Source organism: Occallatibacter savannae (assembly GCF_003131205.1).
GTDB lineage: Bacteria > Acidobacteriota > Terriglobia > Terriglobales > Acidobacteriaceae > Telmatobacter > Telmatobacter savannae.
Genome location: NZ_QFFY01000004.1, coordinates 230,142 through 671,783, shown reverse-complemented (window position 1 = coordinate 671,783; position 441,642 = coordinate 230,142). Strand labels below are relative to the sequence as shown.

The following is a 441,642-nucleotide window of genomic DNA, read 5'->3' as shown; positions in this document are numbered from 1 at the left end:
AGCCGGTAACTCGGGATCATCAGGCTTTTGTGCGTTGGCAGTCTCGCAACAAGTCCTGCTTTGTACGAAGCTTGTAGGTCCACATACGGTGATCATCATTAACGTGAGCGAGGTCCTGTAAAGCATCGTTCAGCTTGCCTAGGCGGATCAATGTCTCGGCTCTCCAGAAGTGCAATGCTTCGCGGTAGTAATCGTTACCGAGCCTGTCGCAGAGTTTCAACCCAGAGGTAAAGTCATCTGCAGCGCCCGCGTTGTCATCAAGCTGGAAGCGGTACCTCCCACGAGTAAAAAACAGGTGAGGTTCATCCGAGGTCAGATCAAGTGCGCGATTCAAATCTGAAACAGCGGCAGCATGATCGTTGACCGATTCATTAACGTAGCCACGAAGAACCCAGACTCGAATGTCTTCCGTGTGAGAACTGGTCAACTCATCCGCCAGCAGTGCGGCTGCGGCCATATCGCGAGCGCGGACCAACTCCTTGGCTCTCTCAATCTTTGTTTGGAGAAGAAGTGCGTCCACTCGGCAACAACGCTCCCTGTTGCAGTCTAATTGCTCGCTTCTGGCGAGTGATCGGCCACTCGGAAGTTATTAAAAAGTAAACCGCAAGCTATTGTGGTCGTGCGGCGCGACCACGACCTCGGTATTCTCATCCGTGCACCCGCTCTTCGACTCCGACCCCGCCCAACGCACCCCCGCCCGAGAAGAAACCCCGCCGCCGGAGCCATCTCCTGGCTCGAAGATCCCCAGCCGCCACCGCCGACACTGGACCGCCAGCAGTCCGTCCTCCGCGAATTCGCAGAGGCCAGCGGCATTCCCCTCGCACACCTTCAGGACACCGTCACCGAACTTCACGAACTAGGCCCCAAAACGAAGAAAGGCCCACTGGGTCCCGCAGACGGGTCCTCGTCGGTGGGTCTCCGTAAGTGCCTGGTATCCGTCAGACCTGCACCGGACCGTGGCAATAGCCGGATCTGTCGAAGTAGGGATCGAAAACCCCCACTCCGGGGGTGCACCTGAATAGCGGTCAACCCCGAATCCACGAATCCCAACCCTAACTCGCTGATTCCAAATGGCAAAAATCTCCGCCGACTTTGCAGTTTATTGCACCCAATTCGTCATACTTAAACCATGAACTCAAATTCCAGCCACCTGTCGAGCCTCCCGGCACAGCTACGCCGGCCCTCTGTCCCTATGTCCCAGTCCCTATGTCCCTATGTCCTTCTGTCCCTCTGTCCCTCAGCCCCTAACCCCTCTGTTATCAAACACCTTGCGAGCAACTTCAATGATATGACACACTTACAGCGGTAGCTATTCCGTAACCCCAACAAAACAAGGAGCTTTTGAGCAAGGTGTATGGGGAGGGGGGCGGGGGGATGGTAAGGCTGTTGATTCCGTCGACTCTCGAGGCCAGACCCGCTGTCTTACGGCCGCACTCCGATCACGCTCATCATCCTCCCCGCGTGCCCCCGCGAGGCGCGGTGCGAGAAAAACAGATCCGTATGGCAATTCGTGCAGCCGCCAGTCGTGCTGATGGCCGACGCCTTCACGCCCGCATCCAGCAACTGCCTGCGATTGGCCTCGATCAGATCGAGATGCAATTGCGGCCCGATCGGCGAATGCCCGGGAGCGCGCTGCGTCATGAACAGCATTGGATATCTCGTCCGGACCGGATCCGAATCGAACACCTCGCGAAACAGCTCCCGCGCGTAGCTGAATTGCGACTCGAACTCCGACAGCAGCTCCTCGCCAACTGCGTAGCAGCATTGCGCAGCCCCGGGGCCTATGGCCGCGACAAGATCCGCAGGCCTGCTGCCAAACTCAACTCGCATGCGGCCCACGCCAAGTTCGACGATGCGCTTCACCGTGCCTCGCCAGCCGGCATGGAACGCGGCAACCACCCTCTGCTTCCGGTCCGCCACCAGCACCGGAATGCAGTCCGCCGTCTGAATCGCGACCAGCAACCCCGGCACGGCCGAGATCACACCGTCCGCCTTCCGCGGCGTCGCCCGCTTCACGTCGCGCCTGTCGGCGACGACAACTAGGTTTGAGTGAAACTGCCGCACCGCAATGATCGGAGTTTGTTCCTTGCCCGTTACCGCCTCTGCCAGCAGCCGCCGGTTCTGTTTCACGTCCTCGCGGCGATCGGCCGCAGTAAACCCGAGATTCAGGTCCCCCGGCCCGTCCTCGGCGCAATACGCCCGGCTCACCCCCGTGCGCCTGGTGCTGAATCCATGCCACAGCCACTTTTTCAGTGCTTTGTTTTCGACCCAACCCGGGACCTGGAGCAACTCGACGCCGTTCGGAAAACCCACCGTCGCCGGCGCTGCTCCCGCCAGCTCCTCTTTCGCGGAGGCATTCTTCCGGCCGCTGCGGAGCTTCGCCGCAATGCCCCCCGGCGTACCCCTTCGATGGCGCACCAGTCCCGCCGTCGCAAAGTCTTTATCGATTTCTTGAAGATTCTGCTCGGTTTGTGAGAGAGAGGAAGTTTTGGATCGCGTCACGCTTTCGATTGTAGCGGCGAGCGCATGCGGACCCGTCGCGCCGAAGCTTTAGCGTAGGCGGAAGCTGTAGCGAAGGCGGATATTTGGCCCAAACGAGCGAATGGGCCCGCTTTCCAGCGGGCCCGCTCGAGAGGCATTATAGGAGGGAAGGTCCTGAAGGGGTCGAGAGATGGGGTCCGTTAAGACCCTCAAAGGAAGTAGATAACCTTTCTTGGATGGGCCAAATTCGAGGAAGCCTCTGCTAATTACTAAGTCAGATGCGGCTCTAGATGAAACGTTGCCCCCTGGCCGCAGAATTATTTTCGGAGCAGCTTCCTAGGCCTGTGGAAAAATACCCCGGCCTACCCTCCTGGCGATCGCAAACCGACAACGGCCTATTTCGGACTGCTCCTCTCCAGAATTTAAGTCATCTGTTTACCTACACTTACTTCTTGGGCGTCCCAGGTGGATCTTCCCGCTTCAATTCCTGCCCTTCTCCCGGAAATGGCCAGTTCTTTTCGAGAAGAATTTCCTTCTCCCTCTGCTCTTTAGGCACTCGATCCACCTTCAGGTTCTCGAAGAAGTGAACTCCAGTCTTTCCGGCGACAACGATGTCCATATCGCCGTCCTTGTCCATATCCTCCACAACAAACTGCGTTCCCGCTCCCGCTGTTCCGCCCACGCTCACCGGATAGCGGCTGAACGTTCCCGTCTTGCGATCGATCTTGTAGTAGTAGATGACCAGCGGATCGTACGATCCCGGATCGTGCCCGTTGTGCCCTCGATACCGCTTTCCCGCCAGTAGTTCCGGCTCGCCATCGCCATCGATGTCCACCAGTTTCAGCGCATGCGCTTGCGAGAACGACTCGTCGATCGCTCGCCTTACCCAGTGACGCGTATCGCCTTCGCCGATCTGCTCCAGCCAGTAAAGTCCGTAACTGTGTCCTTCGCCGTAGATGATGTCCATCTTTCCGTCATTGTTCACGTCGTAGCCGACAATCGGAAATCCCGCATCGCCCAGCTGCCAGTCCGGATGCCACTCCCAATTCCCCTTGTTCGCATCCACCTGCTTCAGCCATCCATTCGGCGTGAGAATATCCGCCATTCCGTCTCCATCGATATCGCCGACGCCGACGCCGTGACCATCCATCTCCTTGTCTCCCACGCGATGCACCTTTGGCTCCGCTCCGGCGAAGTCGATCCAGATCAGCCCTCCGTGGTTGTAATGCGCAAAGATCAGGTCCGGCACGCCATCACCGTTGATATCGGCCATTACGCCGCCTTCCGTGTCATAGCTGTCCGTGATGAAGTGCTTCTTCCATTCGGCCCCGGCCTGCTTGGGATTCTCGTACCAGACGACCCCATTCGTCTGCCACGCTGCGGTCACGACATCCAGCGCGCCATCATGGTTCACATCAATCGCCCATTCACCGCAGTCCGCAACGAACTCACCGGTAATACTGACCTCCCGGTATTGATGCCTCGTCCACTCGCCGCCCTTCGCCCCAGGATTCTCATACCAGTAAGCTCCGCTCAGAATGTCCGCGAAACCATCGCCGTTCATGTCGATCGTCGTGACCGCCTCGGCGTGATCCGTTCCCAGCCGGTGCGAAACAAACGTCGACTGCGCCAGACCTCCAGGTCCTCCTCCCGGCGTTGTCTTCTTCTCCGATTGCGACACCAACGATGAAGCTGTTGCGACGAGAAACAAAGCTAGAACAGCAGATTGCACACGAAGCTTCATGGCACCGGCCTTTCAATGTTGTATTGAAGCGGATGGTCCTTTGCCCGTCATTGTCGTGCAGCAGCACGGCCGATGCAAGCGGCGCCTGTCGATTAGCGCTTGTTCCGCTTCGTCCGTTCTTGGGCAGCGGCAGGTTTCGCCCCCGCGCGCTTGGGCTTAGATTTCTGGTTCTTCTCAACCCGCAGCTTCCACGCAGTGCGCAGGGCGCCGAGCAGCACGTCTTCACTCGCTTTTGCAAGCACAACGTGTGTGGCTCCGTTGCGGCCCCATCCTCCGGGAATCGGAACGAAGATCTCAGGCGCCTCAGCCACAAACGCGGCCTGCTGTTCCGGCGTGATCATCAGATTTCCGTAACCCTGTTTCACGGCTGCAAGTGTCGCGAAGATCCTACCGCCTACACGAAAATCCGCCGCACCAAAGTGCGATCCTTCCTCCGCACCTTCCAGGCTCAAAGCCAGTCGACGAAAATCCGCTGCATTCACGCGCTACACCGCCGGACAGGGCCGGAACGCGCCCCAGTCGATCCCTTTCTGGAATTCCTCGTCTGGCTCGACCACCGTCTTGAACGTAAACGCAAACTGTGTCGGCCCATTCTTCCGCAAATGCGCAAGCCTCTGCTTCGCCTCATCCACGCTAGGGATGTGTCCGTCTGGAACCCACCACAGCGCCGAATACACTTCCGCCAGCCTTTCGAACCAGTCATGCCTCTGCTTGAGCAGTTCCCGGTGCGACGTCTCATAAACAAACCGGCGCAGATCCTCGATCGACTCCCAAACCGACATATTCAACAGCATCCAGGGATCGTCGAAAGGCCGCAGGTAGGTCGCGTTCCCCTCACTCTCAATCAGCCGCCAAACGAATCCCGAGCTTGAGTCCGCCAGAGCATTGATCTCATCCAACCGGTTCACAAAACCCGCCATGATCGGATCGTTGAGTTCCGCTCGAATCCGCCCGATATTCACCTGCGCAACGTTGTACCGCGGCATTTGGACCTCCAGAAAAGTGAATCGGCGTAGAGCGCGACTGAAAACTGACGGCTGAGAATTGAAGGCTGATCTCTCATGTCGTAGCACTTATCAACTGGTTATCGAACTCTTCATTCAGCCAATTCGAAAAAGCCGCAAACTCCTCATCGCGTCCCAGGAAGTCCCGCACCATCTGGCGTCCCGGCTTCGATCCGCCCTGCTCCAGCACCAGTTTGCGATATCTTGCACCCGCATCCCCGCCGAGCAGATCGGCTGGATCAAACTGCGCGAAGAAGTCCAGCGCAATCACTTTGTCAAAAGCATAGGTGTAGTAGTTTGACGAATACCCGGTGAGATGCCCAAAGCTCGCATACATGCGGTTGCCCTCGAGCCAGGTCCACGGCACCAGCGAGGTATACAGATGCTTCGTGATCTCGTCGAAATCAATCCCAGACGGATCCTGATCATGCAGATCGAGCGAGAGAGTAGTGTAGTAAAGCTGCGTCCGCACCCAGTCCGCGCGTCCAAACGAACCGGCCGTCTTCATCTTTCGAATGATCTCCGCCGGTAGTACCTCGCCCGTCTCATAGTGCTTCGCGAAGCTCTGTAGCAGCTTCTCATCACGAAAGAACTCTTCGAGCATTTGCGACGGCACCTCGATGAAGTCGCCCTCCGTCGCGAAGCCGGACACTCCGGCCCACTCCGTCTGCCCGCCCAGGATCGCATGCATCAGGTGGCCGAACTCGTGGAAGTATGTGACCACATCGCTGTACTGCAGCAAACCAGGATCTTCAGGGTCTCCGCCCGGAAAATTGCAGATGAGCGCCGCCTCAGGCATATACCGCCCGCGCACACCAGTGACCACCGGCGCCGCCGAAAACCACTTATCTTTCCCTTCGCGCGGATGCATATCGAGATAGAAGCGCCCAACGTGCCGTCCCTCTTCGTATACGTCATAGACGCTCACCGCCGGGTCCCAACCCTTTGCATCTGCTGGCCGGAACTCCACCCTGAACAGCTTCGCCGCCGTCTCCAGCACTCCGGCTTCAACCTGTTCGTACGGAAAATAGGGCCTCACAGACTGCGAATCGAAATCAAATGCAGCACGCCTGTACTGCTCATACCAATACCCACGGCTCGTGATGTCGATCGCCTTCAGCCCGGGCTGCTTGGTTCTCGCAAACTCGAGCACCAGTTCGTGCTCTCGCACAGCACCCTCGCGACTTGCCTCCTCAAGTCGTGCCAGAAATTTCCGAACGTTCGCGGCTGAGCCCATCATCTGGTCAGCCGTCGCCAGATCTGCCCAGCTTCGAAACCCCAGCACCGTCGCAATCTCCTGCCGCGTACTCAGCATGTCCAGCAGGATTTGCTTGTTGGCGGGATAGGCGCGCGTATTGTAGGCGACAAACATCCGCTCCCGCAAAGCTGCATCGGACGCAAACGTCATCACGGGCTGCATGTCCGGTTGATCTGTCGTCAGCGTAATCTGTCCGCGCGCGTCCGGCTCATGACGCCCAAGGTAATCGGGCGGCAATCCTTCAAGTTCCGATTGCGTGGCGACAATCGTTTTGCCGCCTTCCTGGATGTTCCTGCTGAAGTCAAGCGAGTGTTTGGTCGCTTTTTCATGCAGCGCTTGCAGCCTGTTCCGGGTCTCTTCACTTTTATCCACGCCGGCGAGCCGATAGCCAAGCAGCGTACGCTCAACATAGTGCCGCGTCGTCGCACTCGCTCCTTTCAGGCTCATGGAAGCCAGCGCATCGTAGACTTCACGATTCAGGCTAAGCGCGCTTCCAGCCATGGCCACCCGCTGCGCTTCCATCTGCGCCTGGTCGCGAACCGCCTTCTCCGGCGCGACGGAGTTCAACACGCCCGCCTGCGCACCCGCAAGGCTTAGCTGTTCGATTGCTACGTCATAAAGCCGCAGCGTGTTCTCCGTCGTGCGTGGTCCCTCTACGGCCAGAAGCGCTGCGAGCGCCGCCTCGTGTGCTTCGAGCCTCGCGCTCACCCATGCACTCAGAAATTCAGGAGAACTCGCTCCTCCTGCCTCCCAGACATGAACATCACTCGTGACCTGAGTCGCAGACGGGGAAGAATTCACAGCCATGATGAAGACGACCTCCAGATACTAGGTTGCCACATCCGTTCGCGCTAATGCTTCCTCAATTCGAACTGCATGTGCCCCATTTTCTCTGGAGGACTATTTACTTGTGATTCTCAGAAACCGATTGCTTCTGCGGGTCCGGCTCGATCGCGGCTCCGTACTGGCCCGGTCTCCACGTTTGCGTTCCTGATCTCATCAGCCGCGACCAGTTCCGCAGCATGTCGTACTCGTTCACAGGTCGGTCATCGTCCAGCGCCGGAGTCTCAGGCGAGCGGCCGATCAGGTCACCCACCATCAGGTCTGTATGTAGCATTCGGTTGAATTGATCAACAGGGGTAGCTGCGGGACCCCAGGCCATCATGTCGTCGACAGCCTTCGCCGGCATCCGAGCCACGAGATCCTCGGCCGTACGGTCAGCTATCGGTTTCATACTCGCCAAAAAATGCCAGCCGTTGTCCTGAACGGGCTTGAACATCCTGACGTACGCAAAAGACTCTTGTAGAGCTTTGGCTACAGACGCCTGGACTGCTGTATCTCCAGACGGCAGCCACTGAGCAAGTATTCCGCCGCTCTCCAGATGCTCGTTTGCAAGCGCATAGAACTCCTTCGAATACAGCAGGCTGGATCCTGCAGCCCGGACTGGTGGAGGCGGATCGATGATGATTACATCGTACTTCTCAGGTGTGCGCTCGAGATAACGCCGTCCATCATCGATCACGACGTGCGACAAGGGAGATGCCAGTAAACGTGCGCCGTCGTCATGGTAGAAAGTGAACAGGCGCGGAACACTGGGCACCAGTTCCACAACCGTAGTCGGAACGTTCCACGACATGACAGACCGAAACGTTGTTCCCATTCCGAAGCAGATCACCAATGCCCTGCTCGGCTGTTCCGGCAAAGATGCCAGGGTCAGATGAGCCATCATCTTCGTGATTGGCGTCAACTCAGTTATGCCGATGCCGTTGGTCAGAAGCCGCTTGTGCATGCCGGTTCCAGTAGCAATCACGGTCGCTGTGCTGTCGCGAAGAACTTCGCGGTTCGGAAACAACGTTTCGAAGTTCTTCGTACCGAAGAACAGCAATAGACCTGCCGCAATGCTGGCATACGACGCAACCTGCAGGCCCGCTCGGGAACTTCTTGGGGACGTCGGCAGAAGTGCTATTCCCATCCACGGCAGCATGAGTAGCAAAGTCGACACGCGCTCGCCAAAAACCGGCAGTAGGAAGAACCCGGCTAGCAGTGGACCCAAGATGCATCCGAGAACATTGACCGCGTATGCTCGTCCGGCTCGGTCTGGATCGCCTCCAGACCAGCGATCGACCAGCATGGGTGTCAGGTATCCCACCAGTCCGGCAAAGGGTGCAACACCTAGCAATACGCGCAACAGCGTGAACAGATGGATTCGCGGGTCGGCCGAGAGTAGCGCAAGCATCCCGAGAGAGCCGAGCACCACCCAAAGCACCGGAGCGTTCGATTCCGCACCAGCGCCGATGCGGCGATAGACCAACGACCCTGCGAAGGTGGCAAGGAGGTATGAGCTGAGGATGAACGCAAACGAATAGACAACGGGGCCGGCATATGGGGTGAACAGCCGGATCCAGATCACCTCAACTCCCATCGTGACCAGGCCGGTAAGGAACAGAAATGCGAGCGGACCGTTTTGACTGACGTTTGTGCGCTTCGGTTCGTCGATGTTTTCGGCGGGACGCGCCGATTTCAGCGGGTGCCGGATCGCCATCCATATGGCGGCTAGCGCGATCAAAGAGTTACAAAGGGTGCCGAACAGCATCGTCCGATGAAACCCGTACAACTCGATTAGAAAGAGCGGAGCGATCGCACCGGCTACTGCTCCTAGTACATTGGCGAGGTAGAGGAAGCTGAACGAACGTCCTGATACACCATGGTATCGATCTCGTATGGCTGCCATGGCTAGAGGGAATGTCGCGCCCATGCAGGCGCACCAGGGTAGGAGTACCAGCGCTACGATCAGTCCCGAAGCAAGGTAGTAGGAGCCGGATGAGTATGCATTCTCGGCTGTCATTCGCTCCAGCAGTTTGTGTCCCCACTGCAATTCAGCGGGTACAGCCAGCGATGAGCAGCCGATGAGGAACTCGCATGCGCCGTACAGGCTGAGCGGCGCAATGGGCAGACGGTGGCCATAGCGCCGGACGAGCGCTCCGGCCCACCAAGATCCCAAGCCGAGACCTGCCATGAACATCGAGAGCACGATGGAGGTCAATGCCGTAGTTACGCCGAACTCGGCCATCGTAAGCCGAAGCCAGACAAGCTCGTAAAGGATGCTGCAAAAGCCGGAGAGGAAGAAGAACGCGAAGAACCAACCCATCGCAACCCTCTTTGAAGCGGATCTCTGAGCAGATTGACAGCTGGATCCCGGATGTAATGAGCTAAGAACCTGATTGGGTTGCGCGGGTTGGCTGAAGCCCGCTCAAATTCAGGAATCGCTGCGCTTCAGTGCGTCAGACCACAGGTGCTACTCTTCTCTGTGCTTCGAAACACCTCGACCTCTTGAGCTCTCGTTTCTGAATTGCGAGTGTCGGACAGGTCTGAAATGCGGAGAAAAGTTCAATGACGAGTGAGAGCTTCGCCCCAGAACCGCACTCCTGGTCGCGGCGCCGTTTCATGCAGGCCAGCCTTGCCACGGCTGCGATTGCAGGCGCCGTCGAGACGTCACCTGCACAGGAATCGCCGCTTCCAGCTGACCGCGAGACGATGGCTGACGTCCCTTTCCAGAAGCGGGAACCCAGGGTCGGCCTCATTGGAGTCGGCGGTCGAGGAACGTCTCTCCTCGGCAACCTATTGGCTGCCAACGCCCAAATCGTCGCCCTCTGCGACGTAGTGAAGGAGAAGGCTGACCATGCGGCGGGTCTCGTGGTTGCGGCTGGGCAGAAGCGGCCGGAACTCTTCACGGATGGTCCTCAGCACTTTGAATCGCTGGTTGCTAAAAGTGATGTCGACTTCGTTATCGCTGCGACGCCATGGCGCTGGCACGCGCCGATGGCGCTCGCTGCCATGGCGCACGGCAAAGATGTCGCTGTTGAAGTTCCGGCGGTGGTCTCCCTGGAGGATTGCTGGCGGATCGTTCGCGCTTCGGAAGAGACGCGCAAGCATTGCTTGATGCTCGAGAACTGCTGCTACGGGTACAACGAGACGCTGGTGCTGCGTATGATTCACGCCGGGGAGTTCGGAGAGATACTCTACGGCGAGGGCGCCTATCTCCACGATCTACGCGATGAGTTGTTCTCTCATGCGGGCGAGGGCTTGTGGCGAAGAGCGGAGCATACAAGGGCCGATGGCAACCTGTATCCCACGCACGGACTCGGACCAGTCGCCAACTACATGCGGATCCAGCGCGGCGACCGGTTCGATCATCTGGTGTCAATGAGTTCACCGCAGCGCGGGCTCGATGCATATCGGAAGCAGAAACTGCAGCCCGATGATCCACGGCAACGAGAGCGGTACGTCTGCGGAGACCTGAATACATCTCTGATCAAGACAGCGGCAGGACGCACGATCACGGTGAAGCATGCGGTCTCAACTCCGCATCCATACAGCCGTATCAACCAGATCGCCGGCACCAAAGCAATCTTTGAGGACTATCCGCCGCGCATCTACATTGACGGAATGAACAAGGACGAGGCCTGGGGCACGATCGACGGCTATAAGCAGTACCAACATCCGTTGTGGGCGCGAGAAGGCGAAATCGCGCAAAAGGTCGGCGGTCATGGCGGGATGGACTTCATCATGATTTATCGGCTGCTGCAATGCATCCGGGAAGGGCTGCCGCCTGATATGGATGTTTATGATGCGGCGGCCTGGTCGGCGGTCGGGCCACTGAGCGTGGAGTCCGTGGCACAGGGCAGCGCTCCGATTGAGGTCCCTGACTTCACGCGGGGCAAATGGCAGAGCCGTGAAATCTCGCGGATTGCCACCCAAGCGTAACGGAAGGATGGGTCGAGACGGAGCGCGAGGGTGTTCGTTCCCGAACGCTCTCTGCTGCAATCGGACACTTCGGGTCCGTGAAGCCAGCCTGAAACGCAGAATCTATTCACGATCCGTTCGGCCACGCCGGGCGACTGAATTGCATGTTCGTTTATTGCTACCTTTCCGCACGGAGGCGTGTCGATGAATTCGATCCGACAGAATCTTCGGTTTGCTGTTCGCCAAGTACTTCGCAATCCGGGATTCACGCTTACGGTGGTCCTGACCCTTGCGTTGTCAATCGGCGCCAACACTGCGATCTTCTCGATCGTGAATGCTCTGATCCTGAAGAGCCTTCCGTATCCCGAGCCGGAGCGGATTGGCACTCTGTTTCAGCGGAGCGAGGGTGCAAGCTCGGACAGTGAGCTCCGCTGGATTGACGGAACCCAGTGGGAGCAGCTTCGCGACAACGTGCCTGCGCTTACCTCGGCTGTATTTGCGCCGCTAGCCAGCGGCGCAAATCTTGAATCAAGTTCCAAGCAGGCGGCTTACATTCACAACGGACGGATATCGGCGCACTACTTCGATGTCCTTGGAATCCATCCGGCGGTGGGCCGCAATTTCTCGCCGGCCGAAGACGCACCGAACGGGCCGAGGGCCGTTATCCTCAGCTACGAGTTCTGGCGCTCCACCTTCCATGCAGAGCGCGGCCTCGTGGGAAGCGCGATCCGCCTGAAGGGTGAGCCTTATACCGTCATCGGGATACTGCCACAAAATGCAGTCACTCCTCTCAATGCCGATATCTACACTTCGCTGCAGCCCAGTCCCAAAGGCGAGGGCAACGGGACGAACTTCGGGGTCATCTTTCGACTGACTCCTGGCGCAACCTGGCAGCAGGCCGATGCCGAGATCAATCGGGCGTGGGCAGCTCGCATTGCGCAGCTTCAATCGCGGGTTCCGGGCACACGGATCCAGTTCTACACAGTTCCATTCCAGAAGGGCGTCACGTCGGAGTTGCGCCCGCAAGCGATCGGGCTGATGGCTGCAGCGGGATTCATTCTGCTGATCGCGTGCGCCAATCTCGCGGGTCTCACTCTGGTGAGGATGGGCAGGCGAATGCCGGAAATTGCGACGCGCCTTGCGATTGGGGCGTCACGCTGGCAAATTCTGCGGCAGCTCTGGATTGAGAACCTGCTGCTCGCCTGTATCGGCGGCGCAGCCGGAGTTGGTGTTGGATTTCTTGCACTGCGCGGACTGCTTTCACTCCTGCCTGAAGATTTTCTGCCGGTGGCCAGCGTCAGCCTCGACGGGCGCGTACTCGTGTTCACAACCGGAGTGACGCTGTTTACCAGTGTGCTGTTCGGAATGCTTCCCGCGCTCGGCGCGCGACGCGTCGATCTTCGTTCTTCGTTCGCGAGCCGCGGAACGACATACGGGCACTCGACGAAGCTGCGGCAGGCGCTGATTGCCGGCGAGGTAGCACTCACGGTTGTACTGCTTGCCGGATCCGGACTGCTGATTCGGACTCTTATCCACCTGCAAACACTGCCACCAGGCTTCAAGGCCGAAGGAGTGATGACGGCGAAGGCCTCGCTCGACGATGTGCGGTACAAGGACCCGGTTCAATTCCGCCAGTTGATGAGGAACAGCATCGATGCGATGCAGCGCATTCCCGGCGTGCAGTCCGCTGCCGTGGGGCTCACTCTGCCGTACGAGCGCACGCTCAACAGCGGCATGGTTGTGCACGATGGACCGGAAGCCACGAAGACGGTTCAAGCAGATTTTGTGTACGTCACTCCAAAGTTCTTCGAGGTTCTCCAGATGCCGCTTAGCCGCGGGCGCGCTTTCACGGATGGCGACGGGCCGAACGCACGTCCTGTCGCGATCATCAACGCGAGCTTCGCGCACAAATTCTTTCCGGGGCTCAATCCTGTAGGACTCACGATAGACAAGAACACGCTCATTGTTGGTGTAGTTTCCGATATCCAACTCGTCTCAGGCCTCGATGCGAGCGCTCCGATCCAAAGCGAAGAGACGATCTATATTCCTGCTGCGCAGACACCGGCGGAGTTGCTCGCCGTTCATGTGTGGTTCCAGCCGAGCTGGATTGTCCGCACATCAGCGCCTGTCGAGGGCCTGACCGAGCAGATGCAGCATGCGCTCTCCTCGGCAGCACCGGATCTTCCTTTCTCCGGCTTTTACCGGATGAGCGATCTTGAGGCGAAGGCACTCTCCATGCAGCGCATCGAGGTTGCGCTGCTTGGCGCGATGGGAGCGCTTGCACTTGGACTCAGCGCGATCGGAATCTTCGCGCTGGTTGCAAGCCTGGTGACGCAGCGTACGCGGGATATCGGTATCCGCATCGCGCTTGGGTCGAGCGTGCGTCAGGCAGTGGGACAGATTGCGGCATCGGGTGTCGGCGCCACTGGCGCGGGACTGCTGCTAGGTCTTGGGCTATGCGCGGCGGTTCTGCCGCTGATGCGAAGCGTGTTGTACGGCGTTGGAGTGTACGACGCGCCGAGCCTTGCGGCGGTCCTTGCTGGGCTTGCCATCGTGTCGTTGCTGGCGGCGACGATTCCTGCGTTACGGATCGCGAGCATCGATCCGGCACAGACGTTGCGCGAGGAATGACCAGGCCGAAGGTGCTCCCAACGAGAACGGGTACGAATCTCGTTGCAGCGCCCGCATTTCTTCTCTATTATTGAATTAATGTCAGACCGAAGCTATCTGGGCGAATTCGAGCTCATGATTCTTCTCGCGATCATCCATCTTGGCGAGGAGGCATATGGAGTGCCGATCTCGCGCGAACTGGAGAAGCATCGCGGCAAGGATGTGGCCATCGGAAGCGTGTATGCGGCTCTCGAACGGCTGGAAGCCAAGGACCTGGTGATCTCGGCGTTGGGAGATCCGACTCCGGAGCGCGGGGGCAAGGCGAAGCGCTATTTCCAAATCACGAAGGAAGGACTGCGCAAGGTGCATGAGACGCGGCGCGTGCTCACGCGTCTGTGGCAGGCGATTCCGGACTTGAAGCTTGACCTGCAGTAGGAGACAACTGATGCAACGCAGAAAACCTCGGCTTGCGATTTGGATCCTGGAGCATCTGACTTCCGGTAATCGGAGCGGAGAACTCACGGGCGATCTTCTCGAAGAATTCCATGGTGGGCGTTCGATTACCTGGTTTTGGCGGCAGACCATCGCTGCGACATCGTTCGGGTTCATGCAGAGCCTGTTTCGCAGGAAAGCGGCTCTCGCCTTTGCAGTTGCGTGGTCGCTTCTATCGCCTGAATGGAATGTACTTTTCGCGCGATTCCACCGGAGCGATTTCGCGAGTCACATCTGGCGGATGCCGTGGCCGTGGTCAACGCTCTGTGATTTCGGCTGGGCGTCCTTTGAAGATCTCCTCTTTGTATGGATTGGAGCGCTTGCCTACATAACACTGTTCGCATTCCTTCGAAATCGTCTCCACTTCTCCGTTCTCACGAGAGGATTCTGTTTGAGCATCGTCGGTTACTGTGCCGCGTCTGCCTGCTGGATCGGTATCGTCACACTGATGCTGCCAATGCCTCCATTCCGAGTAGCTGATTGGCGCACACTCACATGGTGGAGCACGATTGCAAATCTGGGCGTGTTCGGGATTGCACCTTTCATTCCTAATATCCTCGGGATGCTCTGCGCACTCTAGTGGACAGAATCCAGTTCGAGGCAACCGGCCAGGATCGCGCGCTAGCGAGCAGATCACTCAAGGAGAGCGGACGCGATGAGACGCAGAGAACCTCCACCGCTTGCCACATGGATGCTGCGGCATCTGAGCGCTGAGGATCGCGATGAAGCGCTGGATGGCGATCTTCTGGAAGTGTTCCATTTCGGCCGTTCGGACGGGTGGTACTGGCGGCAGGTCATCGTCGCATGTGCTGTTTCGTGGTGCAGCAATCTGTTTGCGCGCAGGGCACCGCTTGCGTTTGCGCTGCTCTGGTCGATCCTGGCGCCGGTCTGGTACGCGATCCTGGAGAGGATCGATACCTCGCAGAACTTCGATCGGGGCGAGCACATCTTCGGTCCGTTCTGGCTGCCTCTGGTTCTGATCATCTGGGTGGTTCTCCATGCTGCATTTCTGTGGGCCGGGCTTCTGGTGTACCGAGTTGCGAACATCGTCTTGAAAAGGCCGATTCACGTAGGCGATATGGCGCGGGCATTCTGGGTTGCGACGCTGATTCTGCCGCCGGTCTACGGGCTCAGCTTCCTGTTTGCGACGCTTTACTGGTATTCGGTCCCGGGCCTCGCCGGAGCAAAGCTTCCGGCGAATGCTTGGGGACTGGTTCTGGATCTCGACATCTTTCCCAACCTGATCCGGGCTCCTTACTTCATTGCGATGGCAGTGGCACTGTGGGGGACGGTGCGTCGTCTTCAGCGCGACGAGAACGCGGCTTTCTCAAGTTCTTTCCCCGCCGCGGAAGGACCGCTTACTGTCGAAGATTCGCAATCGCTTCATCGCTCGCTGACTCTCATGGTCGGCGCGGGGCTGGTGAACTCGATGATTGCGGCGGTGTTTTTTTGCCACCTGCCTGAAACCGATTTTGTTCATCCTGGCTCGCTGTTCGGAATGGCGTTGCGCTTTATTGCGATCTGCACAGGCGGCGGAATCCTTGGATCGTGGCTCTACTGGAAGAGCCCTGTAAGCCCACTGCGCAATGGATCTCCTTTGCCTTTCGGGTTGTTTGCATTCACATGCAGCGCTGGATGGATCTGGATTCCGGCGCTGGTGCTGCTTGCAGAGCAGGTGTCAGCAGCTACGGCTTTCGTCGCCATGGTCGGCGCCTTCGCCCTGACGAGCGCGCTGAAGACAGAATCCTGGTTTGCATTCGAACCTTCTTCTACAGTTGTTCCGCAGTGGAACGGAGATGAGCTTTTTGCAGAGACGCTCTCGCGCTCACCTCAGGAACCTTACGGATATCTGATCGCGCTCTCGCTGTTTGCGGGAGGCGCGGCAGTTTTGAGCCATTCGATGTACACGGCCATGTTGATGCTGGCCACGAGCGGATCAGTCTTCGCGTGGAAGAACACGCTTCCGCGCAACGGGCAGTTTGAGCCAGCGGCCGCGATGAAGCGGAGCATCCGGCGGGTTGCGATCACGATCGTTCCGGCGACGCTCTTGACGGTCTGGGCATTGATTGACGGTATGGCCCATCGCTCAGCCGCGGTGGAGGCGAGTGCTGCTGCACATGCGGATCAGAAGAGCCAGGCGGATTCGAAGACACCGATCGGGGCTGCCGGCGCGGGTGGATACGAGAGCGTCGTGCTGTGGCCATTTCCGCGCAAGAAGGAGATCGTGCCGCCGGTGCTGGCCGATGACTCGTTCTTCAAGCGGGGAGTGCAGCGTCCGCTCGTGATTCGGTTCAATGGTCCGTACTGGGTTTTGCAGCCACCGCTGAGAACGCCGGGGCCTCACGCGCATCGCGCGCAAGGCACGCCGGTCAGCGTTGATCTGCAGTCGAACAATGCCATTGCGCTGGTGATGAATGCGCACCAGAAACTTGCGAAGCCGATTCCTCTAGCGCGATGCCGCGAGATCGACGTGGAGATCGAGAATCGCGACAACAAGGCGGGCATCATTTCGCTGGGACTGTTTCTTGGTGATGAAAGCTCGGGGACGGAGCGCACGTTTTACGTTGGGCAGCAGCCGATCGCGTCGACGGAGCCGGAACACTACTACGTGAAGATGAGTCCGGTGTACGAGACGATTCGGTTTCAGGTGCCGGCGAGCGCATCGCTGCGGCAGTTCGACGAGATGACGCTGATGTTCTTGCCGGACATCGAGCACACGTTTGTAGCGCCGAAGATTGCGATCCGGCAGTTCGAGTTGTTTCCGCGGTGAGGGTTGGGCGCAGGGGCTAAAGCCCAGAGCGTGTCGAGGGGCTTTTCGGCACAACTGAAGTCGTGCCCTGACGCTTCTGGGTTCGGCTCGCTTCTGGTGTCGCGAATGGTTGTTTGCGTGTGAATTATTCTGCGGCATGGGTAAGTCGTGCCCTGACGCTTCTGGGTTCCGTTTGCTTTTGTTCTCGCGAATGATTTCGTCGCCTAGCGCTTCTGGTTCCGCTTGCTTCTAGTGTCAAGAATGCGCTTCGCGGAGCGGCGGGGATGTGTCCGGTTTCGAACACGGGTACCCCCGCCCCCACCCCCTACTGTTTGCGCATAAGTTCCGTAGATTCATAGGGTTGCGGAGCAGGAGCAGCGCTAAGTGTATCTCCCCATTGAACTTATGACTTGGGTGTCTCTTAACAAAGGAGTTAGCTGGAGGCGTGACGACGAGAAGTTCGCGCAGGCGGACGACGAGGCTCCGGCGCAGCGCGGCGCGCGCGGGTGGATTCTTGAGATTTGCAGCATGTCTTGATTATGCAAAATCCGCGGTTAATTGACTGCAAATTGCCGCGAAGATTTTTGAAGCTCACTCGGTACGAAGGATTTCGGTCGGGTTGGTGCTCAGGGCTCGGAGGACGGCCGGGAGCGTGGCGAGGAGCGCGGTGAAGAGGATGGCGCAGGCGGGCAGCGCGATCATCTCGGCATCAGTAGCTTTGACCTGGTAGAAGAGCGAGGCGACGTACCGGGCCGCTCCGAAGCCGAGCGCCATACCCGCACCGGCTCCGAGCCCGATCATCAGGAAGACGTCGAGGGTGACGAGGCGGACGATTCCGACTCGGGGCGAGCCGATGGCCATGCGGATGCCGATCTCGCGGCGGCGCTGCAGGACGGAGTAGTTGACAACGGCGTAGAGGCCGACGCCAGCGAGCAGCAGCGCGACGGCAGCAAAGAAGGCCGCGAGGGTGGCGATGAGGCGTTCGCGGACGGTCTGGTCGCGAACGAGGTCGAGCTGCGTGGCGACGTTGGAGACACGGATGCCGTTGTGCTGGCGGGCGATGACCTGACGGAGCGAGTCGGCAAGGGCGAGAGGGTTGCTGGCTTCGGTGTGAATGACGAAGGTGGAGAAGCCGATGGGCTCGGGCGCGGACTTGTTGTCGGTGACGTTTAGCGGAACGTAGAAAAGGGCGCGGTTGGGTTCGTGGAGGTCGTGATCGGGGATGTCGGGTGTGATGCCGATGATCTTGTTCACAGGCGCGTTGACGCTGCGCTGGAAGGTGCGGCCGATGGGGTCTTGGCCGGGACCGAGGTTGGGGAAGAAGGTCTTGACGAAGGTTTGATTGACGATGGCTTCGCCGGGTGAGGTGTCCTGGGGGCGGAAGTCACGGCCGGCGATGAGGGGGATCTTCATTGTGGAGAGCCAGCCGGGAGAGACGTTGAGGAAGAAGGCGGGCGTGGGGCTTGGCGGGGCGCCGTTGATGGAGACGTCGCTGTTGATCTTGATGCGGCCGAGAATGGGCCAGCCGGAGATGGCTACGGAGTCGACCCCGGGAACTGCGCGGAGGGCCTCGGCGGTCTGGGCCCAGACAATGGGAAGCTGGCCTTTGCCGGCGACGCTTTGAAGGAGAAGCAGGCGGTCGGTGGAGAAGCCGAGCGGACGATTCTGGAGGCGATTGAACGAGGTAACGAAGAGCGAGGAGAGGAAGAGCACGAGAACGCAGAAAGCGACCTGAAGGGCGATGGCTCCGCGCAGGAGACGGCGTGGGGAGTGCGGGTTCTCACCGCCTTTGAGAGCGGCGACGGGGCGGACGCCGGAGGCGCGGAGGGCGGGGAGAAGTCCGAGAACGAGAACGATGAGAACTGTGAGCGCGAGGCCGAAGAGGAGGACGCGGCCGTCTGCGGGGAGGTCGAGACGGGCTGGATTGTCGGGCGGATTGACGAGGCCGAGAACAAAGGGAGCCGACCACGCGGCGAAGGCTGCGCCCAAGGCGGCGGAGAAGAGGGAGAGAAGCGCGCTCTGCACGAGGATGAGCTGGACGAGGCGGCGGCGGCCTGCGCCGATGGAGATACGGAGGGCCATCTCGTGGGCGCGGGCAGCGGCTTGCGCGGTCATCATGTTGGAGACGTTGACGCAGGCGATGAGGAGAACGAGCGCGACCATCAGGCCGAGAGCGGCGAGTAGACGGCGGTACTCCTTCTGGAGGTCGGAGATGCCGGCTCCGCCAGGACTGAGGACGAGGGTCTGGTTGAGATAACGCGCGATGGAGGCCTGGGTCTGGCCGCGATAGCAGGTGGAGCACGCGGCTCCGAAGGCGTGGTTGACGGCGGCGAGATGCTGGCGGAGGGGCTCAAGACCAGCGGAGGTGACGCCGGGCTTGAGCATGACGAAGACGCGGTGCCAGTCGGCACGATCCTCGGTGGCCATGGGATTCATGCTGAGGGGCAGGAAGATGTCGGTGACGGTGCCCTTCTCGGTGCCGGTGAAATTGCGCGGGCCTACGCCGATGATCTGGAATGTCTGGTCTCCAAAGTGGAGCGAGCGTCCGAGGACGTGGGGATCGCGCGCGAAGCGGTGATTCCAGTAGTCCCAGGAGAGGACCGCGTAGGGGTAGAGGCCGAGGGCGCGGTCGTCGGCCGGAGTGAGGAGACGGCCGAGGGAAGGCTCGAGGCCGAAGAGCGGGAACATGTTGCCGGACACGTAGGCGACGTGGGCTTTTTCGATGTCGTCGCCGCTTGCATCGGGACCGGACCAGGTGATGTCGGTGCGGTCGGCGTCGCTGACGGCGATGAGGTCGGCCTGGTCTTTGACGGCATCGCGCATGAGCTTGAAATCGGGGGTGGACCAGTAGCCGTCTTCGATGGGCCGGCCGTAGAGACCGATCATTTTGCGGGAGAGGACGTAGAGGCTGCTGGAGTTGGCGACGGGCAGCGGACGCCAGAGCAGAGCGTCGATGAGGCGGAAGGCGGCGACGCAGGAACCAATGCCGAGGGCGAGAGAGAGGATGGCGGCAGCGGAGGCGACCTTGTTGCGCCAGAGCTGACGCCATCCGAATCTAGTGTCTGCGACGAGCGACTCGAGCCATCCGGCGGCGCGGATGTTGTGGGCTGCTTCGCGAGTGCGGAGGGGCGAACCGAAGGCACGACGGACTTCATGGGGATCGCGGCCGGAGGCAATGGCTTCGTCGATGTGGGACTGGAGCTCTTCGTCGATTTCGCGATTGAGGCGATCGGAGCGGAAGACGTTGAGGACGCGCGAGGTGAGGGACACGCTCAGGCCTCCCGGAGGACGCGGTTGATGGCGAGGCTGACGGACTGCCAGCGGGACTCTTCAGAGCTGAGCTGCTGTTGACCGGCTTCGGTGAGTTCGTAAACGCGGGCGCGGCGGCCAGTTTCTTTTTGACCCACTCTGCGCGAATCCAGCCGGCCTCTTCCATCCGGTAGAGGGCTGGGTAGAGGGAGCCTTCTTCTGCGCGGAGCACTTCGCCGGAGGCGTTGGCGATGGCGGCCATGATGGCATAGCCGTGGAGGCGGGGACGACGGGAGAGGATCTTGAGAACGAGAAGGTCGAGAGAGCCCTGAAGTGCGTCGGTTTTTGCCATACTCAGAAGTCTTTATATAGATATCTAAGTATCGGGTCAATCTGATTTGTGACGAATGGGGCGGCGGGAAAGGCTGGAGAACCGGTCGCGGAGCACTGACGGTTACGGAAGGTCTTATGTTGCTGTTGCATACGAAACCAAGTGCAACTAAGATGCGTCAATTGAACGAAAATGACGCACGCGATTGCACCAGCGCCGCCGCCTGTCGCTCCAGCGCTTCCCCGCCTGAGGCTGGGGAAGATGTGTGTTGCGATTCAGGGGAAGACGCCGGCTGAGCTGATGGATCGGGCAGAGGCAGCCTGGAAGGATTTCAAGTTCCTGGAGCTGCGGCTGGATTCGGTGGCGAAGCCGGCGAATGCCCTGCCCTACGTGAAGCAGTTTCTGGCCGAGCACAAGGACGTGACGGTGATTGCGACCTGCCGGCGCAAGGCTCACGGGGGGATGTTTGACGGGCCGCTGGCGGCGGAGCTGGAGATTTTGACGAAGGCGGCGCAATGCGGCTGCCAGATCGTGGATCTCGAGGTGGAGTCGGCGGAGGAGGCGAAGTCGGGCCAGGTGGCGAAGCTGAGGGCTGCCGGAGCGGCTTTGCTGGTGAGTTTTCATGACTTCACGCGGACGAAGGGTTTGGAGCAGGCTGCGGAGCGCATTGAGGCATTCAAGCCGGATTTCGTGAAAGTGGTGTCGACGGCCAAGAGCCTGGCGGACAATCTAGCGGTGCTGCGGCTGATCGAGGATCGCTCGGTTAGCTCGCATGTGGTCGGCATCGCGATGGGCGAAGAGGGGCTGGTGAGCCGGATACTCGGTCCGCGGGCCGGGGCGGCGTTCACGTTTGCATCGTGGGCAGAGGGTGCGGAGACGGCTCCGGGGCAGGTGACGGCTGAAACGCTCAGGGATCTGTACCGGCTGGAGCATCTGGATCCGGCGACACGGATTTTCGGAGTTGCGGGCAATCCGATAGGCCACTCGCTTTCGCCGCTGCTGCAGAATGCCGCGTTCCGGCGAGAGAATTTGAACGCGATTCTGCTGCCGCTGAAGGCGAAGTCGGTGCAGGATCTGCTGACGCTGGCGGCTGAGCTGCCGCTGGCGGGGTGCGCGGTGACAATGCCGCTGAAGACGGAGGTGTTGCCGCATCTGGCGAACACGGATCCGCTGACGGCAAAGATTGGCGCGTGCAATACGCTGCGGATGGGGGCGGACGGAAAGCTCTACGGGTTCAACACAGATGTGGCTGGAATTGTGCGTCCCCTGGAGCGGAGGCTAAAGCTGAAGGGGGCGCGGGTGGCGGTGCTGGGTGCGGGCGGCGCGGCGCGGGCCGCGGTGTTCGGGCTGGTGGAGCAGGGCGCGGAAGTGCTGGTGGTGAATCGCACGCATGAACATGCGGTGACGCTGGCGCGGCAGGCGAAGGCGAAGTCGCTGAAGCATGAGCTACTGGGGAAGCAGAGATTCGACGTGATGATCAATGCGACCCCGTGCGGGATGGCGGGATTCAAGCAGGCGATGCCGATAGCCGAAAACGAGCTGAACGCAGGGCTCGTGTTCGACATGGTGTACAACCCGCTGGAGACGCCGCTGCTGAAGCTGGCGAAGTCGCGGGGGATTCCGGTGGTGACGGGGCTGGAGATGTTTGTGCAGCAGGGGGCGCGTCAGTTTGAGATCTGGACGGGCAAGCCGGCGCCGGAGTCGGAGATGCTGAAGGTGGTGGAGCACGAGCTGCGCAAGCGGGCGGAGCTGACGCCGAAGGAGCCGGCAGCGTCGAATGGGCGGGGCAAAAAGGCGTAGGGCAAGGCACCTTTCCGATGGTGCGAACCGTCCATAGCTTCAGCAGGGCCCACGGTCGCTTATTTCTCTTCGCGAATAGGTTCAGAGTACCTGATGAGATCTTCCCCTAGGGGCGGAATGCGGGTCCGCCGTTTTCTGGTAATGCTCGCTCTGCTTGCGGTCGCCGTGGCGCTGGGCGGATGCGGGTACTGGATCAATCCACATGCGCAGGCGCCGTCGGGGCCGGGGACACCGAGCCAGAGCGGGAGTGTGACGATTTCGCCCACGTATGTGGCGCTGGCGCCGGGCCAGAAATTTCAATTCACAGCATCGTCGTCGAGCGGCGGGGCCATTGAGTGGCTCGTCAACGCTGCGGCGGGCGGGAAGCGGGAGACGGGCAAAATCGATGGCGCGGGGAACTACGTTGCTCCGTCAGTGGTGGCGCAGGGGACCAATATTTCGGTGACGGCGGCGCTTGCGTCGGATCCGGAGCGGGATTATGCGACGGCTGTGGTGGCGTTGATGCCTGCGGCGCAGGTGTCGTGTCCCGACGTGACGGGCAGCCCGCTGGTGGCGGCCTACTCGATCAAGCTGCCGCTGCCGGGGAAGGTCGCGGTGGAGTTTGGGAAGACGACGGATTACGGGCGGAACACGTGGCAGGTCGCGAGTGGGGCGAACGGCGGGCCGGTGAGGGTGCTGGTAGCGGGCATGATGGCGAAGACGGTGTACCACATGCGCGCGCGGGTTGTGCTGAATAACGGCGCGACGCACACCGATGCCGATCATACGTGCACGACGGGGGCGGCGGGGCCGACAACGGCGGTGAAGGCGACGACCGCGAATGGAGCGACACCGCAACCGGGCATCGAGATGTGGAATACGGCAATTCCGTCGAATGTGCTGCAGGCTTTTGCGACGGATCTGGATGGAAACGTGATCTGGACGTATCAGTACCAGGGGTCGGTTGCGGATTTGATCCAGGGCATCCAGCAGCTGCCTAATGGGGACATGCTGATGCTGATTTCGTATCTGTCATCCATTACGGTGACGAACACTGTGGGGCTGGTGAATGAGATCCGGGAGATCGACCTGGCGGGCAACACGGTGCGAAGTCTCACGATGGATCAGCTGAATCAGAAGCTGGCGGGTTCGAACCTGCGGGATGGTGACGGGAATGTCTACAACTTCAGAGGCTTTCATCACAGCGTGGTGGCACTGCCGAACGGGCACTGGGTGATGTTGACGGACTACCGGAAGAGCTATACGGATCTGCCGGGGTACCCGGGGGTGACGCCGGTATTGGGAGATGCGATTGTCGATGTGGACGAGAGTGGGAATCCCGACTGGGTGTGGAATACGTTCGATCATCTGGACATCCATCGGCACCCGATGAACTTTCCGGACTGGACGCATTCGAACGGACTGCTCTATTCGAGCGATGACCACAACCTGCTTCTGTCGATCCGGCACCAGAACTGGGTGATAAAGATCAATTTTCAGGATGGGCAGGGATCGGGTGCGGTGATGTGGCGGCTGGGAGAGGGTGGCGACTTCAAGCTGTTGGGCGGCGCTGATCCTACGGATTGGTTTTATGCACAGCATGGCTTGAGCTTCTTCTCGCCGCATACGACGGGGGTATACCGGCTGGGGATGATGGATAACGGGAACGACCGGATGTTTCCCGGAAGGCAGGTGAGTTGCAAGCCGCTCGCGCCGACGAGTGCGGACTGCTACTCTACAGTCCCCGTGCTGGAGTTGAATGAGGGGAACATGACGGCGACGCTGGCGAAGCATTACACGCCGCCGCCGAGTTTCTTCACGTTTTTTGGCGGGAATGCGGAGTTGCTTGCAAATGGAGACATTCACACAAATTTCGGGTCGACGGTGAATGGTGGTTTTGCGCAGGAGCTGAATCCGGATGCGACGCAGGTTGTGTGGCAAGGGGCGACGCCGAGCGGGGATCAGTTTCACACGTATCGATGGCCAAGCCTCTATCCCGGGGTGCAATGGTGAATATCGGATGATTATTCACGGATTGAACAGCTGGTTAATGATGCGACGATCCGCTGAAACCGGATTTACATTCAGATGACACGAGGGGGCCGGTTGGAATCTAACAATCTCTTAGGCCCTGAATCCCACACAACGAGGTGCATGTGACCACTGCTTACATCAATCGAATCGCCAGCTCGGTCCCGCCGCATGATGTGCATCGCTCGTTTGTTGCTTTTGCAGAGGGGATGATGCCGGAAGGCACGCAGCGCTCGCTGTTCAAGCGTATGGCGCGGATGTCGGCGATCGAGCATCGGTATTCGTTCTTGCAACCGATTGCGTGCGAGAACGGGCAGTGGAGGGATGCGGAAGACCTGTATGCGACCGGAAATTTTCCGGGGACGGCGCGGCGGATGGAGACGTTTGAGAAGTTCGCGCCGCAGCTGGCCTCGTGCGCGCTGAACAAGCTGGCGCTGTCGAGCGAGGAGCGTCAGGCAGTGACGCACGTGATTGTGACTTCGTGCACGGGACTGTACGCGCCGGGGCTGGACTACGACATTGTGAATCATCTGGGGCTGAATCCTTCGGTCGAGCGCACGATGATCGGGTTCATGGGATGCTATGCGGCGATCAATGCGCTGAAGTCGGCGCATCACATTGTTCGTTCTGAGCCGGAGTCGGTGGTGCTGATCCTGAACCTGGAACTGTGTACGCTGCATCTGCAGGAGACGCAGAATCTGGAGCAGATGCTTTCGTATCTGCTGTTCGCGGATGGGTGCGCTGCGTGCCTGGTGAGCGCGCGGCCAACAGGGCTGGCAATTGACAGCTTTCTCGCGCTGAGGATCCCGGAGACAAGCCACCTGATCACGTGGAAGATTCGCGAGGGCGGGTTCGACATGTTTCTCTCCGGGCAGGTGCCGGCGGAGATTTCGCGGGCGATGAGGGAGATTGGGCCTCACATCACGCGGGGAGAGGATCCTCTCAAATTCGATCTGTGGGCAGTGCATCCGGGTGGCCGGACGGTGCTGGATGCCGTCGAGAAGGGGCTCGCACTTCCGGAGGAGGCGCTGCGGCATTCGCGCGACATCCTGGCGCGATTCGGCAACATGTCGTCGGCGACGGTGATGTTTGTTCTGGAGAATGTGCTGCGGGCAGCGAGCACGGGACAGCGCGGATGCGCAATGTCGTTCGGACCGGGAGTGACGGCGGAGACGATGCTCTTCCATGCCGCCTGAAGCGCCGGACCTGAGCCGCCGCGCGGATCTGGCGGAATTTCCGGAGTTGATGGACGAACCGTGCTCGCGCGAGGAGATGCGTGCGTGCCTCAAGGATCTGGCGCGCGTGAACCGCTGGTTTCTGGCGTACAGGCCGACTCTGAAATGGCTGGACTCGCTGGAGCTGCGAAGTAGCGGGCGGGCAGTTCACATTCTGGATGTGGGATGCGGGTACGGCGACAGCTTGCGGCGGATCGAGCGGTGGGCACAACAGCGCAACCTGGAGGTTGCATTAACGGGATGCGATCTGAATCCGGATACGATTGCGATTGCGAGAGAGGCGAGTCCGGCGCGGAGCAGGATACGGTGGATTGCATCGGACGTGTTTGCGCTGAAGTTCGATCGACCCGTGGACATCATTGTGAGTTCCCTCTTCACGCACCATCTGGAAGAGGACGAGATCGTGCGCTTTCTGGGCTGGATGGAACGGACGGCTCGGACCGGGTGGTTCATCAACGACTTGTCCCGGGCATCGGTTCCCTACGGGCTGTTCAAGGCTTTTGCGAGGGTGGCTCACCTGCATCGGTTTGTTCAGCACGATGGCCCGGTGTCGATTGCGCGGGCCTTTGTTGAGGATGATTGGCGGAGGATGTGCTCGGCGGCGGGGCTTGGTGCGGGTGATGTTCGCATCGAGGGTTTTGTGCCGGCACGGCTCTGCGTAGGGAGAACGAAGCCGGCGGTGAGGCGATGAGCGGTGCAGTGGATCACGTGGTGATTGGCGGCGGGCTGGCGGGCTCGATGGCGGCGCTGAGGCTTGCGGCTGCGGGCCGTGAGGTGCTGCTGCTGGAGAAGCAGCGTGGGCCGCACGACAAGGTTTGCGGGGAGTTTCTCAGCGCGGAGGCGCTTGGATATCTGGAGAGAGCCGGCGTGGATGCGCGGGCACTGGGCGCGCATGCGATCGAGAGGGTGCGTGTTCACAGCGGATCGGGGTCAGTGCAGGTGAAGCTGCCGTTTGCGGCGATGTCGTTGTCGCGTCGGGTTCTCGACGAGGCTCTGCTGGCGAAGGCTGCTGCTGCCGGATGCGAGGTGCGCCGCGGAGCGTTTGTGGAGAGAGTGGCTGCGCGTCACGATGGGTTCTCGGTACGCGTACTCTATGGAGAGGCGATGGACGCTCGCCACGTGTTTCTCGCGACGGGAAAGCACGACGTGGCTGAACATGCGCGGGGCGCGGGGACCCATCGAGATCTCGTCGGGTTCAAGATGCATTGGCGACTTACGCAGCGGTCGACGGATGCGATCCGGCGAGCGATGGAACTTTTCCTTTTTCGTGACGGCTATGGCGGAATCGCGCTGGTTGAGGACGACAGGGCGAACTTGTGTTTTGTGGTGCGGCGGCGGCGGGTGGCGGAGCTGGGCGGCTGGGCGGAGATGGTGCGGGCGATTTGCGAGGAGTGTCCTGGGGTAGCGGAGACTCTGCGCGAAGGCGCGCAATGCTGGCCGAAGCCGCTGGCGATCTCGCCGATCCCTTATGGCTATATCGCGAAACAGGCTGACGGGATCTGGAGGATTGGAGATCAGGCTGCGGTGATTCCGTCGTTCACCGGAGATGGGATGTCGATCGCGCTGCATAGCGGGGAACTTGCGGCGGAGATGTTCCTGAGGGGGAGAGCACCGGAGGAGTACCTTGCGCGACTGCGGAATGATCTGCAGCGGGGGATGCGATTGGCGACGCTGTTGTCGCGCGCGATGGTGACGCGGAGCGGACGCGCGCATGCGCCGGCGGTGTTGACGAGGGCGCCAGGGATGATCGGATGGATCGCGGAACGGACGCGCATTCCGAAGAGCGCTTTGCCGAAGATGGAAGCGGGGATCGAGAGATCCGTCTCGATGGCGTGAGTCGCGCGGCTACCTGCGCTTCTTTTTGGCGGCTTTGGCTTTTGCCTTTTCGCCCGGAGTACGCGTGGTTGGTATGGGAGCCATGTCGGGGCCGACGCGGCGGACCATGTTGTCGCGCATGGCGTAGGTGATGGTGCGGAGGCTGGCGGGTTTGGCGATGCCGGTATTGGGGTCGATGGAGATGTCGGGCGTACCGGCGATCTGGAAGCTGAAGACCGGTTCGGTCCCGGCGGCTGTGGGTTGCGACGAGACCTTCACCGGCAGGAAGCCCTGAATGGGGCGGATGCGAAATGCGGTTTCGTAGCGGTGGCGCTTGACGCTCCAGGTGAAGACGCGAATCTGATCGAAGTCGAAGGGCAAGCCGGAGCGTGGCGGGCTCATCGCGGTGACGTATTCGGGAACCTGATGATTGGGAACGTCGGCCTCGGGGTCCGTGACTTTCATCAGTATGTAAGCGCCGACGATGCGCTGGCCTTCTGCGTACTGGCCCACTTCGTCGGGCACGTCAACGTCGATGCGGCCGGAGGTCAGCCAGCCGACGCGGCCTTGGGCATCGCGGATGAGCCACCAGTCTTCCATGGGAATTTCGGGCTGAGGCTCCGCGGGCCTGGTCTCGTCTTCGTCCTTTATAGGCTTTTCAGGGGGCGCCTCTGCGGAGGGTGACGCCGGGCTTTTTGTGGACGCGGGGGCGGGCGGAGGAGTTTTCTTCGCCGGCGGGGGGGTGCCCGGTGCGACCTTCGGAACCGAGGCTCGGACGAGGAGTTGCAGCTTGTCGCTCTCGGGGAGCAGGTAGAAGCGGTCGGTGTTTCGGCCGGGACTGACGTGCAGGTAGGCATCGTCGCGCAGGGTGCCGGTGGCTACGACGAAGTCTTTCTTGTGCTGATCGGCGAGATCCTGAAAGGCCTTGTACTCGCCGGCATCGATGACTGCGCGCTCTTCGATCCAGCCGATTTCATTCTTATCGGTTTTGACGCGGAGGAAGCGGCGTCCGTGTTCGAGAACTTCGAGTGGCTGACCGTTGGAGACTTCGCCGACGCGATTGGAGACGGCTGCGACGCGATCGTGCAAATACATCTGGCGCGCCGCGACGTAGACCATTTCACGATTATTTTTGCGGAGATGCTTGCAGCCGGATGCGAAGAGGAGGGAGGACACAAGGAGCAGGACTGGAAGTCTGGCATCGATGCGCCGAAAAAGCGGGACGGGCCAATTTTGAGATCGCGTCAACACAGCAAAGGGGGATCTCTCTGAGGATAGCAGCAAGGCTGGCTTCTCCCCAGAAGGCGGGGTTATCTAATGCGCTACATCAATGCGCGGCCGCGATGGAGTTGGCCTGTACCGGATCGGTTCCGGTCTGGCTGGAGATCGACTGAACGAGATAGCCAGCGTTCTTGGTGTCGATGGTGTAGCCGAGGAGATCGGGATTGCCTCCGAAGTTGACGGCGAAGACGAATTGCTTAGTGTTGTCTTCGACGAGCATCTGCGGGTTTGTGCCTGCTTTGAAGGTGCTGCCGAGAGCGGTGAGGCCGAGCACGTTGTTCGTGGTGGCGATGGAGAAGCCGGCGATGACTCCGGTGCTGTTGCTTGCCGTCTGGCGGTTGAGGACGTAAACGTAGCTGCCGCCTGAGAAGGGCAGGATGGCGTAGGGAGCGAGGCCGCTGATGCGGAAGGGGGAGCCGGTGATCTCCTGCTTGTTGCTGTAGGTGAAGGCGCGCAGACCACCGGTGTTGGCGTCGGTGCTGGTCGCCCCGACGGCGACGGTTTCGCCGATGTAGAAGAGGCGCGGCGCATTGGCGCCGGTTGGAATGGGGTCAAACGCCACGGAGAGGGCTGCACCGCCTGTGTTTTTGACGCCGAGGATGCCAACGGCGCCAAACGGATTTGCGCCGGCGGCGTTGAACGGGATGGTTGCTGTGCCGCCTGAACCGAGCGCAGCAAGCACGGTGGTGTTGTCGGGCGAGATGGCGACCTGGGTGATTGCGGAACTGGGAAGGGCTACGGGCTGCTCCTGATTCGACTGGAGCACTCCCGTGCTGGGGTTCACGTGGATGGCAAAGAGATTTGAGGTTCCGGAGAAGCCCTCGACCAGCCAGGAGTTTGTGGAGTCGACCTGCATGGTGGTTGCGGGGTCGGAGGAGATAGGCTGACCGGAGTTTCCGACGGTGAGCTGGCCGGAGGTTGCGTCGATGGTGTAGACGAAGATGCCGCCGAGCGTGCTGACGTAGAGGAATGCGTTGTTGGGCGCTACGGTGACGGCGATGGGGGATGCGGCGAGTTTGCTGGAGCTGCCGAGCGCGGTGACGGTGCCGGCTTTGACGTAGAGCCCGGCGATCTCATTGGTGGCTGAATTGATGACGTAGAAGTTGCCGCTGCTGAGGGTAGTGCCTCCGCCTCCGCCACTGCCGCCGCCATTTGACGATGCTTTCCAGAACCCGCTGCAGCCGGTGAGGCACAGCGCCGCCAATGCCAGGCACACCCAGTTTCGCGTCCTCATGGCCGCTCCTTTTTACGCCGGTGTTGCTTGTCTGTACTAAGCGTAACGCCTGCCGGCATTCCTGTCCCGATGGAGTTTCGAACGGGGATTTCCCTATTTTTACATCTGCAGCATGGACGCTTGGAGAGGAGAAAGCGCTCAGGTTCAAGCGTTGTCAGGAGAGATGCTTTGACGCGCCTGCCAGACGAGACGAGCTGCAGTGAGGTCCTCGACAGCCATGCCGACGGACTTGGAGATGACTCGCCGGTCGCGAGGGATGTTGGCGGCGGCGGGGTTGGCGAGGATTTCGCCGAGGTCGGCATGGACCTTCGCGCCGGAGAGCAGGAGGTCGCCGGATTCGCGTTCTACGCAGGATCGGGATTCAGCAACGATGAAGCTGGAGAGCATGGCGGCGTCGTCGAGTTCGCGGATGGTTGCGCCCGTGGCTCCGACGGCTAGGATGAGTGCGTTGGGCCGGAGCAACTCGCCGCGGAGGACGGGGGTTTGCGCGGAGGTGACGGTGAGAACCACTTCGGCTGAGGAGGCCTGTTCGATTGTGGCGGCGGTAGCGCCTACTTCGCCTGCGAGTTTCTTTGCGTTGGCGGGGTTGCGGCTCCAGATGCGGATGTCGTTTAGTTCCGGCCAGACTTGTCTTAGAGCAGTGATGTGCGCGCGAGCCTGGACGCCGGAGCCGAGGATGCCGAGGGTGCGCGGGGCTGTTTCGAAGTGGGCCGGTGCGAGGGCGGAGAATGCGACGGCGGAGACGGCGGCGGTTCGCATTTCTGTGATCAGGCGGCCGTCCATGAGGGCGAGCGGCTCTCCGGTGGCGCGGTTCAGGAGCTCAACGACGGCCATGTGAGTGTGGAGGCCGAGTTCGTCGTTGGCTGGATACCAGGTAACGGTCTTGACGGCCATGAAATCGCCGGCGACGACGGGCATGATGGCGAACCATCCGTTGCGATGACCTTCTGCGTTGCCAGCGCGCAGGATCATGCGCGGAGGTTGATTGACGCGTCCGGCAGAGAAGTCAATGAGCGCCTGGCGGATTGCCGGAATCAGTGTGTCGTAGGTAAGGACGGCACGGACTTCCTGCTCGGAGATGTACATGGAGGGTGCCAGTGTATATCGGCGGCGACGGAGATCGGCGGATCAGTTGGGGCGATTGCTGGAATTGGAGCGGCGGCGAAAGCGCTCGTCGAGGGGCTTGCGGCCTTTAAATCCATCTTCGAGCGTGTGCCATTGTTCGATGGCTGTCTCGCCCATGCGCCAGCAGAGCAGGACGACCTGGTCGTCGACTTTGCAGGGAAAGTCGAGAAGGCCGGTGTCGAGATCCTTGACCTGCACGCCGATGGAGTCGATCTCCGCGACAGTCTCGCGCACTTGCTGCGAGTGAGCTTCCACTTCGGCGCGCTGTTTGGCGACGGCCGAAACATCGACGCGCATGCCTCCGCTGAGGTAGATGCGGCGGCTGAGTTCTGCGATGCGCTCCTCGACGGCCTGCGCGGCGCGCTTGCCCTCGATGGCTCGCTTGAGCAGCGACTCAAGAACCGGAAGCAGGGATTGTGCCTCTTCGAGGGTGAATGTCTTCATCTGGAATCTCTGGGATTAGGATACGACGAATGCGCTGCGCACAGGAGGCACTTCGGTACCTGGTTTTCATCCGGTTTACGGCTCGTTTGGGATTTTAAGTATCCCACCCTAAACCGCAACAGCAGCGGTTTAGGATGGGGCACCCAAAGTGTTGTCGAAAACCCCTTACTTGATTTCGAGCATGCGGTCGAGGGCTACGCGGGCCCAGTGCTTGACGCTGTCGCGGACCTTGATGCGATTGACGACGCGCCCCTCGACCAGGTTCTCGAGCGCCCAGGCGAGGTGCTGGGGGCTGATGCGGTACATGGTGGTGCAGAGACAGCCGTTGCTTTCGAGACTGATGATCTTCTTGCCTTGCGGCGCGAATTGCTTCGCGAGCCGGTTGACGAGGTGGATCTCGGTGCCGATGGCGAAGGTGGATCCGGAGGGCGCGTCTTCGACTACCTTGATGATGCGCTCGGTGGAGCCGAGGGCGTCGGCCTTCTGGCAGACCTCCCAGCGGCATTCGGGATGAACGATGACCTGGATGCCGGGATATTTGGCGCGGACTTCATCCACGTGGCTGGGAAGGAAGCGCTGGTGAACGGAGCAGTGCCCCTTCCAGAGGAGAATGCGGCTCGCGTTGAGAGCAGGAGCGGTCTGGCCGCCCTGAAGGCCCCAGGGATCCCATATGGGCATCTGCTCCATCGGAATGCCCATGGCAAAACCGGTGTTGCGTCCGAGGTGCTGATCGGGAAGGAAGAGGATGCGCTTGCCGCGCGCGAAAGCCCACTCGAATGCCGCGCGAGCGTTCGATGAGGTGCAGACCAGACCGCCGCGCTCCCCGCAGAACGCCTTGATGGCGGCGGTTGAGTTCATGTAGGTGAGCGGGATGGTGTCGGAGGCGAGACCGAGGCGCTCGAGAGTTTCCCAGCAGGCTTCGACTTGGGAGATTTCGGCCATATCGGCCATGGAGCAGCCGGCATTGAGATCGGGAAGGATGACCTGCTGATCGTGGCGTCCGAGCACGTCGGCGCTTTCGGCCATGAAGTGCACGCCGCAGAAGACGATGTACTTCGCGTCGGTTTCGGCGGCGACTTTGGAAAGCTTGTAGCTGTCGCCGGTGAAGTCGGCGAAGCGGATGACTTCGTCGCGCTGATAGTGGTGTCCGAGGAGGACGGTGGTGGAGCCGAGCCGCTGGCGGGCTGCCGCGATGCGGTCGTCCATGCTGTTGTCGGGAAGAGCCAGGTAGTTTTCCAGGCTGCAGGAAACGCCATTTTCCGGCGAGATCGCCGTGACTTCGTCAAGAACCAGATTCACCTTTTGCCGCCTTCAGTCCGCCCAGCTCTTGTGGAAGCTGGCGAACGGGGATGTTGAAAGCACTCAGCGGCTGCAGAGGATGCGCTGTCGTTTCCGACCCCACCCTCGGGGATGTTGCAGCCCCATTCAGTGGATGCGTCCTGATCGCGGGGGACTCAAGATTCCTGACCCGGTCTGGACGTTTCCGTTAACCCAATTTTAGCAAAGGCTTCCCATGGGGCTCACCTGAAGGCCGGTGAGGTTAAACCGAAGTGACCCGTGCGTTTGTGAGCGAAGCGCGCCGACAGTTATGATTAGCCTTCATGAGCCCGCATCCGCCCATTCTGCTGGGAACGATCTCGATGGTGGATTCCGTCATTCTGATGGTGATGGCGCTGGTGGTGTTCGGACCGCGCCGTCTGCCGCAGATTGGCAGGCAGATCGGCAAGCTTATGTACGAATTCCGCAAGGCCTCAAACGACTTCAAGTTCCAGATGGAAGAGGAGTTGCGGCAGTCGGAAGAGGCGGAGCGGCGGAAGAAGGAAGAGGAGCGGCAGCGCGTGCTGGCGGCGCAGGCTGCGTCGGAGCAGGCCTCGGTGTCCGCCGACCCGGTGCCGGTGGCGAAGCCGGCCGAGTCGCCTTATGCGGGTGAGACGACATATCCCGAGCAGTACCCGCCGGAGACGCCCGCCGAAGAGGCGAAGCCGAGTGAAACTGAGCCGCGGATCATGCCTCCCTCGGTTGGGGAGACTGTTGCGGCGGCGAGGCCAAACCGTGCGTATGGGTCGCCTGAGGACGTGCCGCAGATCGAGGAGCCAGGCTCTTCGCAGCAGCAGACGACCGGGATCGCAGAAACGGAATCGAATGCCAACTCTTCGGAGGCCGCGGAGGCACTGAACCCGCATGGTTGACGCGGCGGACGCAATCGACAAAGCACGCGCAGCGGTTTCAGAACGCGCGGAACTTCCAGGCATGAGCCTGATGGAGCACCTGGATGAGTTGCGCCGGCGGATTGTTCATTCGGCTGCTTACCTAATCGCGGGATTCGCCTTTGCCTGGATCTTCCGGATTCGTCTGCTTCACTTTCTGCAGGCACCGCTGCTCAAGGTAGGCAAGAGCCTGGTCTTCACGCATCCGATGGATGCGCTGAACTTGTATCTCTATGTCGCGCTGCTGGCCGGGGCCATTGTCGCGAGCCCGTTCATTCTTTTTCAAGTTTGGCTTTTCATTGCGCCCGGCCTCTATCAGAAAGAGAAACGGTTTGTGTGGCCCTTTATGGGGGCGACCGTGACGCTCTTCCTGCTCGGAGCAGCCTTCGGCTACTACTATGTTCTGCCGGGGGCAATCAAGATTCTGGTCATCGATTTCGGGCACGACTTCACGCCGATGATCACGATCGAGGACTACTCGAGCTTCTTTCTCTCGATCATTCTCGGTTTGGGGATCAGCTTTGAACTGCCAATCCTGATCTTCTTTCTTGCACTGTTTGGGATTGTGAGCCCGCGGTTTCTTTGGAAAAACATTCGGTACGCCATTCTGGCGGTGTTTATTGTGGCGGCGGTGATCTGCCCAAGCCCCGATCCGTGGACGATGTGCATCTATGCCATTCCGATGCTGGCGCTGTATGTCGTTGGGATTCTGGTCGCGTGGTGGGTCCACCCGGATCGCAAGCGCTCGAAAGAGGCGGCGGCTTCATGAGGAGTCGCTTCGCAGTTTTGTTTTGTCTTGCCGTGCTTTGCGTTGCGGGATACCCAGCCGGCGCTCAGGGACGCTTCAATGGCGAGAAGGCGTATGAGTACGCGAAAACATTTGCGGCGATCGGGCCGCGGTGGCCGACCGGGCCGGGGCATGTGAAGGCGGAAGCTTTCCTTCGGAATCACTTCAAGCAGGACAAGGTCGAAGAAGACACCTTCACCGCCAACACGCCGATCGGTCCGGTGATGCTGCACAACTTCGTCGTGCGGTTCCCGGGAAAGAAGGACGGCATCATCGTTCTTGGGACTCACTACGAGACGAACTATCCCCTGCGCAACATCAACTTTGTGGGGGCGAACGACGGCGCTGCGACCACGGGGTTGCTGATGGCGATTGCCGATCAGCTGCGCGGAAAGAAGCTCGACGGCTACTCTGTGTGGCTGGTCTTCTTCGATGGAGAAGAGGCGATCGAGCATTGGTCAGGATCGGACTCGACCTATGGGAGCCGGCATCTCGCGGCGAAGTGGGGTGGGGACGGCACGCTGGGGAAGATCAAAGCTTTCATGCTGGCGGACATGATAGGGGACAAGGACCTCGACATTCAGCGCGAGAGTAACTCGACTGGATGGCTTGTGGATCTTGTGCGGCAGGCAGCGAAGAAGTTCGGCGATGAGAAGTATTTTTTCAAGTCGGACGAGCCTGTGGAGGACGACCATCTTCCGTTTGTGAAGCGGGGCGTTCCGTCGATTGACGTGATCGACCTGGACTACGGTCCGAATAACAGCTATCACCATACGGCGCAGGACACGATGGACAAGGTGAGCGCGCGAAGCCTGGGGATTGACGGCGACGTGTTGATGGAAACGATCCGCCTGATCGATCAGCGATAGCTTCCTGATCCGCATCCAAGTGAAAGGTTCATGAAGTAGCATTCAGCTTATGATTGCCGGCGCAACCTGGGGCTGGTGGATCGGCTTTCACGTCGCGGTGGTTGCGCTGCTCGTGGTCGATGCACTGCTGCCCGCAAACCGACGTAAGGAGCCTCGCAAGCAATCGGCTGCGTGGTTGTGGACTGCCGTGCTGGTGGTGGCCTCCGGGGCGTTTGCGGTATGGCTCTACCACGTGCAAGGGCGGCAGCGAGCACTGGAGTTTGTTGCGGGGTACGCGATCGAGACCTCGCTCAGCGTCGATAATCTTTTTGTTTTTCTGGTGATCTTTCAGGGATTTCGCATCAGCCCGCATCGGCAGCACACGGCGCTGCTATGGGGAGTTGGCGGGGCGGTGGTACTGCGAGCGCTGTTCATTGCGGCGGGTGTGACGCTGCTCGCGCACTTCGAGTGGATCACGTGGATCTTCGGGGCGATTCTGCTGTATGCGGCGTTCAGGCTGGTGCGGGGAGGGTCGGCGAAGGCTGCTGTTCCAGACTGGATACGCAAACTGCAGCCGGCAAAGGGCTCGCTGCTGCCAGTGATTCTGGCAGTGGAAGTGACGGATCTGTTGTTTGCAGTCGATTCGATTCCCGCAGTGCTGGCTGTGTCTCACGATCCGTTCGTGGTGTACACGTCGAACATCGCTGCGATTCTGGGGTTGCGCTCGCTGTATTTTGCGCTTGCTTCGCTTCTGGATACCTTGCGGTATCTCCACTACGGCCTGGGGGCGATGCTGGCGTTTATCGCGTTCAAGATGCTGTCAGCTCACTGGCTGGATATTTCGATCACGATTTCGCTCGCGGTCATGGGTGCGATTCTCACCATCTGCGCAGTGTGGTCGGTGATTGCGGGGCCCAAGCCCGGACACAGCACGGGTCACTAAGCCTTGAATTCTTCGAAGCTGACGAGGCCGTCGGCGGTGAAGATGGAGTGCTTTTGGAACGCGGCGTCGTTGCGCTGCGGGTAGTCGTTGCGGAAATGCGCTCCGCGGCTTTCTTTGCGGGCCAGCGCTGAGCAGAGGATGGCTTTGGCTACGGCGCATAGGGAGTGCGCTTCCAAGAGCGGCCGGGAGGGGCTGGTCCCGATATCGGGGTGTTCAAGAGCTGCCTGAATGTCAGAGCGGAACTGGAGCCCTTCGTTCAAGGACGATTCTTCGCGCAGGAGACCTCCGTCGGCCCACATGACGCGCTGCAGAGCGGCGACGTGATCGTCGATCTCGGTTGCGTCGTCGGACTGCCGGGGCTGCGCTGCGGCGGAGCCTGGGGTGGAGGTCAACGGCAGATTGTCCGCGAGCATGGACTGCGCTGCTCGCGCACCAAAGACGAGCCCCTCGAGCAGCGAATTTGACGCAAGACGGTTTGCGCCGTGAACGCCTGTGCAGGCTGCCTCACCGGCGGCATAGAGGCCTTTGACGTTGGTGCCTCCCATGAGGTCGGTGCGAATGCCTCCCATGAGGTAATGCGCAGCGGGGCGGACGGGAATGAGATCGCGATGAAGGTCGAGCGAGTAGCGCGCGAGGAACGCGCTGATGCCGGGAAAGCGCTTATGCAGGTCGATGCCCGCGACGTGGCGCATGTCGAGGTAGACAGGGCGAGCCTGCCCCTGGTCATCGAGACCTTCGCGGGTGATTGCGCGGGCGACGACATCGCGAGGGGCGAGTTCGAGCAGAGGATGGTAGCGCTCCATAAAGCGCTCGCCGCGATCGTTGCGAAGGTATGCGCCTTCGCCGCGAAGGGCCTCGGACATGAGAAATCGCGGCGCACCCGGGTAAGAGAACGCCGTGGGATGAAACTGGTAGAACTCCATGTCCGCGAGCTCCGCGCCGGCTTCGAGGGCGAGTGCAATTCCGTCACCGGTGGCGACGGGTGGATTGGTCGTGTCGCTGTAGACCTGGCCGGCACCACCGGAAGCGACGAGAACTGCGCGGGAGATCACGGTGTGCTGAGTTCCGGCGAGTTCGCTCTGAGGGCCTGCGGGGACGAGCTCCGCTCCGATCACCTGATCGTTGTTGAGGAAGAGGCGGCTGACCATGGTCCACTCGGCAAAGCGGATTCGCGGATGAGTGTGCGATTGCGCAACGAGGCATCGGCTGATCTCCGCGCCGGTAGCGTCTCCGTTGGCGTGCAGAATGCGGGGACGAGAGTGCGCGCCTTCGCGGGTGCGCAGCAGTGTGCCGCCGCTGCGATCGAAGTTCGTTCCCCAGTCGATGAGTTCGGCTACACGCTCGGGCCCCTCGGCAACGAGCACTTCAGCCGCGGGCTTGAAGACGAGGCCGTCGCCCGCCGACAAGGTGTCGTCGAGATGCAGCGCTACGTCGTCGCTGTCTTCCCATGAAGCTACAGCGATGCCGCCCTGCGCATAGAAGGTGTTCGATTCGCCGAGCGACTCCTTCGTAACGACGAGGACGTCGCCGTGCTCTGCAAGTTGAATTGCGGCGCGCAATCCTGCGACGCCGGCACCCATCACAATGAAGTCGACCGGGGAAGGTAGTGCCATCTCTTCGAGGCTATCACCCGCCTCGGGAGACTCGAAGGGCGCGCGCTATGCGGCGTGCGAGGCAGCGCGCGCCTTGCTCTTGAGGACGTAGCCGAGCATCTCCGCGCACTTTTTGAGCAGTCCATACGGGCCTGCGTCTACGCCGAGCTGCTTGTCTGCCCATGGCTTCATGCTGCCGCGCGATGAAGAGGTCACTGCAAGTACCTGACATCGCGGCGAGCGATCATGCGCCATGGCGGCCAGCCGCTCGCACTCATCGGGAGTCAGCGAGTGGCAGAGCACAATGAGATCGAACACATTGTTCGTTAGGAGGGTTCTGGCCTCGATGAAACGGCCAGCACCCCGAACGGCGAAGAATGCACCTAAAATCATCTCTCTCGATCTCAGCAGCATCTCGTCACGACTTACTACCAGCACACGAGCATGAGAATTCATAACTAACAACTCGAAAGAGGCAGAATATGTGAGCTAGTTCGAGCACTTATTCCGCAGTAACTAGGGAAAACCCCAGGTGAATGAAAGATTTGCAAAAGCCCAGTAACCACACTTGCTGAGATGTAGCCCGGAGTCGAGAAGATACCCGGAGGACACAACATAAGACAGTATGTTCATGTCATCGATGTTTCGTGATGTTCTTCCGATTGCGAGATTGCGCGTCTTACCTGATGGGAGGAGCGGGGCTTTATCAGCGGCTCGATGTGTATTCTCGCGTCGGGCGGGGTGCTGGCGGTACGTCCCGCTGCAACCGATAGAATGATTTCAACGTGCAAACCATACGGGTTGAAACTGCTTCTGCTCAATACAACGTCTTCGCGGGCAGCGGATTGATCGCTGCGCTCGCGCCGCGCATTGAACGCGCGACCGGCAAGCTGCCGCGCCGCGTTTTCGTTTTGACATCACCGGAAATCTGGGCGTTGTGGGGAGATACGTTTCTGCAATCGTTTGCCGAAGGGCCCACGGTGCTCTTTCTTCATGCGGGAGAGAAGCACAAGACCGTGAAGAGCGTGGAGAGCATCCTGCGGCAGATGCTGCGAGCGGGCGGTGACCGGGGGTCGCTGCTGATTGCGTTTGGCGGCGGAATTGTGGGGGATGTTGGAGGATTCGTCGCGGCCATCTTCATGCGCGGGATCCGGTATGTGCAGGTTCCGACGACATTTCTGGCACAGGTAGATTCTTCGGTAGGCGGAAAGACGGGCGTGAATCTGCCTGAGGGCAAGAACCTGGTGGGCAGCTTCCACCATCCTGCGGCTGTCTTCGCGGACATCGATGTGCTGGGGACTTTGCCGGACCGGGAGCTGCGTGCGGGGCTGATGGAGAGCATCAAGGCGGGCGTGATCCGCGACCGGTCGCTGGTGCGATTCATGGAAGAGCATGCAGACGAGATTCTCGATCGCGATGCGAAGGCGCTGGAAAAGGTAATCGGCGCTTCGATTCGCATGAAGGCTGAGGTCGTGAACAAGGACGAGCGCGAGAACGGGCTGCGCATGATCTTGAATCTGGGGCACACGGTTGGGCACGCGATTGAGCAGGTTACGAAGTACAAGGTTCTGCTGCATGGGGAGGCGGTGGGATGGGGGATGATCGTCGCGCTGTATATTGCGCATCGGCGTCGCAGCATTACGGGGGCACAGGCAGAGCGGATTGAGAACCTTATTCATTTGTACGGTCCCCTGCCGCAGCTCGATCTGCGCGCTTCGAGGCTGGTTGCGGCTACCGGGAGCGACAAGAAGAATGTGGGCGGCGTGAGGCGGTTTGTGGTTCCGATCGGGATCGGAGATGCGGGCGTGATTGAGGATCTGACGCAACCGGAACTGCTGGCTGCCGTGACTTACATGCTGTCGCAAGCAAAAGAACCGCGCGCATGATGATCGCATCAGGCTCAAAGCCGACGGGAGCGCAGGATGAGTCTCGCGCAGCCGAAGCCGTTCAGCAGATGTTCAATGCGATTGCATCGCGCTACGACCTGCTGAATCATGTGCTGTCGGCGAATATTGATCGGCTGTGGTGGAGGCGCGCGGCATCGGCGTTTCGAACGACGCTTGCGGATCCGAATGCAGCCATTCTGGATATCTGCTGCGGGACGGGCGATCTGACGACGGCGCTTTTGAAGCATCGTCCGGATGGAGCCCGGCCGATTCTGGCGGCGGATTTCGCGCATGCGATGTTGAGCCGTGGCGTGCGGAAGTTCGGGCAGGAGCGGCGAAATGGTTCGCACGCCATCGCGCTGGAAGCCGATGCACTGCACCTGCCGCTGCGTTCGCAGTCTCTCGATCTGGTGATTACGTCGTTCGGGTTCCGGAATCTGGCGAACTATGAGGCAGGCCTGCGCGAGTTTCATCGCGTATCAAAGCCGAGCGGCCGTCTGGGCATTCTCGAATTCAGCCAGCCGGGCGGAGCTATCGGGAAGGCGTATGGATTCTACTTTCATCGAGTGCTGCCGGTGATTGGGAGACTCATCTGCGGAAAGAACGGGCCTTACAGTTATCTGCCCTCGTCAGTTGGGGCGTTTCCGCCGCCGCGCGAGCTGATGGAGATGATGCGCGGGGTTGGGTATGCGGAGTGCAGCTGGAAGCCGTACACCTTTGGAATTGCGGGGTTGTACACGGCGGTACGGCCGCCTGTAGTCTAGGTACGCGATGAACGCAGCGGCGACAACACAGCCTGCCTCGACCACGGCAGAGAACTCAGCACTGAAGCGCCGGGTCGCGCTGAATTCGATGATGGCGGCCACCTGCATGACGGCGCTGAAGCTGGCGGCGGGGATCATATCGGGGTCGCTGGGCGTGCTGTCGGACGCGGCACACTCGGGACTTGATCTGGCTGGAGCAACGCTGACGTTTTTCTCAGTGCGGGTGTCGGACAAGCCGGCAGATGAGGATCACAGTTACGGGCACGGCAAGGTGGAGAATCTGTCGGCGTTTTTCGAAGCCGGGCTGATGGCGCTTTCGTGCGCGTGGATCATCTGGGAGGCCGTGCAGCGGATTCGGCTGAATACGTACGAACTCAGATTTTCTGTGTGGCCGGTTCTCGTGGTGCTGAGCTCAATTGCGGTGGACTTCTGGAGATCGCGCGCGCTGCGGCGTGTGGCGGAGAAGACAGGATCGCCGGCGCTGGCGACGGATGCATTTCACTTCTCTTCGGACATCTGGGCTTCCGTTGCGGTGCTGGCAGGGCTGCTGGCGACGTGGGCCGGAGTGTACTGGCACATCGACTGGCTGCGTTATGCGGATCCGGTCGCGGCGATTTTTGTTTCGCTGATGATTCTGCGGATCACGGCGACACTGACGCGCGAGACGGTGGGCGTGCTGATGGATCAGATTCCGGCGGAGACGCGGCTTCAGGTGATCCAGGAAGCGGAGAAGGTGCCGGGGGTTCTGGCGGTGGAGCAGGCGCGCGTGCGCCGCTCAGGGCCCAACTATTTTGCGGACCTGACGCTGGCGATGCCTTCGCGGACCACGTTTGAGCATACGGGCGAACTGGTGCGGGCGGCGACGGAGGCGGTGCATCATGTGCTGCCGCAGGCCGATGTGGTGATTCACACCGTTCCGCGGCAGGAGCGGGCGCAAAGCATCTTCGATCGCGTGCGGGCGGTGGCGGCGCGCAATAATGTGCCGGTGCATGACTTGAGCGTGCAGTCGCACCAGGGGAAGCTGCATGTGGAGTTGCATGTGGAGCTGGATGAAAATCTGCCGCTGATCGCGGCGCATAGCTTTGTAAGCGGGCTCGAAGCAGAGATCATGCGGGAGACGCCGGAGATCGATTCGATTCTTACGCATATCGAGAGCGAGCCGGCGACGATCGAGCAGCCTGAGGAGTTGGTGGAGTCGGACAGGCGCATTGAGAGAGCTCTTCGCAGCGCGGCGGCGACGGACAGCGAGATTGTGGATGTCCATCAGATCAAGGTGGGCCGCATGGGAGAGCACATTTCGCTGTCGTGCCATTGCACGCTGCCGGATGAGCTTTCGATGCATCGGGTGCACGAGGTGATTACGGCGCTTGAGGATCGATTCAAGCTCGAGTGTCCGGAAGTGCATCGGGTGACGATCCATCCCGAGCCGGTGACTGATAACACGCGGTGATGATAGCCGGCGGTCGGATAATGCAGACAGCAAACAGAGGAGGAAGCGATCTTTGTTAGCGCACTCTGATTGGAAGTTTGACGAGGTGTTCGAGGGGACGACCGAGGACGGGAAGACCATCACGATGGATGGAAACTCGGCACACGTCCACGGGGCGAGTCCGATGCAGGCAGTGCTGATGGCTCTGTGTTCGTGCACGTCGGTGGATGTCGTGAACATTCTGAAGAAGAAACGGCAGGATTTGACGGCGCTGCGGGTGACGGCGCATGCGACGCAGGCGGACGCGCCGCCACGGGTTTTCACGCATATCAGGCTGATCTACGCGGTGCATGGAAAGCTGAGCCGCAAGGCGGTGGAGGATGCGGTTTCGCTGTCGAAGAACAAATATTGCTCGGTGTCGAAGATGCTGGAGAAGGCGATGACGATCGAGTACGACATTGTGTATCCGGATGGAGAGCCTGAGGCATGAGAGGCAGCCTGCTGCTTCGGGTGTTTCGCATGGCGTCGGTGGTGATGCTGCTGGTCGCAGTGGCGATGGTGTCGGCGATCACGACGATGCACTTCGCGATCCATGGGGCAGAGGTGAAGATCCCGGCACTGAAGGGCATGACGGTGGCGGAGGCGCGGAGCCAGGCGGCAGGAATGGGGCTGAACCTGGATGTCGATAATCGGTACTACTCTTCGGATGTGGCGGCGGGACATATTCTTTCGCAGTCGCCGGCGGCGGGCGCAGTGGTAAGGCGCGAGTGGCATGTGCGCGTGTCGGAGAGCCTGGGGCCGCAGAAGGTTGATGTTCCGGAGACGGTGGGCGCTGACGCGCGGGTGGCTGCGCTGCGTCTACGAAGGGCGGGATTACAAGTTGGAGTGACCGCAAAGCTGCCGTGGAGCGGGGCGGAGGACAACACGGTTCTGGCGCAGGATCCGCCGGCGCACTCGCATGGTATTGCGCAGCCAAGCGTGAACATTCTGGTTGCGGCGCCGGACAGCGCTGTTCCGGACGGGTACGTGATGCCGGATCTTGCGGGCTTGCCGGTGACGACGGCGATCGAGCAACTTACGCGGATCGGTTTGAAGGTGGATGCGCCTACGTATGTGGATGTAAGTATTCCGCCTGTGGGAAGTGCGGGAACGACGCCGGCTCCTCCTGTGGCTCCGGGATCGGTGATCACGCAGCAGCCGCTGGCGGGGGCGCGCGTGGATCAGAACACGGCGATCAAGCTGGTCGCGGCAAAATAAAGCCATCGCGCTCTGACGATCATCTAACAAGAGACGCATGGAGCCGGATTCCAAAAAAGCATCTGAGAAGAGTGTGCCTAGTCGTGATTTCTCGCACGCGTGGCGCGCGCTTCGGCATCGCAATTTTCGCCTGTTCTTTGGTGGGCAGAGCATCTCGGTTATCGGCACGTGGATGACGCGGGTGGCGACGTCGTGGCTTGTGTATCGGCTGACGGGATCGGCGCTTCTTCTTGGCACGGTGAGTTTCGCGGGGCAGATTCCGACGTTTCTGCTGGCGCCGCTGGCGGGCGTGGTGGTGGACCGCATCGACAGGCGCAAGGTGCTGGTGTGGACGCAGGCTCTGGCGATGGTTCAGTCACTCGCCCTTGCAGCGCTGACGCTTTCAAATCGAATCACGATCGGCGAAGTGCTGGTGCTGAGCGCTTTTCAGGGACTCATCAACGCGTTCGATATGCCGGCGCGGCAGTCGTTCATGGTGCAGATGGTGGAGGATCGCGGGGATCTGTCAAATGCGATTGCGATCAACTCGTCGATGGTGAACATGGCGAGGCTGGTGGGGCCTTCGCTCGCGGGTCTGCTGATCGCGGTGAAGAGTGAGGGATGGTGCTTCCTGGTGGACGGCATCAGCTACATCGCGGTGATTGTCTCGCTACTGATGATGCGCGTGGCGCGAGCAGAGGAGAAGCGGGCGCGGACCTCGACCGTGACGCAGCTGAAAGAGGGGTGGACGTACGTTGCAGGATTTGTGCCGATACGCTCGATTCTGCTGCTGTTTGCACTGCTGAGCCTGATGGGGTGGCCCTTCATGGTGCTGATGCCGATCTTCGCGGCGAAGATCCTGCACGGCGGCCCGCACACGCTTGGGTTTCTTATGGGGGCGGTGGGGGTGGGATCGCTGGCTTCGGCGTTGTCGCTGGTGATGAGAAGGTCAGTGCGAGGGCTGACGCGGGTGATTCCGGTGGCGGCGGTGATCTTTGGGATTGGGTTGATTGCGTTTGGTTTTTCGCACACGCTGTGGCTTTCGATGGCGATGATGCTGGTGACGGGATTCGGAATGATGCAGGGGCTGACGGGAAGCAATACGATCATCCAGACGCTGGTGGATGAGAACATGCGCGGGCGCGTGATGAGCTACTACACGATGGCGTTTGTGGGGATGGCGCCGTTTGGGAGCCTGCTGGCGGGCGCGATGGCGCATGCAATGGGGGCGCCGCGGACGGTGATTGTCAGCGGCGTGGCGTGCATTGTAGGTGGGATCTGGTTCACGACGCAGCTGCCGGCAATCCGGAAAGACATGCGGCCGATTTATGAGCGGCTGGGGATTATTCCGGCGGCGCCGCTGGAGGAAGCGACTGAGAGCTAATCCGGTATGATTGCGCTCGAGGAAGTGACGGCATGGGACTCAAGGAAGATCTGGAGCGCATCGCTCTGCAGGAGCGCGAGCTCGTGTTGCCGAGGCTGGATGCTGAGATGGCATGGCAAATTGGGTCGAAGCTGCGGGCGATGGCGGCGGAGCGTGGACTGCCGGTGGTGATCGATGTGCGGCGATTCGGTCAGCAGCTGTTCTATGCGGCGATGGATGAGACGACGCCGGATAATCCCGAGTGGGTGCGGCGCAAGGGGAATGTGGTTGCGCGGTTTCACTCGAGCTCGTATGTTGCAGCGCTAAACGAGAAGCTGAAGGGGAAGACGATTTACGAGAGCAGGGCCTGCCGATGGCGGAGTACGCGACGCATGGCGGATCGTTTCCGTTGAGGGTTGCGAACGCGGGTGTGGTGGGCAGCGTGACTGTCTCGGGTCTGCCGATGCGGCAGGATCATGAGCTTGTGGTTGAGGCGCTGTGTGCGGTGCTGGGACGGAAGTACGAGGAGTTGAAGCTCGCGGCGGAGTAGTGGTCAGGGCTGCTTCTGGATGAGGGCGGCGAAGAAGCCGTCGGTCTGGAAGAGGCCGGGAAGAAGCCTGAGGGCGCCGTCTCGCTGGATGCAGGCGAGGAGACGCTGAGAGGCGCCCGGTACCAGAATGCCTTGCGATTGGAGTTCCTCGATTCGCGTCGCGAGTGAAACGAGATTTGCTTCTGGGTGGCCGAAGAGCACGGCGGCGATGACTTGTTCGTTTTCTTCGGGCTCGAGAGAGCAGGTTGAGTAGAGGACGTAGCCGCCGGGACGCGCGGCGCGCAGGGCTGAGGCGAGGATCGCGATCTGACGTTCTGCTTGTCGAGGCAGGTCTTCGGGGCGAAGGCGGTGGCGGATTTCGGGGTTGCGTCCGAGGGTGCCGGTTCCGCGGAACGCGGCGGTTCTGGTGACGTCGCCTGCGATGAGCCGGCGGGATGCGGTGAGAAGTTCGCCGGGCGCGAGTTCGATGCCGTCGGCAGTGAGTTCCTGTTGGACGGCGTCGCTGGTGAGCCGCACAGATAAGTGCGGCTGCTGCTGACCGGAGCGGCAGATTGAGCACGTGGCGTCTTCGCCATAGTTCTGGATCCAGCGATCGACCATCCAGGATGGGAAGCCGGCTTTGCAGTGGTTGGGATCGGGTTCGCTTGAGGCGTCGGGGCGGGATGCGGCGAGCTTGCGGAGGACGGCATTGACCATGCCAGAGGCGAAGCGGTGGCCTGCCTGCTTGGTGAGTTCGACGCTTTCGTCGATAGCGGCTCGCGCTGGAATGCGGTCCATGTGGAGGAGCTGAAATGCGCCGATGCGGAGGGCGATGAGGACGTCGGCGTCGAGCTTTGCGTTGGGGTGCTTAAGGAGCGGGCGGATGAGGTTATCGAGTTCGACCTGCCAGCGGAGGACACCGAGCACGAGGGCGGTGGTCAGGTTGCGATCGGCGGCGGAGAGGGCTTCGACCTTGCGGGCTCGGAGGAGAGTGTCGGAGTGGCCGTGCTTCTCCATGGTCTTGAGGATGGAGAAGGCAGCGTTGCGGGCTGGCGACACCTTGCTCATGACCTGGCTCATCAACTAGCCGAGGCGGGTGCCGGAGTGGAGGGGTGTGCCGCGGAGGAAGTCTGCGGCTGTCATCCGCTTCTTGCCCTCGAGCTGGATTTCGAGGAGTTCCAGACCCGTGTTCTGCGCGCAGGCGACGAGCATCTTGCCGTCGGCGATTTCGAGAGAGCCGGGTTCATTCGGAGTATCCTGCGATGCGATCTGCATGCGATGGACGATGAGCTTTTTGCCCTCGAGGGTAGTGGACGCGCCGGGCCAGGGCTGAAAACCTCGCCAGCGGTTCCAGAGTTCGCGGGCGGTGTACTTTGCGAAGTCCATAAGGCCGTCTTCGCGCGTGAGGATGGGTGCCAGTGTGGCGCGGGAGTGGTCCTGCTGTTGTGGGGTGATGGAGCCACTGTCGAGGCCGGCCAGAGTTTTGACGACGAGCGGAGCGCCCGATTTGGCGAGCACATCGAAGAGTTCCGCGGCGGTCTGAGCGGGGGCGATGGGGATTTCCTGCTGAAGGAGGATTGGGCCGGTGTCGAGGCCTTCTTCGAGAAGCATGGTCGTGTTGCCGGTGACGGTTTCGCCCATGGCGACGGCCCATTGGATAGGGGCGGCTCCGCGGTACTTGGGTAGAAGCGACGCGTGCAGATTGATGCAGCCGAGGCGAGGCAGCGCGAGCATCCAGGGCGGGATGATGCGGCCGTAGGCGACGACGACGATGGCATCGGGCGCGAGGTCTTCGAGGCGCGCTCGGAAGTCTGCGTTGTTCTTGATCTTCTCGGGCTGCGTAATTTCGAGACCCGCTTCGAGGGCGGTTTGTTTTACGGGCGGCGCTGTGAGTTGCTGCGAGCGGCCGACGGGGCGATCGGGCTGCGAGACGACCAATGCGATCTGGTGGCCCGCGGCGATGAGAGCCTGGAGCGTGGGAACCGCAAACTGAGGGGTCCCGCAGAAGACAAGCTTCACGGAGCTACCAGGTTCCTTCGCGCTGCATCTTGCGGATTTTGCGCAGCACAAGGTCACGCTTGAGAGAGCTCATGCGGAAGATGAAGAGCATTCCGTCGAGATGGTCGATCTCATGCTGGAAGGCGCGCGAGAGCAGCTCTTCGCCGTCCATCTCGAACCATTTGCCGTTCAGATCCTGAGCGCGAACCTTTACGGTTGAGGCGCGCTGGACCTTCTCGCGGATCTCGGGGAAGCTGAGGCAGCCTTCTTCTTCGTACTGCTTGCCTTCGCGGAAGATGATCTCGGGATTGACGAGGATGAGCTTCTGCTCGGGGTCCTTGCCCTGGCTGAGGTCGATGACTGTGACGCGCTTGGAGACGGCAACCTGTGGCGCAGCGAGACCGATGCCCTGGGAGGCATACATGGTTTCGAACATGTCGTCGACAAGCCTTTTGAGCTCGTCATTGAATTCCGTAACCGGCTCACCGGGTTGGGAGAGCACTGGCTCGGGGTACTTGACTACTTTGAGAATCATGACTGTGTGTTACAACTCCGGATCTGCCTGATTTAGAAGCTCCGTATCTGTTCGATGTATCCCTGGAAATTTCGTTTCATCTCGTCGGCGGAGTCGCCGCCGAACTTTTGCTGGGCGAGGTTGGCGACGGTCATGGCCACCATGGATTCGGCTGCTACTCCGGCAGCGGGCACGACGCAGATGTCGCTGCGCTCGTAGCTTGCGCTTGTGGATTCGCGGGTGTCAAAGCGGACGGACTCGAGGGGGCGGCGAAGGGTGGAGATGGGCTTGAGGTATCCGCGGACGACAATGTCTTCGCCGTTGGAGACGCCGCCTTCAACGCCGCCGGCGTTGTTCTGCTCGCGGGTGAAGCGGGTGGGCTTCTCGGTTGATTCTTTGGCGTAGTGGATGGCGTCGTGGACCGTGGATCCGAAGGACTCGGCGGCGGTGACCCCGCGGCCGATCTCAACGGCTTTGACGGCCTGGAGGCTCATCACGGACCAGGCGAGGAGGCCATCGAGGCGCTCGTCCCAGTTGGCGTAGGTGCCGAGGCCGGCGGGAGCGCCGTGCACGACGACTTCGAAGACGCCGCCGACGGTGTCGCCGGTGCGGGAGGCGTGCTCGACTTCTTCTTTCATGCGGGCTTCAGTGAGTGCGTCGACACAGCTGAGGACGATCTCTTTGCGCTCGGCTACTTCGGCGATCTCTTCCCAGGTGGCGGGGCGTTCGAGTTCAACACGGCCGACACGGATGACATGACTGGAGACCTCGATGCCGATATAGCGGAGCAGAAGCTTGGCAAAGGCACCGGCGGCTACGCGGGCGGTGGACTCGCGGGCGGATGCGCGTTCAAGGACGTAGCGGGCGTCTGGGAAGTTGTACTTGAGGGCGCCGGCGAGATCGGCGTGCCCGGGGCGGGGAGAGGCGACGGCCTGGTGCTTCGCGGGGTCGCCGGCTTCGACGGGGAGCTTCTCTTCCCAATTCTTCCAGTCGCGATTGACGATCTGGATGGCGACGGGGGAACCAATGGTCTTGCCGTGACGCACGCCGGAGAGGATGTGGGCCTTATCGGTCTCGATCTTCATGCGGCCGCCGCGGCCATAGCCCTGCTGGCGACGCCATAGCTCGCGGTTGATGAAGTCGAGGTCGACCGCCAGGCCGGCGGGGAGGCCGGAGACGAGGGCAATCAGAGCTTCTCCGTGGGATTCGCCGGCGGTTGAGAATCGGATCATGTTGTATTGATTGTAAATGGGAGCAAGTGGTGAGGCGTGAGCCGCTAGCAAGCACGGTGGCGGGGAGCGATAATTCAGCTCTGGTGAGAAGATGAAATCGATCTGGCCAAAGATCGCTCTCCTGGTGCTGTGCTGCGGAGCGCTGGGCTTTGAGCTGTGGCACTTACGAAGCGGCTCAGCGCCGGTCGCACGAACGCCCGGACCCGCGGCGGGAAGTCATGAACGCGATTTTGTCCTCTTGCCAGCAGACGAGCTGAATTTATGGACCAAGTATTTCGGTTCGGGAACGCACGCCGAAGGCTGGGAGCCCACGCTGGGCGATATGAATGACGCAGAAGGCGCGCTGGGGCAGATAGCCGATCTGAGCAAGAACGATGCTGACGCAAACAGGCGTGTTGACGATCCCCGCAATTACTACCGCCAGTACCTTGCTGTGGCCGTTGACGGAAAGAGGAAGCTGTTCCTGAACGCGGTCTGCTCGACCGACCAGAATGCGAATTGGCGCAAGCGCCTCGTGATCGCGATGGATGGCGGGAAGTGCTTCTGGCACGCGGTGTACGATCCGGCAACGCAGCGGTATTCGGACCTGACGGTCAACGGGAGAGGGTAGCTGGAGCAGCGAGGAATTCATTTCCCTGCCTTCGCCCCTCTCGCATACCATTTAGCCCATGTCCGCTTACTTCCTCTTCAAGACTGAGCCTGACGCCTACTCCTTCGACGACTTCCTGCGCGACAAGGAGACGAACTGGGACGGGGTGACGAATCCGACGGCGGTGAAGAACCTGCGCGAGATGAAGCCGGGGACGAAGTGGATCTTCTATCACACGGGCGATGAACGGACGGCGGTCGGTACGGGTTCGGTGGTAAGCGTGGACGCGACGGATCCCAAGGTGCCGATTGTGCGGGTGAAGGTGGGGAAGCGCCTGAAGACGCCGAAGACGCTGGATCAGATCAAAACTGCGGCGATCTTTCGCGATTCGCCGCTGGTAAAGATCGGGCGGCTATCCGTTGTTCCCCTCACCGAAGAGCAGTGGAGCTGGTTCGTCGAATAGGGAGCCGGTGGTCGGCTTTGGGTCTTTCTTCAGCCACTCGCGGGTATTGAGCATCTGGCGCTGATCGAGAGCCCAGATGCGGTTGGTGAGCTCGTCGGAGCCCTTCCCTTCCCTAGCGGATTTCTCGAATTCACTCATCATGGCCTGCATCTTGGCGTCGAGGTCGTCGACGAAGTTGAGGACGAGCGCCTCGGGGATCATGGGCAGCTTGGGGGAACCGAACTCGAGCTTGCCGTGATGCGAGAGGATGAGGTGAAGGACGAGCGTCTTGAGACGCGGCGGGAAGCTGGGCAGCTTGTCGATGGTCTTCTCGACGAGGGCCATACCCATCTGGATGTGGCCGAGGAGTGTGCCCTCAACGCTGTACTCGAAGCCGATTTCCCAGGTGAGTTCCTGGACCTTGCCGATGTCGTGAAGGACTACTCCGGTGAGGAGCAGATCGCGGTGCAGGATGGGATAGTGCGGAGCGACGCGATCGGCAAGTGTCAGCAGGCTGACGACGTGCTCCAACAGGCCGCCGAGCCACGCGTGATGAAGCTGCTTGGCGGCGGGGGCTTCGCGGTAGGCCTGGGCGAGGCCTGAGTCTGCGAGCAAGGTGCTGAGGAGGAGCTTGAGATCGGGATCGGTGAAGCTTTCGACGAAGCCGAGGAGCTTTTGCCAGAGCTCGTCGACGTCGCAGGAGGTGCAGGGGAGGAGATCGCGGCGGTCGAATTCTTCGGCAGTAGATTTACGGAGATTGTCGATGCGCATCTGGAGGCGCTCGTCGAATTTGGAGACGCAGCCGCGGACCTTCACGATGTCGCCGCGGTCGAAGTCTTTGGCGATGCGCGGATCGCCGGGTTCCCAGATGCGGCATTCGATCTGGCCGGTCTTATCGCCGAGGATGAGGCTGAGATAGGGCTTGCCGGCCTTGGTCATGCGCTGCTGCTTGCTCAGCACCAGGAAGAAAGCATCGAAGACTCGGCTTTCGTCGAAGGAGGCGAGATCGGCTACATAGATTTCCTTCATTCTGCGGGAAGGATACAGGAACGAGGAGTCGACCTCAAAAGCGCGGGATCACAGGAGTGCAGGGCGCGTTCGAGTGCGTGAGAACATGTTGACGTGAACGATTCAGGTACTTTTCAGGTTTCGGAAGTTCTGATTCGCGGGATTGAGCGCAGAGACGCTGAGGCGGTTGCGGCGCTTACGGAGCAGCTCGGATACAAGCGCTCTGCTTCGGAGATTACAGACTGGATCGAGGGGTTAACGGATCGCGCTAGAACTCAGGCGGCGTTTGTGGCATGTATTGCCGACGAGGTTGTGGGGTGGATTGAGGTGTCGGTTCAGCATCACCTCCAGTCCGCACCGCATGCACTGATTGGCGGGCTGGTGGTGAAGGATGGGTATCGGAACCGGCAGATCGGGCTCAGGCTATGCGAGCGGGTGGAGCGGTGGACGTGGGAGCAGGGTCTTGAGGTCATGCGCGTGACTTCGCGCAGTACGCGCCTTGATGCGCACCGGTTCTACGAGCGCAACGGTTATGCGCTGACGAAGCTGTCGCATGTGTATGAGAAGCAGCGGCCGGAGTGATGAGCACTGCTGCGGTGGAAGCTGAAATAGCTCGGGCCTGAGATTTGCTCTCAGGCCCGAGTGAATTAACGATTCGAATTGCCGTTTATTGCGGAGGCACTCCGGGAGTTCCCGGGATGGGAGGAGCCGGGGTGGTGCCGTTCACCGGCTGCTGCGGAGCGAGTCCCAGGGGGCGGTCGCCTGTGTCTTCCTGCTGCTGATCCTTCTTCTTGTCGCTCAGACGGGTTTTGTCGCCGGTGGTGGTGTTCTTCTTTTTCTTCTTGTCGGTCTGATTGCCACCGAGTCCGAGCGGACCAGCCTGCGCCTGGCGATCGGCGACCTCTGCCGCGTCGGCAGCCGTGGGCGCTTCGGGATCGAGTTGCGGGCCCTTCGGCTTTGGCTGTTTGGGCAGCTTGGCGCGATCGCTGAAACGGGTCTTCTTTTCAGGTTTGGAGTCGGCTTCAAGCGGATTCTCGGGCTCGTTGCCGGCTGCAACCTGGCCGACCGCGCCGGCGTCTTCAGTGGGGCTGGCAGGTGCTGCGGGCAGGGTTTCCTGCGGCGCCTTGCCGAAGCGGATCTTCTCTTTCTTGCCGGGCTTCATGGAAGCCTCTTCGGTCTTGGCCTTCTTGTTTTTCTTGCTGGCCTTCTCCGGTTTGGCGGGAGCAGCCGCATCCGCACTGGCTGTGTCGCTGGGGAGCGGTTTGACCGCCGTCTTTTGGCGGAAGCCGTGGGTGGTCTCGCGGAAACGGGTCCGCTCTACCTTCCGCTTCTTCTTGGCGGTGGGGGCCTGGTACGCGCTGAAGGTGATGCTGGGGTGCTTCTCCGCGGCCGTAGCAGCGCTGTCTTCGTATCCGGGCTTGATATAGATGGCGGCTTCGTCGCGCATCTGGGCCAGGTATTGGCGCATGGCCGGACCGGCCTTGGCTTCGAAGTAGTTCTGCTCGACCTCGTTCTGGACGTCCTTGAATTGCGGGTCGCCGCCCTGGATGTGGTCAAGGACCTTGAGGATGACGTAGCCCTGCTTGGTGCGGATGGGCTCGGTGATCTCGCCAGTTTTGAGGCCGAAGGTTTTGCTTTCGAAGGGCTCGCCGAGCTGGCCTTTTTTGTAGGTGCCGAGTTCGCCGCCGGTAGCCGCCGTTGTGCCTTCGCTGAAGCTGCGGGCGAGCTGGGCGAAGTCACCACCGGCCTTGAGGCGGGCTTCGATGTCGTCGGCTTTGGCTTTGGCTTCGGCCAGCTTCTGCTGATCGTCTGGATTGGAGCCGGTGGAGATGAGGATTTCGCCGAGCTTTACGCTTTCGGGCTGGGCGTACTCGCTTTTGTGCGCCTCAAAGTAGCGCTGTAGCTCGCCGGGAGTGGGCTGGATTTTGCGGCCTACCTGATCGCGCATGACCGATTGGGTGACGATCTGATTGCGGATGTTGGCCTTGAAGTCTTCAAACGAGACGCCCTGGTCTTTGGCGGCCTTTTCGAGGTCTTCCATGGTGGCCAGGTTGTACTGCTTACGTATCTCGTTGAGACGATTGATCAGTTCGGTATCGCCGGTGACGCCGAGTTCCTTGCCCTTGGCGAGCCAGAGCTGCTGGTCGATGAGGTTGCGGAGGAGGTCGCGGTGGGCGTCCGAGATCTCCTGCATGGTCGATCCCCGCTGACGCATCTCCTGGTCGAGCTCGTTCTGGGCGCGATCGTAGTCCGATTTCGTGATGATCTGGTTGTTGACGCGCGCGACGATCTCTTCAACCGTGGAGCCGCCGTAGGGGCTTTCGGTGGAACTGGGTCGTTGCTGAGCGAGGGCCAGACCGGTGAACAGGACTGCAGAGAGCGCGAGGGCTCCGGGGACACGAAGGATTTTCAAAGTCATAGTTGGCACACAACAAAGCGGTCTGCGGAGACCACTAAAGGCATAGACGTCATTGTAAATCCCGGGGCAGCAAAAGAGTGCGAGGTGAGCTGGAATGACCTGCTCAGGGCTGATTTCCGGATTCGGGACCACGGCGAGTGAGTGGTCCACCTCGGTAATCAGCTATCCGAAAGCGTGGAGCCGGCGTCAAATGAGCCAGTGCTATACTTTAGCCCAGGTTTGGCCTGCGAGGTGCCTCGGAGGCGCCTGTAGCAGTCGCACTTCGGAGGACCCTCCCGCATGACCCCCCCTGCCCGCCGGGCACTTTTCAGCCTCATCATCTTTTTCGCCGTATGTGCCGTAGCCGGCACGTTTCTGCAGCGCAGGGTGGGAGCACAGTCTTCTCAGGATGAGAGCCAGATTCGCGACAGCCTGAAGTCGTTCACGGATGTGTACGCGATCGTGGAGCAGAACTATGCCGAGCCTATCTCGGGCGACCGGGCGGACACGGCTATCTACGATGGAGCGATTCCGGGGATGCTGCGGGTGCTGGATCCGCACTCCAACTTCTATGACCCGAAGGCCTATGCCAAGATGCGCGAAGATCAGCGCGGGCACTACTACGGCGTCGGCATGGTGATTCAGCAACAGAACAATAAGGTCTACGTGATCACGCCGTATGAAGGAACTCCTTCGTTCCGAGCCGGTATCCGTCCAGGCGACGTTATCGCGGCGATCGACGGGAAGTCGACGGACGGGATGACGTCGGATGTGGTGGCGAAGAATCTGAAGGGGCCCAAGGGAACGCACGTGCAGGTCTCTGTGGTGCGCGACGGGCAGACCAAGCCACTGACGTTCGACCTGGTGCGCGATGAGATTCCGCATCCTTCGGTCGACCTCAAATACGAGATCAAGCCTGGGGTGGGTTATGTCCACCTGACGCAGTTCCAGGAAACGACGGCGCAGGAAGTGAACCAGGCGATTGACAGCTTCCCGAACCTGAAGGGGCTGGTGCTGGATCTTCGCGGGAACCCGGGCGGACTGCTGAGCCAGGCGGTTGAGGTGTGCGATCACCTGCTCGCGAAGGGGCAGACGATTGTTTCGCAGCGTGGACGCGCGTATCCGGACCAAAACTACACGGCTACTCACGGCAACGGAGGGAAGCAGTTCCCTATTGTTGTGCTGGTGAACCGCAACACGGCCTCGGCGGCGGAGATTGTGTCGGGGGCGCTGCAGGATCATGACCGCGCTCTGATCGTGGGTGAGACCACGTTCGGCAAGGGGCTGGTGCAGACGGTGTACAACCTGAGCGAGAACACCGGGCTTGCGCTGACGACGTATCACTACTACACCCCGTCGGGACGGCTGATTCAGCGGAACTACTCGGGCGTTTCGCTCTACGACTACTACTACAACCACGCGGGGGCGACTGCTCCTGGATCGGCGAACCGCGAAGTGAAGATGACGGACTCGGGACGCACCGTATACGGCGGCGGAGGCATCACGCCTGACGAGAAGATCGAGCCGCCCAAGCACAATCGCTTCCAGGATGATCTGGTCTACAAGGCAGCGTTCTTCCACTTTGCGGCTCACTACCTGTCGAATCGGACGGTTGACCGGAACTTCCAGGTGGATGATGCCGTACTGAGCGACTTCAAACAGTGGCTTGCGACGCAGGATGACATTCCGGTGAGCGACAAGCAGATCGACGAGAATCTGGACTGGGTCAAGGTCAATCTGAAGGAGAACATCATCACGAGCCAGTTCGGACAGCAGCAGGGACTGCGCGTGATGGCGGACTGGGATCCGATGATCCAGAAAGCGCTCTCGTATCTACCGGAAGCCCAGGCTCTGGAAGACACAGCGCACAAGGTTCTGGCGCAAAAGGCAGAGGCACGGGCCAGCGGCGCTACGAATCAATAGACGGACCGGGTTCGTCAGAGAAGGCCATCCTTAACGGGATGGCCTTTCTGTTTGTAGTGCCCGTCACAGCTTGCGAGCGCGCCGGGTCTCTACCCTTTCGATGAGAAGAACCGGAGGGTGAGAATGCCGAATTCAGTTCTGGAGAACACTGCTACCGTAGCGAACCTCCTTGCGGCGTATGAGGGGGAGTCGAATGCACACGCGAAGTATGTCGGGTTTGCAGCGAAGGCAGACGCAGAGGGTTGGCATGGGGCCGCGAGTTTGTTCAGAGCAGCGGCGCGTGCGGAGGAGATTCACGCGAAGAATCATGCCCGAGTGCTAAAGCAGCTGGGCGCGGAGGCGCAGTGCGAAATCCATGCGGCTGAGGTGAAGAGTACGCTCGAGAACCTGAAGGCGGCGCTGGCCGGCGAGCTGTATGAGATCGAGACGATGTATCCGGCGTCTATTGCCGAGGCCACGGAGAGCGATCTGCCGATCGCGAAGCGCTCATTCGCGTGGGCGATGGAAGCGGAGAAAACCCATGCGCAGCTGTACGCCGAAGCTATCGAGTTGGTGGCGAAGAGCGTGAAGGAATCGTGGGCAGGAAGTGCGTGCGACTTCTATGTGTGCGCAGCGTGCGGGTACACGACGCGAACAGCGAAGGAGCAGGAGCGCTGCCCTGTTTGCAACCTCGCTTTCGACAAGTTTGAGGTGATCCGGTAGCTGAACAGCGGGTCAGCGCTGGCTGGCTTCTCCGGCGGCCACTTTGCGGTTGTACTCGGCAGAGCGGTTGCGGGCGACGCTCAGGGTTTGCCAGTGCGCGCCGGCGTAGTGCTTGGCGAGCAGGATGATCTGGCCGATGTGCATGGGGTAATGCGCGAGCTGGCGGTTGATGGCCTGTAGGACGGAGTGTGCCTCGCCGCGGATGTAGACAGTCCGGGGCAGGTCGGCGTCGGTCAGGGGCTCGATCGCGGAGAAGACGCAGGCCCAGCCGTGTTCCCAATCCTGCAGGAGCGCTTCGCGCGTGGCCGGCGGGTCGACGAATTCGCAGTCGCGGTTGCGAGAAGGCTTCTCTCCGTCGGCGGTGAGGAAGTCGGTCCAGCGAGAGCGCATGTTTCCGGTCATGTGTTTGACGATGATCGCGATGGAGTTCGATTCGTCATCAAGAGTAGCGAAGAGCTGGTCGTCGGATACCTGGGCGATTGCCCTTTCGCCAAGCTGCTTGTACTGGCGAAAGATGGCGAGCGCGTCTTCGATGTAGGAGGTCGTGAATTGCAGAGCCATGTGTCACCTATCCAGGTCGTCTCCCGCCGTTGTCAGTAGAAGCTCGAACGCATCCGTTACGGTTCGTCGTTGTAGATTCCCATCTGAACCTGGCCGCCTTCGACGAGCTTTGCGCGGAACATGCCGGGTGTGTTGAAGCTCCACGCGAGTTGCCCGTCGGGCGTGATGGCGATGACACCACCGTCCCCATGGAGATCTTCGAGCTCTTTGTGAATCACGTGATCGACGGCATCCTGGAGCTTCATGCCTTTGAAGTAGACAAGATTGCAGACCTCGCGCGCGACGCCGAGGCGGATGAAGTACTCACCAGTGCCTGTGCCGCTGACGGCGCAGGACTGATCTGAGGCGTATGTGCCTGCACCGATGATGGGAGAGTCGCCGACGCGGCCAGGCATCTTGGCCTGCATGCCGCCGGTCGAAGTGCCAGCGGCGATGTTGCCGTTGCGATCGAGAGCGACGACGCCTGTGGTGCCGTGAACTCCTGAGTCTTCGGCTTCATCGAGGACGGCAACAGGAATCTGCTCGCCTTCTTTCGGCACTCCGGCGGGGCGCGGGGGAATGGGCAGCCCTTTCTTCTTGAGTTCTTTGACGAGGCCCTGCCAGCGGCTCTCGGTGAAGAAGTAGCTCGGTTCTTCCATCTTGAGGCCGACGCTGGCTGCAAATTCGTCGGCGCCGCGGCCGGCGATCATCACATGCGGCGATTTCTCCATCACTGCGCGGGCGGCGCTGATGGGGCTGTGGACGCGCTGAACGCCGGCCACGGCACCCGCTTTCAGGTCGGATCCATTCATGATCGAGGCATCCATCTCATTTTTGCCTTCTCGCGTGAAGACGGCGCCTTTACCGGCGTTGAAGTGCGGATCTTCTTCGAGGACATGGAGGGCAGCTTCGACGGCGTCGAGCGCAGAGCCGCCTTTGTCGAGTACCGCAGCGCCGGCGTGAATAGCTTTGTCGAGACCAGCGCGGTAGGCTTTGTCGCCCTCGGGGCCGAGCTGGGATTTCTCGATGACGCCCGCACCGCCGTGGACGACCAGAGCCCAGTGATGCCCGCCCTGCTGCTGCGCGCCTGCAATTGAGCTGGCTGAACTAATCAACATAACAGCGGCCAGAGCGGCCAAAGGCTTCTGCATCTTCTCCACCTCGAGTTGGATCGGAATTATTGGATATTGCTTCGCAATGCAATGCTATTCTGCCCGGCCGCTGTGGCTCAAAAAGAAGAGGGCGCGACGGCATTCGCCGTCACGCCCTGCGTGTGTGGGTGTGGACCTAGAAGAAGAACTTGCCGGAGAGCTGCAGCTGGCGAGGTCCGTAGAGTGCGTTGTTGGTTGTGGTCATCACGCCAAAGGCTCCCGAGGGAGTCGACGAGACGAAGGGCACGATGCATCCGGCGAACTGCGAGCCCGTACCTACAGCAGTGGTGGGACAGGCACCGGTTGCACCGGTCGGTGCGAGTTGCGTCGCGAATGCAGTATTCGTGCCGGAGATGATGGTGTGATTCATGAGGTTGAAGGCCTCGGCGATGAACTCGAAGTGCATCCGCTCATGGACGGGGACCTCACGGGTCACGCGGAAGTCGATGTTGCGGACTCCGGGACCGGGCTGGCTGTTGCGCTGAATTTGCGGCGGACGCCCAGTGGTGGGTGCGCCGGAGGAGGAGCTCATCGCGCCGCCGTAGATGTTGCCGTCGGCCGCGGCTGGCGTGCTCTTGACGACCGATGCCGGGCTGTTCATGGAGGCGACGATGGGGAAGCCTGTTGACTCAGTAGCCGTGCCGGAGAAGGTGAAGCCGTTCACTGCTTCCTTCATGATGCGGCTGCTGAACGGAACCGAAGGCTTGTAGATCAGGGTGCCAACGAAGCGCTCACGCATGTCGATATCCGAGCGGCCGTATTCGCCCTTGAGGTTGTTGGGATCGAGGACGGGGTTTCCGCCGTAGAAGGTGCCGAACGCGCCCTGCACCTGGTCATCATCGAGAGCCTTCGACCAGGTGTAGTTCACGAGCAATTCGAGCCCGTGATCGAAGGGACGCCGGACGGTGACTGCCATGCCGTGGTACCAGGAGTTGGCAACGCTGAAGCCTGCGTTGATGGAGGTGAGCGTCGGATCGATACGGTCCGTGGCGAGATAGTAGGGAACGGTTACGAGCTTCGTGGTCTTGTTGGGGTAGGTGATATTGAAGGAGCGGACTCCATGCGGCGTCTGCCCAACGAGGTTGGCATCGAGGAACACAGGCAGGCGCAGAGCGCGCGTGCCGACCCAGCCGATGGAGAGAGACATTTTGCCCGGGATCGCCTGCTCGAGCGCGAGATCCATCTCGTGCGTGATGGGCGGAACGAAGTCGGGCGAGAGGCCGTGGAAGCTGGCCGAGGTGTTTGCGTTCACGCCGGTGACGGTGGGCGCCGTGCCACCATTCGGATAGAGGGCTGCGGAGAGCGGCGGACCGGGCGGCAGGAACGGAACGTTGGGGAAGATCAGCGCGGCCGGCTTGGTGCAGGTCGCGTTGCACCCGTTGAAGTTGTAGTTGATCTGGTAAATGCCGTTCTCCACCCGCATCGCGTAGTAAGTGCTGCCCTGGTTGAGGCCGGTGAAGATGCCGTATCCGCCGCGGAGCACGGTATCGGGGTGCGGGCTGAAGGAGAAGCCCAGGCGGGGCTGAACGCGATCGGTAACGTTCTTGATGGTGGTGTTGTACTTGGCGGCCAACGCTGTCGAGGTGTTTGGAAGTGCCGGGTTTGGCGTCAGCTGAATGTCGTAGCGCACGCCGAGGTTGAGGGTCAGCTTCTGATTGACCTTCCAGGTATCTTCGGCGAAGCCGTCGTACATCTTCATCCAGAAGTCGTCTGCACCGGCCTTGCCGCCTTGCGTGGAGTTGATCTTGTCGACGGTCTGCACGAAGGTGTTGTAGTGCGAGCCGGCATACGGGTCGGTGTTGCCTGGCTGACCGGCGAAGGCATCGACGATCCAGTTCTGGAATTCCTGCGTGACGTTGCCGGAGTAGCCGTAGATACCGCCGCCCTGGAAGAGGTTGATCATGACTTCATGGACGATATTGACGTCGCCGCCGAACTTGACGGTGTGACGGCCGAAGACTTTGTTGAACACGTCTGTGATCTGGAAGCGATGCTCGTCAGGCTCGGCGGTACGCGGGAGAGCGTTGGGCATGCCGTAGATCTCCGCACCCATGCTGATGCTGGGGCCTGAGGCGTTGGCACCGGCGGTCTCGAGATCGCGGCCCCACTGGAAACGAAGGTCGTTCACAGCGGTGTTGGTAATCGTGGAGGTCCAGTGGGCAATGAGGAAGCGCTCGTGATAGCTGGTCGGCGCGTTGGTGCTGGCAGAGGTGTTCGAGTAGGTGGGGTTGGGCGCGTAGCCAAATGTCTGGTCGAAGTTGGCGAAATTGAAGTTCGCGTAGATGAGGTTTTTGGAATTGAGCTGGTAGTCGATGCGCGGGAAGATCAGAGTCTCCTTCGCGAAGCGGCGAGGCGCGCTCTGTAGCCCGAGAAGGAAGTTGATTCCCGAGGTGCACTGCGCAGCAGTAATTGTGGTGGGGCACTGCGTGGGGGAAACAACGTTGGTTGAGGTGAAGGTGCCGGTGGGCGTCTGGGTTACGGTGTTGGTCTCGTAATAGAGAGCGCGGCCTGTGCGGCGGAAGTTGTCCGATGTGAGGAAGTAGAACAGCTTGTCTTTCTTGATCGGGCCGCCGATGCTGCCGCCGAAACCCTGCTGCTGGTGAACCGGCTGCGTGAGCAGGAAGGGGTTGCCGTGGTTGTAGAGTGCTGACCACTTGCTGACGGGATCGAGGGCATTGAAGCTCGGGTAGCGAAGGGCGTAGAAGAGATCGCCATGCATGTCGTTGGTGCCGTTCTTCGTGATGGCGTTGACCTGGCCGCCGGCAGCCTGTCCGAATTCAGCCGAGTAGTTCGAAGCTTCGGCCTGAAATTCCTTGATGGCATCAAGGCTATAGACGAAGGGAGCACCCGATGAACGCCCGCGGGCTTCGCTGAAGAGCATCTGGTTGTTGTTTGCGCCGTCGACGTAGTTCTGGTTGTAGAGGCCGCTGATTCCGTGGAAGCTCACCAAGCCGGTGCCGCCGTCCTGCACAACGTTGGGCGTGAGGAGCACGAAGTCGCTCCAGTTCCGGCCGTTGACAGGAAGGTTCTGAATGATCTGCTGGTCGACGACTTGCGAGACCTCGGTTTGTTCCACGTTGAGGATCGGTGTTTCTCCCGACACTTCAACTGTGGTGGAGCCGGACTGCACTTTGAGGCTCAGGTCGATGGTCATGGTCTGGCCGACCTGCAAGATGAGATTGGCGGCGCTGACTTTGCCGAAGCCTGAGGCCGTCGCGGTGACGGTGTAATGACCGGGCTGGAGAAAGGGCGCGACGTAGAGGCCCGACTCATTCGATGTGTACGCGTGGGTTATTCCGGTATCCACATCAGTGACGGTCACAGTGGCGCCGGCGACAGATGCCTGGCTGGAATCTGTGATCGTGCCCTTGATCGTGCCGGCTCCTGCAGTTTGCGCGTGCAGTGGGCTGATCATCATGGCAAGCATGAAGAAACATGCGAGCACACTGAGAGCGAAACCGCGGCGATTTGTGCCAATTGAAACACTGGACATCATGCGTCTGGATCTCCTTGAAAGTGGTGCTGGGTAGCGCCTGGACAATTTATGGATGAGTACTTTGCCTCGTGAAAGAGAAGGGGAACGCCTGAGATACGGACGACTAAAGGGAGTCTGGCGTTCGATCCTATGCGAGGAAATGTGAACTGTACGCCCGCAAACCTGTTGGCATGTCGGTGCGATTCAACTGTATCTGCGATGTCCTAAGTTTATCGCAATCGCGGTTTGGAAAGCAGGAAGAATGTGAATAGACGATGATTTGCCGCGCTCGGGAACGTCGGTTTTGCAGGCAAATCTCCACGAAACAGAATGAAGTGAGCTTTCCAAGTTCCGGAAATCATATGCTGCATGATTTCGGCGCTGTACCTCAATGGCTGCACAAAACATTCGCGATGGAAATGCACTAAGATCGCAACCATGATCCGGATATTCCTGACTTTGGCCCTCGTGGTGAGCGCGGTATTGCACTGCTCAGCGGAAGAGGCCTCGCGACCCATCGCGGTGAAAGTGGTGGTGATCGCGATGTTCGAGGTGGGCAACGATACGGGAGATAATCCCGGGGAACTTCAGTATTGGGTGGAGCGGGATCACCTCGACAGGGTGTATCCGATGCCGGATGCGTATCATGCTGTGCGGATGAACGACCGCGGCGAGATGGCGATTCTTACCGGAGCAGGGACGGCTCATGCAGCAGCGACGGTGATGGCGGTGGGACTGGACCCGCGCTTCGATTTCAGTCACGCGTTCTGGATGGTGGCCGGGATTGCGGGTGGTAATCCGAATCGCATTTCACTGGGATCGGCGGCGTGGGCGCGTTTTGTTGTGGACGGCGATCTTGGGTATGAGATCGACTCGCGCGAGGCGCCGGCAGACTGGACGACGGGTTACATTCCCCTGCGGAAGACGCGTCCATTTGAAAGGCCTGTTGTTCCGCCGGATGGGCAGGCCTTTGAACTTGACGAGGATTTGACGCGATGGGCGTTTGCCACCAGCCGCAACACTGCGCTGCCCGACAACGAGGCGCTGAAGACGGCGAGGGCGGCGTTCGATGGAGCTGCCGCACAGAAGCCACCCTTTGTGGCAATGGGGGATACGATTTCGAGTTCGACGTTCTGGCACGGCAAGCTGAATGACGCCTGGGCGAATGAGTGGGTGAGCTACTTCACGGACGGCAAGGGCCAGTTCACAACGACGGGCATGGAGGACACCGGTACGCTGCAGTCGCTGAAGTTTCTGGCGAACGCCGGCCGCGTAGACTGGCGGCGCATTCTGGTGCTGCGGAGCGTGAGCAACTACGATCAGCAGCCGCGAGGGATGACGGCGGCCGAGAGCTTGTCACATCAGCGGATCGGGACCTACAGCGCGTATCTACCATCGCTCGAAGCGGCGTACAGAGTTGGGCACTCCGTTGTGGAGGCTTTGTTGCGGGGATGGCCTGATTCCCCGGTGATTCACAGCGAACAGGAGCAAGAGGGCACAGAAGGGAAAGACAAGAGCCAATGAATATCTCCGCCACAGTTGAGAATCGCCGGGGAAGCCATGCTGTTTCTCTTGCCGCCAACGGCCGAGAGCATGGGCTGGCGATTGCGCCGAAGTCAGAGGGGTTGGGTTCGAGCGTGAATGGAGGCGAGCTCCTGTTCCTGGCGCTCGCAACGTGCTACTGCAACGATCTGTACCGCGAGGCCAAGAAGCGCAACATCGAGCTTGATTCGGTGCGTGTAGAGGTGACCGGCGAGTTCGGTGCCGAGGGCGAGGGAGCGAAAAACGTTTCCTATCGAGCGTCGGTGGACGGCAGGGCTTCGCAGGAGGAGTTGCTTAACCTTATGCGACACACCGACACTGTTGCGGAGATTCAGAACACTCTTCGTTTTTCTGTCCCGGTGAAGCTGGCACACGTAGAAGCGAGGACGATTTGAATCCAGGGCTGGAGAATCGGGACCTATGAGAGCGAACGTTGTCACCTTTGTGATCATCATCTTCGGAGCGATCGTCCTGCTCTGGAGGGCGACGGCGTTTCCGTTGACCCCGAGCCGCGTGGCGGGCCTGGCGATTGGGGTGCCTGCGCTTCTGCTTTTGCTCACGGCTCGCATTCAGCTTGGGCGTGCCTTCAGCGTCCGCGCGAAAGCTTCCAATCTGGTTACCACCGGCCTTTACTCGCGAATCCGCAATCCGATTTATGTGTTCAGCGCACTGACGATCCTCAGCGTGATCATCTGGTCAGGACAGTTCGCCTTTCTTCTCATTTTTGCAATTCTCATTCCTGTGCAGATTGTTCGCAGCCGCAAGGAATCAGCGGTGCTTGAGGCGAAGTTCGGGGATGAGTACCGCGAGTACAAACGGAAGACGTGGTTCTGATCGGCCAAACGCGATATTGCTCAATCCCCTCTCTATCTGCGACACTCATTCCGCATTCACACAGGAAAGAAACTATGCACTCCGTCTGGTTTGGCGAGTTCCTGGGGACACTTGTCCTCGTTCTTCTTGGCAATGGCGTCTGCGCTAACGTGAGTCTGCGCCGGACCTACGCGGCTGACGCCGGATGGATGGTGGTCACGACCGGTTGGGCGATTGCGGTGCTCTGCGGAGTGCTGGTTGCGCAGGCATTTGGGAGTCCGGGCGCGAACCTGAATCCTGCGATCACTCTTTCGACGGCGATTGTAGACGGAAACTACTCGCAGCTTCTTTCGATCTGGTCGGCCCAGATGCTGGGGGCGATCTGCGGTGCGGCGGTAATGGCGCTGCACTTCGCGCCTCACTGGTCTTTGACGCCGGATCCTGCCGCGAAGCTTGGCATTTTTTGCACCGGACCCGCTGTGCATCACCCGGCGGCGAATTTTGCGAGCGAGGCAATCGGGACGATGATGCTGGTGCTGGTGGCGAACGCGATCTTCTCGCACGGTGTTGCACCGTCGGCGGGAGTGGGACAGTGGCTGGTGGCCAGCCTGGTGTGGGGGATCGGCCTGTCGCTGGGCGGAACGACGGGGTACGCGATCAATCCGGCGCGCGATCTAGGACCGCGGATTGCGCACGCGATCCTACCCATCCCGGGCAAGGGCGGATCGAACTGGAGCTATGCGCCGATTCCGGTGCTGGGTCCGCTGGCGGGAGGGGCGCTGGCGGGAGTGTTCCTGCACTACGCACACCTGTGAGTCGTCAGGGATCAGTGGTCAGTGTTCAGATTAGTGGGTGAAGGGTGCGTACGTTGAAGCCGTATTAGCTTACGTCGACCATTATCTTGGTGAAGCGCTCGGGCTTGTGGTTCCATGATTCGAGGATCTCGGGGGTCTCGTCGAACGCGATGGTGTGGGTGACGGCGGCCTCAACGGGAAAACGCTTCGCTTCGAGCATGCGGATGACCTCGTGAAAGTCGTCGGGCATGGCGTTGCGTGAGCCCATGATGTCCAGTTCCTTGTGCACGAAGGGGCGCGTCTCGTAGGCGACCTGCTCCTTGGCCCAGCCGATGTAGACGACTCGGCCGGCGTAGGCGACTTCTTCGACCGCTGCGCGGTAAGTGGCAGGCAGGCCGATGGCTTCAATGATGACGTCGGGGCCGCGGCCGTTTGTGAGGTCGGAGAGCTGATCGTGAAGATTGCCGATTTTGGAATTGATGACGTCTGTCGCGCCGGCCTTTCGCGCTGTGTCGAGCTTGGCGTTGTCGACGTCGATTCCGATAACGCGGGCACCACGGAAGGCTGCTCCCGCGATTGCTCCGAGGCCTACGCCGCCGCAACCGAAGACAGCGACAGTGTCGCCCGCGGTGACACGGCCACGTCCAACTGCGTGGAAGCCGACGGTGAGGGGCTCCACGAGGCACAGCTCCTTGAGCGAGAGATCTGCTCGGAAGAGCTTGGCAACTGGAGCGGAGATGAACTCCGTCAGCGCACCGTCGCGCTGTACGCCTAAAGTCTCGTTATCCTTGCAGGCGTTGGGACGTCCGCGCTCGCAGGCGGCGCAGCGGCCGCAGCCACGGTAGGGAGAGAGCGTGACGTTCGTGCCGGCAGGGTAATCCGAATTTGAGCCTGCGTCGATGACGGTTGCAGCAATCTCGTGGCCTGGGATGCGGGGGTAGCTGACAAGCGGGTTTCGACCGCGGTAGGAATTGAGATCGCTGCCGCATAGGCCGATCTTTCGGATTTGCAGCAGGACCTCGTCGTCGCGCCGGACTGCTTCTGCTACTTCCTGCACGGCAGCTTTACCTGGGGCTTGGAGCATGATTGCTTTCATTGTGAACTCCCTGCGAACTCTCGATGATACCGAACCGCGCAGGCCGCCTCGATTTGCGAGGTTGTATTCTTGCCGAGGGCGCGGTCAAATCGATGCGTCCTGAAGGTTCATCTATGCCCGATACCGTATTGCAGATCGACACTCGTGACAATGTGCTGGTAGCGCTTTCTCCGCTCCCGGCGGGCACCACCGTTTATTACGACTCATCCTCGTGCCCAGTCACGGAAAACATTCCCGCCAAGCAGAAGCTCGCGCTGGTCGACCTAGCGCCGGGTGATGTGGTGATCATGTACGGCATGGTGGTGGGCGAAGCGACTCAGCCGGTTTCGCGAGGCGGGTTGCTCTCAACCCGGAACACTCGGCACCGAGCCGGCGGGTACACGGCGGAGCGGAATCCGGTTTCGTTCGAGCTGCCGAATGCCACGGCTTGGGCGGAGCGAACCTTCATGGGGTATCACCGTGCCGACGGGCAGGTGGGCACGCGCAACTACTGGCTTGTGCTTCCCCTGGTGTTCTGCGAGAACCGCAACGTGGACAGGATGCGCGAGGCTCTGGAAGAAGAGCTCGGTTATGGGAGTTCGCATAACAGCTATCGCGGGCTGGTGCGGGAGATGGTTTCGAAGCACGCGAGGACCGCGAGTGGGCACGCTCTGGAAGCGCCGCCTCGATCTGAGCGCGTGTTTCCAAATGTGGACGGCATCCGATTTCTGACCCACCAGGGAGGCTGCGGCGGGACGCGGCAGGACGCGCAGGCGCTTTGCGGTTTGCTCGCGGGGTATATCCACCACCCGAATGTCGCGGGTGCGACGGTGTTGAGTCTTGGGTGCCAGAACGCGCAATCGTCGATGCTGATGGATGAGCTAAGAGCACGGGATCCCAAGTTGACGAAGCCTGTGCTGTTTTTCGACCAGCAGCGCTCAGGACGCGAGACGGTGCTGATGACGGGAGCGTTGGAGCAGACGTTTGCAGGATTGGCGGAAGCGAATCGCGCGACGCGGGCTCCGGCACCGCTGTCGGCGTTGACGGTGGGATTGAAGTGCGGGGGATCGGATGGATTCAGCGGGATCTCGGCGAATCCGACGCTGGGGTACATCTCCGATCTGCTCGGAGAGCTTGGCGGGAAATCGATACTAAGCGAGTTTCCGGAGTTGCATGGGGTAGAGCAGGAGCTGATCAATCGCTGTGCGACGGACGAACTGGCGCAGCGCTTCTACGACCTGATGCAGGCGTACTCTGCGCGCGCGAAGGCGGTGCACTCCGGGTTTGAGATGAATCCCTCACCCGGCAACATCGAGGACGGGCTGATCACGGACGCGATCAAGTCGGCGGGGGCGGCGCGCAAGGGCGGAGTGGCTCCGGTTCGAGACGTGCTTGATTTTCCGCAGTACGCGACGAAGGCGGGTCTGACTTTGCTCTGCACGCCGGGGAACGATGTGGAGTGCGTGACGGCGCAGGCGGGAGCCGGAGCGAATCTGGTTCTCTTCACGACAGGGCTGGGAACGCCGACCGGCAATCCGGTGGCTCCGGTGATGAAGATCTCCACGAATTCGCAGCTCGCGGAGCGCATGGCGGACATCATCGACTTCGACGCAGGCGGGATTGTGACCGGAGAGAAGACGATTCCGGAGTGCGCCGCGGAGCTTCTCGAGTTGTGTATCGAGGTGGCGAACGGGACGCGGCTGACCAAGGCGGAGGAGTTCGGGCAGAACGACTTCATTCCCTGGAAGCGCGGGGTTTCTTTGTAGCCGAGATGGTCGCTCTCCGGCGAGAGTGCCGCAGAGTGTGAGGCCGGATCTAGTCCAACATCGAACCGATGACGGAGAGCGCCGCGATGGCGGCGGTTTCGGCACGTAATATACGCGGGCCCAGGGAAACAGCCTTCCAAACATTCGCGTCGAAGAGGGCCGCCTCTTCGGGAGCCCATCCGCCCTCGGGGCCAATGGCGATCTCGAACTGCGGCAGATCCACAGCGGGAGCGGCAAGCGCAGCTTCGAGGAAGCGACGGAGAGTGGTGGCGCGCTCCTGCTCTGCGAGGACGACTCGCTTCAGATTGGATGCTGCCTTGATGCGATCTGCGAGCTTAACGGGATCGCAGATGAGAGGGACGTCGGAGCGCCGCGACTGCTGAGAAGCTTCGTGCGCGATGCGACGCCAGCGTTCAACGCGCTTCATTGCGGCCTGCGCGAGATGCTTGTCGGTTCTTCTGGCGATGACGGGAACGATGGAAGCGACGCCGAGTTCGGTCGCTTTTTCGATCGCCCACTCCATGTGATCGAACTTGAAAATCGACATTACCAGCGTAACGGGCATCGCAGGCTCTGACTCGAGTTCGGAGAGCAGATTGAAGCTCACTTCCGGAGACGCGCCTGCTCCAGCATCGGAGAATCTGGAGACGACAGCATGGAAGACTCGGCCTCCTGCGACGACGTCTGCCTCCGTCCCTTCTTTGACTCGCAGCACGCGAATGAGGTGTTCGGCCTGCGCTCCCGCGAGGCTCGCGGTTGATTTGTCCCATCGTTCGGCAATCCATCGACGTCGCGTCATCGCCAGTATCCATGCACCTTTCGTTGATACGCAAAAACACTTCGGGGGACGCTTTTGCGTCCCCCGAAGTGTTGCCTTTTGGTTGGAGTCCCGCTATTACTTCTTCTTCGCGGTCTTCTTCGCGGCCTTCTTTGCGGGTGCCTTCTTGGCTGCTTTCTTAGTTGCCATTTGCCTATTCTCCCTTTTCGATGGTTTGCATCGAGTTCTGCAACATTTGTTGCAGTTGAGGAAATGTATAGATTCATGCGAAGTCAGTGTCAAGAAAAAAACGACGATGGAGTGGAAAAAGTGGCAACAATCTCTTCGACCTCTCCGGCATGGTCGGGGTGATTAGAGAACATGGCGCGCGTGCAGAAGAGCAACAGCCAATCCTGCGAAAGCGTCGTGCCATGAGTGAGCGAAGATGCCAGCGCGAAGATTTCTTCTGAAGAGAGCAAGCAGGCTGAAGAAGGCTCCGAAGATGGTGAGCATGAACATCGCGCGGGCGCCCTCGTATCCGTGCGCTGCGCCGAAGACAATGGCAGAGAAGACTACGCCTGCAGCCGCCGCGCCCTTTGCCCATGCAGTGAACTGAGTCTGCAAATAGCCGCGAAACACAAGCTCTTCTGCAACACCGACCAACATGCAGAGCATCAGCCAGGCTGCGATCTCCCTGGCATTCTCGGGCGCAAGCTGCACGACCGCCTTCGCTGCTCTGTCATCGGCGGGGTTGGCCATTGTGGGTCTGCCGTTCTTGTCAGTCTGGACGGGAATGGGCTTGTGCGTGATCCATGACTCGATGCTGATCCACATCATGGCGACGGTGGCGAGCGCCATCATGGAAAGGATCCAGAAGACGATGGCTATGCCGAAGTCGACGACGACGGCTTTCAAGCTGATGGAGACTTTGCCGAAGAGGGAGCGCAGCTGGATGCCGCGCAGCTTGAGGCCGAAGGCTACCCAGCCGATCAGTACGAGTTCGAGAATCGCGGTGGTGGCGTAGGTTTCGAGGCGACCGGCAACGACCGCGCCGTGCGGTCCGTTGTGCCTCACGAAGCCGAGCCATGAAACGCTGACGATCGCCAGAATGAGGAGCACCGTATGCCACATCGGCGCGATGGGAGCTTGTTGAGTGGGCGAGGGGTCGGGCGAAAAGTTCAGAAGCTGAGTACCTGGGTCAGCGCCCATCGGCTGTTCGTTGGTCGAATCCATCTTGAGTTGGATGGTAGACGAGAAGAGGTTCGGGCAACAAAACCACTCAGCACTCGATGACGTTGAGGGCGAGGCCGGCAAGAGAGGTTTCTTTGTACCGCGATTGCATATCGAGGCCGGTGAGATACATGGTCCTGATCACCTGGTCGAGGGATACCTTGTGCTCTTCCGACTCGCTCATTGCGATGCGGGAGGCGTGGATTGCTTTCACAGCGCCCATCGCATTGCGCTCGATGCAGGGGATCTGCACGAGGCCGCCGATGGGATCGCACGTCATGCCGAGGTTGTGCTCCATGCCGATCTCGGCTGCGTGCTCCACCTGACCGTTGGTGCCGTTCATCGCCGCGATGAGTCCTCCGGCTGCCATGGAGCATGCAACGCCGACCTCGCCCTGGCAACCGACTTCCGCGCCGCTGATGGAAGCATTCTCTTTGTAGAGTATGCCGATGGCCGCGGATGTAAGGAAGAAACGGATGATCCCCTCGCGATCGGCACCCGGCACATATCGCTCGTAGTACTGGGCGACTGCGGGCACCACACCGGCTGCGCCATTGGTGGGAGCTGTGACGACGCGACCTCCAGCGGCGTTCTCCTCGTTGACGGCCATGGCGTAGACCTTGACCCAGTCGAGCGGGGCAAGGGGGTCAGTCTTCTCCGTCTCGCGAAGACGAGCGGCGAAGCGGTGGGCGCGGCGGAGTACTTTCAAGCCACCGGGCAGAATGCCTTCTGCCTCGATTCCGCGTTCGATGCAGCCCTTCATGGTCTGCCAGATTGTGTCGATGCCGGATCTGATGCGACCCTCCAATTCGGCATCGGTGAGAGCTGGAAGGTCCGCCCGAAGTCTGGCGCACTCGTTGGCCATCATGACTTCGTGAATCTTAAGTCCATGCGTGCGGGCGCTCTCGAGCAACTCTGCGGCGCTCTTGAAGGGATACGGGGGCTGGAACGCGGGCCGGTCTGCTTTGCTTGTCTCCGCTCCGTCTTCAACGATGAAGCCGCCGCCGATGGAGAAGAAGGTCCTCTCGTCTAGTGTTTCTCCGGATGCGTCGAAGGCTTTGAGCTTGAGGCCGTTGGGATGCTGGGTGCGGGCGTGCGGCGGAAACATGGTCTCGCGACGGAAGAGGAGATCAGTGGCTTCATCGAAGGTGATCGTTCGTTTGGCGGCTAGTGAGATCTGCTTTGTAGAACAAATTTTGGAGACTGTGCTCTCGATCGAAGTGGGATCGATGGAGGCCGGCTCGTTGCCGGATAGGCCGAGGAGAACTGCTCGGTCGGTTCCGTGGCCGAGGCCGGTGAGAGCGAGAGAACCGAATAGTTCGACTTGAACGCGGTGAACCTGATTCAGCTTGCCTTTCTGCTCCAGTTCACCCGCAAAGCGAGCTGCTGCGCGCATTGGCCCCATGGTGTGGGAGCTCGAGGGGCCGACGCCAATTTTGTAGAGGTCGAAGAGACTCGTCATCCGGAGAAGATTCTATTCCTCAGGAGGTATGGCCGTCAGATTGCGTCGGCGTGTTGCGAGACTTTCATCGAACGTACCTCGGCTGTTCGCGCATCCAAGAGCACTTCGGGAGCGATCTCGATCGGAGGGAATGGATGTATCACCACATTAAGAAACTTATGTATACGGTTAACGTCGGGACTCCTGACGTGCGGTTCGGCAACATGCTTCTTGAACAATTTGGCGGGGCGAACGGCGAGCTTGCCGCCGCGATGCAATACACCATCCAGGGCTGGAACTGCGTTGACGACCTGGCCCGTCGCGATCTTCTGCTCGACATCGGAACCGAAGAGCTCAGCCATCTGGAGATTGTGGGAGCGTTGATCCGGATGCATTTGAAACCCATGAAGGAGAAGCGGGAGGCTGCTGAAGCCGATCCGCTGGTCTGCATCGCGGGTGGTGGCGGCGTCTCTCTGAACAACTCGATGGGAAATCCGTGGACCGCAGATTATCTGAAGATCACCGGCGAACTTGATGTCGACCTGCGCAGCAACATTGCCGCTGAGGGCCGCGCCAAGATCGTCTATGAACGGCTGATCAACCACACGGACGACGCAGGGACCGTCGATGCGCTTCAGTTCCTGATGACACGGGAGATCACGCACATGAAGGCGTTTGCGGCGGCGCTGGAGAGCATGGAGAAGCCTCCGTTCTCGATCGGACGGCTGGCAGCAACTCCGAAGCTGGTGAACGAGTACTTCAACGCTTCGACCGGAGATGGAGATGAGGGAGACACGGACATCAAGAAGGCTCCGTGGCAGACTTCGTTCGGGTTGCATCCGGTGGAGTCACCGATGGTCGGCGGGCAAGGGCTCTCTAACGGATCGGTAGACGGCGTTGCCGGGTACGAAGCGCGGGGCAAGCAGGATGATGCTCAGAAGGCAACGACGGCAACAACGGTGAAGACCGTCGACAAGAAGTCGATTCCGCACGTTGAGAATGCAGCACAGACGGGCCGGCAGGCGACGATGGCCGGGGAGACGGTCACTTCGTCCAAGTAGTGGACAAGTAGGACGACTCGGGCTGCCTGAACAGGTGTGACGGGCAGCCCATTCTTTTGCGCATGTCATCTGGTACACTCCCGCAAAATACAGCCAGAGACTGCCATGCTCTTCAAAGCGCTGAGTGCAGCCGTATATGGAATCGACGCTAACTTAATTGATGTAGAGGTTGATTACAGCGGCGTAGTTATCGATAAGGATGTGTTCCACACGGTGGGCCTGCCCGATGCAGCCGTGCGCGAGAGCCGGGACCGTGTTCGCGCGGCGATCAAGAACTCGGGCTATCTGATCCCTCCTACGATCACGACGATCAACCTGGCGCCAGCAGATCTGAAGAAGGAAGGGTCGGGGTTCGACCTTCCAATCGCTGTGGGAATTCTGGGTGCCTATGGAGCGCTGCGCGTCGACAATGTAGATCAGTTTCTGCTGGTGGGGGAACTTGGGCTGGATGGCAGCGTGCGGCCGGTTCCGGGGATGCTGCCGGTAGCGATTCTGGCGCGCGAGAAGAAGATTCCTAATCTGATACTTCCGGCTGCGAACGCAGCAGAGGCGGCGGTGGTGCAGGGCGTGAACGTGTACCCCGTATCTTCGCTGCTGGACGTGATCGATCTTCTGAATTCGACGCTAATGGGGAGTGTTCCGCGGGATCCATTTACGGTGAGTGCGCAGGAGATCCTGGGAGAGCTGCAGCAGTTCTCAGTGGACTTCAAGGATGTGCGAGGGCAGCAGACGGCAAAGCGCGCGCTGGAGGTTGCGGCAGCGGGGAGCCACAACATCCTGATGATCGGGCCGCCGGGATCGGGAAAGACGATGCTGGCGAAACGCCTGCCGTCGATTTTGGCACCGCTGACTTTTGAAGAGGCGCTGGAGACGACGAAGATTCACTCGGTGGCCGGGGTGCTCGATTCCGCCGCAGGGCTGGTGACGCAGCGGCCATTTCGGTCGCCGCACCACACCATTTCAGATGCGGGGCTGATCGGGGGCGGGATTGTTCCTCGCCCCGGCGAGGTGTCGCTCGCGCACAATGGATTGTTGTTCCTGGATGAGCTGCCAGAGTTCCCGCGCAACGTGCTGGAGGTGATGCGCCAGCCGCTTGAGGATCACACTGTGACGATTGCTCGGGCATCGATGTCGCTGAGCTTTCCGGCGCGATTCATGCTGGCGGCTGCCATGAATCCCTGTCCTTGCGGGTACTTCAATGACAAATCGCGGGAGTGCATGTGCACTCCGCCGATGATTCAGCGGTATGTGGCGAAAATATCCGGCCCACTGCTGGATCGGATCGATATCCATATCGAGGTGCCGGCCGTTCAATATAAGGAGCTGCGGGGCGGGGCGGCTGCTGAGGGGTCAGCGGAGATCAGGGCCCGGGTGCTGTCTGCGCGGGAGCGGCAGCGGGCACGGTTCAAGAAGACGGGCGACCGGATCTTCTCGAATGCACAGATGTCGACGCGGCAGATCCGGGCTCACTGCGAACTCGGGGCCGACTCCGAGCGTCTGCTGGAACGGGCGATGCAGCAGCAGGGACTTACGGCCCGAGCGCACGACCGTATCTTGAAGGTGGCGCGGACAATAGCCGATCTGGATGGTGCGGAAGAACTGGCTGTGCCACATCTGGCCGAAGCGATTCAGTATCGGACGCTGGATCGAAGCTACTGGTCCTGATTCCGAGCCGTGAACACTCAAGCGTGACCCGGATCACCTACCAACGCTAACTCAAATGGTTCGTTAACTTGAGCGGACCATGGGCTTAAGCATGCTGGTGCGAGACGAAAGACTCGTGACGTGATTCAAACCATTGCAGATGAAAGGTTTATGGACGGAATCCAGTGTTGAAATCCATCCGTCACAAGGCGGTACTTGACTGAAAATAAATATTGACCCTATTCGGCCTCCGTTATACATTCATGAGTGCCATCCGCAGGGGTAAGATTGCACAGCGCGATTGTGCGTTTCTGCTTTTCCCACCTCATCTCAGCGCACGGAGCGACACACAGTTATAGTGCGTCCGGAGCCAGCGTGAGAGGTGGGCACACAAGGCGCAAAGGGCTTTGACGCAAGCACTTCGACCTCCTGCAAGGCACGCTGCCTGTTTCCACAGAACAACGTTTCGAAGCGAAAGTTTTTTGAACTTCATGCCCGCTTCGTGCGTCTAAAGGGAGGACAGGCTGCTGGGGCAGCTCAACCTTATAACTATCTGTTCTCTGTACCGCAGTGCCAGGTAGCACTCGCCGGACAGCTCTGGAAGGAGATTCACTTCATGCGTTCTGATCTAGTTTTTGGGGCACTCTCTCACGTGTCCAACCGTTACCAGCTCTGCCAGCTCGCCAGCAAGGCGACCCGGAAGCTGCACAAGCCGAATACGCGGTTGCAGGACACGACTAACGAGGTGCTTGTCCGCTTCCACTCCACCAACCCCGGCGATCTGCCCCAGGCTCAGAAACCTGCGGCCCGGCCGATGGAGACGCGGCGCGCGGCTTAAGCGATCTGCGGTATTATCGAGTTAGCTAAGCCACAAACCTTTCTGGGCGGTCATTTCGTACGTAGTATTTGGCCGCTTTCACCATGCATGAATCCGTGCATGGTCTAACAACCGCAACTCATCAACCCCCGCCTATTCTTCCTGGAGCACTTCCCCCTCTCGGGTCCCCCACTTACCTCCTCTCCGCAGGTGATCATGACCATAGCTGAACTGAAAGAAAAGAACATTACGGAGCTGAGCCGTATTGCGCGCACCCTCGACATTCCGGGTGCCAGCGGCCTCCGCAAACAGGACCTGATTTTCAAAATCCTTCAGGCCCAGAGCGAAAAAGAAGGACACATCTTCGCTGATGGCGTCCTCGAGATCCTGCCCGATGGCTACGGATTCCTTCGCTCGCCCGATTACAACTATCTGCCGGGTCCGGACGACATCTACGTGTCGCCATCGCAGATCCGGAAATTCGACCTGAAAACAGGCGACTCGATCAGCGGCAACGTGCGCCCGCCTCATGAAGGCGAGAAGTACTTCGCGCTGGTCAAGATCGAGGCGATCAATTTCGAGTCGCCGGAAGAGACGCGCAATAAGATCCTCTTCGACAATCTGACTCCCTTGTATCCGCAGGAACGGATCAAGATGGAGACGGTGCGGGAGGCGACGAGCGGCCGCGTGATGGATCTGCTCACGCCGCTCGGCAAAGGCCAGCGCGGTCTGATCGTGGCTCCGCCGCGTACCGGCAAGACGATGCTGCTGCAGTCGATCGCAAACTCCATCACTTCGAACCACCCCGAGGTGGTGCTCATCGTTCTGCTCATTGATGAGCGTCCGGAAGAAGTCACCGACATGCAGCGCTCGGTGAAGGGCGAGGTGATCAGTTCGACCTTCGATGAGCCTGCAGCCCGCCACGTGCAGGTGGCCGAGATGGTCATCGAGAAGGCCAAGCGGCTGGTCGAGCACAAGCGCGACGTTGTCATCCTACTTGACTCGATCACGCGTCTCGCCCGCGCCTACAACACGATCGTCCCGCCCTCGGGCAAGGTGCTGTCCGGCGGCGTCGACTCCAACGCGCTGCAGCGTCCGAAGCGCTTCTTCGGCGCGGCCCGCAACATCGAAGAAGGCGGCTCACTGACGATTGTCGCGACCGCCCTCGTCGACACCGGCTCGCGCATGGATGAAGTCATCTTCGAAGAGTTCAAGGGCACAGGCAATTGCGAAATCATCCTCGACCGCAAACTCGTGGACAAGCGCGTGTTCCCGGCCATCGACATCCAGCGCTCCGGAACGCGTAAGGAAGAGCTGCTGATTCCCAAGGAGGACTTGCAGCGGATCTGGATTCTGCGCAAGGTGCTCAACCCGTTGTCGCCGACCGAAGCGATGGAACTGCTGATCAGCAGGCTCGAGAAGGTTCGCAACAACGCCGAGTTCCTTACCAACATGAACCAGCTGTAGGCATGATGGATTCGACACTCTCCATGTCGGTGCGGCTTCGCCGCGTGAGGACCGAGACCACGACTGTCTCGGTTCCCATCACGCAGGACGTAATGCAGTCGAACGAAGAAGGCGGCGGCATGAAACTCGATGTCGACAAGATCATCGAAGCGGCACTTCAGCTCGGGAAGTTCGACTCAATAGAGTGGGAACTCGAAGGAGAGCCCGAAATCCAGTTGCATCCAATCCAGAATGCGACGGACACGAATACGACGATCCAGTAAGCCGCAACCAAGTTCAGAGATTCCAGCTCTGGGGTCTAGGTGGTACTAAATTTCCAGAGACTGGCCGGAGGCCGGGGACAAGTTCCCCGGCCTTTCTGTTTGGTCGCGGAGTGCCATGGAATACGCAAAGAAGTATTCAGGGGTTAAACTGCTGAATCTCGGACGCGGTGAATCGTCGCGTAATGTGCTGCGAGCAGTTCCAGTCAAAGCCAACTACGTCGATGAGAACGACACCTTCCGCCTTCGCCGCCTTCTCTTTGACCAGCCACTTGTCGACGTACGGATCTTCGCCCGGCTTCAGCAGCCGCGCATGCCCGATGATCTTGAGCCGAGCCTGATTAGGATAGTCCATCAGGAACAGCGACGCCCTATCACTCACGCTCAGATTGCCTGCCGAGATGTATTGCTTGTTTCCGCTGTACTCTGCAAATGCGAGCGTCCGTTCACCCACAACCTGCAGAAATCCTCTGGGTCCGCCGCGATGCTGGATGTAGGGCCACCCGTCGGGTGTCACCGTCGCCATATAGAAGCTGTCGCGCGCCTCGATGAACTCTTTTTCGAACTCGCTCAGCCCATTCTCGAAGTAACCAGAGTTCACCATCCGCTCATACTGCTTCCGCGAACCTGCCCGCTCCTGCAACTTCTTCGCCGGCTCGGAGAACATTGTTCGTGCATAGACGTCGCGCATTCGAAATCTCCTCACGACCAGAACAGTGGTCAGTTGTCAGTGGTCAGTTGTCAGAGGGCGTCCGACAACTGACAACTGATAACTGCTCTCATTTCACCTTGCGTTTCAAAAAATCCAGCATCAGCCCGCCTATCGTCTCGGAATCCTCCTCCAGCGCGAAGTGCCCGGTATCGAGCAAGTGTAACTCCGCGTCCGGCCGATCGCGCAGAAACGCCCGCGCTCCTGGCTCGATGAAGATCTGGTCGTTCTTTCCCCAGACAAGAAGCACCGGGGGCTGTTTCGTGCGCAGATACTCGTGCCATGCCGGATACAGGGGCAAGTTGTTTCGATAGTCGTAGAACAGATCCAGCTGAATCTCCGGGTTGCCGGCGCGGTCGAGCAACGCCTGGTCGTGCTGCCAGGCATCAGGGCTCACCTGCTCTGGATTCCGCACTCCAGTCAGATACTGCATTCTGGTCGCCTCGAGTGAGAGCAGGCCACGCATCTTCGCTTCTGTCGTCTCGTTGCGATCCTTCCAGTACGGTTGCAGATACTCGCCCCAGAAAGCCGAGAGCCCTTCTTCGTAGGCGTTTCCATTTTGCGAGATGATGGCCTGCACGCGTTCCGGGTGCGCTGCCGCGAGGCGGAACCCGACAGGAGAACCGTAGTCCTGAATGTAGACCGAATACTTCTCGATCTCCTTCTGCTCGAGAAAGCGCTCGATAATCTTCGCCAGATGATCGAACGTGTACTCAAATTCGCCGGCAGCCGGAGCATCGCTATACCCGAAGCCCGGATAATCCGGCGCAATCACGTGGTACTTTGTCGCCAGTATGGGGATCAGGTTGCGATACATATGCGAAGACGATGGAAACCCGTGCAGCAGCACGACAGCAGGCGCGTCCTTCGAGCCCGCCTCCCGGTAGAAGATGTTCAGACCGTCCACCGTCTCAGTCCGATAGAACACGCGCGGCAGTTGCTTGAGGGAAGTTGCTCGATCTTCAAGTTGCAGTGTGGAGTTTGCCATGAGGATTCCTTTTCAGAAGTATTGAGCTGCCCTGCATCCATCCGTTCCCGGCAGCATCTATCCTCTTAGATACCGAACGATCGGTAAAGTTTCGGACATTCCGAACAAACGGTAAAATAAATCTGCATGGCGCATTCCCGGCTCAATGACATTGATCTCGCCGAAAAGGCTCTCGACCTCTTCCGACAGCAGGGATACGAAGGAACCAGCCTCAACGACCTCGCCGCGGCGACAGGGCTTGAGAAGGCGAGCCTCTACTATCGGTTTCCCGGCGGAAAGAGGGACATGGCTCTTGCAGCCGCGGCGTATGTGGGCGAGTGGTTTGAAGAGAATATCTTTCTGCAGCTGAGAGAGCCCGGACGCCCTATCGACCGCGTAAGGGCTATCACCCGCAAGCTTCGTCTCTTTTACGGCGATGGAGCCAAGCCTTGCATCCTCGATGCTCTCTCGCTACGCGGCACTCCGCCTGAGCTCGCCGCGGCTCTCGGCGGGGCTTATCGAGCTTGGATCGAATCGTTCGCTGTGATCGCCCGCGACTCCGGCATGAGCAGCCGCGCTGCGGAAGAACGAGGGCGCCAAGCGCTGATTCAGATTGAAGGCTCTCTGGTTCTCTCGCGCGTCACCGGCGACAGGAAGATTTTTCTCCATGCGATCGCATCCCTGCCGGAATTGCTTACCCGTCCTTAGGGCCACCTCGAGCGCGGGGATCAAACTCCGGTCATAGCCTCGCTCCGAGACAATGGATGCGGCAATCGAAACCTGTGCTACGATTTGCACCATCCATGACAAACGGGGCTGGAAGTCTGCCTTCCCGGAAGTGGTCGATCGTTGCACTCGCGTCGGCGGGTATGGCGACAGTCATCTTCTCGTATCTGCTTGCGATCGCGTTTGCAATCGGATGCCTCGTCCTGCCGATCCTGCTCCTGGTCACCTTTCCGGTTGGCGAAGGCGGCAACATCATCAGCCGCCTGCTCGTGTCGGCATTCTGCGTTGTGGTCGCACTCACGATTCTGTGGTCACTCATTCCCGAGAATCCGCCTTTCGATGCGAATGGCGTACGTATTGACCTGGCCAGACAGCCCCGGCTCGCGGCAGAGATCAAAGCTATAGCGACCACGCTCAGGGAGCCGATGCCGTCTGAAGTTTTTGTCGTCGCGGATGCGAACGCATTCGTGACCGAGATACCGGGGCCAGAGGGCAAACGGCGCATTCTGGCTCTCGGGCTGCCTTTGCTGCAGATGCTCTCGATTGCGCAGTTTCGGGCCGTCCTGGCCCACGAATTCGCTCACTACTATGCGGGCGACACGCGGCTTGGGCCTTCGGTCTACAACACGAGGCGCGCCATGTCGCGGGTGTATGAGAACCTCGGCCGCAAGTCGAAGATCATGGGATTTCTTCGACAGTGGGGAGTGATCGCGGGCCTCTACTCGATCCTCATGGGGGCGCTGCGCGCGTACTGGAAGATCTTCATGCGGATTACGCAGGCAATCTCCCGACGGCAGGAGATCCGCTCGGATGAACTCGCCTGCCACATCGCGGGGTCCCGGGCTCTGATTGACGGACTGGAGAGTATTCGCAAGTGCTCCGCAGGCTTGAATGCTTACTGGGACTCGTTCGTGCTGCCGGTTGCGATGGGCGGATATCAGCCCGATCTTGCATTCGGATTCCAGCAGTTCATGCGGGCTCCCCATATTGAGAAGGCGATGGCGGAGTTTGTCGCTCAGGAGTCGTCGCAGGAGAGAGTCTCGGCTTTCGATTCGCACCCTTCGCTCGGCAAGAGGATCGAACTGGCACGAGGCTACGACCGGCCAATGCCGGCGGACACGCGGATCGACACCTCGCTGCCGATGATCTCGCTGATTGACGAGCTTGAGGCCGTGCAAGCGGCCATCCTCAGAAAGGTACTCCCGAACATTCCGGCGGCTGAGCTGAAGCCGTTGAACTGGGAGACTGCAGGAGCGGATATCTATGTGCCTTCATGGCGCGAACAGGTAGCTCCATTCCTAACGTTCCTTGCATCTCGAAAGATGAGCGAACTTCCGCAGCTGATTTTGGACCCTCGGCCCGTTGCCAAACTCGTCCCCAATCCATCGGAGGGGCGCATGCCGCAGGCGCAGCGAATGGCGATTGCCATCGATGTGCTGTTTTGTGCTTTTGCGCTCACCCTTATGGACAACGGATGGAGCCTGATCACCAGCCCCGGAGTTCTACAGCTTCAAAATGGAGATGCAAGCATCGATCCCGCCAGCGTTATCGGCTTAATCCAAAGCGGGGGTTTGTCGATCGTGGAGTGGAGGACGTTCCGCGCGGAGCGGAGCATCGGAGACTGGCCGCTCGCGACGATGCCGGCCGAGCTTGGCGCCGAGGTGAAGGATCTGGTCCCAGATGCCGTAAGGTAATGCCACAAAGCTGCGGGCGGCAATTTTGCTGTTTTCCTGCTCGCTGTTAGACTATTAAGAGTCTGTGGGGCTGTAGCTCAGCTGGGAGAGCGCCTCGTTCGCAACGAGGAGGCCAGCGGTTCGATCCCGCTCAGCTCCACCAACTCCCTCCTATTTTTCCCGCCACATTTCTCTAGCTGCATCGAAACCTGTTTTGCAATGAAGGTGCGTACGTTTCTCAGCGTTGTGCGGGCGATCAGGGTTCCATCCAGTCGAGGGCGTAGACATCCTGGGTGCCGCGGTCGCGAAGCAATAGTGCAGATCCGTCGGGCGCCACTGAGACCGAGCCGCCGCCTACGCCGGTGAATACGAAGTTGCTGAGATCGGTGATCTTGTCGACCTGGCCATCGGAGACGCGGATTCGCTGCACTGCACCCTTGCCTGTCAGGTTCTTCATGTAGATGTACTGGCTGTCGCGAGACCAGTTGAGCCAGCTCAAGGTGCCTTTTCCGATCTCGTTCCACTTCTGCGTCTGGAAGTCGAAGATCATCAGGCGACTCGAGTCGCTGGTCATTGCGGCAATGTAGCGGCCGTCAGGAGACCACCGCGGAGAGAACATCCTGTCAGAGCCGGGAAGCAGAGATACTTCATCGTTGGCGAGATTCAGTATCTTGATGGCCGGCCCCTGAGCCCGCGTCGCGTCGTTTGCGTCGCCGCCGAAGGCGATACGCTTTCCGTCAGCCGACCAGGTTGGGTCCTGCTCGTTCTGATTGTCATTGGGAAGGAGCGGCCGAGGCGAGCCTCCGTCAGCAGGGATCTCGTAGATTTTTCCGGGGTGGTTGGGCCCACCGGGGAACTCGAAGAAGATGATGTTCTGGGCGTCGGGCGACCAGCGCGGCAACACAGGCTTGAACGGCGCGAATGTCAATTGCACACGGTTTGTGCCATCGGCGTTGCTTTTCCAAAGGTCGCCTTGCGGGTAGGAGATGTACACCACCTGCTTGCCATCGCGCGATGCTTCGATGCAGTCTGCTGAAGCTCCACCCATGAAGACTGAGGGCTTGCCGGTCTTTACTTCGAAGCTTGTGAGCTCGCCCCGGAAGGTCATGCCCACGACAAAGAGCTTCTTGCCGTTGCGACTAGGGAGCGGCGATTGCAGGTTCATGGGGCTGGCGGTCAACTGAACTGGTTTAGCTCGCTTGCCGAAGAGCCCGCCGCTCCGGGGCAGTTCCCAAATCTGTCCCTGCGATTGAAAGACGAAGTAATTGCCATCGGAGCTCCACTGGCCGCAGCATTCGTCGCGCGTGTTCGGCCACTCGGGTACCAGCGGCTCGGGAGTGCCGCCTTTTGCAGCGAGGCGCCAGATGGTGCGTTCTCCGACCACGACATTCGAACCGCTCTGGGAGATCTCCTCGGTTTCAATCCGAACCTCCGCATCATCGGGCGAGATTGTGAGCCCGGAGACGAAGTTCTTCATGGTCGCGATCTTGCGCGCGCCGGAACCGTCGGCGTTGGCGATGAATACGTCGGTCCCGTTCGCGTAGGCTAGCTGCTTTCCGTCAGACGTCCACGCTGCTGTGTGCCCGGTGGCGTCTCCAAGCCGCCGCGGCGAGCCGCCGATGACGGGCAGGCTCCAGAGAGGCCCGGTCTCGGGATACCCGGTTCCGTCTACGACGAGGAAGGATGAACCATCCGGCGACATGTCTACCGGGATCATGTCTGTCCCGGGCATCGTGATACGAGCAGGCTCGCCACCACCTACGGGAATGGCTGCTGTTTCTTCCCTGCCGCCGTCGCCCAGTGTCAGGAAGATCCGCGATCCGTCGGTGCCTATGAGCGATTTCTGCACGCCATCGTGTGTCAACTGCAGATAGTTTGCGACCTGCGGCTCAGAGACAGGCCGCATCCAGAGCCACGCGACCACGCCGACGGCGATCAGCAGAACGATGCCGATGAACCAGAAGAGAGTTCGATGCGAAGCATCGGCGGACTCGCGCTGGAATTTCCGGGTAGATACGAAGGTAGAGTGCGTCGCATCGGACATGGACTCCAGAGCGAATCCGAGATCGGACGCCGATTGAAATCTTTGCTCCGGATTCTTCTCGAGACCGCGTTGAAGGATCTTTTCCAGGCCGACAGGGAGGTTTGGCTTCAACTGCGCGAGCGGAGTCGGCTCCTCATTGAGGATCGCGCTCATGGCATCAATGGAGGTGGCGCGCTGAAATGCCCGCTGGCCGGTGAGCATCTCATAGAGCACGGCAGTGAAGGTGAAGATATCGGAGCGCTGGTCGGCGGCGCTTCCGCGGACCTGCTCGGGAGACATGTAGCCCATCGAGCCCATCATGATGCCGGGGATGGTCTCGACCTCATGTGGGGCCTGCGCGAAGCTGGAGGGCGTGGCCTGCGTGAGGCGGGCGAGGCCGAAGTCGAGAATCTTTACCTGACCGTCTTTGGTGAGGAAGAGGTTCTCCGGCTTCAGGTCGCGATGAACGATTCCCTTTTCGTGCGCGGCGGCGAGGCCTTTTGCGATCTGCACGCCGTAATCAATGACTTTACGCAGAGGCAGCGCGCCGCGTTTCAGTCGTTCGCGAAGGGTCTCGCCTTCGAGCAATTCGGAGACCAGATAAGGCGCGTCTTCGAATACTCCCATCTGGTAAACGGCGAGGATGTTAGGGTGATTCAACGCCGCTGCTGCTCTGGCCTCCTGCTCGAATCTGCGGAGCCGGTCCGGCTCAGGGCTGGAGAAGCCGGGTAGGACTTTGATGGCTACGTCGCGATTGAGTCGCGTATCGCGGGCTCGATACACCTCACCCATGCCCCCGGCTCCTATGAGCGCGAGGATTTCGTAGTGATCAATGAACTGATGTTCCCCCAACGGCATCTTGCGCGATTATACGCCGCACTTCTGGCGTAACGGCTTGATGTAACAGGCTATATGTGAGCCGGATGGTGAAGGCTTTGTCATCTTGTCGGGGCTGGGAAGGCGGGAGGCTCGGTGAATCGGTCGCGTATACTTTAGCCATTTCGGGCGGGAGTTCAGCCTGGATCTGAGCGGGTTGATCGGGGGGAGTCGATTGGCGCAAGCAGTACCCGAGACGGAGGCGGCGAGGACGGGGGCCAAACCGCTTTGCGTCGATCTGGATGGCACGCTGGTCAAATCCGACACTCTCGTCGACTCACTTCTCGTGCTGGCGCGTAACCGACCTGTTCTTCTGTTGCAGATACCCAGCGCGCTGTTGCGGGGAAAGGCCGGTTTCAAAGCGTTTGTTACGTCGCACGTAGAACTGGACGTCGCTCACCTGCCCTACAACCGCAGGCTCCTGCACTTCTTGCAGCAAGAGCATGCGCGGGGCCGCAAGCTGTATCTTGCTACCGGAGCGGACGTGCGGCTTGCAGAACGCGTTGCGAAGCATCTAGGGATTTTCTCCGGCGTCCTGGGCAGCGACGGCACAACAAACCTGACCGGCGAGAAGAAGCTGGCCTTCCTCCACAGCCGTTTTGGAGAGGAAGGCTTTGCGTATATCGGCAACAGCTCAGCAGATTTGCCTTTGCTGGCAGACGCGTCTGAGAAGATGCTGGCGAACCCGAGTGCCGCACTGCGCAGTGGTATCCGGAAAAGGGGGATCAATCCGTCCCGTGTTTTTCAAGAGCGGGCCAATTCGATTCGTTCACTCGTTAAGGCGCTTCGCCCACATCAATGGGCGAAGAATCTACTCATCGTGCTGCCACCACTGCTGGCGCACGATCATTCCCTGCCGGTACTCGGAAAGGCGCTGCTGGCTTTTGCGTGTTTCTGCTGCACAGCTTCGGCCACCTACCTTTTCAATGATCTTCTCGATATCGAAGCGGATCGACGGAGCGCTCGAAAGCGATCGCGACCATTCGCCTCAGGGGACCTTAGCCCAGCGTCGGGAATGATTGCATCGGCTGTGTTGCTGGCGCTTGGCGTTGCGTTGGCGGGTGCTCTGCCGATGGATTTTCTGATGTGGCTGGGGACGTACATCGTAAGCACGCTCGCATACTCGCTGTACCTGAAGCGGGTGGCGCTGGTGGATGTGCTGGTTTTGTCGGGGCTGTACACGGTTCGCATTCTAGCCGGTGGGGCGGCGACGAATACGGCGATCTCGCATTGGCTCGCAGGCTTCGCAATTTTTTTGTTTTCTCGCTGGCAATCGTGAAGCGGTTCGCGGAACTGGAGAGTGTCCGGCTCGCCGGCAAGCAGCTCAAGAACGGCCGCGGTTATCTGATGACCGACGTAGAGCAGATGCGTGCTTTCGGCACCGCCAGCGCCTTCGCCGCCGTGGTGATCTTCGCCAACTACATCAGCAGCCAGGACGTGATCAAGCTCTACCACCATGCGCGGTATCTGTGGCTGATTGTCCCGTTCATGATCTTGTGGACATCGCGGGTGTGGCTACTGGCTTCGCGCGGAGAACTGAACGAAGATCCGGTGGCATTTGCGCTGAGAGATTTTGCCAGCATCCTAATGGGTGTATGCGTCCTAGTGATTGTGCTTCTGGCGATTTGAGGGAAGAAAAAGAGCCGCCTTGTCGTGGCGGCTCGTCGCGAATTCTTGTCTGACTTAGCTGAAGAGATCCTTCATCTTCTCGAGGAGACCGGGCGAGGTCGGCTTGTTCTCTACCGACATGGACTTGCCCAGTTCCGTGATCAGATCGCGCTGCGCTTTGCTCAACTTTTTGGGAATTTGCACGACGACCTTCGCGATCAGATCTCCGCGGCCCTTCTCGTTTAGAAACGGCACTCCTTTGGCGCGGACGCGGATCTCTTTGCCGCTCTGAATGCCCTCGGGAATCTTGAGCGTGACCGGGCCATCAACGCCTTCAATCTCGATCTCCGCACCGAGCGCCGCCTGGGGGAAGCTGATGGGGATGACGCAGTGCAGGTTCTGTCCTTCGCGATGGAAGAAGTCGTGAGCCCGGATGGAGAGCACGATGTAGAGATCCCCGCTCTGCCCATTGTTGCGGCCAACATCGCCTTCGCCTCCGTAGCGGATGCGCGTACCTTCTTCGACTCCGGCGGGGACTTTGACGGTGAGCTTGATCTCTTTGGTGACGCGCGTTTCGCCGCGGCATGTGTCGCACGGATCGCTGATGATCGATCCTCTGCCGGCGCAAGCATTGCAGGTGCGCGCAACGGAGAAGAAGCCTTGCTGATACCGGACCTGCCCGCGGCCCTGGCATTGGGGACAGGTGACCGGACCGCGTCCCGACTTGCTTCCGGAGCCTTTGCAGGTGTCGCAAGCCTCGAGCCGGCGAATGCGAATTTCTTTTCCGTTCCGAAGACGGCCTCGTGGAAGTCGATGGTGAGGTCGTAGCGCAGGTCATCGCCGCGCATCTGCCGGGAGGCGCGCTGCTGGCCGCCCATGTTGAACATTTCGCCGAACAGATCGCCGAAGATGTCGCCCAGGTCGACCGCGCCGGAGAAGCCGCCGCCAAAACCACCGGGACCGCCTCCGCTCACGCCCGCGTGACCGAAGCGGTCGTATGCGGCGCGTTTGTCGGGATCGCAGAGCACCTGGTAGGCCTCGCTGGCTTCCTTGAACTTTTCTTCAGCGGCATGGTCACCCGGGTTGCGGTCGGGGTGATACTTTAGCGCGAGTTTGCGGTATGCGCTCTTGAGCTCGTGCTCATTGGCACCCCGCGACACGCCGAGAACCTCGTAATAGTCAGCTTTACTCACTCTTGTATTCAAACCTGTCTTTACCTTCTCTCAATGTTCAGATGGGCCAGAGACACAAACGGACTCAAACCCCTGGGCACGAGGGGCCACCGTGGCCCGTGTTCGCTCACTCGCTCTTCTGTTTGGGGTTGTTGACTACGCGGACCAAGGCCGGACGCAGCAACTTTTCACGCAGCTTATAGCCTTTGCGGATCTCCTCGGCGACGTGCTGATCCGGCAGGTCATCGCGCTCGACCGATCCCATGGCTTCATGATGGCGGGGATCGAACTCCTGTCCAACTGTGGCCACCGGCTGCACCTGGAAGCCGCGCAGGATCTCCTCCATTTGCTTGACGATGAGTTCGACGCCGGCTTTCAACTGCTGGGTGGTGCCGGCGGATTTGAGCGCCAGCTCGAAGTTATCGAGCACGGGGAGGAACTGTTCCACCACCGACCCGGTAGCGTAATCGCGGTAGTCGGCCTTCTCCTTTTCGGCGCGCTTACGGGCGTTTTCGAACTCAGCCTGCAGGCGGGCCAGACGATCAATCAGGCCGTCGCGCTCTTTCTTAACCTGTTCGTACTCTGCCTGGAGCTGGTCCAACTCTCCTCTGCTGATGGTGGCGTCCTGATTCCTGACATCCGCGGCCGGGCTCTCCCCGGCTTCGACGGCACTCTCCGGCGACGCGCTTTCGGCGGCTTCTAATGTCGACAACTCTGCTTCCTTCTCTGGCATATCTCTGCGTAATCCCCAAATATTTCGCTTCTTATTCAATGATAAATTCCTTTGCGGTTTGACGCCGCTGACGGGCAACGTTCATTCCCACTCCGAACAGTTCCTGAGCGCCCGAGGCCGAACCAGCAGTCTGGACGAGATGAGTCCCGGAAACCCGGCAAGTTACTCACCTCGAAGGAGTTTCGGCGAATCCAAGCCGCTCGAGTCCGTTGGCAAGGTGCGCCTCCGGGATCCGTTCTTAGCTTATTGCTCCGGTATTTCGAGTATGCGCTCTGAGAGACGCGCGACGTACCGCACTGCCTGGATCATCTCCTGATATTGGATGCGGGTGGGTGCGATGACCGCGACTGTACCGAGGCTGGTCTCGCCGAGGCGGGTAGGAGACCCGATGAGCACCAGATCCTGCATCGCTGGGGAAGCTTCATCCAGACCGACGACCACGCGTACTTCCTGCTGACTTCCGTTGACATATGCTGTAAGCAGATCGACCAGCCGCTGTTTGGCCTCGAGGGCCAGCAGCATCTGTTTCAATCTCTCCCGGTCCGCCTCAGCTGCAATCAGGTTCGCCATGCCCTCCATGTAGAGCACCTGGGCACCTTCGCCTACGGTGAGCGCGCCTTTGCGACAGAGTTCCTCGACGGACGTAAGCAGCTGATTGTAGGCGGCTCGCTCCTCGTCCATACGCCGCGAGATCTCGGTCCGAATCCGCTCGATCGGCCATCCGTGGAAGGTCTCATTCAGATAACGTGCGGCGGTCTCGAGTTCGAGGTGCGTCATTTCGCGATCGAGCACCAGCACGCGATCAAGGACGGCGCCGGCGCGGGTGACTACGACTGCGAGGACGCGCCCAGCGGAGAGCCTCGAAAAATGGATGTGCTCCAGGATCTGATCTGCCGTGCCGCTCGCCAGGGCTACACCCAGCCCGCTGGAGATGAGAGCCAATACGTGGGAGGTCCGTTCAAGGTACTCGTTGGAGCTTGTGACACCGGAGAAAATCTCCTCAATTTGGCCCCGCCGCTGCTCGCTGAGAGAGGCTCCGCCTGCGGGGATGGAAGTGGAAACTCCGATGCGCCCGAGTGGGGCGTCGGGACGGGTAATCTGCTCGACGTAGTAGCGGAAGGCGGCGGCGGTGGGGACGCGCCCGGCGGATGTATGGGCCTGCTCAAGGAGGCCAGCGTCTCCGAGGGAGGCCATGACGTTCCGGATGGTGGCGGAACTTAATCCTTCTTTATGCGCAAAATGATCGGCGACAGCCTGGGAGGCCACAGGTTCACCCGTGGCGATATAGAGCTCGATGATCCCCGTGAGGACCAGCCGCTCGCGCGGACTGACACGTATCTCAGGCATCGCTCAGCTACCTCTTGAGCACCGGCCGCTTGCGCCCCCTGCCGGAGCAAACCTCGGGAAATGTGGCGCTTACGGTCCACGCTCTTCAAGGCTCACTCCCTTAATTTTAGGAATCTCACATCAGCAGTGTCAAGGCTCGACTGCTAACCCTTGCAGCTTGCGTCCTGCTGCGGAAGCAGGGCAACCGAAACAGCCCATTGATCTTCTACCCATTGTGAAAGGAATGTTACAGCGGAGTTACCCATGCCAAAGAAGATCGCCAAGAGCCTGAGCAATCCCATTCTGCTCAAGCCGGTCGACAAGAATGAGGGTCTCATTCAGGTCATCATTGAAACGCCCAAGGGGAGCCGCAACAAGTTTGCTTACGACGAGGAGCAGAGCATCTTCACTGTGAAGAAGGTGTTGCCAGCCGGGATGTCGTTTCCCTATGACTTCGGGTTCCTGCCCCGCACTCAGGCTCCGGATGGCGATCCTATCGACGTTCTCCTGCTGATGGATGAGCCCGCGTTTCCGGGTATCGCGGTGCGCGCCCGCCTTATCGGAGTGATCCAGGGGGAGCAGATCGAGGGCAAGAAGAAGACTCGCAACGATCGGCTTCTGGCCGTTGCCGAGATGAACCACGAGTACGCGTATATCAAGAAAGTCGGAGATCTTCCCAAGCAATTTGTTCGCGAGCTCGAGCAGTTCTTTGTGAACTACCACCAACTTGAAGGCAAAGAGTACAGGCTTCTGGGATGCAAGGGGGCAGACGTCGCGATGCGGGCAATCAAGGAAGCTCAGCGCGCGGCGTGAAGAGAGAACATGTCAGCCGAATTCACACATGCTCTGGCGCGGTTCTTCATCGGCGGCACGATCGTCAGTTTGTTCGCAGTGCTCGCGGAGATGTTCCGACCGAAAAGCTTTGCAGGACTTTTTGGCGCCGCGCCTTCCATTGCGCTCGCCACGCTCGGGCTGACCATCGCGTCCGAGGGGCCCCAGTATGCGGCAACGGAAGCGCGGTCGATGATTCTGGGCGCTGCTGCGTTTCTCTGCTACGCTGCCGCGACCACGTGGCTGCTGTGGCGCTATAAACCGCGAACGCTCACCGCAACTCTGTCGTTGATGCCGATCTGGTTCGGTGTTTCTTTCGCTCTCTGGCTGGCGGTCCGGTGACGACATGATCATCGGGGCCCGCTTCTCAGCGATTAAGGGCATCAAGCCGCACGAGTGGATTATTCGGTTCGTGTTTGGAGGAGCCGTATGCGTGGCAGCGGGTCTCATCGCCGAGCACTACGGGCCGGTTGTGGGCGGACTCTTCCTCGCTTTCCCTGCGATCTTTCCTGCGGGGGCCAGCCTGGTGGAAACGCACGAAAAAGAACATAAGGCACGCGCAGGCTACGACGGGACAAATCGGGGACGCGTGGTGGCCGCCATCGACGCGTACGGCGCTGCGATGGGCTGCATCGGTCTGGCGGCATTCGCATGTGTTTTCTGGATCTGGCTGCCGCGCGCGAGTGTATGGGTCGTGTTCCCACTGGCGACTTTCGTGTGGCTCACCGTTGCGGTGGGCCTGTGGCTGCTGCGCAAACGCGTCCTGCATCGAGGCCGCAAAGGGTCGAAAGGCGCGGAAGAGATCCGGTGAGTTACTGACCGACACGCGCAGCAAGGCAGTTCTTTTAATCGATGGGCTCGTTGTAGTAGCCGGTCTCCGTTTTGACCGTGACTCCGGGCCGATTCACCTGGACCTTGAGATCGTGATATTCATCCGCTTTCGTTGCGGGCGGCGGAACGAGCGCAAGCGTGTAGTACTCCCCTATCTCTGCAACGCAGTCGTCGAGCAGTCCCTTGACATCGTTGCTTGGACCAAGCACGCGACCGCCGGTGTGGAGCGCGAACACCTGCAGCCCCATGTTGCCGATCTCCATCTTCTTGATTTCACGAACAGGGTCAAGGAACTTTTCGTACAGGGTATTGGTGACTCCTGCGGTTCCGTAGACGCAGTAGATCGTCGCACGCGCTTCGCGCAGCTTGTTCTGCAAAACGGCCAGCTGATGATAGTAGGTGTTTCGCGAGACATTCGTCTGGATGAAGAACCTCTCGCTGAGAAGCGGCCAGCCGGGGCCCATCCAAATCAGCACCTTTCTTCCAGGCCGATGGGAGAGGTTTTCCGCGATGCCGGTGATCGCCTTGTATGAGTCCTTGTACTGCTCCTCAAGCGCGTAGACGCCGCCCGTGATGTCCCGGGCGCGCATCGGTCCTGCCTGATCGACAAGAGCCGCGAGAGCGTTGCCGTCTCTGGAAGGAGCGGGCTGCACATGCAAACCGTCGCTGCCAAAAAGGTAGATGGATGTTGGCTGGGCGAGGCGCCCTCCATCGGCGCGCAGAAACTTCGCGAGTTCGAGCCGCAGCCTCGTGACCCACTGATAGGGGAGATTGACTGCGTCAAGCACGACGATGACTTCGACCGGAGGATCGATCTTTGACCCTGCTTTGCCGTCGGTGCGCCTGAACCCCATCAGTTTCTGCGGATGATTTTCATCGAGAACCGAAAAGTCGAAGGGCTCCAGGTCGGCCACTGGCTTGTGTGTGGCGTCAGTGACGACGACATCCACAAAGATCGGCTTCTGTTGCCGAGAGTCGGCAGTCGCAGGACTGCTGGGTTGTGCGTGGGAGACGGCGAAAACAGACGAGAACAAGATGAAGCACAGCGAGCCCAGCTTGCGCATTGATGGTTCACTCTCAACTTTGGGAAGAAGCGTTGCTGATACTCTACGCCAATCTTCACTCGCCGGGCGGCGCACCGCTCATCAGATGTGCACCTCGGTACCGGAAACTCGAAGCGGCGGGCTCGCTACGGAACGATGCGCATCTCCGAACGAAACACGTGATAGTCGCTGAACCCGACGTCATTAAGACGCGTGACCTCACGTAATGACTCCAGCCCCGGGCCGCCGCTGCCCGACACGGACTTTCCCCTGGAAATGGAAACGCTGCGCACCGGGCAGGTATAGATCTTGCCTCCGATGTCGACGGTTCCGTACTCAACCATGATGTCGGCACGCTGCATGGGCATGCCGGGGCCCAGATCGGCAACGAGAGCCAGGCGGAGGATCGTTCCGGTAGCAGCGTCAACTCCAACTTCTCCGTGATACGCGGTCTTGAAGTTCGTCATGTCAAGCCCTGTGTTCACGATCGCGGGATAGGAAACCTCGTAGTGTGACTGGCGCATGTTCACGCGATATGCAAATACCGCCATCGGCCCGGTGGGACCATCTTCCCAGTGGCTCCACTTCATCTCTCCGTGGGAGGCGTCTACGATGACCGTGGAGAGCACGGGCCCGAATACGCCCTTCGTGATCAACCCAAGCTGCTTGTCGCTCGCCCCACTCTGCTTCACTTCTTCTTTGCCGTTGCGATAGAGGATCGTTCCGGTAGCCTCGCCGCTCGGGTGAAGCGGACCGTCGTTCGAAGTGCCTTCGCTTTTCACCATGCCGACTGCCTCGAAGCTTTCTATTGTTCGCCGCGCAAAGAAGTTGGGAAGCTTTGGGACCGTCTTGGCGAGGTACTCAACGGCCAGCGAGACCATCCGCTTCTGTTCGGCCACCTCGGGAACGGCCCGGTCTGGAAATTCGCTCTTTGGCAAATCCAAAAAGACCGATGCGTCGGCAACCGCCCTCAAGGCAGTTTTGGACTTCGAGCCGGGGAGCTCATTGCTGAGGAGCGCAAGTTTCGGACTGCTCAAGCGCTCCGTCAGTTGCAGGTGCTCGAGCTCTTTGGCTGCCTCTCCGTCTCGCTTGTTCTTCGCAGCGTCGATGGCCTGCGATAGCTGCGCTACGGTGACAAGCCCGGGGTGGGGCGGTTCGTCGGCAGCCGGTTGTTCCAACATTGGCGGAGGCGCTTGCTTTGCCTGCTCCGGGCGCGAAAACTCCGGCTGGTCGTAATAACCCATGGCAGTTCGCGCGGTCAGCCCCGGCCGCTTCACCTCGACGCGCAACTCGTGAAACTCGTCCGGGTTCTTTGCTTTGGGCGGCGTAAACGAAAGCTCGTAAAACGAATTGGCTTCGGCAGCGAAGTGATCGAGTACGTCCGTCACGATGCTGTCGCGGTTCGTCTCGGGCAGCTCACCTTTGCCTCCGCTTTTAATCGCGATAACATTCAGCCGGAGGACTCGTCCATCCACGTCAGAGACTTTCTTCATCGGCTTGAGCGCAGCGCGCATGTAGAATTCGGCGCCTGAATATCCGCCGTAGAGGACGATGCGCGCGTCGTGCAGAAGCTTTGCAATCTGCATCGCCGCGTCCGCATAGGCGCGCTGATTGCGTTCATCAACAGCTGTAAAAGTACCCTGCGGCGGTCCCGGTGTAGGCCATCCGGGACCGAGCCAGACGAGAACTTTGCGTCCGGGTTCGCCGATCTCCTTCTTCACGGCGGCCGTGAGCCCGTTGAACGAGACCAGCATCGCATCGAGGCCGCGCGGTCTGACGCTGGGAGTGACGGTCGCTACGATCGTCGCGAGGGCGTTGCCATCGCGCGACGCCTGGGAGAGGTATTGAATGCCCGAAGGAGTGAGACGCGCGATTAGGACAGGCTGAGCCAGGCGGCCCTCATTCTCGCGAAGGAATCTCTCCAGCCCCTGCCGAAGATAACCCATCTCGATGAAGCCGTTGTTCACCGCATCGATGACGATGATTATCTTCGGTTCAGGATCGGGCTTCGCGGTTACTCCGTCGTGGGCGGCGAATGAAGCAATCGCTCGCTCCCTGGCGTCGTCGAGAAGCTTGAAATCATTTTCCTGCAATCCGGCGACGAGCTTTCCGGCGCTATCGGTGACTACGACATTCAAGTGGAAACGCCCGTCCTGGTCCACAGCCTGCGCGGGCAGTGCGGCCGGCAAAGCGATCACAGCGGCAGTGAGAAGAAGACATCCGATCGACAGCCGAGCTTGCCGCATCTTCGAGAACTCCGCGAGGCAATCTTACCGATTCGCCGGCTGGTCGTAGTATCCCGTGTTTGTCCGCACCGTCGTCCCCGGCTTGGCGACGGCAATCTTTAGGTCGTGGTATTCATCGGGCTGCTCTGCAGCGGGGGGATCGAACGAGATGCGGTAGAAGGCATTCGCATCGTCAATGCATCGATTGATCTGCGCGACCATGTCGTTATCCGGTCCCATGATTTTGCCGCCCGTCTGCGTGACGAGCACCTTCAATCCCAGATCTCCGGCCTCGGCGTCGTGAGCTGTTCTTACGGGGTTCAGGAATCGTTTGTAGAGCATCGGATTGGGCCCGTTCTGGATGACGAGCACCGGCGATACGCTGTACATCGTGACTCGCGCCTCGCGAAGCGCAGTTGACAGCTCGACGATGGAGTCGAAGTTGCGCCTCTGCTGTTTGTCGGTGTAGCCATCGGATGGCCTGTTCAACAGCGGCCATCCGGGCCCGATCCAGATGACGAGCTTCCGGCCGGGCTTCTTGAGCTGATTCTGCGCGATGTTGTCCATCGCTCGCGCAGACCGCTGAAAGCGCTCCACCCATCCCTCGCCTCCCATTGCCGGGTTGATGGTGCTCACGTGTTCCTTGATTCCGGCCACTACGCTTGCAATCGCGTTTCCGTCTGTGGAGGGCCGAGGCTGGACCCGCAATCCCGCATCTGTCAGCTGAGCCACGCTCACCGGCTGCTTGAGCTTCCCGCCATTCTGGCGAAGAAAGGCATCCAGCTGTGTGCGCACATACGCCACCTGCTGAAACGGCAGATTGAGCATGTCGATCACCAGGACGACTTCAACCGGCGGGTCGGGCTTGGTTTGTACGCCGTCATACTTGCGGAACGATAGCACCTTGCGCGGCTGACCATTGTCCAGGATCTTGAAATCCCATGGCTCCAGCCCAAGCACCGGATCGCCTGCCGTGTCGTTCACAACTACGTCGAGCTTGATTTTGCCTTCGGGGATCAGCAAGCTCTGCGGCCTGGGAGCGGGACGTTGTGAAAGCGTAGGATCAGGCGGCTCCTGCTTCGTTTTGTCCTGTTTGTCGCTCTGCGCCCCAATCGGAAAGGCGAGAGCCGCGAGAAAAAGAATTGCAACGCACTGGCCACGCTTGAATTTACCCGGCACACTTCCTGCCATGCTTGCACCTTCCGTACCAATCAACCGCCTTATCAAGCTACTTCATTGACGGTCTACGGCGTGTGTCCGGCTGCACAGAAGATTGGATAACATCGACTCATCCTATTTCCGGAGATTCACCCGATGGTGACCCTCGAACTCGACAAGCAGCAGCGCGCGGCTGCGATCTCCTCCCTGAAGCGCTACTTCGAGGAAAATCTCGACCCTATCGGCGATCTCCCGGCGGGGCTTCTGCTGAATTTCGTTTTAGAAGAGATTGGCCCGGTCATTTACAACCGGGCCATCGCTGATGCGCAAACCCGCCTGACGCAGCGGGTGGCGGATTTGAATGGTGAGCTCTACGCGGATGAGTTGCAGTACTGGCCGCGTGCAGACGCGAAGCGCAAAACTCGCCGTTGATTGGGTCAGCGTCCGATGACAATGACTTCGAAGCTGCCAGGCACCATCGCCGGCCGCGGACGAGGATTGTCGGCGGTTGCGGCTGGCGCGGGACCGAAGTCGGCTGTCACAGTGTAGATGCGATCCGTGGAGGGGTCGTAGGCCATGGTGCGGGCTCCGCGCTTTGTGGCGAGGGTCTGGACTGTTTTGTAGTCGGACCCGGAGGCGTCAACGACGGAGAGGACTCCCTCTCCGCATGAGGCGAAAGCGAGCTTATTCTTCTCGCTGTAGGCGGCGGCATCTGGACCGTTGCCGATGGCGGGGGTGGCGAGAGCCTTGCCGGAGGCGGTGTCCAGGACGGACATCTTCTTGCCGTCGCAGACCGCGAAGAGACGATTGCCGCCGGGATCGAGAGCAAGACCGGAGGGAGAGTCGCAGGCGGGCCAGGTCGCGACGATCTTGTGCGAGTGCACGTCGATCTTCACGATTTCGTTCTTATCTTCAATGTTGTTGTAGACGCTTCCCCTTCCGTCGGAGACGGCGAACTCGGGTTTGCCCGGAACGGGGATCGTGGCGACGACCTTCCGAGATGCCGCATCGATGACGGAGATATCGTTGCTGCGGCCGTTGAAGGCCCAGACGGATTTCGTGGCAGGCTCCCAGATGATCGCATCGGGGTTGGTGCCGGCAGGAATCGTTGCAGTGATCGAGAGGTTCGAGCGATCGAACACGGCGACGGCATTGCCCCGGCCATCGGAGAGGTAGCCGGTTTTGCCGTCTGGGTCGAGGGCCACACCGTGCGTTCCGTGGAGACCGCTGATGGTGCCGGCGAGTTTACCTGAGGTTGCGTCGACAACATCGACGTGATCGCCGCGTGTGATGTAGACGCGATGTGCGGATGAGTCGACAAGCAGGTAGTCCCAACCGCCGGGGTCAGAGAGCTTCCAGTGGTCGAGGACCTTGTAAGGGCCCTGTGCGATGGCGGCAGAGCAGAGGGATGCGAATACGAGAGCGGAAGCGAACCGGCGAACTGTGGAGTCTGTGCGCATAGCAAAACCTTTCGTGCAGGAGAAAGTGGAGTCCTGATCAGCGAGAGGATTGTGTCACGACGGGATTAAGACAATCTGAAGGAGCGATTCACGCGTCTTTCACAATCAACGCACCTGATGGAGCCAGTTGGAGAAGAGCTGCTGTGCGCCGGGCTTGCTCATCCCGGTGATCGTGAAATGGTACTTCTTGCCCGAGGTGGTCTGGATTCCGTTTTCATCGACAGCGCCGATATCATTGAGGCCGACGTTGATGCTGTCGCCTGGCTCGGACGCGCAATTGAAGTTCAGTCCGCCGGCATTAAGCGTGAGCTGGCCCGAGCAGCCGCCGAAGTGCTTGTCGTGGCGGGCGGAATAGACCACCGGCGTGAACGGAACCCGCGCTCCGGCGGCAGAGGGAGGAGGCGGGGGCATATTGATGGCAGTCTGCGGAACCGCGGGCGTCACCGGGCTAGCCTGGTTCGGAAGCTGCTGCTGAGCGGTGGTTGGCGGTGCGTACTGAGCCTGCGGGTGCGGCGTAATGACGATTGACGCCGATGGTTTCGTGACGGGGGTGGCGAGCGTGTACTTGTATGGGGATGGCTTGGGCTTTGTGGAGATCTGGTTCATGCCAAGGAGGGACTCGCCGCGGGACACGACGCTCTTTCCCTGCCGGTAATAATGCGGGCGGCTCGACTCAGCGCGGATAATGAGCACGATGGGGACTGCAATGAGGAGAAGAACGGCGACGGCAAGGCCAATGAAGATTCGGGGAGCGCGGGAGGGGGAGGATTGTGTTTTCACTGCGTCACGGGATTCCGGGTGTGTAGATTTGATGAGTTTCCATGTGGACTGATCGAGGGCGCGTTTGATGATTTGACGCCATGAGGCCGTGGTGGAGTTGCGAGCGGCCACCGGGTCGTGCGGAAACTGATGGTCGGGAAAGCTACTCATGGCAGATTCCTTTCGGGGGCGGAATCGGTTGCCGTAATGAAGCGTGCGGAGTTATGGCGAACGCGGTGAGAACTCATTATTACGCTCCGGGCGGCGGGTATTTCAACCGTATGCCGATCGAATTTGTACCCAGGTTCGTTACGCAAGACCTTCGATGGTGAACCATAGGTATTTGCGCTGCAGAACTCCCTGTTCCGTCAGGTATTTGGATGCCTCGGGAGAGACTGGCGGCGGGAAGCGGCATCCATTTTGCGTTGGGTCTTCTTTGCGGAGTCTGCCGGGGTGGGTTCGGGCTGATCTCGGTTCCTTGTTCGCCCGGAGAAGGGGCGTGGTAGGCTCTGAGCAGCGCAAGAAGGGCGCATCCGGTCCGCGGGAAGGACAGAAGTCCACCTTGGTTTCAGACAATTCGTTCAGCGAACTGACTTTCTGCCCAACACATGCGGACCTGGGCATGCTGAGAGGAAGTTCGTCATGCCGGTTCGACCCCTACCACCCAATCCAAATCTTGAGCACCTGAAATATCAGGCTCGTGACCTGAAGAAGCTGCATGCTGCGCGCGATCGCGGAGCGGCTCAGCGCATGAGGGAGTTTCATCCGCAGTGCAGAGAACTGAATGATGAGGCGATTTTCGCGCGAAAGCTGAGCCTGTCAGACGCGCAGCTGACGATCGCGCGAGAGCGCGGGTTCAAGAGCTGGCCGAGGCTGAAGGAGTATGTCGACAAGCCCGAGCTTGCGGAGCGGATCAAGAAGCCGCGCCACGAGTTGATCGAGGACCCGGCGTTCCGGCATGCAGTGGATCTACTTGATGCGGGTGATGCAGAAGGACTGCGTGAACATCTAAAGAAGCATAAGAAGCTGGTGCACCAGCGTGTTGAGTTTGAGGGCTGGAACTACTTCCGGAATCCGACGCTGCTGGAGTTTGTTGCGGAGAATCCCATACGGCGCGGAACGCTGCCGAACAACATCGTTGATGTTGCGCGTGTGATTCTGGATGCGGGCCCGGATCAGGCATCGATCGATACGACACTGGCGTTGGCGGCGACGGGAAGCGTTGCGCTGGAGACGGGAGCGACGGTTCCCCTTATTGAACTTCTGTGTGAGTATGGAGCCGATCCGAATGATGCGATCAATGCCGCGGCTCTGCACGGGAGCTTGCTGGCGGTGAGGGCCCTGCTTCAACGCGGCGCGCGCATGACGCTGGCGGTAGCGGCAGCTCTGAACGATGTTGAGGGCGTTCGGCGGCTGCTAGGCTCGGCGAGCAAACACGAGCGGCATATTGCGCTGGCAATGGCGAGCCAGATTGGGTGGATTGAGGTCGTCCGCGTTCTTCTCGATGCGGGGGAGGACCCGAACCGGTATAACCCCATCGGCGGGCATTCGCATACAACGCCGCTGCACCAGGCTGCGTTGATCGGCAATGATGCGCTGGTGCGATTGCTGCTGGATCGGGGAGCAGATCCGAACACGCGGGATCTGATGTGGAACGGGACGCCGGCGGATTGGGCGAGGCACGAGCGCCACACGGAGTTGGAGGCGTTTCTGCGTGGCTTGCAGAAGGAGTCCTGAAAAGAGAAGCGACGCCGTCCGAAGGAGTTGATGGCGGCGTCGCCTTTGTCCCATTCCAGCTTAGTTGTAATAGCTGTTGGGAACGAGTCGGGAGAAGCTCAGGCTGGTTCCGACGGCCTTGAAGATCTGATCGAGGCTGAGGTTTGGGTTCTGGGCAGAAGTGCACTGGCCTTTGTTCTGGGAGGCATTCGCGTCGGAAAAGAAGTTTCCGGGAGCGGTTGCCATCTTCTGGAGAGCACTGCAGGGCGAGATGCCGGCGAGGGGACCGGACTTGTCTTGCGAGCAGCCCGCGTTGGAAGCGCCGTAGGCGATTGTGTACACCGTGGTGCCCTGCGAAGATGCAAACCTCGCAGCGTCGATGGCCTGCTGACATTGATTCGAGCTCGATGGATAATCGACTGAGAGTGCCGGGGTGCCTGTCCCGGCCTTCTGGACGGTTCCAGTGACGTTGATCTTTGTGCTCTGCGCATCGCCGTCACTGAGAATGACGAGGGCGTTCTGCGAACCTGGGTTGGCGGCTTGAGCGGCCATCAGCGAAGATTGCGCCGCGTAGATAGCTCCGGCGTAGTAGGTGCCGTCGCCGCCGGGAGCCTGGAGGCCTTTGCAGTTGGAAGCGGTGGAAGCACCCGATGCGATTCCAAGCGATGAAGAGGTGTTCAACGCGCCGTTCTGCTTTCCGGTGGAGCTCCAGTCAGAGAGATAGCTGGTCACCTGGTAGGTTGCGCTGGTGCCTGAAGGAGCCGACCACGTTGCGCCACGGACCGGTGTGTAGTAGCTGGGTATGGCTGGATTCCCGGTGGGGCAGGACGTGTCTTTGCTGGCCTGATTGGCCTGAATGTTTGGGAAAGTGAAAAGGCTGACCGCGTCAAATGCTTTGCCGCCGGAGCAGTCTTTGCCGGAGCCGTTGCTGGAACAGGGAGAAAGAGATTTCAGCAACGTCTGGACACCCTGGAGCGCGCAGTGAATGCGCGTGTCGCCACAGGCAGCATCGTTGTCCTGCGTATTCATGGACGCGGTGGTGTCGATGACGACGGCGACATTGTATTGAGAAGCGCTGGCGCCGCGCGCTGCGGCCGTTGAGACAGCGGTGAGCGAGACGGATTTTGCGCCCTGAACGCCGAAGATGGCGAAGCCTCTCATGAAGAATGTTGGAATGACGACCGATTGAGTGACTCGCACGACGTTGTACCCCGTGGGAGAACTGGAGCAGAGGATGCCGAGGTTGGCAACGCTGGTCGAGCAGTTGAGGTCGGTCGCGATTGTGGTGTTCGGCAGATTCTGGTTAACATTGGCGCCGTTTGAGGCCGATCCATAGCTGCCGGCAGCGGCCTTGACGGAAGCCACCGTGGCGGTGGACTGAGAGAGCGCATAGCCGGCGGCCATGGCGGCGGCGTCGGTGGATGCCTGGAGTTCGCGATAGCACGCGTATGCATGACCGAGATCGACCGTGATACCGGCTGCTCCGATGAAGAGGCACAGAAGGAACGCCATCCAGGGAAGGACCTGTCCCTTCTGATCGGCAAAGAAGCGTGAGTGGAGCGGGGGGAGGGTGAGTTTCATTGGATTGCCTCGCTGAGCTGGGTTTGCAAGCTCAAATTTCCGAAGCTCTTGCCGTAGATCGATACCGAAACTGGATAGGTTGCGGTGATCTGGGCGGAACCGGTTGCAACCATGTTGGGAGTGTTAGGGCATGATGTGACGCCGGATCCGATCGCAACGCCATTGAGCACGTAGCTGATGGTCATGTTGGATCTGGAAAGTGTAGGTGCAGCGGCATAGATGGCATCCGTTGCCTTTTGGCAGGGATCGGTGTCGCCACGCTCGACGGCGAGGACCCGGCCCCCGGCGCTTACGGCTTCTGCGAGAGCCAGCTTCTGGTGAAGCGCTACCGAGAAGGAGAAAATGCCGGTCATTACGAGAAGGATGATGGGCATCGCAACTGCCGTTTCAGCGATCGCGCTGCCGCGGTCGTTGGCGGTGAGCGCTTTCTGAAGGCGATGGCAGATGGAGCGAATGTCGAGTGTCGGATTCTCAGATCTGGGGAAAGAAAGCAAGCTGATCATAAGTAGCCTCGTTCCGATTCAAGCCAGTGAACCGCAGACTTGAAAACCGGGAGAAATTGCACCTTCACTGCGGCTAGTGCGTAGGACCTTTTTAAGCGGAGGCCGGAATCGGAACAATACAACGCATGTGTCCGGGAATGAGCTATCTGTACTCACAAGAGGTGCTTGGTTCGAGGGGTTGCGCGGTTACCGGGGAGGTATACAGGCCCTATCGTGGGCGATATTTTGCCGATCCGCGTGTGATTTATGTCACATCGCACCCGGATAGCAGGTGAGAAGAAGTGCACAGAAGCCCGCAACTGAAGCGCATTGGAGCGGTTTATTTACACGGTTGCAGAAATCGTTTGAAGCTTTGCGGGATCGGAGCGCGACAACGCTGTGGCTGGTTACTAGTTGCGCGAGGAATCGTCGCTGCAGGGCAGGCAAATAGCGGCAGTTGTTCCCTTCCCAGGATTGCTAGAGAGAGTGATTGTGCCGCCTGCCTTCTCGATTGCGGCTTTGCAGATGGCCAGGCCCAGGCCGGTGCCACCTGTAGTGCGGGCGCGAGACGGGTCGGCGCGGTAGAAGCGCTCGAACACGTGAGGAAGATCGGCAGGATCGATGCCTTCGCCGAAATCGCGAATGGTGAGTTGCGCGAAGTTACCCTGAATCGCCAGATGGATCTCAACCTGAGTTTGGGGTGGGCTGTGCTGGATGGCATTGAGGAGAAGGTTGCTGAGAACAAGGGAGCAATCGTCAGGAGTAAGCGGGACGGTGCAGGGGCCTGTCGGCATGGTGCAAAGCACAAGGCTGACCTGCCGGACTGCGGCAGCGGTCTCGAGATCAGAGAGGGTGCGGGCGATGCACTGATTGAGTTCTGCAGAACTGGGTGCGAGGGGCGGTTGAGATGCTGTGGCGGTGTTCTCGAAGCGCGCAAGGATGAGCATTTTGGCGACGAGTTCTTCTATGCGTTCGGTGTCGGCGAGGGCGCGCTGGTTTCCGGCCTGGTATTCCTCTGAAGTGCGCGGTTTCATCCCGGTGAGTTGCAGAGATGACTTGACGACGGCCACGGCGGTTTTGAGTTCATGCGCGGCATCGGAGATGAAGGTGCGCTGCTGCTTGAACGAGCGCTCGAGCCGCTGAAGGACGGTCTCGAGGGTGTGTGTGAGCGGGGCAAGCTCGGAGGTTTCGCGCGCCGAGGCCGGCGGATCGAAGCTCCAGGAATCTGCAGAGACTCTGGCGGCGAGATCGGCGAGTTCCCGCAACGGAGCAAGGCCCCGGTGCAGGACCCACGCGATCAGCGGGCCTGTGGTAAGGACGAGCACGAGCATGCCGATGGCATAGAACTCTACGGCTCCGTAGATTGAACGCCACACGTGGTCTGTGGGTGAGCCGTAGAGGATGGTGACGAAGCGGAGGTGGCCGCCTCCCTTTTCCCCGGGGTCGACGATGCGGGTTCCGGCAAGACGCAGGAGGCGGTAGCGGTGCGGTCCTATCTCGGAATGGAAGAATCCGTTGGCGCCCGGCGAATGGATCTGAGCACTGCCCAACCAGTTGGATGAGCGTCCAAGAAGGTGCCCGCGGCCGTCCCAGACCTCGTAGACGTCTTCCGAGGGAACGTGCAGGTCGGCGAGGTCGAGCATGACGTTGTCACCGACATCTTCGGCGTCCTGCACGGCGCCGAGGACGGAGTCGGCGCGACCTCGAAGCATGACATCGAAAGAGCGGAAGTGGGTGTGGCGTTCGTATCCCCAGGCGAGCAGAATGACCAGAACCGCGGAGGCAATCTCAACGAGCAGAACGGCAGTGATGAGGCGCGAGGCGATGCTGGAGCGGCGTTTCATGACGAGGGCTCTGGGGACAGACGATAGCCGCGGCCGCGGAGGGTTTCGATGACCGTGTCCGGATTGCGAACTGCGGCATCGAGTTTTCTGCGCAGATTGGAGACGTGAGCCTCAATGACGTTGGAGTGATGCTCCCAGTTGTAGTCGTAGAGGTGTTCGAGCAGTTCCTGCTTGCTGACGACTTTGCGCGGATGATGAAGCAGGTATTCAAGGATGTGGTACTCGGTGGGCGATAGGTCAACGAGTACGCCTGCGCGATGAACGGTTTGCTCGAGAGAGTTCAACTCAACGTCGAGAGCCCTGAGCGTGGGATGGGCCGCGCCCTTGCCGCGGCGGATGAGGACCTTGGCGCGAGCAATGAGTTCTCCCAGATCGAAGGGTTTGGCAAGGTAGTCATCTGCTCCGGCGTTGAGGAGCTGGATGATGGTGTCTTTGCCTTCTTTGGCGGTGAGGATGAGTACGGGGGTGGAGTCCCGGCGCGCGCGCATCCGGCGCAGGAGGCCATGGCCGTCCAATTTGGGAAGCATGAGATCGAGGATGACGAGGTCGTAACAAAGCTGACGAGCGGCATCGTCGCCGGCTTCGCCATCGGCAGCCCAATCGACAGCGAAACCGGGGCCGTCGCGGAGGGCGGAGGAGAGATTGTCGGCGAGACGAACTTCGTCTTCGACGAGCAGCACGCGCATGGCAGAACTCTCCACGGATGGATTATGTACGCATCAAGATTAAATGGGGCTGAAGCGAAGGGGGCAAACGGGTTGCGGTGTTCGATCCGAAGCAAGTTGTAGTAAAACGGTTCGCTGAGCGAGTTGCGGGCAGGAAAGGCGGGCTGAACGATGTTGACGCGGAGAGATGTTGCGGTTGCGCTGTTTTCGGTTGCGTGCACGGTGGGAGGGCTGGCTGTGGCGGATGAGCTGCCCATGCTGGGTCCAGCAGCGTTCGATCGGGAGTCGATTCCGGCGAAGGAGACGGCGGTGGGGTCGGTGCGATCGTTCTTCACGATGAGGACACCCACGCTGGAACAGCTTGAGGTGCACGAGACGACCCTGAATCCGGGGAAGATGCCGCATCCACCGCACAAGCACCCGAATGAGGAGATGCTTGTGATCCGCCAGGGTACTTTAGAAGCGCTGGTGAAGGGCGAGTGGAAGCGGGTTGGGCCGGGATCGGTGATCTTCAACGCTTCAAATCAACTGCACGGCCTGAGGAACGTGGGAAGCGAGCCAGCGGTATACACGGTGATCAACTTCAAGACCGACAAGACACCAGCAGAGTGACTGAGGAGATCGTGATGGGACAGAGGTCGAAGTGGGTAATGGCAGGAGTTGTAGCTGGTGCGCTGTGTGTGCCGGGGCAACGTGCCGGTTTGGCGCAGGAGAAAGCTGGGGCACTGGGCGTATTCGAAGCGCAGTCGGATGTAGGTGCGGTGAACCCGCCGGGAACGGCCAAGTTTGAGGCCGGGGTGTATACGGTGTCGGCAGCCGGGGCGAATATGTGGGCGCGGGAGGATGCGTTCCATTTCGTGTGGAAGAAAATGTCGGGAGACGCCGCGCTAAGTGCGGATATCACGTTTGCGGATTCGCAAAAACCGGATCCACACCGGAAGGCAGTGCTGATCTTCAGGCAGTCGCTGGATGCGAATGCGATTTACGTGGATGCGGCGCAGCATGGATCGGGGCTGATGGGTCTGCAGTATCGGACTGAGCCGAGCGCGACGACGCAAGACATCGAGTTGAGTATGGAGCGGATGCCGAAGCGGCTGAAGCTGGTGAAGCAAGGCGATGCGTTCACAATGTACCTGAGTTACGAAGGTGAGCCACTGCACAGTGTGGGAGCGACGACGAAGCTGCACTTGCAGGAGCCTTTCTACGCGGGGATCGGGGTGTGTTCGCACAACAAAGACCAGGTGGAAACGGCGAAATTCAGCAACGTGAAGTTCGAGACAGGGGGTGTGGAGGAATCGGCAAAGGCAGTTGAGGGAAGCACTCTGCAGACAGAGGGAATTGAGGAGAACTTCAGGCGGGCGCTGGTGGTGGCGACGGGGGCGGGGAGGATGGAGGCTCCGAACTGGAGCAAGGATGGGAAGACGCTGGTCTTCAATCGTGACGGAAAGATCTGGCGGATTGCGGCGGAGGGCGGCGAGGCTGCGGTGGTCAATACGGGAGAGGCGACGAAGTGCACGGGAAGCCATGGATTTTCGCCAGATGGGAAGCTGCTAGCGATCAGCTGCAGCATGCCTGGCAAACCGGAGACCCGGGTGTATGTGGTGGCGGCGAGCGGCGGCGAGCCGAAGCTGGTCACGGAAGGGGCATGGTCCTATTTTCACGGGTGGTCGCCGGACGGAAAGACAATCGCATTTACGCGACCGGATCATAAGGGCGGTGGCAACATCTTCGTGATTCCAGCGGAGGGCGGGGCGGAGAAGGCGCTCACGACGGGAAGTGGGGTCAGCGATGACCCGGATTACTCGGCAGACGGAAAATGGATCTACTTCAATTCGGACCGGGGTGGGTCGATGCAGATCTGGAAGATGCAGCCGGATGGGACGGGAGCGCAGCAGGTGACGAACGATGAATTTGCCAATTGGACGCCGCATCCCTCACCCGACGGTCAGTCAGTGCTGATTCTGAGTTATCCTCAAGGAGTGAAGGGACATCCGACGAACACGGATATTGCGCTGCGGGTACTGAATCTTGGGGATGGAAAGATTCGGACCATCGTGAACGTGATCGGTGGAGCGGGGAGCGATAACACCCCGAACTGGGCTCCGGACGGAAAACACTTTGCGTTTGTGAGTTTTGAGGGGCGCTCGAAGAACTAATCGCGGGAGGTAGGATCTCGCGCGGTCATCGGGGTTCTTACGTCACCAACAGGTGTGTCATGGCTCACCAGCTCGGAGAGGGGAGGAAGGGCACAATGAACGTTCTGCCTGTTCTCAGTTCGGGCCGGGCTACATTTGCGTTCAGTGCGCGCAGTGACCCGGCCGCCCTCACAACTTAGATTCGATCGTAGCGAGAAACAATGTACAGCCGGGCCTATAACTCGAAGTGTGAAGCCTTGGATAGAGCAGTACGGCCTCCACGAGATTCCCGAAGTCAACGTCGTTCGTTCAACCTCAGGGTTGTGCCGGAACCGCAAAGCCGATGGAGCGTCTCGGCGTCAAAGCGACTGTTCGACGTCCTGGTTTCGCTGATCGTTCTGACTTTCTTCTCTCTGCCGATGCTCGCGATTGCGGTGCTGATTTGGCTTTGCTCAGACGGGCCGGTCATTTTCGCTCAAAGTCGAATCGGACGGAGGGGACGCCCTTTCCAGATCTACAAGTTCCGCAGCATGGTGAGCGCGAAGGCCGGACCGGGACTCACAAAAGACGGGGATGGCCGCATTACGGGAATCGGATATTGGCTGCGCAAGTTCAAGCTTGATGAGCTTCCGCAGTTCTACAACGTGCTTCGCGGGGATATGAGCCTGGTGGGACCAAGGCCGAAACTGCCACAGTATGCGGAACGCTTGACAGCCCAATATCGCCCTGGGATCACGGGCGCTGCCACACTCGCCTTTCGATCAGAGGAAGAGATACTGAAGAAGGTTCATCCGGGGCAGATGGAGCACTTTTATCTCCGGCGGATCAAGCCTGTGAAGGAGCGCATCGACCTGCGTTATATGCGGCGGGCGACGCTGTGGAGCGATCTCGCCTTGATGTTTGTGACGCTACGCCTTTCACTTGTGCCGGCGCGCATTCCGGGTTCATTCCGGAACCTGGATCGCACGGGGACTCAGGAGCGTATCTCCACGGCCAGGAACGGGGCAGGCACGATCCGCGCGCTTTATGCCGAAGGAGAACAGTAGGTTCTTACTGCGGAACGGGCGGAGCGGGACTTCAGATTGAAGCTAATTCGCAATCGGTCTTTGGCGGTCTGCGGGCCTAGAGGTCACTGGAGGCTGCGCCGGTTATTCCGATGCCTGGTGTGCGTGCATCCCTGCGCGGTGCAGTAAGATTGGGGTCGGAAGGCGAGCGACAGCGGCTGAAAGCTACTCGAAATTGTCTCGTCCAGCGGCCCTGCTGTTCACGCAACATTCAGCAAACATCGGAAGGTGCAGGCCCGACTCGAGTTGGGCCGGAGGTCAGAACTGATGCGCGTTGGGCTTTTTACACGCGAGTATCCGCCGCTGGTTTATGGGGGCGCGGGGGTACATGTCGATTACCTGAGCCGGGAACTGGCGCGGGAGATTGAGGTGGAGGTGCACTGCTGGGGGCCGCAGCAGAGCGATGCGGGGAACCTGCATGTGCGCGGAGCGGAGCCGTGGGCAGAGATCTCGAACGGGACTGAGGGCAAGTTCAAGGGTGCGCTGGAGGCGTTCAGCCTGAACCTGACGCAGGTGAAGGCGCTACAGGGGATCGATGTCGCCCATACCCACACGTGGTATGTGTCGATGGCTGGCTATTTGGCTAAGAAGCTGTATGGGATTCCGTTCGTATTGACTACGCACTCACTGGAACCGCTGCGCGCATGGAAGGCGGAGCAGTTGGGCAGCGGATACGCGATGAGCTCGTGGATGGAGCGGACGGCGATTCTGGATGCGGATGCAGTGATCGCGGTTTCGCAGGGGACGAAGGCTGATATTGAACGGGCATATCCGGATGTAGATCCGAGCAGGATTCACGTCATCTATAACGGGATCGATCTGAAGGAGTACCAGAGGACTTCAGAAACAAAGGCACTGACGGACTACGGGGTGGATCCAACGGTGCCGTATGTCTTGTTTGTGGGACGGATCACGCGGCAGAAGGGCGTAACGCACCTGGTGGATGCGATCCGGTACCTGCCAAAGGAGACGCAGGTCGTACTTTGCGCGGGTGCTCCGGATACTCCGGAGATTGCGACGGAGCTGCGGGAGAAGGTGGAGGCGGCACGTAAGGACCATCCGCGAATTGTGTGGATCGAGAAGATGGTGACGAAGCAGGAGACGATCCAGCTCTACAGCAACTGCAGGGTGTTCTGTTGTCCGTCGGTGTATGAGCCGTTCGGGATTATCAATCTGGAGGCGATGGCTTGCCGGGCTCCGGTGGTGGCGAGCGCGACGGGCGGCATCAAAGAGGTGGTTGTCGAGGACGAGACTGGATACCTGGTGCCGTTCGATCAGGACCCAGTCACGAGTTTTCCGAACGATCCGGAGAAATTTGCGCGGGATCTGGCGGAGAAGATCAATGTGCTGCTTGGAGATGCGGAGAAGTGCCGGCGATTTGGCGGTGCGGGGCGGAAGCGCGTAGAGGATATTTTCAGCTGGACGGCGATCGCGCATCAGACTATCGAGTTGTACGGGCGGTTGATTGAGGAGAGGTCAGCTGGTCGGCGAGGTTGAGGGGCAGACTTTGGTTAGGTGCACGAACCGCAGATTAAGGAGCACGGACTGCAGATCCCTCCACTTCCCCTTCACTTCGTTCAGGGTTCGGTCGGGATGACAGTCGCTGTTGGGTAGTCTCAAAGCTGCGTTGATGTCTCGGGTTTGTGATTGGATTGATATGGCGATGAAGAAGCTATCGGAAGGACGCCGACGCGTCATTATTGAGGGCATTACGCCGCAGGTGGATTGCGGCCGGTTTCCTGCCAAGAGAACGGTGGGCGACCAGGTGCGGGTCGAGGCGGATGTCTTTACAGACGGCCACGATCTGGTTGCGGCTTCAGTGCTGGCGCGGCGGGAGGGATCGAAGGATTGGATTGAGATCCCGATGAAGGCTTTGGTGAACGATCGCTGGGAAGCGGCCTTCCGGGTTGGTGAGCTAGGGCGTTACGCGTTCAAAGTGCAGGGGTGGGTGGATCACTTTGAGACGTGGCGGCGGGACCTACTGAAGCGGATCAAGGCGGAGAGCGATACGAGCCTCGATTACCTAATCGGAGCAGAACTGATATCGGAGGCTGCGAAGCGGGCTGCGGGCGGGGATGGGCTGTGGCTGAGTGAACGGGCAGCAGTGCTGAAGGCGGGAAAAGACCCTGTGCAGTCAAGGACGCATGCGACAGATCCGATGCTGCACGAGCTGATGCTGCGCTATCCGGACAAGAGGTTCGTGACGGAGAGTGCAGAGCTGCCGATTGTGGTGGATCCGGTGCGAGCACGGTTCAGCTCGTGGTATGAGTTCTTTCCGCGGTCAACGGCAGAGAAGGCCGGAGTGCACGGAACGTTTGCGGATGCGGAGAAGCGGCTGTCGTATGCCGCGGAGCTGGGCTTCAATGTGGTTTACATGCCGCCGATCCATCCGATCGGGCGGTCGTTCCGCAAGGGAAAGAACAACAATCCGCAATCGCAGCCGGGAGATGATGGGAGCCCGTGGGCCATTGGAGCCGCAGAGGGCGGACACAAGGCTATTCTCGGTGACCTAGGTACGGTTGAGGATTTCAAGAGGTTTATCCGGAAGGCTGACGATCTGGGGTTGCAAGTGGCGATGGATATCGCGTTCCAGGCGGCGCCGGATCATCCATACGTGAAGGACCACGAGGCGTGGTTCAAGAAGCGGCCGGACGGAACGATTCAGTATGCTGAGAATCCGCCGAAGAAGTACCAGGACATCTATCCCTTCGACTTTGAGAGCGAAGACTGGGAGGGGATGTGGAAGGAGCTGAGAAGCGTCTTTGAATATTGGATTGGCGTGGGAGTGACGATCTTCCGTGTCGATAATCCGCACACGAAGGCTTTTCCGTTCTGGGAGTGGGCGATCACAGAGATCAAGAAGGATCGGCCTGAGGTCTTATTTTTGGCGGAGGCGTTTACGCGGCCGAAGATCATGTACCGGCTGGCGAAGCTGGGGTTCAGCCAGTCGTACACGTATTTTCCGTGGCGGAATGCGAAGTGGGAGATCCAGCAGTATTTGACGGAGTTGACGCAGACCCCGGTGCGGGAGTTCTTCAGGCCGAATCAGTGGCCGAACACGCCGGATATTTTGACGGAGTTTCTGCAGATGGGCGGGAGACCGGCGTTCGTGATCCGGCTGCTGCTCGCGGCGACGCTGGGCGCGAACTACGGAATCTATGGACCGGCGTTCGAACTGCAGGAGCATGTGCCGGTGAAGCACGGGAGTGAAGAGTACCTGAATTCGGAGAAGTACGAAGTAAGGCACTGGGATGTGAATCGGCCCGATAGTTTGAAGGATCTGATCGCGCGGGTGAATGCGGTGAGGAACGAGAATGCGGCTTTGCAGAATGACTGGTCGCTGCGGTTTCATAGCGTGGATAACGATCAGCTGATCTGCTATAGCAAGGAGTCGGACGACCGATCGAATCTTCTTGTCACAGTGGTGAATCTCGATCCGCACTATACGCAGTCGGGCTTTGTGACGCTACCGCTGGATGAGCTGGAGATTCCGCATGACCGTTCGTATGAGGCGGAGGATCTACTCTCGGGCGAGCGGTATCTGTGGCAGGGGCCGCGCAACTATGTGGAGCTGAATCCGGCGGTGCGGTCAGGACATATTTTGAAGATTCACCGGCGGATGAGGGTGGAGACGGATTTCGAGTACTTCCTTTAGTCGGTCGGGGCCAGATTGCGCGAATGAATGCAGGGGCTGAAGCCCTCCAGCAATGTAAGGCAACATCGGCACGACCGAAGTCGTGCCCTGACCCTTCATGGCTTTCTCAAGACTCGTTCCGTGACGTAGATCCTCGAAGATCATGGCGTGGCACGCAATGTTTTCTCGAAGCGGTACTTAGCACAACCCGCTGACGCCGCATCCAAACAGCTTGGAGCCCTTTGAGTGAAGAAGATTGCAAGCGCAACTGATCCGCTCTGGTATAAAGACGCGGTCATTTACGAGATCCACGTGCGTGCGTTCGCCGACTCTAATAATGATGGAATCGGGGATTTCCAGGGGTTGATGTCGAAGCTCGACTACCTGCAGGACCTTGGCGTGACGTGCCTGTGGCTACTGCCGTTCTTCCCTTCCCCTCTGCGCGACGATGGATACGACATTGCGAACTATGTGGATGTAAATCCGTCGTACGGAACTCTGAGCGACTTCAAGCAATTTCTGGACGCGGCGCATCAGCGAAACATGCAGGTGATGATCGAGCTGGTGATCAACCACACCAGCGATCAGCATCCGTGGTTCAAAGCTGCGCGACTGGCGCCCCCGGGATCGCCGCAACGCGAGATGTACGTGTGGTCGGACACCGACCAGGTGTTCAAGGATGCCCGAATCATCTTTACGGACACCGAGAAATCGAACTGGACGTGGGATGAGACGGCGAGGGCCTACTACTGGCACAGGTTCTTCTCGCATCAGCCGGACTTGAACTGGGAGAGTCCGCTGGTAATGGAAGAGGTGCTGAAGGCGATGCGCTTCTGGCTTGATATGGGAGCGGATGGAATACGACTGGACGCGATTCCCTACCTGGTGGAGCGGGACGGCACGAATTGCGAGAACCTGCCTGAGACGCACGCGATCATCAAGCAACTGCGCGCAGAGATCGACAGAGGTTACGCGAACCGGCTGATTCTGGCGGAGGCGAACCAGTGGCCGGCGGATGTGCGGCCGTATTTCGGCGATGGCGACGAGTGCCATATGGCGTTTCATTTCCCGCTGATGCCGCGCATCTACATGGCACTGCGGCAGGAGGACCGGCTGCCGATTACAGACATCATGGCGCAGACGCCGCCGATTCCGGACAGCTGCCAGTGGGGATTGTTCCTGCGCAACCATGATGAGCTGACGCTGGAGATGGTGACCGATGATGAGCGCGACTATATGTACTTCGCGTACTCGGCCGATCCGCGGATGCGCATCAATGTCGGGATCAGGCGCAGACTCGCGCCGCTGGTGGACAACAACCGGCGACGGATCGAGCTGCTGAATTCGCTGCTATTGAGTTTCCCGGGAACGCCCATCCTTTACTACGGCGATGAGATCGGGATGGGAGACAACATCTACCTGGGCGACCGGAACGGGGTACGGACGCCGATGCAGTGGACGTCGGACAGGAACGCGGGCTTCTCACGGTGCGATCCGGCGCGGCTGTACTTCCCGGTGATCATGGACCCAATCTATGGCTACCAGGTTGTGAACGTGGAGGCACAGCAGGCAGATCAATCGAGTCTGCTGCAGTGGACGCGCAACATGATTGCGCTGCGGAAGCTATTCCAAGTGTTCGGGCGCGGCAGTTTGAGTTTCCTGAACCCGACGAACCGGAAGATCCTGGCGTATCTACGCGATCTGGAGCTTGAGGACGGAACCCACCAGACCGTTTTGTGTGTCGCGAATCTGAGCCGGTTTGCGCAGCCGGTGTCGCTGGATCTTTCGGCTTATGCGGGAATGGAACCGGTAGAGATGCTGGGCTATGTGCCCTTCCCGACGATCGGCGAGTCGATGTATCACCTGACGCTGGCTCCGTATTCGTTCATCTGGCTGGAACTGCAGGCGGCAACGAACGAAGCGAGGCCTGTGCCTGAACCGCAGTTGATGCCGGTTGAAGAAGCCCACGGCGTCGAGGTGCAGGCAGTCGATTTGGTAGCAGCGGGATGGTCAGGATTACTGGCCGCGAATGGGTTGCAGCAGATTGAGGCGGCTCTGCCTGCGTGGTTGCCAAGACAACGGTGGTTCGGGGCAAAGAGCCGGAGGATACAGACGGTTCGCGTGCTGAGTTGGGGGAATCTCGCGACTACAAACGGCAAAAGAGGAAGCAGGCTGGAGCCGCACCTGATTCCGCCAGCGGTGTTTGTGGTGGAGATTGGGTACTTCGAGGGCGCAGCAGATGTGTACCAGATACCGTTGGCAATCAGCATGGGAACGCAAGCGGATGAGGTGACCACGAGCCGACCGGATAGCGTGCTGAGTTCCCTGGCGGCGGCGACAGGGATCGCGATTCTGCACGATGCATCGGCGCGCGAAGATTTTCGGCAGTGCGAGCTGGAGTTGATCGAACTGAGTGAGTCGGTACCGCTGAACCAGGTGGTGGCGTCAGGGCCAGGGGAGGCGGTGCAGGACGCCGGTGAGCTGCCGGACGCCGCGCAAGCGAAGGCGCTCAAGGCCGACTCGAGTACTGTGACTCCGCCGGCGCCTTTGCCACTGGACGTGCAGCCGGGAGAGGCCGCCACGACGGCAAGCGCGGATGCGAGCACGGCTTCGGCTAGCGGACAGACGATACAGCCCCGGGAGTCTCCCGCGGCAGATGCAGCGAGGACTGCCGGGGGTGTGCTGGCAGCACGCGCTTCGACGGCGCTTCGAGCACTGAAGCTGCCAACTGCGATGGAGTCGCGCGTAGGATCGGCGGAACAATCGAACACGTCGATCCTGTATGGAGACAAGCTGATCCTGAAGCTTTTCAGACGACTGCAGCCTGGCGAGAACCCGGATGTTGAGATCGGAAGGTTTCTGACGGAGGTTGCGCACTTTGAGCGGATCGCGCCGTTTCTTGGCGAAATGTCGATCACGTCGAGCACGGGCGAGAAGACGACTGTAGCGATGCTGCAGGGGCTTGTTGCCAACGAAGGAGATGGCTGGGCGTGGTTCTTGCATGAGCTAAGCGAGTTTTACAACAAGGTCGCCGATCAAGATTCGCTGCCCGATATCTCGGCCTCTAGTTTTGCAGGAGCGCAGAGATCGCCGGACGGGTTCAGGAAGCTGACTGCAACGGCGATAGATGCGGTAGCACTGCTGGGGCGGCGAACAGCCGAGATGCATCTTGCGCTGAGCAGCTCAAAGAGCGAGCCTGCTTTCGCGCCGGAGAAAACGACAAAGGAAGATCTGGAAATTGTTGCTCGGCAGATTGAGGCGCAGACCAAGTCGGCATTGGATGCCCTGAAAGGCAAGTTTGCGACGCTCGATGACGCTACGGCGGATTCTGCTGCCTACCTGCTGTCTCAACGAGCGAAGTTAATTGGACACAGCCGGGAGATCACGAACCTGGAGGCAGCGGGAGAGAGGATCCGGATTCATGGCGACTACCATCTCGGACAGACACTGCGCGTAAAGTCGGCCAAGGGCGAGGGAGACTCGGCTGGAGGAGATTTCGTGCTGCTGGACTTCGAAGGCGAGCCGGCGCGGACGCTTGCAGAGAGACGTCGAAAACAGTCGCCGTTGAAGGATGTAGCGGGCATGCTTCGGTCGTTTTCGTATGCAGCTTTTGCTGGATTGAAGAAGCATGCGGAAGGGCATGCGGAGACTGCGTCGGATCGCATGCATGGCTGGGCAAGGGCCTGGCAGGATGCGGCGGCGAGCGAGTTCCTGAGCGCCTACCGTGAGACAATTGCCGCAAAGCCGGAGCTACTGCCGGGAGTTGATGAGACACAGAAGCTGCTGGATGCGTATTTATTAGAGAAGGCGCTGTACGAGCTCTTGTACGAGTTGAACAACCGGCCCACGTGGCTGCACATCCCAATTACAGGTATCCTAAGTTTGCAAGGGTCGTAGTTCGGACCTGCATCTAATTGTCGTGGTTGACGATCGGCTGAAGATCGGCTCCCGCTTTGGTTAGCTCTCCGGATCAGCTCAATGGCAACAGCGAACACAATCTCGAGTGATCAGGCGACAGCGACAGCTGCCCGCGCAGACCTGGTGGTCTTTATTGCTCCAATGCCTCCAGAGCAGTTGGAAAGCATCCTGGGGAACCTTGCGTTGGAGTTTCGGGGTGAGGAACTGCTGGTGGCAACTGCGAATGACCCGGCCGGAACCGCGTACGCGGAAATCCGGGTTCTGCCGGTGCAGTCGACAAACGCGGTGTGGCCGATCGCCGCAGTCGATTTCGTCAACGCACTGCATGTTGCGAAAGAGAACGAGGCGAAGGCTGTTTTGGTGTTGGGGCCGGGTGCTGACTCGTTGAGCGCTGCGGCACTCCGCGGGATGGTGAACAGCGTGGCGGAGTCGAAGTCGGATCTGGCGGTGCCTCATTATTCGCTGCCGGTGAATGCTGGCCTGGTAAATTCCGCAATCATCTATCCGCTGACACGAGCTCTTTTCGCTTCGCGTGTACGGTATCCGCTGTCAATCGATATGGCGCTGTCGCTGCGAATGGCGGAACGGCTGGGTAGCACAGCGCAGAAGTTTGTGAATCAGAATCAACCGGACGCGATTGTCTGGCCGGTGAGCGAGGCGATGGTGGCTGGGCTGAGCATCGACGAGGTCGATGTGGGAACACGCGAACTGCCCCAGCCAGCGGAGCCAAATATCAATGCGATTTTGTCGCTGGTTACGGGTTCGCTTTTTGCGGACATTGAGGCGAAGGCGGCCTTCTGGCAAAGGCCGAGAAGGCTGCTGCCGGAGCATCGGTCCTTTTCCCCCATGCCGGCAGCGGAAGGCGCTGTCGATATTGCGCCGATGGTGGAGGCGTTCCGGCTGGCCTTCACGAATTTGCAGGAGATCTGGGGACTGGTGCTTGCACCCAATTCCCTGCTTGGCTTAAAGCGGTTGTCGGTTGTGGAGCCAGCGACGTTTCGAATGCCGGAGACGCTGTGGGCGAGAGTTGTATTCGACTTCCTGGTGGCGTACCGATTGCGCACCATCAATCGCGGACACCTGTTGGGAGCGCTGATTCCTTTGTACCTGGCGTGGGTCGCGGGACACCTGAATGTGGTGAGTTCGGGGACAGACGCGGAGGTTCATGTGGAGGCAGTGGCCGCGGCGTTCGAGTCGGAGAAGCAGTACATCGTGTCGCGCTGGCGCTGGCCGGACCGATTCAACTCGTAAGTACGCGGGCCCTTAAGCGTTCATTGTTGGGTTGTCCACGGACGCTGGTGAAGTTGGCGAAGGAGAGAGTGTGATGGAGAGATTGATCGGAATGATGCTGCAGACGGTGCAGAACTACAATCCGCCACCTCCGATTACGAACAACAGCGTGCCCCTGTGGACGCATATTTCGGATGCGCTGCAGCAATCGGTTTATCGCGTGCTTTCGCTGTTCATCGCGGTATTGCCGGGCATCCTTGCGGTGTTCGTTGCTCTGACGTTGTTCACGCTGATCGGGATGGGGCTATCGCTGCTGTTGCGGCGCGGACTTGCGCTGGTGAAGTTCGACGAGCGACTGAATCGAGGAAATCCAGAGTGGAGCCCTTCAAGTTCACCGACGATGCTGATTGCGCGAGGTGCATTCTGGGGCTGTGTTTTGCTGGGCCTGGTGATTGGGGTATCGGCGTTCGATGCTTCGTATTCAACTGGAACGCCGCTGCCGATTTCGCTGCTGCCGTATCTCACGCATCTAGTGGGAGCGATCCTGGTGATGATTGCAGGAACGGTGATTGCGCGATTCCTGGCTCGTTCGGTGTTGATCGGGGCGGTAAATGCGCAGCTGCAGTATGCGCGGTTTCTGTCGTTGGGGGTGAAGTGGCTCGTGCTGGTGCTAACCGCAGCGATGGTGCTGGATCATCTCGAGGTGGGCGGAAAGATCGTGGAGCTGGCGTTTGGGATTCTGTTTGGCGGGATTGTGCTGACGCTGGCGCTGGCGGTCGGACTGGGGTCGCGTGACCTGGTAAGCAGATCGCTGGAGGGACGCACAGAACCAAGGCCGGAGAGGGTGCCGCCGCCGGAGGTTGTGCCGAAGCCGGTGGAACCGATTCGGCATGAGACGATCAGGCACTTTTGAGAACAGCTCTAAGCTATTAGCCGTCAGCTCTCAGCAGCCTCATGGGTCGAAATGGCGATCACCTTCGCAGGTTTCATTCGTGAGAGAAGCAGGAGACCCGGTGTGTCGCTTAGAGATTTCGACTTATTCAGAACCACTCCTCAGCGGCTAAAGCCGAGGTGATGCGATTCCGGTTTGCGGCACGGCTGAAGCCGTGCCCTTTCAAAACTGTCGCTCCGTTCTAATCGGGATCGGGGAGAGAGATGATGGCGACGCATTCGGGGGGGAGTTTGACGGACTTCTCCTGAAGCGCGACGCCCTGCCGAGAGGCGAGCAGCAGATGCATCTGCGGATAGCCGGGCGTGGTTCGTTCTTCCTCTGAAAGATTACAGGCGACCACAATGGAACCGCGGCGCATGCAGAGCCACTTCTCTTCTTCGTTGAAGCTGGCGGAGGTGTTGCCTGGCTCACCGTTGTTGAGCGAAGGCGTGCAGCGGCGGAGCCGGATGAGATCGCGGTACCAGGAGAGCATCTCTGCGTGCGTGGATCTTGAGAGTTCATCCCAGTTCAGCTTTGAGCGCTGGAATGTCTCAGGCTTCTCAGGATCGGGGATGACAGCTGCATCCCAGCCAAACGAAGCGAACTCGCGCTTTCTGCCTTCGGAGACGAGGCGGGCGAGTTCTTTGTCTTCGTGATCGGCGAAGTACTGGAAAGGCGTTGACGCTGCCCACTCTTCTCCCATGAAGAGCAGCGGAGTGAAAGGCGCGAGGAGCACAAAGGCGGCGGCGATTTTTGCGCGATTGACTCCGACCGTTTCGCAGAGACGGTCACCGATGGCTCGATTGCCGACCTGATCATGATTCTGGATGAAGCCGATGAAGCGATGCTGAGAAAGATTACCGACGGGACGGCCGTGATGGCGATTGCGATATTGCGAGTACATGCCGTCGTAGACGAAAGTTTCCTTGAGGGTCTTGGCAAGATATTCGAGCGAGTTGAAGTCGTTGTAGTAGCCACCCAGATCTTCTTTTACGAGTACGGTGAAGAGCGCGTGGTGAAAATCATCGTTCCACTGGGCGTCCATGCCGAGGCCTCCGCCGAAGCGCGGCATGACAAACTGCGGGTCGTTCAAGTCGCTTTCGACAATGAGAACCTTGCGGCGGGCAAGCATGGCGGCGAGAGTTTCAGTTTCTGCTGAGAGCTGTTCGAGAAGATGAACGGCGGAGCGATCGACAAAGGCATGTACTGCGTCCAGACGAAGTCCATCGATATGGTAATCGCGCATCCACATCAGGGCGTTGTCGCAGAAGAAGCGACGCACCTGATGCGAGCCTCCCTCCTCAAGATTGACGGCGCCGCCCCAAGGGGTCTTGTGCGCCTCAGTGAGATAGGGACCGAACTTGCCGGTGTAGTTCCCGACCGGGCCGAAGTGGTTGTAGACGACGTCGAGGAGGACGCCGAGGCCGCGCTGATGTGCAGCGTCAACGAAGCGCTTGAGGGCGTCCGGACCACCATAGGGTTCATGCACGGCAAAGAGATCTACTCCGTCGTAGCCCCAGCCGTGGTTTCCTGAAAATGAATTCACGGGCATGAGCTCGACGTGCGTGATGCCGAGGTTGGCAAGGTGATCGAGGCGCGCGATTGCGGAATCGAGTGTGCCTTCGAGGGTGAAGGTGCCGATGTGGAGTTCGTAGATGATGGCGCTGGCAATTGGCGCGGGCTGGAACTTGTGGTCGTTCCATCGATATGCGGAGTGATCGTAGACGCGAGAGAGGCCGTGGACTCCGTTTGGCTGCCACAACGAACGCGGATCGGGATAGGGCTTAGGATCGTCGTCGATCAGGTAGCCGTAGTCATCGCCGGGGACTGCAGAGTCAACCCTGGCGCGCCACCAACCCTGGCTGTCAGGGCCATTCAGGGAGTAGGTGTTGCCGTTGACCTGAACGGACAGGGATTTCGCGAGCGGCGCCCAAACTTCGAAGCGTTGCATTTGAATCAGGCCTCTTCTAATTGGAGAAGTGCGACGGGAAATCGCTGCAGCAGGATCTGCATGGGGGTGATACCTCCGTTCAGCAGATCGCCGGTGAACAGGTTCTTCCAGCGTCCGTTGGGAAGATGAACGGAGGTGCCCGACCAGTTGTTTGCGAGTTTCAGATTCCAGCGAGGAGCGATGGCAGCGATTCGACCGGCTCGAAGAAACGCGACTACGTTTTCTGCTTTGCGACCTGCAGCCATGAGCGGAGTATATTCGGCGGCGGGGCCGAACAAGTCTGGACGCTTAGTACGCAGATTTAGAGCCCGGTGAAGAACCCAGAGCTTGGGGAGACCGGAGTCCATGCGCTGGACGACTTGTTCGATGGCGATTCCAGACTCGATCTCGGCAAGCATCGCAGCCCTGGTCTCGTAATCAACGGGGCGGCGGTTGTCGGGATCAACGAGGTGGAGCGCCCACAGTTCGCTTCCCTGATACGTGTCCGGGACACCCGGCCCAACGCAGTTAAGGAGCGTTTGCGTAAGACTGTTCACCCGACCTGGGGTGATGATCGTGCGCACAATTTCCTCGAGAGCAGCGAGGAATTCAGCGTCTTCGTAGAGGCGATCAATGAACGCGTGAAGCGCGTCTTCGAACTCCTTGTTCTGCTGTGTCCAAGTGGTGTGCTGCTTGGCCTCGCGTACGGCCTTTTCCATGTAGGCGTGGAGGCGATCGGGCTCGATAGGCCACGCGCCAATCATGGTCTGGTAAAGGAAGTACTCGGTATTGCGATCGGGGAAACCATTGGTCTTAAGTTGCGCATTCTGGCGCATCCAGCGCCTGAGGAAACGGCGCCACTCTCCGGGCATTTCAGTCAGGACGGCGAGGCGCGCGCGCACATCATCAGAGCGCTTCGTGTCATGCGTGGAGAGCGTGGTCATCGTAGAGGGACGCGATGACTGCATGGTGCCGCAGTAATCGTGAAATTGAGCAAGCGACAGGCCATCGTGACCGGGCGCGCTGCCAACTTCGTTGAGCCCGACCATGCGGTTGTAGCAGTAGAAGGCTGTGTCTTCTACCCCTTTCGCCATGACAGGGGACGTGAACTGCTGGAAGCGATAGACGAATTCGGCTTCAAGCTGGCCGCGGGTGCGGAGAAGCAGCACCTCAGCCATGAAGTCGAAGAGGCCGTTATCGATGTCGTTGCGTTTCTGTTTGGCGCATTCGACTGCTTGAAGGACCTCGCGGCGATCTTCATCGGTGATCTCGTCACGATCCGGCACGACGTAGGAGCGATAGACGTGGAAGCAGGCTGCCGTTTCGCGTAGAGCACGGCGAATCTCGGCCCGGGTGTAGTCACGACGGTCGCGATTGTTTTCACAGATGCGGAGGAACAGGTCGGCGAGGCGATTGACATCACTGCCGAGAGCCTCCTGTTCTACGGTGAGCTTCTTGTCGTGAGCGATTGCGCTGAAGTCGGTGGGTTCCTGGGTGTAGTCGCGGTAGATTTCAGTGAGTTCGCGGAGGCCTTCAGGCTGCATAAACAGGCCGTTGCAGACATTCAGGAAGTCGTAGCCGCTGGTGCCTTCAATGGGCCAATCAGAACGAAGGAACTCGCCGGGCTCGAGGATTTTTTCACCGATGATCCAGGCGTCAGAAGCGCGCTCGCGAAGACGGGTGAAATATTGCAGCGGATCGCGCAAGCCGTCGGGATGGTCTACCCGCACACCATCGAGAACGCCATTGTTGAGCCACTCGAGGATGCGCCGGTGCGTTGCATTGAAGACGTGGGGCCGCTCAATGCGAACGCCGACAAGGGTGTTGATGTCGAAGAAGCGTCGATAGCCGAGTTCCTGATCGGCAGTGCGCCAGTAGGCGAGCCGGTAATGCTGCTGATTGAGAAGTTCGTCGAGCTCATCGCAATTCGCGTTGAGCTCGGCAATGACTTGATCAATGGCGGCGGAGGCTTTGGGATGTTCGTCACAGAACCGGTGCAGAAGACCGAAGATGACTTCCTTGTCGCGATGACGGATCTGCATGCCTTCAACGTCTGTGGCATCCGGAAGAGGAAGACGGGAGAGGCTGTCGGCGAAGAAGCCGAGAGTCGGACTGTTTACGGCTTTGCCGGCGCGCTCGAGGATGATGGGCAGCGAACGGGGAGCGAGTGGATAGATGTTCTCTGCATAGCGCACGCGAAGGGCTTCGCTGTCGCGTTCAATCTTGATCTGGCCGTCGGCGAGTGTCTTGCCGTACTGATCGCCGAGGACGGGGATGAGCACTTTATTCTGGAGACGAACCTCAGAGGAGTGCCAGTCGATATCGAACCAAGTGGCGAAGCGGCTGGATGGCCCATTCTCAAGCACATCCCACCAGTATTTATTCTGCGGCCCGATGGCCATGTGGTTGGGAACGATGTCGAGAACCTGTCCGAGGCCGAGTTCGGCAAGGCGAGCGCAGAAGCGCTGATGAGCTTGTTCCCCACCCAGTTCCGAATTGATGCATTGATGATCGACGACGTCATAGCCGTGCATGCTGCCGGGAGCTGCCTGCAAGTAAGGCGAGCAATAGACATGCGAGACGCCGAGAGATTTGAGATACGGGACAATCTTGATGGCGTCTTCGAATGTGAAGCCTGCATGGAGTTGAAGACGGTAAGTCGACTGTGGCACTCGGGGCATAGTTGCTGTTTTTCACCTGGGGGGAATGGGCGCGCGGGCGTGAGTCATTTGGATGCAAGGGTCCCCAGGGGAGATGTTTACCGGCAGCCGGCGTTTGTTGAAGGTTAGGTGAAAAGCGCCGCGGCAATTGCGAAAAGTAAGGAGATCGGCATGACGAGCATGCCGATGCGGAAGAACTGCCAGCCGCTGATGTGGAGACCTTCGCGCCGGATCGCGATAAGCCAGAGGATCGTGGCGAGCGAACCGGTGATGGAGAGGTTGGGGCCGAGGTCAATGGCAATGAGGACGATCTTCGCAAAGAGGGGCTGGAATGGGATGGTGCGGAGTGTGGAGCCGGTGATCAGGCCGAGGGGGAGATTGTTGAAGAGGTCCGTTCCGAATGCTACGGCCGCGCCCACACCGTAGGCGGCCTGGGATGGAGGGAGCTGCATCACCCGTTCGAGCGAAGCGCGGAGGAGCTGAGTGGCGCCGGCGGTGTTGACGGCTTCGACGATAACGAAGAGAGCAGCGACAAGTGGGAGCACGCTCCAACTGACTTCACGGACGAGCCGGAATGGATTGGTGCGGCTCTGGATCGTGGCGACGACCGCGACAACAACTGCTGCGAGGCAGGTGGGAAGCCCAAGATCGAGCTTGAGCGCGGAGGCAACGATGAGGACGGCGGCGGTGAGGATGATTCCGACGAGGCAGGTGCGGCCAACGGGAGAGAGCGGGGAGATCTCGGTTGCGGTGTCGCATGGGACTTCAAGTTCGCTGCGAGAGAGCCACTGAAGGAGGAAGTAGGTGATGACGATGGATGCGATGGATGGGAGTGTAAACATGGCGAGCCATCGGGCGAGCGGCGGCATGTTGGCATGGAAGACGACGAGATTGGCCGGATTGGAGATGGGCAAGACAAAGCTCGCGGCGTTGGCGATGAGGGCGCAGGCGAGGAGATAGGGCATGGGCCTCGCTTTGGCGCGCTTGACTGCGGTGAGTACGGCAGGCGTGAGCACGACAGCGGTGGCGTCGTTCGACATGAAGATGGTAACGACAGTCCCGACGAGATAAATGAGCGTGAACAGGAGTCCCGCTGAGCCGTTGGCGCGCGTGACAGCTATGCTGGCAAGCCAGTCGAACACTCCGTGATCGCGTCCCAGTTCCGAGAGCAGCATCATGCCGGTGAGAAACAGATAAACGTCGAGACCTTCTGCGACGGCTTTGCCTGCGAGATTGAGCGGGATGAGATGAAGAGCGCAGAGGAGAATGGCGCCCGCACCCACCCAGACGACTTCTGGGAGTTTGAGCGGTCGGATGAGCATCAGGGCGATGCTTAATGCGGAGATGGTCCAGATGAGGGTGTGGGAGAGCAGAGGGTGTTGCTCCTGTATTACGAGCGGGAAACTTGAGTCCGGCGTTGAGCAGGATGAGAGCGCGCCTGATCGCAGTTTAATTGTTAGATGCTCGTTGCGCTGCTAATCGAAGAGAAGTGGATTAGGGGATTGCGCAGGATCGCGGAAGTTGGAGAGGCCGACGCCGACGAGGCGGTACCTCTGATTGGGATCACGACCGACTTTTGCAAGGAGGGCGAGTGCAGTGTCGATGAGTTCTTCGCAGGATGAAGGGGTGACTGGAGGTGTGAGGCTGCGCGTGAGGATGCTGAATTGGGCGGTTTTGAGTTTGAGGACGACAGTTCGCGGGATGCGGGTTTCTTTACGGGAGGCGTTCCAGACTTTCTCGGCGAGGCGGCGGATGATCGGTTCGGTTTCGCGGAGGAGGACGTCGGTTTCGAAGGTGTCTTCAGCGGAGATGGATTGCGTGGGGCGGTTTGGCTCGACGGGGTTGTTGTCAATACCGCTGGCTAGTTCGTTGAGGCGTGTGCCATAGCGGCCGAAGTGCCGGTTGAGCTCCGCGAGGTCGAGGGCGCGTATGTCTCCAACCGTGCGGATGTTGATCTGAGCCAGGCGGCGGGCAGTGACCTTGCCGACGCCGGGTATGCGCTCAACGGCAAGAGGCGTAAGGAGGTCTAATACGTCGGCGGGCTTGATTACAAAGAGGCCGTCGGGCTTGCGCCAGTCTGAGGCGATTTTGGCGAGAAACTTGTTGGGAGCAACACCGGCGGAGGCGGTGAGGTTCTGTTCATCCCGGATCTGGCGGCGGATAGTCTGAGCGACTTCGGTAGCACTGCCGAGGTTCGATTTGTTCTCAGTGACATCGAGGTAGGCTTCGTCGAGAGAAAGGGGCTCGACGAGATCGGTGTGCCGGAGGAAGATTTCGCGAACGGCCCGGGAGACGGTGCGGTAGCGCGTGAAGTCGGGCGGGACGAAGACGGCATCGGGGCAGAGGCGTTCGGCCTGAACGGCGGGCATTGCGGAGCGAACCCCGAATTTACGGGCTTCGTAGGAAGCGGCGCAGACAACCGAGCGCTTGCCGCGCCACGCGACAACGACTGGCTTGCCACGCAAGTGAGGATCATCGCGCTGCTCAACCGACGCGTAGAAGGCGTCCATGTCGACGTGGATGATTTTGCGGTTTGCCATCTACCCGATATCATTTTCGCGCAGTGCCCTTTCGGCGGCGACAGTTCCGTTTTGGGGACCACGAACTGCGGTTCCTCGGGGCTGCGCTCGGGATAACAGCCGGGTGAGAAGAGTGAGCGGGCCAGGAAGTTCCACTAGAAGAGATTTGGGGGTAACGTGAGGCTGATTGTTGGGACGTGCGTCGTGCTCATGCTTGCAAGTTCGAGCTTCAATTCGAGAGGGCAAAGTTCCACATCAGGGCCGGTGACGTTTACGAGCGAACAGGATCATCAGAGCATGATGGACCAGCTGGGTATTAAGGCCTTGCGGCCCGGGCCGAGCGGGAATGAGAATGCACCAAATAAGGCGAACTATGACGAGTCGAAGGCGAATCCGTTTCCGAATGTACCTGATCCGCTGACGATGAACAACGGGCAGAAGGTGACCTCAGCGGAGGTGTGGCGGGACAAGCGCCGGCCTGAGTTGCTGGAGATGTTTTCGAAGTATGTGTACGGCCGTGTGCCGATAAATGTTCCTGCGGTGCATTGGAAGGTAAACACGGTAGATCACGAATTCCTCGGGTTTACGCCGGTGACGGCTAAGGACATCGAGGGAGTGGTGGAGAACTCGACGTATCCAGCGATCAACGTGCACATTCACATGATCGAGGTGCTGCCTGCGCGCGCGAGGGGACCGGTTCCGCTGCTGATCATGTTTGGGCCGGCCAAGTTTCCAAATCCGAATGAACCGCGCGGTGAAGAGCTGGCGAGAGTGAATGCGGCGTACAAACAGCTTTTGGAAAAGCAGGATCCATCGCTCAAGGAGGTGTTCGACCGGCACCCCGCGTGGGAACCGTTGAAGGAAGCGCCATTTTTCCAAAGACCCGAGTTGAATGACGATGGAGGACTGCCGAATACGTGGCAGCTTGCGGCGGCGGGATGGGGATTCGTGCTGCTGGATCCGACGAGTTTACAGGCAGATGACGGTGCGGGAATCACGCGCGGGATCATTGGGCTGGTAAACAAAGGTCAGCCGCGGAAGCCGGAGGACTGGGGCGCGTTGCGGGCGTGGGCGTGGGGAGCAGGGAGAGCACTGGATTATTTAGAGACCGATCCGGCGGTGGATGCGAAGCATGTGGGGATCGAAGGCGTTTCGCGCTACGGCAAGGCGGCGCTGGTGACGATGGCGTACGATGAGCGGTTTGCGATGGTGCTGGTCGGCTCGTCGGGGAAGGGCGGAGCGACGCTGCTGCGAAGGAATTTCGGCGAGGCGGTGGAGAGCCTGACAGGCGGCGAGTACTACTGGATGGCTGGGAACTTCATGAAGTATGGCGCTTCGGAGGCGACGTTCGGGAGTATGACGCCGGGAGACATTCCGGTCGACTCGAATGAACTGATTGCGCTGTGCGCGCCGCGGCTGACGTTTATCAGCTACGGAATTCCGGCGAAGGGCGATGCGAAGTGGCTGGACCATGAAGGAAGCTGGATGGCGACCGTAGATGCGAATCGCGTTTGGAAGCTTTTGGGTGCGAAGGGCCTAGAAGTGGAAGGCGACTACAAAACGGCGAAGATGCCGCCGATGGATACGGGGCTGCTGGATGGGGAGCTTGCGTGGCGGCAGCACGATGGCGGACACACGGATGCTCCGAATATGAAGTACTTCATCGAGTGGGCAGATAGGTTTATCGGGCACGCGCCGCCGCAGTAAGCACGGGCCAAGCTGAGAAGACAGGCGCCGAAAGCCGGCGCATTTTGCGTCCTTGTAATGACAAGCGGTTGCATTGACTGCCGTGAGGCATGCTTCAATGCTGATGTCTGTTACAACCGAGGATTTTATGGGCGCGAAAAGAATCGGCACGCATGCATTGTTGTGGATGATGGGGCTTGGTTTAGTTGCGGCGGCGCGGACGGCAGCTGCACAGGACACACAGTATGGACCGAAGGATCAGCAGATTCCACCGCCTTCGTGTTTGACTCTTCGCGGCGCGTGGGAAGGCGGGTACTCGCCCTGTACAGCGCAGACGCATGCGCAGTGGCTCGCGGACGTGACGCATTGGCGGATGGAGAGACGGATCCGGATAGGGTACGACCCAGCGCGGTACGAGTTACCCGCATTCAAATGGGCGCAGTCTGCCTTTATGCAGCCTCAGATGATGGTGCACGACCGATACTTCTACGACCCGGCGAACGGGTACACGGTGGATCGCTATCTGGATGACTTGACGAAACGGTATGGCGGAATCGATGCCGTGTTGATCTGGGCGACCTATCCGAATATGGGGATCGACGACCGTAATCAGCTGGACATGGTGCGATCGATGCCGGGCGGTGTTGAGGGCGTTCGCAAGATGGTGGACGATTTTCATCGGCGCGGGGTTCGTGTGCTCTTCCCGATGATGATGTGGGATCAGGGAACGCATGATCCAGGGATGCCGTGGCCTGAGGCTGTCGCGCAACTGATGAAAGAGGTGGATGCGGATGGCGTGAACGGCGATACGCAGGATGGGGTGCCCCTGGCATTTTCACTGGCGGCGGAGAAGCTGGAACATCCGCTCGTTTTCGAGCCGGAGGGTGGGCCGCATGACGAGGGGCTGTCGTGGAATGTGCTGACATGGGGACAATACACGTTTCAGTTCGTTCCGACGGTCGACCGCTATCGATGGCTGGAGCCGCGGCACCAGGTCAACATCCAGGGGCGCTGGCTTCGCGACAAGACAGATGATTTGCAGTTTGCGTTCTTCAATGGCGAGGGGTGGGAGAGTTGGGAGAACGTGTGGGGCATCTGGAATGGCGTGACTCCGCGCGATGCCGAGGCGACAAGAAGGGTGGCGACGATCGAGCGCGCCGTGGCTCCATTCTTTGCGAGCCAGGATTGGGAACCTTTTTATCCGATGCACCACTACGGAGTGTATGCGAGCAGGTGGCCGGTGGGCGAGCAGACGGTGTGGACGATTGTGAATCGGAATGAATACAACGTGAGCGGACCGCAGATGACCGTTGCGCACAAGGATGGAATGCGGTACTTCGATCTCTATCATGGCGTGGAGTTGAAGCCAGTGATGAAGGGAGGAGATGCGGTGCTGGAATTTGCGACGGAACCGCATGGGTACGGAGCGATTCTGGCCACCGCTGGTGAGCCGAATGCACAGATCAAGGACCTGATGGCGAAGATGGCTGAGATGACGGCAAAGCCGCTCGTCACTTACTCGCACGAGTGGACTCCCCTTCCTCAGAAGCTGCTGGAGATTGCAGCGACTGCCCCTGCGCGGACGACTCCGGAAGGGATGGTGAAGGTCGAGGGCGGCGATTTCGACTTCAAGGTCGAAGGGATCGAAATCGAAGGCTCTGACGATGTAGGCGTCGATTTGCAGTATCCGTGGGAGGACAGTGCAAGACGATTCCACGAGCACCCGATGCAGGTGAAGTCGTTTTACATCGACAAGTATCCGGTAACGAATGCTGAGTTCAAGAGGTTTCTGGATGAAACGCGTTATCGGCCGAAGGACGCGTTGAACTTTTTGAAGGACTGGAAGGACGGAAGGTATCCAGAGGGTGCGGCGAAGAAGCCTGTGACCTGGGTGTCACTCGAAGATGCGCGAGCCTATGCGAAGTGGGCCGGAAAGCGGCTGCCACACGAATGGGAGTGGCAATATGCAGCGCAAGGGAAAGACCAGCGGATCTATCCGTGGGGGAACTGTGACTGGCAGCGGACCGGACTGCGGCCTGTCGCGACCACACAAGCCGCAGCAACCTTGCCCAGTAGAGCGGCTTTGCCGGAGCCTGACAGTGCAAAGAGCGCTGCGCCAAAACCCGCGCCGCAGGCCACTGCCTGCCAATGGGGGCCGAACGAAGGAGATTATCCTGCGCCGCTCATGGACTCAGGGCGCATGATGCCGGCAGCGAGCGATGTGGATGCACATCCTCTCGGGGCGAGCCCGTCCGGTGTGATGGATATGGTGGGCAATGTCTGGCAGTGGACGGATGAGTTTGCGGACGAGCACACGCGAGCGGCGATTCTCAGAGGAGGAAGCCACTATCGACCGCTTGGATCGATCTGGTATTTCCCCCAGGCGTATAAGAACACGCAGCACGGGAAGTTGCTGCTGATGGGGCCGAGCTACGACCGATCGGGAGCCGTGGGATTCCGATGCGTACGCGATGCCGAGTGAGGGAGACCGAGGAATTGCGGCGCAGTTCCGGAGGAGCTGCGCCGGGCACTAGCGGTGATTCAGGTGAGCTCCCATTTTTGCTCTATAGCTACGGCTCATTGCGAGTTTCTGACCATTGACGAGGTAGATGGCGAAATCACCTCGCGACTCGCTTCGAACCTCCTTCACGTAGCGAAGATTGACGATGGCGGAGCGATGAATGCGACGGAAGGACCTGGGGTCGAGGCTCCGTTCGATGGAAGTCATGGTCTCTCGCAGGAGATGCGATTCAGTCGCAGTGCTGATGCGAACATAATTTTCTTCTGCACCAATCCAGCGAATCTCGGAGACGGGCAGAGATAGAACTCGCCCGCGAGATTTCACGACCAGCCTGCCGGTATATTGCCGGGAACCTGGATCTTCAGGATGCGCGGGAGCGGAATCGTGGCACTCTGCCGGAAGTTCAACGGCGGCCTGGGCGGCCAGGGGCTGGTTGAAGTCCTGGCGAACAAGTTGATGCAGTTCATGACTCGAGATCATTCGATCTTGCGCGATCACGGTTTGCGTAGCCATCATCGTCCTCTCAACGTCGTTTTTGTTCAAACTCCCGAAGGGGGGAAGAGCGAGTTGCACGATCAGAGTGGCAAGCGGTGTGCCACTCCGTGTGGCTACTCGTGCTCATTTCAGGCGCTTTAGGCAGAACGCGAAATCGCTGACCGGTGGGGCTCTGTTCAATTTCGCATCGGCTTGTCCGATTCCGGACACCGCCGGCAAGTCGGGGCGGGTGCAGTTTCCGGCCTGCTGTGCGGATTCGGACGGTGAAGTGCCCGGAAGGTAGTGGTGGACATAACTGAGGCGAAAGCAGATACCATGGTCGACAAGCCAAAGACATCTCGAATTGCGGACGGCTGGAGCCACGCCTTTGACCGACAGTGTAAAGACTCACCCGGGCCCGAATTCGAAAGGCAGCAAACGGCAGCGGCCCGTTCACAGCAAGCCCACGATGAGCGATGTCGCGCGACTCGCGGGTGTCGGAACTATGACGGTTTCACGCTTTCTGAGCGGGTCGGCTGGAGTGACCGAGGAAACCGCGCGGCGAGTGCAGACAGCGGTGGAGCAACTGGGTTACAGACCGAACGAACTGGCGCGCGCATTCAGGGGACAACGAACGAACTCGATCGGCCTTATCCTTCCCTACCTCTACGACTCCTTTTTCGCGAACTGCGCGCACGCGGTGACAACGGTTGCCAAAGAGCACGGATACTCGGTGATCATCACGACCTCGAATGAGGATCCCGATCTTGAGTTTGCTGAGGCCGAGAGGATGCTCCAAAGGCACGTGGACGGGTTAGTGCTGATTCCCTCGCGCTCTCGACAGAGCAGGCTGACACGCTCCTTCTTTGGCAAGACGCCCGTGGTTGCGTTTGACCGGCCAGTGCAAGATCAGCAGTTCGATACAGTACTTGTGCAAAACACGGCTGGAGCGCATCGCATTACGCAACACCTGATCGAACACGGCCATAAGCGGATCGCCTTTCTGGGATTGAGCCGCGACTTGTTCACGATTAATGCGCGGTTCCTTGGATATCGTCGGGCAATCCAAGATGCGGGACTGCAGGAAGACTCGTTTTTCGGGTGCGTATCGCGCGAAGACACCTCAATCTGGCTCTCGCAGAGGCTGAAAGCAAGCGACGCACCAACGGCTGTGTTTACGTCGAACACTCTTGCAACGCGCTATGCATTGAGTTCCATGGTCTTGATGGGCATCAGGATTCCGGGCGACCTTGCAATGGCAGGGTTTGACGATTTTGAGCTTGCGGAGCTGACATCCCCTTCGCTCACAGTGGTTCGGCAACCAGCGCAGGAGATGGGGCGCGTCGCGACGAACCTGCTGCTGGATCGCATCTCGCGAGGTGAGCTGCCGGTTACGGGAAACCGAATCGTCCTGCCCGTGGAGATCGTGCTGCGAAGATCCTGCGGATGCAAGCTCAAGACTCCCGCGGTAATTCACTAGAATTCAGGCGGGCCATCGATGGCTCGCGTCCGATTGCCCTGCCCGGGCGATCTCGAGGGCAATGGGAGCGATACCATTCGATTAGAATGGACCCCCGAAGCAGGCTTTAATTCGACCTCGTCGCGAACGAAGCCGATACAGGAAGGACGCCAAAAAAGGCATGAGCACATCGCGCAGGAATTTTCTGAAGACAACCATGATTGCGGGAGCTGCAGTAGCGGTGGATGGAGTTTCGACGTTCGCGCAAGCGCGTCACCCGAATTCAACTGCTGGACAGCCAACAGAGACAGCGAGCGCAGAATCGGCGTCTACGTATACTGCGGGGATCGGCATTTATCCCGGAGAGCCAAGCGAAAATTTTGATCCGGTTCTCGCGCCGGACACGAGCGGGAAGTATAGGAACCTAGCCCTGCTTCGACCGGCATTTCACTCGAGCAGCTATGACTACAACCTGACGGCTCAGCTTGTAACCGACGGAATGAAGGCGACTACGCTGCCCCGTTGGGTGGTTGTGTCAGAAGGCACACGCGGGCCTCTACCGAAGACGGAACGCGAGACCGTGCTCGATCATTGCCCGATGAATACGCTCGAGGTAATGGGGGGAACGGCGCAGATCGACATTCAGATTGCGGGCGGAGAGGCTGCGCCGGAGGTGGACAGGATTCAGCTTTTCGTTGTCTCTCCGATGACTGCTTCGGCGAGTTCCCTGAAGTTTACGATTTCGACCTCGGACGACGGGCGGACATGGCAGGAGGTTGGCAATGCCGCTTCGACCCAACCGACATCGACCGCAGGATATCCTCCGGACTTCTGCGCGCCGAATCACTTTTTTACACCGACGATTCAGTTGAACTCTCCATCGAAAAGCCGGATGTATCGCGTGGTGTGTTCGACGGGAGCGCACGGAAGTACGGCGGCATTTGGTGCGAGCTGGCGTATTGGGCAGGTTGTCTTTTCAAAGGGAGATGAGCGGGTTGAGATCGGCGGCCCCTACAGCTTTACGAGCGCGTGGATGAGCGCGGGTTTGGGCGAGGAGTGGGTGTATGTCGATCTTGGAGCCAGATGTGAGTTCGACCATGTGAAGCTCTACTGGATCGCGCGAGCTTCGCAAGGAATGCTGCAGGTGTCTGATGATGCGGAAACCTGGCATGACGTTCAGGCGCTGGGAGGAAGTACGGAGCTCACAGATGATTTGAAGCTGGCGCAACCGGCATCTGGAAGATATGTCCGAGTTCTCATGAAGCAGCCCGCGACCGAGTACGGGTACATCCTGAGCGAGATCGAGGTTTTTGGACGCGGAGGTTTCGTTGCAAAGCCCAAGCCAGCCGCGAAAAGCCCGACGGATCGCAAGCTCGTGCTTGCGGGAGGATCGTGGAAGCTGCAGCGAGCGAACTTTGTCGCCGAAGACGGTGCGACGGTGTCGAAGACCGGCTTCAAAGACGAGGAGTGGCTCGCGGCTACGGTGCCCGGCACGGTGCTGACTTCTTATCTGAATGTTGGGGCGATTCCGGATCCAAACTTCGGGCAGAATCAGCTGCACATTTCCGATTCCTATTTCCATTCAGACTTTTGGTATCGAACCGAGTTCACTGCGCCGGCTAAAACGGCACAGCAGACTGCCTGGCTAAATCTCGATGGAATCGACTGGGAGGCCGATGTCTTCCTCAACGGCGAAAAACTAGGAAGGATTGAGGGCGGCTTCATTCGCGGACGATTCGATGTGACGCAGAAGCTGCTTTCGGGAAAAGTGAATGCTCTGGCAGTCCGCATTGAGAAGAACGCGAACCCGGGTAGCGTACACCAGAAGACTTATGAGGTTTGCAGCAAGAACGGCGGCGGGCTCGGGGCGGATAATCCGACATTTCACTCGACCGTGGGATGGGATTGGATCTCCACGATGCGTGGCCGCGACATTGGCATCTGGGGAAATGTTTCGCTTGAGATCGCAGATGAGGTAACGATTGAGAATCCGTTCGTTTCAACGAAGCTGCCGCTTCCCGATGTGTCTTCTGCAGAGCTGACGGTGCAGGCGGATGTGATCAATCATCAGGCTCACGCCTGGAGCGGTGTTGTTCATGGCCAGATTGGCGAGATCAGCTTCGAGCAGAAGGTGAAGCTAGCCGGGAACGAACGCAGGACGATCACGCTTGACCCGTCGAACACGCCGGCTCTGAAGGTGCAGAATCCCAAGCTTTGGTGGCCGACAGGATATGGCGATCCGTACCTGTATGACGTGCAGATTTCGGTGCGAGCGGGCTCGAAGGTGCTCGACTCGAAGTCGTTCAAGACTGGAATTCGGCAGATGACCTACAGCGAGGACGGCGGCGATCTGCGGATTTGGGTGAATGGACGGAGGTTCGTTGCTCGCGGCGGGAACTGGGGATTTGCGGAATCGATGCTGCGGTATCGCGCGCGCGAGTACGATGCTGCAGTCCGCTATCACCGTGAGATGAACTTCACGATGATCCGCAACTGGGTGGGGCAGATTCCTGACGAGGCGTTCTACGAAGCTTGCGACCGGCACGGGGTGGTGGTGTGGCAGGACTTCTGGCTCGCGAATCCATGGGATGGGCCGGAGCCGAACGACAACAACATGTTCCTGAAGAACGCAAAGGATCTCGTGCTTCGGATCCGGAATCATCCTTCCGTTGGGCTGTATTGCGGGAGGAATGAGGGCTTCCCGCCACCTGCGCTCGAATCGGGGCTGCGGCAGATTTTGAGCGATCTGCATCCGATGCTGCACTACATTCCGAGTTCTGCGGACAAGGTTGTCAGCGGGCATGGGCCGTATTGGGCCAATCCTGCGCCGTTCTACTTCCAGGTGGCGGACAAGCAGTTGCACAGCGAGATTGGCGCGCCAAATATCCCGCCGATTGAGAGCGTCAAGCTGATGATGCCGGAGAAGGCGTTGTGGCCGCAGGCGCTCGACTGGGGAATACACGACTTTTGCCTTGTAGGCGCGATGGGCGGAGCAGCCTTCCGATCGATCGTGGACAACAGCTACGGAGGCGCGAACAGCGCGGAGGAGTGGATCAAGCTTGCGCAATTCGTGAACTACGACACGTACCGCGCGATGTTTGAGGCTCAGAGCAAGTATCGAATGGGCGTGCTGCTTTGGATGAGCCACTCGTGCTGGCCGTCGTTCGTCTGGCAGACATACGACTACTATTTCGAACCGACCGCCGCTTACTACGGATGCAAAAAGGGATCGGAGCCGCTGCACATCCAGTGGAACAGCCTTGAAGACACGATAGAAGTGGTGAACTACAGCGCTGGAAAGGCCGCCGGTCTGCAGGCGTCTGTCGAGATATTGAACATGGATGGGAAGCGAGTCGACCAGAAGACGGCAACGCTGGACAGCGCGGAGGACGCGACGGTTTCGTGCATACGCATGAGCTATCCCAGTGGGCTGACGCCGGTTCATTTCCTGAGATTGTCACTCATGCGCGGATCTGAGACAGTTTCGAGCAATTTTTACTGGAGAGGTTTGAAGCAGAACGACTTCAAAGCGATTCGCGAATTGCCTGCCCCAAAGCTGGAGATCAACACAAGCGGAGGGAAGAACGGGGATGAATGGCAGCTCAGAGCGGAAATTCAGAACACGGGACAATCGCCAGCTTTAATGGTGCGGGTTAAGGCGGTGCGAGAGAAATCGGGAGATCGGGTTCTGCCTGCCATCTACTCAGATAACTACATCGCACTGATGCCGGGTGAGTCGCGCACTATAACCGTGCAGATGAGAGACGCAGACACGCGAGGCGAGGCTCCGAAGCTCGTCCTCGCGTAAGTGAAGCACCATCTGCGAGAGGACGGCTTCTCGTTCGAAAGAAACTGCATCCCAACCTGAAGAGAGGAGTCTTCAGGTGCAGAAACGGGAGATTGTGGTGATCACGGGTGCGTCCGCGGGAGTGGGACGCGCCGCGGTCCGGGAGTTTGCAAAGCGCGGAGCCGACATCGGGCTGATTGCTCGCGGAACGGACGGGCTAGAGGCAGCGGCGCGCGAGGTAGAGGAGCAGGGTGGGAGAGCACTGATTCTACCGGTCGATGTTGCGGACGCGGGCCAGGTGCAGCGCGCAGCAGACGAGGTGGAGCAAAAGCTGGGGCCCATCGACATCTGGGTAAACGACGCGATGGCTTCGGTGTTTTCTCCCATCAAGGAGATGACGGCGGAGGAGTTCAAGCGGGTCACAGAAGTGACGTACCTTGGATATGTGTACGGCACGCTCGCTGCGCTGAAGTACATGCTGCCACGTGATCGCGGGACCATTGTGCACGTTGGATCGGCATTGGCCTATCGAAGCATTCCCCTGCAGGCTGCGTATTGCGCTTCAAAGCATGCGATACTCGGGTTCTTTGCGTCGTTGCGCACGGAGCTGATCCACGATGGAAGCAACGTGAAGACCACGATGGTGCAAATGCCGGCTCTGAATACGCCGCAATTCGGATGGGTGAAGAGCCGCCTGCCGCGAAAGGCACAGCCGGTGCCGCCGATCTATCAGCCGGAAGTGGCTGCACGGTTGATTTACCACGCGGCGCACCATGCTGAGCGGCGCGAGTGGTACGCGTCGTGGTCCGTGGTGAAGGCAATATTCGGGAACAAGCTTGTGCCGTCTTATGCCGATCATTACCTTGCGAAGAACGGATACGATTCGCAGCAGTACGACGGGGGGGAGGATCCGGATCGTCCGAATAACCTGTATCATCCGCTGCCGGGTGATCACGGAGCTCACGGATCATTTGATTGTCGTGCGAAGAACTGGAGCGCAGAGGCGTTTGCAGAGAGGCATGCGGGTGCACTGGGGGCGGTATTGCTCGGTGTAGGGATTGTGGGAGCGGCGTTTGCGCTCAAGCGATGCGCGGCTTGTCGATGACTTGGCCCGCACGCAACTAGAGCGCGCTACTGTTCTGTTCCCTTCGAATGGTGAAAGCCCGATCGGAGGGACCGACTTGCATCCCATACCTGTTTCTAGAGTCGCAGGCCGGTCTGTATTGAGTTTTCGGTTGCCACACCCCACGCCATTGCCGGGGTGTTGTGGGCAATGCCGAATCGTCCATCCGGACCGAGCAGAATGATGCCTCCACGTCCGCCAAGTCTGCTGTAGAGATATGACATGGCTTCGCGGGTGGCGAGTTCAGGGGCAGTTCCGGCGGCGACGCGATCAACGGCCCACTTGCCGAGCACGAGTTTCATGATCGGTTCACCCCAGCCTGTGAGCGAGACGGCAGCCGAAAGGTTGTCAGCGTAGCACCCGCAGCCGATCAGCGAGGAATCGCCAACGCGGCCGGGAGTCTTATTCAGCGTGCCGCCTGTAGAAGTGCCAGCTGCCAGATTGCCGTCGATGTCGAGAGCAATAGCTCCAACGGTGTCATGACTCTGGAAGTCTTCCGCTTCTGAGGCTCGCGCGACGGCGGTTTCAGGGCTCTTGTCATCTTCCAGTCCGCTGAAGGTATCGTCGGCGAGTCCAGCGGCTTCCCGCTGCTTGGCCTGTGTGAGACGTTCGCGCTCGCGGTCGAGAACGAGCTCAGAGTTTTCAATCAGAGTCATGCCATGCGCGTGAGCGAACTGCTCAGCTCCTGTACCGACGAAGTAAACGTGAGGACTTTTTTCTAACACGAGGCGCGCGGCCTGGATAGGATTTCGAAGGCGCTCGACGCAAGCGACGCCACCCGCCTTCATCCGGCCACCGTCCATGAGAAGAGCATCGAGCTGCACGCGGCCGTCGGAAGTCAGGAAGCTTCCGCGACCTGCGTCGAACGTGGGATCGTCCTCCATGATGGTGACGGCCGCTTCGACGGCGTCGACAGACGTGCCGCCACGAGACAAGACGGCGTAGCCAGCGTCTAGAGCCTTGCGAACGCCGGACTCGTGGTCTGCGGCAGCTTCATCGGGAATGGCCCATGCTCCACCATGAACGACCAGGACAGGTTTGTGTGTGGCAGTTCTCACTGGCTAATGGTAGTCGATCAATCCCGCAGGGGTGGGTGAACCACGATTTTGAAAGTCAAGATCTCCCACCGGCACACACTGGGGTAAGCACTTGATTTCACTGTATTAGAAGCGCTCAAGTCCATTTGCAGTCAATTTAGTGGGTTTTCGCTAAGCTGAAAGCAGTCGCAAGATGAGGCGATTTCGATACTCGGCCAGTACGCGAGAGACAGCGTGCGCGGCGGACGGCCTCAGATGGAATACCTATCACATTCCCGACGCGGGAAGTGAATGCGAGATGTACGAGACGCGCATATGCGCAGCGTTAATCGCACTCGTATGACTCGAGCGGCAAATTGAACGATGAGCTGCACAGACGAAGCAACCGGTTCGAAACCGGACCGGAATCAATCCTGCTGCAGTTGAAGAGGACTGATTTCTCATGACGCTTTTTAGAAACTGTAATATCCGCGCCATTCTTCGCTGGGGAGTGATCTGGGCCGCCTTTGGGCTCGTAGCGTCCGCCCAGGCGATCAGCACAACAACTGTGCAGGGAACGGTGTATCTGGCGAACGGATCTACGGGATCGGGCACCTTGCAGGTGAGCTGGCCTGCATTTACGACGGCGACGAATCAAGCGATTGCCGCGGGCAAGCTGACCACAAACATTGGGGCCGACGGGTTTGTCAGTGTGAACCTAGCGCCGAACCTCGGGTCCAGCCCAGCGGGCTTGTTTTATACCGCCATTTATCACATGAGCGACGGCACAACCAGCACTGAGTACCGACGGTTCTACGCCGCCAAACTACTCGGAATTCTCAGCGGCTTTGATCTTTAACCTTCCGCTTGCTTCGTAGACAGCAGCGAACGGAGCAAAACGGATGCGAATGATGAATGAATTCGAAGCACAGGTGCTAAGTGACCTCAGCGTATTGAAATCCCAAATGCACGCCCTGACTGGCGATGGCAATGGCGGCCGAATCGCCGACCTCGAACGGCGCATGGAGGTTCACGAGCAGAATTGGGACCGGGCCAAGGGCTTCCTGGCGGCCTTCAGCGTCGTATTGACAGTGGTAGAGGTCGCGGTGCAAGCCTGGCATCGGCATTGACGAGTTTCGACTCAGCAGCTCAAGGCAGTCTGGGTCGAGTGGATCCTCTTATAATCACCCCATGAGCGAGAAGCCGTTAATCGGCGTAGTGATGGGCTCTAAGAGCGACTACGAAGTGCTCTCAGCAGCCGTTGAACTCCTGAGCGCCCTCGACATTCCCCACGAAGCGCGTGTTGTCAGCGCCCACCGCACTCCCGACTGGCTGTTCGAATATGCTGAGACAGCGCGCGATCGAGGACTACGCGTCATCATCGCCGGCGCGGGCGGCGCGGCTCACCTCCCTGGCATGCTCGCGGCAAAAACTCTGGTGCCTGTGCTCGGCGTTCCGGTTCCGGCGACCTTGCTCAACGGTCTTGATTCCCTGCTCTCCATCGTGCAAATGCCAAAGGGCGTTCCAGTGGGTACGCTAGCGATCGGCAAGCCGGGAGCGGCAAACGCCGCGATCTTTGCGGCGGAAATTTTAGCTGCAAGCGACGCCTCGCTTTACGATCGGCTCGCCGCCTGGCGCAAGGCTCGCACCGATGAAGTGATGATCCAGGAGCTTCCCTAGTGCCTGATAATTCCATTCCTGTTGTTGAACCTGGCGGCATGATCGGCATTCTCGGAGGCGGCCAACTCGGCCGCATGACTGCGATGGCCGCTCGCACAATGGGGTATCGCGTGCGTGTAATGGACCCGGAGCCGAAATGTCCTGCAAGCTTTGTGGTCGATGAGACCATCGTCGGAGCCTGGGATGATGTTTCCGCAGCGTTGAAGCTGGCGAGGGGATCTGACGCTCTGACACTCGAGATCGAACAAATCGGCGTCGATGCTCTCAGGCAGGTTGCGGAGCTCGCGCCTCTGCGCCCTGGCGTGGAGCCTGTGCGCATCATCCAGGACAAGACCATCCAGAAGACCTGGCTCGCAGAGAATGGATTCCCTGTAGGCCCGTTTCGGGTGGTTCGAAGCGAAGCAGAACTGCATGATGCGGTTGAAACGCTGGGCGGTCGGGTTTACCTGAAGATCGGACGCGGCGGCTATGACGGCCGCGGACAGGTCAGGCTCGGGCTGGAAACTCCATCCACCCAGCAAGCGATCAAGGATGCCTGGACCACTCTCGGCGAGAAACCAGCAGTCGCCGAACAGGCTCTCTACCTCGCGCATGAGATCAGCGTGATGGCTGCCCGGACTCCGTCGGGCGAGGTGCGCAGCTTTCCCGCTGCACGCAATCACCATGAAAATCAGATTCTGTCATGGAGCGTTTTGCCTGCGAGCATATCGCCCGAGATGGAGGCGAAAGCGGAAAAGCTTGCAGCCGACATCGTGACGAAGCTCGAGATTGAGGGCCTGCTCTGTGTGGAGATGTTCATCACCAAGCAGGGCAGATTGCTCGTCAACGAAATGGCGCCGCGTCCCCACAACAGTTATCACCAGAGCGAGCGCGGATGCGTCACAAGCCAGTTCGAACAGCTTGTGCGAACCACGTGCAATCTGCCGTTGGGGGATACCACTCTCATTACACCTTGCGCCATTGTGAACTTGCTCGGTGATATCTGGCTTACGTCATCGCCGAATCTCCCAGCGGCGCTCTCCGTCCCCGGCGTACGCCTGCACCTCTACGAAAAACGAGGAGCCAAAAAGGGACGTAAGATGGGACACCTATCGTCGGTCGGTGCAACAGCGGAGGAAGCACTGGAAAGGGTGCTCGACGCGAAGAAGCGGATGCTGGGCGAGAGCTAGCCTTCCTCCACGTCTCAGAGGGAGGAACCTTTGGCTTCGCTCAGCGCGGGATGTGGGGCATCTGGATCTCTTTCCTTGCCCCTTGTACCCGGGTTACACGCTGAACTGTTCGGCGTTTTCCCAGCGCTTTGGCCGACGATTCGCCTGCAGTATTTTCTTACGCAGGCGCAGCGACTTCGGCGTGATCTCGACGAGCTCATCATCGGCAATGAACTCGATCGCTTGCTCCAGGTTCAGTGTTCTGTAGGGCACAAGCCTTAGAGCTTCGTCTGCGCTCGATGCGCGCATATTTGTGAGCTTCTTCTCGCGGACCACGTTGACGTCGAGGTCGTTGTCGCGCGAGTGCTCGCCGACGATCATGCCCTCGTATACGTCCACGCCGGCGCCGAGGAACAGTATCCCGCGCTCCTGCAGACCATTCAGCGAGTATGTCGTTGTCACGCCCTGACGATCGGCGATCAGCGCTCCGGTAGGCCGCTGCGGAATCTCACCCTGGTAAGGGATATAGCCATCGAAAAGAGAGTTCATCACGATCGTTCCGCGCGTCTCGGTGAGCATCTCGCTGCGCAGGCCGATTAGGCCGCGGCTGGGGACGCGGAATTCAAGCCGCACACGGCCTGAACCGTGGTTGTGCATCTTGGTCATTTCGCCTTTGCGGGGTCCGAGCTTTTCAATGACGACGCCCGTGTACTGCTCCGGAATGTCGATCGTGAGGTGCTCGACGGGTTCCATACGCGTGCCGTCCACAACCTTGGTCACGATCTCGGGGCGTCCCGCCATCAGTTCGAAGCCCTCTCGCCGCATCATTTCGATCAGAATGGCCAGTTGCAATTCACCTCGGCCGAGTACTTTGAAGGTGTCGGGTGACCCGGTCTCCTCCACGCGAATTGAGACGTTCGTCAGCAATTCTTTTTCGAGTCGCTCGCGCAGGTTGCGGCTCGTCACGTACTGCCCTTCCCTGCCTGCGAATGGCGAGTTGTTCACGCTGAACTGAATGGCGATGGTGGGCTCGTCAATCACGATCAGAGGCAGCGGCGCGGGCGTCTCGAGAGCGGTGATGGTCTCACCGATGGTGATGCCCTCGACCCCGGCGACTGCGACGATGTCTCCCATCACTGTTTCCGTCATCTCAGTTCGCTTGAGACCAGAAAATGTAAACAGCTTGGTGATTTTAGTCTTCTGCAGTGACCCGTCGCGCTTCGAGATATTCACCTCATCGCCTGCGTGCAATGTCCCCTGGAAGACGCGGCAGATCGCGATGCGACCAAAGTATTCTGAGTAGTCGAGGTTCGTAACGAGAATTTGAAGCGGCGCTTCTGAATCACCTGTCGCTGCCGGGATCGTCGAAACAATGGTTTCAAACAGCGGCTGCAGGTTTTCACCGGGCGTATTCAGATCGAGGGTCGCGGTTCCCGCCTTGGCTACTGCATACAGCACCGGAAAATCAAGCTGCGATTCCTCTGCATCGAGATCGATGAAAAGATCGTATATCTCGTTAAGCACTTCCTGCGGCCGCGCGTCCGGACGATCGATCTTGTTGATCACCACGATCGGCGCGAGCTTCGCTTCGAGGGCTTTGGCAAGCACGTAGCGCGTCTGCGGCAGCGGTCCCTCGGCGGCATCTACCAGGAGCATCACGCCATCCACCATTTTCAAAGCGCGTTCCACTTCACCGCCGAAGTCGGCGTGGCCCGGGGTGTCGACGATGTTGATCTTGCCGCCGGCATAGTTCACGGCGGTGTTCTTGGCCAGAATGGTGATGCCGCGCTCGCGTTCCAGCTCGTTGGAGTCCATCACGCGCTCGGCAACCTGCTCGTTGGCGCGGAAGGTGCCTGACTGCCGCAGCATGGCGTCAACAAGTGTGGTCTTACCGTGGTCGACATGGGCGATGATGGCGATATTGCGTATCGTCTGGCTCACAGGGGCAATGTTCCTTTTCTTCTAGGCAAATCTTGATTTGCGCTGGGATGCGGCCGCTCTCGGCCACCGGATCGGTGTGAAAATGCGATGAATAGCCGCACAGTGCGGCACTTTCTATTCTAGCAGCAACAACAATCCAGCAGAATTTCCAGCCTCAGCGCTATCCTTTAGTCTTCTCAATGCACGAGATAGCTGATGATCAGGCCAAGGGAGGCAGCCCAGATTACCGCGGTCGTTCCCCAGCCGAGGATGTTGATAAGGCGCCGGTTGACGCGATCGCCCATTATTTTTCTCTGGTTCGTCATCACCATAATCAGCACCATCAGCGGTGGTGTGGAGAATCCCTGGACAATTCCGGCGAAGACCAGGGCATGCATCGGGTTGATGCCGAGAAAGTTCAGCACCATTGCGGCAACGGTGAAGACCGTGATCGCAAAGTAGAAGAGCTTCGCTTCGTTCGGCTTGAGACTCAGGCCTGTTCGCGCCCCCGCTGCCTGGCAAACGTCGTAAGCGGCGCCCGTGGTCATGACCGGGACAGCAAGCATGCCGACACCGATGATGCCGATCGCGAATAATCCGGATGCGAACCTTCCAGCCGCCGGCCGCAGAGCGATTGCAACATCAGCTGCCGATTCGATTCCATGATGGCCGGAGACGAAGAGCGTCGCCGCGGTTGCCAGCATGATGAAGTACATGACGGCATTCGAGAACAGCATGCCGAAGATCACGTCCCATAATGATTGTCTGAGTTGCGCAGGTGTTGCGCCACGGCGCTGTCGCACAGTGCGGTGCCCTGCTGCGATCTTCTCTTCAACTTCCTCGTTGGATTGCCAGGTGAAGATGTACGCCGACAGCGATGCACCGATAATTGCCACGATCATCGTGAGCATGGCGCGGTCGAAGTGCAGATGAGGCATCAAAGTGCCCCGAAGAACTGCGCCCCAGTTGGGTTTGGCCATCAACGCCGACGCGACATAGGCCAGCAACGACATTGCAAGCACACGCAGCACATTGCGAATGAACGTGTAGGAACCCCAAATCTGAAAAGCGAGTGCGGACGATGTTACGCCCACCAGGATCGCCCACCGGGGCAGTGGGACCAGCAGCCCCAGGGCTGCTGCCATGCCGCCGATATCCGCTCCGGCTTCGATAATGTTCCCGATGATGACGCCAACGAGCACGAGAAAGAGCAGCCAGCGCGGAGACCGCCTCCGCAGGACCGAGAAGAGGCCCTCTCCGGTGACCAGCCCGAGTTTCCCGGAAAGATAGACAACCGCGATCATCATGGGTAGAGCGAGCGGGGCCATCCACAGGATGTTGTAGCCGAACTGCGCGCCCGCCTGGGCGTAGGTGCCTACCGCTGCGCAGTCATCGTCCGCCGCTCCGGTGATGAGGCCCAAGCCCACCGACCGCAGCATTCTGTGCTCATGTTTTTGCGTGCGGGGTAAAGGAGTTGCTGGTTCAGCCACCTGGGACCCAATTGCGCGTAAATCGTGAACGCAATGTGAGTTGGATGGAGCGTGTGCTGCTCTGGTTACTTTCAGAGCTCATGCTCTTGACCTGCTCATCCCGCATTCCGGTTAGAACGGAATGCATACCGCACGACCTGCTTCAGCGTATACACTCGTCGCAAATGAATCGCACCCTCGGCAGTCTTCTTGTTCCCTTCCTCCTTGTGCTCGCATCGGCGAACATCCCGGCACACGCCGCCTCAGCCAAGAACCAACGGTTGCTCATCTACTCCATCGACGTAGAAGGCGGGCAGGCCACCCTTCTTGTGTCTCCATCTGGTGCATCCATGCTTGTCGATACCGGCTGGCCCGGCAGCAATGGCCGTGATGCCGAACGCATTGAGACCGCAATGAAAGATGCGGGGATTCATCAGATCGACAAGGTGCTCATCACTCACTTTCACACCGACCATGTCGGCGGAGTGCCTGAACTGGTCAAGCGAGTGAAGGTTGGGGAGTTCCTGGATCACGGCGTGAACCGCGAGGACTCTGACATCACGCGGAAAGACTTCGCCGCCTACATCGCTGCAATCGGCAACACGCCACGGCACACGCTGCATCCTGGCGACGCCATCAAGGTTCCTGGTCTGGATGTCATTGTGGTCACCGCTGATGGCGAGCACGTTGCATCAGTGCCCGGGATTAAGCCTGAAGCAAATCCGAGTTGTGCGAGCGAGCCCAAGTGGACGCTCGACCAGAGCGAGAACCCACGTTCGGTCGGCATCCTTGTTCGCTTCGGTAAGTTCAGCTTCCTCGACCTCGGCGACCTTACCAAGCCGAAGGAACTGGATCTTGTCTGCCCGAACAGTCCGCTTGGCCACGTCAGCCTGTTTCTGGCCAGCCACCACGGGCTTGACCAGTCGAACTCGAAATCGCTCGTTGATTCCATTCACGCTCGCGCAGCGATCATGAACAACGGGGCACACAAAGGCGGGAGCCCTACTGCGTGGCAGAGTGTAAGCGAAAGCGTTGGCGCCAAGAACCTCTTCATGCTGCATACAGCGGAAGGCTCAGACACCGCGCACAACAGCGCTGAAGATATGATCGCGAATCCAAGAGGTGACGGCGAGGGGCATTACTTCAAGGTTGCTGCTGATCGGGATGGTAGCTTCACTGTCACCAACACGCGGACGGGCGCAACAAAGAAATATCCGGCGGATTGAACAAAGAGTAAAGGGCCCCCGCAACTGCAAGGGCCCTATGAATCAGAGCTGTTCGCTTTATCTTGAGCCGAGTTACCTGGTGCTCGACATCTCCTTGCCGCCGACATCGACATTGTGAGCCTTCGCGATCTGCTCGATGATCTGGAGATGCTGCTGGATCACCTGCGATCCTTTGTCCGCTATCTCCTTAACGGTGGGATCCTGTGCCGCTTGAGCTTCGCTCTGGAAGTCCTTCAGGTCTTTCTGGTGGTCCTTGACCATCATGGTGATGTACTCGCGATCAAATTCCTGACCTGAAAGCCCTTGCAGCTTCTCCATCTCTTTCTTGTCTTTCTTCGAGGGCCCAGAGGGTTCATTGATCCCCATCTGTTTTGCCACTGGCTTGAGCCACTTGTCGCCCATTTGCCCATGATCGTTCACCATCTTGGCGGCAAATTGCTTGACATCATTGCTCTGTGACTTTTGCTGTGCCAGTTGTCCCAGCTGAACTTCGGCCATTCCACCTTCCATGGCTTTGCTGATGAAAGCGCGCTCTGAAAAGTCCTGTGCCGAAGTTGGCGCTCCGGCGTTCTGTGTTGTGCTTGAATTGCTGTTGGGAGACTGCGAACTTGGGGACTGGCTTTGAGGCATGCTCGGCTGCTGCGGGGCGCCTCCACCTGGTGCCTGGGCCAGGGAAACAGCCGCGCCCAGCAAAACGGTTCCTGCGCCTGTCGAAACTGTATAAGCTATCCGCCTTAGATTCATTTCCATAAACCTCCGATTGCGCACGAGGCCAGGGCCTGCGCACGCATCCCCTCTCCGATGCCCGCAGAGCGCTCCGGGGTTGCCGCATCTCGCGTTCGAATCGGCAGGGTGGAACAGTCGGGGAGGGGGCGTTTTATTGATGAAGACGCAGGAACTTACGATCGACGGGAACTCAGGTACAGCTTTTCAAGCGCGTCGCATGCCGTCTTTACGCCATCTTCTTTCCGTAACTCCTCGGCGACGCTTCTGGCTTGCAGCGCGATCTGGGGGGCATCGAGAATCTTGCGCACTTTGCGCGTAACCTTTCGCGGAGTGTAGTTGTGTTTCTGGATGACCTTGGCCACGCCGAGCCTCTTCATGCGCCGCGCATTGTCCGGCTGGTCGTGCGAGTAGGGCATGATGAGCATCGGCTTCCCTGCTGCGAGGCACTGCGCGGTGGTCCCGACGCCACCTTGATGAATCACAATGGACGAGCTTGAAAACAGCTTTGAGTACGGCGCATACTCCGCAACGCAGATGGAATCGGGGAGCTCCTGCTTCGGTTTGTTGCGCCGGTCGCTCCCAATCAACAGCACGGCACGTTTTCCCAGCTCTGCCGCCGCACTTGCAGAGACCTCATAGAAATCTCCCGCCGCCAGCACAGCAGCCGACCCAAGCGTGAAAACCAGCGGAGCCTCTCCGCTGGTGACGAATTCCTCAAGATGAGGCGGCAGCTTCGCATTCCCGGAGTCTGCATCGTAGAAGGCGAAGCCAGTAATCACGGTGTTCGCCGGCCAGTCTTTCTGCTCCACTCCCAACACCCGGGAGAACAGCGCAAGGACCAGATAGGGCGAGTGCTTCGCATCGAACAATGGATTCTCGCCGCGTGGCAGTCCCAGTTCTTTGCGGAGCTCGTAGATGGGCTCGGGCCACTTGCGGCTTACAAAACGCGCCACTCTTTTGATCACGCGTCCGAAGCCGGGTACGCGCTTGTCCGCTTTGGCGAGCTTTGGATAGGGAGGAAGTACGGGCGGGTCGAACGCGGAGAAGAACGACAGGGGTGCCAGCACGTAACTCGCCCACGGTATACCCGTCACCTCTGCGACAATTGGCCCTGCATAGTTCAGTTCTCCCAGAAGCAGCAGATCCGCGCGCGCTGGCTTAGTCGCAGCATCCAGCAGATCGTCATAGGTATGCCGCAGAGCCGGAAACAGGAAGTTGCGCAATCCATGCTCTGTTCCATGCTTGATGTCGTAGATCATCTCTACGAGCGCATTGTTGGTGGGATCAATGTCGGGTCGAATCGCGTGAAACTCCAAGCCTACTGGCTCGATCCTCGATCGATAAACCGCAGGGAGCGCCATTACCGGCGCGTGGCCTCGCCGCTTCAACTCGAGCGCGAGCGCGATCAGCGGATTGATGTCGCCGTAAGTACCAATGTTCGAGAGGACGATTCGCAAGGAGTGGTCCGTCGATCGGGAGTGGGACGCTCCGATAAGGGTAAAGCATCACTCAGCGCGCCGCGCTGAATCTGCAACCAGAATTCAAGGAAGAACAACGAAAGACAAGCTGTCCGCTGGAACCTGTTGCCGGGCTACTTGTCTTCGCCCCAGTTCTCGCGATCGCCATCCCACATCTCGATCATGATCAGGGTCTCCCGTTCGGTTGACTCGGTCATCGGATTGACCGGCACACGCGCTGGAAACATGATGGCAATGGAAGCCAGTTGCGCGAGCTTTGGCGGCAGTTCGGGCATTCCAAATTCGCGCTGCTCGGCATAATCAAACAGCGTGCCGACCGCTCCGAAGCTGAACGACAACGTTGAATCGGAGCTGATGGAATGGAGAGTGAAGGACTCCTCGGAAACAGAGAAGACGCGCGCCTTCAGTACCAGGCGGCACTCGTTGAAGGAGCCAAGGCAGAGCAGCGATGTCTGCTCGTCCATCCACTTGCTCAGCAAGAGCCTGACATCTGAGATATCCAAGTTTCCAGCAGTCCGAATTGTGCCCTGGTCCAGCAACATGTGCAGTGTACGAACACTCCTCTGGACTGCACATCCCCATTTGGTAATCACTGTGAGCGTGCATTTAGACAGAACCACCGTTGATCTCGCTTCGCGATCCGAGTTGTTTTGCGAATTCGCGCGTCAGGTCTCGAACACGGCGAACACACTCCCGGGGCGATTCCGTTCCCACCAGAGGTGAGGCTTCGAGGCTCGCGCGTTTTGCCGTTTCCAGCAGCAACTCATCTGAGCCCCGTCTCGAAACTCTCACCTGCGGCCAGACTCCGGTCCGTACGGATCGGATGTACCGCAGCTCCCCTCTGGAAGTCCGAAGGTTTTTGGTTTCGCGGGGTCAACTGGAGTCATCGTTCCTGTTTAGGAGATTCAAGGCTGCCTTGCGATCCAGAGTACTTTCTCTTTTTCTTCGCTAGAATGGATATTAACGTCGGCTCGACCGGCAAGCCTGCAGACGTCGGATTTTCCCCATGATGACGGTCCAGCAGAAACTCGCAATCCTTGCCGATGCAGCCAAATACGATGCATCCTGCGCGTCCAGCGGTTCCAAACGGGCCGGCAATGGCAAAGGAATCGGCCACTCCGATGGCACCGGGATCTGCCACAGCTACACTCCTGACGGCCGCTGCGTCTCCCTTCTTAAGATTCTGCTGACAAACTACTGCACTTACGATTGCGTCTTTTGCGTAAACCGCGTCTCCTCCGACATACCACGCGCCCGGTTCACTCCAGTCGAGGTCGTAAATCTCACGCTAGACTTCTACCGCCGCAATTACATCGAGGGCCTCTTCCTCTCTTCCGGCATCATCCAGTCTCCCGACTACACGATGGAGCAGGTCATTGAGATTGCCCGGTCTCTGCGCGAAGACCACGCGTTCGGCGGATACATCCATCTGAAGGCAATTGCCGGAGCTTCACCTGCTCTCATCGAGCGCGCCGGCAGTTTCGCGGATCGGCTCAGCGCCAACATCGAGCTGCCCACTCAGCAGGATCTCGTTCAGCTCGCCCCGGAGAAAAAAGTGAAGGTAATCGAGGGCACGATGAACCAGATTACCGAGCGAAAAGCAGAGATCGATGAAGACCGACACCGCCATCGCTCGGCTCCGCGCTTCGCCCCAGCAGGTCAGAGCACTCAGATGGTGGTCGGTGCAACTGCAACCAGCGATCGCCAGATCCTTTCCACCGCGTCTCACCTCTACGACAGCTACAAGCTGCGTCGCATTTACTTCTCGAGCTTCAGTCCTTTTCCGCTGGGAGATGCGCGCCTGCCTCAGGCAGCGCCACCGTTGGTCCGGGAGCATCGTCTCTACCAGGCCGACTGGCTGATGCGGTATTACGGGTTCACGGCGGCGGAATTGACCACAGATCAGCAGCCGAATCTCAGTCTGCAGAAGGATCCGAAGCTCACCTGGGCGGAGGCTCATCCAGAGTTCTTCCCAGTCGATGTCAACGCTGGCTCACGGGAAGCTCTGTTGCGCGTTCCCGGTATAGGCTATCGCAATGTAAGCCGCATTCTGCGCATCCGCCGTTATCATCGTCTTTCGCTCGACGACCTTCGCAAACTGAACGTGCGCGTCAAAGTCGCCGAGAAGTACCTTATCGCTGCTGATCATCTTCCGACCGTTCCAAACCTGGCGCATCTTATTGCCGTCGATTCACCGAAGCCGGTGCAGGCCGTGCAGCTTGATCTCTTCGCCGGCATCTCCGCTTTCTCGGGCCAACTATGAAGCAGGGTACATCGCCTCAGGCGATACTGCGCCAGTCGATTTCGTTTGCCCCGACCTTTGATGCATGGCGCGAGGCCGTGCGTCCCCTGCTATCTGCCGCTGCGCACCCGGCGACCATCGACCTGGCCGATACCGCTTCCGGCGTCTCCGACTCGCTGTTTGCGTTCTCCGCGCGCAACTCGGTCTCTGAAAGTACCCCCGTTCACGTTCCACGCTCGTTTATCGAGCGCGCAAAGATCGTCGCCTGTCATCGCAGCGCCGATCGCTGGAACCTGCTCTACCGAATCCTCTTTCGCCTGCAGTCCGACCGCAACCTGATGAAGCTTGATGTTGACGACGACATCGCAGAATTCCGACGGCTCGAGCACCAGGTCAAGCGGGATCTGCATAAGATGCATGCATTCGTGCGCTTCCGCAAAGTTGAGGACGAGACCGGCGTTCACTACATCGCATGGTATGAGCCGGCCCATCACGTTCTCGCCTTGGCTGCGCCCTTCTTTGCTGAGCGTTTCGCCATCATGCAATGGGCAATTCTCACGCCGGACGCGTCGGTCAACTGGGATCCGGATGAAAAGCGCCTCACTTTTGGCACTGGAGTTCCCCGCGAACGCGCCCCTGTGACGGATGATTTCGAGGCGCTCTGGCGGACTTACTATTCTTCCATTTTCAATCCCGCCCGGACCAACCTGCATGCCATGCGTTCGGAGATGCCGGTCCGCTACTGGAAGAACCTACCCGAAATCGACAGCCTGCCAAGGCTTTTGACCGAAGCGGAGGGCCGCGTAGAGGCGATGCTCGCGCGCCAGCCGAAGGTTACGGCTGCGTCTTTCCTCCCCTCTGAGCGATCCCTCCCAATTCTTCAGCAATCGATCCACACCTGCCAGGGATGCGAACTCTACCGGTGCGCGACACAGCCCGTGTTCGGAGCCGGACCTTCAACGGCTCGAATGATGTTCGTCGGCGAGCAGCCAGGCGATGAAGAGGACCGTGCAGGCAAGCCGTTCATCGGGCCCGCGGGACGATTGCTGGATACGCTTCTTGCAGAAGCTGAAATCGACAGATCATCGGTGTACGTCACGAATGCGGTGAAACACTTCAAGTTCACGGAGCGTGGCAAGCGGCGCCTTCACGAGAATCCACGCGCGTCGGAGATCTTTGCGTGTCGCCCGTGGCTGCTCGCCGAACTTGAAGCAGTTCACCCTGAGCTGGTCGTCTGCCTTGGAGCGACAGCATCAAAATCTCTGTTCGGGCCTAACTTCGGCCTAATGCGCGATCGAGGGAAGATCCTCTCCAGTCCCTACGCTGAACGAGTGATTGCAACCCTGCACCCCTCCGCGATTCTGCGCGCGACGGATCCGGAACGCGCTGCGCAAATGCGATCCATGCTGGTTGCTGACCTCAGGTTGGCTTCCGCTACCCTCGGCGCGAAGGCATAGCTTCCAGCGGATTCTCCAGGGCGTAGCTGAGGGTTGAAGAAGTTCTACATTCCGAGGCGACGCATGCTGTACCATCGTTGTCGGATGTCAGCGCCGCAACTGCAAGCTGCGACAAAGCTTAGTGCAGCTTGGGAACCGCGGGCCCTCGATCAGCATCCACTGGAACGATGACGGATTCTTCCACTCCGCGCCGCAACCCGCTCAGCACCGCGCCAAATCTCCTCACAATCATTCGTCTTTGTCTCGCTCCATTCCTCGTCGCCTGCATCCTCGAGAATCGCTTTGAAGTCGCCTTCATCCTGTTCGTCATCGCCGGTATAACGGACGGGCTGGATGGGTTCCTCGCCCGCGTTCTCAAGCAGGGCACCACTCTCGGACAATACCTCGACCCGATCGCGGACAAACTGCTCCTGAGCACGCTCTTCGTTGTTCTCACGTACAAGAGCCTGATACCGACGACGGTCACAGTGCTCGTATTTGGACGAGATTTTGCGATCCTCATCGTGGCAGCCGTAATGTATGCAGTCGTTGGCCGACGGGACTTTGGACCGAGTATTTTCGGCAAGGCCAATACTCTCGCTGAGATTATGGCGGTGGCAGTGGTGCTTTTGCACCAGCTTGTAACCGCGAAATGGGTCGCCGTTCTGAGGCTGATCGCCCTCGACGCGACCATCGGGCTCACGATCCTGTCAGGCCTGCACTATGCCTGGATCGCAGCACATCGCAGCAGCGCACAAGCCGGCGGGTCGGCCCCGCAATAGGCCTCACGTCCGCTCTGGAGAATTGAATCGATTTCGGGCTAAGAAGCCCTACTCGTCGTTCGTATTCGTATCCGGCTCTTCCTTCTCGACTGACTCCTCGATAGCCATGTCGTGAAACTCTTCAGAATCAAACACATCGCCACATTCGAGGCACTCAACGTACTCCGTGTCTTCGTGGCGGGAGACTATTCGAACCCTGGGGTGTTTGCAGGCGATGACCATCTTTAGTTGGAGAGGCTCGGATTTTGGAAACGCTTGCCGCAGATTGTAGCGAGCTTTCCCGTAATTTCAAACGGCATTTTGGTGAATCTTTTCGGGTCTTTTGGGCCCGCGCGGCTTTATAACCGCTAAGTTCCGAACCGGAATTGAACACGGACATAATTGGTCGTATACTGAATACGGACCTAAGAAGTCGCATATTATGCTCAAGCTCACCAAAAAAGCGGATTACGGGTTGATGGCTCTGAAGTATCTGGCCGAACGCCCGGAGACTGCTGCCCTGAGCGCCAAAGACATCGCCGATGCCTACGGGATTCCGGCCCAATTGCTGGCCAAGATCCTCCAACAACTGACCCGGAAAGGCCTGCTCAAGTCGCACGCCGGGATGAATGGCGGCTACGCGCTGGCGAAGTCCGCGGGGTCGATCTCGGCTTACGAGGTGATTCTGGCCATCGACGGCCCGTTCTTCATCACCTCGTGCACCAAGGGCGCAAACGGCTGTGAGTTGACACCAAGTTGCACGATTAAGGAGCCGCTGGCCCGTGTGAATGAAACCATCGCCGGCGTGCTCAAAAGCATCAGCATTCAGGATCTTGCGGAGCACGAGCATCAGCCCGGACATGCGCCGGAGCCGAAGCTCGTCACGCTCACGATTTAGCTGTCAAACCTTCGCATTGCGAAGAGCCTCCGTGCCGAGCGGAGCCAGAAGGATGGAGAGGTCGGGATGAGTACAGTTACCAGTCAGATCGAAGTTCCGGCAGGCGTAACACTGCCGATTTACATGGATAATCACGCCACCAGCCCGCTCGATTCCCGCGTGCTGGAAGCGATGATGCCCTACTTGACCAACAAGTTCGGCAACGCTGCCAGCCGCAACCACTCCTTCGGGTGGGAAGCCGAGCAGGCCGTTGAAACCGCGCGCGAGCAGATCGCCAAGCTCATCGGCGCCACCGCGAAGGAAATCATCTTCACCTCCGGCGCCACCGAGTCCAACAATCTCGCCATCAAGGGCATCGCCGAGATGTACCGCGAGCGCGGCAACCACATCATCACGCAGGTGACTGAGCACAAGGCCGTGCTCGACACCTGCAAGCGCCTCGAGAAGTACGGCTATCGCGTTACCTATCTGCCCGTGAAGGCAGATGGCCTGATCGACATCGAAGATCTGAAGCGCGCAATGGACGACAAGACCATCCTTGTCTCCATCATGTACGCCAACAACGAAATCGGCGTGATCCAGCCGATCCGCGAGATTGGCAAGCTCTGCCACGAGAAGGGCGTGCTCTTCCACACCGATGCTGTGCAGGCCGTTGGCAAGGTTCCGGTCAACGTAATCGCAGACAACATCGATGTGCTCTCGCTCTCCGGCCACAAGGTCTACGGACCCAAGGGAGTCGGCGCACTCTATGTTCGTCGCCGCAATCCGCGTGTGCAGATTGCCGCTCAGATCGACGGCGGTGGCCACGAGCGCGGCATGCGTTCCGGCACTCTGAACGTCCCCGGAATCGTCGGCCTCGGCGCAGCATGCGAGATCGCCCGCAATGAGATGGACACCGAAGCTGCCTACCTTCGCGGCCTCCGCGATCGCCTGCAGCAGAAGCTCGAGTCCGAGTTGGACTACATCCACATCAACGGATCGATGGAACACAGATTGCCCGGCAACCTCAACGTCAGCTTCGTCTATGTTGAAGGCGAATCGCTGCTGATGGGCATCAACGACGTAGCTGTATCCAGCGGCTCTGCCTGCACATCGGCAACTCTGGAACCTTCTTACGTCTTGAAAGCTCTCGGTCTCGGCGATGACGTGGCGCATAGCTCCATTCGCTTCGGCCTTGGGCGCTTCAACACTCAGGCTGAGGTGGACTATGTAGCCGCGAAGGTGATCGACATTGTGAAGAAGCTTCGTGAACTCTCACCGCTGTACGAGATGGTGAAAGAAGGAATTGACCTGACCAAGATCGAGTGGCAGGCGCACTAAGGTATTTGGCAGCCGGTCCGAGGGCTTAAAGCGTCCCAGGACCGGCCCCGGTCATCAAACTACCGACGACTGGGAACTGAAGACTGAGAACTGGTTTTGCGGCTTCCCGCAGAAGGAGATCGGAACAATGGCATACAGTGACAAGGTAGTCGACCACTATAACAATCCCCGCAACGTAGGCACGCTCGACAAGAGCTCCACTGAAGTAGGCACGGGGCTGGTCGGCGCCCCCGAGTGCGGCGACGTCATGCGCCTGCAGATCCGCGTCAATCCCGAGACCCAGGTCATTGAAGAAGCCAAGTTCAAGACCTTCGGTTGCGGTTCGGCAATCGCCAGCTCTTCGCTCGCGACCGAGTGGATCAAGGGACGCACCGTTGAAGACGCGCTCGCAATCAAGAACACTGACATCGTGAAGGAACTCTCGCTTCCTCCCGTCAAGATCCACTGCTCCGTGCTCGCTGAAGACGCGATCCGCGCAGCCATCGGAGACTGGAAGAAGAAGAACGGTGTCGCGGAAGAAGCGGCCGTCGCCGCGCAGGCGAAGTAAATCACTCTGATGGGTGCCCCACATCTCGTTTTCGAGATGTGGGGCACCGGAGGTCGAGTAAGAAGGGCACAATGTCGAACTTTGTAAGCATCGAATCGAAGCCGGCCGAAGGAGCAAGCGCTACACCTGTGCAGCCCGCTGCTGCACCGGCTTCGCATGGGAATTCAACCGGAATTCAAGTGACCGATCGCGCGGTCAAGCGCATCAAGATCGCCATCGCCAAGGAGGGCATCTCGCCCGAAGAAGGCGGACTGCGTCTCGGCGTGCTTGGCGGCGGATGCTCCGGGCTTTCTTATTCGATCAAGTTCGACACACGTCCCCGCGAGCGCGATCGCATCTACGAATTCGACGGGGTCCGCATCTTTGTCGATCCCAAGTCGTTCATCTACCTGCACGGCATGACGCTCGACTACGAAGAGACACTGATGCGGCAGGGGTTCAACTTCATCAATCCGAACTCCTCGCGCTCCTGCGGCTGCGGATCATCTTTCTCGTCGTAGGTCTCTCATCTTGCCGGAGTTTTCTCATGTTGAAAGTTATCGATTCTGCAATACCGGTTGAATGCTGGTCGTGTGCCGTCGCACACAACGAGTCCACTCTCTTCTGTCCGCATTGCAGCAAGATTCAGCCTCCTCCGGGAGGCGATTATTTTTCCGTCTTCTCTCTTGTGCCGAAGCTCGATCTCGATCTGGGCATGCTCGAGCACCAGTTCCACAAGCTCAGCCGCAAATTGCACCCCGACCGATTCGCGCGCGCCTCGGTGCACGAGAAGGACTGGAGCCTGGCAGACACAGCTCTGCTCAACGACGCCTATCGCACGCTGCGCGACCCGATCCGCCGAACCGAATACCTGCTGAAGCTGCGAGGCGCAGAAATCGGCGAAGAGCACGCCGGCAAAGACCGTAAGGACCCATCGCGCGTTCCCGCTGACCTGCTCGAAGAGGCCTTCGATCTCAACATGCAACTTGAAGAAATGCGCATGTCGAAGAAGATGGGCGACACGGATCCCGATCTTCAGTCCGGCCTCGAACAGGCGAGAAAGAAATACAACGACATGCTCGACCAGGTCGACAGCGATCTGCGCGCGCAATGGCAGGTCTGGGACAACGGAGACGAGCCTGCTCGCAAGGAAGCTGAAAAGAAGATGGTGTCGCTTCTCGATCGCCGGCGCTACATCAATAACCTGGTCCGCGACGTAACTGAAACACTTGGTAGCTAAAGAAGGCATCCGCGAAGTTAGAAGAAGCGTCAGGGCGCGACTTCAGTCGTGCCGAGCGAAGATTCAAACGGGCTGGGGCTTTAGCCCCCGTGAGTACTCCCAAAAGGAACTTTGAGGTATTTAGATCTCTCATGGCAGCAGAAGGACGCGTAGTTGGAATCGACCTGGGAACGACCAACTCCCTGGTCGCATATATGGAAGGCGATAAGCCCGTCGTCATTCCCGGCGTAGACGGATCGAATCTCGTCCCATCCGTCGTCGCGCTCGATCCCATGCCGAACGATGGCAGCAGCCGGCCAACCGTAACCGTGGGCAACAGCGCCCGGCGTACGCTGGTTGAAACTCCTGAGCGCGTAATCTATTCCGTCAAGCGACTGATGGGCCGCGGTCTCGAAGAAGTCCAGAGCGAACTAAAGTTCTTTCCCTTCCGCCTCGCCGATGACGTCGAAGCCGGAGAAGTCCCGCGCATTCAGCTCGGCGAAATGCGCTTTACTCCTCCTGAAATCTCCGCGTACATCTTGCGCCAGCTCAAGCGCAATGCCGAACGTTTCTTCGGCTCGCCGGTCACGCAGGCTGTCATCACGGTCCCTGCATACTTCAATGACGCGCAGCGCCAGGCTACAAAAGATGCAGGCCGCATGGCCGGCCTCGAAGTGCTACGTTTGGTCAACGAGCCCACAGCAGCCGCGCTTGCGTACGGCCTCGACCGCAACAAAGAAGGCCTCATCGCCGTCTACGATCTCGGCGGCGGCACCTTCGACATTTCGATCCTCAAGCTCCGCGACGGCATCTTCGAAGTGCAGTCCACTAACGGCGACACGCACCTCGGCGGCGACGACATCGATAATCTCCTTCTCGCCATTGCCCTCGACGAGATCCACTCCGAACACGGCATCGATCTCCGCCAGCATCCCGGCGCCGTTCAGGCCCTGCGAAAGTCAGCGATCGATGCCAAGATTCGCCTCTCGTCCGAGCCATTCGCCCAGTTCGATTTCGAACTCCCCAACGGCGACCGCTATCAGCGCGAGATTCCCCGCGAAGTTTTCGAGCAGTTGATCGAGCCCGTTCTCAACCGCACCGCTGGTCCCTGCAAACAGGCCCTCGCTGATGCAGGCGTCACGCCTGAGCAAGTTGATGAAGTCGTCCTCGTCGGTGGATCAACCCGCATTCCCGCAGTCCGCCGCCTCGTCGAAGACCTCTTTCACCTGACCGCACGTGGCAAGAAGCCGCACATCGAACTCAACCCCGATGAGGTCGTCGCACTCGGCGCAGCCGTGCAGGCTGATATCCTCGCCGGAGCCTCCAAGACCACCGAAGAGATGCTCCTCCTCGACGTCACTCCTCTCTCGCTCGGCATCGAGGCACTCGGCGGCACTGTCGCGAAGATCATCCAGCGCAACTCCACCATCCCCGCATCCGCTACCGAGCACTTCACCACCGGCGTCGACGGTCAGACCAACGTAGCCATCCACGTCGTGCAGGGCGAGCGCGAACTCGCGGCCGACTGCCGTTCTCTGGCGCGTTTCGATCTCAAAGGCATTCCGCCCATGACCGCCGGCCTGCCGCGTATCGAAGTCAAATTCCTCATCGACGCCGACGGCATTCTTCAGGTCTCCGCGCGCGAACAGCGCAGCGGCCAGCAAGCCCAGATCGAAGTCAAGCCGACATACGGCCTCACCGACGAGCAGGTCGAGAGCATGATCCTCGACTCCTTCGATAACGCTGAAGCCGACTTTGCCAAGCGGCTCCTGATTGAGGCCCGCAACGAAGCCGACACTATCCTCTCCAAGGTCGAGCAGGCGCGCACCAACCCTGCATGGGGACAGTTGCGCGGCGAAGAGATCTCCGCCATCGACGCCGCCCGTGGTCACCTCGCCTCCGTGAAATCCGGCGAGGACCTCAACGCCATCCGCGAAGCGACTTTGGCTGTCGACAAGTCAACGCACCGCCTGGCCGAGCTGATGATGGACGCTGCCGTGACCTCCGCCATTCGCGGCAAGACCATGGGCGAAGCCGGCGAACAACTCAATGAAGAACTAACTGCGCCTCACCCTATGGCGCCCGCAGAATTTAAGTAGAGCGAACTAGCTGGGTGCCCCAGGTCCTTCTCTTCAGACCTGAGACAAGAACGAACTAAGGATCACGATCATGAGCGAAGCGAAAACCACCAATATCCCCGCGGACAAACTTGTCCGCGTCACCTTCATGCCCGAAGGTAAGACCGTCGAATTCGAATTTGGCACTCTGCCCTACGACCACCACGGCAAGCCGATGTCATTCCTCGATGTTGCAGAGAACTTCAACATCTTTCTCGACCACGCCTGTGGCGGTTCCTGCGCCTGCACCACGTGTCACATCTGGGTGAAGGACGGAAAAGAAGGAATCAGCGAAGCCGACGACGACGAGCTCGACCGCCTCGACATGGCTGCCGACCAGCAACTCAACTCACGCCTAGGCTGCCAGGCCGTCATCACCAAGCCGGGCAACTACGTTGTCGAAATCCCCAAGTGGAACCGCAACTACACCTCTGAAGGCAAACCCCTAGCCCTCGCTGAGAAAAAGTAGCCAAGCCAATTCTGAAGCGATTGATCAGCAAGGAATCTGGGTGCCCCAAGTCTCCATCCTTTGGAGATACGGGATACCAGGACGCAGATTCACTAGCACAGGAGAGAAAATGCCCCGGGAAATCATGTGGACCGACTCCGAAGAGATCGGCATTCAACTTCAGGAGAAGTACCCCGATCTCGATCCCCTCACCGTGAGATTTACCGATCTGCACAAGTACGTGACAGAACTCGACGGCTTCGCGGACGATCCTGCCAAGTCGAATGAGTCTCGTCTTGAGGCCATCCAGATGGCCTGGCACGAAGAGTTCGAAGACGCAAAAGGCTGACGGACGCCTCAGGCGCGCGATCCACCATCCAGACCGAACGCACCCTCGAAGTGCACGAACTCCCGCTCCCGTCCCGGTACAGCGTACACGCTCACCACATCGAATCGCACCGGAGGCATCTCACTCCCTGGCAGCAGGCGCACGTAACGTCGTGCCAGCCTTCGCAGCACATGCCTCTTATGCTCATCCACGGCAGTCTCGGCAGGAGTCATGTCGCGTGCCGTCCTCGTCTTCACCTCGACGAAGCACAGCATCGGCCCGTCCCACGCAATCAGGTCCACATCGCCCGGCGCCTCGCCTGAGGACCATCTTCGTGCCACGACGGTGTACCCCTTCCGCAACAGGTAGAAAAAGACCGCGTCTTCACCCTCAATGCCAATCGTGAGATGAGCAGGCCCTGATTCCCTGCCACGCGAGCGCGCAACCCTATTTAGACCCGCAAGCGCCCGCTCCATCCACCGCGCGCGCAATAGGCGCAACGACTCCATGCAGTCTATTCTGCTTTGTGGAGCGGTGCACCGCCGTATCCCCGCTCACACCGGCGCGCCCCCGACGAGCTACCTAAAGCAGCTTTCCGAGCACCGATTGCAACAAGCTTCCCGTCGCCGGCGCTGGATTGCCAGTCAGCTGCCCATCGGTCGTCACGTGCCCGTTCGAGGTCAGATGGCTGACGACGAGCGGCAGCACCGTGGCCAAGCCGATCTTAACTGCATCAGGAGACATCCCGGTCCTCTGCGCGATGCTGTCAATCAGTCCTGACCCGCCTACAGCTTGCTGAATGGCATTTGGATCCGCGGGCTGCGTCTGCCCGTTGGCCCATTGCTGCACCAGCCCACCTGCCCCATTCTGATGCATCGACTGGATCAGGCTGGCGACCCCACCTGCTCCTCCGAGGTGTTCCAGCAGCCCGCCCGCAACCGCCGCATGATCGCCGCTGCCCGCGGCCTGGTTCACCATATTGCTTACTGAATCAAAAATGCTCATAGTTGGCGTCCTTTCTGGAGACTGCAAAACACTAAAGGCTCAACCTCGCCTCAGGCAATCCAAATTCTCGTTAAATGCGTCTACGCCGGTTTCTCAGTGCGCATCTACTCTGTCGTGCTGTACTATTTGGGCGCTGGGGCCGCTCCCCTTCTGGCCCACTCCAAAGGATGGTGAATATGAAGACTAGATTTGTGAGTGCATTGTTTGCCGGTCTGATCCTCGCTCCCTGTTTTCTGATCGCTCAGGCCCCTGCTGGCGCGCCCGCCGGCACAACCGGGAAATGCAAGGACGGCTCCTTTACCTCGCAGGCCACCAAGCAGGGCGCCTGCCGCGGCCACAAGGGCGTCGACACCTGGTACGCCGCCGATACGGGCTCAGCCAAGAGCTCTGCGAAGAGCGCCGCTCCCGCCGCAACTCCCGCTCCGGCCGCTGCACCTGCCCCAGCTCCGAAGCAAACTGCAGCTCCCGCAGCATCAGCAGCACCTGCTTCCACACCGAAGTCCTCCGGCTCCAGAGCCAATAAGACCCCTGCTCCCGGAGGCGGACCCGGACTCGTTTGGGTAAACTCCGGAACCAACGTTTACCACTGCTACGGCACTGAGTTTTACGGAACCACCAAGGCCGGCAAATACATGTCTGAAGCTGACGCCAAGGCAGCCGGTGCCCGCCCCGAACGCAACAAGCCCTGCTCAGCTAAGTAGCAAACGCACAAACGCGTGGGTGCCCCAAAGCCTGCCCTGAGCAAAGCCGAAGGGTCTGGATTCTGAGACTTGGATGACGACCAACTAGCACCGAAACTGCGCGTGAACCAACGAGGCCGGAGCACTCTCGCTCCGGCCTTCTCATTTCAGCGATCGATCGACCTACGCACTCGTGCCCGCTAGTTCCCGCGCTCCCGCGAACTCATTCTCCACTTGCGTCAGCACGTCTTCCAGAATATCGAGTCCGACCATCGCCTCCTCCTCGCTGACAACAAGCGGCGGACAAAGCCGGATCGAAGTTTCTCCGCATCCGAGAATCACGAGCCCTTTCTCGAAAGCGATCGCCTCCACGCGATTGCGCAATTCCGTCACTGGCTCGCGCGTCGTCTTGTCTTTCACCAGTTCAATGCCAATCATTAACCCACGGCCGCGCACATCGCCAACCAGAGGATGCGTCTTCTTCCATTCATGGAGCCGCTCCAGCATTTTCCCGCCAACCATCGCCGCATTTGCGATGCCTTCGCGCTCGAGAATGTCTATCGTCGCGAGGGCCGCCGCGAGCGAAACCGGATTCCCGCCAAAGGTCGAAGCATGCGACCCCGGCACCCAGTCCATCACCTCGGCCTTGCTCATGCATACGCCCAGCGGCATCCCGCTTGCGATACCCTTCGCCGAGCACACAATGTCCGGCTCCACGCCAGAGTGCTGAATTGCCCACCACTTGCCCGTGCGTCCTGCACCCGACTGCACTTCATCCGCTACCAGCATGATTCCGTGCTTGTCGCAGATCGCTCTGAGTTCGCGCAAGAAGTTATTCGGTGCGACGACGTATCCGCCCTCACCCTGGATCGGCTCAACTACGATTGCCGCTACTTCCTCCGGCGGCAGAATCGTCTTGAAGAGCTTCTCCTCGATATACCGCGCGCATCCCAGCGCAAACGCCTCTTCCTCCTGTGGCCCGCCTGTACATCCGCGATAGGCATACGGATACCGCACATGCGTCACGCCCGGCATCAGCGGTCCGAATCTCCGCTTCTGCTGCGGCTTCGACGCAGTCAGCGAGAGCGCTCCCATCGTGCGCCCATGAAACGCACCAAGAAACGCGATGATGTGCTGCCGTCCAGTGTGGTATCGAGCCAGCTTGATCGCGCACTCCACCGCTTCCGCGCCAGAATTCCCATAGAACACGCGGTGTGGTCCGCGCATCGGCGCGATCGCCGACAGCTTCTCCGCCAGTTCCGTCAGAGGCTCGTTGTAAAAGTCCGTCCCCGATATGTGAATCAGCTCTGCCGCTTGCTTCTGAATCGCCCCGACGACTTCGGGATGACAATGTCCTGTCGATGTAACCGCAATACCAGCCGCGAAATCAAGGAACTCATTCCCGTCCACATCTTCGATGCGGCACCCGCGTCCGCGCTTGGCCACCAGCGGATAGGACCGTGTGTAGCTCGGCGAGATCAGCCGTCCATCGGCCTCGACAGCCGTTTTTGCCTTCGGGCCGGGCACGGGACCGACCAGCTTGGGCCCGAATTTTGTATGCATCTCTTGCTTGTTCATCTCTAGTCTCCTCCTCGATCCGTTTGCGATTCGGTTGCCGGCTGCAAAGAAAGACGCGGCCGCGACCCTGCGGAAGGGGCGATCATTTTCTTTGAAAAGCAGGCGAGGACCTTCGGCAGTCAGAAACTAATCGCCGCCGAAGAGACTAGGTCGAGTGCTGGAGGGCAGCACTCGCATGTGACGTCGAGGACAGATCGAGCGCACCCGCGCCCGTGACCAGCGTTTCACTACCGGCACCGGCTGCACCGCAACTGAAATTGGTCCTCTCATGAGCCTCTCTGGCCGAAGCATAGCACGCAGTTACAATTGCTTTCCAATGGTTTCCCGGTGCGCAGCGTACGCGACTGTCATCTCTTCTGGTCCATCAACTTCGTTGCGGTATCTCTCACCTGGACTTGAACACGCATCCAACTGAACTTGACTGACCCCGCAAGAGGCACTCGATCTGAATGACAAAGCTAGGCTTAAGCGACTGGCTCCTCGCAGACCTCAAGCTGCCCAAGGGCGTTCACAGCGTTGCGGAACCGGTACATCCCTGGTGGGCCGTCATGTGCCTCACCGGCGTCGACTACTTCTCCACCCTCGGCTACCAGCCGGGCATTGCCTTCCTCGCCGCCGGCTTCCTTTCGCCTTTTGCGACCCTTGTGCTCGTCTTGGTTACCCTTTTCGCCGCTCTGCCTCTCTATGCACGAGTGGCAAAGGCGAGCCCGAACGGCCAGGGCAGCATCGCTATGCTCGAGAGGCTCTTCCCCGAGTGGGGCGGCAAGATATTTGTTCTCGTCCTGCTCGGCTTCGCTACCACCGACTTCATCATCACGATGACGCTATCTGCGGCCGACGCTGCCGCGCACTTCATCCACAATCCTTTTGCGCCGCACTGGCTCAGCAGCCAGATGTTTGTCACCCTGCTTATCCTTTCCCTGCTTGGAATCATCTTCCTCAAAGGCTTCCGCGAGGCCATCAACATTGCTGTGGTCCTTGTGGGCGCCTATCTTCTGCTTAATGCTGTCGTCACGGTACGCGCTTTGATCGAGGTGCTCCGGCATCCCATCCGCATCGAGATCTGGAAGAACGAGGTCTTCGCGCAGCATCCAAACTGGATCGGCATCGTCGCCATCTGCTTGCTTCTTTTTCCGCGCCTCGCTCTTGGCCTCTCAGGATTCGAAACCGGAGTCGCCGTCATGCCCCTCATTCGCGGCGAAAACATCGAGGAGCGGGTGCGTAACACGCGCAAGTTGCTGGTGACTGCAGCCTGCATCATGAGCGTCTTCCTCATCGCCACCAGCTTCATCACCACGGTGCTGATTCCGGCCGCCGCATTCGCCGAGGGCGGCGAAGCCAACGGCCGCGCCATGGCCTACCTTGCCCACCAGTATTTCGGAAACGCGTTTGGATCCGTCTACGACATTAGCACCATTCTCATCCTCGGCTTTGCCGGAGCGTCCGCCATGGCCGGACTGCTCAACCTGATCCCGCGTTACCTGCCGCGTTTTGGAATGGCGCCTGAGTGGGCGCGCGCATCTCGGCCTCTCGTTCTTGTTTTTGTCGTAGTCGCATTTTTCGTCACTGCAAGGTTCCACGCCGATGTAGACGCGCAGGGCGGTGCTTACGCCACCGGTGTGCTGGTCCTGATCACATCCGCAGCATGCGCCGTCACAATCTCGGCATGGAAGACGCGAGCCCGCTGGCCCTTCCTGCTGGTCGCACTGATTTTTGTCTACACCACGGCCATGAACATCTGGGAGCGCCCCGAAGGTCTGAAGATATCCTGCTTCTTCATCGCCAGCATCATGTTCACGTCATTCATCTCCCGAGCCACGCGTTCCACTGAACTCCGCATCACTGGTGTCGATCTAACTCACGTGGCTCAATGTCTCATTCACGACAGTGGCGAGGAGCCTGTTCGTCTCATCGCGCGCCGGCCCAAGGCCATCACAAGCGTCGAGAATCTTGATCGCATCGAGGGGCTCGTTCGAAAATTCCAGGGCCTCCCAGAGCACGCGCACATACTGTTCCTCGAGGTCGAACGCACCGACGCTTCAGAGTTCGAAGAACAATTGAAGGTTGACGGAGCGACGCTGGGCCGCCACTGCATCCTCCACCTGCGCAGTCCCATCGTGGCCAACTCCATCGCCGCGCTGCTCATTCACATCGAGAAAGTCACCGGCCGCGTGCCGCACATCTACTTCAAGTGGACAGAAGGAAATCCAGTCGCCAACATCTTCCGTTTCCTCTTCCTCGGCGAAGGAGACGTCGCGCCCCTCACACACGAGGTCTTGCGCAAGGCCGTCCCAGACATTGAGCGCCGCCCCGTTGTCCACGTCAGCTAGCTCATCAGAACCGCAGAATCGGCCCGAATGTAATTCGCAGATTGTTGTGCGCACCTTCGTTGAAATAGATCACGTCGCCAAACTCGAGGCGTAGTCCCACCGGACCAAGGCTCGGCGATATCCCTCCAGCCGGATAGATTGCACCATTCAGATTCGAATCGCGAATCCCAAATACCGTGCTCACGACACCGCTATACGGGATAAGGCTTGGGCTCAGCCGAAAATCGACGAACCCGCCCTTCAGTGTGACAAATGGCCGCAGAAACCCGCGCCCCGGCTCTATCTTCGGTCCGAACAGCCCTTCCGTTACTCCGATCGAAGTGTTCTCAATGGCCGTGACGCTGCCGTTTGCGATACCGGTATAGACTTCATGGAAGTTCACGCCGTAGTCGTAAGCGAGTTCACCTTCCGCCACCACATGGCGGTGTACGCGAATGCCAATTCGCCCACCTAGTCCAACATTGCGCGTATTAGTCTGAGACACGCTCAGATAATCCAGAAATGCTCCCGCCTCAACGCGCCTCTGCGCGCGCCCCACGACAGCGCATGCACAAATGAGAAATACAGATACAGTGACCCCGATCTTGATCATGAAGGACTAATTCCTCCCGGTCCAGTGGAACTGGATGCGGGAGGATTGTTCCCGGTTGGATTTGCCCGTCTGTGGATCTACCTAAGCAACTGGATCCGGCTCACCTCTCCGGAATCTTGCTGCTGTGATTCACTCCCGCCTGCGCGTCTTCCCGCTCACCCACAACCTTCCGTTGTCCCTCGGCCTCTTTGCTGCTCGGCGCCGTCGTCACGCCTTGTTTGGTGTCATCATCGAACGTACGGCTCGCAAGCGTGCCCTCGTACGCGACCTGCTGATCCTCCGTATTGTGCGGATGCGCCGACTCCGGCATCGTCTTCGGCGAGCGCTTGCCGCCCGTCTCCGCGCCCTCCATGTTCTCGTATTCCGATGCGTTCCCCGTGCTCTGCTCCAACTCATCAGAGTTCACGTCCGTCTGCGCGAAATGCGTGTCCTGCTGCGTCTGCGTGTGCGGCGACTTCTGTTTTGCCATTCCCATTTCTCCCATCAAACTCGATCTAAGAACAATCTCACGGTTGCCCGCGCTCGTCTTCTCCCTTACGGATTTCCTCTGAATGCCTCTGCGTTTCCTTCTGCATCGCCTGCGTATCTGAACGATGTTCGGGGCTGTTCTCCGGCATCATCGCCGGAGGCACAGACGTTGACACGTTCTCCTTGCCGCCTGTCGCCGTGCTCGTCGCCGGACTGCCACTTTTGCTGCCGTCTACTGAAGACATTGCTGCTCCTCGTCGCTCTTTCACCCGTCCGATGCCGCTCCGCGGCGGCGGGTTGATTCGCCCCGCTGCAACCTCATAGGCGCGTCCAGCTTGCCGGATAGTAGAATTCCCACGCGACCCATTTCCTTGTCCTGGAACATCCGGAAAGAAAGCTGAAGAGCCCAAGAATGAAAGCCTTTACATCTTCTCTGCTGCCGCTCGCGCTTCTCGCCTCAACATGCCTCCATGCGCAATCTCAGGCCGCCGCGGCGCCCGACTGGGAGAACCCGCACGTCTTCGGCATCAACAAAGAGGCTCCGCGCGCGACCTTCACGCCGTTCCCGGACGAGTCCACCGCCCTCAAAGACGCCCACAACTCACCATGGGTGCAGTCGCTCAATGGCGCGTGGAAATTCCACTGGGTCAAGCAGCCTGACCTCCGTCCCGTCGACTTCTACAAGCCCGACTTCGACGTGAGTTCCTGGAAGGAAATCCCCGTTCCTTCCAACTGGGAGATGCAGGGCTACGGCACGCCCATCTACACCAACATCACCTATCCCTTCAAACGCGACGAGCCTCGAGTCACCAGCACTCCTGACGACCACTCCTGGACCGCATACGATCAGCGCGATCCCGTCGGCTCCTACCGCCGCGACTTCGAGCTTCCCGCCTCCTGGAGCGGCCGCCAGACCTACCTGCTCTTCAATGGCGTCAACTCCGCCTACTACGTCTGGATCAACGGCCAGAAGGTCGGCTACTCCCAGGACGCGCGCATGGTCTCGGAGTACAACATCACTAAATACCTCCAGCCCGGCAAAAACACCATCGCCGTCGAGGTCTACCGCTGGTCCGACGGCAGCTATATGGAAGACCAGGACTTCTGGCGCATGAGCGGCATCTTCCGTGACGTCACGCTCGTCTCTCGCGCTCCGCTGCACATCCGCGACTTCCAGGTCCTCACGCCGTTCGACAGCGCCTACCAGAACGCGACGTTCAAGTTTCATGCAAGTGTTCAGAACTCCGCCGCTTCCAAAAGCGCTGCCGCATCTCTCGAAGCTAAGCTCATCGACGCAAGCGGCAAGCCCGTAGTGACCCTGGCCAAGAAGCTCAACATAGCCGCGGGAAAAGACGCCGACATTGACCTGCAACAGGCCGTTGCGAAGCCCAACAAGTGGTCCGCCGAGATTCCCTACCTCTACCAACTTGTCCTCACCCTCAAGGACGCGAAAGGCACCGTCCTCGAAATCGTTCCCTGGAAAGTCGGCTTCCGCCAGTCCGAAATCAAAGGCGATCAGATTCTCTTCAATGGCATGAAGCTCATGATCAAAGGCGTCAACCGCCACGAGTTCGATCCCGACCGCGGCCAGGTCGTCACTCGCGAAATGATGATCGAAGACATCAAGCTGATGAAGCAGAACAACATCAACGCCGTGCGTACCTGCCACTACCCCAACGTGCCCGAGTGGTATGAGCTCGCCGACGAATACGGTCTCTACATCCTCGACGAAGCCAACGTGGAATCCCACGGGTACGGCTCAGGCGAGAAGCAGCCCATCTCCGACGGCGCTGACTTCCGCGATGCCATCGTCGATCGCTTCCGCCGCACCATGGAGCGCGACAAGAATCATCCCTCCATCATCGGTTTCTCGCTCGGCAACGAGGCGGGGTGGGGTGCAAACTTCGTCGCTGCCAAGGAATGGGGCAACACGCACCATCCTGAATTCTTCATTACCTACGAGCCCCACGACAGCGTTCATGGCGACGCGCTCTCGCCCATGTACGCCAAGCCACAGAACATCATCGAGTACTACAAAAGGTTCGGCAACGGCCGCCCCTTCTTCGAAATCGAATACGCGCACGCCATGGGCAACAGTACCGGAAATTTCCAGCAGTACTGGGACCTCTTCGAGAAAGAACCCTGGGCTCACGGCGGCTTTATCTGGGACTGGGTCGATCAGGGCATACGCAAAAAGGGCGCTAACGGAAAGGATTTCTGGGCGTACGGCGGCGACTTCGGCGACAAGCCCAACGACGACAACTTCTGCACCAACGGCCTCGTCCTGCCCGACCGAACCACCCATCCGGGTCTGACCGAAGTCAAAAAATCCTACGCCGGCATCAAGGTCGAACCTGTCGATCTGGCCACCGGCAAAATCCGCATCCGCAACAAGTACCTCTTCACCACGTTAGGTTTCGTTCGCGGTTCCTGGACCCTCGACGAAGATGGCAAAATCGTCCAAAGCGGTGACCTGCCCGTCGAAGATGTGGCGCCGGGAGAGGCAAAGGACGTCACCCTCGACCTCAAGCAGCCCGCTCCAACGGCTGGAGGCGAATACTTCCTCACCGTCACCTTCAAACTCGCCCAGGAGACGCTCTGGGCCCCGGCAGGCCACGTCCTCGCCTGGGATCAGTTCGAGTTGCCTTCCGCCAGCGCCGCTCCTGAACGCACGGTCGACAGCGCGCCTGCGATGAAGCTCGCCGAGATCCCCGACCACTTCGTTATCTCCAACGACCAGTTCTCGATCGCGATCGATCGCAACTCCGGATCAATCTCCTCCTATAACGTCGGTGGCAAGGAACTGCTCACCGCTCCTCTTGAGCCGAACTACTGGCGCGCTCCAACCGACAACGATCGCGGCAATGGCATGCCGGCCCGCCAGGGAATCTGGCAGCTTGCAGCCGTGAACCGCGGACGCGCTGAAGTCAAGGCTGAGCAGGTCTCGCCGAGCACAATCAAGGTGACCTCCACCTCAACGCTTCCGGCAGCGAACTCGACCCAGAGCTACGTCTACACCATCTACGGCGACGGATCTGTCGAAGTCGAAAGCTCATTCAAACCCGGCGAGGGCGCTGCGCCCGACCTGCCCCGCGTTGGTATGCAGATGCGCATTTCCGGATCCCTGCGCAACGTCCAGTGGTACGGACGCGGTCCGCAGGAGAACTACTGGGATCGCAATCTCGGCGCTGCAGTCGGGATCTACAAGAGCAAAGTCGACGACATGTGGTTCCCCTACATTGAGCCACAGGAAACCGGCAACCGCACCGACACCCGCTGGGTCACGCTTACCGACGATAACGGCTTCGGCCTCAAAGCAACCGGCATGCCTCTGTTAAGTTTCAGCGCTTGGCCATTCCGCATGTCAGAGATCGAGCACGAGAAGGCGCCGGTCAACATCGGCCACAAACATCCCTCTGAGATCGTCTTTTCCGACGACATCACCGTCAATCTCGATTACAAGCAGATGGGCGTGGGCGGCGACGACAGCTGGGGCGCTCCCATTCACAAGGAGTTCTCACTTCCCGCCGTAGCCTACGAATACAAGTTCCGCCTGGAACCGATCAAGGGCTCATCCGTCGCTGCGGGTCAATAACAGCAAACGAGAGAAGCCCGGATTCTACATTCCGGGCTTCTTTTCAAACGCATTCGCCGGCACCAGTTCCGCATTGAAATCTCCGTCGAGAGTCACCGCAGTTCCTTCAAACTGCTTCAGCGAAGCCTCATCTCCCGCGACCGTCATCCAGCACACAGCTGCACGCTTCAGCAGGCTGCACGCGACTTCCAGCGTATAGCCCATCTCTGGGTGGCCTTTAGGGTTCCCCTTTGCGCGCTCGATCCACATGCTGTGATCTCCCAGCTTGTACGACCCGAACGTCGGATCGCTGAAATCGAAAAACGCTCGCGGCCCCTCTGATGCGCCTTCCGCAAAACCTGGCAGATCCTTCTCCGTCATGATCTGTCCGAAGCAATCGAACGGCAGAGCCATGGTCGCAAGGAACGAGGGTGGCTGTCCCTTGCGCGCACTCACCGGCACCTGGATGCAGGCGATCTCCTTCTTTTCCTCGTCCGTCTTCGCATTTGCGCTCTGTTGCGCTTTTACCTCGGGCAGCGTTGACTGCGCATCGATCGCATCCCACCCGGATGGCACGTGGTATTCAAATCCGAAGTCATCGGGTGTCGGCGCCGGAAGAGGGACCTGCTGCTGCTGTCCCATTGCACAGAGTGCCACCAAAGAGAAAACCGGTAGAAGAAGACGAGCATTCATAGCGCGGTCAGTCTATCACTCTGTCGCACCGCGAAACCCGAGCGCATCGCTCACAACTCGGATTGTTCCGGGCTACTTAAGCCCCAGCACCGACAACGCAGAAGCAATACCGCCCAGCGCAAACAGCATTCCGAAGTACCAGTAGATCCGGCTTTTGGTCAGCAGCGTCACTGAGGTGATCACGAGCCCGATCTCCAGCAGCGCTTCTGCCAGATCGTAGCGATCTGCGCGAGCCTCTGCCTGCTCTACCTTCTCCTCGAGTCCCTTCGCCTTTTCCTGCTCCTCATTCAGGTCCTCGTTCCACTTCTCCTGGTGATCGGCATAGCCCTTGGCGATTTTTTCAGCCTTCTCCTTGTCACCAATCGTGACCGCGTTCAGCATATCGCTCGCGAGGCTCGTGTTGTACGAACGAATCTTCTTCGCCTGGTACTCGTTCCATTGATCCGTGGCCTTGTTCTGGAAGAGGACCGCCTGGGTATGCGTTCGGTGCCCCAGCACCGTCGTAATCGCTACCAGCACCGCCAACACGCTCATCGTGAAAGCCACCGGCCGCAACTCCGACTCGTGCGCCCCGTGCTCCGCGTGCTCTTTCAGTTCCTGAACCTCATGTGCTTCCATACGACTCGACCTCTCGCTCTCCCAAAGTGACCCAGAGGGGATCGTCTACTTTCTAGTCCCGGTTCTCTACTCCCAGCCTTTTCACTTCCTCTTCCACCTGACCCCATCCTTCGAGTCCTCGATGACGATGCCCTTCTCGGTCAGCTCTTTCCTGATCGCATCTGCACGCCCAAAGTCTCGGCGCCGCTTAGCCTGATCCCGTTCCGCAAGCAGCGCATTGATCGCGTCATCCGTCAATGAAACCTGGGCCAGCAGTTCCGGAGCAACGTCGGCTTCGCGCCCCTCTTGCTTAGCCCACTCCACCGCTTTGCGCATCGGCTCCGCGTCACGATCCTCGATCACCGCGAACACCGCATCGAAGTCCGCAAGCACGCGTTTCACTGCCTCGCGATCGGCTTCGAAGAACTTCCCCTGATCCATCGCCGTGTTCGACAGCCGCACCAGGTCGAAAATCGGTGCACGTGCCTCAGCGGTATTCAGATCATTTGCAAGAGCCGCCATATAGTCTTGGTGACTCTTCTTCACCGCAGCCTGCACCTCGGGATTTTCGCCCGCCTCGAATTTCCCCTTCGTCAGCCGACCGTTGAATGTCCGCAGCCGGTCGATCGCCGCTGTCGCATCCACGAGCCCATCGAACGTAAAGTTCAACTGGTGACGATACGGCACTGAAATCAGCGCCAGCCGTATCGCCGAAGCCTTATACCCCTTCAGCAGCAGATCCCTGAGCGTGTAGAAGTTCCCCTCGCTCTTCGACATCTTTTTCCCGTCGACCAGCAGGAACCGCACATGCATCCAATGCCGCGCCAGCGGCTGGTGCGTCACGCTCTCGCTCTGTGCGATCTCATTCTCATGGTGCGGGAACATCAAATCCTCGCCGCCCGCATGCAGATCGAAGCTGTCGCCCAGGTACTTCATGGACATCGCCGAGCACTCAATGTGCCAGCCTGGTCGCCCTCGCCCGATCACCGTATCCCACGCCGTCTCGCCTGGCTTTGGAGCTTTCCAGAGCGCAAAATCACGCGCAGAATCCTTCTCGTACTCATCGACGTCGACGCGTGCGCCGTCTTCCATGCCGCTCAGGTCTTTCTTGCTCAGCTTCCCGTACTCAGGAAACGCCTTCAGCTTGAAGTACCACGAACCGTCCTCGGTCTTGTAAGCCGCTCCCGCTTCCTTGAGTTTCTCGATCAGCTCAACCATGCGGTCGATGTTTTCCGTCGCCCGCGCAATGATCTCTGGCCGCTGCACACCCAGCGCATCCAGGTCCTCGAAAAACGCCTCGACATACTTCTTCGTGTAGTCGCCGATCGAGATCCCCGCGGCGGATGAGTTGCGGATGATCTTGTCGTCGACGTCCGTGATGTTCATGACATGGCGCAGCTGCACGCCCGTCAGCTTCAGGAACCGCCGCAGGACGTCGATCTCGAGGAACGTCCTGAAATTTCCAATATGCCCGTAGTCGTAGACCGTAGGCCCGCAGGCATACATCCGCAGTTCCTTGCCGTCGGAAGGAACCAGTTCATCCACTTCTCCTGAGAGGGTATTGAACAAGCGCAAGGTCGTCGTCGCGGGCAGGGAGCTCATTTCCTCAGTCAAATCAAGGGTCATTCGATCTACCCGATTGTAGCAGCGGGGATTACGGGTGGGATTCCACGTTACTTTTGCGCCCAGTCCAGGTGACCCCATATCCGGCGTATTCTGCTTGGAAGCCCCTGCATGCCGGCGCCAGAAAATCGGTGAAATGGAAGATCTCGTCTTATCACTACTGTGTGATCCCGACACGCGCTACGCACTCGAGCGCGCTGGCACCAACTTGCGTAATACGGCGACGGGCCGCATTTATCCCATTCGAGACGGCATCCCTCTGTTCGTCAGCACAGTCACTGGGCCCAACCTTAAATATCAAACCCTATACGATCGGATCGCGCCCGGCTATGACTTCGCCGAACGCCTGTATCACTGGTTTACGCGCAAGCCCAGCTACCGCCATGAATTCATGAGCGAACTTGAGCTCAAGCCTCAAGCCAACGTCCTTGAAGTCTCCGTTGGGACCGGCGCGAACCTTCGCTTCCTTCCTCATGACATCGAGTTCTATGGAGTGGATATCTCTTGGGGAATGCTCAACAAATGCCAGCGGAACCTTCTGAAATGGCGCCGCAATGCTCACCTTTTTCAGGCCGAAGCCGAACGGCTTCCCTTCAAGGCCGGCGCATTCGATTGCGTCTTCCACGCGGGTGGCATCAACTTCTTCACTGACAGGCTTCGGGCGATCAAGGAGATGATATGGGTCGCCAAGCCCGGCACGAAGATCGTCATTGTCGACGAAACTGAGCGCACCATTCGCGATAATTACCAGCGCACACCAGGTGTTAGGAGCAGCTTCCCGCCAGGTTCGGAAAAGGTCCGCTGCCCCATCGATCTTGTGCCGTCGGAGATGAGAGACGTCTCTGCACGGGAAATTTGCGGAGGAAAGCTCTACTGCCTCACCTTCCGCAAACCGTGATCCCGAGGGTTAACCTGCATCCGACCGACCTCGCATCAATTTGAGTCTTGATTTCTGGTACATCCGTTCGAGCGCATTCAGGCGCACGAATACATCTCGGCGCTCCTCGATCCTGAACCCAAGAATCGTGCGGTAAAGATGGTCCGCACCTGGCGTCACAACTCCGTCCGCATCGAATACCAGTCCCATGCTCTGGGCGTGCTCCATGGCATTCACAAGCAAGAGCTTCACCGCGTCGGGGTGAGGTTTGCTTCCCGCCCCGGCTACTCGATGTGTTGAAAGCCAGTAGTAGCATCGGCGATCGTCCCAGATATATACGATGGCTGCATCAAGAGTTGGCCGGGGCCCCTGCGGGCTCTGCGACTTTGCCACTGCAGCGATCGCACGCGCGCAGCCGCGTTCAACAGCTCGCCCGATCAGTTGCGGCAACATATCCAGCGGAGCGTAACTCTGTTTTCCTCGCGCATCAAGGTTCTCCTTGAAGAACTGCACAAATTCGCATGCACTTACGTCGATGCAGTCGAGGCTTTTGGCTGCGCGCTTGATATGACCGCGATGCTTGCGGCTCTTCTCACTCAGAACGTCGCCGTCTTCAGGCAGGCGTACATAGGTAAGTTGGCTCGTATATTCGAACCCGGCCTGAATAAAGGCGCTCCTCACCAAGCCGGCATAACTCACGGTTGGATCGCAGACGAACGTTAAGGAGGCTCTTTTGGGTAGCTGTTGAACCAAAGAGCGGATTGCATCTGCCTGCTCGGAGATGCTCAGTCTCTCCTGGACGATGGGCCCGCCAAGGTGCGCCCAGTATGGATCGTGTCCGAACGTCAGACCTATACGATTCTTCCTTAAAACATAAGGCAATCTTCCTAGTGTCTCCTTCCCGCGGATGAAGGTCGCCTCACGGTATCCCGGAAAGCTTCGGGCAATCTCCAGCCACCAATCCAGATTGAATGCGGAAAGGTCAGATCGGGCACGGTCTAATTCCTGAACAAGCAGAGACGACGAAACAGTTCCGGCGCCCATAGATGGTCTCCTGCGTTAGGCTGCGCCCAACCTGTCGCTGGGTCGGTCAGAAAGCGTGCGATTGGCAATCCTGCGGCGCTCTCAGCCTATGATGCTTAAGGATTGAAACACTCAGGTGAATTCACGATGAGAATCGTAAGTAGGAAGCGGAGGGGTCCTGTCACGACGAGAACTTCCCTAGCAGCGCAAGATCGGATGTGGCTCAGGAGGCGCGGCCAAATCAGTGACGCGAGATCTGCACCTGCTCGCCGTCTGCACGCATCCACTCAGTTCATTGATCGGCACTCCACGAAGCTGCTGTTTCCCGTGCGGCACATGATGAGAAACTATGTGAAGGGCGACGGGCGCGTTGTTGCCTTGCAAAGTAGTGTCGGGCAGTTCGACATCGGGCGCGACCAGAATAGCTGCGATTACCGCGATCAGCGCGATAGCCAGCCATGATGATAGCGAGGGAGATGTTTGTGAGCCCAAAGTCGCGCTAACCCCTTTTTTTGCAGGTTCTGCTTAGTATCCTTAGGTCTCTATCGCACGTCAAGACATTCAGTAACTGCTCCCGGCGGAACTTAGGTCTTCCCCGATTGTTACCTGTGAACAACGTCTTAGCTCGCATAACCATGGCTCTTGCTGCAAACGGCTGCTGAGTCTCTAGATACGCCACGTCTAGCAGGTTCGCGCGAATGCTTCCAGTTTCACGATTATGCCGCGAATCCACCGTCGATGAGCAAGGAAGCCCCCGTCACGTATCCTGCCTCGGGCCCTGCCAGGTAAGCCGTCATGGCAGCGATCTCTTCCGCGTGAGCATATCTCTTCATTGCCAGCAGTCCCATCATCGTATCCGCGAACGGGCCGCTCGCCGGATTCGCTTCCGTGTCTACTGGACCCGGCTGGATGTTATTCACGGTTATCTTTCTTGCGCCTAAATCACGTGCAAGCCCCTTTGTGAAACTCGCGACCGCGCCTTTTGTCAGGGCGTACACCGACCCTCCTTCGAACGGCATTCTCTCGCTGTTCACCGAACCGATCGTGATAATCCGTCCTCCATCAGGCATGTGCTTCAGCGCCTCCTGGATCGCGGTGAAGACACTGCGCACGTTCACTGAGAGCGCTCGCTCAAAATCCTCGGCAGAAAATGTCGCAATTGGCCCAAGGGCCAGCACTCCAGCATTGTTCACTAGAATGTCGATTTTCCCGAACTCCTTCGCCGCTTGCTGAATTGCAGCCCTCACAGCACTTTGATCCGCAGCGTCCGCCTTGATGGCCAGGCCCTTACCGCCCTCTCGGTTGATATCGTCGACGACCCGCTGTGCGCGTTCCGGCGATGAACTAAAGGTCACGGCCACATCGGCTCCTTGTCTGGCGAGCCGCGAAGCAATCGCAGCGCCGATCCCTCGCGAGCCACCTGTAACCAATGCAGATTTTCCACTCAGTGACGGCATTCTGGATCACCTCCCGATCCATCTCCCTCACCGCTGGAGCGATCGTCCCATGACTATAGCGCATGACCAGCAAAGAGACTTCGAGGAAGGCCAACGGAGGAGTTTGTCGAGTGCAATAGGTGCACCATGTAGATGGTGGATCAAAGCTACGCACTGAGCAGCGCGACGGCTGCAAGCGCCAGGCCCATCCCCGCAAGCTGCTTTCTGGTCGGCCGCTCGCGCAGGATCAGCCCTGCCAACACGATCGTTCCCGCCGGATACATGGAGCAGATCACGGCCGCCACATCCAATCTGCCCTTCTGCGAAGCCAGCATGTAGAAGAGGTTTCCCACCGCATCCAGGCTCCCTGAGATGATCCCGGCAAGCCAGAATCCGCTCCAGCCACCCTTCGGGCGCGCGATCGCCACGGTAAGCAGAATTGCGACTGCGCCTGCAATTCTGCCTGAGGTCAGGGCCCAGAGCACCCCACCCTCGGCGCCCATCTTGAAAAGAATCAGCTGAGCCCCAAACCCGGTGCCGGCACATGCCCCCAGCAACAGCGCCCTGGCCGGTGTTCCCGAACCGGACGCGCCTTGGGACTGCGAAATCATCCAGATCGCGCTTAGCCCGAGCGCGAGACCCGCAGTCGTAAACATCCCCGGCCATCCCGCATGGAGCAAGTCAAACACCACCGGAACCAGCGCTGTGAGCAGCCCGGTCAGCGCAGCCGTCAATCCCATGGCGCCCATCGCCAGTGCCCGATAGAAGATCGCCAGCGCAAACGCCCCCTCGAACCCGCCGATGCCTGCATAGACCAGGTATTTCGTCGCAGGAACCGGCAGCCGCAGCGCAAGGCAAATGCAAAGCAGCGCCGCGAGCGATACGACCTGTCCGGAAGCCGTAATCAGCAGGCTCGAAGCCCGGCGCGCGCCCCACCCACCGGCGAAATCCGACCCTCCCCACGTAGCCGCAGAGAGCAGGCTCAGGCCTGCTGTAGCCCCGGATGAAACCATCTTGTCTGGACCTTGCAGTCGTCGATTAGTGCTGGACGTTATCCCGGCTCGACGGGTAGTAGCCCTTCTTCGCGATAACCTCGACGCCGGGCCGATCCACCCGAACCTCGATCTTGCGGTATTTGCTGTCGAAGGGAGGCTCGTGGCTGGCGTACACCAGCATGTACTGGTTGCGTGCCTGCTCCGCAAGTTGGGCGTAGCTCTTTTCAATCCCGTTCAGATCGCGCTCGGACTGCAGGAGTCCGCCCGTCGCCTGTACATATCCGTACAGCCGGTTGTCATACATTGTGAACGGCAGATGCAGCCGGCTGATGTACCCCTCGCCCCAACGCGCGGCATCGCCCACCAGAGTCCCGTACACCGCAATCTTGTTGGTCTGCAGGTACCGGAGCACGTCCCGGTAGGCGGCCTTGCTTCCGTACTCCTTGCCGTCGGAGATCACGTAAATGATCCGGCGCCGTCCCTGAGGCCGATTCGTCAGTTCCTTCGCCGCTGCCAGAATCGCATCGTTCAGAGTGTGGATTTCCTTCGGGATCGTGATGAACGAGGAGTTTCCCGTGGCTCCGCCGCGCTGAATCGTCGGGTTCGAATCAAGACACCCGCCGTTCTTGCTGATCGAACACCCCGCAAATGGGCCGCTGTTCACTGGCGTGGCTTCCTCGCGACCGCTTGCCTTCGCCATGGCCAAGACGACAGGCACGCGATTGCCTTGTGCTCCCGTAAACTCCGTCAGCTTCCTCGGACCGTTGTTGTAGGTGAACACCGAAATCTCATCGTACGGAGACAGCGCACCCTGGATCGCCCCGAGTGAGTTGTTCACCTTCTCCATCACGTCCATGGTCACGCTCTGATCGACAACAAAGGCCATCGAGAGCGGTGCGGGGTCGACGGAGAAAATCTTCAAGGGCTCCCACTTGTCGTTCTCGTACACCTTGAAGTCACGCCAGGTAAGTCCCGCCACCGGATTGCCCTTCTGATCCTTCACCGTGACCGGAACCTCGACGTAGGTTGTGTACGTACGAACGACCGACGCGATTTCCTCTGGTGTCCCGCCTTCCGGCGGCGTCGTCTGCACGTCCGTAGGCGGCGTCGGCGGAGCTTTCGGTGCCGCCTGCTGCGGCACGTCCGCGCTCGAACTCGTCGGTCCTGCCGATGCCCCGATACCCGGCGTAATCGGACCGATATCCTTCAGGGGAGCCGTGGAAGGCTGCGGCTTCGGAGCGTCAGGCACCTGCTGATCCGTCGACTGCGCACACGCCGCGCCGACACCTATCCACGTACTGAAAACTGCCGTCAGCGCCAGTGCTCTTAAGCCACGGTCCACAGGTGTTCTTTCCTCCCCATACAGCCCTGCGCCGAACAGTTCCCCGGCGCGCAGCACGCCCCACTTGAGTTCCCCCACATGAGTCGCAACCGTCAGATTATCAGACGCACCAACGGCCTGCAGGTTGCCCCCAAGCCCCGGAAACAGCCTCGCTTGCATCTCTCATTACAATGGGAGTGCTCTCTTTCATGCCACTTTTGGCGTCCAACTTACCAAGATGCGAGTCCCCCGCTATTTCGTGTTTCTTCTTGTCGCCCTTCCGCTGTTCTCGGCGGCAGCATGGGGACAGCTTGTTCCATCGCCCGACGCCCCGCCTGTAAGCAACGCCCCGCCGCCACCTGACGACGACCAGTCCGTGGGGACCCTGCGCCTGAACGTCAACCTGGTTGATTTGTTCTTCACCGTTAAAAACCACTCGGGCGAGTTGGTCCCGCACCTCACCAAGGACGACTGTTCTGTCGCCGAAGACAAGGTGCCGCAAACTCTCAAGAATTTCAGCGCTGAGACCCATCTGCCCCTGACCCTGGGCCTGATGCTCGACACCTCCGGCAGCCAAATCGACGTGCTTCCCCTCGAGCAGCAGGCCGGCGGTCAGTTCCTCGAGCGCGTACTCAAATCCAAGGACCAGGCCTTTCTCGTCTCCTTCGATGTGAATATCGATCTGCTCCAGGATTTCACCAACAGCCCCCGCATGCTTGAGCGCGCCATGAACAAGGCCCAGATCAACACCGCGGGCGGCAATGGCGGCTCAGGCATCCCGGGCCTTGGCGGAGGCACCATTCCCACCCACGGCGGCCCCAAGGGCACGCTGCTCTACGATTCCATTTTCCTCGCCGCCAATGAAAAGATGGCCGACCAGAACGGCCGTAAAGCTCTCATCATCCTGACGGACGGCGACGACCAGGGCAGCGATCACAAAATTCAGGAAGCCATCGCCGCCGCGCAGAAGGCCAACACCATCGTGTACGTGATCCTGATTGCCGAGCCCAGCTTCTACGGTGGGTTCGGCTACTCGGGCTTCTCCGCCGCCAAGAAGCTGTCCGAAGAGACCGGCGGCCGCCTCATCAACGTCGGCACAAATGGCCGCAAGCTCGAAGCGGCCTTCCAGCAAATCGAGGAAGAGCTCCGCACCGAGTACCTCGCCAGCTACACGCCGACAAATGCGAAACAGGATGGCACCTTCCGTCATATCTCCGTCCAGTGCAAAGGCGATGACATGAAGGTCCAGGTCCGCCGCGGCTATTACGCCCCCAAAGGCGAGCAGAAGTAAAACCGCTGCCCGCACCCGCAAAAGAAAAGGCCGCCAGTTTCGGCGGCCTTTCTTGGTTACAGGAAGTCCAGATCTCAATGACCGTCGACGCAGCCCTTCTGTCCCGAGTTGTTCGGATACCCGGTCCCAGCGGTATAGGCCGCATTCGACCACTCGCCTTGAATCTTCCATACCGTTCCGTTCGAGAACGTTACAGACGGCACATTGAACGTCCACGCGCATTTATCGCCATTCTCCGCGCCTTGCGAGTCGTACCATGCGCCCGGGCTCGCCGGGTCGGTTCTCGCTTCCGATAGCTCATGACCGCTCACGTTCGCGATCGCAGCCAGGCCTTGTGAATGCCCCGTGGTCGTGTCCTGCGGATCGCAACCTGCATCGCCATCCAGCTTGAAAAAATAGGCGAATTGCAGCCGGACACCGTTGCTGCAAGTACCCGCGCTATGCCATGCACAATAGCCGGCATTCCCACGCGGAGTGTCCGTGTAAACGGCGTAGTATCCATTCCCGCTCGGATCTGGGTTGTTCTTAATGACCTTGCAGACCTCCGACAGGATGGTAGAAGTACTCCCTCCGCCTGAAGAAGCAGAAGTGTCGATGAGATGACCGGAGTGATTCACAACGGGGCCCACTTGTCCGTTCGTACCCGTGTACTCATCTGACGTTTTGGCATAGTTGGAATTGCTGAATCCTTGGTACCAGGAGTCGATGCCAGTTATCTTGTCGCCGGAGTAGCTTCCCCAACTCGTTCCCCAGAAGATTGCAGTGGTGTTCGCCTGAGGCATGATTACGCCGCCATGGTTGGTCATGTTCGGGCTGCGGCGAGTTCCGAGAGCTGCCTTCGCGTCCTTTGCCTCTTCCGCCGCTCTCGCATTGGGCTGGAATCCTCGCGCCCAGTGGATGCCCAGCATCGGCGGTTCCTTCTGCGCATCCAGATACTCGGTTTGGCTGTTTCCCTGACCCTGCACTGTGGCAGTGATGGCCAGTGCTCCGCTACACACCAGCAGGGGTAGTATTCTCATTTTCATTTTTCGCTAGTCTCCAGGGTTGGTCCGCCGCGGAAACCGACCAAATCCGCAGTCGTTCGCATGAGACTGCCCGAACGAGCCAACTCATGTCAACAGTACGTCGATTCATCCCCCGGTCACTACCGGTAATCCCAGATCAACAATCGCCGCAAAACGCGGGCTCTTCGGCAATTTGTACCTAGCGAAAATTACACGCATGCCACAAAAGTGGCACCTGTAAAAGCCAACCGCCCCCCCTGCAGCTTTCGCAAGCGGCTCATGAAGTAACTCAATTTCTTGCACATTCAGTCGCCTGCTGACTAAATTCCGCATCTACTCACATTTGGCAACGATCGTGCCAGTACACGATCGACTGCGCGCGTATTCCCTCCCCCGGACGGTGTCTCAATGGAAGACCTGATCATGAAAGCCGCTACTCTCATCGCAGTGGGCCTCGCCACTTTCTCAAGTTTCCCCGGAACAGCTCAGCAGGAACCAACTTCTCAGCAGCAACAACAGCAGCAGATTCCCCCCGTCGCTCCGACCGCAACTCCTCAGGCGCCCGGCCAACCGGGAGCCGATGCGGTGAAAAGCCCGGCTGCGGACGCACTGAAACCGGTCAGCGCGGAGCTCGTCGACAAGCTCGATTCCAAATCTGCCAAGCAGGGCGACAGCGTCGTCGTGAAGACGGATGAAAACCTCCAAATAAGCCAAGGCACGGAAATCCCGCGTGGCTCGAAGCTGATCGGCCGCATCACCAATGTTCAGCCGCGAAGCGACGGGCACGAGAACGCGCAGATCGCGATCCAATTCGACAGGGCAGAATTGAAAGGCGGCCAGACCCTCCCGATCGAATCCGTGATCCAGTCAGTTGCGCCCGCTGTCGGTGCAGAGGGCATGAGCGGCACCAGCAACCCTCCTCAGACTTATGGCGACGCGTCCTCATCCGCCGCAGTCCCGACCGGCTCGATGGGCTCCGCCCCCGGCGCAGCCTCAGGAGCAGTGGCGAATTCGTCCAGTGGAACTTCGTCAACGGGCACCATGAATCAGAACACAGCCAACGCAGGTAACGGATCGAATGCGACCATGCAGCCCGGCTCTGCCCAGCAGAGCGCCAGCCCCGCCGCGCCCGGCACTCTGGTCGCGCGCAACGGAAATGTCGCGATCCGCACAACCTCGGTACCCGGCGTGCTACTCGCAAACGACATCCACGGTCTGCCCTTCTCCAACGCGTCGGGCTTGCTGCTTGGCGCGCGGCGGGACGTTCACCTCGATGGCGGCACGCGTATGGTTCTCGGGGTGGCGATGGCCCCGCAAAGCAATGGCAGTGGGATGAGCAGGTAAGCAGTCCAGCTTCAATCAGCGCCTTCCCCAGGGCTGGAGAGTCACTCTCTAGCCCTGCGCCATTTCAGGGCACCTGAATTACCGAGGCTCGCGACCGCGTAATCTGGCCCGAACAATAGCCTTGCCCTTAGCATCAGCTCCAGGAATGAGCTCGCGGTCGAACAGCGCGAAATGTCGTTCGAGGAGGCTGCATGTTTCACGATGGCACAGAAGAAGTTGTCGAGGAGCGATTCGAGATAAGCAGCCGGTTCAGACAGCTTATGGAACGCCGCATTCTTCGGCTGGAATTCGATGCTGCGCGTGACGAACTCGCCGCCCGGGATCTAAAGAATCCCGATCACATCCGGCGACATATGCGGCTGGTCGCGTCCCAACTCGAGGAGGCAAACCGCATGAAGCGCTTTCTCGACAGATCTCGAACACGCATACCGCTATCGAAAGAATGACCAACCCGTTGTAAGGGCTCTTACAGCTCACTTTCGCTCTGCTGCAAGCAGAAGAACCTGTTCTCGACCGTCGCGCCTTCAAAGCGGGGATGCACGGCTGGAGCAAGCACTGATCGGTGGCACGCGTTGGCATGCAGTGTATCTAGGCTTCTCGTCGCCGGACGAGAAACCGCACCGGTAAACCACAAAGCACAATTGCGGCCCCCAGCAGCGCCGCGAGCGGGTTGTGCATCAGCAGCATCAAAGCCAAGACGCCGCTGCCCAGGATGAACACAATCGGCGCCAGAGGGTACCACCAGCGTTTCACCGGCGAGATGGTGCGAAAAAGTGTGCCAACGGTCAACGCGAGAAAAACCACTGACGGGAAGATGATGTATGCCAGAATTTTGTCAAAAGCGCCCAACGAAACAACGACAAGCGCCATCCCGGTCTGCAGAAGCACACCATTTGCCGGAGTTCCAAATATCGGGTGTTGCCTTGCAAACGCGGCCATCGCACCGCGCCCGGCATTGCCCGCCTCACTTTGAGCAAGCGCCAGCGTCACCCGCGGGACCGCCATGGTAAGCACCATCAGCCCTCCCAGAACGCACAGCACAACGCACAACGCCAACACGCGTCCACCAGCTGCCCCGAACAGCGCCTTTCCGAAGAGTGCTACAAATGCCGTATTTGACCCGATCTGCTCCATCGGCACCACTGCCACAAAGGCAAGGCTGAGCAGCAGATAAATCGCCGTGACGATCAAAACTCCGCCAGAGAACGCGACCGCAAGGTTGCGCGCAGGATTCTTCACCTCTCCCGCAATCTTCCCGGCCTCCCACCACCCTCCGAAGCAGAAAAATGCACTGATTGTCGCGCCCGCAATTCCATCCACCAGCGGATCCGAACCGGCTCGCCGGTTTGCGAACGGCAGGACATTCGCCATCATTGCGTGCCCTGAAAAGAATGCCCATCCGATGAGCGCCGCCAGCACTGGAACTTTCAGCCAGTTCAGCGTTGCCATCACACCGCTGCTCAGTTGCGTGCCGAAGTAGTTCAGCGCTCCAAGCACTACCAGAACCAACGCTGGCACGAATACCGCAAGCTTCGCCGGCAGAGGAATGAGCGCCTGTATATACGGCACGATTCCCACGGATAACGCCGCGGCGACCCCCGGGTACATCACTACCGCGGCCATCCATCCATACAGAAAGGCCACATGCCGCCCGAATCCGCGCCGCAGGTACACGTATTCGCCACCGTCCTCCGGATTCCGCACCGCGAGTTCCGTGAAGCAGAGCGCCCCTGCGAGCGTGATCAGCGCCATCCCGCACCACACGGCGATAAGCAGAGCCGGTGATCCGAGCGACTTCGCCATACCTGCCGGGGTCAGAAAAATACCCAACGAGATCGCCTCGCCCGTGACCACGGCAGTCGCCGCCCACACGCCCATCCGCCGCTTCGGCGAAGCATCGGAAGTTGCAGCGGAGGCAGCCACTTCAGGCATTACAGCTGTCTGTGCAGAAGACTCAGAACCGGCTCTCATGGTCTGCTCATCGTATCCGACGCGAGGCACAGCCGCGCATCGGTCTTTGGATGGACCGGCAAAGGAGCCTTACCGAATTTGTTGTTGCGCCCCTGCATGCGCATCCGCGGTCTCATCCAGATGCATCACGTGCACCGTCGCCTGCGTCTCCGGCACAGTACCGTCATTGACCTGCGCCTCCGTCGGCTTTCCCTGAACTAGCAGCCGAGGCGTCACCGTCCCCCGCGCCGGAACCAGCACGCGCTCCGTGGTCATATTCGTCGCCGACCGCACCGTCACCGGAACCTCAGCCGCCGCGTACCCCGCATTGGAGATGGTCACCGACACCAGCCAGTTTCCCGACTGCACCGCGTTTGGATACACCTTTTCGATACTCAGATCCGGCAGCCCGTGGTCCGCATCGATCCAGTCCGCAAAAATCCAGCTGAAATCCCTCATGGGCGCCGCGGCCTTCAACGCCCTTTCGAAAGCCTGACCCGCATCCCCGGCAGCATTCGAAGCCCGCAGCGCCGTACTCACCGGCTCGTCGCCCAAAATGTCCCGCAGCATCCACAGCACCCATGCAGACTTCGTGCGGTAGTAGACGGGAGAACTCGCGCGTGCGAGCGGCTGGCCAGGCGCCTTGCCCGGGCTCTCGGGTTCAGCCAGCGCGAGCGCACCCCTGCCGCTTTCAAGTGTTGTCAGCGCCCGATCCCGATGATGCTGCTGATCGTCCCACACAGTGCCCATGAAGTTGGCCGCGCCCTCATTGAGCCAATAGGGACTTGGCGCCATCCACGCATGGGTCATCGCATGCGCGAGAAGAGATTCAATCTGCCCCTGCTCACCATTACGCACCGGAATCGCAAGCAGCGGCCCTGACTCCCACGGCGCATCCTCCGCATCCGGCAAGTCGATGACGATGAGTTCAGTTCGAGCCTGCGGCCCCAGCCAACGTTCCAGCATCGGGGCGGTCCTGCTCCCCGCAGCCAGCCAGCTCTTCGATGCAATCTCATCCGTCGTCGCGGAATAAACCGTAAGATGTGTTCCCGTATGCGGCGTCTCTGAGGTGACAAACAAGCTCGGCGACTCGAAACTCAGCTTCGTGTCGCCCGTATCCGCGGTTGCGATGCCCTCAACATCAGCGCTGAGCTCCTTCGTATTCGAGATGCTCAGGTTCAACGCATGCCCATTCACCGCTGCGAGGGTCGGCGCGTGGTCACGCGGAAACTCGACGGTCAGCTTTAACCGGAACGCCGAGCCCTCTGCTTGCAGCTTCTGCCGCCCGATCTCTTCGAACAGGCTCGCGCCGTCTCCCAGTATCACCGGCCTACTTGCAACGGGATACCAGACCACATTCCCGAAACCTCGCAACCCGGTCAGGTCTGCTCCGATCGCATCCCAGTCCGAATGTGACGCCTCATCCTCCGGCGTTCCGACCGAAATCAACCGTTGTCCCGTCGCTTCAACTTTTCCGGAATACAAAACATCCAGATCGATGGACGCATCCGTCAGCAGCGGTTGTGCCAGGTCCACTGCAGCCTCATGCAGTCGACCCGTGTGATCCGAGTCTGAGTTCAGCGTAGATACAGAGTACGAGGAGTCGTGCCCCGCCACGCGAATCCGCTCCCAGTTGAGCGATGAAGAAATCTGTAGCGGTATCCTCTTCAACGGTGCGCTTCCCGCATTGCGCACCGTCACGAGGCCGCGCACCGCTATCTGCTGCGCCTCCGTATTCAGCCGCACATCCAGGTCCATCCGCGTAATCGCAGTCGCAGAACGTTCGCTATCATTCGCAACGGAAGCGGCCAGCAGCTTCGCCTGCGCAGTCGCTTCTGAACCCGTCGTGCTCACCACGTTGCCGCTGCCATCCAGCGATCGCTGAAACAGGACCTTCCCGGCGGGCTTCTTCACCTGCTCAGGGCCACCCTGCGCATCACTCGGTTTCTCCTGATTTGGACGGGTACTCCCCGGGTTCTGGGCCCTCATCGGGTAAACGAAGAGGAACATGGCAAAAAACAACGCCATGCAACGGCAGGAAAACAACCTCATGAACCTAAACCTTTCTGCTTCTTCTTGGACGCGGGAGCCGCCCCATGGCCAACCGCATCTCGGGCTTTTGCCCGCCTCTGCCGCGCCGCTTCGTACAGCACCACCGCACCTGCAGTCGATACGTTCAGCGAACTCACTCCGCCCGACATCGGAATTCGCAGCAGATGATCGCAGGTCCGCTTCACCAGATCGTGCAGCCCGGCGCCCTCGCGCCCCATCACCAGCACGCAATCACCCGTCATGTCGAACCGGTCGTAATCCGTCTCGCCGCGCTCATCCAGCCCAATTACCCAGATATTGTGATCTTTCAACTCCTCGAGCGCGCGTACCAGATTCACCACCCTGGCAATCCGCAGGTGCTCCACTGCTCCCGCGCTCGCCTTCACCGCCACCGGACTCAACGGCGCCGACCTCCGCTCCGTCACAATCACGCCATCCACGCCGGCCCCGTCCGCCACGCGCAGCAGTGCCCCCAGGTTCTGCGGATCCTCCACTCCATCCAGCGCCAGCAGCAATCTCGCCTGCCCCGGTTCCGGCGCTTCAAGCAAATCCTCAATCGTCAGCAGTTCCTTCGGACGCACCACCGCCACCACGCCCTGGTGCGCAGCGGTCCCCGCAAGTTGCGTCAGATGTTCGCGTGCCTCCTGCCTCACCCGCACGCCGAGTTGTTTGCAATGAGCCACCAAGCTCGCCAGCCTGTCATCGTGCCGCTCAGCTGCAACCAGCACATGATCGAAGCGTCTTCGTCCAGCCTTCAGCGCCTCCGCCACCGGATGCACGCCATATAGAACGTCCATTGCTCTAGTCTATTGCCGAATTCCAAACGCTCCGATCAAACCAGCATCTGGGACACGGATGCCTGCAACTTCATTTGGCGCGGTCGGCTGGGGAGTTGGGGGAAATGGTTGAGAACTCGTACTATTGTTCCGAAGCTGAACGTCTGCGCGCCACGTCGACACAGTTCTCGATCGCCTTCGCTGTCCGTTTTTCGCGCCCTTCCACCGTCTGGACAAAGAAGATTCCCAGCAGATGATTTCGTCGTTGCGTGGGCGTCATCAACTCCCATCCACGTTGCGCGCCTGGGTGCGACTGGAATTGAACGCGCAGGATCGGAGGCGGCTCCGTTTCCCCTTCCATTGCCATCATCAGCGCCCCGGCGATCGCGTCCGCCCGCTTCTGTCGCGCCTCCCGGCTCTTGCGATCGGCGACAAGGTCTGAAAGCCCCTTTCGCATCGAGGGACTGATCCCCTCAAAGAACTTCTTCAGCGAACGGTCGCTCTTCAGAATTGTTGCGAGCTCCGCCGGCAAATCGATCGCGACCTCGCCCAGGTCCGGCGCAAGCCTGATCTCCACGGTGTCGCCCGCACGCGCGCCAGCCCCCGCCTGCATCTTGCGGTTTACGATGAGCGTGAATCCCTTGCCGCCCGCCGGAATCAACGCCGTTTTGAACGCAAACCCGTTCATTTCTCCAAAGACGCGCCTGCTCTTCCACGCAGGCCACGCCTTTTTGAGATTGACTGGTACACGCGCAAACACCCACCGCGGCGATGTCTCTGCTACGAGCAGCTTCGCGCGGAAGGTCTTCGTCAATTTCGGATCGAGTTCAGCGCACACGCCTAAGAGCCTCGCATATCAGAACGCCGGATGCGAGCCTCCGAGCAACTGAAAACTGAACTGACAACTGAAAACGGGAGACTGGCAACTGCCCCTAAGCCACCGGATAGTTCCGGTCCAGCGGGAAAACCACCTCAGCCTGGCTTGCAACCGGCTTTCCATCGATCTTTGCCGGCTGAAATTTCCAGGTCTTCACGATACCCAGCACCATCGCATCAAGCTGGTTTCCGAGGCCTTTCACCAGCGTCTCTTTGACCACCAGCCCCGCCTCATCCAGATCCACATCGATCACGATCTTCTCCGCGGTCTGCGGCAGTAACGCGCGATCGTGAATCGGTGGATGCGGCGAATACACCGGGAACGCCGGCGTCATATCGATCCGGTCCGCCCCATTGCCTCGCATCGCCTTGCCCGTGCCGTCGCCATGATGCGGGTCCTTTGTCGAACCGCCGCCCGATTTTGACTGCTCAGGCACTCGCATCGGGATCGCCGTCTTCTTTGAAGCTTCAACGTGAGCGTCCGGATCCTTCACATGAGCCGACGTCTCCGCCGCAGGCAGCACGATCCGAATCCGGTGCGAGCCGCCGGCATAAGCCAGGTCCGCAACCCTCTGCGGATGCACGCTCTTCACCATCACAACCGGCGCATGCACGCCAAACACGAACACGCAGACAAAGAACGCTCCATGTATTGCAGCAGAGACAATTACGCCGCGAAGAGAACCGCGCCCGCGCTCAGTTCGACTCTCCATGACGACCTCCAAGGGGAAGCCCGGTCCATCGATTTTCGCACGAAACTGTTCCACCAACTCCCCAAGCGCCCGACTTGTCACTACTCATCACATTCCACTCGAGCTCACGGAGCCATGCGTAATGTCGGGATCGATCGAACGCGGGGTGCGAAACCGGAACTGACGACTGACAACTGGAAACTGACAACTGCAACCCAGACACCTCTTGACAATCTAGAGGAATCGCGCAATCCTTCTACTCTAGTCCGTCTAGAGGAGAAAGGCATTGCCTAAACAGGAAGCGAACGGCGATCTCGTCCAGGGCACGCTCGAGATGCTGATCCTCAAAACACTCGCCCTCGAGCCCATGCACGGCTATGGCGTTGCTTTGCGCATTGAGCAGATCAGCGGCGGCGTGTTCCGCGTCAATGCCGGATCTCTGCTACCCGCGCTCAGCCGCATGGAACGCGCCGGCAACGTCAAGTCCGAGTGGCGCTCGACCGAAAACAACCGGCGCGCCAAGTACTACGGCCTCACCCCCAAAGGCCGCAAAGCACTCGCAACCGAAACCGAACAGTGGGAGCGCCGCACCGCTGCCATTGCGCGCATCCTCGAAGCGTAATCATCCAGGAGGTCTGCCATGGGCATCATCAAGAGCTTGATCACGGGCCTCCATTCCCTGTTCCACAAACGCCGCATCGAATCCGAACTCGACGACGAGCTTGCCGCCTTCGCTGAAGCCGCAGCCTCTGACAACCAGCGCCGCGGCATGTCTCCTGAGCATGCCCGTCGCGCCGCCCTCCTTCAAACCGGCAGTCGGAATGCCGTCAAGCATCAGGTCTGGTCTTCGCGTTGGGAATCCAGCCTCGAATCGCTGCTCCATGACCTTCGCATCGGCATCCGTGGTCTTCTCAAAACTCCCGCCTTCACCATCGTCGCGCTCGCGTCACTCGCCCTCGGCATCGGCGCTAACACCGCAATATTTACCCTCATCAATGCCGTTCTGCTTCGTCCGCTTCCCGTCTCACACCCCGAGCAGCTTTATCTCTTCGGAAAAGGCAGTTGGGTTGGCAGCGTCGACGATATGCCAAATCGCCCGTGGCAGCTGTTCTCTTATCCGTTCTTCAAAGACTTTTCCGCGCAGACACGGCCGTTCTCCGGCATCGCCGCACAGAGCAGCATCCAGATGGGCAGCCACATCGTCCTCGGCGGCGGTGCAGCCGAGCAGGTCCACATCGACCTCGTCTCCGGCTCCTACTTCAATGTCCTCGAGGTCCCTCCGGCTCTCGGCCGTCTCATCGGCGAGAGTGATGACGGCGCTCCCGGCGCCGGCCCGGTCGCCGTCGCAAGTTGGGGCTGGTTCCAGCGTCACTTCCAGGGCAATCCTGGCGCGATCGGCCGATCCGTCCACATCCAGGGCCACGACTACACCATCATCGGCGTCGCCAAACCCGGCTTCACCGGACTCGCGCCCGCGGATCCGGCCGACCTCTGGATCCCGCTCTCGATGCAGAAAGAGATTTCTCCCGGTTGGAACGGGCTCGACGATTACAAATTTCAGTCTCTCTATCTCGTCGGACGTCTCAAGCCCGGCATGCCGCTGACGCAGGCCGCCGAGTCCGCGACGCTCCTCCTGCGCCAACTGGTGCGCTCTGAATTCCTCGGCGGCGCAGGTTCCCAAGATGACCTTGCCAGACTCCAGCGAGCCCGCATCGACCTCGTCTCCGCATCCGGCGGTCTTCCCGGCCTCAAGCTTCGCTACACCGCTCCGCTCACTGTCCTGATGGGCATCGTCGCACTTGTGCTCCTCATCGCCTGCGCCAACATCGCGAACATGCTTCTCGCCCGTGGAGTTGCACGCGCCCGCGAGCTCGCCGTACGTCAGGCCCTCGGCGCAACCCGCCGCCGCATCGTAGTCCAACTCCTCACCGAAAGCTTTCTCCTCGCAGGCCTCGGCGCAGCGCTTGGAACTCTCCTCGCCTTCCGTGGCCTTCAACTCCTTCTCGCGCTCGATACGCAAGGCACGCGGAGTATGCCCCTGCTCGACCTCTCGCCAGATCACCGCGTACTCGGCTTTACCCTGCTCGTCACCGTGCTCACTGCGCTGCTCTTCGGTATAGCTCCCGCGCTTCGCTCCACACGCATCGACCTGACGCCTACTCTTCGCGACGGTCGCGGCGCATCCTCCGCGTCTTCGCGCGGCGCACTCTCGCGCTCGCTCATCGTCGGACAGATCGCGCTCTCCATCCTCCTCCTCGCCGCCTCGGGTCTGTTTCTCCGCAGCCTCCGCAATCTCACCCGCGTCGATCTTGGCTTCGATCCCCGAAACGTCACCGTCTTCTCGCTAGACGAGTACTCCGCAAATCTCCCGCTCGACGCTCGCCTGACTCAGCTTCAGCAGCAGATCGAGCAAAAAGTCCAGTCGCTCCCTGGTGTCCAGTCCGCAGCCTTCTCCATGTTCACCTTCAATCAGGGAGCGTGGTCCAGCCCCATGACCGCGCAGAATGTCACTCCCAACACCCTCAACAGCGACGACGTCCTCTACAACGTAATCGGCACTCAATACCTTCAGACGGCCAGCATCCCCCTGCTCTCCGGCCGCAATTTCACAGCGCAGGACAACGCCACCAGCCCGCACGTCGCCATCGTCAACGAGACCCTCGCGCGCACTTTCTTTCCCAACGAATCGGCCCTCGGCCATCACGTGTGCATCTGCGATCCGAATGCTCACGGCCAGAAGCTCGATTTCGACATCGAGATCATCGGCGTGGTCCGCGATGCCAAATACATGCGCATCGGCGAGGGCCAGCATATGGCCGCCTACTTCCCGTACTCCCAGCGCGTGCAGTACTTCGGCAACTTCTCCGTCAAGTCCACCGTCTTGGCCGCCTCGCTCATCCCTGCTGTCCGCCGCATCATCGCCGAGGTCAACCCGCAGATCACCGTCGCCAAAGCCGAGCCGCTTTCCGCTCAGGTCGAAAGCTCCATCGCCACGCAGCGTCTCATCGGATGGCTCTCCGCTTTTTTCGCATCCCTCGCCGTTTTTCTCGCCGCAATCGGAACCTACGGCCTCATCTCCTACTCGGTCGCACGCCGCACCAGCGAAATCGGCGTCCGCATGGCGCTCGGCGCACAGGCGCCCGCCCTTCTCTGGATGGTCCTCCGCGAATCACTCACGCTCCTACTCGCCGGCCTCCTCATCGGCATTCCCGTCTCGCTCGGAATTGCCAAAGGGCTCACCAGCTTCCTCCAAACCGAGCTCTTCCATGTCAGCGCCACTGACCCGGTCGCTTTCCTCACCGCTTCAGTCGTCGTCAGTGTCATGACCTTCGCTGCCGCCTGGCTCCCCGCCCGCCGCGCAACCAAAGTCGATCCGCTCATCGCCCTCCGCTGCGAATAGCGCATCCGCGATCCACTGTTCGCTCGTGAACACCGCGTCCGCGCGCGAACACGTGGTTCCCGTACGCGATCTTCAATCGCGCTGATTGCAAAGCTCGAAGTCTCCGGACAAATTGGTCCGCCGCTTGCATCATCCCTCCTCCAAAGCTGGAGGCTCGCCTTGTCCAAATTCGCCCAGGATCTCAAATTCGCAATCCGGCATCTGCTCAAAAGCCCCGGGTTCACCGCAGTCGCCGTCCTCATCATGGCCCTGGGCATCGGCGCGAACACCGCCATATTCAGCGTTGTCCACGCGGTCCTTCTCGAGCCTCTCCCCTTCCAGGATCCCGACCACCTCGTCCAGCTCTGGCACATACCACCGCAGTCGAGCTTCCCCGGCATGACGCGCTTTGCCGTCTCCGCTGCCAACTTCCTCGACTGGCAAAAGCAGAACGACGTCTTCAGCGGCATGGCTCTCTACAGCCACGGCGGCTACGAGTTGACTGGCCACGGCAAGCCCGAGACGATCCACGCCGGACGCGTCACCTCAGGATTCTTCTCTGTCCTCGGAGTCCAACCCATCTACGGCCGCGTCTTCCTCCCCGAAGAAGACCAGCCCGGCCGTAACAAAGAACTGATCCTGAGCTACAAAACCTGGCAGACACGTTACGCAGCCGATCCCAACGTAGTCGGTAGAACCGTGACCCTCGACGACTCCCCCTACGTCATCGTTGGCGTCATGGGCCCCAAAATGACCAAGCCCGACTACGCCGACGTCTGGACTCCTCTTGGCCTCACAGCCCAGGAAGCAGCCGTTCGCGGCGAACACCACTTCCTCGCCATCGGCCGCCTCAAGTCCGGCGTCACCCTCTCCCAGGCCCAGGCCGAAATGAACACCATCTCCCATCGCCTCGAGCAGGCCTACCCCGCCGACGATAAAGGCTGGGGCGCAACAGTCATCTCCATGCGCGAGGACCTCGTCGGCGAAATCCGCCCTGCGCTGCTCATGATGCTCGGAGCCGTAGGCTTCGTCCTCCTCATCGCCTGCGCCAATGTCGCAAATCTGATCTTCGCCCGCGTCTTCAGCCGCCGCAAAGAGATCGCCATCCGCTCAGCACTCGGCGCAAGCCGAAACCGCATTGTGCAGCCCCTGCTCACCGAGTCCGTGCTCATGGCCGTCTCGGGCGGAGCTCTCGGCCTGCTCTTCGCTCACTTCGGAATCCAACTCCTCGTCAAGTTCTTCGCAGACCAGCTGCCCCGTATGACCGACATCGGATTGAGCCAATCCGTCCTCTGGTTCACGCTCGGCCTTTCCATCCTCACCGGACTTCTATCCGGTCTCCTCCCTGCGCTAGGCATGATCAAAGGCGACGTGAACGAAGCACTGAAGCAAGGCCTGGGCCGCATGGACTCCGACACCGGCAGCAGCCTCACACGCTCAGCTCTCGTCTCCGTCGAAGTTGCTCTATCCATCGTGCTCCTCATCGGCGCCGGCCTCATGCTGCGTAGCCTCTGGAACCTGCAGAACACCAATCCCGGCTTCGAGGCCCGCAATGTCCTCACGATGGCCCTCGAGGTCCCGAAGAATCAATTCACAAAGCCCGCCGAAGAACATCAGTATCTCGGAGCCCTGCTTCAGCGCATCCGTGCCCTGCCCGGCGTCGAGTCCGCCGGCGGCATCGACGACCTCCCACTCGCGGGCGGTTCCAACCAGCCCGTAGCCGTCGAGGGCCAGCCTCTCGTGCCAATGTCCGAGCAGCCAGAAGTCTCCGTCCGTGAAGTCACGCCCGGCTACTTCGACGCCATGAAGATCCCTCTGCTCGAGGGCCGCCGGATTCAGGACAGTGACACCGCCGACGCAAACGCAGTGGTCGTTATCAGCAAATCGATGGCCCGCCAGTTCTGGCCGAACGCGAGCCCCATCGGCCATCACCTCAAGCTGACGTTCTTCCCCGATAAAGAACGCACCATCGTCGGAGTCGTCGGCGACGTCAAGCAGAACGGCCTCGACACAACCTCCGGCATCGCCACCCTCTATTGGCCGCGTGCCCAAGTGGGCGACTCCGCGCAAGGCCCCTGGCGCTCCTTCGGCCTCTCCCTCGTTGTTCGAACCTCCACGCCGCCTCAGAATCTCGCGCCCACAATCACAAAGACCATCGCTGACGTGAACGCCAACATCCCCGTCGACAACGTCATCACCCTCGAAGACTTCATCGGCACCACGCTCACTCAGCGCAGCTTCAATATGCAGCTCCTCGCCATATTCGGAGCGCTCGCGCTCCTCCTCTGCAGCATCGGGATCTATAGCGTGCTCGCCTACTCCGTGAAGCGCCGCATGCGCGAGATCGGTCTCCGCCTCGCCTTCGGAGCCTCATTCAAAGACGTCGTAGCCCTTGTCATCGCGCAAGGCATGAAGCCCACCCTCGTCGGTGTTGGCATCGGCCTCGTCGCTGCATTCGCCCTCGGCCGCGTGGCCGCGAGCCTCATCTACGGAGTGAGCGTCCGCGATCTCTCCACATTCGCGGCCGCCACAATCATCATCGTCTTCGTCTCCTTTGCAGCCAGCCTCATCCCTGCCGTCCGTGCAACGAGAGTCGACCCACTCAAGGTTCTCCACGAGGATTGACCTTCCGCCCGAATCGCGATAGTAAATCGTTTCGCTTCGCCCCCTCTTCGCCTCAGGTGATTGACCTCACATCCACGGAGCCGTATAGTGGACACAATGGCTTTGTGCTGTTCCATGCCGGTCGCTTGTTGCGCATGTTGTTGTGCGCCGCGCCGGACTATGGGATAAGCCGCCACTAAGACTTACCGGAATCTCCCATACCCCGCGCTGCAGCCATCCTGCCGCCGCGGGTTTTTTATTGCCTTCAACATCCGGAGAAACATGACAGCAACCGCCGCAATCGAACCCGATTCAGCCAGCAACGGCCATCTCTCCGCATCCTCTGCCGCGGACATCTCGCGGGACCGGCTTAATCACATCCAGCTCCTCGAAGCTGAGAGCATCCACATCTTCCGCGAGGTCGTCTCCGAGTTTCAGAACCCGGTGATGCTCTACTCCATCGGCAAAGACTCCTCCGTGATGCTTCGCCTGGCCCAGAAAGCCTTCCACCCCGGTCCCATTCCGTTTCCCCTTCTGCATGTCGATACCGGGTACAAATTCCGCGAGATGCTCGAATTCCGCGATCGCTACACCGCCGAGCTCGGCCTCAAGCTCATCGTCTGGCGCAATGAAGAAGCGCTCGCGAACGGCGCCAATCCCATCAAGCTCGGAACCCAGCGCTGCTGCGGCCTCCTGAAAACCCAGGCCCTCCTCGACGGTCTTCGCTCCCAGGGCTTCGACGCGGCCTTCGGCGGAGCCCGCCGCGATGAAGAAAAGTCGCGCGCCAAGGAGCGCATCTTCTCCTTCCGGGACGGCGCCGGCCAGTGGGACCCCAAGAACCAGCGCCCCGAACTCTGGTCGCTCTTCAACGGAAAAATCGGCCCCGGAGAAAGCATTCGAGTCTTCCCCCTCTCCAACTGGACCGAACTCGACATCTGGCATTACATCCATCTCGAAAACATCCCGATCGTTCCCCTCTACTTCGCCAAGCCCCGCAAGATGCTGGTCCGCGCCGACTCGCTGATCCCTCTCGAACAGCCCTTCATCCAAGGTCTTCCCGGCGAAGAACAGCTTGTAAAGTGCCGCCTCCGCTCGCTCGGTTGCAGCCCCTGCACGGGCGCCATCCGCTCTGACGCCGACACGGTTCCCAAGATCATCGAGGAGCTCATGGAGGTCCGGAATTCCGAGCGAGCCAACCGCATCATCGATCACGACCAGGACGGTTCCATGGAGATCAAGAAGCGCGAGGGCTACTTCTGATGGCAACCACTGAGAAGAACGTCCTCGAAGTAACCGTTGCAGCCCAGTCAGACGAAGAGCGATTGCCTATCGAGCAGCGCCTCGAAGCCGAGCTCCGCAAAGACCTCCTCCGCTTCTCCACCGCTGGCAGTGTCGACGACGGAAAGTCCACGCTCATCGGCCGTCTTCTTTACGACTCGCATAACGTCTACGACGACCACATCAAGTCCGTCACCCGCAACGCCGCCATCGATTTCGCGCAGCTCACCGATGGCCTTCGCGCCGAGCGCGAGCAGGGCATCACCATCGATGTGGCCTACCGTTACTTCTCCACGCCGAAACGCAAATTCATCATCGCCGACACCCCCGGCCACGAGCAGTACACCCGCAACATGGCCACCGGCGCCTCTACCGCCGACGTTGCTATCGTCCTGGTCGACGCACGCAAAGGCATCCTCAACCAGACCCGCCGCCACGCCTGCATCGCGTCTCTCCTCGGTATCCCCATCGTCATCGCCGCCATCAACAAGATGGACCTGGTCGAATTCTCGCCCGAGGTCTTCAAGCAGCACAGCGACAGCCTCCAGGCCCTCGCCCGCCAGCTTGAAATTCCGCGGCTGATCCCCGTCCCGGTAAGTGCTCTCGACGGCGACAACGTCGTCCACCGCAGCACGCGCATGCCCTTCTACGACGGGCCCAGCATCCTCGAACTCCTCGAGACGCTTCCGCTCGCCATCGAGCGCACACAGGCAACCTTCCGGTTGCCCGTCCAGCGCGTGATCCGACCCCACCAGGATTTCCGTGGTTTCGCCGGCCAGATCACGGCCGGCGCTGTCCATCCGGGTGACGAGATCCTTGCTCTCCCAAGCGGCCGGCGTTCGCGCGTCAAGTCCATCACCACATGGGAAGGCGAACTCGCTCGCGCTCACGCCCCGCAGTCAGTCGTCGTCTCTCTCGAAGACGAGATCGATCTCAGCCGTGGCGACATGATCGCCGCCATTGAGGCTCCGCCCCGCAAGACCACGCGCTTCGAAGCCACCGTCGTATGGATGCACTCGAAACCTCTCCGCGTAGGCGCAACCTATCTGCTCAAGCACGCCAGCCAGACCGTCAAGGCCACGGTCGTCGAGCTCAGGTCGCGCATCGACGTAGAGCACCTCGCCGAGAACTCCGCCGCACAGCTCGGTCTCAACGACATCGGCCAGGTTGTCATCGAGACCAGTCGGCCGCTCCTCGCTGACCTCTACCGCGAAAGCCGCGCCACCGGCAGCTTGATCCTGATCGACGCCGTCGACAACGGTACCGCAGGCGCCGGCATGATCCGGCAAATTCAAGAAGCTTCCGAAGATCACAAACGCGCAATTGCCGGGTTGCTTAAAGTAGGCGATCGCCCCTTCCTCGCCGGACAGCTCGAGCAGACGCTCCTCGTTACCGGCGCCCTCGTCCTGCGCACCCGCTTCGCAGGTACCTCACAGCTGTTGAATCTTGTTCGGGTCGGAGCCTTCATCATCAGCGAGTCCGACGAACTGGCTCCCATCGCCTTCCTCCGCGCAGATTCGCTCAGCGGCAAGCCTTACGAAATCAGCGCGGACTTCGAGTTCGCGCGCCCCGAGGAATTCCTCGCGGAAATCGAAAGAATCGCTTCACTACCCACAGGAGAGGATGACAATGACAACGGTCTCGGCATCTGACGAACTCGCACAAGCAGCCTTCACCTTCCTTCAAGAGCAGCTGGAAGATGCGCAGCGTGCCTGTATCACCAGCAGCTTCCAGGCCGAAGACGTGGCCGTCGTCCATATGGCCCGCCAGATCAGGCCGGAAATCCCCGTGCTCTTCCTCGAGACCGGTTATCACTTCCCCGAGACGCTCACCTACCGTGATCGCATCGCCGCGGAGTGGAACCTGAACCTCGTCAACGTCGAGCCCGAAATCACCGTAGCCGAGCAGGAATCCAAATTCGGCATCCTCAACCAGACCGCGCCAGACCGCTGCTGCGGACTGCGCAAAGTCGAGCCGCTCTTCCGCGCGCTGGGCGGATACACAACATGGGTCACCGGCCTGCGCCGCGAGCAATCGAAGACCCGCGCCAACCTGCAGCCCCGCGAGTTCTTCACGCTGCCCACCGGCCACATTCTCGCCAAGCTCAGCCCACTTGCCGAGTGGACCACCCGCGACGTTTGGCGCTACGCCGAGCAAAACAACATCCCTCTGCTGCCCCTCTACGACAAGGGCTACACATCCATCGGCTGCGCCCCCTGCACCAGCCTGCCCTTCGATCCAGAAGATGCGCGGTCCGGCCGTTGGTCCGGCCGAAAAGTCGAGTGCGGCATTCACCTCCAGGCCAAGTAAGCGGCCAAGTAAAGGGTAAGCAAGATGGAACTCATCCTCGGATTTGCAATTGCCGTCATCATCGCCATCACCGGCGTCGGTGCCGGCTCGCTGATCGCGCCCTTGCTCATCCTCTTCCTGCATGTGCCCGTGGCAGAAGCCGTGGGCACTGCGCTCATCTACTCCGCCGCCGTTAAATTCATCGTCGTTCCCGTACAAATCTGGAAACGACAGGTTGAGTGGAAGACCCTCGGCCTTATCCTCGCCACCGGCATCCCCGGTGTCGCCATCGGCTCTTATATCTTTCAGCGCGTCGCCCATAATGAAGCCAACAACTTCTGGCTCTACATGGCCCTCGGCCTGATGATTGTCATCTCCTCCGCTTGGCACATCTATCGCCACTTTAGGCCTGGCGGTGAAATCGCGCGCCGCACCGATTCACCCGCTTGGCTCGCCGCCGTGATGCTGCCCATCGGAGCCGAGGTCGGCTTCTCGTCCTCCGGCGCCGGCGCTCTCGGGTCACTTGCACTTCTCGGCCTCACTCCTCTCGACGCACGCCGCGTGGTGGGAACAGACCTGGCCTTCGGCCTCTGCCTCTCCATCATCGGCGGGTCACTGCATCTCCACAGCGCTGGACTGAACTCCGCCCTGCTCATCAATCTGATCGTCGGTGGCGTACTCGGGGGCATCGTCGGTGCCGGCCTCGCCTCGCGCATTCCGGTTCGCGCCATGCGCCTCGCCCTCTCGCTATGGTTGCTGGCAATGGGCGTCCAGCTCTGCTGGCACGCGCTCGCGTAAAGCCACGCCCGTCCACGCTACCCGCTGCGCCCGGACGATATACTTCTCGTAGTGCTCGGTTTGTTCCAACATTACCTGCAAGCGAGAGTTGACCTTGGCGCGTGAACTGCATACGGCACGCCTTCTCAAAAAGGTGTGCATCTCTGAATCGGCCCAGTGTTATCACTTCGAATTTGTTCTTGAAGACCTGGAGAGCTTTCCTTTCATTTCGGGCCAGTTCATCTCCGCCGTCGCGCCCGACGCTAACGGCAAGCAGCAGACTCGCGCTTATTCAATCGCTTCGGCTGCGAATCAAAATCGCTTCGAGCTATGTGTGAACCGCGTACCGGAAGGCTTCTTCTCCAATCACCTCGCCGACCTCACCGATCTGCCGCCGGGTGGATCCATTCAGGTGCACGGCCCTCACGGGCACTTCGTTCTTAAGCAGCCCGTCACCGACTCCATCTTCATCTCTACCGGAACAGGCATCGCTCCCATGCGCGGATACGCCCAGTGGCTCTTCCCTGAGACTGGTCCCGACGCCGGCATCGATCGCAGCGAAGGCAAAGAAATCTGGATGGTCTACGGCACGCGATACGAGAGTGAACTTTACTACCGCGAAGAGTTCGAAGCGCTCGCCGCCCGCAAGCCGAACTTCCACTACCTCCCCACGCTCAGCCGTGCCGATGAGAGCTGGAAAGGCCTCCGCGGCTACGTGCAGGACCACGTGGCGCGCATTGTCGAAGAACGCGCCGCCAAACTCGGCCAGACCCTGCCCGTTCCTCCCCCCGATTCAAACATCCTGCCTTCAGAACTGAAGTTCGACATCTACGCCTACATCTGCGGCCTAAACAATATGGTCGCCGGCGTCCGCGAAAAGCTCTCAAGCTACGGCTGGCACCGCAAGCAGATCATCTTCGAGCGCTACGACTAGCAAGAGCTTCACAGATTGAAGAGCTCTCTTAGCCGCTTCGTCTGTGCCCGGCTGACCGGAATCTCCGTCTGCTTCTTGTCGTTCATCCGCAGCTGATAAGTCGATTTGAACCACGGCACCACTTCGCGAATCTGGTTGATATTCACCACAAAGCTGCGATGCGCGCGCCAGAAGATTGCAGGATCCAGCTGATCCAGCAATTCCTCAATGGTGCGGCACTTCGACTGGCCCTCGAACTGATGCGTAACCACTCGGATCACGCCCTCGTCTATCTCCGCAAAACAGATCTCCGCCTGATCCACAAGCAGCAACCGGCTCCCCGCCTGCACAATCAGCTTCGCCGGCTGTGCCCCCCGCCCTGTTGCCTGTGATCCGTTCTTGAGCAGGGCTAGCAGCGCATCCAATTGCGACTCGATCGGCGAATCGCCTTGCGTCCCAGCCGCACCGTTATTGATCCGCGCGCGCGCCCGCTCCAAAGCTTTGTCCACGCGATTGCGATCGAATGGCTTAAGAAGATAGTCGACCGCATTCACATCGAAGGCGCGCACAGCGTACTGATCGTAAGCAGTCGCGAAGACAAACTGCGGCAGCTGCCAGCCCTGATTGTCCTTAAGCTTGCGATGTCGGTCCATGATTCGCTGGATCACCGCAAATCCATCGAGTCCCGGCATCTGCACATCAAGAAACACGATATCCGGATGATGCCGTTCGATCAGTTCTACCGCCTCGATACCATTCGCGCCCTGTGCCACCACATCGACGTCCGGCGCCGCCTGCAGCAGGTACGCCAGCTCATCGCGAGCAAGCTGTTCGTCATCGATGATGAGGGCAGAGATAGTCATCGCTGGCAGGCCGAAGCTTGATTGTAGGTAGCTGAACCGCAGGGGTCAAACACACCCGCGCTGAGCGGCGGCAGACGCACCGTGAACTGCATTGGCGGACATTGAGAGGAGGGTGGCGCTATTCGCGTCCGGCGTGAACGCGCAGCCTGGCTGGCATATGATCGCGCTCCAGCTCGTGGCCGCAGCGGGTACAGAACTGATCCGTCGCCCGCACTGAACGGAAGCAATTCCCGCAGCTCGCTGTCAGCTGATAGTTGCACTGAGGGCAGAAGTGAAAATCGCTCTGCACATGAGTGCCGCAGGCCGCGCACGTCGAAACGAGAGGAGCTCGCAGCAGAAAGTACAGAACAGCCCCGATTCCGCCCGGCATTACAAAACAGATCAGCATCCAGAAGCGCGAGCTCATAGCGCGCCGTGGCGCATCCTTGCTGATGTATCCCACCATCAGGATGTAAAGCGATGCCAGGAGCCCCCAGGTAATGTCGAAGTATGCACGCAGTCCCAGCGGAACCTGGTGGTGCTGCGACTTCGGAAACACGATCCAGAAGTAGTACTCGACCAGAACGAAAACGGCGGCTGCAATGACGATGGACCATAGCGGCACCAGCCGAGTGTCGTCGTTCGGGTTGATCGTTTCCGGTTCTCGCATAGCTCAATTGCCCCCTCGGGGGAGGGCCCGCTGCTTCGCAGCAGCTTGATTCTGCTTTATGGACGGAATCAACGTCGCTGAAGTTGCGCCTAGTATAGACCGGAAGTGCCTAGGACCTGCGGCGCAGCCATCCCGCAAGTAATGCAGAGCCGAGAAGAGCAGTAATGGAGAAGAACCCCCAGATCGCGATCTCTCCGAACGTGCTGTTCAGATGCTGCTCCTCAATCAGGTTCTCGATCAGCCACCAGATCGGCGGCGCAACGATGAAAAAGACCACCAGAGTCGCGGCAATCGCCCACGCCCGAATCCTCTTCCGTCCTGCTTTCTGATCTTGCATGACGCCTGCGGAGGCCATCACCACGCGGCGCGTCTTCTCGCCCAGACTACGGTCGCGATCGCCCTGCAGTCCAGAGACTGCCCCAATCAGATCGCTTTGCGATGGCTCGTGATTGCCCGCCACCGACCCGGAAGGAGTCACACTGCCTCCGGGCGCCGGTTTTGCGCCCGCTCAAGGCGCGGCTTGATCGACGCCATTCCGCGATAGAGCCGCGACTTCACCGTCGACAGCGGTGCCCGCGTAACCTTCGCGATTTCCTCAAGCGAAAGATCCTCGTGGAACCGCAGCACCAGCACTTCCCGGTAGAGCGTATCGAGTTGCAAAAGCGCGGCCGAAATCTGCTCGCGGTCCTCTACATTCGACATTCGGTCGAAGGGACCGGGCCCGTGGTCCGGGACTTCGAAAGCAAGCGGGCGATCATCCTCCCCGCCAGCTTCAAAGAGCTCATCCAGACTAGACATCGTGCGCTTGCGGCGCTGATCGATGACGAGATTTCGCGCAATCGTAAAAAGCCAGGTCTCGAAGCGCGACTTGCCGTTAAACTGCGTCCCGCGCGTGAGAACCCGCATCCAGACTTCCTGAAACAGATCCTCAGCCTCTTCGCGATTTCCGGTCAGGAACAAAAGATACCGCAGGAGACGATGCTGATACCGCACGATGAGCTGGTCGAGCAAAGCTGTGTCTTTGCGCTTAAGACCTTCGGATACAGCGAGATTCTCGCGCCTGACCTGCTCCTCCGTCGGCGAGACGGATGCCGGAGTGAACAAGGCGCGAATGGCGGAGACGGTGCCCATCTGTTCCCATTAGACGACAAAAGGTTGCTCGAAGCCGCAGAAAACCAGATTTTCACCAAAAATACAGCGATTTAGTTGCAATTCGGACACCTCAGGCGACTTCGCCATTGCCAGTGCCATTTCCCGCAATGTATACGTTTCCGGTAAGTACCTGTGAGAACAGCTACTTGGGTGATGTGGGCACGAAACTGAGGGCTTCTCAGTCGGAGTAGCCGTTGCAAAAGGGATCGTTTTCAGCTACTTCGGGCCACTCAGGAAACCTTTGCTGGCATCCAAGAACACGCGAGCCAGATTTTATTCTTCCGGAGTTGTAATGGGTCGCCAGACACCGTACAGAAAAACCGCAGACGTTTTACGTAGAACGATTCAGCAACTTGAGGACGATCCCACGATCGACACGCACGGGGCTGCGTTTGTCGATCTGAAGTGCAATTTGCTCAACCGGATTATCGAACTCGAGACGGACAAAGCGCGAGCCGAGTCCGTGATCCACCTCGTCAATTCCGACAATCCCGAAGAGTCCAAAGCGGAGAAAGAGCAAGACTCGAACTCAGCCATCGCCTGATTCTACCTCCCTGCACTTCCTCCGAAAAAGACTCCACGGCTACCTTCCTCTTGATCTGCGGCATACCGGGTCGCTGCCCTCTATTCCCATCTGATCGGGTCGCTCCCACCTGCACCTTTGTACCGGGCCCAAAAGCACAAAATGCCAGATTGACCTTTGCGCGGCCAGGGCAGACGGCTATGCTCGCCCAAGACCAATAAAAAAGCTGACTCTGCAGATGCAGTGATCTCTTGTCTTCCCCGCACGAGGAGATTCCTTGCACCCACGCCCGGTACGTCTTTCTGTCTTTAAACTAGCCCTGACCCTTGCATTGAGCGCCGCCGCTGTCTCGCTCGTCACCGGCTGCTCCTCCAGCGTCGCCGTCGGCGATCCGGCCAGCTTCACCGCCATCTCCGCCACGGTCAGCTCGCTGCGCGTAACAGAAACCGCCCAGCTCGCTACGCACACGCAGTTCGATGGGACGAAGCTCTCCTTCTATGTGAACGGCGTACTCGGCGGAGACTCCGAAGTGGGAACCATCAGCGCCGCCGGCCTCTACACTGCTCCGGCCATCGTGCCCGTTCCCAACTCCATCACCATCACGAGTGCTTCGGTTGCTCACCCGGACTACCCCAAGGGCACCGTCGCCCTCGCCATCTGGAATCCCATCCCCATCATCGACTCCATCACTCCCTCCGGCTTCCCCGAAGGCGACACCCAGGTCGCCGTCACCGGGTCCAAGTTCGTCTACGGCGCTAAGGTGATGTGGAACGGCAAAGCTGTCGACACCACCTACGTCTCCAGCACGCACCTCGAGGCCATCATCCCCGCCGCGAACCCCGGCACGTATCCGCTGCTCGTCGCTAACCCCGACCCCGGCTCCGCAAACTCCAAAACCCTTCAGGTTCAGGTCGCTCCCGGCCAGGTCAAACTCAAAGTCCTCGCCTACAGCGGCAGCGACGTCCGCGTTCGCAACGCCTTGAACCTGGGCCTCGACGTCACCGGCACCCTCAACAAATCCGTCACCCTGACCATCAACGGCGTCCCCGGCGGCAACTCCACCCTCGGCACTGCAGTCTCCAACTCCGACGGCAGCATCACCTATCAGGCTCCTTCCGTCGTCCCCACGCCCAACAACGTCGTCACACTCACGGCCACCAGCGTCGACAATCCATCAGTCTCCGTCAGCCAGAACATCTCTGTCCTTAACCCCATCCCCGTCCTCAGCTCGGCCACGCCCCTCACCATGAACCCCGGCCCACCGGCCACCACCATCGTTCTCACCGGCTCTGACTTCATCAATGGCGCACAGGTTCTCGTGAATGGCTCCGCCGTCCCCACCACCTTCAACAGCGGAACGCAATTGACCGCCAGCGTCAGTCCCACGCAGCCCGGCAATCTCGACCTGCAGGTGCTCAACCCCAGCCCCGGCCCTGCCACCTCCGCAGACCTGATCGGCACCGTCAATGGAACGCCGCCGGTGCCCATCGTTCCCTTGTCCGACGCGGCGCGCTTCCTCAACCAGGCCACCTTTGGCGCCACCGATGCCGACATCCATCACCTCTCTCTGATCGGATACCAGCCTTGGCTCAATGAGCAATTCGCCGCGCAACAGACCCTGACGACTCCCGGCGTTGAGCAGGCTCTGATCGTCAACACGCAGCCCACCCGCTCCACCACCGACGTCAAGTGCAATGCCGAAACCTTCCTCCAGAACCGCGACGGCCAAGACTACGTAGAGAATGCCTTTTGGCAGCAGAGCCTCACCGCCCCCGACCAGCTACGACAACGTGTCGCATACTCCCTCCACGAGATGCTCGTTATTTCGATGGCATCCACCGGCGTAGAACGCATGCCGCGCGGCACAGCCCACTACTGGGACACCCTCGCTGCCGACTCCTTCGGCAACTTCCGCCAGCTCCTCGAAGATGTAACGCTCAACCCCATGATGGGCCAGTGGCTCGCCATGCAGGGCAACGACAAAGGCAATGCCAACACTGATCCCGATGAGAATTACGCTCGCGAGATCATGCAGCTTTTCACCATCGGCCTCTACCAGCTCAACGACGACGGCACGCAGAAGCTCGACTCCACCGGCAAGCCCATCCCCACGTACTCAAACGCCGACGTGATGGGTCTCGCCAGAGTCTTCACCGGCTTCAGTTGGAACGTCCCCGGCAACACTTCAGACGCCGCATGGTCCGACTGCTGCATGTACGTCGGCCCCGGCATTGGCGAAGACCTGCTCCCCATGCAGAGCTATCCCAGCCATCACTCGACTGCGCAGAAAATCTTCCTCGGTGTCACCATCGCTCCGAGCGGCACAGGGGATCCCAACGGCGATCTCAAGATCGCACTCGACACGCTCTTCAATCATCCCAACCTGCCCGCCTTCTTCTCCAAGCAGATGATTCAGCATCTGGTCACCAGCAACCCGAGCCCCGCCTACATCAGCCGTGTCGCTGCCGTCTTCAAAGACAACGGCCTCGGCGTTCGCGGCGACCTCAAAGCCGTCATCACTGCGATCCTTCTTGACCCCGAAGCCCGCGACTCCGCAGCCGCCGCCGGCAATCCGCAATACGGCAAAGTCCGAGAAGCACTCATCCGCTACACCCACTGGGCGCGCGCCTTCACCGCACAATCGCGCACCGGCGGCTATTGGATTGGCAGCGCCGAAGACCCGATCTGGGGACTCGGCCAGATGACCCTCCGCTCGCCAACCGTATTCAACTGGTTCGCGCCCGGCTACGTTCCGCCCGGCACCAGCATTGAGCAGGCCGGACTCACCGGACCCGAATTCCAGATGACCAACGTCTCCTCCGTCGTCGGCTACCTCAATTACATGCAGACCGCCGTTGGCTCTGACGACACGCACGGCTTCGACATCTTTTCGAGCTACGCCGCGGAGCTGAATCTCGCCAACAATCCCGGCGCGCTCCTTGATCGCGTGAACCTGTTGCTCATGTCCGGCCAGATGGACAGCACTCTCTACAGCCAGATCCTCAGCGCGGTCAGTTCGATTTCGGTTCCCACCGGCAGTGCAGACGCAACTAACGCCGCCCTCGCAGCCCGCGTTAGAACCGCCGTTTTCCTTACCCTCGCATCGCCTTCGTATTGCGCGCAGAACTAGGAGCAAAGCATGTGCAAGTTTGATCACTCACGCCGATCGTTTCTCAGAACTGCGTCGCTCGCCTCGATGTCCGGCTTCTACGCGAGCCCCTTCATCATAGGCCTCAACTCGCTCGCCGCCATGGCGCAAAGCACCAGCCTCACCGACTACCGCGCCCTCGTCTGCGTCTTCCTCCAGGGCGGCAACGACGGCCACGGCACCGTCATCGCCACCGATCCCACATCCTTCAGCGCCTTCACGCAGGCCCGCTCCGGCGCACCCGGCCTCGCCTATCCTCTCGCCGACCTGCTCCCCATCCTTCCCAGAACATCCCAGGGGGGCCGCACCTTCGCTCTCAACCCCGCGCTCGTCGGGCTCCAGAACCTCTTCAATGCCGGTCGAGCCGCAGTCGTCGCCAACACCGGCACTCTCATCGCGCCGGCCACAAAGACTCAAATCCAGTCCAACTCAGTTCCGCTTCCCGCCTCCCTCTTTTCGCACTTCGATCAGACCGCCGCGTGGCAGGCCATCGCCTCCAACGGCGGCAGCTCCGAACACGTGGGCTGGGGCGGCTCCGTCGCTGATGTCCTCGAAAGCATGAAGGTCAACTCCAACTCCATGTTCACCTGCATCTCCACTGCAGGCATCGCGCTCTTCCTCTCCGGCGAACAGTCCTACCAACTCAACGTCACCTCAGCCGGCCCGATTCCCATCTACGGCACATCCAATCCCCTCTTCGGCAACTCCGCCGGCTCGAGCGCGCTCCAGTCCATCCTCTCCGCCGACGAAACCAATCTCTTCGCCAAGGAATACGAAGTCGTCGTGCAGCGCTCCATTCAAGCGCAACAGACCCTCGCCACCGCGATGGCCGCGGCCGGCCCCACCGGCGTTCCCGATCCTCCGCAATACCTCGACCCAGTCACCAACAAACTGGCCAACAACGATCTCGCTGTTTCCCTCCAGACCGTGGCCCGCATCATCTCCGGCCGCGCCAGCCTCGGCGTCAACCGCCAGATCTTCTACGTTCAGCTCGGCAGCTTCGACACGCATGACGGACAGGCCGTGCAGCACGCGCGCCTTCTTTCCCAACTCGGCTCGGCGCTCGAGTACTTCGACACACAGATGGTCGCTATGGGCGTCGGCAACCAGGTCACTGCATTCACCGCATCCGACTTCGGCCGCACCCTCACCTCCAACAGCGACGGCACCGATCACGGCTGGGGAAGCCATCACTTCGTCGTCGGCGGCTCCGTCGCCGGCCAGGACATGTACGGCACCTACCCCGTCGTCGGAGCAAATCAGGCCGACGATCTCGGCGCAGGCCGCCTCATCCCCACCACCTCCGTCGATCAGTACGCCGGAACCCTCGCTCGCTGGTTCGGCCTCTCCGATGGTCAAATCAAAACCATCTTCCCCAACTTTGCCAACTTCGGCTCCAGCCCCTACCTCGGCTTCATGGGATAGCATCCGCTTCACGCGCGAAAACCACCGGGTGCCCCCGGTCCCTCGCTTCTGGGGACCGGGGAGAGATGCCAACTCGCGAAGTATCCCCCACCCCAAACGAATCCCCGGCCCTCATCCAAAAAGGCCTCGGCTTCATGGGATAGCGCCCTAGAGTCTCACAGATCGCGCATGATCACCGCCGGAGCAATCATCGAAGCGCGCCCCGCTGGCACAAGGCTCATCATCACCACCGCAATGACCGGCAGCATAGGAGCAATCAGCCAAACCTCCATCGACGGCGGCGCAACCGTCGCCGCCTCCGCGATCACAAATCGCATCACCGCCAGCGACAGAACAACGCCAATCGCCGTCCCCACCAGCGCAAGGCCGCCTGCAGTTCTCATCACCAGCAGAACGATGCGCCAGCGCTGCGCACCCAGCGCAATGCGAAGGGCGCGCTCGCGCTGCCGCTGCCGCTCTGCATCGCTCTGAACGTTCAGCGTGCCAATCAGTCCAAGCAGCAATGCCATCGCGGCCGACGCGCCCCCAATCAGCGTCGCAATCCGCAATCCCGCAAGACCGGAGCGAGCAAGCTGCGCATCGAACGTCGTCACCCCACTCGGAGCCGTGCTGCCTCCCGGCACTAGTGCAACCCTCTGCCGCAGCTCCGCGGCCACTTCCCTGTTCAACTTCGCAGTTTTCAGCATCAGCGTCATACGCGCCGGAGGATTCTGCCAGATAGGGAAATAAATGGTCGGCTCCGCATGTTGTTCGAACGTCCCGAACACCTGCGACTTCACCACGCCCACAATCTCCCTTCGCACGCCGCTGTCATCGATCACCGCGGAACCCAGAGCCTTGCCATTGAAATAGAGATCAGCCGCCTCCTGATTGATCACCGCAACGCGGCCCTCATCAGCAACCCGCTCCGCGCCAAACCTGCGCCCCTCCACAACGGGCATATCCAGAACGCTGAAGTAGTTCGCCGAGACCACATTCGCGTTCAGTTCGATACCCGCCATCGGCTCCGCAACCGGCACGCGAAACATAGCATCTCGGATCGTACTCGGAGCCTCAGCTCCATTCACATACCCGTAGTAAATCGTCGCCCTGGATACGTCGTCCGCTTGTCCGCTCGTCCCCTCGTTCCCTGCCTCTCTCACCACTCCGATAATCTCCAGCGGATGATCTCCTGCATCCCGTATGCTCATCCCCGCTGTCTTCGCACCGAAAATCTCCGAAGCTGCCGTCTCATTCACGACAGCAACCCTGCCCGTCCGATCGCCGATCCCGAACATCCTCCCCGCTACCGGCAGCTTTTCTAGCCTTTCCAGCGACTCCGGCGTAAGCCATGCGATGTCCATCGCAACCTCGCGATACTGCGCTGAGGCTTGCTGAATCCGGAAGCTTTGCCAAGCCGGCCCATTGCCCGGCAGCCGCTCCGTCCAGCCCAGAGGCCGCACACCCGCAATCGTACTCACCTTCTGCTCCACGGCATCGAAATACCCTGGGTCAATCTCCGGTCCTCCGATAGGCTGCGCCTCCACCGTCAGCAAAACCGGATTCCCGAGCCGATGTCCCGCGCCCGTCTCCAGTGCCGCGTGAAGTCCCGTCAGCAGGACCGCCGTGCACACCACCAGCATGCAGCACACCGCAATCTGTCCCACCACAAGCAATGACCTTAGCCGCAGAACCCCCCGCGATGGCGAACCCGTCTCGCGCTGCAAAACCATCCACGGCCGGTCCGTGACCGTGCCCACCACCGGCAGCATTCCGCAGAGCACCGTCACCACAACGCAAAGCAGTGAAGCCCCGCAGATCGGCAACAGGTGCGGCGCAAACGTAAGTCTCGCTGCGTCGCCTTCGAATAAAAATGCCCGAAGGGCACGCGCCGTCAGAATTCCCAACAGCAATCCCAGCGCCCAGCCGCCCACCGCGATCACCACGCTGTCCGCAAGCAGATCCCGCAACAACTCACCGCGCGTCGCCCCAAGCGCAACCCGCAGCGACGTCTCATGCGACCGCCGCAGCGCTCGTCCCAGCAGGAACGAAGCCACATTGATACACGCAACCAGGAACACCGCCGCGGCTGAGAACGTCAGAAACAAACCAACCTGCGACAGCCCCCGCGCCATGCTCGGCGCCAATCCTGTAAACGGCACTACACTGACGTCGCTCAGTCCCGCACCTCCGGAACGAACCTCCGCCTGCGCCTCATCCGCCGAGACACGTTCGCGCAGTCTCGCAACGACCCACAGATCCCGTCTCGCTCGACCGGCTCCTTCCAGATCCTCCGGCTTGGCCGCAACCCACACGTCGACACTTTGATCGCTGTACAAGCCGTCAAGCCGCTCCGGCCCTACTCCGCCGACTTCGAAATCGACCGAATCAACCTGCAGCCGGGACCCAACTGCACTCGCGCTTCCGCCAAACTCGCGCTTCCACAAATTGCTGCTGATCACCGCACCCTTGGCAACTGGCAGAGACAAGGCTTCGCCGAGCTGCGGCGTCACAGCCGCAACACTCAGAATCTTCGCGTGTCCAGCCACAATTGCAGTTCGCGGCATAACGCGGACTGCCCCAACCCACGCGAACACCTCGTGGCTTTTCTCAAGCTGCCCAAACGCCTCCGGCGACAGGGCCCCGGCATTGCGGAAGCGATCCGTCTCGAAGACCGAAACCAGCTTCTCCCCGCTCCGCACCGGCAGCCCCGGATTAATCAGTCCCTCAAGAAATCCGTAGACCGCCGCATTGCTCCCCACCCCGAGCGCAATCGTAAGCAGCAGCACGAGCGCCAGCCCCGGCGCCCGTGCAAATGCTCTCGCTGATCTGCGTATGCGGATGAAGCCGCTCGACAAGCTCACCCAAGTAAGCTAGCAACTCGCCCGCCACAAAGAACCGCAAAACTCTTTCTTCGCGGCGAGGTTGACTTCCTTTTCCGTCCGCTTCTGCCTGCAACCGTCCGGAACTGAACAATCGGCGCGCCGGATCCTGACCGCCGATGTTCAAACCGTCACTGCGGACCCGCAGGCGTGCTCGTTGCGCTCGTCCCCTCTTTGTTGGTCATGTTGTCGCCCACCGCGCCTACTTGCCGGGCTACCTGCTGCGCCATCTGAAGATGCTCTTGAATGACCTGAGAACCCTGCGTTGCGGCATCTTTCACCGCTGCAGACTTTCCGCTCTTCGACTCTTTCTTGAACTCTTTGAGATCCTTTTCATGGTCCTTCACCATCGCCTTCATGTACGCCTTGTCGAACGCATCTCCGGAAAGTCCGTCCAGCTTTGCCTGCAGTCCCTGATCCTCTGACGGAACGCCCGACGTCATCGACACACCCATCTGCTCTGCGATCGGCTTCATCTGGTCGTTCAGCTTCGTATGATCCTCAACCATCTTCTGCCCAAACTGCTTCACCTGCTCCGAGCTGGCTTTCTGCTGCGCCATCTGTCCCAACTTGATCTCTGCTGAGCTCCCCGCCATCGCATGCTCAACAAACTTCTTATCCATCGAACTCGCGTTGCCCTGTTGCATGCCTTCACTACCCTGCTGCATGCTCCCGCTGCTCTGCCCACCGTTCTGCATGCTCCCGCTGCTGGTACCGCCCGTCTGCCGTTGCTGCTGCCCGCTTCCGGTCTGCGGCACTTGGCCGGACTGCTGAGCACCCGCAGTCGCCACTGCGCCGGCCAACAAGAATCCCATCCACATGTACTTCATCGCAACTCCTCTCGCGCTACCAAACTGCGCTCGCGCATAGGAGTCGACGCGCAACTGCGGAGTTGCCAATCCAGCTCACGATCCCTTCGAATCGCACCGCGTCAACAGAGCTTGTCCGCCTTCGCCGCCAGATCGAAATCCTTCTCCGTAATCCCGCCCGCATCGTGCGTCACCAGCCCCAGCCGAACCTTGTTGTATCGGATATCAATATCCGGATGGTGCCCTGCCTGCTCTGCCAGCTCACCCACCTCGTTCACGAACTTCAGCGACCCCCGAAAATCCTCAAACAAGTATGTCCGTACCAGCTCACCGGAGTCTACCTGCCAGTCCGGAACTGCCACCATTCTCGCCTGGATCTCCTTGTCTGAAAGTGCTCCCATCCTGCCCTCCTTGGGTGAAGTCTCCATCCAATCCACCCACTATACGTTCCTCCTCGACACCCAGGCTCACCCCTCCAAAACACCCTTGAAATTTACAGCTCTCCCGTGATAACTAATCCATTAGTTGCACGTCTATACCAGTGGGAGGGGAGAGAAAGCCGCCCATTCCACTAACGTAGATTCAGCAACTTACAGCATGCCTCCGAAGAAATCAAACACGTTGACCGAAGCCGAGCTCAGGCTCATGAAGATCCTTTGGCGTCGCGGTGAATCCGCCGTCACTGATCTCGTCGCAGCCATGCCCGACGGTGAAAACCTGGCCTACAACTCGGTTCTGACCACCATCCGCATCCTCGAGCAAAAGGGCTACGTCGACCACCGTCAGGAAGGCCGCGCCTTCATCTACCGCCCTCTCATCGCCGAGCACGAAGCGAGCCGCACCGAGGTCAAGCACATCCTCAGCCGCTTCTTCGGCAACTCGAGAGAACAACTCCTGCTTTCGCTTATCGGCGACAGCGAAATCTCCCGCGAGGAACTCGACCGGCTCAAAGCCGCAATCAACTCCGCCGCTCCCGACAACGGAGGCGAGATCTAGCCATGCCCTTTGCAGCCGAACTGGCCGTTACCGCCTCCGCTGCCTTCGCCTGGGTCGTGGAGCATGCGCAGCCCTTCGCATCATCCGCCGGCTCCATGCTCGTCACCGCTCTGTGGCAGGGCGCCGTAATCGTCTGCGTACTCGAGATCGCCGCCCGCCTCATGCCCCGCATCTCTGCCGCGCATCGATTTGCGCTCTGGACGGCAGGATTCGTTCTCGCTCTTGCACTGCCGGTCATCCCGCTGATTGCGGTCAGCGGAAACCGGGGAGCCGCCCTGGCATCAGCTTCCGGCGACTTCGCGCCCTCAACCCATCCGTTGTTCCAGATCGACTCTCGCTGGGGACTCGCGATCGCTGCTCTCTGGCTTGTCGCCTCCTTCATCCGCGCGGCCGCACTCGCCGCGCACTCCCTCCGGCTCCGGCGGTTGTGGAAGGCCGCCGAGCCGGTCGAGATCACCGGCTCACTATCCGCTCATCTCAGCGCACTTCGCCGCGGCCGCGTTGCCATCTGCACGACACAACTCCTCGATCGCCCCAGCGTAATCGGCTTCTTGTCGCCTCGCATTCTGATCCCCGGCTGGCTGCTCTCACGCCTCACACCCGGCGAACTTGAGCAGATCGTCCTGCACGAAGCCGAGCATCTTCGCCGAGGCGACGACTGGACCAACCTCCTCCAGAAGCTCAGTCTGGTCCTCTTCCCGCTCAACCCTGCTCTTGCCTGGATCGAGCATCGTCTCTGCCGCGAACGCGAAATGGCCTGCGACGAAGGCGTCGTTCGCATCACCAACGCTCCGCGCGCTTACGCCGCCTGCCTCGCCAGCCTGGCCGAGCGCCGTCTCGAACGCCGTGCCGAAGCCCTCTCCCTCGGTGCCTGGCATCGCCGCTCCGAGCTCGTCACCCGCGTCCACCAGATACTCCTTCGCAAGCGCACGATGAGCTCCACCGCCGCAGGCACGCTCCTCGCCACGCTGGGCTCTATGCTCCTCGCCGGTTCCGTCGAGATGTCCCGGATCCCGCAGCTTGTCTCCTTCGTACCCGCGCACGGCACGCAAGCCACGACGCCCGCTCACCAGGCCCAGCTCGACGCATTGCTCGCCCGCGAGAACGCCGACTCCAAGCTCAAGCTGCCGACAAGCTACCGCGCAGTCGCAACCAAAGCCGTCCTGCCCGGTCGGGTATCCACCGCATCAGCACACACGCGCAAACGCTCTGCCACCGCACGACCAGAGCCACAAAATCTGCCAACATCTAATGCTCTTCAAAACGCCGCACCGCAGATCGCCAAATCCGATCAGCTCGGCGATAGTCTAATCCCAGCCCAGCCACAGCCGCAGCAATGGGTGGTCGTCACCGAGTGGCGCGAGTTCAGCTCAGCCAGCCGCATTCCCCAAACCGTATCTGACTTCGAACCAGAGAACCAGCCCACTCCAGCTCCAGCAACAACCGCCAGCTCTCAAACGGCAACGCAGGCGTCCTCAGCAACTGGATTCGCGACCGCGCCCGTGCAATCTGCCAACAGCCAGAGTCAGCCGGCGTCTCAAACCCATCACTTCACCGTCACGCAGCTGATCCTGCGCCTAGTACCAGCAAACCCGAATTCAAATTCCACCCAGCCGCCCATCGCTACGGTCCGCGACGGCTGGTTCGTTATCCAACTGTAAGCTCAACTTCAATCACCCACGGAGAATCACTCATGTCAGCACCAACTAATTCATTAAGAGAAAAGGCTGGAAAGTTTGGCGCCCCCGCGGCCGCAGCCGCAGCCGTCCTCATCGCCTCCGCCCTCGTCATCGGACACACCGCTCACGCAGCCGCATTCATGCACGGCCTCGACACCGCCGCTCCCATGGACGACCAGAGCGTCTCTTCCCTCGTCGCACTCGACAACGCCGTTGAAGCCGTCGCGGCCCGCGTCACCCCCGCAGTCGTCAACGTCTCCGTCACCGCGCGCGTGAACGGCCAGGACGCCGACAGTGACGACGACAACGCACAGGACAATGACAATGGCGGCGGTGCTCAGGGCCAGCAGATTCCGCCCAACGCCATTCCTCCCGAGTTCCGTCGCTTCTTCGGTCCGATGGGCCCGATGGGCCGCGGCCAGAATCCGCAGCAGATCGAGCACGGTATCGGCAGCGGCATCATCATCTCGCCTGACGGCTACATCGTCACCAACAACCACGTCGTGAACGACGCCACGCAGATCAAAGTCACGCTCAACGATCGCCGCGTCTATCCCGCCAAGCTCGTCGGCGTCGATAAGCTGAACGACCTCGCCGTCATCAAGATCAACGCCAACAATCTCTCCACCGTCGCGTGGGGCGATTCCACCAAACTCCGCCCCGGCCAAACCGTGCTCGCATTTGGTAGCCCGTTCGGCTACTTCCAGTTCTCCGTCACCCGCGGCATCGTCAGCGCGCTCGATCGGCCCAATCCGTACTCCAACGATCCTCGCCGCCCCGGTGCCTTCATCCAGACCGACGCCGCCATCAACCCGGGCAACTCCGGGGGTCCGCTCGTCGACGCACGCGGTGAACTCGTTGGCATCAACACCTTCATCATCACCAACAACGGATCTTTCGCCGGCGCCGGATTTGCAATTCCCACGCAGATCGTCCGCGCCTCCGCCGAGTCCATCATCAAGAGCGGCACAGTCCACCACGGCTATCTCGGCATCAGCATGAACGATGTCACGCCCGACAACTCCACCTTCTTCAACCTTCCCGACGCCACCGGCGCCATCGTCAGCCAGGTCACGCCTGATTCACCCGCAAGCCAGGCCGGCCTCAAACGTGGCGATGTCCTCCGCGAACTCAACGGCACTAAGATCAAGAACGGTGGTGCTCTTCAAGTAGTAGTCAGCCAGACCGCGCCCGGATCCGACATCAAACTCGGCATCCTTCGCGACGGCAAACCGGAAACACTCACAGTAAAAGTCGGCGAATTCAAAGGCGAAAAGCAGGTTGCTGAAAACGGCGACAACGGTTCGCAGAAGAAGGGCAAACTCGGCGTATCCGTCGGCGACCTCAGCGACGACGTTCGCCAGCAGATGAACCTTCCTTCGCAAGTCAAGGGAGCGGCAGTGCAAAGCGTGCGCCCCGGGAGCCCCGCTGACGATGCCGGCCTCGCTCCCGGAGACGTCATCGAAGAAGTCAACCGCAAGCCCGTGACAAGCGCTCAGCAATTCGCCAGGGACGTTCAGGCGATCCCCGCGGGCAAAGACGTTCTCCTGCTCGTGTGGTCGCACGGCGGCTCAACGTACCGGGTGGTTCATCCCGCCCCGAGCACCGACAAGGGTGAGTAAGACAACACCAGCGTTGTAAGTAAAACTCAAGGCCGCTGCATCTCCTCGAAGTGCAGCGGCCTCTTTTTACGTCTTGCTCCTGACAAACGGCAGGTTTCTAACTTACTTCTGTAGATTCAGTCGCGATCAGTTGCACTCTTCCTGTTGTTGATGACTCGCTTCAAATGGAGCATCCGCGCTCTTCGCGCGCCTTGTCCAGTTGAGTAGCGGCCGGCAATTCAAGCTGCTCAATACGATCAAGGATGATTGCTACTAATTGTGCTGTGAATTCTTCATTGAGTTCAGATGACTCTTCTTGGATCAGCCGAAGTAAGCGGTGATAACCCAGTAGCTTTTCAAGAGGGGAGAGCGGGGCGATTTCGGAGGGCTTCATGACGGCGTGTTGCGTTTATGATGTCGATCCCGCCGCCATGTTTGCTTCGCTGGGATGGCTGCCGGACACAGGGATCCGCCATCTTCATCGCTGCATCTTCCGACTCTCGCTGGCCCATGCGCATCCAAGGGGTTGACTGGGCGGACTTCCGCTCGCGAACCCCCACAATCTCCCGGAGCGAACATTGACTGATTTCCACCCCCGACCACTGCAACAACGTAAAAGCTGGTTATCCCTGGATGGAGAATGGGACTTTCACATTGATGAAAATGCTTCTTTGATCCTGCCACAGGATGTGCAATGGAGCAGAAAGATACTGGTTCCGTTCAGCCCTGAGACAAAGGCCAGCGGCATCGGCGAACCCGGCTTCTACTCCGCAGTGTGGTACAGACGAACCTTCAAAAAGCCCGAAATGAGACCCGGGGATCACCTGCTTGTGCACTTCGAGGCGGTCGATTATCGAGCGACCCTATGGGTGAACGGGGTGAGAATCTGCTCGCATGAAGGCGGATACACCCCGTTCTACGGCGATATCACCAGAGTCCTCGAATCTGCCTCAGATCAGGAGATCATTCTCCGCGCTGAAGACGATCCCGCGGATCTCGCCAAGCCTCGCGGAAAACAGGACTGGAAGTTGCAGCCCCACTCAATCTGGTATCCGCGGACGACCGGGATCTGGCAACCGGTGTGGCTTGAGGTCGTCCCCGCCACGCGTATCGATACGTTGCAGTGGTCTTCGAGTCTCGAACGCTGGGACATCGGAGTGGATGCGACAATCCGGACCGATGGCTCCGGAGAGAAGACGAGGCTGCGAGTCACGCTCAGTGCGGGAACCCAATTACTCGCGTCAGACTCATACGAAGTAGTCTCGAACGAAGTTCACCGCCGGATCGCGTTGTCTGATCCGGGTATCGATGATTTCCGCAATGACCTGCTCTGGAGCCCATCCTCTCCGACTCTGATCGATGCAAAGCTGGAGTTGCTAAACGAACAAGGAGAGCAGTTGGATGTCGTGAGCAGCTACACAGCGATCCGTTCGGTGGGTGTGCAAGGAGACAGATTCCTGCTCAACAGTAGGCCGCTGATTCTCCGCCTCGTGCTCGATCAGGGATACTGGCCCGAATCTGGATCCACTGCGCCGAGCGATGAAGCCCTGGTACAGGACATCCTGCTGGCACGCAAGATGGGGTTCAACGGGGTTCGAAAACATCAGAAGATCGAGTGTGCCCGGTATCTTTACTGGGCAGACCGCTTAGGGCTCCTCGTATGGGAAGAGATGCCCAGTGCTTACCGGTACACAACGAGATCTGTTGAGCGGCTCACTCGCGAGTGGACGGATGTCATCCACCGCGACTCTAGTCATCCGTGCATCGTAGCGTGGGTGCCTTTCAATGAATCGTGGGGAGTGCCGGACCTTCCCGAGAGCCCGGCTCAGCGCCACTACGTGCAGGCACTCTATCACCTTACCAAGTCACTGGACCCGACACGGCCCGTTCTTGGCAACGACGGTTGGGAGAGCATCGCAACGGACATCATCGGCATACATGATTACGACTACGATCCGGAACGCATCGGCAGACGCTATGGGATCGACGACATCAAATCTCGTCTTCTGCGCAGGGAGCGGCCTGGAGGTCGCATGCTGGTCGTAGATCCTGAAGCTGCCTGGAATCAGCCGATCGTGCTCACCGAATTTGGCGGGATCGCCTATGCGGGCGAAGGCGGAAATTTCTGGGGCTACTCAAAGGTCGTGTCCTCTGAAGAACTGCTCAACAAATACACGTCCCTTCTTGCAACTGTTCGCAATCTACCTACGCTCGCCGGCTTCTGCTACACGCAATTTACAGATACCTACCAGGAGGCCAATGGACTCCTATATGAAGACCGCACTCCTAAGGCTCCTTTGGAGAAGATTGCGGAAGCTACGGCTGGACCTACAGCGGATCCGGATCTGCAGATTGATACGTTGTGGAGAGATCACTTGATGCGCACCGTTCGATGACTCAGGCTGCTTCTTTATAGAAGCAGAACCTGTCCTCGTTGCGCCACCATCCGGCTCGCGCTAATGCCGGATGGCGTGGCGTGCCGCCGGCTGCCAGCTCCCTTATAACGCCCGCCAGTTCCGTAGCAACCGGCACACCGTCGCGAAGATCGAAAGCTCCGTGCTCGTAATGCCCGTTCTCGCAGGTGACCAGTTTGTCCCAGTAGAAGGAGCCGAGCAGCGCCCAGAAAGTGATGGCAGCACAACTCGCCCCTTGCTTGCGCGCCTTCATCACACCGTTCCAAGCCTCGGCCGCCCATCGAATCTGGTCGTCGGTCGTGCCTCCCAGGTGCACCTCTGAAATGGCCACCGGGATTCGATAGCGTTCCCACGCATCGATCAGCACCCCTTCGAATCCGCTGAAGACACCTGACGGCGCTCTCACCGCTTCGACATCGACAAAACGCCCTTCAGCAGAACCGCGGTCAGCCGGATAGCACTCTACTCGATGATCGAGATACCGATCGCTCGTCACGTAGTAGTTGATCCCAATGACATCTGGCGGGCACGGATTGTCCCGAAACCAGAGAATCTCGCTTGGTGCAATGCCTCTGAGCACCATGTAAGCGTACATGGGGTGCTCGGGTCCGACCGCACCGCAAAGCAAATCGATTAGGAGCCAACGGCGCAGATTTAGAAGCGACCACACCTGCCGAAGCTCCTCCGTGCCCGACGTGAACCCTACGTCTTCCGTCGTGATCAAATTTGCTTCCGGATGGATCTCGCGAACTCTCCGCATGCTCAGCACAGTGCCCCTCACTTGATTGAGCAAGGCACGCAAATAGCTGGTCTGGCTGGTGTGATGCGGATACCAGACACCGTAAAGCCCGCTGAACCTCGCCGTTGTATGCGGCTCGTTCACCGGCGTGTACGCGTCAATCCACGGATACCGTTGCGCCACCTGCGCCGCATAATCAGCAAGCAAATCCGGGAATCTGGGATCCAGGAGACTTGTGTGTGCAGGACCGCTGCCGTGGTGAACCAGGCCGGCGATCGGACGGATTCCGATGCTCCGCATCATCTCGAAACGAGCATCGGAGTTCACCCACTTCGGATCTCGCTCGTGCCGCTCCCATGGAATGCCGACCCGTAGCGTACCGATACCCAGCGAGGCAATCGCTTCCAGGTCGCCGGAGCGTTCATGGTGCCTGGATAGATCAAGCTGATCGAAGTAGCGATCACCGACGCGATTGCAGGTGCACTCCACCCCGCCCCACACTGCGATCGACTTATCGCCTGTAAGCGGGTCGGGCACGTGCACGAGCGGTTCCGCTCTATTCTCGATCCTCATACCTTCAGGCTGCCTCGTCGGGCTCTTCCCGCATCGACGAAGGCGGTCGCACAGCGTCAAGCTCTGAAGACAACACCACCACCGGACGTGAAGGTAGCGAACGTGCACGCTTAGCCTTCAGTTTTTCGAAGAGGCTCAGTGACTGAGCAACTACCTGGTCCATGTTGTAGTACTTGTAGGTTCCAAGCCGGCCGGTGAAGTGAACATCATCCAGCGTATCCGCGAGCTCTTTGTATCGCGCGTAGAGTTGGGCGTTCTCCGCCTTCGGAATCGGGTAGTATGGATCGCCCTCGCTGCGCGGGTATTCGAAGACAATGCTTGTCTTGGGGTGCTCTTGTCCTGTGAGATATTTGAACTCCGTCACGCGCGTGTATGCATGCTCATTTGGATAATTGATGACTGCCGCGGATTGATAGAGCTGGCGATCATGGGTCTGATGTTCAAAGTGAAGCGAGCGATAGGGCAGCCTTCCGTAGCAGTAGTCGAAATACTCGTCCACAGGCCCGGTAAAAATCACTTCCCTGCACTCAACCTCATCGACGATATCGCGATAGTCAGTGTTCAGAAGAATGCGAATATTCGGATGGGCTAGCATTCGGTCGAACATCCTCGTGTAGCCGTGAAGGGGCATCGCCTGAAATCGATCTGTGAAGTAGCGATCGTCGCGGCTAGTCCGGACAGGCACTCGAGCTGTCACGCTCGCATCCAGTTCGGAGGGATCAATCCCCCACTGTTTGCGCGTATAGTTTCGAAAGAACTTTTCATACAGTTCCTGTCCAACTCGGTTCACCACAACGTCTCTCGAGCTGCGAATCTCACATGGTTCCGCCAGCTCTGCGAGAAATTCATCAACTTGACGGCAACTCAGGTTCAGACCGTAAAGCTTATTCAGCGTGTTTGCATTGATCGGCATCGACACCAACTGGCCATCGACGCTTGCAAGTACCCGGTGTTCGTACGGCCGCCACGCGGTGAAGCGGGATAGATATTCGAACACTCGTTCAGAATTTGTGTGAAAAATGTGCGGGCCATACCTGTGCACCAGGATTCCCGCTTCGTTGTAACAGTCGTATGCATTTCCGCCGACATGGTTTCTCTTATCCACCAGCAAAATGCTCGCATCGAGCTGAGATGACAACCTCTCCGCCAGTACACTGCCTGCGAAACCAGCTCCGACAATCAGATAATCAAACATAGGATTCCCCACGCCTCAAACACACATCGCTATCGCCGGGCATACTGTTGGCTTGCATGCATCGCCCGATCTCGTTCCACATCCGTTCAAAAGTCCTGTCCCAGGACATTTCTCCGATAAATTGATCCACCCGCGAACGCCACTGGTCGTCCTTTCGGTCCAGGCACGCACGTATTGCTTCGCTGAACGCTTGAGCGTCTCCTGCTATTTCGACAAGCCCGAGCTCACCATATGGCCGAACTACATCCCGGATCGGTGTCGACACCACAGGCTTGCCTGCCGCTAGATACTCCGGAGTCTTAGTGGGACTGATGAACCTGGTCGATGCGTTTTGCGCAAAGGGGAGCATCGCCACATCCCAGTTGCCCACGTACTGCGGCAACTCCTGATAGCTCTTCTGCCCGAGATAGTGGATGTTAGGCGCCTTGGGCAACAGGTTAGGATCGATCTTTGCAATTGGCCCAACCAGAACGAGGTGAATATCCGAGTTATGTTCCGCGACTTCCCGAAGCAGTAGCTGATCCAGCCGCTCGTCCAGCACGCCATAGTAGCCGACTCTTGGGTGGGCTATTCCTGATTGATCTACAGGATCCTTCAGGGGAAGGCGAGCCGCCGCAAAATGTTCTCGATCGATGCTGCTTGGAAACAGATGCACGTTGCGATGCTGCATTCGCTTCTCTTCATGCAAACTCGCGCCACCAGTAAAGACGATGTCCGCACGAGCGAAAAGCCGATCCTCCATGCCGATGAGCTCCGGAGGCGCCCCTTGGAATGCTGAAAGCTCATCCATGCAGTCGTACACCACAACGCGGGGCGACAACTGAGAAGAGAAAGCGAGCGCCATGGGGGTGTAGTACCAGCTGATAAACTCCGTGATCTTCTCGCGCTTCAGATATTCATCGAGTAACTTCTGCTCCAGGTTGAAAGCGACCGCCCTTTCAACAGCTTCCGGCAGCTGAGGAGTTACAACCCGTAAGCCGGAAGCATCGGTCACAATCTGCAGTTCGGGTGTCTCAAGAGACCTGTAGACAGGCTCTTCCCAGAAATGGACGTCACACATCTTTTGACAGCGCGAGAGTAGGTGCTGGGGCCTTTGGTAGACGAAGTTCCACCTCAGGTGCGAAAAACACAGCACGGAACATCGTTTCACTGATGTGAATTGTTCAAGCACGATCATGAGATGCGTACTCTCAGGTTCCGGAGGCTTGATTGCACCCGCGCACACGCTCCAGGAGCAAGAAGGAGCCGCCCGTCCGTGGGCGTGCAAGGGTTTTTCCTAGCAACTTCTCGCCGCGTGCACTGGGTGGGCGGTCAAGCCAATAGTTCTCGCGAGAGATTTCGCCGCGAAGAGCTGGCCCGCACCTGCTGAGCTGGCAAAGTAGCATCAGCATTCCAGCCGGGTGCCAGCGTGCGACCCGTCGTTTCTCCTTACATCAAGAACGTGTTAATCCTCGCTCTCTCGCCGGGCACACGATCGGTCAAACCCGGATCCGGAACATTCCATTGCTATTCTTTAAGAAGCGTCCACCACAACGACAACTGCTCCTGCACGTATCTGTCGAAAATCGGGCGCGAGGTATGGATGACTGAAAAACGTTGGGTATTGTTGATTGCCAGTGAGGTTGGACAGACTGATTCTGTCTCGGATCGCGCCATGGAGCGGCTTGTGAACGCAATTGGCGAGGAAGGATACGAGGTTGTTCGTACCACCTCCCCGGACGATGGCCTTTCTCTCGTGACTTCCGACCCTAGCTATTCCGCGGTCCTCCTTGACTGGGACCTGGAGCACGAGTCGCAGTTCGAGGAGCGTGCAGCGCTCGAGATCATTCGCAATGTCCGTCACCGCAACAAAAAGGTCCCCATCTTCTTGATCGCGGACCGAACTCTGGTCTCGGAACTACCGCTGGAAGTGATCAAGCAGGTGTACGAATACATCCACCTTTTCGGAGACACTCCGGCTTTTATCGCTTCTCGTCTCGATACGGCCATCGAAAGGTATCATGAGCAACTGCTTCCCCCGTATTTTCGTGAGCTGCTGAAATACAACGACCAGTCGGCCTACTCCTGGGATGCGCCGGGACATATGGGCGGTGTTGCGTTCCTTAAGCACCCAGTAGGACAGGAGTTTCATCGCTTCTTCGGAGAGAACCTGCTGCGCTCAGACCTCGGTATTTCATCAGCCCCTCTGGGCTCCTGGCTGGACCATATCGGGCCTCCGGGCGATTCCGAGCGCAACGCGGCGCGCATCTTCGGCGCCGACTGGACCTTCTACGTCCTGGGAGGTTCGAGTACCTCAAACCAGATCGTCGGCCACGGAGTGATCGCACAGGACGACATAGTCCTGGCAGACGCAAACTGTCACAAGTCGATTTGCCACTCCCTTACCGTCACTGGCGCGCGCCCGGTGTACTTCAAGCCAACTCGCAATGGTTACGGCATGATTGGTCTTGTCCCGCTGGCGCGTTTTTCATCCCAATCAGTGAAGGACCTGATTGCGCGCAGCCCCTTCTCGCCGGGCGCCCGCTCTCAGCAACCAACATACGCGGTGGTCACCAATTCGACCTATGACGGCCTTTGCTACAACGTCAATGAAGTGGTTGGGCAGCTTAGCAATTCCGTCGCTCGCGTCCACTTTGACGAGGCTTGGTACGCATATGCCAAATTTCACCCTCTCTATCGCGAACGTTATGCGATGGGCGTACCCGACGAGATGGAAAATCGCCCCACAATCTTCTCCGTCCAATCGACCCACAAGATGCTTGCCGCGTTCTCGATGGGATCGATGATCCATGTCAAGCTTTCGGAGCGCGGTTCGCTCGAGTTCGATCAGTTCAACGAAGCCTTCATGATGCACGGAACCACATCGCCCTTCTATCCCCTGATTGCGTCTCTTGATGTAGCCGCGGCGATGATGGACGACCCCGCCGGTCCGACTCTGATGGACGAAACCCTGGCGGATGCCATCAGCTTCCGTCAGGCAATGAGTTCGGTCGCTCACCGGTTGCGTGCTGAAGCTGAGAACGGAGACGGCTGGTTCTTCCGGCTGTTTCAGCCCGATAGCGTCGTTGATCCAGGCTCCGGCCAGAAGATCCTGTTTGAGGATGCTGAAGATGAGCTCCTGAAAACAGAGCCCGGGTGCTGGACTCTCAAGCGAGGAGAGGAATGGCACGGCTTCAACGACCCCGATTCCCCCGACGACTACTGCATGCTCGACCCGACCAAGGTGACCATTCTGACACCCGGCGTCAACGCACAGGGGGTGATGGGAAAATGGGGAATCCCAGCCGCCATCCTTACCGAGTTTCTTGATTCCCGTCGAGTCGAGATTGCTCGTACGGGTGACTACACGGTTCTAGTGCTCTTCTCCGTTGGAACTTCGAAAGGCAAGTGGGGCAGCCTTCTGGAAAATCTGTTCGAGTTCAAACGCCTCTACGACTCCGACGCGACTCTCGATGAAGCTCTCCCCGAACTCGTCCAGCGGTTTCCCGTCCGTTATCGCGACCTCACTCTGAGAGAACTTTCAGACGAAATGCACCGCGCTATGATCGACCTCGATCTTGCGGGCCTGGTAAATGCAGCCTGCGATGAGGATTTCGATCCCGTTCTGACCCCTTGGCAGACCTACCAAAAACTTGTTTGCCGGGAAACGGAACGGCTTCCCTTCCGGGAGATGGCAGGTAGGATCGCTGCGGCGATGCTCGTTCCGTATCCGCCCGGTATTCCCATGTCGATGCCGGGAGAGCGCCTTGGAAGTTCAGAGTCCCCCGTTATTAAACTCATCCTCGCAATGGAGCAGTTCGGAAAACAGTTTCCCGGTTTCGAACGGGAGGTGCACGGCATCGAGGTTGACGCCGAAAAGAACTACTGGATGCGCGCTGTGGTCGAGAAATAAAGGCTGCAACAAGAGATCAGGGCGATCCGGAGCTGAGATTTCAACGCCTACAGGTACTGGATACTGACGCGCTTCATGTGCTTAGTCTCGAGTCCCTGGGCGATGCGGCGAACGATATTACGGCGCAGTTCGAGGTCGACGGGAACGTTCGGGTCCTGATGGGCTTCGTTGATGCGGGTCCCAACCCCGAATTTGATCTCATCGCTATCAAGAAGCATCGCGGTGAGACGGACAGCTGCGTTGGACCTCAGTTCTTCGGGGGCGATGTCTTCCTCGAGCAGACGAAGCACCTCGCCCAGCGTGAGAATTCCCTCCGTAACCAGGTCGAAGCCGTCCATCTTTGCTGAAGGGGGAACGCGAGAGTCGCGGGCCTGGCGCATGTCAATGTGGATGGGACGATTGAGTTGGCGGGAGATGATGTTAGCGGTAGTGCCGCCGCAGATCACTTTGCGTCCTGGTGCTTTTTCAGCCATGCGGGCGAGGTCGTTGTCGTGGGCGCGGTTGAAGGGAGCGCCGGTGAGGACGAGAAGCTGCCGGGGACTGCGGAAGTAGACGATGCCGCAAGTGATGTCGTCCTTCGCTGAGAGACCGTCGATCTGTTCGGCACGCGCGACGAGTTGGCGGGACAGTTCGCGAGCGGAGATGTGGGGATGCTCCCGAATCTCATTGCGAACGTATTTCTCGACGTCCGGAACGCCCCAGCCGAATGGCGTTTTGAACTCGCCCATGCCGGCCTGCGATATTCCATCGGAGAAAAACACGATGCGATCCTCTCGCTGGGCGTCAAAGCTGGAACAGCTGATCACGCGATCGTGCCAGCGCTCGGGCCGAAGTTCGTTCTTGATAATCGACGCTTCGCCATCTGGCCGGATGAGAAGGAAAGGCGGGTTTCCGTGTTCAATGATGCGTGTCTCGCCAGTCGCGGCAATATCGACAACGGTAAAGGTAGAGTAGCTGATTTTGCGCACGCTGCATGTGGGCAGTGTATCCATGATGATCTCGGCAGAGGATCGGATGTCCATCGGACTCGCCGTGAATTTCAGGGCCATAGTTGCAGTCATGGTGGCGAGAACGCTTGCCTTCACACCGCTACCGAGGCCGTCGGAAAGAACCGAGACGATGCGGCCTTCCTCCTTGACCTTCTCAGAGAGGAACACATCGCCCGAGATCAACTGGCCATCCTTGGCGCGCTGGCAGTAGTCGATCTCGATGAAGCTTTCCCCAGTGGCTTTCACTTCAGTCCCTTGCCGTTCATGTCCTCGGGGCTGAAGGAACGAACGATGGAGTTGAGAGTGATTTCGGATTCGGCGGCATTCTCGCCGAGCAGATAGGCGATCTGCTGGACGGTTTTCAAGTTCTTCTGAATCACATCGCGGGCCCGCTCGATTATTTGCTCCTTCTGAAAGATCGGCTCGGTGATGTCCTGGAATGTGCCGCACAGAACGGTGTGCGGTTCAATAACGAAGATGTTGGTATTCAGAATGCTGCGGTCGTATCGAATGTCGTGGCTGATGATGTCCTCTCCGGAATCGAGTACGCGGCGAAACAGATTCGAGAACGGAATCACAGCATCGAGCGAGGCGCCTTCGAGTTCTTTCTCGTGCGGGGTATCTTCTGAGACCGTAAGGTCGGCGGCGAAAGAAGTATCGTAGACCTGGTCGAATCCAAGATGCCGAAGCGCGGCAACGATACGCCCGGTCGTAATCTCGCCGGGTTTGAGCCCGAAACACTCGCCCAGACCGACGCGGACGGCCGGCGCAATCTGCACGACTACGTTCTTGGTGGGATCAGCGAGCAGCGACCACACCTGATCCACTTCAGGCTTCGGTGTGAGCGCGCCCGTTGGGCATACGCTCGCGCACTGACCGCAGTTAACGCATTCCACCTCGCCGAGCTGCTTTCCGAAGGCGGGCTTCACCATCACGTCGTGCCCGCGATGAGCGAAGTCGATTGCGCCGATGCCCTGAATCTCAGAGCAAACTCGGACGCAATCACCACAGAGGACGCACTTGTTTGGGTCGCGGATCAGCGATGGCGAGGACTCGTCGAGCGGCACAGGCTCATGTACCGGTTTGAACCGAACTTTCCGGATTCCGAGACGCTGTGCAAGCGACTGCAGCTGGCAGTTTGCGCTACGCGGACAAGTTGGACATTGCTGATCGTGATTCGCAAGAAGCAGTTCCACCGCGATGCGGCGAATCTCGCGAATCTCCTGTGTAGTTGTCTTCACCCTCAGGCCCGGCTCTGGAGGCGTGGAACAGGCGCCCATGATGCCGCGGCCATCCACATCAACAAGGCAGAGACGGCATGCCCCGTAGACGCTGAGTTCCGAGTGATAGCAGAAGGTCGGTAAATCAATGTCGGCCTTGCGGATAAGCTCGAGCAGATTGCGCTCTCCCTCCATGGGAACGGTCCGGCCATCGATCGTTACGGTCCCTTGCGTAGGCTTGTTCACCTCTAGACCCCTTCCACTGCCTGCAGCTTGCAGGCTGTCGAACATGCGCCGCACTTTATGCAGAGTTCGGGATCGATGCGATGCGGCTTCTTCTTCTCGCCCGTGATTGCGCCCGTGGGACACGCCTTGATGCAGACGCCGCACCCCTTGCAGCGCTCCGCGTTGATCTCCGGCTTGAGCAGCGCCTTGCAGCGGCCCGTCCGGCAGCGCTTTTCAAAAATGTGTTCTTCATATTCCTTGCGGAAGTAGCGCAACGTGGAAAGCACTGGGTTGGGCGCAGTCTTACCCAGCCCGCAGAGCGAGCCAACCTGGACGGCGCGGCCGAGTTTCTCAAGCAGATCGAGAGTACCCGCGTCGGCGCGCCCTTCGATGACGTCATCGAGGAGTGCCAGCAGTTGCTTCGTGCCCTCTCGACAGAGAACACATTTGCCGCAGGACTCGCGCTGCGTGAACTCCATGAAGAACCGGGCGATGCTGACCATGCAGGTGCGCTCGTTCATGACAACTAGGCCGCCAGACCCTACCATCGCGCCCACCGAGCGCAGTGATTCGTAGGCGAGCGGGAGATCGAGATGTTCCTGGGTCAGGCATCCTCCGGAAGGACCGCCAATCTGGACCGCTTTGAAGCCGCTCTTCAGCAGCTTGCCGTAGTCGTCAGTCACGCCGCCGCCAATGTTGAGAACAATTTCGCGAAGCGTTGTGCCGAACGGAACTTCGACAAGGCCAGTGTTGGCGACGTGCCCGGTCAGAGCGAAAGTCTTCGTGCCGGGTGAATCTTTGGTTCCAACACTGCTGAACACTTCAGGTCCGCTACTGAGAATCCGCGACACGTGCGCCAGCGTCTCGACGTTGTTGATAATGGTCGGCTTACCCCAAAGGCCGCTCTGAGCCGGGAACGGCGGCTTGGGCGAAGGCATACCGCGGCGGCCCTCAATGGAGGCGATCATCGCAGTTTCCTCGCCGCATACGAACGCACCCGCTCCTTCCATCACGTCGCACTTCATCGGGAGCCCGCTGCCGAAGACGTTATCGCCGAGGATGCCTTCTCTCTCCGCATCCGCCACCGCGCGACGCATTCGCTCGACGGCCAGTGGATACTCGGCGCGTACGTAGATCAAGCCTTCACTGGCTCCGATCGCGCGCGCTGCAATCATGATTCCCTCGATGACGCTGTGGGGATTACCCTCCATGACGGATCGATTCATGAATGCACCGGGGTCGCCCTCGTCTCCATTGCAGATGACGTACTTCTTCGCCGAGTTCTGAATACGCGCAGCTTCCCACTTTCGACCCGTGGGGAAACCGCCGCCTCCGCGCCCGCGCAGCCCCGATTGAGTGATCTTCTTGCAGATGTCCTCGGGCTGCATTTCCAGGAATGCCATCTTTGCGGCGCTGTATCCGCCGTGCTGGATGAATTCTTGGATGTCTTCAGGGTCGAGGAACCCGCATTCGTGCAGCACGAGGCGATTCTGACGCGCGTAGAAGGGGTTATCCTCGAGACCGCGGCAGGCTTTGCGCGTAGCGGGATCTTTGTAGAGGAGGCGGTCGACAGCCTGGCCGGAGATCAGTGTCTGCTGCACGATCTCAGTCACGTCTTCCGGTCGGACCTTGGTGTAGAGGATGCCGTCAGGGACCACGGATACCAGCGGGCCCATCTGGCAGAAGCCCTGACAACCGCTCCTCGACAGCCTCACGTCGTGGGCATCGCCTTCGGCGCGAAGTTCGAGGATGACATTGAGGCCGGAACCCTCCATCTCCCACTTGAACTGCTCGAAGACCTTCATGGCGCCGTTGGCCATGCAGCCTGTACCGGCGCAGAGAATGACGCGCCTCAACTGGTTAAGCTGAACGTCTGAATTTGCATGCTGAGCAAGGACAACCAGGTCACCGCTACTGCACATGAGCTTCTCCATTTGCCGGCTGCTCGACAGAAGGTGAACTCGAGCCCGAAGCAATCTCGTTTTCCCTAATTTCTTCGACCAGAGCCAGCGCTCGCTCCGGGGTCATCCCGCCGAATACCTGGTCGTCGATAACCACGACGGGAGCGAGCCCGCATGCACCAAGGCAGGCGACCGTCTCCACCGTGAACAGCATGTCAGCGGAAGTCTTTCGCTTCTCATCGGTGCCAAGCTTCTCGTGCAGCGCGCTCAACACGGGAAGCGAGTGCTTTACGTGGCATGCCGTTCCGTCGCAGATGCGGATGACGTGCTTGCCCTTTGGCTCCAGGGCAAAATGAGCATAAAAGGTGGCTACCCCGAACACGCGCGCCGGAGGCACATCGAGAGATGTAGCGACATAGGTCAGGACTTCTTCCGGCAGATATTGGTACTCATGCTGGATCGCTTGAAGGATCGGAATCAATCCGGAGGGCCGGTATCCATAGCGGTCCAGGATGTTGCATAACTTTTCAAATTTCCTTGCGCGATCAACTGCACCGGGCGCAGCGGCCATCTAGTGAAAGCCTCCATCTTGCTGGATTGGAACCCTGTAGCGCCGAGCAAGCTTCCAGGAAAGAGAGGCGAGCGACGAGTACAGATCCTCGTTGTGGACGATGATGTGTGCCGGGACTTTGAGCCGTACCGGAGCGAAGTTCCAGAGGGCCTGGATACCTCCCCTGACCATCTCATCGGCGATAGCCTGGGCAAATTCAGCAGGTGCAGTGATGATCCCCAGGTGGATGCTCATGCGCTGAGCGAGATCGGCGAGTTTCTCGAGCGGGAGCACAGCTTTGCCGTGTATCCACTGCCCGATCTTCTCCGGATCGGCATCGAACGCTGCCACGATGCTGAGACCGAAATTGGAAAACCGCTCGTGTCCGAGGAGGGCCGTACCGAGATTACCGGCGCCGACGAGGAAAGCCTCATTGACGTTGTTCCAGCCCAGAAAGCTCTCGATCGCCTGAATGAGCTCGGGCACGGAGTAACCGGTTTTCGGCTTGCCGACAATACCGGTGTACTGCAGGTCTTTCCGAACCTGGACGGGCACAAGATTGAGGTCGGTTCCGATGAGACTGCAGGAGACTCGGCTGATTCCTTTGGAATTAAGCTCGGCGAGATAGTGATGGTATTGCGGAAGACGGTTGAGGCTCGGCTGGGGAATTCCGGCGCGGCTGCCCGCTTCGAGAGCTGCATGAATCGATAATTTCGTATCGATATTCACGTAGCGATACTAGAAGCGGCCTGATTCTGAGGACCGTGACTGCCATCACTGGTCGGTGTTCATGCCCGGACCTTCATTCGCTGGCTCTTCCCAATCCCTCGCCGTCCACTCGGGAAGTCCCTTGCTCCGCTCGATCGCAAAGCCGATCCGCAGCAGATCTGGCTTCTGGATACGGCTGCCACCCGTACGCCATAATCCCCGCCCCAAGTCACAGCAGGCCTCGTCCGCGGCATCAACCTACTCCGGCATTCCATGCCAGCAGAGCTGTGCAGTCTTCACTCCGGCTTCCTGCTGACCTCAGCATCACAATGATCTGCTGTTCGCATGACACTCCCTCCGAGTGCAGCGATGTGCCTCACATGTTACTTGCTTAGATTGTCGATTGATCTGGCGTCCCCGACGGGATTTGAACCCGTGTTATCGCCGTGAAAGGGCGATTGTGGATGCTCTAGCTGGAGTGAGCTGCATTGAGCTGGTTTAAACAAAACCTCAGAAAATACTCGCGTTTACAGGTATCTAAGGATTTACACTGGCTTGCATGAGATGAGCGGCATTTTCCGCTCTGATCGTTACCACAGCGTTACCAAGTATTGACGGTTCGGGTGCGAGATCGGTATACCTGAACCCGAAGCTGGCCGCATTTCTCCTCGAGTACGGCCTAAACAGAAGCGCGCCCGCCCGGTGTTGGAAGCACCTGACGAGCGCTAACCAAAGTCGCCTTATGAGGAGGCAACAATGGCTTCACAAAAGCGTAGCATCCCCGTTCCCTCAATCGACACGCCGGAGATCCTGGGCTCACGTACGCGCCTGATGGGCTCTTTGCGCGCCATGGTTGGAGTTCTCAACGCCGAGATCTTCCGGCTCGAGACGACCGGCAACGTATCCAGCTGCGACCTCGACCGGGCATATGAACAGCTCGCCTGGGCGGTAGATGGTCACTGGGAAAACCAGCAGCTGGTGCTGCTCGATTCAAACCACTCTCGCGGTTTCGAAGGTGGGGTGGCGCGATGATCCATCTTGAGGCTTTGAAGAATGTGCTGCTACGCGCGGTTGTCGCCGGCAGCCTACTCGCGGTTGGATTTGCAGCCGGAAAGTGGGGCTTGCAATGAACCAATCATCAGCTCTTCCTCAAAACCCGCGTTCGCGGAAAGTGGTCCGGATCACCCGCCAGGATGTTGCTCAGATGGTCGACGCCTATATCCGGGAGCAACAGCATGTGTGCAGTCCGGAATACAGGCTAGGGATGATCGACCTACTCTGCCAACGGATCTTCGGATCCGGCATCATTGCGCGGTTCAAGAGAGGCACCGCGGCGGCGGACGCTCACTGGGCCGGAATGGAACACGGTCATGCCGTGTTAGCAGAATTTGCTCAGAAGGGAGGCCTCTGATGGACATCTCACGAATCGCTGTCTACGCGCGCGTTTCCACCCTGAACGGCCAGAACCCGGAGCTGCAGCTCAACGAGATCCGCGAGTACGCAGCTCGGCGCGGATGGGAGATCGTCAGCGAGTACGTCGATCTCGGCATCTCAGGCTCAAAGGAGTCGAGACCTCAGCTCAACCGAATGATCCAGGACGCACATCGACGGAAGTTCGACGCTGTTGTGTGCTGGAAGCTGGATCGGCTCGGGCGATCGCTGAAGCATCTCGTCACGACGATCGAGGACCTCGCAGCTTACGGAGTCAGCTTCGTCAGCCTGCGGGACAATCTCGACCTGAGCACACCTTCCGGCCGACTGATGATGCACATCATTGGCGCGATGGCGCAATTTGAACGCGAGCTCATTCGCGAACGCGTCACAGCAGGCATCCAGGCAGCCCGTAAGCGCGGTGCGAGGCTCGGGAGGCCTCGGACGTACGTCAACCCTTCCAAGGTCCAGCAAATGCGCGCAGAGGGGCTTTCTTGGCGCGCGATCGCCAAACAACTACGCATCGGCGTCGGAACGGCGTGCAGGGCCGTAAGGTCGCCTCAGAGGAGCATCCAATGACACTCGCTAGCTTCACGTACAAAGACGTCGAGAACCTTAGGAAGTTCGCGCCCCGCTACTTCTCTTTCGATGTGGGCGAACTGGATGAGATCGTCGCCGGCGCCAACATCGAGATGCACCGGATCTCGGTGATCGACGGCACCTACCTGGGCGACGTCCTGCCAAAACTCGATTGGTGGGTTGCTGTGGGAGAGCGGGCATCGCTCGCTGCCACAGAAGCACCGGAGAGGGTTTCCGCTTCGGAGTTGGCGCAATTCAGGAGCAACTTCGTGGGGCTGGTAGCTGGAGTTCTCTGCCGATACTCTACGGCTCTCGCACTGAATCCCGCGGTCGCGGGTTTTGACAGCGATGGCACTGACGCGGCTCTGGAGCTGCTCATCCACTACAGCCGCCTCACCTGTCACGTGCGGGCGTTCGCAAAGCGCATCTGGCCGGAGTTTGATCTCGGCTGGCTCTGGGCAGAGGCGTAGTCACATCCATCCGGGAGGACGCGACGTTACCGGAGGGGGATGACGCCGATTGCTGACGGGCCTAACCTCACAACAGTGCATGCGCTTGAACCCGGTGTTTTCCGAGTTTGAGCATTGAGCCCGCTGCGAAGCGGGCTCTTTGTTTTCGACTCAATAGGCCCTTCCTGCCTGAGATCCGCGGTGAACTCAAGCTTTGAATTTCTTCGGAACGCTGAAGATCGCAAGTCGCTGACCGCCGATGTGGAGCGTCGTCCTTAATGTCCCGGAGAATGCGCGCCCACTATCTCCCTTCTGCAAACTCCACCCCTTGCCGGACTTCATCTTCGGAGTTCCCTTGATCTTTTTGGCGTGATCCTTCATGGCAGCTCCTTTGGTCAGATCATTGTTGACCCATTGTGCCAGAAAGGGTCGGAACGGCTCTAACTTCTTGAAAAATTTTCAGAAAGCATCAAAACGGGCTGATCCTCAATATCACCTGTTTTTGACATCATTTCAGGCGGAGCCAATTCCGGGAATTCGCTGCGTACTACACGGGGAGAAGGTCCCCACTAATTTTGGAACATCCACCGCAAAGGAGAAATAGTGACTATGACCAGCTTATCGGACGCATGCGCTTCACGGACCGGGCTCAGAATCCACAAGAAAGTTCGGTGGTACCGGAGCGAAAAGCGAGCCAGACTGAGCCTCAGCACGCCGGGGAAGCTAAGCGCTGCGAAGATTGAAGACTCGGCAACGATCTACGCGAGCGAGACGGAGTTTCGAAGGAGCATCAAGGTCGATGCCGGACGTCATCCGGCGAGGAAGAATGCTCGAGCTGGCGATGTTCAATGTAGCGTTGTGAGACCCACGCGATCACTTCGCTCGGCTGCATCAATTTCAACAGTTTCGATTCCGGCATCGCCATCACTCGGCCGCATGCCGTGCATCGGGCCAACACCAGCCTCTTGTCTTCGTCGTAGGTGAAGGAAAGATCGGTTCTATCCGACACAACCGTGTGATTGCTCAGAAAGGCGAAAAGGTTGTGAACATCGTACTTGGAGGGCCTCGTCGAATGATGACGTGTACCGTCTGCAATCATGCGAAACGCGCCGATATCGATAAAGCGCTCGTCTCACAGCGCTCATTGCGAGACATCGCGAAACAGTTTGGGTTGCATTCAAGCTCAGTAAACAGACACAAACGACACATTGAGAAGGGCTTGGTGAAGGCGAAACAAGCAGCAGAAGCAAGCGAAGCAACATCGTTGTTACAGGTGCTAGAAAACTACAAATCGAGCTTCGAATCGGCGTATGAGCGAGCGTGCAAAGAGAACGAATGGTCGGGGGCTGCATCGCTCGCTCGCCAGATGCTCAGCGCAGTGGAACTGCTAGCGCGGTTGAGTGGAGAGCTCCGCCCCGCCGGCACGAAAGTAGCGATCAGCATTGGTGCTCCCACGACGAACTCTGACTTCAGCCACTTGACCGATGATGAACTCGACCGCAAAATCGAGAGAATGCTATGTGGTCTGAATCGGGCGCGTGTTGGTCATTCGTCATTTCTCTTCGACAACGAAACCGTTCCACCGGGCGTGGGATATGAGGCCAACAATCGGGGCAACGATCACATGCGGGAGCTCGCGATAAAGATGGGCAGGAAGCCGGAAGGGTGGAGCCCATATCGCTTCTCGACCCCCGCGGATCGGCGTCGAATGCTCTATGCGCTATGGAAGAAACTGTGCCTCTACGATCTCGACCTCGATCCAAGCGAACTCGGGTCCTTTGCGGCGATCCAGATTGGGTTCGATCTGAGGGATCAGGTTCGAGAAGGCTGGAGTGGGGAGCTCTGGCCAGTTGTCCGACTGTTTAGATACAACTCAGCCCTGGAGTTCGAAAAACCATCGCCGCCATTCTTAGAGGGCGAATAGTGGGCCGGTGGCCGCGCATCAGCTCACTACCTACCTGCTTGACGGCGGGGAGAATGCGAGCTCAGCAACATTGGACTGTTTTCGATGAGCGCATGTTTCTATTTGAGCCGTGATGCTATGGTGGCATTCCGGACAGCTGTATGGAGAGTGCTCATCGACCCATTTCAAAGGCAGCTGAAGCGTCCCAAAATCCTCGATCGCCCCGCTTTTGCAAGTCGCAGAATCCTATGCGGATATTCAGCCCGGAGCCCAGGCCTCAAAAACACATGGTTCTGGAACACGAGGTAGTGTATCATGCGATTTCCCACCAGCCCGGTTATCAGTACTGATCTTGATGCGCATACCGCCTACCTGAGCTGGGCGAATAAACGTCAAAGTTCCGAGTGGCCGGTAATTCAGTCAGAGCCCTGACTGTGGTCCTCGATCGGCCGGCTGAGAATTAACGGCATGCCAGAGCGCATGCTTCTCTGCGCACCGAGAACGCTGTAACCGACCATCGCTATGGAACGTTGATTCATGGGCGAGCGGAGGCGGAGCAGGCTCTTTTCGCTTTTGTGCGGTCCCGCTAGGCTGTACGCCCAACCGGCACAGGTACTCGATCGAGCAACTTCGAATATCCTGAGATCTTGACGCGGTACATGATCCACAAAATCAACTGCGGTATGATCGCGACCAGGTTGATGATGGGGATAATGCCGCAGGCCATGCAAATGGCCATTGCTAAACCAAGTGTCCTACCGGGCTTCTGCTCGCTCGCCGCGATATTCCGCAGGCGAAACTCATTCTCTAGGGAGTCAGCGAGCGCGTTGACAACGAAAAAGATCCACACAAAATTGAACAAAGGGACAAGTACCAGCCATACCCTTCCAGGCTGCATGGTGCGGGATTGAGGAGAGCACTTCTTTAGCACACGCGAGAGAAGGGCGACGTAGGCAATCACTTCTGCCAAGACAAGCAGGAATAGCACGCCACTTACGATACGGATGATCGTGGTCTGATCCATAACCAGTCTCCTATCGCTTGAGGTTCGCGGAATAGTACCACGCATGATCAACGAAACTACACACCCCTAAAGCAGCAGACATTGCCTTGCAGGCCCTGGTGGACATGGCATCACTTCGGGTGCCTCAAACCAATCTGTCAGGTCAGCCTTCTTTTGGACAATGAAGAAACCTTCGGGAACTCGCAATCATCTGCTCGGTATCCCGTCAGCATCGGGACTCCTGCCGGCGGAGTGGACGTTGATCAGGCATCCGTTCCGCCGGTCTGATCGACGCCCGCACTCTGGAAAAAATAGCCCGAGCGGGAAGTTGACTCTTAGAGCATCTTTAAGCTAACTTCTCAACAACTCCAGGGTTCGATCTTCGAGTAGATCAGTATCGACCTGCCCGCACGCCGGAATGCCATGGGTGTGCCCACCTCGAGCAAGCGTGATCTTGCAAGCCGTTATTCGAGCGCTCGGAAATCTCTCCGAAGAGGAAAAGATCCCTGCCCATGAAGTCGATTTGTCTTCTACCACTGCGCTTCACGGCCGCCGCTGCGGTTCTCACCCTCATCTGCATCCCGGTATCCGCCAGAACCAGCCGTCCACAAACCACCACTGTCAGAAACGTTCAGTCCGCCTACGCCTGGTCCATGACCCAGGACATCGCAACCGGCAGCGGAGTCGCCACCGGTGCCATGGCCCTCGTTAGCAGCCCGTCCCTCAGCGGAGCTGCCCGCCAGTTCGGCATTAGTTTCCAGAACTCCGCAGGTGAACGCTACTGGTCCGTCTTCGGCAATGACGCCGCCGCTACCAATTTCACATACGATGTCAAGGTCTACATCCCTCGCCTTCCAACGACATCGCGAACCTCGAATTCGACATGAATCAGGTCATGGCCAACGGCCAGACCGTCATCTACGGCGTCCAGTGCGATGGCTACAGCAGCACATGGGACTACACCATCAACGCCGGCACACCTGCTGCACCCGTCGACCAATGGATCCACTCAACCGCTCCCTGCAACCCACAGCAGTGGGCCGCCGACACCTGGCATCATCTGGTCATCAACTATTCGCGCGACAGCGCCGGCAACGTCACCTACAGAAGCGTCAGCCTTGATGGCATCCTTCAGCAGATCAACGAAACAGTCCCGTCTGCCTTCGCGCTCGGCTGGGGACAGGTGCTCCTCACCAACTTCCAAATCGACGGCATGGGGGGATACGGCAGCGCGACCGTCTATCTCGACCAGCTCACGATTACGCGCTGGTGATTTGCCGCGAGATACGTGGGCGAATGGTTGCCAATTCGGAACCGACCCAAAAACGGTTAGGGTCCGAGTAGCCGGTAATCCACCCGCGACCCGTTCCATCAGCTGCCCTTAGAGGGACGTGTGCGATTCTGTGAGCGCAGCATACATGTAGGGAGGTGCGATGGACCACGCTGAATTGCAACGCTTCGGGATGAGCTATGCAGCCGCTTGGTGCAGTCAGAGTGCCGCCTGTGTGGCGGAGTTCTATGAAGAAGGCGGTTCGCTCCAGATCAATTTGGGGTTACCGTCAGTAGGGAGATCATCCATTGCGGCGACGGCAAAGTCCTTCATGACAGCCTTCCCCGATATGGTCGTTTCAATGGTCGATGTGAGCGCGAACCAAGACGGAGCGATTTTTCAATGGACCCTTGCCGGAACGAACACTGGGCCGGGAGGAACCGGCAACGCGGTTCAGATCGGTGGCTATGAGATTTGGCAGTTCGGAGGAACTGGATTGATTCTGAGGTCAAGGGGACATTTCGATGAAGCGGATTATCAGCGCCAGTTGAATGTCAGATGACTTGAGCATCTGATCTGGAGTTGTCGGCCAATCAGACCCTAAAGCAAGAAATTTCCAATTTCCGAGTTGCTGGTTACTGGCCAGCAATCATAAGTGCGTCTAGTCTAGTGACGGTCTCTCAATCTGATCGATCACAAGCACCTGAACCGTCTCTCTAGAGGGGACCAACTTCAATCCGAGCTGCTCTTCAAGAGCGGTGAAGAGCGATGGGCCAGAATCAGGGTTGTTGGCGCGTTGATTAGGGGACCAATGCAGCGTGAAGTCGAACTTTTTATCGCCTAAACCGGTTTTGTCGATGAGGAGGCGACCATCAGTACCGGAAAGAGTGTTGATCAGACTTTCAGTTGAGAGTGCGTGTCCGGTCAGTATTACACCGCCAGTGCCCGCTAATTGCGTTGTTTCTACCTCGTCTCTCGGTGCCTCCTTCATCTTCAGTCCACTCTTGGCGATTACCAAGTTGTACACAGCCAACTCCCTTTTTTCGTAGTGGAACTTCAGTTTGCATCGATCGATCAGCAGGGCTTGAAGCATCGGCTCTTCTTCTTTACGTCTCTCCGCGCTGGTAATTTTCCGCCATCTCGTTACCGTATCCGGGGCAACTCTCGCATCGATGTCATACGGCTCAGATTCAGTCCAAGACGGCAGGCCCACGACGAGCTTGTCATAGACGATGTGGAAGGCGTCGCGCACTAAGGAGTCGAGCGTCGTGTATGTTTCTCGAAAGCCGTTCGGCATGATGTTCGACGATGGAAGGGTTCCAGGTTTGCTCGGTTTGATGGAGATAACCTCATAAACACTCGGCTTCGCGCCCGGAGCTTCAAGAGTTTGTTCCTGTGAAGCACCCGAAACGGGAAGTCCAATAGCAAGCATTCCTGCAACTACTCGTGAAAGCCTCATCTCTCAGCCCTACGCGGAACGCCATGCAGTCTACTCGAACTCTCAAAAGCCTTCATAGTCGCTTACTTGTCGCAAAATGACATTGTTGTTGACGTCTGCGAGTGAGTCGTCGGCAACTCGGACCTTTTCCAGTTCTTCGCCTTAACCTAAAAGCGGCATCATGGCTGAATCGGAGGTCCCTAGCCATGAAAAGAAAGCTGAAATCTAGAAGACACGGCAAGAAGGCGAAGAGCGTATTGCGCCTGCCGGACCTGGAGCACGCCAAATCTGCCGTTCTTAGCAGTCTAAGCAATGCGGATGCACAACGAGGGTACAGCCACGCGATTGATGAGTTCGTGGACTGGTACTGTTCGGAACCGCGTCTGGCCTTCAATCGCTTAGTAGTCCTTCGCTATCGAAGCCATCTGGAATCGCGACGCTTGGCACCAGGAACGATCAATCTGCGGCTTGGCGCGGTTCGCAGGCTTGCATACGAAGCGGCGGACTGTGGGCTTCTTAGCGCCGATCTCGCAGCAGGCATTCGCCGCGTCCATGGGCTGAGGAAGATTGGTGTTCGTCTCGGAAATTGGCTATCGGCAGAAGAAAGCAGGGCGCTCTGGGAAGCCCCCGATTCCGGCCGGATGAAGGACAAGCGCGATAAAGCCCTGCTCGCACTTCTGCTGGCATGCGGCCTGCGAAGACACGAGGCGGTCTCGTTACGGCTGCGTGATTTGGAAAAGAGAGAGGGACGTTGGGCCATCGTCGATCTGGTCGGCAAGGGCGGACACATCCGAACAGTTCCAATCCCTGACTGGGTACGGGTGCAACTCGAATCTTGGATTAGCGCAGCCCAGATCAATGAGGGATGCATTTTCCGGAGAGTGGATAGATCCGGACAAGTCAGGGGAGATCATATTTCAGAGAAAGCGATCTGGCACATCGTCAGGAAATCAGCGAGGAGAGCAGGCCTGTCGAATGTTGCTCCTCACGACCTGCGTAGAACGTGTGCTCGATTGTGCCAGTCGGCAGGCGGCGAGCTTGAGCAAATTCAATTTCTGCTTGGGCACGTGTCCATTCAGACTACAGAACGATATCTTGGGAGTAAGCAGCGTCTGCGCTCAGCCGTCAACGACCATATCGGGATTGAACCGGACGAATGAGGTTAGGAATGGAATACGATCGGGACAAAGTAGATGAAGTGACTCTGGCACTTCTTTGGCTGACTCGTTTCAAAGAAGCCGGCAGCGCCCGAGCTTGGAAAGGGCATGACTGGGAGACGATGGAGCGCCTGCATTCAAAAGAATTCATCTCCGATCCGCGGGGCAAGCAGAAATCGGTTCTGCTGACCGCGGAAGGTGAGAAGCACTCCAAACGGCTCTTCGACAAATACTTCGGCTCGAAGCCTTGAATCCTTCGAACAACAAGAATGGCAATTTCTTGCATTAGGGTCCGAGTGGCCGACAACTCACCCGCGGCGCCCATTTTGATTGCCTTATATCAAGGCGGTTCTCGTTACGGGATCCGATGTGTGGAGGAACGCTTCGAGGGGAGAGTAGGATGCACTGGGCACTCAGTGAATTCGATTCGTGAGAACCCTAGCAGCCCGTTCGATAGCGTGAATCTGCCAACGGTGTTCCTCTTCGACAGGCACATCCGCATCCGACTGACTTCGTTCGATTAATTTACCAAGCTCGCAGTGGTGCGCATTCTCGATGCGATCTAGGTCAGCTTCCCATGTCGAAGAGCCGATTGTTCTGAAGCAGCGCGAACAAATGGAGTCGATTGTTCCATCCCGATTGCTGCGATGAGCGAAGGAATACACAGAGAACTGATGTTGCATGATGGGCCTCAGAGCACCTTGATCTTCAAAAGCGTAATGCAAGTGACGAAACAATGTAACTCGGACAAATCCTAGCGTCATACGCGTACGACCTGCCGGTTCGAGATGTAGATCAAGAGAGTTTCTCCGGCAACTCGGACCCTAGCCTTCCGGGAAACTTGCAAACTCCCGATTAACCGCAACTCGGACATAACACTTTTGTTGGTTCGTCGTGAATGCAGTCGCGGGGCGAATATCAGAGATTGAGCGAAGTGGGGCGATCGTCTGTATAGGTGAACGCATCCAGTTCTAGGTCGTTAATAGCGGAGTTCTTAGGGTTGAACCGAACTATCACCTGCTTCCCGATAGGTAATTCTCTACCTGCGAAGTCTTTGGCGGCTTCGTCGGTTGAGAAGTTCTTGTGCCAGGTTCCCGACTTCTGACAACCCTCGCAGTCCTGAAATTCGTAGATGAAAGTTGCGCAGCTGTAGCGACCGTCCGCGTCCCTTATCTGCTGGACGTCGAGCCCTGTAATCGTACCCTCCACCACAGGCCAATTGGCGGACCCGCGATAGACCCAGAGTGTCCGCACAAGAACAATCAGCGTCATCACGGCCAATGCTACCCAGACGATTGACTGGTAATGGAATCCGGACGACATGGCTCATCCTACAATGCAGCGATAGAAGATCTAAAGCTATTCTCTAGGTGTAGTAAATCGAGGTAGCTCCCGAATCACCGGCAACTCGGAAACTGGCAATTTCTTGGTTTGGGTCCGAGTAGCCGACAACTCTATCCCTCTCCCCAGCAATTGCAGACTCTGAACAGCAGATTAGCTGGCTAACGTCATCAGAGCCTCAAGGAGCCGCGAATTGGATGAGAGACTTGCGACTCCGAGGCCCTGCGAGCCTCCTGGCACAGAGGGGGTGATATCGCCAGTGGCATGCGCTCATCGCAGGAGAGAGCGCATGTACTTAGATGCGTTTTGAAATCAAAAAACGGCCCAAGCAGCTCTCTGCACTGCTCGGGCCAATTTCTTAATTCCGCGCACCCAGCTCTGTTGGCTGCGGTGGCTTCAGGTGATTGCTGATGCTCCATCGCTTCTTGCGAGTAGAGCCTGTATTCTTTCAATCACCTCTGTCGGGTACACAGGCTTCGCAAGAATCTCGAAAGTGTAACCCAGCTTCCTAGCATTCTCCAGCAGATCGGCCGTCGAAGCCACGCCTGACATCAGGAGAACCGCTCGGACCAAGCCTTTTCTCCTAGCTTCAATAGCCAGCTCAATCCCCGTCATTCCTGGCATCATTACGTCACTGAGCAGAAGGTCGAATGATTCGGACTGGAGGAGCTTAAGAGCATGGGATGCGTTGTGCGCTGCGACAGCTTGGAAGCCTTCCGCTGAAAGAACCATCACGAGCGTGTCTGCGATGATTTCGCTGTCGTCAACGACGAGGACTGTCCTCACCGAGTTGAGATAGGCTTGCACCCTAGTTGGACTTAGATGCTTCCTTTCCCCACCGGAGCTATGAGAGACCTAAGTCGGGGCTTCCGTGCTCCATCTGTACTCTTCAGGTGCCTTCAGACCAGCTATCCGAAGCCGATCCGCAACCGCTAGTTGAGCAGCGATCTGAGAGGCCTCCTTGCTGATATCCGAGCCTCTGTCTAAGATCACGACGCTTTTGGAAAGGCGCAAGGTCCAAGTCCAATCACCTGAGACATTGGATTCAACGCGGAGCACCAACGTAAAGCCCTCAAGCACGACAGAACAGACGGATGTCATCAAAATACGCGGCTTAGCGGCTCCCAGAGGTTTTTAGCACTTCTCAAGAAGATGCGCAATCGATCCCGCTCGGGGCATAGACCTCCTTAGGTCTCGATCCTGGCACGCGCGCCCTTCGGCTTCAGCAATCCTGAGCGACAGGATTCCTTTCAACTGCAATATGACAGAATCCTGAGGGTCACCGATTCGTTCAACATTCAGGAGGCAGCTACGGAGAATCCGGGACGTGGAGGAAGCAGAATACGTGAACATGACACTCCTTTCAATCGTGTGTGCAGGTGAGTTGGGTGATCACAGCCAAACGGTATCTGTGTCGCGATCTCCCTGCAATGGCGCTCCGGTAATCTTCGGGTAATCTTCGGGTCACACTTTGGGAATGGTGATCAACTTCCGTCCGAGGGGTGATCTTCGTTTCTCGAAACACGCGTGACAGTACACCGGACGGTTTTGCGATGGCTTGAATGGGACCGCGGTCTCTGCTCCGCAATCAGCACAAATTACGGTGTTGTCAGTCCGAAGTTTTCCTCCCGCTCTTTTCGCGCGGCAGCTACGGCAAGTCTTCGGAACGTGAGTGAAGCCTTTCGCATTAAAGAAATGCTGTTCGCCCGAAGTGAATACAAATTCTCCACCGCAATGGCTGCACTTCACTTTTATGTCAATGAAGGCCATTACGTACCCCTGAGCCGCGAGGTAGCATTGCCCCAATCTGAGCAAGCAAGTCCGTGGGATGAGTCGGCTTTGAAAGCACTTCAAATTCGCGGCATTTGGATTTGATCTCGTGGCGCAGAAACTCCAGATTCGCCTGTCCAGACATGAGCAGCACTTTGCACGTCGGAAGTTGGTCGCATACCTGTATCGCAAGGTCGATTCCTGATAGGCCAGGCATGAAGACATCACTCAGCAAGAGGTCCGGGGACCGCTCTTTTGCCCTCTCTAAGGCTGCGATACCATCGTAAGCAACGGAGACTTCGTATCCGGCCCCGGTTAAGATGAGCTTCAGCGTATCAGCGATGATCTTTTCATCGTCGGCTACCAGAACACGCGGTTTTCTGGCACAGTCAGCAGCACACATTAGGAAATCTCAAGGGAAGGAATATGCGAGTCTTCGCATATACTAACGCAAATGCCCGACTCACTGCGGCAGTTCAAGGCTGAGATGTTCCAAGCTCTGGGAAATGCCACCCGGATTGCAATCGTCGATGAGTTGCGAGATGGCGAGCTTACCGTGGGCGTGATTTCGGAGCGGCTTGAGGCCGAGCAATCGAACATCTCGCAGCATCTTGCAGTACTGCGGGCACGGCAGATCGTGCGTACCCGTAAGCTTGGAAACCAAGTGTTCTATTCGGTGCGCGACCCACTTCTCTGGAAAGTGCTTGATCTCATGCGGCGTTATTTCGAGAAGCAGGTGGGAGAGTCCGTACGGATTTTAGAAAAAGTGAATCTCTAGACAGCGTGTTCTGCTTCTATGTAGGGGACTTCAAAAGGTGAAATTGTCAGAAGAGAAATCCGCTGTCTTTGTAGAGAACGATTTCAGAGTTCGACGTTCTGAGTGAATAACCGGCTACTCGGACCTTAGTCTCCCGCAATCGAGTTCTATTCCGTAATAACCCGATCCGCCCATTCCACGAGCGAAACGAAGATTGTCGGGCTCCCGAACTTCGCACCCCACTGGTCAAGATCGGTTTGTACGATGCCGCGTGCGCGGCTGCATGCACCACATGCATAAATTTGCACCTTCTTGTCAGCCACTTTCCGGAGGGCCTCACCCAAAGGGGGCCAGCCTACGGGCACAACTGCCGCCGCAACTGAGGCACGCATGAGTGAAACTGCTTCGCCGAGCAAGAAGATCTGTACAGAGTGTCCCGCCTCGGCTAGGGCGAAACCGTGAAGAAACGGGAAAGCGGCCTTGGTTGGATCATCCGATCCCCATGCGCTTTTCATCATGATGTTCAGCTGTTTGTGGCTATTGGTCTGCCCTAGACTTGCAGCGGCGCCAATGAACGGCAGGGCACACATCTGGCGGAGAAACGAACGTCTAGCCATATGGAATTCACCAACCCTCAAGATCAGAGGCTGAAGTATAGCATTCACTCACAACAGCGATTTAAATGGTCTCGCGGTAGAATCACCGGCTACTCGGGCGCTAGAGCGATTTGGGTTTGTACCCCCAGACTCGCCGAATCAGAAACATCTCAACGGTGAATCGAAGCACCCAATGATTTGCCCCGGACGGAGGGCCGATGGGTGAATCTGAGGCGCACACTGGAGATTGAAAGAATCAAGTCTCGCATAAAAGACTGCGAGGCAGATCGTCGCTGGCTCCTCGGAATGCTAGCGACTTCTCAAGTCAATCTTGCTTGGATTTCCGAAAGGGTTGCTGAGAATGAAAAAGACCTGCGTATTCTGTGGCGCCAGCTGAGCACTCTAGAAAAGCTCGAATCTGAAGAGTCAGCGTAGTTTGCCAGATTGACCGGAAACTCGGAAGTGGGCGAGCGCCCGGCCACTCGGAACCAACCTAATTCTGCATCCAATGGAGGGGTAAAAGCCCGCATTCGTCTCTCCTTAGTAGTGTTCACGCAAAGGAGGTTCAGCAGCCATGCTGATGTGTTCATTTTCAAGTACAGGGCAACTGCTCGTCTTTTCGGCTCCGATACTCTTTTGGCTTTTCTTGTTCGGACTAGTCATCGGGATATTTATGGCAGTAAAGCTATATCGATATTGGAAAATCATTTCTGATTTGCGATCGCAAAATGACGCTATTGAGTCGGAGCGTAGGCATTTAGAAGTTCTAACGAGATCGCTCCTGGCCAGCAAGGCCGTGCTTGAGGCGAGCAATCAGGATCTTAGGGCTGAGAACGATCGGCTGGAACATCGAATGGCTGAATTCACTGAACTTCAGCGAGAGAAAGATCATCTGGAAGAGCAGATTGTCGAACTCACCAGCACAGGGCCGCGACTGCACGGGGTGTGGAACAACTCGCAGACTTTTTGGCAAATAGGTCGCAAGGATACAAAGCGGATCATGCGAATTGGAGGTCGAATAAGTTTGGCGTCCAGCAACACGGATGAGGTGCTACACGTCCTAGCTGGGTACATCGAAGGGCAACGCATGGATCTTATCGAAACGATCAGTATCAGACCGGATGTAATTGAGGACGAGCAGGTTGTTCTGTGCATTTCGCCTCCCATCGAGGCCGATGAAAGGTGCTCATTCACAGCATCGATTGTCCTCGAAGATCATCAGAATCGACTTCACACTTTACCCAAACACAGTTTTAGACCGACTCAGCAAGCACCACCTTGGCTGAGCAAAGATCTAGCGACGTTGAATTTTGAGGATGTGGTCGACCACTCTCCCCCGCCGAACATCGGCTCGCTCACTGGAATCATCTCTATAGCAATGCGTTTCCTCTCCGGCAGCAGGGGAATACCGATTGCCAGTGCCGTCAGTCCCAACGCAAAGCAGCGCCGCTGTTCGTTGAACGATGACTATATCCTCATTCAGATATCAGCCAACCTACCCAACCAACGACGCCACCCTCGATTCATAATTCTCATTTCCGTTAATGCCCACTCGCTGACTTTGACAAGGCTATTGCTTGTCGTAAACCAGCTTCAACGTATTTGTAGCGCAGGATCCGTGCCGGAATACGGTTTCGGTGTGCACTGCCGTAGTATTCGTTTATCGCCCTCAGCCCGCAAACCCACCTGAAAGCCTCCGCTGATGGCAGGGGCTTAGTCACCGGCTACTCGTCCCTTGGCGTTTTTTGGACTGGAACTGACAGCTACGGCGTCGCTTTCTTCGCAGCGAAGGCTTTTTCCAGCATCTTCTCGAGGACGTTCGAATCCACGTCCGCGAGTCTCTTGATGTAAAGGCATCCTCTGCCAGTTGTGTGCTTACCCAGCTTTGCCAACAGCGCATCAGCTCCATCGAAGCCGATCGCACCATACAGAACGTTTGCTGCCTTTCGCGGTGAAAAACCGAGGATTGGCATGTCTCCTTCGCGTCCGCTTTCGTAAATGTAGTGATAGCTGCCGAAGCCGACGATCGCAGGTCCCCACATGGCTGGTTTAGAGCCGGTCACCTTCTGCATGAGTTCGACCAGAGCCGTTGCATCGGTACGCCGCTGCTCGTCAGTGCACGCGTTAAGAAACGCTTCGACGCTCAGTGCGGTTGGTTTGGTTTTGTTCTCACCCATGCTTTTCGTCCTTGCAGCCGCCAATGCAAAGTGTGCCAAACCCAGAATAGTCCAGGTTCCGCGCCGCGCTTGTTCTAAACGTTGCGCCGTGGTCCGGCCACCGGAACTTCAGAAAGTGGCAATTTCTTGGTTTAACTTCCGAATTGGCGACCATCCGCCCAGAACTGAGGGAATGGTGGCAAAATCGTATCGCCTCCAGACTATCCTTCGCCTCAAAGGGGCAGCCGCAGGCGTCCAAATACGAATTTAAGATACTTGATCCCATCGAATCTCCGCGATAGTATTTCTTCCTTTAGAACTTCTAAAGATGTATGCTTCTCTTCTTTAGAAGTCCGAGTGGAGAACTGCGTGCCCGAAAAAACCAGGCCTGAAGAGGAAATGCTGAAAGGCACTCTGGACATGATGATCCTGCATACATTGGTGCTGGGTGACGCTCACGGTCACACCATTGCAACAATCATCGAGCGATCATCCGGGGATGTGCTGCAGGTAGAGCAGGGATCCCTGTATCCCGCACTGTATCGGCTTGAAGATCGCGGCTGGCTCTCTTCGTACTGGAACCCGACTGAGAACAATCGTCGTGCGAAGTTTTACCGGCTGACAGCGGCAGGGCGAAAGCAACTGCTGCGCGAAACACAGCGGTGGCAACGCATCACACGCGCCATCGGCATGGTCATGGGAGAAGCATTGCAGGGAGGCGAATCATGAACTGGCTTCGCTTTTTTCGCCGTCGTCGCAGAGACGCAGAGTTGCGGGAAGAGATGAGCGCTCACCTCGCCAACGAGATCGAAGACAACATTGCCCGCGGATATTCGCCTGAAGAGGCGCGACGAGCGGCGCTGCGCAAGTTCGGCAATCCGCAACAAGTACGCGAACGGCTCTGGCGTGAGAGCACCATCTCGTGGCTCGACAGCCTCTGGCGCAATGGGAAACACAGCGTTCGCGCCCTGCGCCGGTCGCCTGGGTTCGCGGTCGTCTCAATCGTGGTCATCGCTCTCGGCATCGGCGTGAACGCGGCGCTCTTTGCGGTGGTGCGTGGCGTACTGCTGAAGCCGCTGCCCTTCGCCGATCCGCAGAGGCTGGTGCGACTCTATGAAGACACGTTCAACCATCGATTTGCCTACAACAGCAGTGCCGCCGGAATCTTTGCAGAATGGGAAAAGCAGCGCCATGGTTTCAGCGGAATGGCGATCAGCCGTCATTCGGCTTACAATCTCTCCGGCACCGGCGGTCAGCTCCCTGAGAATCTAGAGGCCTCGTTGTTCTCCGCATCGATGCTCCCGGTTCTCGGAGTCGAGCCGGCGCTGGGCCGTAATTTCTCATCTGCCGAGGATAGCCCCTCGGCGAATGGAACTGTGATTCTGAGTTGGAATCTCTGGAAACGGCGCTTCGGCGGAGAGCGGTCCATTGTCGGCCAAACGATTCTTCTTGATGGCCGCGGCTACACCGTCATCGGCGTCATGCCTTCCTGGTTCGCCTACCCTTCCAGCACCGTCCAGTTGTGGACAGCGGCTTCGCACGAGCGTACCACCAAGGAAATGCAAGCCCTCGATAATCACAACTTCCAGGCCGTGGGCCGGCTGAAACCTGGTGTCTCTCTGACCGAAGCGGTCAACGAACTCTCGCTGATAACTCTGCGCATCCACAATGCCCATGCAGATAATCCGTTCATCAGCTCTGAAGCGCACGGCCGCCCTCTCCTCGAGTCCCTCGTCGGCAACGTCCGCACTCCGTTGTTGATTTTGTTGTGTGCCACAGGCTGCGTTCTGCTCATCGCGTGCCTCAATATCGCCAACTTGCTGGTGGCCCGTTCCCTCGGTCGCCGCCGTGAGCTGGCGATTCGGACCGCCCTCGGTGGCAGCCGCGCCGAGCTGCTGGGCCATCACCTCGCGGAAAGCTTGTTGCTGTCGCTTGCCGGCGGCGCGCTTGGATTCTTTCTGGCTTATGAAATGGTGCAGTGGTTCGTGACACTTCGCCATGATGTACCACGCGCAGACGCGATCCACATGGACGGCGTGGTACTAGCCTTCAGCGCGGGCCTCGTGCTCCTGACGGCGCTTTCTGCCGGGCTGGTCTCAGCATTTTCAAGTCGTGACGACCAGGTGCTCAGCGCACTCCAGGAGTCGTCACGATCCTATAGCGGCGGCCAGGCACGGGCGAAGTTGCGGCGAGTACTCCTCACGGTCGAAGTTGGATTGACTGTCGTGCTGCTCATCGGCGCCGGGCTGCTGCTGAAAAGCTATGCCCGCTTGCGCTCTTCCGATTTGGGATGTATCACCCGCGATGTGCTGACGATGCAGGTGTCGTTGCCCGCTGCTCGATATGACTTTCCTGCGGCCGTGCACTTTTATCAGGAACTCCTCACTCGCGTCCGCAATTATCCAGGCGTTCAGGCCGCGGGACTCGTGACTACGCTGCCTGGCGATGATTATGGCGGCGACAGCGGATTTACCATTCAGGGACGGCCTCCGCTTGCAGAAGGAAATGGACAACTCGCACTGACTCGTTGGGTCGATCCAGAGTATTTCGCGGCTCTCGGAATTCCTTTCCAGAGCGGACATGCGTTCGACCATGATCAGTTCCTCGTGCCCGGATCCGAGGTCATCATCAGCGCTGCTTTTCAACGGCAGTATTTCCCTCGCGAAGATCCCGTCGGTAAAACCATCCTGACCATGGGCGAACGTCCGTATCGGATTGCGGGCGTCGTCGGCGACACTCTCTACTCCATCGGGGAGCAAGCGCGTCCGATGATGTATTTTCCGATCTACACACTCAACTCAAAAAATCCAAAGGATTTTGTCTCCGGGTCGGCACTGGTAGTGCGATCCGGCCAGGACGTCACTCGACTTGCTCTCCCTGTGCAGAAGATCTTCCAGAGCCTCGATCGCGATCTGGCGGTGTCAGACATCCTCACGATGGACCAGGTGATTGGCGCGCAGACTCTCGATGCCAGCTTCAATGCGACCCTGCTGCTCATCTTTGCGTTGGTTTCACTCGTACTTGCTGCCGTGGGTCTGTTCGGAGTGGTCTCCTACCTCGCCGCACAACGTACGACAGAGATCGGTGTTCGGATTGCGCTCGGAGCACAACGAAATCAGGTACTGACGCTCATTCTTCGCGATGGGCTGCGTCCGGCCCTAATCGGCTTGGTCGTTGGGCTCATCATCAGCGCCGGAGTAACACGGTTGATCTCATCCATGCTGTATCAAACTGGGCCCCTCGATCCGGAGATCTTCGGAGTGGTCGCGCTTACGCTCTTGGCGGTTGCCGTTGCGGCCTGCGTGGTTCCGGCATGGCGGGCCGCCCAGCTTAACCCGGTAACGGCGCTAAGAACGGAGTGAACTTTCGAACCTCCTGCGCAGGTTTCGGTTAGTGTGAGGTCCGTTGCGGGTGAGTCACCGGCTACTCGGAACCTAACCCGCGAGCAGGCGAAAATCTGTCAAAGGGACGAGTAGCCGACTACACTCCCGGAGCACAGCCAAACGGCGGTATTCTCGTTGTGAATGAACTGACTTTCGACGAGTCGCACAGCCAGTAGCCGTCCAAGCCAGTCATTGGCATTAGCGTGGAGTATCAACTTCCACCCATCAATCGGCTGCAGCTTAACGGACTTTCCGAGGAAAGGAACTCAAACCATGACACGATTTTCAGCCCTGCACAGAGTGGGGCCGCTGACGGCATTGCTCCTCGTAAGTATCATCCCACCCCTTCACGCTCAGATCCGATACTTTATAACCGATCTCGGCACATTCGGCGGCACCGTAGGTTTCGGATACGCAGTCAACGCTCAAGGCCAAGTGACAGGCTCAAGCTTGACCAGCGGAAACAATGGTTATCTGGCATTTCGAACAGCGCCCAATCTTCCTATCAAGGCCGCTGACTCTCTCGGCACGCTCGGCGGCGTCCAGAGTTACGGTCAGAGTATTAACGACTTGGGCCAGGTGGCCGGGGCCGCCGCAATTACGGATAGTGCCCCATTGCACGCCTTTCGTACGGAGCCTGACGTTCCCATCAATCCCGCCGTCGACGATCTCGGCACACTTGGCGGTACGGAAAGCGGGGCATGGGGTATCAACAGTCTGGGCCAAGTGGTCGGCTATTCATTGACCAGCGACGACACAATCCTCCACGCTTTTCGCACGGCTCCAAACCGTCCCATCAACCCCACTACCGATGACCTCGGCACGCTGGGGGGTACCGATAGCGCGGCTTTTGGCATCAACAACTTGGGCCAGGTGGTCGGCTATGCTTCCACGAGTGGCGGCACAAACCTCCACTTGCTCCACGGTTTTCGCACAGCTCCAAACCGTCCCATCAATCCCGCCACGGATGATCTCGGGACACTTGGCGGCACGGAGAGTTCTGCCACAGCTATCAACGACGTAGGCCAAGTAGTCGGCTATGCTTTGACCAGCGACGACACAACCCTCCATGCTTTTCGCACGGCTCCAAACCTGCCCATCAATCCCGCCACAGATGACCTCGGCACGCTGGGAGCGGAAAGTTATGGCATCGCTATCAATGAGTCGGGCCAGGTGGTCGGATTTTCTTACACCAGCGACCGCAAAGTCGTACACGCCTTCCTCTTCAGCCGGGGTCTGATGAATGATCTCAATAATCTAGTTCCACCAGATTCCGGATGGGATCTACAGCAGGCATTTGGCATCAACGATGCCGGGCAGATCGTTGGCATCGGCACGCACAGTGGTGTAGACGGTCCATTTTTGCTTACTCCTGCCAGCGATAACCTTTGCAAAAACAGCGGCTGGGAGAATTTCGGTTTCAAGAACGAAGGACAGTGTATCCAGTTCGTTAAAACCGGCAAATAGTACTGGATCAAGGGCTACGATTCTGAATCCCGGGCGATGATGTCCGGACAGGGCAGCCCGACGCTTGTCTTCCATTTCATTTCTACCTTTGAAGAACGGCATGCCGGTATGCCGAATCATGCGCATTTTGCGAGTAGGGCCTGGATGACCGGCAACTCGGAAGTTGACCATTTCTTGGCTAGGGTCCCGAGAAGCCGAAGGACCTTCTACAGTTTGTTCGTTCCGTGCAGGATCGCTGAGGAACCAAATTCCGTTTGTGCCTGAGTCCGGCCCGATCTTGTTAGTTTTCTTGAGCGGTCATCGGAAATGATCGACGAGCATGATGTCACTGTTTACGTCGCCGACGAGGGAGTACATGATCCAACGACCGTCCTGCGAAACAGAGAGGCCCTTCCCAAAATCCTTATCGAGGTCAAAGACGTGACGGACTTCCTTACTGGCGAAATCGAAGTAGCGTATCGATCTGGGGGCGTCTGCTGCAACGAAGTAGATGCCACCCCGGGCCAGGGCCCACATGGTTGAGTCGCGGAGACGAGGTACCCCACCAACCTCCGATTCTGCGCCAGGCCGTGGGATTAGCGGAATTTTCTTCAACACTGAATTGATTTCGTGACTGACGAAATAGACTGTGGTCCCGTCGAGCGATTCCTGGGGCGCGAAGGCCTCGGGGTCTCTGGAAAGGACAACCGCATCTCCACCGGACGCTGGGCAACGATAAATGCCAGATCGGCCAACTTCGTAGGATCTGAAATAGACCCACCTCCCGTCATGGGACCAGTGAGGTCGAATCGTGCCAGAGATGTTTGTCATGAGTCTTCTCGGGTTCCCTTCGATGGGCGACACCACGTATATCCCCCAGCGATCAACGGGTTTCCCGAAGTGATCTGTCGGACGGGAATCAAAAGCTATCGCTGTTCCATCGGGCGACCACGCCGGACTGCCACTGCCGGAATGTACGTCGGATATCTGAAACAAATCCCCGCCATCGGTACGGCTGACCCACACGGTCAGCCCTCCGGACCGCTCAGATTCGAATGCTATGCGCTTTCCATCCGGGGAAAACTGTGACTTATCCTGGCTCTGCGTCGAGGGGGCAAGTTCCACGGCTGGAAGTTGAAGGTTCTGTAGGTCCGTGCGCCAAATGCTTGTGCCTTCTGCATATGAGGTGAAGGCGAGTTTGTCCCCGCTGGATGAGATTGTCGGCTGTTCAACCTCTCCGGCTAAGGCAAGTCGCTTGGTTGAGCCGGTGGCAATTGTCACTTCACCAAGCTCGTTCGACGGCAGACCAAACCCAACGGAATAGATGAGTCGCTTATCATCGGCTGACCAAACCATCCCGTTCTGCAGGCCGACAAGGGATAGCACCTTGAGTGGTTTACCGTCCGAACGGTTCATGGAAATAAGGTCGAATTGATCTCCGCTTCGAGAACACCAAAACGCGATGCTTTCTCCTGTGTGGGAAAATGTAGGTTGGCTCTGATAAAGGCACCCAGGAACAGTTTCAAGTTGCCGGGTCTCATACGTCACGGTAGAGATCAGAAAGATTTTCGCGTTGTCCTCTCCGGGCAAGAAATCATTGAACGCGATCCATCTGCCATCTGAAGACCAGCTAACTGAACTGAATTGCGCAGAATGAATCTGAGTCGAGCGCAACTTTCGTTCTGGACCGCCAAGTGCAGGGACTACGTAGATCCCGGTATCTTGGCCCGCAATGCGGTGGAATACGACCTGTGTTCCATCTGGAGACCAGGCCGTACTGATCCATTCAGCTGGATTTCGTGTGAGACGGAGTTGTGTTTCGCTGCCAATCGCTTTGACATACAGGTCGAATCCTTGCTTGCGGGACGGTGACTCACCATTCCACGCGAACGCGATTCTAGATCCTTCCGGAGAAAGTGCCGGAGAGACTTCCTTGCCCGGCAGCGTTGTGAAGGGAACTGCGCTCAGTAATTGCTCAGCGAGAGGTGGCTGAATAGATAGGCGTTGGTATCCAAAAAAGATCGAGGCCACAGCGACGCCAATCGCCAGCACCCAGATGCAACGTTTTAACACTTTGTAGCGACGTGTCTCGGAACTATGTATAGGGCTCGTAGATTCGGACGCCGGCAAGTCCAGTTTCCCAATAAACCGATAGCCGCGCCGCGGCAAAGTCTCGACAAATCGCGGGCTGTCGGCCGAGTCGCTCAGGATCTCTCGTATTTTGTTAACGGCTGTATTGAGATTGCGGTCGACCTCAACGAAGGTGTCCGGCCAAAGCCGCTTTTGCAGCTCTTCCCTCGTCACGACCTCACCCGGGCGCTCCAGCAGGATAGCCAGCACTTGAAACGGCTGTCCGCCGAACTTCAGCCGATCTCCATCCTTGCGCAGTTCGCCTGTTTGCAGATCGGCTTCGAATGCGCCGAACCGTATAAGCCGGGGCGGTGACTCAGTTTCAGCCATCGGGGAAGCCTTCTTGTGGTCTCACGCCAGTCTTTGCTGAACTGCGGCAGTCCTGGCGTCAATCTCTCAACTGCAACAATGCCCTGCAGTTATGGCAATCAACATCTTTTCAATACATCTTTGACACGCATTTTACCCCTGATCGATTGAGGTAGCTAGATATAGCCGCCAATGTCGCCTCGGCTCGCAACCCGCGAGCGGAGGCCGACATGAAGTTCACAGCGATCCGCCCATCTCTACAGATCGTTCTTGCTGCCCTACTCTCCTTCACTTGCACCTTCAGCCACGCAGAAGCCCATTGCCCGGCGGGCCTCCCTGACCTACATCCGCGTCTGATCGCGGGCGCGCTGCTCGTGATTCCGGTGACGGTCAACGGCTCCGGACCGTACGACTTCATGGTTGACACCGGCAGCCAACTCAATGTCCTCGATCCTCTGCTTGCCGACCAGCTGCATCTCCAACCACAAGCCCACGTCGGACTAGTCACCGCTGCGAGCGTCAAAGAGGCATCGGTGGCAGTCATCGATTCGCTGCAGGCAGGCCCATACGCAATTCAGCACCCTCTCGCTGCCGTTCAGGATCTCGGGATGCTTCAATCGGCTGACCCAGGCATTCGCGGTGTGCTCGGTGAGAACTTCATCGGACACTTCGATCTGCTCATCGACTACCGGCGTAACTTGCTATGTTTCGACCAGGCGGGAGCGATAGAGAAGGATCTTCGCTGGGAGCGCATTCCATTCGTTCCATCCAACCACGCCGACCCTGACGTGCCCTTTTCAGAACGCCTCGTGATTTCGGTGAGACTCTCTGACACCGGAGCGCGGCCGATCCTGCTTCAGATCGACTCCGGGAGCGACGGCCCCATCCTCTTTGCCGGCAACAAGGACCTGGAGAAATCTCTCCTCAAGAGAGCGATTCGTCCAGGAACCGAAGGAGGAGAAGCACGGCCGCCGTTTGCCCTACTCCCCCCTCAAGATATGAAGCTCGGCAGTCGAACAGTTCGCGGAGTGCCCTTTGTCACTCCATCCAGTGCAGCGGCGAACAGTTCAGATCACGAAGAGGATGGGGTGCTGGCTACTGTGCTCTTTGGGCGCATTTACATCAGCCATTCGAAGCAGTTCATCGCTTTTGATCTGAGATGATAAGCACTAATGAGTTACTGCCCGGAGGTAGCGCAATCTGAGTTCTGGGCGAATCACCGGCAACCCGGAACTTTGCCGGATTTTCGCCGTTAGGGTCCGAGTGGCCGACCACACGCTCGGTACGCGGCAAACCACTGATGAAGTGCGTCGAAGACTGTGCAGAGTGGAGTGACGCAAATCACACCACGTTGCTCGTGCATGCCCTAAGCTCACCTTACCAATTCACAATTGACGGTCCTGAAGGGGAAGACGCACAATCTTCCCCACTTCCCCTTTTTCCCCACACAGGAGTGCAGCGTGGTTACCGATAGTGACGGATTTGACGACCGTCTGATCAAAGCAGGCGAGCTGAAGCTCAAGTATGACCCAGAGATGAAGCCCGTTTCAGCGTGGTGCTCGCTGTGCGGGGAGAAGATGCCTGATGTGCCAGCCAACTTGAGGGACTCGGGCGAGATCATCATGTGGATGTCGATGGAGTTCATCGAACATCGCACGCTGAAGCACTCGAACGAGGATAGAAGGCCGAATAGCTAGAGATTAAGCTGGAGGACTTCTTCGTTTGGTGAAGCAAGCCCAGCAGTAAACTGCTTGCTTCTTCGTCGGAACGAAGGGAATTGTCGTCTTCTCTCCGCAATCGGCGCACATAACATGCCAGTCGGTGCGGATCGGCTTCTGCCTGTGTTTCGACCTGCAACTCGGACATGTTTTGGGAACGTGAGTGAAGCCCTTCATGCGATAGAATTCCTGCTCTTCTTTCGAGAAGACAAAGGAGGAACCACATGCTCGGCACTCCACTTCGACGTTCTTGAGCTGTTCTTGTTCAGAGACCATTACACTCGGCTTCCACTGGACCAGTGGAGATGAGACCAGTTTGCTCGGTGGTAGATTTAGCGTCAAGGTGTTTTGCGTCAGGGCCTCTAAGGTTCGGATCTCGGGATCAACTGAACCGAGGCCCTGACAGGGGCTCCTAGGGCTTGTGTCCAAGAGCCGTGCTCTCGCAACTGAGAGCCAGGTAATGTGATGCACTCCGAAGCAAAAGAAAAAGCCTCAGCCGCTCTCGCCAGGGCTCGGCTGGGGTTAACTTCTTCGAGGTTCCTTTTGCTTTGGCCAGTCTGGCAGGAATCATCGGACTATGGCAGGCAACTCAACGAAACCCCAGTTCCATCGAGGGATCTGCGGATGGCGGAAACGACGATAGCCGATCCATTCAGATTTCATTGACATCACTTTCACGAATGTGATCTCGTGTGTGCAATGAAGCGGGCCCCTAAAAGCTTTTCGGTTGTAATCGTCGTTCCGTTCTTCGCAGTCCTCGCGGCCGTTCTTTGGAGCATGAAGCGATTTTTGGGATGTGCGATGGCTCTTGTCGGCTGGGAACTCGTCTGGCCACCAAGGCTCGTAGACGACGGTCAAAGCGAAGTCGAAGCGGAGCGCATCGGTGATGGTCTGCATTGCGTATAGGCGTCTTGTTACCGAGTGGATGATCGTGATCACCATCGCACACTCAGATCAAGCCGCAGTCGGCGCATACTGGCAGGCGGTCGAGCACCGAGCGAGTTGTGAGGTGTGCCGCGACGAAACGCTTGCTGAAGGTTCTTCTGGCATCTATGCCATCATTGCTCCAAGCACACGCTAGAGCGCCCGAGCCTCAGCGCGGACATTTACGAGAGAATGTCTGCTGCTCCGAGGCCCCGGCATTCATCGCTCCAGGAGTTCCCGTCCAGCGAGCGAACGCAAACGTCTTAGGTAGGTGAACAGGTCTCCTTCGTCCCGCAATCATTCCAGTGGTCGCAGGGTTTTCCTGCATCCACTAGACAACACTTGCCGGATCGGAATCGTCTCTCCTTCGTGATAGGTATTCCCATTTTTTCTTTACTGTCATGGAGAGAACGCTGGCCGAACATATCTGTAAGCTGCAGGGCAAGGTGAAGGCCCTGCGGCAGGCGTTGAAGAATGACGCTTTGTCCGTTCACGAGAGACTAAAGATTCAGATTGACCTTCACATCGCAGAACGCGCTCTGGATCTGTACCGCAAGGCATACGATCTTGAGCGCGAACTTCCCGACTGACAGCAGAAGACCTCACTTCTGACCAGAATCTACGTCTGCTCAGCCATAAACGCTGTGATCGCTCCCTGTAAGCATTAGCTTTTCTTCAGTCATCAGGTGCAAGCCTTTTGGTCCCGCTACTGCCCGCGTCAGCTATGACAATTCGGGTACTACGGACAGTAGCGAGCCACGCTCGTCTTGGGCCGAAGACAAGCGTCTATGCGGGGCGAAAAGGTACTGGCCCCGTGATGCCACGAAAGGATTCTGTCTCAGCACTTAGACCGGGTCAAGCCTGCTATCACAAAGTTAAGAACGCTGGTAATGGGAGCAGCGCACGATGTGACTTGCTCCGAGCAATTGTGAATGCGCTCATTCGGGCATCTCTTCCGCTTTAGGTGTGTGGCGCGTCGGAAGGCGGGAAGAGACATTGTTTAATCTCGTCCTCTCGGCAAGCTTTACACCTCTTTCGATGCTCATCAATTAGCCAGAAGACTCGCACAGTCGGAGTGTCAGTCCCGCTGCTGGTCCCTGGATCGTGAAAGACCAGCCATTTCCACTCAAGAAGTAATTCCTCGTAAACCTGACAGGCCATCCATCAGAGTGGGATTCTGTTTGCAAACGAAAAGTTTTATCTCGTCGAGAGTCGCTGCTCTAGGTCGAACGCCTTTCGATAGTGAGCCAATGCACGTAACGCCATATCCAGATCCAGACAAAGGTCCGCCCTTTCGACTTCGCTGCGTTCTGGATCACTCACCGCAGCCCTGTATGCCTCTATCTTCTGCTCCAGATGAGCAATGTGTTCGCTCAGGGGGCGCTGCATAACAAGGTCAAACTGTCTGCAGAGATCGGTGTTCACTGAAGCAAGCTCGACAGTAGACAGGACGATGGTGGCGGGGCGTGAACGGCACAGTAGTAGCTGTTCCGCAGTCAGCGCACTTCACTGGGATGTCAGCCCTCGCATGACTCTGCGTCTTCTTCGACCGGCAAAGTCTACAAGTCTTCGGCTGGTGAGTGAAGCCCTTTGCGCGGAAGAACTCTTGTTCTCCTGCTGAGAAGACGAATTCTGCTCCGCACTGAGTGCATTTCATATCACGATCAACGAAGTCCATCTTCTTGGCCTCGGGGCTGGGTTCGCTCGACTGGGATTGTTGGTAGGTGCGATCAGTCTGAGCTTCAGGAGCGAACGCGTCAACAGTTTTCATTTGAGGAACCTCTCTTGAAAAAATGACGCCAGCCGTGAGCTGTTTCGGCTGGCGGAGGAACTAGCCCAGAAGGCTTTGGTCTGAGAGGGAGTGTATTGATCACAAACGTTCTTCGTAACTAGGCAAAACCCTTGTGTGCTGAATAATCAGTGAGTCGCTTCCCGTGTGATGTGCGATTCGATAATCGCTACTGCCGTGGGCTATGCGGCGTCTGAACTCTCAGTGATGACTATCGGAAATAGCGTCGAGGATGTAGCGCATCTTGGTCATGCAGGCAGGACAATTCGCTTCCAATACTTTCTCCGACTCTGAACGCGGTTCGGAGAATGAGCGAAGGCAGTCTGGACAAGTTAATACCACGTAGTCCTTGCCGTTGATCGGAATCCAGACCGGAGCCCTAGCCGGCTTTGGGAGATGCGGCCTCAGCGGAGAGAGTCCAATCAGTTCTTCAATCTTCGACGCAAGTTCTGGCGGCTTGTACGCACCCTTCAACAGGAAGGCATCCGCAAGCGGAGCCGTGATTCCTGTACCGAAGAACTCTCCACTGATGGCTATGACAGGAATATGCGGGAATCGCTGTCGGACGATTGACAGCAACTCGAACCCGCTCATTCCGGGCATTCGCAAGTCCGAGACGATCAGATCCGGCAGAACGGACCGGAGTTCCACGAGTGCTTGAAAGCCATCTTCAGCCGTTCGCACATCGTGACCAAAGGTTCTCAAGATCAGAGCAGAACTCTCCCGGAGTCCTGCATCATCATCCACAAATAGAATTCTTAGCTTGAACCCTTGTTGGCCCATCTGTACTGCTCCGGTGAATACTGTTCCGTCATTGTAATATAACCCGGCGTAACGGTCTGATTTACCACGGGTTTGTCCTAGCTGCGTTCTGCTGCCTCAAGCTGCCGAATCAAGGATTTCTGAGGCACTGTCACCCTAAGAGAGTAGCGCGTGAATCCTCTCAATGACATCGGTCGGGTAGATGGGTTTCGCAAGAACCTCGAAGCTGTAGCCAAGCTTCCTGGCGTTCCCTAGTAGATCCGCTGTAGAGGACACACCCGACATCAGGAGAACCTTGCGCACAAGTTGCCGTCTCGTGCAATCGATCGCTAACTCGATTCCTGTCATTCCCGGCATCATCACGTCACTGAGCAGAAGATCCAACGGCTCAGACTCTAGGAGACACAGCGCATGCTGAGCACTGTATGCGGCTACAGCATGAAAGCCTTCTGCTGACAGCACCATGACCAACGTATTCGCTATGATGTCGTGATCGTCGACGACTAGTACCGTTTTCTTCGGCTTGGAAGACGCTGCAAGCAAATGGCTCCTTCCGCTTCGCACGGAATGGGACAGCGTCGATGGTAACAACGCTATGTCCATTAAGATGCGACCAGTTGGGCTTCAGCGTATCCCTCGATCACCAATCTGTCCGGCGTCATTGACTACAGCCCTCAAACGCGTCTTAACTGATCAAGGGTTCTGAGCGAATCACCGCCAACTCGGACCTTTGACGATCCTTCGCCTTTTAGGGTCCGAGTAGCGACGACACATCAACTTCGCGATTCGAGCATCAATTTCGGGCTCCTAATGCCTGATCGCGCGGCGCTTAGCGTACAAGATGGAAGCGATGATCACAATGATGCCTACGATTAGGAACCGAGAAAATCCTACGTTGTTGCGGCTAGCAGCCTCGTAGTCGGTGAGCGAGTTTGTCATCGGCGCATCTCGATCGAAATAGACCGTCACCTGCTGCCCGATAGTCATGGGCAAGTTCGGCGAGGAGCTTTCACCTGTATACCGCTTCCCCAGAACGGCGAATGTATAGCTGCACTGGTTGTGATTTGACGGCTCGTAGGCGGTCACGACACCTATCGTCGACTCTTGTCGGGCTGCGATTAAATGTTCTCGATGGGCACTGGGCAAAACCACAACTAAGCCGAAGACCAATGGAAGGGTCAGGAAAAGAGAGTTCCATGACTTCCAGTCATTTTTCGAGCGCGGAGAAAAGAACCATCTCACGAAGTTCACGCAGCCGACTATCTCCCACTATGAATGTATTCGTCCGATAACCGGCTACTCCGTCGAAAATGCCTGCGGGAAGCCCATTTTCAGCGTAACTCGGAACCTACATTTCCTTGCTTTAGCTTGCAAGTTGGCACTGACCACTCATGACTGAAACCGCGAAAGCCGGAATTTTGGGGCTTCTGAATCATCAGTTCTTGTCGAGAGTATCAATCCATTTTCTGATGACTGATAGCAGAGCCGTCCTCTTTGATTTCACCTCTTCTGTGTTGTGGAACAGTGCCAGCCTTCTCCCGTCTGTGTAGTCACCTTCCAGCAAGCCAGACTTGTCGTCAACGCGCGCTCCGCTGAGGAATACCAGACGAACACAATCCTTTTGGTGCAGGTTGAAGACCACTACGTGCCGCTTGTGCTCCTTGGGATTGAAGGGTTTCATCTCTCCAGAGAAGAAAAACGCCGGTGCGTTCCACTTGATTTCTTCGCCAATCTCACGGTCTGCGCTCAAGATGATCCTTCGCAATGCTTCGACAACGTTAGCTAGTGGATGCGTGAGCGTTCGCATAAAAGCATCGACTTCCTCTGGCTCAGTCGCCTTTGTCAGGACAGCTTCGTTGAGCTTCATCGAAGATTCCGCTGCACGCTGCCGGCGTTTCATAGTGCATGCAGGGTACCACGACGGTTCTGGACGAATTACCGGCAACTCGGAACCTAACGGATTTTGGCTTGGAGTTGGCGACAAACAATTTCAGATCCATTCTTTCGGCCTCACCAAGCATTTCAGGCAAGCTTAAGGCCGCCGCCTGTAACATTGCCTGATCGCATTCGCAGGGAGGTATGCAACCATGAGGACCGATCGGTTTCCCCACCAGCTAGGTTTGATTGCCGTATTGATCATTGCTGCCTTCAGTGTTTCTTCCGAAGTCTGGACTCAGAATTACTCCGTTCCTCCATATCATCTGATCAAAAGAGTCGCCCTTGGAGGCGAAGGAGGATGGGACTACTTCACAGTGGATCCAGGGACGCACCACATCTTCATTGGGCGAGGTGGCTACGTCATGATGCTCGATTCCGATGGAGACGTGGTTGGAAAGCTCGACGTGGGCAAGCTGAACGAAGCGCATGCGGTCGCGCTGGCGCCCGATCTTCAACGTGCGTTTACCAGCAACGGAGGCGGCGGTTCAGTAACGATCTTCGATCCTGTGGCTCTGAAAGTGATTGGTGACGTGAAAATCCCGAATCGGGATACAGATGACATAGAATACGAGCCGATTTCCAAGCGGGTGTTCACTTTCAATGGCGGCAAAGGAAACGACGCCACCGCGATCGACGCTTTGAAGGGCGTGGTTGTGGGAGAAGTACCGCTCGGAGGCAAGCCTGAGACTGCTCAGGCAGACGGCCAAGGCCACATTTACGTGAACATCGAAGACAAGAGTGAGTTGCGCGAAATCGACGCCAAAACTTTGCAGTCATGCATAGTTGGTCTTTGGCGCCCTGCCAAAACCCTTCCGGTCAGGCGATCGATAGAGCCCATTCGCTTCTCATCATTGGCTGCCACAATGGGCTGATGGAGTTTTGGAATTATGCAACTGGTAAAGTAGCCGGAACTGTTCCGATCGGCAAGGGAGTCGACGCCAATCGCTTTGATCCTGGGACGGGACTTGCCTTTGCTTCCTTAGGCGACGGAACGATCACCGTCGCGCATGAAGACGCACCAGACAAGTTCACCGTAGTACAAACCATTTCGACGATGAAAGGTGCACGAACCATGGCGCTCGACACCGCTAATCACAAAATCTATACCGTAAGTGCCGAGTTCGGGCCTCCACCCGCGCCCACTCCCAAGAATCCTCATCCCTGGCCCGAAATGAAGCCCGGTACTTTCACGCTCATGATCTATGGACAGTGAGCCGACTGACGGCCTCCCATCCAAGTCCTGCCACTCATAAGGGTGATCCGAGGCGCCCGCCTGAATCGCACAACACCCAGTTGCCTGACTAATCTGTACCAAGGCCGCGTCGGGGTCGAATCACCGGCTACTCTGACCCTATCGGATCTTGGATTGGTTCCGAAATGCCGACTACACCCTGAAAAGAACGAGCCAGCGGCTGCTCAGTGCCGCTGGCTCCTTATTCAAACCGCCCTGTCGGTGATCTAGTTGTCTCGCTCTTTCTGATCCTGATCATCGTCGCCAACCGGTCTACGCAGCCAGGGAGTTGTAACTATGGTTGCGTCATTCGCAGTCGAACATCCTTTTGCTCCGGGACCGCTCGAGCAGCCCCAGAAGTTTTCGGTTGCAACGGCTCCGCCTTTGCACGGAGCGGGCGGGTCGAGGCTGCAGACGTTAGCCACTCCTTCTTTTCCGCCAAGCAGGTTGTTCTGATGTATCTTGACAAGCGCAGGCGTGTTGACCGCAACATCGATGTCCTCATCGGTGATGGTGTTGCCGGTGATGAGGGTGCCCCGAACAGGGGTTCCACCACCGCCGCTGTTGATGTTGATTCCCACTTTTCCGCCGGTCGCAGTGTCGTCTAGGTCCGCAAGATTTTTCGCGATGTAGTTGCCGATGATCTGATTACCATCCATGTTGTCAGCCGGAAGTCCGAAATGCGGCCCGACATGCGAATGCAGGGCAACTCCACCCAACCCGTTGCCGATCAAGCGGTTGTGGATCACAACGTTTTGCGATGCGCGCCCTTCTCCGTTGCCGTCAGAGAACAGGCCAACCCCAGCGCCTCCCACCATCACGCCGTTGTTCTCCACGTCGTTCTCGCTGACCGTGATGTGGTGGTTGCCATGATGCTTCGATCCAATCGCGCCAACGGGCGGATGTGACGCGATTACGATGCCGCATTCCCCCGGATTGTTCACAACTTTATTGCGTGTGACGACGATGTCGTGGCTCGCGGCGGACTCGTCGCTGATCAGAATTCCGTCGTCGTTCAGCGTGATGATGTTGTCGGAGACTATGGATTCCGAGACGCCGATCAGGTGAAGGCCACCACCACAATCGCCGGTTTCATCGAGCTCAAACGCAGGCTGTCCGGGGCAACCCTCGGGCGCGCCGGTGAACTTAGAAGGAGTCTTATCGTTGTTATTGATGTTGTTGTTGCGGATTGTCACATCGGAAGCACTCACAACCAGAACGCCTTCATAGTTCGCGTTCTTGACGTTGAAGCCGGAAACGATGACATGGGCGAGACCAACGTTATCGAACCCATCTACGAAGATGCCGTTGGGGAGACCAATGGCGTCGATGATGGTTGAGTTTGCGCCCGATCCGATGAGCGAAAGCGGCATTCCGATGACTACCGCTTCTTTGTAAGTGCCAGGCCAGACGTTGATGACATCCCACGCGGAAGCTGCTGCCACCGCTGAGCTGATTGACGAGTAGCAGCCGTCTGATCCGGAGTGGTTGACACAGAGATTCTTGGCGATCGCGCTTTGACAACAAGATGCCATCAAAACGGCGCAGGCGGAGAAGGCAATGATCCTGAAACTTGTGCGTGACATTAGGCCTCCAGTCTTTGTTTTCGTGCTCAGGGACCTCATTGTTCCGCTCAGGTCAAGGGCAGTCAAGTCAAAACTCAACCGGCGGCGGGGCACCACAGTCGAGCGAGTCTGGATACGGCGAAGTTGAAGAGCGATGATCGGGTTCCGGCCTCTCCGGAACTGGCAATTCTTTATAGCGTCCGAGTAGGCGACCATACGCCAGTTAGCACCGGGAGGGAGCGGAAAGGCTCTAGATCTTGCTTGCTTCATACCTCGTTTTTTGTTCGGTCTGCTCTCTCGGGGCTGCGCAGACGACCCAGATAGCCCCTGTGCTCTCTCTGCTGAAATGCTCGGACTCGGGGAATTGGGACGGTCACACAGATTGCGCTCCGACTCAAGGTGCAAGTCGAAGCCGCGTTCTGTCTCGGTGTTATTCGATCTACTTTGGTTGATTGGTAATGGTAGGCACCTTCTGCCCCTGACCCTCTAATTCCGGTCCGATCTGGTTGTGGATGTTCAGCAGGAGAACGCGCCAGCCGACATCAGTCTTTACCAGCGTGTAAGTGTTTATTTCCCAGAAGGGTGGGATCTTCGACCCGTCATCGAGCGTCACTCCATCGGCATGGTTTGCACGGGCCTGCACGATGGCGATGTTGCGCGAGAGGAACCGGATGCTCTCGATCTCGCGGGCTGGGCCAGGTTTGCCTTTGTAGATTTCGGTGAACGCGACGCGCCAGAGATTCTCGTTGAACTGAGGCCCCTCGCTCTTGATCCAATGGCCGAAGCGATCGATCATCTCGTAGTCTGCGGTTTCGAGGGCTGCGAGATCTTTGGCATTCAGCCCGGTGTAGGCGGCGTTCCACCGATCAATGAACTGGCGAACGCCGACTTCGTCGTTGATTGCAGCTTGGGCCTTCACGGTGAGTGCGGGTAGACACAGGAGAGCAGCAAAGGCAAGTTTCCGAAACACAGTCCCTCCTTATAGGGAATACGCGATTCGAGCCGAATAATTCCGACAATGCTCTCGAATCACCGGCAACTCGGAACCAAACCGATTTTGCGATTGGTTCCAAATTGCCGACAATACAGCCGTACTCTCTAAAACCGATTATCCCAGCGGACAAAAACCGATCGTTGGGGTGCGATGGCGTTGCCGGAGAACAGCCCTCCAAAATCCAGAACGTTGAGCCTGTTGTTTAGGTCTTCAGCATCGACGTGCAGATTGGACTGGAAATGGCCGCGGTGATAAAACTCTGCACTTAACGAGGTGCTCAGTGCGAACTGGGGCAGGATGCGACCGCGAGTGAAGTTGAGACGACCTATGACTTCCCATTGCTTCATCACGAGTGCCGCCGTACTCGAATGGCAAACCGGAGCCGAAGCTTGCTCCTGCAGCAAGTCGCAAACGCGAGGTGACTCGCGATTCGCAGCGCGTGGCCACCGTGTTTCGCTGGTCCTGGGTGGCTGGAAAATGACCGGTGACCTCGGAGGCGGCGTTCTGCGTATCTTGCCCCAGAAACAACCCTCCTGTCACCGGGAACCATTCCATGGCGACCATATAGGAATAACTCACGAATCCGCTCAGAGGACCCGCTGAAATCACCTGGAGCTTCCCTTCGGCTCCGTACACTATGCTCCGATCGAAAGCGATTGGATAGCTGATACCCGTATTAAGAAGTTGATCGTCATCGGCTGAATTGCGAGCATGTCTCCGGTATGTTGCGAGATCAAGACGCATGTGATTCAAGAACCCCTTGGTCAGCCCAACTTCGAAATCATCGCCGGTTGACGGCTGAACTGGCAGTCTCAGAAATTCATCGTTGATCGAACTGATCGCCGAAGAACTCGAGAGCAGAATATTTTCAAATGAGGGAGTTTGGAAAACGCGATCGTACGACGCGTGAAGCACGAGATTTTGTCCGGGGAAGCCGCGTCCTATGGTGATCCGGGGACTCAGAGCATACCTGTTGAGAAGGAGCTGATAGTGATCCCAGCGCAGCCCCAGGCTGGCAGTCCAATTCCCTAATCGTGCAAGGTCTTCTATAAAGGCTGATTGTTCGAGATCCGGTCTCGCGTCGGCAAAACTCAGCTCTGGTGCGGTTCCTGGTTCAAACTGTTCGGGATTCGTGATCGAATAGCGGAAGCTCTCGCGTAGAAACGATACATCGGATTCCAGACCGGCTTTAAACAGGTGACGTCCATGATGAACAGAGTACGTCGCTTTGAAGTATCCTTCCGTGAACTTGTTGTTCAGAAACGCTGCGATCGGAGTGGGATTGCGATTGGACTCCAGCCTCTTTGAATTGCTGCGCAGCATTCCAGACAAGAGGATGAGGCTATCGGGAGATGCAACATGCTGAAAATGGATTGATCCGAGAGTCTCGAAAGTCCCACCGTTCTGTACCTGGCCAGCCTGCTGCTGTATGAGCTCATTCGGGATTCGATAACGCGAGATCTGGCGGCGAACACTGACTTCCAGTCGATCTCTTCGATTGAGATCGCGTTCGTAGCTTGCAGCAAGACCCGCACTTGTACCCGTGTTGTTGAAGTTGTGAGGCACAACCGGGTTAAGGTAATGGTCCGTGCGCGAACCGGATGCCGAAACCGAGACGGAGTCGTGCGCCCGAGTCTCCTGCAGCCTTCCATAGCCCGACATCGTATCGTAGCTGCCGCCCGACAATACGAACTCGCCGTGTGGCCCTGGATCTGTCTGGCGTCGTGTGTTTAGTTCCACCACACCGCCCATCTTCCTACCGTATTCCGCCGGAAAACCTGCCGTGTAGACGCTGATCGACTCCAGATCATCGGCCCCGATCTCAGGTCCAAAACTGGGTGATCGGTTGTCAGTCAAAGGAATGCCATCGATCACGAACTGTGTCTGATATTCCGATCCGCGCGGATGGAGAACGGCGTTGCCTTCGTAAAGCCAACCCGGTTGAGACACCACAAGATCCTGGACAGATCTACCAGGTAATGAGGAGAGCCTCTGTTGGATCTGCTCAGAGCCAATAGGGCTGCTACCCGAAGTGGAATGAAGATCAATTAGCGTGTTCTGTTCTCTGACCGTGACTTCGCTCTTCACGCCTTCTAGAGACAGCTGCACTCGCCGTACTTCAGGTACGGTTGAATGAACGTCGATCCTCGTCTGGTATGAGGCGAACCCGCTTCGTTCGACGGAGACCACGTATGTACCAAAGGGTACGTTCGCAAACGTCAGATGCCCGGTGACGTCCGTCTCGCGAGACTCATAAAAGTGAGTGGACTGCGAAACCAATTGGATCTTAGAGCGGAGCCCAGCCCCAGAGGGGTCGGAGATGGTGAACCGCAATTCACCGCGATTTGCCTGGCCCCGTGCTGCGATGGACACAAATGCTAACAACAGGGGGAAGAGTGACTTCACTCTTCAGTTTTACCTCATCAGTCGAATTCAGTGGAAGAACGCGCTCTAGGCGATTGTAATCGTAAGCATGAGTAATTTGATGACCTCCGTTTCCCTAGACGCACCCAACTCAGAATCTCCAATGAAGTGCGATTCCGGCCTGAAAGGGTTCCACTGTGTCGAAGACATTGCTGAACGCCGGCTGTGCTGTTGGGGTGATTCGGGATTTGTTATGCCTGCACGACAAAGTGATCAGGCGAGAGATAGAGCAGATCGCGGCAGTACAGAAAGCAGTGGCGTTCCGGATGAACCCAGCACGCAGTGTGCGCAGCATCATCGTTGAGAGAGCTTTTGCTGTGGGTATCGGGCCGCAGAACGAAGGCATGCCAAAAAAGCCACAGATTGCGATCGTTTAGGTGATCACAATCTGTGGTGCTGATACAGGTGCCGCCCCGCAGAGAAGCGGCGCGTGTCTGCTCATTCGGATGTCAGAAGGTTTGTACCCGTTGTAGCTTTGTACGTTCAGCGTCTAAACAGTCTGCATCCCGACCGCCTATTTTCGCTGTGAAATTGAGTTATCTTTCAAATTCCTAAAGCACATCCCATATTGCCCTTTGCAGCCATCATTTGGGTTCAACTGTTTCTCTAAATCGCCCTTCACTGTCAGGCTGTTCCTCTTGCCGTGTGTTCTCAACATCTTCACTCTGGTTTCGTTGAATTGCTTGCTCGTGCCGAATGATGAACTTCGGGTTGGGCAGTACGGTTGCTCGCCCTGGATTGCGCCCTTCAGGTAATTCGGGCAGATCGTTGCTCTTTTGATCACTCATAAAGCACCTCTCTAAAAAGGTTGGATGCGTTGCTTGAGCGTCACAAGGATTTGCACAGGCATCAGCCACAAGGGATTGGCCGGGTGCGAGGCCGCTCCCATCCCGCAAACGTTTTCAGCATAAGGATCGTCTCAGGATTGGCAAATTCTTCGCTGAGACAGCAATCCATAGCTTGATTTCGAGAGGAATTTCGCCCACTATTTCCACAGTCACTTTTCCGCTGCGGCGGATCGGTTCAATAAAGCCCAGGCTCATCAGTCGCTCCGATCGCAGGGTTTCACTCGTTACATGGATGAGTGTTGGGTTCAATCAAGTAACCCAGACTAACCACGAAACGCGTACTGGTCGCTCCTCGTCCTTGGGAAATCCGGAGGGATTTATATGCAACCAACTATGACACCTGTCGGCCAGACCAAAAATCAGAAGCCTCGACTTGCTTCAGGAGAGTCTGTTCACTGTATCCATTGCTTCCAAGCTGTCGGGAGGGAGACTGCCCGGACCAGCCGCAACACTCTTCTCTCAAGGCATCGTTGCGCCGAGAAAGAGGTGGCCAAAACACCCGCTGCTCCTCCGCCCTACAACTAGATCGGAAAAGGCCGCTGCACTGCTCAGGCACTCAGAAGCTTATGCGTCATGCTGACACACCACGGCAAACATAGGCGGCACGGGGCCTGGACAAGGAATCACACGCGAAAAGATGGCGCTCTGTACTTGCCTGAAGCCGTTAATCGTCGCGGAATACAAATTCGCAGAGTAGACCCCCGACGAACGGCTTCGCCTCGCTACGTTCGTGGGGATTGAGGACTGACAAGGACGCGAAGCAGGTGGTCAGAGGGACTTGAAATCTCTCAGGGTGTGGCAACGATCCTTATGCTCAAGGAACTGAGCGGACAGCCACATGACGATTTCGCAGGAGTCGATGAGGTTTGCGGGAGGCCGGGGCATCCGCCCTCCGCAGAGGTTGCAAGTTCCCGAAACCGGCTTCATGGCATCATCAAGATAAATGGCGAGTTCAGGGAGCGTGGGCACCAACATCGCGTTCTCCTGCCGATTATGAGATGGGTCAAATAAGTTCGGTGTGCGGATTGTTCGAAAGTTCCTGGTCAATCCGCCGCTGAAGGATGGCTTTCAGTTCGACAACGGCAACGTCCTCCTGCCGCCAGTCACCGCTGCTCTCGATATGATCGAGAGTGGCCTTCAGGACCTCGATAAGACGGTTTGACTTTGGACTGCTCATAACGGGGGACTCGCTGTAGTTTCGCACCGTCCGGAGTCCTGTGCCGGAGATGTTTGTGATATGCGTCACAGCAGATGAACGCGTATGCGGGATCGATTGAGATGTGCACGTTCACCCTTCTTCGTTTGCAGCCCTGGGGTCGGCAAGTGATGTGACGTAGATCACAAACTTCGATCTGCCGCTTTCTCAGAAGCTGTGCGACTATTTATCACCATGAGTCCGCAATCCCCAAAGAGTGCCGGATCGTCCGAATCGTGCCTAAAGTAGATAGAGCTGCCATCCTTCGACCACTCGGGATGGATCATCCTTAGTCTCGGCGGCAGCGTCGACCATCGCTGCGTCTCGTAATCGAGGATATTCGTTGTAAGCAAGTCGAACGAGTTTGCGGCGATGTACAGCCCCTCCGGCGACCATCGCGGATCGGTCATGCCGGTCGATCCGGGCAGAACCGTGATCTTGCGCGTGTCGAGGCGAAAGTGCTTATCACGCTCTTCGGACCCGAAGGGCCAATTTCATGAACACCAACGTCAGGGATCATTTCACGGTGAACGGGATATTGGCCGAGCTACCAAGACCTCCAGCAGATCCTTTAACTTTTAGGGTGTAATTTCCAAGCGTGGTTGTCGTCTGGGTGGTCACGTAGACGTAACCCGTCACAGAGGAACTCCCCGTGATAACCGTTGGCTGTGCCGAGATGGTGCAGGCGGGATTGCTGACTGCGCCCGAAGGCCCGCCTACTGAACAACCAAGCACGACCTGCCCTGTGAATCCGCCGCTCGGCGTCACCCTGACGGGAACGTGTATCGCCCCACCGCGCCATCCGATTACAAAGGAACTGCCCGAAAGCGAGAAAGCAGCGCTGCTAGTGCCAGCCACGGCGATATCTCGCGTCGCGTACACATGAGTCCCGGCGGTGTTGTAGGCGGTAAAGACCAGATGGTAGCTTCCCGGCGCCAGCGAGAGTGTCTGGTTCATGACGCCGCTGTTGCTCACGCTCGCCAGCTTGATGGTGCCCGACCATACCTCGAACCTGTACACGCCCCCGCTGACGGTTGCGGCAGCGTTAATGGAAACCGGCGATGTAACGCTTGCGCCGTTCGGTGAGCAGACGTTTATGCCATTGGCGGACGGGGCGGAGCACCGGCTCGTGCTGAACGTGAACGTCGCGCTGCTCACGCTGCTCTGCAGATATCCAGAGGCGGCGGCAATAGCTTTGACGGTGGTGTTGGAACCGATCGTGATCGGACCGATATACATGGTCGAGGCCGTGGTTGGAGTCGATCCGTTGAGAGTGTAGTAGATCGAAGCCGAAGAGGTAGCCGTCGACATCGTCAAAGTCTGACTAGCAGAGAATGTGCCGCCGTTCGGAGTGATCACCGGCGCCGCCGCGGCGGTTGCCCCGTTCAGCAGTCCGTATACGTCCACTTCACGGCGAGTGACTACATAGACCTTCCCGTTCGTCACGACCGGAACGGCAAATTTGTTCGCCGGTCCCGCCGAATCGCGGGAAGGATTGCTGTCGCTCTCGTAAAGAGTTTTGCTGAGGTCTGTGGCGTCAAATGCATACAGGACGGTCGGGCCATTGGTTTTGTATTGATCCGTCTTCGCTGCCCAGGCAATCCCGTTTCGAGCTCCATTGGAAGAAATTGAGAAGAAAGCACCGGGATACGCGGCGGTGAACGTGGTCTTACTGTCAGGAATTGAATCCAGCACCCCGCTGTTCATCTTGAAGAGCATGCCCTTGTTCGGTGTGCCGCTGGAATCCGAGCCGCCCGACCAAAGATAGACATTCCCATTCCAGTAGGCGGGTGTCATCCAGAATCCCTGGCCGGACCCGACAACATTCGAAATGTCCTGTACGGCATTGGTGTTGGATGAAGCACTGGAAGCGTAACCGCCAAGCTTATCCCGGTTCAAGACCGTGATCCGTCCCTCTTTGCCGACAGTGATCAATAGGTGCGGATTGGCACCCTGCTGGTCCGGCAACATCAAGAGCCCGCCAGAACCCTGGTCCCAGTCGTGGGTATTCAGGCTTGCGTAGTTGAAAGGCGTGAATTCATCAATCGGCGTCAGCTTGCCGTTTGCAATGTTGAACGCGATCACGCTCTCGCCTAAATCGGTGCTCGCGGTGAAGGGCGGGGCGGACCAGCCCCCGTTGCCAGTAACCACAAACATTCGCCCACCAGAGACGCTGGTATCGATGGGGAAAGCCGAGCCCGAGCCCCATACTCCTCCGCCGATATCGTTCGGAGTGAGGCAGAGTACGGATGTCTGCTTCAACGTGGTGGCGTCGTAGGCAAACAGCCATCCGTGCCAATTGTTCTTGTCACCATGCGCGGCGTAGCCGAAGTAGACATATCCGTTGTAGTAATCAACTGCGGGTCTCTGGTTTTGCCACAGCGGGCTAAAAGTGACTTGCCCTCCGGAACTGCCTGCCCCTGTTCCCGGGACCGTGGCTGTTATATTCACAGGGCTGCCTGTCTGTTCCGCTCCGGTGATGATGTTGATGGCGTGCAGTCGCGAGAAATAAACTCCGTTTTCTTTCGTGGCGGCCACCAAATACATGGTGTTCGTGGCGGAATTGATGGCCGGCGTGCCGGTGACCCCGATCGTGGGCGCCACATCTGCCGATCCGGTGTCGGCATCAGGCACTGCGGTTGCGCCAGAGCCCGCGCCGTGCGCCGCCGTAAGCAGGCTGCTCTGCCAGAGGGGATGAGCATCTGCGCCTAGATTCGAATCCGCATCAAACGCGTAAACGGAATCGTTCTCAGTGGCGACAAAGAGCACATTGTGTACGAGGCCGTCATTCATCTTCAAGCCCGGCATATAGAGGGGCTGCGCATAAACGGTGCTGTCAACTGGAACGGAAAACAGCTTGCCAAATGATGTTCCATTGACATTGGTGGGAGTCAGCGCGGTCTCGTTGGTATTCTGCCCGGCATGAGTCAAGTCGTACCGCCAAGTTGGCACCGGAACAGGAGTCGGCGTCTGGGCCAGGACCCAGGACGGGAGCAAACAAAAGAGCAGCACTTCAAGACGACCACGAACTATCCGGGCCAGCAAGCAGCGAGAACGTGTGATTACAATGTTACGCGACCGGCAAGAAGAAAGACAACCTACTGGGGACATAAGGCTCTGACCTCTATGGGTTATGCGATGAAATCGCCTGGCTTCGGCAGAAGCGATACCGCAGTACCGAAGAGGATATAGGCTTCTAGAAAAGCCATGGAAAGTTGACCTGGAAGGTGATCCATATGGCCAATCGGATAAAAACGTTAATGAGGAACAATCAGTCAATGCAGGTAGCTGCAGCGGATTCGTCCAGATTGAGTGTCCTTATGGTCCGATTCTTCGATGTCGCGCGTTTGAGGAGTGTTGCTTTCGTTTCTGCTGCCCGACGTCGGCCCATTCTGGATCCATACCTCTTCGAGTTCCGGGAGGCCCGTGGAAAGGTATCGTCCGCTGAGAAGAATTGGAGATTTGTTTTGGGGAAAGGCCCAGAACCTCAGCTTCGGGGCGAGTCACGGCTACTCGGAACTAACCGCAGAAACGGACTCAAACCATCGAGTCCCATCGTCACCCTGAGCGCCGCAATCCCTCCAACACCATTCATCGACGCACCGCGAAGAAACCGCAAGCTTCAGCCTCGCTGAACAGCAGAGGACCTCTGGCATTCCACTGGCTTCTTGCTTCACGAACTGAAGCTTTCTCCTCTGGTTCGCGAGTTGAGAAAGACAGGCGTCTCCAACCAGCGCCGGCTGAGATACACGTCGGCTACCTGGGCTGAGTTCCAGCGCACTGAAAATGACTTCACTTGGTTGAATGCGGAGCAGACACTGCAAGCGTCCTGAGCGACTGATTCAAGTGCCATCGATGATCGGATTCCTGTCAGAATCCCTCCAGATTCTGTCCGAAATCTTTAATGATCGCAGTGGATATAAGACAAACACCTGCGGCACAGCTGATACTTTGCTCAGCGAAGGCGCAAAAGGTGGCCGCATTTGGGCCTGCGGACACGGCGTGGCGGAGTACAGATTCCGCATCATCTAAGCAGCGGCCTGCGAAGGCTATTCTCGCTTTGAGATGAGGCGTCCTATTACCATCGAGCCCAGAGTTAAGCGTTCCGAGTTGCGCTCGCAGTCCGACAATTCGCTCTTCGTAGGTCACAAGGCGAATTCTATAGCGGAGAACCGGTCATGACCGAGACCTGAGTTTGGCCCTGATGCGAGAACATGATCTCATTCAGCGTATCAATCTTCATCGGGGTTGAGTCACCGGCAACTCGGAACTTTGACGAATTTTCGCCTTCGGGGTGTAATCGGTACCGCCAGGAGCCAGTGTTCAGCGATGCCGCCAGTTCGGCTGTCGACTGACGCGTATAGGCAAGGCACTCGTTACCGGCTGACCATGCCCGCCGGAACAGCACCCGCCCGGAATTCGCCTTTGATGGTCGGCGGGGCTGGTCGCATTCGTTGAAAGCTCGGTGGATTGTGGCCCAGTGCTGAACCGGACGACCCGCAATCTGACTTGTAGAAACCGACCTCTATACCTATGGCTTAGGTGTGCGAGAATAGCGTGACCTGGACCGGGTGACTGTCGATTTCATGACCAAGTGGCTGCCGATTGTGATTGCTTGCTTGTCGCCGTGGTGCGAAGTGGCGGCCATATCAGCTCGTGCGCAGACCTTCGACGTCGATGCCTCTCGACTACCGATCACGGAGGTCGACGCTGCTTGGCGCTTCCATCTTGGAGATGATCCGGCTTGGTCAGGCCCCGCTTTCGACGACTCCGGGTGGCCAAGTATCAGACCGACTACCAGCTGGACAAGCCAGGATATCGCTCAGTCTGCGCGGTTCGTCTGGTTTCGATGGCATCTGCGCGTTCCAACCAATACGCCGTCTTTGGTTCTGGAATTGCCCACCATCCACAAGAGCTATCAGCTTTTCGCCGACGGGAAACTCATAGGCCAGGTTGGCACCCTTCCTCCAGGGCCGGCCCATAACGTGATCTCAGCCGACCGCGTATTTACCGTTCCGGTTGGAGCCCACGCCGCCCCGAAAGATGTCACGCTTGCTCTGCGCACCTGGCAAGACCCCTCTCTTGCAGGCTCTCGCAACAGCAGAGTCAACGGAGGGGTCTTTGTCGGCGAGTCGGATCAAGTGATGCAGCATTTCGCCGCCTCGAAGGCCATGGCGCTGCTCTCCGACGGAGCATTGTATAGCGTTAACCTGGTTTCGCTACTGGTGGGAGTGTCGGCGGTCATCCTCTTCTGGCTCACACGCGAACGCTTTTACCTCTGGTTTGCTCTTTCGCTTGCATGTGAGGCTTTGTTCCAGCCTGTCGACTACGCAGCGCAACATCAGGCGTGGGATTTCTATTTCTACACTTACTTCGAAATCTTCTTGGACGTGTTGTCCGCGGCGGCATACATATTGTTCGTCGTGGATGCAGTGTTTCCGGGCAGATGGAAGCTGACCCTTCTGCCACTGATCCTCAAATTAGTCGCTGAGCTGGGCATCCTTCTTGTGCTGTGGCACGTTGTGCCTCTCGTGTTTGGGGATGTTGCGTATTGCGTGGCAGAGGCTTCCACGAGGCTAGTGTTTGTGTGGTACCTAATTCGAGGCTGGCGCGCGGGGAACACCTACGCCAGGTTGCTCTTCATTCCGATCGGGTTGCAAACACTCGGGAGTGTGTCCAACAACTTGGGCTTGATGCTGAGCGACTTCAAGGTCTCTTGGGGGCTGGAGATCGTTCCGTATCGCGTCACGGTCGTCCGAGCGCCGTTCAACGTCGCCCTGAATCAGGCCATTGATGTCGTCGTGCTCTTCGCCTTCCTTGTGGTGCTTGTATACCGGTTTGCGCGCACCAGCCGCGAAAATCAGCGCTTGGCCTCGGCCATGCAAGCAGCACGGGATATCCAGCAGCGCTTGGTGCCGGCCGATCTCCCTTCGGCCGGAGGTCTGCGCACACAGATTGCCTATCGCGCCGCCGAAGAGGTAGGCGGCGACTTCTGCCAGATCTTGCCCCGGGCCGATGGATCCACTTTCATCGCTATTGGAGATGTGAGCGGAAAGGGCTTGCAGGCAGCCATGCTTGGCGCGGTTGCCGTGGGCGCGCTTCGTTCCCTTGCTGAGGAGTTGGTGCCGCCCGCTCGCGTACTTGAGCGGATGAACCAGACGTTGCTCCAGCAGGAACACAGTGGATTTGTAACCTGCCTTTGTATCGTTCTTTCTTCGAATGGAGATATGGAGGTGGCCAATGCCGGCCATCTGCCGCCATATCTGGATGGCCGGGAACTACCGCTTGAGTCCGGTCTTCCACTCGGGATTGTTTCAGGATCGACATACGAGCAGGCATCTTTCACCCTTCCGCCCTCTGCACGCATTATGCTGCTCTCCGATGGTGTTGTGGAAGCACGTTCGCGCACGGGTGAACTTTTTGGATTCGATCGCACGTCCCGTATCAGCCACCTCGGGGCAACGGAGATCGCGGCCCAAGCGCATCAATTCGGTCAGCAGGACGACATCACCGTGATCACTCTGGATTGGCAATCGATGGAATCCCTGGCAGAGCCGGCATAGGAAGCTGGTTCTCAAAATCATTTTTACGGCAGACGAGAAATGTCACGAGAAGTCGACCCGTCGTTAGTTTTCTCGGCAGCGCAACTGTTCCAAAAACCTCTCGTCCCTTATGCCATCTCAGAGCCTTTAAGCGATTGGTCAAGCACAGTGCCTGAGAGGCGTGCCAGAATCGGAAGTTTGTGGGATGCTGGAATAGGTGATTATTCCATAACCTCTTGCTTTTCAGTGCCTAACGTGAACTCGTGAATCTTTGCCCCTACAAAATTCATCAAAATGCTCGGAATAAACCGACCTTAGACGCGTTCTTGAGCGCAGCTCGCTTCAGCCGTTCGGTATAATTCGGAGGCTGGTAAAACATACAGTGCACCAGAGAGAGAAATGACCGAGTGGAAGCCTCTAACAGCGCGAATTACGTTTCTACCCACATCCGCCATGTTCCCGGCTGGGGCATCGCCGCTAGAAATGTTTCGGGCAATCTTCCTCCAAGACCCTCAAGCGTTCAATAAGCAGACGAACCCCTTAGCGGCCAGCTCTGCACAAGGTTTGATAGACGGGATCAAGGTAAACCTAGTTTGTGCGATTCCTAGAGTGGACATCAACTTCGCTCCCGGTGCGAAACCCGGGGCTGATGAAGATTCGTCAGCTTTCTCAACAATCGAGTCAGCGCCTGATCTTCAAAAGCTCCTCCTGAAATCAATCGAATCGGTGGGTGGGGCATTAAGCTTGAGAGCTGCAAGAGTAGCTGTGGCTATCCAATTTGTCTCTCTTGTTTCAAGCGTCCGCGAAGCGAATGGCATTTTTCAGAGCGTAGTTCCTAGGCAGTATTCGTTGAAATTAGAAGATGAAGATGACTTTGTGTTTCAGGTCAATACCCCTTTCGTAAGTAAAAGCGTCGCGTCGGTGTCATTGAATTTCGTTCGTAATTGGAGCACAGTTCGATTCCAAGTATTGAATTTCGCAGTCGCTGCAAATGCTGGCTACCCCCCGGTAGTTTTTGGGGATTCGTCGCATGCTATGGGCCCACAGACATCTATTGGGGCTTCCGTCAACTTCGAGGTAAACAATGTACCAACTCTCGAGCCGATATCGATCGAGAATCAACGATTGATATTGTTGGAGTCATTGAGTACCATCCAGGTCGGCCAGAGAGAAACGGGTCTTAACGTGGAGGGTTTCTAATTGCGTCTACTGAACACGAGCAATACTCAGTGCGATGGGATCGCTCTTAGAATCTGGACGGGCACCAACGCAAACACAGGTGGACCGCTGAGCCAGGCAGGGGTTGTATTCCAAGGCTCTCAGACGTCACATGTCCAAGATTTAGCGGTTGAGGAAATCATAGTCTGCACCGCTGCGGTCACAACCGAATGCAGCGCTGGAGCGCTGTCCGTCGGCTATCAAGATTTGGGAGAGGCCCTAAACCAACTTTCTGACTCTGAAACCGATGATGAATGGCGAATTGATGATTCGGTTTATGTTTGGGCGTGCGCAATGGCCGCTCATCTTGCGTTGGGGGAGATCCCAGCTCCAAAGATAAGCTCGCATGGTGCTCGATCTGTCGTATTCAACTGGTCCTTTGACGAAAAGAATCGGTATATGACTGTTAGCAAAGATGCGGTCTCGATTCTTGTCTCTTCAGTAGGCAAAATAGAGAAGAGGTGTGAGTACAGAATTTCGCAGCTCCTGTCTCGTGAGATGCCGCTCAGATTTCTAGCACAAGCGTCCTCCGAGGCCCCGGTGTCTTATGAAGTCATGGACACAGGAGTCAGTTCCGAGCAGCACCGACGAATCTGGTGAGGCGCACCCAAGATGGGCGAACTCCTCAGTGATGACGACAGTGTGTTCCGAATGGTCGTCCATCCAGTCGCTTTCAAGGGAAAATCCTTCTCTCGTGGCAAGATGATCAACTTGACCACCCTCAGTGAACGCGAGATTGAAACATCGCTCGTTTGGGAAAAGTTCCTTGCTAGCGAGGCTGATCTACACTCATCTGGGTGCGATCTGGCTTCCCGAATGAACGAGCGTACAAGGATTGAAAAAGGCGAAGTAAAGCCCAAAAATCGAAAGATCTATTGTGGGGCATATCAATTACCAGTCGCCGCGCTTGGAAACCTAAGGCTCGAGGCAGAACTCCCCGAGATTGAGACCACTGAAGTACGACATGCGCCTGAGGATGGGCAAGAGGCTCACGTCAGCTTGAGGGTCACTTTGAAACATGACTACGAGGGAGATGTCGAAGGGACAAAGACCGCGATCGCAGATCGTATCTGGGCTTCACTTCATGGCCCTCTTCGCCACATTTGCACTTGCGATGATGCAATCAATCCTCACCCGAGCGGCGACCTTGAAGATTGCCCTCTGGGGTCCTATTCATTTCCTTCCTTGCGGTCTTCGTCATAGGTTTCCGAAAACACATGACTACAGGCACGCTAGCCGGGGATCGAAAGTATCGATGTTAGAGACGATTGCCGCTTTAGGTTTGAGACGGTTTTTGGAACAATCATGGTTCCAGAGGAAGTCTCAGGCACTTCCGCGTCGATGTACGAGTTCTTGGAACGCGCCCAACGGCGTCCAGATCACGTCAGAACTGCGAAAATGGCAAAATGTAGAGCTGCGACTGATGCGGCTACCGCGTCGTGCGATCGCGCGTTGCAAGAGGAATCTGATCATGCAGCAAACTGTGTTCTTTCGTAATGTTTTGCTCGACCCCGCGACGCCAAATATGCATCCGTTTCCGGAGGGCGTCGCGTACTTCTCGGCAGGAAAATGGTGGTATTCCGGAGTGAACTACGGCGGGTCAGCGCGAGTGGTCCCCATAGAGAAGCAGGACTTGGCGGCATTGAAGGAGTGGATTCTAAACGTATTTGGAGATGCTAGCCCAGAAGCTTCAGACTACCGCCCCGGAACAGCTTTCAAACGGATTTCGCTGCCTCTCGCGACTAGTGGAAACCTGCAACAAGCTGTCGACCTTGAAGCCATGGCTCAGGGCTTTGTCGCGCTGAGACTACTCGTCTCGAAGATGCAAGACATTTTCGAGACAGTGGAGCCAGGACTGCCCAATCAACATTGCTATGGGCATAAGATTCGCGAGCTGTTGCTGCTTGCATGTATGGAAGTAGAAGCCTCTTGGGTAGCCGTACTGAAGGCGAACGATTACGTAAGAGGCCGGTATACAACTCGGGATTACGTGAAATTACTTCAACCGATGCTCTTGGATCGTTGGATTTTAGAGTTGAGGTCCTACCCTCGATTTCCAAGGATGATCCCTTTTCACGGATGGGATCCACAAGCACCTACACAATCACTCGATTGGTACGATGCCTATAACAAAACAAAGCATGATCGAGAGGGGCACCTCCTCGTTGCTACTCTCGGAAGGGCGGTCAATGCCGTCGCCGCAGCGGTCATTATGCACACGGCACAGTTTAGCGGCGGGTCAACGAATGCCACAGATGGGAGCGGAGCGGCACTTCGCAGCGTCTTCAATTACAAGATCAATTCCGCAATGTATACACGATCCTGCTACATTCCCAACGCAGAGGGTGGTAGCAAAACGCCTTGGGAGTGGGATCTGATCGACTATCCTTTTCCTCCCTAGGCTCGGAAGTGTCAAAGCTTTGATCGGAATTGAGTCCCGTACCGAAATCAGGTGTTTTCGCGCTCAAGCGGCATCATCGCCGGCTGCCGCACCCTTATCTCTCACTGAGGGCCGAGGCAGGATCTGCAGATTTCGCCGCTTTGGCCCTGCCGCGGCATCATCAATCCCATCACGAAACAGCAGGCGAAACGTCCTACTGACGCATTCGTGCCCACGTTCCGGCCCGCGAGGGATATAGCCACTACACACCCGGGGCGACCATCCTGGTTGGAAACTGGTGATTCGGGTGCCACACTCGGCGCATTCCCAACAGCTCAACTCCTCCGGACCCTGAGCTCTGACCAGCCGTGAACGCTGATGCTTTACTGCAAGCATCCGGAGGTCAGATGGCGCTGGGAAATGGGGTTTGTTCGAGAACCATTCCGAAATCGCGTGATCGAGATCGCCGGTTTCCAGGTGGCCGAGTTGCTGACGCCATTCCTCAAGCTGCCCCTTGCTCGGCGTGTAGTTCTTCGTGTCGCAGCACCGGTTGTACAAGTTTCTAAGCTCTTGGGGTCTCACCATACTCTGCCTCCGTTTCGCGCATGAATTCTGCACGTTTCCGTTCTCGTTCTGTCATCGGCTTGGTCTGGTTAAATTCACAGTCCTTAACCCAGAACCAATCCACCAGTGTGCCCAGAGAGCGCGCCTCGAGTGCCTTGTCGCGGATAAAGTCCTTCGCCTGCAGAGGACCGCCGTGTTTTTCTGCCTGGAGTGCGATCGTTTCGGCGACGATTCGGATGTCGCTGTTGCCCATGGCAAGCTTGAGTTCCTTGCCGAGCTCCTGGGCAAGCATGAACTCTCCGCCTGATCCGGGAGAGGGGGGGACCACTGGGCGCGCGTCGCGAATAGCACGCGCGTTCCCCTTCCCTTCCACTTCCTTTCCCTTCCCTTCCTTAACACCTCGCGTGTGCGACGCGTCGCCTTCGCGTGACTCACGCGTGGCTGACGCGTCAAGTTGCTGATTCCTCTGTGGCATTGGAAGTGTGCTCGGTTTTTCCTTGTTGTTGATGACTTGGTGCTGCTTCCACGTCGGCACACACCCCAGCAGTTCGTCTCCAGACTGGTACCTGACGATGAATCCGCGCGTCGCTAACGCGTCGAGTACACGTGAAAAGTCGCATTCGTCATACGGCAAGATGTCTAGTTTCAATTCGCGTGGTCGCCACTTGAAGCGCCCTTCGCGATCGCAGCATGTCCACAGCCCGGCGAAGGCAAGGCGGACAGGCAACCTAGTTTCCTGCTCTAAATCGAAAAGCCCTGAGTGCTTGAAGAACTCCGGCTTGATTGTGCGGATGCGACCCAATGGCATGCCCTCTTTGTGGACACACTTTTTCGCCGCGCGTGCGCACGTTAAGTGTGTGGCCGGTTTGTCGAAATTGCGTCTACAGCAGAGAAAGAATCTCGCGAAGCTCGGTGCGTTGGTGAAGCAGCTCAGCACGTATAGCATCGTCGCTGGACAGTGGAGTGGCCTCGGCTTTTGCTAGCGCGCGCTGGATCGCGTCTCTTGTGATCGTGCGATCAGCGATTCTGCACATGGGTGTGGGCCCGTGACCGCTCGCCCCCTCGAACACCACGTATAGGCTGAAATTCATTGTGTGACCTCTCACTTATTCCCCTGCTGGACATCAAACTGGGACACTCACCCTGTGCAAAAACACTATTCATTGAGCAGTGCGCGTCTGATTTTGGGCATCTTGCGTTGCACGCGCTTTACCGCAGCTAGGGCGGCTCTACGTGCGCTCTCGTCAGATCCCTGGTCCGCGACGAACCGAGCTCGGGCGCGTTTCTGGCCGAGATAGCACATCACGAATGCCATTTCCAACTCGTCTAGCCCGGCATGATCCAACGAATCAGCGATCGTGCGCCAATCGATCGGTTTGCCACGGCTCTCTCGCAATCGGAACGAGAGCGGGATCGTAGAGGCTCGCTCCTCGCAGTATGGATCGAGCCCACGACCCGACCTCCATACTCCATCCAGTTCGCGAACCGGAAAGGCTTCCGCATTTCGAAGGTGTGCAAAGCTCATCGCTGCTTCCGATAAGCCAAGTGCGACCGCTTGAGGTCGATCTCGGCGGCCGCGGCGGCTGAATACAGCCGAAAGGACCTTCCGCCGCAGAGCACTTAAGGGCTTCTGTGACGTCTCCCACGTATGCGCGCCTAGTACGGATATTAGGCATTCGCGATAGCTTTCGCTGAGATCGAAAGTCGCCATTAGAATTTCAAATTCGCGCGATGTAGGATCAGCAGCGGCGGATTCTATAAGCAACAACTCTTCTGCTCGCATCGTTGGCCCCTCAAGCAACGCGAGGACGAGTGTTTTCAGAAATGATCCGGTTCACTTCATCCAGAGAGATGCGAAGAGAACTTCCAAGCTTCACACTCGAAACGCGCCCGGAGTATGCAGCCCGCCGCCACCAGAACGCGGAATTTCCTGCGATCTCAGCACACTCATCAACACTTAGTAGTGTTGCTCGCTCCAGTTCGGGTTTGCCCTTGACTCGATTGACCTTTGTTCTCACTACCGTTATCCTCCGTTGCTACGTTTGCATCACTTAAGTAGCCCCATTTTGCGCAGTCGTGATGTCAATGTCAAAGAGCCCCATGTGACGTTTAAGTTGTTAACGATCAATCGCTTACGATTAGACATTCTGAATCCGAATCAGAAGGTCGGGAGTTCAAATTTTTAAGGCGCGCCATAGAATCAGCAACTTTCCTGGGATGCTCGACGTAGATAGCACTTCGTTCGAGAGGTGATTGCGCCACTTTGCGCCACCTGATTATTTTTCAAATTATTTTTGAACGATGGGAGGAGCACGTGCCTAAAGGCAAAGTGAAGGACCGAGACGGAATCTACCAGCGGAGGGACAGGCCGGGTACCTGGTGGGGCTCGTGGATCGACGCGAGCGGGAAGCGACGTCAACGAAAGTTGCAAGCTCACACTCTGCAACAGGCTCGCTCACTTCTAAACGCGGAGAAGGCACGCGTCGAAAAGATCCTGACTCTCGGCTATGCGCCACCATCCGCTGAGATGCTAACTACGGTTGTAAACCGCTACCTAAAACATCAGAAAGCGCGACTCACACCGGCTGCCTACGTTCGCGAGAGTGGCATATTGGAGAGCCATATCAAGCCTTTCTTTGGGACCGAAACAAAGATCGCCAGCGTTCGCCGCGCGGATGTGCAACGGTATGTGACGGAGCGAAGCGGCGAGGTCTCGGCCGCATCTGTCACTAAGGAACTGAATGTACTGAAACACCTGATGTCTCTTGCGGTGGAGTGGGAATTGATCCCTGCGAACCCCGCGCATGGAGTGAAAGCTCCAAAGGCGCCGGCCGGAAGAGTGCGCTATTTGCAGCCTGGTGAACTCCGAGCGGTGCTCGAAGCTTGTCCGGAGTGGCTCCGTCCAATCGCGGTTCTGGCCGTCAGCACAGGAATGCGTAGAGGCGAGATATTGGGCCTTAGATGGCTGGACATCGACATGAAGAACTCGAGACTCCTGTTGCCGCAAACGAAGAATGGCGAGGGGCGCATCGTCTATCTAAATGAGCTTGCCCTACAAGCTCTGCAATCTATCGGAACACAGGTGCATGCAAAGCCAACTGATAGGATTTTCCAGGGCGAATCCGTCACGCCCGAGAACGTGTCTCTGAGTTTCCTGAGGGCCTGCAGATCGGCTGAAATTCATGACTTCCATTTCCATGACTTGCGTCATACGGCTGCTAGCTGGATGCGAATGAAGGGCGCCGATATTCACACAGTGGCTGTGCTGCTAGGTCACAAGGACCTACGCATGGCTGCCCGCTATCAGCATCTCTCTCCTGCACACCTGTCTGACGCCGTGAAGTTGTTGGACACAGCATTTGCCAAGTCGGCGGAAGAGGTCGCACAAGATGGCAACTAACCTCGATGATGGATTCACAGCCTATTGGAAGGAAGAGACTGATTGGCTGGTCGATGTTGTGATGGTCTCTGACGACGAACCGAAGCACTCCGAGATAAACCTCAATTACATTGGGCGGTTGTTCGCATTTGCGCTCGCGACCGATACCCGGATGCTGGCGCAGCTCGGTGACCCGGAGATGAATGCTTACGAGCTCTGGTTCTCCTTTAGGGATGGCCAGAGCAAGACAGAGTTCCTCAACTTGGTGCGGGAAGATGGTTATGCAAATCCCGATGATGAAGCTTGCTTTGATCCTCCAGTGAGCATGACCGATTTAGAGGACCTGCGGCCGATCGCGTATGTCTTCCCAGAAGCTCAAGCCGAGCACATCCAGCTGGTCAGTCTAGCCACAATGCGAGCCATGGGAATTGATCCCAATGAAATGAATTGAACCTCTCAAGGTTCTGGCCGGGTCGTGACCACAGCGTTACCGTCCAAGATAAACCGGATGGAAATCCACTTGCAAGTTATAGATTTTATTGGCGTCCCCGACGGGATTTGAACCCGTGTTATCGCCGTGAAAGGGCGGTGTCCTAGGCCGGGCTAGACGACGGGGACGCTGATTGAGAAGGGCAGATGAGAACGGCAGATCAGCCGGGATGCGCCCTTTGAAAGCGTATCAACCCACAACTTACCTGTCAAAGATTCACCCGCTCCCCTGCGAAAAACTCTCACAAGAGCCGGCCATTTATACTGGCCCGTCAACATTTCCGGAGTTCACTACGCATGCTAAAGAAAACGTTTGCCCGCATTCTGCCTCTCGCTGCCTTTATTGCTGCGACATCGCTGGTCATCTCTGCCCAGAACACCCCTGCTACCCTCACCCTCCACCCTGACCGCCCGACCACTTCGATTAGCCCTACCCTCTACGGCCTTATGACCGAAGAAATCAACTACTCCTACGACGGCGGCCTCTACGCCGAGATGGTCCGCAACCGCACATTCTTCGGCGACTGGAGTGGCATTCACAACTGGTACCTCTACGAGGGCGGCAATGCCATCGCCAAGATGGTCCACGATCCGTCGACCGGACCAAGCACCGCTTTGACCTCGAGTCTCAAAATCGAAATCAAGCAGGCCGACCCGCAGAGCCCCGCCGGGATCGTCAACACCGGATGGTGGGGATACTCTCTGCATCCCAACACCACCTATCACGGCTCCTTCTACGCCAAGTCCGACACCGCTGCCATCGGCCCCATCAGCGTCAGCCTGGTCAACAGCAACACCGGCAAACCCGTCGCCTCCGCCAGCGTCCCCGCCATCAGCTCCGAGTGGAAGCAATACACCTTCACGCTCAAGACGGGCGCCATCCAGCCCTCCGTCACCAATCACCTCTCCATCACCGCGCCGCACGCGGGCACTCTTTGGATTCAGCTCGTCTCCCTGTTCCCGCCGACTTATCACGATCGCCAGAACGGCTTCCGCGTTGATCTCATGGAGAAGATGGCCGCAATGCATCCGCAGTTCCTCCGTTTCCCCGGCGGCAACTATCTTGAAGGCGACCACATCAAGGAGCGCTTCGACTGGAAGAAGACCATCGGCCCGCTCGTCGATCGTCCCACCCACCGCAGCCCATGGAACTACCAGTCCTCTGACGGCATGGGCCTGCTTGAGTTCCTCGGCTGGTGCGAAGACCTGCACATGAATCCCGTCCTCGCCGTCTACGCCGGCTACTCCCTCGCGCAGGAGCACGTCAATCCGGGTTCCGATCTCGAGCCCTACGTCCAGGACGCGCTCGACGAAATCGAATACGTCACCGGCGGTCCCGAAACAAAGTGGGGAGCCCAGCGAATCAAAGACGGACACCCCGCTCCCTTCAAGCTCACCTACGTTGAAATCGGCAACGAAGATCAGTTCGACCGCTCCGGCAGCTACGAGGGCCGTTATGCGCAGTTCTACAAGGCGATCAAGGCCAAGTACCCCGACCTTCAGCTCATCGCCACGATGCCTCTCAAGCTAATGAGGCCCGAGGTGCAGGACGATCACTACTACGTTCGCGCTACGCAGAACTTCGCCGACGCGCATCACTACGACAAGACTGACCGCAATGGCCCTAAGATCTTCGTCGGCGAGTGGGCCACGCGCGAAGGCATCCCCACTCCGAACATGGGCGCAGCTCTCGGCGACGCCGCGTGGATGACCGGCCTCGAGCGCAACAGCGACCTCATCGTCATGTCCTGCTACGCGCCGCTCTTCGTCAACGTCAACCCCGGCGGCATGCAGTGGGACACCGACCTCATCGGCTACAACACCGCGACGAGCTACGGCTCGCCCGCCTACTACGCCCAGGTCATCTTCAGCTCGTATCTCGGCGATCACACCATCGCGTCCGACATCCAAAACGCCGGAGAGAAGCTCTTCTACTCCGCAACGATCAACAGCCAGAAGAAGCAGCTCTACCTCAAGCTCGTCAACGCATCATCCGATCCCAAGCCGCTTACACTGGCGCTTCCGGGATCCCACCCCGCAGCCGAAGCGAAAGTCGTTCGCATCAGCGCACCCGACACGCAAACCACCAACTCCATCAACGATCCCAAGCGCATTGCCCCGGTCGAGTCCACGATTCACAACGCAAGCAGCAACTTCTCCATCACCCTGCCGCCCTACTCCATCCAGGCAATCCAATTCGATCTGCGCTGAACTCAAATCATGGCAACAAACTCAAAGGCCGGAACTCCCCCAAGTTCCGGCCTTTCGCTTACTGGGATACAGTGTGTTCAATTCTCCGAAGGCCTGTTCACATGGTCGATCACCAATGTCTTAAGCTGGGCTCTCGCAGGAGTCAGCTTTAGTCCGAGTTGCTCTCTCACCGCTTCAAGAAATGGAGGAGCCTGAGGCGACTCGGAAGAAGCTGCGTCCTGCGATTCCGAATCTCGAGACCCTCTTCTAAATGTTCCTGGATCGGGTGTCCAACTCAGCTTCAAATCGAATCTTCCGGTCAATCCCGTCACGTCGACCACGGGGCGCCCTAACCTGCCGATCGAAAGATAGTTGGCGATCGTATCCATCGTCGTGTCTCGTCCCCCCATCAGCATCTCTTCATGCGACTCGAAACGAGCCTCGACAGCTCCGCACCTCGCAGGAAAAACCTCAGGCCCCTTCAGGACAACCCCGCCTGAAGCCGAATTGCTTAAGATCCCCGATCCAGGAGGTGCTGTTACGGTGCACGGCGGACCGTCTTGATGCGGACGCAACTCCGTTCCCAGCTTTCCGGGCTTCACAAGATTCATCTCCAACACCGGAGTCTCCCTCGATTCAAAATGCACCACCAAGCCGAACCGCTCCCTCAGCAGACTTTGCATCATCAGCCGCATCTGGTCCTTGCTCGGATTCGACGTCGGCGCCCGTGCGTGGATCTCATAATTCGATGTCGTCACCCACTGCGGCACATGCGCGTACATGGCCTCCCACTGCTCCCGAGTTGGTTGAAGCTTGTAGGCAAATTCGATGTAGTTCCCAACAGGTGCGACAGCGTCCAGCAGCCCGCCGGTCTCTGCGTATGCATCATCGGGGCTCAATCTGAAATTCGATGACTGAAGCGGCTCCGCGTTCAGTCTTACAGAGGCTACTTCAAACGCCATCTTCCCGCCTGCTGCTTGCTCCCAGGCCCGCTCGTTCGGTACTTGGCTCTCCCCTGCCGCCGCTGTCAACATCAACGCAAGAGGGCTCGCAGCCAAACCGAACAGTTGCCGCTTCCACTGCATAGTTCCCTCCGCAGGCAAACTCATGCTGTGGCTTTAACGAACTCTTCGCAACTCGACCTCGACGCCACGTATCTCGTTCCCGATAACGATTGTCACAGTTCCTCGCATTTCTTCGCCTTCCAGCTTGAGGTTGTAGAGGAAGCTCTTCCGTCCGTCGGAGACTTCGAACTTCACCGAATCGCCCGTCACTGAGCCACGAATGACGGCGCTCTGTTCAGGTGAGCCCACTCCTGCGAAACCATTCAGCACCGGGCCATGCTGCACCAGAACGAACCCACCCGAAAACAAAACATCCGCGCCCGCTGCCTGAGATTCAAACCACCTTCCCGAAAGGTCCGCAGGCGCATCGACAAGGATCTGTCCAGAAGATGTTGCCGACTGCGCCTGGCTTCGAGAGGCTTCAGCTTGTGTGGCACGCGTTTGCGAAACTCGCCCCTTCACGGATGTCCAGGAGCCCGGATTAAAAGTGCCCGCGTTCGGAACCGGCTTCACCGGCTCAAGCATTCGCGCATCCGCCTTTGATGCGCCTCCGCTCGCCATCCCATCACCGGGACTCTGCGAAGCCACCGACCGCTTGGCGTCGCCGTTCGCGTCCGTCTGAGCCTCGTCAGAATTCGCGGAAGAAACATGCTCTGCCGAATCCGGCGGCGCCTGCCTGTTCAAACGATCAAGCACCGATTCCACCGGAGACCTGCTACCCTTCAGCCCTACGATTTCAGATGGGATCGGAAGTCTCATCACAAATCCAAATGCAATCAGCGCGGCTATGGTCATCGTTCCTGCGACAACGAACGTTCCCCGCCGAATCGGCTCATCGTGAATCATATGGAACGACGGAACACCATCGATGCGTTCGACAGCAGCGACCGGGCTAGCCACCTCGGCATAAGAGTTCCTATAAGCCTGCGGCAAGGACTGCATTACATCGACGATCAACTCGAGGCTGAGTCGCAGTCGCGGAAACGCGCCCGGCTCATCGCGAATCCGATCGCGAAGCAGTTGCATGGTTTCCTGTTCATACCGTTTGCGAAAAGCAGATGGATACAACCGGAGAAGGAAGGCATAGATCTTTTCAGACATAATCCCCCCTGAGAATATTCTTGGCTCTCGCAACACGCAGAAGATCTGCCAGCCTCTCGGCTTCAGATCGAGCCACCTTCCGCCCTACGGACGTCAGCCGATAATACCGCCGCCTCTCCTCTGCCTCGTTCGGCGCGGAACGGCGATCCACTTCCTCGATCAACCCATTTTCCAGCAACGCCTCAATCGAGCTGTACAGAGTTCCCGGCCCCAATCGCATGCGTCCGTTTGTCTGCTGCTCCACTTGCCGCATGATGCCGTATCCATGCAGACTCTCTTCCGCAAGCGAGAGCAGAATCTGAAAGGCAGCGGAGGGCAGTGGATCGAGTCTTCTCTTTGGCATCCAGTTGACCACCTCACTACGAAGCATCCATGCTCGATGATCGTTATATCGATGATCGACTGTATATTCTAGATAAGCCGAATGTCAAGCGTTCGGGTCCTAACACTCGGCCGCCTAGTGGCAGCTCAGCTAGAAATTCTCGTCATTTAGGCGACGCACCGAAACTCAAGGGCCGGAACTCCATCGAGTCCGGCCCTTTTCTGCAGTAACCATACATCGCTAACCTGATCGGAGCTGTGCCCCGCTTAGCGGCTTCCCTGCCATGTGGAGACGTAGCCACCCTTACGAGGAGTCAATGGGTTGTGCCAACTTCACTCCCGCACAGCCCACGCCAGCCCATCCGGATTAGCTCCCGCCTCCACCCTCCCCACAACTTCCAGCGTCTTCAGATCGACCACCGCCACGAACCCATCCTCTGCATACGCCACATACACCCGCGCTCCATCCGGCTGCACCAGCACACCGCCACCTCCGCCTTTGCCGATCCGCAGCCGCTTCAATTCCTTCTGCGTTGCGACGTCGAACACAACCAGTTCGCCTCCCGCCGACACCAGTGCCCGTTTCTCATCCGGAGTGAACTTCAGACGGTTCGCTCCGCGCACATTTGCCTGCAGCGTCGCAGTCACCTTCTTCTGCGCAAGATCGATCACTGAAATCGTCCCATCCCACGCGTTCGCCACCCAGGCCTGCTTGCCGTCCGGCGAAACGTCAAACCCCTCCGCTCCACCTCCGACTGGAATCACCGTTTCGTTCCAGTCGCCACCCGGAGGACCCGGCATCCGTCGCGGACCGCCCTGCGCTCCCGGCGGAGGCACTCCCGCACCCTGCCAGCCCGGTCCGCTTCCCGGCGGCGGAGGCGGAGGCGGCGGTCCACTCGCCTGCCCGTCCGAGTGCTCCAGCACCGTCACGGTCGCGGAATTCACATTGGTCGTCACGATCTTCTGCGCATCGGGAAAAACATACAACATGTGCGTGCGATTCTGCCCGGTCCCCATGATCCAGTTCACCTTCCCTAACCCAGGATCGTAGCTCCCGATTGCCTTCGCCACCTCCGCTGTGAACCACACCTTACCCTGCGCGAACGCCAGTCCGTGCGGCCCGCGGAGTGCTCCCAGATCGATCGGCGGCTCTGCACGCTGCGCGACCAGATCTACGACCGCCAACGTGTGAAACGCGCCAAACCCGTAGTTCGACACATACGCAATCCGCCCATCCGCTGACGCAACCACCTCGTGCGGATCGTCCCCCACAGGCACTCGCGCCACAACGCGCAAGCTCGACGGGTCCACGATCGCCAGTGTGTGATCGTGCTTCGAAAGCACCAAAAGTGATGTCTTAGGAGTTGCCGATTGACCAGACGCGGCCGCCGCACATACAGTCGCGCACGCCGCTAGAATCGCAATTCGTGAAGAGCTTCTCATGGTGTAGAGGAGACTACACCAAACACTTGTAGGCCGGTACACCACGTCCGAGGTTGCCTAGCGATCTAGACGAACATGTCCTGGTCGGTTGGCACGTCCTGCCGCTCCGGTCGCCGTCCCGTCGCAAGCACGCCCAGGAAGGCCTTTGCCGCCGCCAGCGCCGCCGACACCTGTCGCACCGGTCTCGTCACCGAGTCCGCGACGACCGTACTTGCGTGCTCCACGCCATCTGCAACATTCGTGATCATATTGTCCACACGGCTGGTCTGCCGGTACACCCGCGCCAGTACCTCGTCGGCTGTGAATCGAATATGGGCCGTCTGCTCGCGCGCCGACTGCGCCATGTCCGCGACATCTGCCGCCACTGACTCCACCTTTGGCGCGACCTTCTCCAGCAGTTCCTTTGAGCGGTTCAGCATCGGCATCACGGTCGAGCGAACGTCACTCACCTCGTCCTGCACCGTCTTGATGCTCTTGCGCACCATGAAAAAAGCGGCCAGCATCACGATGAACTGCCCAAGCAGTGCCACCGCCGTCAGGCCCACAAAAATCATCAACCAGAATGTTTCGCTGTTGTAGTTCATCTCGGCACCGACGCAGTCTTCAAGTTCGTCATTCGTTCAGCGTCTCCGCGCACTCAAGAGAACGCCGGTATCCCTGCATACAAGAATCGCCGGGACCGACAGAGTCAGCCCCGGCGCTCTTTCCCATCACTCTTACGCAGTTGGCTCTGACTTCTGCGAATTCGCCTGGAAAGCCTCGCGGCCGGCGTCCACCGCCGCGCCAACCCGGCTTGTCTGGTCGTTCACAATGTTCTTTCCGCGCTCGACAAAGTCTTCCCACTGCGCGCGCCCGCGATCTACAATCTCGCGTCCGCGGCCGACGTACTGGTTCACCTGTTCGCGGCCTTTATCTACATACTGCCCTACCTGATCGGCAGCTTGCCGACCCCGCGCCCGAAGATACTCACTACCTTCGCGGGCTCCCTGGGCAATATCTTCTCTGGTCTCGCGGCCGCTCTTCGGGGCATAAAGAATGCCGATCAGCGCGCCTACACCTAGCCCGGCCAGAAACCACGCGACTCCCTGAACTCCATTGTTCTCTTCGCTCATAATCCATCTCCTTCTTCTGCTCAGTACGCCGAAATCCCGCCAACGGTTCGATTGCCGGGTTCACCAATAGGCCCGAGCCAGCCAAAAATCCATGTTACGCCGCAAACCTTCGCTTCCGCTTGAATTGCGCCGTCCCAAGCCAAACGCTAGCCCTCGGAATCCTTCCTTCCGGCTCTCTGGCATTGGACGCCGGCAGCCCTGATTCAGTTGTAAACGCCCAACTTCGGCGCTTCGCAATTCTACTCCGCTCGGCTGCCCCGGTCCCGGTTACTTCGGCAGCAAACCATGCGCAATCGCGTCCAGGATCCCGTTCAGAAAATTGATCGACTCTGGCGCCGCATACCGCCGCGCAATCTCCAGCGCCTCATTGATCACAATCGGGAACGGCGTCGCCTTGAATCCGATCATCTCTCCCACTGCCATCCGCAACAGGTTCCGATCCACGGCCGGCATTCGCTCCAGCCGCCAGTGACGCGAATTGGCCGAGATCAGTTCATCAATCTTTTCCTGGTTCGCAATCGCAGAACGAAAAAGGTCCTCCGCGAATCCGCGAACCTCCGGCTCCGTCGCATCCACCGATTTCCAGAACGTCGCCCTCACATGGTCCGGCGACTGCTTCCCCATCTCGGCCTGGAAAAGCATCTGCATCGCCAGCTCTCGCGATTTCCTCCGCGAACCAGCGCTCACGCCTGCCCACCTTCCGCGATCTTCCGCTTCACACTCACCATCTCGATCGCCGCGGACGCAGCTTCAAATCCCTTGTTCCCCGCCTTGATCCCCGCGCGATTCAATGCCTGCTCCAGCGTCTCGCACGTCAGCACGCCAAATCCGTGCGGAATACCTGTATCCTGTTGCGACTGGCCGATCCCGCGCGAAACCTCGTTGTAGATCGCCTCGTAATGCGCCGTCTCTCCGCGAATCAAGCACCCAAGCGTCACAATTGCATCCACTTTCTTCTGTTCTGCGATCGTTGTCGCCGCTGCCGGAACCTCCCACGCTCCCGGCACGCGCACAATCTGGATGTCATTGCGCTTCGCCCCGCTCCGCAGCAGCGCGTCCAGCGCGCCTTCCAGCAGCCGGTCCGTGATCACCGCATTCCACCGCGCCACCACGATCGCGAACTTCATCCCCTCTGCCGACAGATCCCCTTCCATCGCAATCGGCTTGCCCCGCAGCGGATCTGTCCACGCCCAGAAGGTAAACGCAAATCCCGGCTCCGGCTCCACGGTAAAAAGCCGCGCCTTCCAATCGGAGTCGGTCGGCTCGCCGAGCCGCTTCACCGCCGCGTCTCCACCGTTCGCTCGCAGCCATCGCTCAGCGGCCTGATAAGCCTGATCCAGCGAAGTCACTTCGAACATCACGTCCGCAACCGATGGAAACTTCCCGTGCACAAATTCGAGATTTCCCAGGGGCGCCAGAAACGACGCGCCCGTGCTGACCGCGTCCTTCCATCCCGCTCCCGGCGCAAATCCAATCGCGGAGAAAAAGCTGCTCAACCTTTCATAAACAGCCTTTTCTTCGGCGCGGCGAAGAATGGAAATCCCTTTGATCATGCTTTGATTCTATCGTGCAGCCCCGCTAAACTCCCGCCTGCATCTCGCCTCGACCCGCTCTGAAATTCAGTCTTGTCTGTCGGCACTGCCGCACTATATGCTCCCGAAACCATGCATATACAGCGAACTCTCACTGCCAAGTTTCTGGGAGCAGCCCTGGTGTTAACGTCAGCTCTCGGATGGAGTCAACCGTATTCCCCAACACAGGACGGCAGCGCCAAGCAGGATCTGAAAGCAGCCGGCCACGACACAAAAGACGCAGCAAAGGACACGGGACACGCTGTAAAGAAGGGCACCGTCAAAGCCGCTCACGCAACCGAAAACGGAACAAAGAAGGTTGCGACCACCACGGAACAGGACACGAAGAGAGCCGCGCACGCAACAGCTCACGGCACGAAGAAAGTCTGGAACAAAACGAAGAGCACGACCAAGGGCGCCGTGAACGGAGCAAAGGAAGGCGCTGAGAAACCCGCCAACTGATCTCGCTCCGCAAAACGAAAAAGGCCGGCATCACGCCGGCCTTCTCATTGTGGAACTGACTTCCCGCTACACCGTATTTCTCGGCTTCACCAGGATCACTGTCGCCGGCACTGTCCCCGAAGCCGGCGGCGTCGTGGTCGGGCTGTTGAACACGCAGCTTGGATCGCTTCCCGGTTTGCATGCCGGCAACCCCGGATTGATCTGCTGTGTATCCGTCAGTGTCGATGTCTTCACGAAGTGAATCAAATCATCTCCCGCCGTCGACACGAAGAAATATTGGTTGTCTAGGCTGAACGTCCCCGCCACCGGCGCCAGTACTGCATTCCCCCCGGTCAGCGTGATGTAGTTGAGCGTTCCGGTCGTTCCCTTCGCGCCCGGGACATAGTAGGGCAGTGTCCCGCCCGGCGTTGTCCCGTTGTACGTGAGGAACGCCAGATTCTGCGCTGGAGAAGTCACAATCGCATTCAGTGCCGTCGCATTGATCCCGTTCACGCCGATCTGATTGAGCGTGTGCTGTAGCACCAGCGGATTCAACTGCGAACCCGTCTGGGGACAAGGATCCGGCAAATTCACGGCCCCGGATGACCCGCCCGTCGTCGTTCCGCTTCCCGTGGTAAACGGGATCGAAACGCCGATATCGGAGAGCTGCACTCCGCCCCCTACCAGTGCCGCACCAAGCACGTGCTGCCCGTCGGTGGTCGTCGCCAGCACATCCGTCTGCGTCGGCACCGAGTCACCCTGTGGATAGAACACAATGCTCTTGTAGTTACTCGCCGTCCCCGAAGGACACCACGTATGTGCAACCGTTGGGTTGCCGCTCATATAGGCGCCTACGCTCGGAATCGCCAGCGTCAGATTTTTGCCGCCGCCCGACGAACTCAAATCGTACGTCGTCCACCCCGTGTTCGCGTTGTACACATAGAGCGTATTGCTATGCCCGGTTCCTTGCGAGGCGCTGTCGGTGATGTACAGAGTCTTCGCGTCCGGAGTCCACTGCGCAGCGCTTCCCACACCTGCGAACGTGGCCGCCACCGAGCCCGATGTGTTGTAGAGGTAGAACACCTGCCTGGTCTGATCGTTGATCAGCACCTGCTTGTTATCCGGGGAGACCGCAAGCACCACTCCCGGCACCGATACGTCCGGCGGATTCGCCGCCACGTTGCTCGATGTCGTGTACGACATCAGCGCGTGCGACGATCCGAAGTAAATCGTCGTCCCGGCCTGGTCCATCACCATCGAATTCGGCACATACGGCAACCGCACCGTCGATCCCAGCGAGTTCCCCACCAGATCGTACGGGACAAAATACTGTGACTGCCCCGGCGCTCCGAACCACACATACGTACTGGCTGTTCCCGGAGTCGTGATGTTCACCGCATTGCTCGAAATCGGAACTCCCGTCCCGAACAACCCCACCTGGTTGATCGGCGCTGGATTGCACACCGAGGGCTGGCAGATTGCATAAACCGATGCCGCACCTGGGAAAGAAGCCAGCACTGACCCCGCCGTGCCGACTGAAATATCCAGCGGATTCGTCGACTGGTAATCCAGCGTCAGTCCGGAGATCGTGTTCCCGTTTGTGTCCACAACGGTCGTCACCAGATTCTGTGTCACGCCCTTTGTAACCGTGGCGCTCGTGTTGCCGTTCAGCGTCACTGAGATCGACTTGGGCGGGCAGGTAGTAAAGTAGCCCGCTGACGACCCCGATCCGGCAATGGAAGCCGAAATCGCCGTCGTACCAGGCTGCGCCGCCGTGATCAGGTTCGTCGCTGCGTTCAGCGTCGCCACTGCGCCGGTGCTCACCGAGTAAGCCAGCGTTCCAATCGAGCTCGAACACGCCGGCACCGATGTCACTCCGGCAGGCAGTGCGCAAGAATAGTTCGCCGGAGATACCGAAGCCGGTGCGCAGAACTCGTACTGCTTCCCGTTTTGCGAGAAGCACGCCTCCGAGTCAAGTTGCGTGCTCGTTCCCTGCGAGTAGCACTGAGCATTCCCGGCCAGAGCCAGCGATACCGAACTCACCGTCGCATGAACAAATACCTGCACCGGGTTCGAAGTCACTCCATTCGCCGAGGCCGACACATACGCAGAGGTATACGGCAGCCCGTTCGTGGAAGGCGCCGGGTTGGGCGGATTGCAGATCGTAAAGTCCGGAATGCCGCCGCCCGAGTTACGATTCCACGTTCCAGCGCAGATCCTGCCCGTCGGCGATACGTCAACCAGTTTGTTATCGGTGGTCGAGTAGTTGTAGGTTGATGCGTTTGCGTTCGAGCCCTTGCACGTGAACGCCTGCGGAGCACTGATCTGCTGTTCCTGTCCGAACGCCAGGGACAGCCCTGTGGTCTTTGGCTCCAGATCGATCCTGTATACGTCCGTATCCTTCAACCCGTACCCCAGGCCGTTGCAATAGTTGCCGGCCGGATTGCGGGTACAGCCAGAAAACGAAATCCCGGCTGGTATGACCAGGAACAACATGAAGACAAGCGTCAGATACCGCCGCATGAATCCTCCCCGCCCCGCCCTATCCCACCGCGGAACGGTCTATCCAAATTCGTTAGAAAATGAGGGTTAAAAGCGAGTCTTCCCCGCGCCCAACCAAGGTCGCGCACAGGTCTCCGGCCTTCGGCATATCGCTGTTCCATGCAGCCGGTCTGGTGACCACGCTCGATTTGCTCCAAACGAAAGTGTATCAGGGCAGGGTTCTCCCACCCCCAAATGTCTGTATTTACATAGACTCAGCCAAACCCTCATTGGCGAGCAGATCCATCATTCACAGTCTCTGATCTCTGATCGCTGACCGCTGACCACTGGCTACTGGCTGCTGGCTACCGGCTACCGGCTACTGGCTACCGGCTACCGGCTACTGGCTACTGGCTACTGGCGGCTAATTCCTAATCCCTGTTCCCTAATCCCTGCCTTTCCCCATGTACTTCTCAAACCACTCCACCGCCCGGTCCATCACATCCCGACGATGCTCCGGATTCACAAATCCATGTCCCTCGTTCGGATACACCACCAGCTCCGTCGGCACATGCTCATCCCTCAACGCATGCCAGAACTCATACGACTGCGGTGCCGGACACTCCCCATCCCGGTCCCCGACCACCACCAGCGTCGGCGTCTTCACCTTCTTGATAAAGTTGATCGCGGAGCTCTTCGCATACACTGCCGGATCGTCGTACACCGACGCCCCGAAGTACGGAATCATCCACTGGTCGATCGAGTTCTCCCCGTAGTAGCTCTGCCAGTTCGACAACCCCGCTCCCGCCACCGCCGCCTTGAACCGCTGCGTCTGCGTGACGGCAAACATTGTCATGAACCCACCGTAGCTCCAGCCCGTGATTCCCACGCGATCCGAATCCACCGGGTACTTCGCCTCCACCGTATCCACTCCGGCCAAAATATCCCGCAGATCGCCGTACCCGAAATCCTTCCGGTTCGCCTGCGTAAACGCCTCTCCCTGCCCAAAGCTTCCCCGCGGATTCGGCATCAGCACAAAATACCCGAGCGCCGATAGCGCTACACCGCTGATCCCACCGCCGCCGCCCCACCGCGCCATTGCCGCCGCAGCAGGTCCGCCATGCACCTCAACAATCAGCGGATACTTCCTGTGCTCGTCATAATCCTTCGGAAACAGCAGCCACCCCTGCACCCTGAAGCTGTCGCTCTTCCAACTCAGCGACTCCGCCTTCCCCCATCCCGGCTTCACCCCGTCATTCCAGTGCGACAGCTGCATCACGCCTTCCAGCCCCGACGTCATCACCGTTCCCGGTTTCGCCCCGTAAATCTCCGTCGGATGCTCAAAGTTGCTCGCCGTGAACACAAACACCGAACGATCCGCCGTGCTCGACAAGCTGTGCGACAACCGCCCGTCTCCCACGCCGCCAGGAATCGAAAAGATCGGGGATCCGAACGACGGAGGCTTCGACCCGCTCCTTACATCTGCATCCACCTTCATCCGAATCAGCTGGCTGTTCCCACCCGCCAGCTCGCTTACAAACAGATAATCGTTGCTCCCCCACTCCACCCACGCCGGCGAAGTCGGCCTCCCCGCGGTCAGATCCCGCGGCTCGCCGCCCGACGCGCTCACCATCCACACATCACCGCCCGTCGACCCCTGATCGCTCATCAGACCGCCGATGAACGCGATGTACTTCCCATCCGGCGACCACCGCGGCACCGCAATCTGCAGTCCATGCAAGGGACCAGCCACCTCCGCCGGAGCCAACACTACTCTGGGTGCCCCAGAGCCTGCCCTGAGCTTGTCGAAGGGTCCCTCGCCTTTGGGTACCTGGGACTCCAGCGCCTGGGTGTACAGCCTTGCCACCCACCAGTTGTTCTCCCCCGGTGGCTCAGCCGCAACATACGCCATCCCCTTCGAATCCGGAGCCCAGTCAAACTCATACGTGTGCAGATTCGCCGGGCTCACCTGTGTCGGCGCAGCAGCCGAAGCGTCGACCGCCACCATCGCCACTCGCTGCACCTCAACGTTGTCCTCGCCAATCACTCCCGCCGCAGGCTTCATCGCCGCCAGCGCTCCCGCCGGCCGCGTCGCGCCTTCTACATACAGGAACGCAATCTTGCTCCCGTCCGGAGAAAACGCCGGCTCATGCACATATCCCTTCGCCGCAGTCAGCCGCTTCGCCGGACTCCCGTCCAGCCGCGACAGATACAGATCCTCCTGCCGCCCCGCCTGATCGCCGCAACTCGAAAAGAATGCCAGCGCCTTGGAATCCGGCTCCCATGTCAGCTCGCCTTCCGCGCAATGCTGCTCCGGAGTCGCCGCCGCCGTCACCCGCTGGCTCTTCGACAAATCCTCAGGCGAGGCAACCCGAATCTCTCCGCCTCCGCGTCCGCCTTCTATCCACGCCAGCCGCTTCCCATCCGGAGAGATCGCCACCTGCCCCACTCCCCGTCCGCGGTTCAACCCGCGAAGCACCTCTTCAATGTGCGCCCGATCCGGACTGTTCTGCGCCGCGCCATCGCCCGACTGCGCCATCGCAACCGTTCCAACACTCAAAAAGAAAAACGCGCCGGCAGCAATCACGGCGCGCACGTCAATCCGAAAAGGTCTTCGACACATGTTCAAAATGCTACCAGCCGCAAATGAACTCTCTCCATCAAATGCGGTAACATCCGCCCAGCCCTCGAGGTTCACCTTGCTCGGTACTTCCGGGCCAGATCCAGATCTTCCTTCCTGCGCTATAGTTGCTCCACCGGCCCACCGCCATTCACCCGGAGATCGCTGCTCGTGCTCACACTCCGCAAACTTTTGCGCGCCTGCTTTGCGAACGCGGCACTGATCTATTTGATCGCTTCCGTGCACGCCATTCCGTCGTTGTTTCTCGCTCCTCTTCCGCGAACAATAGATGAGTTCCATCCGACAAGCCTGGCGTTGAGAGCCTCCTCGATCTTGCTGCTGCTTCTGGCGCGTCTCATCATGGCTATACCTCCTATTCTCGCCACCATCTTCGGCATCGCCTGGTGGCGGTTGAGCTCCGGGCACAGATCGGCACGGCGTTGGGGATTCATCGCAAGCATTTTCATGTTGCTCTCAGCCATTCCCCTCACTCCCGCCGTTTACGACATGATCCGTAGTCCTGGGTTCCCGGGTTGGATCTCCTACACGGTTGTGGGCGTGATCATTGTCTCTACGGCAGCAGGAATTTCGGGGCTTGTAGCGTTCAGAAAGTCAGCTAAACCAGATGAGTTCGAGGCGCTCGCTACTCCTCAACGCATCGCCGGAGACGGAACCCACCGCTACCTCGACACCATCGGCATCATCCTCCAGGTAGCCGCGACTGTCTGGCTCATGAACGTCTACACCCGTTGGGGCTACGAACACGATCTGCCCTTCACGCACGGTTTGGACGCATGGCTGCAATGGTTCCTCGTAATCGGCTTCGCCACCCTGCTCCACGAAGCGGGCCATGCGTTCACCGGTATTGCCCTAGGCATGAAGCTTCGCGCCTTCATCGTCGGCCCGCTTCAGTGGCGCGCCCTCGAAGGACGCTGGACATTCTCCTTTCGCCCCTCCCAACTCCTCGCCTTCTCAGGTGCCGCCGGCCTAGTCCCCGTCGACCCCAACGAAAGCCGCTGGAACGAGGTCACCGTCATCGCCGCGGGACCGTTCGTGAACTTGCTCACCGGTGCGATTGCAGCCGTGCTCGCATGGTCCGCCGTCGGCGCCCCCTGGCAGTTCCTCTGGGAGCCCGTCGGGCTCTTTGCCACCATCAGTCTCGTCGCCGGAGTCATCAACCTTGTTCCATTGCGCCCCGATGGCCTCTACTCCGATGGCGCACGTATCCTTCAGATCTTCCGCGGCGGCCCCCTCTACGACTACCAACGCTGCGCAAGAATCGCAGGCGGTGGTTACCTGTCCGCGATCCGCCCGAAAGATTTCGATATCGCTGCCCTCGACCGCGCTTCGGCTCATTTCACAACCGGTGAGATTGCGTTGCTGCTTCGCCTGTGGGCAACCGAGTTCCACCTCGATCGCGGCGAGTTCCAGCAAGCTTCCATCGCCTTCAGCCACGCCGAAGAGGTCTTCAAGAAATCTGCTTCTGATGCTCGTCCCGGTCTTCACGCCTGCATGGTCGTCAATGCCGCCCTGACCCGGCGCGATGCAGAAGCCGCGCGTTCCTACTGGCAGTCAGTGCAAGCGAAACAGCTCGATTCGCAGGACACCAACTACTGGCAGGCAAAGTGCGCTTACCACTGGTCAGAGCGTCGCTTCGACCTCGCCCGCCAAGCCTGGAAACCAGGCGCCGACCACCTTTCAACACTGCCCAATACAGGATCAACCAGCTACGACCGTTCCTGTCACGCTCGCCTGCTCGAACTCATCGAAGAGGACGAAGCTGCCAGTCTTTCTACGCAGCAGTCTGCAAGCTACTCCATCGTCGGCACTCAATTGGCGGAATAAATCCCACCACTCCTAAGCAGCACCCGGTCCCGGTATCACCCCGAGCTGCTGCATCATTCCCATCGTATCCATCAGAATGCGACTGTCCGCCATCTTCCCGTTCTGCAGCCGATCGATCACGACTCCCGGCACCGCCACCTTCCTTCCGCTCGCAGGAATTCCGAGGAAATCCCCACGATGCGTACCCGTCCATTTGAAACGCGACACTACCTTATCGCCCGAAGCAATCGTCTCCTCCACAACCCAGTGGATGTCGGGAAAACCCGTCCTCAGCATCCGGATCACGTCCTTCAGCCCCTCTCGCCCCTGCTGCTGCCCGGGCAACGGATCGAGCTCTACAAAATTCTCCTCCACAATTTCATCGCATACTTCGTACTTGCCCTGATTGATAACCTCTTCTACAAACCGATCGAGCGCGGCGATGTTTTGAGCTTCCGACATTTCCCCTTACTCCTCCAGCAAGATTCTATTTCGAGATGCACCCCGAAAGCTGTACCCACCCATCGCGATGAGTGAGCGAACGACATCGCTCACGACAACGGCGGCCCCATCATCTCAATCCCGTGTTCCATCATGATCTGCACGCTGCCCGGAAGGTCCGGCGCAGCAAGCCCCATGTTGTGCGCCGACAACGCAACGAAGAAGCGGTTGAAATCCGTGCCCGGGGTCGTCATCACAAGGATCTTTCCTGTCTCGCTCGTGAAGTTCTGGAACGCGTGCACCGTCCGGCGCGGCGCAAAAGCCGAACCACCCGGGTTCAGCACACTTCGCGCGCCATCAATCTCCACCGTGATCGTTCCCTCGAGAACATAAAACCACTCATCCTCGCGCGCGTGCCGGTGAAGCGGCGGGCCCGACATCGGCGGCACTGTCAGATGAAATTCAGCCGCATCCCCTCCTGTATCGCCGCTCGCCAGCTTCACAAGAACCGTCTGTCCCAGAATGTCGAGAGGCTCCGCCGTCCGGCCCTCCGCCTCATCAAGTACAAGAGTATTTCCTGTCTCCATCTGCACTCCCATCACCGCCTCCTCGTTTTGCTCTTCCGTGCTTTCTTTCTCAAACCCTCAAGCAGCGTGCTCATCGTCCACTCCGCCGCATCAATCGCATCCTTGCCATCAAGACCTCCGCGATTCCGCAACAACTCCCAGAACGGTGCCGAATACACCGCCAGAAAGACCGCAATCACCTGCCGCTGTTTCGCCGCGCTCATCCCTTTCGTGAGTCCGGCAAGACTCTTCTGAAATGACTCACGCCCCTCCGGAATCCCCCGCTCCCGAACCCGGTGCCCCATCGGCGACTCGAGCACCGCCCGGATCACCTTCTCATTCCGATCGAAATTCCCAAACAGCACCGGCACCTGCGGCAGGATCTCCTCCTCGGTCTGCGGGAAGATTGTCCCCGAATGCCTCCGAAGCAACAACCACATGCCCTCATACAAATCAGCCTGCGAAGGGAAATACCGGTAAACCGTCCGCGCTCCCACCTCAGCCCTCTTCGCTACCGCCTCATGAGAGAACGGCTGCTCCGGATGCTCCACCAGCAATTCGTAAGCCTTGCCCAGAATGTGTTCCCGGGTAGCTTCCGCATGCTTTTCTCTCAGCGATTCGATTGATCCTTGCTTCATGACAGTACATTGCCACTTTTGGCAGTTAACTGTCAAATAGGCGGATTTATTTCCCTGCTGCTAACCTCTAGCGTTGTTCCCCTGTCCCCTCGCCCCCTGGTCCCTACGTCCCTGTTCTCTAATCCCTAATCCCTGATCCCTGCTTCTATGTCCCTCTCTCGTCACCCCTCCCATTGGTTCCTTTGTTCCCTCGTTCCCTTATCCCCTGTAACAATGCTTCCGTGCGCTTCTGGTTTTCGTCCGCCAGCGAAGTTCCCATCTACCGCCAGCTTGTCACCCAGGTCTCGCTTGCGATCCTGGCGGGAGATCTCCGCCCCGGCGACCGCCTTCCCAGCACCCGCGAGCTCGCCCGCCGCTTCAGCATCCACCCCAACACCATTAGCGCCGGATACCGCCAGCTCGAACGCGAAGGCTGGACCGAATTCCGCCACGGCAGCGGCGTTTACGTCAAAAACAAAGTCGCCGCCCCCTCCACTCCCGAACAGATCCTCGATCAGCACATCGCCGGATTCTTCCGCGCGGTCCGCGAGCTCAACATGCCCGCAGCACACGTACGCCACCGCGTCGCTCAATGGCTCGCCTCCCCGCCCCCCGACCACTTCCTCCTCATCGAGCCCGACCCCGAAGTCCGCGAGATCCTGCTGACCGAAATTCGCCAGCTCGCGATCTTGCCCGTCACTGCAGCCTCGTTCGAAGAATGCGCCAACCCTGAAACGGTCCTCGCCGCGGTGCCCCTCTGCCGCCCCAGCCAGGCCGACACTGTCCGGCCCCTGCTCCCCATGGGCGTCGAACTCATTACCCTGCAAATCAACTCCGCACGCGCCTGGCTCGATTCCTGGCTCTCCTCGCTTCACGGCGGCCTCATCGGCGTCGCCTCCCGCTGGCCCGACTTCGTCGAAATTGCCCGCACTGTCCTTGAAGCCGCCGGCGTCGAAAACGAACGCCTCGTCCTACGCAACGTCACCCGCCCCCGCTGGGTCCGCGGCCTCGATCAAACCGCCGCCATCATCTGTGACGCCTGCACCGCCGCCTCCGGCAAACTCCCCAACGGCCCGCGCATCTGCGTCTTCCCGTTCCTCGCCGACGCCGCCCGCGCTGAACTCGCCCGTTTCTCCTGAAAGGTTTGCGGCCGCGCCTCACACGTGGCTGAAAAATCCGGGACTCGTTTTGAAAGGGCGCGACTTCAGTCATGCCGCATAACTCCGTCAGGCCGCGGGCTTCAGCCCCTGAGGGATGCTTCTCTCGCACAACGCTCGCCCCCTTACTCCCGCTTGCTCCGCTGCCTCGCCCACCCCTGGCCTGCCGTTCCTTGTGACACCTTCGAAACTGTCCCGGGCCGGCAGTTTGTGCCTTCATTCCTCGCTAATCTCCCGTCATTCGCTCTTCCCCAAACAGAAAGCAGCGAATGAAAGGGAGGTTCAACTCGATGGCGAACTCCACTTTGATTCCGGCAGCCCAGCAGACACCCACAAGCCGATTCGATTGGTACACATTCCTTCGCAACGCGTTCATCAACGGCCTGAAAGCTTACGGAGCCTCGCTCATGACAGTCAGTACCCAGGAGCCTGCCCTGAACCTGCTGAAGGGGCCCACACATTTGGGAACCGAGGATCGCAAAGCGCCGGGTGCCCCCGATCCCTCGCTCTTGGGGATCGGGGATGGCAACACAATCAAGCCCGGTGCTCCCTGTCTCGCGTCTTTGGAGACACGGGAGACCAACACACCGAGGCCGGGACCAGCCGCGTGCCCGACCCTTTTCACCGCCCAACCGCGGATGAAGTGGGAAACAGTCAACCCCGTCCTGGACGGGATCATCTAAAAGTTCCAATTTTTTGTATGGAATGGGCTTCAGGCCAAACGGGACACTGGCCTGCCTGGTCCCAGAAATTCAAGCAACCATTGGGTTGCTGGTTCGAACTGGCTACTGGCTACTGGCTACTAACCGTCTCCTGAATCGCTAGCAACCTCTCCAGCAACCCCTTCAGCAAGTCCAGCCGCAGTGCATTCGCCCCATCCGACATCGCATGAGCCGGGTCGTCATGCACTTCAAGAAACACGCCATCTACACCCGCCGCCACCGCCGCCCTTGCCAGCAGCGGAATGAACTCCGGCTGCCCCCCGCTCACCCCATTTGCCGCCGAAGGCTGCTGCACCGAATGTGTCCCGTCAAAAACAACCGGGGCCATCTCCCGCATCACCGGCAGCGCTCGGTAATCCACCACCAGCGTGTTATACCCAAAGCTCGCCCCGCGCTCCGTCAGAAACACGCGCTCATTTCCCGTCGAGCGCACCTTCTCCACCGGATGCTTCATATCCCACGGCGCAACAAACTGCCCCTTCTTGATGTTCACCGCGCGACCGGTCTTTCCCGCCGCCACCAGCAGATCCGTCTGCCTGCAAAGAAACGCCGGAATCTGCAGCACATCAACGTGCTCCGCCGCCACCTCGCAATGTCCCGGCTCGTGCACGTCCGTCAGCACCGGCAGTCCCGTATCCTTCGCCAGCCGCCCCAGAATCTTCGCGCCCTCCACCAGCCCCGGCCCGCGAAAACTCTTCACGCTCGTCCGGTTCGCCTTGTCGTAGCTCGCTTTGAAAATGTAAGGGACGTCCAGATCGCTCGTGATCCGCTGAATGGCTTCAGCCATCTTTCTCACGTGCGTTTCCGACTCAATGACGCAAGGGCCGGCGATCAAAAACAGCCGGCCCTCTCCCACCCTTACCGGTCCAATCTCAAACGTATGGCTCACGACCCCGATTCTATCTGGTAAGCGCCCCATAAGTGGCGGGTGCCCCCGGTCCCTCGCCTTTGGGGACCGGGGAGAGAACATCTCAACTAAAAACGGCTGCCGGGTGCCCCATGTCTCCTTCCGTTGGAGACTTGAGAAACGATTAAGTCCGACTCACAACGACCTGTTCCGCGACCACTGCACCAGCGCCCGATCCAGCGCATGCAGCGGCGTCGGCCCCGGCGCCTCCGTCTGCGGCATCACGAACCCCCGCTCCACCAGCCTCCGGCAGAACGTCAGGTACTCCTCATAGAACCGCACATCCTGCCGCATCTGCCCCAGCGCTTCCAGGTCGCCCATATCCAACTCGATGTATTTTTCCGGATGAATCACCGCCATGATCGCCGTCGCCAGCGGCAGATCCACACCCTTCAGCGCCAGCAGCGCACTCATCGCCTCGGCGGTCGTGCTCTCCGGAGTCGCCGCAACCTCAAGCGCCCGTCGGATGCTCGTTGTGCTGTTCGCAATGACATACACCACCAGCCGCTCCGACTTCCATCGGACAATCGCCTCCAGGTTGGCCAGCGAGTACTCGCCTCTCCGGATCGCCTCCCCGGCCTCGTACGCCTCTTCCTCCAGGCGCCTCTCCCGGTTCGGAGCCTCCTCCCAGCACTGGTCCGCCAGTTTCTGAAGCTCCGTCTCCTTCGGCTGAAGTTCAAATTGAGTAGTCACGTCAACCTCCTTTGCATAGCGAAAAACGCCAGCAAATCTAGGTCCGCTCAAAAACGACTGTCAAGCACCATCCGCCCTTGTCACATACGCCTGTGATAAGGGCCACAAAGTCCTTCGCCGATCGTGATCGCATTCGACAATGCTGGTGGTAAAAACAGGTGCTTCGAAATGAAGCTGGACACTCATTCTTTGTGCCGAAACTAGGGTGCAGCTCAACTCAACGCGATCGCCTAGTTCGTCGAACCAACTTCAAGCACGAACCGGACATCGGCTGCAGATGCCGTCGAAGCTACTATGAACGGCGTGACGCGAACAGTGAAACCGGGAGCCGAAATGAAAGCAAGATATTCCCCATCCGGTAGATGACCTAAAAACCTGCCATTGCGATCGGCGGAGATCAGCGCAACAACGTGCGCCCTCCCGCCTGTCCCCTTCGCCCTTACCTGAATCAGTGCGTTCGGAATGAAAGCCCCTGTCTGATCCTCTATCACTCCCTGCAATGAAGACGTACGAATGGCCGATGATTGCGTGCCAATCGACGAAGGGAACCTCTCTATTTCCACATCCTTCGTGTGACCAATCTCCACGTCGATATGGCTGGGTGCCAGAGCATCCCGATCGAGCACTTGTAGAGGACCGTGCAGAGTGGTAGGAACCAGAATTGTAGTTTCGGTTCCCATGTCTGGACATGGGACAACACAAAGAGAGAGGGAGTGCACCGCAAAATGGAGCGGCGAATTAGGGTACATGAGGGAGTATCTTCCGGGCGGAAGCTCCGGAAGCGCTACTTCGCCGTCATCGCCTGACGCGAGAGTTGCGACCATGGACCGGTCTGAAAAGAGGTTGACACGAACAGCAGCGATGGGAACTCCGTCAACCACAAATTGGATGTGCGCTCTCTGTTTCACGCGAATTGGACTTTGGGGCGGTCCCTCCACTGAGACGCTCAGACACAAAACCCAACGCGCTCCTGCCAGCAGGAGAAAGACAAGAGTTACAAGGTAACGTACTCGACTATCCACGCCGCACCCCGTTTCGCGAGAACTCTAGCATGAAACAGTTCTTGGCTTGTGATTCGGATTGCCGATTTGAATCAGGAGGACTGAGTGCTGGTTAACGTGGAGACTCCATCCAGCTCGGCTGCCGCGTTCCGGCGACGTTTCCCATAACTCGCCTTCACAAACTCTCTGAACAGCGGATGCGGCTCGAGCGGCTTCGACTTGAACTCCGGATGAAACTGACACCCAATAAAGTACGGATGCTCCGGAATCTCCACCATCTCTACATACGTCGAGTCCGGCGTCGACCCGCTGATCTGCAATCCTCCGCCGGTCAGCAGCGCCTCATATTCGCGGTTGAATTCATACCGGTGCCGGTGCCGCTCGCTGATCTCCGTCGCGCCGTAAACGCGATGCGCCAGCGTATCCGGCTGAATCACGCATGTCCACGCCCCCAGCCGCATCGTCCCGCCCATCTCTTCCACGCCCAGCAGTTCGCGCAGCTTGTAGATCACTCGGTGCTGCGTCGCCGGATCGAACTCGCTCGAATTCGCATCCTTTAGGCCGCAAACATTACGCGCATACTCAATGCACGCCGTCTGCATCCCTAAACAGATTCCGAAATAAGGAACCTTCTTCTCCCGCGCATACCGAATCGCATTCAGCATTCCCTCGATCCCGCGCTTCCCAAATCCGCCCGGCACCAGGATCCCATCGAACCCTTCCAGCTGCGCCTCATAGCCCTTGTCTTCCGGCGTCTTCGACTCAAGCCCTTCCGCCTCGATCCAGGTCACGTTCAGCTTCAGGTTCTCAGCAATAGCCCCGTGCGTCAGCGCTTCCTTCAGCGACTTGTAGCTGTCCTCATACTCCACATACTTCCCCACGATCGCGATGTTCACGTCGTCCTTCGGGTGATGCACTCGATGGATCAGTTCCTTCCACTTGCTCAGATCCGCTTCCGGCGCATCCTTGTGGAGGTACTTCAGAATCAGCCCGTCCAGCCCCTCCTGCGCAAAGTTCAGCGGCACCTCGTAAATCGAAGGCACCGTCGTTGCCCCGATCACCGCCCGCTCCTCCACGTTGCAGAACGCCGCAATCTTCTGCCGCATGTCCTTGCCCAGATTCCGGTCGCTCCGGCACAGCAGCACATCCGCCTGGATCCCAATACTCAGCAGCTCCTTCACCGAGTGCTGCGTTGGCTTCGTCTTCAACTCCTGCGCCGCCGCAATCCACGGCACCAGCGTCAGGTGGACGAACACCGTATTTTCACGCCCCAGTTCCTGCCGCATCTGCCTGATTGCCTCCAGAAACGGAAGCGACTCGATGTCGCCCACCGTTCCGCCGATCTCGACGATCGTCACGTCTGCCCCGTTTGCCGAGACCTTCCGCATCGCGTTCTTAATCTCATTCGTCACGTGCGGAATCACCTGCACCGTCTTGCCCAGGTAATCCCCCCGCCGCTCCTTCAGGATGATCTGCTCGTAGATCCTCCCGGTCGTCAGGTTGTTGTCCCGCGACAACGGCGCATGCGTAAACCGCTCGTAGTGCCCCAGGTCCAGGTCCGTCTCGGCGCCATCATCCGTCACGAACACCTCCCCGTGCTGGAAGGGCGACATCGTTCCCGGATCAACATTCAAGTAAGGGTCAAACTTCATCAGATTCACGCGCAATCCGCGGCTCTCGAGCAGGCATCCGATCGAAGCCGCGGCAAGACCCTTGCCTAAACTGGACACAACTCCGCCCGTCACAAAGACGTACTTTGCCGACATCGCTGCAACCTCGCTATTCAATTGTGGTGATTGGCCGTACCTGGTGGGCACAATCAAGTATGGCAGAAACGCCGCCGCCTTTGGAAGACAAAATGCACATCGGCCCTCCCCAGCTTCCCTTCTCCAGCTTCTAAGCACATTTGAAGCAACAGCTTTCATCTCTTGCCCGACTCATCGGCTTCCTCCGGCCAGGCGTTGTGGAAATCCGCTCATCACAAACTCTCGCGCTTGGTCAGCCTGCCATCGCCCCGCATGTATACTCCCTCTTGATTCAACCCTGGGAGTTCAAATGCTGCCTTCTCAAGCTTCCCTGATCCGCCTTGCCGCCGTACTCGCGTTTACTGCAAGCGCCTCGCTCGCTCAAGAAGCCGCTCCCGCGCATCCGGCTTGCGCCCCCCTTGCCGACACCAGCATCCCCACGAACTCCACCGTCGAAGCCAAGGTCATGGGCATCGACTCCTCCAAGCTCAAGCCGGGCAAGGAAATCTGGCTCAAGGTCGCCCACGGCGTCATCTACCAGGGCTGCACCCTCGAGCCCGACTCCGCTGTCTACGGCCACGTCCTCTCTGCCAGCGGCGGTAAAAGCGCTCCCTCTTCCGATCTCTCCCTCTCCTTCGACCGCGCCGACTGCTCCGGGCACGACAAGCAGCCGTTCAAGCTCCGCGTCATCGCCGTCGTCGGCCCGCCCGACGCCAAGCACAACATGCACGAGGAGATGCCCACCAAGGTCGCCGGCGGAGCCCGCCAGATCAGCGACGCCGTCGTCGGCACCAACGCCCTCGACATGGAGCTCAACCCCGGCGGTCCGCCCCACACCGTCCACCCCGGAATCGTCGTCGGCGTTCCCAACCTCAAGCTCGAGCCCACCGCCGGTCCCGAGTGCAGCGATAAGTTGACCAGCACCAGCAGCAAGATTCAGCTCGCTCCCGGCTCCGAACTCATCCTCGCCCTGACCGAAACAAGATAAGACTCGTCACTATTTTGTAAACGAAGATGCGCGCTCACCCGTCATTACGGGTAGAACAGCTGTTCAGAAAGAAAATTCGGGAGCGTCCCCCTTCATGCTCTGCACTCCTGCTGGTTCCTTTGCTCGCGCCCTCGTTTCCTCAGCCCTGCTTCTCTCGTGCCCGGCTCTCTCTACTCTCACCGCGGCATCGCAATCCGCTGATCCCGCGAAATCAACTCAGCTTTCCGCCGGCGCTGCTGATTCCTCCTGCCCGCCGATGGCCAACATCGCTATTCCAAGCCGTGCCGCTATTGAAGCCAAGGTCACGAGCCTCGATTCCGCACACCTCAAAGCCGGCAAAGACGTCTGGTTCAAACTCGCCAAACCTTTCTATTACCCCGGATGCGCACTCGATGCAGACTCCGTCGTCTACGCCCGCGTCGTCTCCGTCAGCCCCAATGAGATCTCACTCGACTTCAATCGCGCCGATTGCAACCACCGCGACCAGCAGCCGCTTAAGCTCAGAGTCATCGCCCTCGTTGGCCCTCCCGGCGAGGCGCACCACGTGCATGAGGACATGCCCACTGAGGTCCGCGGAGGCGTTCGGCAAATTGGCGAGGCAATCTCCGGCACCGCTGCGCTCGACGAGGACCTCAACCCCGGCGGCCCACCGCACACCATCCACCCAGGAATCGTCGTCGGCATCAAGAATATCAAGCTGCAACCAACCGCCGGCCCCGAATGCAGCGACAGAATCTCAACCGACGGCGACCGCATCCAGTTCGCGAATGGGTCCGAGCTCATCCTCGCCATGACCGTGACCCGCAACATCCGCAAGCCGCAGGCCCAGCCCACACCAGCGCCTCATCCCTGAGGCCCGGCAACACTCAAACCTGAACCACGACCTTGCCCCGGGCGTGCCCTTCTTCGAGATACCGCATCGCATCCGGCACCTCGGCCAGCGAATACGTCCGATCGATGACCGGCTTCACTAGCCCGTTCGCAAGCAGCTCCCGCAGGATCTCCAGATCCGCATTGCTCCGTTTCGCTATGAACCCCACGAGCCTCTGCTTCGTAAACCAGCCGGTAACCATCTGATTCAGCATCCCTGAAAAAAATTCGGCAGTTGATTTCTCCGGACCACCGCCTCCGCACCCGATGAAAACTCCATCCGGCTTCAGCACTCTCCTGAAGTCCGCCAACGTCCGATTCCCCACCAGTTCAAAGATCACGTCATACCGCTCAACGCCCGCCGCGAAATCTTCCCTCGTGTAATCAATCACTCGATCGGCCCCGATACTCCGCACCATCTCAACATTCCGCGTGCTGCACACTCCACTCACGTGCACGCCTTGCCACTTCGCGATCTGCACCGCGAACGTCCCCACTCCTCCAGCCGCCCCATTGACCAGCACTCGAGCGCCGGGCGTCACGTGCCCCTTGTCGCGCAGCCCCTGCAAAGCTGTCAGCCCCGCGATCGGTACCGCAGCCGCCGCTCCGCAGCTTACGATCGATGGTCTGCCAACCAGACCTGAAGCCGGCGCGCAGACATACTCCGCCAGCGCCCCATCCGCCGCTCCAAAAACCTCATCGCCAAGCCGGAACTCCGTCACACCCTGCCCGAGACCCACAACCGTCCCGGCGACATCGACTCCCAGCCCAATCCTCTTCGGCTTGCACACCCCGGCAACCAGCCGCAGAGGCCACGGCATCCCCCGCATCATGTGCCAGTCAAATGGATTCAGCCCCGCTGCCCGCACCCGGATCAGCACCTCGCCTTCTCCAGGCGATGGCTTCGGCAGGTTGGCAAGCTCCAGAACATCCGACGCCCCGTAACGGTGGCGCACTATCGCTTTCATCCGGTATCCCCGCGTTAGAGATTACGCGCAGAATAGCCCACCCGTTCCGGACCGCCGTGCCCGCCATCACGCTGTCATGCCAAACGAAAGCACCGGCTCTGCCTCAGCAACCTGATCGACAAGGCTTCCGCTAACTCGCTAACTTCCTATCGGCGCGAAGCCCCAGCTAACTCGCTGCTTTTGTCCTGAAGAAATGGAAACTACGCCGGGTGCCTCACACCTGCACTGAGCGAAGCCGAAGTGTCTCGTTTTTCAGATGTGGGAAACAAATGTGCAAACGAGAGCGGCATGTCCAATCCTGCGTCAGATCAACAAGTCTCCCGTTAACTCGCTAACTTGCTATCGGCGCGAAGCGCCAGCTAACTCGCTGCTTTTGTCCTGAAGAAATGAGAAACAACGCCGAGTGCCCCACAACCCGCACTCAGCGAAGTCGAAGTGTCTCGCTTTTGAAGCGTGAGATACAACTCAGGCCTTCCACCTCTTCAACTTCATCACCCTGCCCACATGGTTCCAATCCGACACATACACATTCGCCTCGCGATCCACAAAACACCCATGCGCCGCGCTGAACGCCGCCGCTCCAATGCTTCCCGGATCGACATCGTAATTCGCCCACTGCTTCTTGTCCGGATTGTCCCCGAGAAACGCGACCGGCGCATTATCCCTATCGAGCACCGTCACGCGCCCCTCCAACTCCGACACAACCGCATAATCCCCATGCAGCGAAGCTTGGCAAGGCCGCCGCAGATGCTGCGTCACGGTATCCACATACTTCCCATCGAGATCGAAGTGGCACAGCCGCCGGTTCTCCCGATCGCACACCAGCAGCAACGGCTGCCCATAGCGCGTATCCAGCGTCAGCCCGTGGCTGCAGTTCAGCGACCCCGGCTCCGACCCCTTCCCCGAGTAGCTACGCAGATACTTCCCCTTCGCATCGAAATGAAAGATCCGCGAATCTCCATACCCATTGGCAATAAAGATCGATCCATCCGTTCCCGGAACCGCCGCCGTGATCCGCCACTCATTCGGAGCCTTGAATCCAGCCTCTGCCGGAGCCGTAATCTTCAGCACCGGCGTCCCGTCGGTCTTCATCTTCACGAACAGCCAGCTCTCCTTTGGCGTTCCCTTCTGCACCGTCGTGTAGAAGTACTCGGCCCCGTCCTCCTCCGCGTGCACCATTGAATGCACTTCAGGAAAAGCCTGAGCGATCGTCCTGATCAGCCGACCATCGGCCGCATACACCAGCACGCCTGTTTCGCTTTGCGTGCTTACGTAGATGTTCTCCGCACTGTCCTGCGCGATTGCCCCATGCGTCCCTCCGAACTTCGTCCCCGTCGGTAGCGCTCCCCATCCCGGCACCACCTCATACGTCCACTCGCCATTGCCTGTCATCAGAGTCTTCCCCGCAGCCGGGCCTTCGTCGCGACTCATCGCCTTCACCGGAACCGCCGAACTCAGCGCCGCCGCGCCAACACCTGCCACGAACGTCCGCCGCGATCTGTCGAAATCGTTCTTCATGGAGTACTCCTTGCCGTAGTCCCATCGCCTTCCGCAGCCGTGTTGAACAGATACACATGCCGCAGTTGGGGCATCTTCTTCAGCGCCTCCACCGATTGCGCCGTCACCTTTGTCCCGCTCAGATTCAGATATCTCAACTGCGTCAATGAACTCAGCTTCGAAAGTCCGCTCCCCGTCACCGCCGTTCCTTCCAGATGAAGTGCTCGCAAGTGCGTGAACGTCTTCAGCGTGTCGAAGCTCGCATCCGTCACAGCAGTCCGGCCAAGCTCCGCCTCCACAATATACGGCGCGAACTTCTTGAACTCTGCAAGCTGCGCATCCCCGAAAGACGACGAAACATCCACCGTCCTCAGAATCATCCCGTCCGAGGCCTTCGCCGACACCGGCACCAGCTTCGCTCCAAGCCCGTGCTGCATCTGCGCGATCTCCGGCACCAATGCACTATAGTCTCCCACCGGCTGCGGCGGAGGCTCCGCCTCCACATTCGCAATCTTCACTCCCGGCACACTCGTCGCCGTTGCCGACGCACCCGCGCCTATCCACGCCCGTATCCACCCAATCTCCTCCGACGTCAATGGAGTCCTTCCCTCCGCAGGCATAAAATGCGGATCGCCCGGTTGCAGCGTCACGCGCGCCAGCAGCATGCTCGCCTCGGGCTTGCCCGCCACAACAACCGTTCCGTCTTTCCCGCCCTTCATCAGGTCGTCGTACGTATCAAGCCGCAGCCCAGCCTTCGCGCTCCCGCTCCCGTGACACGAAACACACTTCGCATCCAGCGTCGGATGAATATGCAGCGCATAGAACGAATTCCCGCCTGCGTCTTCCGCCGACGCACCAGGAATCAGCATCCGCAGCGGCCTAGGCGCATACTGCGTCAGATACCCGCTCCCATGCGTAATCGAGCCGCCCTGATGCCCCGTCCACAGCAGCGCCAGCAAGCTCACGCTCAACGACGCCGGATACACCATCTTCTTCTCGCCCGCGACCCATGCCGGCCGCACCACAATGCACAACATCAGCCCGATGCATAGCACCACCGCGCCCCACACATGCCGCGTAACGGTCCCTCCCGCATCGCCGGCCCCATACGCCAGCATGTATCCCAGCGCAAACGTTGGCAGCGCCAGCACCAGCGCCACACGCAGAACAAAATCCGCCGCCTCGCGTAGCGCCGCCCTTTTCGCTCCCGCAATCTCCAGCACTGGAACCAGAACAATCAGCCCAATGGGCAGATGCAGCAGCGTCGGATGAAACCGCCCCAGAAACTGCAAGGAGTCCCCGTGCGCCCGCCCATCCAGTCGCAACACAAACGGCAGCGCCGCGAGCGCAACACTCGCCGCTACAACCCACGCCCACGCTGATCTTTTCATCCGGGCGCGCTCGGCACCCGCTGCTCGTTCTTGAGCGATCACGCCAGCAATCCCTGGATCACCGTCGCCGGCTGCGGCCCCGTCAACCGCTGATCGAGTCCCTGATAGTCAAACGTCAGCCGGTTGTGATCGATCCCCAGGCACGCCAGAATCGTCGCGTTGAAATTCCGCACGTGCACCGGATCCTTCACCACGTTGTAGCTGTAGTCGTCCGTCTCTCCGTACGTCAGTCCCGGCCGCACTCCGCCGCCTACCATCCACGTCGTAAAGCACCGCGGATGATGATCGCGCCCATAATTCTCCTTGCTCAATCCGCCCTGGCTGTACACAGTCCTGCCAAACTCGCCCGCCCACACCACCAGCGTGTCATCCAGCAGCCCGCGCCGCTTCAGATCCGTCACCAGCGCATAGCTCGCCCGATCCGTCTCCGCGCAGAGCGTCGGCAGCACACCCACCACATCGCCGTGAACATCCCAGCCGCGCTTGTAGATCTGCGTGAACCGCACTCCCCGCTCCGCCATCCGTCGCGCCAGTAGGCAGTTATAAGCGAAACTTCCAGGCTGCTTCGCGTCCGGCCCATACAGGTCCCACGTCGACTGCGGCTCCTTGCTCAGATCTGTCAGCTCCGGAACCGAAGCCTGCATCCTGAACGCCATCTCGTACTGCGCAATCCGCGCGTTCGTCTCCGGATCGCCCACATCCGCCTGCGTCTGCCGATTGATTTCCTCCACCGCATCCAGCATCTTCCGTCGCACTTCGCGATCGACCCCATCAGGGTCCGCCAGATACAACACTGGATCACCGCCCGACCGCAATCCCACACCCGCATACTCCGACGACAAAAACCCGCTGCTCCACAACCGCGAAGAAACCGGCTGATTGTTCTCCTTCGGATTCGTCTTCGTCTGCAGCACAATGAACGTAGGCAGATTGTCATTCATGCTGCCTAGCCCATACGCCAGCCACGCTCCCAGGCACGGCTTCCCCGGATTCATGTTCCCCGTGTTCATGAACATGATTGCAGGCTCATGATTGATCGCATCCGTGTTGGTCGACTTCACGATCGTGAGATCATCCACCATCTTCGCCGTGTACGGAAGCAGATCGCTCACCCAGGTCCCCGTCTGCCCATATTGCTTGAATCCCCAGTGAGACGGCGCAATCGGAAACCGCGCCTGTCCCGAAGTCATCCCCGTAAGCTGCTGAGTGCCTCGAACAGAATCCGGCATGTCCTTGTCATACTGCGCCGCCAGACCCGGCTTGTAATCCAGCAGATCAACCTGTGGCGGCCCGCCCGACATAAACAGATAAATCGCCCTCTTCGCCTTCGGCGCGAAATGCGGCAATCCCAGGTTCCCCCGTCCGGGCGAAGTCACCACTCCATTCGCATCCGCACCCGTCGCGCGTCCACGCAGCGCAGCTTCACCGAATAAACTCGCCAGCGCCGCCCAACCCAGCACCTTCCCCGACCTGCCGAGAAATTGCCGCCGCGTCTCCACCGCGGACCACTCGCGTTTCAGCCCCGCCGGAATCGGCAGGCCGTTCACGTCAACTTCGCGTTCGCAATCGGTACAAAGTGGATGCTGCTTCATCTCATTCCTCTGCTATTTGTTCAGCGTCTCATCCAGGTTCAACATCTCGTTCGCAATCATCGTCCATGACGCAAGCTCAGGCTCCGGCGTACTGCCCTTCGGCTTGCTCTCTCCCTCATGCACCAGCGCATGCGCCGCCTTCGGATCAGACGAATAGTGCTTCTCCATCTGCCCCAACGAATCCTCCAGCACCGTCATCGCCTTTGGCGAAGGAGCGCGCGCCAGCAGGATCTCGCTCATCCGGTTGATCCGATCCTCCGCCTTCGGGCCCGCCTCATGAATGACTCTCTCCGCCAGCCCTCGCGCCGCCTCAATCCACTGCACATCGTTCATTGTCACCAGCGCTTGCAGCGGCGTATCCGTCCGCTGCCGCCGCGTGCACACCGCATCGCGCACCGGCGCGTCAAACGCATCCATATTCGGCGGCGATGCCATCCGCTTCCAGTACGTGTACATGCTCCGCCTGTACAACGCCTGCCCATGATCCTGCACGTAGATCAACGTGTCGCTCGAGGGATAACTCACCTGCTCCCACACATTCGCCGGCTGATACGGTTTCACGCTTGGCCCGCCGATCCTGTCCACCAGCAGCCCGCCCGACTGCAGCGCCACATCCCGCAGCATCTCCGCATCCATGCGAAACCGCGGCCCATGCGACAAAAACAAATTTCGCGGGTCCTTTTTCAACTGCTCCGGCGTAGACTTCGCGCTTTGTCTGTACGCAGCTGACATCACCATCAGCTTGTACATGTGCTTCACATCCCAGCCGCTCTCCCTGAACTCCACCGCCAGCCAGTCCAGCAGCTCCGGATTTGACGGCCTCTGCCCCATAATCCCGAAGTCTTCCGTCGTCTCCACGATGCCCGTGCCGAACAGCTCGTTCCACATCCGGTTCACTGTCACCCGCGCGGTCAGCGGATTCTCCGCGCTCACCGTCCACTTCGCCAGCGCCAGCCTGTTCCGCGGCATATCCGCCGGCAGCGACGGCAGATAATGGGGAGTATTCGCCTCCACGCGCTCCGTCCTCGCCGCATAATTCCCGCGCGCAAGCACGCTCGCATACGCCAGCGTAAGCTTCTCCCATGCCACCTGCGTCACATCGCCGCCCGCCGACAGCTGATCCAGCTGCGCATCCAGCGCGTGCATCTGCGCGTACGCCGCCCTGAACGACGGATCGACATTGTTCAGGTAATACTCGCTCGCCACATGCCACTGATCCTCAGTCCACTGCGCGAACGGTTTCGCCGAGATCTCCGCAACATAATCTTCAAACGGCAGCCGCCCCGCTTCATCCGCCGTGAGCGGACGCCCGTACAGCCGCACATCCTGATACCGGAACTCCTTCGCCGGATCTTCCTGCGGCGCCCGCCACCCCAGCTGCATCGGCGCGCTCGTCCGGATGCTCTCGCCATGCAGCGTATCCGTCTCAACCTCCGTTGCCGCGGCCTTCCCATCTACATAGACCTTCACTCCTGCCGCGCGACCCGACCCATCGTAGGTGAAGAAGATGTGTCTCCATTCCCCGTCCGTCGGCAGCGGCGCAACCGTCGACACTCGAATCGCCACCAGCGGAGTCGTATCCGGTGTCTCCTTCTTCTCCGGCTTCTTCTCTTCCTTCTTCTTCTCCTCTTTCTTCTTCGGCTCCTTCTTCTCCGGAGGTTTGTACGCCGACAGCTCCTTCTTCGTCAGATTCTGCGGCGAAGGATAATGGAACGCCTCTTTCGTATCCGGATGCTTCTTGTCCTTCATCTTCTTCGGAGCCGAATTCACCAGCTCCACCGCGATCACGCCATTCCGCACCGCCAGATCCCATCCGCGGTTATGCTGCGTCGTGTCCATCTTGGAAATCATCGCGCCCGGCGTGTCATCTACCGCAAAGTACGGCGCGGAACGGAACATGAACCAGCCGCCCGCTGAAAACGCCTGGTTTCCCTCGAAATCCCCCGTCTTATCCAGCACCACCCGCGTATTCGACTGCATCCTGAAGTCCGGCCACAGCCACGTCGTCTCGCCCCATTGCGGAGCCACCATCGTCGCCTTGAACTCCGCCGGGCTCGCATGAGGCGCGCTGTTATGCAGCACATCGCCCTTGCCCTCATCGAGCCTCAGCCGCACCAGCAGCTTGTCCGTCGAAACTCCCTGCGGCGCATTCTTGTGCGACGCAATCCACGCCTGCACCAGATCCCGCTCGTGCAGCCGCATCGACCGAATCTGCCCCTTCAGTTCCGCTCTCTTCGCATACACCGCGTCGTACGCCGCACGGTTCTGCGCCCGCGGAATCCGCACCACCGGCGACCACACCGGCCGGTCTCCATTAAACGGCTTCTCGTCAATATTGTTGAAGAACGCACTCAGCGAGTAAAAATCCTTCTGAGTCGTTGGGTCGAACTTGTGGTCGTGGCACACTGCGCAGCCCACAGTCAGCCCCATAAACGTCGCGCCGTACGCCTCTGTCCGGTCCCGCGCGATATTAAACTTCAGTTCCTCCGCGATCGTCCCGCCCTCGTTGCTGCTCTCTCCAAGCCGCACGTAACCGCTCGCAATCAGCGGATCCAGATCCTTCGCCGGCAGCAGATCCCCCGCAATCTGCTCCGTTGCAAACTGATCGAACCGCTTATTGCTGTTGAACGCGCGAATCACGTAATCGCGATATGGCCAGATATCGCGGCTGTTGTCATAGTGCAGCCCATACGTATCCGAATACCGTGCATAGTCCAGCCAGTACCGCGCCCGCTGCTCGCCATACGTCTTGCGCGCTAGCAGCCCATCCACCACGCGCTCATACGCGTTCGGCGAGTTGTCCTTCTCGAACGCCGCAACCTCCTCGGGAGTCGGCAGCAGTCCCGTCAGGTCCAGCGTCACACGCCGTATCAGGCTCGCCTTGTCCGCCTCAGGCGATGGCTGCAGCCCTGCCTTCTCCATCTTTGCCAGAACAAACTTGTCGATCGCATTTACCGCCCAATCCGCATGCCCCTTCGACTCCGGAACCACCGGCCTCGTCGGCGCTTCAAACGCCCAGTGCGGCCGATACACCGCGCCTTCCTTGACCCACTCCTTCAGTGTGGCGATCTCCGCCTCGCTCATCGGCTTAGCTTCGCCCTGCGGATTCTGCGGCATCAGGTAGTGCGGGTCGTGCGACTCGATCCTCTTAATCAGTTCGCTGCGCTCTGGATGCCCCGGCACAATCGCATCGGGATGTCCGTCGCGTTTCTTCTCCGCATACTCTGCCAGGTCGAGCCTCAGCCCCGCCTTGCGCATCTCCGGATCAGGCCCGTGACACGCAAAGCACCGCGCCGCCAGTATCGGCTGCACATCCTGATTGAAATCCACTTTTCTTCCGGCCTGTACGGTCGTCGTCCGGTGGCAACCAGACACGCCCACCACAGCCGCTACAGCAATCGCCGCACCGAGATTAAACGCGCCTCGAAGAGATCGGGCTTTCGACCGTCGCACCGTGAGCAATGTAGGCAACCGAGACTACTCCCCAAAAATGCTGCGCTCAAATCTGTAATCGTTTTCTTCCGGTAAGGCGGCTGAGAAACGCGCCGAGGGCACCCTTCCAGAGAGAAGAAGTCTCTCACCTCGAAATCGCAATTGTCTACGGACGAGCCTCGCCAGCCAGCGGTCTCTGCTCGAGACTGCTTACCTGCCCTCTGCTGCGGGATCCGGGCCTGGCGCAATCACCGGCAGGAACACCTCGAAAGTCGTGCCGCTTCTCCCCTTCAGTTGGCACGAGCGAAACCGGATCGTACCCTGGTGTCTGGTCACCAGCGACCTCGATACCCAAAGCCCCAGCCCCGAGCCGCGCAACTGCTTCGTCGTGAAGAACGGATCGAAGATGTTCGCCCGTATGTCCATCGGTATCCCCGCCCCGCGGTCGTGCACGGTGATGCGGCTCCCCGCTCCGCCTCCACGCTGAACCGTATGCAGGCGCACCGTCACCTCAGACCCCTCCGGGCTCACCTCGATCGCATTGCGGATCAGATTACTGAAAACCTGCACAAGCTGCCCCGGAAATCCTCGAACCATTCCCGCCGGTCGCCTCTGCAGTGCAAGCTTCACGCGATGAACCGCAGCCGGCCGGTCCATCATGCCGATCACGTCTCTCAGCAACTCTCCCAGATCAACCTCAATCGGCTTGTCCGTGTCGCGATGGAAAGAGAGGCTCTGCTTCGTGATTCGCGCCACACGATCCAGTTCCTTCGCCGCGCTCTCCAGCAGCGGCTGCATCCTGTCCACCGTCTCCGTCGATCGCGCCAGGAACACCAGATTTGTCAGCGCCTCCAGCGGATTATTGATTTCATGGGCGATCGCATTCGCCATCTTGCCGCTCGCCGATAGACGCTCCGCCATCCGTAGCGCATGCTCCGCCAGCTTCCGGTCCGTCGTGTCCGCCAGGATCAATATCTTCTCCCCCGGACCAACGGCTCCATCGATACGATTCACCGATACCTGCAACGTCCGCTTGCCCGAAGCGAACTCCGCGCTGAAGCGCCGCTCGTTCTGCGTCAGTGGCTCGTTGGTCCCGATGATTCGCTTCAGCAGGAGCCCGGCGCTCTCTCCCCTTTTCAGCTGCATCCCGGCTCCACACATTCCCAGAAACGCGCTATTCCACCTCACAATGCAGCCGTCCTCGTCGATGAGCGCCAAACCCTCTGACAGCGAATCGAACGTGGTCTGCCACTGCTCCGACGACTTCCTCGACGCCGCCTCCGCCTTTCGTAGCCTGAGCAGCGCCCTCACCGTCGCCACCAGCACCATGCGATCGATCGGGTGCGTGATATAAGCATCGGCACCTGCATCCAGCGCCTTCACGCGGTCGTCATTCGACACGAAAGAAGCCGAAACCTGCAAAATCATGATCGAGCTGGTATCCGGATTCGACTTCAACTTCCGGCACACGTCATACCCCGACATATCCGGAAGCTGCACGTCCAGAATGATCAAATCCGGATCGGTGAGTGCCAGTTCCAGCGCTCGCGAGCCCCGGTCCACCCCTTGGCACTTGTATCCCGCATTCCCGAGAATGCGCTCTAGAACGTACCGGTTTTCCTCCCGGTCGTCCACGATCATGATCCGTCCTGGGGAATTCTCAGCCATTCGCCTCGGGTGCCATCGCCTCGGGAGAGATACCGGCAGACTTCGCCCACTCAAGAAACGGCTTCGCCGACAGCCTGGAAGAGACTTCCGCCTTCTTGATGATCGAAGCATTGAGGGTGGCGAGCTCCGACTGTTCCGCTTCGGAGAGATCCTTTGACGTATAAATCAGAACCGGCAACCTCTCGGTTGCAGAGGCAGTGCGCAGCTTCCGTAGCACGTCAAATCCGCTCATATCCGGCATCAGGATGTCGAGGATAATCGCGTCTGGCAACTCCTGTTCGATCGCCGAAAACGCCTCGGTCCCGTTGGAAGCTTCTCGAATGTTCAGCCACGGCTGGTCGAGCAGGTCGCGCAGTATGTAACGCGCAATCTCGTTATCGTCTACAAGCAGGATGCGCCGGCTTTCCGTCTGCGATACACGGCTGCGAAGCTCTCTCAGCAGAGCGTCACGCTCCACAGGCTTCTGCAGAAATACCTCAACCCCGTTCTCCCTGGCAATCGCGGACTCATCGCTCGCGCTGCTTGCAATGCACACGAGGTCCGGCCAGCGTTCGCGGATTCGCTCGAGGAAACCCCAGCAAACCTCTTCCTCCAGATACACATCGGCGATCACAGCGACCGGTGCATGCCGCGCCGTCCATATCTCTGCCTGGGCCACATTTGTCGCGATAATCGCCTGAAATTCCGAATTCCTCAAATGCGACTCCAACAGCCGGGCCGTCTCCGCATTGTCTTCGACAATCAACACGGGCGCCCGATGATACTCCGGCGCTGGAGGCATCTCCGCATCGTCGGCCTCCAATTTCTCGCCAACGTAGATCGCCGGAATTCGCACAAAGAACGTCGACCCCTTCCCGGCCTCACTCTCCAGCCAGATGCTGCCACCCAGCAGCTTCGCCAGGTTCCTGCATAGAGGCAAGCCCAGCCCTGTTCCCCTGTACTTGTCCTGCAACGGATTATCGACTTGGCTGAATTCCTTGAAGATCGTCTCGTGGTGCTCCGGCGCAATTCCGATGCCCGTGTCCGCAACCCGGAACTCAACCTCCTGTTCCGGCAGCATCGTCGCCGATACCGTTACGCTCCCGTTCGGCGTGAACTTGATCGCATTCGAAATAAGATTCCTGAGAATCTGCGAGACCTTCCCCTCGTCCGTACGGAGCGGAATCGGATCATCAGCCGCATCGAAGATCAGGCTCACCGATGTGTTATCCGCCAGCAGCGGCTTCAGCATGCCCTTCAGCGCGCTGAACAGCTCATGAATCTCAAACCGCTTTGGCCGCATTCGAACTTTGCCGGCCTCCACCTTCGCCAGATCCAGCAGGTCGTTCACCAGATCCTGCAGCACTCGCGCCGACGATTCGATATACCGGATCTGCTTCAGCTGCTCGCCCGTCAGATCCCCATCCAGCCGGTCCATCAGCATCCGCGCCAGGCTGATGATCGAATTCAGCGGCGTCCGGAATTCATGCGACACATTGGACAGGAATTTCGTCTTCAGCTCCGAAGCCCGCCGCAGATAATCTGCCCGTTCGTCCAGCTCCGCATAGAGCGCTACAACACCGCGATTTGTATCCTCCAGCTCGCGGTTCAGCAGCTCGAGCTCTTCCTGGCGCGTGCGCAGCTCCTGGAGCGTCTTCAGCAGTTCCTGGTTCTGCTGCTCGATTTCCTCGAAGGGGTTGCTGGGAACCCGCTCCCTCATCTTCTGCTTCAGTTCGCGTGCGGTACGTTCCGTCCAGTTATCTCGGAACCGGGGCAGCGCTTTCCCCATCCGGACCTTCGTGCCCCGCTCCGAAGTCTCGATCTCGAAGTGGTCCATCAGCCGCTGCGTGCCGATGATCCCCATGCCCATCCCGGTCATCGAACGGTACCGACCCTCGAGAACCTCTTCGAGATTAGGTATGCCTGCTCCCGAGTCCGAAACCTCTACCTCAATCCGCTGCTGCTCCAGATCCAGCGAAAATGCAACCTTTCCGTTGCCTGCGTACCGGAACGCATTCCGCGCGATTTCCGAGGTCGCCGTCGCCAGACGGATCTGGTCCTGGTTATCCAGCCCAAGCTCGGCCGCAACCTCGCGCGCACGCTGCCTTGCCTGAACCACATCCCGCTCAGTTTGAAGCGCGAGTTGCAGAATCGGTACTGACATCGTCACGCTGCTTTCAACACCACCACGCCGGCGTCATCGCGCTGGCGTCGAAAATCTCTGATCAGCGCTCCACAAATCAGAGCCGGATGCTTCAAAAGCAATCCCGGATATGCAAGCAGATCCCACTTCGACTGCAACCCATCCGAGTGCATCACAAAAACGGAATCCGGCTTCCACTCCGTGTGGAACTCCTGCACACGCGACATCGTCACCCCGAGCGTTCCGTTGTGCGAAACCAGACTCCTCGACAGTCCCTTGCTCACGACCGAAGCAGCGATGTTCCCAATGCCTGCATACGTCAGCTTGCCTTCCTTGGGACATACCTCGACAACCGCCGCCACTGCTCCTCGCGTCTTCTTTAAAGCATCATGCATGTAGCTCAGAATCTCTCCAGGGCTTTTCGAAATCCTCTGCCGCACGGTCTCCACTGCCTCTTGCGCGGCCTCGGCCGCACCCAGCCCGTGGCCGAGTCCATCCGCCAGAACCGCTACCGTTCGTGCCGGCGTGTGCTCGCAGTACCATCCATCTCCGCACACGCGTTCTCCCGGATACGGCAGCGTCACGCCGGCGAACGTCAAATGCTCCGTCACTGATCCCTCACCGACCTCCAGCAGCACCATCGTCCCGCCGCGCCCTGTGAACACCTCGAACCGCTTGGCCATCCGCTTCATCGCGCCGAGGCCGGCCCCCATCGTCCCTGCCGTCGAGAACCCGTCCTTCATCGCTTCAGCCAGGTTCGCAATACCGCCGCCAGTGTCCAGAGCCAGAATCCTCGCGACCGGTCCGCCCTGGCTTGCGATCCCTGAAACAATCACCTGCCCCCCGCCGCCGTGGATCAGTACATTGCGCGCCACTTCCGTTGTGAGAATGGCAAGCTCGCCCGCGCGAGTTTCATCCAGCTTCAGCTTCGCTCCGGCAGCAGCCGCCGCTCGCCGCACCTCTCCAACGGAGCTTGCATCCTTGATTGCAACGCCTTCCGAAAAAACTATCTCCATCGCACCGCTGTGATGCGGGTCCCCTTCCCCACCTCTGTTTCGATGCTGAAATCGTTCACCAGGCGTTTGCTTCCGCCAAGCCCCAGGCCCATACCCGCACCGGTCGTAAAACCATCCTTCAGTGCGTCTTCGATATTCGCGATCCCGGGCCCCTGGTCTTCAAACACCATCTTCAGCCCCGAACGCGCGCCGTTGACCAGGACCTCCACTGTCATAGTGCCGCCCTTGCCGTGGTCCAGCGCATTGCGCGCCAGCTCGCTCGCCGCCGTCACCAGCTTGGTCTGATCCACAAGGCTGAAGCGAAGCTCCACCGCAAGCTGCCGCACCTTCTGCCGCGCGATCACCACGTCGTTCGAGGTCTTTACTGGAAGAACCTCACGCTTCTGTACGCTGCTCATCTTCTGATCCAGTAAATGCGTTACCGTAGAGCAACTCCATTCCCGCTTCAACGCTCAGCGCAGTTCGTACACCCGTAAGAGACATGCCTAGCTCCACCAGCGTGATCGCCACCGCCGGCTGCATTCCCACCACAACCGTCTCGGCCCCCAGCACCCGCGACATCCCCGCAATATTCGCGAGCATGCGTCCGATAAACGAATCGACAATCTCCAGCGATGAGATATCGATCAACACGCCGGTCGATCCCCATTCCGAGATCCGCTCCGTCACGTCATCCTGCAGCTGCAGCGCCAGCTTGTCGTGCATGTCCACCTGGATAGTGATCAGCAGCAGCGACCCCATCCGCAAAACAGGAATGCGTTCCATTACTCCTCCCGCTTGCCGAACAGTTGACTCAGCGGATTGGCCGCCGCTGCAGCAGCCGTCTTCACCACCGCGCGCCCGCTGCGTTGTAGCGCCAGCGCAAAAGCATCCGACAGCTTCGCCTTCGTGATCACATCCTCAAGGTTGATGCCCAGATGAACAATTGTTTGCGCAATCTGCGGCCGCACGCCGCTGATGATGCACTCGGCGCCCATCAACCTTGCCGCAGTAATCGTCTTCAGCAGATGCTGCGCTACCAGCGTGTCCACCGTCGGCACGCCCGTGATGTCGATGATCGCGTACCGTGAATTCGTCGCCACAACCGCCTGCAGCAGGCTCTCCATCACCACCTGCGTGCGCGCGCTGTCCAGGGTTCCAATAATCGGCAGTGCCAGAATCCCATCCCACAGCTTCACCACTGGCGTCGAAAGCTCCAGCAGCTCCTGCTGCTGACGCATGATCAGCTCCTCGCGCGTAGAAGTGTAAGCCTCAGTCGTGATCAGGGCCAGGCTATCCAGCAGCCGCGTCGACGACCAGACGGTGTCGAAAAGCAGGTCAGGATTCTTCCCCATCTTCTCGCGGATCAGCACAAACAAAGGCTGCTTCAGCGACAACACAAAGGTCGCCACGTCCGTCGGCGAGAAACCTTGCCGGGCCCTCGAAGCTGAGATCGCGCTCAGCAACTCCCGCGTCCCGTTCCATCCCGCACCGCCAAGGTTTTCAGGGCCGCTCGTCTTGACCCCATCCACAATCTCTTTGAGAAGCGAGCCGCACTGCTCGTCCAGTTCGGCCTTGCTCATCAGATCGGCTCGCTCCACCGCACTCGACATCGTGCGAATCCATTCCGAGCGAAGTTTGTCTTCATTCTGAGAAATGATCTCAGCCAAATCGTTCATTGAATTCTCCCAGACTGCTTTGATTTGGATTGATGATGATTGTGCTGCAAACCACAAGGGGAGCGGTCAGGCGGGTTGGCCCTATGATTTCCGTTGAACAACAACTCTTGCGCTAATTCGTCGCTTGCGTGACTTCTTTCAAGGCGTCCTGCAATGCCTCGCTACCTTCCCATTTACCAACGTACTTGTTCACTTTGAACAGAGCGCACATATGCCTCTGCTCTTCTCCCAGAATCGACCACACGATCAGCGGAATAGCACGCAGCCTCGGAGTGCTGTGCCAGTAGCGCAGCAACTCGTATCCGCTTTCAACTCCAAAATCTAGATCGAGGAGGATCGCGTCCGGAAGCTTCGGACCATTGGCAAGTCGATCTTCCAGAAATATCCGCGCTGCATAGGGGCTCGTCTTTCCTTCGACCTCTGCGAATCCAACGGCTCGCGCCGAGTCTGCGGCATTCTTCAAGTCCTTAGGATCGTTCTCGACCAGCAACAGCAGACCCGCTTCCTTCATACGTACACCCGCTTACAGATGAAGGCAGTTTAGCCCATCCCGCCGCAACAGGAAAAGAAAAGTTACGCGGCGGCAAGTACAGGGGCGCAAATAACTTATAAAGGTTTTACAACCCGAAATCAGCGCCTTGCATCCGCACCGTTTCCGAATAATCCGTCGTTCCCGGCCATAACAGAAAGGCGGCAAGGCTTTCTTAAAGCGAAACTACTCGAAGTACGTAGCCGTCGTCGTGTCCGTCTCCCAGATCGTGCAGTCCTTCACCCGCACCCGCCCCTTCGTCATCTCGGCGAGCTGCTCATTGGTCTGGTCGTAAAAGTATTTTGCGATATTCTCCGCGGAGGGATTGAGCGTCGTAAAAGGCTCTAGATCGTTCAGCATCTGGTGGTCGATCCGGTCGATCACCGGCCGCATCACCTGCTTCAGCAATTTAAAGTCCAGCAACAGCCCGGCCTCGTCCAATTCCTTGCCATGCAGCGTCACGCGCACCTTGTAGTTGTGCCCATGCGGATTCTCGCACTTGCCCCTGTAATTCCTTAGATAATGTCCAGAGGAGAACCCGCCCTCCACAGTAACCTCAAACATCGGCCTTCACATCCTTGCAGGGACAAGATCCCATATCTCTAATTCTAGTTGTTTCCCCATCGCACCGGTCCTGCTCTCTCGCGCCGGGTGCCCCATGTCTCCCGCTCTTGGAGACATGGGAGACCGACACAACGAGGCCGACACGAGCCGGGTGCCGGATGCCCTATTCTTGCGAAGCAAGGGTGGGAACGACACACTACTCTCACTTATCCCGCAGATCCCTCCGCTTTCGTCTTGCCTCCACCCGCTCCTGCTCACTCCTTCGATCCACCTGCTCAAACAAATTGCTGAACACCGCAACCAGCGCGCACCCCAGCGCCCCCAGCAGCATCACCAGCGCTACCATCCGCCAGAGCGACCCGTTCGCCGGCAGCCCCGGCTGAAAGCTCGATGGCACCAGTGTCATCGCCCCCGAAAGCAGCGCAAAAAACGCCAGCGCCCCAGCCAGAATGTAGAAGTTCCGCGACATCATCGTGATTGACCTGCCCCGGAGAAGACGCTATCGGCTTGTGCTCGCGAGGCTGCCGACAAACCCGCTAACTCGCTATCGCCGCAAATCGGCGCTAACTCTCTGCTCTTGTTTAACGGACTCAAATAAGCCCCCGAAGCCCGGCTCCAACCGTGATTTTATTCTCCGCTTAGCCCGCCAGCTCCCCCGTATTCATCAGCTCAACAAACGCCCTCGCAAACTCCCGCTCCATCGCCCCCGCCGACCCATCGAGATCGATCGCCCTGCACGCATCCTTCAGCACCACTGCCTCGAACCCCAACCGCCGCGCATCGAGCGCCGAATACCCCACGCAGAAGTCATACGCCAACCCCGCCAGAAACACCCGCCCGAACCCGCGCTCCTTCAAATACCCGCCCAGCCCCGTCGTCGTCGCATGGTCGTTTTCAAAGAACGCCGAATACGAGTCGATCGTCCGATGAAACCCCTTCCGCACAATCAGCTCCGCCCGGGTCAGCTGCAACTCCGGATGCAAATCCGCACCCTCGGTGCCCTGCACGCAGTGATCCGGCCAAAGCGTCTGCATCCCATAGCTCAACTCAACCTGCTCATACGCCTTCTTACCCGCATGCGCCGAAGCGAACGAAGCATGATCCGGCGTGTGCCAGTCCTGCGTCAGCACCACATGCTCAAACCGCTCCGCCACACGATTGATCGGCCCAATCACCGCATCTCCATCCGGCACCGCCAGCGCGCCACCCGGACAGAAATCCCTCTGCACATCGATCACAATCAGCACGTCGTCTGACAAGACCTTCATCGCTCACCTGTACCAACAATAGCGCTGCCGGCCGGCCGTTCCATCACTCTCAGATCCGATAGGATCCCGGCTCCATTGACTCGATCCGGCTACAAAGGTATATTCCAACCATGGTTGTTCTTCACATGCCGGTCTGTCGCGTCGCGTGTTGTCGCGCGTTCGATCGGTCGTGTGGATGAACTGAAGGTTCCAACCATACCCACACGGCCGCTTCAGCAATGCTGAATGCGGCTTTTCTGTTTTACGGCAAGTCCCCTCTATGAGCCATCTGGTCGACAACTCGCGCACCCTTCGCGACGCCCTCCGCATGTCGACGCGCCCTTGTTGTTGTCGCTGAAATCCCCGGCGCCCAGAACACCCAGGCTCTAAGCACCCCATCACGTCAGTAAAAAGCTCCACACCTACTCGAAGTCCTTTCAGGAGAACCAAGTGACCTCTTCCCTTCGGCTGTCCGCGATCTCTGCATCTCTGCTTCTCTTCATCGCGCTTCCGCTCCACGCTCAGGTTGTCGGCGCCACCGTCACCGGCATGGTCCGCGACTCCTCCGGCGCATCCATCAGCGCCGCCACCGTCACCGTCAGGCAGACGGAAACCGGCGCCACCCGCAAGCTCACGACCGACGCCGAAGGACGCTTCTTCGCGCCATCGCTGCCCATCGGCGCATACTCCATCACTGCGGAGCATGAGGGCTTTGCGCCCGGACATCAGGCTGCAACGCTCGTCGTCGGTCAGAGCGTTCAGCTCAGCATCGTCCTCGGCGTCGCCTCCGTCGAACAAGCCGTTGAAGTGACCGCCGATGGCCCCACCGTCAACATCTCCACCCAACAAACCGCCGGACTCGTCGACGAACGCCAGGTCAAAGAGCTTCCTCTCAACGGCCGCAGCTACGACGGCCTCATGACCCTCAATCCCGGCACGGTAAACTACACCAGCCAGCGCGCCGGCGGAGTGGGCACTTCCAACTCCTCCGTGGGCAACATGTTCTCAGTCTCCGGTCGCCGTCCGCAGGACAATCTCTTTCTCCTGAACGGAATCGAGTACACCGGAGCCTCGCTCACCAACGTCACGCCCGGCGGCACCAGCGGACAGCTCCTCGGCGTGGACGCCGTTCGCGAGTTCAATGTATCCACCGACACATACGGCGCCTCATATGGGAAGCGTGCCGGAGCCCAGGTCAGCATCGTCACCACCAGCGGTACCAACACACTGCACGGCACCGCCTTCGAATTCATCCGCAACAGCGCCCTCGACGCCCGCAATTACTTCGATCACGGCTCCATCCCGCCGTTCCAGCGCAATCAGTTCGGCGGCTCTCTGGGCGGACCCCTGGTCAAAAACAAGCTCCTGCTCTTCGGCAACTACGAAGGATTCCGTCAGGCATGGGGATTGAGCGCCGTCACGCTCGTTCCCGACGATAGGGCTCGCCAGGGCTATCTGCCCACTTCGAACGGAACTGAGCAATACGTCGGCGTCGATCCATCTGTCGCTCCGCTGCTTGCTCTCTGGCCTCAAGCCAACGGACCTGAACTCGGCAAAGGCATCGCTGTCGCTTACAGCAACCCCAAGCAGCATATTCGCGAAGACTTCGGCACAACCCGCCTCGATGACAATCTGAGTGCGAAGGACCTCCTGTTCGCCGTCTACACCATCGACGACAGCACGGCAGACACCCCCACGCAAAACCCCTTCAGCCGGATCAATGAGAGCCTTCGTGCGCAGGTCGCGAGCGTCCAGGAACAGCACTCCTTTAGCTCAACCCTTTTGAACACGGCTCGCTTCGGCTTCTCGCGCGCGAATTTCTCCTTCTTTGGCTTCCCTACAGTCGATCTACCCGGCTGGGTGGCCGGCCGTGGCATCGGCGCGGTGGTCATCGGCGGAAGCACTGCCTCGAACGGCGCTTCCACACTCACCCAAGCCGGTTCCAACGTAGGCAACAACAACTCGCAGGCGCGCAACCTGTTCACTCTCGATGACCATATCTACTGGTCGCACGGTCGCCAGCAGATCGAAATCGGCGGGTGGCTGCAGCGAATTCAATCCAACAGCTTGCTCGCGCAATATCAGAACGGGCAGGCCTCGTTCAGTGACCTGCCTTCCTTCCTCAAAGGGAAGGTGAAGACCTTCACAGTGATACCGCAGCCCACGGAGATGGCTTGGCGCGTATTGGAAGGCGCTGCCTTCGTCGACGACACCATCAAGGTGACTCCCCGCCTGGAAGTGCGGGCAGGCTTCCGCTTCGAATCTACCAACGGCTGGAATGAAGCGAATGGCCGCGCATCTTATTACCGCTTCGTCGACGCTGTAATCCAGACCACTCCAGTGATCGCCGACTCGCCGCTTACAAAGAACAACGCGAAGTTTCTCCCCGAGCCTCGTCTTGGATTTGCGTGGGATGTCTGGGGCAATGGAAAAACGGCAGTTCGCGGAGGAGCTGGCTTCTATCGCAACCTTCTCGACACCATTGACTATCGGACCGACTCAACCGAGCCCTTCAACACCATCTACACGCTCAAGAACGCAAAGGTCTCCTGCCTGAACATCACGCCAGGGCAGCCGTTCCCCTCTTGCGCCACGGCAAACGTCTCGCCGAGTAACATCCAGCCCGATCCCAAGACTCCGACCGTAATCCAGTGGAGCCTGCGCGTTGAGCAACAGGTCGCTCCTCAGACCTCGCTCACTCTCGGCTACCTCGGATCGCACAGCTACCACCAGATCCTAAACTTAGACGCCAACGAGCCGGTCCCCACCTTCCTGCCCGATGGCTCCGCCTACTATCCGCCCGGCTCGGTCAACGTCAACCCCGACCTGGCCAATACCACCACCTGGGTTTCAAACGGAATCGGCATGTATAACGCTTTCACAGCGGATCTGAAGCGATCGTTCGCCAAGGGTGTGCAGTTCCGCGCGAACTACACCTTCGCCAAGAACCTCGACAACGGAACTGCGTGGAATACCAGTGTCAGCGTCAATTCGCCCGGCTACGTGATGTTCCCGCTCCGGCCAAAGCTCGATTGGGGCCCTGCGGCCACCGACATCCGTCACCTGTTCGTATTCAACGGGACGTGGGAGTTGCCCTTTGGACCGAAGCGTCGCTTCCTGAAGAATGGCCCGAAGGCCGCCAATGCTCTGTTGGCGGACTGGGCCCTCAGCGGAATCTTCAACGCGATGACTGGCTTCCCCTTCACGCCTCAACTCGGCTACAACCCGACAGGCAATGGCGACACCCGCAACCCCGTGCGTCCCAACTGGAATCCGGATTTCCAGGGGAAGCTCTACCCTCACACTCCCGGAAAGTGGTTTGACCCCACTGCTTTCGCACCTCCGGCGACGGGGACCTACGGCAACGTCTCACGAAATTCGCTCACCGGTCCCGGCAGCTCTGAGCTGGACTTCTCCGCGGCCAAGACTGCACACCTGACCGAGCACCTGGGCCTCCAGTTCCGAGCCGAGCTCTTCAACATCCTGAACCAGACGAACTTCTCGACGCCTAATCCCGTCGTCTACGCCACAGCCCCCACAGACACGCCGTTCACGCTCGACGTTTCTCCCACCGGCGGTGTGATTACCTCAACCTCCACCACCTCGCGCCAGATCCAGTTCGGCGCCAAACTGCAGTTCTAAAACAGCTCAGGGTAGAACCCGACATCGCGCCACAACGATGATCCGGTTCTACCCCGACCTTGGTTCCCTTGTTCCTTGTCCCTAGTCCCTAGTCCCTTGTTCCCTGATTTTTTGTTCTTCCTTTCACGCGCCGGTGGCGAAGTGGCTAACGCACAGGTCTGCAAAACCTGCACTCGCGGGTTCGATTCCCGCCCGGCGCTCCACCCGTTCCCTCGTCCCTTATCCCTCGTCCCCTACCCCTCTAAATTCCCTTCCTCTTCACCTGCCACCGGAAGTCATGACACAGTTCACAATCAGGACCCGTGAACGTGTGCCCTGCGACCGCGTCGTGGTTGAATTGCCAATCGAGCCAGTCCAACTCGATTTTCGTCCCCTCTGCGTTCGGAACAGAAATCAGGCCGCCATGGCCGGCCCCGGGCTGATCGCCAAGAAAGATCGGCGACTTATGAATCTGCTCGAAATCATCCAGCCCATTGGGCTCGGCAATGTCTTCCGGGCCTCCGAGCAGGTAGAGAACCGGCGTATGCAGCTTGTCCAGATCCTCTTTCTTCACGGCCGTCATCTGCGGGAGTCCGGCCAGTCCACCGGGAGGCGGATTCTTGAGAATCCCGCTGCTCTCAATCAACACCGCCGACACCCGCGGATCGAACCCAGCCTTCAGTGCAATTAGTCCACCGCAGCTGAACCCAGCCACCGCAATATGCGCTGGATCGATAGCGCCGAAATACGGGCTCCCCTTGCGTTGATTCTCGGCAAGAATCCAATCGATGCCGGCAACCATCTTCTCCGCCGTCGCGCGCTCTGCAGGGTCCTGCATGCCCGGCCCAGCCTGAGGGCCCTCTGTCTGCGGCGGCGCTTTCGGACCGCTGAGAATCTTCCCCGGCACAATGACCACGTACCCATGGCTCGCGATCTCCGTCAGGTGGAACCGCGAGCCCGCCGCATCAGGAGAGCACCCGCCGCTGCCCCACACGTAGACACCGAGCTTGCCCTTCGCCTCCGCCCCGACCAGGTCCTTCGGCTCATAGATGACGTAATCAGCCCCATTCGGAGCCGCAGCATAGCTCGCCGGAAACTTCCCCGAGCCTTCGAGATCGGGAACCTTGTTCCACTTGGGAGCAAGCGAACCCATCAAGGCCGCCTTCTGCCCCAGAGCCGTGTTCGGCAGCGGAGGAAACGTCATGGCCGGTCGATTGCCTGGCGCCTGCTGCGGCGCTGGCGCTGCCGCCTGTGTCCCCTGCGCCATCGCAATCGCCGCAGCAATCAGAAGTACCGCCGAAAAGCCCGTCCCCATATTTCGCATTTGTGCTGACATGCCCCCAACCTTGAACAAGGATTCGTGAACCAGGCCCACAGTCGTCACACTTCAAGACATGCGCCTAGGTCGAACCCATTATTCCCTACAGCCCCCGCCCGCGCGTTTCCTGTTCCCTCGTCCCCTGTATTCCCCCTAATTCACCAGCCCACCCCGATTTGGAATATCCAGCGAGAACGTCGGAATCTCAATATCAAACCGCTCTCCGCTCGCCGTCTCCATCTGGTACGCCCCGCCCATCATCCCCGAAGGTGTATTCAGCGGCGCCCCGCTCGTGTACTCGAAACTCTCACCCGGTGCAAGAACCGGCTGCTCCCCCACAACTCCCGGCCCCTTCACCTCGGTCAGCTCGCCGCGCGCATTCGTAATCATCCAGTGCCGGCTCAGCAATTGCACCGTCTCCCGGCTCTGATTCTCAATCGTCACGTGATATGCCCAGAAATATTGAGAACTGTCCGCCGACGACCTCTCCTCCATGTACGACGGCTCAACGCTAACCGCTATATCTCGCGTCGTTGCCAAATACGGTGTTCTGCTGCCCATGCAATAAGTCTAGACTCCTGTTCTCTGTTTTCTGTTCTCTAATCACTGATCACTGCTTCTCGAAAAACGCCTGAACATCAGTGATCGTCGCCGTCATCCGATACGGCGGAAGGCTCTGCAGAAACGTCTGCCCATACCGCTGCTTCCTGATCCGCGGATCGAGCAATACCAACACCCCCCGATCCTCCAGCGACCGGATCAACCGTCCAAACCCCTGCTTCAGGGTCAGCACCGCCGACGGCACCTGGTAGTCGAAAAACGGCTTTCCGCCCGCCTCTTCAATCGCCTTCATCCGCGCCATCACCACCGGATCATTTGGCACCGCAAACGGCAGCTTGTCGATGATCACGCAGCTCAGCGCCTCGCCCTGCACATCCACTCCCTGCCAGAAACTCGACGTCCCGAACAGCACCGCATTCGGCGTCGACCTGAACTCCTCGAGCAGCGCCTTTCGCGGAGCTGTCCCGTGCAGCAATATCGGATAATCCAGCACCGGCATCAGCCGCTCATACAGATCCCGCATCTGCGCATAGCTCGTAAATAGGCAGAACGCCCGCCCCTTCGAAATCTCCAGCACCCGCCGAATCGTATTCGCCGCCGCCTCCGGGAACTCCGGATCGCGCGGATCCGGCATCGTCGGCGGCAGATACAGCAGCGCCTGCTCCCCGTAGCGGAAATGCGAAGGCACCACCAGCTCGCGCGCTTCCGTCATCCCCACGCGCTTCCGCACATGCTCGAATCCGCCCTGCACCGTCAGCGTCGCCGACGTCAGCACCACCGTCGGAATCGTCTCGAACACCATCTCGCGCAGCAACTCCGACACATCAATCGGCGTCGCCTGCACAAACGTATGCCGGTTGCCGCCTCGCAATTGGGTGCCCCTGGTCCCTCGCATTTGGGGACCAGGGTTCCGACCCTCACCCCCCACAGCCCTACGCTCCAGCCAATACACCATGTTGCTCGCGTTCGACTCGAGCAGAAACTCCAGCTCCGACCTCAGCCGCGCTACCCTCTTCCGCAGCCCCGGAGCCTCATCGATATCCTCCAGCAGTTCCATCTCCGACTCGAGCAGCCGCAGCGTGTTCCGCAGCGACAGATACAAATCGCCCGACGTCTCCAGAAACTCCTCGCGATTCTCAAACGGCTGCCGCCCATCGCTGCCCATCGGCAGACTCGCAAAGAACATCCTCGCCCGGTCCCGCAGCTGCTGCGTTGCCGCCGGAAACTTCTCCGCCCCCGGCTTCCCCCGCAGATGCATCTCCGTATCCCGCGCCAGCTCTTCAAACCGCAGATTCGACACCGACAGCCCGAAGTAGTTCGACGCCACTTCCTCCAGTTCATGCGCCTCGTCGAACACCACCGCCGCAGCCTCCGGCAGAATCCCCGCATCCGGAGCCCCCGCCGCCTCCTGCTTCACCGCCAGATCCGCAAAGAACAAATGATGATTCACGATGATGATGTCCGACTCCAGAGCCCGCCGCCGCATCTCCGTGATAAAGCACCGCCTGTAATCCGGACACGTCGATCCCAGGCAAGCCTCGCTCCGCGCGTCCAGCTTGTGCCACAGCGCGCTCGTCTCCGGCAGCTCATTCAGCTCCGCCTGGTCGCCCGTCTCCGTCACCTTCTCCCACTCGGCAATCTGCCGGTACTGGTCAATCTCCTCGAGCCCCGACAAAATCGGCTGATCCCGCAGCTTCACCAGCTTGTGCCTGCACAGGTAATTGGCCCGCCCTTTCATGTAGCAGACCCGCAGCTCTCCCAGCAGCGACTCCAGAAACGGCACATCCCGGAAGAAAAGCTGATCCTGCAGCGCCTTCGTCCCCGTCGACACAATCACCCGCTGCCCCGTCCGCAACGCCGGCAGCAGGTAAGCCAGCGTCTTCCCCGTTCCCGTCCCGGCCTCCACAATCAGGTGCCGGCGCTCGCTCAGCGCCCGCTCCACAGCTTTCGCCATCTCCAGCTGCCCCGGCCGGTACTCATACGGCAGCGGCGACTTCGACAGAATTCCCCCCGGAGAGAAGAACTCATGCAGCGTCGGAAGTGTTCGAGTTGAGGTCTGCGAGGTGGCCATCTGCGCCGGATACTCCCTCCATCATAGGTCCAACTCCAATGGCGAATGAAATGCGAAATCCCACTCCGTTCAACTCGTTTCCAATCAATCCCGAATTGGATCTCCGCGCATCGCCTACGAGTTCAACCGCCCCTTTCGATCAGCTCCATGTTCGCAAGCTTCACGCATCGGAACTGGCCGGTCCTCCGAAAGCCAGCAGCACCACTAAGGATCGGGTGCCCCATAGCTTGCCATGAGCTTGCCGAAGGGTCTCCCGCCTTTGGAGACATGGGAACCACGCAGCGCATCTCCCGTAAACTGAAAGAGCCGCTTTCGCAGTGGTTGTTCCGTCCGGAGTAAGACGTGCCCACCTATCGCAGATCCGTCATCCCCTCCCGCCCCGGCGCCGAGACCCTCCCTCTCATCGCCATCGTCGGCCGTCCCAACGTGGGCAAATCCACCCTCTTCAACCGCCTCACCCGCAGCCGCCGCTCCATAGTCGGCGATGAGCCCGGCATCACACGCGACCGCATCTACGGCGAATTCGAGTGGAACAACCGCCGCTTCCGCCTCGTCGACACCGGCGGCATCATCCCCGACGACCCCGAGCTCATCCCCACCGAGATCTACAACCAGGCCAAAGTTGCCCTCGAAGAAGCCCAGGCCATCATCATGGTCGTCGACGCACGCACCGAACTCGCCCGTCCCGACTACGACCTCGCCCGCCTCCTCACCCGCGGCTCCAAACCCGTCTTCCTCGCCGTCAACAAAGTCGAAGGCGAAGCCATGGCCCTCGAAGCCGAGAACTTCCGCCGCCTCGGCATCCGCGATCTCTACCCCATCAGCTCCGAACACGGCCTCGGCATCGGCGAACTCCTCGACGCCGTCACCGCCACCATCCCCTTAGAATCTGGGACGTCTTCGGCAACGACCGAACAGGATTCGAACAAGACTCTCTCCAGAGACTCCGACTCCGCCTCTCCCGCCAAAATCCGCACGCCGAAGCAAGAAGCGTCAGGGCACGACTTCAGTCGTGCCGAAAACAGCCCCCAAAAAACGGAACGGGCTTCAGCCCCTGAAAACGTCCACAGAACCCACGGCGAATTCGAACAACACGAAACCGCCGTCGCCATCATCGGCCGTCCCAACGTAGGAAAATCAACCCTCCTCAACGCCCTCACCGGCACCTCCCGCGCCATCGTCTCACCCATCGCCGGAACCACCCGCGACGCCGTCGACGAAACCGTCGAGTACGAAGGCGACACCCTCCGCTTCGTCGACACCGCCGGAATCCGCCGCAAGGGCAAGACCAACCTGATGGCTGAGAAGCTTTCTGTCGTCATGGCCCGCCGCCACCTCGAAGCCGCCGACGTCGCGCTCCTGGTCATTGACGCCACCGAAGGCGTCACCGCCAGCGACGCCACCATCGGCGGCTACGCACACGAGTCCGGCCGCAGCGTCATCCTCATCGTCAACAAGTGGGACGCGGTCACCAACGCCCGCACCGACGGCAAGCCGCCCGCGGACCGCGACATCTTCGAGCAGCAACTCCGCCGCGCTCTCAAGTACCTCGACTACGCCCCCGTCCTCTTCCTCTCCGCAAAAGAAGGCAAAGGCATGAAGAGCGTTCTCCGAGAGGTGAAGAAGCTCGCCGCCGAACGCCGCAAGCGCGTCACCACCGGCCAGATGAACCGCTTCCTCGACAAGATCGATTTCCAGCGCGCACCCGTGCCGATGGCAAAGCGAATCCGCATCTTCTACATGACCCAGGCCGCCGTCGCCCCGCCCACCTTCGTCCTCTTCACCGATCGAAACATCAAGCTGCACTTCGCCTTCGAGCGCTTCCTCGAGAACCAGATTCGCGCCGCCTTCGGCTTCGAAGGCACCCCCATCTGGTTCAAAGTCAAAGCCCGCAACGCCGACCAGGAAAATAGATAGCCGCTCCTATTTGGCCTGGAGGGAGCAGCAGCCTTCAGGCTGCTGAATGCGCAGGCAAATCTCGGCACGGCTTCAGCCGCGGATTCTTCGCATCTGTTCCGACCTTCAAGCGCAGGCTTTCCGTCTGCAGCGTTGTGCCTGTACCGCACCCTCTTCTCCCCTTCTCATCGCGTGCGAATCCAAATCCACGATAGCCCTCCACTTTTCCAGCGTCACCAAAACAATGAGACAGCCTCCTTGCATTCGCACGCCTCAAATGTTTCAATCAGGTTATTGAAACAGGGGTGCTCCACTGTGTGGGGCTGAGAAGATACCCTCGAACCCGATCCGGATAATGCCGGCGTGGGAAGCTTTCGAAGCCAGTCTAGCCAACTTCCTTCCAGCTTCAGCTTGAACTCCCTTGTTTCATGAAAGTGGGAACAAGGGCATGCGTACGCTTACATACTTTTCTCGACGACATACACTCTTTGCGCTGACTCTCCTCGCCGCGTCCATCGCAGCCGCGCAAAATCCTGCCTCCCCCGATCCGCCCTCGCAGAAGCCCGACCGCGTCACCACCACCGTCGTCGTGCACGGCGAGGTAAAAGACGACTACGCCTCCGACCCGCGCACCGCCGCATCGCTCGACGGCACATCCCTTCAGGAAACGCCCCTCTCAGTCACCTCCGTTACCGGAGCCGTCATGGGCGACCAGATCTCGCGCACGCTCTCTGATGTCGTCAAGAACGACGCCTCCGTCGGCGAAGACTACGCCCCCGTCGGCTACTACGGCGACTTCGAAATCCGCGGATTCCCTCTCGACCTCGCCACCGGCCTACAGATCAACGGTCTCACCATCGCCGGAGAACAGGACGTGCCCCTCGAAAACAAGCAGCGCATCGAAGTCATCAAAGGCATCGCCGGCCTCGAAAGCGGAATCGCCTCGAGCGGCGGAGTCATCAACTACGCAACAGACGAACCCTATCGCGGACTGCATCCCTCCGTCGATCTCGCCACCGATCATCGTGGCTCATCGTACGGCTCCACGCAATTTCCCGTGCCCGGCCTGCGCGACAGCGTTCTCATCACCACCGCTGTCGAAGACATCCACACCTACGTCGAGCACGCCAATGGCTGGCGCGGGATGGGAGCAGCCGACGGTCGCTGGCAGCTCGGCTCCGCAACGCAGCTCACCACCGACTTCGAATATCAGCACAAGGTCCAACGCTCTGAAGCCGGTTACCAGCTCCTCGGCGGCACTACCGTGCCCTCGCCCGTCTACCCGTCCGTAATGCTCGGCTTTCAGCCCTGGTCCAAACCAAACACCTTCGACGCCTTCAACGCCGGCTCAAAACTCCAGCACAGCTTCTCGCCCAACTGGATCGCCCGCATCGCCGCCTCCTACAGTCACTCCCTCATTGACGACAACGTCATCTACCCTTACGGTCCTGCGCTCGACTCCAGCGGCAACTCCCTCTGTCCCGATTCGCCTTACTACTTCTTTTGCCCCGACGGTAGCTACGAGATCTACGACTATCGCAGCCCCGGCGAACTCCGCATCGACGCAACCGGCGAAGCCCTCCTCATCGGCCACTTCGCGACTGGAAAGATCAGCCACGACGTAGTCGGCGGCGGCTCCCTCTTCCATCGCTCTGTCGATCTCTCGCCTTCCATCGTCTACACCGCCCTCGGTGTCGAAAACATCTACCAGCCCAACATCCCCTACGCTCCTGAATATCCCTACCAGCAGGCTGGCCCTTCAACCCTCGCCGACTTCAACCACCAATCCTCCGCCATCCTTCAGGAACGCGCCCACCTCCCGCGCAACATCGTTCTACAGGCTGGCGGCCGCTTCGTCCGCGTCTCCGACTTCAACTACTCAAATCCACGCACCCTCTGGCTCCCGCAGTACGCCATCACCTACTCTCCCATCCAGAACCTCACCCTCTACAGCAACTACGGCTCGCTCCTCTCGCTCGGACCCCAGGCCCCGTGGTGGGTCGATAACTCCGCCCTCTTCCTCACGCCCTTCATGACCCGACAAACCGAGATCGGCGCGAAGTATGAGCACGGCATCCTCCTCACCGCCGACTACTTCCGCATGCGCCAGCCTTTCTTCTACCCGCGCATCATCCAGTCTGCCGACAGCTTCTGCACCACCAACCTTCTCTATGGTGTCGACGTCGCACCCGGCGACCTCTGCTTCGAATCCGCCGGACACGAAACCCACGACGGCTTCGAATTCAACGCGCAGGGCAAAGCCGCCGGATGGATGCAGCTCAGCGCCTCAGCCGCCACCATCCGCGCCATCTCCACTAACACCGGCACTCCCGCCTACGACAACCAGCAGGTCATCAACGTCCCGCGCTTCCACTCCGCTCTATTCGCCGACGTCCTCGTCCCCCACGGCCGCGGTCTGCACTTGATGCCCGGCTGGAGCTACATCTCCCGCAAGCAGGCCACACGCGACGACACCGTCACCGTCGGCGGATACAACCTCTTCAACCTCGGCGCGCGCTACACCCCCCGTGGCGAAGCCGGCCACCTCACCTTTCACCTCTACGCCGACAACATCCTCAACAAGCGCTACTGGAAAGACACCGGCGCCAGCTACGGCGACACCTTTATTCACCAGGGAGCACCCACAACCGTGCGCCTCTCCGCGCACTACACTTTCTAGCGAGCTCTCGAAGCAACGTGAACGAATCAGCACAACCCGCGCTGGCCCACGGACTCGACGGCTCCCTCGTCCAGCCCGACTGGCCCGCGCTCACGCTTGATGGAACCCGCTCCGTGCTCCAGCAGTTCCCCTCCGCCGGCGAACCTCTCCAGATCATTTCCACGAGTCCCCGCCCGCTCTCCGCCGCAGCCGTCGTTCAAACCACTCAACGCCGCATCTTCATCAAGCGCCACTCCCGCGCCGTCCGCGAGATCGCCGGCCTCGCTGAAGAACACCGCTTCATGCAGCACCTCCGCGACAACAGCATCAGCGTTCCGGCCGTCTTCGCAACCACCACCGGCGACACCGCGCTCGCGCTCAGTCAGTGGACCTATGAAGTCCACGCTCTCCCCGCCGGCATCGACCTTTACGAAGACGCCATCTCCTGGACGCCCTTCCGCTCCACCGCGCACGCGCGCTCCGCCGGCGAACTCCTCGCCCGCATGCACCTGGCCGCCGCATCCTTCATCGCTCCACCACGCAAGATCCGGCCCCTCGTCGCCGGCTTCATCATCTTCGCTTCACCCAATCCCGCCCACTCCCTCGCTCAATACCTCGCCGCCCGCCCATCCATCACCCACGATCCCCAAACCCGCACCGACGCCGACCACGCACTCGAACTCCTCACTCCTCTTCACGCCGAACTCGAACCGCTCCTCCCCTCACTCACTCCCCTCTGGACCCACAACGACCTCCACGCCTCCAACCTCTTCTGGAGCGACACCACTCCAAACGCCTCCGCCCTCTCCGTCATCGACTTCGGCCTCGCCGATCGCACCAACTCCGTCCACGATCTCGCCCACTGCATCGAACGCAACATCATCGAATGGCTCGTTCTCATGAACGACCCCGCCGCCGGCGACCGTGTCCCCGTCTACCTCGATCACCTCTGGGCTCTCCTCGAAGGCTACGAACACATCCGCCCACTCTCCGCCGCCGAATCCGCCGCCCTCGCTCCCATGCTCGCCCTCTGCCACGCCGAGTTCGCTCTCTCTGAAGCCGACTACTTTCTCGGCGTCCTCCACTCCCCCGCCAAAGCCCGCGTCGCCACGCACGATTACCTCTTCGCTCACGCGCAATGGTTCGCCGGCCCCGGCCGCGACAAACTCCTCGACCCCATCCGCCGCTGGTCCGAATCCCGCAAGCACTTGATCCCGGAAAAGGCCGCGACCCGCCCATGAGCGCCATCGTCCACTACCTCATCGCCAACTGGGTCGAGCTCGCCGGATTCATCACCACCGCCCTCGGCATCTGGCTCACCACCAAGCGGCTCCTCATCTGCTGGCCCGTCGTCCTCGCCTCGGACATCCTCTACCTCGTCGTCTTCTACCGCGCGCGACTCCTCTCCGACTCGCTCCTCCAGCTCTTCTTCATCGCCTTCACCCTCTATGGCTGGTATCACTGGTGGCGCGGCGTCCAGGAAGAAGGCGAAGTCCGCGTCGAACCTCTCGCGCTTCCCGCGGCCCTCATCGCAATCGCCGCTGGCATCGCCGGCACCTTCGTCCTCGGCGAAATCGCCAGGCACCTTCAGGCCGCGCTCCCATGGCTCGACGCCGCACTCGCCAGCTTCAGCCTCGTCGGCAGCTGGTGGCAGGCGCGCAAACACATCGCCAACTGGGTTCTGTGGATTGTCGTGAATCTCGTCTACATCGGCGAGTACATTTACAAGGACCTCTGGATCACCGCCGTCCTCTACGCCGGCCTCGTCGTCCTCGCCATCCTCGGCCTGCGCGACTGGCGCCGCGCCGCCCGCTCCGCTCAAACCGCCGACTGCACCACGTTGAGCAGCGGCTCGCCCGCCATATAGCGCCGAAGCTCAAGCTCCGCCACCTTCAGCGCGCGCCGCGCAAACTCCGGACTCGACCCGCCCACATGCGGCGTGATCAACAGATTCGGGCACTTCCACAACGGATGCCCTTCCGGAAGCGGCTCCGGCTCCGTCACATCCAGCGCCGCGCGAATCTTGCCACTATTCAACGCCGCCGCCAGCGCATCCGTATCCACCACCGGACCTCGCGCAGCGTTCACCAGCAACGTCCCCTGCTCCATCAGCGCAAACTGCCTCGCCCCAATCAAGCCGCGACTCTCCGCCGTCGACGGCAAAATCAGCATGATCACCTGCGCCTGCGGAATCAGGGCATCCAGTTCGCGTACCGCATGCACCTTCGGGTTCTCCCGCGCCCTCCTCGCCACCCGCGTCAGCTCTACGCGAAACGGCTCCAGCATTCGCTCGATCTCTTTCCCAATCGACCCGTACCCGACCAGCAGCACCCTCTTCCCCGTCAGCTCCTCCAGCATCACCGGCGGATAATGCTGCCGCGCATCTCCCGACACGCGCTCATACTCCGTAGTCGCCTCGAACCGCCGCTTCCACTCGCCCGACCTCTGCACATCCAGAAACAACGGAAAGTGCTTCAGCATCGCCAGCGTCGCCGACACCGTCCACTCCGCCGTCGAAATGTTATGCGCACCCCGCGCGTTGCATATCGTCACATGCGGCCCCACCGCCGCCGGGATCCACTCCGTCCCCGCCATCAGCGACAGCACCAGCTTCAACCCGCGCAGTCGCGGATAGATGTTCGTATTCCGCGTCGGATACGGATCCGGCAGCCACACCTCAATGTCGATATCGTGATCAAGATCGCGCGGCAGCGCAATCAACTCCACACCTTCAGGAAAATCCTTCAGCAACTCCGGCGCAAGATTCGCCGAATATCCAACACGCACCATATGCCTTCCATGCTACATGCCAGATCACAGCGGTTTTATCTACGAGAGTGCTCGGTGCACCAGGTCTCCCGGTTCTGGAGACCTGGGAGACATCAAACCTCGACTTGATCACCGCCAACCAGCTACCCCCGAAACTTCCGCAGCGCCTCCGCACACGCCTCGATCTCCTTCACCGAAATCGCATACCCGAACCGCAGGTGCCCCTCACCCTGCGCCCCGAACACCGATCCCGGAATCGTCGCAACGTGCGCCTTCTCCAGCAAAATCTCCGCCGCCTTCTTGCTGTTCTTGTTGATCTTCTCCACATTCGGAAATGCATAGAACGCACCCGCCGGCGGCTCGCACTTCAACCCCACCTCATTCAGCGCCGAAACCAGCAGATCCCGCCGCTTGCGATACTCCTCGCGATGCGCCGCAATCTCCGCCTCCGAAATCTTCAGCGCATCGATCATCGCCTGCTGCACAAACGTCGTCACGCCGTTCGTCGAATACAGCACAATCTTCCGCAGCGCCGTCATAAACGGTTCCTTCGCCACCGCGTACCCCGCGCGCCATCCCGTCATCCCATACGTCTTCGAAAACGTGTAGCACGTGATCGTCCGCTCCAGCATCCCCGGCAGCGACGCAATCGAGACATGTTCGCCCTCATACACCAGGTCCTCGTACGCCTCATCCGCAATCACAATCAGGTCGCGCTCTTTCGCAAACGCCGCAACCTCCTCCGCCTCCGCCCGCGTAAACACCAGCCCGCTCGGATTCTGCGGCGTGTTGTAGTAGATCGCCCGCGTATTCGGCGTAGAAAACTGCTCCAGCGTCTTCCTGATCCCATTCCGCCGCGCCGTCGTCGTCGGTACCAGCAGCGGCCTCGCTTGTGTCCCGGTCACCAGGTCACGAATCGGCGTCCAATACGGCGAAAACACCAGCGCATCATCTCCCGGATCGAGCACCGCCTGGAAAGCCGCATACAGCGCCTGCGACCCGCCCACCGTTGCAATCACCTCGTCCGTCGTCACCTTGATCTTGTTCTTAGCCGCGAGCTTCTTCACCAGCGCCTCGCGCAGCGGCATCACGCCCGACGACGGAGCATAATGCGTATAGTTCTCCACCAGCGCCTTCACCGCCGCATACTTGATCGGCTCCGGCGTCTCGAAATACGGCTCGCCCCCGTGCAGCGCATGCACCTGCTGCCCCGCCGCCCGCAGTTCCATCACCTTGTTGCGGATCTGCACGATGTCTGAGAACCCAACCTCATCCAGTCGTTTTGCCAGTCGAATCCCGCTTTGCTTCGGCATGGTCCACGCGCTTCCTTTCGCTCTCATAACCTGAGCATATCTGATGCCCGATAAAGCCCATCTGAAGAAACAGAGGAGCATCGGCCTTCAGGCCCAAACAGCCCGCGAAGCCTAAATTAGTCCAGGAGCTGTCATCCTGAGCGCACGGGGCCCCAGACGTCTTCTTCAGTCTGGGGGTGGTAAGCGAAGGATCTGCTTCTTGCTGACTCGCGAGACTCCAATCGAATCGTTACATTCTTTAAGGGACATCACACCGCCAGCAAATTCGTATACACCGCCATCCCAGCCACCGCATCCACCTTCATCGCATGCAGCTCATCAAGCTCCTGCTGGCTCCGGATCCCGCCCGCCACAATCAACTGCCGCTTCGTCAACTTCCTTAACCGCACCGCCACATCAATCGGGAACCCCTGCATCATCCCTTCCCCATCTACATGCGTGTACAGATACGCCCCCGCATACGGCTCCAGTTGCGGAATCGCATCATCCGCCGTCAATGCCACCTGCGCCTTCCACCCTTTCACCGCGATCCGCCCATTCTTTGTATCGATCCCCGCCACCACGCGCTCAGCCCCAACACCCTCCGCCATCTCCGCGGCAAACTTCACATCCACCGCGCCACCTTCTGTAAACAAAGAAGACCCCACAATCACCTTCTGCGCGCCCGCATTCAGCACCTCGCGCGCCCGCTCCACCGAACGCACCCCGCCGCCCACCTGCACCGGCAGCCTCTTCGCAATCTGCGCGACCAGCACCGAATTATTCCCCTGCCGCATTGCCGCATCCAGATCGATCAGCTGCACCAGCGGATACTTCGAAAACTTCTCAATCCAGTACTCAAAATCATCAAACGCCAGCTTCAGCTTCTCGCCCTGCACCAGCTGCACAATGCGCCCACCCAGCAGATCAATCGAAGGAATCAGCATGGCAGCCTCACCGGAACGCCCGCCGCCACCAGCTCTTCTTTCAGCGACCGCGCACTCGATACTCCAAAGTGAAAAATGCTCGCCGCCAGCGCCGCATCCGCCTTTCCTCTCCCGAACACATCCGCAAAATGCGCCACCGTTCCCGCGCCTCCTGAAGCAATCACCGGAATATTCACCGCCTCGCTCACCGCCGCCGTCAGTTCGCAATCGAACCCCGCCCGCGTCCCATCCGAATCCATCGAGGTCAGCAGAATCTCCCCCGCTCCCCGCTCCTCCGCCTCGCGCGCCCACTCCACCACGCGCCGCCCCGCCGGCTTGCGTCCGCCCTGCACAAACGCCTGCGCATCCCGCACTGGATCGTTCGCCTCTGGGTCACGCCGCGCATCAATCGCCACCACCACTGCCTGCGCGCCGAAGTTTTTACCAATCTCCGAAATCAGCGTAGGATCTCTCAGCGCCGCCGAATTCACGCTGATTTTGTCCGCTCCCGCCTCAAACACCTGCGCCGCTTCCTCCGCGCTCTTGATTCCCCCACCCACCGTAAAAGGCACAAACAACTCCCGCGCCGTCCGTCTCACAGTGTCGAGCAACGTCTGTCTGCCTTCATGCGTCGCCGTGATATCCAGCAGCACAATCTCATCGGCGCCCTCGCGCGCATGACGCGCCGCCAGCGCCGCCGGATCCCCCGCATCCACCAGGTCCACAAACTGCACGCCCTTCACTACCCGTCCGCCATGAACATCCAGACACGCGATGATCCTCTTCGTCAGCATCGTCACCTCTTCACCAAATGGCGAGCAACCAACTCGCTCAGTTCAGCCCGTTGTTCAGCAGACATCAACGCAGTTGGCCAAAGTAGAAAGCAGTCTTTGTTCGTGTACAGCAGAGTGATCTTCTCGTCTTGAGCGAAGTCGTAGATTCCGTTCCAACTAAGCTTCAGCTCCGCCACTCCCGACAGCTCGCGGCAGATTCCCTGATCGTCGATGGCTATTCTGCTGATTCGATCCTTCTCACCGGACGGGAAAAGTCGATTGAAGCTTCTGCGAATGTTCCAGGACCGTGAGATCGGCATTCCAATCGTGAACACAAGCGATCCGGCCGTGAGAGCAGCAGCCTGTGCGGCAAGAGGTGTGTTATTCGCAACGCTGCAAGCGACGAATCCTACAACGCCAATCACCAGCAGGATCGGTCCGAGCCACACGACCAGTCGTCGTGACATTCTTCGACGGCGATGAAGTCTGAAGGCCGCTTTGTAGTCCTTGAGCGTGAGCTTGTATTCCAGCTTCATCTTTCGAGCTCCAGAAAATTCCGCAGCATCTTCAGCCCCGTCTCTCCGCTCTTCTCCGGATGAAACTGCACCCCCATCACATTCCCGCGCTCCACCGCAGCAGCAAACGGCTCTATGTAGTTCGCCACCGCCGCCGTATCCGCCCCCACCGGAGCCCGATACGAATGCGTGAAGTACACATACTCCCCATCCTTCACGCCCGCCATCAACCGCGGCGATCCCTTCACCTCCAGCGAATTCCATCCCACATGCGGAACCTTCTCTGCGCCCTCCGGAAACCGCGAACACTCCTCGCCAAAGCATCCCAGCCCCGCCTGTCCCGCAGCCTCCGTCGAACCCGCATACAGCCACTGCATCCCCACGCAGATCCCCAGAAACGGAACTCCCCGCTTCACAGCCTCACGAATCGCACTCGTCATCCCTGTCGAATCCAGCCGCTCCGTCGCCGCAAAATGCCCCACGCCCGGCAGCACAATTCGCTCCGCCCTCGCAATCAGCGACAAATCCGAATCCGTCACCACCGGCTCCGCACCCAGATGCCGCAGCGCCTTCAGCACCGAAGTCACATTCCCCGCCTTGTAATCAATCACCGTAACCCGCATCTCAATCCTTCAACCCTTCAACGACTCTGGGTGCCCCCGGTCCCTCGCACTTGGGGACCGGGATGTATCAAACTGAATCTTCCGGGTGCCCCACATCTCGATTCTGAGATGTGGGATCATCTGACTCTAACCAATCACAGCGGGTGCCCCATGTCTCCCTCTTCTGGAGACATGGGAAACATCAGACGCCGAGTTGGATCATCACCGGATTGGCATGAATCTCGGGTGCCCCGTCCAAGCTTTGCTTGGGCGGGAAACAAAACACCACCCGAGACAAAACTCACAACAATCCCTTCGTGCTCGGCAGCGTCTCCCCCAGCTGCTTATCTCTCGAGCACGCCACCCGTAGCGCCCGCGCAAACGCCTTGAAGATCGCCTCGATCTTGTGATGATTCGACCGTCCATACATCGTCTTCACGTGCACATTCGCTCGTGCCCCGCGCGCAAACCCCTCAAAGAAATCCGTCACCAACTCCGTCTGCAGATCTCCAACCAGCCGCGTCCTCACCTTCGTGTCAACCGCAAACGCCGCGCGCCCGCTCAAATCAACAGCCGCAATCGCCAGCGTCTCATCCATTGGCATCAGGAAATACCCAGCCCGCAGAATCCCGCGCTTGTCTCCCAGCGCCCGATCAAATGCCTCTCCCAGCGCGATCCCCACATCCTCCACCGTGTGGTGCTGATCCACATCCAGATCGCCCTTGCACGTCAGCTCCAGATCGAATGCCCCATGCCGCGTAAACAGCTCCAGCATGTGATCGAAGAACCGGATCCCCGTCGAAACCTTGTAGACGCCCTTCCCCTCAACTGTCAGCACAATCGAAATCCGCGTCTCATTCGTATCCCGCACCACCACACCTCGACGGCGGGTGCCCCCGGTCCCTCGCTTTTGGGGACCGGGGATGATTCCGCCGACCTTGTTAGGTGCCCCCGATCCCTCGCCTTTGGGGATCGGGGATAATTCTTTCCCTCTCACCTTCACCATCACTTACTCCTGACCTCGAATCTCACTCATCGTCTTCTTCAACACCTCAACCGCCTCCCGCATCTGCTCCCGCGTCCCGATCGTGATCCGCACGCACCCATCGCATCCCGGATCATTCGATCGATCCCGCACCAGCACTCCACCCGCCGACATCAACCGCACAAACTCCTTGTGCTTCTCCCCAATCTCCACCAGCACAAAATTCGCCCTGCTCTGCCACCGCCGCACGCCCACCTCATCCAGCGCCTTCTCAAACTCACCGTGCGCTGCCAGCACCTCGCCCACATACCAGTCGAGATACGCCGTATCCGCCAGCGCCGCCGGCAGACAAGCCAGCGCCAGCGAGTTCACGCTGTACGGCGACAGCACCCGCCGCACCCACTTCATCAGCTCCACCGGGCCCGCCAGCACGCCTAGCCGCAATCCCGCAAGCCCGTATGCCTTCGAGAATGTCCGCGCCACCATCAAATTCGGCACCGACCCGACCATATCCATCACCGTCTCGCCGAAGAAATGAAAGTACGCCTCATCCACCAGCACCACCGCATCCGGCGCACGTTTCGCGATCTCCAGGATCTGCTCCCGCGTAGCCACCGACCCCGACGGGCTGTTCGGATTCGCAATCGCAATAATCTTCGTCCGTGGCGTAATCGCATCCATCAGCCGATCAAACGGAAACTGCAGATCCTCCGCCGCCTGCACCGTCACCGCTCGCGCATCCGTCGCCGACGCATACACCTCGTACATCGTGTACGTCGGCACGGGCAGCAGCAGTTCGTCACCCTCGTCCAAAAACGTCTCGAACAGCACATGAATCGCCTCATCCACGCCGTTCGTCAACACCAGTTGCTCCGCCGCCACCCCCAGGTGCTCCGCAACAATCCGCTCCACCGGCTCGCGTTCGGGATACCGCGTCAGCGCCCCCGCCGAAATCCGACCCAGCACTTCCTTGACGCGCGGCGAACACGCAATCGTGTTCTCGTTGAAATCCAGCCGCATCGCATCGCGATTCCCCAGCGGCGGGTGATACTCCTTCATCGCCTCGACCCGCGCCCGAGGAACCGGCCCGACTCTCGTTTTATCCACGGCCCCTCCTAGCACGCGAAGCCTTCTTCACCCGCATCCGGATCGCCGCCGCATGCGCCGTCAACCCTTCCGCATCGCCCAGCAGCGCCGCCTTCTCCCCCAACGCCGCGATCCCCTCGGCCGAATACTCCTGCACCGTAATCAGCTTTACAAAATCATTCACGCTCAACCCGCCCCGCACGCGCGCCATCCCCCCCGTCGGCAGCGTATGATTCGGCCCCGAAATATAGTCCCCCAACGGCTGCGCCGACCATCCACCCACAAACACCGACCCCGCGCTCCTCACCCACTCCACATCCTCCGCCGCGTCCACCGTCAAATGCTCCGGCGCCAGCCGATTCGTAATCTCCCGCGCCTCTTCCACAGTCCCTGCCACAATCGCAACCCCGTTCCGCCCGAGCGCTTCTTTCGCAACCGCATTCCCCTTGCTCTGCGTCTTCGCCTCCGCCATCACCCGCCGCGCCAACTCCTCACGCGTCGTCACAAAGATCGCCACCGCCTCCGGATCGTGCTCTGCCTGCGCCACCAGGTCTGCCGCAATCTCCGCCGCATCCCCGCGCTCGCTCGTCACCACAATCTCCGTCGGCCCCGCGAGCATATCGATCGCGCAATCAAACGCAACCAGCCGCTTCGCCGCCGTCACGTACAAATTTCCCGGCCCCACAATCTTGTCCACGCGCGCAAGCGTCTCCGTCCCATACGCCAGCGCCGCCACACCGTGCGCCCCGCCCACGCGATAGAACTCCGTAATTCCCAGCAGGTGCGCCGCCGCCAGAGTCTCCTTCGCAGGCTTTGGCGATACCGCCACAATCCGCCCCACCCCCGCCACCTGCGCCGGAATCGCCGTCATCAGCAGCGTCGAAGGCAGCGGATGCCGCCCGCTCGGCACGTAACACCCCACCGAATCCAACGCCCTCACCACCTGCCCAACCGCCAATCCCTCAGTCGCCCGTACGCATCCCGACCTAGGCATCTGCCCGTTCGCAAAACTACGAATCAGAATCGCCGCGGTCGACAACGCATCGCGCAGCTTCGCATCCGTCGCAGCCCACGCCTGAGCCATCTCCTCCTGCGTCACCCGAAACCGCGCTCGATCCTCCAGCCCATCCAGCTTCGCCGCATACCGGAACATCGCCCGATCCCCGCCACGCCGCACATCCTTCACGATCCGCTGGACCGCCGGCAACACTGCATCCAGCGCCGCACCTCCGCGCCTCTCCAGTTGCGCCAGCGCAGCCGCCGCATCCCGCGCCCGACGTCCCTGCGTTCGAATCAGCCTCATCCCGCCTCGCTCTTGCACAAACGTCTGCAACACATCGCTACAGCACAACCTTGTTCAGCGGATACTCCACAATCCCCGTCGCCCGCGCCGCCTTCAGCTTCGGAATCACATCCCGCGCCACGCGCTCCTCCACAATCGTGTTCACCGCCACCCACTCCGAATTGCTCAACTGCGAAACCGTTGGCGAATTCAACGCCGGCAACACCGCCAGCACCTGCTCCAGATCCTCGCGCTTCACATTCAGCATCAGCCCCACCTGGCTCTGCGCATCAATCGCACCGCGCAGCATCACCGCGATCTGATCGATCTTCTCCCGCTTCCACGCATCGTCCAGCGCAACCTTGTTCGCGATCAGGTGCGTCTCGCTCTCCATCACCGTGTCAATAATCTTCAGGTGATTCGCTTTCAGCGAGCTCCCCGTCTCCGTCACTTCCACAATCGCATCGGCCAGCATCGGCGGCTTCACTTCCGTCGCGCCCCAGCTGAACTCCACCTTTACATTCACGCCGCGGTCTGCAAAATACTTCTTCGTAACCTCAACCAGTTCCGTCGCAATGATCTTCCCTTCCAGATCCTTCGCAGTTAAGAATCCACTCGACTCCGGCACCGCCAGCACCCACCGCACCTTCCTCCGGCTCTGCTTCGCATAGGTCAGCGTCGTCACGCTCGTTACATCCAGCCCGCTCTCCACCACCCAGTCGATTCCCGTCAGCCCCGCATCCAGCACGCCATGATCCACATATCGCGCCATCTCCTGCGCGCGAATCAGCATGCACTCAATCTCCGCGTCATCCACCGACGGAAAATACGACCGCCCATCCGCATAGATGTTCCACCCCGCGCGCTTGAACAGCGCAATCGTCGAGTCCTGCAAACTCCCCTTCGGCAACCCCAGTCGCAGCTTATTACCCACGCTTCACCTCCACTGCATTCGCAAACGTCAGCGGCTTCGTAAAGCAGCTCACCGTGCCCTCATGGCACACCAGCCCGTCGCCCTCCACCTCTACGCGAAACAGCAGCGCATCGTTGTCGCAGTCCGTCGCCGCCGACACCACCCGCAGCCGGTTCCCGCTGGTCTCCCCCTTCATCCAAAGCTTCTGCCGCGTCCTGCTCCAGAACGTCACAAAGCCCGTGTCAATTGTTTTTTGGTAGCTCTCCGGATTCAGAAAGCCCAGCATCAGCACCTCGCCGGTCCTGGCGTCCTGCACAATCCCCGCCACCAGCCCGTCCATCTTCTCGAAATCAACCTTCGGTTGCGTCGTCATCTATCTTTCCTGAACTTTTGGATTTCACATCTGCCGTAAAACTAAAAAGCCCGTCGGCGTCTGCGCCGGCGGGCTCTGAATCTTCGATCTCTCTGGCCTTTTTTATCTCAGGCCATGGCAGTCCGCCGGCACATTGGTCCCGTGATGGTGATGATGACCGTGATGGCGGTGGATCTGCATCTCTCTTCAACTTACGGTATCACTCTCAGAGTGTCAATCGAATCCTCAACTCTTCGTCGTAACCACCGCCGCGCCCGACCCCGCCCCCGGCTCCCGCAGCACCTCGATCAGCCTCTGGTACAGCCTGTTCCGCAGATCGAACCTCTCCGAAGCTCGGGTCACGTACCGCACCAGCACATCAATGCCGCTTCCCGAGGGCCTCAGGCTCTCCACGGATGTCGCCGTAAACCGGCTCAGGCTGCTGCCGCGCGCTCCACGCTTCCACTCCGCCTCCGCCTGGCTCGCATTCTTCTGCGTCTCCGCATCCACTGCCTTCTGGATCTCCGCAAGCACCTGCTGCACGTTGTCGCTCGGTGGCAGGCTGATCTTGATCTCATCCCACATCCACTGCCCGCTCGTCGAGAAATTGAAGTACGTTCCGCGAATCGCAAATCCATTCATGAACGTAATCCGCCGCCCCGTCGGCAGCCCGCGATCCGCAAGCGTTCCTGTCTCCAACAGCGTCGTCGAAAATAGACGCACATCCGTCACTTCGCCGCCCACGCCGTTAATCTCCACCCAGTCGCCCACATGAATCCCATTGCGCCCAATCAGCACGAACCATCCGAGAAACGCGATAATGAAATCCTGCAACGCAATCGTCAGCGCCGCCGTCGTGAGCCCCAGAATCGTCGGCGTCTCCTTGGGCGGTCCGAAGATCACAATCAGAATCAGCACCACGCCCAGCGCCTGAATCGAAAGTTCCAGGATGCTTCGCAGTGTGTCAGAGCGCCTGTTGTCCAGCCCCGGCTTTGCCATCACACGCCGCACCAGCCCATCGGCCACCACCATGCAGATCCCGATAAACGCAATCAGTGCCAGCGACTGCACCAGCAGGTGCACAATGATCCGCCGCTGCAGCAGCACCTGCGCAACCCATTTGCTGTACACGTTCACAAGCTGCTGCTCGGTCTGGATGCGATCATCCGTGATGCTCAGAATCTGACGAAGCGCGGTCCGGTCTCTCAGCCCCTGCAACTTCTCATCCAGATCGTTCGTTTGCACCGCGCCCATGGCGCTGATCTTGCTTTCAATCGATCTTTGCTGAGCGCTCAAAATCCCGATGTCCCTGCGCGTCTGATCCACGGCTTCCTGCAGCAAGGTCGTCCGGGTCCTCAGCCGCTGCCACGCTCCCACTCTCCCCGCCAGGGTCCCGAACCGCCGCGCCGATACCGTCGCAATCTGGCCTCCCTCGCGCACCTGCTTGTCGTACCCGCGCATCGCAGCCTCGTGCGTCGCCAGTTCCGCCTGTATCTGCGACGTCTGGTCGCCCGATGCCTGCGTGAAATCGTGCTGCACGTCGGCAAGCTCGTCCGTATCCAGCCCCAGTTGGGCCTTCGCTACCTCGAGATCCCCCTCGTCGTATTCCGCAGGTTTGCCGTTCTTGGGCAGCGGCGCCTTTAAGGCTTCGGTGATCGTCTGGATCTCTTCTTTGTCCTGCGCGATCAGCTGCTCCAGTTGCGCTACCTTCTTCGACATCGCCAGAGCGTCTCCGCTCAACGTCAAATGCTGCGCATCCAAAGTGGCCTGGCGCAGGGCGGAGGCAAATGCCTGGTCAACCTCGTGGTCTGCCAGCCTTTCCGCCTCCTGCGCATACTCCTTCTCCTCCGCGGTGTATGCCAGGGCGGCAAGCGCCTGCGCTGTCTGCCACGGCTTCGTGTCGACAATCGCCTTCTTTGTCCCACTCGTACGGTTGGGATTGTTCCTTGGATTCAGGAACGAGAGATTGCTCATTACGTCGCCCGTCTCCCATGTGAAGACCAGGCATGCGCCAAAAATCACGATCAGCGTCAATAGAATCGTCAGCCGCGTGCTGCCGAATACCCTCGCGCGCAGCTTCTGTCCTGCAGAGGAAGCAATTTGGGGGATTGCCATGCCTCATTGTTGCAGGAGATGACCGCCTCTCTCCAGAACAATCTGCTCGCGTGACGAGGACCACTTACCCGCGAGCACGGCTCAATTCAAAATAGGTTTGTGACGCTTCATGCACGCTTGCTCACGGCCATCACCGTTGCGGCATTCACCACCGCTGCGTCCGCTCTCCACCCGGCCGTAACGCGCCACTCTCAGCCGGTTGCCACACACGACACCGTTCCTTCGGAGCCGGTCGACATCAACACAGCTTCGCTCGATCGACTCACCAGTCTCCCAGGCCTCGGCCGCGTCTGGGCAGCGCGCATCATCCGCTATCGCCCTTACCGTGGGAAGAATGAGCTCCTCGACCGCGGCGTGATCCCAGCCGGCGTCTACGCGCGCATCCGCGACAGCGTCATCGCACACCGGCAGGCCCGGTAAGCACGTGCGCCTCTTCCTCCACCTCGCCATGATGCCGCGGCTTGTCTCCGCGCCGCAGTAGCCGGCTCAACATCACGTAGAGGACAGGGATAAACACCAGGTTCAGCAGCGTCGACAGCAGCATTCCGCCCACGATGGTCGTTCCCACTGACCGCCGTCCCAGCGCTCCCGCTCCCGTCGCGAAGACCAGCGGCAATACACCGAGAATGAATGCGAACGACGTCATCAGGATCGGCCGCAGACGTAGCTCAGCCGCCTCAATAGCCGCCTCCGCAATCGTCCGTCCCTGTGCGCGCAATTGCTCGGCAAACTCGACGATCAGAATCGAGTTCTTCGCCGCCAGTCCGATCAGCATCACCAGTCCGATCTGGCAATACACGTCGTTCGACATTCCGCGCAGCGCCACGAGTCCCAGTGCGCCCAGCACCGCCATCGGAACCGCGAGCAGAATAATGAACGGCAGCGCGAAGCTCTCGTACTGCGCCGACAGCGTCAGATACACAACCAGCAGTCCGAGTCCGAAGATGATGATCGCCTTGCCGCTCGACTCAATCTCGTCCAGCGTCAAGCCCGTCCACTGGTACGTCATGCCCGGCAGCATGTTTTGCTTTGCCAGGTCTTCCATGCCCGCGATGCCCTGCCCCGAACTGTAGCCCGGCGCCGGCGATCCATCAATCTCCACCGACCGGAACAGATTGTAGTGGCTGATTACCGGCGGCCCTGAGCTCTGCGCAATCGTCACCAGGTTATCCAGCGGCACCATCTCGCCGGTATTCGAACGCACGTAGTAGCTGTGCAGATCGCCGCCTGTCATGCGGAACGGCTGATCGGCCTGCACGAACACACGATAGGTACGATTGTTGAAATCGAAATCATTCACGTACTGCGAGCCCATAAAGACGCCCAGCGTCGTCGTGATCTGCGCCAGCGGAATGTTCATCGCCTTCGCCTTCTCGCGATCGATCGTTACCAGCACCTGCGGATCGTTCGCCGAGAAGGTCGTGTAAATGTTCGTCAGATCCTTGCGCGCCGCGCCGGCGCCCATGATCTGGTGCGCCACTCGATCCAGATCGCTCAGCGTATTCACGCCCGTGTCCTGCAGCTCAAACTGGAAACCGCCTGCCGTACCCACACCCTGCACCGCGGGCGGCTCGATGGCGCGCACAAGCCCGCCATTCTTATCCATGATCAGCATTCCGAGCTTCTTGTTCAGCCGCTCGACGATCACTCCCGGAGTGTCATTCTTGCTCTGCCGCTGTTTGATGTCCTTGGTGTGCACAAACATCAACCCGGCATTTGACGCGCCGCCGCTGAAGCTGAAGCCCATCACCGAAAATGCGCCTTCAATATCCGGATCCTGCCCGATGATCGCAGTCGCGCGATCTGCCAGGTTCGTCGTGTACTCCAGAGACGATCCCGGAGGCGCCTGCACAATCACGTAGAGATTGCCCTGATCCTCTTGCGGAATAAACCCCGTCGGCACAGTCTTATAAATTTCGTACGTAGCCCATAGACCCACAAAGAACAGCAGCAGCAACACCCAGCGGGCTCGCAGCGCGACATGGATCACGCGGCCGTACGTTCTGCCCAGCCAGCTCACAAAATTATCTGCGCCGTGAATGAACGCCGAGAACGCCCGCGACAACGGCCGGACGTGCAGAAAGTCCAGCTGATGCGGTCTCTCTTCTTCGCCGCGCAGAAACAGCGCCGACAGCGCCGGAGAAAGCGTCAGCGCGTTGAACGCCGAAATCGCAATCGAGAACGCAATCGTCAGCGAGAACTGCCGGTACAGTATGCCCGTCGTGCCTGGGAAGAACGACACCGGCACAAACACCGCAATGAGCACCAGCGACGTCGCGATCACCGCGCTCGTCACCTCGCCCATGGCGTTCGAAGTCGCCTCGTGCGGGTCCGAGTGCTCCATGGCAATGTGCCGCTGCACGTTCTCGATCACCACGATGGCATCGTCCACCACCAACCCGGTCGCCAGCGTGATTCCAAATAGCGTCAACGAGTTAATCGAGAACCCGAACACCTTCGTAAACGCAAACGTGCCGATCAGCGAAACCGGTATCGTCACCGCCGGAATAATCGTCGCGCGCCAGTCTAGCAGGAAAAGGAAGATCACCACGATGACGATCAAGATCGCTTCGCCCAGCGTCCAAAGCACCTCGCGGATCGAATCGCCCACCACCGTCGTTGTGTCGAATGCAATCACGTACTCCAGCCCCGGCGGGAAGCTCGTCTTCAACTGCTCAAGAACCGCCTTGACCTGCCGATCCACATCCAGCGAATTCGCCGTCGAGAGCTGCTGCACGCCCACGCCCATCGCCGTCTGTCCGTTGTACTTCAACGTCGAGCTATAGTCTTCCGCTCCAATCTCCGCGTGTCCCACGTCCTTCAGCAGCACCAGGCCGTTCGCGCTGTTTTTCAAAATGATCTTGTCGAACTGCGCCGGATCGCTCAGCCTTCCCACCACGCGCACCGGAATCTGATAAGCCTGCTGCTTGTTCGCCGGAGGCTGCCCCAGCTGGCCGGCCGGAATCTCAACGTTCTGCTCCTGGAGCGCGCTCACCACGTCCAGCGCCGTCAAATCGCGCGCCGCCATCCGGATCGGGTCGAGCCAGATACGCATCGCGTACTTGCGCTCGCCGAAAATCATCACATCGCCTACGCCCGGCACGCGCTTGATCGCGTCCTTCACATAGACGTCCAGATAATTCGACACAAACTCGTTCGAGTAGCGCCCGTCCCGCGAAAAGAATCCCGCTGCCAGCACGAAGTTATTGCTGACCTTCGTGATCGAAATGCCGGTCTGGTTCACAGCCGCCGGCAACCGTCCCTGCACGCTGGCGACGCGGTTCTGCACGTCCACCGCCGCAAGATCCAGATCGTAGCCCGTCTGAAATGTCGTCGTAATACTGCTGATCCCGCTGTTCGTGCTCGACGACGTGATGTACCGCATGCCCTCCACGCCGTTGATCGATTCTTCCAGCGGGATCGTCACCGCCTTCTCCACGGTCCCGGCATTCGCACCAATGTAGTTCGTCGTCACCGACACCTGCGGCGGCGTCAGCTTCGGATACAGCGATACCGGCAGCGTCGGAATACAGATCGCGCCCGCCAGAATAATCATCAGCGCGCAAACCGTCGCAAACACCGGCCTGCGAATAAAGAAATCTACAAACACAATGATCCTGCTTTCAGCTCTTCTGCTTGCTCAAGTTCCGTCTCATCGGCAGACCGTCACGCCGGACTCATCCCGGTATCGGCATCACCGGCATCCCGTTCACCAGGAACTGCGTGCTCGACACAATCACCTGGTCCCCGGGCTTCAGCCCCGACGTGATGGAATAGGAATTCTCGATGCTGTCGCCCAGCGTCACCGGCAACTGATCCGCCACAAACTTCCCGTTCCCCGCCGCCTTCGCCACGTACACGAAACTCTGCACTCCACGCCGCGTCACCGCCAGCACGGGAATCACCGGCATCGGCTTCGTGCTCCAGATAACCTTTGCCTTGATCAGCTGCGCATTGCGCGTCATCTCCGCCGTCCGGTGAACCGGCGCCTTCGCCAGAATCCCCTGCAGACTCGGATCCACCTGCGGCGACACGAAATCAATCTTCGACTTCTCCAGCAGCTTGCCCGCCGTGTCGTACAGCTCCACGGCCAGTCCCTGGTGAACCTCCCCGGCCCGCTCCGTCGGAATGTAGATGTACGCCTCGAGATCCCCGCCCTGATCCACCGTCGTCAGCCCCGTCGAATTCGCGCCCATCGTCGGCGCAACATAATCACCCACGTGAACTGGAATGTCGCCCACCACTCCGTCGAACGGCGCCTTGATCGTGTAATACCCAAGCAGTTGTTCCTGCATATCCCGCGTGCCGCGCGATGCCTCGTAATCGGCCTTCGCATTGTCGTAGGCCTGCTGCGCCTGGTCCAGAGCTTCCTTGCTCGTCACCCCGGCCGCAAACAGTTTCTTCTGCCGCTCCAGCTGCACATTGTCGAAGTCGTACGCAGCCTTCTTCTGCTGCTCGGTCGCCGCCTGCGATGCCACCGTCGCCTGCTGCTGTCGCGGATCGATCGTCATCATCACCTGACCCGCCTTCACATGCTCGCCGCTGTGCACCCGAATCGAAGTCAGCATCCCCGCCACCTGCGGCAGTATCGTTGCCGACCGCCGCGACTTCACCGTGGCCATATATTCGCTGCTCTGCGCCACTGGCTGCAGCGACACGGCGACCGTCTTCACCGGCATCGCCTGCATCCCCGCCCCTGCACCCGCCGGAGCCTTCGGCTGATCCTTCTGGCATCCCGCAACCGCCAGGAAAAGTACAAATGCAAAAACAAAATAAACGCGTTTCAAAATTTCGAACCCCTTACCGGCGTTCCCCGCCGTTATCGCAATCCCTTAGGTGTCTCTGGCTGAAGTTGATTCTCGTTGCAAACGGTCAGCCCGCGCGCCGCACCCGAACGCAGTCACTCCCGGACTGCCCGAAATCCATAGAACAATGCAGCACTCATGTTAACAACCCGCCCGCCTGAAACTCTGTGATCGAAAACAACATAACCGGCAGGTATGAACGGAGTTCTGGCGCTATTTAGCTGACGCTCAAACCCTCTCGATTGTCGCAAAATGTCGCCGCAGCAGCGCCATCGATGTTGCCACCCGGCACTTTCACGATTCCGGTCACCGGAAAGAGCGAGCAGCACAACTCGAACCTGACTTTTTCGCGGAAATAGTCAAACAATCCACCCGCCGCCCACGACCTCATCGCCGTCGTAGAAAACCGCAGACTGTCCCGGCGTCACTGCCCGCTGCGGTTCATCAAACCGCGCCATCACCTCATCCGCTCCCGCAGGCTCCAGCGTCGCCCACGCCGGCTCGTGCCTGTGCCGGATCTTCGCCTTCACCCGCATCGGCTCCGTCAGCTCCGGAATGCTGATCCAATTCAGCCGGTTCGCCCTCAACGTCTGTGTCGCCAGCTCCGCGTCCGCTCCCACCGTCACCCGATGGCTCGCTGGATCAATATTCAACACATACAAAGGCGAAGGCGATCCCACATTCAGTCCCTTCCGCTGCCCAACCGTGAAGTTCGAAATCCCCGCGTGCTTTCCAATCACCTCGCCGTTCGAGGCCACCAGCTCGCCGGCCGTATCCGGAATCTCCTCGCCCTGCTCCTCCAGATACGCCGTCAGAAACTGCTTGTAGTCTCCGCCCGGAATAAAACAGATCTCCTGCGAATCCGGCTTCTCTGCCAGCGCCAGCCCCTTCTGCCGCGCCACCTCGCGCACCTCAGGCTTCGTCAAACTCCCCAGCGGAAACAACGTATGCGCCAGCTGCTCCTGCGTCAGCCCGAACAGAAAGTACGTCTGGTCCTTCGCCAGATCCGCCGGCCGCTTCAAAATCCAGCGCCCGCGCTTCTCATCGAACTCGTTCACCGCGTAGTGCCCCGTCGCAATCGCATCCGCCCCGATCGACCGCGCCGTCTTCAGCAGCTGATCGAACTTCAGATGGTTGTTGCAAAGCGAACAAGGAATCGGCGTCCGCCCCGCCAGGTACTCGCTCACAAACGGACGCACCACATCCTTCTCGAACCGCTCCTCCTGGTTCACCACGTAGTAAGGAATACCCAGGTGCTCCGCCACCCTCCGCGCGTCATACACATCGTCCAGCGAGCAGCATCGCCCCGCCTTCGGAGCCTCCGGAATCCCATGCTTCCCCGCCAGCCGCGTCTGATCCCACAACTGCAGCGTCAACCCCACAACCCGATTCCCATCGCCCAATCGCGCAAGCATCGCCGCCACCGTAGAGGAATCCACCCCTCCCGACATTGCCACCGCAATTGTGCGCTTCTCACTCATAAAGAAGGTTCTCTGTTTTTACGATTCGTGATTCTCAAAAGAGGCTGTCATCCTGAGCGCTCCTACTTAATCAACAGCGCTGTCATCCTGAGCGCAAGGGGCCCCGGGCGTTTTTTCGAGCCCGGGGGTGGTAAGCGAAGGATCTGCTTTTCCTAACTCCGCTAACAGGCGCGAAGCGCCGCTAAGCAAGCGTCCCCGCACTCACCGGCGCCAGCGCCCGCAAATTCTGCACCGCCTCCGGCAGAACCGCAAGCACCCGGTCCACCTGCGCCTCCGTCACCGACTTCAGCAAACTGAACCGCAGGCTCGCACCCGCCCGATGCTTGTTGAGCCCCATGGCCATCAGCACGTGGCTCGGCTCCGTCGCGCCCGAGTGGCACGCCGACCCGCCCGAAACCGCAATCCCCTTCAGGTCGAGCGCGATCACCAGCCCCTCGCCCTCCAGGTTGTCGAACCAGATATTCGTCGTATTCGCCACCCGCGGAGCCGCCTTACCATCCACCAGCGCTCCATTCAGACCCGTCCCCGGCAGCGCCAGAACACCGGCCTCGAGTTTGTCCCGCAATCCCGCCAGCCGCGTCATCGTGCCGTCTTCCACGCTGTGCATCGCGATCTCAATTGCCTTCGCCAGCCCCACAATTCCCGGCACATTCTCTGTTCCCGCGCGCCGCCGCCGCTCGTGGCTTCCGCCCACAATCAGCGCATCCACCGGCGTTCCCTTGCGCACAAACATCGCGCCTACGCCCTTCGGCCCATGAACTTTATGTCCGCTGATCGAGACAAGGTGAGCACCCCACTTGCGCACATCGAACTTCACCTTGCCCGCGCCCTGCACCGCATCGATATGGAAGAAGGCTCCCGTATCCGCCGCAATCTTGCCAATCTCCGCCACCGGCTGCACCACGCCTGTCTCGTTGTTCGCCAGCATCACACTGATCAGCCGCGTCTCCGGCCGGATCGCCCGCAGGATGTCCATCGGCTCAATCAGACCGCTCGGCTGCGGCGCAACAAAGGTCGTCGTCACCCCAAACCGCTCCAGCTTCTTCGCCGCCTGCAGCACCGCCGAGTGCTCAATTGAGGTCGTAATCAGGTGGTCGCCCGGATGCAGCAACCCGAATAAGGCCGTGTTATCGCCCTCCGTGCCCCCCGAGTTGAACACCACCTCGGCATCATGGCAGTTGAAGAACTCCGCCAGCGTCTCCCGAGCCCGGTCGATCGCCGTCCTCGCCGTCTGCCCGTCCAGATGGATCGAGGACGCATTCCCAAACTGCTCCGTCCAATAGGGCCGCATCGCCTCCACTACCTCCGGCAAAAGCGGAGTCGTAGCATTGGCATCCATATAGATACGGCCGTTCTGGAACGTTCCTGCAGACATGAGTAGAGCCCTCTCCTGCTGCGAGGGTACCATACGGTCCAAACCACATTGCGGTACACAAGCCCTCTCGAAAAGCGCCGCTCCGCAAACCGCTCATTCCACTCGCAAATTTCCTCGCTCTCGTTTTGCAGTCAATTACCCCTCATTTCGGCACAATGGAATTGAAGTGAGGAACACAGGTAAACGCGGACCGTGCCGGGTGCCCCCGAGCCTGCACTGAGCGAAGCCGAAGTGTCCCTCACCTTTGGGGACCGGGAAGGTCTCACAAGGAGCTATGCCCCATTCATCGCGCAGCCTCTTCGCGCGTTGAGTGGGACGGGCAGTCGCGCAGACCGGGGAGAGTCAACGAACGATGAGAAACCACCTTAAGCAGCACCGATCCCCTCACGATCAGTCAGGTGATCTGGAACACGGCAGCAGCTATGCAAAGATCTGGACCTAAGCCCATGCAGTTCCAGGAACTTAAGAGAAAGACCCCCAAAAACAATTTCCGGACATGGGGGTGGGGTACCCGCCCGCAAAAGCGAATGCCCTCCGGCACAAGCCGAAAGGCATTCAGTAAGTCCGGTGTCCTTGCCGGATGCCCCTGGTCCCTCGCATTTGGGGACCAGGGAGAAGATCAACCACCAAAACTGGGTGAAAGGGAAACAGCTACGCCGTCACCGTCCTCGACGGCTTATGCCCCACAAACCCGTAGTACGCAATGAACAGGTAACAGATGATCGGGAGTATTGCGGCAGGTCTGAATCCGAAGTTGTCGACCAACTTACCCAGCAAAACGGGAATCACGGCTCCTCCAACAACCGCAGTCATGATGAGACCTGATCCTTTGCTCGTCATCGGTCCCAGTCCTGTAATCCCTAGGGCAAAAATATTTGGGAACATGATGGAGTTAAAGAAACCACAGAGCACCAAACTGTATATGGCCGCGTTCCCCTTTGTACTAATGGAGAAAGCAACGCACAAGACATTCATGAGCCCGAAGATGCCCAAAAGTCTTCCTGCATTGATCTTGGTCAGCATCCACGATCCGAGAAGCCTTCCAATGAGCGCACCAAGCCAGTAGTAAAACGTGAAGGCAGCGGCTGCGGCGGCTGTCATTGCGCCGATTTCAGGAAGCCCAAAGTAGCCAACCATGAACTGAGCTAAGCCGACTTCCACTCCAACGTAGAAGAAGATCCCTAGAGTTGCCAGAACGGTGTGACGATAGCTCCAGATGCTTTGATCAAGGAGGCCAATGCCTTCTTTTGTCGGCCGGAATTCCTGAGTGTTTTTTATGGTTGGGAGATGTGCAAACGAAACAGCGACTCCCAGCAACACTAGTGCTGCTGCGATGGCAAGATAAGGCATTCGCACTGTACTGGCGATACTGATCTTGTAAGCAAGCTGCTCCTGTGCGGATTTGGTGGCCAGAGTAGCGGCATCCAACACCACTTTGTGCTTGAGAATTAGCGCTCCCGCAACAAGCGGCGCGATCATTCCGCCAATTGAATTGAACGCTTGCGCAAGATTCTGCCTTACGGGTGCGCTCGACTCAGGTCCCAACGCAGAGACGTAGGGATTAGCCGACGTCTGAAGCATTGCGACACCCGAGCCGACAATGAAGACGGCAGTCAAAAACAACCAGAAATTTGGAATGCTCGCGGCGGGTAGAAATAGGAGCGCCCCGGCAACCTGTACGAAGAGGGACACAACCATAGTTCTCTTGTAGCCAATTGACTCGATGAGCTTCGAAGTAGGGGATGAAACCACGAAGTACGCAGTGAAGAATGCGCCATTAGCCAATGCCGCCTGGAACCATGGCAAATCGAATACCGATCGCAGGTGAGGAACCAACTGCATGTTCAGATTCGTGATGAATCCGAATATGAAGTAAAGCGCGGTAACCGTAATGAATGGCCCGGTGTAGTTCGGCGTCGTTGCTGCCGTTGCCGGCGTCGATCGAGTTGCCATACGTTGTTTGCTCCCTTGCTTCCTGAAAAAAGTTCACCCGGTAAGAGTGGTGTGGCGCGCCTTTGTCCCTGGCGCTTACTTGGAACCAGCTTGGTTTCGCTGGGATTGCTCTGAACCTCCGGTTTCCCGGCAAATTGCTGCACACCACACTATACGGAAAACCCCGCGTTGGGGAAGTGACGCCTCCGCCCGCTCCCAAAACGTTTTCGCAGCATACGTTTTCCCGTTTTCGGCCTCGCTCTCACGTCGCCCGCCTGCAGCAACCCGGAGCCTCTGTTTTCGACTCGAAATGCCGTATTCTCAAAAGAAAGACCCAAGGAGTCGCCGTGCCCACCAGCACTTTGAGCAGCGCCAAGCTAAAGAAGGTTCTTGCTGCCCTCGAGGCCAACTGGCAGGCCGAGATGGAAGGTTTTCACACCTACAACGCTCTCGCAGACCGCGACACCGAGCCCGTCCGCGCTCAGGTCCTCCGCCACCTCGCCTCCGCCGAGTGGGAACACGCCGCTCTCTGGAAAGGCCGCATCATCGAGCTCGGTGGCCCCGAGCCCACCTACAAAGGAACGCCCGGCGGCGAAGCCGACTCCCTCGCCAGCCGCGCCGGCGGCGTCCGCATGGCCCTTCGCCGCCTCGAGATCGAAGAGAGCCGCGACGTCGCCAAATACGGCGCTCAGCTCAAGGAACTCGGCGACGAAGGCTCCATCGCCATCCTCGAACATGTCATCGAAGACGAGAAGGATCATCACCGCGAGCTCGGCTCTCTCCTCCGCGGCCACTATCAGGCTCCCGCAGGCGCTCCGAAAGTTGACCCCAAAGCCGTCCTCGAAGAACTCCTCGCCAAGCGCAATCAGGGTCGCAAGCAGCCCGGTGCCTGGATCGGCGACGCCATCTACGGCGTAAACGACGGCCTCGGCGCGATCTTCGGCATCGTCTCCGGTGTCTCCGGCGCCACCGCTGGCGACAGCAAATACGTGCTCCTCGCCGGCCTCTCCGGCATGATCGCTTCCGCCCTCTCCATGGGATCCGGCGCTTACCTCGCCGCCAAAAGCGAGCGCGAAATTTACCATGCCGAGATCGCCCGCGAACGCGAGGCCATTCAGATGAACGGCCCCGAGGCCCGCGAGCTCCTCTCGCTCTACTACCAGGTCAAAGGCCTGCCCGAAGCCGACGCCGACCACATGGTCAACCACATCTCGAGCGACCCGGAACAGATGCTGCGCGCCCTCGCCAGCGAGCGCCTCGGCAGCTCCGAAGAAGCTCTTTCCAACCCGATGGTCTCCGCGACATCCGGAGCAATCTCAACAGCCATCGGCGCTCTCATCCCGATCATTCCCTTCTTCTTCCTGAGCGGAGTTCCGGCCGTGATCGCGGCTGCCGTCGTCTCTCTCATCGCCCACTTCGCAGTCGGCGCGGCCAAGAGCCTCATCACCATCCGCTCCTGGTGGTCCTCCGGTCTCGAAATGACCATCGTCGGCGCAGTCGAAGGCGCCGTCACCTACGGCATCGGAATTCTTCTCGGCAAAGGCGGAATGTAAGTGGGTGGCTTCATACCTCTGGGCGACGCCTCGCGTCCTCTGCGGCGCTTCGCCGTCGCCACGCTCGGCATCATCATCCTGAACGCGTATGTGTTCTTGAAAGAACTGGCCTATGGCGACCGCTTCGTCTGGGTCTGGTCGGTCGTTCCCTACCGGATCGTGCACGGCTCCAGCTGGATCACGATCCTTACCTCGATGTTCATGCACGCCGGCTGGATGCACATCATCGGCAACATGATCTACCTCTGGGCCTTCGGCCGCGAGATAGAAGACGCCATGGGCACCGGTCGCTTCATCTTCTTCTATCTCACCGGTGGCGTCGTCGCCATGATGTGCCAGATCCTCGGCGACCCCTTCGCGCGCGTTCCCTGCCTCGGAGCCAGCGGAGCCATCGCAGCAGTCATGGGCGCATTTCTTGTCACCTACCCGCGCGACCGCATCAAGACGGTGATCTTCTTCCTGATCTTCGTCCGCATAACATTTATCCCGGCCGTACTCCTCATCGGCTTCTGGTTCCTGATGCAGATCCTCAACTTCGGCAGCGTCGCCACCGTGCATACCGGTGGCGTAGCCTACCTGGCCCACATCGGCGGCTTCCTCTTCGGCGTCGTCACCGCTCGATTTCTCGTCCGCCCTCAAACGCGGGCCGGCTACATCCGCATTTTAACCATGACATTGCGAGAACGGATGGCGAGCAACAGGTCCGCTGAGACACTGAAGACTGAGAACTGAAGACTGGCAACTCTGATACAAGCTAGGAGCGAGTAGCTGATAGCTGTCTCTCCGCAACGAGCTCTTTCGCCGCATTCCGCCCGGTGCGAATGCAATCTGGAATGCCGATGCCTTCGTAAGCATTCCCGGCCAATCGTAACCCTGGCAGCGCAGCCACTCGCTTCTTAACGCGCTTCATTCGCTCCTGGTGGCCAACTGCATACTGCGCCATCGCCCGGCGCCACCGAGAAACCTGCGTTGCCTCCGCCGGAATATGCGGACCAACGATGCGCGTTCCGAGAATTTCACTCAGCTCGCGTCTCACCGTCGCGATCAGTACATCATCGCTCTGATCGAGCAGCGCTTCATTCTTCGCTCCTCCGAGAAAGGCTCGCAGCACCGCCTTACCCGTCGGAGTTCGCCCAGCAAACTTGCGATGCACAAACGTGCACGCCAGCATCGCGCGCCCTTCCACCGCCGGAACCAGGAATCCAAACCCATCCGGCAACGGCCCAAGCTGCGACTCATCAAATACGAGGTTCACTGTGATCGACGAAGAGTAAGGAATCCCGCAGAGTTCATCTGCCAGCGCAGCATCCGTCGTCGCCAAAAGCTTTCCGGCCGCGAACGCCTGCGAAGCCAGAATCACGGCATCATACTGTTCCTCTCCGAGACTCGTCTGCAACCGCCAGCTATCATCTTCGCGCAACAAACCCGCAACTGCTGCCGACTTTCGAATCCACTCCGGATTCAGGCGTGCTTCCAGCGCGTCCACCAGCTGCTGCATGCCACCTTTCAGCGAGGTGAAGATCGATCGCGGACCGGCTGGTTTTGCGCTGCCCTGGCCGGCTGTGCCGTTGCCGGCGGCAGCGCGCATCGCTGCCATCTTAGCCCGCATCTGTTTGTGTGCCGCAAGCATCCCTCGAGTCAGGGATCCGTACTGCGTTTCCATTTCGACGAGCTTCGGCAGCACGGTCCTTGCACTCAGCTGTGTTGCATCGCCGCCATAAATCCCGGAGAGCAGCGGATCCGCAAGCCGATCGACCGCTTCCTTTCCGAAGTGTCTCTCCACAAGTGCCGCGACAGATTCGTCGTTCTCGCTTGGTCTCGGCGGATGCAGCAGCTCCAGAGCCATCTTGATCTTCGTAGCCGGACTAAACAAACTCGTCAGCGCCGTGGGAACCAACTTGGTCGGAATCAGAAACATCAGCCCATCGGGAAGTGGAACAAGCTTGTTCTTCACCACGATGTACGTCTTGCGATTCGCATCATTCGACGGAACGAGCTGATCGCCGAGCCCAAGCTCGCGGCACAACTCTGCGCCCGCGGGCTTTTCGCTGAGGAATGAGTCCGGTCCGCGCTCCAGCACGACTCCATTCGCGGTCTCCGATGCGAGTGAGCCTCCAAGCCGATCGCGCGACTCGAAGAGCGTGTACGCAATGTCCGCACCGGCACTCCGCGCTTTCTCGAGCTCATAGGCAGCTGCCAACCCTGCAATTCCGCCTCCGATAATCGCTACACGCATCGCCGACCTCAGTCTCTTGATAACACAGCAGACCTTCACTCGACTTCAACCCTAAAGACCAGGGTTTCGGACGCCTGCCTCAGGTACAGCATCAATCCTGCAGACACGCCATGAAGTGATTTAAATCACATCGGCATAACCCTGCTGCCGCCGATAATCAGCCTTGTCGAATCCACACATTCTGCTGATCGTAAAGCCATTCCCGATCAGCCACGTTAAGCCGTCGCACGTGGCCGGCTTCTTTCCCTTCGCACGTAACAGGAGTCTGCATGACACCAGAGCTGATACACAGGCTTCATTTCGCCTTCACTATTACGTTCCACTACCTCTTCCCGCAACTCACCATGGGCCTGGGACTGCTTATCGTTGTCCTGAAGACAGTCGCTCTCCGCACAGACAACGAAGAGTGGGATCGCGCTTCACGCTTCTGGGCTCGCATCTTCGGCATCAACTTCGTCTTCGGAGTCGTGACCGGGATTCCGATGGAGTTCGAGTTCGGCACCAACTGGGCACGTTTCTCGCAACTCTCCGGAGGCGTCATCGGTCAGCCTCTCGCTATGGAAGGCGTGTTCAGCTTTTTTCTCGAATCCGCTTTTCTCGGACTCTTTCTCTATGGCGAAAAGCGCATCTCGAAGCGCATGCACTGGTTCTCAGCGGTTATGGTCTGGCTCGGCTCGTGGATTTCGGGGTTCTTCATCATCGTCACCGACGCATGGATGCAACATCCCGTCGCCTACAACAGGCTTCCGAACGGACAGTTCGAAGTGGTCAGTTTCTGGAAGCTCCTTCTCAATCCCTGGGGTCTTCTCCAGTACATGCACAATATGACCGGCGCAGTTGTGACTGCCTCATTCGTCATGTCTGCGGTGGGCGCCTTCTACCTCCTCGATGGTAAGAACGTGTCTTACGGCCGCATCCTTACTCGCGTTGGCGTTGTCGCCGGGCTCATCTCGACGATCCTCATCATCTTCCCTACCGGCGATCTGCACGGCAAATATGTTGCGAAGAATCAGCCTGCGGCCATCGCGGGAATGGAAGGCCTGTTCCACACTGAAAAGGGCGCTGATCTCGTGCTGATCGGCCAGCCCAACGAAGAGACCGGACAGATCGACAATCCTCTGGTCGTGAACAACGTCCTCAGCTTTCTGATCTACGGAACCACAAAGGCAGAGGTCACCGGCCTCGATCGCATTCCGCGCGATCAATGGCCGTCAGCTCTTCCACTGCTTTACTACGCGTACCACATCATGGCCGGACTCGGGACTTACTTCGTCGTGCTCATGATCGTAGCGGCGCTTCTGCTCTGGCGGAGAAGACTCTACACCTCGCGATCCATACTCTGGCTCCTCCTCATCAGCTTTCCGTTTCCCTACATAGCCAACACTGCCGGCTGGATGACGGCTGAGATCGGCCGCCAGCCCTGGCTCATCTACGGGCTGATGCGCACCAGCGATGGCTATTCGCATGTGGTCTCTGCAGGCAACGGACTGTTCACGCTGATCGGCTTCATGGGTCTCTACGCTCTGCTCGGCCTACTGTTTACGGTGCTCGTCTATCGCGAGATCAGCCATGGACCAGTACCAAAGGACGCAGCTGTTGAAACCGCCGTGGTCGCCTGAAGAATCGTTTCCGACTCCGAGGCAACGCTGGACTGTGAACTATGAACTATGAACTGTTTATCTGAGGCTTCATCATGATGGGATTCATCTGGTTCTGGCTTGTCGCTGTAATGATCGTCGGCTATGTAGTCCTCGACGGATTCGACCTGGGTGTTGGCATTCTGCACCTGTTTCTTCCGCGAACTGAAAGCGAGCGCCGCGCCAGTCTCCGCTCCATCGGACCGGTATGGGACGGCAATGAGGTGTGGCTGCTTGCAGGCGGCGGCACGCTCTACTTCGCGTTTCCGTTGCTGTATGCCTCGGCTTTCTCCGGCTTCTATCTGCCGCTGATGATCGTGCTGTGGCTGCTGGTACTGCGCGGCGTCACACTCGAACTTCGCAACCACATCGATGTCGGTGTCTGGCTTTCTCTTCTCGACGGCGTCTTCGGATTAGCCAGCGCTCTCCTCGCTGTCTTCTACGGCGCCGCTCTTGCCAACGTACTCCGCGGAGTACCGCTCGGAGCAGATGGCTACTTCTTCCTGCCGCTCTGGACCAACTTCAAACCTGGCGTTCATCCCGGCATTCTCGACTGGTACACCGTTATCGGCGGCCTCGTCGCTCTCGTTGCGCTCACTCTTCACGGCGCGCTGTGGCTCACCATCAAAGTCAGCGGCCAGTTGGAACAGCGAGCCGCGCAGCTCGTTAATCCTCTCCTGCTTGCGTTGTTCCTTCTGACCGTCGTGAGCCTGATCGGCACGATCGCGGTGCGGCCGGAGAGTCTCAACAATTACTATCGCTATCCCTTCACGTTTGTTGTCCCTGCCGGAGTGCTCGCTTCGCTCGCGAGCATCTGGTGGTTCAACCGCAACAGGCAGAGCATCAAGGCATTTCTTTCATCGAGTGCATACCTCTTCTTTATGCTGGCAGGCGCGTGCTGGGGCGTTTATCCAACACTGCTGCCTTCCACAACGGGCGCGGATCGCGACATCACGTTGACGCGCGCCATCTCGGGTCCGCACACATTGTCCGTGGGTCTTGCGTGGTGGTCATTTGGCATGCTCCTTGCCGTAGCCTACGTTGTATTTGTGTACAGCCGATTCAAGGGCAAAGCGGACGCGGACGGCGCGGCGCACTGAGCCGAAAAGAAGAAGGCCGGCACGCGATCTGTGCGCCGCCCTCTTTTTTTCGCAGAACTTCTCTTACTTGCTCGCGGCCTCGCTTTTCTTCCGAGGCGCTTCGAACTCGTCGCCTTTGTGCCATTCAACGGAGTGCGGCTGCGCGCTCGCAAGCCAGCCGAGAACGAAGCCGAAGCGAGCAAGCTTTGCGTTGCCGCTGAAATTCCAGCTCTCCTGAAACTCGTCGGACGGCTGGTGATAGTGGTGCGCCACATAATCCTCAAACTGAGCTTTGCCCCACGCTTCGTCATGGCCTTCGAAGAGAACACCCGGATCGATGGAGAACGCAGGGATGCCGACGCGGGCCAGCGAGAAATGATCGGAGCGGTAGTAGTGGCCGGCGGAGGGCTGCGAGTCCGGCTGGATCGCCAGGTCGAAGTCTTTCGCGACGGTTTGCACGGTTGGCCAGAAGTCCATTCGTTCAGCGCCGCCCAGCGTAACCGAGCGAGGAACTCCAATCGGCAGCAGCATGTCGAAATTGAGGTCGAGCGTGATGCTACGCGCGGGCACCGGTGGATGTTCGCCGAGGTATTGCGAACCGAGAAGGCCTTGTTCTTCTGCTGTGACGGCCGCGAAGTAGACGGGATGCGGCGGCCGCGTGGTGGCCTGGGCGTAGGCTCGGGCCATCTCGAGCAGGATGCCGCAGCCTGTTCCGTTGTCGGCGGCGCCGTTGTAGATGCCATCGCCTTTGGCATCCGGATCGACGCCGAGGTGATCGTAATGCGCGGTGTAGAGGACCGCATTCTCAGGACCTGCCGAGGCGCCTGCCACGCGAGCGACGACGTTGGTTGAGTTGTAATGGCGGACGCGGCTTTCAACGTGAGCTTTGAGGCGGACGTTGAGTTCCTGCGGATGGAAGCCGGGCTTGCCGGCGCGGTCGATTGCCTGGTCGAGATCGCCGAGGCCCGCGAGCTGGAAGAGATGCTGAGCCACATCGTGCTGGATCCATGCTGCGGCGCGAAGAGTGTTGAGTGGGTCGCCGGCGAGATAGCTCTTTTCGATGGCCTGCGAGTTCTGCACGACCTGCCAACCATAACTGGCGAGATCGGTGCGATGAATGATGAGAACGCCGGCGGCTCCGCGCCGTGCGGCCTCTTCGTATTTATAGGTCCAGCGGCCGTAGTAAGTGAGCGCTTTGCCGTCGAAGAACTTCTCGTCGTCGGAGGGTGGCTCGTTGACGATGACGACGGCGATCTTGCCGTGGAGGTCGATGTCTTTGCCGTCGGATCCAGCGTAGTCGTTCCACTTGTACTCTGGCGCGCTGATGCCATAGCCGGCAAAGACCAGCGGCGCATCGAGATCGGCACTAGACTGGCCGGTCTGATCTTTGGAGACGATTTGCGAACCGTAGGCGAGGTCGACCGGCTGCCCTGCGGCAGGAACGAAGGAGAACTTCGTCTTGTCTTCAATGGTGTGGACCGCGATCAGCGGAACCTGCTGGAAGTAGCTGTTGTTTTCGCCCGCAGGCTGCAGGCCTTCCAGGGCGAATTGCGTGGCGATGTATTCGGCGGCGAGCTTGTCACCGCGTGTGCCGGGGCCGCGACCTTCAAGCAGATCCAGAGACAGGAAACGGACGTGAGCGCGGATCTTCTCCGCGTCGATGGACGCTGCAGCGGCACGAGCAGAGGCCGGCAATCCGGCAACCTGAGGAATCTTGTTGTTGTGTGCTGGAGAGGTTTGTGCGATGACTACGCATGGCGCGGCGAGCGTGGCGGCAAGAAGGCAAAAGGCGGCTTTCGAATCGATCATGGAGTCTCCGTGAGAAAGCTCAGAGTACTTCGAGCACTGGCGATGGAGCAATGACTGCAGCGTTGCGGCTGGTGCGGATCAATCCAGCCTTGGTGAGAATCTTGCGCGCGAGACCGGTGAGCGCGATCGACGAGGCTTGTTCGGCGCTCATCCAGCGGCGCTCGAGAGACGGCTCGGGCAGATCTTGGGCGTCGAGCGCGTGGACATGCACTGTGTAGTTGACCTGCATGATCGCGTGGCGAACGGTCAGCATCGGTTCATGTTCGGGCTTTTGAGCAGGCTTGAGAACCGGCAGTTCCCAGAGGCCGGGCATGACTGAGTTTGTTGCGGCACGTTGTTCAAGAACAATCTCCGTTCCAGAAGACGATTCGCGGAGGACGAGAGCATAGACAATCTCGCCGGTCTTCATTGCGGCGCGTTTCGGGGTGCGATGTTCGCCGAGCGTGCGACACTCTGATGCCCAGGGGCAGACGAGGCATTGCGGGTTGCGAGGCGTGCAGACTGTGGCGCCGAGTTCCATGATGGCCTGGTTGTAGTCGCCGGGGTGCCGGGGGTCGACCAGTGCCTGGGCGAAGTCATCTACTTTGCGGCGGACGGCGGCTTCAGACACGGTGTCGTGGGAGTGCCAGCCCTGGATGCGGCTGAGTACGCGCTCAACGTTTCCGTCGACGACAGCAACGGGCTCGCTGTGGGCGATGCTGGCGATGGCAGCGGCGGTGTAGGAGCCGATGCCGGGGAGCTCGCGGAGGCGGGCGGCGGTGGTCGGCATCTGTCCGTTGTAGTCGGAGACGATTGCCTTGGCGGCTTTGTGGAGCATGCGCGCGCGGCGGTAGTAGCCGAGACCGCTCCAGAGCGCGAGGACGTCCTGCTCGCCTGCCTCGGCGAGGGACTGAATGGTGGGGAAGCTTTGCAGGAACGCGGTGTAGCGATCGATGACCACCGCGACGCGTGTCTGCTGAAGCATGATTTCAGAGACCCAGATGGCGTAGGGGTCGCTGGTATGACGCCAGGGGAGGTCGCGGCGGCTGCGGTGATACCAGGTGAGGAGTTCGGATCGCATGCGGGCGATCGTCTCCGGACTGTGGAGGCGCCGACGGGGCATGGGAAAAGATTACGGCATGGGTCGGAAGCTGGTTGGGCCGGGACAGCTTCTGGCACGGTGCAATTCTCAGTTCTCTAACCCCACCCCATGTCGGGGAAATAGTTTTGGTGGGTCTTTCTGGCAAGTTCCTGATCGCACAGTACTTCGCGGAGGATCTTCGGGATGAGCGCTGGATCGCACCTTCCAAGATCCTCGAAGAACGGGAGATAGATCCAGACCGATCCTGGGGACGACGGGGAAGCCGGGCAGACGCGGCTGAGCGGGCAGCCTTGTGCCGGCGGATTGGTAGGACGTCCTGCATATTGACCAGTATGCGCCGGAGCGGGTTAATAGACTGCAATTCTGGAGCCGGCTTCTTTTCCCTGTGAATTCTGTGACTTACGGTCGCTTCTACGAACGGCGGAGCTTGACAAGCGCTCCCGGCGCCGTGGGGTGAGAGCCTCCGAAGGCTAATCCGCTGATGGTGCGGGACATACGAAAGGGTTCCGATTTCGCTTGACGTCTATTACAAATTGCGATATTGTTATTGCGATTTGCAATTGGCTTCTACGTCGCACCGAAGCCAGTCGCTGACGGGAACAGGATGAGGCTGGGCGAAAAGATCAGGTATCTGCGGGAGGTGGAGGGCAGTTTACGGGGCCTTAACCGCGCGATGAACCAATTGGAGCTGACGAGGGCGATTGAGTCGGAGACGGGGTCGAAGATCAGCCAGAGCTACCTGTCGCAGATTGAGAGCGGGGCAAGGCCGCACCTGACCAACACCACGCGGCAGACGCTGGCGCAGTTCTTCAAGGTGCATCCGGGGTATCTCGTGGACGATCCGGAGGGCTACCACCCGGAGCTGCTGAGCGAGGTGCGGAACCTTGAGGACAAGCTCGATCTGTGGCTTGTGTCGGGGGCGGAGCGGTTCAGGCGCGATCCGGAGCTGAAGAGCGCGCTGCTGACGCTGGCGCAGCACGAGCAATCGCGGGAATGCCTGCTGCTGCTGGAGGGGATTCTGAAGACGCCGGGGCTGGCGCCGAGGCTGATGGAAGTGCTGAAAAAACAGTGATCAGTGGTCAGTGGTCAGAAAAGACGGGCACTAGGGACTAGGGACTAGGGAAGAGAAAGACCAGGGACTTGGGACTCAGACGACGTCAACGGCAGTGAACTTGGGGGCAAGGCGTATGAACTGGGAGACGTTTTATCTGGTGTGCTTTCTGGCGGGGCTGATGTTGAGCTTTGTTTCTCTGCTGGGAGGGATGGGGCACTTTGGGGGGCATGTGCATCTTCCGCATGTTCATGTGCCGCATGCGGGGCACGTACACATTCCCCATGGCGCGGGCGCGGTGCATACGACCGGAGGCACAGGGAGTACGGGAGTAAATGCTGGGCCGGAGGTGCCGTGGTGGAACGCGTTCTCAATCATGATTTTTCTCTGCTGGTTTGGAGCGGCGGGATATCTGCTGACGAAGTACGGCAGTTTTGTTGCGGGCGTGGTGGTGGTGCTGGCGGCGATCTGCGGTGTTGCGGGCGGGGCGATCATCTTCATGTTCATGAACAAGTTTCTGATGAAGTATGAACGCGAACTTACGTCCTTCGAAACCGAGGTTGTCGGTGCCGTGGGACGGGTCTCCGCTCCGATTCGGGCCGGTGGCACGGGCGAGATTGTGTACGAGCAACTGGGAGCGACGCGCTCGGCTATCGCGCGATCAGAGGATGGTGCCGCGATCGGAAAGGAAGAAGAGGTATACGTCCTGCGCTACGAAAGAGGCATTGCGTATGTGAAGCGGTGGGAAGAAATCAGGGACTGAGGGACAAAGGGAGTAGGGACATAGAACCCCGGTTACCCTCAACTGACAACAAGCTGTGCCCGGCCGAAGGACCGGGGTGTATGAGCAATTCGGCTGCATTAGTTACGGAGATGAGCGTCCTGGTGGGGATCTTTCTGCTGGGGCTGATTGCGAAGTTGTTTCCGAAGAACAGGCATAAGGCGAAACAGTGATCAGTGGTCAGTGATCAGGGAGTTCAGTTAGACAGATCACGACGGCAGGAACCGATTGCTGCGGATTGCAGTTCAACCATCAACCGAATTCAACCCCTGTTGAAAGGACAGGGATCGAATGAGACCAGAAATTCTCTTAATTGTGGGGCTGTGCGTATTAGCTGTTTTTGTTGCGATGGGGATCATGGCCAGGATGTACAGGAAGGCGGGCCCAAACGAGGCTCTGATTATCTACGGAGCTGGGGGAACGAAAGTAGTGAAAGGCCACGGGGCCATAATTCTGCCGATGGTGCAAAACTGCCGCGAGCTCTCCCTTGAGCTCATGAGTTTCGACGTGGCTCCGCAACAGGATCTCTACACGAAGCAAGGTGTTGCTGTGACGGTGGAAGCCGTGGCGCAGATCAAGGTACGAAGCGATCAGGTTTCGATTCTGACTGCTTCCGAGCAGTTCTTGACGAAGACTCCTCCGCAACGTGAGGGACTTATTCGGCTGGTGATGGAAGGCCATCTGCGCGGGATCATCGGCCAGTTGACGGTTGAGCAGATTGTGAAAGAGCCGGAGATGGTGGGCGAGCGGATGCGCGCGACGTGCGCTGAAGACATGAGCAAGATGGGGCTCGAGGTGATTTCGTTCACGATCAAGGAGGTTCGCGACAAGAACGAGTACATCGCCAACATGGGCAAACCAGATGTGGCGCGCATCAAGAGAGACGCGGAGATGGCGACAGCCGATGCGGAGCGCGATACGGCGATCAAGCGTGCGACTGCGTTGCGTGAATCTGCTGTTGCAAAGGCGATGGCTGACCAGGAGCGGGTGATTGCGGAGACGGCTTCGCAGGCGAAACAGGCTGAGGCCCAGAGAGATCTCGACATCAAGAAGGCGCAGTTTGCGGAGCAGAGCCGCAAGCAGCAGGCGCAGGCCGATAAGGCGTACGAGATCCAGACCAACGTCATGCAGCAGCAGGTGACCGCTGAGCAGGTGAAGGTGCAGCAGGTGGAGAAAGAAGGCCAGATCAAGGTTCAGGAAGCCGAGATCACGCGTCACGAAAAGGAGTTGATCGCAACGATTTTGAAAGAAGCGGAGATCAATCGTCAGCGGATTGAGACGCTCGCGATGGCTGAGAAGAACCGTCTGGCTGCTGAAGCGGAAGGCCGCGCTGCGGCGATCCGTACGCAGGGCGAGGCGGAGGCTTCGATCATCTTCCAGAAGGGAGAGGCGGAAGCGAAGGCGATGAACGTGAAGGCCGAAGCTTACCAGGAGTGGAACCAGGCCGCGGTTGTGGACAAGCTGCTCACGAACATGGCCGATGTTGTCCGTGCGATGAGCGAGCCGCTATCAAAGGTGGACAAGATCACGATCGTGTCCACGGGAGAAAACGGCGCCGCCGGGGTGAACAAGATTACCGGCGACATGACGAAGATCGCGGCGCAGGTTCCGGCGTTGTTCGAGGCGCTGAGCGGGATGGACATCAAGCAGTTGATGTCGAGTGTGCAGGCGATCAAGGACAAGCCGAAGACAAATGGTGATGCGGCACAACAACACTAAGCCGGGAGGTTCCGTCGTATCCCAGGTCTCAGAATCGAGACCTGGGGCACCCGAGAGTGGTTGGGTGAAGATCCCCGGTCCCCAAATGCGAGGGACCTGGGGGACCCGGTGATCGAAATGTGGGCGCGGTGGATCCCAGAGCGCAGGAGCGAGGCCTGGGGCACCCGGCGCGAGGTAGCGAGAGAGGGAGAGGAGTGAGATGAAGGTGAAGAAGATTGTGTTGTTGATGGCAGTGGCGTTCGCAGCCGTTCCGGTGAGTATGGGTGCGCAGGCGATTGCGGTGGGCGCGGACGGATCGATGCAGCAGGAGAAACCGGCGCCCGTGATAGCGCCGGAGAACCAGGCATCGCCGGAGCAGGTGGCGAAGCTGTTTGACGTGATGCGGATCAAGCAGCAGATGCAATCGATGAAGTCGATGGTTTCCGGCATGGTGCAGCAGCAGGTTCACTCGGCGATGAAACAGAGTGAGGCTGAGCTTCCGGCGGGATCGAATCTGACACCAGAGAAGCGCGAGAAGATGCAGCAGGTGATCAACAAATACGTATCGAAGTCGATGGATTTGTATCCCGCTGACGAGATGCTGGCGGACATGACCACGATCTACCAGAAGCATCTGAGCAAGGACGATGTGGAAGGGCTGATTGCGTTTTACGGTTCGCCGGCGGGACAGCATCTGCTGGATGCGCAGCCGGTGATCGCACAGGAGTACATGCCAATGGTGATGGGCAAGGTGGGCCAGAGAAGCCAGACCATGATGCGAGAGATGATGCGCGAGGTGGCGGAGGTGGCGCCGCAGACGAAACCAGCCGCAAAGCCCGCGGCAAAAGCGGGTCCGGCGAAGACAACGCCGAAGTAGTGCGAGTGAGATCGAGCAAGACAAAGATTCAGAGCGAGGAGGAGATATGTCGTTACTGGAAAGAGTGAGCACGCTGCTGAAAGCGAATCTGAATGACCTTGTCGAAAAGGCCGAGGATCCGGAGCGGATGTTGAAACAGGTTGTCCTTGATATGGAGAACCAGCTTATGCAGGTGAAGACGCAGGTGGCGATTGCGATTGCAGATCAGCATCTGCTGGAGAAGAAGAAGACGGAACACGAGCAGCAGGCCGCGGAGTGGCATCGCAAGGCAGAGCTTGCTGTGGAGAAGAGTCAGGATGACCTTGCGCGCGCTGCGCTGGAACGAGCGCTGAGCCAGGAACAGCTTGCGGTGGGCTTCAGTTCGCAAGCGGAAGACCAGAAGCACGAGGCTGACAATCTGCGCCAGGCTCTGCGCAAGCTGGAGCAGAAACTGGCCGAGACGCGCGCGCACTGCGAGATGCTGATTGCAGAGCATCGCAGAGCAAAGGTTGTAGGCCGAGCCGCGAAGGCGCAGCATGTGGTGGGCAACGAGCAGGAAAACACGATCGGACGCATGAAGAGCAAGGTGCATGTGACGGCTGCCGAGAATGCCGCAGCAACAGAAGTGCTGACGCCGGAGTCACTCGAGGACAGGTTCCGCGCACTGGAGAACGAAGACAAAATCGAGTTGATGCTGAAGGAACTTAAGAGCCGTAAAGGCGCGGCCTAGGTGACGAAAGTAGCAGGCGACGGCGCGGCGGGGATCAACTTTCTGCATCCATCCATGGCAAACTACGTCTAAATGCCAAGGAGATTACCTCCTTTGAGTTGACGCATCCGCCGCCGCGCGAGTGGCGGATGCACCCTCAGGTGTGTCTGTTCATCCTGGTCAAGATTGGGATGGACGGATGCGCCAATTTCCCCCGTGGGTGAATTGGATGCGCCATCATTTTGTCTTTGTTGCCGCGGTTCTATCCGCGTTTATTGTCGTCTCTGCCAAAGGGCAGGACCGGGTCACAGGGCCGGCAGATGCTGGTCAGGGTGTGGTGTCGACTTCGACGTTGAGTGCGGCAGATTCTGCTGCTCCCGATGCAAGTCCTGCTGAAGTGAATGGCACCGTGACAGACGCGAACGGAGATTTGATTCCGGGAGCGACGATCGTGCTGGAAGGGCCTGACGCGCCGTCTCATCACACGCAGACTGCGAACGACTCCGGATTTTTCCAGTTCGAAGGATTGAAGCCGGGCGGACCTTACCGCGTGACTGTGTCGGCCAATGGATTTCAGAGCTGGAGTTCTGATCCGATTACGCTGGCCTCAGGGCAGTTCTTCGGCGTGACGAATATCAAGTTGAAGTTTGACGCGGGTGTCTCGTCGGTCACGGTGTATTCGTCGACGGAACAGATTGCGACGCAGCAGGTGAGGCTGGAGGAACAGCAGCGCGTGCTGGGAGTGATTCCGAACTTCTATGTCGTGTATGACTCGGCACACGCGGTGCCTCTGACGACCAAGCTGAAGTTTCAGATGGCGTACAAAGCGGCGACCGACCCGATCAGCATTGTGGGCGCGGCCACGCTCGCTGGAATGAACCAGGCGGGCGATACGCCAAACTACCGGCAGGGCGCGATCGGATATGGCGAGAGATTCGGGCAGGCGTACGGCGATGGAGTAACGGACATCATGTTCGGCGGAGCGATTTTGCCTTCGCTGCTGCATCAAGATCCGAGGTACTTCTATCAGGGGACTGGGTCGACGAGGTCGCGACTGATGCATGCGCTCTCTGCTCCGTTCATTTGCCGCGGAGACAACGGCAAGAACGAAATCAACTTTTCGAGCATGGGCGGCGATTTGATTTCGGGCGCGATATCGAATGCGTACTATCCGGAGTCGAACCGCGGACCGAGCCTGGTGTTCACTGGATTCGCGCTGAGCACGGGCGAGCGCATGGTGAACACGGTGGTGCAGGAGTTCATTCTGAAGAAGCTGACGCCGGGTGCGAAGGGGCAGTTCTGAGAGAGAGACTTAGCTTTTAGCTTTTAGTTTTCCAGGCGCCGCCGCCGGGGGATTCGATGCGGATGCGTGTGCCGCGTTTGAGTTCGCGGGTGCATTTGCCGGGGAGATTTTCATCTTCGCCGCTCCTGACAATCAGAGTTTTTCCTTTTTCGCCGGGAGCGCCGCCGTTGAGTCCCCAGGGTGAGGTTGCGCGGCGATCGGCGAGGAGCGTGACCTGCGCGTCGCCGAGAAGTTCGATCTCGCGGATGAGGCCGTCGCCGCCGCGGTGCTTCCCTGCCCCACCGGAGTTGGGGCGAATGCCATAGCGGATCATGCGGAATGGATACGCGTACTCGAGCGCTTCAACGGGCGTGTTGAGTGAGTTGGTCATGTGTGCATGATGGCCGCTTGCGCCGGCAGATTGCGGAGAGGCACCGAGTCCGCCGGCGATGGTTTCATAGTAGGTGAAGGGCTGGCCGGATCTGGGATCGATGCCGCCGATGGTGAGGTTGTTCATGGTGCCGGAGCTTGCGGCGGGGATGCGATCGGGGATCGCCGGGGCCAGCGCGCGCATGAGGGTGTCGACGATGCGCTGCGAGGTTTCGACATTGCCTCCGGCTACTGCGGCGGGCGGACGCGCGTTAACGATGGAGCCTTCAGGCGCGAGTACGTTGACGGGACGCATCAGTGCCGCGGTTGCGATTGCCTCTGCGGGAAGCAGGCAGCGGAATACGTAGAAGACAGCGGACCATGTAATGGCGTAGACGGCGTTGATGGAGCCGGGAACCTGCGGGTCTGTGCCGGCGAAGTCGACTGTGGCGCGGCGGCGTTTGGGGTCGGTGGCGATTTTGACGCGGATCGCGATCGGGTCCGGTATGACTCCATCGTCATCGAGGAAATCTTCGGCAGACCACTCGCCGGCGGGAAGCGATGCGAGGACGTTCTGCATGAGGCGTTCAGAACCGGAGAGCATGGCGGCGACTGCTGCGACCAGACGCGGATGCGTGAAGCGGTCGACGAGTTCGAGCATGCGCGTCGCACCGATGCGGCATGCGCCCAGCTGCGCGGTGAGATCGCCTTCGCGCTCGCGTGGTGTGCGCACGTTGGCGAGGATGGTGGCGAGAAGCTGAGTGTCCATTTTGCCGGAGTTCATCAGCTTGACTGGCGGGATGCGGATGCCCTCCTGTGCGATTTCGCGGCACGGCCCCATGGAGCCGGGATACATGCCGCCGACGTCAGCGTGATGCGCGCGGTTGGCGACGTAGAAAGCTGCACGCCTGCGGCCGGGGATGAAGACCGGAGCGACCATGGTGATGTCGGGCAGGTGCGTTCCCCCGCGGTAAGGGTCGTTGAGCAGTGCGACGTCGCCGGGCATGAGGCGCAGATCGGCGAGCGCCGCGGCAACGGACATCGGCATGGAGCCGAGATGCACGGGCATGTCGTCGCCCATTGCGATGAGGTAGCCCTCTGCGGAAAAGATGGCGGACGAGTAGTCGCGGCGTTCTTTGATGTTCGGCGAGAAAGAGGTGCGGCGGAGGGCCGCGCCCATCTCGACTGCGACAGAGTGGAGCGCGTGGCCAATGACGGCGATTTCGGCGGGATCGAGTTGGCGGTTGGTTGTCATTGGCGGGACCTTGCATTCGGTGTGAGGATGAGATTGCTCTGTGCGTCGATTGAGGCTTCCCAGCCGGTCGGCAGATATGTGGTTGCGCTGAGTTCGGCGATGACCGCGGGACCGGTGAGACGATTGCCGGGCGCGAGCTGAGCGCGATCGTAGAGCGCGGCTTTGCGCCAGCGGCCGTTCTCGAAGATGCGATGAGTATTCCCACTCATCGCACGATGAGACTGTGCGATGAATGGGGCACAGCTCTCACTACCCTTCTTCGCTTGGGGAACATGCGGCTTTGGTGAGCGGGCGATGGCCTGGACGCGGAGGGTGACGATCTCGACGGATCGCGCGGCGTCGGAATAGCCGTAGGTCTGCTCGTGCAATTTGTGAAAACGAGAGAAGGCATCAGCTGACCAGTCGATGCGCAGTTCGTAGCCCTGGCCGTGGTAGCGGAGATCGGCAGAGCGCTTGAGGATCGGGCGGGCAGATTCAGATGCAAACGCCGCGCGGGCTTCGGCTTCGAGCGCGGGGAAGACTTCGCTTATTTGCGGCGAAGCAGGTGCGAGCATCACGGTGCGCGAGAACTCGCGGCGGAGATCGGCGTCTAGAATGCCGAGGGCAGAGAGCGCACCAGGCGCAGCGGGAATAAGAACGCGGCGGATGCCAAGCGATTCGGCGAGTGCGCAGGCGTGGAGCGGGCCGGCGCCGCCAAATGCAAGCAGGGTGAACGTGCGTGGATCAAAGCCGCGTTCGACAGAGACGCGTCGAAGTGCCGATTCCATGCGTGCATTGGCAACGCGGATGATTCCCTCCGCGAAGTGCTCGAGGCTGGCGAACGATCGATGCGGAATGGCGGAGAGCGCTTTATGCGCGCGAGCTTCGTCGAGGCGCATTGCTCCGCCGAGGAAGTAATCGGGATGCAGGCGGCCGAGGACGAGATTTGCATCTGTAACTGTGGCGCGTTCGCCGCGGCCGTAACATGCGGGCCCGGGATCTGCCCCTGCCGACTGCGGACCAGCGTGCAAAGCACCAGCCGAGTCCATCCATGCGAGCGAACCGCCGCCCGCACCGGCGGTGTGAATGTCGAGCATGGGGATGCTAACGGGGAGTCCCTCCACCTGGCCTTCACTGGTGGTGGGCGGTTCGCGGTTCGCATCGAGTAGGGCAACGTCGGTCGATGTGCCGCCCATGTCGAAGGTGAGGATGCGATCGATGCCTGCGATGCGCGCAACGCTGAGCGCGCCGATGACGCCGCCGGCGGGGCCGGAAAGTATTGTGCGGACGGGCTCGCGAGCGGCAGATGCGGCGGAGAGGATGCCGCCGGAGGACTGCATGATGCTGAGTGCAGCGCTGCGTTTCTCCAGGCCGCGTTCGAGAGCGCGGATGTAGCTCTGCATGCGCGGGGCAAGATAGGCATTGAGCGCGACGGTGGAGCCGCGTTCATATTCGCGAAACTCGGGGAGGATCTGGTGGGAGAGCGAGATGGGGAGGCGCAGGGACGCCAGTGCTTCCGCTACGGCTTGTTCGTGCGCGGAGTTTGCGAAGGAGAAGAGGAGAGAGACGGCGATTGATTCGGCTTCGCTGTCGTTGATCGCGCCACGCAGGTTAGCGAGTGCCGACTTCGATGGGGCGAGGAGGACGGAGCCGTCGGGAGCGATGCGTTCAGGGACTCCGAAGGTGAGGCTGGTGATGGGCGCGGGGCGGTGCTGGTTCCAGTCGTAGAGGTTGGGCCGGGCCTGACGCGCGATGGCGAGGGTGTCTTCAAAGCCGGCGGTGGTGACGAATGCGACGCGGGCGCCTTTGCGTTCGAGCAGCGCGTTGGTCGCTACGGTTGTGCCGTGGCGAACTTCGACGCGGCGGGCGGGCACGAGTTCGCAGACACGTCGAACAGCTTCGAGGATGGCGCGGCTGGGGTCGTCGGGGGTTGAGGGAAGCTTGAGAACCTCGATGCGGCCGCGGTTGCGGTAGACACAGTCGGTGAAGGTGCCGCCGGTGTCGATGGCGATGGAGAGGTGCGGGATCACTGGAGCCAACATAACAGGCTGAGTACTTGGGCAAAGTCTGTTCGTGTGGATGGGGCTCCCGTTTTCAAAGGCAAGGCCGTTCCGATTCCGCGAGGGGCTTTTTCGTCTCCCACCCTAACCGCCGACAGAAGGCGGTTAGAATGGGGCACCCACATGGTGGCGCTTCCTTCGCCACTGCGGTTTCCAATCACTCGGCTACCCAGCTGCCCCTTCGGGGCGTGGCTCCCCCCTGCAGCGATGATGTGTCAACGGTGACACAGGCGTGTTGCTGGGAACACGCGTTTCGCTCTTCGATCCCGAACTAACTCCATTGTTTTCAGAGCAGAACCGGTTGGCACGGGGGCTGCAATCTCCCTGTGCATTGAGAGATTAAGGGCCGGATGGGGGACGCGATGAAAGCGAACGGACTGTGCAAGTGGGCGGTGGCGGTAAGCGCGGCAATGCTGATGGGGATCAACGCGATGGGGCAGACAGCAACGACGGCGACGCAGGACACTCCGGCGCAGGTGAAGAGAACGATCGTGGTGAGCCTGGAGGATCGGAAGCTGGCGCTGGTGGAAGACGGCGCGATGAAGAAGGTTTACACGGTGGCGGTCGGCAAGCCGTCGAAGCCGAGCCCGGTGGGTACGTTCGCGATCCAGCGCCGCGTGAAGAATCCGGTTTACCAGCACGAGGGCAAGGTTGTTCAGCCGGGGCCGGGGAATCCGGTGGGGACGCGGTGGATGGGGCTGAGCGTGAAGGGCTACGGGATCCATGGAACGAACGAACCGAAGTCGATTGGCAAAGCCGCTTCGCATGGGTGCATCCGGATGGCGCGGAAGGATCTTGAAGAGTTCTACGAGATGGTGCGAGTGGGCGACACGGTGGAACTGATTGGCCAGCGGAACGAAGAGACGGCGCAGTTGTTCGGCGAACAGAAGCCTGCAGCGGCTGAACAGCCAGTGGTGGTGGCGAGCGCTGCTGCCGCGGCGGAGACCGATACGAATGCGGTTGCGGCGGTCGCCGCAGAGAACTGAGGAGACGCGGCGATGAGTGTGCTGGCGGATGCGATGAGCGGGATGGGAGCAGCGCTGTTGCCGGTGGCGGCCGCGCTGCTGTTTGAGGAGTTGACGTTTGGCGGGCTGGTCCGGCTGCTGCTTGCTCCACGGCCGGGATCCAGGAGAGACGGGGCGGCCCACAAAGGACGCGGACGGAAAGAGCACAGAAACCACCCCACCAACCAGGGACCGGTTTGCGGGGATTCCGGAGATCTGAAGATCCGGGCGATAGGGGGCGGACAATGATTGCGCTGAAGACGATGTTGATGATTGCGGGCGTGCTGTTGATGACGGTGGCGGCGGGGATTCCGCTGCATGGGTTGTGGATGCAGATTCGCTACGTGATGAAGAAGAAGTCGCGCGGCGAAGGAATGCTGACGGACGGCGGCACGGCGGAACCTGAGCCCGCGCCGATTGCATGGAGAGTGCCGGCGGCGCTGGCGTTGGTGGCGTGCGTACCGATGCTGATGGCGGGGAGCATGGTGGTGGTGCCGAGCGGGATGGGCGGCGTGCGCGTGAGCCAGATTGGAGGGACGGAGCCGGGAACCCTGTACCCAGGGCTGCACTTCGTGACTCCTATGATCGAGAGCGTGCAGATGTTCGACCTGCGCGATCATCTCTTCACGGCCGGCGTTGCGGATGCAGGCAAGCCCGGTACGAAGAACAATCTGATGGTGCAATCGCGCGAGGGACTGAACATCGGGCTGGCGGTGACCGTCCGTTATCGCCTCGATCCGAACAAGCTGGCGAGCGTGCAGGCGCATCTGCCGCAGCCAGCAGATCAGCAGCTGGTGCCGCCGGTGGTTGCGAGTGCGTGGAGGGAGCTGGCGCCGGGGTACACGGTGCGCGAGATCTTTTCGAGCAAGGGCGAAGAGGTGCGCAACAAGGCTGCGGGGATGATCACGAAGAAGCTGTCGACAGATGGAATCGTAGTGGAAGAGGTGATGCTGTCGGACATTCAGCTGCCGGAGCAGTACGCGAAGGGACTTGAGGGCTTGCTGCTGAAGGAACAGCAGGACGATCAGATGACAGTGGATACCGACATCCAGCAGAAGCAGGTGCGGATCGCGGAACTGCAGGCTGAAGCAGAAGCGAAACAGAAAGCGAAGCAGGCTGAGGGCAACGCGCAGGCACGGGTGATCGAGGCGAAGGGCGAGTCGGACGCGATGCAATACACGCTGCCGCTGAAGCAAAAGCAGATTGAGCAGACGAAGCTCGAAGCGGAAGCGCGCAAGGAAGCGACGATCCAGAATGCGCAGGCCGAGGCCGAGGCCAAAGTGATCGACAGCAAGGCTGAGCTGCAGCGTCGCAACTTGCTGGCGGATGCGGAGGCGAGCCGGATCAAGCTGATTGCGCAAGCGAATGCGGAGCGGATGACGAGCGAGGCATCGCTGCTGAACAAATCGCCGCTGCTGATCAACAAGATCGTGGCGGAGAGGCTGTCGGACAAGATTCAGGTGGTGATGGTGCCGTCGGACGGGAAGTTCTTCTTCGCGAATGACGTGTTCAAGAACATGGCGAACGCGCCGGTGGTGAAACAGGAGATGGAATCGGAGAGCGATACGGAACCGAAGGCGGGACATTGAGGCCAGGGGTGGGTGCGGCTCGGGAGGTGCGGCAGGGACTGCGCATCTCTCGGGCCGTGTTGTTTGTCGGACCGCGTTACCGGTGGCGGCGGCGGGGTTTTGCAGGCACGGAACTGAAGCTCCGCAGACGATATAATCCGCGCAAGAACAAGCGAGAAGCGATGAGGGCAATGAAGCTGGTCGGGGCAGTGTCGCTGGTGGTGTGCTGGATCTCCGGGCTCGCGGCGTGTACTGCGCAAACGGCGCCGATCTCGTCGCAATGGGCGCAGCCGGCTGCGGAGCTCGCGGGGCAGATCGCAGATCTTCTTGGGCCGGGACAGGCGCAGCTGACGGTGCGCAGCCTGTCCACGATTCCCGCAGGTGAAGTGCCGGGTATTCGCAAGCTGCTCGAACAGGATCTGAAGACGCGCGGCGTTGTTGTCGGCGGCCCAGAGAGCGCCAACGCGATTCGGGTGACGCTGAGCGAGAATGCGCGGGAGCGGCTGTGGGTTGCGGAGACTGTGGAAGGCGACCGGACGCGGATCGCGATGGTCCACGTTGCAGCAGGTGAAGCGGCGGCAGCGACGCATGGGTCGAGCGAGCGGGTGGTGTTGCGCAAGGAAAAGATTGGCGGAATTGCGGGCAGGCCCGGGGCTGGCGGCAAAGATGTTGCTGTGCTTGCCGCTGCCGAGATCAACGGACACTTTGTGGTGATGTTTGCAGATCGCATTTCGGTGTACTCATCTGCTGCCGGGGGCTGGACAGAGTCGAACACATTTGCGATGAATCCGAAGATGTCGCGCGATCCGCGCGGGGTGATCGTGCCGGCTGCGGATGGGGGGTCGTTTGCGGCTTACACAGCGGGCACGCAGTGCAGCGGCAGCTATTCCCTGCCACTGAACGGCGGAACACAGGAGAGCGGATGGACCGTGCGGTGCCGCGTGAGCGACGATCCGTGGCCGGTGTACCAGAGTGCGGACGCGAGCAGCGGGCCGGCGCTGAAGGCCTTCTACAACACGGCGCGCGATTTCTTCACGGGGGTGGTGACGCCGAACATCGGTGTGGATCTGCCGGTCTTCTATGCGGCGGGAATGATTCCACGTGCGGCCGGTGGGGCGGCGGTTTTGCTGATGGGCGTCGATGGCAAACTGCAGATCGTGGAGAACGGCGCACTGAGAACTGTATCGGGCGCGAGGGATTGGGGCAGCGATTTTGCGGCGGTGCGGTCGGGATGCGGGGCGGGAACACAGGTGATTGCATCCGGTTCGCGCGAGGCGGTGAGCGATACGCTGAGGGCGTTTGCGATTCCGGCGCTGGAGGCGATACCGGAGAGCAACACGCTGCAGATGGACGGAACGGTGACTGCGCTGTGGACGGCGCAGGATGGAAAGAGCGCGATGACCGTTGTGCGCAACGGTGCGGGTGAATACGAGGTGGACCGTGTTTCGGCGACTTGCAATTAGCCTGCTGCTGGCTGGAGCGGCGCTGGATGCGGGTGCGCGCACGCGTCCGCATTATGGCGGGACTCTGCATGTTGAGATCGCGGGAGATCCGTGGGAGCGGCCGACCGGAGTTGCGCGGCGGCTTGTCTACGATGGGCTGACGCAGTTTGATGCGGGCGGGGCCTTGTCGCCGGCGCTGGCTGTCGGATGGGAGCAGGACAACAACTTTCATCGCTGGCAATTTCGGCTGAGGCTGGGAGTGCGGTTTCACGATGGGACTGCGCTTACAAGTGCGGTGGTTGCCGCTTCGCTGGCGACGTCGTGCGGCTCGGCTTGCCCATGGGATGCGGTGAAGGCTGTTGGACCGCTGGTCATTTTCACCAGCGATAACCCCATGCCGAATCTGCCGGCTTTGCTGGCGAGCGATCAGTTTCTGATTGCGCTGACAGGGACGGGAAACGGCGGGACCGCGGCTGGAACGGGACCGTTCCAAGTGACGGGCTTCAATAATGGTGTGCTCTCGCTCGCGGCGAACGAGAATTGCTGGTTGGGGAGGCCGTTTGCGGATGCGATCGAGATACGCGTGCGTCGTCCGGTGCGGGATCAGTGGCTCGATCTGGGCTCGGGACACGCGGATGTGGTAGAGGTTCCGGCGGAGCAGTTGCGGCAGGCGCAGCAGCAAAGGCTGTCGGTGATCTCTTCTCCTCCGATCACGCTGGTCGCGCTCGAACTGGGCGATGCCGGCGCGCTGGCGAATACAAACTTGCGAGCGGCGATTGCAGCTGCTGTCGATCGAAGCGCGCTCTACAACGTCATCTTCCAGAAGCAGGGCGAGGTAACGGCGAGCCTTCTTCCGCAAAGGATGAGCGGGTACTCTTTCCTGTTTCCGACCGAGCGGGATCTGAACAAGGCACAGGCGCTGCGCGGAGGTCTTGCGGCCGGCACGCTCACGATGAGCGCGGACGGCGATGCGGCCATGCAGCTGGCTGCGCAGCGCATTGCGCTGAATCTTCGCGAGTCTGGCATCAATGTGCAGATGGTGCCGGCAGGCGTGCGCCATGCTGACCTGATGCTGCGAAGATTCACGATCAGCGGGAACGATCCGGCAGCGGCGCTGGAAAGAATCTTGTGGGATGCAGGACAGCTTGCTGCTGTGAGCGAGCAATCTTCGGCTGATCTCTACAAGCGCGAGCGGACGATTCTTGAGAACTACAGGATCATCCCGCTGGTCGATCTGCCTCTGGGATATGCGAGCGGGCCTCGGGTGAGAGATCTGCGTTTGCGCGCAGACGGGTCGCTCGATCTGGCCGGCGCCTCGCTGGAGGACGTGCGGTGAGCCTTCGGCAGAAGCTTCTGTTGCTCTTTTCGCTGACCGTGGCGGCGGCGGTGGCGGCGGTGGCGTGGACTGTGCTCCTGCGCATCCGGCAAGTCTTCGAACAGCGCGACCGGGATGAGACGGCGCTGTTCGTCAACCAGTTTCAGCGTGAGTTTCAACACAGGTCGGCGGATGTGGCTGCGGCAATCGACCGCATCGCGGGCCAGGAGCGCGTGCGGAACATGGCGTTCGAGCTGGTGCAGTCGGGAGATGCGGCGCCGTTCCTGAGCGAAGCGCAGACGCTGGCGCAAGATGCGCGGCTGGATTTTCTGGAGGTCGTAGGGCCGGATGGGAACATCGTCAGTTCAGCGCAATGGCCGGCGAGGTTTGGCTATCCGGAGCCCGCGGTTCGGGAGGCGACGCGCAATGCATTTTTGAAACGCGAGGAGTTGGCGGATGGAAGCACGGCGCTGGGACTCTTTGCTGTCCAGACCGTCCGCGGGTCAGAGCCGGCAGTGAAGCTGATCGGCGGTGTGCGCATGGATCAGGCTTTCCTTGCAGATCTTCCGGTCGTTCCCGGCATGCAGGTCGGCTTGTATACCGAGACGAACAGTTCGGGAGGCGACGCGCAGGACGGGGGCACATTCGCAGAGAAGCACTTTGTTGGGCCGGAGGGCACGATGCCGGGCGGCGCCAAATATGCAGGGTTGATCAAGGCGGCGCGGGGGAGTGGGCACGACGCAAGCGGCATCCTCTACATGACGCCGGACCGCGCGGACAGCGTTGCCGCAACAGCCATTCCGTTGAAGAATTCAGCAGGAGGGGTGCTGGCTGTGCTGACGGTTGCGATTTCGCGCGGCGGCCTGGTGGCCGAGCAGCAGCAGGTGAAGGCCACTGCGTATGGCGTGGCGGCAGGGGGAATTCTGCTCGCGATCATCTTCAGTCTGTGGATAGCCGCGCGCGTTTCGCGACCGGTGGAAGAGCTTGCCCGCGCCGCGGAGGAAGTTGCCGGCGGAAGCTGGGACGCGCGCGTGCCTGTGCGCGGGCGCGACGAGGTGAGCGTACTGGCGCGCAGCTTCAATCACATGACGGAACAGCTTGAGAATCAGCGCGAGAGGCTGGTGCAGAGCGAGCGCGTGGCCGCGTGGCGCGAGCTGGCGCGGAGACTCGCACACGAGTTAAAGAACCCGCTGTTTCCGCTGCAGCTGACGGTGGAGAATCTGGCGCGGGCACGCCTACTGCCTCCCGCAGAATTCGATGAGGTTTTCAACGAAAGCACGCAGACGCTGAGCATGGAGATCGGAAATCTGAAGAAGATCATCGGACGGTTCAGCGACTTCAGCAAGATGCCAAAGCCGGAGCTGGAGCGCATCGATGCAAAAGACGCAATCGCACGGGTGCGCAATCTCTACGCAGCGGCGGCGGAAGACGGACCTAGGATTGAAGTGGTCACCAAGCTCGAGAACGCCGCGATGCCGCTAATGGCCGACCCGGAGCTTTTGCATCGGGCGCTGTCGAACCTGGTGCTGAATGCAAAGGACGCCATGCCGGAGGGTGGAACCGTCACAATCAGCGCCCGGAACGCCGGGAGCAATGTCGAGATCCGTGTTTCAGATACGGGACAGGGGATGACTCCGGAGGAGTGCGAGCGACTGTTCACCCCCTACTACACGACCAAGCAGCATGGTACCGGGCTGGGGCTCGCGATTGTGCAGAGCGTGGTGGCCGATCACGCAGGTACCATATCGGTGGAGAGCCGGGAGGGACAGGGCGCGACGTTTGTGATTTCGCTTCCGAGGGCTAAAGGATGAGCGCGAAGATTCTGATCGTTGACGATGAGGCGAACACGCTCGCTTCCCTTTCGCGTGCATTCCGGCTCGCCGGACATGAGGCGGTGGTGTGCGACAACGCCGCGCGCGCGCTCGAACTGGCGCAGGCGCAGCCGTTCGACCTGATTCTGAGCGATGTGGTGATGCCGAAGCGCGATGGGCTTGCGCTGCTTGAGGACCTGAAGACGGCTGAAGTCGCGGCACCCGTGGTGATGATGAGCGGGCAGGCGCACATTGAGATGGCGGTGCGAGCAACACGGCTGGGCGCGCTGGATTTTCTGGAGAAGCCGCTCTCGACGGAAAAGCTGCTGGTGACGCTTGACAACGCAATGAAGCTGACGCGACTGGAGGCGGAGAATCGCGATCTGCGCACGCGCGTTGGCAAGCACACGATGGTGTGGACGGGCGAAACGATGCGGCGCGTGATGGCACAGATCGAACGTGTTGCGGCGAGCGAAACGCGGGTCTGCATCTACGGCGAGACCGGCACCGGAAAGGAGCTGGTCGCGCGAACACTGCACGAGAAAAGCCAGAGAGCAGGTGGGCCGTTTGTTACGTTGAACTGCGCGGCGGTGCCGGCTGAGCTGATTGAGAGCGAGCTGTTCGGTCATGAAAAGGGCTCGTTCACGGGCGCGGCCCAGCGGCACAACGGCAAATTTGAGCAGGCGCATCGCGGCACGCTTTTTCTGGACGAGATCGGAGACATGCCGATTGCGATGCAGGCGAAGCTGCTGCGCGTTCTGGAAGAGGGAGAAGTGGAGCGGATCGGCGCGGACAAGCCCACCAAGGTGGATGTGCGCGTTGTGGTGGCGACGCATCGCGATCTGGAACAGCTTGTCGAAAGCAGCGGCTTCCGCCGCGATCTCTATCACCGTGTGGTTGTTTTTCCGCTGACACTGCCGCCGCTGCGGGACCGCTGCGAAGATCTGCCGGCGCTTGTGTCTCACTTTGCTCGCCAGGTGAGCGCGCAAAACGGATGGAAGCCCGTTCCCTTCAGCAACGCGGCAATCGACGCACTGAAGGCGTATTCCTGGCCGGGGAACATCCGAGAATTGCGGAACGTGGTGGAGCGCCTTCTGCTGCTGGCTGACTCGCAAGTAGAAGCAGAGGATGTGCAAATGGCCCTGCCCGTGAGCAAAAGGGCGGAGAAGGTGCAGCCGTCTGTGAGCACGGATGTCCCGCTGGCAGAGCGCGTGCTGGCCTTTGAGCGGCAAACTGTGCTGGCGGAACTGCTGCGCCACGGCCGGCATGTAACGCAAACCGCAAAAGCGCTGGGCCTGGAACGCAGCCATCTCTACAAGAAGTGCCAGCAGCTGGGAATCGACCTGCAGAACCTGCCGGAACGCGAATAGAAAAGCCCTGTTTCCGACCCGAACCTCTGCCATCCGGTGCGCATCTAAGCTGACGTGTTTGTCTGCCTCATGGCCGTTTCGGTGCCAACCGGCTTCGCCATCCTGGGTGTTGTGGCGCTTCTGCTGGTTGCGTCGTCCCTTCTGGGAGGGCTCGTCGGTCCTACGCCGAAGTACAAGCTTGCCGACCGCGACGGCATCCCACCCAATGATTCAGACCGATTTCTTCAGGTGCTCGAGGCTTTGACCGATGCGCAGGTGAATCGAACCGGCTCGCTGGAAGTTCTGACAAACGGACCATCGTTCTACCCGGCGATGCTCGAGGCGATCAGGGGAGCGAAGCAGAGCGTCAATATTGAGGCGTACATCTTTCAGAAGGGTAAGATCGCGGATCAATATGTTTCGGCTCTGGCCGAGCGAGCGCGAGCTGGAGTCAAAGTCAATCTCGTCATCGATGCGATTGGAAGCGCTGGGACGACGAACCGCTATCTGGCCCCGATCCTCGAAGCGGGCGGCAAGGTTGGCTGGTACAACGGGCTGAGCTGGCACCGGTTGATGCATCTGGACAATCGAACGCATCGGGAGCTGACGATCGTCGACGGACGGATTGGATTTATTGGCGGGGCCGGCATTGCGGACCAATGGTACACGGGGACGAAGGGACACCCGCGCTGGCGCGACTCGTACGTGCGCATTGAAGGTGAGGCTGTGTGCAACCTGCAAGCCACGTTTGCGGAGAACTGGCTGGCAACGTCAGGCGAGCTGCTGGCGGGCGATGCGTATTTTCCGAGCGTGCATAACGAGCACCCACTGGTAGCGATGGTGGTGAACAGCACACCGACGGTGGGCGGGGGCACGCGAGCAAGAATCCTGTTCCAGCTTCTGGTTGCGTCCGCGCGTCACAGGATCTCGATCACAACGCCCTATTTTTTGCCGGACAAGAGCCTGATGGAAGAGTTGTGCAGGGCGGTGAAACGCGGACTGCAGGTTCGGATTCTCGTACCGGGCCTGAAGAGCGATCATATGGTTACGAGGAGCACCAGCCGCGCGGGATACGGCGAGCTGTTAAAGGCCGGCGCGGAGGTATACGAGTATCAGCCTTCAATGATTCACGCCAAGGTACTGTGCATCGATGATCTGTGGGTTGTTGTGGGCTCGACGAACTTCGATAATCGTTCTTTTGGGATCAATGACGAAGTGAACCTGGCAATTCGGGACGCGAACGTTGCAATGCGATTTGAAAACGACATGGCCTTCGATCTGGAGCAGAGCCGGCGCGTGACTCTTGATGAATGGAACCACAGGCCGGTGACGGAACGGGCGACAGAACTGATGGGGTTGGTAATCCAGAGACAACAATGAGCAAACCTTCGGTTCGGTTTCGGGTAGCTTCGTACAACACGCACAAGTGCCGCGGAATTCACGGGGCGATCTCGGCCGATCGCGTGATCCGCGTAATCGCTGAGCTCGATATGGACATCCTGTGCCTGCAGGAGATCGTCGATGCGCCGGGCGGAACGGGCAAATTTGACCAAGCTAACCAAATTGCGGCGGCATTTCCGAAGCTGCACATGGCATTCGGCAAGACACGGCCGCTGCACGGAGGGCGCTACGGCAACATGCTGCTATCGCGCTTCCCCATCGTAGAAGCGCACACCCATGAGTTGCCGAAGGCGCGGCGCGAGGAGCGCGGCGTGCTGCACTGCGTGATCGAGGTGGGTGACGGCCTGAGGGTGAACATCTTCAATGTGCATTTCGGGACGGGCTATATGGAGCGCAGGATGCAGATTGACGCGCTCATCGGTGACGAGATTCTGGCTAAGCCGGATCTGAGCGGCCCGCGTATCGTGATCGGCGACTTCAATGAGTGGACGCGCGGGAGAACGACCAAAGTCCTGCAAAGAAGTTTTCTAAGCCATCGCCCCCGTCCGCCATTTCGATTCGAGCGGACCTATCCGGGTGTGCTGCCTTTGCTCAGTCTGGATCACTGCTACTATGAAGAGCCCTTAAAGCTGGAACACACGACGGTATGGCGCAGCCGCAGAGCCCTAGTGGCGTCGGACCATTTGCCGCTACTCGCGGATTTCAGCCTGGAAGAGAATGCAGCTGTTGCGTAGCTACTTCACGCGCGGAACGCCGTGGCCCCAGGTATCGGACGGTGCGAGTTCGCGGCTCATGGGTGGTTCGTTCATGTCTCGTCGGTTGCTGTTGAAGACGGTGTCGCCCTGCGCGATGAGGTAGTCGGCTGTTCGTGCCGCGAGCGCCTGGATTGTCAGACCGGGATTTGCCGACCCTTGTGTGGGGAGAATCGAACCATCGCACACGAAGAGGTTGGCAATGTCGTGCGTGCGGCCGAACTTGTCTACAACTGAAGTGCGCGGGTCCTTGCCCATACGAGCTGCTCCGACGAGATGCGCATAGCGGGCTTCCTGAATGACCTCTGTGGCACCTGCGGCCTGCATCACTTCCATGGTTTTGTTCTTTGCAGCTTTGATGAGCCTGTGATCGTTGTCGTGCAGGTTGAAAGAGATGTGCGGTGCGCGGATGCCGAACTGGTCGCGTTCTTCTGAGAGGGTGACGCGATTGTCGGCCCAGGGTAGGATTTCGCCGAGCAGGCCGAAGCTGGCCCAGTGGTTGTAGTCCATCATCTCGCGGCGCAGACCCCATCCCCACGCGCGCTTGGCAGAGACCATCTGCTTGCCAAAAGCGATGGGCAGCGGGCCGACAGTCTGAATTGCGAAGCCGCGGGCGAAATCGTTGCGCGGATCGGTCTCATAGAACTCCTCGGTGAGAGCGTGCGCGGGCGGCGCTTTGTACATGCGCACCGGTTGATCGAAGCGGCCAAGCACGACGTTGCCTGCCTGGGCCATGAGGTAGCGGCCCACGGTGTCACTGGAGTTGGCAAGTCCGTTCTCATGACCGGGGCATGCGGAGTTGAGCAGCAGGCGCGGAGTTTCGATTGCATATCCGGCGACGATGACAGCTTTTGCACGCTGGAACCATGAGGCGCCGTCACGATCGAAATAGTGAACACCGGTGACGCGGCCGTCTCTACCGAGCTCGATGCGATGCGCCATAGAATACTCGCGCACTTCTCCACCGTTTGCAATGGCATCGGGAACGTGCGTAACCAGTGTGCTTGCCTTGGCGCCGACTTTGCAGCCCTGAATGCAGAAGCCGCGATAGATGCAATGGGGGCGGTCTGCGCGCGAGCCGGAGAGAATCGCTACGGGGCCGCCGATCGAAACGGGGATTCCCAGCGCGGTGCAGCCTTTGATCAGTGCGTTGCCGACTCCGCCCATTGGGTGCGGGCCGTAGGGGTAGCCGTGCGGGTGTCCCCAAGGAAAGTAGGCGGGGCCTGCGACGGGCATTTCAAGTTCGAGCTGCTCATAGTAGGGGCGCAGGGTTTCGTAGGAGAAGGGCCAGTCGGCGCCGAGACCGTCGCGTGTGTAGACCTCGAAGTCAGAAGGATGAAAACGCGGCGTGAATGCGGCCCAATGCACGGAGCCGCCACCAACGCCTTTGCCGCTGTTGTTTGCTCCGAAGGCGAGAGGATCGGTGCCGCCCGTGATTCGAAGGTCCTCCCAGTAGAGCTTGTGGGAGCCGGATTCGTCGCTGACCCAGTCGCGCTCTGTATCCCAGAAGGGTCCGGCTTCGAGTGCGACCACTTTGAAGCCTGCACGGGCGAGGCGCTGCAGCAGTACGCCGCCGCCGGAGCCGCAACCAACGATGAGGTAGTCGATCTCCTCGGTGTCGCGGTAGCGGCGCATGGGAAAGTCGATGTGCTGGAGCGGGCCAAGCATGTGATGGCCATTGCCTGACGAGTTGAAAGAACCGAGCAGAGGCGTTTTCACTGGCTCTCATCCGGGAGGAATTCGTTCTGGCGCGATTCCGTGTGGAGGTGGTGGGTGGATTCAGTGGAGTCGGAGACGGAGTAGCGCGGCGCGTCCCAGTCATAGCGCTGCTCTTCCACTTCCCACGGCTCCGGCTCGCCGCGTTCAAGACGGGTGTAGGCGCGCGGATAAGCAGGGCCGCCGAAGCCGATTTCATCCCACGCCCACGGATGCGCATAGTAAGCCTCGATAGCGTCTTGCATGAGCAGCAGCCAGAAGCGGCCGATGGACATCTGCTTCCAGATGGCTTTTGCGGCGGAAGGTTTTCCGTCGTGGATGGCTTGCAGAACAATGTCCTGCTGCAGATGCGGAAGATCGATGAAGTGGGCGTTGAATCGCGATTGGGATTCTTCGTTGATGGCGATCTCTGCGAGACGATAGGCTTCGCGGTCAGGCGGCATCTTCTCATAGCGATAGCCGACGCCGCGCTTGTTGTGGAGACGCTCGTCAAGACGCTCGACGAGCGGAATGCGGCGCTCGGGAATTCGGTCGGACTGAGGCAGAACGTGCTCGAAGACAACGCGCCAGAAGAGGGCGGACTCGGCGCTGAAGTGACGAATGCGCGGAACGTTGTTGACGCGGTCGTTGATCAGATCGCGGGTAGCTTTGTCCCAGAAGGCTTGCTGTGAAAGGTTGCTGTAGCCGGGATAGTAGCCGGGCTGCTCCGAGGGCAGGATGGCTTCGCCACTGCCGGCTTTGCAAGGCAGAAGCGATGGATCGATGTCGAGCGGAAGACGGCGGGAAGATTTTGGCTTTTTGGTCATGGGCGTCTCCTGCGGAGAAGGCTCGCCAGAATGCCGAGCATTCCTGCGGCGCCGAATAGAAGCGGAGCGAAGATTGGCGGGCCATAGATGATGTTGTAGATGAGATGTTTGGTCCCACCCGGACGCCGAAGCACACCGCGCGCATGATAGTAGAAGCCGATGGCGGAGTCGGCAGCGGCGACGGCGGAGATTGCCGGTAGAGCGGTCGTAGCAATGCGGCGGCTCCGGATCGCCGCGAAAGATGCGGCCGCCAGCAGCGGTGCGATCGCGATTGGTGTCCACTGCACTGCGTAGCGGAAGTTGTTTTTATAGTGCGAGTAGTAGGCCTCGAACCCGCTGAGTAGCGCGCTGATGCCGGTGATGATGGCGACCTGCCGCTGAAATGCGCCTTCGCGAATGTCCTGCTCTTCCGAGAGCAGCTCGCGCCCTTCGCGCGGAGGCAGCAGGCGAGCAAGCCAAGTGTCGTCACCGCTTCGGTCTCCTCGTTCGATGTCGTTGGCGTCTTCTCGCTGCAGGTAGGAGGCGATGAGTCCGAGGTAGGCGCTGGTTCCGAAGAGAAGCGGTGCGAAGATGGGCGGCCCCATGATCATGTTGGTCATGGGGAGGCGCCAGCCGCCGGGTTTGCGCTGAATTCCACGAACGTGAAAGTAGAATCCGACGCCGGCATCGACGAGCGTGACGGCCGCAGCAAGCCGCAGCACCGTGCGTGCGGCACGCCGGCTGAAGAATGCCGCGACACCTGCGGCGGCGAGCACGCCGCTAAGAATAACCGGCGTGTACATGACGCGCCGGCTGTAGCTGCCGCGGTAGTGCTCGTAGGCGACCTCAAGGCCGCTGAAGATGCTGGTTGCGGCGGTGAGGAGCGCGAGCGATCGCTGGAACCTGCCTTCCCGTATACGATTCTCCAGCGACTTGAGCTCGTTTACGGGATGGAGAATCTGCGGTATCGAGTCGGTCATCGGCGCCCCTAGATCACCTCACGCAGTTGATCTTCGGCGATGGTCGCGATAATCTTCGCTGCATCCTTCTGTCCGCGCGCGAGCGACTTGGCAAGCTTGTAGGCCTGTTCCGTGGTCACCTTGCCAGGCATGGGAGGCTCGTTCGGATCGACGACTGCCTGGACGAGAACGGGGCCGGGATGCGAGAGCGCGTCACGCATCACCGATTCGGCTTCGTCGGGCCGCTCAAGCGTCAACCCTCGCGCGCCGCACGCTTCCGCTACCTTGGCGAAGTCGATCGGGTGGAGTTCAACACCAAACTCCGGATTGCCCTCGAGAATCATCTGCTCCCATTTGATCTGCCCGAGAACATTGTTTTTCACGACGACAACGACAACGCGCATCTTGTATTTGACCAGCGTTGCGAGCTCAGCCATCAGCATGCTGAGACCGCCGTCTCCGACGACGCAAACGACCTGGCGGCCGGGATAAGCCGCTGCGGCGCCGATGCTGTAGGGAAGTCCATTCGCCATGGTCGCAAGCGAGCCGGAGAGCGAAAACTGCATATTCCCACGCATCTCAATCTGACGCGCGGTCCAGGTGGCGATGGTGCCGCTGTCGGCGGTGACGATGGCGTCGTCATCAAGGAACTTGTTCAGGTTGTAGGTGACTACCTGCGGCTTCATCGGCATGTCGGTCCGAGTGCCGCGTTCCGTCATCAAATCGTTCCAGGTTTTCATCCGCTCCTGCGACTTCTTCAGGAACTTGTTGTTCTTCTTCTTGAGCAGCGGCAACAGGTGATGAAGGATGGCTTTTGCATCCCCGACCAATGCTGTGTCTGCGGGATAGCGGAGACCGACGCGGGTCGGATCGATTTCGATTTGCACGCATTTGGCCTGCCCGGGTTTGGGCAGAAACTCCATGTACGGAAAGCTGCTGCCGATGATGATCAGCGTGTCGCATTCCTCCATCGCATCGACAGAAGGCGCAGTGCCGAGCAAGCCGATGCCACCAGTCGTGTATGGACTGTGGTCGGGGAGCACTGCTTTGCCGAGCAACGCTTTGATGACCGGACCGCCCACGGTTTCTGCCAGCTGCGCAACTTCTTCACGCGCCTTCAATGCGCCGCGGCCAACGAGAATGGCGACGCGCGATCCGTCGTTGATTATCTCTGCCGCCTGACGGAGCAGCGAATCGGCGGGAACCGATGTGGGCGGATGCTCCCAGTCTCCACTATGTCCTTTGACGTTCGCGGCGCTGCGCATCTTGTCGGAGACGGGCCACTCCTGAATGTCTTTGGGAATGCAGATGTGTGCGACACCACGTCGGCCATAGGCAGTGCGCACGGCCATGTCGACAACGTTTACAGCGTGCGCAGGTCCCATGACACGCTGATTGAACTCGGCAACATCCATGTAAAGCTTGTCGAGGTCTACATCCTGCTGGTAATCCATGCCGATGAGGTCGTGGAAAGTGTGACCGGTGATGGCGAGAACTGGCACCTGATCGCACTTCGCATCATAGAGACCGTTCAAAAGATGAATGCCGCCAGGCCCGGATGTCGCGACGCAAACGCCCAGCCGTCCTGTGTACTTGGCGTAACCGACCGCAGCGAACGCAGCCGCTTCTTCGTGCCTGACCTGAATGAAACGCAACTTGTCCTGATGCGTTCTCAATGCTTCAAAAAAGCCATCGACGCCATCTCCCGGCAAACCAAAGATGGTGTCCACACCCCAATCAATCAACCGTTCCACAATCAGATCAGAAACCTGCTTGGCCATTGAAACTCCTCACACCTTGTTCTGTCGGCTTGGATGCCGCGACCTCTGCGCACGTGGTTTACAGCGAGACGCGGAACTTCTCGGCATCCTGTGTTTTCAATTCAAGCCCCATGCCGGGACGCGACAGATCGGGCGTCATCTGTCCCTCGCGAGGCTCGCAAAATCCATCGAAGAACATGCGCTCGATGCGCGCATGATCGTGAAAGAACTCCATATGAATGGCGCGCGGCACTGCGCAGCACACGTGCAGGTGCATGCTCGGACCGCAGTGCGATGAAAGCGGAATGTTGTAAGCCCAGCAGAGCGAGGCAGCATCGAGGAATCCGCTGATGCCGCCGCATCGCGTGCAGTCTGCCTGAAGAATCGTGACCGCCTGGGCATCGAGCATGCGGCGGAAGTACCAGGCAGTGTAGCCGTATTCGCCGGCCGCGATATCCATGCCCAGCGGCGCGCGACGACGGATCTGGTCGAGACCGACGAGATTATCGGAGCTGACAGGCTCTTCAAACCAGCTGACGCTCTGTTGTGCGAAGCAGTGGGCCAGTTCGACTGCTTGCGTGACGGTGTAGGCGCCGTTGGCGTCGACAAACAGCTTGCAGTTCGCGCCGATCGCCTGGCGCGCGGTGATGACGCGTTCCGGATCGCGCTCCGGCTGCGAGCCGATCTTCATTTTTACCATTGAGAAGCCCTGCTCTGCCCATCCGCCGAGCTGCCTCGTGAGTTGCTTGTCAGAGTAGGTGGTGAAGCCGCCGCTGCCGTAGACCGGGATGGATGTGCGCACCTGACCGAGGAGGCTGACCAGCGGAACGCTGACGATGCGAGCGCGAAGATCCCAAAGCGCATTGTCTATGGCGGATACGGCCATCATGGCGATTCCGGTTTCGCCAAGATTGCGAATTGCGGCAAGGAGTCTCTGCAGCGTGGCTCCGTGCGAAAAAGCATCTGAGCCGACGACGATCTCGTTCAGGAGCCTGGAAGCGAGTACGGCGGTGGAGTGGTCGGCGTAGGTATATCCAAGAGCATGGACCGCGCCGCATTCAAGCTGAACGAGCACCATGGAGGTGCTGGTCCAGCTGAAGGTTCCATCTGCTTCCGGGGAGTCGGTTGGAATCGTGTAAAAGGATACGGATCCGGACGTGACCTTGTGGTGCACTATTTCGGTGTGATGCAGTTTCCCACGGGAACGTGCACTCGATTTCAGTACAGATCAAAGAGGATAGTCCGACTCTTCGCTCCGCGCCCGTTCGCTGCTGAAGTCTGTCGCGCCTACGACTGCAGCTTCTACAAAGCTGTTCCCCTGAAAGATGGTAGCTGCTGGAGAATCGGAGAACCCGAAGACCCGGGGCACCATGAAGGACGAAGCGGCGAACGCGGCATCCATCTGCCCGTGGACCTTGAACGGAATCACCTTCTTGACGCCGAGCGGGTAATCCGTGAGCAGCGACTGGACGAGAACAAACGATCCGGTAACCAGAGCGGCGAGTGCGGCTCGCGGCTCGCTTTTGCGGCAGACGTAAGCCATTCCGAGAAAGAATGCGGCATGACAGTAATCGATCATGCCGTGCTTGCGGGCATCGATCACCTTGGGAAGGCGGTTTTCAAGTTGGTTCAGGGCAATGTTGGCGACGGACATCAGTGTCCTCCTCTTCGCCGCTTTAGATGCAGGCGAAGAGAAAGGGTGGGCAGGGAGCCCGCAGGTTATCGCGCTACTGCGATTCCGCCCATGGCCTCGCAACGATCGCAGTTGCCGCACGAGCTGCCGGGATCATCTCCGAAGTAGCGCAGCAGGAATGCGCGGCGGCAGCTCCGACCTTCTGCATACAGCTGCATCTGCTGCAGGCGCCGGCTGCGCAGCTCCTTCAGGCTTTGTTGCTGCTCCGTAGCGGCGTCCATCATCTGCGCCGTTGTCTTCTTCTCGAGGAGCTGGATTTCACCGGAACTCAGCTTCTCTGCAGCTCCCACTTCTTCAAGCTTGTGAACGATGTTGATGACTTTGCGCTGAGAGAGTCCGGTATCGTGACTGAGTTCCTTGGGGCTCGCGGATTTGTCTTTGGAGACGAGCGCATCGGTGATGGCGCGAAGATCGGCGGAATTCACGCGGCCTGCACCAGTCTTGTAGCGCTGGGCAGAGATGTCGCCCGGCCGATAGAAGAGAACGGCTTCAGCGGGATCTCCATCCCTGCCGGCCCGGCCTACCTCCTGGTAGTACGCATCGACGGAGTCGCTCACGTCGGCGTGATAGACGAAGCGAATGTCGGGCTTGTCTACGCCCATGCCGAAGGCGTTGGTAGCGACGATCACGGGGACTTCGCCCTTCATGAACTTGTCCTGGATTTCGTCACGGTCTTTCGCCTTGAGCCCGCCGTGGTAGAAGACCGCGTCCACTCCGCGCTCCTTCAGTTCCTTTGCAAGGCTCTCTGCGTGCTTGTGCGTGGCAACATAGACGATGCCGGGCTTCTCGGCAAACTCGACGCGCTTGACGACGGCTTCGAGCTTCTCATCTTCTTCACTGAAGAGATCGACGCGAAGCGAAATGTTGGGGCGATCGAAGCCGTGCACGAAGATCTTGGGATTCTCCATACCGAGCCGCTCAACGATTTCGGTGCGGACTTCTTTCGAGGCGGTGGCGGTCATGGCGAGAACGACGGGGTGGTCGAGCGCTTCGATCACGTGAGCGAGTTCGAGGTAGTCGGGCCGGAAGTCGTGGCCCCAGTGGCTGATGCAATGAGCCTCGTCGATGGCGAAGAGAGAGACGCCTGCCTTTTTCAATCTATCGAGGGTGTCAGGATTGCGCAGCTGCTCCGGCGCAAGGAAGATGAACTCGACCTCTCCCTGCTCTATGCGCTCGAGTGTCTCGCGATGTTCCGAGGCGGAGAGCGTGGAGTTGAGCACGACGGTCTCGTCGAGTTCGCTGGCCTCCATGGAGTCGGCCTGATCTTTTTGGAGTGCAATCAGCGGAGAGATGATGACGGTTGAGCCCGCGAGAAGGCTGCCGGCGATCTGGTACACGGCGGACTTGCCTGATCCTGTAGGTTGAACGAGCAGTGTATCTCGCCCCTCGAGGAGGCTTTGAATGGCTTCGCGTTGGCCGGGCCGGAGAGATTTGAATCCGAGCAGTTTCTGGGCTGCGGCAGAGATGTCGATGGGTTTCCTGTTACGGGAGGGCATAAAGGTGACGAAGGGTTGGATGCAGAACTCGGACGAATGATGTCTCTCTTTCTGCTGCGATGTGAGGAACGCGCTATCGCCTGGACTCGGCGAGCAGGGCGTCAGGGATAGCGGCGAGAGGGAGGACGCGGTCGACGGCACCGGCCTTGATGGCTTCTTTGGGCATGCCGAAGACGACACATGTCTCCTCGTCCTGCGCGATCGTCCGGGCACCCGCTTTCTTCAGGGCCAGCATGCCTTGTACACCGTCAGACCCCATCCCGGTAAGAAGAGCGGCAGTGGCGTTGGCTCCAGCGGCCTCGGCAACCGAATGGAAGAGAACGTCGACGGCCGGCCGCTGATAGCAGACCATCGGGCCGTCTTTGACCTCTACACGGTAACCCGACGCGGAGCGGCGAAGGAGCATATGGAAATTGCCGGGTGCGATGAGGGCCAGGCCGGGATCGACACTGTCCCCGTCTTTCGCTTCCCGGACCCGCATGGCGCAGAGCTCGTTCAGGCGGTTAGCAAAGGAGCGAGAGAAGACGGCCGGAATGTGCTGTGCGATCACGATGCCGGGCGAGTTTGCGGGAAGAGCGGCGAGAACCGTCCTGATTGCCTCGGTGCCACCGGTGGAGGCGCCGATGGCAATAACGAACGAGGACGGGAATGCGGGTGTCGGATCGGGAGGCTTTACGGCAGCGCGGGAAGGAGACAGGCACGACGATGTGGCAGATGAGGATCGCAGGCGCGCGATTCTTGCGGCTCTGATCTTCGAGGCGACGCTCAGTCGCAGTTCTCCGACCGATTGGGGTCCACCCGGTTTGGCGAGGACGTCGATCGCTCCTGCTTCGAGTGCCTGAAGGGCGGTTCGACTTGAGGCGGTGCCGAGCGAGCTGATCACGATAACCGGCATCGGCCGGTAGTGCATCACCTTTTTGAGGAAGGTGAGACCGTCCATGCGCGGCATTTCGATGTCGAGGGTCAGGACGTCCGGTTGCAGCGCGATGATCTTGTCGCGGGCCACGTAGGGGTCGGGTGCGGTGCCGACAACCTCGATGTCGGGCTCGCCCGAGAGCGCGTCCGTAAGAACCTTGCGAACGATGGCGGAATCGTCGACGATGAGAACTCTGATTCGGTTCTGCGCGATCATGCGGGCTCAAAAGAAGGTGAGCGAAACGGTTAGGGTTCCGTGCTCGACACTGAAGCTCTGGCGCAGCTCGGCGCCGGCGATCTCGCTTTGTGCCGGATCCGGGAGCAGCTGGGGCGCGCCGAGATCGAAGCATCCTCGCGACTCGATCTGGGTAACGATGCTGCCGCAAAGCATATTGGCGAGTTCGCAGACGACCTGGGCGATCTGCGCATCTTCGAGCAGGTCTTCGGATTCACCGAGAAACGAGGCCGCCAGGCAGCGCGCGCTGGCAAGAGATATGCGCACGGCAACGGATCCGGATTTTTCGCCCGAGAAGGCGACGCGCGCTTCCAAGGATGGTGAGTCGTCCGGTTCGCCGGGGCCGAAGGTCTCGGAGAAGAACATGGTTTCGAGGACATTGTTCACAGCGGGCGAAAGAAGCTCCGCGCACTCGTGCTCAGGCATACTCGGCTCCCAAAATTTTCTCGACTTCGTCGCGCAGCGTCTCGGGCTGGAACGGCTTCGAGATGTACCCCTTCGCTCCGAGCTTGAACATGCGGTCGATGCGGTCGCTGCTCGCGTCAGTGGAGACCACAATGACGGGAATGTCGCGGAGCATTTCATCCTTGTCCAGCTGTCGGACAAATTCTTCGCCATTCATGCCGGGCATGTTGATGTCGGTGAGGATGAGGTCTACCCAGCGTTCCCGCAGGCTTTTCAATGCCGACGCGCCGTCTCCGGCCTCGCAGTACTCGCCGACGCTCAGCCCGGTGAGCTGCACGACTTTGCGAAGAAAGACTCGCATCACCGGCGAATCGTCCACGATCATGATGTTCAACGCCATGGAGCTTCCTCTCTGACGCCCGCAGCACGCGCTCGACGCGGGCTCATCTCCCATCGTTCGCCTGAGGGTGTCTGCAGCCACACGCGCCCGGTTCCTACCTCCATGCGGACCGTGCGGACCACGTTTCCGCCAATGTCTTCAGCGTGAGCGACCAGGCCGAACTTCCAGAGCGCTTTGCGGAGCGCCAGGCAGTTGCGCTTGCCGACGTTGAAGATCGAGTTATCGTTCATCACCTGCGCGCCGCCGGCCGCGAAGACCACGAGCCGGCGCTTGTCTGCGCCCTGCGCAAGCGTGGCTTGCAACAGAAACGGTATCGCCGTGTCGGCAAACTTGCAGGGCCGCGCATTGGAGCCCTGCTGAGACTCGGGCGACTCGGGAAGCATGTAGTGAACCATGCCTGCGACGCGCGCGACGGGATCATGCAACATCAGCGCGATACATGAGCCGAGCGCGTACGTAATGAGCATCGCGTCCGCGTCGCGGGTGACGCCGCCGTCGCCAACGCCGATGACAAATTCCTTCACTTCCGTATGCCTCGCTTGCGGTAGATTGCCGGCTGAATGTGTTCGAGCCCGTGCTGCATCCCGGTGAGGGTCTCCGAGTGGCCCACGAAGAGATAGCCACCGGGGTTCAGGGTGTTCGCGAACCGCTGGATGAGGCGCGATTGAGTCTCGTGGCTGAAGTAGATCATCACGTTTCTGCAGAAGATCACGTCGAAACGGCCCAGATCCGGAAAGGACTCGATGAGATTGACCCTGCGGAATTCGATCATGCTCATGATCTCGGGCCGCATACGGAACCAGCCTTCCCATCGGCCTTCGCCGCGGAGAAGGTGCTTGCGAAGCCAGGGAGCAAACGACTGCTGAAGCCGGTTGGCCGGGTAAGTGCCTTTGCGCGCGATGTCGAGCGCGTGCGTTGAGATATCGCTGGCAAGGATGGTGGGAAGGCTTGCGGCGCGCGCTGCGAAGTACTCCTGCGCTACAAGAGCGATCGTGTAGGGCTCTTCTCCGCTGGAGCACGCGGCGCTCCAGATGCGCAGGGGACGATCGGCTTCGCGCCGCGCGAAGATGCGTTCAACGAGGAAATCGAAGTGAGGCTGCTCGCGGAAGAAGCTTGTGTGGTTGGTGGTGAGGCTGTCGATGAGCTGGACGAGGTATCCTCCGCTGCGATCGGCCTGGAGCTGATCGTAAAACTCGCGGAAGGAGGAGAAGTGAAGGCGGCGCATCAGCTTGCCCAAGCGCGCGGCTACCAGCTGCTCTTTGCCCGGTCCGAGTTCGACGCCGAACTCTCTTCTGGCGAGATCTGTAATGGCAGAGAATTCCTTGCGGCTGAGCGAGAGAATGCTGAGCGGCTTCTGCTGGCTCTCGGCGGCAGTTTGCAGAGGTGGTCCTGTCATCTGCGGCCTCCGTCGAAGACTCCTTCGAGGTCGAGAATCAGGCCGACCCTTCCGTCGCCGAGGATCGCGCCGCCGGCAACTCCGGGAACGTTCTGGATGGTCTCCCCCAGAGACTTGATGACCACTTCCTGTTTTCCGATCAGGTCGTCGACCATGAGACAGAATGAGCGGCCGCCCGCCTCGGCAACGATGAGCAGGCTCTTCGTGGGCTCTTCAGAACGCGGCCGCACACCGAAGCGCCTGTAGAGACGGACCACCGGAAGCAGGCGCTCGCGAACCATCGCCATCTCGTGCGTGCCTTCCACCGTGAAGATGGCGCCTACCTCGGGCCGGAGCATCTCGCGCACGGAGAAGATGGGAACAACGTAGCGCTCTGAGCCGACGCCGACGACCAGACCATCGATGATGGCCAGAGTGAGAGGAAGACGAAGAGTAAAGGTAGTGCCCTGCCCTGAGGCCGATTCGATGGCAACATGGCCGCGAAGCTTCTGAATCTTTTTCCGGACGACGTCCATTCCCACGCCGCGACCGGAAACATCGGTGACCTGGGCCGCAGTGGAGAAACCCGGGTGGAAGATGAGATCGAAGATCTCAGACTCACTCAAGGCGGCGGCTTCCTCGACAATGCCCATCGTCCGGGCTTTCTCAAGAATTCTGTCGCGGTTCAATCCGCGCCCATCGTCCGCAATTTCAATTACGATGTGACCGGCCTGATGGCTGGCGCGCAGCCGGACACGCCCTGCCGGATGCTTGCCCGCGGCAACGCGCTCCTTCTCCGATTCGAGCCCGTGATCGATCGCATTGCGCACCATGTGCATCAGCGGATCGGCCAGCTCTTCGACGACATTGCGGTCGAGCTCGGTTTCGCCGCCGATTGACTGCAGTTCAACCTTCTTTCCCGTCTTGCGAGCGAGATCTCTAACTAGCCGATTCATGCGCTGGAAGAGCGCATCGATGGGGACCATGCGCATCGACATCGCGGTTTTCTGCAGCTCGCTGGTGATCCTGGCCAGCTGAGCCAGACTGTTGAGCACCGCGGGACTGTGCAGCTGGGCCAGCTCAGGACGATGGCGGACCATGGATTCGGCAATGACCAACTCGCCCGCCATGTCGACGAGGTAATCGAGCTTTGCCGTTTCCACCTTTACAGATTGGGCGTCGAATGCGCGGTGTCTGCGATCTTCGCCGCTGCGCCGCTCCGGCATGGCCGGTTCCGCGGATGTTGCGAAAGCCGGGTCGCTGGCGGGGGCATCCGGATCGGTGTCTGGTGATCGGGATGCGTTCGCATCGTCGACAGCAGACGATCCTGCACGCTGGATGCGTTCCAGCAAGCCGATCTTGTCCGGGACAGGCCCGGTCTCGACCCCGCCAAGACGCTCTTCGAGGTTGGTCAGTAAAGCTTTGAGATAGTCCGCTGCCGCAAGCACGACGTCCACGATGGCCGGAGAGACGATGAGCTTGCGATTACGCGCGAGATCGAGAAGGGTCTCGGTTTCATGCGCGACTTCGCGGATGTCGTCGAGTGCAAGGAAACCGGCAAGCCCCTTGATGGTGTGGAAGGCGCGAAAGACGGCGTTGATCGCTTCTGTTTGATGAGGCTCTTTCTCGAGCGTGATGATTTGCAGCTCGACCTGGGAGAGGTGTTCCCGCGCTTCGAGAAGAAAGTCCGCCAGGAGTTCGCGATCTTCGCCGAGCGAGACAGAACTGGATGTGCTCTCCTGAGCTGCACTCGGGCCTGGAGCGGGGCCGGCCGCCTGCAGCGCTTGCTGCACGCGGCTGATGCAGTCGGAGAGGAGACTGCCCGCATCAGCTGGGTCTTGCGTGCGAGATGCGGCTTGGGCTGCGCATGAGATGAGGCGGGCGATATCGCTGCGGCCCAAAGTTTCAGCGGTAGCTGCGATGCTTTCGAGGCGTGCGATCTGTTCTGCCCTGTCGAGTGCGCCGAGAACAATTTGCACGGCAGCGCTGTCAACCTGAGCCGACAAAAGCTCGGCGGCTCCACCGTCTTCATTCGCAGTTTGTTCCGGGGCTGACATTCGCGGGATCCTTGTCGTTTGGCGCACGGAGAGCGGCGCGCTCAATGAGAGAACGCAGTTGGCGCGCCGCAGAGATCGGTTCGGGCAATGCAGATCAGGCCATTGCTTTGAAGTCCGCATCCATCGGTATGGATTCCGATCGGGCACTCAGCTTGCCGGGGTGCATGCTGCCTCGCGCGGCCGGCCTTTCCGGATGATGTGCCGCGGAGTTCCATGCCGGACGGGGCGCGCGGCGATGTTCGGCTTCCTGCATGCCGCCGACCATGGCGCTGAGTTGATGAACCACTTCCATCAGCGTCGACGCCTGCGCCGTGAGTTCTTCTGCCGCAGCCGCGCTCTCCTCTGCATTCGCAGCCGACTGCTGTGTGACCTGTTCCATCTGCGTGAGCGCTTTCGCGATCTGCTCGATGCCCCGCGTCTGCTCCTGGCTTCCGACGCTCACCTCGTCGACCAATGTCTTCACCTTGGCTGACTCGTCGGTGATGGCATGGATGGCGACTGCCACGTGCTCGACCTTGGTCTGGCCTTCATCGGATTTGGCGATTGATTCCTCAATCAGCGCGGCCGTATCTTTGGCAGCCTGAGCGCACCGTTGCGCGAGATTGCGCACTTCGTCCGCGACGACGGCAAAGCCCATGCCCGCCTCGCCTGCGCGCGCCGCTTCGACCGCGGCATTGAGCGCAAGGATGTTGGTCTGGAAGGCGATCTCATCGATCACCTTGATGATTTTGGATACCTTGTCGCTTGAATTCTTGATATCCGACATCGCGGCTACCATGCTCTCGAGCGAGTGATTGGTCTCTTCAACTCTCTGCTGTGATTGCAGAACCAGCGCGTGCGCGGCTTGCGAGTTTTCTGCATTCTTGCGCGCCATGGAGTTGATTTCTTCGCTCGAGGACGATGTCTCTTCAAGTGAGGCTGCCTGCTCCGAGGAGCCCTGCGCCAGCGACTGGCTGGATGAGGAGATCTGGCCGGCGGCGCTGGCCACCTGCCCGGCGCCTTCAGAGAGGTCGCTGATCGCCTTGCGAAGAGAGGAGTTGATCTGGCGGACCACAAAGACGATGACGGTGCAGGCAGCGAAGGACAGAAGCAGCATGACGATGGTGGTCCAGTTGCCCAATGTGACTCTGTCGGACGCATCTTTCAGGGCCGTTGTCATGAGATCCGCCGCAAGTTGTTTCTCTTCGGCAGCCTGCTTGCTGAGCTCATCGAGGCTGGGAATGGTTTTGTCTTTCATGAATGCTGCTGCTTCCACATCCTTGCCGGCGTTCACCAGCCCGAGGAATTCCTGGTGAAGCCGCATGGAAGTTTCCAGATCGCTTTGAATCGCATTCACGACCTGGTGCCCGCTCGCTGTCTCGATCAAGGGCCTCATCTCATCAAGATCTGCTCTCAATTTGGATGTTGCCGTCTGGTAGTCCCCAGAGTACTTGGCGACCAGTGCTGTGTCCTTCATCATGGCCCTGAGCAGGATGCCGCGCTCGGCGGCGAGCATGTCTGATTCGCGCGTGTCGATATCCGAAGCCAGCAGCTGCTTGCGGGCGGTTGCATTCACCGTCTTCTTGAGGCTTGCACCAAGATTGCTGATCAGCCAGAGCGAGGTGCCGCCCACCACGAGGGTCAGCGCCACGCAGGCGCCGAAACTTCCGAACAGTTTCTTTCCGATTGTCATTTGCGATGCCATTGCCTGTTCCTCTTCTCTTCCTTTTCCGATCAGTTCTGCGACAGAGCTTCGAGCCCGTGCACTTCGTGCGCGCTAAGGACGCGGTCGATATCGAGCAGGATTTTGACCTTGCCTTTGACCTTCGCCATTCCGAGCAGATATGTCGCGGCAGAGCTGCCGCCATCGCCAAAGTCGGGCGTGTCTTCAATATCGGCCGATGCCAAATTGAGCACCTCTGAGACGGCATCGACGATGATGCCCGTGTGCAGAGTGACGCCGGCGGCCTGCACCTGAACAACGATGATGCACGTGCGTTGCGTGTATTCCGCTTCAGGCAGGCAGAATTTGAGGCGTAGATCGACAACCGGAATCACCTTGCCGCGCAGGTTGATGACTCCCTTTACGTAGGAGGGAGTCTGCGGCACTGCGGTGATGTCCTGGATGCCCATGATCTCGCGAACCTTGAGCACCTGGATGGCAAACTCTTCGGGGCCGAGCAGAAAGGTGAGGTATTTACCGGTGCGCTGATCCGCAGACGCGGTTCTCATCTCCGGCTTCAGCGGTTTCACTCCAGACAAGCTTTGCATTGCGGCACCCTGCATGGCTTGAGGAGCGTCTGCGGCATTCACTCGAGCCTGCATTTCGCCGGCGATTGCGGTGGTCATCATGCCTTCTTCCGATCCGCTTCATCCATGCATGCACGGCCCAGACTGTTCTCCAGTCCGGAGGCTCACCTTGAGCGGATTCGCGTAAACGGCGACGCCAGCGTGCGTTCACCCGGGACTAGCGCGGCTCGAGGACAGGAGGGAGTCTCCTGTGATTTGCCGGCACTGAGGGAGCTTGCAACGCTGTCGTCGCTCTAACGCTTCTATCGGCAGGGCAGGAGGAAGAATCAGTAGGCGCTCTGGTTTTCAGGAAGGGTCATCCAGAAAGGAGACGGGGCGCGGCGTTCAGGCGACGTTCCGGTCGCTGCCGGTCGCGCTCACACCCACGGACCGACACCGCTTGCGCGCGATGCCCTGCTCAAGGAGTCGAAGCACGGTGGAGAGCAGCCTGGGCAGGGGAACGCGCTTATCGATGCGAGCCCAATCGTCGGACAGGAACTTGGCGAGCAGTTCGTTATCGGGGCGGTCACCTTCGAGGACGAGGATCGGCATCTCCGGTCTGCATTCATCCAGCCGCGTGGCGATGTAGAGACCCTCGATTCCGATCGCCTCTACGTCGATCACCCAGAGGTCGATGCCGGTGCGCTGGCGCATGAAGCACTCGGCGCGATCGACGGCGGTGCAACTAAGTACACCGATGCTTACGTGCTCGAGGTAGGAACGAACGAGTTTGCAGAAAGAGGTGTCGTTGCTCAGCATCAACACGGTTTTGGAACGCGGCTGAAGGGCAGGATGGTCCCCGCAGCTCTGTGGATCGAGGCCATTGAACAGGGCTGCCTGTCGTTGAATCGACGGCTCGCACAGCGGCGGCGCTGGAAGTGCACTTGCCGGAGATGAGGGAACGGCAGACAGAAGCGGGCTTCTCATGGGGACCTTCCGAACGCTTGAGAGTGACGAGGGATCGACCGACGCGTTGAAGGTAATTCAACCTGCAGCGGATTTGAACTGGGATAAACCCTCATAAATTGTTGAAAAATTTGCGCCAAAGACCGGGAATTCACCTAGGACCATTTCGGCGGAGGTTTGGCTATGATCACGGTGTCGGCACAAGTCCGACGCAATTGGCAAGCATCGGTTCGAATAATTCCGTCGATTGGAGTTTGGTGATGAAACCGGAGATTCGAGTCCTGATTGTGAGCAGGGATGAAATGCTGCTGCGTACTCGGGAATTGATACTTGGCGCTTATTTTCACGCCACGGGAGTGGGAAGACCCTCGGAAGCAAAAACTCAGCTACAGGCCATGCAATTCGATCTCATGATTCTTTGTCATTCACTGCGCGAGGACGAGAATGAGATGCTGGCGAACCTTGCACATCAGCGGCGGCCACCGATCAAGGTTCTTGCACTGGGGCCGCGCACGGACGCGGCCCAGAAGAAGGCGTGGGCAGACGAGCAGATCGGCGTGGACGCAGGTCCGTTTGGGCTGCTGATGAAATCGGCCAAGATGGTGAACTACAGAATCAAGAGCAAAGCGAAGCCGAACTACGAACGCGTCACAACGGCCGGAGCGCGGTCGAACGCCGCCTGATCTCGCTACTAAAAACGATGGCGTTCGGCCTGTAGGGGTCGAACGCTATCGGTGTGTCGCGGATTGCACTGGGTCCGGCTATCCGGCCCTGTGCTCGAGCCTCAGGCCAGCGCCAGGTTCATGTTGGCGATGGCTTCGTCGATTTCCTGCGTGCTTTTGAAACCGATCGTGGCGCAGTCGACGCCAGCATTCTGGAATGCGAATCGCATTGCCTTCACGCGGTCGTCGTGGCTGTTTGTGAACTGGCCGCCGCCGCACAGCTTCATGCCGATCACGCCCAGGTTCTCTTTCTTCAACTGGTGGATGTGGTCGACGACCTCGCTGACATTGGCGGGATGATTCGTGTCCTCGTACGTGGGGCCGTCCATGCGCGCGCCGTTGTGGTTAATGCGAATGAGACCTACATCGAGCCACTGGGTGCCCGGCATCTGCTGCAGTGCCGGCAATCCGTGGACCGAGGCGCCGTGAGTGCGGATGATCTTCCGCTGCTGTGCCTGGAGGATTCCGTCCTGCCACCGCTTTGTCGTTTCCGGCCAGTCAGCAGAGTGCTGCCAATGAAGGAGCATGATGTCGAAGTATTCGGTCTGCGAGGTGCGGCGCAGCTCGTCGAATTTCGACTGGGGATCGATGCCTTCGTGGAAGGTGGTCACCTTGCTCATGAGCTGATAGCTGTCGCGCGGCAGCCCTTTGAGCGCTTCGCCGAGCATGGCGGGGGTCTGGTAGGCCTCGGCTGTCTCGAAGAACCGGATGCCGTGGTCGTAGGCGTAGCGCACCAGGCGCGTGAACTCCTGCTGACCGAGCCCTGCTTGAACGGCGCCGCCATCAGTACCTGTACCGAAGGCGAGCCGGGTGACTTCCATCTTTGAGCGACCGAGGACCACCGTATCGGTGGCGGTGCGCTTGGCTGCGGCTGGCAGAGCGCCTACGGTGGCCAGGGCTCCAGCGGCCAGACCTGTCTTGAGAAAACTACGGCGGGTAGTTGGACTCATCTTCGACCTCCGCGGCTCAAGCCGGTGGGGCGAGCCGGATGAGTGATGTTAGCATGCATCGCGGGTAAATCGTTCAAGTATGCTGGTTCCGCAGTTCGGATCGCCACTCCAGGTCTCGGGAAATCTATGAGAAAAGCTCTGTCGATTGCTCTCGCGTTGTCTTTGTGTCCCACAGCTTTTGCGGCTTCGGTGATTACCGCTCGCCTCGACGACCCGAAGGCGGTTTACATTGAGGGCCCTGCGGGCGGTGACAGCTCTGCCGAGTTGCAGGCAGCCATCGATAAGGCATCGGGCACGGGGCGCGAGGGCATCGTGTTCGTTCGCGAGGGCCGCTACTCGATTACGCGGACGGTGTATCTGTGGCCGGGCGTGCGGCTGATCGGATATGGAGCGGCCAGGCCTGTCTTCGTTCTGCCTGCGCATACACTGGGATTTCAAAAGGGCATGGGCGTTATGGTTATGTTTACCGGATTGTCGCCGCACGAACGCCCGCGTGCCGGCGATCGGATTGCGTTTCCTCCACCGGGGTCGGCACCAGCGAACGAGAACATCGCCGATGCGAATCCGAATACGTTTTATTCGGCGGTGAGCAATATCAACTTCGAGATCGGCGACGGCAATCCGGCGGCGGTGGCGGTGCGCTTTCACGTGGCGCAGCACTCGTTTCTCACGCACATCGACTTTCATATCGGCTCGGGGCTGGCTGGGGTATACCAGGCGGGCAATGAGGCGGAGGATCTGCACTTCTATGGCGGGCGCTACGGAATCCTGACGGAAAAGACTTCTCCTGCTTGGCAATTCACGTTGATTGACTCTGCTTTCGAAGGCCAGCAGGAGGCGGCGATCCGCGAGCATGAAGCTGGACTGACGTTGATCCGGGATTCATTCCGGAACGTGCCGAAGGCGATCGACATTGATGAGGGCTATCCGGATCAGCTGTGGGTAAAAGACTGCAGGTTCGAAAACATCAGCGGTCCCGTGGTGACGATAAGCCTGGAGAAAAGCCCGCTGACGGAGATCGGGTTTGAGAATGCGGTTCTGAGCAATGCGCCCGTGTTTGCCAGGCTTCGAGAGAGCGGAAAGTCAGTGGCAGGCAAGGGAGCCTCCTATCGGGTGAAGAACTTCATCTATGGATTGATCGTGCCGGGCGAAGGGAGGATGGGTGCGGTTGGAATGCACTACGATGCTGCACCGATCGCTTCGCTGCCCACAGATTTGACGCCAGCGATTCGCGCGCTGCCGCCGAGTTCTGAATGGGTGAATGTGCATACGCTGGGCGTGAAGGGCGACGGAACAAGCGACGATACTAAGGCGCTGCAACAGGCAATCGATACGCATCACGCGCTCTACTTCCCTGGTGGTCATTATGTTGTGCGCGACACCATCACCCTCAAGCCGAACACTGCGCTGATCGGGCTGCATCCGACGCTTACGCAAATCGATCTGTTGGATGGTACGCCCGGATATGAAGGTGTCGGCGCTCCGAAGGCCGTGATTCTCGCGCCCACTGGAGGCGAGAACATCCTGAGCGGGATTGGGGTGTTCGCAGGCGGGACGAATTCACGGGCCGTTGCGGTGCTCTGGAAAGCCGGAGAGCAATCGCTGATCGACGATGTGCGCTTCCTCGGCGGGCACGGCAGCGGCACCAATCCTTATAACAACAACCACACGGCAGACCTCGATCTGCACAAGCGATGGGACGGGCAGTATCCGAGTCTCTGGATTGCTGATGGAGGCGGAGGAACGTTCGCCGACATCTGGACGCCGAATACGTTCGCGCAGTCGGGTTTCGTCGTGTCGAATACGAAGACACCGGGACACGTGTACGAGCTTTCCAACGAACATCACGTTCGGAATGAGATCAAGTTCGACCGCGTGGAGAACTGGGATATCAATGCTCCGCAAACGGAAGAGGAAGCTGGAGAAAGCCCCGAGGCGCTGTCGCTGGAGATTGCGCACTGCCGGAATCTGACGATTGCGAATTATCACGGGTATCGTGTGACGCGTTCGCGGGCGCCATTTCCCGCGGCGGTGCGCGTCTACGACTCGTCGGATATTCACTTCAGAAATGTTCACGTGAATGCGGAGAGCGGGTACGGGATTTGCGACGCGAACGGCTGCGGCACATTTCTGCGCCTCAGCAAGTTTCCTTATGAGAACGCGATTGAGGACGTGACGCATCATCTCGAAGTGCGCGAACGTGAATTTGCCTCGCTGGACATTCCGGCAGAGCCGCAGCGGCCGCCTCAGAGCAATGCGTCCGCCGTGCTGGATGCAGGCGCAACCGTCAAGAAGTTGGAGGATGGCTTCTTCTCCATCTCAGGCGCTGCGGTGGACCGTGCAGGCAAGCTCTACTTCGTGGACCACCACAACCAGCGCATCTACGGGTGGGGCGAGAAGGAAGGGCTGACGATCGAGCGGGACAATCCGCTAGATGCGGTGAATCTCGCGTTCGACGAATCCGGGAATTTGATCGTGCTGTCTTCGGCCGGGCCGGAGGGCACGGTGTATTCATTCCGGCCGGGCAGTTCGGCGGAAGAGCTGACGATGTTGGAGCCCCGGCCCGCGAAGCCAAACGAAAAGGCTGGAGTCATTCTGCCGGTGAACTGGTGGAACAATGGCGAGTTCAAAGATCAGCTCGATCTCGAGACGATGAGGTTTACGACACTGGCGGAGATGTTTGCAGAGGATGCGACGACGCCGCAGAAGCGGCAGTATGTATCCGCTGATGGTAGCGTGGTGCTGCCTGCCGGGCGCGTGTTCCAGCAAGGTCCGGCAGACGACACGTCAGGCTGGAGGTTCAGCGACAACCTCGACACCTACGGCTTTACCGTCGCGCGGCCGGGGCAGCAGGTCTACGTGAGCAGCGAGTCCGAAGACATCACGTATAAGGGCACAGTGAAGCCAGATGGCACGCTGACCGACTTGAAACCGTTTGCGCAGCGCGGAGGCGAGAGCGTGGCTGCGGATGAGCACGGGAACGTCTACGTCGCAAACGGCCAGATCTTCGTCTACGCACCGGACGGCAAGCAGATTGCGGAGATTGACGTTCCGGAGAGGCCCCTGCAACTTTTGTTTGGAGGCGCGGACCACCGGACCCTTTTCATCCTGGGGCATCATGCTCTGTTCTCTGCGCGCGTGCGGTGAATCGGTTTACTCGCCTCGAATGCGATGATGGATTGGTTCGATGTTCGCATTACGGTTCCGAGTGGAGAAATGATGGATCGCGCGCTAAAGAGCTGCGGTTTTGTTCTCGCAGGCTTGTTGGGATTCCTTGTAGCAACGGCGGCAATCTCGCAGAAGAGCGGCAGCAGTCCTGATCCCGCTGCGCTGGTGAATCCGCTGATCGGCACGACTAACGGAGGCAACGATTATCCGGGAGCGACGCTGCCGCTGGGAATGCTGGCGTGGAGCCCGGAGGAGCCAAGGAATCGTCCGCGCCGGCAGGTGGAGGGTGTTCCTGGTTCAATGCGCGACGATCGCGGCAGGCCTGCAGCGCCGGGCGGTTACGAATACTCGGCGGATCGCATCAGCGGATTTTCTCTCACTCATCTGATGGGCACCGGTTGTGCCGGAGCCAGCGGTGATATTCCGTTTATGCCGTACATGGGAACAGTGACTTCGTCGCCGGCAGATGACGCGGGAGCGGCGGCCTACGGCAGCACCTTTAAGCACAAAAATGAGACCGCCCAGGCCGGCTACTACAAGGTGAAGCTCGATGATGATGTTATTGCGGAGTTGACCTCGACACTTCGTACCGGTTCCGGGCGATTCACGTATCCTCAGGGCAAGCCTGCAGTGATGCTGATCCGCACTGCGTATTCGGAGACGGGCAGCTCGGACGCGCACATCCGGATCGATGCGAAGACGAGGACCGTTTCGGGTTCGGTGACAAGCGGAAATTTCTGCGGGTATCTTGGCACCGCTGACCGGCGCAGCTACTACACGCTCTACTTCGTTGCGCATTTTGACGCGCCGTTTCTGAGCACGGGAACGTGGCAGGATGCGAGCGTGCGTCCGGGCACATCGGAGGCGAGCGGAGGAACCACATACGGCGAGAAAGGATTTGTGCCGGCAGGCAAAGGCTCTGGCGGGTGGGTCGCGTTCGACACGTCGAAGTCCGCAACTGTGAGCGTGCGAGTTGGCATCTCCTACGTGAGTGAGAGGAACGCCGAAGCGAATCTGCAGGCTGAGAATCCGGCAGGCGCTTCATTCGACAGCGTGCGAGAGAAGGCTCACGCCGCGTGGAACGAGATACTCAGCCGTGTACAAATTGAGGGCGGCACCCACGATGAGCAGGTCGTCTTTTACACCGCTCTCTATCACACGCTGATGGGCGAGAACCTGTACAGCGATGCGGATGGAAGCTACTTCGGGATGGATAACAAAGTTCACCGACTGGCTCCAACGCAGAAGGCGCAGTACAGCACGTTTTCCGGGTGGGATGTTTATCGTTCGCAACTGCAGCTACTGACCCTGCTTGCGCCTGATGTTGCGGGAGACATCGCTCAATCGATGCTCAACCAGGCTGACCAGAATGGAGGCGAGTGGGACCGGTGGACGCATAATGCCGGCATCACGCACGTGATGAATGGTGACCCCGCTGCACCGGCCATTGCCGACATCCTGGCATTCGGCGGAAAGAACTTCGATTTCAAGGCTGCCTATCAATCGCTGCTGAAGGCTGCGACGGTACCGACTGCGCATGATCTGAGCAATGAGGGATGCGAGGTGGAGTGCGTGGGGCAGAGGCCCTCGCTCGACAAGTATCTGAAGCTTCACTACATTCCTGTGGGGGCGAATGCGTGGGGTCCTGCGGCGGACACGCTGGAAGATGTGACCGCCGATTTCGCCATCTCTGAGTTGGCGCGCCGATTGGGAGACGAGGCAACGCAGAAGCAGTTCCTGGAGCGGGCGCAGTACTGGAAGAACATCTTCAATCCGCAGGCTACTCCGGACGGCGGGTATATTCAGAATCGCAATGCGGACGGCACGTGGCCCAAGTTCGATCCTGCATCAGACGATGGATTCGTAGAAGGCAGCGCCGCGCAGTATCTGTGGATGGTGCCGTTCAATGAGAAGGGGCTATTCACGCTGTTGGGCGGACCGGAGAAGGCGAGCCAGCGGTTGAATGCCTTTTTTTACAACCCGGACGGCAGCCTGGCTGTGACCAAAGCGGGCGGGCTACACGCCGAACTGGATAACGAGCCCTCGATCGAAACGCCCTGGCTCTTTGATTTTATCGGTCAGCCCTGGAAGACCCAGGAGGCGGTCCGCAAGGTGCTGAATACGATCTGGACAAACTCACCGAACGGCATGCCCGGCAACGACGATCTGGGCGAGATGTCCTCGTGGTATGTATGGTCGGCGATGGGGATGTATCCGGAGATTCCAGGCAGAGCTGAACTCGTGCTGGGGAGCCCGCTCTTCTCGAAGGTGACGCTGCATCGGCCTTCGAAAGACATCGTGATCTCGGCGGGTGGAGCGGGGACAAACGCACCGTATGTACGCGGCGTGAAGGTAAACGGGCAGCCGTGGAGCAAGACCTGGTTGCCGGAGAGCTTTGTGGAACACGGCGGGAACATCGACTTCGATCTGAGCGGAACGCCGGAGAAGACGTGGGGAACCGCTGCCGAGGATGCACCGCCGTCGTTTGAGCCGTGAGGCCTGACGGTTCCGTGAACTTGATGGTGGGGAATGTCAGGAGGCCGACGGCGGAGAGCTTGACTGGCTCAGGCGCATCGAGTTGGCGATGACGGAGGCGCTCGACAGGAGCATCGCGGCCGCGGCGACAATCGGCGTCAGAACTCCGGCGATGCCGAGCGTGAGCCCCGCGATGTTGTAGAAGAATGCCCAGAAGAGATTCTGCCGCACGATGCGAGTGGCTCTGGTCGAAAGCCGAAAGGTCTCATCGATGGCGCCGAGAGTGCCTCGGACTAACACGATTGGCGCGGCACTCATGGCGATGTCTGCACCGGTGCCGAGAGCTATACCGAGATCTGCCTGCGCCAGGGCAGGAGCATCGTTGACGCCATCGCCGATGACGGCAACCTTGCGGCCGCTACGCTGAAGGTCAGAGACGAGCAAGACTTTTTGATCGGGCGTAGCTTCGCCGACAAAGTCAGTGATCCCGAGTTCTGCCGCAATGGCTGCTGTGGTGGCTTTGGCGTCTCCCGACGCGAGCTTTACAGCAATGCCGCGCTTGCGGAGCATCTCGATGGCGTGAGGGGCTCCTTCTTTGATGCGATCTCCAAAGGCCAGCAGCCCCGCGAGTTCTCCTTCGAAGCCGAAGCACGAGACAGTGAGGCCAGCCTCTTGCCACCTGGATGCGATTGCGGCGAGTTGCGCATCGGACTCAGCACCCATCGCGGAAGCCAGCGCACTGCTCCCGACGAAGACGCGGCGGCCCTTGCACAAGGCAACGATTCCCTGCCCCTTTCGTACTTCAACGCCCGAGACATCGGCGGGCAACACGCCGTGCTCGCGCGCGAACTGTACCACCGCGCGGCCGACCAGATGCTCAGAGAGCAGTTCGACTCCCGCGAGGGCGGGCAGGAATTCAAGGAGGAACGCCTCTGCTGGATCTGCATGCTGCCCGGCGAACACAAAATCGAGCAGCCGAAATGCGCCGGTCGTGACGGTGCCGGTTTTGTCGAGGACAACGATGTCGACCTTGCTCATCGACTCCAGCACGCGGCTGTCGGAGATGAGGATCCCGCGCTGGGCCGCGGAGCCGAGAGCGGCCGTAATCGCAAGAGGAGTGGCAAGGCCCAGTGCGCAAGGACAGGCAATCACGAGAATCGAGATGGCGCGAAGCAGGGCAACCCCGACCGGAAGGTGCATGAGACTGAGGACCACGAATGTGGAGCACGCCAGCGCGATGATTACGGGGACGAATGTACGGGAGATGCGATCGACGGTACGCTCGATGGGAGCGCGGCTGCTCATGGCGTTCTCGACCATGCGGATGATTTGCGCCAGCGTGCTGTCGTTGCCGGTGCGCAGGGTGCGGACCCGGATGACGCCACCAGCGTTCAGGCTGCCCGAGATCACCTGATTCCCAACGTTCTTGCTGATGGGCGTGGACTCGCCGGTGAGAAGAGATTCGTCGGCTTGCGTCTCTCCTTCCTCAATGGTTCCGTCCGCCGGAATGCGTTCGCCGGCCTTGACGATGAAGACTGCGCCGGGCTGAAGCGCGTCGATTGAGACAAAGTGTTCCCTGCCGCTGTCGGCGATGCGCACCTTCTTCGGCATCAGTCGATAGAGCATCGCAATGGAGCGCATGGCGCGCTCTTTGGCTCCGCGCTCGATCAGTTTTCCGGCGAGCACCAGGGTGACAAGGGCTGCCGCGGTATCGAAGTAAAGGTGGGTGCGGCCGAGAATGGTTTGCGCGATGCTCAAGCCGTACGCTGCGAGGATGCCGAGCGAGAGAAGCACCTCCATGCGGATTTGCCGGTTCCATAGGCCGATGGCCGCAGAGCGCAAAATCGGGAGCGCGCAGTAGAAGATCATCGGCGTGGTCAGTGCGAAGAGCATCCAGGGGAGGATGCGGCTTGCGCTTGCCGAAATCTGCTCGAAGTAGCCGACGTAGAGGATGACGCTGAAGGCCATGATGTTGGCCCAGAGGAACGCCGAAACTCCGAGCCGCATGACCAGATCACGGATGTCGGCTTTCGCGGCGGAACTGTCTCCGGCAAACTCGGTTGCGCGGTATCCAAGCTTAGAGATTCGCGTGACGATGGTCTCTGCCGGGAGGTAGAGCGGGCAGTATTTGATCTTTGCCAGATCGGAAGCGAACAGAACCTCAGCAGAGACGATGCCAGGCAGCTTGTTCAATGCGTGCTCGATGAGCCAGCCGCAGGCGGAACACCACATGCCATTGATCTGAAGCAACACTTCAGCGGTCGGCGCTCTCGGGTCTATTTCGAGAGCAGGACTGTGTTCGGATACAGGATTGGAGATCAATCCAAGCTCAAGGCTGCGGCGAAACACTTCCGTGTCGCGAATGTCCTGGCCGCTCGCGATCACGCCGCTCTCGAGCAGGATGGCGTAGACGTTCGCGCACCCGATGCAGCAGAAGTCCAGCCTGTTCGCGTCGAATGTACGCGTGATGGCAGCCTTGTTGCAATCAAGTCCGCAGAGGCCGCAAGCTGTTGCGACGCTTGGCATCACTTCACCCGTTCAGCGGTCGATGGCAGGGGATGGCCTTGCTGATCGAGCATCACCGGGTTTGCGCGTTTCGTGGCGGCATAGACAAACACCAGAACAGCGCAGAAGAAGACCATGATGAAGCAGAGAAAGACGGTCAGCGGTGTGACAGAGCTGCGCCGAGGCTGCGCGATCTCGATCGATTGGCTCGGGTTCATCTACTTTTCCTCCAGTGCTGGACTGCTCTTCAAGAACTTCGAAATCTATAAGCGAACTTCTACCTGTTTGCGCCGGATGTCGGCGCCGGGTCCTGCGGCGCAAAGAACGTCTAAGAGAATTGCTGCCCAGTTTTGCCCGGCGTGACGTCTGCAAGTATCCTCATCCTGTTAATCCCGCCATGCAGCGACGAGGCGGGGGCAACTACATCGAAGTGCTGCTGAATGGTTTCGCCGGGCTCGAGTGTTCGGTGCTCCTCGATCTCCTCAACGGTCGCGTCTTTCAGCCCGGCGACAGAAAGGGAGATGCTCGCCGGAATGCGGCCTCGATTGGAAGCCAGCATCCGGAAGCGATTGTGAACCTTGCCATCCGCGGCAACGGAATAGAGCGTGATCCGGTCGGGCATGATGCGCAGCAAGACCGGCTGTCGGACACTGATTGCGATCGAGAGTCCTGTTGCATAGACCAGAAGCAATGCGAGGACCGCCACTCTCTTGCCGTCGCGCAGGCCGATGCGTCGGAACCAGTTTGCCGGGGCCTGGGTGTTTGACCCGGAATCGCCCCACGCGTACTGAATGACCGTGTGCGTGCCGAGTTTGCCGAGGATGCCGGAACACGCATCGATGCACTCGGCGCAATGCGTACATTCGAGCTGATGCGACGATTTGCGGATGTCAATGCCCATGGGGCACGCGCGCACGCATTTGTTGCACTTGATGCACTCCTCGTTGGGGTCGTGGAAGTGGACGAGGAGCGTGTGCTTGTCTTTGAGCATGTTCTGCAGGTAGCCGTATGGGCAGATTGCCGTGCAGAAGCGCTGACGCAGCAGGGCGAAGTCAAGAAAGGTGACCAGCGTGACGCTTGCGCCAACGATTCCGCCAGCTGTGCGAATGTCGAGACTCAGAAGACGGTGAAAGAGATCGATTGGCTGGACGAAGTAAGAGACGAAGACAAACGTGACGAAGATGGAGGCGGGCAGAAGTACGAGGCCGAAGAGAATGGCTGCGATAACGCGACGGAGCTGGGGGCCGGCGTTCGGCAGCCTCTTATTGACGAAGCGGATGATTGCCTTTTCGAGGTTGTTGGCAGTTTCGCTGAAGATCATTTGCGGGCAGAGATAGCCGCACCAGAAGCGTCCGTAGATCATGGCCATGGCGGCGATCAGGATCCACAGGAACATCAGGGTGAGAAACACGATGGAGAACTCGCTGATCCACAGCTCCGCGCCGAAGAAGTAGAAGCGCTGGCGCGGCAGATCGATGCGCATGATGTCAAACAGGGGCAGTGTGACGAAGATGCAGAAGCAGATCATCTGCACGGTTTTGCGCACGCGATGGTAGTGCGTACCCGGAATGATGATTCGCGGCTTCTTCGGCTTTTGCACCTGTATTGGCATGCTCATCTCAACCCATCAACCACTTACAACATGTGCATCATGTGGTGGTGTGTCATGGACCCGGCGAAGGCGCCACGGCCAATGAGCACCAGGCCCATGATCAATACGGTCAGGGCGGCGACGGTTGTGCCCCACCGCGCGACCTTTGTGGTCACCGCCGAAGATCCAATGCCGAGGACGACGAGTGCGACGCTGGTGCCGAGCGCGAACGCGAGCATGGTGAGTGCGCCTTGGACGGGAGAAGCAGTTCCGATAGCCTTCATCAGAGCTGCATAGATCAGCCCGCAGGGGAGAAAGCCCATCATCAGGCCGAGCGAAAACTTCGCCGAGGGTGTTGGCGAGGCGATCAGTTTGCCGGCGGGCCGAAGGAATCGCGCAGGCAGCGCGAAGCCGCGCCAATCCTGCAGGCCGGGGGCAAAGCCGAACATGGCGATCCCGGTGAGGACCATCGCCGTACCGGCGACGATCGCCGCGGCGTTCTGGAAGCCGGCAAGCTGACCGACCCAGCCCATCGCTCCACCTGCAAAGCCCGCAGCCATGCCAAGCAGCATGTAGGTGATGGACCGGCCGGCGTTATATGCGAGGTGCAAACCGAGAAACGACCTGCGGCCCTGCGCTGCGTTGGCGGCAACGCTGTAGCTCAGTACGATGGGTCCGCACATCTGTACGCAATGGAGGCTACTGACGAAGCCAAAGGTCAGCACGAGGGAGAGGTCGCCAGGATTCATGCTCAGCCTCGACTCTGAGCTGCCATGTCGGACTCGGCCGCGTACTTGAGCCGTGGGTTCCCGCCGGGTAGGCTGACACACTGGCGGCGGTAGTTGAAGCGCTGCATGGTAATCGCATGCGATGGGCAGCGCGCCGCGCACAGGCCGCAGCGGATGCAGATCGATTCGTCCTTGAGCAGAACTCCGCCAAGCGCCTTGAGTTCTTCCGTCGCTACCTTGTCAAGCTCCGGGGGCGGCACGCCGAGCAGACCAGCGACGTATTCGCGACCCTCGCCGGTTGTGCACAGCTCGTCGAGGCCGGTGAGGCGAATGAGATTCTCGGGGCAGACATCGACGCAGCCGGTGCAGGCAACGCAGATGGTCGTCTCGAAAACCGTGTTTACATTGCAGCGAAGACAACGTGCAGCCTGCTCGCGCGCGGCATCGGCCGGAAAGACGTCCTCGATGACCTGAAGCGAGTTGGCGCGCTCGCGGGCTGCCGCCACCGGCGGGTGAGCGCGGCGAAGCTGATCCCAGCCTTCGCGCATGGTGTAGGAGGCCTTCTCCCATGACGACTGGACCACTTCCTGCGTATGCGTTCCGCGCAGATAGTCGTGCATCGAGCGCGCCGCGATCTGCGCGGAGCGGATAGCGTGGATAAAGAGCCGCGGCCCGTGCGCGATGTCGCCGCAGGCGAAGACGTCGGGTGCCGTGGTTTGATACGTCTGCGGATCGACCTTGATGAGACCTCGAAGCGATTCGACCCCGTCCTCAGGCTGCAGAAACGAGAGGTCGGAGGATTGACCAATCGAAAAGATGATCGTGTCAGCGGGAATGACCTCGACGTTGCCTTCATCGAAGGTCGGGCTGAATCGACCATTCGCGTCGAAGACAGCGGTGCACTCGACGGTGCGAAGTCCTGCAACCTTGCCGTTCTCGCCAACGATCCCGCGCGGTCCGCGCGAGTTGTGCAGGATCAGGCCTTCTTCAGCCCCTTCGGTGACTTCGATCTCGTCGGCGGGCATTTCTGAGCGCTTTTCGAGACAGACGACATGCACTTCCTTGTCGTCGCTGAGGCGCATCGCAGAGCGGGCGACATCGTAGGCGACCGATTCGCCGCGTTCCATGTCGGCAACCGTCTCGTGCTTCTCGAGAGCTTCGAGCGGACGCACCGCGGAGCGCGCCACGTCGTAAGCGACGTTGCCGCCGCCGATGACGATGATGCGTTTGCCGACAGGAAGAGGACTGCCCTCGTTGAAGGCACGGAGAAAATCCATGCCATCGTACACGCCGGCAAGATCGGCTCCCGGGAGGTCAAGCTTGCGGCCCTTCGGCAACCCGACGCCCAGGAAGACCGCTTTGTATCCCTGGGCCCTTAACTCCGCGATGCTGAAATCGCGACCGAGACGCTGGTTGCACTTGAGCTCAACGCCGAGGGAGAGAATCGCATTGATCTCAGCCATCACCAGATCGCGCGGCAGGCGGAATACCGGCACTCCGGCAGTGAGCATTCCGCCAGGCGTGGAATGTGCTTCGAAGACAGTGACCTTGTAGCCCAGGATGGCGAGATCGTGCGCTACGGTCATGCCGGCGACGCCGGCTCCGATGATCGCGACCGCTTCGTAATCGCCTCGATTGGGCGGCAGCATCTCGCGATTGCAGCCGGCTACGTAATGGGAGACATCGCCGGACTCGGGCCCGTACTGACTGGTCACAAATCGCTTGAGAGCGCGAATGGAGACTGGCTGATCGAGACTGCCGCGGCGGCAGTTCGCCTCACACGGCGCGCCGCAAACGCGTCCGCAGATCGAGGCAAACGGATTGGTCGCGCGCGCGATACGGTAGGCATCTTCGTCGCGGCCTAGGGCGATGGCGTTCACATATCCGCACGCATCGGTGTGCACGGGACAGGCGTCCTGGCACTTGACCATCTCCATCCAGTACCCTGCCCCGCCAATCAGCCCAAATTGTCCGTTTGCTTCCGCCATCTCTTCCCTTTGTTCCCTAGTGATCGCTCTTCTTGTAGACAAACGCGAGCAGCACCACGACGTATGCGGCGATCAAGGCCATCACCACATACATGAAGGTGTTCGCATTTCCCGTCACCGCGTTCAACTCCTGCACGAGGGTTCCGCGCGTGGAGTGAGTAATCTCCCCGTTCATATAGACGAAGAGGTAAACGGCGCAAGCAAGGAGGATGATGGGGTAGGCGAGCTTGAGGAAGCCCGGGATGCCTGTGCCCTTTCGTTCCGTAATCCACCCATCGGCGTATTCGGTGAGCTCCGGTTTCTGTTCTTCGGTCATAAGGTTCTCCGCGAGTTCGTTGGTAGATCGCCTTCGTCATCCTGCATCATGCGAAACTTCGGCTCTTCGCTGTCGCTTCCCAGATACCCGTCGCGCAGCGAACGCACGAAGAAGAACACTGCACCGCCCGCAAGCAGGAAGAACAGGAAGTACGAGAAGTAAACGCTGGCGTAGGTTGCGTCTGTCATGGCTGCGCCTCACTTCTCGTAATCGTTGTCAGGACGCCAGTCCTTGGCGCGGCCGCGTGTCTGCAGGTAAGCGACGAGATCATCAAGTTCCTGCGGATTGTCCGCGATCCACGGGAATGGCGGCATGATGGAGCCGGGCACCAGGTCCCGCGGATTGCGGAAGTGCGCCGCGTGCCATTGCTTGTTGTACTTGCCGCCTACGCGCGCGAGGTCGGGTCCGGTACGCTTTGTCCCGAAGGTCTGGCGCCAGTCGTAAACGAACTCGTCGGGAGTGGAAACAGGCGCATCGACGCCCTTCCACCCTGAGCGCTTCACGTCGCTCGCCAGCGTGCGCACCTGCTGCGTGTGGCAATATTTGCAGCCCTCGCGAACATAGATGTGATAGCCGCGCATCTCCTGTTCGGTGTAGCCGACGAGCTTGCCGGTGGGCCCCTTCGCCGGATCGCTGTTCTTGAAGGGCTTGTTCCAGCTCTTGTCGAGCAGCGGCGGAGCGACGGTGGTGAGCAAGCCGCCAATAAAGAAGAGGCCAAGAGCCGCCACCACGAAACCTGTTGCGTTCGAATCAGTTTTCTGCAGCATACGATCTCCCTCCGCCTAAGCCTTTACCGCAACCGGCTGCGGAATGGCTTGTCGTTGTCCAGCGCCGATCGCTGTCGAGATGATGTTGAACATGAAGAGCACAATTCCGCCGAAGATCATGATTCCCGAGAGGAACCGAACCATCCACACAGGCTTCAGCGCGACCACTGTATCGATGAACGGGATCGCCGGGTTGTTCCACTGCCACCCTTGCCAGAAGCCGCCCAGCCAGAGTGCGGTGAACATGCCCAGGCCGCCGATGAGGAACAGCCAGAAGCTCCAGTTCGCGAGAGTTTCGGAGTGCAGGGTGGTCTTGAACACACGCGGAATCACGTAGTACACGCCCGCCATGGCCATGAAGGAGAAGGTGCCGAGGACGGCCATATGCGCGTGACCTGGTATCCAGTCGGTTTTGGAAACGATGGCGTTGACCGAGCGCAGACTGTGCATTGGTCCCTGGAAGCAGGTGAGCAGATAGAACACCGTGCCTGACATGAGGAATTTGAGCGAGACGTTATCGCCAAGCTGATGCCACTGGCCCTTCATCGTGGCGATGAAGTTGTAGACCACGGCCCAAACCGGGATCAGCAGCATGACCGAGAAGACAATCGAAATCGTCTGAAGCCATTGCGAGATCGGACCGTGGATCATGTGGTGAGCACCCGTCCACACATAAACGAACGCGAGCGACCAGAAGCCGATCATCGACAGTTTGTGGCTGAACAGGGGTGTGTTGGATGCGCGCGGAATGAAGTAGTAGGCCACCGCGAGACCCGCCGGCGTGAAGATGAGTCCCACTGCGTTGTGCGTGTACATCCAGGTCAGGTTTGCCTGGTTCACGCCTGTGATACCAGGCAGCAGTGTGGCGAAGTTGCCGGTGAGATAGACGAACGCCGTCCAGAGAATGGTGCCCATCAGGTACCAGGTGGAGACGTACATCTGCTGGTACTTCCGCGTGGCGATGGTGCCGAAGATATTGACGCCGAACATCACCCAGGCGATCACAACCAGCACCGCAACCGGCGTGGGCAGATCGGCATACTCCAGGCCCTTCTGATATCCGCCCAGCAGAGAGACGATGGCACTGACGATGATGATGTTCCAGAGGATCGACGTCGCGACGCCGAGCTTCTCGCTCCAGAGCCTGACGCCGCACAGCCGGGGAACGATGTAGTAGGCCAGTCCCATGTCTGCCGCGAGCAGCCAGCCGAAGAGCATCCCGTTCACATGCAGGGGCCGCATGCGGCCGTAGGTGAAGTAGGAGATGGTGCCCAGAAACTCCGGCCACACGAATTTGGCCGCAATGATCAGAGCGATTACTCCTACGATCGCGAAGTATCCGACTGCGCCCAGCAGAAACATCTTCACCGTGGTGTCCTGGTGGATGTCCTGCCCTGCGGCCACTGGGGCAGATGCAAGGGTTGGTTGTACTGCCATTCCTTCCTCCCGGAGTGGTCGCCCACTCTCGCTGCTGCTCACTTACTCGATTGGTTGAGACTACGAATGAAATTCACGATGTCGCCCACGTCGCTTTGCGACAAGCCGTAATCGATCCACGAAGGCATCGCTGTTCCGTCTACACCGTACTCGATGGACTCGAAGAGACGCCGGTCGGAGACGCTCTGCACGAAAGCTGCGTTGGTCAGGTTGCGCGGACGCGGCGTGATGTCGATGGAATTCGGCCCGTGTCCGTCGGCTTTGCGGCCGTGGCATCCGGTGCACCGCTGCAGGAAGATGGTCTCGCCACGATGGATGGAATCCGCCGACATCGCAACGGGATTTGTATCGGGCAGCTTGCGAGCCTTGATCTGGCGGGGCTTCTCTTTCACATACTGTGCCCACACGTAGTCAAGAACCCCCTGGATCTGCGCGTCCGTCAGCGTCTTGCCCCACGGCGGCATGGAGGTTCCGGAGACTCCGTTCTGGATCGAGGCAACAAGCCGCGTTCTTGGCTTCGTCGCCATGAACTCTGCGCGGGTCAGGTCGCGTGGGGCCGGATCGAGGTAGATCGCGTTCGACCCTTTGCCGTTGCCCTTTTCACCGTGGCAGCGCGCGCAGAGCGACTCATAGGTCTGGGCGGGCGTCATCGCAGGCAATGCGGAGGTGCGTGTCATCAGGTAGGCGGACATGTCTTGGAAGTCCTGCTCTGGAAGCGCGAAGGCAGGCATATTGGAGTCCGTGATGCGCGATCGCGGATTGCGGAAGTGATCCATCAGCCACGCCGGGTCGCGCAATAGACCCTCGTGTGTGAGGTCCGGTGAGATGCCTCCATCGTGATCGTCAAGCTTGTGGCACGAGAGACATGCGTAACCGTTGATCAGCTGCTCTCCGCGCGCTACCGATGTCTTCGCCGCGGTAATCGCGGTCTGGACCTCCGCCACGCTGTCCGGCACGGGCGTGACCGTGCTGGTTTCGCGCGCGTATTGCTCGACGGGAGATTCCGACGGGCTGGTTCCGCGACGGCTCTTCAGGAAGATGACGAGAGCCTTCTTGTCATCGTCGCTGAGCTTGAACTGCGGCATGACCGAAGTGGGGGTGTACGCACGCGGATCGACAATGTGCCCCCACAGATAGTCGAGCTTGCGCTCTTTGCCTACCTCAGTCAGATCCGGCCCGATCGTTCCCGACGACACACCCTGGATGCGGTGACACCCGAAACATCCTTCTTTGAAGAAAAGCTCGCGCCCGCGCGCGACCAGCGCCGTGCCCGCAAAGTTCTTTTCCTTGTGGCACTGCGCGCAATTCGCCTGCATGAAGTCCGCGCCATGCAGGTGCCCGGCGATCTCCCTCTTCCAGTTGGCTTGCACGGTATAGCCGAGCATCGGCGTCGGCCAGTATTCATCCTCGCCGTGTGCGTCCGCCTTGGTGAGGCCGCGGCCCTGGCCGTCGTGGCAGGAGGTGCAGCCGAATTCGGAGAACTTGTGCTTGCGCTCCCAGTGTCCGTCTTTGTAGACGTCGCCCATCGCCGCTGAATACGGATGAGTCCTGACCGGTTCTTTGCCGGACGCAAAACGCGGATCGTCTGATGCGATGTGACAGCTTTCGCAGCGCTCGACACGAGAAGCTCCGAAACCGGTAACGATGGTCTGCTCGATCTTGGGGGATTTCACGTCAAGCGAAGCGCGCTCGGCGTCGGTCTTCGCCTGCGCTTTCGCCTCCGCGAAATAGGCCTTCTGGTGATTTTGCCAAGTTGCCTGTGTCTCCTTGTAGACCAGGGCGCCTGATCCCACCAGCACTACGAGACTCACCACGGCTAATGCCAGTCGCATACCTCAATCTCCTCAGAACGGAGACACGAACTGCCAGTTCGCGCCGCGGAAGAACGTGCCAATCACAATCAAATAAATATTCACGAGAACGAAGAGCAGGAAGACCGAGTTCGCCAGGATGCGCTGCCGTGCAAACCAGCGGCCCACGCCCTCTCTGCCGCGATCGATGTACGGGATCAACAGAAGAAGTAGAACTTCAATGCCCGGGACGCCGATGCCGCCCCAGAATGCCGAATAGCTGACCTGCTCCTGCAGTCCGAGAAAGTACCAGGGCGCTTTGGCAGGGTTTGGCGGATGCATTACGTTGACGGGCTGCTCAAGCGGTGCATTGAAGAAGAACGAGACCAGCATCACGCCGGCGATGGTGAGCAGCAGAACGAAGAGCTCGGCGACGAGCAGGTTGGGCCAGCTGAAAACCGTGTCCTCCTCGAGCTTGCCGACCTTGACGAGCGGCCCGCGCACCAAGCCCTGAATCGTGAACCGGCGCGCAGGGGCGACGATCGCCGCGGATGCGGTGGCCATCACGGGAGCTGGCTCTTCCTGAATCTCGACCTCGACTGGGATGCGCTTTGGAGCAGCTTCCGCTTCCGGCTTCGCCAGCCCGCCGTCTTTGCGAATGCGCCAGAAGTGAACAGCGACGAAGATGGTCAGAATCAGCGGCAGCACGACGACGTGCAGCACGTAGAAGCGAAGCAGCGCCTCCTGTCCGACTGTGGCGTCGCCAAGAAGGATGAACTTGATTGCTTTGCCGACGAACGGAGCGTATCCAGCGATGGAGGTGCCAACTGTGATAGCCCAGAACGCCAGCTGATCCCAGGGCAGCAGGTATCCGGTGAAGCTGGAGAGTAGCGTGAGACCGAAGAGACAGACGCCGATCACCCAGTTGAATTCGCGCGGCGGCTTGTAGGAGCCGGTGAAGAACACACGGCACATGTGCAGAAACACGCAAGCCACCATGCCGTGTGCAGCCCAGCGATGCATGTTGCGCAGGATCACGCCGAAGGCAACCGAGCTGCGCAAGTCGAGCATGCGCTCGTAGGCCTGCGTTGTCGACGGCACGTAGTAGAACATCAGCAGAACGCCGGTCGCCGTGAGGATGACGAAGAGAAAGAAGCTGATCAGCCCCAGGCCCATGGTGTACGAGGGGCGCAGCGCCTGGCGGCTGACGCGCACGGGCTGAATGTGCAGAAAGAAGTTGGTGAAGCTCGTCGCTGCCCGTCCGCGGTCGGACGAAGGCAGCGGATTGCGAAAGACGGAGCGCACGATATTCGCCGGCAGCTCCATCACGCTCTTGCCTATGGAATTCGGTTCTTTGCTCATACGCTCAGATAGGTACCTGTCTGAATTTCGCTGTCCTTATCCACTTCCAGTTCCCCGCTCGGGGTGAGCGACACTGCATACCACGCAAGCGCTTTGGGAGCCGGGCCGCCGGTGACGTTTCCGTCTACATCGAAGCGCGATCCATGACACGGGCACTGGAAGCCCGTCGCGGACGGCGAAACGATGCAGCCCAGATGGGTGCAGGTGGTGGAGATGGCCGCGACCTTGTTTCCTTCGCGGACGATGCACACGCGCTTGGGATCGATGGCGATGCGCGACCCAGGCGGAAACTCCTCGGGCCTGCCGATCTTGAAGCGATTCGGCTGACCGTAGGTGGTGCGCGGACGGATAAAGAAGAAGGTCGCGAGAGAGCCCAGAACTGCCGATCCCGCGATTCCCACCCCGCTCAGCCATCCCAGGAACCGACGCCGCCCGATCTCCGGCTCAGTTGACTTCGTTTCCGTTGCCGCTACTGCCATCCTTCTGCTCCTGAACTTGGTTTTCCTCGGTACTGCCCGGAATGAATATCTCCCGGTCCGACCAAAACACCTGGTACTTCACGTCTTCGAAGCTCTGAAACTGGTGGTTCCGCACTGCCCAAATGAAGAGGAGCAGGGCTCCGCTCCCCATGAGCAAACTGGCCGCAATGGCGATCCACGTCAGATCCATGTGCTGGGGCGGGCCCCAGGCGCAATCCGCTGGCGGATCACGCAAATGAGGCGCGAACCTCCCCTTACGAGGTTGAAGAATCCAGCTTTTGGACTATTTCAATCCAAATTCCCACGAACGTGGCAACAGTATTGGCTTCGGCAAAGGCCGGTCTGTGATGGGGATTACATACCTTTGTGACGGCTGAGGCGGGGCCAAACTACCAGGGCGGCGCCCGCCAATGCAGCAACGCCGGCGATCAGAACCTCTCGGGCGAGCGGCTCTGATCGCCTTTCGCCAAGCCCGTCACATCGCCTGGTTGAGCACGCGGTTGAGGCGCTGCACGAAGCTGACCGGATCTTTCAGCGGCACCCCTTCAAGCAGAAGGGCCTGATCGAAGAGCAGCCATGCGGCGTCCTGCACCTTGTCCGCGCCGGGGTCGGCCAGCAGCTTTTTGATGATCTCGTGATCGGGATTGATCTCGAGAACCGGCTTCAGCTCCGGCATGCCTTTCTGGCCCATGGCCTCCATCATGTGGCGCATGCGCGCTGACGGTTCGTCTTCGTCGGAGACGATCACAGAGGGACTGTCGGCAAGGCGCGAGGACGGACGCACTTCTTTCACGGCGTCCCCGAGCGCCGCGCTGATCTTCTCGAGCAGCGGCTTGAGCTCCTCGGCCTTCTGCGGTGCATCCTCGTCTTTCAGGTCCTCTGACGTCGACGACTTGTTCACCGCCTTCAGCTCCAGGTCGCCATACTTGCCGACCGACGAGAAGACGACCTCGTCGATGTCGTCGTCGAGGATGAGAACTTCGATGTCCTTCTTCTTGTAGATCTCAAGCAAAGGCGAGCTGCGCAGCACCGAATCGGAGCCACCGGTGATGTAGTAGAGCGCCTTCTGCTCCGGCTTGATCCGCGCTTTCGCATCCGCCAGAGACGTAAACCCATCCACCTTCGTCGACTTGAACCGGATCAGGTCGAGCAGCAACTCGCGATTGGCGTAGTCGCTGTACAGACCTTCCTTCAGGGGCCGGTTGTACTCCTCAATAAACTTGAGATACTTCTCCGGATCGCTTGAAGAGACGGCCTTCAGCTCCGAGAGGATCTTCTTGACGCTCGCCGTCCGGATGCTGGTGAGAACCTTGTTCTGCTGCAGGATCTCGCGCGAGACGTTCAGCGGCAGGTCTTCTGAGTCGATGACGCCCCGGACAAAGCGAAGGTATTGCGGCAGGAGCTCACGCGAGTCGTCCATGATGAACACGCGCTTCACGTAGAGCTTGATGCCGCCCTTATAGTCCGCCTGGTACAGGTCGAGCGGAGCCTTCGCCGGAATGTAGAAGAGCGTCGTGTATTCGAGCGTGCCCTCGGCGCGGGTATGGAACCAGAAGAGCGGGTCTTCCCAATCGCCGGTGATCGCTTTGTAGAATTCCTTGTAATCCTCTTCCTTCAATTCAGACTTGGGCCGCTGCCACATGGCGCTGGCGGCGTTGATCTGCTCGGTAACGCGGGTCTTCGTTGACTCCTTCTTTTCGGCATTCCACTCGCTCTTGTCGTAGGTGAGGAAGATAGGGAACGCGATGTGGTTGGAGTACTTTTTGACGATCTCCTGCAGGCGCCAGCTATTGGCGTACTGCGCGCCTTCGTCGTTGAAGTGAATGAGGACCGATGTGCCGGCGCTGGTACGCGCCTCAGCGCCGGACACCTCCTCGATCTCGAAGCCGGTCTTGCCGTCGCTCGTCCACTTGAAGGTCTTCTCCTCTCCGGCTTTGCGTGTGGTGACCTCGACCTTTGAAGCCACCATGAATACGGAGTAGAAGCCCACGCCGAACTGGCCGATGAGGTTGGAATCTTTCCGGGCATCGCCGGAGAGGTTGGCAAGAAAGTTCTTGGTTCCGGAGCGCGCAATGGTCCCGAGATGCGATATCAGGTCTTCCTCATTCATCCCGATACCGGTATCGGAGATGGTGAGGGTCTTGTGCTCTTCGTCCAGCGCGAGATCGATGCGCGGCGATTCGATACCGCTGCCGACCAGGGCCTTGTACTTTTCCTCGGTGAGCGTGAGGTAGCGCAGCTTGTCCAGGGCGTCGGAGGAGTTGGAGATGAGTTCGCGGAGAAAGATCTCCGGATGCGAGTACAGCGAATGAACGATGAGGTGGAGAAGTTGATCGACTTCAGTCTGAAATTGCTGTTTCGACATAGCTCTTCCATTTTACAAATGGCGAAGCGGTCGAAGCGATGCGTCAGCGCTGGGCCAGCAGTGCCTGCGATTGGGTGCCCTGCCCGAGCCAGCGCTCTGGATCAGCAGTCTCGGTCAGGCGGCCGTCTGCCATGGCGACAATGCGGCTGCTGATGGCAGCGACCGATCGAAGATCGTGCGAGATATAGAGGATGGCCATGCCGAACCGTCTGTTCAGGGTGGAGAACAGCTCGAGGACCTCCGACTGTGTGACGGCGTCGAGAGCGCTGGTGGGCTCGTCCGCAATGAGCAACAAAGGCTTGTGCAGAACCGCCATCGCGATGAGCACGCGCTGCGCCTGCCCAACACTCAGCTCCGAAGGATACTTCTGAAGAGTCTCGCGCGAGGCGTCGAGGCTGACGTTCTCGAGCGCCGTCCCAATAGCACGCCGGCACTCCAGGGATGAGCCGCTGCAGTGCGCAAGCCACGATTCTTCAAGCTGCGCGCAGATGCGCAACGCGGGATTGAGGGACGCAATCGGGCTCTGCAGCACCAGTGCGATGCTCTTGCCCCGTACCTTGCGCATCTCGCTCTTCCTAAGCCCCATCAGATCGCGGCCATTGAAGCGGATGCCGCCCCGCACAGTTCCGTTTTTCATGTGGAGGAGCCTGGGGATAGCCAGCGCGAGCGTGCTCTTGCCGCAGCCGCTTTGACCCACCAATCCCAGGATCTCGCCGTGCTCGACATCAAGCGAGAGATCCCGCAGAACCTCATTTCGTCCGGCGTAACCAGCCGATATCTGAAGTGAGAGCAGAGGTGCGGCGCTCATTGAGGTCTCCTCGGTTGCGTCGCGAACGCGAGCTGTTCGATGTTCCAGTAGACCTGCGGCCTCAGGCCGACCGGGTGAGCATTGCGCAGGTTGGGAGAGACTGCGGAAAGCGCATGCTTGTTGACCAGGTAGATGAAGGGTTCCTGCTCCCAGACAAGCTGCTGCACGCGATCGATGTCCCGCTTCCGTTTGGCCGGGTCGAGCGAGGATGCCTGCTCGCGCATGAGGCGGTCGATCTCTGTTTCCCATGCGGTGGCGGGCTGCTTCTGGTTGGGATTCCACTGGTGGTTGTCCGCTGAACTGAGCCACACGCTCATCTGCGCGTTGGGGTCGAGCTCGTCGTTGACGAACCCCAGAAGACAGCTCTCGTAGTTAAAGCTTCGCGTGATGCGCTCGATCAGGGATGGAAAATCGAGCGTAACGATATTGAGACGAATACCGATGGCGCGCAGATCCTGCTGGATCACGGAAGCCATTCGCTCGCGATCCTTGTTGCCGGCGTTGGTGATGACGGAGAACTCGACGGCGTGGCCGGTGCGGTCGCGAAGCGTATCTCCCTGCAAGCGAAATCCATCCAGCTCGAGCTCGCGCAGAGCCAGCTTTACATCATAGGCGTGCGGCTTGAGCTTCTGGTTGAACCAGATCTTGTTCGCGGGCGAGATCAAGCTGACGGCCGGCTGCGCATAACCGTGGAAGACCAGGCGCGCGATATCGTCGCGATGGATGGCCGATGAAACCGCGCGCCGGAAGTGCGTCGAAGTGAACCAGGCTTTCTTGTAGTCGGGCAACGGCGACGTTGGGACCTGGTTGAACCAGATCTGCTCAGAGTCGAGAGAGACGCCGGCGTCGAACGCCATTGAGGGTGCCTGGCCTTTGAGCAAATCGAAGCTTTCGGCATTGAGCGAATTCACCAGGTCGATTTCGCCGCGCGTCAGGCGAAGCAATTCCCTGTCCCGGTTCTGCTGGATGTCGAGACGGATGGAATCGATGTAGGGGAGCTGCCTGCCGGCAGAATCGTGCTTCCAGTAATTCGGATTGCGTTTCAGCAGCAGTGTGCTGCCGGCCTTGTTATCGGCGACATAGTACGGACCGAGAACGGCCATGTATTTCTGTGGCGATTGCGCCGAGATGATCGCTACCTGATCGAAGAGCCGGTCAAGCCCAATGACGGGGCCTGGGAACGTGATGGTCAGATGATACGGGTCGGTGATCTTCGTTGCGACTTTGCCCGGAGTGGAACGAAACGAATCTCCGGTGGGCGAATGCAGGTCAGGATCCATCAGCCGCTCGACCGTGAAAGCAACATCCGTGGCCGAGAAAGGCGTGCCGTCCGAGAAGCGGACGTTAGGGCGCAGAGTGAAGCTGATGGCATCGCCGGCCTTATTGATGCGCCACGCTGTCGCCAGTTCACCGACCGGCTGCTGCGTATTGCGATCGAGGCGAATGAGCACGCCGCCGGTGAGATAGCGAATGGTCTCCGATGCGTCGTCATCGACGGCAAGCGGATTGAACGTCTTCGGTTGCGAGGAAAGACAGAAACGCATCTCACTCTGCGCGTAAGCACCGGCAGAGAGAGCAGACGCAACGAGAGCGCAGATCAGGAACAGCCCTTTGCGCCTCATGCCTCACTCTCCTTTCGTTCGATTGCGAGATGGAAGCAGCTGACCGTGGCAATCAGCAGGAGGATCGGGGCGAATTGCCACGGCCTTCCTGATGTAGCCGCGAGACCCTGCAGCTCCTGAAGCAAGCCTCCCCAGGAAGGAAGCGGCTCTGCCACGCCGAGGCCCAGGATGCCCAGGTTGGCTTCGGCCAGAATGAAGACGGGAATGGATATCCAGAACTGCGCCATCAGTACGGGCCGGAGGTTGGGAAGAAATTGGCGCCGGAAGATACAGGCTTCGCTGCAGCCGGCGGCACGTGCGTGCAGGATGAAGTCCGATTCGATAAGGCGGCGGGCATCCGCGCACACCACGCGCGCCGCTGCAGGCCAGCCGAGGAGCCCAAGCACGGCGAAGGTGATGACGACCGAAGCGGCGGGTCCGGTGTTCAACGGGAGCATGGCTCGAACCGTGATCAGCAGAAACATCCACGGCATCGCCATGCTCAGATCGGTGGCCGCCATAAGCGTGCGCTGGACTTTGCCTCCGATGTATCCGGCGACGCCCCCGATCAGGGCCGCTAGCAATGTAGAGATCAGCGCTGCCGCTGGCGCAAGCAGAAGCGAGACACGCGTGCCAAAGAGCAGGCGTGAGAAGCGATCCCTGCCGAGCGCGTCCGTTCCTAGCCAGTGATGCGTCGAGCAGGCCGCGTTGGAAACTTCGCGGAACTGAAAGTCATACGAAGCCGGCGCGAAGACACCTGCAAGCAGAGATGCAAGCACGACAATCGCCAGGAACGCGAGAGCCGCTCTTCTGAGCCGTTTCATGCAGCCTCCAGCGGCTTTCGGCCGCCGAACAGATCGGCTACCGAGTTCGCCAGCAGAGTGATGGCGGTCAGCATGAGCGTGATGATTACGAGGAGGTTGAGATCGCGGCCGAGAGCGGCATTCCACGCCAACTGCCCGAGCCCCGGGATATCGCAAACCACCTCAACCGGAATGGCGGCTGCGAAGACAAGGCTGATGCTGATTCCTCCGAGGGCAATCAGCTGAGGGAGCGCGGGCGCGATGATGTGGCGGAGGAGTATGCGAGTTGGGGTGACTCCTTTTGCGGTTGCTGTGATCACGTGCGGCATCGCGGCGCTGCGCGCGAGCAGCTTGCGCGAGTACTCAAAGACCTTCGGCAGCACGACAAGTCCGAGCACAAGGCGCCCCGGAACCTGCCAGAGAATGCAGAGCAGCGCCAGCACACCTGCCGGAATGCAGAGCATGCTTGACGCAAGCAGATTTGCGCTGAGCTTGATAGCGGCCGAACGCGTCATCACGGCGGCGATCGCGAGCGGCAGCCCGAGACCCCACCCGATCAGAACGCCCGTGGCGGCAGACGTGAGCGTTTCAGGAGATCTCTGGCGGATTAATTCTGTGACCGGCGCCTGGAGCGAGCGAGCAGTCCCAAGATCCCCGTGCAGCAGTCGATTCCAGTAGCCAACGTAGAAGTTCAGCAGGCCGCCGTCGTTGTTTTGCGCTTTGAGTGCTTCTCGGCTCTCCGCATTGAGCCTGCTGTCGAGTTCCTCTTCGCTCACACCGTACCCCGGGGAGTAGCGAACAAGCGTGGCGCATAGAAAGCCGCCGATGAGGAGCAGGACGACGAGCCTGGCGCAGAGGGCGACGGCCGCTGCTCCGATGCGTTTGGCTGCGGCTCGGCCCGACGGAACGCTGGTAGCCGAATGCGAAGGTGCGTGGTGCGACTTCGTGCGGGTTATCAGAAGCGCTTGCGAAGCCGCCGCGTCAATAGGCGAGGACGACATGGCACTCCTCGTCGGGATCCTCCGACGGATTCTTGGGGCTTGTCTCGATGTCAGCGCCTTCGATCTCCTCATAGTGCATGCGCTTTGCGGCATACATGCGGCGATCAGCCTCGGCGAGCAGCTGCTCGGCATTTAAGCCATCATCGGGGAAGAAAGCCGTTCCAGAACTCAACGAGAGGAAGTCCGCGCCGCACGTTTCGATGCCGGCGCTTCGGGCCAGGGCATTCAGCACAATTACCCGCTCTTCGAATGCTGCCTGCGTCATATTGGGAGCCACGATCACAAATTCATCGCCGCCCATGCGCGCCACGTAGTCATAGTGACGGCAGACTCTCAACAGCGAGGCCGCAAACGTCTTCAGCACCTTGTCGCCGGTCAAATGTCCGTAACGATCGTTCACCTGTTTGAATCCATCCAAGTCGCAAACGATAACGGCTGCGCCGGTCTTCTCTCGCGCACAGCGGTCCAGTTCCTGTTCCAGGTGCATGGAGAGAGCACGGGCATTCGCCATTCCAGTCAGGTAGTCGACTGTGGCAGACGACTCCGCCTCTCTGAACTTCAGTGCGTTCTCGATGAAAATTGCAACGCGGGACGTGATGACCTGGAGGATGCGCAGGTGGTCGTTGGTGAACGAATCAGGCGTCTCCTGGTAGAGAGCCAGCACACCTACGAGACCCGTCACTCCTTCAAGCGGAACGGCAAGCGCCGACTTGAGACCCTTTACCAAAGGCTCATCGTCTGCCAGTCCCAGCTCGACGGCCGGATTGCCATTCACGATGGGCCGCACATTTCCAGCTACCCATCCACAGAGGCCGGAGCCAACAGGAATTTTGAGAGAGTAAAGCGCGCGATAAAAGCTTCCGCTCACAAACTCCGGCTCGAGCACATTTTCCTTGCGCAGGAAGACCACGATGGAGTCGTGAGGCACCAGCTTGCGCAAGCGCATTGCAACGAGCGACAGAGTCTCTTCAAGGCGAAGCGAATGGCCCAGGTCCTGGCTCAGCTCAAACAGAGTGTGAGCCTCTTGCCGAGCTGAAGCAATCGAAGCGAGGAAGTCGCCGGGATCGTCAGCACTGCTCTCGCTCTTCTCGAAGCCGTTCCCCGGCATCAGGCCGCGCTCTACGGACAGCCCGATGCTCAGAGAGTCCTGCGTCTCGCTGTCCGAAGCGATCGCGAGCTGTTCGAGCTCAAGATATTTGCGCTCCAGAACGTCGACTACGTCCGGATCGAATGCCTTGCCGGAGTCGTCGCGGATGATCTGAATCGCCTCTTCGATCGGCACGCTCTTGCGGTACTGGCGATCGGACGCGAGCGCGTCGAGACAATCGACCGCTGACAGAATCCTCGCTCCAATCGGAATCTCGGCGCCCTTCAATCCATGCGGATATCCCTGGCCGTTCCACTTCTCGTGATGTGCGCGCACGATGGGAGCGACGGGATATGGGAAGGCGACCTTCTCGATGATCTCCGCGCCCACGACGGGATGGATCTTCATCTTTTCGAACTCTTCAGGCGTGAGGCGTCCAGGCTTGTTGATGATGTGGTCGGGCACTGCCAGCTTGCCGATGTCGTGCAACAAGGCAGCGGCGCGCAGCGCATCCAGTTCCGACTCGGACAGGCCCATCTCGCGGCCGATTCCAATCGCATACGTGCGCACGCGATTGAGATGGCGGTGCGTTGAGTGATCCTTGGCTTCGATCGCCAGCGCGAGCCCTTCGATGGTGCGAAGGTGCAGCGCGCATACCTCTTCGACGTGCCGCCTCTCGGCTTCCACATGCTCGGCTTCGAGTTCGGCTCGCTTCTTCTCTTCCTCAAGGCGGCCGAGGTAGAGGTAATACGTACGGAAGATCCAATACATCACGGGAACGCTCAGGAGCGCGTTTTCCCATCCGACATATCGATCGCACAGGCTCAGCAGCCCGGCAAGAGCTGCGCCAAAGAGATAGTAGGGGAAAGTCCAGAAATAGGTTGCCGACCAGATCTCGCGAATGCTGCTCTTCTGGCTCAGCCCGATGACGAGCGAGAGCGGGAGCGTATTCATCAGGAAGTAAGAGGAGGCGATCGCGAACAGCATGACGGGCATGCTGCTGTGCAGAACTTTGTCCAGCTGGTGATGTACGAACTCGGTGACCCAAATGGCGTTCGCCGTCATGCCGAGAACGTTGAAAACGATCTTGATCGGATCCGGCCTCTGCTGCGTCTTCCAGAAGCTCTGAAGCACCGCCGCAGCGCACCCGATGACCATGGTCTCAGGGGGGGACAGCTCCAGCACTCCGAGAAGGATAAAGAGGAAGTGCACGGACATGGTGCTGTCGATGCCTGGCAACTTGACCTTCATCGTGGCCGCCAGCATGGCGATCACGAAATAGCACGCGAACTTGAGCAGATCGTCCGACTGCCAATGATGAAGATAGTTCGCCACAGCCATGGAGCCCAGCATGGCTGAGATGGCGACGAAGAATATAGTCCGTTTAGGAAGTCCCGAGCCCATTTAGCCCTCTTGCCCCTGATCGATCCCGCTTGTGCCGGCTGCTAACGACCGGCGAAGATCAGGGCTGGATTCCGCCGACGCATTCTCGGCCTGGAGATGACCTATCAGCGGCGTTTGACTGGACATCATGACACCCGGTGTTCAGCGGCACATCCCTCACCGGTCGTGATTCTTGCTTATCGTACACTCGCAGTAATCGTTGTCTTTAATACTTCCGTGTGCGCATCTCTTCCGCTTAGGTAACGGTGGTAAGTCATGCTTGACGCGTATCTCATTACTAGAACCACGACTTTCAACATCGATTAAAATTGAGTCATCATTATTTCTCTTCACGATGAGCACTCATCAGGCCGAGCAAAGGGAAACCTCAAAACCGTAACTTGTGATTTAACTCACACAGCTCTGCTGATGGTTGCATTTCTTCGCCTTGCGCAATACGAACGATCGTTGATTTCTTCTGATTGAATGCTTCGCGAGTTAGACACAGGTGATGTCACTTTCGTGTATTCACTTTGTGCTGCTTGAGTAACCAAACCTAAGTTACGAGCAACTAGAAAAAGCGCTAAGTGGTATTTGCGGCGAGTTACTCCCCGATGAGAATCGGTGTTTGCCGGGCCCTCTGTACTGCTCTCTCCGCCTTTCCTGACCAGGTCTCGCGGCGGCAAGAAACGGAAACACGGAGAAGCAACATGGCACGCAAAAAATCAAGAAGCGGGATGTGGGGACGGAAGACAGTCGTCGCGCTCGCCATCATTCTTACCGCAGAACTTGTATCCGGCGCACCGGCTAAGCATCCAGGGGTTGGAAAAACGTCTCGCGACCTCGAGAACGTCAGCGGTTCGCAGATGGTCGATGTCATCGTGCAGTTCAAGCAGACGCCGACCGCCTTCCACCACCAGAAAGTGAGAAACCACGGCGGCAGCCTGAAAGGCGAGCTCGGCCTCATCAAGGCCGGCGCATACAGGATGCCGGCTTCGGCCATCAAGAACCTGGCGGACGACGATGACGTCGCGTACGTTTCGCCGGACCGGCCGCTCACCAGCATGAGCACGCCAATCAACGACTATCACACGCTGAGCATCAATGCGCCTGCGGCCTGGAACGTTGGACTCGATGGCAGCGGCATTGGGGTAGTGGTGATTGACAGCGGAATCGTCAGGTGGTCACCTGACCTGAACTCCCTGAATATGTCGAGCTACAACGTCGTTCCGGGCGCATCTACCTACGATGAGTACGGACATGGCACCCACGTTGCGGGAATCATTGCAGGAACTGGCGCATCCTCCAGCGGGTTTGGCTACACATACACTTTCAAGGGAATCGCGCCGGGCGCAAAGATCTACAGCCTGAAGGTGCTGGACAAAAATGGCGTCGGAACAGACAGCCAGGTCATTCAGGCAATCAACTCGGTCATTCAGTACAAAGACGTCTATAACCTGCGCGTCATCAACCTTTCGCTCGGACGTGGCGTTTATGAGAGCTACACCGCAGATCCTCTTTGCCAGGCCGTCGAGGCTGCATGGAGGGCGGGCATCGTTGTCGTCGTCGCGGCAGGCAATGATGGCCGCAACAATGCAATTGGCACTAACGGCTACGGCACGATCAACGCGCCTGCCAACGATCCGTATGTCATTACCGTTGGAGCAACCAACACCAAGGGCTCTTCGACTCGTTCGGTCCAGGTTCCTGCCAGTTACAGTTCTAAGGGACCATCGCTGTGGGATCAGGTGGTGAAGCCTGATCTGGTTGCGCCCGGGAACCTGGTCATCTCTCTCTATCAGCAGGGAGCGGGACTCCAGCTCTCAAACCAAAACCCGAACAATGTGGTTCCGTACTCTCTGTACAAGACGTTCGGTTCCTCAGTGGGCTCGAGCAGCTACTTCATCCTGAGCGGAACCAGCATGGCTGCCCCAATGGTCAGCGGTGCTGTGGCCCTCATGCTGCAGAAGAACCCGTGGCTGACGCCCGACCAGGTGAAAGCGCGCCTGATGAAGACGGCCTATAAAGGCATGGCCAAGTCGGCTACCGTTACGGACACTTCAACCGGCGGCTCGTACAAGGTGCAGTCGGACATCTTGACCGTCGGCGCGGGGCTGCTGGATATACAGGCCGCTCTGCTGAACAACGACCTGGCACCTGCGATTGCCGGCAGCGCGCTCTCACCCGTGGCCAAAGTCAACAGCGCCGGCAATGTGGTCGCGACGGTAAACGGCAGCTCCGTTCTAGGAGGGTCTTCGATCCTGTGGGGAAGCTCAATCCTTTGGGGAAGCTCTTCGCTCTCGGGAGTGGACATCCAGGGAAATTCGATCCTGTGGGGCGCAAGCTCACTTCAGGCCGACAGCATTCTCTGGGGTTCCAGGTCGGTGAACAGCGACAGCATTCTCTGGGGCGCGAGCATCCTGTGGGGCAGCAACTCTGGCGCGCCGGATGCATCGAACGGCTCACTCGGCGACAACTGAGCAATTCTCCTGTCGGTCCCACTCTAAACCGCGATTCACCGCGGTTCAGAGTGGGGCCGGCAGCAATCATTGTTTAGCGATAATCCCCAGGTCCGTCAGTCCATTCACAAAAAACTGCATGGCCAGCGCCACCAGCAGCAGGCCCATGATTCTCACCAGGATTCGAATTCCGGTTTCTCCCAGTACAGTTTTCACCCGGCCGGCGCCAGCCAGCACCAGATAGCTGACGATGCAGGTGAACGCGATGGAGCCAAGGATGGCGGCCATCTCCCAGTTCCAAAGGCTCGGGACCGTCCCCACCAGCACCATCACCGACGAAATCGCGCCGGGACCCGCCAGCATGGGTATGCCAAGCGGCACGATGCCTGCGTCCTCTTTCGCAGCACCTTCTTCCGTATCCCCCTGCGCCTCCTGCGTGGGCGACCGCCGCGCCTCAAGCATGTCGAGCCCGATAAGCAGCAGGATCAGGCCGCCGGCGATCTCAAAGGCCGGCAGCGTAATTCCAAACATCTTGAAGATCAACTGCCCCGCCAGGCCAAAGCTCGTCAGGACGATAAAACACGTGATCGATGCCTTCCGGGCCATGCGCTTCCGCCGGACGGCATCGACGCCATCCGTGATGGCCAGGAAGCTGGGGATGGCGGCAAACGGATCGACGAGGAAGAAGATGGAGCTCAGCGCAAGAACAGAAAAACGCACGATGGCGGCGTTCCTGATCTCGTTCAGCGCGGTCGTCGCTCCGTTGGGCAGATACATGCATACCCAGAGTACAATTTCGGTCCAGGAAATCGCGCAACGTGTCTCGTTGCGCGAAACCTCAAACAGGCCTCAACCGTCTGAGTTGATAACCCCCGGGAGCCCCTTTATGGTCTGCATTGCTCGAACTCAGGGCCCTATACGCAGTGGTCGGGCCATCGCTTTCTCTCTCTTCCTCCTCGGCTCGGTAGCCGCCCTTGCGCAGTCCCCGCAAGATGCGGCCGCGCCCGTTTTCAAGACCAGCACGCGCGCGGTGATTGTGGACGTGGTGGTCGACAACGGAAAAGGCGAGCCCGTCAAAGCTCTGCACAAAGAAGACTTCCGCATCTTCGAAGACGGCAAGCCCCAGACCATCGACTTCTTCGAGGAGCATCAGGCCAGAACGCTCTCTGGAGCAGCCGCGCAGCCCCTGCCCAAGATGCCCGACGGTGTCTACACCAATGTTCCTCCGGCTCCTGAAGACGATGCGGTCAACGTGCTGCTGCTCGACAGCCTCAACACGCCGCCGCAGATGATTTCGTACGCGCGCAACCAGATCCTGAACTATTTGGACCACGTCAAGCCGGGGACGCGCATTGCCATCTTCGCGTTGAACAAGAACCTGAGCATCGTGCAGGGATTCACCAGTGACGCCGCTGTGTTGCGCGAAGTTGCATTCAAGCAGACGGGGCCCGGCATCAGCCCAACGATCGTGACCAAGAGCGAGGTCGTGGACGAGCAGGAGCTCGAAGGTTTCTTGAACAGCAATGCACCGGGTCCCGGCGGCGTTTCAACCGGCGCTGCTCCCGCGCAGGGCAACAGCCCGTCTGGCGCAGGCTGGAACAATCCGGCCGTTCCAATCTCCGCGACAACTGCCGTTGCAGACGCCTTCGCCAACTACAGGGGTTTCAAGGAAAACAATCGCGCGCGCATGACGCTCGAAGCCATAGCCGACATCGCACGCTACCTTTCCGGTATTCCCGGACGCAAGAACCTCGTCTGGTTCGCAGGCGACTTCCCCGTGGTCATCCTTCCGAAGTTCGATCAGCGCCAGGAAGCGGCGGACAATGGAATCGCTCTGAGCGAAATTCGCAGAGCCGCCAATCTGCTGACGACTGCCCGTGTCGCGGTGTATCCGGTTTACGCCGACGGCATTCTGTCGGATGACGTCGTGTCGGCCGATAACCGCGGCCCGGCATCGGCCAACGGTGTGGGGAAATTTCCCGCCGGGTCGGGATTGGGAGGCTACACTGCCGCCAACTCCGACCGCGCGACTGAAATCGCGGCGATGAACCAGATCGCCTCCGACACCGGCGGCAAAGCTATCTACAACACCAACGATCTGGATGCCGCCATCGGCCACTCGATCGCGGACGGCGCGCATTACTACTCCATCGTCTACACGCCGGAGAACAAGAAGATGGACGGCAGGTATCGCTCCATCGAAGTGAAGGTCGATGGCAAGTACAAGCTGGCCTACCGCCGTGGCTACAGCGCGGATGAGGACGCCAAGGCTCCGCAGCAGGCTGAAACCGACCCGCTTCGCTCGCTGCTGCGGCCCGGATCGCCCAACGCCACGCAGCTCCTCTTCGGGGTTCGCGCCGTGCCGGCATCGCCGCAGCCCGCGTCCGGCGCGCATCCAGCGGGGAAGAACGCGAGCCTATCCGGCCCCACGACGCGCTACACCGTGAATCTCATGATCCGGTGGAACGACGTCGCGCTGGCGCTCGATCCCAACGGAAACCGCAATGGAAAACTCCAGATCGAGTTGCTGGCCTTCGACCACAACGGCAAGGCACTGAACTGGAATGGCGGCACCGAGGAGATGAAGCTCACGCCGGAACTTTTCGCGCACATTCAACGCTCGGGGATTCCCGCGCAGTTCGACATCGATCTGCCGCGGGTGCCTGTTTATCTTGAAGTCGGTGTGCACGATCTTACCAACGGGAAGATCGGAACGCTGCGCATCCCGCTGAATCCGGCCGACTCGAATGTGATTGCGTCGGCCAAGTAGACCCGGCGGGATGGTCAGAGGAGATCGAAAGACTTGATTTTGCGATGCCCGTGCGCATCGTCCACGGGCGCGTTTCCTTCGCGCATGACGATGCGCGTGTGACAGCCTGCGTCGCGCGCCGCGTCCAGTTCCCGGACTGCATCGGAGAAGAACATGATTTCCTGCGGTCGGCAATCCATGGCATTTGCTATTGATTCATAACTGGACGCCGCAGTCTTGGGTCCGGTACGCGTATCGAAGTACCCGGAGATCCTGTCGGTCAGATCGCCGAAATTCGAATGCCGGAAGAGCAGCATCTGCGCCGCCACCGAACCGGACGAGTAGATGGCTACCTGGCCGGCGCTCGACCAGCGCTCCAGCGCCGCGGGCACGTCCGGAAACAACGTTCCCTTCAGCTCATCGCGTTCGAAGCCGATCTTCCAGATGCGGCCCTGCAGGCTTTTCAGCGCTGTCGATTTGCGGTCGCGATCCATCAGCCAGTTCAGGTAGGGCAACGCCTCATCCCAGTAATCCGGGTTGGTGAATTTCGGCGCCGTGGCGTCGGTTTCGTTCGCGCTCTCCTCAGCGAGCGCGGCGAGATCGTTCATCACTCCCTGCTCGCCGGAGTGCCCCTGCAGATAGCGCTCGAAATGCATGCGCGCGTAAGGAAAAAGCTGCTCATAAACCAGCGACATCGGCGCTACCGTTCCCTCGACATCCAGCAGGAATACCTTCGGGGCTTTCAACGGCGCGCTCTTGTCGCTGAGGTGAGTCTTCGGCGGTCTCCCATTCATATCTTGATGCCGGTCTCCACGCGATGGCCCATGTACGCCGGCCCAAAGCAAAGCGGCTGATAGCTGCGGTCCACGCCCGAATCCGTGTAGGCTGGCGTCCATCCCGACGTTTGCTGGAACCACCGAATTGCCCTGATTCGCCGATCCTCGCACAGCGTGAACCAGTGCGTCGTACCCCTGGGCACGCGCAGCATATCGCCCGGACCGACCTCCACCGAAGCGACTTTGCCCTGGATGTTCAGAAAGAAGATCCCGCGTCCTGCAAGGATGAACCGCACCTCGTCTTCCGAGTGCGTATGTTCTTTGTCGAACTTCGCCAGCATGGCGTCGAGATTGGGGGTTGCCGGGTTCACATCGATCACGTCGGCCGTGACATACCCGCCGCGCCGCTTCATCTCTTCGATCTCGGTTGCGTACGCGTTCAGCACGTCGTCAGCAGAAGCGTCTGCGCCCACGCGATCGAGGCTCCATCGCTCGTAGTCGATCCCGAGACTCGCAAGCTCCGCGCGAATTTCCGCTTCGTTCTCGATTTTCTGATCAGCTTCAGGGAAGCGAAGAACTGCCATGACCTGACTCCTTGCATTGCAGCAGCCGGAACCATGAACCCGCTAACTTGCTAACTCGCTACGCCGCGAAGCGGCGCTAACTTGCTGCACTTGTTCTAAAAACGGGAGACGACCGTCGTTTCCGACCTGATCTCCAGCCCATACCGCCGAAGAATCATGCCACGACTGCGTCTCTCAGTGCCCGAAAACCCGCCGCCCCTCCACCTCGAACAAGAACTCGAGTGCCTCCAGGTGACGGCGCGCCTCAGCTACCGATTCACCCCAAGTATAAAGCCCGTGTCGGCTGAGCAGAACTCCATGTGCGGCAGCGTTCTGATGTAACACGGCCTTCAACTTCTCTGCCAGGGGCCCGTACTCCTGCGTGTTTGCGATGATGGGCACCCGCTCCTCATGCTCGTGCGTGGCAACGCCGGCAAGGCCCTTCAGCAGCTCGTATCCGCGCAGCGCGACGAACCCATCCCCTTCAAACCTGCCCGACAGCAGCGTGTTCCATATGGTGTGGACATGCACGATGGCGCGCGCGGACTTCCGCTCGCCATAGATAACCCTATGGAGGCTTGTCTCGGCGGAAGGCTTGCCGGTTCCGCCCAGCACGCTGCCGAGCATATCGATCTCGAGCAAATCTTCCGGCGTGAGCTTTCCTTTATCCAGCCCCGAAGGGGTGATGAAAACCCGCTCGCCCGAGCGCACGCTGAAGTTCCCGCTCGTTGCCGGCACCCACCCGCGCGCATAGCAATCCCGCGCCGTGGCGCAGAGTTCTTCGATCTCTCGTTGCAGAGTTTGCTGGTCGGGCGTATTGGGGAGCATACGTGAATGCAGTGTAGCAAGGCCGAACTCCGCTTCGGCGGTTTCATCCGGCGTCCGCAAAAACCCGCATTTGCTTTTCTGTCGCCTCGCAGGGCAAGATGCTCTCACACACGATCACATTGTTGATGACGCTACCTGGGGTTGAAATGAAAGTATTCGCTCTCCGGATTGTTCTCTGCATCGTTTTTCTTTCGTCCGTCGGCACAGCCCAAATACTCCGTTTCACCGACTTGACGAGTACGCAGATCGCGAAACTTGATCGCGCCAGGACCGTCGTTCTTATCCCCGGCGGCATCCTCGAAGAGCACGGTCCTTATCTGCCCGTCTACACCGATGGCTATGCCGATCGCTACTACACCGAACAGCTCGCCACGTCGCTCGCACGAACACCAGGGTGGACCATCGTTGTCTTTCCGGAGATTCCTCTTGGCTTCTGCGGAGCCAACTGCATGGGTGCTAAATGGAACTTCCCCGGGTCGGTGACGGTCCGGCTCGCTACGTTCCGCGCCATCTATATGGATCTGGCCAGTTCCC

The 441,642-nt window shown here is 59.3% G+C and carries 377 protein-coding genes, 4 tRNA genes, 3 pseudogenes and 1 riboswitch (1 of these 385 cut by a window edge); of the genes and pseudogenes, 167 read left to right on the top strand and 217 right to left on the bottom strand.

Annotated features, from left to right (window positions below; all coding sequences use genetic code 11):
* Positions 1 to 19: 19 nt before the first annotated feature.
* From DHV10_RS17870 to DHV10_RS17835, 7 genes are all read right to left on the bottom strand, one after another.
* Entirely contained in the window at positions 20 to 520 is a 501-nt protein-coding gene (locus DHV10_RS17870) for a tetratricopeptide repeat protein (RefSeq protein WP_109487719.1), read from the bottom strand.
* Between the two features lie 902 nt (positions 521 to 1,422).
* The gene (gene pgeF / locus DHV10_RS17860; protein ID WP_239461856.1) at positions 1,423 to 2,502 is read right to left on the bottom strand and encodes a peptidoglycan editing factor PgeF; all 1,080 of its coding nucleotides are present in this window, start codon (positions 2,500 to 2,502) and stop codon (positions 1,423 to 1,425) included.
* A 424-nt stretch (positions 2,503 to 2,926) separates the two neighbouring features.
* Positions 2,927 to 4,225 (bottom strand): FG-GAP repeat domain-containing protein, encoded by a 1,299-nt coding sequence (locus DHV10_RS17855; RefSeq protein WP_109487717.1) that lies wholly within the window; start codon positions 4,223 to 4,225, stop codon positions 2,927 to 2,929.
* 92 nt (positions 4,226 to 4,317) lie between these two features.
* Positions 4,318 to 4,707, bottom strand: a complete 390-nt coding sequence (locus DHV10_RS17850; RefSeq protein WP_109487716.1) for an MmcQ/YjbR family DNA-binding protein — start codon at positions 4,705 to 4,707, stop codon at positions 4,318 to 4,320.
* Between the two features lie 3 nt (positions 4,708 to 4,710).
* Entirely contained in the window at positions 4,711 to 5,211 is a 501-nt protein-coding gene (locus DHV10_RS17845; protein WP_109487715.1) for a DUF3291 domain-containing protein, read from the bottom strand.
* A 73-nt stretch (positions 5,212 to 5,284) separates the two neighbouring features.
* Positions 5,285 to 7,294, bottom strand: a complete 2,010-nt coding sequence (locus DHV10_RS17840; protein WP_109487714.1) for a M3 family metallopeptidase — start codon at positions 7,292 to 7,294, stop codon at positions 5,285 to 5,287.
* Between the two features lie 97 nt (positions 7,295 to 7,391).
* Positions 7,392 to 9,635: a spermine/spermidine synthase domain-containing protein gene (locus tag DHV10_RS17835; protein ID WP_109487713.1), complete on the bottom strand. Its 2,244-nt coding sequence runs from the start codon at positions 9,633 to 9,635 to the stop codon at positions 7,392 to 7,394.
* Between the two features lie 242 nt (positions 9,636 to 9,877).
* Here DHV10_RS17835 and DHV10_RS17830 point away from each other — a divergent pair, with 242 nt between their 5' ends.
* The 4 genes from DHV10_RS17830 to DHV10_RS17810 all read left to right on the top strand — a co-directional run bounded on the left by DHV10_RS17830 (position 9,878) and on the right by DHV10_RS17810 (position 17,102).
* A complete protein-coding gene (locus DHV10_RS17830; RefSeq protein WP_109487712.1) occupies positions 9,878 to 11,251 on the top strand; it encodes a Gfo/Idh/MocA family protein in 1,374 nt (457 codons plus the stop codon).
* Between the two features lie 183 nt (positions 11,252 to 11,434).
* Positions 11,435 to 13,861 (top strand): ABC transporter permease, encoded by a 2,427-nt coding sequence (locus DHV10_RS17825; protein ID WP_109487711.1) that lies wholly within the window; start codon positions 11,435 to 11,437, stop codon positions 13,859 to 13,861.
* A 114-nt stretch (positions 13,862 to 13,975) separates the two neighbouring features.
* Complete coding sequence (locus DHV10_RS17820) at positions 13,976 to 14,275, top strand: PadR family transcriptional regulator (RefSeq protein WP_204101456.1); 300 nt, start codon at positions 13,976 to 13,978, stop codon at positions 14,273 to 14,275.
* A 712-nt stretch (positions 14,276 to 14,987) separates the two neighbouring features.
* A complete protein-coding gene (locus DHV10_RS17810) occupies positions 14,988 to 17,102 on the top strand; it encodes a hypothetical protein (protein WP_162601637.1) in 2,115 nt (704 codons plus the stop codon).
* 570 nt (positions 17,103 to 17,672) lie between these two features.
* Here DHV10_RS17810 and DHV10_RS17805 read toward each other — a convergent pair.
* From DHV10_RS17805 to DHV10_RS28120, 3 genes and pseudogenes are all read right to left on the bottom strand, one after another.
* Positions 17,673 to 20,351, bottom strand: coding sequence for an ADOP family duplicated permease (locus DHV10_RS17805; protein ID WP_109487707.1), 2,679 nt, complete (start codon positions 20,349 to 20,351; stop codon positions 17,673 to 17,675).
* Between the two features lie 2 nt (positions 20,352 to 20,353).
* Entirely contained in the window at positions 20,354 to 20,488 is a 135-nt protein-coding gene (locus DHV10_RS28125) for a hypothetical protein (RefSeq protein ID WP_338042626.1), read from the bottom strand.
* Positions 20,489 to 20,535: 47 nt separating this feature from the next.
* Positions 20,536 to 20,592: pseudogene (locus tag DHV10_RS28120) on the bottom strand (PadR family transcriptional regulator); the annotation flags it as partial.
* Positions 20,593 to 20,853: 261 nt separating this feature from the next.
* Here DHV10_RS28120 and aroE point away from each other — a divergent pair.
* From aroE to DHV10_RS17775, 5 genes are all read left to right on the top strand, one after another.
* The gene (gene aroE / locus DHV10_RS17795) at positions 20,854 to 22,461 is read left to right on the top strand and encodes a shikimate dehydrogenase (RefSeq protein ID WP_109487706.1); all 1,608 of its coding nucleotides are present in this window, start codon (positions 20,854 to 20,856) and stop codon (positions 22,459 to 22,461) included.
* 93 nt (positions 22,462 to 22,554) lie between these two features.
* Complete coding sequence (locus DHV10_RS17790; protein ID WP_162601636.1) at positions 22,555 to 24,453, top strand: aryl-sulfate sulfotransferase; 1,899 nt, start codon at positions 22,555 to 22,557, stop codon at positions 24,451 to 24,453.
* A gap of 143 nt (positions 24,454 to 24,596) precedes the next feature.
* A complete protein-coding gene (locus tag DHV10_RS17785) occupies positions 24,597 to 25,667 on the top strand; it encodes a type III polyketide synthase (protein WP_109487704.1) in 1,071 nt (356 codons plus the stop codon).
* Complete coding sequence (locus tag DHV10_RS17780; protein WP_109487703.1) at positions 25,657 to 26,397, top strand: methyltransferase domain-containing protein; 741 nt, start codon at positions 25,657 to 25,659, stop codon at positions 26,395 to 26,397. The genes DHV10_RS17785 and DHV10_RS17780 overlap by 11 nt, the downstream gene beginning before the upstream one ends.
* Positions 26,394 to 27,542, top strand: a complete 1,149-nt coding sequence (locus tag DHV10_RS17775; RefSeq protein ID WP_109487702.1) for an NAD(P)/FAD-dependent oxidoreductase — start codon at positions 26,394 to 26,396, stop codon at positions 27,540 to 27,542. The genes DHV10_RS17780 and DHV10_RS17775 overlap by 4 nt, the downstream gene beginning before the upstream one ends.
* Before the next feature lie 9 nt (positions 27,543 to 27,551).
* Here the strand turns inward: DHV10_RS17775 and DHV10_RS17770 are convergent, their stop codons facing one another.
* The 5 genes from DHV10_RS17770 to nadA form a co-directional block, all read right to left on the bottom strand.
* A complete protein-coding gene (locus DHV10_RS17770) occupies positions 27,552 to 28,640 on the bottom strand; it encodes an SH3 domain-containing protein (RefSeq protein WP_109487701.1) in 1,089 nt (362 codons plus the stop codon).
* Between the two features lie 208 nt (positions 28,641 to 28,848).
* Complete coding sequence (locus DHV10_RS17765; protein WP_109487700.1) at positions 28,849 to 30,036, bottom strand: beta-propeller fold lactonase family protein; 1,188 nt, start codon at positions 30,034 to 30,036, stop codon at positions 28,849 to 28,851.
* A 144-nt stretch (positions 30,037 to 30,180) separates the two neighbouring features.
* Entirely contained in the window at positions 30,181 to 31,122 is a 942-nt protein-coding gene (locus tag DHV10_RS17760) for an ornithine cyclodeaminase family protein (RefSeq protein WP_109487699.1), read from the bottom strand.
* Between the two features lie 42 nt (positions 31,123 to 31,164).
* Positions 31,165 to 31,605 (bottom strand): DUF2203 domain-containing protein, encoded by a 441-nt coding sequence (locus DHV10_RS17755; RefSeq protein ID WP_109487698.1) that lies wholly within the window; start codon positions 31,603 to 31,605, stop codon positions 31,165 to 31,167.
* Positions 31,606 to 31,770: 165 nt separating this feature from the next.
* On the bottom strand, positions 31,771 to 32,904 hold the full coding sequence (nadA, locus tag DHV10_RS17750; RefSeq protein ID WP_239461854.1) for a quinolinate synthase NadA: 1,134 nt from the start codon (positions 32,902 to 32,904) through the stop codon (positions 31,771 to 31,773).
* Between the two features lie 302 nt (positions 32,905 to 33,206).
* On the opposite strand from nadA, the gene DHV10_RS17745 reads away from it, so the two are divergent.
* From DHV10_RS17745 to DHV10_RS17730, 4 genes are read left to right on the top strand one after another with little or no spacing between them, the layout of a single operon-like run.
* Entirely contained in the window at positions 33,207 to 33,794 is a 588-nt protein-coding gene (locus DHV10_RS17745) for a Sec-independent protein translocase subunit TatA/TatB (protein WP_109487697.1), read from the top strand.
* The gene (gene tatC / locus DHV10_RS17740; protein WP_109487696.1) at positions 33,787 to 34,581 is read left to right on the top strand and encodes a twin-arginine translocase subunit TatC; all 795 of its coding nucleotides are present in this window, start codon (positions 33,787 to 33,789) and stop codon (positions 34,579 to 34,581) included. Before DHV10_RS17745 ends, tatC begins: the two co-directional genes overlap by 8 nt.
* Complete coding sequence (locus tag DHV10_RS17735; RefSeq protein WP_109487695.1) at positions 34,578 to 35,468, top strand: M28 family peptidase; 891 nt, start codon at positions 34,578 to 34,580, stop codon at positions 35,466 to 35,468. The genes tatC and DHV10_RS17735 overlap by 4 nt, the downstream gene beginning before the upstream one ends.
* Positions 35,469 to 35,517: 49 nt before the next feature.
* Complete coding sequence (locus DHV10_RS17730; RefSeq protein ID WP_109487694.1) at positions 35,518 to 36,390, top strand: TerC family protein; 873 nt, start codon at positions 35,518 to 35,520, stop codon at positions 36,388 to 36,390.
* Here DHV10_RS17730 and nadB read toward each other — a convergent pair.
* Together nadB and DHV10_RS17720 are read right to left on the bottom strand one after the other, a co-directional pair.
* Positions 36,387 to 38,003, bottom strand: coding sequence for an L-aspartate oxidase (gene nadB / locus DHV10_RS17725; protein ID WP_109487693.1), 1,617 nt, complete (start codon positions 38,001 to 38,003; stop codon positions 36,387 to 36,389). The two genes, DHV10_RS17730 and nadB, sit on opposite strands and share 4 nt — an antisense overlap.
* A gap of 45 nt (positions 38,004 to 38,048) precedes the next feature.
* The gene (locus DHV10_RS17720) at positions 38,049 to 38,375 is read right to left on the bottom strand and encodes a hypothetical protein (protein ID WP_109487692.1); all 327 of its coding nucleotides are present in this window, start codon (positions 38,373 to 38,375) and stop codon (positions 38,049 to 38,051) included.
* Positions 38,376 to 38,767: 392 nt separating this feature from the next.
* On the opposite strand from DHV10_RS17720, the gene aroB reads away from it, so the two are divergent.
* From aroB to DHV10_RS28025, 8 genes are all read left to right on the top strand, one after another.
* On the top strand, positions 38,768 to 39,868 hold the full coding sequence (aroB, locus tag DHV10_RS17715; protein WP_109487691.1) for a 3-dehydroquinate synthase: 1,101 nt from the start codon (positions 38,768 to 38,770) through the stop codon (positions 39,866 to 39,868).
* Positions 39,865 to 40,632 (top strand): ubiquinone/menaquinone biosynthesis methyltransferase, encoded by a 768-nt coding sequence (locus DHV10_RS17710; RefSeq protein WP_109487690.1) that lies wholly within the window; start codon positions 39,865 to 39,867, stop codon positions 40,630 to 40,632. The genes aroB and DHV10_RS17710 overlap by 4 nt, the downstream gene beginning before the upstream one ends.
* Before the next feature lie 7 nt (positions 40,633 to 40,639).
* Positions 40,640 to 42,082: a cation-efflux pump gene (locus DHV10_RS17705; protein WP_109487689.1), complete on the top strand. Its 1,443-nt coding sequence runs from the start codon at positions 40,640 to 40,642 to the stop codon at positions 42,080 to 42,082.
* A gap of 52 nt (positions 42,083 to 42,134) precedes the next feature.
* On the top strand, positions 42,135 to 42,551 hold the full coding sequence (locus tag DHV10_RS17700; protein ID WP_204101455.1) for an OsmC family protein: 417 nt from the start codon (positions 42,135 to 42,137) through the stop codon (positions 42,549 to 42,551).
* Positions 42,548 to 43,318 carry a PASTA domain-containing protein gene (locus DHV10_RS17695; protein WP_109487688.1) on the top strand — a complete coding sequence of 257 codons (771 nt, stop codon included), beginning with the start codon at positions 42,548 to 42,550 and terminating at the stop codon, positions 43,316 to 43,318. Before DHV10_RS17700 ends, DHV10_RS17695 begins: the two co-directional genes overlap by 4 nt.
* Before the next feature lie 73 nt (positions 43,319 to 43,391).
* On the top strand, positions 43,392 to 44,681 hold the full coding sequence (locus tag DHV10_RS17690; RefSeq protein ID WP_239461851.1) for an MFS transporter: 1,290 nt from the start codon (positions 43,392 to 43,394) through the stop codon (positions 44,679 to 44,681).
* Positions 44,682 to 44,713: 32 nt separating this feature from the next.
* Positions 44,714 to 45,073 carry a heme-binding protein gene (locus DHV10_RS28030; protein ID WP_275425927.1) on the top strand — a complete coding sequence of 120 codons (360 nt, stop codon included), beginning with the start codon at positions 44,714 to 44,716 and terminating at the stop codon, positions 45,071 to 45,073.
* Positions 45,070 to 45,210, top strand: a complete 141-nt coding sequence (locus DHV10_RS28025) for a heme-degrading domain-containing protein (protein WP_275425926.1) — start codon at positions 45,070 to 45,072, stop codon at positions 45,208 to 45,210. Before DHV10_RS28030 ends, DHV10_RS28025 begins: the two co-directional genes overlap by 4 nt.
* 3 nt (positions 45,211 to 45,213) lie before the next feature.
* Here DHV10_RS28025 and DHV10_RS17680 read toward each other — a convergent pair whose 3' ends face one another.
* From DHV10_RS17680 to aroC, 4 genes are read right to left on the bottom strand one after another with little or no spacing between them, the layout of a single operon-like run.
* Positions 45,214 to 46,257 carry a transcription antitermination factor NusB gene (locus DHV10_RS17680; RefSeq protein WP_162601635.1) on the bottom strand — a complete coding sequence of 348 codons (1,044 nt, stop codon included), beginning with the start codon at positions 46,255 to 46,257 and terminating at the stop codon, positions 45,214 to 45,216.
* Positions 46,258 to 46,272: 15 nt separating this feature from the next.
* On the bottom strand, positions 46,273 to 47,208 hold the full coding sequence (fmt, locus tag DHV10_RS17675; RefSeq protein ID WP_109487685.1) for a methionyl-tRNA formyltransferase: 936 nt from the start codon (positions 47,206 to 47,208) through the stop codon (positions 46,273 to 46,275).
* Positions 47,209 to 47,212: 4 nt separating this feature from the next.
* Positions 47,213 to 47,722: a peptide deformylase gene (gene def / locus DHV10_RS17670; RefSeq protein WP_109487684.1), complete on the bottom strand. Its 510-nt coding sequence runs from the start codon at positions 47,720 to 47,722 to the stop codon at positions 47,213 to 47,215.
* Positions 47,723 to 47,754: 32 nt separating this feature from the next.
* Positions 47,755 to 48,933 (bottom strand): chorismate synthase, encoded by a 1,179-nt coding sequence (gene aroC / locus DHV10_RS17665; RefSeq protein WP_109487683.1) that lies wholly within the window; start codon positions 48,931 to 48,933, stop codon positions 47,755 to 47,757.
* A 91-nt stretch (positions 48,934 to 49,024) separates the two neighbouring features.
* Between aroC and DHV10_RS17660 the strand changes: the two genes are divergently transcribed.
* Complete coding sequence (locus tag DHV10_RS17660; protein ID WP_109487682.1) at positions 49,025 to 49,543, top strand: hypothetical protein; 519 nt, start codon at positions 49,025 to 49,027, stop codon at positions 49,541 to 49,543.
* A gap of 58 nt (positions 49,544 to 49,601) precedes the next feature.
* Positions 49,602 to 49,985 (top strand): EVE domain-containing protein, encoded by a 384-nt coding sequence (locus tag DHV10_RS17655; RefSeq protein ID WP_109487681.1) that lies wholly within the window; start codon positions 49,602 to 49,604, stop codon positions 49,983 to 49,985.
* On the opposite strand, the gene DHV10_RS17650 is transcribed toward DHV10_RS17655, so the two are convergent.
* Positions 49,935 to 50,993 (bottom strand): 3'-5' exoribonuclease YhaM family protein, encoded by a 1,059-nt coding sequence (locus tag DHV10_RS17650; protein ID WP_109487680.1) that lies wholly within the window; start codon positions 50,991 to 50,993, stop codon positions 49,935 to 49,937. The genes DHV10_RS17655 and DHV10_RS17650 overlap by 51 nt on opposite strands.
* A 93-nt stretch (positions 50,994 to 51,086) precedes the next feature.
* Here DHV10_RS17650 and DHV10_RS17645 point away from each other — a divergent pair, with 93 nt between their 5' ends.
* Positions 51,087 to 51,554 (top strand): GNAT family N-acetyltransferase, encoded by a 468-nt coding sequence (locus tag DHV10_RS17645; protein ID WP_109487679.1) that lies wholly within the window; start codon positions 51,087 to 51,089, stop codon positions 51,552 to 51,554.
* Positions 51,555 to 51,639: 85 nt separating this feature from the next.
* On the opposite strand, the gene DHV10_RS17640 is transcribed toward DHV10_RS17645, so the two are convergent.
* Positions 51,640 to 53,391 carry a peptidylprolyl isomerase gene (locus DHV10_RS17640; protein ID WP_109487678.1) on the bottom strand — a complete coding sequence of 584 codons (1,752 nt, stop codon included), beginning with the start codon at positions 53,389 to 53,391 and terminating at the stop codon, positions 51,640 to 51,642.
* 279 nt (positions 53,392 to 53,670) lie between these two features.
* Between DHV10_RS17640 and DHV10_RS17635 the strand changes: the two genes are divergently transcribed.
* Together DHV10_RS17635 and DHV10_RS17630 are read left to right on the top strand one after the other, a co-directional pair.
* Entirely contained in the window at positions 53,671 to 55,293 is a 1,623-nt protein-coding gene (locus DHV10_RS17635) for a S41 family peptidase (protein WP_109487677.1), read from the top strand.
* A 123-nt stretch (positions 55,294 to 55,416) separates the two neighbouring features.
* Positions 55,417 to 55,995, top strand: a complete 579-nt coding sequence (locus DHV10_RS17630) for a rubrerythrin family protein (protein WP_109487676.1) — start codon at positions 55,417 to 55,419, stop codon at positions 55,993 to 55,995.
* Between the two features lie 12 nt (positions 55,996 to 56,007).
* Here DHV10_RS17630 and DHV10_RS17625 read toward each other — a convergent pair whose 3' ends face one another.
* The 3 genes from DHV10_RS17625 to DHV10_RS17615 form a co-directional block, all read right to left on the bottom strand.
* Positions 56,008 to 56,556, bottom strand: coding sequence for a DUF1572 domain-containing protein (locus tag DHV10_RS17625; RefSeq protein ID WP_109487675.1), 549 nt, complete (start codon positions 56,554 to 56,556; stop codon positions 56,008 to 56,010).
* 56 nt (positions 56,557 to 56,612) lie between these two features.
* Positions 56,613 to 57,686 carry an isoaspartyl peptidase/L-asparaginase family protein gene (locus DHV10_RS17620; RefSeq protein ID WP_239461848.1) on the bottom strand — a complete coding sequence of 358 codons (1,074 nt, stop codon included), beginning with the start codon at positions 57,684 to 57,686 and terminating at the stop codon, positions 56,613 to 56,615.
* Positions 57,687 to 57,822: 136 nt separating this feature from the next.
* A complete protein-coding gene (locus tag DHV10_RS17615; protein ID WP_109487674.1) occupies positions 57,823 to 61,182 on the bottom strand; it encodes a TonB-dependent receptor in 3,360 nt (1,119 codons plus the stop codon).
* Between the two features lie 417 nt (positions 61,183 to 61,599).
* Between DHV10_RS17615 and DHV10_RS17610 the strand changes: the two genes are divergently transcribed.
* The 4 genes from DHV10_RS17610 (at position 61,600) to DHV10_RS17595 (ending at position 64,331) form a co-directional block, all read left to right on the top strand.
* Positions 61,600 to 62,685, top strand: a complete 1,086-nt coding sequence (locus DHV10_RS17610; RefSeq protein ID WP_109487766.1) for a purine-nucleoside phosphorylase — start codon at positions 61,600 to 61,602, stop codon at positions 62,683 to 62,685.
* Positions 62,682 to 63,098 (top strand): OsmC family protein, encoded by a 417-nt coding sequence (locus tag DHV10_RS17605; protein ID WP_109487673.1) that lies wholly within the window; start codon positions 62,682 to 62,684, stop codon positions 63,096 to 63,098. Before DHV10_RS17610 ends, DHV10_RS17605 begins: the two co-directional genes overlap by 4 nt.
* A 25-nt stretch (positions 63,099 to 63,123) precedes the next feature.
* Positions 63,124 to 63,537, top strand: coding sequence for a methyltransferase family protein (locus DHV10_RS17600; protein WP_109487672.1), 414 nt, complete (start codon positions 63,124 to 63,126; stop codon positions 63,535 to 63,537).
* A gap of 74 nt (positions 63,538 to 63,611) precedes the next feature.
* Positions 63,612 to 64,331 carry an MIP/aquaporin family protein gene (locus tag DHV10_RS17595; protein WP_109487671.1) on the top strand — a complete coding sequence of 240 codons (720 nt, stop codon included), beginning with the start codon at positions 63,612 to 63,614 and terminating at the stop codon, positions 64,329 to 64,331.
* A gap of 64 nt (positions 64,332 to 64,395) precedes the next feature.
* Here DHV10_RS17595 and DHV10_RS17590 read toward each other — a convergent pair whose 3' ends face one another.
* Positions 64,396 to 65,406, bottom strand: coding sequence for a zinc-binding alcohol dehydrogenase family protein (locus DHV10_RS17590; protein WP_109487670.1), 1,011 nt, complete (start codon positions 65,404 to 65,406; stop codon positions 64,396 to 64,398).
* 113 nt (positions 65,407 to 65,519) lie between these two features.
* On the opposite strand from DHV10_RS17590, the gene DHV10_RS17585 reads away from it, so the two are divergent.
* A complete protein-coding gene (locus DHV10_RS17585) occupies positions 65,520 to 67,151 on the top strand; it encodes a UxaA family hydrolase (protein ID WP_109487669.1) in 1,632 nt (543 codons plus the stop codon).
* 49 nt (positions 67,152 to 67,200) lie between these two features.
* Here DHV10_RS17585 and DHV10_RS17580 read toward each other — a convergent pair whose 3' ends face one another.
* The 3 genes from DHV10_RS17580 to DHV10_RS17570 all read right to left on the bottom strand — a co-directional run bounded on the left by DHV10_RS17580 (position 67,201) and on the right by DHV10_RS17570 (position 70,600).
* The gene (locus DHV10_RS17580) at positions 67,201 to 67,950 is read right to left on the bottom strand and encodes an RsmE family RNA methyltransferase (protein ID WP_109487668.1); all 750 of its coding nucleotides are present in this window, start codon (positions 67,948 to 67,950) and stop codon (positions 67,201 to 67,203) included.
* A 330-nt stretch (positions 67,951 to 68,280) separates the two neighbouring features.
* Positions 68,281 to 69,141 (bottom strand): CPBP family intramembrane glutamic endopeptidase, encoded by an 861-nt coding sequence (locus tag DHV10_RS17575; RefSeq protein WP_109487667.1) that lies wholly within the window; start codon positions 69,139 to 69,141, stop codon positions 68,281 to 68,283.
* Positions 69,142 to 69,187: 46 nt separating this feature from the next.
* Positions 69,188 to 70,600, bottom strand: a complete 1,413-nt coding sequence (locus tag DHV10_RS17570) for an L-serine ammonia-lyase (protein WP_109487666.1) — start codon at positions 70,598 to 70,600, stop codon at positions 69,188 to 69,190.
* Positions 70,601 to 70,734: 134 nt separating this feature from the next.
* Here DHV10_RS17570 and DHV10_RS17565 point away from each other — a divergent pair, with 134 nt between their 5' ends.
* The 5 genes from DHV10_RS17565 to DHV10_RS17545 all read left to right on the top strand — a co-directional run bounded on the left by DHV10_RS17565 (position 70,735) and on the right by DHV10_RS17545 (position 75,831).
* Entirely contained in the window at positions 70,735 to 71,640 is a 906-nt protein-coding gene (locus tag DHV10_RS17565) for a manganese catalase family protein (RefSeq protein ID WP_109487665.1), read from the top strand.
* Between the two features lie 105 nt (positions 71,641 to 71,745).
* A complete protein-coding gene (locus tag DHV10_RS17560; protein ID WP_109487664.1) occupies positions 71,746 to 73,305 on the top strand; it encodes a YifB family Mg chelatase-like AAA ATPase in 1,560 nt (519 codons plus the stop codon).
* 595 nt (positions 73,306 to 73,900) lie between these two features.
* The gene (locus DHV10_RS17555; RefSeq protein WP_109487765.1) at positions 73,901 to 74,122 is read left to right on the top strand and encodes a DNA-directed RNA polymerase subunit omega; all 222 of its coding nucleotides are present in this window, start codon (positions 73,901 to 73,903) and stop codon (positions 74,120 to 74,122) included.
* Positions 74,123 to 74,317: 195 nt separating this feature from the next.
* Entirely contained in the window at positions 74,318 to 75,568 is a 1,251-nt protein-coding gene (rho, locus tag DHV10_RS17550; protein ID WP_109487663.1) for a transcription termination factor Rho, read from the top strand.
* 2 nt (positions 75,569 to 75,570) lie between these two features.
* Positions 75,571 to 75,831, top strand: coding sequence for a hypothetical protein (locus DHV10_RS17545; protein ID WP_109487662.1), 261 nt, complete (start codon positions 75,571 to 75,573; stop codon positions 75,829 to 75,831).
* Between the two features lie 136 nt (positions 75,832 to 75,967).
* Here the strand turns inward: DHV10_RS17545 and DHV10_RS17540 are convergent, their stop codons facing one another.
* Together DHV10_RS17540 and DHV10_RS17535 are read right to left on the bottom strand one after the other, a co-directional pair.
* Positions 75,968 to 76,519 (bottom strand): pyridoxamine 5'-phosphate oxidase family protein, encoded by a 552-nt coding sequence (locus DHV10_RS17540; protein WP_109487661.1) that lies wholly within the window; start codon positions 76,517 to 76,519, stop codon positions 75,968 to 75,970.
* A gap of 88 nt (positions 76,520 to 76,607) precedes the next feature.
* Positions 76,608 to 77,525 carry an alpha/beta fold hydrolase gene (locus DHV10_RS17535; RefSeq protein WP_109487660.1) on the bottom strand — a complete coding sequence of 306 codons (918 nt, stop codon included), beginning with the start codon at positions 77,523 to 77,525 and terminating at the stop codon, positions 76,608 to 76,610.
* A gap of 126 nt (positions 77,526 to 77,651) precedes the next feature.
* Between DHV10_RS17535 and DHV10_RS17530 the strand changes: the two genes are divergently transcribed.
* The 3 genes from DHV10_RS17530 to DHV10_RS17520 all read left to right on the top strand — a co-directional run bounded on the left by DHV10_RS17530 (position 77,652) and on the right by DHV10_RS17520 (position 80,066).
* Entirely contained in the window at positions 77,652 to 78,212 is a 561-nt protein-coding gene (locus DHV10_RS17530) for a TetR/AcrR family transcriptional regulator (RefSeq protein WP_109487659.1), read from the top strand.
* A 95-nt stretch (positions 78,213 to 78,307) separates the two neighbouring features.
* Entirely contained in the window at positions 78,308 to 79,924 is a 1,617-nt protein-coding gene (locus tag DHV10_RS17525) for a M48 family metalloprotease (protein WP_162601633.1), read from the top strand.
* Between the two features lie 66 nt (positions 79,925 to 79,990).
* Positions 79,991 to 80,066 (top strand) — tRNA-Ala (locus DHV10_RS17520).
* A gap of 93 nt (positions 80,067 to 80,159) precedes the next feature.
* Here DHV10_RS17520 and DHV10_RS17515 read toward each other — a convergent pair.
* A complete protein-coding gene (locus DHV10_RS17515) occupies positions 80,160 to 82,784 on the bottom strand; it encodes a protein kinase domain-containing protein (RefSeq protein WP_109487657.1) in 2,625 nt (874 codons plus the stop codon).
* 193 nt (positions 82,785 to 82,977) lie between these two features.
* Here DHV10_RS17515 and DHV10_RS17510 point away from each other — a divergent pair, with 193 nt between their 5' ends.
* Positions 82,978 to 84,081 carry a UbiA family prenyltransferase gene (locus DHV10_RS17510; RefSeq protein ID WP_239461845.1) on the top strand — a complete coding sequence of 368 codons (1,104 nt, stop codon included), beginning with the start codon at positions 82,978 to 82,980 and terminating at the stop codon, positions 84,079 to 84,081.
* On the top strand, positions 84,078 to 84,431 hold the full coding sequence (locus DHV10_RS27810; protein WP_239461843.1) for a hypothetical protein: 354 nt from the start codon (positions 84,078 to 84,080) through the stop codon (positions 84,429 to 84,431). Before DHV10_RS17510 ends, DHV10_RS27810 begins: the two co-directional genes overlap by 4 nt.
* 54 nt (positions 84,432 to 84,485) lie before the next feature.
* On the opposite strand, the gene DHV10_RS28490 is transcribed toward DHV10_RS27810, so the two are convergent.
* The gene (locus DHV10_RS28490) at positions 84,486 to 85,181 is read right to left on the bottom strand and encodes a DnaJ C-terminal domain-containing protein (RefSeq protein ID WP_338042624.1); all 696 of its coding nucleotides are present in this window, start codon (positions 85,179 to 85,181) and stop codon (positions 84,486 to 84,488) included.
* 32 nt (positions 85,182 to 85,213) lie between these two features.
* Between DHV10_RS28490 and DHV10_RS28485 the strand changes: the two genes are divergently transcribed.
* Positions 85,214 to 85,516 (top strand): hypothetical protein, encoded by a 303-nt coding sequence (locus tag DHV10_RS28485; protein WP_338042625.1) that lies wholly within the window; start codon positions 85,214 to 85,216, stop codon positions 85,514 to 85,516.
* On the opposite strand, the pseudogene DHV10_RS28480 reads toward DHV10_RS28485, so the two are convergent.
* From DHV10_RS28480 to DHV10_RS17495, 3 genes and pseudogenes are all read right to left on the bottom strand, one after another.
* A pseudogene (locus tag DHV10_RS28480) lies at positions 85,463 to 85,570 on the bottom strand (DnaJ domain-containing protein); the annotation flags it as partial. The gene DHV10_RS28485 and the pseudogene DHV10_RS28480 sit on opposite strands and share 54 nt — an antisense overlap.
* Positions 85,571 to 85,709: 139 nt before the next feature.
* Positions 85,710 to 86,315 (bottom strand): nucleotide exchange factor GrpE, encoded by a 606-nt coding sequence (locus DHV10_RS17500; protein WP_109487656.1) that lies wholly within the window; start codon positions 86,313 to 86,315, stop codon positions 85,710 to 85,712.
* A 243-nt stretch (positions 86,316 to 86,558) separates the two neighbouring features.
* The gene (locus DHV10_RS17495; RefSeq protein ID WP_109487655.1) at positions 86,559 to 87,662 is read right to left on the bottom strand and encodes an HrcA family transcriptional regulator; all 1,104 of its coding nucleotides are present in this window, start codon (positions 87,660 to 87,662) and stop codon (positions 86,559 to 86,561) included.
* Positions 87,663 to 87,905: 243 nt separating this feature from the next.
* On the opposite strand from DHV10_RS17495, the gene DHV10_RS17490 reads away from it, so the two are divergent.
* Genes DHV10_RS17490 through DHV10_RS17480 form a run of 3 tightly spaced genes read left to right on the top strand, consistent with a single transcriptional unit; the run spans position 87,906 to position 89,283 of the window.
* Positions 87,906 to 88,454 carry an inorganic diphosphatase gene (locus tag DHV10_RS17490; protein ID WP_109487654.1) on the top strand — a complete coding sequence of 183 codons (549 nt, stop codon included), beginning with the start codon at positions 87,906 to 87,908 and terminating at the stop codon, positions 88,452 to 88,454.
* A gap of 9 nt (positions 88,455 to 88,463) precedes the next feature.
* The gene (locus DHV10_RS17485) at positions 88,464 to 88,814 is read left to right on the top strand and encodes a DUF3147 family protein (protein ID WP_109487653.1); all 351 of its coding nucleotides are present in this window, start codon (positions 88,464 to 88,466) and stop codon (positions 88,812 to 88,814) included.
* Between the two features lie 4 nt (positions 88,815 to 88,818).
* Complete coding sequence (locus DHV10_RS17480; RefSeq protein ID WP_109487652.1) at positions 88,819 to 89,283, top strand: hypothetical protein; 465 nt, start codon at positions 88,819 to 88,821, stop codon at positions 89,281 to 89,283.
* A gap of 34 nt (positions 89,284 to 89,317) precedes the next feature.
* Here DHV10_RS17480 and DHV10_RS17475 read toward each other — a convergent pair whose 3' ends face one another.
* The 3 genes from DHV10_RS17475 to DHV10_RS17465 all read right to left on the bottom strand — a co-directional run bounded on the left by DHV10_RS17475 (position 89,318) and on the right by DHV10_RS17465 (position 93,762).
* Positions 89,318 to 90,367, bottom strand: coding sequence for a VWA domain-containing protein (locus tag DHV10_RS17475; protein ID WP_109487651.1), 1,050 nt, complete (start codon positions 90,365 to 90,367; stop codon positions 89,318 to 89,320).
* A 125-nt stretch (positions 90,368 to 90,492) separates the two neighbouring features.
* Positions 90,493 to 92,592, bottom strand: a complete 2,100-nt coding sequence (locus DHV10_RS17470; RefSeq protein ID WP_109487650.1) for a VWA domain-containing protein — start codon at positions 92,590 to 92,592, stop codon at positions 90,493 to 90,495.
* Positions 92,593 to 92,616: 24 nt separating this feature from the next.
* Positions 92,617 to 93,762 carry a VWA domain-containing protein gene (locus tag DHV10_RS17465; protein WP_109487649.1) on the bottom strand — a complete coding sequence of 382 codons (1,146 nt, stop codon included), beginning with the start codon at positions 93,760 to 93,762 and terminating at the stop codon, positions 92,617 to 92,619.
* Positions 93,763 to 93,885: 123 nt separating this feature from the next.
* Here DHV10_RS17465 and DHV10_RS17460 point away from each other — a divergent pair, with 123 nt between their 5' ends.
* Positions 93,886 to 94,161 (top strand): DUF2164 domain-containing protein, encoded by a 276-nt coding sequence (locus DHV10_RS17460; protein WP_204101452.1) that lies wholly within the window; start codon positions 93,886 to 93,888, stop codon positions 94,159 to 94,161.
* A gap of 5 nt (positions 94,162 to 94,166) precedes the next feature.
* Here the strand turns inward: DHV10_RS17460 and DHV10_RS17455 are convergent, their stop codons facing one another.
* Both DHV10_RS17455 and DHV10_RS17450 read right to left on the bottom strand, forming a co-directional pair.
* On the bottom strand, positions 94,167 to 95,189 hold the full coding sequence (locus tag DHV10_RS17455) for a YncE family protein (RefSeq protein WP_109487648.1): 1,023 nt from the start codon (positions 95,187 to 95,189) through the stop codon (positions 94,167 to 94,169).
* Positions 95,190 to 95,294: 105 nt separating this feature from the next.
* Complete coding sequence (locus DHV10_RS17450) at positions 95,295 to 96,119, bottom strand: hypothetical protein (protein ID WP_109487647.1); 825 nt, start codon at positions 96,117 to 96,119, stop codon at positions 95,295 to 95,297.
* A 471-nt stretch (positions 96,120 to 96,590) separates the two neighbouring features.
* On the opposite strand from DHV10_RS17450, the gene DHV10_RS17445 reads away from it, so the two are divergent.
* Positions 96,591 to 97,685, top strand: coding sequence for an ankyrin repeat domain-containing protein (locus tag DHV10_RS17445; RefSeq protein WP_109487646.1), 1,095 nt, complete (start codon positions 96,591 to 96,593; stop codon positions 97,683 to 97,685).
* A 60-nt stretch (positions 97,686 to 97,745) separates the two neighbouring features.
* On the opposite strand, the gene DHV10_RS17440 is transcribed toward DHV10_RS17445, so the two are convergent.
* From DHV10_RS17440 to DHV10_RS17425, 4 genes are all read right to left on the bottom strand, one after another.
* Positions 97,746 to 99,245 carry a vWA domain-containing protein gene (locus DHV10_RS17440; RefSeq protein WP_109487645.1) on the bottom strand — a complete coding sequence of 500 codons (1,500 nt, stop codon included), beginning with the start codon at positions 99,243 to 99,245 and terminating at the stop codon, positions 97,746 to 97,748.
* On the bottom strand, positions 99,242 to 99,748 hold the full coding sequence (locus DHV10_RS17435) for a TadE/TadG family type IV pilus assembly protein (protein WP_109487644.1): 507 nt from the start codon (positions 99,746 to 99,748) through the stop codon (positions 99,242 to 99,244). Before DHV10_RS17435 ends, DHV10_RS17440 begins: the two co-directional genes overlap by 4 nt.
* A 389-nt stretch (positions 99,749 to 100,137) precedes the next feature.
* Complete coding sequence (locus tag DHV10_RS17430; RefSeq protein ID WP_109487643.1) at positions 100,138 to 101,571, bottom strand: sensor histidine kinase; 1,434 nt, start codon at positions 101,569 to 101,571, stop codon at positions 100,138 to 100,140.
* Positions 101,568 to 102,257, bottom strand: a complete 690-nt coding sequence (locus tag DHV10_RS17425) for a response regulator transcription factor (protein WP_109487642.1) — start codon at positions 102,255 to 102,257, stop codon at positions 101,568 to 101,570. The genes DHV10_RS17430 and DHV10_RS17425 overlap by 4 nt, the downstream gene beginning before the upstream one ends.
* Positions 102,258 to 102,407: 150 nt before the next feature.
* Between DHV10_RS17425 and DHV10_RS17420 the strand changes: the two genes are divergently transcribed.
* The 8 genes from DHV10_RS17420 to DHV10_RS17385 all read left to right on the top strand — a co-directional run bounded on the left by DHV10_RS17420 (position 102,408) and on the right by DHV10_RS17385 (position 115,130).
* Positions 102,408 to 102,848 carry a cupin domain-containing protein gene (locus DHV10_RS17420; RefSeq protein WP_109487641.1) on the top strand — a complete coding sequence of 147 codons (441 nt, stop codon included), beginning with the start codon at positions 102,408 to 102,410 and terminating at the stop codon, positions 102,846 to 102,848.
* 14 nt (positions 102,849 to 102,862) lie between these two features.
* A complete protein-coding gene (locus tag DHV10_RS17415; RefSeq protein WP_109487640.1) occupies positions 102,863 to 104,392 on the top strand; it encodes a PD40 domain-containing protein in 1,530 nt (509 codons plus the stop codon).
* 302 nt (positions 104,393 to 104,694) lie between these two features.
* A complete protein-coding gene (locus tag DHV10_RS17410; RefSeq protein WP_162601631.1) occupies positions 104,695 to 105,417 on the top strand; it encodes a sugar transferase in 723 nt (240 codons plus the stop codon).
* A gap of 285 nt (positions 105,418 to 105,702) precedes the next feature.
* Positions 105,703 to 106,932, top strand: coding sequence for a glycogen synthase (gene glgA, locus DHV10_RS17405; protein ID WP_109487638.1), 1,230 nt, complete (start codon positions 105,703 to 105,705; stop codon positions 106,930 to 106,932).
* 166 nt (positions 106,933 to 107,098) lie between these two features.
* Positions 107,099 to 109,090, top strand: a complete 1,992-nt coding sequence (locus tag DHV10_RS17400; RefSeq protein WP_204101451.1) for an alpha-1,4-glucan--maltose-1-phosphate maltosyltransferase — start codon at positions 107,099 to 107,101, stop codon at positions 109,088 to 109,090.
* A gap of 225 nt (positions 109,091 to 109,315) precedes the next feature.
* The gene (gene treS / locus DHV10_RS17395) at positions 109,316 to 112,966 is read left to right on the top strand and encodes a maltose alpha-D-glucosyltransferase (protein WP_109487636.1); all 3,651 of its coding nucleotides are present in this window, start codon (positions 109,316 to 109,318) and stop codon (positions 112,964 to 112,966) included.
* An 81-nt stretch (positions 112,967 to 113,047) separates the two neighbouring features.
* Positions 113,048 to 114,238, top strand: coding sequence for a hypothetical protein (locus tag DHV10_RS17390; RefSeq protein WP_109487635.1), 1,191 nt, complete (start codon positions 113,048 to 113,050; stop codon positions 114,236 to 114,238).
* A gap of 73 nt (positions 114,239 to 114,311) precedes the next feature.
* The gene (locus DHV10_RS17385) at positions 114,312 to 115,130 is read left to right on the top strand and encodes a hypothetical protein (protein ID WP_239461841.1); all 819 of its coding nucleotides are present in this window, start codon (positions 114,312 to 114,314) and stop codon (positions 115,128 to 115,130) included.
* Between the two features lie 220 nt (positions 115,131 to 115,350).
* Here DHV10_RS17385 and treZ read toward each other — a convergent pair whose 3' ends face one another.
* The 4 genes from treZ to dinB form a co-directional block, all read right to left on the bottom strand.
* Positions 115,351 to 117,099 carry a malto-oligosyltrehalose trehalohydrolase gene (gene treZ / locus DHV10_RS17380; protein ID WP_109487634.1) on the bottom strand — a complete coding sequence of 583 codons (1,749 nt, stop codon included), beginning with the start codon at positions 117,097 to 117,099 and terminating at the stop codon, positions 115,351 to 115,353.
* Positions 117,100 to 117,104: 5 nt separating this feature from the next.
* Positions 117,105 to 119,759, bottom strand: coding sequence for a malto-oligosyltrehalose synthase (gene treY / locus DHV10_RS17375; protein ID WP_109487633.1), 2,655 nt, complete (start codon positions 119,757 to 119,759; stop codon positions 117,105 to 117,107).
* Between the two features lie 104 nt (positions 119,760 to 119,863).
* Positions 119,864 to 121,060 carry an arsenic transporter gene (locus DHV10_RS17370; RefSeq protein ID WP_109487632.1) on the bottom strand — a complete coding sequence of 399 codons (1,197 nt, stop codon included), beginning with the start codon at positions 121,058 to 121,060 and terminating at the stop codon, positions 119,864 to 119,866.
* Positions 121,061 to 121,213: 153 nt separating this feature from the next.
* Entirely contained in the window at positions 121,214 to 122,278 is a 1,065-nt protein-coding gene (gene dinB, locus DHV10_RS17365; protein WP_109487631.1) for a DNA polymerase IV, read from the bottom strand.
* A 276-nt stretch (positions 122,279 to 122,554) separates the two neighbouring features.
* Here dinB and DHV10_RS17360 point away from each other — a divergent pair, with 276 nt between their 5' ends.
* Both DHV10_RS17360 and DHV10_RS17355 read left to right on the top strand, forming a co-directional pair.
* Complete coding sequence (locus DHV10_RS17360) at positions 122,555 to 123,964, top strand: glucuronyl esterase domain-containing protein (protein ID WP_109487762.1); 1,410 nt, start codon at positions 122,555 to 122,557, stop codon at positions 123,962 to 123,964.
* Between the two features lie 127 nt (positions 123,965 to 124,091).
* The gene (locus DHV10_RS17355; RefSeq protein WP_162601630.1) at positions 124,092 to 126,425 is read left to right on the top strand and encodes a formylglycine-generating enzyme family protein; all 2,334 of its coding nucleotides are present in this window, start codon (positions 124,092 to 124,094) and stop codon (positions 126,423 to 126,425) included.
* 48 nt (positions 126,426 to 126,473) lie between these two features.
* Here the strand turns inward: DHV10_RS17355 and DHV10_RS17350 are convergent, their stop codons facing one another.
* A complete protein-coding gene (locus DHV10_RS17350) occupies positions 126,474 to 126,980 on the bottom strand; it encodes a LytR/AlgR family response regulator transcription factor (RefSeq protein WP_109487629.1) in 507 nt (168 codons plus the stop codon).
* Between the two features lie 427 nt (positions 126,981 to 127,407).
* Here DHV10_RS17350 and DHV10_RS17345 point away from each other — a divergent pair, with 427 nt between their 5' ends.
* The 3 genes from DHV10_RS17345 (at position 127,408) to DHV10_RS17335 (ending at position 133,289) form a co-directional block, all read left to right on the top strand.
* Entirely contained in the window at positions 127,408 to 128,418 is a 1,011-nt protein-coding gene (locus tag DHV10_RS17345; RefSeq protein WP_162601629.1) for a LacI family DNA-binding transcriptional regulator, read from the top strand.
* Positions 128,419 to 128,578: 160 nt separating this feature from the next.
* Complete coding sequence (locus DHV10_RS17340) at positions 128,579 to 132,205, top strand: glycosyl hydrolase 2 galactose-binding domain-containing protein (protein WP_109487627.1); 3,627 nt, start codon at positions 128,579 to 128,581, stop codon at positions 132,203 to 132,205.
* A 76-nt stretch (positions 132,206 to 132,281) separates the two neighbouring features.
* Positions 132,282 to 133,289 (top strand): SDR family oxidoreductase, encoded by a 1,008-nt coding sequence (locus tag DHV10_RS17335; protein ID WP_109487626.1) that lies wholly within the window; start codon positions 132,282 to 132,284, stop codon positions 133,287 to 133,289.
* A 95-nt stretch (positions 133,290 to 133,384) separates the two neighbouring features.
* Here DHV10_RS17335 and DHV10_RS17330 read toward each other — a convergent pair whose 3' ends face one another.
* Positions 133,385 to 134,365 carry an isoaspartyl peptidase/L-asparaginase gene (locus tag DHV10_RS17330; protein WP_109487625.1) on the bottom strand — a complete coding sequence of 327 codons (981 nt, stop codon included), beginning with the start codon at positions 134,363 to 134,365 and terminating at the stop codon, positions 133,385 to 133,387.
* Between the two features lie 421 nt (positions 134,366 to 134,786).
* Here DHV10_RS17330 and DHV10_RS17325 point away from each other — a divergent pair, with 421 nt between their 5' ends.
* The 4 genes from DHV10_RS17325 to DHV10_RS17310 all read left to right on the top strand — a co-directional run bounded on the left by DHV10_RS17325 (position 134,787) and on the right by DHV10_RS17310 (position 137,172).
* Positions 134,787 to 135,182 (top strand): hypothetical protein, encoded by a 396-nt coding sequence (locus DHV10_RS17325; protein WP_109487624.1) that lies wholly within the window; start codon positions 134,787 to 134,789, stop codon positions 135,180 to 135,182.
* A gap of 49 nt (positions 135,183 to 135,231) precedes the next feature.
* Positions 135,232 to 135,453 (top strand): hypothetical protein, encoded by a 222-nt coding sequence (locus DHV10_RS17320; RefSeq protein WP_239461838.1) that lies wholly within the window; start codon positions 135,232 to 135,234, stop codon positions 135,451 to 135,453.
* A 61-nt stretch (positions 135,454 to 135,514) separates the two neighbouring features.
* Positions 135,515 to 136,003 (top strand): 5-(carboxyamino)imidazole ribonucleotide mutase, encoded by a 489-nt coding sequence (gene purE / locus DHV10_RS17315; RefSeq protein WP_109487622.1) that lies wholly within the window; start codon positions 135,515 to 135,517, stop codon positions 136,001 to 136,003.
* Positions 136,003 to 137,172, top strand: a complete 1,170-nt coding sequence (locus tag DHV10_RS17310; protein ID WP_239461835.1) for a 5-(carboxyamino)imidazole ribonucleotide synthase — start codon at positions 136,003 to 136,005, stop codon at positions 137,170 to 137,172. The genes purE and DHV10_RS17310 overlap by 1 nt, the downstream gene beginning before the upstream one ends.
* Positions 137,173 to 137,265: 93 nt before the next feature.
* Here DHV10_RS17310 and typA read toward each other — a convergent pair whose 3' ends face one another.
* Complete coding sequence (gene typA / locus DHV10_RS17305; RefSeq protein WP_109487621.1) at positions 137,266 to 139,092, bottom strand: translational GTPase TypA; 1,827 nt, start codon at positions 139,090 to 139,092, stop codon at positions 137,266 to 137,268.
* Between the two features lie 176 nt (positions 139,093 to 139,268).
* Positions 139,269 to 140,510: an Nramp family divalent metal transporter gene (locus tag DHV10_RS17300; RefSeq protein WP_109487620.1), complete on the bottom strand. Its 1,242-nt coding sequence runs from the start codon at positions 140,508 to 140,510 to the stop codon at positions 139,269 to 139,271.
* 215 nt (positions 140,511 to 140,725) lie between these two features.
* Between DHV10_RS17300 and DHV10_RS17295 the strand changes: the two genes are divergently transcribed.
* The gene (locus DHV10_RS17295; RefSeq protein WP_162601628.1) at positions 140,726 to 141,766 is read left to right on the top strand and encodes a ComEC/Rec2 family competence protein; all 1,041 of its coding nucleotides are present in this window, start codon (positions 140,726 to 140,728) and stop codon (positions 141,764 to 141,766) included.
* Between the two features lie 72 nt (positions 141,767 to 141,838).
* Here the strand turns inward: DHV10_RS17295 and DHV10_RS17290 are convergent, their stop codons facing one another.
* The 3 genes from DHV10_RS17290 to DHV10_RS17280 form a co-directional block, all read right to left on the bottom strand.
* Positions 141,839 to 142,396: a DUF4142 domain-containing protein gene (locus tag DHV10_RS17290; protein ID WP_162601627.1), complete on the bottom strand. Its 558-nt coding sequence runs from the start codon at positions 142,394 to 142,396 to the stop codon at positions 141,839 to 141,841.
* A gap of 269 nt (positions 142,397 to 142,665) precedes the next feature.
* Complete coding sequence (locus tag DHV10_RS17285; protein WP_109487617.1) at positions 142,666 to 143,949, bottom strand: glycosyltransferase; 1,284 nt, start codon at positions 143,947 to 143,949, stop codon at positions 142,666 to 142,668.
* Between the two features lie 134 nt (positions 143,950 to 144,083).
* Positions 144,084 to 144,434, bottom strand: a complete 351-nt coding sequence (locus DHV10_RS17280; protein ID WP_162601626.1) for a hypothetical protein — start codon at positions 144,432 to 144,434, stop codon at positions 144,084 to 144,086.
* Positions 144,435 to 144,976: 542 nt separating this feature from the next.
* On the opposite strand from DHV10_RS17280, the gene DHV10_RS17275 reads away from it, so the two are divergent.
* From DHV10_RS17275 to DHV10_RS17265, 3 genes are all read left to right on the top strand, one after another.
* Positions 144,977 to 146,233, top strand: coding sequence for a putative DNA modification/repair radical SAM protein (locus tag DHV10_RS17275; protein WP_204101450.1), 1,257 nt, complete (start codon positions 144,977 to 144,979; stop codon positions 146,231 to 146,233).
* On the top strand, positions 146,230 to 147,669 hold the full coding sequence (locus tag DHV10_RS17270) for a UdgX family uracil-DNA binding protein (protein ID WP_109487615.1): 1,440 nt from the start codon (positions 146,230 to 146,232) through the stop codon (positions 147,667 to 147,669). The genes DHV10_RS17275 and DHV10_RS17270 overlap by 4 nt, the downstream gene beginning before the upstream one ends.
* Before the next feature lie 167 nt (positions 147,670 to 147,836).
* Entirely contained in the window at positions 147,837 to 148,430 is a 594-nt protein-coding gene (locus tag DHV10_RS17265) for a CDP-alcohol phosphatidyltransferase family protein (RefSeq protein ID WP_109487614.1), read from the top strand.
* Between the two features lie 48 nt (positions 148,431 to 148,478).
* Here the strand turns inward: DHV10_RS17265 and DHV10_RS27560 are convergent, their stop codons facing one another.
* Positions 148,479 to 148,652, bottom strand: a complete 174-nt coding sequence (locus tag DHV10_RS27560) for a hypothetical protein (protein ID WP_204101449.1) — start codon at positions 148,650 to 148,652, stop codon at positions 148,479 to 148,481.
* Positions 148,653 to 148,851: 199 nt separating this feature from the next.
* Between DHV10_RS27560 and DHV10_RS17260 the strand changes: the two genes are divergently transcribed.
* From DHV10_RS17260 to iscX, 8 genes are all read left to right on the top strand, one after another.
* Complete coding sequence (locus DHV10_RS17260; protein WP_109487613.1) at positions 148,852 to 149,307, top strand: RrF2 family transcriptional regulator; 456 nt, start codon at positions 148,852 to 148,854, stop codon at positions 149,305 to 149,307.
* A gap of 66 nt (positions 149,308 to 149,373) precedes the next feature.
* Entirely contained in the window at positions 149,374 to 150,627 is a 1,254-nt protein-coding gene (locus DHV10_RS17255) for an IscS subfamily cysteine desulfurase (RefSeq protein WP_109487612.1), read from the top strand.
* Positions 150,628 to 150,754: 127 nt separating this feature from the next.
* On the top strand, positions 150,755 to 151,174 hold the full coding sequence (gene iscU, locus DHV10_RS17250) for a Fe-S cluster assembly scaffold IscU (RefSeq protein ID WP_109487611.1): 420 nt from the start codon (positions 150,755 to 150,757) through the stop codon (positions 151,172 to 151,174).
* Positions 151,175 to 151,245: 71 nt separating this feature from the next.
* Positions 151,246 to 151,674 (top strand): HesB/IscA family protein, encoded by a 429-nt coding sequence (locus tag DHV10_RS17245; RefSeq protein WP_109487610.1) that lies wholly within the window; start codon positions 151,246 to 151,248, stop codon positions 151,672 to 151,674.
* Positions 151,675 to 151,700: 26 nt separating this feature from the next.
* Positions 151,701 to 152,393 (top strand): Fe-S protein assembly co-chaperone HscB, encoded by a 693-nt coding sequence (hscB, locus tag DHV10_RS17240; protein ID WP_109487609.1) that lies wholly within the window; start codon positions 151,701 to 151,703, stop codon positions 152,391 to 152,393.
* Positions 152,394 to 152,524: 131 nt separating this feature from the next.
* Positions 152,525 to 154,471 carry a Fe-S protein assembly chaperone HscA gene (hscA, locus tag DHV10_RS17235; protein ID WP_109487608.1) on the top strand — a complete coding sequence of 649 codons (1,947 nt, stop codon included), beginning with the start codon at positions 152,525 to 152,527 and terminating at the stop codon, positions 154,469 to 154,471.
* 70 nt (positions 154,472 to 154,541) lie between these two features.
* Positions 154,542 to 154,958, top strand: coding sequence for a 2Fe-2S iron-sulfur cluster-binding protein (locus DHV10_RS17230; RefSeq protein WP_109487607.1), 417 nt, complete (start codon positions 154,542 to 154,544; stop codon positions 154,956 to 154,958).
* A 109-nt stretch (positions 154,959 to 155,067) separates the two neighbouring features.
* Positions 155,068 to 155,286 (top strand): Fe-S cluster assembly protein IscX, encoded by a 219-nt coding sequence (iscX, locus tag DHV10_RS17225; protein ID WP_204101448.1) that lies wholly within the window; start codon positions 155,068 to 155,070, stop codon positions 155,284 to 155,286.
* 8 nt (positions 155,287 to 155,294) lie between these two features.
* Here the strand turns inward: iscX and DHV10_RS17220 are convergent, their stop codons facing one another.
* Together DHV10_RS17220 and DHV10_RS17215 are read right to left on the bottom strand one after the other, a co-directional pair.
* Complete coding sequence (locus DHV10_RS17220; RefSeq protein ID WP_239461832.1) at positions 155,295 to 155,774, bottom strand: YraN family protein; 480 nt, start codon at positions 155,772 to 155,774, stop codon at positions 155,295 to 155,297.
* Positions 155,775 to 155,847: 73 nt separating this feature from the next.
* A complete protein-coding gene (locus DHV10_RS17215; protein ID WP_109487606.1) occupies positions 155,848 to 156,270 on the bottom strand; it encodes a YidB family protein in 423 nt (140 codons plus the stop codon).
* 176 nt (positions 156,271 to 156,446) lie between these two features.
* On the opposite strand from DHV10_RS17215, the gene DHV10_RS17210 reads away from it, so the two are divergent.
* Positions 156,447 to 156,971 carry a hypothetical protein gene (locus DHV10_RS17210; protein ID WP_162601625.1) on the top strand — a complete coding sequence of 175 codons (525 nt, stop codon included), beginning with the start codon at positions 156,447 to 156,449 and terminating at the stop codon, positions 156,969 to 156,971.
* A gap of 162 nt (positions 156,972 to 157,133) precedes the next feature.
* Here DHV10_RS17210 and DHV10_RS17205 read toward each other — a convergent pair whose 3' ends face one another.
* Entirely contained in the window at positions 157,134 to 158,528 is a 1,395-nt protein-coding gene (locus tag DHV10_RS17205) for an acetyl ornithine aminotransferase family protein (protein ID WP_109487605.1), read from the bottom strand.
* A gap of 449 nt (positions 158,529 to 158,977) precedes the next feature.
* On the opposite strand from DHV10_RS17205, the gene DHV10_RS17200 reads away from it, so the two are divergent.
* Entirely contained in the window at positions 158,978 to 160,858 is a 1,881-nt protein-coding gene (locus DHV10_RS17200; RefSeq protein WP_109487604.1) for an APC family permease, read from the top strand.
* Positions 160,859 to 160,862: 4 nt separating this feature from the next.
* On the opposite strand, the gene DHV10_RS17195 is transcribed toward DHV10_RS17200, so the two are convergent.
* From DHV10_RS17195 to DHV10_RS17185, 3 genes are all read right to left on the bottom strand, one after another.
* Positions 160,863 to 161,450, bottom strand: a complete 588-nt coding sequence (locus tag DHV10_RS17195) for a hypothetical protein (RefSeq protein ID WP_109487603.1) — start codon at positions 161,448 to 161,450, stop codon at positions 160,863 to 160,865.
* Positions 161,451 to 161,550: 100 nt separating this feature from the next.
* Complete coding sequence (locus DHV10_RS17190; protein ID WP_109487602.1) at positions 161,551 to 161,919, bottom strand: hypothetical protein; 369 nt, start codon at positions 161,917 to 161,919, stop codon at positions 161,551 to 161,553.
* Between the two features lie 37 nt (positions 161,920 to 161,956).
* Complete coding sequence (locus DHV10_RS17185; RefSeq protein WP_109487601.1) at positions 161,957 to 162,163, bottom strand: hypothetical protein; 207 nt, start codon at positions 162,161 to 162,163, stop codon at positions 161,957 to 161,959.
* 167 nt (positions 162,164 to 162,330) lie between these two features.
* Between DHV10_RS17185 and lacZ the strand changes: the two genes are divergently transcribed.
* Complete coding sequence (lacZ, locus tag DHV10_RS17180; RefSeq protein WP_109487600.1) at positions 162,331 to 165,513, top strand: beta-galactosidase, LacZ type; 3,183 nt, start codon at positions 162,331 to 162,333, stop codon at positions 165,511 to 165,513.
* Positions 165,514 to 165,537: 24 nt separating this feature from the next.
* Here lacZ and DHV10_RS17175 read toward each other — a convergent pair whose 3' ends face one another.
* The 3 genes from DHV10_RS17175 to cysS all read right to left on the bottom strand — a co-directional run bounded on the left by DHV10_RS17175 (position 165,538) and on the right by cysS (position 168,384).
* The gene (locus DHV10_RS17175) at positions 165,538 to 166,134 is read right to left on the bottom strand and encodes a hypothetical protein (protein ID WP_109487599.1); all 597 of its coding nucleotides are present in this window, start codon (positions 166,132 to 166,134) and stop codon (positions 165,538 to 165,540) included.
* A gap of 123 nt (positions 166,135 to 166,257) precedes the next feature.
* Complete coding sequence (locus tag DHV10_RS17170; RefSeq protein WP_109487598.1) at positions 166,258 to 166,803, bottom strand: DUF4337 domain-containing protein; 546 nt, start codon at positions 166,801 to 166,803, stop codon at positions 166,258 to 166,260.
* Positions 166,804 to 166,884: 81 nt separating this feature from the next.
* Positions 166,885 to 168,384 (bottom strand): cysteine--tRNA ligase, encoded by a 1,500-nt coding sequence (cysS, locus tag DHV10_RS17165; RefSeq protein ID WP_109487597.1) that lies wholly within the window; start codon positions 168,382 to 168,384, stop codon positions 166,885 to 166,887.
* Between the two features lie 157 nt (positions 168,385 to 168,541).
* Between cysS and DHV10_RS17160 the strand changes: the two genes are divergently transcribed.
* Positions 168,542 to 169,303, top strand: a complete 762-nt coding sequence (locus DHV10_RS17160) for a methyltransferase domain-containing protein (RefSeq protein WP_109487596.1) — start codon at positions 168,542 to 168,544, stop codon at positions 169,301 to 169,303.
* A 9-nt stretch (positions 169,304 to 169,312) separates the two neighbouring features.
* Here DHV10_RS17160 and DHV10_RS17155 read toward each other — a convergent pair whose 3' ends face one another.
* The 4 genes from DHV10_RS17155 to DHV10_RS17135 all read right to left on the bottom strand — a co-directional run bounded on the left by DHV10_RS17155 (position 169,313) and on the right by DHV10_RS17135 (position 174,237).
* Positions 169,313 to 170,326, bottom strand: coding sequence for a hypothetical protein (locus DHV10_RS17155; RefSeq protein WP_109487595.1), 1,014 nt, complete (start codon positions 170,324 to 170,326; stop codon positions 169,313 to 169,315).
* A gap of 695 nt (positions 170,327 to 171,021) precedes the next feature.
* Positions 171,022 to 171,762 carry a 3-oxoacyl-ACP reductase family protein gene (locus DHV10_RS17145; RefSeq protein WP_109487593.1) on the bottom strand — a complete coding sequence of 247 codons (741 nt, stop codon included), beginning with the start codon at positions 171,760 to 171,762 and terminating at the stop codon, positions 171,022 to 171,024.
* Between the two features lie 146 nt (positions 171,763 to 171,908).
* Entirely contained in the window at positions 171,909 to 172,754 is an 846-nt protein-coding gene (locus DHV10_RS17140) for a DMT family transporter (protein WP_109487592.1), read from the bottom strand.
* Between the two features lie 25 nt (positions 172,755 to 172,779).
* The gene (locus DHV10_RS17135) at positions 172,780 to 174,237 is read right to left on the bottom strand and encodes a VWA domain-containing protein (RefSeq protein WP_109487591.1); all 1,458 of its coding nucleotides are present in this window, start codon (positions 174,235 to 174,237) and stop codon (positions 172,780 to 172,782) included.
* 58 nt (positions 174,238 to 174,295) lie between these two features.
* On the opposite strand from DHV10_RS17135, the gene DHV10_RS17130 reads away from it, so the two are divergent.
* A complete protein-coding gene (locus tag DHV10_RS17130) occupies positions 174,296 to 175,348 on the top strand; it encodes a VWA domain-containing protein (RefSeq protein ID WP_109487590.1) in 1,053 nt (350 codons plus the stop codon).
* A 74-nt stretch (positions 175,349 to 175,422) separates the two neighbouring features.
* Here the strand turns inward: DHV10_RS17130 and DHV10_RS17125 are convergent, their stop codons facing one another.
* Positions 175,423 to 176,367, bottom strand: coding sequence for a hypothetical protein (locus tag DHV10_RS17125; protein WP_109487589.1), 945 nt, complete (start codon positions 176,365 to 176,367; stop codon positions 175,423 to 175,425).
* Between the two features lie 408 nt (positions 176,368 to 176,775).
* Here DHV10_RS17125 and DHV10_RS17120 point away from each other — a divergent pair, with 408 nt between their 5' ends.
* Complete coding sequence (locus DHV10_RS17120) at positions 176,776 to 177,696, top strand: TraB/TrbI/VirB10 family type IV secretion system protein (protein ID WP_162601624.1); 921 nt, start codon at positions 176,776 to 176,778, stop codon at positions 177,694 to 177,696.
* A gap of 191 nt (positions 177,697 to 177,887) precedes the next feature.
* Positions 177,888 to 178,142 carry a hypothetical protein gene (locus tag DHV10_RS17115; protein ID WP_109487587.1) on the top strand — a complete coding sequence of 85 codons (255 nt, stop codon included), beginning with the start codon at positions 177,888 to 177,890 and terminating at the stop codon, positions 178,140 to 178,142.
* A gap of 142 nt (positions 178,143 to 178,284) precedes the next feature.
* Here the strand turns inward: DHV10_RS17115 and DHV10_RS17110 are convergent, their stop codons facing one another.
* From DHV10_RS17110 to DHV10_RS17090, 5 genes are all read right to left on the bottom strand, one after another.
* Entirely contained in the window at positions 178,285 to 179,667 is a 1,383-nt protein-coding gene (locus DHV10_RS17110) for an APC family permease (RefSeq protein WP_109487586.1), read from the bottom strand.
* Positions 179,668 to 179,736: 69 nt separating this feature from the next.
* On the bottom strand, positions 179,737 to 181,698 hold the full coding sequence (locus tag DHV10_RS17105) for a M1 aminopeptidase family protein (RefSeq protein ID WP_162601623.1): 1,962 nt from the start codon (positions 181,696 to 181,698) through the stop codon (positions 179,737 to 179,739).
* Complete coding sequence (gene rlmB, locus DHV10_RS17100; protein ID WP_109487584.1) at positions 181,695 to 182,495, bottom strand: 23S rRNA (guanosine(2251)-2'-O)-methyltransferase RlmB; 801 nt, start codon at positions 182,493 to 182,495, stop codon at positions 181,695 to 181,697. The genes DHV10_RS17105 and rlmB overlap by 4 nt, the downstream gene beginning before the upstream one ends.
* Positions 182,496 to 182,616: 121 nt before the next feature.
* Positions 182,617 to 183,288, bottom strand: coding sequence for a YdeI/OmpD-associated family protein (locus DHV10_RS17095; RefSeq protein WP_162601622.1), 672 nt, complete (start codon positions 183,286 to 183,288; stop codon positions 182,617 to 182,619).
* Between the two features lie 118 nt (positions 183,289 to 183,406).
* Entirely contained in the window at positions 183,407 to 184,063 is a 657-nt protein-coding gene (locus DHV10_RS17090; RefSeq protein WP_109487582.1) for an energy transducer TonB, read from the bottom strand.
* 265 nt (positions 184,064 to 184,328) lie between these two features.
* Here DHV10_RS17090 and DHV10_RS17085 point away from each other — a divergent pair, with 265 nt between their 5' ends.
* The 8 genes from DHV10_RS17085 (at position 184,329) to DHV10_RS17050 (ending at position 195,303) form a co-directional block, all read left to right on the top strand.
* Positions 184,329 to 184,664: a PadR family transcriptional regulator gene (locus DHV10_RS17085; RefSeq protein ID WP_109487581.1), complete on the top strand. Its 336-nt coding sequence runs from the start codon at positions 184,329 to 184,331 to the stop codon at positions 184,662 to 184,664.
* An 18-nt stretch (positions 184,665 to 184,682) separates the two neighbouring features.
* Entirely contained in the window at positions 184,683 to 187,442 is a 2,760-nt protein-coding gene (locus DHV10_RS17080; protein WP_109487580.1) for an ABC transporter permease, read from the top strand.
* Positions 187,443 to 187,601: 159 nt separating this feature from the next.
* Positions 187,602 to 190,046: an ABC transporter permease gene (locus DHV10_RS17075; RefSeq protein WP_109487579.1), complete on the top strand. Its 2,445-nt coding sequence runs from the start codon at positions 187,602 to 187,604 to the stop codon at positions 190,044 to 190,046.
* Positions 190,047 to 190,307: 261 nt separating this feature from the next.
* The gene (gene cysD / locus DHV10_RS17070; protein ID WP_109487578.1) at positions 190,308 to 191,285 is read left to right on the top strand and encodes a sulfate adenylyltransferase subunit CysD; all 978 of its coding nucleotides are present in this window, start codon (positions 190,308 to 190,310) and stop codon (positions 191,283 to 191,285) included.
* Entirely contained in the window at positions 191,285 to 192,955 is a 1,671-nt protein-coding gene (locus tag DHV10_RS17065; protein ID WP_109487577.1) for a sulfate adenylyltransferase subunit 1, read from the top strand. The genes cysD and DHV10_RS17065 overlap by 1 nt, the downstream gene beginning before the upstream one ends.
* Positions 192,933 to 193,613, top strand: a complete 681-nt coding sequence (locus tag DHV10_RS17060) for a phosphoadenylyl-sulfate reductase (protein ID WP_338042614.1) — start codon at positions 192,933 to 192,935, stop codon at positions 193,611 to 193,613. The genes DHV10_RS17065 and DHV10_RS17060 overlap by 23 nt, the downstream gene beginning before the upstream one ends.
* A gap of 24 nt (positions 193,614 to 193,637) precedes the next feature.
* On the top strand, positions 193,638 to 194,390 hold the full coding sequence (locus DHV10_RS17055; protein ID WP_109487575.1) for a sulfite exporter TauE/SafE family protein: 753 nt from the start codon (positions 193,638 to 193,640) through the stop codon (positions 194,388 to 194,390).
* 94 nt (positions 194,391 to 194,484) lie between these two features.
* The gene (locus DHV10_RS17050; protein ID WP_109487574.1) at positions 194,485 to 195,303 is read left to right on the top strand and encodes a ferredoxin--NADP reductase; all 819 of its coding nucleotides are present in this window, start codon (positions 194,485 to 194,487) and stop codon (positions 195,301 to 195,303) included.
* A gap of 8 nt (positions 195,304 to 195,311) precedes the next feature.
* Here DHV10_RS17050 and DHV10_RS17045 read toward each other — a convergent pair whose 3' ends face one another.
* The 4 genes from DHV10_RS17045 to DHV10_RS17030 form a co-directional block, all read right to left on the bottom strand.
* Complete coding sequence (locus tag DHV10_RS17045) at positions 195,312 to 196,145, bottom strand: LytR/AlgR family response regulator transcription factor (RefSeq protein WP_109487573.1); 834 nt, start codon at positions 196,143 to 196,145, stop codon at positions 195,312 to 195,314.
* A 118-nt stretch (positions 196,146 to 196,263) separates the two neighbouring features.
* Complete coding sequence (locus DHV10_RS17040) at positions 196,264 to 196,794, bottom strand: zinc ribbon domain-containing protein (protein WP_109487572.1); 531 nt, start codon at positions 196,792 to 196,794, stop codon at positions 196,264 to 196,266.
* A gap of 109 nt (positions 196,795 to 196,903) precedes the next feature.
* Complete coding sequence (locus tag DHV10_RS17035) at positions 196,904 to 197,272, bottom strand: hypothetical protein (protein ID WP_109487571.1); 369 nt, start codon at positions 197,270 to 197,272, stop codon at positions 196,904 to 196,906.
* On the bottom strand, positions 197,269 to 197,925 hold the full coding sequence (locus DHV10_RS17030; protein WP_109487570.1) for an RNA polymerase sigma factor: 657 nt from the start codon (positions 197,923 to 197,925) through the stop codon (positions 197,269 to 197,271). The genes DHV10_RS17035 and DHV10_RS17030 overlap by 4 nt, the downstream gene beginning before the upstream one ends.
* A 313-nt stretch (positions 197,926 to 198,238) precedes the next feature.
* Between DHV10_RS17030 and DHV10_RS17025 the strand changes: the two genes are divergently transcribed.
* The 3 genes from DHV10_RS17025 to DHV10_RS17015 all read left to right on the top strand — a co-directional run bounded on the left by DHV10_RS17025 (position 198,239) and on the right by DHV10_RS17015 (position 203,042).
* The gene (locus DHV10_RS17025; RefSeq protein WP_162601621.1) at positions 198,239 to 198,490 is read left to right on the top strand and encodes a hypothetical protein; all 252 of its coding nucleotides are present in this window, start codon (positions 198,239 to 198,241) and stop codon (positions 198,488 to 198,490) included.
* 256 nt (positions 198,491 to 198,746) lie between these two features.
* A complete protein-coding gene (locus DHV10_RS17020; protein WP_109487568.1) occupies positions 198,747 to 201,599 on the top strand; it encodes a DUF1800 family protein in 2,853 nt (950 codons plus the stop codon).
* 9 nt (positions 201,600 to 201,608) lie between these two features.
* A complete protein-coding gene (locus DHV10_RS17015) occupies positions 201,609 to 203,042 on the top strand; it encodes a DUF1501 domain-containing protein (protein WP_109487567.1) in 1,434 nt (477 codons plus the stop codon).
* A gap of 155 nt (positions 203,043 to 203,197) precedes the next feature.
* On the opposite strand, the gene DHV10_RS17010 is transcribed toward DHV10_RS17015, so the two are convergent.
* The 3 genes from DHV10_RS17010 to DHV10_RS17000 form a co-directional block, all read right to left on the bottom strand.
* A complete protein-coding gene (locus tag DHV10_RS17010) occupies positions 203,198 to 205,885 on the bottom strand; it encodes an ABC transporter permease (protein ID WP_109487566.1) in 2,688 nt (895 codons plus the stop codon).
* Between the two features lie 149 nt (positions 205,886 to 206,034).
* Positions 206,035 to 206,802: a DUF4142 domain-containing protein gene (locus tag DHV10_RS17005; RefSeq protein WP_109487565.1), complete on the bottom strand. Its 768-nt coding sequence runs from the start codon at positions 206,800 to 206,802 to the stop codon at positions 206,035 to 206,037.
* Positions 206,803 to 206,834: 32 nt separating this feature from the next.
* Complete coding sequence (locus DHV10_RS17000) at positions 206,835 to 207,113, bottom strand: 4a-hydroxytetrahydrobiopterin dehydratase (protein ID WP_109487756.1); 279 nt, start codon at positions 207,111 to 207,113, stop codon at positions 206,835 to 206,837.
* A gap of 196 nt (positions 207,114 to 207,309) precedes the next feature.
* Here DHV10_RS17000 and DHV10_RS16995 point away from each other — a divergent pair, with 196 nt between their 5' ends.
* The 3 genes from DHV10_RS16995 to DHV10_RS16985 are packed head-to-tail and all read left to right on the top strand — an operon-like array spanning position 207,310 to position 211,009.
* Positions 207,310 to 207,708, top strand: a complete 399-nt coding sequence (locus DHV10_RS16995) for a BlaI/MecI/CopY family transcriptional regulator (RefSeq protein ID WP_109487564.1) — start codon at positions 207,310 to 207,312, stop codon at positions 207,706 to 207,708.
* 2 nt (positions 207,709 to 207,710) lie between these two features.
* A complete protein-coding gene (locus tag DHV10_RS16990) occupies positions 207,711 to 209,369 on the top strand; it encodes a M56 family metallopeptidase (RefSeq protein ID WP_109487563.1) in 1,659 nt (552 codons plus the stop codon).
* A gap of 32 nt (positions 209,370 to 209,401) precedes the next feature.
* Complete coding sequence (locus DHV10_RS16985; protein ID WP_109487562.1) at positions 209,402 to 211,009, top strand: trypsin-like peptidase domain-containing protein; 1,608 nt, start codon at positions 209,402 to 209,404, stop codon at positions 211,007 to 211,009.
* Between the two features lie 160 nt (positions 211,010 to 211,169).
* Here DHV10_RS16985 and DHV10_RS16980 read toward each other — a convergent pair whose 3' ends face one another.
* Positions 211,170 to 211,382: a hypothetical protein gene (locus DHV10_RS16980; protein WP_109487561.1), complete on the bottom strand. Its 213-nt coding sequence runs from the start codon at positions 211,380 to 211,382 to the stop codon at positions 211,170 to 211,172.
* A gap of 277 nt (positions 211,383 to 211,659) precedes the next feature.
* Between DHV10_RS16980 and DHV10_RS16975 the strand changes: the two genes are divergently transcribed.
* On the top strand, positions 211,660 to 213,384 hold the full coding sequence (locus tag DHV10_RS16975) for a glycoside hydrolase family 2 TIM barrel-domain containing protein (RefSeq protein WP_239461827.1): 1,725 nt from the start codon (positions 211,660 to 211,662) through the stop codon (positions 213,382 to 213,384).
* A gap of 1 nt (position 213,385) precedes the next feature.
* Here the strand turns inward: DHV10_RS16975 and DHV10_RS16970 are convergent, their stop codons facing one another.
* Genes DHV10_RS16970 through DHV10_RS16960 form a run of 3 tightly spaced genes read right to left on the bottom strand, consistent with a single transcriptional unit; the run spans position 213,386 to position 217,086 of the window.
* Complete coding sequence (locus tag DHV10_RS16970; protein WP_109487559.1) at positions 213,386 to 214,714, bottom strand: glycoside hydrolase family 1 protein; 1,329 nt, start codon at positions 214,712 to 214,714, stop codon at positions 213,386 to 213,388.
* Positions 214,715 to 214,718: 4 nt separating this feature from the next.
* Positions 214,719 to 215,909: a UDP-galactopyranose mutase gene (glf, locus tag DHV10_RS16965; protein ID WP_109487558.1), complete on the bottom strand. Its 1,191-nt coding sequence runs from the start codon at positions 215,907 to 215,909 to the stop codon at positions 214,719 to 214,721.
* Positions 215,902 to 217,086, bottom strand: a complete 1,185-nt coding sequence (locus DHV10_RS16960) for a glycosyltransferase family 1 protein (protein ID WP_109487557.1) — start codon at positions 217,084 to 217,086, stop codon at positions 215,902 to 215,904. Before DHV10_RS16960 ends, glf begins: the two co-directional genes overlap by 8 nt.
* Positions 217,087 to 217,491: 405 nt before the next feature.
* Here DHV10_RS16960 and DHV10_RS16955 point away from each other — a divergent pair, with 405 nt between their 5' ends.
* Positions 217,492 to 219,801 carry an Orn/Lys/Arg family decarboxylase gene (locus DHV10_RS16955; RefSeq protein ID WP_109487556.1) on the top strand — a complete coding sequence of 770 codons (2,310 nt, stop codon included), beginning with the start codon at positions 217,492 to 217,494 and terminating at the stop codon, positions 219,799 to 219,801.
* 47 nt (positions 219,802 to 219,848) lie between these two features.
* Here the strand turns inward: DHV10_RS16955 and DHV10_RS16950 are convergent, their stop codons facing one another.
* The 6 genes from DHV10_RS16950 to DHV10_RS27255 all read right to left on the bottom strand — a co-directional run bounded on the left by DHV10_RS16950 (position 219,849) and on the right by DHV10_RS27255 (position 225,889).
* A complete protein-coding gene (locus DHV10_RS16950; RefSeq protein WP_109487555.1) occupies positions 219,849 to 221,036 on the bottom strand; it encodes a SpoIIE family protein phosphatase in 1,188 nt (395 codons plus the stop codon).
* The gene (locus DHV10_RS16945; RefSeq protein ID WP_204101447.1) at positions 221,033 to 222,256 is read right to left on the bottom strand and encodes a [Fe-Fe] hydrogenase large subunit C-terminal domain-containing protein; all 1,224 of its coding nucleotides are present in this window, start codon (positions 222,254 to 222,256) and stop codon (positions 221,033 to 221,035) included. Before DHV10_RS16945 ends, DHV10_RS16950 begins: the two co-directional genes overlap by 4 nt.
* Before the next feature lie 2 nt (positions 222,257 to 222,258).
* Positions 222,259 to 224,157 (bottom strand): NADH-ubiquinone oxidoreductase-F iron-sulfur binding region domain-containing protein, encoded by a 1,899-nt coding sequence (locus tag DHV10_RS16940; protein WP_109487553.1) that lies wholly within the window; start codon positions 224,155 to 224,157, stop codon positions 222,259 to 222,261.
* Entirely contained in the window at positions 224,147 to 224,707 is a 561-nt protein-coding gene (locus DHV10_RS16935; protein ID WP_109487552.1) for an NADH-quinone oxidoreductase subunit NuoE family protein, read from the bottom strand. The genes DHV10_RS16940 and DHV10_RS16935 overlap by 11 nt, the downstream gene beginning before the upstream one ends.
* Positions 224,708 to 225,415: a redox-sensing transcriptional repressor Rex gene (locus tag DHV10_RS16930; protein WP_204101446.1), complete on the bottom strand. Its 708-nt coding sequence runs from the start codon at positions 225,413 to 225,415 to the stop codon at positions 224,708 to 224,710.
* Between the two features lie 388 nt (positions 225,416 to 225,803).
* Positions 225,804 to 225,889: transfer RNA gene (locus tag DHV10_RS27255), tRNA-Glu, on the bottom strand.
* A gap of 261 nt (positions 225,890 to 226,150) precedes the next feature.
* Between DHV10_RS27255 and DHV10_RS16925 the strand changes: the two genes are divergently transcribed.
* From DHV10_RS16925 to DHV10_RS16915, 4 genes are all read left to right on the top strand, one after another.
* Complete coding sequence (locus DHV10_RS16925; RefSeq protein ID WP_109487551.1) at positions 226,151 to 226,426, top strand: hypothetical protein; 276 nt, start codon at positions 226,151 to 226,153, stop codon at positions 226,424 to 226,426.
* Positions 226,427 to 226,598: 172 nt separating this feature from the next.
* Positions 226,599 to 226,805 (top strand): hypothetical protein, encoded by a 207-nt coding sequence (locus DHV10_RS27555; protein ID WP_204101445.1) that lies wholly within the window; start codon positions 226,599 to 226,601, stop codon positions 226,803 to 226,805.
* Positions 226,805 to 227,404 (top strand): recombinase family protein, encoded by a 600-nt coding sequence (locus DHV10_RS27250; protein ID WP_162601620.1) that lies wholly within the window; start codon positions 226,805 to 226,807, stop codon positions 227,402 to 227,404. The genes DHV10_RS27555 and DHV10_RS27250 overlap by 1 nt, the downstream gene beginning before the upstream one ends.
* A complete protein-coding gene (locus DHV10_RS16915) occupies positions 227,401 to 227,874 on the top strand; it encodes a hypothetical protein (RefSeq protein WP_109487549.1) in 474 nt (157 codons plus the stop codon). The genes DHV10_RS27250 and DHV10_RS16915 overlap by 4 nt, the downstream gene beginning before the upstream one ends.
* Before the next feature lie 186 nt (positions 227,875 to 228,060).
* Here the strand turns inward: DHV10_RS16915 and DHV10_RS27245 are convergent, their stop codons facing one another.
* The gene (locus DHV10_RS27245; RefSeq protein WP_162601619.1) at positions 228,061 to 228,234 is read right to left on the bottom strand and encodes a hypothetical protein; all 174 of its coding nucleotides are present in this window, start codon (positions 228,232 to 228,234) and stop codon (positions 228,061 to 228,063) included.
* A gap of 841 nt (positions 228,235 to 229,075) precedes the next feature.
* Here DHV10_RS27245 and DHV10_RS16905 point away from each other — a divergent pair.
* Positions 229,076 to 229,777, top strand: coding sequence for a hypothetical protein (locus DHV10_RS16905; protein ID WP_162601618.1), 702 nt, complete (start codon positions 229,076 to 229,078; stop codon positions 229,775 to 229,777).
* 565 nt (positions 229,778 to 230,342) lie between these two features.
* Here the strand turns inward: DHV10_RS16905 and DHV10_RS16900 are convergent.
* Positions 230,343 to 230,780: a hypothetical protein gene (locus DHV10_RS16900; RefSeq protein ID WP_109487546.1), complete on the bottom strand. Its 438-nt coding sequence runs from the start codon at positions 230,778 to 230,780 to the stop codon at positions 230,343 to 230,345.
* A gap of 491 nt (positions 230,781 to 231,271) precedes the next feature.
* On the opposite strand from DHV10_RS16900, the gene DHV10_RS16895 reads away from it, so the two are divergent.
* The 3 genes from DHV10_RS16895 (at position 231,272) to DHV10_RS16885 (ending at position 232,591) form a co-directional block, all read left to right on the top strand.
* A complete protein-coding gene (locus tag DHV10_RS16895; protein ID WP_109487545.1) occupies positions 231,272 to 231,646 on the top strand; it encodes a hypothetical protein in 375 nt (124 codons plus the stop codon).
* Positions 231,643 to 232,032, top strand: coding sequence for a hypothetical protein (locus tag DHV10_RS16890; RefSeq protein WP_109487544.1), 390 nt, complete (start codon positions 231,643 to 231,645; stop codon positions 232,030 to 232,032). Before DHV10_RS16895 ends, DHV10_RS16890 begins: the two co-directional genes overlap by 4 nt.
* Positions 232,033 to 232,192: 160 nt before the next feature.
* The gene (locus DHV10_RS16885; RefSeq protein ID WP_109487543.1) at positions 232,193 to 232,591 is read left to right on the top strand and encodes a nuclear transport factor 2 family protein; all 399 of its coding nucleotides are present in this window, start codon (positions 232,193 to 232,195) and stop codon (positions 232,589 to 232,591) included.
* Between the two features lie 99 nt (positions 232,592 to 232,690).
* On the opposite strand, the gene DHV10_RS16880 is transcribed toward DHV10_RS16885, so the two are convergent.
* The gene (locus DHV10_RS16880; RefSeq protein WP_162601617.1) at positions 232,691 to 233,461 is read right to left on the bottom strand and encodes a TIGR03435 family protein; all 771 of its coding nucleotides are present in this window, start codon (positions 233,459 to 233,461) and stop codon (positions 232,691 to 232,693) included.
* Between the two features lie 212 nt (positions 233,462 to 233,673).
* Between DHV10_RS16880 and DHV10_RS16875 the strand changes: the two genes are divergently transcribed.
* Both DHV10_RS16875 and DHV10_RS16870 read left to right on the top strand, forming a co-directional pair.
* Positions 233,674 to 234,627 carry a tyrosine-type recombinase/integrase gene (locus DHV10_RS16875; RefSeq protein ID WP_109487541.1) on the top strand — a complete coding sequence of 318 codons (954 nt, stop codon included), beginning with the start codon at positions 233,674 to 233,676 and terminating at the stop codon, positions 234,625 to 234,627.
* 8 nt (positions 234,628 to 234,635) lie between these two features.
* Positions 234,636 to 234,875, top strand: a complete 240-nt coding sequence (locus DHV10_RS16870) for a DUF6429 family protein (protein ID WP_204101444.1) — start codon at positions 234,636 to 234,638, stop codon at positions 234,873 to 234,875.
* A 667-nt stretch (positions 234,876 to 235,542) separates the two neighbouring features.
* Here the strand turns inward: DHV10_RS16870 and DHV10_RS16865 are convergent.
* From DHV10_RS16865 to DHV10_RS16850, 4 genes are all read right to left on the bottom strand, one after another.
* The gene (locus tag DHV10_RS16865; RefSeq protein ID WP_109487539.1) at positions 235,543 to 235,947 is read right to left on the bottom strand and encodes a DUF3592 domain-containing protein; all 405 of its coding nucleotides are present in this window, start codon (positions 235,945 to 235,947) and stop codon (positions 235,543 to 235,545) included.
* A 414-nt stretch (positions 235,948 to 236,361) separates the two neighbouring features.
* Positions 236,362 to 236,772 carry a response regulator gene (locus DHV10_RS16860; protein WP_109487538.1) on the bottom strand — a complete coding sequence of 137 codons (411 nt, stop codon included), beginning with the start codon at positions 236,770 to 236,772 and terminating at the stop codon, positions 236,362 to 236,364.
* Between the two features lie 657 nt (positions 236,773 to 237,429).
* Positions 237,430 to 237,735 (bottom strand): zinc-ribbon domain containing protein, encoded by a 306-nt coding sequence (locus tag DHV10_RS16855; RefSeq protein ID WP_109487537.1) that lies wholly within the window; start codon positions 237,733 to 237,735, stop codon positions 237,430 to 237,432.
* Positions 237,722 to 238,138 (bottom strand): response regulator, encoded by a 417-nt coding sequence (locus DHV10_RS16850; RefSeq protein WP_109487536.1) that lies wholly within the window; start codon positions 238,136 to 238,138, stop codon positions 237,722 to 237,724. Before DHV10_RS16850 ends, DHV10_RS16855 begins: the two co-directional genes overlap by 14 nt.
* A gap of 51 nt (positions 238,139 to 238,189) precedes the next feature.
* Between DHV10_RS16850 and DHV10_RS16845 the strand changes: the two genes are divergently transcribed.
* Positions 238,190 to 238,513: an ArsR/SmtB family transcription factor gene (locus DHV10_RS16845; protein WP_109487535.1), complete on the top strand. Its 324-nt coding sequence runs from the start codon at positions 238,190 to 238,192 to the stop codon at positions 238,511 to 238,513.
* A gap of 146 nt (positions 238,514 to 238,659) precedes the next feature.
* Here the strand turns inward: DHV10_RS16845 and DHV10_RS16840 are convergent, their stop codons facing one another.
* Positions 238,660 to 239,130, bottom strand: coding sequence for a DsrE family protein (locus tag DHV10_RS16840; protein WP_162601616.1), 471 nt, complete (start codon positions 239,128 to 239,130; stop codon positions 238,660 to 238,662).
* 532 nt (positions 239,131 to 239,662) lie between these two features.
* Here DHV10_RS16840 and DHV10_RS16830 point away from each other — a divergent pair.
* Positions 239,663 to 240,778: a hypothetical protein gene (locus DHV10_RS16830; protein WP_109487532.1), complete on the top strand. Its 1,116-nt coding sequence runs from the start codon at positions 239,663 to 239,665 to the stop codon at positions 240,776 to 240,778.
* Between the two features lie 73 nt (positions 240,779 to 240,851).
* Here DHV10_RS16830 and DHV10_RS16825 read toward each other — a convergent pair whose 3' ends face one another.
* Positions 240,852 to 241,265, bottom strand: a complete 414-nt coding sequence (locus DHV10_RS16825; protein WP_109487531.1) for a DUF1801 domain-containing protein — start codon at positions 241,263 to 241,265, stop codon at positions 240,852 to 240,854.
* A 378-nt stretch (positions 241,266 to 241,643) separates the two neighbouring features.
* On the opposite strand from DHV10_RS16825, the gene DHV10_RS16820 reads away from it, so the two are divergent.
* The 3 genes from DHV10_RS16820 to DHV10_RS16810 all read left to right on the top strand — a co-directional run bounded on the left by DHV10_RS16820 (position 241,644) and on the right by DHV10_RS16810 (position 246,094).
* Complete coding sequence (locus tag DHV10_RS16820) at positions 241,644 to 241,973, top strand: PadR family transcriptional regulator (protein WP_109487530.1); 330 nt, start codon at positions 241,644 to 241,646, stop codon at positions 241,971 to 241,973.
* Positions 241,970 to 244,606: an ABC transporter permease gene (locus tag DHV10_RS16815; protein ID WP_109487529.1), complete on the top strand. Its 2,637-nt coding sequence runs from the start codon at positions 241,970 to 241,972 to the stop codon at positions 244,604 to 244,606. The genes DHV10_RS16820 and DHV10_RS16815 overlap by 4 nt, the downstream gene beginning before the upstream one ends.
* Before the next feature lie 294 nt (positions 244,607 to 244,900).
* On the top strand, positions 244,901 to 246,094 hold the full coding sequence (locus tag DHV10_RS16810) for a DUF3466 family protein (RefSeq protein WP_109487528.1): 1,194 nt from the start codon (positions 244,901 to 244,903) through the stop codon (positions 246,092 to 246,094).
* A gap of 297 nt (positions 246,095 to 246,391) precedes the next feature.
* Here the strand turns inward: DHV10_RS16810 and DHV10_RS16805 are convergent, their stop codons facing one another.
* Complete coding sequence (locus DHV10_RS16805; protein ID WP_109487527.1) at positions 246,392 to 248,533, bottom strand: winged helix-turn-helix domain-containing protein; 2,142 nt, start codon at positions 248,531 to 248,533, stop codon at positions 246,392 to 246,394.
* A 209-nt stretch (positions 248,534 to 248,742) separates the two neighbouring features.
* Between DHV10_RS16805 and DHV10_RS16795 the strand changes: the two genes are divergently transcribed.
* On the top strand, positions 248,743 to 249,675 hold the full coding sequence (locus tag DHV10_RS16795; protein WP_109487526.1) for a retropepsin-like aspartic protease: 933 nt from the start codon (positions 248,743 to 248,745) through the stop codon (positions 249,673 to 249,675).
* A gap of 297 nt (positions 249,676 to 249,972) precedes the next feature.
* Positions 249,973 to 250,209 carry a hypothetical protein gene (locus tag DHV10_RS16790; protein WP_162601615.1) on the top strand — a complete coding sequence of 79 codons (237 nt, stop codon included), beginning with the start codon at positions 249,973 to 249,975 and terminating at the stop codon, positions 250,207 to 250,209.
* A 3-nt stretch (positions 250,210 to 250,212) separates the two neighbouring features.
* On the opposite strand, the gene DHV10_RS28330 is transcribed toward DHV10_RS16790, so the two are convergent.
* Positions 250,213 to 250,506, bottom strand: coding sequence for a zinc-ribbon domain containing protein (locus tag DHV10_RS28330; protein ID WP_109487524.1), 294 nt, complete (start codon positions 250,504 to 250,506; stop codon positions 250,213 to 250,215).
* A 291-nt stretch (positions 250,507 to 250,797) separates the two neighbouring features.
* Entirely contained in the window at positions 250,798 to 251,172 is a 375-nt protein-coding gene (locus DHV10_RS16780) for a hypothetical protein (RefSeq protein WP_162601614.1), read from the bottom strand.
* 383 nt (positions 251,173 to 251,555) lie between these two features.
* Between DHV10_RS16780 and DHV10_RS16770 the strand changes: the two genes are divergently transcribed.
* The gene (locus DHV10_RS16770; RefSeq protein ID WP_109487521.1) at positions 251,556 to 251,744 is read left to right on the top strand and encodes a hypothetical protein; all 189 of its coding nucleotides are present in this window, start codon (positions 251,556 to 251,558) and stop codon (positions 251,742 to 251,744) included.
* 806 nt (positions 251,745 to 252,550) lie between these two features.
* On the opposite strand, the gene DHV10_RS16760 is transcribed toward DHV10_RS16770, so the two are convergent.
* The 5 genes from DHV10_RS16760 to DHV10_RS16740 form a co-directional block, all read right to left on the bottom strand.
* Positions 252,551 to 252,811, bottom strand: coding sequence for a zinc-ribbon domain containing protein (locus DHV10_RS16760; RefSeq protein WP_239461872.1), 261 nt, complete (start codon positions 252,809 to 252,811; stop codon positions 252,551 to 252,553).
* Positions 252,812 to 253,144: 333 nt separating this feature from the next.
* Positions 253,145 to 253,726 (bottom strand): response regulator, encoded by a 582-nt coding sequence (locus tag DHV10_RS16755; RefSeq protein ID WP_109487519.1) that lies wholly within the window; start codon positions 253,724 to 253,726, stop codon positions 253,145 to 253,147.
* A gap of 135 nt (positions 253,727 to 253,861) precedes the next feature.
* On the bottom strand, positions 253,862 to 254,308 hold the full coding sequence (locus DHV10_RS16750; RefSeq protein WP_109487518.1) for a response regulator: 447 nt from the start codon (positions 254,306 to 254,308) through the stop codon (positions 253,862 to 253,864).
* A 204-nt stretch (positions 254,309 to 254,512) separates the two neighbouring features.
* Positions 254,513 to 254,791 (bottom strand): hypothetical protein, encoded by a 279-nt coding sequence (locus DHV10_RS28325; protein ID WP_162601612.1) that lies wholly within the window; start codon positions 254,789 to 254,791, stop codon positions 254,513 to 254,515.
* Between the two features lie 349 nt (positions 254,792 to 255,140).
* Positions 255,141 to 255,572 carry a DUF1801 domain-containing protein gene (locus DHV10_RS16740; RefSeq protein WP_162601611.1) on the bottom strand — a complete coding sequence of 144 codons (432 nt, stop codon included), beginning with the start codon at positions 255,570 to 255,572 and terminating at the stop codon, positions 255,141 to 255,143.
* A 220-nt stretch (positions 255,573 to 255,792) separates the two neighbouring features.
* Here DHV10_RS16740 and DHV10_RS16735 point away from each other — a divergent pair, with 220 nt between their 5' ends.
* Both DHV10_RS16735 and DHV10_RS16730 read left to right on the top strand, forming a co-directional pair.
* Positions 255,793 to 256,515, top strand: a complete 723-nt coding sequence (locus DHV10_RS16735) for a YncE family protein (protein WP_162601610.1) — start codon at positions 255,793 to 255,795, stop codon at positions 256,513 to 256,515.
* Positions 256,515 to 256,856: a YncE family protein gene (locus DHV10_RS16730; protein ID WP_109487514.1), complete on the top strand. Its 342-nt coding sequence runs from the start codon at positions 256,515 to 256,517 to the stop codon at positions 256,854 to 256,856. The genes DHV10_RS16735 and DHV10_RS16730 overlap by 1 nt, the downstream gene beginning before the upstream one ends.
* A 245-nt stretch (positions 256,857 to 257,101) precedes the next feature.
* Here DHV10_RS16730 and DHV10_RS16725 read toward each other — a convergent pair whose 3' ends face one another.
* From DHV10_RS16725 to DHV10_RS16715, 3 genes are all read right to left on the bottom strand, one after another.
* Positions 257,102 to 258,319, bottom strand: a complete 1,218-nt coding sequence (locus DHV10_RS16725; RefSeq protein ID WP_162601609.1) for a right-handed parallel beta-helix repeat-containing protein — start codon at positions 258,317 to 258,319, stop codon at positions 257,102 to 257,104.
* 559 nt (positions 258,320 to 258,878) lie between these two features.
* The gene (locus DHV10_RS16720; RefSeq protein ID WP_109487512.1) at positions 258,879 to 259,409 is read right to left on the bottom strand and encodes a nuclear transport factor 2 family protein; all 531 of its coding nucleotides are present in this window, start codon (positions 259,407 to 259,409) and stop codon (positions 258,879 to 258,881) included.
* Positions 259,410 to 259,643: 234 nt separating this feature from the next.
* A complete protein-coding gene (locus DHV10_RS16715; protein WP_239461821.1) occupies positions 259,644 to 261,383 on the bottom strand; it encodes a TonB-dependent receptor plug domain-containing protein in 1,740 nt (579 codons plus the stop codon).
* Between the two features lie 611 nt (positions 261,384 to 261,994).
* Between DHV10_RS16715 and DHV10_RS16710 the strand changes: the two genes are divergently transcribed.
* A complete protein-coding gene (locus tag DHV10_RS16710) occupies positions 261,995 to 262,234 on the top strand; it encodes a hypothetical protein (RefSeq protein ID WP_109487511.1) in 240 nt (79 codons plus the stop codon).
* 207 nt (positions 262,235 to 262,441) lie between these two features.
* Here DHV10_RS16710 and DHV10_RS27235 read toward each other — a convergent pair whose 3' ends face one another.
* Positions 262,442 to 262,645 (bottom strand): hypothetical protein, encoded by a 204-nt coding sequence (locus tag DHV10_RS27235; RefSeq protein WP_162601607.1) that lies wholly within the window; start codon positions 262,643 to 262,645, stop codon positions 262,442 to 262,444.
* Between the two features lie 828 nt (positions 262,646 to 263,473).
* Complete coding sequence (locus DHV10_RS16705) at positions 263,474 to 263,680, bottom strand: hypothetical protein (protein WP_109487510.1); 207 nt, start codon at positions 263,678 to 263,680, stop codon at positions 263,474 to 263,476.
* Positions 263,681 to 263,723: 43 nt separating this feature from the next.
* Here DHV10_RS16705 and DHV10_RS27230 point away from each other — a divergent pair, with 43 nt between their 5' ends.
* Positions 263,724 to 263,867: a hypothetical protein gene (locus DHV10_RS27230; protein WP_162601606.1), complete on the top strand. Its 144-nt coding sequence runs from the start codon at positions 263,724 to 263,726 to the stop codon at positions 263,865 to 263,867.
* Between the two features lie 176 nt (positions 263,868 to 264,043).
* Here the strand turns inward: DHV10_RS27230 and DHV10_RS16700 are convergent, their stop codons facing one another.
* Positions 264,044 to 264,310 carry a TolB-like translocation protein gene (locus tag DHV10_RS16700; protein ID WP_109487509.1) on the bottom strand — a complete coding sequence of 89 codons (267 nt, stop codon included), beginning with the start codon at positions 264,308 to 264,310 and terminating at the stop codon, positions 264,044 to 264,046.
* A 106-nt stretch (positions 264,311 to 264,416) separates the two neighbouring features.
* On the bottom strand, positions 264,417 to 266,831 hold the full coding sequence (locus DHV10_RS16695; RefSeq protein ID WP_162601605.1) for a chitobiase/beta-hexosaminidase C-terminal domain-containing protein: 2,415 nt from the start codon (positions 266,829 to 266,831) through the stop codon (positions 264,417 to 264,419).
* Positions 266,832 to 268,486: 1,655 nt separating this feature from the next.
* On the opposite strand from DHV10_RS16695, the gene DHV10_RS16685 reads away from it, so the two are divergent.
* From DHV10_RS16685 to DHV10_RS16665, 4 genes are all read left to right on the top strand, one after another.
* Positions 268,487 to 270,463 (top strand): PP2C family protein-serine/threonine phosphatase, encoded by a 1,977-nt coding sequence (locus tag DHV10_RS16685; protein ID WP_109487506.1) that lies wholly within the window; start codon positions 268,487 to 268,489, stop codon positions 270,461 to 270,463.
* A gap of 378 nt (positions 270,464 to 270,841) precedes the next feature.
* Positions 270,842 to 271,642, top strand: coding sequence for a hypothetical protein (locus DHV10_RS16680; RefSeq protein ID WP_109487505.1), 801 nt, complete (start codon positions 270,842 to 270,844; stop codon positions 271,640 to 271,642).
* A 630-nt stretch (positions 271,643 to 272,272) separates the two neighbouring features.
* Positions 272,273 to 272,863, top strand: a complete 591-nt coding sequence (locus DHV10_RS16670) for a hypothetical protein (RefSeq protein WP_109487503.1) — start codon at positions 272,273 to 272,275, stop codon at positions 272,861 to 272,863.
* 268 nt (positions 272,864 to 273,131) lie between these two features.
* Positions 273,132 to 274,061: a hypothetical protein gene (locus tag DHV10_RS16665; RefSeq protein ID WP_162601604.1), complete on the top strand. Its 930-nt coding sequence runs from the start codon at positions 273,132 to 273,134 to the stop codon at positions 274,059 to 274,061.
* Between the two features lie 541 nt (positions 274,062 to 274,602).
* Here the strand turns inward: DHV10_RS16665 and DHV10_RS27550 are convergent.
* Positions 274,603 to 275,550 carry a hypothetical protein gene (locus DHV10_RS27550; RefSeq protein ID WP_204101443.1) on the bottom strand — a complete coding sequence of 316 codons (948 nt, stop codon included), beginning with the start codon at positions 275,548 to 275,550 and terminating at the stop codon, positions 274,603 to 274,605.
* 1,581 nt (positions 275,551 to 277,131) lie between these two features.
* Here DHV10_RS27550 and DHV10_RS28320 point away from each other — a divergent pair.
* From DHV10_RS28320 to DHV10_RS16640, 3 genes and pseudogenes are all read left to right on the top strand, one after another.
* A pseudogene (locus tag DHV10_RS28320) lies at positions 277,132 to 277,287 on the top strand (tyrosine-type recombinase/integrase); the annotation flags it as partial.
* Between the two features lie 6 nt (positions 277,288 to 277,293).
* The gene (locus tag DHV10_RS16645) at positions 277,294 to 278,004 is read left to right on the top strand and encodes a tyrosine-type recombinase/integrase (protein ID WP_239461818.1); all 711 of its coding nucleotides are present in this window, start codon (positions 277,294 to 277,296) and stop codon (positions 278,002 to 278,004) included.
* The gene (locus DHV10_RS16640) at positions 277,994 to 278,434 is read left to right on the top strand and encodes a hypothetical protein (RefSeq protein ID WP_109487497.1); all 441 of its coding nucleotides are present in this window, start codon (positions 277,994 to 277,996) and stop codon (positions 278,432 to 278,434) included. Before DHV10_RS16645 ends, DHV10_RS16640 begins: the two co-directional genes overlap by 11 nt.
* Positions 278,435 to 278,523: 89 nt before the next feature.
* Here the strand turns inward: DHV10_RS16640 and DHV10_RS16635 are convergent.
* A tRNA-Glu gene (locus DHV10_RS16635) sits at positions 278,524 to 278,601 on the bottom strand.
* Positions 278,602 to 278,769: 168 nt separating this feature from the next.
* Here DHV10_RS16635 and DHV10_RS28020 point away from each other — a divergent pair.
* Positions 278,770 to 280,683: an alpha-L-arabinofuranosidase C-terminal domain-containing protein gene (locus DHV10_RS28020; protein ID WP_109487496.1), complete on the top strand. Its 1,914-nt coding sequence runs from the start codon at positions 278,770 to 278,772 to the stop codon at positions 280,681 to 280,683.
* Between the two features lie 77 nt (positions 280,684 to 280,760).
* Here the strand turns inward: DHV10_RS28020 and DHV10_RS16625 are convergent, their stop codons facing one another.
* The 8 genes from DHV10_RS16625 to ribH all read right to left on the bottom strand — a co-directional run bounded on the left by DHV10_RS16625 (position 280,761) and on the right by ribH (position 287,256).
* Positions 280,761 to 281,747 (bottom strand): TIGR03435 family protein, encoded by a 987-nt coding sequence (locus tag DHV10_RS16625; RefSeq protein WP_162601602.1) that lies wholly within the window; start codon positions 281,745 to 281,747, stop codon positions 280,761 to 280,763.
* Between the two features lie 33 nt (positions 281,748 to 281,780).
* Positions 281,781 to 282,827: a hypothetical protein gene (locus DHV10_RS16620; protein ID WP_109487494.1), complete on the bottom strand. Its 1,047-nt coding sequence runs from the start codon at positions 282,825 to 282,827 to the stop codon at positions 281,781 to 281,783.
* The gene (locus tag DHV10_RS16615; RefSeq protein ID WP_109487493.1) at positions 282,820 to 283,170 is read right to left on the bottom strand and encodes a PadR family transcriptional regulator; all 351 of its coding nucleotides are present in this window, start codon (positions 283,168 to 283,170) and stop codon (positions 282,820 to 282,822) included. Before DHV10_RS16615 ends, DHV10_RS16620 begins: the two co-directional genes overlap by 8 nt.
* A 311-nt stretch (positions 283,171 to 283,481) precedes the next feature.
* Positions 283,482 to 284,492 carry a YncE family protein gene (locus tag DHV10_RS16610; RefSeq protein WP_204101441.1) on the bottom strand — a complete coding sequence of 337 codons (1,011 nt, stop codon included), beginning with the start codon at positions 284,490 to 284,492 and terminating at the stop codon, positions 283,482 to 283,484.
* A 164-nt stretch (positions 284,493 to 284,656) separates the two neighbouring features.
* Positions 284,657 to 285,175, bottom strand: a complete 519-nt coding sequence (locus tag DHV10_RS16605) for a hypothetical protein (RefSeq protein WP_109487491.1) — start codon at positions 285,173 to 285,175, stop codon at positions 284,657 to 284,659.
* 132 nt (positions 285,176 to 285,307) lie between these two features.
* A complete protein-coding gene (locus DHV10_RS16600; RefSeq protein WP_109487490.1) occupies positions 285,308 to 285,703 on the bottom strand; it encodes a YtxH domain-containing protein in 396 nt (131 codons plus the stop codon).
* A 267-nt stretch (positions 285,704 to 285,970) separates the two neighbouring features.
* Positions 285,971 to 286,390 carry a transcription antitermination factor NusB gene (nusB, locus tag DHV10_RS16595; protein ID WP_275425925.1) on the bottom strand — a complete coding sequence of 140 codons (420 nt, stop codon included), beginning with the start codon at positions 286,388 to 286,390 and terminating at the stop codon, positions 285,971 to 285,973.
* Positions 286,387 to 287,256: a 6,7-dimethyl-8-ribityllumazine synthase gene (ribH, locus tag DHV10_RS28015; protein WP_109487488.1), complete on the bottom strand. Its 870-nt coding sequence runs from the start codon at positions 287,254 to 287,256 to the stop codon at positions 286,387 to 286,389. Before ribH ends, nusB begins: the two co-directional genes overlap by 4 nt.
* A gap of 72 nt (positions 287,257 to 287,328) precedes the next feature.
* Between ribH and DHV10_RS16585 the strand changes: the two genes are divergently transcribed.
* Positions 287,329 to 287,736: a hypothetical protein gene (locus DHV10_RS16585; protein WP_109487487.1), complete on the top strand. Its 408-nt coding sequence runs from the start codon at positions 287,329 to 287,331 to the stop codon at positions 287,734 to 287,736.
* Between the two features lie 66 nt (positions 287,737 to 287,802).
* Here the strand turns inward: DHV10_RS16585 and DHV10_RS16580 are convergent, their stop codons facing one another.
* Both DHV10_RS16580 and DHV10_RS16575 read right to left on the bottom strand, forming a co-directional pair.
* A complete protein-coding gene (locus DHV10_RS16580; RefSeq protein ID WP_109487486.1) occupies positions 287,803 to 290,238 on the bottom strand; it encodes a hypothetical protein in 2,436 nt (811 codons plus the stop codon).
* Between the two features lie 403 nt (positions 290,239 to 290,641).
* On the bottom strand, positions 290,642 to 292,819 hold the full coding sequence (locus tag DHV10_RS16575; protein ID WP_162601601.1) for a S9 family peptidase: 2,178 nt from the start codon (positions 292,817 to 292,819) through the stop codon (positions 290,642 to 290,644).
* Between the two features lie 168 nt (positions 292,820 to 292,987).
* Between DHV10_RS16575 and DHV10_RS16570 the strand changes: the two genes are divergently transcribed.
* A complete protein-coding gene (locus tag DHV10_RS16570) occupies positions 292,988 to 294,661 on the top strand; it encodes a M50 family metallopeptidase (RefSeq protein WP_162601600.1) in 1,674 nt (557 codons plus the stop codon).
* A 12-nt stretch (positions 294,662 to 294,673) separates the two neighbouring features.
* Here DHV10_RS16570 and DHV10_RS16565 read toward each other — a convergent pair whose 3' ends face one another.
* From DHV10_RS16565 to DHV10_RS16555, 3 genes are all read right to left on the bottom strand, one after another.
* Complete coding sequence (locus DHV10_RS16565; protein WP_109487483.1) at positions 294,674 to 295,102, bottom strand: ester cyclase; 429 nt, start codon at positions 295,100 to 295,102, stop codon at positions 294,674 to 294,676.
* An 89-nt stretch (positions 295,103 to 295,191) separates the two neighbouring features.
* Positions 295,192 to 295,680 carry a cupin domain-containing protein gene (locus DHV10_RS16560; protein WP_109487482.1) on the bottom strand — a complete coding sequence of 163 codons (489 nt, stop codon included), beginning with the start codon at positions 295,678 to 295,680 and terminating at the stop codon, positions 295,192 to 295,194.
* Positions 295,680 to 296,285, bottom strand: coding sequence for a TetR/AcrR family transcriptional regulator (locus DHV10_RS16555; protein ID WP_109487481.1), 606 nt, complete (start codon positions 296,283 to 296,285; stop codon positions 295,680 to 295,682). The genes DHV10_RS16560 and DHV10_RS16555 overlap by 1 nt, the downstream gene beginning before the upstream one ends.
* Positions 296,286 to 296,506: 221 nt before the next feature.
* Between DHV10_RS16555 and DHV10_RS16550 the strand changes: the two genes are divergently transcribed.
* A complete protein-coding gene (locus DHV10_RS16550; RefSeq protein WP_162601599.1) occupies positions 296,507 to 297,403 on the top strand; it encodes a GntR family transcriptional regulator in 897 nt (298 codons plus the stop codon).
* A gap of 308 nt (positions 297,404 to 297,711) precedes the next feature.
* A complete protein-coding gene (locus DHV10_RS16545) occupies positions 297,712 to 298,104 on the top strand; it encodes a hypothetical protein (RefSeq protein WP_109487479.1) in 393 nt (130 codons plus the stop codon).
* A gap of 109 nt (positions 298,105 to 298,213) precedes the next feature.
* On the opposite strand, the gene kdsA is transcribed toward DHV10_RS16545, so the two are convergent.
* The 4 genes from kdsA to DHV10_RS16525 all read right to left on the bottom strand — a co-directional run bounded on the left by kdsA (position 298,214) and on the right by DHV10_RS16525 (position 302,510).
* On the bottom strand, positions 298,214 to 299,032 hold the full coding sequence (gene kdsA, locus DHV10_RS16540) for a 3-deoxy-8-phosphooctulonate synthase (RefSeq protein ID WP_239461815.1): 819 nt from the start codon (positions 299,030 to 299,032) through the stop codon (positions 298,214 to 298,216).
* Between the two features lie 153 nt (positions 299,033 to 299,185).
* Complete coding sequence (locus DHV10_RS16535; RefSeq protein ID WP_109487477.1) at positions 299,186 to 299,743, bottom strand: hypothetical protein; 558 nt, start codon at positions 299,741 to 299,743, stop codon at positions 299,186 to 299,188.
* 230 nt (positions 299,744 to 299,973) lie between these two features.
* Positions 299,974 to 300,423 (bottom strand): carboxypeptidase-like regulatory domain-containing protein, encoded by a 450-nt coding sequence (locus tag DHV10_RS28315; protein WP_420818752.1) that lies wholly within the window; start codon positions 300,421 to 300,423, stop codon positions 299,974 to 299,976.
* Between the two features lie 413 nt (positions 300,424 to 300,836).
* Complete coding sequence (locus tag DHV10_RS16525; protein WP_109487475.1) at positions 300,837 to 302,510, bottom strand: CTP synthase; 1,674 nt, start codon at positions 302,508 to 302,510, stop codon at positions 300,837 to 300,839.
* A 289-nt stretch (positions 302,511 to 302,799) separates the two neighbouring features.
* Here DHV10_RS16525 and DHV10_RS16520 point away from each other — a divergent pair, with 289 nt between their 5' ends.
* The gene (locus tag DHV10_RS16520) at positions 302,800 to 303,477 is read left to right on the top strand and encodes a hypothetical protein (protein WP_109487474.1); all 678 of its coding nucleotides are present in this window, start codon (positions 302,800 to 302,802) and stop codon (positions 303,475 to 303,477) included.
* Positions 303,478 to 303,571: 94 nt separating this feature from the next.
* Positions 303,572 to 304,330 carry a hypothetical protein gene (locus DHV10_RS16515; RefSeq protein ID WP_109487473.1) on the top strand — a complete coding sequence of 253 codons (759 nt, stop codon included), beginning with the start codon at positions 303,572 to 303,574 and terminating at the stop codon, positions 304,328 to 304,330.
* Positions 304,331 to 304,343: 13 nt separating this feature from the next.
* Here the strand turns inward: DHV10_RS16515 and DHV10_RS16510 are convergent, their stop codons facing one another.
* From DHV10_RS16510 to pncA, 15 genes are all read right to left on the bottom strand, one after another.
* Complete coding sequence (locus tag DHV10_RS16510) at positions 304,344 to 305,315, bottom strand: NAD(P)-dependent alcohol dehydrogenase (RefSeq protein WP_109487472.1); 972 nt, start codon at positions 305,313 to 305,315, stop codon at positions 304,344 to 304,346.
* A gap of 465 nt (positions 305,316 to 305,780) precedes the next feature.
* Positions 305,781 to 306,833 (bottom strand): NHL repeat-containing protein, encoded by a 1,053-nt coding sequence (locus DHV10_RS16505; protein WP_109487471.1) that lies wholly within the window; start codon positions 306,831 to 306,833, stop codon positions 305,781 to 305,783.
* Positions 306,830 to 308,203: a c-type cytochrome domain-containing protein gene (locus DHV10_RS16500; protein ID WP_109487470.1), complete on the bottom strand. Its 1,374-nt coding sequence runs from the start codon at positions 308,201 to 308,203 to the stop codon at positions 306,830 to 306,832. The genes DHV10_RS16505 and DHV10_RS16500 overlap by 4 nt, the downstream gene beginning before the upstream one ends.
* A gap of 38 nt (positions 308,204 to 308,241) precedes the next feature.
* On the bottom strand, positions 308,242 to 309,795 hold the full coding sequence (locus tag DHV10_RS16495; protein ID WP_109487469.1) for a DUF1501 domain-containing protein: 1,554 nt from the start codon (positions 309,793 to 309,795) through the stop codon (positions 308,242 to 308,244).
* A 12-nt stretch (positions 309,796 to 309,807) separates the two neighbouring features.
* Positions 309,808 to 313,266: a DUF1553 domain-containing protein gene (locus tag DHV10_RS16490; RefSeq protein ID WP_162601598.1), complete on the bottom strand. Its 3,459-nt coding sequence runs from the start codon at positions 313,264 to 313,266 to the stop codon at positions 309,808 to 309,810.
* 171 nt (positions 313,267 to 313,437) lie between these two features.
* On the bottom strand, positions 313,438 to 314,895 hold the full coding sequence (locus DHV10_RS16485) for an ATP-binding response regulator (RefSeq protein ID WP_162601597.1): 1,458 nt from the start codon (positions 314,893 to 314,895) through the stop codon (positions 313,438 to 313,440).
* A complete protein-coding gene (locus DHV10_RS16480) occupies positions 314,888 to 317,038 on the bottom strand; it encodes an ATP-binding protein (RefSeq protein WP_162601596.1) in 2,151 nt (716 codons plus the stop codon). Before DHV10_RS16480 ends, DHV10_RS16485 begins: the two co-directional genes overlap by 8 nt.
* A gap of 2 nt (positions 317,039 to 317,040) precedes the next feature.
* Positions 317,041 to 318,033, bottom strand: a complete 993-nt coding sequence (locus DHV10_RS16475; protein WP_109487466.1) for a SpoIIE family protein phosphatase — start codon at positions 318,031 to 318,033, stop codon at positions 317,041 to 317,043.
* Positions 318,024 to 318,431: an anti-sigma regulatory factor gene (locus tag DHV10_RS16470; protein WP_109487465.1), complete on the bottom strand. Its 408-nt coding sequence runs from the start codon at positions 318,429 to 318,431 to the stop codon at positions 318,024 to 318,026. Before DHV10_RS16470 ends, DHV10_RS16475 begins: the two co-directional genes overlap by 10 nt.
* The gene (locus DHV10_RS16465; RefSeq protein ID WP_109487464.1) at positions 318,409 to 318,798 is read right to left on the bottom strand and encodes an STAS domain-containing protein; all 390 of its coding nucleotides are present in this window, start codon (positions 318,796 to 318,798) and stop codon (positions 318,409 to 318,411) included. Before DHV10_RS16465 ends, DHV10_RS16470 begins: the two co-directional genes overlap by 23 nt.
* Positions 318,798 to 319,691, bottom strand: a complete 894-nt coding sequence (locus DHV10_RS16460; RefSeq protein ID WP_109487463.1) for an STAS domain-containing protein — start codon at positions 319,689 to 319,691, stop codon at positions 318,798 to 318,800. Before DHV10_RS16460 ends, DHV10_RS16465 begins: the two co-directional genes overlap by 1 nt.
* A gap of 112 nt (positions 319,692 to 319,803) precedes the next feature.
* Positions 319,804 to 320,202, bottom strand: a complete 399-nt coding sequence (locus tag DHV10_RS16455) for a PleD family two-component system response regulator (protein WP_109487462.1) — start codon at positions 320,200 to 320,202, stop codon at positions 319,804 to 319,806.
* A 204-nt stretch (positions 320,203 to 320,406) separates the two neighbouring features.
* Complete coding sequence (queD, locus tag DHV10_RS16450) at positions 320,407 to 320,784, bottom strand: 6-carboxytetrahydropterin synthase QueD (protein WP_109487461.1); 378 nt, start codon at positions 320,782 to 320,784, stop codon at positions 320,407 to 320,409.
* Between the two features lie 202 nt (positions 320,785 to 320,986).
* Entirely contained in the window at positions 320,987 to 321,256 is a 270-nt protein-coding gene (locus DHV10_RS16445; RefSeq protein WP_109487460.1) for a hypothetical protein, read from the bottom strand.
* A gap of 166 nt (positions 321,257 to 321,422) precedes the next feature.
* Entirely contained in the window at positions 321,423 to 322,052 is a 630-nt protein-coding gene (pncA, locus tag DHV10_RS16440; protein ID WP_109487459.1) for a bifunctional nicotinamidase/pyrazinamidase, read from the bottom strand.
* Between the two features lie 429 nt (positions 322,053 to 322,481).
* Between pncA and DHV10_RS16435 the strand changes: the two genes are divergently transcribed.
* Both DHV10_RS16435 and DHV10_RS16430 read left to right on the top strand, forming a co-directional pair.
* A complete protein-coding gene (locus DHV10_RS16435) occupies positions 322,482 to 325,673 on the top strand; it encodes a carboxypeptidase-like regulatory domain-containing protein (protein WP_239461812.1) in 3,192 nt (1,063 codons plus the stop codon).
* Between the two features lie 127 nt (positions 325,674 to 325,800).
* Positions 325,801 to 325,876, top strand: a tRNA-Cys gene (locus DHV10_RS16430).
* A 38-nt stretch (positions 325,877 to 325,914) separates the two neighbouring features.
* Here DHV10_RS16430 and DHV10_RS16425 read toward each other — a convergent pair.
* The 3 genes from DHV10_RS16425 to DHV10_RS16415 all read right to left on the bottom strand — a co-directional run bounded on the left by DHV10_RS16425 (position 325,915) and on the right by DHV10_RS16415 (position 329,602).
* Complete coding sequence (locus DHV10_RS16425) at positions 325,915 to 326,988, bottom strand: alpha/beta hydrolase (RefSeq protein WP_204101440.1); 1,074 nt, start codon at positions 326,986 to 326,988, stop codon at positions 325,915 to 325,917.
* Between the two features lie 135 nt (positions 326,989 to 327,123).
* The gene (gene apaG, locus DHV10_RS16420; RefSeq protein ID WP_109487458.1) at positions 327,124 to 327,531 is read right to left on the bottom strand and encodes a Co2+/Mg2+ efflux protein ApaG; all 408 of its coding nucleotides are present in this window, start codon (positions 327,529 to 327,531) and stop codon (positions 327,124 to 327,126) included.
* A 49-nt stretch (positions 327,532 to 327,580) separates the two neighbouring features.
* Positions 327,581 to 329,602 carry a DNA repair helicase YoaA gene (locus tag DHV10_RS16415; RefSeq protein ID WP_109487457.1) on the bottom strand — a complete coding sequence of 674 codons (2,022 nt, stop codon included), beginning with the start codon at positions 329,600 to 329,602 and terminating at the stop codon, positions 327,581 to 327,583.
* Positions 329,603 to 329,944: 342 nt separating this feature from the next.
* Between DHV10_RS16415 and der the strand changes: the two genes are divergently transcribed.
* From der to pnuC, 4 genes are all read left to right on the top strand, one after another.
* The gene (gene der / locus DHV10_RS16410) at positions 329,945 to 331,519 is read left to right on the top strand and encodes a ribosome biogenesis GTPase Der (RefSeq protein ID WP_109487456.1); all 1,575 of its coding nucleotides are present in this window, start codon (positions 329,945 to 329,947) and stop codon (positions 331,517 to 331,519) included.
* 270 nt (positions 331,520 to 331,789) lie between these two features.
* Positions 331,790 to 331,885: riboswitch (TPP riboswitch) on the top strand.
* 61 nt (positions 331,886 to 331,946) lie between these two features.
* The gene (locus tag DHV10_RS16405) at positions 331,947 to 334,178 is read left to right on the top strand and encodes a TonB-dependent siderophore receptor (protein WP_109487455.1); all 2,232 of its coding nucleotides are present in this window, start codon (positions 331,947 to 331,949) and stop codon (positions 334,176 to 334,178) included.
* A 17-nt stretch (positions 334,179 to 334,195) separates the two neighbouring features.
* Positions 334,196 to 335,398 (top strand): phosphotransferase enzyme family protein, encoded by a 1,203-nt coding sequence (locus tag DHV10_RS16400; protein WP_204101439.1) that lies wholly within the window; start codon positions 334,196 to 334,198, stop codon positions 335,396 to 335,398.
* Complete coding sequence (gene pnuC, locus DHV10_RS16395; protein WP_109487454.1) at positions 335,395 to 336,024, top strand: nicotinamide riboside transporter PnuC; 630 nt, start codon at positions 335,395 to 335,397, stop codon at positions 336,022 to 336,024. The genes DHV10_RS16400 and pnuC overlap by 4 nt, the downstream gene beginning before the upstream one ends.
* Here pnuC and DHV10_RS16390 read toward each other — a convergent pair.
* From DHV10_RS16390 to DHV10_RS16335, 12 genes are all read right to left on the bottom strand, one after another.
* Positions 335,976 to 336,947 carry a 2-hydroxyacid dehydrogenase gene (locus DHV10_RS16390; RefSeq protein WP_109487453.1) on the bottom strand — a complete coding sequence of 324 codons (972 nt, stop codon included), beginning with the start codon at positions 336,945 to 336,947 and terminating at the stop codon, positions 335,976 to 335,978. The two genes, pnuC and DHV10_RS16390, sit on opposite strands and share 49 nt — an antisense overlap.
* Positions 336,948 to 337,069: 122 nt before the next feature.
* Positions 337,070 to 338,239, bottom strand: a complete 1,170-nt coding sequence (locus DHV10_RS16385) for a pyridoxal phosphate-dependent aminotransferase (RefSeq protein ID WP_109487452.1) — start codon at positions 338,237 to 338,239, stop codon at positions 337,070 to 337,072.
* A gap of 248 nt (positions 338,240 to 338,487) precedes the next feature.
* Positions 338,488 to 339,165, bottom strand: coding sequence for a 1-(5-phosphoribosyl)-5-[(5-phosphoribosylamino)methylideneamino]imidazole-4-carboxamide isomerase (locus tag DHV10_RS16380; protein ID WP_109487451.1), 678 nt, complete (start codon positions 339,163 to 339,165; stop codon positions 338,488 to 338,490).
* Positions 339,159 to 339,938 (bottom strand): imidazole glycerol phosphate synthase subunit HisF, encoded by a 780-nt coding sequence (hisF, locus tag DHV10_RS16375; RefSeq protein ID WP_109487450.1) that lies wholly within the window; start codon positions 339,936 to 339,938, stop codon positions 339,159 to 339,161. Before hisF ends, DHV10_RS16380 begins: the two co-directional genes overlap by 7 nt.
* A gap of 2 nt (positions 339,939 to 339,940) precedes the next feature.
* Complete coding sequence (locus DHV10_RS16370) at positions 339,941 to 340,453, bottom strand: YcxB family protein (RefSeq protein ID WP_109487449.1); 513 nt, start codon at positions 340,451 to 340,453, stop codon at positions 339,941 to 339,943.
* Positions 340,450 to 341,055 carry an imidazole glycerol phosphate synthase subunit HisH gene (gene hisH, locus DHV10_RS16365; protein ID WP_109487448.1) on the bottom strand — a complete coding sequence of 202 codons (606 nt, stop codon included), beginning with the start codon at positions 341,053 to 341,055 and terminating at the stop codon, positions 340,450 to 340,452. Before hisH ends, DHV10_RS16370 begins: the two co-directional genes overlap by 4 nt.
* A 280-nt stretch (positions 341,056 to 341,335) precedes the next feature.
* Positions 341,336 to 342,040, bottom strand: coding sequence for an imidazoleglycerol-phosphate dehydratase HisB (gene hisB, locus DHV10_RS16360; RefSeq protein WP_109487750.1), 705 nt, complete (start codon positions 342,038 to 342,040; stop codon positions 341,336 to 341,338).
* Positions 342,041 to 342,043: 3 nt separating this feature from the next.
* The gene (gene hisC / locus DHV10_RS16355) at positions 342,044 to 343,126 is read right to left on the bottom strand and encodes a histidinol-phosphate transaminase (protein WP_239461810.1); all 1,083 of its coding nucleotides are present in this window, start codon (positions 343,124 to 343,126) and stop codon (positions 342,044 to 342,046) included.
* On the bottom strand, positions 343,119 to 344,408 hold the full coding sequence (hisD, locus tag DHV10_RS16350) for a histidinol dehydrogenase (RefSeq protein ID WP_109487749.1): 1,290 nt from the start codon (positions 344,406 to 344,408) through the stop codon (positions 343,119 to 343,121). The genes hisC and hisD overlap by 8 nt, the downstream gene beginning before the upstream one ends.
* Positions 344,409 to 344,445: 37 nt before the next feature.
* Complete coding sequence (gene hisG / locus DHV10_RS16345; protein ID WP_109487446.1) at positions 344,446 to 345,321, bottom strand: ATP phosphoribosyltransferase; 876 nt, start codon at positions 345,319 to 345,321, stop codon at positions 344,446 to 344,448.
* Positions 345,314 to 345,673 (bottom strand): phosphoribosyl-AMP cyclohydrolase, encoded by a 360-nt coding sequence (gene hisI, locus DHV10_RS16340; protein WP_109487445.1) that lies wholly within the window; start codon positions 345,671 to 345,673, stop codon positions 345,314 to 345,316. The genes hisG and hisI overlap by 8 nt, the downstream gene beginning before the upstream one ends.
* 225 nt (positions 345,674 to 345,898) lie before the next feature.
* Positions 345,899 to 347,767, bottom strand: a complete 1,869-nt coding sequence (locus DHV10_RS16335; protein WP_109487444.1) for a mechanosensitive ion channel family protein — start codon at positions 347,765 to 347,767, stop codon at positions 345,899 to 345,901.
* Between the two features lie 99 nt (positions 347,768 to 347,866).
* Here DHV10_RS16335 and DHV10_RS16330 point away from each other — a divergent pair, with 99 nt between their 5' ends.
* Positions 347,867 to 348,187: a ComEA family DNA-binding protein gene (locus tag DHV10_RS16330; RefSeq protein ID WP_162601595.1), complete on the top strand. Its 321-nt coding sequence runs from the start codon at positions 347,867 to 347,869 to the stop codon at positions 348,185 to 348,187.
* On the opposite strand, the gene DHV10_RS16325 is transcribed toward DHV10_RS16330, so the two are convergent.
* The 5 genes from DHV10_RS16325 to DHV10_RS16305 form a co-directional block, all read right to left on the bottom strand.
* Positions 348,162 to 351,377: an efflux RND transporter permease subunit gene (locus DHV10_RS16325; RefSeq protein ID WP_109487442.1), complete on the bottom strand. Its 3,216-nt coding sequence runs from the start codon at positions 351,375 to 351,377 to the stop codon at positions 348,162 to 348,164. The genes DHV10_RS16330 and DHV10_RS16325 overlap by 26 nt on opposite strands.
* 67 nt (positions 351,378 to 351,444) lie before the next feature.
* Positions 351,445 to 352,554 (bottom strand): efflux RND transporter periplasmic adaptor subunit, encoded by a 1,110-nt coding sequence (locus DHV10_RS16320; protein WP_239461807.1) that lies wholly within the window; start codon positions 352,552 to 352,554, stop codon positions 351,445 to 351,447.
* Between the two features lie 377 nt (positions 352,555 to 352,931).
* The gene (gene mnmA, locus DHV10_RS16315) at positions 352,932 to 354,053 is read right to left on the bottom strand and encodes a tRNA 2-thiouridine(34) synthase MnmA (RefSeq protein ID WP_109487441.1); all 1,122 of its coding nucleotides are present in this window, start codon (positions 354,051 to 354,053) and stop codon (positions 352,932 to 352,934) included.
* A gap of 181 nt (positions 354,054 to 354,234) precedes the next feature.
* On the bottom strand, positions 354,235 to 355,428 hold the full coding sequence (locus tag DHV10_RS16310; RefSeq protein WP_239461805.1) for a cysteine desulfurase family protein: 1,194 nt from the start codon (positions 355,426 to 355,428) through the stop codon (positions 354,235 to 354,237).
* Positions 355,429 to 356,079: 651 nt separating this feature from the next.
* Positions 356,080 to 357,381: a sugar MFS transporter gene (locus tag DHV10_RS16305; protein ID WP_109487440.1), complete on the bottom strand. Its 1,302-nt coding sequence runs from the start codon at positions 357,379 to 357,381 to the stop codon at positions 356,080 to 356,082.
* Between the two features lie 326 nt (positions 357,382 to 357,707).
* On the opposite strand from DHV10_RS16305, the gene DHV10_RS16300 reads away from it, so the two are divergent.
* Positions 357,708 to 358,913 carry a VIT1/CCC1 transporter family protein gene (locus tag DHV10_RS16300; protein ID WP_109487746.1) on the top strand — a complete coding sequence of 402 codons (1,206 nt, stop codon included), beginning with the start codon at positions 357,708 to 357,710 and terminating at the stop codon, positions 358,911 to 358,913.
* Positions 358,914 to 359,645: a rhomboid family intramembrane serine protease gene (locus DHV10_RS16295; protein ID WP_109487439.1), complete on the top strand. Its 732-nt coding sequence runs from the start codon at positions 358,914 to 358,916 to the stop codon at positions 359,643 to 359,645. It begins immediately after the preceding gene.
* Positions 359,646 to 359,667: 22 nt separating this feature from the next.
* Here DHV10_RS16295 and hemG read toward each other — a convergent pair whose 3' ends face one another.
* On the bottom strand, positions 359,668 to 361,149 hold the full coding sequence (gene hemG, locus DHV10_RS16290) for a protoporphyrinogen oxidase (RefSeq protein ID WP_109487438.1): 1,482 nt from the start codon (positions 361,147 to 361,149) through the stop codon (positions 359,668 to 359,670).
* 269 nt (positions 361,150 to 361,418) lie between these two features.
* On the opposite strand from hemG, the gene DHV10_RS16285 reads away from it, so the two are divergent.
* Both DHV10_RS16285 and cydB read left to right on the top strand, forming a co-directional pair.
* Positions 361,419 to 362,768 carry a cytochrome ubiquinol oxidase subunit I gene (locus tag DHV10_RS16285; RefSeq protein WP_109487437.1) on the top strand — a complete coding sequence of 450 codons (1,350 nt, stop codon included), beginning with the start codon at positions 361,419 to 361,421 and terminating at the stop codon, positions 362,766 to 362,768.
* Positions 362,769 to 362,842: 74 nt separating this feature from the next.
* Positions 362,843 to 363,886, top strand: a complete 1,044-nt coding sequence (gene cydB / locus DHV10_RS16280; RefSeq protein ID WP_109487436.1) for a cytochrome d ubiquinol oxidase subunit II — start codon at positions 362,843 to 362,845, stop codon at positions 363,884 to 363,886.
* Positions 363,887 to 363,949: 63 nt separating this feature from the next.
* Here the strand turns inward: cydB and DHV10_RS16275 are convergent, their stop codons facing one another.
* Positions 363,950 to 365,674, bottom strand: a complete 1,725-nt coding sequence (locus DHV10_RS16275; protein ID WP_109487435.1) for a M28 family peptidase — start codon at positions 365,672 to 365,674, stop codon at positions 363,950 to 363,952.
* A gap of 19 nt (positions 365,675 to 365,693) precedes the next feature.
* Complete coding sequence (mutY, locus tag DHV10_RS16270; protein ID WP_109487434.1) at positions 365,694 to 366,734, bottom strand: A/G-specific adenine glycosylase; 1,041 nt, start codon at positions 366,732 to 366,734, stop codon at positions 365,694 to 365,696.
* A 694-nt stretch (positions 366,735 to 367,428) separates the two neighbouring features.
* On the opposite strand from mutY, the gene DHV10_RS16265 reads away from it, so the two are divergent.
* The 6 genes from DHV10_RS16265 to DHV10_RS16240 all read left to right on the top strand — a co-directional run bounded on the left by DHV10_RS16265 (position 367,429) and on the right by DHV10_RS16240 (position 373,153).
* Positions 367,429 to 367,827 carry a transcriptional regulator gene (locus tag DHV10_RS16265; protein WP_239461802.1) on the top strand — a complete coding sequence of 133 codons (399 nt, stop codon included), beginning with the start codon at positions 367,429 to 367,431 and terminating at the stop codon, positions 367,825 to 367,827.
* Between the two features lie 115 nt (positions 367,828 to 367,942).
* Entirely contained in the window at positions 367,943 to 368,569 is a 627-nt protein-coding gene (locus DHV10_RS16260) for an NfeD family protein (RefSeq protein ID WP_109487432.1), read from the top strand.
* Positions 368,570 to 368,878: 309 nt separating this feature from the next.
* Positions 368,879 to 370,306 carry a flotillin family protein gene (locus tag DHV10_RS16255; protein WP_109487431.1) on the top strand — a complete coding sequence of 476 codons (1,428 nt, stop codon included), beginning with the start codon at positions 368,879 to 368,881 and terminating at the stop codon, positions 370,304 to 370,306.
* A 199-nt stretch (positions 370,307 to 370,505) separates the two neighbouring features.
* Positions 370,506 to 371,162 carry a DUF2059 domain-containing protein gene (locus DHV10_RS16250; RefSeq protein ID WP_109487430.1) on the top strand — a complete coding sequence of 219 codons (657 nt, stop codon included), beginning with the start codon at positions 370,506 to 370,508 and terminating at the stop codon, positions 371,160 to 371,162.
* A 46-nt stretch (positions 371,163 to 371,208) separates the two neighbouring features.
* The gene (locus DHV10_RS16245) at positions 371,209 to 371,871 is read left to right on the top strand and encodes a PspA/IM30 family protein (protein ID WP_109487429.1); all 663 of its coding nucleotides are present in this window, start codon (positions 371,209 to 371,211) and stop codon (positions 371,869 to 371,871) included.
* 178 nt (positions 371,872 to 372,049) lie between these two features.
* Positions 372,050 to 373,153, top strand: coding sequence for a carboxypeptidase-like regulatory domain-containing protein (locus DHV10_RS16240; RefSeq protein ID WP_109487428.1), 1,104 nt, complete (start codon positions 372,050 to 372,052; stop codon positions 373,151 to 373,153).
* Positions 373,154 to 373,169: 16 nt separating this feature from the next.
* On the opposite strand, the gene DHV10_RS16235 is transcribed toward DHV10_RS16240, so the two are convergent.
* Both DHV10_RS16235 and DHV10_RS16230 read right to left on the bottom strand, forming a co-directional pair.
* The gene (locus DHV10_RS16235) at positions 373,170 to 374,756 is read right to left on the bottom strand and encodes a hydantoinase B/oxoprolinase family protein (RefSeq protein ID WP_109487427.1); all 1,587 of its coding nucleotides are present in this window, start codon (positions 374,754 to 374,756) and stop codon (positions 373,170 to 373,172) included.
* Complete coding sequence (locus DHV10_RS16230; RefSeq protein ID WP_109487426.1) at positions 374,753 to 376,777, bottom strand: hydantoinase/oxoprolinase family protein; 2,025 nt, start codon at positions 376,775 to 376,777, stop codon at positions 374,753 to 374,755. The genes DHV10_RS16235 and DHV10_RS16230 overlap by 4 nt, the downstream gene beginning before the upstream one ends.
* Positions 376,778 to 377,157: 380 nt before the next feature.
* Here DHV10_RS16230 and DHV10_RS16225 point away from each other — a divergent pair, with 380 nt between their 5' ends.
* The 9 genes from DHV10_RS16225 to DHV10_RS16185 all read left to right on the top strand — a co-directional run bounded on the left by DHV10_RS16225 (position 377,158) and on the right by DHV10_RS16185 (position 387,419).
* Positions 377,158 to 377,781 (top strand): L,D-transpeptidase, encoded by a 624-nt coding sequence (locus DHV10_RS16225; RefSeq protein ID WP_239461799.1) that lies wholly within the window; start codon positions 377,158 to 377,160, stop codon positions 377,779 to 377,781.
* A 12-nt stretch (positions 377,782 to 377,793) separates the two neighbouring features.
* Positions 377,794 to 378,048: a hypothetical protein gene (locus tag DHV10_RS16220; protein ID WP_109487424.1), complete on the top strand. Its 255-nt coding sequence runs from the start codon at positions 377,794 to 377,796 to the stop codon at positions 378,046 to 378,048.
* A complete protein-coding gene (locus DHV10_RS16215) occupies positions 378,045 to 379,388 on the top strand; it encodes an SPFH domain-containing protein (RefSeq protein ID WP_109487423.1) in 1,344 nt (447 codons plus the stop codon). The genes DHV10_RS16220 and DHV10_RS16215 overlap by 4 nt, the downstream gene beginning before the upstream one ends.
* 170 nt (positions 379,389 to 379,558) lie before the next feature.
* A complete protein-coding gene (locus tag DHV10_RS16210; RefSeq protein ID WP_162601594.1) occupies positions 379,559 to 380,830 on the top strand; it encodes a hypothetical protein in 1,272 nt (423 codons plus the stop codon).
* A complete protein-coding gene (locus DHV10_RS16205; RefSeq protein WP_162601593.1) occupies positions 380,808 to 382,145 on the top strand; it encodes an ABC transporter substrate-binding protein in 1,338 nt (445 codons plus the stop codon). The genes DHV10_RS16210 and DHV10_RS16205 overlap by 23 nt, the downstream gene beginning before the upstream one ends.
* Positions 382,142 to 383,935: a sensor histidine kinase gene (locus DHV10_RS16200; protein ID WP_109487420.1), complete on the top strand. Its 1,794-nt coding sequence runs from the start codon at positions 382,142 to 382,144 to the stop codon at positions 383,933 to 383,935. Before DHV10_RS16205 ends, DHV10_RS16200 begins: the two co-directional genes overlap by 4 nt.
* On the top strand, positions 383,932 to 385,305 hold the full coding sequence (locus DHV10_RS16195) for a sigma-54-dependent transcriptional regulator (protein WP_109487419.1): 1,374 nt from the start codon (positions 383,932 to 383,934) through the stop codon (positions 385,303 to 385,305). Before DHV10_RS16200 ends, DHV10_RS16195 begins: the two co-directional genes overlap by 4 nt.
* A gap of 54 nt (positions 385,306 to 385,359) precedes the next feature.
* A complete protein-coding gene (locus tag DHV10_RS16190; protein ID WP_239461796.1) occupies positions 385,360 to 386,664 on the top strand; it encodes a phospholipase D-like domain-containing protein in 1,305 nt (434 codons plus the stop codon).
* Complete coding sequence (locus DHV10_RS16185) at positions 386,661 to 387,419, top strand: endonuclease/exonuclease/phosphatase family protein (protein ID WP_109487417.1); 759 nt, start codon at positions 386,661 to 386,663, stop codon at positions 387,417 to 387,419. The genes DHV10_RS16190 and DHV10_RS16185 overlap by 4 nt, the downstream gene beginning before the upstream one ends.
* Here the strand turns inward: DHV10_RS16185 and DHV10_RS16180 are convergent, their stop codons facing one another.
* The 16 genes from DHV10_RS16180 to DHV10_RS16105 form a co-directional block, all read right to left on the bottom strand.
* Positions 387,420 to 389,156 (bottom strand): GMC family oxidoreductase, encoded by a 1,737-nt coding sequence (locus DHV10_RS16180; RefSeq protein WP_239461795.1) that lies wholly within the window; start codon positions 389,154 to 389,156, stop codon positions 387,420 to 387,422.
* On the bottom strand, positions 389,153 to 389,959 hold the full coding sequence (locus DHV10_RS16175; protein WP_109487416.1) for a gluconate 2-dehydrogenase subunit 3 family protein: 807 nt from the start codon (positions 389,957 to 389,959) through the stop codon (positions 389,153 to 389,155). Before DHV10_RS16175 ends, DHV10_RS16180 begins: the two co-directional genes overlap by 4 nt.
* Positions 389,956 to 390,918: a hypothetical protein gene (locus DHV10_RS16170; protein ID WP_239461792.1), complete on the bottom strand. Its 963-nt coding sequence runs from the start codon at positions 390,916 to 390,918 to the stop codon at positions 389,956 to 389,958. The genes DHV10_RS16175 and DHV10_RS16170 overlap by 4 nt, the downstream gene beginning before the upstream one ends.
* 8 nt (positions 390,919 to 390,926) lie before the next feature.
* Complete coding sequence (locus tag DHV10_RS16165; protein WP_109487415.1) at positions 390,927 to 392,678, bottom strand: thiamine pyrophosphate-dependent enzyme; 1,752 nt, start codon at positions 392,676 to 392,678, stop codon at positions 390,927 to 390,929.
* 58 nt (positions 392,679 to 392,736) lie between these two features.
* Complete coding sequence (locus DHV10_RS16160) at positions 392,737 to 393,735, bottom strand: enolase C-terminal domain-like protein (protein ID WP_109487743.1); 999 nt, start codon at positions 393,733 to 393,735, stop codon at positions 392,737 to 392,739.
* Between the two features lie 150 nt (positions 393,736 to 393,885).
* Positions 393,886 to 394,311, bottom strand: a complete 426-nt coding sequence (locus DHV10_RS16155) for a hypothetical protein (protein WP_109487414.1) — start codon at positions 394,309 to 394,311, stop codon at positions 393,886 to 393,888.
* Positions 394,312 to 394,376: 65 nt separating this feature from the next.
* Complete coding sequence (locus tag DHV10_RS16150; protein ID WP_109487413.1) at positions 394,377 to 395,846, bottom strand: RecQ family ATP-dependent DNA helicase; 1,470 nt, start codon at positions 395,844 to 395,846, stop codon at positions 394,377 to 394,379.
* A gap of 73 nt (positions 395,847 to 395,919) precedes the next feature.
* Positions 395,920 to 396,978, bottom strand: coding sequence for a protein-glutamate methylesterase/protein-glutamine glutaminase (locus tag DHV10_RS16145; protein ID WP_109487412.1), 1,059 nt, complete (start codon positions 396,976 to 396,978; stop codon positions 395,920 to 395,922).
* A 6-nt stretch (positions 396,979 to 396,984) separates the two neighbouring features.
* Positions 396,985 to 397,383, bottom strand: a complete 399-nt coding sequence (locus tag DHV10_RS16140; protein WP_162601592.1) for a chemotaxis protein CheX — start codon at positions 397,381 to 397,383, stop codon at positions 396,985 to 396,987.
* 31 nt (positions 397,384 to 397,414) lie between these two features.
* The gene (locus DHV10_RS16135; protein WP_109487410.1) at positions 397,415 to 397,801 is read right to left on the bottom strand and encodes a response regulator; all 387 of its coding nucleotides are present in this window, start codon (positions 397,799 to 397,801) and stop codon (positions 397,415 to 397,417) included.
* Complete coding sequence (locus DHV10_RS16130; RefSeq protein WP_109487409.1) at positions 397,792 to 398,325, bottom strand: chemotaxis protein CheD; 534 nt, start codon at positions 398,323 to 398,325, stop codon at positions 397,792 to 397,794. Before DHV10_RS16130 ends, DHV10_RS16135 begins: the two co-directional genes overlap by 10 nt.
* Positions 398,322 to 399,197, bottom strand: a complete 876-nt coding sequence (locus DHV10_RS16125; RefSeq protein WP_109487408.1) for a CheR family methyltransferase — start codon at positions 399,195 to 399,197, stop codon at positions 398,322 to 398,324. The genes DHV10_RS16130 and DHV10_RS16125 overlap by 4 nt, the downstream gene beginning before the upstream one ends.
* On the bottom strand, positions 399,194 to 401,233 hold the full coding sequence (locus DHV10_RS16120) for a chemotaxis protein CheA (protein ID WP_109487407.1): 2,040 nt from the start codon (positions 401,231 to 401,233) through the stop codon (positions 399,194 to 399,196). The genes DHV10_RS16125 and DHV10_RS16120 overlap by 4 nt, the downstream gene beginning before the upstream one ends.
* A gap of 94 nt (positions 401,234 to 401,327) precedes the next feature.
* Positions 401,328 to 402,917, bottom strand: coding sequence for a methyl-accepting chemotaxis protein (locus DHV10_RS16115; protein WP_109487406.1), 1,590 nt, complete (start codon positions 402,915 to 402,917; stop codon positions 401,328 to 401,330).
* A gap of 29 nt (positions 402,918 to 402,946) precedes the next feature.
* Positions 402,947 to 403,564 (bottom strand): chemotaxis protein CheW, encoded by a 618-nt coding sequence (locus DHV10_RS16110; protein WP_239461789.1) that lies wholly within the window; start codon positions 403,562 to 403,564, stop codon positions 402,947 to 402,949.
* A 282-nt stretch (positions 403,565 to 403,846) separates the two neighbouring features.
* Positions 403,847 to 404,428 carry a DNA-binding transcriptional response regulator gene (locus tag DHV10_RS16105; protein ID WP_109487405.1) on the bottom strand — a complete coding sequence of 194 codons (582 nt, stop codon included), beginning with the start codon at positions 404,426 to 404,428 and terminating at the stop codon, positions 403,847 to 403,849.
* Positions 404,429 to 404,709: 281 nt separating this feature from the next.
* Here DHV10_RS16105 and DHV10_RS16100 point away from each other — a divergent pair, with 281 nt between their 5' ends.
* Entirely contained in the window at positions 404,710 to 405,090 is a 381-nt protein-coding gene (locus tag DHV10_RS16100) for a hypothetical protein (protein ID WP_162601591.1), read from the top strand.
* Positions 405,091 to 405,191: 101 nt separating this feature from the next.
* Here DHV10_RS16100 and DHV10_RS16095 read toward each other — a convergent pair whose 3' ends face one another.
* Positions 405,192 to 406,079, bottom strand: coding sequence for an aldo/keto reductase (locus tag DHV10_RS16095; protein ID WP_109487403.1), 888 nt, complete (start codon positions 406,077 to 406,079; stop codon positions 405,192 to 405,194).
* A gap of 126 nt (positions 406,080 to 406,205) precedes the next feature.
* Here DHV10_RS16095 and DHV10_RS16090 point away from each other — a divergent pair, with 126 nt between their 5' ends.
* Both DHV10_RS16090 and DHV10_RS16085 read left to right on the top strand, forming a co-directional pair.
* The gene (locus tag DHV10_RS16090) at positions 406,206 to 409,226 is read left to right on the top strand and encodes a glycosyl hydrolase family 28-related protein (RefSeq protein ID WP_109487402.1); all 3,021 of its coding nucleotides are present in this window, start codon (positions 406,206 to 406,208) and stop codon (positions 409,224 to 409,226) included.
* 72 nt (positions 409,227 to 409,298) lie between these two features.
* Positions 409,299 to 411,743, top strand: a complete 2,445-nt coding sequence (locus DHV10_RS16085; protein ID WP_109487741.1) for a GH92 family glycosyl hydrolase — start codon at positions 409,299 to 409,301, stop codon at positions 411,741 to 411,743.
* Between the two features lie 36 nt (positions 411,744 to 411,779).
* Here the strand turns inward: DHV10_RS16085 and DHV10_RS16080 are convergent, their stop codons facing one another.
* From DHV10_RS16080 to DHV10_RS15990, 19 genes are all read right to left on the bottom strand, one after another.
* Positions 411,780 to 414,248: a heavy metal translocating P-type ATPase gene (locus DHV10_RS16080; RefSeq protein ID WP_109487401.1), complete on the bottom strand. Its 2,469-nt coding sequence runs from the start codon at positions 414,246 to 414,248 to the stop codon at positions 411,780 to 411,782.
* Positions 414,248 to 414,445: a hypothetical protein gene (locus DHV10_RS16075; protein ID WP_109487400.1), complete on the bottom strand. Its 198-nt coding sequence runs from the start codon at positions 414,443 to 414,445 to the stop codon at positions 414,248 to 414,250. Before DHV10_RS16075 ends, DHV10_RS16080 begins: the two co-directional genes overlap by 1 nt.
* A gap of 110 nt (positions 414,446 to 414,555) precedes the next feature.
* Positions 414,556 to 415,839: a 4Fe-4S dicluster domain-containing protein gene (locus DHV10_RS16070; protein WP_162601590.1), complete on the bottom strand. Its 1,284-nt coding sequence runs from the start codon at positions 415,837 to 415,839 to the stop codon at positions 414,556 to 414,558.
* Positions 415,840 to 415,862: 23 nt separating this feature from the next.
* A complete protein-coding gene (locus DHV10_RS16065) occupies positions 415,863 to 416,567 on the bottom strand; it encodes a sulfite exporter TauE/SafE family protein (protein WP_109487398.1) in 705 nt (234 codons plus the stop codon).
* Positions 416,568 to 416,569: 2 nt separating this feature from the next.
* Complete coding sequence (locus DHV10_RS16060; protein WP_109487397.1) at positions 416,570 to 418,534, bottom strand: FAD-dependent oxidoreductase; 1,965 nt, start codon at positions 418,532 to 418,534, stop codon at positions 416,570 to 416,572.
* A 16-nt stretch (positions 418,535 to 418,550) separates the two neighbouring features.
* The gene (locus DHV10_RS16055) at positions 418,551 to 418,850 is read right to left on the bottom strand and encodes a hypothetical protein (RefSeq protein ID WP_109487396.1); all 300 of its coding nucleotides are present in this window, start codon (positions 418,848 to 418,850) and stop codon (positions 418,551 to 418,553) included.
* Positions 418,847 to 419,038, bottom strand: a complete 192-nt coding sequence (locus tag DHV10_RS16050) for a hypothetical protein (RefSeq protein ID WP_109487395.1) — start codon at positions 419,036 to 419,038, stop codon at positions 418,847 to 418,849. The genes DHV10_RS16055 and DHV10_RS16050 overlap by 4 nt, the downstream gene beginning before the upstream one ends.
* 9 nt (positions 419,039 to 419,047) lie before the next feature.
* The gene (locus DHV10_RS16045; RefSeq protein ID WP_109487394.1) at positions 419,048 to 419,617 is read right to left on the bottom strand and encodes a cbb3-type cytochrome c oxidase subunit II; all 570 of its coding nucleotides are present in this window, start codon (positions 419,615 to 419,617) and stop codon (positions 419,048 to 419,050) included.
* 15 nt (positions 419,618 to 419,632) lie between these two features.
* Positions 419,633 to 421,054, bottom strand: coding sequence for a cbb3-type cytochrome c oxidase subunit I (locus tag DHV10_RS16040; protein WP_109487393.1), 1,422 nt, complete (start codon positions 421,052 to 421,054; stop codon positions 419,633 to 419,635).
* A 38-nt stretch (positions 421,055 to 421,092) separates the two neighbouring features.
* Positions 421,093 to 422,886 (bottom strand): c-type cytochrome, encoded by a 1,794-nt coding sequence (locus DHV10_RS16035; protein WP_109487392.1) that lies wholly within the window; start codon positions 422,884 to 422,886, stop codon positions 421,093 to 421,095.
* Positions 422,887 to 422,898: 12 nt separating this feature from the next.
* Positions 422,899 to 424,206 carry a cytochrome b N-terminal domain-containing protein gene (locus tag DHV10_RS16030; protein WP_109487391.1) on the bottom strand — a complete coding sequence of 436 codons (1,308 nt, stop codon included), beginning with the start codon at positions 424,204 to 424,206 and terminating at the stop codon, positions 422,899 to 422,901.
* Entirely contained in the window at positions 424,203 to 424,685 is a 483-nt protein-coding gene (locus DHV10_RS16025; RefSeq protein WP_109487390.1) for a QcrA and Rieske domain-containing protein, read from the bottom strand. The genes DHV10_RS16030 and DHV10_RS16025 overlap by 4 nt, the downstream gene beginning before the upstream one ends.
* The gene (ccoS, locus tag DHV10_RS16020) at positions 424,651 to 424,920 is read right to left on the bottom strand and encodes a cbb3-type cytochrome oxidase assembly protein CcoS (RefSeq protein WP_162601589.1); all 270 of its coding nucleotides are present in this window, start codon (positions 424,918 to 424,920) and stop codon (positions 424,651 to 424,653) included. The genes DHV10_RS16025 and ccoS overlap by 35 nt, the downstream gene beginning before the upstream one ends.
* A 240-nt stretch (positions 424,921 to 425,160) precedes the next feature.
* Positions 425,161 to 427,050 carry a molecular chaperone HtpG gene (gene htpG / locus DHV10_RS16015; RefSeq protein ID WP_109487389.1) on the bottom strand — a complete coding sequence of 630 codons (1,890 nt, stop codon included), beginning with the start codon at positions 427,048 to 427,050 and terminating at the stop codon, positions 425,161 to 425,163.
* A 43-nt stretch (positions 427,051 to 427,093) separates the two neighbouring features.
* Complete coding sequence (locus DHV10_RS16010) at positions 427,094 to 427,858, bottom strand: ATP-binding cassette domain-containing protein (protein WP_162601588.1); 765 nt, start codon at positions 427,856 to 427,858, stop codon at positions 427,094 to 427,096.
* Entirely contained in the window at positions 427,855 to 429,480 is a 1,626-nt protein-coding gene (locus DHV10_RS16005; protein ID WP_109487387.1) for an ABC transporter substrate-binding protein, read from the bottom strand. The genes DHV10_RS16010 and DHV10_RS16005 overlap by 4 nt, the downstream gene beginning before the upstream one ends.
* Positions 429,477 to 430,283: an ABC transporter permease gene (locus tag DHV10_RS16000; RefSeq protein ID WP_109487386.1), complete on the bottom strand. Its 807-nt coding sequence runs from the start codon at positions 430,281 to 430,283 to the stop codon at positions 429,477 to 429,479. Before DHV10_RS16000 ends, DHV10_RS16005 begins: the two co-directional genes overlap by 4 nt.
* Positions 430,280 to 431,263 carry an ABC transporter permease gene (locus tag DHV10_RS15995; RefSeq protein ID WP_162601587.1) on the bottom strand — a complete coding sequence of 328 codons (984 nt, stop codon included), beginning with the start codon at positions 431,261 to 431,263 and terminating at the stop codon, positions 430,280 to 430,282. Before DHV10_RS15995 ends, DHV10_RS16000 begins: the two co-directional genes overlap by 4 nt.
* A complete protein-coding gene (locus tag DHV10_RS15990) occupies positions 431,244 to 433,754 on the bottom strand; it encodes a sensor domain-containing diguanylate cyclase/phosphohydrolase (protein ID WP_109487384.1) in 2,511 nt (836 codons plus the stop codon). Before DHV10_RS15990 ends, DHV10_RS15995 begins: the two co-directional genes overlap by 20 nt.
* A 689-nt stretch (positions 433,755 to 434,443) precedes the next feature.
* Here DHV10_RS15990 and DHV10_RS15985 point away from each other — a divergent pair.
* Positions 434,444 to 436,213, top strand: coding sequence for a S8 family peptidase (locus DHV10_RS15985; protein ID WP_162601586.1), 1,770 nt, complete (start codon positions 434,444 to 434,446; stop codon positions 436,211 to 436,213).
* 66 nt (positions 436,214 to 436,279) lie between these two features.
* Here the strand turns inward: DHV10_RS15985 and DHV10_RS27220 are convergent, their stop codons facing one another.
* Positions 436,280 to 436,969: a MarC family protein gene (locus DHV10_RS27220; protein ID WP_162601585.1), complete on the bottom strand. Its 690-nt coding sequence runs from the start codon at positions 436,967 to 436,969 to the stop codon at positions 436,280 to 436,282.
* A gap of 109 nt (positions 436,970 to 437,078) precedes the next feature.
* Between DHV10_RS27220 and DHV10_RS15980 the strand changes: the two genes are divergently transcribed.
* Complete coding sequence (locus DHV10_RS15980; RefSeq protein ID WP_162601584.1) at positions 437,079 to 438,962, top strand: VWA domain-containing protein; 1,884 nt, start codon at positions 437,079 to 437,081, stop codon at positions 438,960 to 438,962.
* A gap of 14 nt (positions 438,963 to 438,976) precedes the next feature.
* Here the strand turns inward: DHV10_RS15980 and mtnC are convergent, their stop codons facing one another.
* The 3 genes from mtnC to mtnB all read right to left on the bottom strand — a co-directional run bounded on the left by mtnC (position 438,977) and on the right by mtnB (position 441,108).
* A complete protein-coding gene (gene mtnC / locus DHV10_RS15975) occupies positions 438,977 to 439,735 on the bottom strand; it encodes an acireductone synthase (RefSeq protein ID WP_162601583.1) in 759 nt (252 codons plus the stop codon).
* Complete coding sequence (locus DHV10_RS15970) at positions 439,732 to 440,301, bottom strand: 1,2-dihydroxy-3-keto-5-methylthiopentene dioxygenase (RefSeq protein WP_109487380.1); 570 nt, start codon at positions 440,299 to 440,301, stop codon at positions 439,732 to 439,734. Before DHV10_RS15970 ends, mtnC begins: the two co-directional genes overlap by 4 nt.
* A 174-nt stretch (positions 440,302 to 440,475) precedes the next feature.
* Entirely contained in the window at positions 440,476 to 441,108 is a 633-nt protein-coding gene (mtnB, locus tag DHV10_RS15965; protein ID WP_109487739.1) for a methylthioribulose 1-phosphate dehydratase, read from the bottom strand.
* A gap of 146 nt (positions 441,109 to 441,254) precedes the next feature.
* On the opposite strand from mtnB, the gene DHV10_RS15960 reads away from it, so the two are divergent.
* On the top strand, positions 441,255 to 441,642 hold the start of the coding sequence (locus DHV10_RS15960) for a creatininase family protein (RefSeq protein WP_162601582.1). Its footprint extends 593 nt past the window's final position; 388 of the gene's 981 nt are visible here — the first part of the coding sequence; it begins with the start codon at positions 441,255 to 441,257; its stop codon lies off the right edge, out of view.

Coding starts and splice junctions, on each gene's coding strand:
- DHV10_RS17855 (WP_109487717.1), bottom strand. CDS start 4,225: ATGAAGCTTCGTGTGCAATCTGCTGTTCTAGCTTTGTTTCTCGTCGCA.
- DHV10_RS17845 (WP_109487715.1), bottom strand. CDS start 5,211: ATGCCGCGGTACAACGTTGCGCAGGTGAATATCGGGCGGATTCGAGCG.
- DHV10_RS17840 (WP_109487714.1), bottom strand. CDS start 7,294: ATGGCTGTGAATTCTTCCCCGTCTGCGACTCAGGTCACGAGTGATGTT.
- DHV10_RS17835 (WP_109487713.1), bottom strand. CDS start 9,635: ATGGGTTGGTTCTTCGCGTTCTTCTTCCTCTCCGGCTTTTGCAGCATC.
- DHV10_RS17830 (WP_109487712.1), top strand. CDS start 9,878: ATGACGAGTGAGAGCTTCGCCCCAGAACCGCACTCCTGGTCGCGGCGC.
- DHV10_RS17825 (WP_109487711.1), top strand. CDS start 11,435: ATGAATTCGATCCGACAGAATCTTCGGTTTGCTGTTCGCCAAGTACTT.
- DHV10_RS17820 (WP_204101456.1), top strand. CDS start 13,976: ATGATTCTTCTCGCGATCATCCATCTTGGCGAGGAGGCATATGGAGTG.
- DHV10_RS17810 (WP_162601637.1), top strand. CDS start 14,988: ATGAGACGCAGAGAACCTCCACCGCTTGCCACATGGATGCTGCGGCAT.
- aroE (WP_109487706.1), top strand. CDS start 20,854: ATGACGCACGCGATTGCACCAGCGCCGCCGCCTGTCGCTCCAGCGCTT.
- DHV10_RS17790 (WP_162601636.1), top strand. CDS start 22,555: ATGAGATCTTCCCCTAGGGGCGGAATGCGGGTCCGCCGTTTTCTGGTA.
- DHV10_RS17780 (WP_109487703.1), top strand. CDS start 25,657: ATGCCGCCTGAAGCGCCGGACCTGAGCCGCCGCGCGGATCTGGCGGAA.
- DHV10_RS17775 (WP_109487702.1), top strand. CDS start 26,394: ATGAGCGGTGCAGTGGATCACGTGGTGATTGGCGGCGGGCTGGCGGGC.
- DHV10_RS17770 (WP_109487701.1), bottom strand. CDS start 28,640: ATGGTCTACGTCGCGGCGCGCCAGATGTATTTGCACGATCGCGTCGCA.
- DHV10_RS17765 (WP_109487700.1), bottom strand. CDS start 30,036: ATGAGGACGCGAAACTGGGTGTGCCTGGCATTGGCGGCGCTGTGCCTC.
- DHV10_RS17760 (WP_109487699.1), bottom strand. CDS start 31,122: ATGTACATCTCCGAGCAGGAAGTCCGTGCCGTCCTTACCTACGACACA.
- DHV10_RS17755 (WP_109487698.1), bottom strand. CDS start 31,605: ATGAAGACATTCACCCTCGAAGAGGCACAATCCCTGCTTCCGGTTCTT.
- DHV10_RS17745 (WP_109487697.1), top strand. CDS start 33,207: ATGAGCCCGCATCCGCCCATTCTGCTGGGAACGATCTCGATGGTGGAT.
- tatC (WP_109487696.1), top strand. CDS start 33,787: ATGGTTGACGCGGCGGACGCAATCGACAAAGCACGCGCAGCGGTTTCA.
- DHV10_RS17735 (WP_109487695.1), top strand. CDS start 34,578: ATGAGGAGTCGCTTCGCAGTTTTGTTTTGTCTTGCCGTGCTTTGCGTT.
- DHV10_RS17730 (WP_109487694.1), top strand. CDS start 35,518: ATGATTGCCGGCGCAACCTGGGGCTGGTGGATCGGCTTTCACGTCGCG.
- nadB (WP_109487693.1), bottom strand. CDS start 38,003: ATGGCACTACCTTCCCCGGTCGACTTCATTGTGATGGGTGCCGGCGTC.
- DHV10_RS17720 (WP_109487692.1), bottom strand. CDS start 38,375: ATGATTTTAGGTGCATTCTTCGCCGTTCGGGGTGCTGGCCGTTTCATC.
- DHV10_RS17710 (WP_109487690.1), top strand. CDS start 39,865: ATGATGATCGCATCAGGCTCAAAGCCGACGGGAGCGCAGGATGAGTCT.
- DHV10_RS17705 (WP_109487689.1), top strand. CDS start 40,640: ATGAACGCAGCGGCGACAACACAGCCTGCCTCGACCACGGCAGAGAAC.
- DHV10_RS17695 (WP_109487688.1), top strand. CDS start 42,548: ATGAGAGGCAGCCTGCTGCTTCGGGTGTTTCGCATGGCGTCGGTGGTG.
- DHV10_RS28030 (WP_275425927.1), top strand. CDS start 44,714: ATGGGACTCAAGGAAGATCTGGAGCGCATCGCTCTGCAGGAGCGCGAG.
- DHV10_RS17680 (WP_162601635.1), bottom strand. CDS start 46,257: ATGAGCAAGGTGTCGCCAGCCCGCAACGCTGCCTTCTCCATCCTCAAG.
- def (WP_109487684.1), bottom strand. CDS start 47,722: ATGATTCTCAAAGTAGTCAAGTACCCCGAGCCAGTGCTCTCCCAACCC.
- aroC (WP_109487683.1), bottom strand. CDS start 48,933: ATGATCCGATTCTCAACCGCCGGCGAATCCCACGGAGAAGCTCTGATT.
- DHV10_RS17660 (WP_109487682.1), top strand. CDS start 49,025: ATGAAATCGATCTGGCCAAAGATCGCTCTCCTGGTGCTGTGCTGCGGA.
- DHV10_RS17655 (WP_109487681.1), top strand. CDS start 49,602: ATGTCCGCTTACTTCCTCTTCAAGACTGAGCCTGACGCCTACTCCTTC.
- DHV10_RS17650 (WP_109487680.1), bottom strand. CDS start 50,993: ATGAAGGAAATCTATGTAGCCGATCTCGCCTCCTTCGACGAAAGCCGA.
- DHV10_RS17640 (WP_109487678.1), bottom strand. CDS start 53,391: ATGACTTTGAAAATCCTTCGTGTCCCCGGAGCCCTCGCGCTCTCTGCA.
- DHV10_RS17635 (WP_109487677.1), top strand. CDS start 53,671: ATGACCCCCCCTGCCCGCCGGGCACTTTTCAGCCTCATCATCTTTTTC.
- DHV10_RS17630 (WP_109487676.1), top strand. CDS start 55,417: ATGCCGAATTCAGTTCTGGAGAACACTGCTACCGTAGCGAACCTCCTT.
- DHV10_RS17625 (WP_109487675.1), bottom strand. CDS start 56,556: ATGGCTCTGCAATTCACGACCTCCTACATCGAAGACGCGCTCGCCATC.
- DHV10_RS17620 (WP_239461848.1), bottom strand. CDS start 57,686: ATGCAGAAGCCTTTGGCCGCTCTGGCCGCTGTTATGTTGATTAGTTCA.
- DHV10_RS17615 (WP_109487674.1), bottom strand. CDS start 61,182: ATGATGTCCAGTGTTTCAATTGGCACAAATCGCCGCGGTTTCGCTCTC.
- DHV10_RS17610 (WP_109487766.1), top strand. CDS start 61,600: ATGATCCGGATATTCCTGACTTTGGCCCTCGTGGTGAGCGCGGTATTG.
- DHV10_RS17605 (WP_109487673.1), top strand. CDS start 62,682: ATGAATATCTCCGCCACAGTTGAGAATCGCCGGGGAAGCCATGCTGTT.
- DHV10_RS17600 (WP_109487672.1), top strand. CDS start 63,124: ATGAGAGCGAACGTTGTCACCTTTGTGATCATCATCTTCGGAGCGATC.
- DHV10_RS17595 (WP_109487671.1), top strand. CDS start 63,612: ATGCACTCCGTCTGGTTTGGCGAGTTCCTGGGGACACTTGTCCTCGTT.
- DHV10_RS17590 (WP_109487670.1), bottom strand. CDS start 65,406: ATGAAAGCAATCATGCTCCAAGCCCCAGGTAAAGCTGCCGTGCAGGAA.
- DHV10_RS17585 (WP_109487669.1), top strand. CDS start 65,520: ATGCCCGATACCGTATTGCAGATCGACACTCGTGACAATGTGCTGGTA.
- DHV10_RS17580 (WP_109487668.1), bottom strand. CDS start 67,950: ATGACGCGACGTCGATGGATTGCCGAACGATGGGACAAATCAACCGCG.
- DHV10_RS17575 (WP_109487667.1), bottom strand. CDS start 69,141: ATGGATTCGACCAACGAACAGCCGATGGGCGCTGACCCAGGTACTCAG.
- DHV10_RS17570 (WP_109487666.1), bottom strand. CDS start 70,600: ATGACGAGTCTCTTCGACCTCTACAAAATTGGCGTCGGCCCCTCGAGC.
- DHV10_RS17565 (WP_109487665.1), top strand. CDS start 70,735: ATGTATCACCACATTAAGAAACTTATGTATACGGTTAACGTCGGGACT.
- DHV10_RS17560 (WP_109487664.1), top strand. CDS start 71,746: ATGCTCTTCAAAGCGCTGAGTGCAGCCGTATATGGAATCGACGCTAAC.
- DHV10_RS17555 (WP_109487765.1), top strand. CDS start 73,901: ATGCGTTCTGATCTAGTTTTTGGGGCACTCTCTCACGTGTCCAACCGT.
- rho (WP_109487663.1), top strand. CDS start 74,318: ATGACCATAGCTGAACTGAAAGAAAAGAACATTACGGAGCTGAGCCGT.
- DHV10_RS17545 (WP_109487662.1), top strand. CDS start 75,571: ATGATGGATTCGACACTCTCCATGTCGGTGCGGCTTCGCCGCGTGAGG.
- DHV10_RS17540 (WP_109487661.1), bottom strand. CDS start 76,519: ATGCGCGACGTCTATGCACGAACAATGTTCTCCGAGCCGGCGAAGAAG.
- DHV10_RS17535 (WP_109487660.1), bottom strand. CDS start 77,525: ATGGCAAACTCCACACTGCAACTTGAAGATCGAGCAACTTCCCTCAAG.
- DHV10_RS17530 (WP_109487659.1), top strand. CDS start 77,652: ATGGCGCATTCCCGGCTCAATGACATTGATCTCGCCGAAAAGGCTCTC.
- DHV10_RS17525 (WP_162601633.1), top strand. CDS start 78,308: ATGACAAACGGGGCTGGAAGTCTGCCTTCCCGGAAGTGGTCGATCGTT.
- DHV10_RS17515 (WP_109487657.1), bottom strand. CDS start 82,784: ATGCCGTTGGGGGAACATCAGTTCATTGATCACTACGAAATCCTCGCG.
- DHV10_RS17500 (WP_109487656.1), bottom strand. CDS start 86,315: ATGCCAGAGAAGGAAGCAGAGTTGTCGACATTAGAAGCCGCCGAAAGC.
- DHV10_RS17495 (WP_109487655.1), bottom strand. CDS start 87,662: ATGCCTGAGATACGTGTCAGTCCGCGCGAGCGGCTGGTCCTCACGGGG.
- DHV10_RS17490 (WP_109487654.1), top strand. CDS start 87,906: ATGCCAAAGAAGATCGCCAAGAGCCTGAGCAATCCCATTCTGCTCAAG.
- DHV10_RS17485 (WP_109487653.1), top strand. CDS start 88,464: ATGTCAGCCGAATTCACACATGCTCTGGCGCGGTTCTTCATCGGCGGC.
- DHV10_RS17480 (WP_109487652.1), top strand. CDS start 88,819: ATGATCATCGGGGCCCGCTTCTCAGCGATTAAGGGCATCAAGCCGCAC.
- DHV10_RS17475 (WP_109487651.1), bottom strand. CDS start 90,367: ATGCGCAAGCTGGGCTCGCTGTGCTTCATCTTGTTCTCGTCTGTTTTC.
- DHV10_RS17470 (WP_109487650.1), bottom strand. CDS start 92,592: ATGCGGCAAGCTCGGCTGTCGATCGGATGTCTTCTTCTCACTGCCGCT.
- DHV10_RS17465 (WP_109487649.1), bottom strand. CDS start 93,762: ATGGCAGGAAGTGTGCCGGGTAAATTCAAGCGTGGCCAGTGCGTTGCA.
- DHV10_RS17460 (WP_204101452.1), top strand. CDS start 93,886: ATGGTGACCCTCGAACTCGACAAGCAGCAGCGCGCGGCTGCGATCTCC.
- DHV10_RS17455 (WP_109487648.1), bottom strand. CDS start 95,189: ATGCGCACAGACTCCACAGTTCGCCGGTTCGCTTCCGCTCTCGTATTC.
- DHV10_RS17450 (WP_109487647.1), bottom strand. CDS start 96,119: ATGAGTAGCTTTCCCGACCATCAGTTTCCGCACGACCCGGTGGCCGCT.
- DHV10_RS17445 (WP_109487646.1), top strand. CDS start 96,591: ATGCCGGTTCGACCCCTACCACCCAATCCAAATCTTGAGCACCTGAAA.
- DHV10_RS17440 (WP_109487645.1), bottom strand. CDS start 99,245: ATGAAACTCACCCTCCCCCCGCTCCACTCACGCTTCTTTGCCGATCAG.
- DHV10_RS17435 (WP_109487644.1), bottom strand. CDS start 99,748: ATGATCAGCTTGCTTTCTTTCCCCAGATCTGAGAATCCGACACTCGAC.
- DHV10_RS17430 (WP_109487643.1), bottom strand. CDS start 101,571: ATGAAACGCCGCTCCAGCATCGCCTCGCGCCTCATCACTGCCGTTCTG.
- DHV10_RS17425 (WP_109487642.1), bottom strand. CDS start 102,257: ATGCGCGTGCTGCTCGTCGAAGACGAAGTTCGTCTCGCCGACAATCTC.
- DHV10_RS17420 (WP_109487641.1), top strand. CDS start 102,408: ATGTTGACGCGGAGAGATGTTGCGGTTGCGCTGTTTTCGGTTGCGTGC.
- DHV10_RS17415 (WP_109487640.1), top strand. CDS start 102,863: ATGGGACAGAGGTCGAAGTGGGTAATGGCAGGAGTTGTAGCTGGTGCG.
- glgA (WP_109487638.1), top strand. CDS start 105,703: ATGCGCGTTGGGCTTTTTACACGCGAGTATCCGCCGCTGGTTTATGGG.
- DHV10_RS17400 (WP_204101451.1), top strand. CDS start 107,099: ATGAAGAAGCTATCGGAAGGACGCCGACGCGTCATTATTGAGGGCATT.
- DHV10_RS17390 (WP_109487635.1), top strand. CDS start 113,048: ATGGCAACAGCGAACACAATCTCGAGTGATCAGGCGACAGCGACAGCT.
- DHV10_RS17385 (WP_239461841.1), top strand. CDS start 114,312: ATGGAGAGATTGATCGGAATGATGCTGCAGACGGTGCAGAACTACAAT.
- treZ (WP_109487634.1), bottom strand. CDS start 117,099: ATGCAACGCTTCGAAGTTTGGGCGCCGCTCGCGAAATCCCTGTCCGTT.
- treY (WP_109487633.1), bottom strand. CDS start 119,759: ATGCCCCGAGTGCCACAGTCGACTTACCGTCTTCAACTCCATGCAGGC.
- DHV10_RS17370 (WP_109487632.1), bottom strand. CDS start 121,060: ATGCTCATCCGACCGCTCAAACTCCCAGAAGTCGTCTGGGTGGGTGCG.
- dinB (WP_109487631.1), bottom strand. CDS start 122,278: ATGGCAAACCGCAAAATCATCCACGTCGACATGGACGCCTTCTACGCG.
- DHV10_RS17360 (WP_109487762.1), top strand. CDS start 122,555: ATGATGGACCAGCTGGGTATTAAGGCCTTGCGGCCCGGGCCGAGCGGG.
- DHV10_RS17355 (WP_162601630.1), top strand. CDS start 124,092: ATGGGCGCGAAAAGAATCGGCACGCATGCATTGTTGTGGATGATGGGG.
- DHV10_RS17350 (WP_109487629.1), bottom strand. CDS start 126,980: ATGATGGCTACGCAAACCGTGATCGCGCAAGATCGAATGATCTCGAGT.
- DHV10_RS17345 (WP_162601629.1), top strand. CDS start 127,408: ATGAGCGATGTCGCGCGACTCGCGGGTGTCGGAACTATGACGGTTTCA.
- DHV10_RS17340 (WP_109487627.1), top strand. CDS start 128,579: ATGAGCACATCGCGCAGGAATTTTCTGAAGACAACCATGATTGCGGGA.
- DHV10_RS17325 (WP_109487624.1), top strand. CDS start 134,787: ATGACGCTTTTTAGAAACTGTAATATCCGCGCCATTCTTCGCTGGGGA.
- DHV10_RS17320 (WP_239461838.1), top strand. CDS start 135,232: ATGATGAATGAATTCGAAGCACAGGTGCTAAGTGACCTCAGCGTATTG.
- purE (WP_109487622.1), top strand. CDS start 135,515: ATGAGCGAGAAGCCGTTAATCGGCGTAGTGATGGGCTCTAAGAGCGAC.
- DHV10_RS17300 (WP_109487620.1), bottom strand. CDS start 140,510: ATGCTGCGGTCGGTGGGCTTGGGCCTCATCACCGGAGCGGCGGACGAT.
- DHV10_RS17295 (WP_162601628.1), top strand. CDS start 140,726: ATGAATCGCACCCTCGGCAGTCTTCTTGTTCCCTTCCTCCTTGTGCTC.
- DHV10_RS17290 (WP_162601627.1), bottom strand. CDS start 142,396: ATGCCTCAAAGCCAGTCCCCAAGTTCGCAGTCTCCCAACAGCAATTCA.
- DHV10_RS17280 (WP_162601626.1), bottom strand. CDS start 144,434: ATGGACGAGCAGACATCGCTGCTCTGCCTTGGCTCCTTCAACGAGTGC.
- DHV10_RS17275 (WP_204101450.1), top strand. CDS start 144,977: ATGATGACGGTCCAGCAGAAACTCGCAATCCTTGCCGATGCAGCCAAA.
- DHV10_RS17270 (WP_109487615.1), top strand. CDS start 146,230: ATGAAGCAGGGTACATCGCCTCAGGCGATACTGCGCCAGTCGATTTCG.
- DHV10_RS17265 (WP_109487614.1), top strand. CDS start 147,837: ATGACGGATTCTTCCACTCCGCGCCGCAACCCGCTCAGCACCGCGCCA.
- DHV10_RS27560 (WP_204101449.1), bottom strand. CDS start 148,652: ATGGTCATCGCCTGCAAACACCCCAGGGTTCGAATAGTCTCCCGCCAC.
- DHV10_RS17260 (WP_109487613.1), top strand. CDS start 148,852: ATGCTCAAGCTCACCAAAAAAGCGGATTACGGGTTGATGGCTCTGAAG.
- DHV10_RS17255 (WP_109487612.1), top strand. CDS start 149,374: ATGAGTACAGTTACCAGTCAGATCGAAGTTCCGGCAGGCGTAACACTG.
- iscU (WP_109487611.1), top strand. CDS start 150,755: ATGGCATACAGTGACAAGGTAGTCGACCACTATAACAATCCCCGCAAC.
- DHV10_RS17245 (WP_109487610.1), top strand. CDS start 151,246: ATGTCGAACTTTGTAAGCATCGAATCGAAGCCGGCCGAAGGAGCAAGC.
- hscB (WP_109487609.1), top strand. CDS start 151,701: ATGTTGAAAGTTATCGATTCTGCAATACCGGTTGAATGCTGGTCGTGT.
- hscA (WP_109487608.1), top strand. CDS start 152,525: ATGGCAGCAGAAGGACGCGTAGTTGGAATCGACCTGGGAACGACCAAC.
- DHV10_RS17230 (WP_109487607.1), top strand. CDS start 154,542: ATGAGCGAAGCGAAAACCACCAATATCCCCGCGGACAAACTTGTCCGC.
- iscX (WP_204101448.1), top strand. CDS start 155,068: ATGCCCCGGGAAATCATGTGGACCGACTCCGAAGAGATCGGCATTCAA.
- DHV10_RS17220 (WP_239461832.1), bottom strand. CDS start 155,774: ATGGAGTCGTTGCGCCTATTGCGCGCGCGGTGGATGGAGCGGGCGCTT.
- DHV10_RS17215 (WP_109487606.1), bottom strand. CDS start 156,270: ATGAGCATTTTTGATTCAGTAAGCAATATGGTGAACCAGGCCGCGGGC.
- DHV10_RS17210 (WP_162601625.1), top strand. CDS start 156,447: ATGAAGACTAGATTTGTGAGTGCATTGTTTGCCGGTCTGATCCTCGCT.
- DHV10_RS17205 (WP_109487605.1), bottom strand. CDS start 158,528: ATGAACAAGCAAGAGATGCATACAAAATTCGGGCCCAAGCTGGTCGGT.
- DHV10_RS17200 (WP_109487604.1), top strand. CDS start 158,978: ATGACAAAGCTAGGCTTAAGCGACTGGCTCCTCGCAGACCTCAAGCTG.
- DHV10_RS17195 (WP_109487603.1), bottom strand. CDS start 161,450: ATGATCAAGATCGGGGTCACTGTATCTGTATTTCTCATTTGTGCATGC.
- DHV10_RS17190 (WP_109487602.1), bottom strand. CDS start 161,919: ATGGCAAAACAGAAGTCGCCGCACACGCAGACGCAGCAGGACACGCAT.
- DHV10_RS17185 (WP_109487601.1), bottom strand. CDS start 162,163: ATGTCTTCAGTAGACGGCAGCAAAAGTGGCAGTCCGGCGACGAGCACG.
- lacZ (WP_109487600.1), top strand. CDS start 162,331: ATGAAAGCCTTTACATCTTCTCTGCTGCCGCTCGCGCTTCTCGCCTCA.
- DHV10_RS17175 (WP_109487599.1), bottom strand. CDS start 166,134: ATGGGACAGCAGCAGCAGGTCCCTCTTCCGGCGCCGACACCCGATGAC.
- DHV10_RS17170 (WP_109487598.1), bottom strand. CDS start 166,803: ATGGAAGCACATGAGGTTCAGGAACTGAAAGAGCACGCGGAGCACGGG.
- cysS (WP_109487597.1), bottom strand. CDS start 168,384: ATGAGCTCCCTGCCCGCGACGACGACCTTGCGCTTGTTCAATACCCTC.
- DHV10_RS17160 (WP_109487596.1), top strand. CDS start 168,542: ATGGAAGATCTCGTCTTATCACTACTGTGTGATCCCGACACGCGCTAC.
- DHV10_RS17155 (WP_109487595.1), bottom strand. CDS start 170,326: ATGGGCGCCGGAACTGTTTCGTCGTCTCTGCTTGTTCAGGAATTAGAC.
- DHV10_RS17145 (WP_109487593.1), bottom strand. CDS start 171,762: ATGCCGTCACTGAGTGGAAAATCTGCATTGGTTACAGGTGGCTCGCGA.
- DHV10_RS17140 (WP_109487592.1), bottom strand. CDS start 172,754: ATGGTTTCATCCGGGGCTACAGCAGGCCTGAGCCTGCTCTCTGCGGCT.
- DHV10_RS17135 (WP_109487591.1), bottom strand. CDS start 174,237: ATGCAAGCGAGGCTGTTTCCGGGGCTTGGGGGCAACCTGCAGGCCGTT.
- DHV10_RS17130 (WP_109487590.1), top strand. CDS start 174,296: ATGCGAGTCCCCCGCTATTTCGTGTTTCTTCTTGTCGCCCTTCCGCTG.
- DHV10_RS17125 (WP_109487589.1), bottom strand. CDS start 176,367: ATGAGAATACTACCCCTGCTGGTGTGTAGCGGAGCACTGGCCATCACT.
- DHV10_RS17120 (WP_162601624.1), top strand. CDS start 176,776: ATGAAAGCCGCTACTCTCATCGCAGTGGGCCTCGCCACTTTCTCAAGT.
- DHV10_RS17115 (WP_109487587.1), top strand. CDS start 177,888: ATGTTTCACGATGGCACAGAAGAAGTTGTCGAGGAGCGATTCGAGATA.
- DHV10_RS17110 (WP_109487586.1), bottom strand. CDS start 179,667: ATGAGAGCCGGTTCTGAGTCTTCTGCACAGACAGCTGTAATGCCTGAA.
- DHV10_RS17105 (WP_162601623.1), bottom strand. CDS start 181,698: ATGAGGTTGTTTTCCTGCCGTTGCATGGCGTTGTTTTTTGCCATGTTC.
- rlmB (WP_109487584.1), bottom strand. CDS start 182,495: ATGGACGTTCTATATGGCGTGCATCCGGTGGCGGAGGCGCTGAAGGCT.
- DHV10_RS17090 (WP_109487582.1), bottom strand. CDS start 184,063: ATGGAGAGTCGAACTGAGCGCGGGCGCGGTTCTCTTCGCGGCGTAATT.
- DHV10_RS17080 (WP_109487580.1), top strand. CDS start 184,683: ATGGGCATCATCAAGAGCTTGATCACGGGCCTCCATTCCCTGTTCCAC.
- cysD (WP_109487578.1), top strand. CDS start 190,308: ATGACAGCAACCGCCGCAATCGAACCCGATTCAGCCAGCAACGGCCAT.
- DHV10_RS17065 (WP_109487577.1), top strand. CDS start 191,285: ATGGCAACCACTGAGAAGAACGTCCTCGAAGTAACCGTTGCAGCCCAG.
- DHV10_RS17060 (WP_338042614.1), top strand. CDS start 192,933: ATGACAACGGTCTCGGCATCTGACGAACTCGCACAAGCAGCCTTCACC.
- DHV10_RS17055 (WP_109487575.1), top strand. CDS start 193,638: ATGGAACTCATCCTCGGATTTGCAATTGCCGTCATCATCGCCATCACC.
- DHV10_RS17045 (WP_109487573.1), bottom strand. CDS start 196,145: ATGACTATCTCTGCCCTCATCATCGATGACGAACAGCTTGCTCGCGAT.
- DHV10_RS17040 (WP_109487572.1), bottom strand. CDS start 196,794: ATGCGAGAACCGGAAACGATCAACCCGAACGACGACACTCGGCTGGTG.
- DHV10_RS17030 (WP_109487570.1), bottom strand. CDS start 197,925: ATGGGCACCGTCTCCGCCATTCGCGCCTTGTTCACTCCGGCATCCGTC.
- DHV10_RS17025 (WP_162601621.1), top strand. CDS start 198,239: ATGGGTCGCCAGACACCGTACAGAAAAACCGCAGACGTTTTACGTAGA.
- DHV10_RS17015 (WP_109487567.1), top strand. CDS start 201,609: ATGTGCAAGTTTGATCACTCACGCCGATCGTTTCTCAGAACTGCGTCG.
- DHV10_RS17000 (WP_109487756.1), bottom strand. CDS start 207,113: ATGGGAGCACTTTCAGACAAGGAGATCCAGGCGAGAATGGTGGCAGTT.
- DHV10_RS16995 (WP_109487564.1), top strand. CDS start 207,310: ATGCCTCCGAAGAAATCAAACACGTTGACCGAAGCCGAGCTCAGGCTC.
- DHV10_RS16990 (WP_109487563.1), top strand. CDS start 207,711: ATGCCCTTTGCAGCCGAACTGGCCGTTACCGCCTCCGCTGCCTTCGCC.
- DHV10_RS16985 (WP_109487562.1), top strand. CDS start 209,402: ATGTCAGCACCAACTAATTCATTAAGAGAAAAGGCTGGAAAGTTTGGC.
- DHV10_RS16980 (WP_109487561.1), bottom strand. CDS start 211,382: ATGAAGCCCTCCGAAATCGCCCCGCTCTCCCCTCTTGAAAAGCTACTG.
- DHV10_RS16970 (WP_109487559.1), bottom strand. CDS start 214,714: ATGAGGATCGAGAATAGAGCGGAACCGCTCGTGCACGTGCCCGACCCG.
- glf (WP_109487558.1), bottom strand. CDS start 215,909: ATGTTTGATTATCTGATTGTCGGAGCTGGTTTCGCAGGCAGTGTACTG.
- DHV10_RS16960 (WP_109487557.1), bottom strand. CDS start 217,086: ATGATCGTGCTTGAACAATTCACATCAGTGAAACGATGTTCCGTGCTG.
- DHV10_RS16955 (WP_109487556.1), top strand. CDS start 217,492: ATGACTGAAAAACGTTGGGTATTGTTGATTGCCAGTGAGGTTGGACAG.
- DHV10_RS16940 (WP_109487553.1), bottom strand. CDS start 224,157: ATGTGCAGTAGCGGTGACCTGGTTGTCCTTGCTCAGCATGCAAATTCA.
- DHV10_RS16935 (WP_109487552.1), bottom strand. CDS start 224,707: ATGGCCGCTGCGCCCGGTGCAGTTGATCGCGCAAGGAAATTTGAAAAG.
- DHV10_RS16925 (WP_109487551.1), top strand. CDS start 226,151: ATGGCTTCACAAAAGCGTAGCATCCCCGTTCCCTCAATCGACACGCCG.
- DHV10_RS27555 (WP_204101445.1), top strand. CDS start 226,599: ATGGTCGACGCCTATATCCGGGAGCAACAGCATGTGTGCAGTCCGGAA.
- DHV10_RS27250 (WP_162601620.1), top strand. CDS start 226,805: ATGGACATCTCACGAATCGCTGTCTACGCGCGCGTTTCCACCCTGAAC.
- DHV10_RS16915 (WP_109487549.1), top strand. CDS start 227,401: ATGACACTCGCTAGCTTCACGTACAAAGACGTCGAGAACCTTAGGAAG.
- DHV10_RS27245 (WP_162601619.1), bottom strand. CDS start 228,234: ATGAAGGATCACGCCAAAAAGATCAAGGGAACTCCGAAGATGAAGTCC.
- DHV10_RS16900 (WP_109487546.1), bottom strand. CDS start 230,780: ATGGATCAGACCACGATCATCCGTATCGTAAGTGGCGTGCTATTCCTG.
- DHV10_RS16895 (WP_109487545.1), top strand. CDS start 231,272: ATGAAGTCGATTTGTCTTCTACCACTGCGCTTCACGGCCGCCGCTGCG.
- DHV10_RS16890 (WP_109487544.1), top strand. CDS start 231,643: ATGAATCAGGTCATGGCCAACGGCCAGACCGTCATCTACGGCGTCCAG.
- DHV10_RS16885 (WP_109487543.1), top strand. CDS start 232,193: ATGGACCACGCTGAATTGCAACGCTTCGGGATGAGCTATGCAGCCGCT.
- DHV10_RS16880 (WP_162601617.1), bottom strand. CDS start 233,461: ATGCTTGCTATTGGACTTCCCGTTTCGGGTGCTTCACAGGAACAAACT.
- DHV10_RS16875 (WP_109487541.1), top strand. CDS start 233,674: ATGAAAAGAAAGCTGAAATCTAGAAGACACGGCAAGAAGGCGAAGAGC.
- DHV10_RS16870 (WP_204101444.1), top strand. CDS start 234,636: ATGGAATACGATCGGGACAAAGTAGATGAAGTGACTCTGGCACTTCTT.
- DHV10_RS16865 (WP_109487539.1), bottom strand. CDS start 235,947: ATGTCGTCCGGATTCCATTACCAGTCAATCGTCTGGGTAGCATTGGCC.
- DHV10_RS16855 (WP_109487537.1), bottom strand. CDS start 237,735: ATGGCCTTCATTGACATAAAAGTGAAGTGCAGCCATTGCGGTGGAGAA.
- DHV10_RS16850 (WP_109487536.1), bottom strand. CDS start 238,138: ATGTGTGCTGCTGACTGTGCCAGAAAACCGCGTGTTCTGGTAGCCGAC.
- DHV10_RS16845 (WP_109487535.1), top strand. CDS start 238,190: ATGCCCGACTCACTGCGGCAGTTCAAGGCTGAGATGTTCCAAGCTCTG.
- DHV10_RS16830 (WP_109487532.1), top strand. CDS start 239,663: ATGCTGATGTGTTCATTTTCAAGTACAGGGCAACTGCTCGTCTTTTCG.
- DHV10_RS16825 (WP_109487531.1), bottom strand. CDS start 241,265: ATGGGTGAGAACAAAACCAAACCAACCGCACTGAGCGTCGAAGCGTTT.
- DHV10_RS16820 (WP_109487530.1), top strand. CDS start 241,644: ATGCTGAAAGGCACTCTGGACATGATGATCCTGCATACATTGGTGCTG.
- DHV10_RS16815 (WP_109487529.1), top strand. CDS start 241,970: ATGAACTGGCTTCGCTTTTTTCGCCGTCGTCGCAGAGACGCAGAGTTG.
- DHV10_RS16810 (WP_109487528.1), top strand. CDS start 244,901: ATGACACGATTTTCAGCCCTGCACAGAGTGGGGCCGCTGACGGCATTG.
- DHV10_RS16805 (WP_109487527.1), bottom strand. CDS start 248,533: ATGGCTGAAACTGAGTCACCGCCCCGGCTTATACGGTTCGGCGCATTC.
- DHV10_RS16795 (WP_109487526.1), top strand. CDS start 248,743: ATGAAGTTCACAGCGATCCGCCCATCTCTACAGATCGTTCTTGCTGCC.
- DHV10_RS28330 (WP_109487524.1), bottom strand. CDS start 250,506: ATGGTCTCTGAACAAGAACAGCTCAAGAACGTCGAAGTGGAGTGCCGA.
- DHV10_RS16780 (WP_162601614.1), bottom strand. CDS start 251,172: ATGGTGATCACGATCATCCACTCGGTAACAAGACGCCTATACGCAATG.
- DHV10_RS16770 (WP_109487521.1), top strand. CDS start 251,556: ATGGAGAGAACGCTGGCCGAACATATCTGTAAGCTGCAGGGCAAGGTG.
- DHV10_RS16760 (WP_239461872.1), bottom strand. CDS start 252,811: ATGAAATGCACTCAGTGCGGAGCAGAATTCGTCTTCTCAGCAGGAGAA.
- DHV10_RS16755 (WP_109487519.1), bottom strand. CDS start 253,726: ATGGGCCAACAAGGGTTCAAGCTAAGAATTCTATTTGTGGATGATGAT.
- DHV10_RS16750 (WP_109487518.1), bottom strand. CDS start 254,308: ATGGACATAGCGTTGTTACCATCGACGCTGTCCCATTCCGTGCGAAGC.
- DHV10_RS16740 (WP_162601611.1), bottom strand. CDS start 255,572: ATGAAGCTCAACGAAGCTGTCCTGACAAAGGCGACTGAGCCAGAGGAA.
- DHV10_RS16735 (WP_162601610.1), top strand. CDS start 255,793: ATGAGGACCGATCGGTTTCCCCACCAGCTAGGTTTGATTGCCGTATTG.
- DHV10_RS16730 (WP_109487514.1), top strand. CDS start 256,515: ATGGAGTTTTGGAATTATGCAACTGGTAAAGTAGCCGGAACTGTTCCG.
- DHV10_RS27235 (WP_162601607.1), bottom strand. CDS start 262,645: ATGAGTGATCAAAAGAGCAACGATCTGCCCGAATTACCTGAAGGGCGC.
- DHV10_RS16705 (WP_109487510.1), bottom strand. CDS start 263,680: ATGTTGGTGCCCACGCTCCCTGAACTCGCCATTTATCTTGATGATGCC.
- DHV10_RS16700 (WP_109487509.1), bottom strand. CDS start 264,310: ATGACCGATCCGCGATGGTCGCCGGAGGGGCTGTACATCGCCGCAAAC.
- DHV10_RS16685 (WP_109487506.1), top strand. CDS start 268,487: ATGACCAAGTGGCTGCCGATTGTGATTGCTTGCTTGTCGCCGTGGTGC.
- DHV10_RS16680 (WP_109487505.1), top strand. CDS start 270,842: ATGACCGAGTGGAAGCCTCTAACAGCGCGAATTACGTTTCTACCCACA.
- DHV10_RS16670 (WP_109487503.1), top strand. CDS start 272,273: ATGGGCGAACTCCTCAGTGATGACGACAGTGTGTTCCGAATGGTCGTC.
- DHV10_RS16665 (WP_162601604.1), top strand. CDS start 273,132: ATGCAGCAAACTGTGTTCTTTCGTAATGTTTTGCTCGACCCCGCGACG.
- DHV10_RS27550 (WP_204101443.1), bottom strand. CDS start 275,550: ATGCTATACGTGCTGAGCTGCTTCACCAACGCACCGAGCTTCGCGAGA.
- DHV10_RS16640 (WP_109487497.1), top strand. CDS start 277,994: ATGGCAACTAACCTCGATGATGGATTCACAGCCTATTGGAAGGAAGAG.
- DHV10_RS28020 (WP_109487496.1), top strand. CDS start 278,770: ATGCTAAAGAAAACGTTTGCCCGCATTCTGCCTCTCGCTGCCTTTATT.
- DHV10_RS16625 (WP_162601602.1), bottom strand. CDS start 281,747: ATGCAGTGGAAGCGGCAACTGTTCGGTTTGGCTGCGAGCCCTCTTGCG.
- DHV10_RS16620 (WP_109487494.1), bottom strand. CDS start 282,827: ATGTCTGAAAAGATCTATGCCTTCCTTCTCCGGTTGTATCCATCTGCT.
- DHV10_RS16615 (WP_109487493.1), bottom strand. CDS start 283,170: ATGCCAAAGAGAAGACTCGATCCACTGCCCTCCGCTGCCTTTCAGATT.
- DHV10_RS16605 (WP_109487491.1), bottom strand. CDS start 285,175: ATGAACTACAACAGCGAAACATTCTGGTTGATGATTTTTGTGGGCCTG.
- DHV10_RS16600 (WP_109487490.1), bottom strand. CDS start 285,703: ATGAGCGAAGAGAACAATGGAGTTCAGGGAGTCGCGTGGTTTCTGGCC.
- ribH (WP_109487488.1), bottom strand. CDS start 287,256: ATGATCAAAGGGATTTCCATTCTTCGCCGCGCCGAAGAAAAGGCTGTT.
- DHV10_RS16580 (WP_109487486.1), bottom strand. CDS start 290,238: ATGCGGCGGTATCTGACGCTTGTCTTCATGTTGTTCCTGGTCATACCA.
- DHV10_RS16575 (WP_162601601.1), bottom strand. CDS start 292,819: ATGTGTCGAAGACCTTTTCGGATTGACGTGCGCGCCGTGATTGCTGCC.
- DHV10_RS16565 (WP_109487483.1), bottom strand. CDS start 295,102: ATGTCGGAAGCTCAAAACATCGCCGCGCTCGATCGGTTTGTAGAAGAG.
- DHV10_RS16560 (WP_109487482.1), bottom strand. CDS start 295,680: ATGGGAGTGCAGATGGAGACAGGAAATACTCTTGTACTTGATGAGGCG.
- DHV10_RS16555 (WP_109487481.1), bottom strand. CDS start 296,285: ATGAAGCAAGGATCAATCGAATCGCTGAGAGAAAAGCATGCGGAAGCT.
- DHV10_RS16545 (WP_109487479.1), top strand. CDS start 297,712: ATGGCGAACTCCACTTTGATTCCGGCAGCCCAGCAGACACCCACAAGC.
- DHV10_RS28315 (WP_420818752.1), bottom strand. CDS start 300,423: ATGGGAACCGAAACTACAATTCTGGTTCCTACCACTCTGCACGGTCCT.
- DHV10_RS16525 (WP_109487475.1), bottom strand. CDS start 302,510: ATGTCGGCAAAGTACGTCTTTGTGACGGGCGGAGTTGTGTCCAGTTTA.
- DHV10_RS16520 (WP_109487474.1), top strand. CDS start 302,800: ATGCTGCCTTCTCAAGCTTCCCTGATCCGCCTTGCCGCCGTACTCGCG.
- DHV10_RS16515 (WP_109487473.1), top strand. CDS start 303,572: ATGCTCTGCACTCCTGCTGGTTCCTTTGCTCGCGCCCTCGTTTCCTCA.
- DHV10_RS16510 (WP_109487472.1), bottom strand. CDS start 305,315: ATGAAAGCGATAGTGCGCCACCGTTACGGGGCGTCGGATGTTCTGGAG.
- DHV10_RS16505 (WP_109487471.1), bottom strand. CDS start 306,833: ATGAAGAACGATTTCGACAGATCGCGGCGGACGTTCGTGGCAGGTGTT.
- DHV10_RS16500 (WP_109487470.1), bottom strand. CDS start 308,203: ATGAAAAGATCAGCGTGGGCGTGGGTTGTAGCGGCGAGTGTTGCGCTC.
- DHV10_RS16495 (WP_109487469.1), bottom strand. CDS start 309,795: ATGAAGCAGCATCCACTTTGTACCGATTGCGAACGCGAAGTTGACGTG.
- DHV10_RS16485 (WP_162601597.1), bottom strand. CDS start 314,895: ATGGCTGAGAATTCCCCAGGACGGATCATGATCGTGGACGACCGGGAG.
- DHV10_RS16480 (WP_162601596.1), bottom strand. CDS start 317,038: ATGTCAGTACCGATTCTGCAACTCGCGCTTCAAACTGAGCGGGATGTG.
- DHV10_RS16475 (WP_109487466.1), bottom strand. CDS start 318,033: ATGGAGATAGTTTTTTCGGAAGGCGTTGCAATCAAGGATGCAAGCTCC.
- DHV10_RS16470 (WP_109487465.1), bottom strand. CDS start 318,431: ATGAGCAGCGTACAGAAGCGTGAGGTTCTTCCAGTAAAGACCTCGAAC.
- DHV10_RS16465 (WP_109487464.1), bottom strand. CDS start 318,798: ATGGAACGCATTCCTGTTTTGCGGATGGGGTCGCTGCTGCTGATCACT.
- DHV10_RS16460 (WP_109487463.1), bottom strand. CDS start 319,691: ATGAACGATTTGGCTGAGATCATTTCTCAGAATGAAGACAAACTTCGC.
- DHV10_RS16455 (WP_109487462.1), bottom strand. CDS start 320,202: ATGAAGGAAGCGGGTCTGCTGTTGCTGGTCGAGAACGATCCTAAGGAC.
- queD (WP_109487461.1), bottom strand. CDS start 320,784: ATGTTTGAGGTTACTGTGGAGGGCGGGTTCTCCTCTGGACATTATCTA.
- DHV10_RS16445 (WP_109487460.1), bottom strand. CDS start 321,256: ATGATGTCGCGGAACTTCTACATTCTGGCTGGGGCGCTGGCGTTTTTT.
- pncA (WP_109487459.1), bottom strand. CDS start 322,052: ATGAAGGTCTTGTCAGACGACGTGCTGATTGTGATCGATGTGCAGAGG.
- DHV10_RS16425 (WP_204101440.1), bottom strand. CDS start 326,988: ATGTCAGCACAAATGCGAAATATGGGGACGGGCTTTTCGGCGGTACTT.
- apaG (WP_109487458.1), bottom strand. CDS start 327,531: ATGGGCAGCAGAACACCGTATTTGGCAACGACGCGAGATATAGCGGTT.
- DHV10_RS16415 (WP_109487457.1), bottom strand. CDS start 329,602: ATGGCCACCTCGCAGACCTCAACTCGAACACTTCCGACGCTGCATGAG.
- DHV10_RS16405 (WP_109487455.1), top strand. CDS start 331,947: ATGCGTACGCTTACATACTTTTCTCGACGACATACACTCTTTGCGCTG.
- pnuC (WP_109487454.1), top strand. CDS start 335,395: ATGAGCGCCATCGTCCACTACCTCATCGCCAACTGGGTCGAGCTCGCC.
- DHV10_RS16390 (WP_109487453.1), bottom strand. CDS start 336,947: ATGGTGCGTGTTGGATATTCGGCGAATCTTGCGCCGGAGTTGCTGAAG.
- DHV10_RS16385 (WP_109487452.1), bottom strand. CDS start 338,239: ATGCCGAAGCAAAGCGGGATTCGACTGGCAAAACGACTGGATGAGGTT.
- DHV10_RS16380 (WP_109487451.1), bottom strand. CDS start 339,165: ATGCTGATTCCTTCGATTGATCTGCTGGGTGGGCGCATTGTGCAGCTG.
- hisF (WP_109487450.1), bottom strand. CDS start 339,938: ATGCTGACGAAGAGGATCATCGCGTGTCTGGATGTTCATGGCGGACGG.
- DHV10_RS16370 (WP_109487449.1), bottom strand. CDS start 340,453: ATGAAGCTGGAATACAAGCTCACGCTCAAGGACTACAAAGCGGCCTTC.
- hisH (WP_109487448.1), bottom strand. CDS start 341,055: ATGCGGGTTACGGTGATTGATTACAAGGCGGGGAATGTGACTTCGGTG.
- hisB (WP_109487750.1), bottom strand. CDS start 342,040: ATGGTGAAGGTGAGAGGGAAAGAATTATCCCCGATCCCCAAAGGCGAG.
- hisD (WP_109487749.1), bottom strand. CDS start 344,408: ATGAGGCTGATTCGAACGCAGGGACGTCGGGCGCGGGATGCGGCGGCT.
- hisI (WP_109487445.1), bottom strand. CDS start 345,673: ATGACGACGCAACCGAAGGTTGATTTCGAGAAGATGGACGGGCTGGTG.
- DHV10_RS16335 (WP_109487444.1), bottom strand. CDS start 347,767: ATGGCAATCCCCCAAATTGCTTCCTCTGCAGGACAGAAGCTGCGCGCG.
- mnmA (WP_109487441.1), bottom strand. CDS start 354,053: ATGAGTGAGAAGCGCACAATTGCGGTGGCAATGTCGGGAGGGGTGGAT.
- DHV10_RS16310 (WP_239461805.1), bottom strand. CDS start 355,428: ATGTCTGCAGGAACGTTCCAGAACGGCCGTATCTATATGGATGCCAAT.
- DHV10_RS16305 (WP_109487440.1), bottom strand. CDS start 357,381: ATGGCAACTCGATCGACGCCGGCAACGGCAGCAACGACGCCGAACTAC.
- hemG (WP_109487438.1), bottom strand. CDS start 361,149: ATGCGTGTAGCGATTATCGGAGGCGGAATTGCAGGGTTGGCAGCTGCC.
- DHV10_RS16285 (WP_109487437.1), top strand. CDS start 361,419: ATGACACCAGAGCTGATACACAGGCTTCATTTCGCCTTCACTATTACG.
- cydB (WP_109487436.1), top strand. CDS start 362,843: ATGATGGGATTCATCTGGTTCTGGCTTGTCGCTGTAATGATCGTCGGC.
- DHV10_RS16275 (WP_109487435.1), bottom strand. CDS start 365,674: ATGATCGATTCGAAAGCCGCCTTTTGCCTTCTTGCCGCCACGCTCGCC.
- mutY (WP_109487434.1), bottom strand. CDS start 366,734: ATGCGATCCGAACTCCTCACCTGGTATCACCGCAGCCGCCGCGACCTC.
- DHV10_RS16265 (WP_239461802.1), top strand. CDS start 367,429: ATGAACCAATTGGAGCTGACGAGGGCGATTGAGTCGGAGACGGGGTCG.
- DHV10_RS16260 (WP_109487432.1), top strand. CDS start 367,943: ATGAACTGGGAGACGTTTTATCTGGTGTGCTTTCTGGCGGGGCTGATG.
- DHV10_RS16255 (WP_109487431.1), top strand. CDS start 368,879: ATGAGACCAGAAATTCTCTTAATTGTGGGGCTGTGCGTATTAGCTGTT.
- DHV10_RS16250 (WP_109487430.1), top strand. CDS start 370,506: ATGAAGGTGAAGAAGATTGTGTTGTTGATGGCAGTGGCGTTCGCAGCC.
- DHV10_RS16245 (WP_109487429.1), top strand. CDS start 371,209: ATGTCGTTACTGGAAAGAGTGAGCACGCTGCTGAAAGCGAATCTGAAT.
- DHV10_RS16240 (WP_109487428.1), top strand. CDS start 372,050: ATGCGCCAATTTCCCCCGTGGGTGAATTGGATGCGCCATCATTTTGTC.
- DHV10_RS16235 (WP_109487427.1), bottom strand. CDS start 374,756: ATGACAACCAACCGCCAACTCGATCCCGCCGAAATCGCCGTCATTGGC.
- DHV10_RS16230 (WP_109487426.1), bottom strand. CDS start 376,777: ATGTTGGCTCCAGTGATCCCGCACCTCTCCATCGCCATCGACACCGGC.
- DHV10_RS16225 (WP_239461799.1), top strand. CDS start 377,158: ATGAAAGCGAACGGACTGTGCAAGTGGGCGGTGGCGGTAAGCGCGGCA.
- DHV10_RS16220 (WP_109487424.1), top strand. CDS start 377,794: ATGAGTGTGCTGGCGGATGCGATGAGCGGGATGGGAGCAGCGCTGTTG.
- DHV10_RS16215 (WP_109487423.1), top strand. CDS start 378,045: ATGATTGCGCTGAAGACGATGTTGATGATTGCGGGCGTGCTGTTGATG.
- DHV10_RS16210 (WP_162601594.1), top strand. CDS start 379,559: ATGAAGCTGGTCGGGGCAGTGTCGCTGGTGGTGTGCTGGATCTCCGGG.
- DHV10_RS16195 (WP_109487419.1), top strand. CDS start 383,932: ATGAGCGCGAAGATTCTGATCGTTGACGATGAGGCGAACACGCTCGCT.
- DHV10_RS16185 (WP_109487417.1), top strand. CDS start 386,661: ATGAGCAAACCTTCGGTTCGGTTTCGGGTAGCTTCGTACAACACGCAC.
- DHV10_RS16175 (WP_109487416.1), bottom strand. CDS start 389,959: ATGACCAAAAAGCCAAAATCTTCCCGCCGTCTTCCGCTCGACATCGAT.
- DHV10_RS16170 (WP_239461792.1), bottom strand. CDS start 390,918: ATGACCGACTCGATACCGCAGATTCTCCATCCCGTAAACGAGCTCAAG.
- DHV10_RS16165 (WP_109487415.1), bottom strand. CDS start 392,678: ATGGCCAAGCAGGTTTCTGATCTGATTGTGGAACGGTTGATTGATTGG.
- DHV10_RS16160 (WP_109487743.1), bottom strand. CDS start 393,735: ATGGTGCTCGTTCAGCTTGAATGCGGCGCGGTCCATGCTCTTGGATAT.
- DHV10_RS16155 (WP_109487414.1), bottom strand. CDS start 394,311: ATGTCCGTCGCCAACATTGCCCTGAACCAACTTGAAAACCGCCTTCCC.
- DHV10_RS16150 (WP_109487413.1), bottom strand. CDS start 395,846: ATGCCCTCCCGTAACAGGAAACCCATCGACATCTCTGCCGCAGCCCAG.
- DHV10_RS16145 (WP_109487412.1), bottom strand. CDS start 396,978: ATGATCGCGCAGAACCGAATCAGAGTTCTCATCGTCGACGATTCCGCC.
- DHV10_RS16135 (WP_109487410.1), bottom strand. CDS start 397,801: ATGGCGTTGAACATCATGATCGTGGACGATTCGCCGGTGATGCGAGTC.
- DHV10_RS16125 (WP_109487408.1), bottom strand. CDS start 399,197: ATGACAGGACCACCTCTGCAAACTGCCGCCGAGAGCCAGCAGAAGCCG.
- DHV10_RS16120 (WP_109487407.1), bottom strand. CDS start 401,233: ATGTCAGCCCCGGAACAAACTGCGAATGAAGACGGTGGAGCCGCCGAG.
- DHV10_RS16115 (WP_109487406.1), bottom strand. CDS start 402,917: ATGGCATCGCAAATGACAATCGGAAAGAAACTGTTCGGAAGTTTCGGC.
- DHV10_RS16110 (WP_239461789.1), bottom strand. CDS start 403,564: ATGATGACCACCGCAATCGCCGGCGAAATGCAGGCTCGAGTGAATGCC.
- DHV10_RS16105 (WP_109487405.1), bottom strand. CDS start 404,428: ATGAGAAGCCCGCTTCTGTCTGCCGTTCCCTCATCTCCGGCAAGTGCA.
- DHV10_RS16100 (WP_162601591.1), top strand. CDS start 404,710: ATGCTGCTGCGTACTCGGGAATTGATACTTGGCGCTTATTTTCACGCC.
- DHV10_RS16095 (WP_109487403.1), bottom strand. CDS start 406,079: ATGAGTCCAACTACCCGCCGTAGTTTTCTCAAGACAGGTCTGGCCGCT.
- DHV10_RS16090 (WP_109487402.1), top strand. CDS start 406,206: ATGAGAAAAGCTCTGTCGATTGCTCTCGCGTTGTCTTTGTGTCCCACA.
- DHV10_RS16085 (WP_109487741.1), top strand. CDS start 409,299: ATGGATCGCGCGCTAAAGAGCTGCGGTTTTGTTCTCGCAGGCTTGTTG.
- DHV10_RS16080 (WP_109487401.1), bottom strand. CDS start 414,248: ATGCCAAGCGTCGCAACAGCTTGCGGCCTCTGCGGACTTGATTGCAAC.
- DHV10_RS16075 (WP_109487400.1), bottom strand. CDS start 414,445: ATGAACCCGAGCCAATCGATCGAGATCGCGCAGCCTCGGCGCAGCTCT.
- DHV10_RS16070 (WP_162601590.1), bottom strand. CDS start 415,839: ATGCCAATACAGGTGCAAAAGCCGAAGAAGCCGCGAATCATCATTCCG.
- DHV10_RS16065 (WP_109487398.1), bottom strand. CDS start 416,567: ATGAATCCTGGCGACCTCTCCCTCGTGCTGACCTTTGGCTTCGTCAGT.
- DHV10_RS16060 (WP_109487397.1), bottom strand. CDS start 418,534: ATGGCGGAAGCAAACGGACAATTTGGGCTGATTGGCGGGGCAGGGTAC.
- DHV10_RS16055 (WP_109487396.1), bottom strand. CDS start 418,850: ATGACCGAAGAACAGAAACCGGAGCTCACCGAATACGCCGATGGGTGG.
- DHV10_RS16050 (WP_109487395.1), bottom strand. CDS start 419,038: ATGACAGACGCAACCTACGCCAGCGTTTACTTCTCGTACTTCCTGTTC.
- DHV10_RS16045 (WP_109487394.1), bottom strand. CDS start 419,617: ATGCTGCAGAAAACTGATTCGAACGCAACAGGTTTCGTGGTGGCGGCT.
- DHV10_RS16040 (WP_109487393.1), bottom strand. CDS start 421,054: ATGGCAGTACAACCAACCCTTGCATCTGCCCCAGTGGCCGCAGGGCAG.
- DHV10_RS16035 (WP_109487392.1), bottom strand. CDS start 422,886: ATGCGACTGGCATTAGCCGTGGTGAGTCTCGTAGTGCTGGTGGGATCA.
- DHV10_RS16030 (WP_109487391.1), bottom strand. CDS start 424,206: ATGAGCAAAGAACCGAATTCCATAGGCAAGAGCGTGATGGAGCTGCCG.
- DHV10_RS16025 (WP_109487390.1), bottom strand. CDS start 424,685: ATGGCAGTAGCGGCAACGGAAACGAAGTCAACTGAGCCGGAGATCGGG.
- htpG (WP_109487389.1), bottom strand. CDS start 427,050: ATGTCGAAACAGCAATTTCAGACTGAAGTCGATCAACTTCTCCACCTC.
- DHV10_RS16010 (WP_162601588.1), bottom strand. CDS start 427,858: ATGAGCGCCGCACCTCTGCTCTCACTTCAGATATCGGCTGGTTACGCC.
- DHV10_RS16005 (WP_109487387.1), bottom strand. CDS start 429,480: ATGAGGCGCAAAGGGCTGTTCCTGATCTGCGCTCTCGTTGCGTCTGCT.
- DHV10_RS16000 (WP_109487386.1), bottom strand. CDS start 430,283: ATGAAACGGCTCAGAAGAGCGGCTCTCGCGTTCCTGGCGATTGTCGTG.
- DHV10_RS15995 (WP_162601587.1), bottom strand. CDS start 431,263: ATGTCGTCCTCGCCTATTGACGCGGCGGCTTCGCAAGCGCTTCTGATA.
- DHV10_RS15990 (WP_109487384.1), bottom strand. CDS start 433,754: ATGGGCTCGGGACTTCCTAAACGGACTATATTCTTCGTCGCCATCTCA.
- DHV10_RS15985 (WP_162601586.1), top strand. CDS start 434,444: ATGGCACGCAAAAAATCAAGAAGCGGGATGTGGGGACGGAAGACAGTC.
- DHV10_RS27220 (WP_162601585.1), bottom strand. CDS start 436,969: ATGTATCTGCCCAACGGAGCGACGACCGCGCTGAACGAGATCAGGAAC.
- DHV10_RS15980 (WP_162601584.1), top strand. CDS start 437,079: ATGGTCTGCATTGCTCGAACTCAGGGCCCTATACGCAGTGGTCGGGCC.
- mtnC (WP_162601583.1), bottom strand. CDS start 439,735: ATGAATGGGAGACCGCCGAAGACTCACCTCAGCGACAAGAGCGCGCCG.
- DHV10_RS15970 (WP_109487380.1), bottom strand. CDS start 440,301: ATGGCAGTTCTTCGCTTCCCTGAAGCTGATCAGAAAATCGAGAACGAA.
- mtnB (WP_109487739.1), bottom strand. CDS start 441,108: ATGCTCCCCAATACGCCCGACCAGCAAACTCTGCAACGAGAGATCGAA.